Raw genomic sequence first — 456,366 nt, 5'->3', positions numbered from 1 at the left:
GCGCTGCCGTCGCCCCACGGGTCGTTCAGCGCGCCCTTGAGCTCGAAACGGTCCTGGTGCAGCTGCAGCGACACGCCGCGCTCGCCGGCGGCCGGGTCGCCGGGTTCGCCCGGGTTGCCGTAGTTGTCGCGGAAGCGCGAGATCGACACGCCGACGAAGCCCCAGTCGCCGGCCAGCGAGCTGCCGATCGAGCCGACCTTGGACTTCACGAACGAGTTGAGCTGCGGGCCCTGCGGCGTGTCGTAGTCCTTCAGGTTGCGATACACGCCATCGGCGTGGATCGACAGGCCGCTGCCGTTGCCGGCATCGACGCGGAACATGTCGGTGTTGCCGCTCTTGTCGCCGCCTTCCCAGCGCGCTTCGGCACGGCCGTGCACGCCGTCGACCGGGGTCTCGGCGATGCGCCCGTCGACCACGTTGACCACGCCGCCGATGGCGCCGGAGCCGTACAGCAGCGTCGACGGGCCCTTCAGCACTTCGATCTGGTCGGCCAGGAACGGCTCCACCGCCGGCGAATGGTCCTGGCTGACCGTGGACACGTCCTGCGAGGACAGGCCGTCGTTGAGCACCGCCACGCGCGGGCCGTCGAGGCCGCGGATGATCGGCCGGCCCACGCCGGGGCCGAAGTTGGAGCTCTGCACGCCCGGCAGGCTGGCCACGGTCTCGCCGATGCTGGCGCCGCGGTTTTCGTCCAGGCGCTCGCCGGCCAGCACGTCCACCGGCTGGCTCAGCGCGCCGGCCGCATCGCGCAGCGGGCTGGCGGTGACGACCACCTGGTCCATGTCCTTCACGTGCCGGTCGTGCGTGTGGCCCGCGCCGTGGCGACTGTCGCTGGCCGGCGGCGTGGCGTCGGCCGCGGCGGTCGCCGTGGTGGGGTCGGCGGCCAGGGCCAGTGACGGGCTCAACAGGCCAAGCAGGGCCAGGGACAGGGCGGAACGGCGGAGCAGGGCGGGACGGTGAGAGGGCATGGGCATTCCATCAGGAGGGACAGTCGGGGCGACGTGCGCGCTGCCGACACCGCACAGCGGCGGTGGACGGTCGGGGAAGGGGCACGGGACGCGCTGGTCGCCGGCGGCCGAATGTTATATTATTCCGTAACACTTTCAACCCGTGCCGCTCGTCATGTCCTCACCGTTCGATCTGCGCGCCACGCTCGACCGCCTCGGCGCCACCGGTTCGCTGCTGTGCGCGGTGCATTGCGCGGTGCTGCCGCTGGCGCTGGCGGTGCTGCCGTCGCTGGGTCTGGCGATGTGGCTGGGCGAGGGCGTGGAGCGCAGCCTGGTGCTGTTCGTGACCTGCCTGGGGCTGTTCAGTCTGGTGCTCGGTTATCGCCGGCACCGCGCCTGGCAGGCGCTGGGCCTGCTGGTGCTCGGCCTGCTGGCGCTGTGGGCCGGCCTGCTGGTGCCGGCGCTGCACCACGCGGTGGCGCCGCACGCGGCGATCATGACCTTCGGCGGCACCCTGGTCGGCCTTGCCCACCTGCTCAATCTGCGCCTCAATCACGGGCACATCCACGACGCAAGCTGCGCCCACTGAGCGCACGTGGTAGGCTTGCCGCCCTTGCGCGAGGGCGCCGACCGCGTTGGCCTCGCCAAACCCCGTGCGTCGCGCGGGGGTTTTCGCACATACATTCAGGAGTCGATGAGCATGGGTAAGGGTGACCGCAAGACCGCCAAGGGCAAGCGCTACAACGCCAGCTACGGCAATGCGCGCTCGCACAGCGTGAGCAAGGTGGCCGTGGGCGCTGGTGCGCCGGTCGCGAAGAAGTCGGTGGTCAAGGCGCCGGCGGCCAAGAAGGCCGTGGCCAAGAAGACGGTCGCCAAGGCCGGCTGAGCCAGCCACCGGTTGCGACGAAGAACGCGGCGCTTGCGCCGCGTTTTTTTATGTCTGTTTTTTGCTGCCCGGCCGCCGCCAGGCAGCGGCCTTGCGGCGAAAGCGGGAGTGGCGGCGCGCTTGCCGATCGCGCCAGCGCCGGGGACGCGCCGGCAATCAGTGCGGGCGTGGCGCGGTCGGGCCGTCGTCGCGGTCGTCGTGGTCGCTGCCGGCCAGGTCGGCCACCAGCGAGGTCGGCGCTTCCTCTTCGGCGGGCGGCGCCGACGCCGGTGGCGGTGCCACCAGCAACAGCTCGGCCAGGCCGCGATAGATCGGCGTGCGGCACACCAGCGCCGAGGCGCCGCGGGCGATCAGCACCGTGGCCAGGATCGGCAGCAGCATGTCGCTGCTGTCGGTGAGTTCCAGCGAGATCACCGCCGAGGTCAGTGGCGCCTGGGTCACCCCGGTGAGATAGGCGCACATGCCCAGCAGCACGAAGATGCGCGGGTCCACGCCCGGCATCAGCACGGCCAGGTTGTGGCCGAGTCCGGCGCCGACCGCCAGGGCCGGCGAGAACAGGCCGCCGGGGATGCCGGCGACGTAGGACACCAGGTTCGCCAGTAGCTTCATCAGCCCGAACTCGTGGCCGACGCTGGCGTGCCCCTGCACCAGGCTGCGCGCCTGCTCGTAGCCGGTGCCGAACGCGCCGGCGCCGAAGATCAGGCCCAGCAGGACCAGCGCCAGGCCGCACAGTGCGGCCAGCAGCACCGGCTGCCGCCGGCGCAGGTCGCCCAGCCAGCGCGGCTGGCCGGCGGCGCTGGCCAGCACCATGCGCGAGAAGGCGCCGCCGAGCAGGCCGGCGACCACGCCGCACAGCAGGATCGCCAGCCACGCCTTGCCCAGCGGCAAGCCGGCGGTGGCGACCCGGCCGAAGTAGGTGTAGTCGCCGAGCAGGCCCAGCGAGATCACGCCGCCGACGATCACCGCGGTCAGCAGGGTGCCGGAGAAGTGGTGCTCGAAGCGCCCGCTCAGTTCCTCGATGGCGAACACCACGCCGGCCAGTGGCGTATTGAACGCGGCAGCGATGCCGGCGGCGCCGCCGGCCAGCAGGAAATGGCTGGCCTGGCGTGCGTCGCGGAAGCCGAACCAGCGCCCGAACACATACATCAGGCTGGCGCCGACGTGCACGGTCGGGCCCTCGCGGCCGATCGAGGCGCCACCGAACAAGGCCATGGTGGTCAGCATCAGCTTGCCGGCGGACACGCGCAGCGACAGGTTGGACTGGCGGAAGCCGTCGTCGGTGCGGTCCAGCGCGGCGATCACCTGCGGAATGCCGCTGCCGCGGGTGGGGCGCAGCGCGCCGTTGGTCAGCCAGGCGAGCAGGGCGAACACGCTCGGGGTCAGCAGCAGCGCCCACCACGGCGAATGCGCGGTGATGCGCTGGAACACGTGGAAGGCGGCGTCGCTGGCCTTGGCGAAGACGATGGATACCAGTGCCACCGCCACCGCGCCGCCCCACAGCACGGCGCGCTGCTTCCAGCTCTCCTGCGAGATCAGTTGGCGCAGGCGCGGTGGTTGCGCGGAGTCGGGCGAGTGCATGCGGCCATTGTCGCACGCGTTGCCCCGGGCGGGCGTCGGCGCGCCGACGCCGTTGCCCTGGCGCTTAGGGCGTGTCACCCATTCCCGAGTATGCCGCGCGCCTGCCATGCCCAACCCGAAGGGCCGCGATTGTGCCCGCCTGTGGCCGCGTCATCGCTCGGGCGTGGACGGACGTCCACTTCCTCGCTCCTCCTTGCCACAGGCACGCGCAACCGCGGCGCGGCATGCTCGGGGATTGGTGACCCGCCCTAGCGCAGCGCCGGCAGCAGGGCCTGCGGATCGCCGTCGTTGGGCGCGGCGGGGATGCCGAGCAGGCGGGTCAGCAAGGGGTAGACGTCGACGTTGTCGATCGGCGGCAGGGTGACGCCGCGGCGGAACGCCGGACCGCGGGCGACGAAGACCGCGCGCATCGACGGCAGCGCCGGATCGTAGCCGTGCGAACCGCGCAGGCTGCGCGGCTTCTCGGCGATGCGTGCACGCGGCAGCGCATCCCAGCCCTCGTGCATCTGGCACACGATCGGCGGGATGCGCGGGTTGCTGCCGTAATGCCAGCGCGCCGGCAGTTCGCCCTTGCGCCAGCAGTCGTACTGCGGGTGCGCGCCGAGCAGCCGCGCCTCGGTCGCGGCCTCCTGGCCCGGGCGCGGGGCGATGCCCACCGACTGCCCGTAGCTGATCACCGTGGCCTGTTGCGGCGACACCATCTCTTCCACCGCCAGCACCTGCTTGGGTGGCACCGCGGCCATGCCGTGGTCGGAGACCAGTACCAGGTTGATGTGGTCCAGTTCGCCACGCTGCGCCAGGCCGTCGAGCAGACGCCCGATCGCGGCATCGATGCTGGCGATGGCCTGCGCGTATTCCCGGGACTCCGGGCCGTGGTCGTGGCCGGCTTCGTCCACCTGTTCGAAGTACAGCGTCAGCAACTGCGGCCGCGGCGCGCTGGCATCGTCCAGCCAGCCCAGTACCTGATCGACCCGCGCGTTCGGCGGCATGTCCGCGTCGAAGGTCTGGCGGCGGCTGGGGCGCACGCCCTGGATGGCCGCCTCGCTGCCCGGCCAGGCCCAGGTCGCCGCGTGCAGGCCGGCCTTCTCGACGCCGACCCAGATCGGCTCGCCCCCCCACCAGCGGCCATCGCCGACCGCGGCGCGATCGCTGATCTGGAACGTGCCCAGCACCGGGTCCTGCATGCTGTTGTGGACGATGCCGTGATGGTCCGGACGCAGGCCGGTGGCGATGGTGTAGTGGTTGGGGAAGGTCAGCGACGGATACGAGGGCGTCATCCACTGCGCGCGCACGCCGTCGTGGACCAGGCGGCTCAGGTTCGGGGTGATGCCGCGATCGAGCATGTCCGCGCGCAGGCCGTCGATCGAGATCAACAGCACCGGCGTGGGCAGCGCCGCCGGCGCGGCGGCGCTGGCCGCGGCGGTCGCGTGCGGGGACGTGGAGGGGGCGGAGGCGCAGGCACCGAGCAGCAGGGTGGCGCAGGCGAGCGTGGAGCGCAGGACGGAGGACATCATCGCCGCATCATAAAGCGCGCACGGTGACGTGGCGAAGACAGCGCCGCCGCGCGCCCAGCGGCTGACGGATGCGGCAAGGCCGCGGCGTTGGCGGCAGGTCCACCGCGTGCCGCGGCGCTCAGCCGAACAGCGAGGCCGTGGTGCCGGCGGCCGCGCCGCCGCCGCCGCGCCGCTCCAGCGCCAGCAGCGCGGCCTTGGTCGGCAGGCCGCCGCCGAAGCCGGTCAGCGCGCCGTTGGCGCCGATCACCCGATGGCAGGGCAGCACGATCGGCAGCGGGTTGCGGCCGTTGGCGGCACCGACCGCGCGCACCGCACGCGGCTGGCCGAGGTGCTGCGCCAACTGCGCGTAGCTCCAGGTCGCGCCGAACGGGATTTCGGCCAGCGCCAGCCACACTCGCCGCTGGAACTCGGTGCCGTGCGGGGCCAGCGGCAGGTCGAAGTGGTCGCGCTCGCCGGCGAAGTAGGCCAGCAACTGCTCGCGCGCGGGGCGTACCGGGGCCGGATCGTGGATCCAGTCGGCGCGCCCGCGGGCGTCGTAGCGGTTCTCCGGGAACAGGATATGGCGCACGCCATCGGCGCCGACGGCGACGGTCAGCTCGCCGATCGGGGTGGCGAAGCGGTCGTAGGACAGCGGGGACGTGGTCATGCGCGGGTCTCCTCGGGAGGATCGTTGGCCAGGTGCCACAGGTGCAGCACCGCGTAGGCGCGCCAGGGCCGCCAGGCCTGCGCGCACGCCTCGGTGGCGCGTTCGCTCAGGCGCGCGCCGCCTGCGCCGAGCATGCGTTGCAGCACCAGGTCGCCGGCCGGGAAGGCGTCGGGCTGGCCGAGCGCGCGCAGGGCGATGTACTGCGCGGTCCAGGCGCCGATGCCGGGCAAGGTGATGGCGTGGGCGACGAAGTCGTCCAGGCGCTGGCCGGCGCGGAAGGACAGGCGGCCGTCCAGCACCGCCTGCGCCAGCGCACGGATCGTCGCCGCCCGCGAGCGTGGCAGGCCGATCGCTTCCAGCGGCGCATCGCGCAAGGCCTGCGGGGTCGGGAAGGCGCGATCCAGCCCCGGTGGCTGGCCGGGCCGCGCGGCGCCATGGCGATCGACCAAACGTGCGGCCAGGGTTGCGGCGCCGGCCACGCTGACCTGCTGGCCGAGCACCGCGCGCACCGCCACTTCGAAGCCGTCCCAGCCGCCCGGCACGCGCAGCCCGGGGCGCCGGGCGATGGCCCGCGCCAGCAGCGGATCCTCGCCGAGCGTGGCGTGCACCGCGCGCAGGTCGGCATCCAGATCGAACACGCGGCGCACCCGGCGCACGATGTCGGGAATGGCGCGCGGATCGGCCGCGGCGATGTGCAGGCGCAGTTCGTGGCGCTGCGGATCGGCTTCGACACGGATGCGGGTGGAGGCTTCGCAGGGACCGAGCACGCGTTCGTAGCTGGTCTCGCCGATGCGCTCGATCCCAGGGATCGCGCGTTTGCGCAGGAACGCCAGCATCGCCGGGAAGTCCAGCGGCGGCCGATAGCCCAGGCGCAGCACCAGGTCGCCGCCGGGGCTCTCGGCGCGCTGCTTGCGGATCGCCGACGGCGGCATGCCGCAGCCGTCGAGGAAGGCGGCATTGAAGCGGCGCAGGCTGTTGAAGCCGGCCGCCAGCGCCACCTGGGTGATCGGCAGCGCGGTCTCGGTCAGCAGTTGCTTGGCCAGCAACAGGCGCCGGGTGGCGTGCACCGCCGCCGGGGTGGCGCCGAGCTGGGCGACGAACAGACGCTGCAGCTGGCGCGCGCTGATCCCCAGTTCGGCGGCCAGCGCGGCGACGCTGGCGTCCTGCAGGGCGCCTTCGGCGATCAGCGCCAGCGCACGCCGCACGACCTCTTCGCCCAGGTGCTGCTGCGCCTCCGGCGACAGTTCGGGGCGGCAGCGCAGGCACGGCCGGTAGCCGGCCGCAGCAGCCGCAGCCGCGCTCGGGTAGTAGCGCACGTTGCTGCGCTTGGGCGGTGGCGCCGGGCACACCGGCCGGCAGTAGATGCCGGTGCTGCGCACGGCGGTGAAGAACACGCCGTCGAAGCGCGCATCGCGCGACTGGCGGGCGCGGTCGTAGAGGGCGTGGTCGGTGGCGGCGAGGGTGGGCATGGCGCCAGTCTAGTCGGCCCCGGCGCGGCGCACTGGCCGTTTTCGGACAGCAATGCCGCCGCGTGCGCATGGCCGCGGCGCCCGCGGTTTAGGCGCAGTTGGGGAGGCTCCGCGCTGCCGCACTAGACTAGGTCCACGGGCGCCTGGCGCCTGGCTTTTTCGTGTTCGCCCTGGATCCCTGCTTGGCCGCTCCGTTCAGACTCTGCTGGTTGTCGCTGTGTTGCCTGGGCCTGTTGGCCTGCGGGCAGCAGCCGGCGTCCGCGCCGCGGACCGTCGCCGACAGCCCCTCCGCCGACGGCGAGCACATGGTCTCGATCGGCGCACCGCCGGCACCGCCACCGCACGCGGCCGTCCCCAAAAAACGCGATCCGCAAGCCTGGGACGAGGCGACCCTGGAGAACGGCGAGGCGTTCATCAGCTGCGATACCGACTATGCCGCCGAGGCCGGCGACGGCCAGCTGCTGGCCGGGCTGGACCGGCCCGCGGTGGAAGCGGCGCTGGCGCCGTGCCGCGAGCGCGGACTGATGCGGGTGCGCTATGTCGGCAAGATCAACGCCGGCTTTGCCGAGATGGTGCGACGCCTGGCCGAGGTGGCCAAACAGACCGGCATCGGCAAGCGCGTGCTCGACCTCGATTCCAGCGGTGGCCAGGTCGAGGCGGCGATTCGCGCCGGCGATGCGATCGGCGAGTCCGGCTGGACCGTGTGGGTGCGCGAGGGCTCGGTCTGCCACAGCGCCTGCGTGTTCGTGCTGGCCGCCGGCGACAACCGGCTGATCTCCGGCAAGGTCGGCATCCACCGGATGATGCGGATCAGTTCCACCGCGACCTCGCGCGCCGAGCTCAATCGCGAACTGCAGGAGGTCTACGGCAACGTCAAGGACTACCTGGAGCGCAACGGCGTGGCGGTGGCGGTGGCGGATCTGATGATGACCGTGCCCAACCGCAGCCTGCGCCTGCTCAGCAACGACGAACTCAAGCAGTACGGGCTCGATGGCACCAACGCGGTGCAGGACGATCTGGAGCGGATCAAGCAATTGCGCAAGTGCGGCGACGATTTCGTGCGGCGCAAGGATGCGTTCCTGGTCGCCTTCGACCAGGAGTGCAAGACCAGGAAGGACGTGGATCTGGAGAGCCTGACCGCCTGCGGCCAGGCGCTGAAGCAGCGCTTCGGGTTCCCGGACCAGGCCTGCCCGATGGAAAGCCCGCTGTCGGAGATCGACGTGGCGACCCTGCCGCTGGCCTCGCCAGGGGCCTGAACGGCGGCTGCGGCGCGTCCCGCGCGTTCACGTGGCACGCATCGATGCGGGACTAGCGTCGCCGCATCACCACCCCGGAGCGCGCGCATGGCCGCCGGAACCCGCTTGATGCTGCGGCTGTATCTGCCCCCGGCGTTGCTGGCGCTGGGGGGCTTCGTGATCGCCGAAGTGCTGCTGCACCTCGCCAACGGCCTGCACGCACCCTGGCTGGCGCGGACCGGCTCGCTGCTGAGCCTGTTCGGCCTGCTCGCGGCCACCGCCTGGGCGCTGTGGGCCAGCTGGCGCGCCTGGCACCGCCAGCGCTACGCCGCCCCGACCGCGGCTGCGGCAGTAGTGAGCGAGACTGCGGTCATGGCGGGCGAAGAGACGCCGTAGGCCGCTGCGCTGGTCCGCACAGGCCGCGTAGACTGCGGCCCTTGCCACCGCCGCTGCCGAGCGATGTCCTTGTCCATCTCCGTCCCGTTCCGCCTCACGCTCGTCCTGCTGGCGCTCGCCGCTGGCGTCGCCTCCGCGCAGACCGCGCCGCCGGCATCGTCCGCGCCCGCGCCGACGACTGCTCCGCCAGCGGCACCCGCTGCACCTGCTGCCGCTCCCGCGGCGGCGCCAAAACCGGCGCCGCGCCATGCCGGCCCCGCCGCGCCCGCGCCCGGACCGCTGGCCAAGCAGGATGCGCAGATGGCCCAGGCCGGGTTGCGCGCCGCGCAGTTGGTCGACGCCGGGCGCACTGGCGAACTGTGGGACGGCGCCTCGGCGGTGGCGAAGAAGGCGGTGACGCGTGCCGTGTTCGTGCGCGAGATCGACGCCGCGCGTGCACGGCTGGGCGCGCTGCTCGGCCGCGGCGTGGCCAGCGTGGCGCGGGTCCAGTACGCCGCCGGCTCGCAGGTGCCGCCGGGCACCTACGTCAACATCAGCTTCCCCAGCCGCTTCGCCAACGCGCCGCAGCCGGTGCGCGAGCTGGTGTCCTTGCGGCTGGACGAGGACAAGACCTGGCGCCTGGTCGGTTATCACGTCGCCATGCCCGATTGAGCGGCATGCTGCGCGCCGTCTTCCCTTTCCCGACGAGGCTCCGATGCCCACCGAAATCCGCATGCTGGCCTGGGCGATCCTGCTCGGGATCGCGCAATTGCTGCTCGCGTCCGCCTTCGTCACCGCGCAGCGCGGCTTGAAGTGGAACGCCGGCGCACGCGATGCGCCGCAGCCGCCGCCGGCCGGCGTGGCCGGGCGCCTGGATCGCGCCCTGCGAAACTTCCTGGAGACCTTCCCGTTCTTCGCCGCCGCGGCGGTGGCGGTGGCGGCACTGGGCAAGGGCGATGCGCACACCGCGTTGTCGGCACAGATCTATGTGTGGGCGCGGGTGGCCTACGTGCCGCTGTACGCGGCCGGCGTGCCGTACGTGCGCAGCCTGGTGTGGGTGGTGTCGCTGTGGGCGATCCTGCAGCTGGTGTGGGCCTTGCTCTGAACCTCGCAGGCTGCGACCGATCGCCGCAGCGCTGATCCAGATCAAGGACGCGGCGCGTGGCGGTCGTATCCTGGCGGTGTCCGATCACGGAGTTGCCGCATGCAAGTGGATATCGCCATCGTCGGGGCCGGTCCTGCCGGCCTGTGCTTCGCCCGCTCGCTGGCCGGCAGCGGCCTGTCGTTGGCGCTGATCGAGCCGCAGCCGCGCGCGGCGCTGGCCGAGGCCGCCTTCGACGGCCGCGAGATCGCCTTGACCCATGCCTCGCGGGCGCTGTTGGAGCAGTTGGACCTGTGGGCACGGATCGACCCGCAGGCGATCGCGCCGCTGCGCGATGCGCGGGTGATGAACGGCTCCTCGCCGTTCGCGCTGACCTTCGCGGCGGGCGAGGGCAGCCGTGGCGACCTGGGCTGGCTGGTGCCCAATCACCTGATCCGCCGCGCCGCGTTCGCCGCGGTGCAGGACCAGCCCGGCCTGACGTGGCTCGACGGGGTCTCGGTGCAGGCGCTGCGCCGCGACGCGCGCCAGGCGCAGCTGCAGCTTTCCGACGGGCGCAGCGTGGCTGCGCGGCTGGTGGTGGCGGCCGACAGCCGTTTTTCCAGCACCCGGCGCATGAGCGGCATTGGCGCGCAGCTGCGCGATTTCGGCCGCACCATGCTGGTATGCCGGATGCGCCATGCGCGTCCGCACCATCAGACCGCCTGGGAGTGGTTCGGCTACGGCCGCACCATGGCGTTGCTGCCGCTGCACGGCAACGTCGCCTCGGCGGTGCTGACCCTGCCGCCGGAGCGCGCGCAGGCGCTGCTGCAGATGGACGAGGCGGCGTTGGGGGCGGAGATCAGCGCCTGCTTCGAGCACCGCCTGGGCGCGATGACCCCGCTGGTGCGACCGCAGGCCTATCCGCTGGTGGCGGTGTATGCGCAGCGCTTCGTCGCCGAGCGCTATGCCTTGATCGGCGATGCCGCGGTGGGCATGCATCCGGTGACCGCGCACGGCTTCAACTTCGGCCTGCAGAGCCAGGCGCGGCTGGCCCGCGCGCTGCACGAGGCGGTGGCGCGCGGTGGCGACATCGCCGCGCCCGCGTTGCTGGCCGGCTACCAGCGCGGGCACCGCCTGGCCACGCGCCCGCTGTACGAGGCGACCAATGCGATCGCCGCGCTGTACACCGACGACCGCCTGCCGGCGCGCGCCCTGCGCAGTGCCGCGTTGCGCGTGGCCGACCGGGTCGCGCCGTTCAAGCGCGCGATCGCCGCGCACCTGACCCAGCGCGTGGCGGCGATGGCGCGCTGAGTTCAGGCCGCGGCGAGCGGAGCGACGCGTCGGCGCATGCGCTGTGGTGCTTGTCGCGCGGGCTGAGCCTGTCGTGCGCTTCCTCGCAGGAGCGGCTTCAGCCGCGACCACGCTTTACCAGGAACGCCCGGTCGCGGCTGAAGCCGCTCCTGCGAGGGGTGGAGGCATGCCTCCTGGGTCCGGCAACCTCAGGAGGGTGAACGCGGTTGCGCCGCACCGGCGACAAGCGAGGCGAGGGCGGTTTGCAGGTCGCCGGAGCGCTGGGCCGCTTCGATCGGGGCGATGGCCCAGGCGCAGCCGGCGTGACGCAGGTGCTGGCGCCAGTCGCCGGGCCAGGCCTCCAGTTCGTCCAGCGCCAGGTGGATGGAGCCGCCGCGCTCGCCATGCCCGCCGCAGATGGATTGGCCCAGGCAGAACGGACGCGCCGCGTCCGGATCGAGCTGCACGATGTACACGTCGTGCCGCGGATGTGCCGCGGACGGCGCGATGTTGCGGGCGCCGAGCTCGATCAGCATCGTCCGGCGCCCCGCGTCGCCCGGCAGCGTCGGCCAGCAAGTGGCAGGCCGCGCGCGCCGATGCCGGTCATGCCTTGCCGAGCACCTGCACCTGCACGTCGCCCAACTGCACCACCTGGCCCGCGCGCACCTTGCAGGCCTTGCGCAGCTCGACCTCGCCGTCCACGCGCACCTGGCCTTCGCTGATCACGGCCTTGGCCGCGCCGCCGCTGTCGCACAGGCCGGTCAGTTTCAACAGGTGCTTGAGTTCCACGTAGTCGCTTTCTAGCTGGAGATCGATGGTCTGCATTGGGGAGCTGCTCGGAAATCGGCGCCCATTGTCGGTCATTCGCGGCAAAACGCCCACCATGTCGATCGTCTGCGCTGACCGGCCGCAGCATTTGGCCGCTGTGTCGGCGCGCCTGTTGCCGGCGCAACGGCCGCGGCCGGCAGTGCGCAGCGGGTCACGCCTGAACGGTGCCGTTCACCTGATTTCGACATGCGGCCCGGCAGAGCGCACAATAGGGGCTTCTTTGCGCCTGCCGGTTCTCTGCGGCGCCCCCGGAGTCTCCCATGTCCCAAGATACCCCCGCGCCGCTGCTGTTCGCAGATCTCGGCCTCTCCCCTGCTGTGATGAAGGCGGTCGCCGACGTCGGCTACGAGTCGCCGTCGCCGATCCAGGCCGCCACCATTCCGGCGCTGCTGACCGGCCGCGATCTGCTCGGCCAGGCGCAGACCGGCACCGGCAAGACCGCCGCATTCGCGCTGCCGATCCTGTCGCGGCTGGATTTCGCCCAGCGCAAGCCGCAGGCGCTGGTGCTGGCGCCGACCCGCGAACTGGCGATCCAGGTGGCCGAAGCGTTCCACCGCTACGCCGCGGCGATCCCCGGCTTCCAGGTGCTGCCGGTGTACGGCGGCCAGCCCTATGTGCAGCAGCTGTCGGCGCTCAAGCGCGGCGTGCACGTGGTGGTGGGCACCCCAGGACGGGTCATCGACCATCTCGATCGCGGCACCCTGGACCTGTCCGAGCTGAAGACGCTGGTGCTGGACGAAGCGGACGAAATGCTGCGCATGGGGTTCATCGACGACGTCGAGGCGGTGCTGAAGAAGCTGCCGGACTCGCGCCAGGTGGCGCTGTTCTCGGCAACCATGCCGCCGGCGATCAAGCGCATCGCGCAGACCTATCTGAACGACCCGGCCGAGGTGATCATCGCCTCCAAGACCACCACCTCGGCCAACATCCGCCAGCGCTACTGGGCGGTGAGCGGACTGCACAAGCTCGACGCGCTGACCCGGATCCTGGAGGTCGAGCCGTTCGATGCGATGATCATCTTCGCCCGCACCAAGGCCGGCACCGACGAGCTGGCGCAGAAGCTGCAGGCGCGCGGCCTGGCCGCGGCGGCGATCAACGGCGACATCCAGCAGGCGCAGCGCGAGCGGGTGATCCAGCAGCTCAAGGACGGCAAGCTCGACATCCTCGTCGCCACCGACGTGGCCGCGCGCGGCCTGGACGTGGAGCGGATCAGCCACGTGCTGAACTACGACATCCCCTACGACACCGAAAGCTACGTGCACCGCATCGGCCGCACCGGCCGGGCCGGGCGCAGCGGCGAGGCGATCCTGTTCGTCAGCCCGCGCGAGCGCGGCATGCTGCGCGCGATCGAGCGCGCCACCCGCCAGCCGATCGAGGAAATGCAGCTGCCCAGCGTGGACGCGGTCAACGACCAGCGCGTGAGCCGCTTCATGGAGAAGATCAGCGAGACCATCGCCGCCGGCGGCATCGACATGTACCGCGACCTGCTGCAGAAGTTCGAGGCCGAGAAGAACGTGCCGATGGTGGAAGTGGCCGCGGCGCTGGCGCGCCTGCTGCAGGGCGAGACGCCGTTGCTGCTGGCCCCGGACCGCCCGCGCCCGCCGCAGGGCGACCGCTTCGAACGCCGCGAGCGGCCCGAGCGCGGCGAGCGCCCGGAGCGCGCCCGCTTCGAGCCGAAGTTCGAGCGCGAGCCGCGCGCACCGCGCCGCGACGACGGCGAGCGCGCCGCCCGTCCGGCCCCGGCCGCGCGCGGCGAGGACTTCGACTACCAGCGCGACGTCGGCAGCTTCGAGGCCCCGCGCCGCGACAAGGCGCCGAAAGCGCCGCGCGGCGCCCCGGAAGTGGGCATGGAGACCTACCGGATCGAGGTCGGCCACCAGCATGGGGTCAAGCCAGCGAACATCGTCGGCGCGATCGCCAACGAAGCCGGGCTGGAGAGCAAGTACATCGGCCGCATCGACATCCACGACGACCACTCGATCCTGGACCTGCCGGCGGACATGCCGCGCGAGCTGCTGACGCATCTGAAGAAGGTCTGGGTCTCCGGCCAGCAACTGCAGATGCGCAAGCTCGACGACGACGCCCCCGGCGGCGCCCCGTTCAAGCCGAAGTTCGCGCGCACCGGCAAGCCCGGCGGCAAGCCCAACGCCGCCGGCCCACGCCCGGCCGGCCGCTTCGCCGCCGACCGCCCGCCGCGCAAGGGGCCGCCGAAGCGCTGAAAGGCCGGGATTCGGGAGTCGGGATTGGGGATTCGTTGTCGCGTTCCCTGATCCCGATGTCTCCGTGCCGTCGGGCAGGTCGCTTCCATGCGGTGACTCGGGCATGCGAGCCGCTGCCCGGTCGACGTCCGCCTGCTGCCTGCCGCTGTTCATTGCCTGACTACTCTTATCGTCGCCGTACGCGATCACGTGCTTTGACGAATCCCCAACCCCCAATCCCCACTCCCCGCCCCATGTCCGTCCGCCTCAACAAGCACATCGCCGAGACCGGTTTTTGCTCGCGCCGCGAGGCCGATCGGCTGATCGCCGCGCGCCGCGTCACCGTCAACGGCCTGCCGGGCGGGGTCGGTTCGGTGGTGGGCGAGGGCGACGAGGTCAAGGTCGATGGGCAGCCGCTGCGCGCGCGCGCCAAGGCCAGGAGCGGGCGCCGCCACGTCTACATCGCGCTGAACAAGCCGGTCGGAGTGACCTGTACCACCGAGAGCGCGGTCAAGGGCAACATCGTCGACTTCGTCGGCCACGAGCAGCGCATCTTCCCGATCGGGCGCCTGGACAAGGAGTCCGAGGGGCTGATCCTGATGACCAGCAACGGCGACATCGTCAACGAGATCCTGCGCGCGGAGAACCGCCACCAGAAGGAGTACCTGGTGGCGGTGAACAAGCCGGTCACCGACGAGTTCCTGCGCGGCATGGCGCGCGGCGTGCGCGTGCACGACCAGATGACCCTGCCGTGCCGCACCGCGCGCATCGCCAAGTTCGGCTTCCGCATCGTGCTGGAGCAAGGGCTCAACCGGCAGATCCGGTTGATGGCGGCGGCGTTCGACTACCGTGTCACCCAGTTGCGCCGCGTGCGCATCGACAACATCAAGCTCGGCGCTCTGAAGCCGGGCCAGTGGCGCAATCTTACCGAGCAGGAACTGCACGGCCTGCTGCCGCAGCGCCAGGAGTGGTAACCGCGTCTCAGTGTCCGCGGCCGGCCGCCGCCGCGCCGGCCAGGGCTGGCGTCCGCCACGGATTTGGCCATACTGCGCAACGCGAACCAACGCCGCCGCTGGGTACCCCGTGATCAAGCCCCGCAAGCCCGACAACGAAGCCGCACGCCTGCAGGCGCTGCATGCGCTGCAGATCCTCGATACCGAACCGGAAGCGTCCTACGACGATCTGGTCGACATCGCCGCCAAGCTGTGCGGCACGCCCTCGGCGCTGATCTCGCTGGTGGACGACGAGCGGCAATGGCTGAAGGCGCAGCGCAACGTCTGCCTGTTGAGCAATGCGCGCGACGAGTCGTTCTGCGGGCACACCATCCTGACCCCGGAGCAGGTCATGATGGTCGCCGACGCCACCGCCGATGCGCGCTTCCAGAACAATCCCCTGGTCACCGAGGGTGGGGTGCGGTTCTACGCCGGCGCACCGCTGCTGACCCGCGACGGCCTGCCGGTCGGCACCGTGTGCGTGCTCGACAATGAGCCGCGCACCCTCCAGCCCGAACAGCTGGCGGCGCTGCAGGCGTTGTCGCGGCAGGTGATGCAACTGATCGAGCTGCGCCGCGCCACCCATGCGCTGGCGCTGCAACTGCGCGAACGCGCCTGGTACGAGCAGCAGTTGCTGCAGTACCAGCATTCGCTGGAATCGCTCAACGCCGAACTACTGGAGCAGGCGCGCACCGATCCGCTGACCGGCCTGCTCAACCGCCGCGCCTTCGCCACCGCGCTGATGATCCATGCCGAGGCGGCGCAACTGGGCACCGCGCCGCTCAGCGTGGCGATCCTGGACCTGGATTACTTCAAGAGCGTCAACGACCTGCACGGCCACGACAAGGGCGACGAGGTGCTGCTGGCGCTGGCCGACATGCTGCGTGCGCGCATCCCGCCGGACAGCGTGGTGGCGCGCTACGGCGGCGGCGAGTTCGCGTTGTTGCTGCCCGGTCTGGACCCGGCACAGGCGATGCGCACCTGCGAGCGCCTGCGCCAGGACACCAGTCTGCTGCAATTGGGCATACCGCTGACCGCCAGCATCGGCGTGGCCACGCTGCAGGGCCACGAGACTGCCGAAGACCTGCTCAAGCGCGCCGACCACGGCCTGTTCCAGGCCAAGCGTGCCGGCCGCGATTGCGTGTCGCTGGCGGCGTAGGCACGCCACCTCGCGAACTCGGATGACGCAAGGCGCCTTCGCGCCGTACCCTCACCCCAACCCCTCTCCCGGCGGGAGAGGGCTATTTCCGGAGCATGCGGCGCCCTTCGCGTTGGGCCTGCGGCCATGCCGCACATGCACAGAAACGGGCCAATCCCGAATCCCCAATCCCCAATCCCGGAGTGAGCGCCGCCGGGCTCACTCCACCACGTGCTTCGCCTCGCAGGTCGCCAGCAGTTCCGGGTGCTGCACCGCGCGCGTGCGGGTCAGCAGCGGATGCAGGAACACCGCGCCCAGGATCACCGCCACGCCGAGATAGAACAGCCCGGTGAGCTGGCGTTGCTCGTCCAGCAGCACGATCGCGAATACGATCGCGTAGACCGGTTCCAGGTTGGTGACCAGTTGCACCGCATAGGCGCTGAGCCGGCGCAGCGCGACCAGGGCCAGGGCGAACGGCAGCAGCGTGCACAGCAGCGCCAGCGCCAGCAGCAGCGCGGTGTCGTGCAGGCTGGGCAGCACCAGCAACGGTCCGCTCAGGGCCGGCAGCACGAACGGCAGCAACGGCGCCAGTGCGGTCAGGGTCAGGGTGCCGGCGCCCAGTTCCAGTGCGGTCACGGTCAGCGGATCGGCATGGTCGACCAGGCGCTTGTTGAGCGAGCCGAAGGCCGCCACCAGCAGCGCCGACACCGCCCCGACCGCGACGCCGGCGCGCATCCCGTGCGGCACCCCGCCGACCACCAGGGCCACGCCCGGCAGCACCGCCAGGCCGAAGGCCAGTTCGCTGGGGCGGAATGGCCGCTTGGCCACCCACGGTTCGATCACCGCGGTGAACACCGGCGCCAGCGCGATGCAGGTCGCCGCGACCGAGGCGTTGGCCAGCTTGATCGCGCCATAGAAGGTCAGCCAGTGCAGGCCGACCAGGGCGCCGACGATGGCATAGCCCAGCGCCAGTTTCGGCGTCAGCGCCGCCAGTCCGCGCCATACCCGCGGCAGCAGCGCCAGCGCGGCCACCACCATCAGCATCCGCCACCACACCAGCGGCAGCGCGGGCAGGGTGATCAGCTTGCCGAGAATCGCGGTGATCCCCCACAGCAGGACGCAGAAATGGATTTGCAGCTGGGCTTTGGTGGTGGGGTGCATCGGCATCGGCGTATTGTCGCGCAAAGCGCGGCGCGACGGTCGCCCATGGGCACGCGCGGGTCAGGCGTCCGCTGCGGGCGGCGGCGCGGTCCGCGCCATCCTGCGCGCATAGGCGGCGGTGAGTGGCGGCACCAGCAGCGCCGTCACCACCACCGACGTCGCCACCAATGCGGTCGCGGCCGGCGCGGTGGCGCGGAACTGCGGCGCCACCGCCGCCACCAGCGCCGGCGTGGCGACCGCCGCGCCGGCGGTGCTGGACGCGGCGAGGCCGGCGCTGCCGTTGCCGCCGGCCAGCCAGCGATCGGCCAGCAGCAGCGGGATCCCGGTCGCCACGATCACCAGCAGGCCGAGCGCGACCCCTGCCAGGCCGGCGTGCGCGACCAGGCGCAGGTCCAGGGTGTTGCCCAGGGCGAAGGCGAAGAACGGGATCAGCGCCGGCACCGCCCGCGCGAACAGGGCACGCAGCGCCGGATCCAGATTGCCGAGCGCAAAACCGGCCAGCAGCGGCAGCACCGCGCCCAGCAGCAGGCGCGGCTCGAAGCTGGCGACGCCGGCGGTGCCGAGGATCAGCATGGTCATCAGCGGCCCGGATTCCAGCGACATCAGCGCCATCGCGCCGGCCTCGCCGCGGCGGCCGTACTGCTGCATCAGCGCGGCGAACAGGCCGGCATTGGTCATGTCCATCGCCGCGACCAGCGCCAGCACCGACATGCCGCTCCACATGCCGGCGACGATGCCGCCCGGCGGCAGCAGGCGCGCGGCGATCACCGCGGTGATCCACGCCACCGCGAGCTTGGTCAGCACCAGCACGCCGGAGGCACGCAGCACGCGGCCGCCACTGCGCAGCCGGATCGAGGCGCCCAGGCAGAAGCACCACACCGCCAGGATGGGCACCAGCCCGCCGATCAGGCCCTGGGTGAACGAGCCGAACCAGGCGCCAGCCTGCGGCCACACGGTGTGGCAGAGGGCGCCGAGCAACAGCGGCGCCAGCATCATGCCGCCGGGAAGACGTTCGAGCGTGCGCTTGATCCGCATCGATGGACTCCGCGTGTGTAGGCGCGGCCCGCGGCCGCGGCCCGGCGACGGCGCCGGACGGGCGGTGTTGTACCGCAGCGCGGCGACCGCCAGGTGTCGACGGGCGCGCGCAGTCCGGGCCCGGTTCAGGCGTCTTGCGACCGTCGCGTCGCCGGTCGCGCTTGCGCTGTGCCGCACGTCGTCTGCGTGCGGCCGAATGCGTCACGCCTTGGCGGCGGACCCCAAAATCTTCAGCAATGCGATCGCCGCGGCGGGATTGCGTTCCTTGGCGGCGCTGATGAAGTAGACGAAGACCTCGCGCGGCGTGGTCTTGGCCACCGTCGCATCGGCATGCGGCAGCGCCTGCGGATCCTCGCCGCGGCGCCAGGCCTGCGCGTGCGCGGCCCAGGCCTGCAGTTCCTTGGGCGGGTAGCCATGGGCGAGGTCGGCGCGACTGCGCATCAGCCGCGCATAGACGAAGTCGGTGCTCAGGTCGGCGAAGGAGGGGAATTCGGGCGAATCGGTGAACACCGTGGCCACGCCGTGCCGGCGGGTCAGTTGCAGCAGTTCCGGGCCGACGCAGGCCGGATCGCGCACTTCCAGCACGTGGCGCAGCCGGTGTCCGCCGGCCTTGCGCGGCAGCAGGTCCAGGAATGCGGCCAGGTCGTCCAGGTCCAGGCGATGGCCGTGCTCGAACTGCCACAGCAGCGGGCCGAGGCGGTCGCCGAGGCTGGCGATGCCGCCGACGAAGTCCTCGATCTGCGTGCCGGCACCGGCCAGCCGCCGCAGCGTGGTGATGCGCTTGGGCGCCTTGGCCGAGAACAGGAAGCCCGGCGGCGTCTCGTCGCGCCAGCGCGCATAGGTCTCCGGCTTCTGCGCGCCATAGTAGGTGCCGTTGATCTCGATGCTGGTGACGTGGCGACTGGCGTATTCCAGCTCGCGGCGCTGCACCAGGCCCTGCGGATAGAACATGCCGCCGCGCCACGGCGCATAGGTCCAGCCGCCGATGCCGACGCGGATGCCGTCCGGCGCGGCCGGGGCGGAGTCGAAGAGGTCGTTCATGCGGGCGTGTCCGGCTGCAGGCGGGCGGCGATTGTGCCGCAGCGCGGCGTTGCGGGGTGTCGTCGCGGAAGCAGGGGCTGGATGTGTCGTGGCGGTGGCGGCCACGGCCTGTGTGAGGGTTCTGGCGTGCGCGAGGGCGTGTGGGGTGCCGGCGTGCGCCTGCGCGGCAAAAGCGGGACGCGGTTGTGGCGTCGCGCTGCCTGGCTTTTCAACGTGGGCCGTCAGCGCAGGCACCGGTCGGGGCGGCACGCGCACTCGGCACTCGCCGCCCCTGTGGGCCTGCCGCAAGTGCCTGACAGGCTCTACACTCGGCCGGGACGCGTGCGGCTGCGCGCGGCCTTGGTTTCCCTTCTTCAGGAGCGACGCAGTTGAAGAGCATCTCGATGGGCTGCGGCCTGTTGCTGGCGATGAGCGCCACCGTGCAGGCGCAGGCGCCTGTTCCCGCCGCGGCTCCCGCACCGGCCCCGGCCGCCTTGCCGCCGGGGCTGCAGGACCTGGATGCGCAGGTGGAGCGCGTGCGCAAGCAGTTCGACGTGCCGGGCATCGCCATCGCCATCGTCAAGGACGGGAAGGTGGTGCTGGAGCGCGGCTACGGCGTGCGCGAACTCGGCAAGCCGGAACCGGTGGACGCGCAGACCCTGTTCGCCATCGCCTCCAATACCAAGGCCTTCACCTCCGCGGCGCTGTCGATCCTGGCAGACGAAGGCAAGCTCAAGCTCGAGGACCGGGTGGTGGACCACCTGCCGTGGTTCCAGATGTCCGATGCCTACGTCACCCGCGAGATGCGCGTGCGCGACCTGCTCAGCCACCGCAGCGGCCTGAGCCTGGGGGCGGGCGACCTGCTGTTCTGGCCGGCCACCAGCTACAGCAACGAAGAGGTGGTGCGGCGCCTGGCGCACGTGCCGCTGAAGGGCGGCTTCCGCGACCGCTACGCGTACGACAACATCCTGTACGCGGTGGCGCAGAAGCTGATCGAGCAGGTCTCCGGGCAGAGCTACGCCGACTTCGTACGCCAGCGCATCTTCGTGCCGGTGGGCATGACCGGCGCGCGCATCAACAGCGACCACCTCCAGCCGGGCGATGCAGCCGCGGTCGGCCATGCCAAGTTCGATTTCCGCGAGCTGCGCACGGTGGCGCCGCTGACCTGGTCCAACAATTCCGGCGCCGGCGGCATCTACGCCAACGTGCACGACATGGCCAAGTGGATGCAGGTGCAGCTCGACGGCGGCCGCCTGCCGGCGGCCGATGGCCAGGCGCGGCAGTTGTTCAGTGCGCAGCGCCAGCAGGAGATGTGGCAGATGATCACGCCGATCGCGATCTCCGAGCCGAGCGTGCCGGAACTGCTGCCGGCCAAGCCGAACTTCGCCGGCTACGGCGAGGGCTGGAGCCTGAGCGACTACCGTGGCGCCAAGCTGGTCTGGCACACCGGCGGCTGGCCGGGCATGGTCTCGCGGCTGACCCTGGTGCCCGAGCGCAAGCTGGGCGTGATCGTGCTGACCAACCAGGAGGTCGGCGCCGCCTTCAACGCGATCACCCTGCGGGTGCTGGACGCCTACCTGGGCGCGCCGGCGACCGACTGGACCGCCGCCTACGCCAAGGCCGTGGCCAAGGCCGACGCCAACGCCGACGAGGACTGGGCCAAGCACGTCGCGGCCCGCGACGCCAAGTCCACCCCGTCGCTGCCGCTGTCCGGCTACGCCGGCACCTACCGCGACCCGTGGTACGGCGACGTGGTGCTGCGCCAGCAGGGCAAGCGCCTGGAGCTGCAGTTCAGCAAGACCGCGCAACTGGTCGGCACCCTGGAGCACTGGCAGCACGACACCTTCATCGTGCGCTGGCGCGACCGCTCGCTCAACGCCGATGCCTTCATCAACTTCGCGCTCACGCCCGACGGCAAGGTACGCGAGGCACGCATGCAGGCGATCTCGCCGCTGACCGATTTCAGCTTCGATTTCCAGGATCTGGTGCTGACGCCGGAGTGAAGGCAGGGATTGGGGAGTAGGGATTCGGGATTCGTAGGAGCGGCTTCAGCCGCGACTGGGCTTTGCCGGCAAAGCCCGGTCGCGGCTGAAGCCGCTCCTACAACAGAAAGCGATAGGCGCCAAGCGGGCGGGAGGCCGCTCTTGCGAATCCCCAATCCCCAATCCCCAATCTCGGCTTCACCTCGAATCCCCAATCCCCAATCCCCAATCCCCAATCCCAGCGTCACGGCCCGTGACGCCGAATACGCTACCCTGACGCCCCTTTTCAGGCGTGACGTGGCGATGTTCCGCTGGTTCGAGTCCCTGATCGAGGTCTTTCCGAAGATCGAGACGCAGATGCCGCCCCGTGGGGTGGTGCGCTTCTATCTGCACTATCTGCGCCCGCTGTGGCCGTTGCTGCTGGCCACGCTGCTGGCCGGTCTCGCGCTGGCGCTGGTGGAAGTGGCGATGTTCGACTTCCTCGGCCGCATCGTCGACATGGTCGCCGAGCAGCCGGGGCCGGACTTCTTCCAGCGCCACGCGGGCGAACTGCTGTGGATGGCCGTCATCGTGCTGGTGGCGCGGCCGCTGTTCGTGGCCCTGCACAACCTGCTGGTGAACCAGGCCATCGTGCCCGGCCTGAGCAACCGCGCGCGCTGGCTGATGCACAACTACGTGGTGCGGCAGAGCCTGGGCTTCTTCCAGAACGACTTCGCCGGGCGCATCGCCAACCGGGTGATGCAGACCGGCACCTCGCTGCGCGAGTCGGCGGTGCAGATGGTCGATGCGCTCTGGTACATCGTGGTCTATACCGGCAGCGCGCTGTACCTGTTCGCGCAGGCCGATCCCTGGCTGATGGCGCCGCTGCTGGTGTGGGTGCTGGCCTACGTGGCGCTGATGGTCTACTTCGTGCCGCGGATGAAGCAGCGCGCCTGGATCGCCTCGGACGCGCGCTCCAAGGCGATGGGCCGCATCGTCGACGGCTACACCAACATCGCCACGCTCAAGCTGTTCTCGCATGCCGGGCGCGAGCAGGCCTACGTGCGCGAGGCGATCGACGAGCTGGCGGTCAAGCACCGTGGGCAGACCCGCATGACCACGGCGATGGACAGCGCCATCGCCATCGTCAACGGCTTCCTGATCGCGGTGACCTGCGGGCTGGCGCTGTGGCTGTGGAGCCGTGGCCAGATCAGCGTCGGCGCGATCACCCTGGCCACCGGCCTGGTGATCCGCATCCACAACATGTCCGGCTGGATCATGTGGACCGTCAACGGCATCTTCGAGGACATCGGCGCGGTGCAGGACGGCATGGAGACCATCGCGCAGCCGGCGCAGGTGCAGGACCGCGCCGACGCGGTGCCGCTGCGCGTGGAGCGCGGCGAGGTGCGTTTCGAGCACATCCACTTCCACTACGGCAAGCGCGGCGGGGTCATCGCCGGGCTCGACCTGCAGGTGCGCGCGGGCGAGAAGATCGGCCTGGTCGGGCCGTCCGGCGCCGGCAAGTCGACCCTGGTCAACGTGCTGCTGCGGCTGTACGACCTGGAGCAGGGACGCATCCTGATCGACGGGCAGGACATCGCCGGTGTCACCCAGGAGAGCCTGCGCCAGCAGATCGGCCTGGTCACCCAGGACACCTCGCTGCTGCATCGTTCGATTCGCGACAACCTGCTGTACGGCCGCCCCGATGCCAGCGAGGCGCAGCTGCGCGCCGCGGTGGCCAAGGCGCGCGCCGACGAGTTCATCGAACAGTTGCAGGACGGCGAGGGGCTGCGCGGCTACGACGCGCAGGTCGGCGAGCGCGGGGTCAAGCTGTCCGGCGGCCAGCGCCAACGCATCGCGATCGCCCGCGTGCTGCTCAAGGACGCGCCGATCCTGATCCTGGACGAGGCCACCTCCGCCCTGGATTCGGAAGTGGAAGCGGCGATCCAGGACAGCCTGGACGAACTGATGGCGGGCAAGACGGTGATCGCCATCGCCCACCGACTCTCGACCATCGCGCGGATGGACCGGCTGGTGGTGATGGACCGCGGCGCCATCGTCGAGACCGGCAGCCATGCCGAGCTGGTCGCCCGCGGCGGCCTGTACGCGCGGCTGTGGGCGCGCCAGACCGGCGGCTTCGTCGCGGCGGACTAGGTTTGCACAACCAGGGCGTCGCGCGGTTCGCTGCCTGGCCGGCGGTCGGTCGGCGCTCGGGCGGGTCGCCGCAAGCGCGGCGCGGGTTTCGGCGCCGGTGGCCCGGCAATGCGACAATGCCGGGCTTACCCAGATTCGCCAGACCATGTCCCGATTGCAGTTCCAGCTCCACACCACCGACGGTGCCGCCCGCCGCGGCCGCCTGACCTTCCCGCGCGGAACGGTGGAGACGCCCGCGTTCATGCCGGTGGGCACCTACGGCTCGGTCAAGGGCGTGCTGCCCGAGCAGATCAAGGCGCTGGGCGCGCAGATCATCCTCGGCAACACCTTCCACCTGTACCTGCGCCCGGGCCTGGACGTGATCGGCGATCACGGCGGCCTGCACGGCTTCGCCCGCTGGGACGGGCCGATCCTGACCGATTCCGGCGGCTTCCAGGTGTTCTCGCTGGCGCACCGGCGCAAGATCAGCGAGCAGGGCGTGACCTTCGCCTCGCCCACCGACGGCGCCAAGGTGTTCCTGGGCCCGGAGGAGAGCATGAAGATCCAGCGGGTGCTCGATTCGGACATCGTGATGATCTTCGACGAGTGCACCCCGTACCCGGCCACCGAGGACGTGGCGCGGCGCTCGATGGAACTGAGCCTGCGCTGGGCGCGGCGCTCGCGCGACGCGCACGATGCGCTGGGCAACGACGCGGCGCTGTTCGGCATCGTCCAGGGCGGGGTGCATGCGGACCTGCGCAGCCGGTCGATCGACGGCCTGCAGGCGATCGGCTTCGACGGCTACGCGATCGGCGGCCTGGCGGTGGGCGAGCCGGAGCACGAGCGCAACGCCATGCTCGAGCACCTGCATCCGCGCCTGCCGGCCGACCGCCCGCGCTACCTGATGGGCGTGGGCCGGCCGGAGGACCTGGTCGAGGGCGTGGCCCGCGGCGTGGACATGTTCGACTGCGTGATGCCGACCCGCAACGCGCGCAACGGCCACTATTTCACCTCGTTCGGCACGGTGCGCATCCGCAACGCCAAGTACGAGCGCGACCTGGACCCGATCGAGCCGGGCTGTGGCTGCCATGCCTGCAGCAGCGGCTACACCCGCGCCTACCTGCGCCACCTGGACCGCTGCAACGAGATGCTGGCGCCGATGCTGGGCACCCTGCACAACCTCTGGTACTACCAGAAGCTGATGGCCGACATGCGCGCGGCGATCGCCGCGGGAACCTTTGCCCAGTTCCGGCGGTCCTTCTATGCGGCGCGCGGGGTCGAGGCCACGCCGCTCCCCTCGGAGCGGGATTGACCCCATCTCCCTCCGGGAGGGGTTGGGGGTGAGGGGCCGGGCGCAGCCGCGTGTCATGTCGACCGCACAAGGCTCCACCCATCCCTGATCCGCCGCCACGCGGCACTTCCCCCAAGAAGGGGGCCGTGGGGTCCCGAAGCAGGAAGGGAAGGGCGCCGCGGCCGTTCCGGGGGTTGGGGGAAGATCGTGGCATAATCGGCGGCTGCTTGCCGCCTCAAGGCAAACCAGCGGTCCGTGCCCCCAGGGCGGCGGGCTGCCCAAACCATAGGACACACCCGATGAATCCGCTCGATTTCCTGATTCCCGTCGCCCAGGCGCAGACCGCCGGCGGCACCGCGCCGGCCGGTGGCGGCCTGCAGATGTTCCTGCTGCCCATCATCCTGATCGCGGTGATGTATTTCGTGATGATCCGGCCGCAGATGAAGCGCCAGAAGGAACACAAGTCGATGCTGGACAAGCTCGGCCGCGGCGACGAAGTCATCACCTCCGGCGGCGTGGCCGGCGTGGTCACCGACATCGGCGACAACTTCGTCACCATCGAAGTGGCCGACAACGTGCGCATCCGCGTGCAGAAGGGCGCCATCGGCAACGTCCTGCCGAAGGGCACGCTGAAGTCCGCCTGATCCATTTCTCCTACTGCTAGGCGCGACGCCGGCGTGGCGTCGTGCGGGGTCCCGCAATGCTCGAGTTTCCGCGCTGGAAGTATGTCCTCATCCTGATCGTGCTGGCGTTGAGCGCGTTGTACGCGCTGCCCAACGTGTACCAGAAGGATCCGTCGGTCCAGATCACCGCCAGCCGCGGCGGCAAGATCGACGACGCCCTGCGCGAGCGGGTCCTCGCCGACCTGAAGACGGCCGGGATCACCCCGAAGCGGGTGGACAAGGAAGGCGACAGCCTGATGGTGCGCCTGCCGAACCTGCAGGCGCAGACCCGCGCCAACGACGTGCTGCGCCAGCAGGTCGGCGAGAACTACACGGTGGCGCTGAACCTGGCCTCGACCGTGCCGGACTGGCTGTCGCGGCTGGGCGGCAAGCCGATGGTGCTGGGTCTTGACCTGGTCGGCGGCGTGCACTTCGCCCTGCAGGTGGACCAGAAGGCGGCGCTGGAAAAGCGCCTGGACGCCTTCGCCGAGGACATCCGCACCACCCTGCGCGACAACCGCCTGGCCTACCGCTCGGTCGAGCGCCGTCCGGACAACAGCATCCAGGTCAGCCTGGGCGAGGGCGTGGACGCCAGCGCCGCGCGCGCGGCCATCGCCAAGGCGCAGCCGACCCTCAGCTATGCCGTGTCCGGGCAGACCATCGCCGTGACCGTGCCCGAGGCCGAACTGAAGCAGATCGCCGCCGGCGCCATCGAGCAGAACCTGACCACCCTGCGCAACCGCGTCAACCAGCTGGGCGTGGCCGAGCCGATCATCCAGCGCCAGGGTGACGACCGCATCGTGGTCGAGCTGCCGGGCGTGCAGGACACCGCCGAGGCCAAGCGCATGATCGGCGCCACCGCCACGCTGGAGTTCCGCGGCGTGGTCGACGGCAATGCCGAGGACGCGGTGCGCAGCGGCAACATCCCGCCCGACGCCAAGGTCTACCGCCTGCGCGACAGCGGCGCCCCGGTGCTACTGAGCAAGCGCGTGCTGGTGTCCGGCGACCAGATGGTCAATGCCACCGTCAGCACCGACCAGAACGGCATGCCGGCCGTGGCGGTGACGCTCAACAACGCCGCCGGCCAGCGCATGTTCGACTACACCAGCGCCAATACCGGCAAGCTGATGTCGGTGGTCTACATCGAGCGCATCCCCACCGTGACCATGGTCGACGGCAAGGAAGTGCGCAGCGTGCGGGTCAACGAAGAGGCGCTGGCGCCGACCCGCATCGCCGGCGTGTTCGGCAAGAACTTCCAGACCACCGGCCTGGAGAAGACCGAGGCCGAGAACCTGGCCAAGCTGCTGCGTGCCGGTTCGCTGGCCGCGCCGATGGACTTCGTCGAGGAATACGTGATCGGCCCGAGCCTGGGCGCGGAGAACGTGGAGCGCGGCATCACCGCGGTGGTCTACGCGTTCCTGTTCACCCTGGTGTTCTTCAGCGTGTACTACCGCATGTTCGGCCTGATCACCTCGGTCGCGCTGCTGATGAACCTGCTGATCGTGGTCTCGGTGATGTCGCTGTTCGGCGCCACCATGACCTTGCCCGGCTTCGCCGGCCTGGCGCTGTCGGTGGGCCTGTCGGTGGACGCCAACGTGCTGATCAACGAGCGTATCCGCGAAGAATTGCGCCTGGGCGTGCCGCCCAAGTCGGCGATCGCCGCAGGCTACGAGAAGGCCGGCGGCACCATCCTCGACGCCAACCTGACCGGCATCATCGTCGGCGTGGCGCTGTACGCGTTCGGTACCGGTCCGCTGAAGGGCTTCGCGCTGACCATGATCATCGGCATCCTCGCCTCGATGTTCACCGCGATCACCGTGTCGCGCGCGCTGGCGGTGCTGATCTACGGCCGTCGCAAGAAGCTCAAGTCCGTGGCGATCTGAGCCGCGCACGCCATCTTCCGCACGACCCCGCGCCGGCAGGCGCGGGCTCCAAAAAAACGCAGAGCGGTCTCCAATGAAAATCTTCCCGCTTCACCTGATCCCCAACGACACCAAGATCGACTTCATGCGCTGGCGGCACCCGACCCTGGTGCTGATGCTGGTGCTGGCGCTGGCCTCGTTCGCGGTGATCTTCGCCAAGGGCTTCAACTACGCGCTGGAGTTCACCGGCGGCGCGCTGGTGCAGACCAGCTTCCAGAAGCCGGTCGACGTGGACCAGGTACGCGAGCAGCTGGCCAAGGCCGGCTTCGACAACGCGCAGGTGCAGAACGTCGGCAGCGGCAACGAGGTGGTGATCCGCCTGCAGCCGCAGGGCGAGCACAACAACGAGGACATCACCAAGAACCTCGCCGAGCAGGTGCGCAAGGCGGTGAGCACGCCGCAGAACCCGGCCACGGTCAAGCCGGGCGAGTTCGTCGGCCCGCAGGTCGGCAAGGACCTGGCCTTGAACGGCGTCTACGCCACGGTGTTCATGCTGGTCGGCTTCCTGATCTACATCGGCTTCCGCTTCGAGTGGAAGTTCGCGGTGGTGGCCAGCCTGACCGCGCTGTTCGACCTGCTGGTGACGGTAGCCTACGTGTCGGTCACCGGCCGCGAGTTCGACCTCACCGTGCTGGCCGGTCTGCTGTCGGTGATGGGCTTTGCGATCAACGACATCATCGTGGTGTTCGATCGCGTGCGCGAGAACTTCCGCAGCCTGCGCGTTGAGCCGATCGAGGTGCTGAACCGGTCGATCAACCAGACCCTGTCGCGTACGGTGATCACCGCGGTGATGTTCTTCCTGTCGGCGCTGGCGCTGTACCTGTACGGCGGCGAGTCGATGGAAGGCCTGGCGCTGACCCACATGATCGGCGCGGTGGTGGTGGTGGTGTCCTCGGTGATCGTGGCGGTGCCGCTGCTGTCGATCGGGCCGTTCCAGGTCACCAAGCAGGATCTGCTGCCGAAGTCGAAGGATGTGGAGGCGCTGGCGCGTCGGCCCTGATTGGGCCGGGATTGGATTCGGGAGTGGGGATTCGTAGAAGCGTGAATTTCCTGGCCCTGAAACTTCCTCCAGCGAACAAGAAAAGCCGCGCGGATGCGCGGCTTTTCTTTGTGCGGCTGTCAGCGCTATGGTTGGGGCAGGGTGACTTCCGCTTTGTCGTAGGAGCGGCTTCAGCCGCGATGCCTTACCGGTAACGCGTCGCGGCTGAAGCCGCTCCTACAGCTTTGCGGCCACGCCGGGCGGGTGCCATGCCGTCCTGTGCCGCGAGACGGGCCGTCGATGACGGCCCGTCCCTGCGTGTCGCGCAGCGCGTCCGCTCTAGGCCACGTTGGCAGTGGCGCGGGCGACCAGATGCGCCACCACCGGGTAGGGCTCGCTGCGCACCTGGAACTGGCCGACGATTTCCACCAGGTCGCCGGCCTGCTGTTCCATCGCGCGTGCCGCGGCGGTGGCTTCCTCGACTAGGGCGGCGTTCTGCTGGGTGGTCTCGTCCATCTGGGTGACGGTGTGGTTGACCTGCTCGATGCCGGCGGACTGCTCCTGCGAGGCGGCGGCGATCTCACCCATGATGTCGGTGACGCGCTGCACCGAGGCCACGATGTCCTGCATCGTCGTGCCGGCCTGGGCGACCAGCGCCGAGCCCGCGCTCACCCGCTCGACCGAGTCGTCGATCAGCGTCTTGATTTCCTTGGCCGCGCTGGCCGAGCGCTGGGCGAGGGTGCGCACTTCGCTGGCGACCACGGCGAAACCGCGGCCCTGTTCGCCGGCGCGCGCGGCTTCGACGGCGGCGTTCAGCGCCAGAATGTTGGTCTGGAACGCGATGCCGTCGATGACGCCGATGATGTCGGCGATCTTCTTGGAGGCCGCCTCGATGCCGTCCATGGTGGTGACCACCTGGCCGACCACCGTGCCGCCCTGCGAGGCCACCGAGGCGGCGCCGGCGGCGAGCTGGTTGGCCTGGCGCGCATGCTCGGCGTTCTGTTTCACCGTGGCGGTCAGTTCCTCCATCGACGCGGCGGTTTCCTCCAGGCTGGCGGCCTGCTGCTCGGTGCGGCGCGACAGGTCGTCGTTGCCGCTGGCGATCTCGCTGGCAGCGGTGTCGATGCTGGCCGCGGCCTGCTGGATGCGGCCGACCATGTCGGTGAGCTGCGCGACGGTGGCGTTGGCGTCGTCACGCATCCGCGCGAACACGCCGTGGAAATCGCCCTGCATGGTCTGGGTCAGGTCGCCGGCGGCGATCGCGCGCAACAGCTGCGACAGCGCCGCCAGGTTGGTCTCGGTGCCGGTCATCATGGTGTTGAGGTTGTCGACCATGCCGCGGAAGGCGTGGCGGAAGCGCTGCGCCTCGCCGCGGCGGGAGAAGTCGCCCTGCGCGGCGGCGCGCACCAGCAGGTCGATCTCGTGGTTGATCGCGCCGAGGTTGTGCTTCACCTTGGCCATGGTCTCGGTCAGGATCGCCATCTCGCCGGGGAACTGTTCCAGGTCGCGGCTGAGGTCGCCTTCGGCGTACTCGCCCATCAGCGCGATCACCCGCTGGTTGACCGCGATATGGCTGTGTACCAGCGCGTTGGTGTCGCGCACCATGCGTCCGTAGTCGCCCGGGAAACGCGCCTCGTCCATGCGGAAGCTGATCTGGCCGGCGGCATGCTGCCGGGCCATCTCGGTCTGCGCCCGGATCACCGTGCGCAGTTCCTCCTGCATCTGCCGCATGTCGTTGAGCAGCGACGGCGCCTGCGTGCGCACCCGCACCTCTTGCGACAGGTCACCACTGGCGATGCGGCGCACCACGTCGGCCGCGTAGGCCGGCTCGCCGCCGAGCTGGCGCATCAGGCTGTTGCGCACCAGCAGGCCGAGCAGCATCGCGGCGACGATGCCGATCAGCATGCCGCCCATGCTGGTCCATTCGCCGGACCGCGCGCGCGCCTCGCTCTCGGCCTTGCGCACCTGCAGCAGCGCGCGTTCGGCGTCCTCGTACTGGCCGATCGTGGCGCGCATCCCGTCCATCTGCTGCTTGCCGACGGTCCGGAACGCGTCCAACTGGGCGTCGTCGCTGTCGGCGGGGGTGTTGCGCATGTGCTCCACGGCCTTGCGCTTGGTCGCCATAAACTGTGTGTAGTCCTGCATCAGGGTCTGCAGGCGCGCCTGCTGCGCCGCGTTGTCCGCGGTCAGCTGCTTGGACTCCTGCCACTGTGCGCTGAACTCGCGTTCGCCGAGTTCCAGTGGCGCAAGATAGGACGGATCGCGGGTCAGGGCGAAGCCGCGCGCGCCGCTCTCGATGTTGAGCAGGCTCACCAGCATGCGGTCGCCGAGGGTGATGACCTTGTAGGTGTGCGCGTCCAGCGCCGCGGCACTGGTGAACTTGCGGAAGCCGATCAGGCTGGTGATGCCGACCAGCAATAACATGGCGATCACGCCGCAGAAGCCGATTGCCAGGCGTTTGGTGACGGTGAGATGATGGAAGGACACGCGAGATCTCCGAAAGATGCGAGAGCGGGCGCCACCGGCTCCATCGCCGCAGGGACGGCAACGCAGCGCGGATCAGCAGGGGAGGGTCGGGCAAGGGCCCGCATCGGTATCGGCCGCGTTCCCTGGATCTTTAGGGCTGTGTTCGCCGGTCGCATCGGGCGCATCGCACAGGCCATGGCACCTGCACGCAGCGCCGCGTGTCGCCGTTTTCTACGCAAGCGCCGATCAAGCAAGAGTGAAGCGCGCAGCGCGCATGGCGTGAGCGCGACGTGAGTGGGCGCGCGGCCGTTTGTCGCGTCGTGCAGGCCCCGCGGAGGTGACGCGCAGCCTTTTTTCGTGGTGTTGTCAGCCGTGTGGTGCCGCGGCCGCCCGAAGGGGCGGCTGCGCGCAGCGCGCATCGTGGCGCCACGCAGCCGTGGACATCTGCAGTTGCGCCGCCGATGCGGCTGCGTATCATTTGCGGCGAACGCGAAACAACGGGTGCGCGCGATGGCGACCGGACTGTGGGATATCCAGGAGCGTTTCACTGGCGAGCGCCTGCTGCGGTGCGCTGCCGACCTTGCGGTGGAACTGACGCCGGTCGACATGTCCGCGCGTGTGCTGCGCACGCCGTGGCTTTCCGGGCGCTTGCTGATGCACGAGGTGCAGCCCGGGCTGATCGTCACCGCCAGCGACGTCCTCCATCTCGAAGGAGGCGCAGCGCAGCTGCACGCCGGGCCCGCGTTGAGCTGCAGCATCCTGCTCGCGGGCGAGCCCGAGCAGATGCGGATCGACCAGCATGCCGCGGTCGCGAAGTGCCTGGAGCGGCCGGTGCTGATCGGCCATGCCGGGCAGGTGCATGTCGAACGGCCGGAGGTCGTTCGCGCGCATCGCAGCTGCGATGCCGGCTTCATGCTCAAGCCGGCGTTCTTCGAACGCTTCGGTGCGCAGTTGGCCGAGGACAATCTGGCCGCGCTGTGCGCGTTCGCCGACACCGACTACCGCACCACGACGCTGGCGCGTTCGCCGCGGCTGCTCGACATCGCCCGGCAGATCCTCGAGTGTCCGTACGACGGTTCGTTGGGCCGCCTGTTCCTCGAAAGCAGCGCGCTTGCCCTGGTGGCGGAGGTGGCGGCGCTGCTGACGCAGGAGCACCACCAGGTTCCGCGCATCGGCAAGCGCCGCTACGAACAGGCCATGCTGGCCCGCGCCATTCTCGACGCACGCATCGCCGCGCCGCCGTCGACGCTGGCGCTGGCCCGGCTGGTCGGCGTGAACGTGACCACGCTGCAGATCAACTTCAAGTACGTGCATGGCACCACCGTCTTCGGTTACGTGCGCGAGCAACGCCTGCTGATGGCGCGCTCCCTGCTGCAGCAAGGCGACATGGCGGCGGCCGAGATCGGTCGCCGTGTCGGCTTTTCCAATCCGGCGGCCTTCGCCACCGCCTACAAGCGCCGGTTCGGGCATCCGCCGATGGCGGCAAGACGGCGTCCGCCCGCGCCGCAGTGAGCGCACGGCGCAAAAATTGCGTCGCGCGAAAGCAGGATTGCGCCGCGCGAAAGCGCGTGCTGCCACCTCGGCGCTAGGCTAGCGGGAGTCGCCAGCGTCCCTTGTCGCGAGCCAGTCCACCGTCCCGATGAGGTCCTCCATGCTGCTCGCTGCACGCGCGCGACGTCCCCTGTCGTGCCTCCCCGCATTTCGCCCGGTACCGCTCGCCTGCGCGGTCGCCGCCGGCCTGGCCTGCTGTGGCGCTGCCGCGCAGTCGGCCGACCGGGGCGAGACGACCACGCTGACGCGCATCGTGGTGACGGCCGAGAAGCAGGCGCGCGCGCAGCACGACACCGCCACCAGTGCCGATGTGCTGAGCGAGCAGGAACTGCGTCGGCGCGGCTTCTTCAGCAGCCGCGACGTGTTCGGCGCGGCGGCCAACGTCGTGTATCTGGGCCAGGACAACGCCGCGCCGGCCATCCGCGGGATCGACGGCTCCGGCGCGGCGGTCGGCGTCGACGCCTACTTTGCTGGCTCGCGTCCACGCCTGGGTATCACCCTGGACGGGCGGCCGCTGAGCTTCAACGAGATCGTGTTCGGCAGCAGCGGTCTGTGGGACGTGGAGCAGACCGAACTGCTGCGCGGTCCGCAGAGCCTGCTGCAGGGACGCAATGCCATCGCCGGTACGCTGGCGATCAAGACCCACGATCCGGTCTTCGTGCCGGAGGGCGCAGTGCTGTTCTCCGCCGGCAATCTGGCGCATTACCAGGGCGCGCTGTATTTCAATACACCGCTGCTGGCCGACGAACTGGCCTTGCGCGTCGCGGCCGACGTGCAGCATCACGACAGCGCTCTGGCCTACAGCGGCTACCCGAGGGTCAGCCGCCCGGGGCGCTTCGAGACGCGCGACGTCCGCGCCAAGCTGCTGTACACGCCCAAGGCGCTTCCCGGCGTGCGCCAGTTGCTCACCCTGCAACATACCGACGCGATTGCGCCGCAATCGGAGACCACCAGTTTTCCCTACACTTCCCGCATCGCCAGCACGCCACAGATGCCGGTGTTCCGGACCCGCGCCAACGCCTTGCTGTCCGACACGCTGTGGCCGCTCGGCGAACGGCTCGCGTTCCACAGCCTGTTCACCGCAACCGACCTGCATGTCGATCGCGAGGCGATGCCGCGCTTGGGAATCGCCGATCTGCACGCCAACCAGTACACCCTGGAACCGAACTTGGTGCTGGCGCGCGGCGATTCGGTCTTCAGTGGGCTGGTCGGGCTGTATCTGTTCCGCGCGCGACAGGACGAGCGCATCGACTACCCGTTCGACGAGCGTTTCCACGACCGCGTGGATACCGCAGCGGTCTATGCGCAAGCGACGCTGGCGCTGAGCGAGCGCCTGGAGGTGACGGTAGGCGCGCGTTATGAGCGCGAACGCCACCGCCGCGATGGCGGCGATGCCGCGCGCTACATCGCCCTGGATTTCGACGAGACCTGGCGCACCTTCCTGCCCAAGCTCGACCTGGCCTGGCACCCGAGTGCGGCGTGGACCGTGGGCCTGCTCGCCCAGCGCGGCTACAACGCCGGCGGTGGCGGGGTGACCCTCGGCTACCCGCAGGCGACGATCTATCGCTACGCCCCGGAATATGTGCGCGACTACGAACTGTATGTGCGCGGCGAGCTGGCCGAGGGCAGGCTGCAAGTGAACGGCAATCTGTTCCACGGCGACTACCGCGGGCTGCAACTGCCATTCCTGACCAGCACCGAGCCTTATTACCAGTTCGTGATCCGCAATGCGCGACGTGCCCACAACGCCGGCGCCGAGGTGGGGCTGCGCTGGCTGGCCACGTCGCGCTTCGACCTGCATGCCAACCTCGGCCTGCTGCGCACGCGCATTACCGACGATGCCGGCTGGGGCACCCGGGGCAACGCCTTCGCCAATGCGCCGAGGGTCACCGGCGGCATCGGCGCCAGTTGGCGCGGCGCGTCCGGCCTGGATCTGAGTCTCGACCTTCGGCACAGCGGTGCGTATTACTCCGACGTGCAGAACACGCCGCTGGCGCGGATCGGTCCGTATTGGCTGGGGCGAGCCAGCGGTGGTTACCACCTGGGCAACGTCTACCTGTTCGCCGGCGTCAACAATCTGTTCGATCATCGCGATCCGCTGATGATCTATGTGTATGCCAAGGCCGGCGCGTACTCGGCCTACAACACCGGCACGATGCCGGAGCCACGCACCTGGTATGCCGGTCTGCGCGTGGATTTCCGCTGATGCGCCGCCGTCGCGTGGGCGCTCCTGACGCCGTCGGCGCCTCGCGCTGGCTTCGGCTGAACCTGTGGCTGCACCGCTGGTGCGGCCTGGTGGCGACGCTGCCGTTCCTGATCCTGTGCCTGAGCGGCACGGTGTTGATCTTCCATGACGAGATCGATGCGGCGCTGGGCACGGTGCCGGAGGCGCATGGCGCCGATCGCGCGCCGCGGTTACCGTTGGCACGCTCGGTCGACAGCGTGCTGGCGGCGTTCCCCGGCGAGCGCGTGCTCAGCATCGGCCTCGATCCGCAGGCGCATCCGGGGGTGGCGCTGCTGGTGACCGCGCCGGCGGACGAACGCGGTTTCGACCATTACCGGATGCGCTACACACGGCTGGCCGATGCACGGCCGGTGACCGACGCGGCGACGCGACAGACCGGGACCTTGACCGGCTTCCTGCTGGAGCTGCATGCGCATTGGTTCCTCGGGCTGCCCGGCGAACTGCTCGGCGCGCTGATCGCCTTGCTGGTGCTGATCGCGTTGCTGTCGGGCGTGGTGGTGTACTGGCCGCACGTGAAGAAGGTGGCGTTCGGGCGGCTGCGGCGCGGGCGTGGGCCGCGGTTGCGGCAACTGGATCTGCACAACACGCTCGGCGTGGTGGTGATGGGCTGGGCGCTGACGGTCGGCCTGAGCGGTTTCCTGCTGGGCTTCGGCACGCTGGCGCAGAGTGTGTGGCAGCGCACCGAGCTGGTCGCGCTGCAGCGCCGCCATGCCGGCCCGGCGGTCGACCGGCTGCGGCCGCCGGTCGATGTGGACCGTGCGCAGGCCGCGGCGCTGGCGGCGATGCCGCGCGGCTGGCATGCGATCTCGATCGTCTTCCCGCAGACGGATTTTTCCACCGACCGTCACTACACGGTGTTGGTCGCAGGGCAGGGGCTGGATCAGCGGCTGTTCCGGGTGGTGCTGGTGGACGCGGCCAGCGGCCAGGTGCCGGCGGTGGTGGAACTGCCGGGCTATCTGAAGGCGATCGCGCTGGCGCAGCCGCTGCATTTCGGCGACTACGGCGGCCTGCCGCTGAAGCTGCTGTGGACGCTGTGCGCCTGGCTGACCCTGTTCGTCACCGCCAACGGCGCCTGGCTGTGGTGGGACCGCCGGCGCCGGCATCGGCGTGCGCCGGCGACGCCGGCGGGCACCGGATCGCTGCGAGCGGCGGGCGTGCGGGCAGGCCGGCCATGACCGGTCTGCGCGCGCTGTGCCTGCTGGTGGTGCTGGCGCTGGCGGCGGTCGGCGGCATCGTCGGCATGTTGCTGGCCGAAGGGGCGCTGGACCGGCTGTGCTTTGCGCTGGCGGCTTCGCCGCTGCTGGTCGGCGCCGGATGCTGGTGGTGGCTGCGCCGGTCCGGCGCGGCAGCGAAAAGGGCGCAGTCGTGAGCGCGGCAGCCGGCGAGCGCGATTGGGTGGCGTGGGCGGGCTGGGCCGGCGTACTCGGCGCCCTGGCCTGGATCGCGGGCGATGTGCTGGTCGTCGGCCAGGTCGCGGCGCGGGCGCAGTTCCCGTTGCTGTTCCAGCACTACGCCACGCAGATCGATGCGGAGATGGCCGAGCGCCTGGTCGGTGTGCCGCGCTGGCGGCTGCTCGCCGGTGCGCTGTTGCCGGTGTTCGCGCTGCCCTTGTACCTGGCCGGCAACTGGCATCTGTGGCGTGGGCTGCGCCCGGCCGGGCGCCGCTGGGCGTTGCCGGCGGCGGTGCTGCTGTTGCTCGGCTATGCCTGGTCGCCGCTGGCGCATGCGGCGTTCTACTTCGTCGGCGCGGTGTACCAGACGCTGCTGCTGACCGATGCGGCGGCACACCCGCCGTTGCTGGCGCTGGCCGGCCAATTCCGTCAGGCATTGCTCATCGTCTATGTGCCGTCGGTGGCCTGCACGGCGCTGGGCTTGCTGGCGTTCGCACTGGCCGTGGCCAGCGGCCGCAGCGCCTATCCGCGCTGGTTCGCGCTGAGCGGCAATCCCGTGGTGCTGGGCCTGCTGGTCATCGGCGGGCCGCAGTTGCTGCAAGGGCCCGTCGCCGACGCGCTGAGCGGCGCCGGCTTCAATACGCTGCAGTTGCTGCTGTATCTGCAGTCGGTCTATCTGTTGCGCCGGCAGTAGGGGAGATGCCGAGCCGGCGGGCCGAACGCACCGGCTTGGCGCGCCGCTGGCAGTGGCTAGGGCCGCCGTGCGGCCCCGCGCTCAGAACTTCGCGTCGAACTCCCCGGCGTAGCCGGTGTTGGCGATCAGCTTCTGCAGCGCATCGCCGACCTTGAGGTTGCCGGCGACCACCTGGAACTGCGGCGGGCCGCGGTCGTCGATGCGGCCCAGGGTGCCGCCCTTGAAGTCGGTGACGCGGCCGCCGGCCTCGCGCACCAGCAGCACGCCGGCGGCGATGTCCCAGGCCTTCACCCCGGCTTCGAAGTAGGCGTCGCTGCGACCGCAGGCGACGTAGGCCAGGTCCAGCGCCGCCGAGCCGGTGCGGCGGATGTCCTCGGCCTGCACCAGCAGCGCGTCCACGCACTTCAGCTGCGGGCTGGCGCGCTTGCGCTCGCGCGGGGCGAAACCGGTGTGGACCATGGCGCCGTTGAGTTCCTTGCGCTCGCTGACGCGGATGCGGCGATCGTTGAGCACGGCGCCGTTGCCGCGGCTGGCGGTGAACAGTTCGTTGCGCAGCGGATCGAAGATCACCGCGTCGACCGGCTCGCCGTTCTCGACCAGGGCGATCGACACGCAGTAGTGCGGGAAGCCGCGCAGGTAGTTGCTGGTGCCGTCGAGCGGATCGATCACCCACATGTAGCGGCCACCGCCCTGCACGCCGCTTTCCTCGCCCATCACGCCGTAATCGGGATAGGCGCGGCGCAGCTCCTTGACGATCACCTTCTCGGCATCGGCATCGACTTCGCTGGCGTAGTCCATGCGGTCCTTCTGCACCACGTTCAGCGCTTCCAGGCGGTTGATGTGGCGCAACAGGACGTTGCCGGCGAGGCGGGCGGCCTTGACCATGACGGTGACGGCGGGTTTTTGCATGGCAAGCGCTCCCGAAAAGGCGGAGGTGGGTCTGGAGGAGGAAAAGAGCAGTCCGGCGCCAAGGCCGGCCGCGCAGTTTACCATCTACACCCCCGTTCGCTTCGTCTGCCGTGCCGCCATGACCGATTCCCTGCGTATCCGCTTCGTCCTGGTCGGGACCCAGCATCCCGGCAACATCGGTGCGGCGGCGCGCGCGATGAAGACCATGGGCCTGTCGCGGCTGGTGCTGGTGGCGCCGGAGTGCGAACTGGACACCGAGGCCTACCGGCGTTCTGCCGGGGCCGAGGACCTGCTGCGGCAGGCGCCGGTGCTGCCGGCGCTGGCCGACGCGGTGGCCGATTGCCGGCTGGTGCTGGGCTGCACCGCGCGCAGCCGCCGCGTGTCGCTGGAGGAATTACTGCCGGCCGATGCCGCGCAGCGGCTGAGCGCGGTCAGCGCCGAGCCGGCGGAAGTGGCGCTGGTGTTCGGACGCGAGCGCACCGGCCTGACCAACGAGGAACTGCAGCTGTGCCACGCGGCCGTGCACATTCCCTCCGATCCGGCATTCAGCTCGCTCAATCTGGCGGCGGCGGTGCAGGTGCTGGCCTACGAACTGCGCCTGGCGCAACTGCGCGGCGCCGCCCCGGCGCCGGCGCCGGCCCCGGGCTTCCGTGAGGCGCCGGCCAGCCATGCGCAGGTGGAAGGGCTGTTCGGGCAGTTGGCCGAGACCCTGGACGACATCGACTTCCACAAGGGGCGCGCCCCGGACTCGGCGATGCGCAAACTGCGCCGGCTGTTCCTGCGCACCGAGCTGACCGAGCAGGAAGTGCGCCTGCTGCGCGGCGTGCTGTCCGATGCGCAGCGCATGGCGCGGCTCGCCGGACAGTCCGGACACTGAGGCCGGGCAGGGCGCGACGGCGCCCATCGCGGCGCGTTCGCCTGGGTCTGCCGCACGCGCGGCAGGCGCCATTCTGTGACGCTGTCACCGGCATGCGCTTTCGGCTAGGCTTTGCAAGGTCTACTTGGGGATCGTGGTTTGTCCAGTTCGCGTTGGCGGGTGGTCGTGGTGTGGCTGGCGCTGGCGATCTGCTGGCCCGCGTCCGTGCACGCGCGGCCCTCGGTCCTGGTGCTGGGGCGCATCAGCGACAACCCCAAGGCCCATTACGAGCAACTCAAGCCGCTGCTGGACTACGTGGTGCCGCGCATGCGCGAGGTCGGCATCACCTCCGGGCAGATCCTGATGGCCCGCGACAGCCAGCAGATGAGCAGCTACCTGCGCCGTGGCCGCATCGACTGGGTCACCGAGACCGCCGCCACGGCGATGGCGCTGGAGCAGCGCGGCGGCGCCAAGCCGCTGCTGCTGACCGAGCGCAACGGCGTACGCCAGTACCACACCGTGTTCTTCGTGCGCCGCGACGGGCCCGTGCATGACCTGGCGGACCTGAAGGGACGCACGCTGGCCCTGCAGAGCGCGCTGTCCACCAGCGCCTATATGGTGCCGATGATGACCCTGTTCGAGCACGGCCTGCACCCGGAGATCCTGCTCTCGACCAAGGACCAGCCCTCGGCGGAGACGGTCGGCTACGTGTTCGCGCGCTCGGAACTCAACATCGCCGCCTTCGTGCACAAGCACCTGGTGGATGCCGGGGCGTTCAGCAATCTCGACTGGGACGACGACCGCCGCATTCCGCCGGCGTTCCGTCGCGACTTCCGGGTGATCTACCGCAGCGAGCCGTATCCGCGTGCGATCGAAATGGTCCGCAGCGACCTGCCGACCGAGGTGGAGGCGCGCCTGCGCGAGGTCCTGCTGCACGCCGCCGACGACCCGCAGGGACGCGCCGCGCTGCGCCAGTTCTTCGGGACCTCCGGTTTCTACCCGATCGATCCGGCGTCGCAGAAACGCCTGGACACGCTGCGTGCCGGTGTGGCGCGGGTGAGGCTGGAAGTGGAATGAAGACGATGCGTTTCGGGTTGCAGGCCAGGTTCCTGCTGGCCATGGGCGTGGCTGCGCTGCTGGTGATGGCGATCCTGGCCCTGCTGCTGGAGCGCCAGGCGGCGATGCAGCACGAGGTGCGCACGCTCAGCGGCAATGCCATCCACGACCTGTTCGACAGCAGCATGCGCACCCGCGGCGAGTCGCTGGCGCGGCAACTGTCGGACTCGCTGGCCAACCCGGTGTACTACTCCGACCTGGACGCGATCGGCACCCAGGTGCGCGGCGCGCTCGGTTACGTCGCGGTGGCCTATGTGCTGGTCTACGACGCCGACGGGCGGCTGATCCACGACGGCAGCGAGGACCTGCTCGGCTACGGCCAGCGCATGCGCGGGCCGATGGCCGACGCCGCGATCCGCGCCAAGGGCCTGCTGGCGCAGGAGTCGCCGGAGTTCCTCGACGTGTCGATGCCGATCATGATCGGCGACCAGCGCGTGGGCGGGGTGCGGGTGGGCATGTCCTGGGCGCGGGCGCAGGAGTACGAGCGCAAGGCCGGGCAGAACCTGGACCAGCGCCTGGGCGCGCTGGGCAAGCGCCACCTCGGCTGGCTGCTGCTGTTGCTGGCCGCCCTGGGCCTGACCGCGGCGATGGTGACGGTGTACGTGCAGCGCACGCTGGTGGCGCCGTTGCGCTGGATGGCGGCGGCGGCGCGCCAGATCGAGGCCGGCAACTACGCGGTGGAGCGCCGCGACAGCGGCCGCCACGACGAGGTCAGCGAATTGCTGCGCGCGTTCGGGCGCATGAGCGAGGCGATCGCCCGGCACGACCGCGACGTACGGCACATGGCCTATACCGATGCGTTGACCGGGCTGACCAACCGGCTCGCGTTCCGCGAGGCGCTGGACCACCGCATGCTGTCGGCGCGCGCCTCGCAACGCCGGCTGGCGCTGCTGTTCGCCGACATCGACGATTTCAAGCGGATCAACGACACCCTGGGCCACGAGGCCGGCGACGAAGCGCTGCTGCAGTTCGCGCGGCGCATCCAGCTGGCGGTGGAGCAACTGGGCGGCGACGACGCGCTGCTGGCGCGCTTCGGCGGCGACGAGTTCGTGATCCTGGTGGAGGATGCGCAGGCGGCCAAGGTCGCCACCGCGCTGGCGCAGCGGCTGGTGCAGGAACTGCGCGAACCGCTGCGGATCCAGGGTCGCGAGGTGTTCATGGGCACCTCGATCGGCATCACCGTCTACCCGGGCGATGCCGAGGACGCCTCGGCGCTGCTGAAGAACGGCGACATCGCCATGTACCAGGCCAAGCTGGCCGGCAAGAACTGCCACCGTTTCTACAGCCGCGCGATGGACTATGCGGTGGAGCGGCGCGTGCACATGGAGCACGAACTGCGCGGCGCTTGGGAACGCGACGAACTCAAGCTGGTCTACCAGCCGATCTTCCGCACCCAGGACCGGCGCATGGTCGGCGTGGAGGTGCTGCTGCGCTGGCAGCATCCGGCGATGGGCACGATCTCGCCGACGGTGTTCATCGACGTGGCCGAGCAGAGCGGGCTGATCGAAACCATCGGTCCCAAGGTGCTGCGCGCGGCCTGCAGCGAGGCCACCCAGTGGCGGCGTACCGACGGCAGCCGCGACCTGTTCGTCTCGGTCAACGTCTCGCCGCGGCAGTTGCGCAGCGGCGACCTGCCCGAACTGGTGGCCGACTGCCTGCGCGACTCCGGCTTGCCCGCGGCGCAGTTGCACCTGGAGCTGACCGAGACCGCGGTGATCGGCGACGAGCTGCAGGCGGCGAGCATGCTGGCGCGGCTGCACCGCACCGGGGTCAAGGTCTGGCTGGACGACTTCGGCACCGGCTTCTCCGGCCTGAGCCACCTGCGCCAGGTCCCGGTGGACGGGGTCAAGATCGACAAGAGCTTCGTCGCCGACCTGCAGCGCGATCCGGACGACCTGGCGCTGACCACCGCGATCATCGCCATGGCGCATTCGCTGGACATCACCGTGGTCGCCGAGGGCATCGAGCAGGAGGCGCAGTTCGAGCTGTTGCGCGAGCGCGGCTGCGAATTGGGGCAGGGCTTCTGGCTCAGCCGCCCGCTCAGCGCGGAGGAATTCCGCCAGTTGCTGGCCAGCGAGGACGCGCCGCCGGCCGATGCCTGAGTGCTGCCGCGGCACCGCGGCCTGCGGCCGCCGCGCGCGCGGCAACCGTCGTCACGCGGGTCAGGGCAGCAGCGGGCGCTTGCCGGTGTCGCCGGCGATCTCGCGTACCAGCTTCGGCACCAGGTAGCCGGACAGGCGCGCGGCCAGCGCCTGGTGCAGCGCCAGTGCGGTGGCGTCGTCCACTTCGAAATGGGCCACGCCCTGCACCCGGTCCAGCTGGTGCAGGTAGTAGGGCAGCGCGCCGGCGGCGAAGCTGCGCTCGCTCAGCGCGGCCAGTGCCTCCACGCTGTCGTTGACCCCGCGCAGCAGCACCGCCTGGTTGAGCAGCTGCGCGCCGGCCTCGCGCAGGCGCGCCAGCGCGGCATCGACGCCGGCATCGAATTCGTTGGCGTGGTTGGCGTGGATCACGAACGCCAGCGGCCACGGCAGCGCACGCAGCCAGGCCAGCAGCGGCGCGTCGACGCGTTCGGGCAGCACCACCGGCAGGCGGCTGTGGATGCGCAGGCGCTTGAGCTGCGGCAGCGTCGCCAGCGCCTCGGTCAGTTCGGCCAGTTTCGGCGTGGCCAGCGACAGCGGATCGCCGCCGGACAGGATCACTTCCTCGATGCTGGGATCGGCGGCGATCGCCGCCACCGCCGTGCGCCAGCCGTCGCGCGCAGCGGTCTCGTCGGCATACGGGAAATGCCGGCGGAAGCAGTAGCGGCAGTGCACCGCGCAGCTGCCGGTGGCCACCAGCAGGGCGCGGCCGCGGTACTTGTGGATCACCCCGTCGGCTTTCTTGGCCGCCGTGTCGCCGACCGCATCCAGCGAGAAGCCGGCGACCCGGCGCTGCTCGTCGTCGATCGGCAGGACCTGGCGCAGCAGGGGATCGTGCGGATCGCCCGGGCGCATGCGCGCGACGAAGCTGCGCGGCACGCGCAGCGCGAACTGTGTCGCAGCCTGTTCGGAGACGCCCAGCGCCTGCGGATCCAGGTCCAGCAGGGCCAGCAGCTCGCGCGGATCGCGCACGGCGTCGCGCCAGGCCTGCTGCCAGCGCGGCGGCGCGGCGGTGGGCAGGGGCGGGGACGGCTGCATCGGGCGGGGGGCTGCGGTTATCATAGGCGGTCATCACACGAGCGCCCGCCGTTGCGGCGGAGCTTCCATTCTATCCGGCCGGCCGCCGAACGCGGCGGGTTTGCCTTACCCGAGGAGTTTCAGATGGCCAGCTACGGCATGAACGACGTCAAGAACGGGATGAAGATCCTGGTCAACAGCGAGCCTGCGATCATCACCGATACCGAATACGTCAAGCCCGGCAAGGGCCAGGCGTTCACCCGCGTCAAGTACCGTTTCATCAAGTCCGGGCGCGTGGTCGAAATGACCATGAAGGCGACCGACAGCGTGGAAGCGGCCGACGTGGTCGACACCGACATGCAGTACCTGTACAGCGACGGCGAGTACTGGCACTTCATGCAGCAGGAAACCTTCGAGCAGGTGCAGGCCGACAAGGCCGGCGTCGGCGACGCCGCCAAGTGGATCAAGGGCGAGGAAGATTGCGTGGTCACGCTGTGGAACGGCACGCCGATCCAGGTCACCCCGCCGAACTTCGTCGAACTGAAGATCGTCGAGACCGACCCGGGCGTGCGCGGCGATACCTCCGGTGGCGGCGGCAAGCCGGCGACCCTGGAGACCGGCGCGGTGGTGCGCGTGCCGCTGTTCGTCGGCCAGGAGGAAGTGATCCGCGTCGATACGCGTTCGGGCGAATACGTCTCGCGCGTCAAGTAAGGCGACGTGCCCGCGGCCGCCGCCGGCCGCGGGCATGCGCACGCGCTGGCGTGCGGCGGCGAGGCAGCGCCATGCGCCGGAGCGCCGCGCGGCGGTGAAGAACCACCTCGCTCCCAAGGAACCCCCGTGACCCCCAGCCACGCCGACAGCGCCGACAGCAAGTACCCGCACGATCGGGTCGTGTTCTTCAGCGATGCGGTCTTCGCCATCGCCATCACCTTGCTGGCGGTGGAAATCAAGGTGCCGGGACACGCCGAGGTCGAGGCCGCCGGCGGCATCCTCTCCGCCCTGCACCGGATGCTGCCGCTGTTCATCGGCTTCGCGGTCAGCTTCCTGGTCACCGCGCTGTTCTGGAAGTCGCACCTGCAGCTGTGCCGCCACATCCGCCAGTTCGACGACCGGCTGATCTGGCTCAACGTGCTGCAGCTGCTGCTGATCGGCCTGCTGCCGTTCTCCACCGCGCTGTATTCGGACTATTTCGGCAGCCACGAGGCCTTCTCGGTGTACTGCGCGCATCTGGCCGCGATCGGCCTGGCCGGGTACTGGCTGCATGCCTATGCGGTGCGCAAGGAGGGCCTGGCGCAGCGGCTGGGGCCGCTGCAGGCGCAGGCGATGAAGCTGCGCGCGGCGGTGTCGCCGGTGGTGTTCGCGTTGTGCATCCCCGTGGGCATGGTCGCGCCCTGGCTGGGCCGCGTCGGCTTCCTGGCGATCTTCCTGCTGCAGTGGGGGGCGATGCGCGTGTACCAGCGGCGCATCCGCCAGGCCCAGGCGGCACCGGCACCGTGATCCTTCCTTTTCCAGAGTCCCTGCGATGACCTCCATTCCCGAATCCTGCGACCTGCTGATCGAAGCCGGCTACGTGGTCCCGATCGAACCGCATGCGGTGGTGCTCGAAGACCACGCGGTGGCGGTGCGCGGCAGCGAGATCGTGGCGGTGCTGCCGACGGCCGAGGCGCGCGCGCGCTTCGCCGCTGCACGCACCGTCTCGCGCCCGGACGCGGCGCTGCTGCCGGGCCTGGTCAACGCGCACACGCACAACCCGATGACCCTGCTGCGCGGCATCGCCGACGACCTGCCGCTGATGGTGTGGCTGCAGCAGCACATCTGGCCGGTGGAGACCGCGGTGATCGGCCCGGAGTTCGTCGCCGACGGCACCGCCTTGGCCATCGCCGAGATGCTGCGCGGCGGCACCACCTGCGCCAACGAGAACTACTTCTTCGCCGACGTGCAGGCCGCGGTGTACAAGCAGCACGGCTTTCGCGCGCGGGTCGGCACGGTGATCATCGATTTCCCGACCGCCTGGGCCAAGACCTCCGACGAATACTTCGCCCGCGCCTGCGAGGTGCACGACCAGTGGCGCGACGATCCGCTGGTCGGCATCGCCTTCGCCCCGCATGCGCCGTACACGGTCAACGATGCCAACTTCGAGCGGGTACGGATGCTGTCCGACCAGCTCGAGGTGCCGGTGCACCTGCACACCCACGAGACCGCGCAGGAAATCGCCGACTCGCTCAAGCAGTACGGGCAACGCCCGCTGGCGCGGCTGGACCGGCTGGGCCTGGTCAACGACCGCCTGATCGCGGTGCACATGACCCAGCTCACCGATGCGGAGATCCACCTGTGCGCCGAGCGCGGGGTCAGCGTGGTGCATTGCCCCGAATCCAACCTCAAGCTCGCCTCCGGGTTCTGCCCGGCCTGCGCACTGCAGCGTGCGGGCGTGAACCTGGCGATCGGCACCGACGGCTGCGCCAGCAACAACGATCTGGACATGTTCAGCGAGAACCGCACCGCGGCGATCCTGGCCAAGGCCGTGGCCAACGACGCCACCGCGCTGGACGCGGCCAGCACGCTGCGCGCGGCCACCCTGGGCGGCGCGCGCGCGCTGGGCTTCGGCGAGACGATCGGCTCGATCGAGCCGGGCAAGCAGGCCGACCTGATCTGCGTGGACCTGTCGGCGCTGGAGACCCAGCCGCTGCACAACGTGCTGTCGCAGCTGGTGTACGCCACCGGCCGGCAGCAGGTCAGCGACGTGTGGATCGCCGGCCAGCCCAAGCTGAGCCAGCGCGTGCTGGTGGACATGGACGTCGACGCGCTGGTCGCCAATGCCCGGCAGTGGCGCGAACGTATCCGCAGCGTCCACGCCTGATCCCCTATGTTCGCCGTGCCGCGCCGCGAGCGCGGCCCCAACGAGAGTCCGCCATGACCGCTTCCGCCGCCAACGCCTCCGCCAATTTCGATCAGGCCGAACTGGACAAGTTCGGCGCCCTGGCCACCCGCTGGTGGGATGCCGACGGCCCGCAGAAGCCGCTGCACGCGCTCAACCCGGTGCGCCTGCGCTACGTCGCCGAGCGCCTGCCGCTGCGCGGTGCGACGGTGCTGGACGTGGGCTGCGGCGGCGGCCTGCTCAGCGAGGCGCTGGCCAAGGAGGGCGCGCAGGTCACCGCCATCGACCTGTCGCCGGAACTGATCAAGGTCGCGCGCCTGCACCAGTTCGAATCCGGGGTCGAGGTGGATTACCGCGTGCAGTCGGTGGAGGACCTGGCGGCGGCGCAGCCGGCCAGCTTCGATGCGATCACCTGCATGGAGATGCTCGAGCACGTGCCCGATCCGGCGGCGATCGTGCGCGCTTGCGCGACCCTGCTCAAGCCGGGCGGACAGCTGTTCCTGTCCACCCTCAACCGCACCCCGGCCGCGTTCGCCCTGGCCATCGTCGGTGCCGAGTACGTGGCGCGGCTGTTGCCCACCGGCACCCACCGCTACCAGGATTTCATCAAGCCGGCGGAACTGGCCGCCTGGTTGCGCCAGGCCGAGCTGCAGCTGCGCGACGTCAGCGGCCTGGCCTACGAGCCGTGGCGCAACCGCGCACGGCTGTCCTCGCGGACCGAGGTCAATTACCTGGCATGTGCGGGGAAGCCGTGATTCGGGAGTCGGGATTCGGGATGGGCAACGCCGGCTCCGTGCGCGCGTGACGTCCACGGCGGGCGATACCCGGGCGCGCTACCCGCGGGTGGTGCTGTTTGATCTGGATGGCACGCTGCTGGACAGTGCGCCGGATCTGCTGGCCGCGGCCAATGCGGTGCTGGCCGAGCATGGCCGCTCTGCGCTCGACCTGGCGCAGTTGCGGCCGGTGGTGTCCAAGGGCTCGCGGGCTATGCTCGGGGTCGCGTTTCCGGACCTGTCAGCGGCCGAGCGCGATGCGCTGATTCCGGCGTTCCTGCGCCACTACGAGGCGCTGATCGGGCGCCATTCGCAGCCGTTCGACGGCATCGCCGAGCTGCTGCAGCGGCTGGAGGCTGCGGGCAGCGTATGGGGCATCGTCACCAACAAGCCCGAAGCACTGGCACGGTTGATCCTGCCGCAGCTGCAGTGGGAGCAGCGCTGCGCGGTGCTGATCGGCGGCGACACGCTGCCCGAGCGCAAGCCGCATCCGTTGCCGCTGCAGGTCGCGGCGCAGCGCCTGGGCGTGGCGCCGCATGAGGTGGTCTACGTCGGCGACGACGAACGCGACATCCTTGCCGCGCGCGCCGCCGGCATGGCCTCGGTCGCGGTGCTGTGGGGCTACCGGCTGGACGAGGACGACCCGCTGGCCTGGCGCGCCGATGCGATGGTCGCCGCGCCGGCCGAGTTGTACGACGCTGCGGCCTGGCCGGTGAGCGCAGCCGCTCCCTGAGGCCGGGCGCTGTCGCCGCGTTGGCGACGCCGCCGCGTTGATGTCGCGATCGCTGTGTCGCCGCATGCACGCCGCCACCGCTCGGCATCCACCGGCCACGCACGTAAACTGCGCGTTCCGCGCGACAACGCGCTCACTTTCCCGTTGCGCGACGCTGTCGTTGCGCGCGCCCGACTCCGGATTCACCGATCGCATGAGCAGTTCGTCCGCCCTGGATGCCTTCCTCGACAAATGGCGCCGCCGCTGGCCGGAATGGGCCGTGGCCGAGGCCTTCGTGCCGGCGCCGCAGCGCGCCCGCACCGTGGCATGGTTCGCCCTGCTGCAGGAATTCGACGACATCCTCAACATCGCCGGCGATCCGCTGCCGGCCGACGCCAAGCTGGCCTGGTGGGGCGAGGAACTGCGCAGCTGGGCCGGGCAGCGTTCGCGGCATCCGCTGGGCCGGGTGCTGGAACCGGTCGCTGCGCCGTGGACACAACTGGCCGAGGCCTTGCCGAGCCTGCCGGAGTCGCGCGCGGCCGCGGCCGACACGGCGCATGCGCTGGAGCGGCTGGAGCCGTTCGCGCGGGCGGTGGCTGCGGTCGAGCGGGCGCTGTTCGAGGCCCCGGCCGAGGGCGTCGCGGTGCCGGTCGCGCTGCAGGTGCTGGCGCAGCGTCTGGCCGAGGGCGGCGCCGCCACTGCGCCGCTGGCGCTGCGCGGCGGCGATGAAGCGCAGCAGCGCCAGCGCTGGGCGCAGGCGTTGCTGCAGCAGTGGCCGCGCCGCGTGCGCGGGCCGCGCCCGCGACGCATCCTGTCGGCGCTGGCGCGTGCGCGCACCGCGCAGCAGGCGGCCACCGCGCCCAAGCCAGCGGGACAGATGGCGACGCTGTGGCGCGCCTGGTGGGCCGGGCTGGGCTGAGGCCGCCAACCCGCGCCGCTCCCTTGCCTCAGGGCGCGCTGCCGGCGCCGCTGTTGGCGTACTCGTAGAAGCGATTGGCCGAGGTGCTGCAGTTGCTGCTGCAGTACGGCCGGCCGATGGTCGAGGCGTTCCACGGCGCGTTCTTGCGGATGTGGCCGCCCAGCGCCGACTCGCGGATCACCACCTTGCCGTTGGGCGAGGTGCCGTCGACGTAGTTGGACAGGCTGCCCACGCTCTCGTCCCAGGCCCGCCCCAGCCACACCGTGCCGCTGCCTGGGGTGCCGACCGCATCGAAGCTGCTGCCGACGGCGAGGAAGCCGTAGCTGCTGCCCGGCCGGGTGCTGGGTGCGAAGATCACGCCGCCATCGTTGGCGCCACGGCGCGCGGCGGTGTAGCGGATGGTGCTGCCGGCGAACACCGCCACGCCCGAGCCGAAGATGAAGTCGGTATCGCCCTCGATGGTGCCGCCCTTGAAATAGGCGCGGATCACCGTGTTGGCGCTGCCGGCGCTGACCAGCAGGGTGTCCTGGTTGCCGGTCAGCACCACGTTCTCAATCACCGCCTTGTCGCCGCGCAACGCCAGCGCCACCGCCGACTGGTTGCTGCCGCTGTAGGTGCCTTCGACGTAGCTGTTGACGATCGCCAGGTTGCGCGCCTGGAACTGCGCGGCGCGTACGGTGACGGTGCCGCTGTCGGAGGTGCCGACGGTGCTGCTGGCGGCGTTGCTGGCGCAGGGGTGGGTGGCGCTGCCGATGGGCTTGGGCGTGGGGTTGGCGTTGCCGAAGCGGATCGTGGTGCTGGCCGGGCTGCCGCCGAGGCCGAACAGGGTGAGCGGCGGCGCCGCGGCGGGGACGCAGACCACTTCGGTGTAGGTGCCCGGCGCCACGCTGATGTAGCGGCGCATGCTGCCGCCGGCGGCGACTGCGGCGTCCACCGCGGCCTGCACGGTGCGGTAGCGGGTGCTGCCGTCGGCTGCCACCGCGTAGTCGGCCTGCAGCAGCGCGACCCCGGCGCTCGGATCCCAGTTGTCGGTGACCAGCGCGCCGATCGGGCCGGCCTGGGCCAGGTGGCGGGCGACGGTCTGGTTGGCCGCCTCGCTGCTGGTCAGTTGCGGGCGCGACGCGGTCCCGGTCAGCGCCGGGGCATCGGTGACGACCCCCGCCGCCAGGGCGAGGGTGGAGGAAAGCAGCAACCAGCGCGATACGGTCATGGAACGCCTCCGCTCAAGGATAAGGGCCCGCGGCGGCGCTCGGAATGATACCGGTGTCATCCGGTCGCGTGAGTCGGCGTCGTCAGCGGACCGGCGATGGTAGGGGCCTTTGCCTATCGCGTCCGGCCGATGCCGCAGCCAGCGACCGGTTATGCCGTCTCCATCACGTTCGCCGATGCGCGATGGCGCCGATCGCCAGGAGAGCGGGCGTTGAACGCGCCTTCGGGCTGCATCGATCGCCGGCCCCTCGCGGCACTGCGGCATGGATCTGCGCGTGCAGGCCGGTGTGGCGGCTCGTGTGATGGGGATGTGAATTGGATACGAACGTGGTCGCGGCTTGCGCTACGCTCGACGCCCATCCCACTTGGAACCCGTCGATTGAAGCGCCTGTGCCGTTGGTGCTGCCTGTTGCTGTGCCTGGGGATGGTCGGGTCGGCGCTGGGGCAGGAAGTGTTGCTGCAACGGCTGGCCGCCGACCCGCCGGCGCAGGAGGTGGTGGCGGGGCGCCACGATGCCGCGTTTGCCGATGCCGGCCATGGCGCGACCCTGTACGAGCGCAGCAAGCAGCCCACTTGGTGGCGCATCCGCGCCGACCGCGCGATCGGCAGCGAAGGCCAACCGCAACTGGTGCTGCAGTCGCCGTACCTGACCCGGGTCGAGGCCTGGGTGCCGGGACGCGCCGCGCCGATCCGGCGCGCGATCTACGGTGCCGACGCCGACCTGCGCTACTCCACCCGCGCCCTGGTGATCGACTTGCCGCAGGGGCTGCCGCGCGGCGCCTCGATCTGGCTGCGGGTGCATGCGCCGGCGGCGATGCCGATGCCGGTGGGCATCGTGCCGCTGGCGCAGGTGCAGCGCGAGGACCTGCACTACGTCGGCTGGCGCGCCTTCATCCTCGGCTCGACCGCGGTGCTGGCGATCCTGGCGATCGCGTTGTGGGCGCGCCTGCGCGAGTCGATCTACGGCTACTTCACCGCCAACGTGATGTGCGTGCTGCTGTACCTGCTCGGCCTGGGCGGCGAGGCGCGCGCGGTGCCCGGCCTGGCCAGTGTGTTCGCGTTCTCGCCGACGCCGATGCGCATCGTCGCCGCGCTCGGCGGCTTCTTCATCATCACCTTCCAGCGCCGGCAGCTGGAGATGCAGCGGCAACTGCCGCGGCTGGACCGGGTGCTGCGGCTGTGCGCGCTGTACCTGCTGGTCATCGCCATCGCCTGCCTGCTGTCGGACGCGGCAGTGCTGAGCCTGCTCGGCAACCTCGGGCTGATCGTCGGTGCAGCGCTGCTGCTGCCGTGTTGCCTGCTGCTGGCCTTGCGCGGGCAGCGCTACGCCTGGCCGCTGCTGGCCTCGTGGACCCCGCTGTGGATGCTGTGCGTGCTGCGCTGCCTGGAGCTGACCGGCTGGCTGCGCCTGGATCTGGCCGCGCCGGTGCTGGCGCACGGCATCAGCCTGGCCCTGGCGATCTCCTGCCTGCTGGTGACCTTCGGCCTGGCCGAGCAGATCCTGGAGCTGCGCCGCGACCGCGACCGTGCCAGCCGCATGGCGACGGTGGACGAGCTCACCGGCATCCTTACCCGTGCCGCCCTGCAGCAGCGCCTGGCCGACGCGCTGCAGGAGGCCGCGCGCAGCGAGCGGCCGTTGGCGCTGGCCTACATCGACATCGACCATTTCAAGCGCATCAACGACATCCATGGCCACGCCAGCGGCGATGCCTGCCTGCGCTGGGTCGCCGCCTGCGCGCGGGCGCGCCTGCGCAGCACCGACACGCTCGGCCGCCAGGGCGGCGACGAAATGCTGCTGCTGATGCCCGGCGCCACCCTGGAGGCCGCGCGCCGCGTGGCCGAGGACATCCGCCAGCACGTGGCCGCGCAGCCGTTGCCGCGCGAAGGCCAGGCGCTGTCATGCACGCTGAGCGTCGGCGTGGCGCAATGGCAGCGCGGCGAGAGCGTCGCGACGCTGTTGCAGCGGGCCGATGCCGCGCTGTACGCCAGCAAGGCCGCCGGCCGCAACCGCGTTAGCGTGTCCACCCCCCACCGCGCCACCCACCAGGAGCCTCAGCCATGACTGCACAGCCCGCTTTGCCCGCGTTCGCTCCCGATCAGTTGCAGGTCGGCGACATCCTGCTGCAACTGGGCTGCGGCCCGGTGTCCGAACTGATCGCCTGGTGCGGCGACAGCATCTACAGCCATGCCGCCATCGTCGCCGATCAGGGCGACCTGATCGAGGCGGCGGCCAGCGGCGTGCGCCGCTATCCGCTGTCGCAGCGGCTGACCGACACCACCGATTACCTGATCATCGATGCCTACCGGCCGCTCAGCTATGCCGGCGTGGCGCTGGACGACGCCGATCGCGCCAGCGTGCTGGCCAAGGCGCAGTCGCTGCTGGGCGTGCCGTACCCGCTGGACAGCCTGGCCACGCTCGGCCTGCTGGTCGCCATTCGCGGCAAATGGCCGCAGCATTGGCTGGCGCGGATCGTGGTGCGCGAGGCGCTGGATTACCTGGTGCGCGACAACCCGTCGCACATGGTGTGCAGCGAGGTGGTGTACCGCGTGCTGGCCGAATGCGACGTGACGCCGCCGGGCCGACTGGCGCCGCAGATCGTGCTGAGCGGGCCGACCCACATGCCGTTCCCGCAGCTGGACTGGAAGGCGCTGTGGGAAGAAGTGTGGCAGCTGCTGCATCCGCATCGGCAGCAGGCCCTGGCCGACGTGGCGCAGCGCCTGGCAGCGGTGGAGGGCGCCCCGGCCAGCCTGGCCGCCTCGGCGCTGACCACGGTCGCCGACGACGAACTGCTCAGCCGCGCCAACGCGGTCCGTGCCGGGCTGGGTCTGCCGCCGCTGCCGCCGGTCACCAATCAGGTGGACGACAACGGCACGCTGCTGCAAGAAGCCGGCGAAGAGGCACCGGGAACGCCCTTGCCGCATCCCAATCCCAAGCTGGTGATGCCGCTGGACCTGGCCAACAGCCCGTCGCACGTGGTGCTGGGGCGGCTGCTGGAGGTGGTCACGGCTGCGTAGCGGAAAGGCTGCGCGCCAGCGCATTGCATGAGGCTGCGCCCGTCCCCTCATCCGCCCGTTCGGGGCACCTTCCCCTACAAAGGGGCCATGGTCCGAACGGCAGAAAGATGGTCGTGGTCCCGACGGGAGAAGGAACGGCAGCAAGTCCCTCTCCCTCCGGGACAGGGGGTGGGGTGAGGGTACGGCTTCGCGCCAAACCGCCCGTGCCGCGCGCCGCCATTCGAGCAAGCGCCGGCGCGCCTAGCCTCCGCCGCTTGCGTTCCTGCACCGAGATCCGACGTCCCAGCCGCTGCACGACGTGGATGCCGCGCAGCGTTGCGATGTCGAAGCGACTTCAGGACATCTGTAGGAGCGGCTTCCGCCGCGACAGGCGTTACCGGGAATGCCCGTCGCGGCTGAAGCCGCTCCTACGAAATGCATGCGCTGCTGTACGCCATTTCATCTGATGAACGCGCCGCCGCGCGACAGTGCACCTGGCGCACCAGCGCTCTATTGCTGCTTCGTCCGCTCCAGCACCAGCAATGGATCGATGCGCACGTCGAACCGCGCCAGGCGAATGTGTCGGTGACGCGGATGAGGAACGCGCCGCCGCGCGCCACGCACCTGATCCACCAGCGCTTGACTACTGCTTCGTCCGCTCCAGCACCAGCATTGGATCGATGCGCACGTCGAACCGCGCCAGGCAAATGTGTCGGTGACCCGGATGAGGAACGCGCCGCCGCGCGCCGCGCACCTGACCCACCAGCGCTTGACTACTGCTTCGTCCGCTCCAGCACCAGCAATGGGTCGATGCGCACGTCGAACCGCGCCAGGCGAATGTGTCGGTGACCCGGATGAGGAACGCGCCGCCGCGCGCCACGCACCTGACCACCAGCGCTTGACTACTGCTTCGTCCGCTCCAGCACCAGCAATGGGTCGATGCGCACGTCGAACCAGTTCATCCCCCAATGCAGATGCGGCCCGGTCGCACGCCCGGTGGCGCCGACTGCGCCGATGACCTGGCCCTGGGCGATGCGGTCGCCGACCTTCACGTCGATCCGCGACAGATGCAGGAAGTTGGAGCTGACGCCGTAGCCGTGATCCAGCAGCACGGTGCCGCCGGTCAGGTACAGGTCCGGGGCGGCGAAGGTGACGATGCCGGCGGCCGGGGCCTTGACCGGGGTGCCGGTGGGCACGGCGATGTCCATGCCGGAATGGCCGGCGCCGGGCTGGCCGTTGTAGACCCGGGCGTTGCCGAAGCGGCCACTGATGCGGCCCTGCACCGGCCAGATGAAGGGCGCGGCGAAATCGGTGCGCGGGTCGTCGCGGTCGCGCGCGGCGGTGACCTGGGCCTGTTCGCGCTTGATCCGCTCGGCGATCGCCGGCGGCGGGTTGACCGTCTTCGGCGGCACCCCGTTGACCTGTTCCAGCGGCCAGTCGCGCGGCGTCACCGCGATCTCGATGGTTTCGCTGCCGCCGTCCGGGCGCTGCACGGCGATGCGCAGCGGGCCGCGCTCGTCGCGGCCGATGCCGAACACCACGCTGCCGTAGTCGCTGACCCGCAGGGTGCGGCCGGCGTACTGCACGCGGCTGCCCGGCGCCACCTTGCCGATCACCAGCGCGCCCTGCGAGGCGCTGTGCGGGAACACGCTGCGCGCCTCGGCCACGGCCGCGGCCGGCGTCTGCGCGTGCAGTACCGGGGCGACCGGTGCGGTCAGCAGCACCAGCGCCAGTGCGGCGCCGGACACCAGGGCGCCGCGCATCAGCGGTCGAACGCCAGGCGCTGCCCGTTGGGGCTGCCGACCAGGCGGGTCCCGTCCCAGGCCAGCACGCCGTTGACCCAGGTCGCGGCGATCTTCGAGCGGAAGCTGCGGCCCTCGAACGGCGACCAGCCGCACTTGGACAGCACGTCCTCGCGGCGCACGGTGAAGGTGGTGTCGTCGATCAGCACCAGGTCGGCGTGGTAGCCCTCGCGCAGGAAGCCGCGCTCGTGCACGTCGAACAGCAGCGCCGGCGCGTGCGCGAACTTGTGCACCACCTGGGCCACGCTGAGCCGGCTCTCGTGGACCAGTTCCAGCGCCGCGACCAGGGCGTACTGCACCAGCGGCAGGCCGGACGGCGCCTGCGCATACGGCTTGCTCTTCTCTTCCCAGGTGTGCGGCGCGTGGTCGGTGGCGAGCACGTCGATCACGTCCTCGGCGATCGCGCGGATCAGCGCCTCGCGGTCGCTGGCGTCCTTGATCGCCGGGTTGCACTTGATCAGGTTGCCCAGGGTGGCGTAGTCGGCGCGGTCGAAGCGCAGGAAGTGGATGCAGGTCTCGGCGGTGATGCGCTTGCCCTGGATCGGGCCGGGCGTGAACAGCGCCAGCTCGTCGGCGGTGGAGATGTGCAGCACGTGCAGGCGGGTGCCGTGCTTCTTCGCCAGCGACACCGCCAGCTGCGAGGACTTCAGGCAGGCCTCGCGCGAGCGGATGTCCGGGTGCATGTCCGGGGTCAGCGCATCGCCGTACTTTTCCTTGAACGCGGCCAGGGTCGCGTCGATGGTCGGGGTGTCTTCGCAGTGGGTGATGATCGGCGTCGGCGCGTCGCGGAAGATCGCGTCCAGGGTCTGCGGGTTGTCGACCAGCATGTTGCCGGTGGAGGCGCCCATGAACACCTTGATGCCGGGCGCGGTCTTCGGGTCCAGGGTCTGGATCGCGGCCAGGTTGTCGTTGCTGGCGCCCAGGTAGAAGCCGTAGTTGCCCCAGGCGCGGCCGCGCGCGGCGTCGTACTTGGCCTGCAGCGCGGCGGCGTCGAGCGTCGGCGGGTTGGTGTTGGGCATGTCCATGAAGCTGGTCAGGCCGCCGGCCACCGCCGCCGCCGATTCGGTGGCGATGTCGCCCTTGTGGGTCAGGCCGGGTTCGCGGAAGTGCACCTGGTCGTCGATCATGCCGGGCAGCAGCCAGCGCCCGGCGGCGTCGACCACGGTCTCGCCGTCGCGCGCGGCCAGCTGCGGGGCGATCGCGGCGATGCGGCCGTCGGCGATGCGCAGGTCGCCCTGGGTTTCGCGGCCTTCGTTGACCAGGCGCGCGTTGACGATCAATGTGGAAGCGGACATCAGTGTTTTCCTTGGCAGCGGCAGGGTGGCGGCGCCGTGGGATCGGGCACCGGGTCGAACCCGCCAGGATGGAAGGGGTGGCAGCGGCCGACGCGGCGGGCGGCCATCCAGCCGCCGCGCACTGCGCCGAAACGGGCGATGGCGGTCACCGCGTAGGCCGAGCAACTGGGCACGAAACGGCAGCGCGGCCCCAGCAGCGGGCTGATGAAGCGCTGGTACAGGCGCAGCAAGGCGATGAGAGCGCGGGCGATCACACCGCCATGATATGCCACTGTGCTCGACTAGGCGGGTCGCTCGGCGTATACGCCGCGTTATTGCCGCGGGGGGTAGGGTAGGCTATAAAGGCCCGCTTTCCCGGGCCCCGGGAAGACCAAGGAAGAGCGTTCGTGGCTGCTAAAAAACCTGCAAAGAAGGCCGTCCAGGCCGCCAAGAAGCCCGCCAAGCCCGTCGCCAAGAAAGCGCCGGTGTCCGCCGCCAGCAAACCGCTGAAGAAAGCCGTGCCCGCGAAGCCGGCGGCCAAGTCCGCGCCGGCCAAATCGGCCAGCAAGGCCGTGGCCAAGAAGCCGGCGGCCAAGCCGGTCGCGGCTGCACCGGCCAAGTCCGCTCCCGCCAAGAAAGCCCCGGCCAAGAAGGCGCCCGCCAAGTCGGTCGCGCCCGCCAAGGCCGCGGCCAAGCCTTCCCCCGCCGCCAAGCCGGCAGCGAAGACGCCGGCGGCTAAGCCCGTGGCCAAGGCCGCGGCCGCTCCCGCCAAATCCAAACCGGCCACCGCCCCCGTCGCACCCGCGGTGACCACCTCCGTACCGAAGTCGGCGCCCAAGCCGGCTGCGGCCAAGCCTGTCCCGGTCAAGCCCGCCGCGCCTGCCGCAGCACCGGCCCCCAAGCCCGTTGCCGCCAAGTCCGCCGCGCCGTCGACCCCGCCACAAAAGAATCCCGTGTCCGTTTCGAAATCCTCCGCGAAGACCCCCACCAAGTCCGAATCCACCCCGAAGGCGCCGATCGCCAAGCCCACCGGCAAGGTCGCCGTGGCCGTGACCGCCAAGTCCAACACCCCGGCCAAGCCGGCCAAGTACAAGGTGGTCGAGTACAAGACCGACGAGGCCACCGGCCGCCCGATCCTGCCCAAGGGCTACAAGCCGGCGGCGGACGAGGAGTACATGAGCCCGCTGCAGCAGGAGTACTTCCGCCAGCGCCTGCTCACCTGGCGCGCCGACCTGGTCGAGGAATCCAAGCAGACCATCGAGAACCTGCGCGACGAAGTCCGCGACATCGGCGACGAGGCCGAGCGCGCCACCCGCGAGACCGAGAACTCGCTGGAACTGCGGACCCGCGACCGCTACCGCAAGCTGATCGGCAAGATCGACAGCACGCTCAAGCGCCTGGACGCCGGCGACTACGGCTACTGCGTGGACACCGGCGAAGAGATCGGCCTGGAGCGCCTGGAAGCGCGCCTGACCGCCGAGCGCACCATCGACGCGCAGGAGCGTTGGGAGCACCTGCAGAAGCAGCAGGGCGACTGAGCGATCTTCGCCTTCAGTGTGTCAAGGCAAGGCCCCGCTCGCGCGGGGCTTTGCGTTTTGGTCACCTCATCGCCGGTCCAGGCAGTTCGCCTGTCGGCTATGGCCGCATGCCGCATGCCGCGGAGGCGATGCCTCCGCAAACCGGACCCGCAGCATAGACATGATGCTCGGCCGTGGGCCGATCCTGTGCTACGAGCCACCTGCCGCTGCGTGAATGCCGCGTCGCGTGGTGGCTACATCGCGGCGTGAGCGACGGCGCCCTTTAGCGCACGTGGTTAACCAACCCGCTTTGCGCGTCCTTGCTGATCTGCAAGCCGGGGAGGGCAAAACTGTCCAGGTCCTGCTTGGTGGCTGCGAGGTCCAGCCCGATGATCGCCGACGTCTCCGGATCGACCTCCAGGCCCAGCGGCATCGCGGCGAACTGCACATAGTCGCGGCTGGCGTTCCATTGCGGCTGCCCGCCGATGGCCTGCAATACCCGGTCGATGTGCGTGCCGGCCGGCTGGCCGAGCAGATCGAACGGTAACGGGGCGTCTGGACTGGCGGAGGCGATCAGGTTGGTGACCCGGTCGTTGCGCAAGCGCACCGCCAACTGGCTGTAGCGGAGAGCGGTCGCCGGCTGCGGTTGCTGCGCCAGTTGCGCGTTGAACCCGCGCGGGTACAGATACACCACACTGAGCGTGTCCGGATGTGTCGCATCGCTGCGGGTGATGTCCGGCTGCCCCAGTGCGGCCAGCACCTGTTGTTTGCGCATGCCGAGCGCGACTGGTCCGAGACGCCCGCACGGCGGGGGCAGGGTGGCGGCGCTGCTGGTGTCTGCAAGGGCCTGATGCAGCGCATGCGTGCAGGCCGCCGCATCGCTGCCGGCGGCACGGGCCTGCGGGAAGGTCATGCCGAGCACGAGCAGGCCGAACAGCGAAAGAAATCGGGGTGCCATGAGACATCTCCATTGACGAGTCGTGCGTGGCGAGGCCGGGAAACCCCGGCCTCGCCACAGGGTGAATTAATTGCCGTGCCAGCCTTCGCGGTGCCCGTAGGCGGTGATGCACGGCGGGGCGTACCCCGTAGCGCACGATCTGCCACCGCGTCATGCACCTGCCGCATAAGCGCCAGGCGGCGATTACATCCGCTGCGTTCCTGCTGTCCCCCTCGCTGGCTCGCTGGAGCACGCCAATGTCAGTTCCAGGCGGCGGATCGTCCAATGCGACGGTGTGTCGATCGTCCCGATCGCATGGACGTAATAAGCGGGGCAGTCCGCATCTTCCTCCGGGTTGTTCTTGATGTCGCAGTTACCTTCGATCAGGAAGGTCTTGTTGCCGTCGGTGCCGGTGCGGGCGAATTTCAATGCCGGGCAGCTTTCGAATAGCCTGGAAAGGGCGACGTCGTTCTTCAGTACAAACGCGATCGCTTGCTCTCCATCTGTGTGGGAAGAGGCTTGCTTCGCCTGCAACGATCCTGGCACGGCAATGGCGAATGCCAAGGTCATGCCTATGCGCGGTAGCCCGACGATGTTCATGTGCAAAGCTCCAATAGGCGGTTGTCTGCCGGGTTGGTGGCGCCGGCGCGGGGGAGAGGGCTTGCAGCCACGCCACAATGTGCGGGGGGTGATACGTAGGACGACGCACGTCCGTGACTGGGTCGAGAGTGGAGTTGCCGATCGGGCTTTTGCAGGCATGCCTGGCTTGTGCGTCCATCGTCCATCGCTCGTCATGGAAAAGCGAATGTGCCATACGGCGGAATCCATGCATTTTTATGTGTGAGTCGCGGGTTCGGCGCATGCGTTTCGAAGATCAAGGTGAAACTTAATCTTGATGGATGGTTTCCGTAGCTTCTTTCGTTTCCCTTTCCGGGTTTGTTGAAGCGCTATCCTGTCTACAGGCGCGCTCTGGTAGTGGTGCCAAGCAATAGCGAATTCACATGGAATTCTGCTGATCATTGTTCTAGATGCGATGTCTGCGATGGCTTTCGACTGCTTTAAATGCGCCTGTCATGGCGATGTCGCATCATGTTGCGTGGGATATCGCCATATCGATTCTGAAAATCCATGTCATTGCGTGAAAATTGTTTCAATCATGTGTCCGGCGCTACATCGATAGCGGAGCGTCGCGTTTGAACCGCAATGCTGATCTGGCCGAGTCATCCGTGCCCACGCGCCGCTGTCGTTGGCGGTTGCCGATCCTGATCGCCTTGTTATTGCTCGCGGCCATTGCGCTGGGACCACGGGTCAGCGTGGCCCTGCCGCAGGTGGCGGCGCCGGCGGTGCCGCAGGATCCGCTGGCGCTGCAGGCGTGGATCGACGCGCGCGAGCGCGCCACGCCGGGGTTGCGCCCCGATAACCAGGCGCGGATCGTCTGGGCCGATCCGGCGCATCCGGGGCGACGCGCGTGTGCGATGGTCTATCTGCACGGCTTTACCGCCAGCCAGGGCGAGGGCGCGCCCACGCACGTGCGGCTGGCGCGCAGCTTCGGCTGCAATCTGTATCTGCCGCGCCTGCCCGGGCACGGGCTGGTTGCGGCCGACGCGCTGCGCGGCGTCGATGCCGGGCGCCTGCTCGCCGGTGCGGCCGAGGCGCTGGCGGTGGCGCGGGTGCTCGGCGATCGGGTGGTGGTGATCGGCAATTCGATGGGGGGCGCGCTGGCGGTGCAGGCGGTGGCGGCGAATCCGCGCCAGGTGCAGGCGCTGGTGCTGTGGTCGCCGCTGGTGCGCGAGTACGGCGATCAGCTGCAGCCGATGCTGTGGCCGTGGGGCGCGCAGGTGCTGGCGTGGACGCACAACGGCGGAGACCCGATCCTGCGCTATCCGGTCGACAGCGCCTATTGGGCCGACGCCACGCATCTGGACGGCTATCGCGCGCTGGCGGCGCTGACCCGTGGCGGCATGCAGCCGTCCACCTATACGCGTATCCATGTGCCGGTGTTCCTGGGCTACTACTATCGCGACCCGCAGCACCAGGACCGCACGGTGTCGGTGGCGGCGCTGCAGGCGATGTTCAAGCAGCTGGGCACGCCGCCGGCCTTGCGCCAGGCGGTGGATTTCCCGGGTGCCGACAATCACGTGCTGGCCTCGCCGATCCGTTCGCGGGCGGTGCCGGCGGTGTTTGCCGCCACCTGCCGGTTCCTGGCGGGGCAGGGCGGCCTGGTGCAGCCGGCCGGCGTGCCGGATTGTGCGCATGCCTGGGCCGACGACGAGGCACAGGCGCGCGCGGTGGCGGCCGCGGGCTGAGCGTGGTCGTTGTGGCGAATCGAGGAAGCAGCGCTGTGCGGATCATGCATCGGCGCCAGGGCGCGTGATCCATCAGGGGTCGAGTTGTTTCGCGCCCGAGAGGCCGACGACGCGCACGCACGCCGTCAGCCAGGCCTACTGCAGATCGCGCAGATCCAGATTGCGCAGCTTGGGCGCTTTCCAACTGGTAACGCCGACCACGCCTAGCGTCACGCAGCCGCCGAGCACCACCGCCGGTACCAGGCCGATCAGTCGCGCCATCACGCCGTCGTAGAACGCGCCCAGTTCGTTCGACGAGCCGATGAAGATGCCGTTGATCGAGGACACGCGGCCGCGCATCGCGTCCGGCGTGGCCAGTTGCAGGATGGTCTGGCGCACGATCACCGAGACGCCGTCGCACATGCCGTAGGCGAGCAGGATCGCCGCCGACAGCCAGAAGTGCCGAGACAGTCCGAAGGCGATGGTGCACAGGCCGAAGCAGGCCACCGCCAGCAGCAGCACGCGTCCGGCGTTGCGCTGCAACGGGTGCCGGGCTAGCCACACACCGACCAGGATCGAACCCAGTGCCGGCGCGCCACGCAGGATGCCCAGGCCTTCCGGACCGTAGTGCAGGATGTCGTGGATGAAGGCCGGCAGCATCGACACCGCGCCGCCCAGCAGCACCGAGAACATGTCCAGGGCCATCGCGCCGAGCATGATCTGGTTGGAGAACACGAATTGCGCACCTTCGGCGATGCTGCGGAAGATCGGCGCGCGCGGGCCTTCGTGGACCGGCTCGACAACGCGCAGCAGCCACAGCGCCAGCAGCGCCGCGGACGAGGCGCCGATGGCGGTGCCGTAGGCCAGGCTCTTGCCGCCCCAGCCGACCAGCAGCCCGCCCAGCGCCGGGCCGATCACCATGCCGGCCTGGAACGCGACGCTGCCGACGCTGGCGCCGCGCGCAAAGGCTTCGCGGGGCAGGACGCGGGCGAACAGCGCGTTGTACACCGGCGACAGGAACGCGCGTGCGGCGCCGGTCAGCGCGATCGCCGCATAGATCGGCCACACGCCGTGCGCGGACAGCCAGCCGCGGCTGACCGCCAGCAGCACCGCGGCGGTGGCGATGAGGCCGACGCTGGCGAGCATGCCCAGGTAGCGCCGCGGCAGGTGGTCGACCAGGTAGCCGGCGAACGGGGCGATGCAGAAGAACGGCAGGATCTCGGCCAGCCCGATCAGGCCCAGCGAGAACGGATCGCGGGTGATTTCGTAGATGTGCCAGCCGACCGTGACCGCGACGATCTGGTAGGACAGCATCGCCAGGATGCGGTAGGCCAGCACCAGGGCGAAGCCGGGGTGCGCCAGCAGCGTGCGCAAGGTCTGCGGTGGGGTGGGCAGCGGCGCGCTCATGCCTGCTGGGCGCGCGCAGTGTCCTGGATGAAGGCCAGCAGCGCGGCCAGGCCGTTGCTGCGGGTCGGCGACAGGTGCTTGCCCAGGCCGATGGCGGCGACGAAGTCCGGCGCGGTGGCGAGGATGTCCGCGGCGCTGCGCCCGGAATAGACGCGCAGCGCCAGGTAGATCAACCCGGAGACGATCGCCGAGTCGCTGATCGCATGGAACACCAGGCGCTCGGCATTGCCCTCCGGCACGATCCACACCATCGACTGGCAGCCGTGCAGGCGATGCTCCTCGGTCTTCCAGTGCTCGGGAAAGGCGGGCAGCTTTCGGCCCAGGTCGATCAGGTACTGGTAGCGCTCGGACCAGTCGCCGAAGAAGCCGAATTCCTCGGCGATGGCGGCCTGGGCGTCGGCGGGCGTGGGTTCGAGCGGAAAGTCGGTGTCGGTCATCAGCAATCCAAGATCAAGCGATGTAAAGCCCCTCTCCCCCGGGAGAGGGGTTGGGGTGAGGGTTCGGGCGGAGCGTCACGAACTGTCCATGCGAGTCGCTTCGCGCCGTACCCTCATCCGGCGCCCGTACCCTCATCCGCCCCTTCGGGGCACCTTCTCCCGAGGGGAGAAGGGAACAGCCTCGCTTCTTCTGACTGCGCGTGTGGTGTTCACCCGCGCTTCCAGCGTACGCCTTGCGGCGTGTCCTCCAAGACAATGCCGGCCTCGGCCAGTTCCTGGCGGATGGCGTCGGCGCGGGCGAAGTCGCGGGCCTTCTTGGCGTCGCTGCGGGCGTCGATCAGCGCCTGGATGTGGGCGTCGTCGTCGCTGCCGGCGCCCTGGAACCAGACCTGCGGATCCTGCTGCAACAGGCCGAGGGCCAGGCCGGCGCCGAGCAGGTGGCTCTTGGCCTGGCGCAGCGCGTCGGCACGTTGCGCGGCATCGGCAGGGTCGGGGCCGCCGGCCGGTGCCAGCTCGCGCAGCGCCTGTCGTGCCTGTGTCGCCAGGCTCGACAGCACCGACAGCGCCAGCGGCGTATTGAGGTCGTCGTCCAGCGCTTCTTCGATCTCCGCCGGAATGACCGGCGCGGCGTCGATGCCCTGCAGGTCGCGCAGCGTTCCGTACAGGCCGTCGAGCCGGGCGACCTGGGCCTGGATCAGGGCGTCGGACCAGTCCAGCGGTTGCCGGTAGTGCGCGCTGAGCAGCGCGCAGCGCAGGGCCTCCGGCCGATGCCGCTCGATCAGGTCGTGCACGGTCTCGATGTTGCCCAGCGACTTGCTCATCTTGGCGCCGCTGAAGGTCAGCATGCCGTTGTGCAGCCAGACGCGGGCGAAGGGGGCGCCGCCGTGGGCGCATTCGCTCTGCGCGATCTCGTTCTCGTGGTGCGGGAACTGCAGGTCGACGCCGCCGGCGTGGATGTCGATGGTCTCGCCCAGGTGCGCGGCGGCCATCGCCGAGCACTCGATGTGCCAGCCGGGGCGGCCGCGGCCCCACGGCGAATCCCAGCCGGGGAGATCGTCGCTGGAGGGCTTCCACAACACGAAGTCGCCCGGGTCGCGCTTGTACGGGGCCACCTCGACGCGGGCGCCGGCCAGCATCTCCTCCGGGTCGCGCCGCGACAGCTTGCCGTAGTCGGCGAAGCTGGCCACCGCGAACAGCACGTGGCCCTCGGCGGCGTAGGCGTGGCCGCTGGCGATCAGCCGCTCGATCATCGCCACGATGTGCGGGATGTGCGCGGTGGCCGCCGGCTCGATGTCCGGCGGGGTCACGCCCAGCGCGGCCATGTCCTGGCGGTAGATGGCGGCGAAGCGGTCGGTGATGGCCGAGATCGGCACGCCCTGCGCCTGCGCGGCGGCGTTGATCTTGTCGTCCACGTCGGTGATGTTGCGGGCGTAGCGCAGCTTGCCGTAGCGGCGCCGCAGCAGCGCCGCCAGCACGTCGAACACCACTGGGCCGCGGGCGTTGCCGATGTGCGCGTAGTTGTAGACGGTGGGGCCGCAGACGTAGAGCGTCGGGCCGGCCACCGGATCGAGCGGTTCGAAGGCGTCGACCCGGCGGGTCAGGTTGTTGTGCAGGCGCAGGCTCATCGGCATCGGCGGTGGGGAAACCGCCCGATTCTACCGGCAGCCGCCCCAGGACGGGCCATCCATCCCCGAGCGCGCCGCGCCGCCGTTGCGCGTGCCTGTCGGCGAGAACGCGCGAGGAGGAGGCCGTGTCTTCATGCCGGAGCGACGCCGCCGCCACGGGCGCCTCACTCATGTCCGTCGGGTGGGCTGGCACGCAGGCCGCACGGTTTGACCGACGGCCGGTCGGGCGCTGCGCCACGCCAGGGCCGTGCGCCTGGCGGATCCGACGCGGGTGCCCGGGATGCGGGACGCGTTCTGGCCAGGTGGACGCGGTTGTCGGCTCGCGTTCAGCCCGACGCAAGGCGGCATGCCTACACTCACTGGTCTGCCCTTGCGAAGCCTGCTGCCGATGCGTCCGAACCTGTTGTTGCCGCTGGTCGGCATCCTTGCCTGCGCCGCCGCGCCGGCCTGGGCGCAGGACTCCGAGGCGCGCAACCGGGTGGTGGTGATCGAGAACGTCAAGCTGGATTACGCCCAGGTGCTGAACGTGGAGCCGGTCTACCAGACCCTGCGCGCCACCCGGACCGAGCAGCAATGCGATCCGGCCCCCGCGCCGGCCCCGGCGGCCCCGGCGCCCAAACCGGCCGAGGACGACAGCCGCTTCAACCGGCTGATGGATTCGGTGAAGGACATCTTCAGCCGCCGCCACGAGGAGCCGGCCCCGGCGGCCACGCCGACCACGGCGCCGGCGGGCGGACGCAATTGCCGGATGGTCGAGGTCGGCCGCGAGTTCCGCCGGCCCATCGCCTACGACGTGGACTATGTCTACAAGGGCACCAAGTACCGCTCGCGGCTGCCGGAAGATCCGGGCAACCGGCTGCGCATCCGCGTCTCGGTGGCGCCGTACGTGCCCGATGCGGTGGTGGTGCCGCCACGCTGAGCGCCGCGTGCGCTTGCGCCTGTGGCGTGCGCGTGCGAGGATGCGCGCCGATGAAAGCGAACCTGCCCCAGCACGATCTCAGCGCCGCACGCATGGCCTCGGGCATGACGTCGCGCGCGCGTCGACCGGAATCCCACATTCTCGCTGGGTAACCGGAGCGTCGTGCCGTTCGTTCTGAAAACCCAGCCCGAGGCTGGGTTTTTTCGTTTTCATCGCCCGGAAAAGTTTCACCCGTAAAGAACCAGGCTGTAGAACCTCCCGCGCGTCCCGCGTCCCCACCGCTGCAAAGGATCGATCGATGTCTCTGAAGCACTTCTTGAACACCCAGGACTGGAGCCGCGCCGAGCTCGACGCGCTGCTGACCCAGGCGGCGCTGTTCAAGCGCAACCGCCTCGGCAGCGAGCTGAAGGGCAAGTCGATCGCGCTGGTGTTCTTCAACCCGTCCATGCGCACCCGCACCAGCTTCGAGCTGGGCGCGTTCCAGTTGGGCGGCCACGCGGTGGTGCTGCAGCCGGGCAAGGACGCGTGGCCGATCGAGTTCGACCTGGGCACGGTGATGGACGGCGACACCGAAGAGCACATCGCCGAAGTGGCGAGGGTGCTGGGCCGCTACGTCGACCTGATCGGCGTGCGCGCGTTCCCGAAGTTCGTCGACTGGGCCAAGGACCGCGAGGACCTGGTGCTGAAGAGCTTCGCCAAGTACTCGCCGGTGCCGGTGATCAACATGGAGACCATCACCCACCCGTGCCAGGAGCTGGCGCACGCGCTGGCGCTGCAGGAGCACTTCGGCACCCGCGACCTGCGCGGCAAGAAGTACGTGCTGACCTGGACCTACCATCCCAAGCCGCTGAATACCGCGGTGGCCAATTCTGCACTGACCATCGCCACCCGCCTGGGGATGGACGTGACCCTGCTGTGCCCGACCCCGGACTACGTGCTCGACGAGCGCTACATGGGCTGGGCCGCGCAGAACGTGGAAGAGAGCGGCGGCTCGCTGACCGTCAGCCACGATATCGATAGCGCCTACGCCGGCGCCGACGTGGTCTACGCCAAGAGCTGGGGCGCGCTGCCGTTCTTCGGCAACTGGGGCCCGGAGAAGCCGATCCGCGACCAGTACCAGCACTTCATCGTCGACGAACGCAAGATGGCGCTGACCAACAACGGCGTGTTCTCGCACTGCCTGCCGCTGCGCCGCAACGTCAAGGCCACCGACGCGGTGATGGACTCGCCCAACTGCATCGCCATCGACGAGGCCGAGAACCGCCTGCATGTGCAGAAGGCGATCATGGCGGCGCTGGCAGGCCAGGGCCGCCGGGATTCGTGATTCGGGATTGGGGATTCGCCACAGCGGCTTCCCTGTCCGTTCCTACTTAGTCAACCGCAGAGAGACTCCCCCATGTCGCAGCAAACCGCTTCCACCAATCCCGAATCCCCAATCCCGAATCCCGGCACCAAGGACATCGTCCTCGCCTTTTCCGGCGGCCTCGACACCAGCTTCTGCATTCCCTACCTGCAGGCCAAGGGCTATGCCGTGCACACGGTGTTCGCCGATACCGGCGGCGTGGATGCCGAGGAGCGCGACTTCATCGAGAAGCGCGCGGCGGAACTGGGCGCGGCCAGCCACGTCACCGTGGATGGCGGCCCGGCGATCTGGGCCGGCTTCGTCAAGCCGTTCGTGTGGGCCGGCGAGGGCTACCAGGGCCAGTACCCGCTGCTGGTGTCCGACCGCTACCTGATCGTCGATGCCGCGCTCAAGCGCGCCGAGGAACTGGGCACCAAGACCATCGCCCACGGCTGCACCGGCATGGGCAACGACCAGGTGCGCTTCGACCTGGCGGTCAAGGCGCTGGGCGATTACGAGATCGTCGCGCCGATCCGCGAGATCCAGAAGGAACACACCCAGACCCGCGCCTACGAGCAGAAGTATCTGGAAGAGCGCGGCTTCGGCGTGCGCGCCAAGCAGCAGGCCTACACCATCAACGAGAACCTGCTCGGCCTGACCATGTCCGGCGGCGAGATCGACCGCTGGGAAGCGCCGGGCGAGGGCGCCCGCGGCTGGTGCGCGCCGCGCAGCGCGTGGCCGACCGAGCCGCTGACGGTGAAGCTGAAGTTCGTGCAGGGCGAGGCGGTCGAGCTCGACGGCAAGGCGCTGCCGGGCGAACAGATCCTGGCCAAGCTCAACAAGCTGTTCGCGCCGTACGGCGTGGGCCGCGGCGTGTACACCGGCGACACCGTGATCGGCCTGAAGGGCCGCATCGTGTTCGAAGCGCCGGGCCTGGTGGCGCTGCTGGCCGCGCACCGCGCGCTGGAGGACGCGGTGCTGACCAAGCAGCAGAACCGTTTCAAGCCGGACGTGGCGCGCAAGTGGGTGGAACTGGTCTACGAAGGCTTCTACCACGATCCGCTGAAGACCGACCTGGAAGCCTTCCTGAAGTCGTCGCAGGCGATGGTCAACGGCGAAGTGACGCTGGAGACCCGCGGCGGCCGCGTCGACGCGGTGGCGGTGAAGTCGCCGCACCTGCTCAACGCCAAGGGCGCGACCTACGCGCAGTCGGCGGACTGGGGCGTGGCCGAGGCCGAGGGCTTCATCAAGCTGTTCGGGATGAGCTCGACGCTGTACGCGCAAGTGAATCGCTGACGCTCTGAAAAAGCCCCTCTCCCTCCGGGAGAGGGGTTGGGGGCGCCGCAGGAAGCCTTCGGAACCGACATGACGAACGCGTCGCCACGCGCCAGCCATGGGGAACTGCTGCAGCATTTGCTCCCATCGTTCGCCATCCGGGCGCGTGGCGACGCGGTCGGCCTGGGTGCTTCTCGAAGTTTCGCGAGGCGCCCCTCATCCGCCCCTTCGGGGCACCTTCTCCCGGTGGGAGAAGGGGGCCACTGCGATGGAACCCATGCACGCACTGCGCATCAGCACCGACAAGCAGGAACTGGATCTGCCGTTGATCCATCGCTTTCTCAGCGAGCAGGCCTATTGGTGCCTGGGCATCCCGCTGGACACGGTGCAGCGGGCGATCGCCGGGTCCCTGTGCTTCGGCGGCTATCTCGATGGCGTGGGGCAGGTGGCGTTCGCCCGGGCGATCACCGACGGCGCGACGTTCGGCTATCTCGCCGACGTGTTCGTGCTCGACGCCTACCGCGGCCGCGGCTACGGCAAGCAGTTGGTGGCGGCGGTGATGGCCCACCCGCAGCTGCAAGGCCTGCGCCGCTTCATGCTGGCCACCTCCGATGCGCATGCGCTGTATGCCCAGCACGGCTTCGCCGCGCCGGCACGCCCGCAGTCGCTGATGGAAATTGCTTATCCCGACCTCTACCGCACCAGCACCACGGCGGCCTGACCCACATGACCGATCTGCTTACCTCCACGCTCGATCACCTGCAGGCGCTGGTGTCCTTCGACACCCGCAATCCGCCGCGGGCGATCGGGACCGATGGCATCTTCGACTACATCCGCGCGCAACTGCCCGGCTTCACCGTGGAGGTGATCGACCACGGCGCCGGTGCGGTCAGCCTGTATGCGGTGCGCGGCACGCCGAAGTACCTGTTCAACGTGCACCTGGACACGGTGCCGGATTCGCCGCATTGGAGCGCCGATCCGCACAGCATGCGGCGCCTGGACGATCGCGTGGTCGGTCTGGGCGTGTGCGACATCAAGGGCGCGGCGGCGGCGCTGCTGGCCGCGGCCAATGCCGGCGACGGCGATGCCGCGTTCCTGTTTTCCAGCGACGAGGAAGCCAACGACCCGCGCTGCATCGCCGCGTTCCTGGCCCGCGGTATCGCCTACGAGGCGGTGCTGGTGGCCGAGCCGACCATGAGCGAGGCGGTGCTGGCGCACCGCGGCATAAGTTCGGTGCTGATGCGCTTCGCCGGCCGTGCCGGGCATGCCTCCGGCAAGCAGGACGCCGCGGCCAGTGCGCTGCACCAGGCGATGCGCTGGGGCGGCCGTGCGCTGGACCACGTGGAGTCGCTGGCGCATGCGCGCTTCGGCGGGTTGACCGGGCTGCGCTTCAACATCGGCCGGGTCGAGGGCGGGATCAAGGCCAACATGATCGCGCCGGCGGCGGAGCTGCGCTTCGGCTTCCGGCCGCTGCCATCGATGGACGTGGACGCGCTGCTGGCGACCTTCGCCGGCTTCGCCGAGCCGGCCGCGGCGCACTTCGAGGAGACCTTCCGCGGGCCGAGCCTGCCGTCCGGCGACGTCGCGCGCGCCGAGGACAAGCGCCTGGCCGCGCGCGATGTCGCCGATGCGCTGGAACTGCCGATCGGCAACGCGGTGGACTTCTGGACCGAAGCCTCGCTGTTCTCCGCCGGCGGCTACACCGCGCTGGTCTACGGCCCGGGCGACATCGCCCAGGCGCACACCGCCGATGAGTTCGTGACGCTGGAGCAACTGCAGCGCTACGCCGTCTCGGTGCACCGCATCATCAACGGCGCGCGCTGAGCCGCGCGCCTTCCCACGTCGCCCGGACCGGTCCCGCGATCGCGTCCACCCTGGATTCCTTCGGACACCGCCCCACGCCATGCACGCCAACCGCCAAACCCGCCAGACCATCGTGCGCCTGCTCTCGAGCATGGCCAGCGCGAAGGAGATCAGCCAGTACCTCAAGCGCTTCTCGCAACTGGACGCCAAGCGCTTCGCCGTGGTCAAGGTCGGCGGGGCGGTGCTGCGCGACGACCTGGAAGCGCTGACCTCCTCGCTGTCGTTCCTGCAGGAAGTGGGCCTGACCCCGATCGTGTTGCACGGTGCCGGCCCGCAACTGGATGCGGAGCTGTCCGCCGCCGGCATCGAGAAGCAGACCGTCAACGGCCTGCGGGTGACCTCGCCGGAAGCGCTGGCGATCGTGCGCCGGGTGTTCCAGGCCTCCAACCTCAAGCTGGTCGAGGCGCTGCAGCAGAACGGCGCGCGCGCCACCTCGATCACCGGTGGGGTGTTCGAGGCGCAGTACCTGGACCGCGACACCTACGGGCTGGTCGGCGAGGTCACCGCGGTGAACCTGGCGCCGATCGAGGCCAGCCTGCAGGCCGGCTCGATCCCGGTGATCACCAGCCTGGGCGAGACCCCCAGCGGGCAGATCCTCAACATCAATGCCGATTTCGCCGCCAACGAACTGGTGCAGGAACTGCAGCCGTACAAGATCATCTTCCTCACCGGCACCGGTGGCCTGCTCGACGAGCGCGGCACGGTGATCGATTCGATCAACCTGTCCACCGAGTACGACCACCTGATCGCGCAGCCGTGGATCCATGGCGGCATGAAGGTGAAGATCGAGCAGATCAAGGATCTGCTGGACCGGCTGCCGCTGGAGTCGTCGGTGTCGATTACGCGCCCGGCCGACCTGGCCAAGGAACTGTTCACTCACAAGGGTTCGGGCACCCTGGTGCGGCGCGGCGAGAAGGTGCTGCGCGCCACGGCGTGGAGCGAGCTGGACCTGCCGCGGCTGAAGACCCTGATCGAATCCAGTTTCGGCCGCACCCTGGTGCCGGACTACTTCGACACCACCAAGCTGCTGCGCGCCTACGTCAGCGAGAACTACCGCACCGCAGTGATCCTGACCGACGAGGGTGGCTACACCTACCTGGACAAGTTCGCCGTGCTCGACGACGCGCAGGGCGAGGGCCTGGGGCGGGCGGTGTGGAACGTGATGCGCGAGGAGACGCCGCAGCTGTTCTGGCGCTCGCGCCACAACAACCAGGTCAACATCTTTTACTACGCCGAATCCGACGGCTGCTTCAAGCAGGAGAAGTGGAAGGTGTTCTGGTACGGCCTGGAGACCTTCGAGCAGATCCAGCACTGCGTGGCGCATTGCGCCACGCGCACGCCGACCCTGCAGGGTTGAGCGACCCTTTCGCCTAGGACCGACCCCATGTCCAGTATCGATCCCGTGCTTCCCGACGCCTGGCGCCAGGTGCCGACGCTGCGCGGCCGCCATGTCAGCCTGGAGCCGCTGCAGGCGGCGCACGCCGAGGGCCTGCGCAACGCCGTGCGCGGCAGCGGCCTGGAGGCGCTGTGGTACACCAACGTGCCGGCGCCGGAGCGGGTGGACGCCTATGTCGCCGCCGCGCTGGAGGTGCAGGCGCTGGGCCGGGTGCTGCCGTTCGTGGTGCGCGATGCGCAGGGCGAGATCGTCGGCAGCACGCGCTTCTACGGCCTGGATCCGCAGGTGCCGACGCTGTCGATCGGCTATACCTGGTATGCGCCGCGGGTGCAGCGCAGCGGCCTGAACACCGAGGCCAAGCTGCTGCTGCTCGGGCATGCCTTCGATACGCTCGGCTGCCTCAGCGTGGTGTTCGAGACCAGTTGGTTCAATCACGCCTCGCGCACCGCGATCGCGCGGCTGGGGGCCAAGCAGGACGGCGTGCTGCGCAACCACAAGCGCCACGCCGACGGCACCCCGCGCGACACCGTCATCTTCTCCATCATCGATACGGAATGGGCCGGGGTGAAACGCCACCTGCAGTTCCGCCTGGATTCGCACGCATGAACACTCCCATTCATTCCATCGGCATCGTCGGCGCCCGCGGCCACACCGGCGCCGAACTGATCCGCCTGATCGCCGCGCATCCGCAGTTGCGCCTGGCGTTCCTGTCCTCGCGCGAACTGGACGGGCAGCGCGTCGATGCGCACCACGACGCCTACCAGGGCGAGTTGCGCTACGAGAACCTCGATCCCGAGGCGGTGGCGGCCAAGCGCGCCGACGTGGTGGTGCTGGCGCTGCCCAACGGCAAGGCCGCGCCCTACGTGGCGGCGCTGGACGCCGCGGTCGCCGCCGGTGCGGCCGATCCGATCGTGGTCGACCTGTCCGCCGACTACCGCTTCGACCCTGCCTGGTACTACGGCCTGCCGGAACTGACCCGCGCGCGCTATGCCGGGCAGCGCCGCATCAGCAATCCTGGCTGCTACGCGACCGCAATGCAGCTGGCGATCGCGCCGCTGCGCGAGCAGCTGGCCGGCCCGCCGCAGTGCTTCGGCGTGTCCGGCTATTCCGGCGCCGGCACCACGCCGTCGGACAAGAACAACCCGGCGCTGCTGCACGACAACCTGATGCCGTACGCGTTGACAGATCACATGCACGAGCGCGAGGTGTCCGCGCAACTCGGCGTGCCGGTGGAATTCATGCCGCATGTGGCGCCGCATTTCCGCGGCATCACCATGACCGTGAACCTGTGGCTGCAGCAGCCGCTGAAGCGGGAGGCGGTGCAGCAGCTGTATCGCGCCCGCTATGCGGATGAGCCGCTGATCGAGGTAGTCGACGAGGCGCCGTGGGTCAGCCGCATCGCCGGCCGCCACGGCGTTCAGCTCGGCGGCTTCACCCTGGCCCCGGGCAACAAACGCCTGGTGCTGGTGGCGACGCTGGACAACCTGCTCAAGGGCGCGGCGACGCAGGCGATGCAGAACCTCAACCTGGCGCTGAGCGTGGACGAACTGACGTCGATTCCCGTGTGAATTCATCGGGACCCGGGACCTGGGGCCCGCGACCCGAAGAAGCAAGAGCCAATGCTTTTGCTCTTCCGGGTCCCGGGTCCCGAGTCCCGGGTCCCACAAAAAAGGACTCCTAATGACTAATCTGCTCTGGCAAAAACCCGGCGTCGCCGTCGACACGCAGATCCAGGCGTTCCTGGCCGGCGACGACGTGCTCCTGGACCGCGAGTTCTTCCTGCACGACATCGCCGCCAGCGGCGCGCACGCCGAGGGCCTGCAGCGCATCGGCATCCTGTCCGCCGACGAACTGGCCGGGCTGCAGCGCGAGCTGGCGGTGCTGGCCGAGGATTTCCGCAGCGGCGCGTTCGTGCTGGATGCGCGCTTCGAGGACGGCCACTCGGCGATCGAGGCGCGGCTGACCGAGCGCCTGGGCGATGCCGGGCGCAAGATCCACACTGGACGCAGCCGCAACGACCAGATCCTGGTCGCGACCCGGCTGTGGTTGAAGGACAGGCTGGCGCGGCTGGCGCAACTGAGCGCGGAGATCGCCAAGGTGGCGCTGGACCGTGCGCAGGCCGAGCGCGATCTGCCGGTGCCCGGCTACACCCACATCCAGCGCGCCGTGGTGTCCTCGGCCGGCATGTGGTGGGCCGGCTGGGCCGAGGCCTTCATCGACGATGCCGTGCGCGCACGCGACACCCTGCGCCTGGTCGACTGCAATCCGCTGGGCACCGCCGCCGGCTACGGCGTCAACCTGCCGCTGGACCGCGCCCACACCACCGCCGCGCTGGGCTTCGCGCGCCTGCAGGTCAGCCCGATCTACGCGCAACTGTCGCGCGGCAAGTTCGAGATGGCCGCGCTGGAAGCGCTGGGCAGCGCCACCCTGGACCTGCGCCGCCTGGCCTGGGACCTGTCGCTGTTCACCAGCGGCGAGTTCGGCTTCGTCGCGCTGCCGGCGCAGTACACCACCGGCAGCTCGATCATGCCCAACAAGCGCAACCCCGACGTGATCGAGCTGATGCGCGCCACCCACGCCAGCGTGGCTGCCGCGCGCACCGAGATCGAGCAGTTGCTGTCGCTGCCGTCGGGCTATCACCGCGACCTGCAGAGCAGCAAGGGCGCGATCTTCCACGGCTTTGGCCGCGGCCTGGCCGCGCTGGAACTGTTGCCGGCGCTGCTGGCCAACCTGGAGTGGCGCGAGGACAAGCTGCGCGAGGCGATCGATTCGGGCATGTACGCCACCGACGTGGCGGTGGAAGCCGCGGTGGCCGGCGTGCCGTTCCGCGAGGCCTACCAGGCCGCCGCCGCGGCCGCCGACAGCGCGGGGCAGGGGCGTACGCCGGAAGGCAGCCTGGCCGCGCGGGTCTCGCCAGGGGCGGCGGCGGATCTGCGCCTGGACGCGCTGCAGGCGCGTTGGCAGGCGCTGGGCGGCTGATCCTTGGGAGAGGCTTCGGTCCCGCGCCTTGATCCTGTGGGAGGGCTTCAGCCCCGACGCCCCAGCGCTAACGCGTCGGGGCTGAAGCCCCTCTCACAGACAGGATTCGCTGTGACGCCGAACATTCAAACCGATTGCAGAAGGAAGACCGTACGATGAAGTACTACCTGGTCCTGGCGATGCGCAACCCCAACTTCGACGAGAGCGTGGTCGCCCCGCACCTGGCCTTCCTCGACGACCTGCGCGCACGCGGCCTGCTGGCGCTGACCGGCGGCTTCAGCGACCGCAGCGGCGGCGCCTACCTGCTGCAAGGCGTGGATGACCTGGCGCAGGCGCAGGCGATCGTCGCCGCCGATCCGCTGGCGATCCAGGGCTGCTCCGACCTCACCGTGCACGAATGGAACACGCGCTGATCCCATGACCTCGCAGACCCCATCGTCCTTCGTCGAGCAAGCGCTGCCGCCGTGGCGGCGCGCGGTGCTCAAGGTCGGCAGCAGCCTGCTGGCCGCCGACGGCGGCGGGCTCACGCCACGCTTCGCGCTGGGCCTGGCGCAGTTCGTCTCGGCCAACCTGGCGGCCGGGCGCGAACTGGTGATCGTGTCCTCCGGCGCGGTCGCCGCCGGGCGCGCCATCGTGCCCAAGGCCGCCGAGGCCGGCGCGGCACTGGCCGCGCGGCAGGCGCTGGCCGCGCTCGGCCAGGCGCAGCTGATCGCGCTGTGGCAGCGCTTCTTCGAGCGGCCGGTGGCGCAGGTGCTGCTGACCCACGACGACCTGCGCAACCGCCGCCGCTACCTCAACGCGCGCGCCACCCTGGGCGAACTGTTGCGGCTGGGCGCGCTGCCGGTGGTCAACGAGAACGACACCGTCTCGGTGGACGAACTCAAGCTCGGCGACAACGACAACCTGGCCGCGATCGTCGCCGCCCTGGTCGATGCCGATGCGCTGTTCATCGCCACCGATATCGACGGCCTGTACACCGCCGACCCGCGCCGTGACCCGCAGGCGCAGCCGCTGCACGAGGTGCAGGAACTGAGCGCGGCGGTGCTGGCGATGGCCGGCGGCAGCGGCAGCGGCAGCGGCGTGGGCACCGGCGGCATGCGCACCAAGCTGGAGGCCGCGGCCAAGGCCGGCGCCGCCGGCATCGAGACCTATCTGTTCAACGGCCGCAGCGCCGAGGTGGTGCGTGGCCTGGCCCAGGACCGCCTGCGTGGCACCCGCATCCATGCCGCGCGAACCCGTATCGCCGCGCGCAAGTACTGGCTGCGCCATGTGCCGGTCGAGCCCGGCGCGATCCTGGTCGATGCCGGCGCTGCGACCGCGCTGCTCGACAAGGGCGCCTCGCTGCTGCCGGGCGGCGTCGCCGGCGCCGTGGGCGAGTTCCGCCGCGGCGACATGGTCGAGGTGCGGCTGCGCGACGCCGCCGGCGAGCGCTGCTTGGCGCGCGGGGTCAGCCAGTACGCGGCGGTGGACATCCGCCGCATCGCCGGCCGCCACTCGCGCGACATCGAGGCGATCCTGGGCTACAACTACGGCGAGAACGTGATTCATCGGGACGATCTGGTGGTGCTGGAGAAGCCGGGACCCGGGGCCCGGAACCCGGGGCCCGGAACGACGACCTAGCGGCGGGGTGTTGCCGTCGCGCTGGCCGTGCTTTTGCGATGTGTTGGCTTGGCGGCACTCGGCAGCCGCCCAGCCTTGCGGGTCCCGGGTCCCGGGTCCCGCCCCCAAAACCACCAACTACTTTGGAACTTCTCCCAATGACCTCCATCCGCACCCAGGCCCTGCACTGCCGCGATGCCGCGCAAGCGCTGGCGCAGTTGCCGTCGTCGGCCAAACAGGAACTCCTGGAGGCGATGGCGGCGGCGCTAGAGGCGGATGCGGAGGCCATCCTCGCCGCCAATGCGCGCGATCTGGCCGCGGCGCGGGCCAAGGACGTCGGCAATGCGATGCTCGATCGGCTGGCGCTGGACCGCAAGCGCCTGGACGGCATCGCCGCGGCGCTGCGCGAGGTGGCGGGTCTGCCCGACCCGGTGGGACAGGTCACCCGTGACGACGTGCGCCCCAACGGCATCCGCGTGCAGAAGATCCGCGTGCCGCTGGGCGTGGTGGCGATGATCTACGAGGCGCGCCCCAACGTTACCGCCGACGCCGCGGCGCTGTGCATCAAGGCCGGCAACGGGGTGATCCTGCGTGGCGGTTCCGAAGCGATCCACTCCAACACCGCCATCGCCGCGGCGTTGCGCCGGGCGCTGCGCGAGGCCGGCATCGGCGAGGCCGCGCTGACCCTGGTGGAGGATCTGCGCCGCGAGACCATGCTGGAGCTGCTGCAGCTCCACGACATCGTCGACCTGGCGATCCCGCGCGGCGGCGAGGGCCTGATCCGCTTCGTCGCCGAACATGCACGGGTGCCGGTGATCAAGCACTACAAGGGCGTGTGCCATCTGTTCGTCGATGCCTCGGCGGATCTGGACCTGGCGGTGAAGCTGCTCCTCGACGGCAAGACCACGCGGCCGGCCGCCTGCAATTCCCTGGAGACGCTGCTGGTGCACGCCGACGTGGCCGCGCGCTTCCTGCCGCTGGCGGCGCAGGCGCTGCGCGAGCGCGGCGTCGCCCTGCGCGGCGATGCCGCCACCCGCGCCCTGCTGCCGGAGATCGCCCCCGCCAGCGACGACGACTACGCCGCCGAATACCTGGACCTGATCCTGGCGATCGCGGTGGTGCCGGACCTGGACGCGGCGATCGCGCATATCCGCCGCTACGGCTCGGACCATACCGAGGTGATCGCGACCGGCGATCCCGCCAACGCCGAGGCCTTCGTGCAGGCGCTGCGCGCGGCGGTGGTGATGGTCAACGCTTCCTCGCGCTTCTCCGACGGCGGCGAACTCGGCCTGGGCGCGGAGATCGGCATCTCCACCACGCGCCTGCACGCCTACGGCCCGATGGGCCTGGAAGCGCTGACCGTGGAGCGCTTCGTGGTGCGCGGCGAAGGGCAGGTCCGGCACTGACATGGCGTGTGGTCACGCGGCGAACAGCCACGTGGCCAGCGTCCTGTTCGTGGCGGCGATGGGGCCGGGCGTCGGTCTGGGCTGAGCGACCTGGACTCAAGCGCAGCGCCCCTGCATGGCGCGGTGGCGCCCAGGCGCGACCGAGGACCCAGCCTTTGTCACTTGCCGAGCGAGGCGCCGTCGCCTAGCGTCGCCGGTTCGCCTCCTTTCGGGATCCAACGCCCATGCGCCGCCTCGCTCCCTGCCTGCTCGCCGCTGCCGTCGCCTTCGCCACTGCCGGCACCGCGTTCGCCCAGACCGCGCCGATGACCCCGGACATCACCGGCAAGCCGTTCGTCGCGCCGACCGCGGCCAACGACTACATCAAGCGCGAGGTGATGATCCCGATGCGCGACGGGGTCAAGCTGCACACGGTGATCGTGCTGCCCAAGGGCGCGCACGGCGCGCCGATCCTGCTGACGCGCACGCCCTACGACGCCAGCGGCCGCGCCAGCCGGCTGGCCTCGCCGCACATGCGCGATCTGCTGCCGCAGGGCGACGAGGTGTTCGTCGATGGCGGCTATATCCGCGTGTTCCAGGACATCCGCGGCAAGTACGGTTCCGAGGGCGACTACGTGGTGACCCGGCCCCTGCGCGGGCCGCTCAATCCGACCAAGGTCGACCACGCCACCGATGCCTGGGACACCATCGACTGGCTGGTCAAGCACGTGCCCGAATCCAACGGCAAGGTCGGCATGATCGGCTCGTCCTACGAGGGCTTCACCGTGGTGATGGCGCTGGCCGATCCGCATCCGGCGCTGAAGGTGGCCGCGCCGGAAAGCCCGATGATCGATGGCTGGATGGGCGACGACTGGCTCAACTACGGCGCCTTCCGCCAGGTCAACCTGGATTACTTCACCGGGCAGACGACCCGGCGCGGCAAGGGCGAGGGCATCCCGCGCCAGGGCTACGACGACTACAGCAACTTCCTGCGCGCCGGCTCGGCCGGCGACTACGCCAAGGCCGCCGGGCTGGAGCAGTTGCCGTGGTGGCGAAAACTCACCGAGCACCCGGCCTACGATGCGTTCTGGCAGGAGCAGGCGCTGGACAGGGTGATGGCGCGTACCCCGCTGAAGGTGCCGACGATGTGGTTGCAGGGGCTGTGGGACCAGGAAGACATGTGGGGCGCGATCCACAGCTACGAGGCGATGGAGCCGCGCGACACCGGCAACGACAAGAACTACCTGGTGATGGGGCCGTGGCGGCATAGCCAGGTCAACTACGAGGGCGCCTCGCTGGGCGCGCTGCAGTTCGACGGCGACACCGCGCTGCAGTTCCGTCGCGACGTGCTCAAGCCGTTCTTCGACCAGTACCTGGTCGATGGTGCGCCCAAGGCCGACACGCCGCCGGTGCTGATCTACGACACCGGTGCCAACCACTGGGACCGCCTGCAGCGCTGGCCGCTGAGTTGCGCGCAGGGCTGCCCGGCGCAGAGCAAGCCGCTGTACCTGCAGGCTGGCGGCCGCGTCTCGTTCGAGGCGCCCAAGGCCGGGCAGGGCGAGTACACCGAGTACGTGTCCGACCCGGCCAAGCCGGTGCCGTTCGTGCCGCGCCCGGTGGTGTTCGGCGACCGCGACATGTGGACCACCTGGCTGGTGCACGACCAGCGCTTCGTCGACGGCCGCCCGGACGTGCTGACCTTCGTCAGCGAGCCGCTGCAGGCGCCGCTGCGCATCGCCGGCGCGCCGGAAGTGCACCTGCAGGCGTCCACCAGCGGCAGCGACAGCGACTGGGTGGTGAAGCTGATCGACGTCTACCCGGACCAGATGGCCTCCGAGCCGAAGCTGGGCGGCTACGAGCTGCCGGTGTCGCTGGCGATCTTCCGCGGCCGCTACCGCGAGAGCTTCGAGCATCCGGCGCCGCTGACCCCGAACCAGCCGCTGGCCTACCGCTTCGGCCTGCCCACCGCCAACCACACCTTCGAGCGCGGCCACCGGATCATGGTGCAGGTGCAGTCCACGCTGTTCCCGCTGTACGACCGCAACCCGCAGACCTACGTGCCGAACATCTACTTCGCCAAGCCGGGCGATTACCAGAAGGCGACGCAGCGGATCTGGCACACGCCGCAGCAGGCGAGCTACATCGCATTGCCGGTGGACTGAACGCGCAGCGGTTGCCGCCTGCGCCGTCGCGGCCAGGCATGTCGATGGCCAGCCGGGCGGCGCCCGCCAGCGTCGCCGCCTGGCCCGGGGCGCGATGCATGCGTCACTAGGGTGCGGACGCGTGTCCTCGCAGCATGCGCGCGCGCCCGGCGCGCATGGCCGTGGCCGAGATGGCGGGCGATCGTCGGGATGGCAGCGAAGCGCGTGTTCAGGGTGTCGACGATGGCCGGCCCCGCGAACTGCAGGAGTTCGCTGCCGGGCGCGAACAGGCGATGCACCCCTTCGCACTGCTTTCGCGTCCATCCGCAGCGATCGGTCCGCTGGCGCCGGCGAGGAGCGTCTGCACGACGCGGGCGTGCTGGTCATTGTCGGTCGGACTGGGAGAGAGCCGAGATCATGATGCGGCTGCTCGGCGCGAGCGCGTCGAGTGCGATCGTCTCCATGGGATCAAAGACGGTGCTGCTGAAGAGCCACAACAGGTTCTCCGCCACCAGCCCGGTCGCCTTCGCCAGCGACGAAGGGATCATGCCGACGATGGAAGCTAAGTGCATGGATGTCACTGCCATGCTGTCGCCCGGCGCGACCTCATCGCATGTCTGGTCATCTGTTCGACAAGGGGCGATGGGTCATCGCCGGCATCACCGATCTCGCCGAGCGCCAAGGCATCAACAAGGGAGGTCGCTACGCGCTACGCAACCCGAGTTGCCCGTTGCCGTGTCGATGCTGGTCGCGCAGTCTTGCCGCGGGATACGAACGTGGCAGCAGACATTGTCTGCAAAAAAAGCGCTAAAAACCGGCTGCTTCCGCACGACTGCGCCATGCCTTCCACGCTGCGCGTCCTGCCATGCGCTGGCGTACAGATCCAGCCTGGTCGTCGCTTGACCACGCCATCGCGCGCGATCACTCCATGGTGCGCAGCTGCGCTCCAGCGTGTGCCCACGGTGCGCGTGTATGCATGGTTTGCGTACGCACAGGTACGGCTTCGACATGTTTGCAATCGCTTGCAGAGCGCACCGGCGCGCGTCGTCATTGTCGTCCACGCCGCGCACTGCCGCGCGGTCTTGCGCAAACACGCCTTAAATTAGGTAGATGACATGGTGAAAAAACCGTCATCTTTTGTTGGTGCTCAACACATTTTCAGAAACGGTGAGTGACGCTTTATTGCCATCGCGTGGCGTCGTTGGCAAAGATCGCCGCGTGCAGACGGAGGTGCATTGCATACGACGTCGGCGCTGTTGCCGGCATCCATATTTGCGTGATCGCTTCAGTAGTGAAAGGCGGGCCGGCACCATTGGCGGTTCCGTCGGGGCGGCCGGGGGGAGCTAGGCGCACTGCGTCTGCACGCGTGTTTGCTGCACCGCTTTCGAACTGTGAGCGACTCAAGGAAGGAGGGTCCGTGATGTCTATCGATACCGCCGGTGTGTCCCGTTCGCCGTGCCTCGCGTTCCGCTGCCGCCGCCCGCCCGATCGGGCATCCCCACGCTGTCGACGCTAGGCGCGTTCTGCCCGTAGACGTGCCGCGGTAGCGCGTTTGTCGCCTTCCGCGTCGCTTGATCGTCAATCCCAATGCTTGTCGTGGACCAATCGGGCCGCGCAGGTGAGGTCTTGCCTGCGCAGCGGCCGGCACGGCGTGCTGTCGCGCCGACCGCCCAACACCTTTGGCTTGCGCTCGCACGCTGCCGTCCCATTTCGCGATAGGAGTGTTCGCCATGAGTATCCAGGTCAAGGTTGTCCCGCACGGTGCCGACATCGCCCGCGCCCACGCCGTCCCGCTGCCGGCCGACGGCGTGGTGCGACTGACCCAGGCCAGCCAGGTGGTACTGGATGTGTCGCCCGACCGGGTCGCCGCCTACAGCCGCGAAGGCGACGATCTGCTGGTGCGGATGAAGAACGGCGAGACGGTCCGCATCGTTCACTTCTTCGACCCTGCGTCCGAGCCGAGCGCGTTGTTCCTGACGCAGGAGCAGGATCTGCTGGCGGTGCAGTTCGCCGGCGGCGAAGGGGCCGTGTTGCTGGCCAGCTATGCGCCGGTGGGCGGCGATGCCGGGTTCGAATCCTTGACCGCGGCCGGCGTGGCCGGCGCGGGCGGCGCGGCCGGTGGGCTGGCTGCGCCCTGGCTGATGGCGGGCGGCGTCGCACTCGGCGCGGGCGCGCTGGCCAGCATGGGCAGCGAGGACGATCGCAACGAGATCGTGCAGCCACAGCCCCAGCCGCAACCGCAGCCGTCGGCACCAGCCGTGGCGACCAATCTGCAGATCTCCCCGGACGGCACCCAGATCAGCGGCAACGCGCCTCCCGGCCATTCGGTCGGCGTCGATGCCGATGGCGACGGACAGGTGGACACGGTGGTCGTGGTCGGCACCGACGGCAGCTTCACCGTGACGCTGCCGGCGCCGGTGGTCGGTGGCCAGATGGTGGCCGTGGTGGTCACCAGCCCGGATGGGGCCTCCAGCCCGCCGGCGATGGTGCAGGCACCGGACGTCACCCCGCCTGCTGCGGCCGCCAACCTGCAGGTCGCGGCGGATGGCAGCAGCCTCATCGGTACCGCGGAGGCGGGTGCGACGGTGGGTGTGGACACCAATGGCGATGGCGTGCCGGACGTGACCGCCGTGGTCGGCAGCGACGGCAGCTTCAGCGTGCCGTTGCAGCCACCGCTGACCAACGGCGAGACCGTGACCGTGGTGGTGACCGATACGGCCGGCAACACCGGCCCCGGCGCCAGCGTCAATGCGCCCGACACTACGCCGCCGGCGGCGGCGGGAAATCTGCAGGTCTCGGCCGATGGCGGCACCTTGACCGGCACCGCCGAGGCGGGCGCGACGGTGGGCGTCGATGCGAACGGCGACGGCGTTCCCGACTTTACCGTCGTGGTGGGCGGCGACGGCAGCTTCAGCCTGCCGTTGCAGCCGCCACTGACCGACGGCCAGACGCTGACCGTGGTGGTGACTGATCCGGCCGGCAACAACAGCCCCCCGACCAGCGTGCAGGCGCCGGATCTGCTGGCGGCACCGATCATCCAGGCGACCAACGGCAGCGTGATCGCCGGCACCTCCGAAGCGGGCGCCACCATCACGCTGAGCGACGGCAATGGCGCGCCGATCGGCCAGGCCGTCGTCGATGCCGCCGGCAACTGGAGCTTCACCCCGGCCACGCCGCTGCCGGACGGCACGGTGATCACCGCCGTCGCCAGCAATGCCGCGGGCACGGTCAGTCCGCCGGCGACCACCACCGTGGATGCGGTGGCGCCGGCGGCGCCGGTGCTGCAACCGAGCAACGGCAGCGTCGTCGCCGGGAGCGCCGAGGCCGGCGCGACGGTCACCGTCACCGACGCCAACGGCGCGTTGATCGGCCAGGCGACCGCCGATGCCTCCGGCACCTGGAGCCTGACCCCGGCCACGCCGTTGCCCGACGGCACCGTGTTGAGCGCCATCGCCACCGACGCGGCCCGCAATGCCAGCGCGCCGGCGACGACCACAGTGGACGCCGTGGCGCCGGCGACGCCGGTGCTGCAGCCGAGCAACGGCAGTGCGATCGTCGGCACCGCCGAAGCCGGGGCGACGGTCACCGTCACCGATGGCAACGGCACGCTGATCGGCCAGGTCACCGCCGATGCGTCCGGCAACTGGAGCATCACACCCGGCACGGCGCTGCCCGACGGCACGGTGGTCAACGCCGTGGCCAGCGACGCGGCCGGCAACGCCAGCGCGCCGGCCACGCTGACCGTCGATGCCGTGGCGCCGGCGGCGCCGGTGCTGCAGCCGAGCAACGGTACCGCGATCGTCGGGTCAGCCGAAGCCGGTGCGACGGTCACCGTCACCGATGGCAACGGCACGCTGATCGGCCAGACCACGGCCGATGCGTCCGGCAACTGGAGCGTGACCCCCGGAGCCCCGCTGCCCGATGGCACGGTGATCAACGCCGTGGCCACCGATGCGACCGGCAACGTCAGCGCGCCGGGTACGACCACCGTGGATACGACGGCACCATCGGCGCCGATCCTGCAGCCGAGCAACGGCCTGACGATCGTCGGGTCGGCCGAAGCCGGCGCGACGGTCACCGTGACCGACGGCAACGGCACGCTGATCGGCCAGGCCACGGCCGATGCCTCCGGCAACTGGAGCATCACCCCGGGGGCGGCATTGCCCGACGGCACCGTGCTGAGCGCCATCGCCACCGACGCGGCCGGCAACGCCAGCGCGCCGGCGACGACCACGGTGGATGCCGTGGCGCCGGCCGCCCCGGTGCTGCAGCCGAGCAACGGCAGTGCGATCGTCGGCACCGCTGAAGCCGGGGCGACGGTCACCGTCACCGATGGCAACGGCACGCTGATCGGCCAGACCACCGCCGATGCGTCCGGCAACTGGAGCGTGACCCCGGGAGCCCCGCTGCCCGACGGCACAGTGGTCAACGCCGTGGTCACCGACGCGGCGGGCAACGCCAGCGCGCCGGCCACGCTGACCGTCGATGCCGTGGCGCCGGCCGCCCCGGTGCTGCAGCCGAGCAACGGTACCGCGATCGTCGGCACCGCCGAAGCCGGGGCGACGGTCACCGTCACCGATGGCAACGGCACGCTGATCGGCCAGACCACGGCCGATGCGTCCGGCAACTGGAGCGTGACCCCGGGAGCCCCGCTGCCGGATGGCACGGTGATCAATGCCGTGGCCACCGACGCGACCGGCAACGTCAGTGCGCCGGCCACCACCACCGTGGATGCGACGGCACCGCCAGCGCCGATCCTGCAGCCGAGCAACGGCCTGACGATCGTCGGGTCGGCCGAAGCCGGGGCGACGGTCACCGTGACCGACGGCAACGGCACGCTGATCGGCCAGGCCACGGCCGATGCGTCCGGTAACTGGAGCATTACGCCGGGGGCGCCGCTGCCCGACGGCACCGTGCTGACTGCCATCGCCACCGACGCGGCCGGCAATGCCAGCGCGCCGGCGACAGCGACCATCGACGCGCTGGCGCCGTCGGCGCCGGTGTTGCAGCCGAGCAATGGCAGCGCGATCGTCGGTACGGCGGAGGCCGGTGCGACCATCACCGTGACCGATGGCAACGGCACGCTGATCGGCCAGGCCACCGCCGATGCGTCCGGTAACTGGAGCGTCACGCCGGGGGCGACGTTGCCCGACGGCACCGTGGTGACGGCCGTCGCCACCGATGCCGCTGGCAACGCCAGTGCGCCGGCGACACTGATCGTCGATGCCGTAGCCCCGGCCGCCCCGATCCTGCAGGTCAGCAATGGCCTGGCGATCGTCGGCACCGCCGAAGCCGGCGCGACGGTCACCGTGACCGACGGCAACGGCACGCTGATCGGGCAGGCCACCGCCGATGCCTCCGGCAACTGGAGCGTTACCCCGGGGGCGGCGTTGCCCGACGGCACCGTGGTGACGGCCATCGCCACCGATGCGGCCGGCAATGCCAGTGCACCGGCAACGTTGATCGTGGATGCGCTGGCGCCGGCGGCGCCGATCCTGCAGGCGAGCAATGGCATCGCCATCGTCGGCACCGCGGAAGCGGGTGCGACGGTCACCGTCACCGACGGCAACGGCACGCTGATCGGCCAAGTCACCGCCGATGCGGCCGGCAACTGGAGCGTGACGCCGGGCGTCGCGTTGCCCAACGGCACCGTGGTGACCGCCATCGCCACCGATGCGGCCGGCAATGTCAGTGCGCCGGCGACGTTGATCGTGGATGCGCTGGCGCCGGCGGCGCCGATCCTGCAGGCGAGCAATGGCCTGGCCATCGTCGGCAGCGCGGAAGCGGGTGCGACGATCACCGTCACCGACGGCAACGGCACGCTGATCGGGCAGGCCACCGCCGATGCCTCCGGCAACTGGAGCGTGACCCCGGGGGCCGCCTTGCCCGACGGCACCGTGATCAGCGCCATCGCCACCGACGCGGCCGGCAATGCCAGCCCGCCGGCGACGCTGACCATCGATGCCGTGGCCCCGGCCGCCCCGATCCTGCAGGTCAGCAATGGCCTGGCGATCGTCGGCACCGCCGAAGCCGGCGCGACGATCACCGTGACCGACGGCAACGGCACGCTGATCGGCCAGGCCACGGCCGACGCGTCCGGCAACTGGAGTGTGACGCCGGGCGCGGCGTTGCCGAACGGCACCGTGGTGACCGTCATCGCCACCGATGCGGCCGGCAACGCCAGTGCACCGGCAACGTTGACCGTGGATGCGCTGGCGCCGGCGGCGCCGATCCTGCAGGCGAGCAATGGCGTCGCCATCGTCGGCAGCGCGGAAGCGGGGGCGACGATCACCGTCACCGATGGCAACGGCACGCTCATCGGCCAGGTCACCGCCGACGCGTCCGGCAATTGGAGCGTGACGCCGGGCACCGCATTGCCGAACGGCACGGTGGTGACCGCCATCGCCACCGATGTCGCGGGCAACGCCAGTGCGCCGGCGACGTTGATCGTGGATGCAGTGGCGCCGGCCGCCCCGATCCTGCAGGCGAGCAATGGCGTGGCCATCGTCGGCAGCGCCGAAGCCGGTGCCACCATTACCGTCACCGACGGCAACGGTACGCTGGTCGGTCAGGCCACGGCCGACGCGTCCGGCAACTGGAGTGTGACGCCGGGGGCTGCATTGCCGAACGGCACGGTGATCAGCGCCATCGCCACCGACGCGGCCGGCAATGCCAGCCCGCCGGCGACGCTGACCATCGATGCGCTGGCGCCAGCGGCGCCGGTGGTGTCGATCAGCCTGGATGGCAGCCTGCTCAGCGGCACCGCCGAGGCCAATGCGCAACTGCGCGTGGTGGTGAACGGCGATACCGCCAATCCGCTGCTGATCCAGGTGGATGGCAACGGCAGCTTCAGCCTGCCGCTGTCGCCGCCGCTGGTGATCGGTCAGGCGCTGTCGGTGGTGGCGGTGGACGCCGCCGGCAACGTCAGCGCGCCGGCGCTGCTCACTGCGCCGGACCTGTCGCCGCCACTGCTCAGCGTTGCGGAGGCGGGCGATACCTGGATCAACGCTGCGGAGATCGTCAACGGCATCCAGGTGGCGGTGCAGCTGCGGCCGAACATGCTGGTCGGGCAGGTGGTCACCGTGCACTTTGCCGGTCAGAACGGCTACGAGGTCGACGTCAGCCACACCCTGACCAGCGCCGACCTGAGCGCCGGCAACGTGCTGGTATCGGTGCTGCCGCCGAGCGGCGGCGCGGCATTGCCGCAAGGGGCGGCGACGGTCACGGTCGACATCAACGGCGGCCCGCTGTCGTCCTCGGTCGGCTTCACCATCGACACGGTCGCGCCGGCGACGCCGGTGCTGTCGCTGGTCGGCAGTCTGCTGACGATTTCCGGCGAGCCGGGCCTGGCGCTGACGGTCAACGTCAACGTCGGCGGCGTGCAGGCCACCGCCACGCTCGCCGCCGACAACAGCGGCCTGGCCTCGCTGGACCTGCTGACCGGCCTGGACATCGACCTGAGCTGGGCGCAGCTGTTGAACGCGCAGGTCTCGGTGGTCGGTGCCGACCCGGCCGGCAATCCCAGCCCGGTCGTCTCGCTGGGCGTGGGCACCAACATCGCGCAGCCGCTGACGCTCGGCGACTTCGGCGTGAACTTCGCGCTGCTGCCGGCGACGTTCGGCTTCAGCGGGCAGGCCGAGCCGAACGCGAGCCTGGCGATCCGGGTCATCACGCCCACGCTCAATGTCGAACTCACGCCGATCCAGGCCGATGCCAGCGGCGACTTCGCCCTGAACCTGCTCAGCTCCAGCGTGCTGAACCAACTCGGGCTCACCGCCTCGGGCCTGCTCAACCTGGGAACCCAGGTGTCGTTCGAAGTGGTGGGCACCGATACGCAGGGCAACGACAGCGCCCGCTACGGCATCACCCTGGCCAACAACGGCGCCAGCCTGGGCATCGGCACGATCAGCGTGAATGGCACCGGCGGCATCGACATCCTGTCCGGTGCCGACGGCAGCAGCGAACGCATCCTCGCCGGCGACGGCAGCGACCTGATCTTCAACGTCGGCAGCGGCGACCAGGTGTTGGCCGGCAACGGCGACGACACCATCCAGATCACCGGCAACACCTTCGTCAGCATCGACGGTGGCGCCGGCTTCGACACGCTGCTGTTCGCCAACGGCATCGATCTGGACTACAACGCCGCGGGCATCGGCACCCTGAGCAACATCGAGCGCGTGGACCTGGGCAAGGGCGATTCCGGCAGCACGCTGACCTTGACCGCGTCGGAAGTGCTGGCGATCACCGACAGCAACGACACCCTGCAGATCACCGGCGACGGGGCGGATGTGCTCAACGTGATCGGCGCGGTGGACAGCGGTACCACCCAGGCGATCGACGGCATCACCTATCACGTCTACAGCTTCGGCACCGCGACCTTGCTGGTGGAGGACAACACGCTCGCGGTGGTGACGGCCTGATGGCGAGGAAGGGGGATGGGGACCGGCGCACGCGCCGGTCCGGCCCGGCGCTTGCCGTCGGGCTGTGGTTGGCGCTGCCGGCGTGCGCCTGCGCGATGTCGCTGACGCAGGCCGTGCAGCGCGGATTGGCGATCGAGCCGCAGTTGCGCGCGGCGATGGCGGACGCGGCGCGCGCCGCCACCGACGTGCGCATCGCCCGCAGCGGCTACTACCCGGCGTTGTCGGTCGCCGCCGGGCCCAAGGCGCTGGACCCGGGCGAGATGGTCTACGACGTCAATCTCTCGCAGATGCTGTACGACTGGGGGCGCGTGTCGAGCCGGGTGGCGAATGCACGCGCGCAGCAGCGCGGGCAGGACGCGGCGGTGGAGGTGGCCGCCGACGACGCCGCGCTGCAGATCGTGGAGGTGTATCTGGACGTGTTGGCGGCGCAGCAGCGGCTGCAGGCGGTGCAAGCGCATCTGCAACGCCTGCAGGTGATCGCCGACCTCAGCGAGGCGCGCAGCGGCGGCTATGCCGATCGCAGCGAACTGGAGCGGACGCGGCTGGAACTGGCCCGCGGCCAGGACCAGTTGGCGACCGAGCAGGGCGCGCTGCAGGAGTTGCGCAACCAGTTCCTGCTGCTGGTCGGGGCCGAGGCCGAAGATCTGGTCGAACCGGAGACGCTGGAATTGCCACAATTGGCGCCGCCGTTGCTGGCGCAGGCGGTGGACGCCTCGCCGCTGCTGCGCAAGGCCGGCGAACAGGTACGCGCGGCCGAGGCCGAAGTACGCGAAGCGCGCGCGGCGATGAAGCCGCAACTCAATCTGGAGGCCGCCGCGCTGCGTCGCGACGTCGGCGGCCGCCTGCAGAACGATTCGACCATTTCGCTGCGGCTGAGCATGGACGTGTTCCAGGGCATGTCCACGTTCCTGCGCCCGCAGGCCGCGCGCCAGCGCCTGGAAGCGGCGCAGTGGAACCTGGAGGCGATGCGCCGCGAGGTGCGGCGCACCGTACAGACCCTCGCCGACAGCGGCGAGGCCTTGCGCGGGCGCGAGCAGGCGCTGCTGCGGCAGGCGCAGCAGGCGGTGGAAGTGGCCGAGTTGTACCGCGAGCAGTTGAGCGTGGGCCGGCGCGAGGTGATCGAGCTGCTGAACGTGCAGCGCGAACGCCTGGAAGCCGAGCGGCAATTGATCAGCCTGCGGATCGAACGCAAGCGCCTGCGCTACCGCGCGGCGGCACAGATCGGCGCATTGCACGCGCTGTTCCAGGAGACGACGCATGCAGGGTGAAGGGGGGGTCGAAGCATCCGTGGCGACGCCGCGGGCCGGCGCCGCGGACGGACTGCGCGAAGGCCTGCTGCTGTTGTGCCAGCGCCTGGGGCGGCCGTTGAGCGATGCCGAACTGGTGGACGGCATCGCCCTGGTGCAGGGACGCCTGCCGCTGCACCTGGTGCCGCGCGCGCTGCGCCGTGCCGAGCTCACGGCCGAGGTGCTGGCGTATCCGCTGGACGGCATGGACCGCTACCTGCTGCCGGCGCTGCTGCTGTTGCACGATGGGCGCACGGTGCTGCTGGAGGCGGTCGAGGCGGGACAGGCACGGCTGCTGCTGCCGCATGCCGGCGGTGGCGAGCAGGCGGTGCCGGTGGCGGAACTGGAGGCGCTGTACAGCGGGTCGGCGGTCTTCGCCAAACCGCGCTTCCGCGACGACGGGCGCATCGGCGGGTACGCCGGCAGCGCGTCGGAGCATTGGTTCTACGGGCCGCTGAAGAAGCTGTGGCGCTCCTATGCGGAAGTGGCGCTGGCGGCGATGGTCGCCAACCTGCTGGCCATCGCCACCGCGCTGTTCGCCATGCAGGTCTACGACCGCGTGGTGCCCAACGCGGCCTTCGACACGCTGTGGATCCTGGCCAGCGGCGTGGTCCTGGCGATCGTGATGGAAGGCGTGCTGCGCACCCTGCGCGGGCAGTTGCTGGCGGTGCTGGGCAAGCGCCTGGACCTGCAATTGTCCACGCTGCTGTTCTCGCGCGTGCTGGCCATGCGCATGGCCGCCAAGCCGGCGTCGATGGGCGCGTTCAGCACCCAGGTGCGCGAGTTCGAATCGGTGCGCGAGTTCTTCACCAGTTCCAGCGCGGCGCTGATCAGCGACCTGCCGTTCGTGGCGATCTTCCTGGGGATCATCGCCCTGATCGGCGGCCACGTGGTCTGGGTGCCGCTGGTCGCCTGCGTGCTGATGGTGTTGCCTGGGCTGCTGGCGCAGCGCCTGCTGGGCGAACTGTCGCGGCAGAACCTGCGCGAGGGGGCGATGAAGAACGGCCTGCTGCTGGAGGCGTTCGAGCATCTGGAGTCGATCAAGGCCGCACGCGGCGAAGGCCGCTGCCAGGGACTGTGGGAAGCGCTGACCGCGCAGCTGTCCGCCTCGGCGATGCGGACGTACGCGCTGACTACCGCGCTCAGCTATGCCGCATCGGTGGTGCAGCAACTGGCCTACGTCGGGGTGGTGGTGTTCGGCGTCTACCGCATCCAGCAGGGCGAGATGAGCGTGGGTGCGCTGGTGGCCTGTTCGCTGCTGGCCTCGCGCGCCATCGCGCCGCTGGGGCAGGCCGCGGCGGTGCTGGGGCGCTGGCAGCACACCCGCGTGGCCATGGAGGGGCTGGACCAGTTGCTGGGGGCCGAACAGGAGCGGCCGCCGGGCAAGCGCTTCGTGCACAAGCTGCGCGTGCGCGGCGACTACCGCCTGGAGGCGGTGAGCCTGCGCTACGGCGAGCAGCCGCCGGTGCTGGACGTGCAGGCGCTGCGCATCGGCGCCGGCGAGCGCGTGGCGCTGCTGGGCGGCAACGGCGCCGGCAAGTCCACGCTGCTGCGGGTGCTGGCCGGCCTGCTGGATCCGCACGCGGGGCGGCTGTTGCTGGACGACGTGGCGATCGCGCAGATCGACCCGGCCGACCGCATGCGCAACATCGGCTACCTGCCGCAGGACGTGGCGCTGTTCCATGGCAGCCTGCGCGACAACCTCAACCTGCACGGCGCCGCGCTCGGCGACGAGGAACTGTATGCGGCGCTGGACGGGGTCGGGTTGGGCACGTTCGTGCGCGCGCATCCGTTCGGGCTGGACCTGCCGATCCAGGGCAATGCCAGCCTGTCCGGCGGACAGCGGCAGGCGCTGGGACTGGCGCGGCTGTTGCTGCAGGACCCCAGCGTGGTGCTGCTCGACGAGCCCACCGCGGCCTTCGATCAGCACAGCGAACACGTGTTCATCGCCTACCTGCAGCGCTGGCTGGGCACGCGCACGCTGATCGTCAGCACGCACAAGCGCAGCATGCTGGAACTGGCGCAACGCGCCGTGGTGCTGCGGCAGGGGCGGGTGGTGGTGGACGGGCCGGTGGAGCAGGTGCTGCAGGGCAACCGGGTGCAGGTGCCGGCGACGGCATTGGCGGGCAGCCATGGCTGAGCGCGCGGCGGTGGCGGTGCGGCGGCGGCTGGGCGACCCGCTGCTGGCATCCACGCATCCCTGGTACCGGCCGCTGCTGTGGACGGTGCTGGCGACGGTGGCGCTGTTCCTGGGCTGGGCGGCCTGGGCCGAGCTGGACGAAGTCACCCGCGGCGACGGCCGGGTGGTGCCGTACAGCCGCATCCAGAAGATCCAGAGCCTGGAGGGCGGCATCCTCGATCGGTTGCTGGTGCAGGAGGGCGAACTGGTCAAGCCGGGGCAGCCGCTGGTGCGGCTGGAGCGCACCCACTTCCTGACCAACTACCAGGAATCGGTCAACCAGGCGCAGGTGCTGCATGCGGCGATCGCGCGGCTGGAGGCGGAAGTGCTGGGCAAGACCAGCATCGCCTTCCCGGCGCAGATCGCCGGCGAGAGCGCCCTGCTGCGGTCCGAGCGCGACCTGTTCGAGTCGCGGCGCAGCAAGCTGGCCGAAGGCACCCAGGCGATCCAGCACCAGATCGCCCTGGCCCAGGACCAGTTGAACATCGTGCGCCCGCTGGTGGCCAAGGGGGCGGTCAGCCAGGTCGAGGCGCTCAAGCTCAGCCAGGACATCGCCACCCTGCGCGGGCGTCTCGGCGAGCTGCGCAACAGCTATTTCCAGGAGGCCTACACCGAGTTGGCCAAGCGCAAGGCCGATCTCAGCGCGCTGGAGCCGATCGTGCAACAGCGCCACGACCAGCTGCGCCGCACCGAGATCCTGTCGCCGGTGCGCGGACGGGTGAACACGGTGCTGATCAATACCCGCGGCGGGGTGATCCCGCCGGGCGAGCCGATCATGGAGATCATCCCGGTGGAGGAGCGGTTGCTGGTGGAGGCGCGGATCAAGCCGCGCGACGTGGCGTTCCTGGTGCCGGGCATGCAGGCCCGGGTCAAGATCACCGCCTACGACTACACCATCTACGGCGAGTTGAACGGCACCGTCGAGCAGATCAGCGCCGACACCATCGAGGAGCAGACCGCGCACGGCAAGGAGTCGTTCTACCAGGTGCTGATCCGCACCGACGGCAGCCAGTTGCGTCGCGACGGCGACACGCTGCCGATCATTCCCGGCATGGTCGCCGAGGTCGATATCCTCACCGGCAAGCGCAGCGTGCTGAACTACCTGCTGCGGCCGTTGTTGAAGGCGCGGTTGCGCTGAGGAGCAACCGCAGTCCGCACCGCTCAGCTGCGCGATTCGACCAGCGAGAGGGTGCAGGTTTCGCCTGGAGCGGATTGCCAATACTCGAAGCGCGAGAGCTTCTTGCCCGAGGTCTGCGCGGCAAGCAGGCTCGCATAGGCGGCCTTGCCGAACTCGTCGCCGATGTTGAAGTAGACGATGTCGAACTTGCAGGTGGTGGAGAGCGCATCCTTGACGCTGAAGTAGGCAGTCGTGCCGCCCTGTACGCCCTGTACGCCGAGGCGGTCCACCAGCTTGTCGGTTTCGGTTACCGCGGCTGCGGGTGCGCAGTAGAGCGCGATCAGTGAGAGGCAGAGCGTCGCTTGCAGTTTCATGGTGTCGTGTCCGTTTGTCTGAGTCGTGAGCGTCGAAACGGACATGCCCGCCGCCTCGCTTCCGGCGCGTGGCGTCGCCGAAGACGCAGGGCGTGATGAATGCGCCGGTTCCCCCGTCGCCATTGTGGCGAGACGCCAGGCTCCGGCGTCAAGGCCCGGCTGCCGCGAGAGGATCGGGGCAGGCGGGCGCGGACGGCCGGTTGCCGCGATGCGCGGCCAGTGCCGGATTGCGGGCACAAAAAAACCCGGAAAACGGTGGTTTTCCAGGCTTCTTGTGACCTTGAAACTGGTCGGGGAGACAGGATTCGAACCTGCGACCTCTACGTCCCGAACGTAGCGCTCTACCAGACTGAGCTACACCCCGAAGGAGCCGCACATGATACGGAGGTCTTCCGCATTCGGCAAGCGCCTTTGCAAAAAAATTTCAGTCCGTCGCGCCGGTGGTGTCGGCGGCGGCATCCGCCGCGTTGCGCTCGCGCGCCTCGAACCACATGCCGTTGAGGATGGCGGCGGTGGAGGCCAGGCCGACACCGAGAATCCAGGCGAAGTACCACATGATCGTTTCTCCTTGCGGGTGCGTCAGTACGCGTTGGGGTTGTCGTCCAGGGAGGCGGCGGTGACCTTGCCCTTCAGCACGCGGTACACCCAGGTGGTGTAGCCGAGGATGATCGGCAGGAACACCACGGTGGCCAGCAGCATGATCCACAGGGTCAGGTGGCTGCTGGAGGCGTCCCACACGGTCAGGCTGGAGCCCGGCTGGCTGGAGGAGGGCAACAGGAACGGGAAGATCGCAAAGCCCACGGTGAGGATGATGCCGGCGATGGCCGCGCCGGAGGCGATGAACGCCAGGCCGCCGCGACGCTTGCGCAGCAGCACCGCGCTGAGCAACAGGCCGAGCAGGCCCGCGGCCGGGGCCAGCGCGGTCAGCGGCATGCTCTGGTAGTTGTGCATCCAGCCGCCGACCTCGCCGAGCACGGCGGTCTTCAGCAGCGGGTTGGTGGCGCCGTCGGTGACCACCTGCGAGGTGACCGCGTAGCCGGGCAGGCCGGTGGCCACCCACACCCCGGCGCCGGCGAACAGCGCGCAGGCCGCCAGGGCGGCGACGCTGCCGTAGCGCGCCGCGCGCTCGGCCACCGGACCGTCGGTCTTCAGCACCAGCATCGCCGCGCCGTGCGCCACCAGCATGCTCACGCTGAGCAGGCCGGCGAGCAGGGCGAACGGCATGAGCAGGCCGAAGAAGCTGCCGGTGTAGAACACCCGCAGGGTGTCGTCGAAGTGGAACGGCACGCCCAACAGCACGTTGCCCACCGCCACGCCCATGATCAGCGCCGGGATGAAGCCGCCGAGGAACAGCGCCCAGTCCCAGCCGTTGCGCCAGCGCTGGCCGGGCAGCTTGCCGCGGAATTTGAACCCGACCGGCCGCAGGATCAGCGCGAACAGGATCACGAACATCGCCAGGTAGAAGCCGGAGAAGCTGACCGCGTACAGCGGCGGCCAGGCGGCGAAGATCGCGCCGCCGCCGAGCACCAGCCAGACCTGGTTGCCCTCCCAGACCGGGCCGATGGTGTTCACCACCAGCCGGCGTTCGGCGTCGGTCTTGGCCACGAACGGCAGCAGCGCGCCGACGCCCAGGTCGAATCCGTCCATCACCGCGAAGCCGATCAGCAGGATGCCCAGCAGCAGCCACCAGATCACGCGCAGCGTGGTGTAGTCCAATGCAATGAAGTCCATGGTGTGTCTCCTGCCGGTGTCAGAGGTGGCCGGCGGCCGCAGGTGCGGCGATCGGGGGAACGGGGCGCGGGGCGGGTTGCAGCAGGGCGGGCAGCGCGTCCGGCCCCTTGCGGATCGCCTTGAGCATCAGCTTGATCTCGATGATCAGCAGCGTGGTGTAGATCGCAACGAAGCCGGCGAGGGTGATCAGGATGTCGTGCAGGGCCAGGCCGGAGGCGGCATAGAAGGTCGGCAGCACGCCTTCCACCGCCCACGGCTGGCGGCCGTACTCGGCCACGAACCAGCCGCACTCGATCGCGATCCACGGCGCCGGCAGGGTCCACAGCGCCAGCTTCAGGAACCAGCGCTTGTCCTCGAAATTGTGCTTGCACGAGAACCACAGCGCGGCGGCGAAGAAGGCGATCAGGTAGAAGCCCAGGCCGGCCATCACCCGGAACGTCCAGAACAGCGGCAGCACGCGCGGCACCGTGTCCAGCGCGGCCTTGGCGATCTCCTCCGGGGTGGCGTTGAGGATGTCCTCGCGGTAGCGCTTGAGCAGCAGGCCGTGCCCCAGGTCCTGCCAGTGGCGATCGAACACCGCCCGCGCCTCGGCATCGTTGCGGTTGGCCTTGAGCCGCTGCAGCGCGCCGTAGGCGATCTGCCCGCCGCGCACGCGGTGCTCGGCGCGCTTGACCAGCTCCAGGATGCCCGGCACCGGCGTGTTCAACGAGCGCGTGGCGATCAGGCCCATCAGGTACGGCACCTTGATTGCGTAGTCGTTCTTGCCGGTGGCCTGGTTGGGGATGCCGAAGGCGGTGAAGTCGGCCGGCGCCTGCTCGGTTTCCCACATCGCTTCGATCGCGGCCAGCTTCATCTTCTGGTGTTCGTTGGCGGCGTAGCCGCTCTCATCGCCCAGCACCACCACCGACAGCGAGGACGCCATGCCGAACGCGGCGGCCACCGCGAACGAGCGCCGGGCGATGTCGCGGTGCTTGCCGCGCAGCAGGTACAGCGCGCTGATCGACATCACGAACACCGCGCCGGTCACGTAGCCGGCGCTGACCGTGTGCACGAACTTGGCCTGCGCCACCGGGTTGAACACCACCGCCATGAAGTCGACCACTTCCATGCGCATGGTGTCCGGGTTGAACACCGCGCCGGTCGGGTTCTGCATCCAGCCGTTGGCGATCAGGATCCACACCGCCGACAGGTTGGTGCCCAGCGCCATCAGCCAGGTCACCATCAGGTGCTTGACCGGCGTGAGCTTGCTCCAGCCGAAGAAGAACAGGCCGATGAAGGTCGCCTCCAGGAAGAACGCCATCAGCCCTTCGATCGCCAGCGGCGCCCCGAAGATGTCGCCGACGTAGTGGCTGTAGTAGGACCAGTTCATGCCGAACTGGAACTCCATCACGATGCCGGTGGCCACGCCCATCGCGAAGTTGATGCCGAACAGCACGCCCCAGAACAGGGTCATGCGCCGCCACACGTCCTTGCGGGTCATGACGTACACGCTCTCCATGATCGCGATCATGAAGGACAAGCCCAGGGTGAGCGGGACGAACAGGAAGTGGTACATGGCGGTCATGGCGAACTGCAGCCGCGACAGCTCTACGACAGTGGTGTCGATCATGGCTGTGCTACCTCGTGGAAAATGTGCATCTGGGTGGCCGAGTGGCGGGAGATTGGAGGCGATCTTCCGCCGCCCCGGCGCGTTCGACCTTGATTCAGATCAATGTGCGCCATGGGGGCGCCCGGCATCGTGGCGGCCACGGCGGTTCCAGCCCGGAACCGCCTTCCCCGCTAAACTGGCGGCTTCGTTCGCCGCGCCGAGCCCGTTTTGACCGATTTCGCCGAGCCGTCCGCCGCACTGCCCGCCGACGCGCCGCAACAGCGGCAGCAGCGCATGCGTTGGCTGGATGCCCTGGCCGCGGCGGCGCGTGGCTGCCAGCGCCTGGCCGCGGCGGCCATCAGCGTGTCTGGCGCGCTGCTGATCGTGCAGTCCGGCGCCATCGCCTGGCTGGTGCAGGCGCTGCTGGTCGAGCGCCGCGACCTGGCGCAGGCACTGCCGGCCTTCGGCCTGCTGGCGCTGATGTTGGTGCTGCGCGCCGGGCTTGGCGCCGCCGCGCAGCGCGCCGCCGGCGATGTCGCCGATGCGGCCAAACTCGAGCTGCGTCGCCGCGTGTACCGGCAGCTGCTGCAGCGCGGGCCGCTGTGGCTGCGCGGACAGCGCAACGGCGAACTGGGCGAACTGCTGCTGGCGCATGGCGATGCGCTGGACGGCTACTACGCCGGCTACCGGCCTGCGCGCTGGGAAGTGAGCGTGGTGCCGCTGCTGATCGTGCTGGCGGTGGCGTGGAGCGACTGGGTGGTGGGCCTGATCCTGCTGTTCACCGCGCCACTGGTGCCGATCTTCATGATGCTGGTGGGGTGGGGGGCCGAGGCCGCCGGCCGCCGCCAACTGCGCGAACTGGCGCGGATGGGCGGGCACTTCGCCGACCGGCTCAAGGGCCTGGGCCTGCTGCGCCTGTATGGGCGCGGCGACGACGAATTGCGCGGGATCGCGGAGGCCGCCGAGGGCGTGCGCGAGCGCACCCTGAAAGTGCTGCGCATCGCGTTTCTGTCCTCCACCGTCCTGGAGTTCTTCGCCTCGGTCAGCGTGGCGATCGTCGCGCTCTACCTGGGCCTGAGCTACCTCGGCATGATCGCCCTGCACGCTAGCGTGCCGACCCTGGGCACCGGCGTGTTCTGCCTGCTGCTGGCACCGGAGTTCTATGCGCCGCTGCGGCGCCTGGCCGCGCATTACCACGACCGCGCCAATGCGCTGGCGGCGGCGGCGGAGGTGGAGCGTCTGCTGGAGGGGCTGCCGCCGGCCACGGATGCGCAGGCAGCGCGCACTGAGGGTGCAGCAGTGCCGAACGACGCCGCTACCGCTGCCGCTGTCGATGCCGCACCCGTCGCCGCACCGGCCACAAGCGCATCGCGTGCCGCACCGCTTGTGCAGGCGCGCGCGCTGCGCCTGCGGCCAGTGGGCGCGCGTTGCGATGCGCTGCAGGGCCTGGATTTCGACCTGGATGTCGGCCAGCGCCTGGCCCTGGTCGGCCCCAGCGGCAGCGGCAAGAGCACGCTGCTGGAAGCGCTGGCCGGGTGGCTGCCGCCGCGCGCGGGCACCTTGCAGATGCGCGCGGGACTGCGCATCGGCTACGCGGGGCAGCGCCCGTATCTGTTCCACGGCAGCATTGCCGACAATCTGCGCCTGGCCGATCCACAGGCCAGCGAAGCGCAGCTGCATGCCGCCGCCGAAGCGGCGCAGGTCCTGCGCTTCGCCGCGCGCCTGCCGCAGGGGCTGGACACGCCGATCGGCGAGCGCGGCTTCGCCCTGTCCGGCGGCGAGGCACGGCGCATCGGCCTGGCGCGGTTGCTGCTGCGCGATCCCGAACTGCTGTTGCTGGACGAGCCGACCGCGTTCCTGGATGCGGACACCGAAGCGGAACTGCTGCGCACGCTGGCGGCCTTCGCCCGCGGTCGCAGCGTGATCGTCGCCACCCACAGCGAGGCGGCGATGCGCTGGGCCGACACCGTGCTGCGGCTGCCGGCCCGCGACGCGTCCGCCGCGGCGCAGGGGGCGCGGCCATGAGCCGCACCAAGCGCGACACCCTGCGCGGCGTGTTCGGCCGCCATCTCGGCCGGCTGCTGCTGACCGCGCTGCTGGTGCTGTGCACGATGCTGGCCGGGGTCGGGTTGCTCGGCCTGTCCGGCGGCTTCCTCACCGCCGCGGCGCTGGCCGGTGCGGTCGGCATGGGCAGCGGCTTCAATTTCTTTTCGCCATCGGCCGGCATCCGCGCACTGACCTTCGCCCGCATCGCCTCGCGCTACGGCGAAAAGTTGGTCGGGCACGATGCCACCTTGCGCATCGCCCGCGACCTGCGCGTGTGGTTCTTCCGTCGCGCGCTGCCGCTGGCACCGGCACGGCTCGGCGCCAGCCGCACCGGCGAACTGCTGGCACGGCTGATGTCGGACATCGGCGAGGTCGACGGCCTGGTGGTGCGCGCGCTGGCGCCGCTGGCGGCACTGCTCGGCGTCGGCGCGATCGGCATCGCCGCGGCGGCGGCGATCCACTGGCCGGCGGCGCTGGTGCTGACCGCGCTGGCGTTGGCGATCGGACTCGGCGTGCCCTGGGTGGTGGCGCGTGGCGGCGAGGCCCGCGAACGCGCACGCGCGCAGCAGCGCGAAGCCTTGCGCACGCTGGCCTACGAAGGCCTGGAGGGCGCCGCCGACCTGGCCGCGCTCGAAGCGCAGGCCGCCTGGATCGCGCGCGTGGACGCCAGCGCGCAGGCGCTGCGCGCCGAGGACCGGCGCCAGCGGCAACGGCTGATCGGCGGCAACGCCTTGCACGCGCTGTGCGCCGCGGCGGGCCTGCTGGCGATGCTGTGGATGGCGCTGGGGGCGGCGCGTGCCGAGGCGATCGGCGCCGAACAGGCCGCCGGCCTGGTGTTCCTGACCGTGGCCCTGCTCGAGGTCTGGGCCGGCGCCGGGCTGGCCTGGCAGGCGTTGCAGTCCGGCCGGGTCGCCGTGCGACGCCTGCAGGCGATCGCCGGGCAGGCACAGCCGGTGGTCGACCCGGCGCAGCCACAGGCGCTGCCGGCCAGTGGCGAGGTGCAGTTCGACGACGTGGCGTTCGCCTGGCCGGGCGAGACCCGGCGCGTGCTCGACGGTGTGACACTACGCATCGCGCCGGGCGAGCGCATCGCCATCTCCGGCGACAGCGGCAGCGGCAAGACCACCCTGTCGGCGTTGCTGCTGCGCTTGTGGGATCCGCAACAGGGCAGCGTCCGCTATGCCGGCGTCGACCTGCGCGAGGTCGCGGAGGCGCAGTGGCATCGCCGCATCGCCTGGCTGCCGCAGGGCGCGCCGGTGTTCGCCGGCAGCGTGCGCGACAACCTGCGCCTGGGCGATCCAGATGCCGACGATGCGCGTCTGCAGCGGGTGCTGGCCGACGTGCGCCTGGACGCCTGGCTGCACGAAGTCGGTGGCCTCGACGCCTGGCTCGGCGAAAACGGCGCCACCATGTCCGCCGGCCAGGCCCGGCGCCTGGCCCTGGCCCGTGCACTGCTGCGCGAAGCACCGCTGCTGGTGCTGGACGAACCCACCGAAGGCCTGGACGTGGACACGGCGCAGGCGCTGCTGCGCGACCTGGCGCAGGCGCTGGGCCAGCGCAGCCTGCTGCTGATCAGCCACGACGTGCTGCCCGAGGGCGTGGTGCATGTGCGCTATCGCTTGCAGGAGGGCCGGCTCGTGCGCAACACCGAGGCGTCAAGCGCCGACATCGTGTGAGAAACGCGCGACCTGACTGGCGAAGCACGGCGTACGTCTTCCACGAACGGCGATAACGTCCAAGCACGCACGTTGCAGAACGATGATGACCAAGGCGAGATTCTCTGATGGTATACAACGCACCGTCAGTGTCAGCCACTGAGACGCAGCCGCTCTAGAATTTCGCGACGGTCGGTGATGCGGAACGAACACCACGACGCGGTTGTCAGTTTCTTTCCGGGCCACCGGGTGACAGGGGGTTGCCCATCAGAGAAAAGGAGTTTCACTTATGTCTGGAACAATGTTCGCAAACAAACCTTTGTCCGCGCTGCATCGCCTTGGTGTGTTGGCAGGGCTGGCGTTTAGTGGTGTACTGCATGCACAGGCGCCAACAAACGACCCACTTTCGGCGCAGCAATGGAATCTTTCCGCGATTCGCGCACCGCAAGCCTGGGCACTTGCGCCAACGTCAGGTGAAAAGGTGCGGGTGGCCATCATCGATTCGGGATACTCAGGCCATCCAGATATAAATTGGGCGAAAGACGGTGGTGATAGGCCCCTGTATCGTGATACCTATTATGCTGGGGGCGGGGTGCAGTCGGTGGGTGTATTCCCTCATGGAACGCATGTGGCGGGCATCATAGCTGCCAAGACGGGCAATGGAGCCGGAATTGCCGGCATATGCCCTCAGTGCGAGATTCTCTCGATAAAGGTGTCCTCGCCTGCCAGCGATCAGGATATTGCAATCGCTATTGGGCTTGCCGTTCAAGAAGGAGCCAACGTCATCAATATGAGTATGGCGGAGGCTGGAAAGAAGTGCAGCGCCAATCCACGCACGCAGAAGGCGATCGCGGCCGCGCTGTTTGCCGGTGTCCCGTTCGTGACCTCCGCCGGGAATCACAATGGTTCCGGAATCAAGTACGAAAATGGTGCTCCTGATAAAAAATCGGACGTGGCGGATGTTAGTCCCGCCTCCTGTCCGGAGGTGATCTCGGTCGGCGCGACAGATCAGATGAACCTTGAGACAGCGTACAGCAACGACGGGCCGACATTGACGCTCATGGCGCCCGGCGGCGGGGTCACGCCGGAAGAGGGTGTTTATGGAGCGGTAATCGAGGGGTGTTCCGGAGCAACTAACGAAAAGACTGGTGGCGCAGGTGTTACGACGCTCGGGGTCTTATCTGCGTGGGTTCACCACAACGACGACTGGTCGAGTTGCTATCGCTATCTCTCCGGTACTTCGATGTCGGCGCCGCATGTGGCTGGTGTGGTCGGTTTGATGCTATCGGTGAATCCAGCATTGACCCCTTCTCAAGTAAGGAGCGTTTTGCAAGGTACCGCTACGCCGATGGCCTGCACGAATAATGCCTGCGGTGCCGGTCTGCTGAATGCGGAGGCTGCAGTCAATGCGGCCCGTGCGTTGTCAGGAGGCGCGACCGCTGCCGGCGCCTGTCGATACAACTTTGGCTATAGGTTCCTTGTGGATAGCCCGTGCACGTTCGACACCATGGCCGAGGCGCCTGGTGGTGGCGAAACGGTGACTGCCTACGGTCATGTGTGGAGGTTCGACACACAGGGAAGACTGCTCGGAAAGCCCTCCTTGCTGAGTAGTTCATCCATCTATGCTGGCGGCAATGGGCCCTGTTCGCCACAGTTCATTTCGTCCGCGGAAGTGTGCACTTTTGAAACCCGCACTGAAGTGAACTACCCAGGGGTGGGTTATCTGGAATCCATCACCGCCTATGGTCGCTACTGGAACTTCGACGCCAACGGGCAGCCGTTTGGGCCGCAGGGCGCATCCCTGAATTCCGTGGCGCGCTACGCCGCCGCCGACGGACCGTGTTATCAGAAAAATCCCTGCTTGTTCGACGCGCGCTCGTTGGTCGTGTTCCCGGAATGGGGCGGTCTGGTCGAGTCGGTCAACGCGTACGGGCAGTATTGGATGTGGGACGCGAACGGCAATCTGCTTGGGTCAGGCTCGTTGCAGAGTGTTCCGCGCTATCAGCAGATCTGCAACTACGGTCCGGCGGGAATGCCGTGCAAGTTCGATACACGCGAGTTGAAGAACAATCGGCATGAAGTGATCACCGCTTATGGCCGCTATTTCGAGTTCAATGGCGAGACGCTGATTCAGAACACGGCGCTGGCGGACATGGCGCGGTTCAACTGATTCGTCGTAGCCGGCGTTCTACTGCAACGATTGGCAGGAGTACGGCAAAAGATCTGCCGTGCTCCTGCTCTTTGGCCGGTGGCGTCCGTCTGTCACCGGCATTCGGTGGTCCCGGTGTACCACCTTGGCAACGTCTACGTGCGAGCAATTTGCCGGGGTGGGGATGTGTTTCGGAAGGACCTAATTCACCGAATCGGATGCGTGCGGGGTAGGCTCACCTCGACCGAGCGGATGTTGTCGCTAGGCACCACTTACAGCGCGTCCAGAAACGCCCGCACCGCCGGCCCGAACCGCGCGAAATCGACCAGGAAGGCATCGTGGCCCTGCGGCGAGTCCAGCCCCAGGAACTGCGCCTGTGCGCCGCCGGCGCGCAGGCCGTCGGCGATCTGTTGCTGCTGCTGCACCGGGAACAGGATGTCGGTGTTGGCGCCGATCGCCAGGGCACGTTCGATGCGGATCGTGGCGATGCCGGCGAGCACGTCGCCGCCGGCAGGCTCGGCCAGGTCGAACCAGTCCATCGAGCGGCTCAGGTACAGATAGCAGTTCGGGTCGAAGCGGCGCACGAAGCGCCGGGCGTGGCCTTCCAGGTAGCTCTCGACCTGGAACTCCAGGCCGAACGGATCGTCGTCGGTCTGGTCCGAATCTAGCCGCACGCGGCCGAAGCGGCCGTCCCATTCCAGCGCCGAGCGATAGGTGATCACGCCGAGCTTGCGTGCCATGCGCATGCCGGACTCGGGATAGGTGGCTTCGTCGTAGTCGCCGCCGTTCCAGTTCGGATCCAGCCGGATCGCCTCGCGCTGCAGCGAGCGGATCGCGATCGAGAACGGCAGCGCCTGCGCGCTGCCGGAAATGTTGATGTGGCTGCGCGCCAGGCCGGGATGCCGGTGCAGCAGCGCCAGGGCGGTCATGCCGCCCATCGAGTTGCCGATCACGCAGGCCAACTGCGCGATGCCCAGCGCGTGCACCACCTGCGCGGCGGCATCGGCGCCGTCCTCGATCGACAGCTCCGGGAAGCGCAGGCGATACGGCTGGCCATCGTCCGGGTGCGGCGAGGCGGGACCGGTCGAGCCCTTGCAACTGCCCAGCGAGTTCACGCAGATCACGAACCAGCGCTGCGTGTCGATCGGCTTGCCCGGGCCGAGCATGCCTTCCCACCAGCCGGGCGTGGGATCGTCGGCATTCGCGGCGGCATGTGCATCGGGCGAGAGTCCGGTGACGATCAGGATCGCGTTGTCGCGTGCGGCCGACAGCGTGCCCCAGGTCTCGTAGGCGACCCGTGCGCCGTGCAACTGGCCGCCACGCTTCATCGGGAACGGCGAGGGCAGGGCGAGGAAGCGGCTGCCGGGCGGGATGAATTCGGTCATGCGCCGATTCTAGCTGCGCCATCGCGCATCCGGCGTATGCGTGGTGCGAGATGGCGCGTGTCGGGCAGCAATGGCGTCCGTTAGTGACGCAGGGACGAATCTACTGCCCGTCTGGTCATTCGCTTCCGCAGCGATCCAGTCCGACACGCTGTTGCCGCGTAGGAGCGGCTTCAGCCGCGACAGGCCTCCTGGTAAAGCGCGTCGCGGCTGAAACCGCTCCTACACCGACGTTTCGCATCCTTGCTGGCGTCTTGCCTAGTTGCGACCGGGCGTTCCCGATCAGGCACGGTCGCTCCTGCACGAATGCGTTCGCTATGGCGTGCCGATCACCAACTCCACCGGCCCAGTCGCCGGCAGGCTCACCGTCACCGGTGCCGACTCCAAATCGCCCTCCTGGCGCATCGCATTGCCGCTGGTCGACAGTCGGGCGACCACCTGCACCTGCTGCAGTTGCGAGAGTTTCTGCGTGGGCATCGGGCTGTCTGCATCGCTCAGCGTCACCCGCAACGGCAGGGCCTGCAGCGGATGCTTCTGCACCGCCACCGGCATCGGTGGGCCGCCCGGGACGCGCGCGATCACGAACACGCTGGCGTCGCCGCGCAGGCGCACACGAGCAGCGAACGTCGGATCCAGCGACACCGCCACGGTCAGGCCGGTGCTCACCGGCGCCTTTGCCGCCTGCGCCGTGGTGGCCGCCGCAGCGGGCAAGGCGGGCAGGCCAGCCGCCAGACGGGCGGCGTCGATCTGCGGCCGCAGCGCCGCGGCGGTGGCCGCGTCCACGCGCGGCAACAGGGCTTCCCAGGTGGCGGCCGCGGCGGCGTCCTGGCCGCGTTGGCGCTGGGCGATGCCCAGGAACCAGGCGCCGCGTTCGCTGCCTGGCGCCAGTTGCAGGGCATGCTGCAGCCAGGCCAGCGCCTGCTCGTCGAATTGCCGTTGCGGGTTGGCCAACGCACGCGCCTCGGCGGCTTCGATCAGCAGCGGCGCCTGCTCCGGCGCCAGGCGCACCGCACGCGCGAACGCGGCCGCGGCCTCGGCGTTGTGCCCTAGCGACAACTGGCTGCGGCCGAGCAAGGCCCAGCCGTCTGCGCGATTCGGATCCTTGGCCAGCGCTGCCTGCAGTTGCTTGACCCCGTCCTCCAGCGTGCGTGGCGCCTCGCGGTTCTGCGCCTGCAGGGCACGCGGGGTGCCGACCAGGGCGTACAGCGCCGCCGTGGCCACGCCCAGCGCCAGCACCGCGACTGCCAGCAACGCGCCGTTGCGGCCACGGCCGCGCAGCGGCCACAACACCACCGCGAACACCAGCGCCGCCAGCGCCACCGCCGCGGCCGACATGCCCCAACTCAGCATCGCCTCACCATTCTTCTTCGTCCTGCAGCGGCAGCGCGGTGGCCGCCGGTGCGCGCCGCCGCACCATCCGGATCAGCAGCACGGCGCCGCCGGCCAGCAGCAGCAAGGGGCCGAACCACAGCAGCCAGGTCCGTGCTTCCAGTTGCGGCCGGTACAGCACGAACTCGCCGTAACGATCGACCAGGAACTGCTTGATCTGCGCATCCGACTTGCCTTGGTGCATGAGGTCCAGCACTTCGCGGCGCAGGTCCATGGCGATCTGCGCGTGCGAGTCGGCCAGCGACTGGTTCTGGCATTGCACGCAACGCAATTCCACAGTCAGCGCATGGAAGCGCGCTTCCTCGGCGGTGGAGCGGTAGGCCAGCGGCGTCGGATCGGACACCGGCTCGGCGCCGGCCAGCGTGGACCACGCCAGCAGCGCCAGCAGGCCCAGCCGCAGCGCGCGCCGGCCGCGGCTCATGGCGTGGCCTTGCCCTGCGCCCGCGTCGGCGGGGCGTCGCGCTCGGCTTGCTGCAAGGCCGGCAGCAGGTCGTCGCGGATGATCTGGTCGGTCAGCGGGCCGGCATGCTTCCAGCGCACCACGCCGCGCGCATCGACCAGGAAGGTCTCCGGCGCCGCGGCCACGCCCCAGTCGATCGCGGTGCGCCCCTCGGGATCGAACAGCACCGCCAGGAACGGATTGCCGAGTTGTTCCAGCCAGCGCAGCGCGTCCTCGCGGTTGTCCTTCCAGTCGTAGCCGATCACCCGCACGCGCTTGCTCAGCGCGAAGCGGGTCAGCACCGGGTGTTCCTCGCGGCAGGCCGGGCACCAGCTGCCCCACACGTTGAGCACGTACGGCGCACCCAGCAACTCGCTGCTGCGCACGCGGATCGAGGCGTCGTGCAGCAGCGGCAGTTCGAACGCCGGTGCCGGCTTGCCGATCAGCGCCGACGGCAGCGCGTCGCGGTCGGCACTGCCGGAGCGCTGCACCGCATACACCATCAACGCCAGCAGGCCGAGGAAGAACAGGGCGCCCAGCAGGATGGCGGGCAGCGGCAGGCGACGTGGAGCGGGAGCGGACATCAGGGGGTCTCCGGAGAACGACGGAAGCGCCGGTCGGCGGCGGTGACGAAACCGCCCAGCGCCATCAGCGCCGCGCCAAGCCAGATCCAGCGCACGAAAGGTTTGACGTGCACGCGCATCGCCCAGGCATTGCCGCCCAGCGGCTCGCCGAGGGCGACGTAGACGTCACCGAACAGGCCGGGGTGGATGCCGGCCTCGGTCATGTTCTGGCCGCCGCTGGCGTACAGGCGCTTTTCCGGGTGCAGCAGCGCCAGCGGGCGATCGTCGCGCAGCACCTGCACGTGTGCGCGTTCGGCCACGTAGTTGGGGCCCTTGCGCTGGTCCAGGCCCTGCAGCTCGAAACGGTAGCGGCCCAGGTCCAGGTGCTGCCCGGGCGCCAGCGCCACCTCGCGCTGCTGCTCCAGCGCCTCGACCAGCAGCGCGCCGGCCAGGAACACCGCGATGCCGGTGTGGGCCAGGGTCATGCCCAGCATTTCGGCGGTGAAGCGGCTGCCCTTGAGCTGGCGCCGGCTCCACACGAAACGCGCGGTGCCCAGCAGCACCCAGGTGGCGGCGGCGACGCCGGCGGCGGTCTTCCACGCGCCCTGCGGTGCCAGGAAGAAACCGATCGCGCCGGCCATCAGGGCCAAGCCGGCCCAGGGCGCCAGCAGGGCCAGCGGCCGCGATGCCTGTTCGCGCTGCCAGCGGGTCAGCGGCCCGAACGGCAACAGCGCGACCAGCGGCGCCATCAGCACGATGAACAAGGTGCCGAAATAGGGCGGCCCCACCGACAGCTTGCCCAGGTCCAGCGCATCGGCCAGCAGCGGATACAGCGTGCCCAGCAGCACCATGGCGCAGGCGCAGGTCAGCAGCAGGTTGTTGGCCAGCAGCAGGGTCTCGCGGGAGGCCGGGGCGAAGCGCTGCCGCGCCTCGTCGGCCGCAGCCGCCACGCGGCCGCCGCGCAGCGCGTACAGCAGCAGTGCGCCGCCGCACAGCAGGCTCAGGAACACCAGGATGAACAGGCCGCGGGCAGGATCGGCGGCGAAGGAGTGCACGCTGGTCAGCACGCCCGAGCGGACCAGGAAGGTGCCCAGCAGCGACAGCGAGAACGTGGCGATCGCCAGCAGCAGGGTCCAGGCGCCGAAGCTGCCGCGCTTCTCGGTGACCGCCTGCGAATGCAGCAGCGCCGCACCGGCCAGCCACGGCATGAAGCTGGCGTTCTCCACCGGATCCCAGAACCACCAGCCGCCCCAGCCCAGTTCGTAGTACGCCCACCAGCTGCCGAGGGCGATGCCGATGGTCAGAAAGCCCCAGGCCACGTTGGTCCATGGCCGCGTCCAGCGCAGCCAGCGCGCGTCCACCTGGCCGTCCAGCAACGCCGCCACCGCGAACGCGAACGGCACCGCGAAGCCGACGTAGCCGGCGTACAGCAGCGGCGGATGGATCACCAGGCCGGGATCCTGCAGCAGCGGATTGAGATCGCGCCCTTCCAGCGGCGCCGGCAGCAGCCGCGCGAACGGGTTGGAAGTGAACAGCAGGAACGCCAGGAAACCCGCGCTGACCAGCGCCAGGGTGCCGATCACCCGCGCCACCACCGGGGCCGGCAGGCGCCGCGAGTACAGCGCCACCGCGCCGGTCCACAGCGCCAGGATCAACGTCCACAGTAGCAGCGAGCCCTCGTGCGCGCCCCATACCGCGGAGTAGCGGTACACCAGCGGCAGCAAGGAGTTGGAGTTCTCGGCCACGTAGGCCACCGAGAAATCCTGGGTCACGAAGGCATGGGTGAGGGTCGCGAAGGCGCCGGCGACCAGCGCCAGTTGCGCGAACGCCGCCGGCCGCGCCACGCCCATCCAGCGTGCATCGCCGCGCTGCGCACCGGCCAGCGGCAGCGCCGCCTGCAGCGTCGCGGTGAGCAGCGCCAGGATGAGCAGGAGTTGGCCGAGCTCAGGAAGCATGGTGTGGCCGGGACCCGGCACCCGGGGCCCGGGGCCCGGAAGAGCGCAGATGCGAGGTCTGTAGGTTAAGCGCGGAGCGGAGCGGTCTCCGGACAAGGCAGAAAGGAACGATGCCAGTTCCGATGCATGGATGCGCCGACAAATTGCAGACGCCGTGCAATCGCTTTCCCGGGTCCCGGGTCCCGGGTCCCGGGTCCAGATGCGATCGCATCACTGCATGCCCCCCACCCGATGCTTCCCGTGCGCTTCCCCCATCTTGTCCGCCAGTTCCTTCGGCATGTAGGTCTCGTCGTGCTTGGCCAACACGTCCTCGGCGACAAACACGCCGTCGTGCATGCTGCCGGTGGCCACCACCGCCTGGCCCTCGCGGAACAGGTCGGGCAGGATGCGGTCGTAGCGCACGGTCAGTTGCGCGTCGCCGTCGGTGACGCGGAAGTGCGACTGCAGCGACCCGGGGGCGCGCTGGAAGGAACCTTTCTCGACCATGCCGCCGAGGCGGAAACGCGCGTGCGCGCCGGTCTTGCCGGACAGCACCTCGGCCGGGGTATACAGGTAGGCGGTATTGCGCTGCAGCGCCATCGCCACCAGCGTGGTGGTGAGGCCTGCGGCCAGCACCAGCAGCATCAGCCACAGCAGGCGGCGCTTGCGCTGCGGGTTCATCGGCTCAGCTCCAGCGGCGGCGCCGGTTCGGCCTTGGCCTGGCGCTTGCGTTGCGCGCGCAGCCGCGCCGCCCGCAGCGCATTGCGCACCTGCAGCCGCGCCAGCACGAAATCGGCCAGCAGCACCCCGGCGAACACCGCATAGGCCCCGACCACATACGGCAGGTAGTTCATCCGCGCGCCTCCGCCAGCTGCGTCACCCAGTCCTTGCCGGCCTCGCGGCGCAGGTTGTCGGCGCGCGCGCGCGCCAGCAGCGAGCCGGCGAACCAGAACTTGGTCGCGGCCACCATCAGCCACAGCGGCGGCAGCATGCTCGGGTCCATGCTGGACTGGCCGAACAGGCGGATGGTCTGGCCCTGGTGCAGCGAGTTCCACCACACCACCGAATAGCGGATCACCGGCAGCAGCACCACGCCGACGATGGCCAGCAACCCGGCCGCGCGCGCCGCGGTACGCCGGTCCTCGATGGCCAGGTACAGGCCCATCACGCCGATGTACAGGAACAGCAGGATCAGTTCGGTGGTCAGGCGCGGGTCCCAGTCCCACCAGGCGCCCCACATCGGCTTGCCCCAGATGCTGCCGGTCAGCAGGGTGATGAGGGTGAAGGCGGCGCCGATCGGCGCGCAGGCCATTGCCAGGATCTCGCACAGCTTGATCCGCCAGACCTGGGCGATGGCCGCATACACGGCCATCAGGCCGAACACGAACAGGCTCATCCAGGCGCTGGGCACGTGGATGTAGATGATGCGGAAGGCGTCGCTCTGCAGGCGGTCGGCCGGCACCACGAACAGCGCCTGCCAGATGCCCACGCCGGCCAGCAGCAGCGCCGCCAGGTAGCACCACGGGGTCCAGCGCGCCGCGAAGCGATCGAAGGTCGGCGGCGAACCGAGTTGGTGGAACCAGCGGACGAGAGAGGCCATGCGGACGATTCTAGCTGGCGAGAGGCGGGCTTCGATGCGACAACGACGGAACGGCGATGGAGTACTGTGCTTGCAGGGTGCGACGGGAGCCGCTGCGCCAACGGCTCAGCTCAGCGAGATGCGGATCGCCGCGGCCGCCGCCAGCGGTGCCAGCACCAGGCCCGCCACCAAACCCGCGGCCAGCAACAGCAGGCCGCCGGCCGGGTCCAGGCCCTGCGCCGCCGCCGCCACGCTGCCGGCGCCGAACACCAGCACTGGCACGTACAGCGGCAAGGCCAGCAGCGCGACCAGGATGCCGGCGCGCTTCATGCCCACCGTCAGCGCCGCGACCACCGCACCGAGCAGGCTCAGCAGCGGGGTCCCCAGCGCCAACGATGCCAGCAGCACCGGCATGCGGTCATGCGGCAGGTGCAGCAATTCGCCGAGCAGCGGCGCGGCCACGATCAGCGGCAAGGCGGTGGTGGCCCAGTGCAGCAGCACCCGCACCAGCACCAGCCAGGCCAGCGGCACCGGCGCCAGCAGCCACTGCTCCAGCGAGCCGTCCTCGGCATCGCTGCGGAACAGGCTGTCCAGCGCCAGCAGGCCGGCCAGCAGTACCGCCAGCCACAGCGCGGCACCGGCCACCTCGCCGAGCAGGCGCGGCTGGTTGCCCAGCGCCAGCGCGAACAGGGCCACGATCAGCAGGGCGAACAGCGCCGGCTGCAACGCGTCGCCGCGGCGCCGCCACAGCAGCCGCAGGTCGCGCACCAGCAGCGCACGGGTGGCCTGCCAGAGGGAAGGAACCGGCGTGGCCAGGCTCATGCGGCGACTCCGCTCAAGGTCAGCATGCGGGTGCGCACCGGCGGCGCGGCATAGGCGCCATGGGTGGTGACCAGGGCCGCGCCGCCGCTGCGCAGGTGCGCGGCGATCATGCGGTTGACCAGGGTGATACCGTCCAGGTCGAGGTTGGCGTAGGGCTCGTCGAGCAGCCACAGCGGCGCCGGCGACAGCCACATCCGCGCCAGCGCCAGGCGCTTCTTCTGCCCGGCCGACAACTGCCGCACCAGGGTGTCCTCGTAGCCGGCCAGGCCGACGATGGCCAGCGCGCTGCCGGGCATCTGCTTGGCCCGGCGCCCCTGCAGGCCGCACAGGTAGTGCAGGTTCTCCAGGGTGCTCAGGTCGGCCTTCAGCGCGCCCAGGTGGCCCAGGTAGGCCATGAAGCGGGCGCGGTCGCCGCGCCGCACCGGATGGCCGTCGATCTCGATGCGCCCGGCCTCGGCGCGCAGCAGGCCGACCAGCACCCGCAGCAGGGTGGTCTTGCCAGCGCCGTTGTCGCCCTGTACCAGCAACGCCTCGCCGGCATCCAGGTGGAAATCCAGCGGACCGAACACCGCCGCGTCGTCGCGGGCGAACGTGAGCCCGTGCGCGGCCAGCAGCGGCGGCGGGGTGTACAGCGGATCGGTCATCGGCGAAGGCCGCGGCGGATGGCGCGGCGGCGGGCGGCAAGGGAAGGCGCGCATTGTATCGGCATGCGGGCGTCCGGCGGATGCCGGCGGCGGCCACACGCGGCGATGCGCGTGCGCTGTTGCAGGCGAGCGGCGGGGCATGGCGCATCGCCGGCAAGCGGCTTTGCGTACACTCGGCGTTTTCCCGCTGCCCGCAGATCCCCCGCATGCATCCGCAGACCAAGCTGCCCAAGGTGGGCACCACCATCTTCACCGTGATGTCGCAACTGGCCGCCGAGCATGGCGCGGTCAACCTGGGCCAGGGTTTTCCCGACTTCCCGGTGCCGCCGCGGCTGATCGAGGCGCTGGACCAGGCCATGCGCGACGGCCACAACCAGTACCCGCCGATGACCGGCGTGCCGGCGCTGCGCCAGGCGATCGCCGAGAAGGCGCTGCGCTGCTACGGCGCCCAGGTCGATGCGGACACCGAGGTCACCGTCACCAGCGGCGCCACCGAGGCGCTATTCAACGCCATCCACGCCGTGGTGCGCCCGGGCGAGGAAGTGATCGTGCTGGATCCGGCCTACGACAGCTACGAGCCGGCGATCGACCTGGCCGGCGCGCGTGCGGTGCACGTGCCGCTGGACCCGCACAGCTTCGCCGTGGACTGGGAGCGAGTGCGCGCGGCGATCACCCCGCGCACCCGCTTGCTGATGCTCAACAGCCCGCACAACCCGTCCGGGGCGATGTTCGGCGCCGACGACCTGCAGGCGGTGACCGAGCTGCTGCGCGGCAGTGACATCTTCCTGGTCTCCGACGAGGTCTACGAGCACATCGTGTTCGACGGCCGCCGCCACGAGTCGGTGCTGCGCTGGCCGGAACTGCGCGCGCGCGCCTTCGTCGTCTCCAGCTTCGGCAAGACCTATCACTGCACCGGCTGGAAGATCGGCTACGCGATCGCCCCGCCGGCACTCAGCGCCGAGTTCCGCAAGGTCCACCAGTACAACACCTTCGCCAGCTTCGGCCCGGCCCAGCACGCCTTCGCCGCGATGATCCGCGAGCAGCCCGAGCACGACGAGCAGCTCGGCGCGTTCTACCAGGCCAAGCGCGACCGCTTCCGCGAACAGTTGCTGGGCACCCGGCTGAAGCCGCTGCCGGTGCCGGGTGGCTATTTCCAGCTGGTGGACTATTCGGCGGTCAGCGACCTGCCCGACACCGAGTTCGTGAAGTGGCTGACCATCGAAAAGGGCGTGGCGGCGATCCCGCTGTCGCCGTTCTACCAGGAGCCGCCGCAAGGGCAGCGCCTGGCGCGGCTGTGCTTCGCCAAGAACGAGGCGACGCTGGATGCGGCGATCGAGCGCTTGCGCGCGCTGTAGCGCGCGTAAGCGCCGGGATTGGGGATTCGGGAATGGGGAATCGTAGAAGCGGGTTCCTGGTATGGGGTGGGGCATGTCGATCGCTGGCATCTATTTCGGGGTCACGTTCGGGCTGGGCGCGGTCTGTGCGGTGGTCGACGGGGCACTGTTCTGCGGGCATGTGCTGACCGGGTTGGCCGATCGCGGTCAGCGTGTCGGGATGGATGTCGGGGTGGTGCCGTTCCGGCGCCAGGCCTATGTGGATCGCTACCTTGCGCTGCTGACGCCGCAGGAGCGGGGCACGCTGGCCAACCGACTGGTGCGCCACCTGCCATGGGTAACGCCTACACTGGGCCTGCTGTGCCTGGTCGGCACGATCTGCATCGGAGTACGTTGGGGATGACACAGGTAGCACAGGATCTGAGGATCTCGCTGGTCCAGGGCGATACCCGCTGGCACGATCCGGCCGGCAACCGCGCGCATTACGCCGAACTGCTGGCGCCGCTGGCCGGCGTCACCGACTTGGTGATCCTGCCGGAGACCTTCACCAGCGGCTTCTCCAACGACGCGCTGGCGCAGGCCGAGGACATGGACGGGCCGACCGTGGCCTGGATCCGCGAGCAGGCGGCGCGGCTGGGCTCGGCGGTGACCGGCAGCGTGCAGTTGCGCGTGCCCGGCGCCGATGGCGAGGCCAAGGTGTTCAACCGCCTGCTGTGGGCCACGCCCGACGGCACGTTGCAGCATTACGACAAGCGTCATCTGTTTCGCTACGGCAACGAACACCTGCGTTACGCCGCCGGGCGCGAACGCCTGTGCGTGGAATGGAAGGGCTGGCGGATCAATCCGCAGGTCTGCTACGACCTGCGCTTCCCAGTGTTCTGCCGCAACCGCTACGACGTGGAGCGCCCGGGCCAGCTGGATTTCGACCTGCAGCTGTTCGTCGCCAACTGGCCGTCGGCGCGCGCCTATGCCTGGCGCACGCTGTTGCGCGCGCGCGCGATCGAGAACCTGTGCTTCGTGGCCGCGGTCAACCGCGTCGGCGTGGACGGCAACGAGCTGCACTATGCCGGCGACAGCGCGGTGATCGATTTCCTCGGGCAACCGCAACTGGAGATCCGCGAGCGCGAGCAGGTGGCCACCACCACCATCTCCGCCGCCGCGCTGGCCGCGCACCGCGCGCGTTTCCCGGCCATGCTCGATGCCGACGCTTTCAGCCTGGACGATTAGCCTGCGGCTCCAGTGACGCCGGAGAGCTCACCTTTGCTATCCCTGAAGGCCCTCGTTGTAGGAGCGGCTTCAGCCGCGACGGGCTCTCCCTGCAACGCCTGTCGCGGCTGATTTCGAAAACGCGGCAATAGCCCGGCCCGCACCATGCTGCGGCAAGTTTGGCCGGTTCACTGCGGGAGGGACTTCAGTCCCGACGCATTGCGCCATCGGAAAGCACGCCGCTTCGCGTGTCGCGGCTGCATGACGGTTGACCCAACAAAACAACGAGGCAACCCGGCCGAGGCGCAGAAAACGCGTTTTTGGAGATGCTTGGCGTCGGGGTCGCGTCCTGCATGTACTCCGGCCGGGCCGGAACCGGTCCTGCCTGCCGCGAGTGGAAATGCCTGCTGAACGCATGCGCCGCGCCCCGGCAACCTTGTCGCGGCCGCGACAATCCCATTGCTACGCTCGCGCTTGGTCCACTCACCGGAATGCCCACATGATCAAGTCGCTTTCCCTGCTCGCATTGCTGGGCGCGGCCGCCCTGGCGCCGCAGGCCCAGGCCGCCGGCAACATCGATTGCAAGCTGTCCTTCAACCTGTCGGGCTGGTCGGTGTTCTACAAGACCGCCAAGGGCACCGGCACCATCACCTGCAACGACGGCGCGGTGATTCCGGTCAAGATCAGCAGCAAGGGCGGTGGCCTGACCGTCGGCAAGTCGAAGATCGTCGGCGGCCGCGGCACCTTCAGCGGCGCCTACAGCCTCAACGATCTGTTCGGCACCTATGCCGCCGCCGAAGCCCATGCCGGCGTGGTGAAGTCCAGCACCGCGCAGGTCGTCACCAAGGGTGACATCTCGCTGGCCCTGGCCGGCACCGGCGAAGGCGTCGATCTGGGCGTCAACGTCGGCAACTTCGTGATCGAGCGCCGCAAGTAAGGCGCCGCGCGCTGGCTGCAATCGTGTCGCAGCCAGGCGGACACAAAGACAACTGATCGAATCCAGGCGCAGTGCGCCTGGATTCTTTTTTGCGTCAAGGGTTTTTTGTGGTTGCCAACCGCAAGCCGACCACGTGTCTGGCGTGCAATGCGACCCGGCGACGCGCCCCCGCACGAGGACGCGCGTCGCGCTTACGGCGCGCTTACTGCTGCGCGAACACCCAGGCCAGCTGGCCGCGCACCGGCTCCGGGGTGGCCAGCGCCTGGCGGTACAGGGTGCGCGCCGTCCAGCAGGCATCCTCGTCGCTGGCCTTGGTGATCTGCGGCAACACCCGCATCAGACGTTGCTGCTGATCGGCAGGCAGCGATTTGACCAGGGTGCTCATCGCCGCCTGGATCTGCGCCGGCGCCACCGTCTGCGGCGGGGTCTTGTTCAACTCCGCGTCGGTGGCCTTCAGGGAGGCATCGAACCAGCGGTCGATCTGCGCCTGCGGCAGCTTTTCCAGCCCCGACAGCATCGCCGCGCTCAGCGCCTGCGCATCGTTGGGATTGCCGCCGCGGGCCAGCACCGCGCACTGCGGCACATCGACCTTTTCGCTCACCTGGGACAGGATCTCCAGGCGCTGTTCCAGCGTGGCGTGATCCAGCCGCGCGATGCCGTTCTGCGCCAGCTGGAAGCCGGCCTGCTGCGCCTGCGGACCGCTCTGCTTGAGCAGCGCCACATAGCGCGGATCGCTGGCCAGCTTGCGCAACATGCGATCGAACGGCGCGTGCAGCGGCGAATCCTTGGGGTAGGGGTTCTGCGCCGCGGCGATCTCTTCCTGGGCCTTCTGCTGCGCCTTCTGGCAGGCGCCGAGGCTCAGCACGCCGGCGATCAGCAGCGGCAGGGCGATCTTCATCTTCCGTGTCATCGGGATTCCTGGTCGGTGAGGGGCGGCCACCCGCGGCGGCCGCCAGATGCGCCAGGATATCGGCTTCGTTCGCGCAGGGCGAACGGCGCAATGGTCGGGCGCCCTGGTATCGCCACACGGATGTCATGCAATGGCGGGGATGCCATCGGGGCCGCTTCGGCTGCAGCCGTCACGGCCCTCACCATTGAATGCCGCCTTTCCCGGCGCCTATCATCCGATCCTGCCTCTGCACGCGAGATCGTCCGCATGAACCCCGGAATGCTGGTTGGCTTTGTCGCGCTTGGGGTCAGCGCTTCGTCCCCGGCCGCGCCGCCGCAGGCGGGCATCACGGACGCGGTCATCCAGCATCTGGACCTGACCTCGTTCCCCAATTCGGTCGGCCCGCGCCGCCTGCCGGGGAAGACGACGTTCGCGGACTATGGTTTCGTGGATGTCACGAAAACCGCCGATGGTGCGCGTCTGCTCCAGACTGACAAGGGCTGGATGATGCGCTTCGAGGTGCTGTCGGCCGACGCCACGTCCGTGCGCTTGTGCTTCCATGACACGGGATTGGCCAGGCCCGGCGAGACACGCGCCCCCAGCTACAACGCGACCTCGGCGTTGCTGGTCTCGAAATCTTCCCATGGCAACTGGACCGCCAGGCAGGTCTCCGCGGGGTTTGCGGACTGCAAGAACGATCCTGTCGATGCGTGAGCGAGCAGGCGGCCGCGATGCGGACCGTCTCGCGTCCATGGCGCGGACGCCGCCGTCCAGCGGCGCGCTCCATTCCGGCTAGCGGTAGCGCCCACGAAAAAGGGCGTCGCTTGCGCAGACGCCCTTGTCGGGAGCGGGCTGGCCGACGCAGGCTGCGTCGGCGCCGTCACTCAGCCGCCGCGGTTGCCGCCACGGTTGCCGCCGCCACCAGGACGGCCGCCGCCGCCCGGACGCCCACCGGCCGGGCGGTTGCCGCCGCCGGGGCGCCCGCCCGGACCCGGGCCGCGCTTCTGGCCGCCGGCCGGGCGCGCGGCGCGCGGCGCGGCGCCGTAGGGGTTGAAGCCGGGGGTGGCGTGATCGGACGGGAAGCTCGGCGCGTTACCCGGATGCCCGTAGGGATGCGCCTTGCGCTGCTGGCCCTGGCCGCGACCCTGGCCGCCAGCGCCCGCACCGGCGCCGGCCGGACGCGGTTTGGCATTGGCATAAGGACGCCCCTGGCCCTGACCCTGGCCGCCGCGGCCGCCGGGACCAGCGTTGCGGTGGCCGGTCGGACCGGTGCTGACGCCGTCCGGCACGTACCAGGTGCGGAACGCCGCCGGGTTGCCGTCCGGCAGCGGCTTGGGGCCCTTCGGCGTGCGCTGCTTGAACGGCTTCTGCGATTGCTTGGCGGCCATTTCGCCGCTGACGGTCAGGCCGCCGTGCGGCTTCTTGCCGCCGCGGCCGCGGCCGCGGTCCTCGCGGAAGGTGTCGAAGCGGCGCAGCTCGCGGCCTTCGTCGGCGGTGTTGTGGCCGTTGACGTAGGCGTTGCCGCCGCGGCCGACCTGCACGGTGGCCTTGGCGGCCTTGCGCTGGCCGATCACCGGCTGCAGGGTCAGCGCCGACGGGGTGCCTTCCTCCAGCTTCAGTTCGGCGCGCAGCGCCTCGACCTTGTCCTGCGCCAGCTCCATCGAGTGCCCGCGCAGCAGTTCGCGCGGCAGCGCGATCTTGCCGTAGCGGGTGCGCTTGAGCCGGCTGACCTGGCAGCCCTGCGATTCCCACAGGCGCCGCACTTCGCGGTTGCGGCCTTCCTTGACCACCACCCGGAACCAGTCGTGCGAGTCGGTGCCGCCGATGCGTTCGATCTCGTCGAACTTGGCGCCGCCGTCCTCCAGCAGTACGCCGCGCGAGAGACGCTCGATCATGCTGTCGGGCACGGTCTCTTCGCCTTCCGGGGCGCGCACGCGCACCACGTACTCGCGCTCGATCTCGTAGGAGGGGTGCATCATCGCGTTGGCCAGCTCGCCGTCGGTGGTGAGCAGCAGCAGGCCGGTGGTGTTGATGTCCAGGCGGCCGATCGCGATCCAGCGCGCGCCCTTCAGCGCCGGCAGCGCCTCGAAGATGGTCGGGCGGCCTTCGGGATCTTCGCGCGTGGTCACTTCGCCTTCGGGCTTGTTGTAGATCAGCACGCGCGAGGGCTCGGTCAGCGCGCTGGCGACGAAGCTGCGGCCGTCCAGCTCGATCTTGTCGCCGCTGCGGATCGACATGCCGGTCTGCGCGACCTCGCCATTGACCTTGACCAGGCCGTCGACGATGCGCTGTTCCAGCGCCCGGCGCGACCCCAGCCCGGCCTGGGCCAGGACCTTGTGCAGGCGTTCTTCCAGTTTCGGCTGCTCGGCGGCAGCGGCGTCGCGCTTGAGCGAGAGCTTGTTCAACGACAGCTTGCGGGAGGTGTCACTCATTTACTTGGCTCCGGCCGGCGCGTTGCGCGTCGGCCTGTGGTTCGGAATCGGCATCGTCAACAGCCACGGTCGTCGTCGCGACGGCGTTGTCTTCGGCTTCGTTCGCATCCGCCGCGCGCTCTCCCGGCGCGGCTTCGGGTTCGCCCGTCGGGGCGGTCGTGGAATCCGTGGCCGTCGGCGCGTCGGCGTCGTCGGTCGCGGGGGTGTGCGGTACTGCGGTGTCGCTGGTGTCGGTGTCCGTGGCGTCTGCGGTCATGGCCGCGTCTGCCTGCGCCGTCGCGGCAGGCGCGGCGGATTCGTTGGCGGCCGCGGCCTGCGCCGTGGTGTCGCCCTGGTCGGCGTCCTCGCCCGGCGCGGCGCCGGCCTGGGCCATGTCGCCGACCGGCAGCGCGTCGCGGTCCAGCGGCAGCTGCGGTTCCAGCTCGCCGATGTCCTTGAGTTCGGACAGCGGCGGCAGTTCGTCCAGGCGCTTGAGCCCGAAATAGTCCAGGAAGGTCTTGGTGGTGCCGAACAGCGCCGGCTTGCCCGGCACGTCGCGGTGCCCGACCACGCGGATCCACTCGCGCTCTTCCAGCGCCTGGATGATGTTGCTGCTGACCGCCACGCCGCGCACCTGCTCGATCTCGCCGCGGGTGATCGGCTGCCGGTAGGCGATCAGCGCCAGGGTCTCCAGCGTGGCGCGGGTGTAGCGGGTCTTGCGCTCGGTCCACAGCCGCGCCACCCAGGCGTGCACGTCGCTGCGCACCTGGTAGCGGAACCCGGAGGCCACTTCGACCAGCTCCACGCCGCGGCCCTCGCAGGCCTCGCGCAGCAGTTCCAGCGCGCGCTCGATGCTGCCCGGCGGCGCGGGCTCCTCCTCCGGGAACAGGCCGTGCAACTGCGCCAGCGGCAACGGCTGGTTGGCGGCGAGCAGGGCGGCCTCGACGATGCGGTTGATCAGCGCTTGATCCATGCGGGGGCGGGTTCTCGGGGACTCAGGTGGTGGCGTCGGCGGCGTCGCTGTCGTCGAACTCGCTGTTGAACTGCAGCGGCGCGTTGGTGTTGCCCAGCGCCAGCGACTTGACGTAGATCGGTGGCATCGGCGGCCGCTCGGTGGCCTCGGCGGGGACGTGCGCCAGCGGCTCCTGGACGATGTCCAGCAACTGCTCCTTGGCCAGTTCCAGCAGCGCAAGGAAGGTGACCAGCACGCCGAGCTTGCCTTCCTCGGCACTGAACAGCGATTCGAAACGGTGGAACTTGCCGTCGTCCAGACGGCCCAGCACGTCGCCCATGCGCTGGCGCACGCTCAGCGCCTCGCGCTTGATCGCATGGCCGCTGAACAGTTCGGCGCGCTTGAGCACGTCGTACAGCGCCAGCAGCATTTCCTTCAGCTCCACCGGCGGCGGCAGCTTGACTGCGGCGCGGTCCGGCACGTGGGCGTGCGCCGGGGTGGTGTCGCGGTCCTGCCGCGGCAGCGCGTCGATGTCCTCGGCCGCCTGCTTGAAGCGTTCGTACTCCTGCAAGCGGCGGACCAGTTCGGCGCGCGGGTCCACTTCCTCGCCGTCTTCGGCCGGCGGCCGCGGCAGCAGCATCCGCGACTTGATCTCGGCCAGGATCGCGGCCATCACCAGGTACTCGGCCGCCAGTTCGAAGCGCAGCTCCTGCATCACGTTGATGTAGTCCACGTATTGCCGGGTGATCTCGGCGACGGGGATGTCCAGGATGTCCAGGTTCTGCCGGCGGATCAGGTACAGCAGCAGGTCCAGCGGGCCTTCGAACGCGTCCAGGATCACTTCCAGCGCGTCCGGCGGGATGTACAGATCCTGCGGGATCTGCAGCACCGGCTGCCCATGCACGACCGCCAGCGGCATTTCCTGCTGCTGTGGCGGGCTCGTCTGGGTTGGCGGGTTCGCGTCGAGCGCGAGTTCGGAGGTCATCGGTTGGACATCGGTGTTGCGGTAGCGAAGGGCCGGGCAGGCGCGACCCGGCGCGGCTCCTTGCCGGCAGTGCTGCGGTTCAATGGCACGTCGTCCCCGCAACGCGCTCGGTACTTCAACAAGACACACGACGCACGCCACGCGTGTCGTGGCGGCGGGAACTGCAGAGGAGGACGTCTGCGCGGGCGGTGTCAGGCAGCGAATCGGTCGTCGGAAGGGGCTTGGGGTCGCCGATCACCGACGGGCCGCTGCATCCGGCCGCGTGCAATGGAACCAAGGGTAATGCGCCGGCGGGGTCGGTGTCCAGCGCCGCCGCACCGGGGCAGGTCCTACAATGGCGCGTCTCTGACGATGGAACGAGGGCGGATACGCGATGTGGTACGTGATCGAGGGGTATGACGTGGCCGATGCGCTGCCGCGGCGGGCGGTGGCGCGACCGGCGCATCTGCAGCGGCTGACCCAGCTGCAGGAGGCCGGACGGCTGCTGCTGGCCGGGCCGTGCCCGGCGATCGACGCCGAGGATCCGGGCCCGGCCGGCTTCAGCGGCAGCCTGGTGGTGGCCGCGTTCGACTCGCTGGCCGAGGCGCGGGTCTGGGCCGAGGCCGATCCGTACGTCGAGGCCGGGGTCTACGCGCGGGTCGAGGTGCGGCCGTTCCGCAAGGTGCTGCCATGAGCCAGGTCGGCGCCGAGCGGGTGGCGCGGATCCGTGCTGCGCTGGAGGCGGCGTTCGCGCCGCAGGCGCTGGAGGTGGAGGACGACAGCCATCGCCATGCCGGCCATGTCGGCGCGCGCGATGGCCGTGGACATTTCAATGTAAGGGTCGTCAGTGCGGCCTTCGCCGGGATGGCGCCGTTGGCCCGGCACCGCGCGGTCTACGCGGCGCTGGGCGAGATGATGCAGACCGACATCCATGCGCTGTCGATCCGCGCCGAGGTGCCGGGCGCCGCCCGCTGACGCGCTGCGGCGAAGGGGTGCCGCAGGTCCAAAGCAGGTCCAAACAGGAGTGTGGATCCCGCGGAAAAGCGGAATCTGTACCTGGATTATGTTGCATTGCGGCACGATTTCGACTGGTGTCGCATTATTCAAGTAACTGAAAAATAAGAGTTTTATTGGAAAAATAACAAAGGGCTTCTGCCTCGCGCTGAAAACGATTACAGTCCGCGCCAGTTTCTCAAGGTCTCTGCCGCGGAGGGCGGCACGATGGCGAAGAGCGCGGTCACCATCAAAGACGTTGCACGCGAGGCCCGGGTTTCCGTGGCCACCGTGTCGCGTGCGCTCAACGGCCACGAGAACGTGGCCGCGCCAGTCCGGACCCTGGTCCTGGAAGTGGCCGAGCGCCTGCGCTACAGCCCGCACGCGGCGGCGCGCAGCCTCAGCAGCCGCCGCACCCAGACCCTGGGGGTGGTGCTGCCCGACCTGTACGGCGAGTTCTTTTCCGAATTGATCCGCGGCATCGACGGCGCCGCCCGCGCGCGCCGCCAGCACCTGCTGGTGTCCAGCTACCACGGCGACCCGGAAGAGCAGGGACGGGCGCTGCGCGCGATGCGCGGTCGCGTCGACGGTCTGCTGGTGCTGTCGCCGTATGCCGAGCGCCCGGGCTTCCTCACCGACAACCTGCCGCAGGCGCTGCCGACGGTGCTGATCAACACCCACCTGCCGGGCACCGAGTACCCGGTACTGAGCATCGACGACCATGCCGGTGCGGTGGCGATGACCGAGCACCTGCTGGCGATGGGGCATCGCCGCATCGCCTTCATCGGTGGCCCGGAACTGAACTTCGACGCGCGCGAACGCCTGCGCGGCTTCCGCGACACCATCGCGCGTCATCCCGGGCAGGCGCACGGCCAGGAGTTCCCGGGCGACTTCGACGAAGCCTCGGGCTATCGCGCGGGGCAGGCGATGCTGCAGGCGGTCACGCTGCCCGATGCGGTGTTCGCCGCCAACGACATGACCGCGCTCGGCTGCCTCTACGCCTTCACCCAGAACGGCGTGCGCGTGCCCAACGACATCGCGTTGGCCGGCTTCGACGATATTCCGCTGGCGCGTTTCGTTCACCCGTCTCTCACCACCATGCGCGTCAGCATCGCCGGGCTTGGTGAGCAGGCGATGCATCGCCTACTGCAACTGATCGATCGTCCCGACGCGGACGATGGACGGCGACAGACCCTGGTTCCTACGTTGGTCGTGCGCGATTCCAGCACGGCCCGTTCCTGATGCGACGCGGTGTTTCGCGCCGCATCGCTTGTTCAACTTCGTTTGATCGAAGCACCACGCACCACCCATAACGAGCTTCACGTCTTCCTGGAGGGAAAACCCCACATGCAACACACCCCGCACTCCGCCCGGCCCACGCGCAAGCTGTTGAGCTGCGCCCTCGCCAGTTGCCTGCTGCTGGGCGCCGCGCCGGCATTCGCGCAAAGCACCGGCGCCACCATTCGTGGCCAGGTCAAGGTCGATTCGGCGCCGGCCGCGTCCGCGCAGGTCACCGCCACCAACCTCGCCACCGGTCTGAGCCGCAGCGTGCAGACCAGCAACGGCACTTACTCGGTCGGCGGCCTGCCGCCGGGTTCCTACCGCATCGACGTCACCGCCGACGGCAAGACCACCTCGCAGAACGTCACCGTGCAGGTCGGCCAGACCGCCACCCTGGACCTGGGCGTGGGCGGCGAAGCGGCCACTGCCAACGGGCAGGGCGCGACCACGCTCGACGCGGTGCAGGTGCAGGCGCCGCCGGTGCTGGTGGAAACCCGCACCTCGGAGAACGCCACCTACATCTCCAACGTACAGATCGAGAAGCTGCCGCAGGCCACGCGCAACTTCCTCGAACTGGCCGACAGCGTGCCGAGCGTGCAGTTCCAGCGCGACGCCAAGGGCAACACCACGGTGCGCTCCGGCGCGACCTCGGCCAACGGCACCAACGTCTACATCGACGGCATCAGCCAGAAGAACTACGTGCTGACCGGCGGCGTCAGCGGCCAGGATTCCAGCCGCGGCAATCCGTTCCCGCAATCGGCGATCGGCGAGTACAAGGTCATCACCTCCAACTACAAGGCCGAGTTCGACCAGGTCAGCAGTGCGGCGATCGTGGCCTCGACCAAGTCCGGCACCAACGATTTCCACGGCAGCTTCTTCTGGGATACGACCAACGACGACTGGCGCGCCGAAAGCCCGCTGGAGCGCAAGGCCGGCCAGCGCGACGACTTCTCCGAGACCCAGTACGGCGCCACCTTCAGCGGCCCGATCCTCAAGGACCGCGCGCACTTCTTCGTGGCCTATGAGGCCAAGGAATACACCACGCCCAATACGGTGATCCCCGGCGGCATCTACGCCGACCGCGTCGACCAGTTGCCGGCGCAGCTGCAGCCGCTGGTCGCCACCTACAGCACGCCGTTCAAGGAAGACCTGTATTTCGGCAAGATCGACTGGACCCTGGGCGACAACAACCTGTTCGAGCTGACCGGCAAGTACCGCAAGGAAGACGAGCTGTCGGACATCGGCGAAACCACCACCTACCAGCACGGCAGCACCAACGGGCAGAAGGAAAAGCGCGCCAACCTGCGCTGGCAGTACAGCGGCGAGACCTTCCTCAACGACCTGAACCTGAGCTACGAGAGCGCGTTCTGGACCCAGACCCCGCTCACCGACGGCAGCGGCTACGTGCTGTCCTACGTGCCGCAGGCCGGCAACGAGACCACCATCCTCAGCGCCGGCGCCGGCAGCAGCTTCCAGAACAAGGGCCAGAAGGGCTGGACCCTGCAGGACGACCTGACCCTCAACAGCCTCGACTGGCACGGCAGCCACACCATCAAGATGGGTCTGAAGTACAAGGACATCCAGCTCGATTCGACCCAGATCAATCCGGCCAATCCGCAGTACTACTACAACATCCTCAGCGATGTCGGCACGCCGTACCGGGTGCGCTTCGGCGACACCGGCGACGGCGGTTCGGTGCAGTCGCAGAACAAGCAGTACGGCATCTACCTGCAGGACGACTGGGAGGTCAACGAGCACCTGACCCTGAACCTGGGCGTGCGCTACGACTACGAGAAGACCCCGTCGTTCCTGGACTTCGTCACCCCCGCCGACGTCGCCAGCGCGCTGCTGAACTGGCGCAACCTGGACAACGCCAACTACGACATCGCCAACTACATCAGCACCGGCAACAACCGCAAGGCGTTCAAGGATGCCTGGCAGCCGCGCCTGGGCTTCTCCTACGACCTGTTCGGCGACCAGGCGCACGTGATCTACGGCGGTGCCGGCCGTGCCTACGACCGCAACCTGTTCGACTACCTGGCGCTGGAGCAGCTGAACAACAACTTCCGCTCCTACAGCTACTACTTCAACAGCGCCAACACGCCGTGCCTCGGCCAGCCGTGCGTGGAATGGGATCCGAGCTATGCGACCCAGGCCGGCCTGAACGGGCTGGCCGCCTCCACCACCGCCGGCACCGGCGGTGGCCGCGAGGTGTACCTGATCGACAACAACATCAAGGTGCCGTACTCCGACCAGTTCAGCCTGGGCATGCGCAACATGGTGCATTTCTGGGGCAACGACTGGTACACGGACGTGACCCTGAGCCGCATCGTCAGCGAGGACGGCTTCGTGTTCCTGCGCGGCAACCGTCGTGCCGACGGCTCGTTCTTCCTGCCCGGCACCACCTCTGGCGTGCCCACCGACTCGCCCAATGGCTACAGCGCGATCGTGCTCGGCACCAACGGCCTGAAGACGCGCAACAACCAGTTGGCGCTGAAGCTGGACAAGCCCTACGACAAGGAGTCCGGCTGGGGCCTGACCGTGGCCTATACCTTCTCCGATGCCAAGGAGAACCGTCAGTACGGCGAGCACTACGCGCTGGACCAGCCGTCGATGGCCGGCTACGGCTGGCGTGAGGCCGGCGGCATCCCGAAGAACCGCCTGGTGGTCACCGGCATCTACGACCTGCCGTACGACATCACCCTGTCGGCCAAGCTGTCGCTGGCCAGCCAGACCCCGCGCTACGGCACCAACTGCCTGGCGGGCAACGACCAGTGCTATATCATCCAGTACAAGCCGGATGCGACGCTGGGCTACAAGGAATTCAGCCTGGCGGCGAACAAGGAATGGGATACCGGCTCGGGCATCAAGTTCAACGTCCGCGCCGATGTCATCAACCTGTTCAACTGGACCAACTACGCGGACTACAGCACCGATACCGGCACCTATGCCGACCTGAACACGGCGTTCGGCACGCCGAACGGCGTGCTCGCCTCGCCGATGCGGACGTTCAAGCTGTCGTTTGGCTTGAACTGGTAAGCAAGGTCGCCGCGGCTCCCTCGCACGGGGGCCGCGGCGATGCGGAAGTGGGGTATTTTTTGCGTGCGTGTAAACGATTTCACGGGGGGCACGATGAAGAAGCAGCGCAGTTTCATCAGGTTTTCGTTGATGCTGATGGCAGCAGGGGTGCTGCTGACGGCCTGCAAGAAGACCGAGGAGCCGAAGGCGGTGGAGAAGAAGCCGGTCAAGGTCATCCTGGTCGAGGCCGAACTGCCGCCGAAACTGCTGAAGCCGGAGCTGCCGCCCCTGTTCGAGGACATCGAACGCCGCACTTTCCAGTTCTTCTGGGACACCACCAACGAGCAGAACGGCATGGCGGTGGACCGCTATCCGTCGCGGCCGTTCGCGTCGATCGCGTCGGTCGGCTTCGCGCTCACCGTCTATCCCATCGGCTACGAGAACGGCTGGATCAGCCGTGAGCAGGCCGTGCAACGCACCCTGACCACGCTGCGCTTCCTGCGCGACGTGCCGGTCGGCCCGCAGCGCACCGGGCGCGCCGGCTACAAGGGCTTCTACTACCACTTCCTGGACATGCAAAAAGGGCTGCGCTACGACCAGTGGGTGGAACTGTCGAGCGTGGACACCGCGCTGCTGATGATGGGCGTGCTGTTCGCCCAGTCCTACTACGAAGGCGACACGGCCGACGAGAAGGAGATCCGCCAGATCGCCGACACGCTGTACCGGCGCGTGGACTGGCCGTGGATGCAGCAGCGCAAGCCGCTGATCTCGATGGGCTGGTATCCCGAGCGCGGCTTCATCCAGCACGACTGGATGGGCTACAACGAAGGCATGATGGTGTACCTGCTGGCGCTGGGCTCGCCGACCCATCCGGTGGAACCGGACGCGTGGCAGGAGTGGACCCGCACCTACAACAAGGACTGGGGCGTGTACTACGGCCAGGAATACCTGGCGTTCGGCCCGCTGTTCGCGCACCAGTACAACCACGTCTGGATCGATTTCCGCGACATCCAGGACCAGTACATGCGCGAGCATGGCATCGACTATTTCCTCAACAGCCGCCGCGCCACCCTGGCGCAGCGCGAGTACGCCATCGACAACCCGATGAAGTGGAAGGAGTACGGCGAGAATGTGTGGGGCCTGACCGCCAGCGACGGTCCGCAGAACACCACCCAGGAGTACCGCGGCGAGCAGCGCCAGTTCTTCCACTACCGCACCCGCGGCGCCGGCCTGTTCGAGGCGTTCGACGACGGCACCATCGCGCCGACCGCGGCGGTGTCCTCGATCGTGTTCGCACCTGAGGTGGTGATTCCGGCGACCCAGGAAATGCACAAGCGCTTCGGCGACTTCCTGTATTCGAGCTACGGCTTCCTGGATTCGTTCAATCCCAGCTTCAACTACGATATCCCGCTCAAGACCGGCCGCATGATCCCCAACCGCGGCTGGGTGGCCAGCGACTACATCGGCATCGACCAGGGCGCGATCGTCACCATGATCGCCAATTACCGCAATGAGTTCGTCTGGAACGTGATGAAGAAGAACAAGTACATCCGCACCGGCCTGGAGCGCGCCGGCTTCACCGGCGGCTGGCTGACCCCGGAGGGCGAGGCCCAGCCGCTGCCCAAGAAGGACGAGCAGGCGGCCAATGCGCGTGCGCTGGGCATCGCCGAGTCGCGCGCCGCCGCCGCCGAGGCGCAGTCCACCCCTCCACAGCGCCAGCCGCAGCAACCGGAATGAGCACAGTACGCATGATCGGTCGTTGGGTTTCGCTGGGTTTGGTGGTGTTGGCGGTGTGCGGCTGCGCACGCGCGCCGCAGGGCGAGGTGGTGCGGTTCTGGGCGATGGGCCGCGAGGCCGAGGTGGTGGCCGAGCTGATTCCGGAGTTCGAGAAGGAAAATCCCGGCATTCACGTGGACATCCAGAACATCCCCTGGACTGCCGCGCACGAGAAGCTGCTGACCGCGTTCGCGGCCGATGGCCTGCCGGACGTGTGTCAGTTGGGCAACACCTGGATTCCGGAATTCGCCGAGCTGGGCACGCTGCAGCCACTGCAGCCCTACGTCGACCGCTCCAAGGTGGTCGACCCGAAGGACTACTTCCCCGGCATCTGGGACACCAGCGTCATCGACGGCCAGCTCTACGGCATCCCCTGGTACGTGGACACGCGCCTGCTGTTCTACCGCAAGGACATGCTGCGCGACGCCGGGGTGACCAAGCTGCCGCAGACCTGGGCCGAGTGGGAGCAGGCGATGGCGGCGGTGAAGAAGCACGTGGGCCCGAAGCGCTACGCGATCCTGATGCCGCTCAACGAGTTCGAGCAGCAGCTGTCGCTGGGCCTGCAACTGCCCGATCCGCTGCTGCGCGACCACAACAACTACGGCAACTTCGAAAGCCCCGGCTTCCGCAAGGCGCTGGCGTTCTACGCCAACATGTTCGACCAGGGCTGGGCGCCGAAGATGTCGGAGACGCAGATCTCCAACGTCTGGGACGAGTTCTTCAACGGCTTCTACGCCTTCTACATCTCCGGCCCGTGGAATATCCGCGAGTTCCGCAAGGTGCAGCCGCCGGCGTTGAAGGACCAGTGGGGCACCATGCCGCTGCCCGGTCCGGACGGCCCCGGCGCCGGCATCGCCGGCGGCACCAGCCTGGTGATCTTCCGCAAGTCCGAGCACAAGGACGCGGCCTGGAAGCTGATCGAGTTCCTGTCGCGGCCGCAGATCCAGGCGCGCTTCCACGCGCTGATCGGCGACATGCCGCCGCGGCGCAGCACCTGGGCGTATCCGTCGCTGGCCGACGATCCGCTGGCGCATGCGTTCCGCGATCAGCTGGAGCGGGTCAAGCCGGCACCGAAGGTGTTGGAGTGGGAGCGCATCGTGCAGGAGATGCGGCTGGCCACCGAGCGGGTGGTGCGCGGCGGTGAGCCGCAGGAGAAGGCAATGCGGGAACTGGACAAGCGGGTCGACGAGATCCTGGAGAAACGCCGCTGGATCCATCAGCAGCACCGCGAGGCCACGGCGGCGCCGGCCGCGGGAGCCACGCCATGAAGCGCGGTTCCCTGATCGGCTGGCTGTTCGCCGGCCCGGCGCTGATCGTGATCGGCGTGTTCTTCGGCCTGCCGGTGCTGTCGGCGCTGGCGCTGAGCGTCACCGACTTCGACCTGTATGCGCTGGCCGACCGCCACAACCTGCGCTTCGTCGGCTTCGGCAACTACATCGAGTTGCTGCAGACGCCGATGTTCTGGAAGTCGCTGTGGAACACCACGTATTTCGTGATCGTCGGCGTGCCGCTGTCCATCGGCGCCTCGCTGGGCGCGGCGCTGCTGCTGAACGCACCGGTGGCCCGCTTCAAGGCGCTGTTCCGCACCGCGCTGTTCGCGCCGGTGGTGACCACGCTGGTGGCGGTGGCGGTGATCTGGCGCTACCTGTTCCATACCAGCTACGGCCTGGTCAACTACGGCCTGGCGCACCTGGGCATCGGCCCGATCGACTGGCTCGGCGACCCGCACTGGGCGATGCCGACCATCATGCTGTTCGCCGTGTGGAAGAACTTCGGCTACAACATGGTGATCTTCCTTGCCGGCCTGCAGGCCATCCCGCAGGACCTGTACGAGGCCGCGCGCATCGACGGCGCCTCCAAGTGGCGGCAGTTCCTGCACATCACCCTGCCGATGCTGGGGCCGGTGCTGCTGGTGGTCGGGGTGATTACCGTGTCCGGCTACTTCCAGCTGTTCGCCGAACCCTACGTGATGACCCGTGGCGACCCCCTGCAGAGCACGGTGAGCGTGCTGTATTACATGTTCGAGGAAGGCTTCAAGTGGTGGAACCTCGGCCGCGCCTCGGCGGTGGCGTTCCTGCTGTTCCTGATCATCCTGGGAGTGACGACGGTGATGCTGCGCTTCGGCCGCAAGAGGGACCTGGTATGAGCCGGGAGATCGGCGCCTCGCGCTGGAACACGCTGCTGGTCAACGGCGGGCTGCTGCTGCTCGCCGTGATCAGCCTGGCGCCGCTGTTGTGGATGGTGTCGGTGTCGTTCATGCCGGCCGGGCAGGCCAGTCGCTTCCCGCCGCCGATGCTGCCCACCGGCGCCACCCTGGCCAACTACGGCGAGCTGTTCTCGCGCACCGGCATGGCGCGCAATTTCGCCAACAGCCTGCTGGTGTCGTGCGCGATCACCTTCGGCTCGCTGCTGATCAACACCATGGCCGGCTATGCCTTCGCCAAGCTGCGCTTCGTCGGCAAGGAGCGGATCTTCCAGATCCTGCTGGCGGCGCTGGTGATCCCGGCGCAGGTGGCGATGCTGCCGCTGTTCCTGCTGATGAAGCAGCTGCACCTGGTCAACAGCTTCGGCGGGGTGGTCGTGCCAGCGCTGGCGACGGTGTTCGGCATCTTCCTGGTGCGTCAGTACGCGCGTTCGATCCCGGACGAGCTGCTGGAGGCCGCCCGCATCGACGGCGCCGGCGAGCTGCGGATCTTCTTCCAGATCGTGCTGCCAATGCTCAAGCCGGTGCTGGTGACGCTGACCATCTTCACCTTCATGGCGGCGTGGAACGACTTCATGTGGCCGCTGATCGTGCTGACCGACCAGGAGCACTACACCCTGCCGGTGGCGCTGGCGGCGCTGTCGCGCGAGCACATCATGGACGTGGAGATGATGATGGCCGGCGCGGTGGTCACGGTGATCCCGGTGCTGGCCCTGTTCCTGGCCCTGCAGCGCTACTACATCCAGGGCCTGCTGCTCGGCAGCGTGAAGGGGTGAGGGAACGCGCTTGCGAGCCACTGGCTCGCGCGTTGCCGAACGCCCGGCCACGGATGGCCGGGCCGGGTCGTCCGGAGCCGATCAGTTGCGCCAGGGATGGCATGGGAAAGAGGCGAGTGCGGCGACGCGCTTGCGAGCCACTGGCTCGCGCGTTCCCGAACGCGCGGCCATGCATGGCCGGGCCGGACGTTCTGGCGTGGGACTGTCACGCCATGGACGGCAGCATGGATGCGTATCATCGGGCGCCGTAAGCCCAAACCACGCCGCGCGCGGTCTTGGGCGCGCGCCTGTCGCAGCGGCGTCAGCCGCGACAGCAGGACCGGATACTCCATCGGGGCCGATGCCCCTCCGACAGAAGCAGACACGACGACAGCAACGGGGAAGGCGATGAGGGACGGGATGGCGATGACGTGCGCACGTGCGATGCTGGCGATGCTGGGACTGGCGGCCGCCCATGCCGTCGCCGCGCCGCCGACCTCCACGGTGGCGCTGGACAGCTTCAACGATCTGGACAAATGGCAGATCGTCGTCTCCAACCAAGTCACCGCCTCGACCCGGCTGGTGCAGGCGCCCAGCGGCGGCCGCGCCAAGGCGCTGTGCCTGGACTACGACTTCAACGGCGTCTCCGGCTATGCCGGGATCCGCCGCAACGTGCCGATCGACTATCCGGACAACTACGAGTTCGCGTTCCAGCTGCGCGGCGATTCGCCGAGCAACGACCTGCAGTTCAAGCTGGTCGACGCCAGCGGCGACAACGTGTGGTGGGTCAACCGGCCGCGCTACGCGTTCCCCACGCAGTGGAGCACGGTCACCTTCAAGAAGCGGCAGATCGACAAGGCCTGGGGGCCGAGCCCGGAGAAGGAGCTGACCCGCAGCGCGCAGATCGAGTTCACCATCTACAACCAGGTCGGCGGCGCCGGCACGGTGTGCTTCGACCAACTGACCCTGACCCCGTTGCCGCCGCAGGACACCTCGCCGCTGACGGTCAAGGTCAGCGCCGATACCGCGCCGGCGCTGCAGCAGCGCATCGCCGACGGCAAGCCGGACACGGTCTGGTACAGCGGCAACGCCAAGACCCAGACGATCATGCTGGACCTGGGCAAGGTGCGCGAGTTCGGCGGCGCCAAGGTGCAGTGGGCGCCGGGCGTGTACGCCTCGCGTTATACCGTGCAGGGCTCGGCCGACGGGCGCAGCTGGCGCGAACTGCGCGCGGTGACCGCCGGCAACGGCGGCACCGACTGGCTGGCGCTGCCGGACACCGAGGCGCGCTACGTGCGCTTCGACCTGCAGGATGGCCCCAGCTTCCGCTACGGCATCGCCGACATCGCACTGCAGCCGCTGGCCTTCGCCGCGACCCAGAACGACTTCATCAAGTCGGTGGCGGCGCAGTCCGCCCGCGGCTGGTTCCCGCGCGGCTTCAGCGGCGAGCAACCGTACTGGACCATCATCGGCCTGGATGGCGGCCGCGAACAGGGCCTGGTCGGCGAGGATGGCGCGATCGAGGTGGGCAAGGGCGGCTTCAGCATCGAACCGTTCCTGCTGCTGGACGGCAAGCGCCTGAGCTGGGCCGACGTCAAGGCCGCGCAGAGCCTGCAGGACGACTACCTGCCGATTCCCAGCGTGGACTGGACCCACGACAACGCCGCGCTGCGCGTCACCGCCTTCGTGCAGGGCGAGCCGGAGCAGGCGCAACTGGTGGCGCGCTACCGGCTCAGCAACCCGAGCAAACAGCCGCACGACTACACCCTGGCGCTGGCGGTGCGTCCGTTCCAGGTCAATCCACCCAGCCAGTTCCTCAACACGGTCGGCGGGGTCAGCCCGATCCGCTCGCTCGCCTTCGCCGGCACGCAGGTGCAGGTCAACGGCCAGCCGCGCGTGTTCGCCGTGCAGAAGCCCGATGCCGCCTACGCCAGCGCGTTCGACGCCGGCATGGACATCGAACGGCTCGGCGCCGATGCCGGCGGCCTGCCGCAGCAGGCGCAGGATCCGGACGGGCTGGCGTCCGGCGCCTTGCTGTACCGCGGACGCCTGGCCCCGGGCGAGGTGCGCGAGGTGGCGCTGGTGATCCCGCAGACCGGCAACGCCGCGCTGCCGGCTGGCTTCGATGCTGCACGCGCGCAGCAGCAGGTCGCCGCGCAGTGGCACGAGAAGCTGGACCGCGTGCAGTTGCATGTGCCGGCGCAGGGCAAGGCGGTCGCCGATACGCTGCGCACCGCGCTGGCGCACATGTTGATCTCCCGCATCGGGCCGCGCCTGCAGCCGGGCACGCGCTCGTACTCGCGCAGCTGGATCCGCGACGGCGCGATGATCTCCGAAGGCCTGCTGCGGCTGGGCCGCGCCGACGTGGTCCGCGAGTACGTGGCGTGGTACGCGCCGTACCAGTTCGCCAACGGCATGGTGCCGTGCTGCGTGGACGATCGCGGCAGCGACCCGGTGCCGGAAAACGACAGCCACGGCGAGCTGATCTACAGCGTCGCCGACTACTACCGCTACACCGGCGACCGCGCCTTCCTCGAGCAGATGTGGCCGCACGTGCTCGGCGCCTACGACTACATGGAGCAGTTGCGGCTGAGCGAGCGCACCGACGAGAACCGCGCGCGCAATGCGGCTTTCTACGGGATGATGCCGGTGTCGATCAGCCACGAGGGCTACTCGGCCAAGCCGATGCACTCGTACTGGGACAACTTCTGGGCGCTGCGCGGCTACAAGGACGCGGTGAGCATCGCCGCCGAGCTGGGCCGCATCGACGACGCCGCGCGTTTCGCCGCCTCGCGCGACCAGTTCCGCCAGGACCTGTACGCCTCGCTGGACGCGGCCACCCAGCAGCACCACATCAACTTCCTGCCGGGTTCGGCGGAGCTGGGCGACTTCGATCCGACCTCGACCACCATCGCGCTGGCGCCTGGCGGCGAGCAGGGCCGGCTGCCGCAGGCGCTGCTCGACAACACCTTCGAGCGCTACTGGAGCGAATTCGTCGGCCGCCGCGACGGCACCCGCGAGTGGAAGGACTACACCCCCTACGAGTGGCGCAACGTGTCCGCGTTCGTGCGCCTGGGCTGGCGCGAGCGCGCCTGGGAGGCGACCGCGTTCTTCTTCAAGGACCGCGCGCCGCAGCCCTGGAACCAGTGGGCCGAGGTGGTCTCGCGCACGCCGCGCAAGCCGTTCTTCCTGGGCGACCTGCCGCATGCCTGGGTCGCCTCGGACTTCGTGCGCTCGGTGCTGGACATGTTCGCCTACGCCCGCGACGTCGACGACAGCCTGGTGCTGGCCGCCGGCATCCCGGCCGACTGGTTCGACGGCAAGGGCGTGGCGATCGAACAGTTGCGCACCCCGCAGGGTCCGCTGAGCTACCAGCTGCGGCGGCAGAAGAACCGGCTGCTGCTGAACATCCCCGACGGCCTGCGCATGCCCAGCGGCGGCCTGGTGCTGCCGTGGCCGTACCCGGGCCAACCGGGCCGCACGCTGGTCAACGGCGAAGCGGTGCAGTGGGAACACGGCGAACTGCGCATCCATGCGTTGCCGGCGGATGTGCAGATTGAGGTGCGGTGAGGCCGGGATTGGGGATTGGGGATTCGGGATTGGGGATTCGTAACAGCTAAAAGCAAAAAAAGCGCCGGCATGCCGGCGCTTTTTTTTCAGGGTGCTGGGTGGAGTTGCTTTTACGAATCACCAATCCCGAATGCCCAATCCCGGCGGCCGCGGCCGCGGCCGCCGCAGCGCTACCGCGCCGCCGCCGCGATCGCGGCCGCCTTCGCCGAGCTCTCCCGCACCTTGTCCCAGGCGCCGTCGGCCAGCCAGTCCTTGGGCACCATCCACGAGCCGCCGATGCAGACCACGTTGGGCTGCGCCAGGTACTCGGCGGCGGTGCTTTCGCCGATGCCGCCGGTGGGGCACAGCTTGAGCTCGGCCAGGGGGCCGGCCAGGCCCTTGAGCATCGCCAGGCCGCCGACGGCGGAGGCGGGGAACAGCTTGCACACGCGGAAACCGCGCTCCATCAGCGCCAGCAGCTCGCTCGGGGTGGCCGCGCCCGGCACCACCGGCAGCGGCGCCTGCGCCAGTGCGTCGGCCAGGGTCGGGGTGGTGCCGGGGGTGACGATGAAGTCGGCGCCGGCGTCGATCGACTGCTGCAGCTGGGTGGCGTTGAGCACGGTGCCGGCGCCGATCACGATGTCCGGCAGTTCGCGCTTGAGCATCGCCAGCGCCTCCATCGCCACCGGCGTGCGCAGGGTCAGTTCGATCGCCGGCAGCCCGCCTTCGAGCAGCGCGGCCGAGACGCGGCGCGCCTCCTCCAGGGTGTGGACGGTGACGACGGGCAGGATGCCGGCCGCGCGCAGCAGCTGCTCGGCCTTGGTCTGGTGTTCGGCGATGGTCATGACGGTCTCGGTTGCGAGGGGGAGGCCCCGGCCGCGACCGGCCAGGGCAGGGTGGGGCAGGCGGCGCGACTCAGGCGTCCTTGGATTCGTGCGGCGCGGCGGCGGCCTCGGCATCGCGGCCCAGGTCGTACTCGGCGTCGTAGTTCCACAGGTCGCCGTCGGCGGCCGGCGGGCCGCAGGAGATCGACAGCGCGCCCTGGTCGGCCGGGCCGACCATGCGGCGGTTGAGCCCGAACAGGTTGCGGCCCAGGTCGTGTGCGGCCGGCGCGGTGTTCGGCGCCAGCGGCCGCGCCGCCCACTCGGCGGCGTCCACCAGCACTTCCAGGGTGCCGGCCTCGCCGTCCAGGCGCACGATGTCGCCCTCGCGCACGCGGGCGATGGGGCCGCCGCGCGCCGCTTCCGGGGTCACGTGGATGGCCGCGGGGAACTTGCCGGACGCGCCGGACAGGCGTCCGTCGGTGACCAGCGCCACGCGCCGGCCTTGGTTCTGCAGCAGGCCCAGCAACGGCGCCAGCGAATGCAGTTCCGGCATGCCGTTGGCCTGCGGGCCCTGGTAGCGCAGCACCACCACGAAGTCGTGCGGCAGTGCGCCGGCGGCGTGCAGCTTGTTCAGCGCCTGCGGCGCGTCGATGACCACGGCCGGGGCTTCGATGGTGCGGAACTGCGGCTTCACCGCCGACAGCTTGATCAGCGAGCGGCCCAGGTTGCCGCGCAGCAGGCGCAGACCACCCTGTGCCTCGAACGGGTTGGACGCCGGGCGCACCACCGCTTCGTCGGCGCTCTTGGCCGGGCTCGGCACGTAGGCCAGCTTGCCGTCCTGCAGGCACGGCTCGTCGCCGTAGGCGCGCATGCCGCCGGGCACGATGGTGGCCAGGTCGTCGTGCATCAGCCCGGCGTCCATCAGCTCGCGGAACACGAAGCCGATGCCGCCGGCGGCGGCGAAGTGGTTCACGTCGGCCTCGCCGTTCGGATACACCCGCGCCAGCAGCGGCACCAGCTGCGACAGCGCGTCCAGGTCGTCCCAGGTCAGCACGATGCCAGCCGCGCGCGCCACCGCCAGCCAGTGGATGGTGTGGTTGGTGGAGCCGCCGGTGGCCATCAGCGCGACCACCGCGTTGACGATGGCGCGCTCGTCGATCAACCGGCCCAGCGGGCGGAAGTCGTTGCCCAGCGCGGTGATGCGCAGCGCGCGCTCGGTCGCCTGCTGGGTCAGCGCCTCGCGTAGCGGGGTGCCGGGGTTGACGAAGGAGGCGCCGGGCAACTGCACGCCCATCGCTTCCAGCAGCACTTGGTTGGAATTGGCGGTGCCGTAGAAGGTGCAGGTACCGGGAGCGTGGTAGGACGCCGATTCGGCGGCCAGCAGTTCCTCGCGGCTGGCCTGGCCGGCGGCGTAGCGCTCGCGCACCTCGGCCTTCTGCTTGTTGGGGATGCCCGGGGTCATCGGCCCGGCCGGCACGAACACCGCCGGCAGGTGGCCGAAGGCCAGCGCACCGATCAGCAGGCCGGGCACGATCTTGTCGCACACGCCCAGGTACAGGCTGGTGTCGAACATGTCGTGGCTGAGGCCGATCGCGGTGGCCTGGGCGATCACGTCGCGCGAGAACAGCGACAGCTCCATGCCGGGACGGCCCTGGGTCACGCCGTCGCACATCGCCGGCACGCCGCCGGCCACCTGCGCGGTGGCGCCGAGCGCGCGCGCGGTGCTGCGGATGATTTCAGGGTAGTGCTCGAACGGCTGGTGTGCCGAGAGCATGTCGTTGTAGGCGGTGATGATGCCCAGGTTGGGGGTGATCCCGCCTTCCAGCCGGCTCTTGTCGGTGGGGCCGCAGGCGGCGAAGCCGTGGGCGAGGTTGCCGCAGCTCAGGCGGCTGCGGAACGGACCGTCGCGCAGCGCGGCGTCGATGCCGGCCAGGTAGGCGCGCCGCGACGGCGCACTGCGCTGGCGGATGCGTTCGGTGATCGCGTGGAGGGTCGGATGCAGGCTCATTGGCGGAAGTGGCTATGAAGGGTGGGGGCGGGACCCGTGGCTCGGGACCGGGGACCCGGGAAAGGCAAAGGCGGCGGTGCGGCTGTTACGGGTCCCGGCCTCACTCGCACCAATGCACGCGCAAGCGCGCACCCGGCGTATCGAAGGCGACGCGGATCGGATACTCGTGCGGATCGGTGCCGGCCAGCGCACGCTCCAGCACCTCCAGCTTCTGCGTGCCGCGCAACAGCAGCATGCGCTGGCCGATCGGCGCCAGGCCGGCCGGGGTCAGGGTGATGCGCAACGGCCAGGTGTTGGCGCCGGGGCAGCCGGTGGCGTCGAGCGCGGCGTAGGGCAGGGGATTGGCCAGGGCCTTGTTCAGGTCGGTGGCGCCGGGGAACAGCGAGGCGGTGTGGCCGTCGCCGCCCATGCCCAGCACCGCCATGCACGCGGCCGGGGCGTGCCGCGCATGCAGGTTGGCGGCGTGCACGCAGTCCTGCAGCGGCTTGCCGACCCGCACCAGCGGCTCGAAGCGCGCCTCCTCGGCGCGGTCCAGCAGGCTGTGCCGGATCAGGTAGGCGTTGCTGTCGCTGTCCTGCGGCGACAGCCAGCGCTCGTCGACCAGCCCGACTTCCAGCTTGGACCAGTCCAGCGGCAGCTCGGCCAGCGCCTGGTACACCGGCGCCGGGGTGGTGCCGCCGGACAGCAGCAGGCGCGCGCCGCCGCGGCGCTGGATCTCCTCGCGCAGCGCGGTGCCGATCTCGGCCGCTGCCGCGTCGATCCATTCATCCGGATCGTCGTAGCGGATCAGCGTGATGCGGTCGGACAGCGTGGGGCTCATGCAATGGCTCCTGGGGATTGCCGCGCGGCGTCCACCGCGTAGGCGGCGGCGCCGAGCAGGCCGGGACGGGGGTGGATCACCGCCAGCGACGGCACCCGCGCCATGATCGACGAAAACCGGCCCTTGTGCTCGAAACGCTGGCGGAACCCGGAATGCTGGATCGCGTCGAGCATCTTCGGCACCAGCCCGCCGGTCAGGAACACGCCGTCCCAGGCGCCCTGCATCAGCACCAGGTCGCCGGCGATGGCACCGAACACGGCGCAGAACACGTCCACCGTGCGCATCGCCCGGTAATCGCCCTGCGCGGCGCGCGCGGTGATGTCTTCCGGCTGCAGCGGGCCCGGATCGTCGCCGGCGATCTCGCTGAGCGCGCGGTGGATATTGACCAGGCCCGGGCCGCAGATCAGGCGCTCGTTGGAGACGCGGCCGAACTGCTGCGACAGCAATTCCAGGATGCGGATCTCCTCCGGCGTGCCCGGCGGGAAGCTGACGTGGCCGCCCTCGGTCTCCAGCGGAAAGCAGCGCCCGCCGCGCATCAGCAGGCCGCCCACGCCCAGGCCGGTGCCGGGGCCGATCACGCCGTAGTTGCGCGGCACTTCGACCGGCGCCGGCGTCCAGCTGGCGCCGCCGACCTGGACCACGTCCTGCGGCCGCAGCAGGCTGATCGCCATCGCCTGCGCGGCGAAGTCGTTGATCAGGTGCAGTTCGTCGAAGCCGAGCATGGCGCGGGTGCGTGCCCGCGAGATCACCCACGGATGGTTGGTGATGCGCGCCTCGTCGCCGTCGACGCGGCCGGCGACCGCGAAGGTGCCGCTGCGCGCGTCCACTCCGGTCTGTTCCAGGTAGTGCCGAGCGGCGTCGCCCAGCGACGGGAACTCCACCACCGAGTAGGTCTGGGTGCTGTCGTCGAGCAGCGGCACCGAGGCGTCGAGATCGGCGAGGGCGAAACGGGCATTGGTGCCGCCGATGTCGGCCACCAGCACCGGGCGCTGCGGCGCGCTCACGAAGCGACCCGCGGCGCGGCGCCGGACTGGTCGCAGGACACGTAGGCCTGCGCTTCCTCCGGCCCCCAGCTACCGGCCGGGTAGGGCAGCAGCGGCAGTTGCGCCTGCGCCCAGGCGGCGCTGACGCTGTCGATCCAGGCCCAGGCGGCGCGCACCTCGTCGTCGCGCACGAACAGCGCGTGGTTGCCGTTGAGCGCGTCGAGCATCAGCCGCTCGTAGGCGATGCGCCGGTGCAGGCCGGTGGGCACCGACAGTTCCAGTTCCAGCGGCTGCAGTTCCAGCGCGCCCCATTCCGGGCCGGCCAGGCTGCTCATCAGCCCCAGTTCGATGTTCTCCTGCGGCTGCAGCTGGAAGGTCAGCCGGTTCGGCGCCACCTGCTGCGCGGCCGGGCGCTCGAACAGCCAGTGGGTGACCGGCTTGAGCGTGACCACCACGCGGGTGGAGCGCTCGGCCAGGCGCTTGCCGGTGCACAGCCGGAACGGCACCCCGGCCCAGCGCCAGTTGTCGATGTAGGCGGTGACCGCGGCGAAGGTTTCCACGTCGCTGCCTTCCGGCGGCTGGTAGGCCTGCGCCGGCTGGCCGTTGATGGTGCCGGCGGTGTAGCGCCCGCGCACGCTGTCGCGGGCGGCATGCTCCGCGCTCAGTGGCCGCAGCGCGCGCAGCACCTTGACCTTCTCGTCGCGGATGCGGTCGGCTTCCAGCGACGCCGGCGGCTCCATCGCCACCAGGCACAGCAGCTGCAGGATATGGCTCTGCACCATGTCGCGCAGCGCGCCGGAACGCGCGTAGTAGGCATCGCGGCCGTCCACGCCTTCGCTCTCGGCGACCAGGATGTCCACCGACTCGATGTAGTTGCGGTTCCACACCGCCTCCAGCAACGTGTTGCCGAAGCGCAGCGCGATCAGGTTCTGCACCGCGGCCTTGCCCAGGTAGTGGTCCAGGCGGAACACGCGGTCCTCGTCGATCAGCGCGCCGATCGCCTGCACGATCTCGCGGGCGCTGTCCGAATCGTGGCCGATCGGCTTCTCCAGCATCAGCCGGTGCGGCGCGGCCAGCGCCCCGCCCAGGGCCAGGCCCTGGCAGGTGCTGATGTACAGCCCCGGCGGGATCGCCAGGTAGCTCACGCAGCGGCGCGCGGTCAGGTCGCGCACCGCGGCGGCCACCGATTCGGCGTCGCGCAGGTCCACCGAGCGGTAGTCGATGCGCGCCAGCAGCGCCTGCACGATCGATTCGCCGATCTGCGGCATCGCCGCCTGCAGGCGCGGCTTGAGGAGTTCGTGGAACTTGGCGGTATCGTGCGGCGACAGCGCCAGCGCGCGGATGCGGAAGTCTTCCGGCAGGAAGCCGTCGTCGAGCATGCGCAGCAGCGAGGGGAACAGGTAGCGCTGGGCCAGATCGCCGGTGGCGCCGAACAACAGGAAGGTATCGTGCATCGACCGGGTTTCGGTTTCGGGTGACATGGTGTCGATCACCTGGGGGCTAGAAGTGACGTGGCGTGGGGAAGCGAACGGCGGGAACGGCCTGTATCCGGCCGGTTCGGGCGAAGGCGTGACGCGGGACGGCCGCCAGGCGGGGACGCACGATCCAGGAGATGAATACGACTGCCAGACCTCTGAGCATACCTCTCCAATGCCTCATGCTGCAGGCCGGATAACGACGGCGCGCCGGATCGGCGGCTGGCGGCGGATCGCATTGCGTGCCCTCCCAGGCTCGATGTTGCCCCGTGAAAACGGTTACATGGCAGAATACCGCATCGCGATCCATTGTTGCCTGCGCGCTGGCACGATGCGACCCGCATTCGTATGCACTGCCTTCGGGAGGGACCGGCGGCAGCCCGTTCCTCACTGCCGGAAACCGGATACATGGCGAAAGTACAACTGGACAACATCCGCAAGGTCTACGACAACGGCCAGGTCGCCGTGCACGGGGCCAGCTTCGAAGTGGCCGACGGCGAACTGATGGTGCTGGTCGGGCCTTCGGGCTGCGGCAAGTCCACGCTGCTGCGGATGATCGCCGGCCTGGAGGAGATCAGCGGCGGCGAGCTGCGCATCGGCGAGCGCGTGGTCAACGAGGTGGCGCCGAAGGACCGCGACATCGCCATGGTGTTCCAGAGCTATGCGCTGTACCCGCACATGACCGTGGCCGAGAACCTGGCGTTCGGACTCAAGCTGCGCGGCGAGAGCAAGGAGGTCATCCGCCAGCGCGTGGCCGCCGCCGCCGATACCCTGGGCCTGACCCCGATGCTGGACAAGCTGCCGCGCGCGATGTCCGGCGGCCAGCGCCAGCGCGTGGCGCTGGGCCGCGCGCTGGTGCGCGAGCCGGCGGTGTTCCTGCTCGACGAGCCGCTGTCCAACCTGGACGCCAAGCTGCGCCATTCGGTGCGCACCGAGATCGCGCAGCTGCACCGCAAGCTCGGCACCACCATGATCTACGTCACCCACGACCAGGTCGAGGCGATGACCCTGGGTCAGCGCATCGTCGTGCTCAAGGACGGGGTGATCCAGCAGATCGACACGCCGATGGCGCTGTACGACCGCCCGGCGAACTTGTTCGTGGCCGGCTTCCTCGGCAGCCCGGCGATGAACGTGCTGCGCGGGCGGCTGGTCGACGAGGGCGGCCTGCAGTTGCACTTGCAGGACGGCGGCCGGGTGCCGCTGCCGGGCGCGCAGCTGGCGCCGCAGTGGCTGGGCCGCGAACTGGCGGTCGGCGTGCGGCCGGAACACCTGCAGCCCAGCGATGACGCGCAGGGTGGCTTCGAGGCCACCATCGAGGTGATCGAGCCGGTCGGCAACGAAATCTTCGTCAATCTCAGCCACGGCGCGCAGCCGCTGGTGATGCGGGTGGCGCCCCGCGCGCTGCCGGGCCTGGGCGAGCGCCTGCGGGTGGCGGTGCGCGGCGACGCGCTGCACTTCTTCGATGCCGAGAGTGGGGTGCGCCTGGAGGCGCGGGATCCGGGATTGGGGATTGGGGATTCGCAACAGCCGTAAGCAAAAGCTGGCGTTACGGCGCGCGCTCAGCGCGCCAGGCCGTCGATCAGGGGCTGCCAACGTGCGGGGTGGCCGTCGACGTCCAGCCCCGTCGGTGGCGTCTCGTCCAGCGGCAGCACCGCCAGTGCCAGGGTGCCGGCGACGCTGACCACGCTGCCGAACGGCTGGCCGTCGCGCAGCACCGCCGTGTCGATCGCGACCGCGGCCTCTGCTTCCAGCAACTGCACGGCGCGCTTGGCCTTGCCCAGGAAGTGGGTGCGGGCGACGATTTCCTGGCCCGGGTAGCAGCCCTTCTTGACGCTGAAGGCATGCAGCCGGTCCAGGCCCAGTTGCTGCGGCGTCCACTGTTCGCGCTGGCTCGGCGCCAGCCGCACCAGGCCCAGGCGCAGATCGGCCGCGCGCCAGGCTTCCACCACTGCCGGGTCGGCGGCCGGCATATCCGACGCCGGCGCCGGCACCAAGTGCAGCGTACGCGGCAGGCCGTCGCCGCCCATGTCCAGTTCGATCACGCCGGCCTCATCGCGCGCCGACGTCGCGCCCCGGGCCTGCTCCGGTAGGCTCAGGCGACCCAAAGCTAACAGCGTGTCCTCGACGGTGATGCGCAGCTTGCGCCGGAACACGAAGCGGCCCAGTGCCGCCGCCAGGTCCTCGGCGCCGCCGTCGGGCAGCAGCATCAGCAAGGCGTCGTCGGCCTGGCGCAGCAGCGCGAATACCGCGATCACCCGGCCCTTGGCGGTGAGCCAGGCGTTCCACTGCCACTGGCCCGCGGCCAGCGCCTGCACGTCGTTGGCGAACTGCGCATGGGCGAAGGCCACTGCATCCGGACCGCGCAAGGCGACGTATTGCAGGTGTGGCAAGGCGGAAAAACCGCCGGAATCGAGATTCAGGTTGTCAGGCACGAGAGGGGAGGACTAAAATTGACGAGTTGTGAGACCCGCATGATAGGCCAACCAACCCCCACACCCGAGTCCGATCCCGAAACGCAGCGGCCCGCCGAGGAGACCCCTCCGCAGACCGAGCCTGCGCCGCGGGAGATCGGCGGGCGCGGCGGCCTCGAGCCGACGCGCTACGGCGACTGGGAGAAAAACGGACGCTGCATCGATTTTTGAGCAGCTTTGAGCCAACGCGGCCTTAAGCACGCCGCCCAGCCGAGACAACGAGCCCAGCGAATGGCTACGCGCGAACGTCCTCTTTCCCCGCATCTGCAGGTCTATCGCTGGCAGATCCAGATGGTGACCTCGATCCTGAATCGAGCCACCGGCATCGTGCTGTCGATCGGTGCCCTGATCATCGCCGCCGGCCTGTTGGCCCTGATGCTCGGCCCCGCCTCCTGGAATCTCTTCCGCGACATCGCCGGCGCCTGGTATGGCCAGGTGTTCCTGTTCGGCTGGACCTGGTGCTTCGCCTTCCATCTGTTCGGCGGCCTGCGCCACATCCTGCAGGATTTCGGCCAGGGCTACGCCGTCCGCGCCTTCGTCACCATCGGCTGGCTGTCGGTCGTGCTCAGCTTCGTGCTGACCGCCGCCGTGTGGGCCTACGTGCTGCTGGGAGCCACCGCATGAGCCGCTATCGCACTCCGTTGAAGAACGTCCGCGGCCTGGGCGCGGCCAAGACCGGCACCGAGCATTTCGTGGTGCAGCGCCTGACCGCCACCGCGCTGGTGCCGCTGTCGATCTGGTTCCTGATCTTCGTGCTGAGCCTGCTCGGCTCGGACTATGTCGCCGCCACCGAGGCCGTGGCCAAGCCGTGGAACGCGATCCTGCTGGTCGGCTTCCTGATCGCCGCGTTCTGGCATGCCCAGCTCGGCATGCAGGTGGTGCTGGAAGACTACGTGCACACCTCGCTGCTGGCCCTGGCCGCGCAGACCATCGTGCGCTTCGTCGCCGTGCTCGGCGCCATCGTCAGCATCTTCGCCGTGGCGCGCATCGCGCTGGGCATCGCCTGATCCATCGGCGCCCCCTCTAGGAACCACATTTCGATGTCCGCTTACAAGATCACCGAACACAAGTACGACATGGTCGTGGTCGGCGCCGGCGGCGCCGGCCTGCGCGCGACCTTCGGCCTGGCCCAGAAGGGCCTGCAGACGGTCTGCCTGACCAAGGTCTTCCCGACCCGTTCGCACACCGTGGCCGCGCAGGGCGGCATCTCCGCCGCGCTCGGCAACATGGGCGAGGACGACTGGCGCTACCACTTCTACGACACCATCAAGGGGTCGGACTGGCTGGGCGACCAGGACGCCATCGAGTACATGTGCCGCGAGGCGATCCCGGCGATCATCGAACTGGAGCACTACGGCGTGCCGTTCAGCCGCACCGAGGACGGCAAGATCTACCAGCGTCCGTTCGGCGGCATGACCACCAAGTACGGCGAAGGCCCGTCGGCGCAGCGCACCTGCGCCGCCGCCGACCGCACCGGCCACGCCATGCTGCACACGCTGTACCAGCAGTCGCTGGCGCACAACGCGCGCTTCATGATCGAGTACTTCGCGCTCGACCTGATCTTCGACGAGGAAGGCGCCTGCCGCGGCGTGCTCGCCCTGGACATGGCCGAAGGCTCGCTGCACCTGTTCCGCGCCCACGGCGTGGTGCTGGCCACCGGCGGCTACGGCCGCGCCTACTTCAGCGCCACCTCGGCGCACACCTGCACCGGCGACGGCGGCGGCCTGGTGATGCGTGCCGGCCTGCCGATGCAGGACATGGAGTTCGTGCAGTTCCACCCGACCGGCATCTACGGCGCCGGCTGCCTGATCACCGAAGGCGTGCGCGGCGAAGGCGGCATCCTGCGCAACAGCAGCGGCGAGCGCTTCATGGAGCGCTACGCCCCGCACTACAAGGATCTGGCCTCGCGCGACGTGGTGTCGCGTTCGATGACCATCGAGATCCGCGAAGGCCGCGGCGTCGGCGAGCACAAGGACCACATCCTGCTCGACCTGACCCATCTCGGCCCGGGCGTGATCGACGACAAGCTGCCCGGCATCGCCGAGAGCGCGCGCATCTTCGCCGGCGTCGACGTGCACAAGCAGCCGATCCCGGTGATCCCGACCGTGCACTACAACATGGGCGGCATCCCGACCAACTACCACGGCGAAGTGGTGCGCAAGGACGGCGACAACCCCGATGCGGTGGTGCCGGGCCTGTACGCCATCGGCGAGGCCGCCTGCGTGTCGGTGCACGGCGCCAACCGCCTGGGCTCCAACTCGCTGCTCGACCTGGTGGTGTTCGGCCGTGCGGTGGCCAACCGCTGCGCCGAGACGATCAAGACCGGCGCGCCGCACAAGGGCCTGCCGGGCGACGCCTGCGACAAGGCGCTGGGCCTGCTGGACAAGCTGCGCAACGCCAACGGCAGCACCCCGACCTCGGTGATCCGCGACAAGATGCAGCGCACCATGCAGTCCGACGCGGCGGTGTTCCGCACCAGCAAGACGCTGAAGGAAGGCGTGGACAAGATGGCCGACATCTTCGCCAGCTTCGAGGACGTCAAGGTCTCCGACCGCTCGCTGGTGTGGAATTCCGACCTGATCGAGACCTACGAGCTGAACAACCTGCTGCTCAACGCAGTGGCGACGATCAACTCGGCCGAACAGCGCAAGGAAAGCCGCGGCGCGCACGCCCACGAGGATTTCCCCGACCGCGACGACGTCAACTGGCAGAAGCACACGCTGGTCACCGTCGACGACAAGGGCCAGTGCAGCTTCGACTACCGCCCGGTGCACATGTACACGCTCAGCAAGGACGTGGACGTGGTTCCGCCGAAGCCGCGCGTTTACTGACCAAAGCCGGGATTGGGGATTGGTGATTCGGGATTCGAAACACGTCGCTTCCTGCTCTCAACGCCTCCCCACTCCCTAATCCCCATTCCCGGATTTTAAAGCCATGGCAGAGTTCACCCTCCCCAAGAATTCCAAGATCGGCAAGGGCAAGCACTTTCCCGCCAAGGGCGCGAAGAATGTGCGGACCTTCAAGGTCTACCGGTGGAATCCGGACGACGACAGCAACCCGCGGACCGACACCTACGAGGTGGATCTGGACGCGTGCGGCCCGATGGTGTTGGACGCGCTGATCAAGATCAAGAACGAGATCGACCCGACCCTGACCTTCCGCCGCTCGTGCCGCGAGGGCATCTGCGGGTCGTGCGCGATGAACATCGACGGCACCAACACGCTGGCCTGCACGAAGGCGATCGCCGACTGCGGCAAGAAGGAAGTGCCCATCTACCCGCTGCCGCACATGAGCGTGGTCAAGGATCTGGTGCCGGACCTGACCCATTTCTACGCGCAGTACGCCTCGATCAAGCCGTGGATCCGTACCCAGACCCCGCCGCCGCCGGATCGCGAGCGGCTGCAGTCGCCGGAAGACCGCAAGAAGCTCGACGGCCTGTACGAGTGCATCCTGTGCGCATGCTGCTCGACCAGCTGCCCGAGCTACTGGTGGAACGGCGAGCGTTACCTGGGTCCGGCGATCCTGCTGCAGGCCTACAGGTGGATCATCGACTCGCGCGACGAGGACACCGGTGCGCGCCTGGACGATCTGGAAGATCCGTTCAAGCTGTACCGCTGCCACACCATCATGAACTGCGCGCGGACCTGCCCGAAGGGGCTGAACCCGGCGCTGGCCATCGCCGAGATCAAGAAGCTGATGATGGCGCGCCGCGCCTGATCGCAGCGGCGCACGTTCCAAGCGGCGGGCCTGCCCGCCGACCGCGCGGCACCGGCTTTCGGGTTCGGTGCCGCGTTCGTTTTCGGCGGCTGCCGTGCGGCGCCGCCCCCAGGCAAGGGCGCATGCGATGGACGAGACCACCGAACTGAAGAAGCTGCGCTGGCGCTGCCGGCGCGGCATGCGCGAACTGGACCAGCTGTTCGGCCGCTACCTGGACCGGCGCTGGGCGCAGGCTTCCGAAGACGAGCGCGGGGTTTTCCTATACCTGCTCGATTGCGAGGACGATAAGTTGTGGCGCTGGTTCATGGGCTACGAGGCCTGTCCCGATGCACGCGCCGCCGATCTCATCGCTTCCATCCGCGCCATGCCGGCTTGACTGGCGCCCCTCGCGCTGGCTGCTGGCCGCGCTGACCCTGCTTGGCGCGCTGGCGCCGCTGTCGCTGTTCGGTTCCGACCTGCCGCCACACCTGGCCTGGCCGGCCGCCGCGCTGGCGCTGCTGTACGCGGCGTGGCTGCTGCGCCGCGAGGCCGGGCGGGCGCCGCGCACGTTGGTGCTTCCTGCCGGCGCCGGTGCGCCCAGCGTCGACGGCGCGGCGGTGAACGACCTGCAGGTTGCCTGGCGCGGGCCGCTGGCGTTCGTGCGCTGGCGCGATGCGCAGGGGCGCACCCAGCGCCTGGCGTGGTGGCCGGACACGCTGCCACCGGCGGCACGACGTGAACTGCGTCTGGCCGCTTCGGCCCATGCCGCTTCGTCTGCGCCGCCGCAAATGGCACCATAGCGCTCCCTGGATGGTGGCTGCGCATGTTCAAACCCTTACCCGTGGCCATCGGCCTGCGCTATCTGCGCGCCAAGCGCCGCAATAATTTCATCTCCTTCATCTCCATGGCCTCGATCCTCGGCATCGCCCTGGGCGTGACCGTGCTGATCACCACCCTGGCGGTGATGAGCGGCTTCCAGAAGGAGATCCGCGACCGCCTGCTGCAGATGGCGGCGCACGCCACGGTCAGCGCGCAGGGCGCGCCGATGGAGGACTGGCAGCACGCGGTGGACGTGGCCATGCGCGACAAGCGCGTCGCCGGCGCCGCGCCCTACGTCGAGGAAGAGGCGCTGCTGACCGGCCAGCGCAACCAGCCGGCGATCGTCCGCGGCATCCTGCCCAAGGAAGAGGCCAAGGTCTCGGTGCTGGCGCAGAAGATGAAGCAGGGCTCGGTCGACAGCCTGACCCCGGGTTCGTACAACATCCTGCTCGGCCAGGAACTGGCGCTGTGGCTGGGCGTGGGCGTCGGCGACAAGGTCGTGGTGATGCTCGGCGAGCCGCAGGCCAGCCCGATGGGCATGGTGCCGCGCTACAAGCGCTTCACCGTCAGCGGCATCTTCGAGGCCGGCTACAACGAGATCGACCGTGGCCTGGCGGTGACCAGCATGCCGGACCTGCAGCGGGTGCTGCGCATGGGCGACGGCGTCACCGGCGTGCGCCTGAAGCTGTACGACATGGACCAGGCCTGGAACGTGGCGCGCGACCTGGCGCTGAACCTGCACGGCCCGTACATGGTCAGCGACTGGACCCGCGAGAACGCCAACCTGTACCAGTCGCTGAAGATGGAAAAGACGGTGATGGGCATCCTGCTGTCGCTGATCATCGCGATGGGCGCGTTCAACCTGGTGTCCTCGCAGGTGATGCTGGTGACCGACAAGCAGGCCGACATCGCCATCCTGCGCACGCTGGGGCTGAGCCCGGGCGGGGTGATGCAGGTGTTCATGGTGCAGGGCACGCTGATCGGCGTGATCGGCACCGTCGCCGGCGTGATCGGCGGCATCGTGCTGACGCTCAACCTGGAGCGGATCCTGGCCGGCATCGAGGCCGTGTTCAACATCAAGCTGCTGCCCGAGGACGTCTACTACATCACCGGCCTGCCCACCGACATGCAGCCGCACGACGTCATGGTGATCACCATCGTGGCGCTGCTGATGAGCTTCCTGGCCACGCTGTACCCGGCCTGGCGCGCGGCGCGCACGCAGCCGGCGGAGGCGCTGCGCTATGAATGAGGACCGGGAATCGGGAATGGGGAATCGGGAGTCGGGAATGCAGAAGCCACAAGCGGACGCGGCGATCCGCGCCGAAGGCCTGGCCAAGACCTACGCCGAAGGCAAGATGCGCACGCCGGTGTTCGACGGGCTCGAGCTGAGCGTGGCCGCCGGCGAGACCGTGGCCATCGTCGGCGCGTCCGGTGCCGGCAAGAGCACCTTGCTGCACCTGCTCGGCGGCCTCGACGTGCCGACCTCCGGCGAGGTCTACGTGGCGGGGCAGCGCATGTCGGCGCTGACCGACGCGGCGCGCGGACAGTTGCGCAACCGCTCGCTGGGCTTCGTCTACCAGTTCCATCACCTGCTGCCCGAGTTCACCGCGCTGGAGAACGTGATGATGCCGGTGCTGCTGGGCGGCGCGGCGATGCCCGATGCCGACGCGCGCGCACGCGCGCTGCTGGAATCGGTGGGCCTGGGCCATCGCCTGGAGCACAAGCCGGGCGAACTGTCCGGCGGCGAGCGCCAGCGTGCCGCGGTGGCGCGTGCCCTGGTCAATCGCCCCGCCTGCGTGCTCGGCGACGAGCCGACCGGCAACCTCGACGACAAGACCGCGGCCAACGTGTTCGCGCTGATGCTCGAACTCAACCGCGCGCAGGGCACCAGCCTGGTCCTGGTCACCCACGACCGCAGCCTGGCGCGCAAGCTGGACCGCGTGCTGGAACTGCACCAGGGCAAGCTGCGCGAACTGGCGCCTGCGGACGTTTGAGCGAGCGCGGTGGCGGCCGCATGTGCCGCCGCCTTGCAGGTTGTCGGGCAGGTTCGCGGCCTGAGGTCGCGAGCCGCTGAAGCCTGTTGCATGCGGGGCCGGGCATGACAGCCTGGCTTGCTGTACGGCGCCCTCGGTCACGACAAGAGCGGTGTCCTGCGACCCGACGCGGTGCGCGTCGGGGCTGAAGTCCCTGCCACAGTGCACATCGCTGCTTCGCCGCGCGGTGGAGCGACGCCAGGCGCGACGAACGAGGCAGCGAGCCGCAGTGGCTTCACTGCATCTGCCGACGCCGAAGAGCCTCGGACAGGCGGAAGCACTTCGGTCGCAAGCGCCCCGTAGGAGCGGCTTCAGCCGCGACGAGCCAAGTCGGAGAACGCGACGCTTCAGTGCGCGATCCGCAACCACCTTTCCCTGTCGCGAACCTGGCCGTCGCGGTACGTTTCTGGGCGTGACTCCGAGGCACATCTAATCGCTTTCTTTCGCCCTAGGTAGCGAGACACACCATTGCCTCATAGGAGCGGCTGCGGTCGCGACGGTGCGTCATCGGTAGAGCCTGTCGCGGCTGAAGCCGCTCCTACACGTGCATCCCACGTAGGAGCGGCTTCAGCCGCGACGAACGGAGTCGGCACGTCGCCGGCCCTCGTTGCTGTCGGCACCGAAACCCTCGCACAGCAGCCCTGCAAACACGTCGCCGCAGCAATGCCGCGGATGTCCCTGCAGCCGCGGCCGTCCTGCAGCGCATCGCATGCGCCGTAGGGCGGCAACCCTTCGGATCGCCGCGTTCCCGCTGCCGAGGCGACTCCTCAGCAAGCCGCGCGGCTCAGGGGATCACCCGCTGCGCGCGCAGCCGCGTGAACAGTTCCAGGAACGAGGCGCGGCTGTCGTAGTAGCCGAGGAAGCCCAGGTCGCGGCTCTTGGTCATGTCGTTGACGCATTCGATCTCGCGGCCGAGGTCGGCATCGGTGTGCCACCATGACGCGAGCTGGTTCACGTCCGCCTGTACCAGCCCATGGCGCTCGGCGATCTCGCGCCACAGGGCCGGCGCGGTGTCCTGCAGACGCGCTTGCAGCGGCATCGGCGCCTCCGGATAGGGCGCCGGCGGCAGGCCGAAGAACGCGGCGATCTCGCCCCACATCCAGCGCCAGCGGAACACGTCGCCGTTGACCGTGTTGAAGGCCTGGTTGCGCGCGGCCGGATTGGTCGCGGCCCAGGCCAACTGGCGGCCGAGCAGGCCGGCGTCGGTGAGGTCGGTGAGGCTGTCCCACTGCGCACGCGAGCCGGGGAACACGAACGGCTGCCCGGTGTGCTTGCACAGCGTCGCATACACCGCCAGGGTCACGCCCATGTTCATCGCGTTGCTGCCGTTGGCCTGGCCGATCATGGTGTGCGAGCGATGCACGCTCCAGCCGAAGCCGTGGCGCGCGGCGGCGTCGAACAGCAGGTCTTCCAGCGTGTAGTAGAAATTCTCGCCCGGTTGCCGCGGCTCGCTCTCGCGGAACGGCGTCTCCGCCTTGCCGCTGCCGTAGTGCTCGAACGAGCCGAGGTAATGCTTGGTGCCGGTGACCAGCGCCATGTGCTGCAGCGCTGCACCGTCCAGGCCTTCGCACAGATGCCGCAGCATCGCGCCGTTGGCGGCGACGTTTTCTTTCTCGGTGTCGCGTCGGGTCCAGGTGCAGAAGAACACGTGGGTGATCGGCAGCCCACGCAGTGCGGCCACGGTGGCCTCGCGGTCGAGCAGATCGGCCGCTACCGGGATCACGCCTTCCTGCGGCACCGGGCGGCGTGCCAGCCCGTAGACCGTCCAGCCGTCGGCGACCAGCACGTTGGCGAGGTTGTAGCCGGAGATGCCGGTGACTCCGACGATCAGTGCGATGCCCTTGCGCATGCGCGCGCTCCTTACGACGTTGGGCACCGCACCATAGGCGCCCGCCGATGAAGCTGCGGCGAACTTCGCCGGGACTGTGACGCGGCGCGCGCCCGGGCCTTAGGCAAATTCTGACGCAGTCGCCCGGCGTAGACCGATGGCCCGCGTCGAGCCGCGATGCGACGCTGGTATGGCGAACGCGATGGCAGTGCGATGCGTATGTCGGCGCGGACGTGTGTTGCTGTTGCAATCCGCCGATGCCAAGGAGGGCAAGTAGATGCACCGATCTGCAGAGGCCGTGCCGCGCCGAGACGCCGGTCACGTTGACAATGGCGCTGGCACCTCGGGCTGGCCGGCCTTGGCGCCGTTGGGTGCTGCGGTCGCCGCCAGCCTCGCCGCCGGCGTGCTGGCCGCGCTGTGGCTGCCGCGCCTGCCGCCCTGGCCGCTGGCCCTGGCGATCCTGCTCGCCGGCGCGGTGCTGTACGTGGCAGCACCGCGCTGGCGCTGGCTGGGGGCGTTCGCGATCGGCGCCGGCTGGCTGGCGCTGGTCGCCGGCATGGTGCTGGCGCGGCAGTTGCCGGCCGACTGGGAAAAGCGCGTGGTCACCGTCCGTGGCCAGGTGGTGGAACTGCCGCAGGCGGAGACCCGGCGCACCCGCTTCCTGTTCCGCGTGGATGCCGATGCGGCGCAGCCGGCGCCGTTGCGCGGGCGTTTGCTGCAACTGGCGTGGTACGACGACTTCGGTACGCATCAGGCCGGACCGCGCAGCGCCCTGCGCGCCGGCGCGCGCTGGCAGCTGCAGGTGCGCCTGCGCGCGCCGCGCGGCTTGAGCAATCCCGGCGGCTTCGACGCCGAAGCCTATGCGCTGGCGCAGCGGATCAGCGCCAGCGGCTACGTGGTGGCGCCGCATGCGGCAGCGCCACTGGCGCCGGGGCAGGGCATCGACGCCTGGCGTGCGGACATGTCTGCGCGCATCGCCGCGGCCGTGCCGCAGGCCTCGGCGCGCTTCGTGCAGGCACTGGCGCTGGGCGATACGCGGCGACTGGACGATCGCGACTGGCGCATCCTGCGTGCCGCCGGCCTGACCCATCTCATCGCCATCTCGGGCTTCCACGTCGGGCTGGTGGCCGGCGCCTTCGCCTTGCTCGGCGGCGGCCTGTGGCGGCTGTGGCCGCAACTGGGCCGCCATTGGCCGCGCCGCCAGGCCGCGGCCGCGCTGGCGCTGCTCGGTGCCGGCGGCTACACCCTGGTGTCGGGCATGGCCCTGCCGACCGTGCGCACCGCCCTGATGATCGCGGTGGTGGTCGCGGCGCGGCTGTGGCGGCGGCCGGTGCGGGTGGTCGACGCACTGGCGCTGGCGGCGATCGCCATGCTGCTCTGCGACCCGCTGGCGGTGCTCTCGGCCGGCTTCTGGCTGAGCTTCCTCGGTGTCGCCTGGCTGGCCTGGTGCATGCCCGAGGCCGGTCGCGGCTGGCGCGAGACGCTGCGCAGCTTCCTGACCGCGCAGGGCGTGGCCACGGTCGGCCTGCTGCCGGTGAGCACGATGCTGTTCGGGCAGGCGTCGCTGGTCGGGCCGCTGGCCAATCTGCTGGCGATCCCGTGGTGGAGCCTGGTGGTGGTGCCGCTGGCCCTGCTCGGCACCGCGCTGGAGGCACTGCATGCCGGCGCGGGCATCTGGCTGTGGCGGCTGGCCGCCGCCTGTTTCGACCTGACCTGGCCGTGGTTCGTCGCCCTGGGCGAAAGCCGCTTCGCGTTGCACTGGCTGCCGGAGGCGCGCGGCTGGGCGCTGCCGCTGGCCCTGCTGGGCGCGTTCTGGCTGCTGCTGCCGCGCGCCGTGCCGGGCAAGCCGCTGGCGGCGCTGTTGTGGCTGCCGTTGCTGTGGCCGCCGCTGGAGCGGCCGCGACAGGGCGAGGTCGATCTGGTGATGTTCGACGTGGGGCAGGGGCTGTCCTTGCTGGTGCGCACCGCGCATCACCAGGTGCTGTACGACACTGGGCCGGCGGTCGAGGACGGCTACGACGCCGGCGAGCGCGTGGTGGTGCCGGCGCTGCACGCGCTCGGCGTGGCGCGGCTGAATCGCGCGGTGATCAGTCATGGCGACAACGACCACGCCGGCGGCCTGGTCGCGGTGCGCGCGGCGTTGCCGATCGGCCTGGTCCAGGCACCGGCCGGCGCGCCGTTGCCGGTGGACCGGGCCTGCGTGGCCGGCGAGGCCTGGGAGTGGGATGGGGTGCGTTTCCGGTTCCTGCATCCGACGCCGCACTTTCCCTATCTGCGCAACGAGTCCAGTTGCGTCCTGCGCGTGGAGACCGCGCAGGGTGCGCTGTTGCTGGCCGGCGACATCGGCGACGTGGTCGAGCGCAAGCTGCTGCGCGAGGCGCCGCAGGCGCTGCGCGCCGACGTGGTGGTGGCGCCGCATCATGGCAGCGCGCATTCCTCGCAGCCGGCCTTCGTCGCCGCCACCGGCGCACGGCTGGTGCTGGTCTCGGCGGCCTACGGCAATCGCTTCGGCCATCCGCATCCGGGCGTGGTGGCGCGGTGGCAGGCGGCCGGGGCCGAGGTCGTCGGTACCCCGCAGGGCGGGGCGCTGCGCGTGTGGCTGGGGCGCGCCGGCCTGCAACTGCGCGAGCGACGGCCCTGGCGGGCGCGGCTGTGGGATGCGGCGGAGCGGGCGCGGGCGGCTGCTATCCTATCGGCCGGTGAACGAACGGCCGAGCGTGCCGGAGGATTGCGACGTGTGGGAACTGGTCAAGGCCGGTGGCTGGCCGATGGTGCCGTTGCTGCTGTTGGGCGTGGTCGCGCTGGCGATCGTCCTGGAGCGGTTCTGGAGCCTGCGCCGTAGCGAGGTCTTGCCGCCGGGACTGGGTCAGGAAGTACGCAACTGGGCCACGCGCGGCAAGCTCGATCCCACCCACATCGAATCGCTGCGGCGCAATTCGCCGCTGGGCGCGCTGCTCGCCGCCGGCCTGGACGTGCGCAACCGCCCGCGCGAGATCGTGCGCGAGCGCATCGAGGACACCGGCCGGCACGTCGTGCATCGCATGGAGCGTTACCTGAATGCGTTGGGCACGATCGCCTCGGCCGGGCCGCTGCTGGGCCTGCTCGGCACCGTGGTCGGCATGATCCAGATGTTCCTCGGCATCCTCGACCATGGCCTGGGCGACGTGAACCAGCTCGCCGGCGGCATCGGCAAGGCGCTGGTGTGCACCGCCACCGGCATGATCATCGCGGTGCCGGCGCTGATCTTCCATCGCCATTTCAAGGGCCGCATCGCCGGCTACGTGATCGAGATGGAGCAGGAAGCCACCGCACTGACCGACGCGCTGGACGGCCACGGCCGTGCCGCGGCGCCGGCCGCGCCGGCGCGTGGCGCCGCGCCGAACGCCGCGGCGGCCAAGGGCTGAGCCGGTGCGGATCCGCGACGACCGTGGCCAGGACGAGCCGCATATCGACCTGGTGCCCTTGATCGACGTCATCCTGGTGCTGATCATCTTCTTCGTCGTGACTACCACCTTCGATGCCCGTTCCACGCTGCAACTGCAGCTGCCCAATGCCAGCGACCGCAACGCGCCGCCGCCGGCGCGTGCGCTGAGCGTGCTGATCAACGCCGACGGGCATTACTTCATCAACGACCAGGAAGTGCTGCGCACCGACGTGGAGTCGGTCAAGCGCAGCATCGCCCAAGTCGCCGGCGACGACCGCGAGCAGTCGGTACTGCTGCGCGCCGACGCGCGCACGCCGTACCAGGCGGTGGTCACCGCCCAGGACGCGCTGGGCCAGCTCGGGTTCCGCCGCATCGCCATCGCCACTGCTCCCGAAGTCAACAGGGACGGAAGCTCCAAGTGAATGTACCTACCGACGTGCCCGTCCAGGATTCCCCCTGGCGGACCTATCGCCGCCTGTTGTCCTATGCCGGCGGCTACCGCGGACTGCTGCTGATCGCCGCGGTCGGCGCGCTGCTGGAGGCGCTGGCCGGCTCCGGCTTCCTGGCGCTGATGAAGCCCATCACCGACGAGACCTTCATCGCGCGCAATCGCGAGGTGGCGATGTGGCTGCCGTTGCAGATCGTCGGTCTGTTCGTGCTGCGCGGCATCGCCGGCTACGTCACCGACATGTCGATGGGGCGCGCGGCGCGGAGCATCTCCCGCGATTTCCGGGTCAACGTGCTGGACAAGTACCTGCGCCTGCCGGGCAGCCGCTTCGACGCCGAGCCGGTGGCCTCGATGCTGGTGCGGCTGGGCTCGGACAGCGAGCAGGTGGCGCAGGCCGCGGTCGACGCGATGAAGGTGATGGTGCAGCAGACCCTGCAGATCGTCGGCGCGCTGGCGGTGATGCTGTGGTACAGCTGGACCGTGACCGTCACCATCCTGCTGGTGGCGCCGCCGCTGTCCTGGGTGATGGACCGCGTGGCCAAGCGCTACCGCCGGGTCAGCCACCGCATCCAGGAGAGCAACGCCGAACTGATGCAGGCCGCCGAGCAGGCGCTGTCCGGCAACCAGGAGGTCAAGGTCTACGGCGCGCGCGCCAGCGAGATGGAGCGCTACCAGCACCTGGCCGACACCAACCTGCATCTGGCAATGAAGGTCGAATCTACCCGCGGCATCTCCTCGGCCGCGGTGCAGTTGCTGGGCGCGATCGGCCTGGCCGCGCTGCTGCTGATCGCCGGCCACGAGGCGCTGGCCGGGCGCCTGACCGCCGGCGAGTTCGTCTCGCTGATGACCGCGATGATGGCGATCATCCCGGCGCTGAAGAACCTCACTAACGTGCAGAACATGCTGCAGCGGGGCGTCGCCTCGGCGCAGCGGCTGTTCGTGGTGCTGGACGCGCCCGAGGAACAGGACAGCGGCAGCCGCCGCATCGAGCGCGCGCAGGGGCGGATCGAGTTCCGCGAGGTCACCGCCGCCTATCCGGGGCAGGCGCGGCCGGCGCTGGCCGAGGTCAGTTTCGTCGCCGAGCCCGGCACCGTCACCGCCATCGTCGGCCGCTCCGGCAGCGGCAAGTCCAGCCTGGTCAAGCTGATCCCGCGTTTCTACGATCCGCAATCCGGGCAGATCCTGCTCGATGGCCATCCGCTGCAGGAGTACCGGCTGGAGGATCTGCGCCGGCAGATCGCCCTGGTCGGCCAGCAGGTGATGCTGTTCGACGGCAGCATCGCCGAGAACGTCGCCTATGGCGAGATGCGCGAGGCAGGACCGGCGCAACTGCAGCAGGCGATCGCCGACGCCAACGCGATGGAGTTCGTCGAGCACCTGCCCGAGGGCGTGCAGGCGCAGGTCGGGGCCAAGGGCGGGCGCCTGTCCGGCGGCCAGCGCCAGCGCCTGGCGATCGCACGCGCGATGCTCAAGGACGCGCCGATCCTGATCCTCGACGAGGCCACCGCCGCGTTGGACAACGAATCCGAACGGCTGGTGCAGGACGCCTTGCACCGGTTGATGCCCGATCGCACCACACTGGTCATCGCCCACCGTTTGTCGACCATCGAACACGCCGACCAGGTGCTGGTGATGGACCATGGCCGCATCGTCGAGCGCGGCACCCACCACGAACTGCTGGCGCTGGGCGGAGTGTATGCGCACCTGCACAGCATGCAGTTCCGCGAAAGGCAGTTCGGATGAGCGAGCGCGGGCCACACACCCCCGCCTACTGGTACGGCACGGGCGCGCCGCCGCTGCACGCGCGCGTGCTGACCCCGCTGTACGCAGCGGCGATCGCGCTGCGCCGTGCGCTGTACCGGCGCGGCTGGCGCAAGCGCCACAGCATCGCCGCGCCGGTGGTGGTGGTGGGCAACCTCACCGCGGGCGGCACCGGCAAGACGCCGCTGACCATCGCCCTGGTGCAGCGCCTGCGCGACGCCGGCTGGAGCCCGGGCGTGGCCAGCCGCGGCTACGGCCGCAGCCAGCCGCAGGAACCGCGCTGGATCGAGCCGGGCACGTCGGCCGAGCAGGGCGGCGACGAGCCGGTGCTGATCGCGCGCAAGACCGGCGTGCCAGTGCGGGTGGACCGTGACCGCGTGGCCGCGGCGCGCGCGCTGCTGCAGGCCGGCTGCGACATCGTGGTCTGCGACGATGGCCTGCAGCACTACCGTCTGCAGCGCGACATCGAGATCGAGGTGGTGGACGGCCAGCGCCGCTACGGCAACGGCCGCCTGCTGCCGGCCGGGCCGCTGCGCGAGCCGGTGGCGCGCGGCAACGAATGCGATTTCCGGGTCATCAACCTGGGCCAGGCCAGCGACAGCGGCGCGCTCGACGCCGGCTTCGGCGAATGGGCGATGCGCCTGCGCATCGACAGCGCGCAGCCGTTGCGCGGCGGCCGTGCGCGGCCGCTGCGCAGCTTCGCCGGCCAGCGCGTGCATGCCGTCGCCGGCATCGCCCACCCGCAGCGCTTCTTCGACATGCTGCGCGCGCAGGGCATCGGCGTGGTCCCGCACGCCTTTCCCGACCACCACCAGTACCGCGCCGCGGACCTGGCCTTCGGCAGCGAGTTGCCGGTGCTGATGACCGAGAAGGACGCGGTCAAATGCGCCGCCTTCGTCAACGATTGGTGCTTCAGCGTGCCGCTGGTCGCCGAACTGCCGGCGGCGTTCTGGATCGGCCTGCTGGACCGGCTGGACAAGCTGCGCGGCCGCGCGGGCGAGTCCGCCGACTAGCGGCGCCGCGCATCGGCTGTTTCCGCCGCCATCGCGCCGGATCCAGCGTCTGCCGTAGGAGCGGCTTCAGCCGCGATGGGGCGTTACCGGTAAGGCCCGTCGCGGCTGAAGCCGCTCCTACGAGACACTCTCCGCCGTGATGAGCGGCGTCCTCGCGGCACGCAGCGGCGCGCGGCGCGCGACCTGTCGCGCCGTGCCGACGGCGCGTTCCGGTGTCCGCGCGTACCGCGCTTCCGCCAGCGGCCGTCGCACGTTTCGCAATTACCCGCGACGGCACCACGCGTCGCGGCAGGGGCCCGACGCGACGCGTTCCGCCAGCGGCCTGCGCTAGAACCGGTAGGTCAGCGACAGCGCGGTGTTGCGCGGGGCGCCGTAGTAGCCCTGCGCCCAGTACAGGCTGTTGATGTACTTGCGGTCGGTGACGTTGTAGACGTTGAGCGTGGCGCTGAACTGCGGGGTGAAGTCGTAGTGTGCCATCAGCCCGAGCAGCGCGTAGCTGTCCTGTCGGGTGAAAATTTCATTGCCGCTGGTGTCCACGGCCTGCTGGTCGCGGGAGATGTCGCTTTGCCAGGTCAGCGTCGCGCCCAGCTTCAGCGCTTCCCACTGCGGCACGGTATAGGTGCTGGCGAGCTTGAAGGTGCGGCGCGGCACGTAGGTGCGCACATTGTTGCCGGCGTCGTCCTTGAGGCTCAGCTGGGTGTAGCCGGCATTGAGTTGCCAGTGTTCGCCGAGCCGGCCGGCGATGTCGAACTCGTAGCCGGTGGAGGTGGCGTCCACCGGCTTGTAGGTCTGCAGCGTGCCGACGTAGGCATCGGCTTCGGCGGTGTTGTCCTGCTTGGCGCGGAAAATGGCGAACGAGGCATTGACCCGCTGCTGCAGCCACTGGCCCTTGATGCCGAGTTCGGCGTTGCTGCCGGTGATCGGGTCCAACACCCGCAGGTTGCGGTCCAGTTCGGTCTGCGGATTGAAGATCTCCGCGTAGCTGGCGTACAGCGCGTAGTTCGGATCGAAGGTGTACACCGCGCCGACGAACGGGGTGGTCTTGCTGGCGTCGTAGACGTGCTGCACGCCGTAGTTCTGGCCGCTGCTCGCGATCCGGGTGTGGTTGACGCCGGTGATCAGCTTCAGCGCATCGCTCAGGTTCCAGCGCGCAGTGGCGTAGGCGCTGCGGCGGATCATGTCGAACGCGGCGCCGGTCGGCGCGGTGGTGAACGCCGGCAGGGCGATGTCGCCGCTCCAGTTCTCCAGGCTGGGCAGGGCGAACCAGGCGCTGGTGTCGCTGGAATCGGGGTAGGTGGAGACCTGCGAGACGTCGATGCCGGCCCACTTCACCCCGGCCACCAGTTCGTGCTCGCGTCCGCCCAGCACGAACGGGCCAGTGGCGTAGAGGTCGGCGTACTTCTGGGTTTCGTGGCTGACGTAGCGCGAAGGATAGGAGTACAGCCCCAGCCCGGTGGCGCGCTCGGGCGTGCCGTAGGCGTAGAACAGGTTGCCGTCCGACTCCAGCTTGCGGTAGTTCAGCGCGGCCTTGAGCTGCCAGCCGCCACCCAGCGCCTGCTGCAGTTCCACGAATGCGCGCTTGTCGGTGCTGTTCCAGTACGACCAATCGGCCGAGGTGCTGGTCGAGCGTGCATAGTGGGTGGCGCTGCCGTCGCTGTAGTACAGGGGCAGGGCGCCCCACATGCCGCCGTGGGGTTCGTTCTTCTGGTAGCTGGCGCCCACGCTGAGCAGGGTGCTGTCGCTCAGGTCGGCCTCGACGATGCCGTAGACGCTGCGCTTCTTCAGCGAGTAGCGGTCCAGGTAGCTGTCGCCGTCCTGGCCGGCGGCAACGATGCGCCCGCGCACGCTGCCGCTGTGGTTGAGCTTGCCCGACAGGTCCGCGTCCACCCGCCGCATGTCCCAACTGCCGGCGGTGACGCCGACGCTTCCCTGCAGGTCCTGGGTCGGGCGCTTGCGCACGAAGTTGATCGTCGCCGACGGGTTGCCGGTCGAGGACAGCAGGCCGTTGGCGCCGCGCAGCACCTCCACGCGCTCGTACATCGCCGTGTCCAGGTCGCCCTCGGCGCCGCCGTTGGTGAACGGCAGGCCCAGTCCGTCGACCTGGAAATTGATGATGTCGAAGCCGCGCGCGGTGTAGTAGGTGCGGTCGGTCTCGATCTTCTCCACGTTGACGCCAGTGGCCAGGGCCAGTACCGCGTTGGCGTTGTCCAGGCCGAAATCGTCCATCTGCTCGCGGCTGATCGTGCTCACTGACTGCGGCGTCTGCAGGGGACTCAATACCAGGCCGGTGCCGGTGGCGCTGGATGGCGGGGTATAGCCGTCCTTGCGCTGCGCGACCACATCCAGTTTCTCCAACTCGGTGGGTTGCCGGTCGCCGGTCGCCAGGGCGTCGGCCGCGCCAATGCTGGCCTCGGCGGCGCTGGCCGCGGCTGGCAGAAGCAGTGCGGCGATGGCCAGGCACAGTGCGCGGCGCGTGATGGCGGAAGGGAGCTGCGCAGCGGATCGGAAGGAGGGGGCAGGGAGGTTCATCGGTGGGGTCTATAGAATGGGCGGGAGGCAACGCCGTCGCGCCAGAGGCTGTCGCAGCGGCACATGTGCCGGGGCAGTTCGGTCGTCAAATGGCGAATGCGAACTATTCTCAATAATTGACGGAGAAAGATCAATTCATGGCCGGATTCGCCCCGCTCCCGCACCTGCCTGCCGCCGCCATCGACGTTGCCTCCGCCGGCGCGGTGGCGGCATGAGCGCCGCCGTCCCGTCCTTCGTCGTCGCCATTCCGGCCCGCTATGCCGCGTCGCGGCTGCCGGGCAAGCCCTTGCGTGCGCTCGGCGGCGAGCCGCTGATCCGCCACGTGGCCCGGCGTGCGCTCGCCGCCGGCGCTTCACAGGTGTGGGTGGCCGCCGACGATGCGCGCATCGCCGCCGCGGTGGCCGACCTGGACGGCGTGCATGTGGCCACGACTTCCAGCGACCACGCCTCCGGCACCGACCGCCTGGCCGAATGCGCCGACATCGCCGGCTGGGACGACGCGACCCTGGTGGTCAACCTGCAGGGCGACGAGCCGTTCGCGCCGGTCGCCGGTATCGTGGCGGTGGCCCGGACCCTGGCCGACAGTGGCGCCGAGATGGCGACCCTGGGCACGCCGGTGGACGCGGCCGAGCATCTGTTCGATCCCAACGTGGTGAAGCTGGTGCGCAGCGCCGCTGGCGATGCGCTGTACTTCAGCCGCGCGCCGATCCCCTGGCACCGCGACGCCTTCGCCGCGTCGCAGGCGCAGCTGCCGCTGCCCGGCCCGTGGCTGCGGCATATCGGCATCTATGCCTATCGCGCCGGCTTCCTGCGCCGGTTTGCGGCGATGCCGCCGGGGCAGTTGGAGCGGATCGAGTCGCTGGAACAGTTGCGGGTGCTGGAAGCCGGCTTCCGTATCGCGGTGGCGCTGTCGCCGGCGCCGTTCCCGCCGGGCGTGGACACGCCCGAGGACCTGGCGCGCGCCGAGGCCTATCTGCAGGGCGGCCAGGCATGAAGCTGCTGCTGGTGTGCCTGGGCAACATCTGCCGTTCGCCGATGGCCGAGGGCGCGCTGCGCCACCACCTGCAGCGCTCGCCGCTGGCCGGGCTGGTCCAGGTCGACTCGGCGGGCACCGGCGACTGGCACCGCGGCGAGCCGCCGGACCGGCGCGCGGTGGCCTGCGCGGCCGCGCACGACGTGGACATCGCCGGCCTGCGCGCGCGGCAACTGCGCGACCGCGACTTTGCCGAATTCGACTGGCTGCTGTGCGCCGATGCGGCCAACCTGCGCGACGTGCTGCAGCGCGCACCGGCGTCGGCGCGCGAGCGCGTGGCGCTGTGGCTGCCCTGGGCCGGCGTGCAAGGCCGGAGCGAGATCCCGGATCCGTACACCGGCGGCAGCGCGCAGTTCGAGCAGGTCTGGCAACTGGTAGACGAAGCAGCCGCCGGCAGCGTGGCACGACTGTCCGTCGACCTCGGCTCCGGCATAATCGGCCGATGAATTCCATCGCCGCCCTGGAACTTCCCGCGTCCGGCGCCTGGCTCAACGCCGAGCCGATCCGCCTGCGCGATCTGCAGGGCAGGGCGCTGGTGCTGGCCTTCGTCAATGCCGCCTCGGTGTGGTGCGCGCAGCGCCTGGCCGAACTCGGCCAGTGGCAGGCGCGCAATCCCGGACGGCTGCAGGTGATCGTGGTGCAGGTGCCGCGCTTCGACAGCGAGCGCGAGCCGCAGCGCGCGCTGAAGCTGCTGCGCAGCCAGGGCGTGTCCGCGCCGATCCTGCTCGATGCCGATTGGGCCGCCTGGCAGCGCTTCGGCATCCAGGCCTGGCCGACCCTGGTGCTGATCGACGCCGGCGGTGTCGAGCGCGAGCGCCTGGTCGGCATCGGCGGCGCCGAACTGGACAAGGCGCTGCACGCGCTGTGCGCCGGGCAGCCGTTGCCGCTGGACGAGGACCTGCGCGACGCCCGCGAGACCCACCCGGAGCCGCGCCTGCCGCTGCGCTTCCCGACCGGCCTGGCGCTGGCCGAGGACCGCCTGTACATCGCCGACAGCGGCCACCACCGCATCCTCGAATGCAGCACCAGCGGCCGCGTGCTGCGCCAGTTCGGCATCGGCACCGCCGACTTCATCGACGGCGCGATCGGCGAGGCGGCGTTCCACCGCCCGCGCGGGCTGGCCCTGGAGCGCGGCGTGCTGTACGTGGCCGACACCGGCAACCATGCGCTGCGCCGAATCAACCTGCTCACTGGCCAGGTCGACACCCTGTGCGGCAACGGCCGCGCCGGCGAGCCGGTGGAAGGACCGGTGGAACAACCGCTGCTGGCGCCGTTGAACCACCCGCAGGACGTGGTGATCGCCGACAACCAGGTGCACCTGGCGATGGCCGGCGACAACCGCATCTGGAGCTACGACCTGGGCAGCCGCAGCCTGCGCTGGCGGGCCGGCGCAGGCGCGCTGGAGTTGCGCGACGGCAGCGGCCACCTGGCCGCGTTCGCGCAGCCGTGCAGCCTGGCCGCGGTGCAGCAGGTGCTGTACGTGTGCGATGCGCTGGGCTCGGCGGTGCGCTCGATGCAGTTGCGCGGCGACCTGGTGCAGACCCTGCTCGGCGGCCAGGGGCCGTGGGATTTCGGCGACGAGGACGGGCCGCGCAGCCGCGCCCGCCTGCAGTTCCCGCAGGCGATCGCGCTGAGCCCGGACGCGCCGCTGCTGTGGATCGCCGACAGCGGCAACGGCAGCCTGCGCAGCCTGCGCCTGGGCGGCGGCGAACTGTCCACCGCGGCCTTGCCGCGGCGCCTGCACGGCCCGGGTGGGCTGGCGGTGGGCGCCGGCACGGTGTGGATCGCCGAGACCGACGCGCATGCGGTGTTGCGCTACGACATCGCCAGCGGCGAACTGCGCGACGTCGCGATCGGCGAATGAGTACTCCTGCAGCGCCACCGTTCGACGGCAAGGCCTTTGCCGCCAATCTCAGTACCGCGCCCGGCGTCTACCGCATGTACGCCGCGGACGACACCTTGCTCTACGTCGGCAAGGCCGGCGCGCTGCGCAAGCGCGTCTCCAGCTACTTCAGCGGTTCGCCGAAGAACGCGCGGACCATGGCCATGCTGGCGCAGGTGGCGCGCATGGACGTCACCGTCACCCGCAGCGAGGGCGAGGCGCTGCTGCTGGAAAACCAGCTGATCAAGTCGCTGTCGCCGCGCTACAACGTGTCGTTGCGCGACGACAAGAGCTATCCGTACGTGCTGCTGACCCGCGAGGAATGGCCGCGGATCACCCTGCATCGCGGCCCGCGTGCGGTGCCCGGGCGCTACTTCGGCCCGTATCCCGGCGTCACCGCGGTGCGCGAGACGCTGAACCTGATGCACAAGCTGTTCAAGCTGCGCAGCTGCGAGGACAGCGTGTTCCGCAACCGTTCGCGGCCGTGCCTGCAGTACCAGATCGGCCGCTGCAGCGCGCCGTGCGTGGCGCTGGTGGCGGCCGACGAGTACGCCGAGGCGGTGCGCCGCTCCACGCTGTTCCTGGAAGGGCGCAGCGACCAGCTCGGCGAGGAACTGGTGCAGGCCATGCAGGCCGCCAGCGAACGCCTGGAGTTCGAGCGCGCCGCGCGCCTGCGCGACCTGCTCGGCTCGCTGCGCAGCATGCAGAGCCGGCAATACGTGGACGGCCGCGCCGCCGACCTGGACGTACTGGCCTGCGCCACCCAGGGCGCCAATGCCTGCGTGCTGCTGCTGGCGTTCCGCGACGGCCGCAACCTCGGTACCCGCGCGTTCTTCCCGAAGACCAACGGCGAGGACAGCGCCGCCGAAGTGCTGGGCGCGTTCGTGTCGCAGTACTACGTCGAGCACGCACCGCCGCGCGAGGTGCTGCTGGATCGCGAGATTCCCGATGCCGAGCTGATCGAGGCGGCGCTGAGTTCGGCCGCCGAGCGCAAGGTGCAGTTGAAGTGGAACGTGCGCGGCGAGCGCGCCGGCTACCTGGAGCTGGCCAGCCGCAACGCCCAGGCCACCCTGGTCACCGAACTGACCAGCCGCAACGCCCAGCATGCGCGCAGCGAGGCGCTGCGCGAGATGCTCGGCCTGGCCGAGCCGGTCAAGCGGGTGGAATGCTTCGACATCAGCCACACCATGGGCGAGGCCACGGTGGCCTCGTGCGTGGTGTTCGACGCCAGCGGCCCGGTGCGCAGCCAGTACCGGCGCTACAACATCAGCGGCATCGAACCGGGCGACGATTACGCGGCGATGCGCCAGGCGATCGAGCGCCGCTTCCGTCGCGCCGCCGAAGGCGAGGGCAAGGGCGACGTGGTGCTGCCGGACGTGCTGCTGATCGACGGTGGCGCCGGCCAGTTGGCGCAGGCCACGGGTGCGCTCGCCGACCTGGGCGTGGACGGGGTGCTGCTGATCGGCGTGGCCAAGGGCGCCGAGCGCCGCGCCGGCCACGAGACCCTGGTGATGCCGGACGGGCGCGAACTGCGGCCGGGCGCGGCGTCGCCGGCGCTGCAGTTCATCCAGCAGGTGCGCGACGAGGCGCACCGCTTCGCCATCACCGGCCACCGCGGGCGCCGCCAGAAGGCGCGCATGACCAGCAAGCTGGAGGACATCCCCGGCATCGGCCCGCGGCGCCGCGCCAGCCTGCTCAAGCATTTCGGCGGACTGGCCGGGCTCAAGGCCGCCGGCGAGGCCGAGATCGCGCGGGTGGAAGGGATCAATGACGCACTGGCCGCACGAATCTACGCTAACCTGCACGGGCTGCCGGTACCCGATCCGGCAGGCGAGTAGAGCAGCGCAATGAAGTTGACCATCCCCACCTGGCTCACGCTGCTGCGGATCGTGATGATCCCCGTGCTGGTCCTGGTGTTCTATCTGCCGTACACCTGGACCAACTTCGCCTCGGCGGCGATCTTCGGCCTGGCCGCGTTCACCGACTGGCTGGACGGTTGGGTGGCGCGGCGCTACCACCAGTACTCCGCATTCGGCGCGTTCCTGGATCCGGTGGCCGACAAGCTGATGGTGGCGGTGGCGCTGTTCCTGATCGTGCAGGGCCATCCGACGCCGTGGATGGCGTTCTGGGCGGCGGTGATCGTCGGCCGCGAGATCGCCGTGTCGGCGCTGCGCGAATGGATGGCCGAGATCGGCCAGCGCGCCAAGGTGCGGGTGGCGATGATCGGCAAGATCAAGACCACCGCGCAGATGGTGGCGCTGCTGTGCCTGCTGTATTCGGTGATGCCCGACGGCTCGCCGCCGGAGAGCGTGTGGATGGGCCTGTTCATCTTCCACGTGGGCGACTGGACCCTGGCGATCGCGGCGATCCTGACGCTGTGGTCGGGCATCCAGTATCTGCATGCGGCCTGGCCGAGCCTGCGCGACGACGAGCGCGCGGCGATGGCGGAAAAGAACGCGAAAAAAATCGAAGGCAATGGTTGACAGCCTGCGTGGTCCCGGTAGAATTCGCGGCCTCAAGCGGGAATAGCTCAGTTGGTAGAGCGCAACCTTGCCAAGGTTGAGGTCGCGAGTTCGAGTCTCGTTTCCCGCTCCAGAGTCTCGGTGCTGCCGTTACGGCAGGGCCGATCAAAGCAAGAGGCGCAAGCCTCTTTTTTTGTGCCCGGCGTTCGGGCGTCGCGACGCCGAGGCCTGCGATCCGCGCACGCGATCGCATTCCCGACGATGACCGATGACCGATGGCGTGCCGCGCGACGCTCGTGCACCCAACGGCGCATGGCGCAGCGTGCGCTGACGCGTCGGCGATGCGGCGCGACGTCGGCGCCGACGGTCGCGCCGTTGGCTCGCATGTTTGCGCGTTGTCTGGCGCGGCGTCGCGGCATTGGCAAATTTTTCCTCGGTCGCTGCAACGCGGCGTCGTCGTTTCACGGGCCGCTGACAGCGGCGTGCACGCCCTCCACACGAGTGCAGCCAAGGTGCGTGCGCCGCGGCAGACACGATTCGCGCCCAAACCCTGACAGGACGCCGCATCGGCATGCGCGCTGCCCGTACCGCGCGCACTTGGCACGCCATTTGCGCTGACCTCTCCCACGCCAGGCGATGACGCCCGGCCTCTGCGAGGAGTCGATGATGGATGGCGCAATTGCTTCCCCTACCACCCAAGCGCCACCGCGCGCGCTGGTCGCCGGCGGCGCCGGCTTCGTCGGTGCGCATCTGTGCGAGCGCCTGCTCGAGGACGGCTACGACGTCACCGTGCTGGACAACCTGTTGACCGGCTCGCTGGACAATCTCGCGCACCTGCTGGGACAGCCGCGCTTCCGTTTCGTGGCCCACGACGTGGTGCAGCCGTACCAGGCCAAGGTCGACTGGGTGTTCAACCTGGCCTGCTGCGCTTCGCCGGTGCATTACCAGGCGCGTCCGCTGCATACCTTGCAGACCTGCCTGGAAGGCGCGATCAACCTGTTGGAGGTGGCGCGCAGCAACGGCGCGACCATCTTCCAGGCCTCCACCAGCGAGGTCTACGGCGAGCCGGAGGTGCATCCGCAACGCGAGGACTATCGCGGTGCGGTCAGCCCGATCGGGCCGCGCGCCTGTTACGACGAGGGCAAGCGCTGCGCCGAAGCGGCGTTCTTCGATTACCACCGGCTCTACGCCACCGACATCAAGGTCGGCCGGATCTTCAATACCTACGGCCCGCGCATGCGCAACGACGACGGACGCGTGGTCTCCAACCTGATCGTGCAGGCGCTGCGCGAGCAGCCGCTGACCCTGTACGGCGACGGCAGCCAGACCCGTTCGTTCTGCTACGTCTCCGATCTGGTCGAGGGCATCGTGCAACTGATGCGCGGCCCGCGTGGCTTCACCGGCCCGGTCAACCTCGGCAATCCGCACGAGATCACCGTGGCCGAGCTGGCGCAGCGGATCCTGGCGCTGACCGGCTCGTCCTCGCGCATCGTGCGCCGGCCGATGCCCAAGGACGACCCGACCCGGCGCTGCCCGGACATCGGCCTGGCGCGGCGCGAACTCGGCTGGGAGCCACGGGTGGCGCTGGACGACGGCCTGCGCCGCACCATCGCCTGGTTCCAGGCGCATCTGCACGACATCCCGGAACTGGAGGTGCAACGTGACTGTGCATGAACTCAGGGGCGGCACGGGCCGTCCGCACGCCGGCAAGCGCGTGCTGATCACCGGCGGCGCCGGCTTCGTCGGCTCGCACCTGGCCGACGAGTTGCTGGCGCAGGGCTACCGGGTGCGGGTGCTCGACAACCTGTGCGCGCAGGTGCACGGCGCCAATGCCACGCGGCCCGATTATCTGTCCGCGCAGGTGGAACTGATCGTCGGCGACGTCTGCGATCCGGCGACGGTGCGCGATGCGCTGCAGGACGTGGACGGCGTGTTCCATCTCGCCGCCGCGGTCGGCGTGGGCCAGAGCATGTACCAGATCGCCCACTACACCCACACCAACAACCTCGGCACCGCGGTGCTGCTGGAAGCCTTGGTGGAGCGGCCGGTGCAGCGGCTGGTGGTGGCGTCGAGCATGAGCGTCTACGGCGAAGGCGCCTACGTCGATGCCGACGGCACACGCGTGCCGGTGCGCGAACGGCCGCTGGCGCAGCTGCGCCGTGCGCAGTGGGAGCCGAGCGTGGACGGGCGCCCGCTGCAGCCGGTGCCGACCGACGAGGGCAAGCCGGCGGAACCCTCGTCGGTGTACGCGCTGTCCAAGCTGGACCAAGAGCGCCTGTGCCTGATCGTCGGCCAGGCCTATGCGATCCCGACCACCGCGTTGCGCTTCTTCAACATCTACGGCACGCGCCAGGCGCTGTCCAATCCCTACACCGGGGTGCTGGCGATCTTCGCGGCGCGGCTGCTCAACCGCAAACCGCCGGTGATCTTCGAGGACGGCGCGCAACGCCGCGATTTCGTGCATGTCAGCGACGTCGCCCGTGCCTGCCGCCTGGCCTACGAAAGCGACTCCGCCGCGGGCCTGGCGTTGAACATCGGCAGCGGCCAGGCGATCAGCATCAACGAGGTGGCGCAGCGCATCGCCGCGGCCATGGGCATCGACGACCTGCCGCCGCAGGTGTCCGGCAACTACCGGGTGGGCGACATCCGGCACTGCTTCGCCGACATCTCCCTGGCCCGCGAACGCATCGGCTATACGCCGCAGGTGGAGTTGCAGCAGGGGCTGGGCGAGCTGGTGACGTGGCTGCGCGAGCAGACCGCCGCCGATGGCATCGAAGCGGCCAATGCCGAGCTGGCACGGCGGGGGTTGCAGGGATGAGCGCGCAGGCACGCGAACGGCTGGCCGAGATCGGCCTGATCGAATGGTTGCGGATCGGCGACGAGGACGCCGTGCATGCGCTGTTGCGCGACATGCGCGAGCTCGGCGTGCGCCGGCTGCGCACCCAGTTTTCCTGGGCCGACTGGCACACCGCCGAGGGCGAGCGCTGGTATGCCTGGCTGATGCCGCTGCTCAGCGCGCACTGCGAGGTGCTGCCGTGCTTCTGCTACACCCCGCCATCGCTGGGGCTGGAGCCGCGCACCGCGTCGCCGCCGCGCGACAGCAAGGCCTTCGCCGATTTCATCGACCAGGTGGTGGGGCGCTTCGGCGACGGCTTCGAGTGGATCGAGCTGTGGAACGAGCCGAACAACCTCAACGACTGGGACTGGCACCTGGACCACGACTGGCAGCGCTTCGCCGAGATGATTGGCCAGGCCGCGCACTGGGCGCACCGGTTGGGCAAGAAGACCCTGCTGGGCGGCATGTGCCCGACCGATCCCAACTGGCTGGCGCTGATGGCGCGGCGCGGTGCGCTGGCGCATATCGATGCGGTCGGCGTGCATGGGTTCCCCGGCACCTGGGATTTCCGTCGCCGGCCCTGGGCGGACGTCCTCGGCGAGGTGCGCGCGGTGCTCGCCGCGCACGGGTTGCAGCCGCAGGTCTGGCTCAGCGAGACCGGTTACTCGACCTGGCGCCACGACGAGATCGAGCAGGTGCGGCAGTTGCGCGAGACGCTGGATGCGCCGGTGGAGCGGCTGTACTGGTACGCCGCGCGCGACCTGCACGGCAGCATCAGCCACCAGGACGGTTTCCACGAGGACGAGCGCCACTATCACTTCGGCCTGCGCGACGAGCGCGGCCGCGCCAAGCTGCTGTACCGGCTGTGGGCCGAGCAGGGCTACGACGGTATCGAGGCATTGGCGTCGCTGCACCACGAGCACGGCGCCAACCTGTCGCGCGCGCCGCGCCCGGAGGTCGCTGCGGAGCCGCTCGCCGCGTCACCCAGCGCAGCTGGCCGCGCGCCGGTGCGTGCGCTGTCACGTCCGCGCGACGATGCAGTGCTGATCACCGGTGGCGCCGGTTTCATCGGCACCAACCTGGCCGCGCGCCTGCTCGACAGCGGGCGCCGGGTCATCGTCTACGACAACCTGTCGCGGCCCGGCGTGGAGCACAACCTGCAATGGCTGCGTCGCCACTATCCCGCCGAACGCCTGCACGTGGAGGTGGGCGACGTGCGCGACCGGCACCTGCTCGGCGATGCGGTGGCGCAGGCGGCGCAGGTGTTCCACCTGGCCGCGCAGGTGGCGGTGACCTCCAGCCTGGAGGATCCGTCGCACGACTTCGAGGTCAACCTGCGCGGCACCTTCAACGTGCTCGATGCGATCCGCTGCGCGCGGCGGCCGCCGCCGCTGCTGTTCACTTCCACCAACAAGGTGTATGGCGCGCTCGACGACGTGCCGCTGGAAGCCGACGCGCAGCGCTACCAGCCCAGCGATCCGCTGCTGCGCGCGCGCGGCATCGACGAGCGCCGCGCGCTGGATTTCCACAGCCCCTACGGCTGCTCCAAGGGCGGTGCCGACCAGTATGTGCTGGATTATGCGCGCAGCTTCGGCCTGCAGGCGGTGGTGCTGCGGATGAGCTGCATCTATGGCCCGCACCAGTGCGGCAACGAGGACCAGGGCTGGGTCGCGCACTTCCTGATCCGCGCGTTGCAGCAGCAGCCGATCACCGTGTACGGCGATGGCCGCCAGGTCCGCGACCTGCTGTTCGTCGACGACCTGGTGGAGGCGTTCCTGCAGTGCCAGGCGCAGATGCCGCGGCTGTCCGGGCGGGCGTTCAACATGGGCGGCGGGCCGGCCAATGCCGCCAGCCTGCGCGAGGTGCTGCGGCGGATCGAGGTCCTGGTCGGCCATCGCCTGGAACTGGCGCATGCCGCGCCGCGGGTCGGCGACCAGCGCTACTACGTCTCCGACACCCGCGCCTTCGCCGCGGCCACCGGCTGGTCGCCTCGCGTCGGCGCCGATGCCGGCATCACGCGGCTGCACCGCTGGCTGCACACGCAGGCCGAGCGCGCCGCACCTGTTTCCCCACCGCAACGGAGGATCCACGCCGCATGAACAGCATGCATGCCGCCGTCTTCGAAGGCCCGGGCCGCATCGTCGCCCAGCGCCAGCCACGCCCCGAACCCGCGCCGCAGCAGGTGCGGGTGCGCCTGCATGGCTGCGGCGTGTGTGCGTCCAATCTGCCGGTATGGGCCGGCCGGCCATGGTTCGCCTATCCGTTCGAACCCGGTGCGCCGGGCCACGAAGGCTGGGGCGAGGTCGACGCGGTCGGCGCCGACGTCCGCGACTGGGCGCCGGGCGACCGCGTCGTGCTGCTGTCCGGCCGCGCCTATGCCGAGTACGACCTGGCCGAACCCGACGCGCTGGTGCGCTTGCCGCCGTCGCTGTCCGGCCGCGATCTGCCCGGCGAGCCGCTGGCCTGCGCGATGAACATCCTGCGCCGCAGCGACATCCAGCCGGGCCATACCGTCGCGGTGGTCGGCGTCGGCTTCATCGGCGCGCTGCTGATCCAGTTGGCCACCGGGCTCGGCGCGCAGGTGATCGCGCTGTCGCGGCGCGAGTACGCGCTGCAGATCGCGCGCCAGTGCGGCGCCAGCGCCACGCTCGCCACCGAGGATCGGTACGCGGCGATCGGCGCGGTGCACGAACTCACCGGCGGCAGCGGCTGCCTGCGGGTGATCGAGGCCGCCGGCGAGCAGGTCACCCTCGACATCGCCAGTGCGCTGTGCGGTGAAGGCGGGCGCCTGGTCATCGCCGGCTACCACCAGGATGGCCCGCGCCAGGTCGATATGCAGCAGTGGAACTGGCGCGGCCTGGACGTGGTCAACGCGCACGAGCGCGATCCGCGGGTGGCGCGACGTGGCCTGCAGGAGGCGGTGGACGCGGTCGCCGACGGGCGCCTGGATCCGTTTCCGCTGTTGACCCACCGCTATCCGCTGGATCGGCTGCCGCAGGCGTTCGCGGACATGGAGGCGCGCCCCGAGGGCTTCCTCAAAGGCGTGGTGCTGGCATGAACGCGTGGGCGCAACCGCGTTGGCGTGCGCCGCGGCTGGGATTCCTCGGCGTCGGCTGGATCGGCCGTGCGCGCATGCGCGCCCTGGCCGACAGCGGACTGGGCCAGGTGGTGGCGATCGCCGATGCCAGCGCGACGGCGCTGCTCGACGCACGCCAGGACGCACCGGCCGCCGACCTGCTGCCCGACCTGGAGGCGCTGCTGGCGCGCGAGGACCTGGACGGCGTGGTCATCGCCACGCCCAGTGGCGCGCACGCCGCGCAGGCCGCCGCGGCCCTGCAGCGCGGCCTGGCGGTGTTCTGCCAGAAGCCGCTGACCCGCACCGCCGCCGAAGCCGAGCAGGTGCTGGCGCTGGCGCAACGCCACGACCGCCTGCTCGCGGTGGATTTCAGCTACCGCTTCGCCAAGGGCATGGGGGCGCTGCGCGAGCAGATCGCGCAGGGCGCACTGGGCGAGGTGTTCGCGATCGACCTGCTGTTCCACAACGCCTACGGCCCGGACAAGGACTGGTTCTACGACATCGCCCGTTCCGGCGGCGGTTGCGTGATGGACCTGGGCATCCATCTGCTGGATCTGGCGATGTGGCTGACCGGCAGCGGCGGCCATCACGAGTTGCAGGCGGCGCTGTACGCGCAAGGCCGGCAACTGACCCGCCCGGTGCAGCAGGTGGAGGACTACGCCAGCGCGCAGTGGCGCATGGACAACGGCGCCAGCGTGCGCATGGCCTGCTCCTGGCGCCTGCCGGCCGGCTGCGATGCGGTGATCCAGGCGCATGTGTACGGCACCGGTGGCGGCGCGGCGCTGCGCAATGTCGACGGCTCGTTCTTCGACTTCACCGTGGACCGCTTCGACGGCACCCGCTGCGAGCGCCTGGCCTCGCCACCGGACGCGTGGGGCGGCCGCGCCTTGCTGGACTGGGCCGAGCGCCTGGGCGCCGACCCCGGCTTCGACCCGGCGGCGCTGCACCTGCTCGAGGTCGCTCGCACCGTGGATGCGCTCTATGGACGCTGAGCGCCCGCTGCGGATCCTGATGACCGCCGACACCGTCGGCGGCGTGTGGCAGTACGCGCTGAGCCTGTGCCGCGTGCTGACCGCGCAGGGCGACCGCGTGGAACTGGCGACGATGGGCGCGAGCCCGACGCCGGCGCAGTGGCGCGAGGCCGCGGCGATCCAGGGGCTGCGCCTGCATGCCAGCGGCTACCGGCTGCTGTGGATGGACGATCCCTGGGCCGATGTGTCCTCGGCCGGGCGCTGGCTGCAGGCGCTGGCGGCGCAGGTGCGCCCGGATGTGGTGCATCTGAACGACTATGCGCACGGCGCCCTGGCGTGGCCTGCGCCGGTGCTGATGACCGCGCATTCCTGCGTCGGCTCCTGGTGGCAGGCGGTGCGCGGCGAGGCGCTGCCGCCCGAGTGGGATCACTACCGCGCCACGGTCGCCGCGGGTCTGGCGGCGGCCGATCACGTGGTCGCGCCGACCCAGGCGATGCTGGCGGCATTGCGCGCGCAGTATCCGCTGGACGTGCCGTGCAGCGTGATCGCCAATGGCGCCGCGCCGCTGTCGCGGCCGGTGCCGGCCAGCGCCAAGCGGCCCCTGGTGCTGGCGGCAGGGCGGCTGTGGGACGAGGCGAAGAATCTGCGCACGCTGGCCGCGGTGGCGCCGCAGCTGCCCTGGGCGCTGCGCATCGCCGGGCAAGCGGCGCATCCGGACGGCGGCACCGCGGCGATCGCGCCGGCGTTGCTGCTGGGCCAGCTGCCGCCGTCGCGTCTGCGCCGCTGGATGGCCCGCGCCAGCGTGTATGCGCTGCCGGCGCGCTACGAGCCGTTCGGGCTGTCGGCGCTGGAAGCGGCGCAGGCCGGCTGCGCCCTGGTGCTGGGCGACATTCCCAGCCTGCGCGAGGTCTGGGGCGATGCGGCGCTGTACGTCGCGCCGGACGACGCACGGGCGCTGACGACGCAGTTGCAGCGCCTGATCGGCGATCCGCTGCTGCGGCAGCGCATGGCCCGGCGCGCGGTTGCGCAGGCGCGGCGCTACACCGCCACCGCCATGGCCGCGGCCTATCGCCAGCGTTATCGGGCGCTGATCGCGCATCGCGGCACGCCCCGCGCGGCCGGACGCGCCGGCCCGCCGGTCCCCATGCTTTCCTCGATCGGAGTCGGTGCATGAAATTCGTGCTGTTCTATCACTCGCTGGTGTCGGACTGGAACCACGGCAACGCGCATTTCCTGCGTGGCATCGTCGCCGAACTGCAGGCGCGCGGGCATGCGCTGGCGGTGTACGAGCCGCACGACAGCTGGAGCCGTGCGCAACTGCAGGCGGAGGAGGGCGAGGCGCCGTTGCAGGCGTTCGCGGACGCCTTTCCGCACCTGCGCAGCACGCGCTACGACCTGGCCACGCTGGATCTGGCGCAGGTGCTGGACGGCGCCGACGTGGTGCTGGTGCACGAATGGAACGCGCCCGCGCTGATCGCGCGGATCGGCCGCGAGGCGCCTGCCGGGTGCCGCGTGCTGTTCCACGACACCCACCACCGTTCGGTCAGCGCCCCCGACGAGATGGCGCGGTTCGATCTGTCCGACTACGACGGTGTGCTCGCCTTCGGCGAAGCGGTGCGCCAGCAGTATCTGCGCCATGGCTGGAGCCGGCGCGTGTGGACCTGGCACGAGGCGGCGGATCTGCGCGTGTTCCAGCCGCAGCTCGGGCAGGCGCAGCAGGGCGACCTGCTATGGATCGGCAACTGGGGCGACGACGAGCGCGCGCAGGAACTGGACGCGTTCCTGATCCAGCCGGTACGGCGGCTGCGCCTGCGCGCCCGCATCCACGGCGTGCGCTATCCGCCGCAGGCCTTGCAGGCGCTGGCCGAGGCCGGCATCGACTATGCCGGCTGGCTGCCCAACCATCGCGCGCCGCAGGCGTTCGCGCATTTCCGGGTCACCGTGCACGTGCCGCGGCGGCCGTATGTGCGCGCGCTGCCCGGCATCCCCACGATCCGCGTGTTCGAGGCGCTGGCCTGTGGCATCCCGCTGGTGTGTGCGCCGTGGGACGACGTCGAGCAGTTGTTTACGCCCGGGCGCGATTACCTGGTGGCGCGCGACGGCGTGCAGATGCAGCGCCACCTGCACGACGTGCTGCACGACGCCGAACTGGCCGCGGCGCTGCGCATGCATGGCCTGCATACCATCCGCACCCGCCACAGCTGCGCGCACCGCGTCGACGAACTGCTGGCGGTGCTCGCCGAACTCGACGCGCCCAGCCCGCGCGCCACGCTTCCCGACGAACGGAGCCTCCGTCATGCCTAGTCCGTTGCACATCGCCTTCTTCGGTTCCAGCCTGGTGTCCTCGTACTGGAACGGCGCCGCCACCTACTACCGCGGCCTGCTGCACGCGCTGGCGCAGCGTGGCCACCGCATCCACTTCTTCGAACCCGATGCGTTCGGGCGCCAGCAGCACCGCGACATCGACGATCCGGACTGGGCCCAGGTCACCGTCTATCCCGGGGCGGCCGAAGCCGACGCGGCGCGCGCACTGGAGCAGGCACGCGGCGCCGACGTGGTGGTCAAGGCCAGCGGCGTCGGCGTGTTCGATGCATTCCTGGAGCGCGAGGTGTTGGGACTGCGCTCCTCGCGCACCCAGGTGCTGTTCTGGGACGTGGACGCACCGGCCACGCTGGAGCGCGTGCAGGCCGATGCCGAGGATCCGTTCCGCGCGCAGATCCCGCGCTACGACCTGGTGCTGACCTACGGCGGCGGGCCGCGCGTGGTGGCGGCGTATCGTGCATTGGGCGCAGCCGAGTGCGTGCCGATCTACAACGCGCTGGATCCGCTGAGCCACCACCCGGCGCCGGCGCAGGCGGGGTTCGCCGCCGATCTGGGCTTTCTCGGCAATCGGCTGCCGGACCGCGAGGCGCGGGTGCGGCAGTTCTTCCTCGAGCCGGCGCGGCGCCTGCCGCAGGCGCGCTTCCTGCTCGGCGGTAGCGGCTGGGACGATACGCTGCCGGACAACGTGCGCACGCTCGGCCACGTGTCCACGCGCGACCACAATGCCTTCAACTGCAGCGTGCGGATGGTGCTCAACGTCAACCGCGACAGCATGGCGCGCTTCGGCTGGTCGCCGCCGACCCGGGTGTTCGAGGCGGCCGGCGCCGGCGCCTGCCTGATCGTCGATGCCTGGGAAGGCATCGAGGCGTTCCTCGAACCGCAGCGCGAGGTGCTGGTCGCGCACGACAGCGAGCAGGTGGCGGATTATCTGCAGCGTATCGATGCCGCACAGGCGCAGGCGATCGGCGCGCGGGCGCGGCAGCGCCTGCTGCGCGATCACACCTACACGCACCGCGCGCGCGAGGTGGAAGCCCTGCTGGATGCGCGCCAGCGGGAGGCGGCGTGATGGCCGCGCGCGATATCGTCATCCTCGGCCTGAGCCTGCGCTCGTCGTGGGGCAACGGCCACGCCACCACCTACCGCGGACTGATCGCCGCGCTGCAGGCGCGTGGCGACCGCGTGGTGTTCCTGGAGCGCGACGTGCCGTGGTACGCCGAGCACCAGGATCCGCCGGCGCAGTTGCCGTGCGCGCCGGTGCTGTATGCCAGCCTCGAGGAACTGCAGGATCGGCACGCCGCGGCGATCGCCGCGGCGGATTTGGTGATCGTGGGCTCCTACGTGCCCGACGGCATCGCGGTGGGCGCGTGGGTACAGCAGACCGCGCGCGGCGTGGTCGGCTTCTACGACATCGACACGCCGGTGACCCTGGCGGCGCTGCAACGCGGCGACTGCGCCTACCTGTCGCCGGCGCTGATTCTGCACTACGACCTGTATCTGTCCTTCACCGGCGGCCCGACCCTGCAACGGTTGGAACGCGTCTACGGCGCGCCGCGTGCCGTGCCGCTGTACTGCGCGTTCGACCCGGAGCAATACCGACCGCAGCCGCAGGCGCACCGCTACGACCTGGGCTACATGGGCACCTACAGCGACGACCGACAGCCGCCGCTGGAGCGGCTGTTGCTGCAGCCGGCGATGGCTTGGCCGCAGGGCCGTTTCGTGGTCGCCGGCCCCCTGTATCCGCCGCATCTGGTCTGGCCGGACAACGTGCAACGCTGCGAGCACCTGCCGCCGGCGCAGCACGGCGCCTTCTACAACCAACAGCGCTTCACCCTCAATCTGACCCGCGCCGACATGGTGCTGGCGGGCTGGTCGCCGAGCGTGCGCCTGTTCGAAGCGGCGGCTTGCGCCACCCCGATCATTTCCGATGCATGGGACGGGCTGGAGACGCTGTTCGCGCCCGGCAAGGACATCCTGATCGCGCGGCGCACGTCCGAGGTGCTGGGCTGGATCCGCGACCTGCCCGAGGCGCAGCGCCTGGCGATCGGCGAGGCAGGGCGCCGCCGCGTGCTCGCCGAACACACCGCCGCGCATCGCGCGCAGACCCTGCACGATGCCCTCGACCGCGTCGCCGACGCGGCCACCACGTCCACCCCCGCCAGGAGCGCTCCCCATGCCCTCGCATGACGCCAAGACCACCACCGATCACGACGAAATCCGCCGCTGGGCCGAGGCCCGCGGCGGCCGCCCAGCCAGCGTGCGCGGCACCGAAGCCGATGAGGACGCCGGCGTGCTGCGCATCCTGTTCCGCGACGATGCGGCGCTGGAGGAGATCAGCTGGGACGACTTCTTCGACAAGTTCGAAGAAGAGGAACTGGCCTTCCTGTACCAGGAGAAGACCAGCGATGGCAGCCAGAGCCGCTTCTTCAAGTTGGTCAACCGCTGAAGCGCGGGACGCCACGTTTCCCGGGAGGGTTTGTCCATGCACTCCGCCGTTCCGTCCGCCGATCCCGCCGACCCGATCCAGGCGCTGGGGCCGTGGTTCCACAACCTGCACCTGCCAGATGGACGCCAGACCTTGCCGGCGCATCCGTACGGCGACTTCCCGGCCTGCAAGTGGCGGCAGATGGCCGCACATATCCCGGCCGATCTGCAGGGCTGGCGGGTGCTGGACATCGGCTGCAACGCCGGCTTCTACAGCTTCGAGCTAGCTAGACGCGGCGCCGAGGTGGTGGCGATCGACATGAATCCGCACTACCTGCGGCAGGCGCGTTGGGCGGCGCAACAGTTCGGTCTGGAGCGGCGCGTGCGGTTCCGGCAGATGCAGCTGTACGATCTGGCGCGCGAAGCCGAGCAGTACGACCTGGTGTGGCTGATGGGTGTGCTGTACCACCTGCGGCATCCGCTGTTGGCGCTGGACATCGTGCGGCGCCTGTGTCGCCGCGCCCTGGTGCTGCAGACCATGACCATGCCGGGCGAGGCGGTGTATCCGGCACCGCGCGACATCGGCTTGCTCGATCGCGGCCTCATGTGCGAACCGGGCTGGCCGAAGATGGCCTTCATCGAGCACCGCCTGGCGGACGACCCGACCAACTGGTGGGCACCGAACCACGCCGGCGTGGAGGCCATGCTGCGCAGTGCCGGATTTGCGGTGGACGCGCGCATCGCCGAGGAAACCTACCTGTGCAGGCCGCAATCGCGGCCGCCGGGGCAGGTGGCGCCGATCGAGGACGAGTTGCGCGCGGCCTGCGGTCTTCCGTAGTGCCTGCCGGGTTGACGTCGGGCAGCGTGCTGTAGGGGCGGCTTCAGCCGCGAGGCGCCAGCGTTCTGGATGCGGCCGCCGTGCCGCGATGCGCCGGCGATTCAGCGGAAATCGCGATCGCTGCGCGACATCAGGTTGTAGATCGTGCGCACGCTGATGCCCAGGCTGCGCGCGGCCGCGGACTTGTCGCCGCCGTTGACGTGCAGGGTGCGCGCCAACATCTCCTGCTCGATCTGCTTCAGCGGCGTGCCCACGCGGAAGGTGACCTCGTCGCCCGTCGTTGCGTACTGGCCATGCGTCTCGCGCGCCGGCGACGCCGCCTCGCCCTGCAGCAGGGGTTCGACCGTCACCGCATCGCCATCGGCACGGTAGTAGCTGCGTGCCACCGCACTGGACAGTTCGCGCACATTGCCCGGCCAACGATGCTGGGCCAGCACCGTGCGCGAGAAGGCGTCGAACTGCTTGCGCGTGCCGTAACGCCGGTTGAGCGTGTCGAGCAACGCATCGGCGATCAGGTGCACGTCGTCGCCGCGCTCGCGCAGCGGCGGCAGTTCGATGACGTAGTGCGACAGCCGGTAGTACAGGTCGCGGCGCAGGGTGCTGGCGCTGCCGAGCAGGTCGCGGTGGGTGGCGGCGACGATGCGCACGTCCAGCTTGACCTCCGCATCGCTGCCGACCCGGGTGATCGCACCGGTTTCCAGACAGCGCAGCAGGTACACCTGCAGTTCCGGCGCCATCTCGCCGATCTCGTCCAGGAACAGGGTGCCGCCCTGCGCCTGTTCGAAATAGCCGGCATGGCGCTGGTTGGCGCCGGTGAAGCTGCCGCGCTCGTGACCGAACAGCTGGCTGGCGAGCAGTTCCGGCGGAATCGCGCCGCAATTCACCGCCACCAGGCGCCCGCTGCGGCCGCTGGCATCGTGGATCGCCTTGGCCAGCAGTTCCTTGCCGGTGCCGGTTTCGCCGGCAATCAACACCGAGATGTCCAGCGGTGCGACGCGGGCGATGTCGGACTGCACGCGAGCGATCGCCGCGCACTCGCCGACCAGGCCGAAGCGGGCCTTGCCGCGCCGTGGTGGCAGCCGGTGCAGGACCTGCTCAAGTTCGGCATCGATCTGCGGCCACGGCAGGGAGGCCTGCAGCAATTCGACGCTGTCGCCGGCCAAGCCGCGCCACTTCGGCATCTGCGCCTCGGTGGCCAGCAGCACGATGCGCGCATCGGCGCGGCCGGCCATGCTGTTGATCAGCTCCATTGCCGCCACGCGCTCGGCATCGCCATCGAGCAGCAGCAGATCGATGCGTTGTTGTTGCAACCAATGCCGGGCGTGTGCGATCGAGGGCAGTCGGGTCAACGCCAGGCCGCGGCGCAGGGAGAAGGTGGACACGTGGTCCGACAACGCGGTATTGCCTTCCACGATCGCCAGCAGGGGTTTTGTCATGCGGATTGCACTCTGCGGATCAGGTCATTCCATCGTCCTCCGCGTGTGTGAGCGCAAGGCGAAAACAGGCTAAGACGTGTCCTCATCATGCTGAAGCAGATCCGGGGTGCTTCAGCAATGTCGTCGAGCGCCGCGGCATCCCGCGCGCATGCGCGTGCAATGTGTGCGGCATGCCGCGTTTGACTCGCGTTCTTTGGCACATTGCACCGCGCCGGTGCGGTGCAGGTGGCACTCAGTGCGGGCGCTCGTGCGGTAGCGGGCCGCGCAACAGCGTAGCGACGGAGACGAAGCGTTGCGCCGGCACGTGCTGCAGGCGCCGCAGGGCCTCGGCGCCGTCGAGGTACAGCCACTCGATCACGTCGTCGGCACCGATCAACAATGGCACTTCGTTCGGCAGTTCCGGCGTCGCGGGCACCTCGGTGAGCAGCGAAAAGCACGACAGATGGAAGCCGTCCCGGGTCTGCATGCTGCTGCGCAGGCCGGCCGCGAACAGGGCACCGGACGTGTCGCAGATCCATGCGCCATGCGCGGCGTCGCCTGCGACACTGAAGCCGGCGATCGGCACCAGGCAGCGCTGTGTTTCCCAGACCGCGGCCTGCGCGGCGGGCCAAGTGCGGTCGCGCCGTTCGCTGGTGATCAATGGCCCGTCCGGCGCATCGCGGCGGCCGAACAGCGCCCGCTCGTTGCGCACTTCGCCGCCCCACAGCACCAGGATCTGCGCCTGCTGGCCTGCCGTGATCTCGCTGGTGCGTCCGGCGGTGACCGGATCTTGCAGCGGCCAGGCGGGCAGGCGGTGTTGCAGAAAGCTGAGGATCATCGGCGCGGCGTCGAAAGCGGATGCCTTTGGAACGCAGAATGCGTGCCAGCATCTTCTTCTTCCCCCGGGTGCGCTGTGGTGCACCGGCGCGGCATGACAGGCGCAGCGCGCCGGCGCAAGTTTTTCAGTCGCGCAGCTTTTGCGTGCCTACAGCAACAGCGTGACCAGCAGACAGCCGCTGGCGGCGAAGGTCACCACCACCGTGATCCAGCCGAGCGCGTTGGTGATGCGGCTGTTGACGCGGCCGCGCATCAGCGTGCGGTCGTTGCTCATCAGCATCATCAACAACAGCAACGGCGGCACCGACATGCCCTGCACGATGCCCGACAGCACCAGCGCCTTCATTGGATTGACGCCAAGGAAATTCAGCCCCACGGCAATGGCCGTGACCAGCGCGATGGTGGCGTAGAACAGCTTGGCCTCGCGCGGCCGCGCGTGCAGGCTGCCCTCGCGGCCGATGCCCTGCACTAGGTCGTAGGCGGCGCCCGTGGTCATCACCGGCACCGCCAGGAAGCCCACCCCGACCACGCCCAGCGCGAACAGCCACTTGGCGGCGGGGCCTGCCAGCGGTTCCAACGCGGCGGCCGCCTGCGCCGCCGTCGCGATCTCGGTCTGGCCGGAGCGGTGCAGGGTGGCGGCGGTGGAGAGGATGATGAAGTAGAGGATGATGTTGGAGAACAGCATGCCGACCATGACGTCGCGGCGGGTATGGCGCAGTTCGCTGCGGCTGGCGCCTTGGCGTGCGGCAAGGCTGCGGTGGCCCTTGGCGATCTGCTCTTCCACCTCCTGATTGGACTGCCAGGTGAAGATATAGGCCGACAACGAGGTGCCGATGCAGGCGACGATCATCGACAGGTACTCGCGGCTGAACTCGGCATGCGGCACGAAGGTGCCGCGCAGCACCTGGCGCAGGTCGGGTCGGGCCATCAGGGCGGCGGCGACGTAGGCGAACAGCGCCAGCGCCAGCCAGCGGAAGATCCGTTTCAGCAGGCGGTAGGAGCCGAAGACTTGGAGGGCGAAGATCGTCACCGCTGCAATCACCACGATCGCCGGCACCGGCAGCGGGATCAGCAGGTTCAGCGCCGCGCCGATGCCGCCGAGATTGGCGGCCGCCTCGATCACATTGCCGACGAAGGCGCCGGCCACCGCCGGGTACAGCACCCAGCGCGGGTAGCGGTCGCGGATGATCGCGAACAGGCCCTTGCCGGACACGCGCCCGAGCTTGGCCGACAGATACACCACCAGGTACATCATCGGCAGCAGCACCGGCGCGATCCACAGGAACGCGAAGCCATAGCGCGCGCCGGCGCTGGCGTAGGTGCCGATGGCGGAGGGATCGTCGTCGGCCGCGCCGGTGACCACGCCGGACCCGAGCAGACGGAACAGATTGCGCCGCGGTGCAGGCGCGGATTCGGCAGGCGCAGCGGGTGGCGTCATCGCGATCGGCAGCTCGGGTGATGCCGCGACGCTACGTAGGCCGACCTAAATGCCGCGTGGGCGTTGCTGCGCACGCGAAGTGAAAGCATGCGGCATCGCGCCGCGATCATGGAGCCAGCGCGTTCGGCGCCGGCAGCACGGTGCATCATGCAAAAGGGCCGCAACAAGCGGCCCAACGCGTTGAAACAAGATGGAGGCCTGGGTCGGAATTGAACCGGCGTACGCGGATTTGCAGTCCGCTGCATAACCACTCTGCCACCAGGCCGGTGGACTGACGTCTTGCCGCAACGCCGGTGGCGTCCGACAAAAACAAAGCCCCGCTGCCGGGGCCCTTGCGGCGGGAACTGGACGATGCCTTGCGGCTCTCGTCCAACGCATTGATTCAAAAGATGTTTTTGAATCAGCCCGGCGCACAACGGACTGCATTGTGTACCAAGCTCCCCGGCTTGGCAACCCTGCGCTGCGCGTGCGCAGGGGGACTGAGACCGCGCCGAGGACACCACCACATGCGCATGGCGTCGCCACCCGACTGGAATGCCGACCACAGCGCCATGCCGGCGGCGGTAGACAAGCGCTACGAGGCGCGTCGCCGCGCACGATCGGTGTGCTGCCGCGCTCTAGCATGGCGCCACACCCAAACGAGACATCGCCATGAACCGATGGACACGCTGGAGCGGGGCCGCACTGTGCCTGGCCGCGAGCGCCACCGCCGCCGCGCAGACCTGCGCGCTGCAGACGCAGACCGTGAACCTGCCGCTGGCCTCCAAGGCCACGCCGACGTTCGCTTACCAGGTGCGGGTGCAACTCGGCAGCGATGCCGATGGCCGCAGCAGCGGCAGCCAGGTGCTGGAGGTGGATACCGGCTCCACCGGCGTGGTGGTGCCGTTGAGCGACGCGCTGCGCAGCGCCTGGGACGCCTCCAAGACGCCTGGCTACATCTTCTATTCGAGCGACAGCAAGTATCACCCCGGCAAGTACGTGGACGTCCCGATGCAACTCGGCGTTTCCGCCGACGGCAAGACCGCCGCCGCGCGCGTGGACCGCATCACCGTGCTCGCCGCGCAGTGCACCTGCGATGTCGCCAGCGTGGCCCAGCGACCCAAGCCGCTGGCGCAGGTGCCGGCCACCTGCGCCGGCTATGACGGCAGCCCCGCGCTGAGCAGCAGCACCCAGGTGCTGCGCAACTGCAGCACCATCTCCCCGCACTTCGGCATGATGGGCGTGGGCTACGACCGCGGCGTGGATGCCGTGCGCAATCCGTTTCTCAATCTGGTGCAGATGCGTGCGCAGCGCATGAGCCCCGGTTACATCGTCAGCGCCAAGGGCATCACCCTGGGCGTCAGCAAGCAGGCGCTGAGCGGTTTCGCTCTGGTGCCGCTGCAGCGCGGCACGGCCACCGCCACCGCACCGGGCGACTGGCAGGCGCCCACCGCCTGCGCCAGCTTCCCCGGTAGCGGCAGTGACTACCGCGTCTGCGGCAAGCTGCTGCCCGACACCGGCGTGTCCTACATGATGCTCAACCCGGTGGTACCGCCCGCCACGCCCAGCAGCCTGCAACAGACCGTGGAGATCGCCGGCCACCCCACGCGGGTGGTGCCGGACGCCACCCAACTGCGGCTCGACGTCGTCGACGCCAAGGGGCAGCCGGTGTTCGGCTACGGCTTCGCGGTCGGCGACGGCAAGGCGGCGACGCCGGACAGCGTGCAGTGGCGCGGACCGCTGAAGACGCCGCCGGCGCACATCAACAGCGGGCGCCACCTACTCGCCGCCGGCGACTACGCCTACGACGCTGCCTGTGGGCATGCCGGCTTCAAGGCAACCAAAGCGGGTGAGTGAGCGTCCCCCGCCGCATCTCGTCGAGATGCAGCCTGCGCATCGCCTTGCTGAGGGCGCGGGCGCGATAGGCACGTGTCGCCATCGCACCCGCACCCTCACCAGCGATATGTGGCCGTCGCCGTCACCCGACGCTGCTCACCGTAATAACAGTTGTCGTAGGCGTCGCAGTTGCTGAGGTAGGTCTTGTCGGCAAGATTGCGCACATTCACGGCCAGACTCCAGCGGTCGCGGTCGTAGCCGAGCAGCGCGTCGAACAGGGTGAATGCCGGTACCTCGGCGCGGGCGGCATCCAGGTCGCCGCGGTTGGCGCCGGTGTAGCGGGCGCCCAGGCCGAGCCGGATGCCGTTGTCGAAGCGGTAGTCGCCCCACAGTGCGGCGGCGTGGCGCGAGACCGCCGACAGTGGCTTGCCCAGTTCGCGCGGGTTGCTGCTGGCGGTGATTTCCACCGTCGGCGTGTAGCTGTAGGAGCCGATCAACTGCAACCGCGGCAGCGGTTGCAGCGTCGCCTCCAGTTCCAGGCCGCGCACCAGTGTCTCGCCGGTCTGGCGTGGGAGGAAATCCGGGTCGTAGGTCAGGTAGTTGCGCCGGCGCAGGTCGAACACGGCGGCGCTGTAGGTCTGCGTGCCGCCATCGGGCTGGAAACGCAGGCCGGCTTCGTACTGGCGCCCGCTTTCCGGGCGGAACGCGCGGCCGCTCAGCGGGTCGCGCGTGGCGGTCGGCACGAAGGACTCGCTGTAGCTCAGGTACGGCGCCCAGCCGTTCGTGCCCACGTAGGTCAGGCCGGCGCGCTTGCTGGCCTTGCGTTCGACGATGTCGCTGCGGCTGCCGTCCAGGCGGCTGTCCAGCGTGCTGTCGGCCCGGTCGTAGCGGGCGCCGATGGTGAGCAGCCAGCGCTCGCGCCAGCGCACCTGGTCCTGCACGTACAGGCCGGTCTGGCTCACCGTGGCGATGCCGTCGTACCAGGGGGCGGGCAGTTGCACCGGATCGCCGTAGACCGGATGGCGGATGTCCAGCGGCGTGGTGGTGCCGCCGCTGTGGCTGACCTGGTCGATGCGCGTGCGTTGATAGTCCAGGCCGAACAGCAGCGTGTGCTGCACGGCGCCGGCGTGCAGGCGCAGCTCGAGCTGGTTGTCCAGGTTCAGCGCGTGCACCGTTTCCTTGCTGTCCGAGGCGGTGCGGCGCAGCCGGGCGAAGTTGGCCGGGTCCAGCGGATCGGCGGGGTCGTCGATGACGAAGCCGCGTCCCTGCACGCTGCGGTAGTCCACCTTCAGGCGTCCGTAGCGCGCGTTCTGGCGCAGGCGCAGCACCTCGTTGATGCGGTGTTCGAACAGCGTGGCGAACATCGCCGTGTCCAGGTCGAAACGGTTGTAGGCCGGGTCGCTTTCGAACAGGCGGCTGGGCAGATAGGTGCCGATCGCCGTCGGCACCAGCGATCCCACCGCCGGCTGCATGCGCAGGTAGACGCCGGCGCGGGTGCGGCCGAGTTGCGAGAGCAGGGTGAGGCGGGTGGCCTCGCTTGGGGCCCAGGTCAGCGCCGGGGCCAGGAAGCGGCGGTCGTCGCGCATGCCGCCGGCCGGCAGCTCGGCCTCGCGCGCCAAGGCGGTGAGGCGGTACAGGACGGTGCCGTCCTCGCTCAGCGGCCCGGACAGGTCGCCCGCAAGTTGCCGGCGCCGATGATCGCCGAGCTGCACTTGCAGTTCGTGCAGCGGCTCGGCGGTGGGGCGCTTGCTGACCGCGTTGACCAGCCCGCCCGGGCCACTCTGCCCGTACAGCACCGAGGCCGGGCCGCGCAGCACCTCGATGCGTTCGGCGCCGTAGCGCTCGATCGGCCAGATGCCCCAGTTGCCGTTATTGCGCAGCGGCATGCCGTCCAGGTAGAAGCCGGGCGCATAGGCGTCGAAGCCGCGCAGCGAGATCCAGTCGTAGCGCGAGTCGGTGCCGTAGCGGGTGGGGATCACTCCGGGCGTGTAGCTCAGCGCGTCCTTGAGCGTCTGCGCGCCCTGGGCCTGCATGCGCGCATCGTCGATCACCGACAGCGACTGCGGCGTTTCCAGCAGGCTGGTGTCGGTCTTGGTGGCGGCGCTGCTGCGCTTGCCGGGATCGCTGCGCTCGCTGACCCGCATCGCGGGCAGGGTGGTGGCGTCGGTTTGCGCGCCGGCAGCGGGTGAGCCGGCGGTGGCGAGGACGGCGATGGCGGCGGCCAGCGGTGCGACGCGGCGGGTGCGGCGTTCGCACGCCGGGCGGTAGGACGTGGGCGACATCAGGCGACTCCTTCGGTTCGAAGCCTGCGCGCGACCAACGAGGCGCACAGGCGGAGGGAAGGGCTGCCTGGGCGCGGGCCTGGGTGGCGAGGGGATGGGGGTTGTCCGCCGCCACTGCGGCGGCGGACCGGTGCGCATGCAAGGCGTTGCGCGAGGGAGCGGTTACCAGCGGATGCCTTCGAACGGGTTCCAGCTGGTGCTGCCCTTCACCTTGTCCAGATAGTAGGCGTAGTTGGCGGTCATGCCGACCAGGATCGAATAGGCGATGCCGAAGGCCCGGCTGGCCGCGTCCGGAAGGAAGGTCAACGCGATCCCGCAGCACAGCGAGATGGCGAGCAGCATCAGCGCCTTGCGCCACAGCCCGATGACGAACAGGTAGATGAAGCCGAAGAAGAAGGCGAACCAGTTCATGTTGAGGCGCAGCTTCTCCTTGAACGGTAGCGCTTTCATCGCGTCCTTGAAGCGCGCCGACTTGGGCTCGCCGTAGGTGTCGTAGAAGTGGAAGCGGAACTGCCATTTGGGGCTGTACTGGCTGTAATCGTGGGTGGTGCTGTGCATCGTGGTTCTCTTCTGCAGGTGGATGGGGCGGGGGATGGGTGATCGCGCGCTAGTGCGCGCCAGGGCGCCGACCGTGTGCGGCGGTGCCGCGTTGACCTTTGCCGGCGGCGCGGGCACCGTAGGCGCGTTCCGGCAAGGCGGCCTGCGGTGTTTGCGAGGGACGCCCCCGGGAGTGGAAGGCCAGGACGCGGTGTTGGCCGGTCTCGATGCGGCAGTCGACAAGGAGCACGCGATGGGGTTGCAGGAAATGTCCGCCACGGCGCGCCGCGCGCTGCCGCTGCTCATCGCCACCCTGTTCGCGGCGCCTGCCGCGGCCAGGGACACGCTGCATTGCCCCGCGCGCCTGCGCGTCGCCGATGCGCCGTTGCAGAGCCCGGACCTGCCGGCGGGGGCGCGCGTCGATCTCGCCGCCGCGCTGCCGCTGCGGCTGTTCTCCAGCGGCGTCTATTCCGGGCCGCCGCGCGAGATGGCCGCGCTGGTGCCGAGCAACGAGGACACCCGCCGACCCGGCGATGCGGGCGTGTCGATCTGGCGCTTCGATGTGCCCGATCCGCACGGCCTCTATCTGGTGTGCGGATACGGGCCGGACGGCCGGGTGCAGGTCTCCCGGCGTGTCGGCGATGTCGTGCGCTGCGAGGCGACGCCGGTGCGCCCGAGCAGCGCCGATGCGACCGCCGGCATCCTGTTCGTGTGCGAGTGAGGCCGCGCGATGGCACGCCCGCGCAAGGCCGTGGCGATCGCCGCGCAGGTGCTGTCCTGGAGCGTCTACGTGCTGGGCATGTTGCTGCTGTACGCCGTTTCCGGCAGCCCCTACGCATGGGTGGACGGCAGCGATCCGTCGCTGTCCTCGGCCGGTTTCCAGGACAGCGGCAATGGGCGCCTGGTCGGCCTGTGCGTGCTGGTCGCGCTGGTGCTGCTGCAGGGCGTGCACGCGTTGCTCAGCCGTCGCCGTTGGGTGCGTGGGTGCTGCCTGGGCGCGATGGCGTTGGTCTGCCTGGCCTGGTCTTGCTGGAACTGAGCGCAGTCTCCACCCCGCGTGCGCACACGATGCACGCAGGCACACGCGCACCGCGCGGCGCATGCCGCGGGCGGTGACGTCCTTGTCGCGCGTGGTGCGGTGCTGCATCGGGAGAACGGTCGTCCAGGACGGCGGAGCGGGCGGTGCCGCGTATCCGACGCGATTCCAGCCCGAAAGAGGAAAGTCCTGTTGAAGAGACGAGCGAGCGGCGGCGATCCCTACCTTGGGGATTGGGGAGTCGGGATTGGGGATTGGTCAGGGCGGCGCAGCGCGCCTGACGGTTTCGCGGTTGATGCAGGCGAGGGCGGTCACGTGCCGGACCGCGTCCGGCCCCGCGCCGTGGATCAGTCCTGCGGTGGCGACGCTGTGGCGGTGCGCGCCTTGCGTCGCATACGCCGGCGCAGCAGCCAGCCCGCCGCGGTCAGCAGCGCCAGCCCGGTCGCGCCCAGGGCGAGTCGGTGCGCGTGCACGAACTGGCGCAAGGCCTGGCCGCGATCGCTCCACAGGCGCCGCCGCGCGCCGTCGAAATCCGGTGTCTCGCAGGCGCCCACGCCGAACACATAGGCCTTGCCGGGCACCGGATTGAGTGCGCCGTGCGCGACGTAGCGCTGATAGGAACGGCGTGCCTGTGCCGGGTCGAGGGTGATCAGCCAGTCGGTGGCCTGGCACAGCACCGCGGCGTAGGCCTGGCTGCGTGCCGGCAGGTCGTCGGCAGCGCGATCGGCCAGGGCGGCGGCGATCCAGCGGTAGTGGTAACGGCGGTAGGGTTGCGCGGCGCTGGCGTCCCAGCGCTGCGCTTCGGCGGCGGCGACCAGGCCGCCGGGGCGCAACCGCGCGTGCGGTGTGGTGTCGGCATAGTTGCCGGCATAGACCCGGTTGTCCGGCCCCAGCTCGTAGCCCAGCAATTCCATGCCGTGGCGGCGTGCGATCAGCGCGGCCTGGTAGTGGCCCTCGGCGCGGCCGATACCGGTCCAGGCCGAGGCCGCCTGCCGCCGCGCATCGCGATAGCGGCGTGCCGCCTCGCGCAACTCGGGCTGGGCGAAATAGGCCAGCGCGTCGTCGTAACGGCCAGCGCGCATCAGCCGGCGCGCCAGCAGTTCGCGCAGTTTCAGCGGCGGCGTCCGTTCCCAGTCATTCGTCGTCGCGTCCGCGGCGGCCGGCGGTGCGGCGGGGACGTGGCGATCCACGTAGTCCTGCAGTTCCTGCACGGTGAGCACGCGCTCGGCGACCGCGGCGGCGTCTTCCCAGTAGAGGTCGCCGCTGCGGTACAGCTGCGCGAACGCCTCCACGTAGCTGCCGCGTTGCAATGCCAGGATCGCCGCTTCGCCGTCGATGCGGCACTGCGGTTTGACGGTCTCGTTGCTCCAGCCGGCGGCACGGCGCGTGCCCCAGTCCTCGTTCGGCGGGAAGCGCCGCGATGCTTGCGCGTAGGCCTGTGCCGCGCGCGCGGCGTCGCCGTCGCGCAGCGCCATCTTGGCGCGCAGCCACCACGCCAGGCCACTGTCGCCGGCATGCGCGAGCAGGCGCGCGGTGCCGGGATAATCGCCCTGGCGGTAGGCCAGTGCCGCCAGCCGGTCGGCGTCTTCCACCGGATCGCGTTGCACGTCCTGCAGCAGGCGCAGGAAGCGTGCCGAGGACAGCGCGCTGCCGGTCTCGGGATCGAAGGCGGTGGTGTCGCTGAGCAGCTTGGCGATCAGCAGCCGGCGCACCGCCTGCTGTCGCAGCAGCGGTGCCAGTGCCGCATCGCTGCGGCGGGCGAGATCGGCGGCCACCTGCTGCAGCGAGCTCATGCCGGTGGCCGAGCCCTGCGCGGCCTGCACTGCATACAGGCCGATCGCGCCGTTCCAGTCGCCGGCGGCCAGCAGCAGGCGCGCCTCCTCGCCGAGGCTGGCGATGCCCAGCTCCAGCGGATCGTCGAACCCGGCCAGGCGCAACGTCCGAGTCTGCTGGAAGGCCTGCTGCGCCTGCTGTCGGTCCGCCTGCCGCTGCGCGGCGGCATCGCCAGGCAGCGCGCGCTCGGCGGCCAGCGCCAGGCTGCGCCCCAGCGAGTAGGCGGCCCAGGTGCTGCGCGCGCGGCGCTGCGCTTCGGGCAGCGCCAGCACCTGGCGGAAGTAGTCTGCCGCCGAGGGATACTGGCCCTGCGCGAATGCCACCGCGCCGGCGGTGTACAGGCGCAGTTCCGGCGGCAGGTCGGCACCTTCGCGCTCCACTCGCCGCGCATCGTCCAGCGCGCGGAGTTGTTCGATCCGGGCGAACTGCGCAGCGCTCAGTTGCGTGCGTTCGACGTCGCTGCGCTGCTGCGGGAATTGCGCGCCGGCGTCCCAGTAGCGCGGCAAGGTCGCTGCGCTGGCGCGTCCGAGGCCGTCGATCGGCGCACCCAGGCGCTGCACCTCGCGGGCGAAGCTGCCCTCCGGCAACTGCGCCAGGGCGCCGGCGCGGTCGTCGAGCAGGCGGTACGGGAAATCCGGGCCGCAGGCGCGGGCGCCGCCCAGCGGCAGCAGGGATAGCGTCAGCGCGGCGGCGAGCGCGGCCGCGGGTCGGGAATCACGGCAGGACATCGATGGCACCTGGGTGCAGGGTGCGGCAGCGGACCCAGCCGAGCGCACGGCGTTCTCCGGCGGCCAGGGGCGGGGAAGCGGTGGTGCGATCGAAGCGCGGCGCCTGCAGCGGCAGTTGCAGGCGGTAATCGCCGAGCGCGTCGCCGGCCTCGCAGGCGCTGCCGTGCAGGACGACGCGCTGCGGCGGCGCGGCCGCGGTGTTGCCATGGTTGGTCAAGGTCAGATCGTAGACCGGGCCGGTGCCGCTGGCCTGCACCTGCACCGCCGCTTGCAAGGGGCGCCCGTGCACCACGGCCTGCAGCGTCGCCAGCGGCCAGGCGCGGCGGTCGCCCAGCAGCGGCAGGCGGAACCAGACCAGCCCGGCCAGGTGCGGCGGACGGCGGTCGCGCAGCGCAGCGACGAACGCGGCGAGCTGCTGCGGCGACACCCGCAGTTCGTGGCGTGTGCCGCGTGCCGCCAGCGGCGCTTCACTCTCGACCAGCGGGGCAACGTCGGCATCGGCGCTGTCGACCAGCGCCACGCCGTAGGCCGGCAGGGCCAGCCAGAATGGCGTGGCGCTGCGCTGGGCGTAGCGGTCGGCCCAGCGCCGCGCCTGCACCGGATCGAACAGGCCGGTGGCGGGCGCATTGACCGCATGCACCTGCAGCACCGAGCTGTCAACCGTGCGCAGCAGCGGCGTCAGCGCCGGGCTCTCCAGCCAGGCGGGCAGGGCGGTGATGCTCAGCGTCAGCTCGGCCGGCAACGCGCCGCGCAGTTGCCGCAGCAGTGCCGCATAGGCGGGCAGGCGTGCGGTGGCGCAATCGTGGTCGATCTCCACCCCGCGCAGCGCCACGCCGGCGGTGCGCCAGCGGCGCACCACCTGCAGTATCTCGGTGTCTATGCGCGTCGCGTCCAGTGCCGGCAACTGCCCGTCCAGCCGCACCACGGCGATCACCGGGCGGCCATCGGCGGCGAGCTGCCGCAGATCCACCGCGGCGCGGCCCCAGCCGGCGCGCGGATGCGCCTGCAACGCCAGCACGCGCAGCGCCGCGAAGTCCGCGCGGGTCTGGGCCAGCGCCATCGCATGCGCGCCGCTCCATTGCCGTTGCCAGACGTAGACCTGTTGTTCCAGTGGCGCCGGTGCCGATGCCGCGCAGCCGCCAAGCAGCAGACTCAGCCCGAGGAGCGCGCGGCGCAGCGACACGACGGCCGGGTCAGGCCACGCACGGCCGCACGCGGCCGCGGTGCGGCAACGGCACCGTCGGGCAGGCAATGTGCGCAGCGCGGCTCATGCGCTGGCCATCATGAGAACAGCCCGAACAGGCGCTTCTTCGGCTTGGCCGCCAGTTGCCGGGCCAGCTCGTAGCTCTCGCGCACGTCCGCACGCTCGTGCAATGCCAGCGAGCGCTCGAAGGCGGCGAGCGATGCGGGGTAGGCGCCGAGGTTCATGTGGCAATTGGCCTCCATCATGTACAGCTGCGCCGCCGAGCCGGGGTCCGCCTGCAACATCGCGTCGTCGAACAGGGCGCGTGCCGCGTCGCAGGCCGGCAATGCGCTGCGGTAGTCCTTGAGCACGTAATGGCAGTTGGCCTGGTAATAGTGCGTGTAGAAGTCGTCCGTGCCGTCGCGCTGCACGGCGAGGAAGTCCTGCAGCGCGGCCTTGGCGTCCGGCAGATAGTACAGCAGCAGGTAGCCGCGCCCGTGCCGCGCGCGCTTGAGCGCCTGCGCGTCCTGCTGCTGTGCGGCCTGGGCGATCAGCGTGGTGTAGGCGTCGACCGCGGCCGGATATTCGCGCGCCTCGCCGAGCGCGCTGGCGTGCATGAACAGCGTGTCCAGGTCGTGCGGATTCGCCTCCGCCGCCGCCCGCGACAGGGCGGTGTCGACCTGCTGCGGCTGCAACCGGCCCAGCGCCCGCGCCGCGGTGAGCCGGTGGTGCGCCTGCACCAGCGCGTACATCCGCAGCAGTTCCGGATCGGCCTGGGCATCGTCGGGCAGCGCCTCGAACGCTTCCTGCGCCGCCTCGGCGATCTCCAGCACGTCGGCATGGCGGCCGACGCGGTTGAGATGGCTGCAGGCCGCCTGCGCGCAATCCAGGAACAGCGGCGTGTCCAGGTCGTAGTCCATCATCAGGGTCAGCGCCAGGTCCGCCGCCTCGGCGCGCATGCCCTGATGACGATAGGCCTCGCGCAGGTTCTGGTATAGGAACTGGAACTGGCTGTGGCGCAGGCCCTCCTCGAAGATGGCCCGCGCCTGCGCGTACAGGCCGCGGTCCATGTACAGGATGCCGAGGTTGTTGCAGCACATCGCGAAGGTGTGGGTGTCGGTGTTGCAGGTGGCCGCGTCGCCCAGTTCCAGGCCTTGCCGGAACAGCGTGGTGCAGTGCTCGTAGAGCGCGAACTGCACGGCGTCGACGTAGCCGGCGTCGGCCGGATCCAGCCCCGCGCGCTTCCATTTGCCGATGGACACACCGGCACCGTAGTAGTGGCAGGCGTTGCCGTCGCGGAAGTCCAGTTGCAGCAGTTGCGGCGACTGCCCGGCCGGCAGCGATTCCATCTCGAACAGGCGGACCTGCAGGTCCACCTGCGGTTGCAGCGCCTGCGCATTGCGGTAGGCGCCGATCGCGGCGGCGTGTTCGTCCAGCCAGTAGTGCGCGCTGCCGAGCAACCGGTGCGCCTCGGCCTTGTCCGGGGCCAGGCCGATCGCGCGCCCGGCCCAGTCGGCGACAGTGCGCAGCGCCTGCTCGCGGTTGCTGTTGAAGTGCGCGCTGCGGTCCAGGTAGATCAGGCACTTCACCCACCACGGCCCGGCGTCGCCCGGCGCGGCCTGGATCCGCGCGTCGCAGCGCTGCATCAGCAGCGCGAGGTCGGCCTCCTGCAGATGATCGAGCGCGCTCGTGCCGGACCACAGCGTGTACAGGCCGGCGAAGTCGTCCTGGTGAAGGGCGGCCATGCCGCGTTGGATCAGGGTCTGCATGCAGCGGGTGCTCCGGAACAGGGCGGTGCGGGAACCGGCACCAGCGCGCGGCAGCGTCTCCCGCGGGGGACGTTGCGGTAGATAGACGAGCCAGTGGCGGCTTTCCCTACCGTGCTCGGAGCCGATCGGGCGCGAGACGGACTGCGCGTACCGTACCTGGGCGACACGCCCTAGGGCGCCGCCGCCCCGAAGCGTCGGTTGTACTGCATGAACAGCTGGCGGCCGACGGTATCGAACCAGGACAGGTCGTAGAACGGGTACACGACGGCGCTGCGGTCGCGCGGCGGCATCGCGTCGAACAGATTGGTGGCGCCCAGGGACAGCGTGCTGCGCGCATCCAGCTGGCATTCCACGCTGGCATTGACGCGGTAGCTGGCGCCGATCCATGCCGGCAGCCCGCTGCTCGGGTCGTAGGTGCCGGTGGAGGAGGCCCAGCTGGGCAGGCGCCCCAGCCGCTGCGCATGCAGGGTCGCCGACCAGGCCTGGCGCGACCAGGTCAGGCTGGCGCTGGCCTTGGTGCGCGGCATGTCGACCCGGCTGTTCACCGCGAATGCGTCCTGCATCGGTTCGCCGGCGTAGAGTTGGGTGCGGTATTCGCGGACCCAGGTGTAGGCGAGCGATGCGTCGAACGTGCCGAAGCGGGTTTCGCGTTGCCCATGCAGCAGCACATCGACGCCGCTGGTGGTGGTGCGGGCCAGATTCATCGGACCCAAGGCCACGGCGTAGAGCCGTCCGTCTGCGGTGCGGACGACCCGCGAGACGCTCTGCTGGCAGGCGGGCGAGGCGAGCGGGCGGCGGCCGAGGCGGCAGTCGGCTTCGTCGCGCAGTGCGCGGTCGGCGGACAGATCCTCGACCTGGTCGCGCAGGTCGATGGCGAAGTAGTCCACGCTCAGGTCCAGCCCCTGCAGCGGCGACCAGACCAGTCCGGCGGTCCAGGCGCGGCTGGTTTCCGGTTTCAGCTCCAGATTGCCGGCGCGCCGGCGCAGCAGCGGCTCGTTGTCGAAGCGGCAATCGGCTGCGGCCACAGCGGCATCTTCGCGGGCGCAACGGACGTAGTCGGTGCCCTGGCTTTCGTCGATGCCCTCGCCGGCGTACAGGTAGTGCAGGTCGGGTGCGCGGAACCCCAGGCCCTGCGAGGCGCGCAGCAGCAGGCGGTCGCTGGGCCGCCACTCCACGCCGGTGCTCCAGGTGAAGCGGCCGATCTGCCGGCCGGCATAGGCGTAGCGGTCGTAGCGCACCGCGCTGTCCACGGTCAGCGGCTCCAGCAGCGGCAGGCGCAGTTCCGCGGCCAGCGCCCAGCGCCGGCGTTGGCCGGCGCCGTCGGCATCGCGCCAGCTGTAGTAGTAGGACCGGGTCGCCAGCGGATCGGGGTGCAGGGCGTAGGCCTGCTCGCCGACTTCGGCGGTGAGCGCGAGGCCGGCATCGCCGCCGCGCAGGCCGAACAGCGCAGGCTGGCGCAGCGTCAGCGTGGCCGCATCGACCCGCGTTTGCGGGCGGTAGGTGGTGCGCGCGGCGATCGCGGCGTACTCGGCGGGCGTCAGGGCGGTGTACAGCCGCGCCGGATCGGCGTCGAAGCTCGGATAGCCCGAGCGCGGGTCCACGCCGACCTGCTCGCCGAGGAACCAGGCATTGGCGCGCGCGGCGACGATCTGCGGCCAGGTGGTGCGCAGGCGCGCCTGGGCGTGGCTCAGCACCGCCTCGTACGACCAACCGCCGGTGCCGAGCTCGCCCTCGACGCCGGTGGCCACGCTGAGGCGCTGCTGCCGGTTGTGGACCATGCCGACCGCCAGGCCGCCCATTTCCTCCGGCGCGAACTGCCGGTACCAGTACTCCAGCTGCGCGGTATGCCGATTGTAGAAATAGCCTTCCTCGTTGCCGTCCGGGCGCATGTAGGCCCAGGTCTGGACGCCGCGCATCAGGGCGATGTCCTGCAGGCCCACCTGCACGTCGGCGAACCACTCGGCACGCGTGCCCAGCGTGCGGTGCAGCGTGGCATAGGCATCGAGGCTGCGCCGACGGTGCAGCACGGTGCCGTAGGCGATGGCGTGCGAACTGCCGCAGTAATAGCCGGGCAGGCCGCCGGCACCGGCGCCGTCGCGCGCGCTGTAGCCGGTGTCGTGCCCGTTGAGCGACGCCAGCCCTGCGCAGGCCGCGGCGCCCGGGTCGAGGTAGCGGTCGTCGGCATCGGTGCGCAGGAACGCACGCCGCGGCGCGGCCGCGCGCGCGGTGGGGGCGTCGCTGCTGGAATCCTGGCGGTCGCGTTGGTAGGCCCACAGCGGCTGCTGCAGATTCGCCTCGATGCTGACCAGGCCGGACAGCGCCTGGCCGGTAAAACCGTGCGTGAGGCTGGCCTGCAGCGTGCGCGCATCGCCGCGGCTGCTCTGGCCGACGCGCGCGTCCAGCGTGGTGCCGTCGGCGTCGCGCCTGAGCAGGATGTTGATCACCCCGGCGATCGCGTCGGAGCCGTAGATCGCCGAGGCGCTGCCGCTCAGCACCTCGATGCGCTCGACCATGGCCAGCGGCATGCTGGCCACGTCGACGAAGTTGCTGCGGCCGTTGAACGGCAGCGGGAAGTCGGCCACGCGGCGGCCGTTGATCAGCACCAGGGTATGGTTCGGCCCCAGTCCGCGCAGGCTCACCTGTTCGGCACCGGGCGTGTAGTCGGCGCCGCTGGCCGATTGCTGGCTCTGGGTCTCGCCGCCGTTCTGGGTCAGCGCGCGCAGCACGTCCGGCAGGCGGCGGAAGCCATTGGCGCGGATCTGCTCGGCGTCGATCACCGTCACCGGCGCCGGCCCTTCCAGTTGTGCGCGCGGGATCCGCGAGCCGGTGACGTGCAGGGTGGCCAGTTGCGCCGGCGCCGCAGCGACGGGCGGCGTCTTCGCGGGCGCCGCTGCAACCGCCGGGGCGACGACCGCGGCCTGGCGTCGCAGCACGATGTCGCTGCCCTCGCGCTGCGCCTGCAGGCCGGTGCCCTGCAGCAGTGCGTCCAGCGCCCGCAGCGGATCGGCGATGTCGTGCACGCCGGGGGTGGACAGGTCGCGGACCAGATCGGGCCGATACAGCAGTTGCAGCCCCGCCTGCCGCGCCAGTGTGTTCAGCGCCGGTGCCAATGGCCCGGCCGGGATGTCGAAGCCGCCCGGCTGCGCGATCGCCGAGGCGGCGGCCGTGGCGAGCAGCACGCCCCACGTCCGTCTCCGCTGGATCGACCGCTGCGACATATGCATCTCCTGGTGGCGCGACGGAACGGGGAGGGCGCGCGCTGCGGCACGGCGCGGCCGCGACGGCTAACGCCTGTGCAGGATCACCGCTTCCGCATGCGATTCCATGCGCACCGGATACTCGCGTTCCAGCAGTCGCGCGAAGCCCTCCAGATCGTTCCAGCGGATGCTGCCGCTGATCCGCAGCGCCTGCAGCGCCGGATCGGCCAGCACCAGCGGCCGCCGGTTGAAGCGGTTGATCTCGGCCACCGCCTGCGGCAGCGTCACGTCGTCGAAACTCAGGTAGCCCTGGCGCCAGTCCAGTTGCCGCTCCGCCTCGGCGATGCTGGCACGATGAACGCGTGCGCCCTGCGCGCCGACCGTGGCGATGCTGCCGGCCGGCAGCAGCACGGCCCGGGTGCGGTCGGGGGCGCCGGGATCCTCCATGCGCACCAAGCCCTCCGTCACCACCACGCGCAGCGCGTCGCGATCCTGGCGCACGTCGAAGCGGGTGCCGACCGCGACCACGCGGCGTGTGCCGCTCTGCACCACGAACGGCCGCGCCGGATCCTTGCGCACCGCGAAGAACGCCTCGCCTCGCTGCAACACCACCCGGCGCGCCTGCGGCCCGATGCTGGCCTCGAGCAGGCTGTCGCTGCTCAGCGTCGCCTGCGAGCCATCGGCGAGGGCGACGGTGCGCAGTTCGCCGATCTCGGTGCGGTAGGCCTGGGCCGTCGGTGCCGCGGGCGCCAGCCCCAGGTACAGGCCGGCGGCAACGGCAACGCTGGCCGCGGTGCCGAGCGCGGCCAGCAGCCAGCCACGGCGGCGGGGCACGGCGCGCCGGTGCGTGCGGGCCGAGCGCGCGACGGTCGGCACCTGCAGCGGCGGCGGGATCGACGGCCCCGGCGTCACCGCCAGACCGGTGCTCAAGCCGCGCGGCGCCGGTTGCCCGGCGGGAATGCCGGCGCCCAGCGCGCGCAGGCGCGCAGCTTCGTTCCAGGCCACGTCCAGGCGCAGGAACGCCACCCGGTGCGCGGTGGACGCCTCCAGCCATGCATCGAGCTCGGCCTGATCCGCCTCGCTCCAGTTGCCGCTCTCGCGCCGCGTCAGCCACTGCGCGGCCAGCGCTTCAATCGCCCAGCTTTCCATCTTGCGGTTCCTGCACCACCACGGGCATCGGCGCGGCGGTCACCACCGCGCCATGGAAATGATCGGCGAGCAGGCGCACGCCCTTGGCCATGTGTTTTTCGACGGTCTTCTCGCTGATCCCCAGGCGCACCGCCACCTCCTTCTGCGAAAGTTCCTCCACCCGGCGCAGCCAGAGCACCTCGCGGCAGCGGTCCGGCAGCCGGTCCAGCGCGTGGGCCAGCCGCGCCAGCACCTGGCGGCCGCCGAGCCAGCGTTCCGGCGAGCGTTCTTCTATCAAGACGTTCAAGTCGTCCGGATTCCCCACCGCCTCGATGGAGACGATGCGGCTGCGCCGCACCCGGTCGGCCATCAGGTTGCGCGCGGTGGCGAACAGGAAGGCCTGCGGCGTGTCCGGCAAGGCGCGCCGCGCCGCTTCGTAGACCCGGGTGTAGACCTCCTGGCGCAGATCGTGGATTTCCTGCGGATGCGGCCAGCACCGCATCAGGTAGGCGACCAGCGCCGACTCGTGAATGAGGATGTGCTGGGCGAACCAGCGGTCCAGTTCATTGCGCATCGCGTCGTTCCCTGCAGGCGCGCCGCGCACGGCCGGCGCGGCGCAGGCGAGGGGGCCGGCGCGTCGCTGCACGAGGCGGCGTCGGTAATGCCAGGCAACCGCCGCAGCGGCAAAGCAGGGTGCGTCCTGTCACGCGCTTCTCCTTGAGCCGCTGCCATGGGGGAAGCGGCGGTCTGCTTCGTCTATTCCAGCACGGGCCGAGGCGATCGGCCCGCTCATCCCTCTAGTTTCCCACCAAGGACCCGGCCAATGCACCTGCTGTCCCGTTTGCGTCACCACACTTTCGCCCTTCTGCTGTGCGCCCTGCCGCTCGCCGGCGCCACGGTTGCCGCGCATGCGGAGCCGGCGCGGCCGGAGGTGGCCAAGCAGGTCAAGGCCTACGCCTCGGCCGATGGCGTCAAGGTGTCCACGCTGCGCTACGGGCCGCGCGAGCGCCAGCAGGCGTTGATCCAGGTCATCGATGCGGACAGCGCCATCGATGGCAAGATCCTGCTCGCCAGCACCCGCGCCACCGACAAGGACACCCGCTATACCGTGCAACTGGACGGGCGCCCCTACGTGCTGCTGATCGTCAGCGACGCTGCCGGCGAACTGTACCTGCCGGGTACGCCGAAGCCGTCATGGGTGCGCTACGACGCGGACCTGTCGGCGCAGAGCAACCCGGAGCACTACCTGACCGATTACCAGGAGCAGGGGCGCTGATGCGCGGCGCCGGCGCGGTGCTCCGACGCCTGTCGCGGTCTCTCGGCGACGCCGGCGAACGCCACTTTGCGATGATGCCGGCCTCGCCATACGATCCTGATGTCATGACGCCATCGCAGCCGGTTGTGCGTTTCGCAAGCATGTGCGGTGCGGCTGTGGTTGCCGCGCTCAGCCTGTGCGCTGTCGCGCAGGCCGCGCCGCCGGCGGAGACCGTGACGCGCTGCGGCTGGTTCGACAATCCCTCGCCAGGCAACGCCACGCTCGTGGACAGGGACGGCGAATGGACGGTCGGCCAGCAGGGCGGACATCAGGCCGACGGCACGTGGCCGACGTTTCCCCACGCGCGCTGGGTGGCGACTGGGACCGGCAGTGCCGGCTATGGCTGCGCCTGTCTGAAGGTGCGCATACGTGACGACGCCCCGGAGGTGACCACGATCGTGTCCGCCACAGTGCAGCCCTTGACGACCTGCCGGCAAGACAAGGCGTTGCGGGGCAAGGAGCCGGAGAATCCGCTGAAGTGAGGGTTCGCTCCGCGGCGGATTGGCGGAGCGGCGCTGATCCGGGCAGCGCTGCTGCCGAATCCGCGGATCGCGGAAACGAAAAAAGGAGCCGAAGCTCCTTTTTTCAGTGGCTCACTCGCATCGCAGGAGGCAAGTGACGCAATTTGGAGCGGGAAACGAGACTCGAACTCGCGACCTCAACCTTGGCAAGGTTGCGCTCTACCAACTGAGCTATTCCCGCTTGGGAGCCGCGCATTCTACACGCCTGCCGGGGGCTGCGCTAGCCCTTCGTTGCAAAAAAATGTCCGTTGCTGGCCCAGGCGGGCGGCAGGCGGTTCCGCCGCGCCCAAGGAGTCGCCACCGTCGCCGCGGCCCGGCTCACGCCGCCAGCCACCACCACGCCAGCAACGCCACCAGCAAGGTCGCGGTACCGCCCAGCAAGCGCGGCCGCCGCCACCAGCGCCGCGGCTGGCGGTCGATGGCATTGGCGCCGGCCCGGCGCAGCAGGCCGCGGGCGAACCCGTGGCGATCCATGCTGCGGTCGCAGGCGTCGACGCAGGCGCCGCATGCGGTGCAGGCATAGTGCGCGCCGTTGCGCGGATCGATGCCGGCCGGGCAGGCCTGCACGCAGGCGTCGCAGGCCACGCAGTCGCCGAGTTGCTCGGCGCTGAACTTGGGCAGGGTGCCGGCATACGCGGCCAGCGCCTCGCCGCGGCTGCCGCCCTGGCCGGCGAGCTGGGCGATGCTGGCGCGCAAGGCGTAGTCGCGGGCGGTGACCGGGTCGAGCAGGCGCCGCCCGCGCTGGGCGATGCTGCCGTGGCCGCCGTCGCGGACGCCACGCGGTTCGCCGCGCATCGCGTCGTAGCCGATCAGTGGCGTGTCGCGGTCGCACAGCAGCGGTTGCAGGCGCGCGTACGGGCACAGGTAGCGGCAGGCCTGGCTGCGCAGGAAGCCGGCATTGCCCCAGGTGGCCAGCGCGTAGAACAGCACCCAGAACGTCTCCCAGCCGCTCCAGGCGAACGGATGCAGGCGCGCGACCAGGTCGGCGATCGGCACGAAGTAGCCGACGAAGCTGACCCCGGTCCACAGCGCCACGGTTGCCCACACCAAGTGCCGCGCCGCGGGCGGCCAGTCGGCGAAGCGGCGTTCGATCCAGGCGAAGGCATGGCTCCACACCGTCTGCGGACAGGCGAAGCCGCACCACAGGCGCCCGGCCAGTGTGGTGAACACCGCCAGGGCCGCGGCGGCGACGCCCAGGGCCAGCAGCAGCCAGCCGACGTCGTGCGGCCACAGGGTCCAGCCGAACAGGTCGAAGCGCCGTGCCGGCAGATCCAGCAGCAGCGCCTGGCGGCCCTGCCAGCGCAGCCATGGCAGCAGGTAGAACCCGGCGAACAGCAGCCACAGCGCACCGCGGCGCAGCTGCGTGTAGCGATGCGGCGGCGCCGGACAGGCCGCGTGGGCGGGCGGGGTGACCAGGCGCAATGGAATGGGGCGGGGCATGCGCAGCCCGCTCAGGACAGCGGCGCGGCGTCGTCGCCGTGCGGCGCCGGACGCAACAGGAAGCCGGTCAGCAGGCTTGAGGCCAGCGTCGCCAGCCAGAACATGAAGAACCCCACCGTATAGCCCAGTTCGCGGCTCAGCTGGCGGCCGGGGAAGGTGATGTCGCGCAGCGCCAGCGGATCGACCAGGGCGAAGAACAACACGCTCATGGCCCCGGCGACCAGGAAGCTCGGCCACAGGATCACCCCCCAGCCGCTGCACCAGCGGGCGCGGCGTGCCGGGATCGAGCGGGTCGAGCAGCGGATCGTCGGGAGAAGCCATGACGGTGGATTCCATCGCGAAAGGAGGGTGCGGCATGCGCCAAGGCAGCGGCGCCACACGTCGCCGCGCCTGCCAGCCGCCTGGCCGCCGATCCCCCGTCGACACCGGCGTCGGCGCATGCCGCAGCTGCAGACTAGGCAGCGAAGGCCGGCCCGACATTGATCCTGATCAAGGCCGTCGCAGTGGCGGCGTGGAGACTGGTGGGCGTCGAGCGACGCGGAGCCAGCATGCAGGACGAGATCGTGGGGATGCCCTTGCCTGGGCCGGAGCTGTGCAGCGAGGCCGAGGTGCGGGCCCTGGTCGAGGCGTTCTACCGCCGCGTCCGCGCCGACGCCGATCTGTCGACGGTGTTCGCCGCGCACATCGAGGACTGGGACGCGCACGAGCAGCAGTTGTGCGATTTCTGGTCGGCGATGCTGCGCGGAACCCGCCGCTTCCACGGTGCGCCGATGCCCCGGCATATGGCCATGCGCGAACTCAGCGCCCTGCTGTTCCAGCGCTGGCTGGGCCTGTTCCGCGCCACCACCGCCGAGCTGACCAACCAGCCGATGCGCCTGCTGGCCGACGATATCGCCCAGCGCATCGCCGAGACCTTCTGGCGCCGCCACCAGATGAGCTGGCGTCCGTTCGAGCCGGTGTCGCCGCTGCCGGCCGCGTGCGCGGATTGATCCAGGTCAAGGCGGCCGCGCCGGGCGTCGCGCATGCTGGATCCATGGACATCCTTACCGCGCCCGATCCCTCCGCCGCCTGGACCTTCGACGCCGACCTGCTGCGCCGCTACGACCGTCCCGGCCCGCGCTACACCTCGTACCCGACCGCGCCGCATTTCCAGACCGGCTTCGGCCCGGCGCAGTTGTTCGCCGCGGTCCAGGCCAGCGATCCGCGGCGGCCGCTGTCGCTGTACGTGCACGTGCCGTTCTGCCGCAGTCCCTGCTTCTACTGCGGCTGCCACCGGGTGATCACCCGCGACCCGGAGCGCGGCCGCGCCTACGTGCAGCGGCTGCTGCGCGAGGCGGCGATGATGGCGGCCTGTTTCGAGGGCGAGCGCGAGGTGGTGCAACTGCACCTGGGCGGCGGCACCCCCAACTTCCTCGCCCCAGCGTTGCTCGGCGAGCTGGTGCAGGGCCTGCGCGGCCTGTTCCGCTTCAGCCAGGCGCCGGACCGCGAGATGTCCATCGAACTGGACCCGCGCACGGTGACGCCGCAGGACATCGCCGCGCTGGCCGAACTGGGCTTCAACCGCGCCAGCCTCGGCATCCAGGATTTCGACCCGCTGGTGCAGCAGGCGATCAACCGCCGCCAGGGCGTGCACGAGACCCTGGACATCCTGCGTGCCTGCCGCGTGCACGGCATGCGCTCGGTCAACGTCGACCTGATCTACGGCCTGCCGCGGCAGACCCTGGCCGGGTTCGAGCAAACCCTGGACACGGTGATCGCCGCGCGCCCGGACCGCCTGGCGGTCTACGGCTACGCGCACATGCCGCAGCTGTTCAAGGCGCAGCGGCGCATCGCCGACGCCGACCTGCCGGACGCCGAACAGAAGCTGGCATTGCTCGGCCTGGGAGTGCGCAGGCTGTCGGCGGCCGGTTACCAGTACATCGGCATGGACCACTTCGCGCTGCCGCAGGAAGACCTGGCGCGCGCACAGCGGCAAGGCAGCCTGCACCGCAACTTCATGGGCTACACCACCCACGCCGACACCGACCTGCTGGGCCTGGGCGTCAGCGCGATCAGCCGCATCGGCGCCAGCTACAGCCAGAACCAGCGCGAGCTGCCGGCCTGGGAAGCGGCGGTGGACGCCGGCGACAGCCCGGTGCTGCGCGGCCTGCAGCTCAGCGCCGACGACGCCCTGCGCGCCGAGCTGATCCAGCAGCTGATGTGCCAGGGGCGGGTGGACGTGGCGGCACTGGCGCAGCGCCACGGCATCGACTTCGCCAGTTATTTCCGCGAGGAACTGCGCGCGCTGGCGCCGCTCTGCGCGGATGGCCTGGCCGACGACCGCGACGGCGTGGTTCAGGCCACCGCCCGCGGCCGCCCGCTGCTGCGCCTGATCGCCATGTGCTTCGACCGCTACCTGCGCCAGCCGGACCAGCCGGCACGCTATTCGCGCGCGATCTGAACGCGCCGCGCGTTTCGCTTGCCGTTGGCAACCCCGGTGCCGCCGTGGCGGCGGTGCCGGGGGCTTTTCGGGGGTGGTGTTCGGGCGTGCTGATGCCAGCGTGCGTGTGCCGAGTCGGAGCACGAGGTGGCTCGACGTCGGTTTGCGGTTCACAAGCGCCGCGCGATCAGGCACGCTACGCGCCACCAGGCCCGGATGGCGAAACTGGTAGACGCATCGGACTTAAAATCCGCCGGGGGCGACCCCATGCCGGTTCGATTCCGGCTCCGGGCACCATCGGTGCGTAAGAGTCTCAGCATTCAGGCGGCTCCGACCGACTTCGCCGCTGTGCAGTTTTTGTGCAGTCGACGACTAAATCAGTAGCGCTTCGGTGAGGTGCTGTGGTGTCAACTGGCACGAGCTTGCCGGGCGACGTCATCGGCACAGTGACCGAATCGTGTATGACGCCGCTACGGCCGGCACCTGCTCATCCCGCAGTGCTCGCGCATCTTCGGCCGCTACAACAGCCAGGTTAGTTACGGGCAGAGCCGCCTGCAGGTGGTCTGGCATCGGATCATCCTGCCCGACACGTCCTCGCTCACGCTCGACAATCTCGTGGGCACCGATCCGGCCGGCTATGCAGGCGTGGAGGATGGTGTGGACCGGCATTGGGGCCGCCTGATGGCCGGCGCACGGCGCTCACTACGCTGCTCGGCGTTGGTGCCGAACTGGCCGCGCCGGAGAACCGCCAGGACGGCAATCGCATCGTCATCGCCGGCTGGGACGGGCTGCAGGACAGCGTCAACCAGGTGGGGCAGGAACTGACCCGCCGGAACCTCAACGTGCAATCCACCTTGACGGCCCGGCCAGGGCTGCCGGTGCGCATCATCGTCAACCGGGACCTGGTGCTGCCACCATACCAGCCGATCTTCTTCACCAATGGCAAACCACAGGGAGCATCGCAATGACCCAGGGCAACGACAGCATTCAGGCCAACGACAGCGGGAAGATCGAAGGGCGCGGTAGTGGCAGCACTGCCGCGCGTGCCCCACAGAACCCCCGCAAGCTGCGGTTGGGCCCGCTGCCCAGGACCGACAGCACCAAGATCACCTTCGCGTGTCCAGCCAGCCTCAAGGCCGATCTCGACCGCTATGCCGCGCTGCATGGGCAGACCTACGGGGAGGAGGTCGATGCGGCAGCGCTGATCCCGTACATGCTGGAAGCGTTCATGGCCGGGGATCGGGGGTTTCGGAAGAAGCTGTAAGCCTGTCGCGAGGGAGCCGCCCGTGATGAGCGGCTTTCTCGTCTCAAGCTCTGCGCAGGAGGCTGTAAAGCAGAGGGATCAATCCGCCGTGATTGTCATCCGAGCCCCCGGGCGAACCCAGAGTAGTGGGATGTTCTTAACACTTTGCGGCGGAAATATCGCTAGAGTCGGCGCCGCTCGCTGGCTGCCCACGCGCCGCCCGCGATCGCCGTCGGAAGAATGCCGCGAGGCGCATTCGACCGCCCGAGGGGCGAATGGGAAGCGACAGGAAGGTCGAATTGCATGGATGGGGACACTCTCTACTCTGACGTATCGCCTGTGGGCGATCGGATCGACGAGCGGGCAGCCCACAGGCGCGGCTTGAGCGCGCTAGCTTTTTACCTAGCACGCTACACGGCTGGGAAAGCGGCGGCAATGCGGGCTTCAGCGCGACCAGTTGCCGCTGCAACAATCCGCCCAGTATCACATAGCGTGGAGCAAGCGCAGCGCTTATCAGTGAAAGCAGAACTTGAAAGCCGCATGCCTCTGGCCGCCTGAAGATTTCGCCAAGGCAGTTTTCTCAGTCAACTTGAAGGGCTGCGGTTTCATCCAAGCCTTTTCGGGTCTATCGCAATTGATTTACTTTCAGGGGTCAAAGATGTCAAGGATTACGACGTTCTTTCTTTGTAGTGCGATTGTCTTTCTCGGCACACTTCTTGGTTTCGATGCCAAGGCGCAGGATAAGCCGTGGACGTATTGGTATAAGGGCAATTGGGGGTACCAGTCTTTGAAAGAGGCAGAAAATGCCATGCACTCGGACGGGTCAGATCCAAAATTCCAATACATGCAGTATCGGAATTCATACGCCGATCCCGATGGCTTGCTTATCATGAATTACTCGGCTCCGGACAGATCGGCAACTGTTGGGCCCGTTCTCTATTCCCACGGCTTAGGCACGGATGATAAACCTTGCGGATCTGACTGGTGTTCCGATGAAGATACCATCGTCAAATTCTTGAAGAAGGAATTAACAGCGCAGGACAACGACGACTGTACAACCGGCTCATTTAGTTTAACAGGAAGCTACACCGAACCTTTTGAAGACATGGTACCCGGCCCAGCGCCTCGCACAGAGGGATTTTTTTCCTTTTCGAAGGACAGAGCGCTTCTGTACACGAGAAAATGCAAGAGTGGAATGATTCTGAATTCAAGCGTTGCGCTTTTCAAATAACAGGATTTCCACTGTGAATCGGGCTACGAAGTGGGAACATACGACAAACCCGATGCTATCGCGCGCTGGTCAAAAAAACTTTATTGCCAGCCAAAGAATGACGACAGATGGGCAGTCATTGCCGCTCACCTGATGCAGGTATCGTCCTGTGCTGCCAATGCCAATCCATGCTATCCATCGACCGGCGACAAAGCCCGGTTCGAGTCCGATTTCACGTTTGCCGGAAGGAGTTTTACGCGCTCATACCATTCGCTGAGGCAGTTGTCAGCGCCAAATATGGCGCGTGGCTGGTCCCATACCTTCCAAGAGTCGATTAGCACGAGCGGCAGCGATAAGGTCCGCTATGTCAATGAGAAAGGATATATCGAACTGTATTCTTTCCAGTCATCCTCTAGCGCAACCGCTGCGGGTGCCATCAGTGGTCGCGTGATTCAGAGAGATCCAAATAATTCAAGCGCTGGATGGAAGGTTTTCGATGAGTACGGCGATGTCCATGAGTTCGACTACCGTGGACGACTTGTCGCTATAAAAAGTGGGTCCGATAGGCGTGGCAGCGTCCGTCTCACTTATGATGGAACCACCACAAAACTGCTTTCAGTTGCAGACAATGCGGGGCGAGAGCTTCTTTTTGATTACTCCGCCGAATTGCTTTCGCACATCTATCTTCCTGACGGAAACTCCGTTGATTATACATACGCCAACGGCGACCTGACCAGCGCAACTGTTGCCGGAGCCAGCAGGAACTACTCATATCAGGAGGATTCTCTGCTTGTTGGCATCAAGGATGAAGCGGGTGTGGATTACGCAAAATTTTCCTATGACAACCGCGGCAGAGTAGCATCCAGCGCATTGTTCAGTGGGCAAGGAGCCGAAGTCGAAGTTACTTCAGTGAAGTATATCGATGACAACAACATCGAGGTCTCGGTCGACGGGAAAGGTACCCAGAAGTATGTGATCGATCCGGGGCTCAGCCGCCGCATCACTTCGATCGAGGATTCGCGTGGGACTTTGAAGCGAAGTTACGACACCCGTGACAGTCTGAATTTATCAATCGATCGCGATGGCAATCAGACCGAGTATTACTACAGCAACGGACTTTTGACGGACTCCAAGGAATACATTGGCGACCAGACGTCCGGCAAGAGGCGCGATCTAAGTATCTTCAGAGATGAAGTTGGTCGAAGGATTGGAGGGCAGGTTTCTCTCCTGGACGGAGGGAAGTACCGGACCAGCCTAATGTACAGGCGCACTTACGATGCTTCCGGGAAGCTGTTGGCGGAATGCCGTCTGGATGCATCGCTCTCTACGGCGAGCGGCTACAACTGTGGAAGCCAAGCTATCCCCCCCAGTGGCGTACGTCAGGTTCGTTATGAGCGATGCTCGCAAGCGAACTCTGAGTCTGGCCAATGCCCCTTTGTGGGAGCACTTCTTTCCATCCAGAATAATAAGGATTCCCAGCAGGTAGTTACACACTTTGACTACTACAGCGCTAACGCGAGTGGATGCGATATTTCGCCGGCGCAGTGCCGCTACCGCAAGGGCGATTTGTGGAAAGCGACCAATGCCCTAGGCCAGGTGACCGAATACTTGGCCTACGATGGCGCCGGGCGCTTGCAGTCCTTCAAGGACGGGAACGGGGTGGTCACTGACTACACCTATCACCCACGCGGCTGGCTGATCGCCATCAAGGAGCGTGGGGCCGACGACAGCAGCGAGAGCGACGATCGCATCACCACGATCGATTACTGGCCGACCGGGCTGGTCAAGCAGGTAACGCAGCCCGATGGCGCGTTCACCCGCTTCACCTACGACGCCGCACACCGGTTGACCGACATTGCCGACAACGCCGGCAACACCATCCACTACACCTTGGACAATGCCGGTAATCGTTCCAAGGAGGACACCAAGGACGCATCGGGTACTCTCAAGCGCACGCTCTCCCGGGTGTACAACCAGGTTGGCCAACTGGCGACGCAAGCCACTGCGCAGGGCGACCCGACCGACTTCGGCTACGACCCCAACGGCAACACCAAGACCGTCACCGACGCGCTTGGTCATGTCACCCAGAACGACTACGACCCGCTCAACCGCCTGGCGCGTACGCTGCAGGACGTAGGCGGCATCGCCGCCGAGACGAAGTTCGGCTACGACGCCCTGGACAACCTGACCAAGGTGACCGATCCCAAAGGCCTGGACACCACATACGTCTACAACGGCCTGGGCGACCTGACCAATCTCACCAGCCCGGACACCGGCAGCACGACCTATACCTACGACAGCGCCGGCAACCGCGCCACCCAGACCGATGCGCGCAACATCAAGACCAGCTACGGCTACGACGCGCTGAACCGGCTGACTCAGGTCACCTATCCGACCACCAGCCTCAACGTCGGCTACACCTACGACGTCAGCCAAAGCACCTGCGCCAGCGGCGAGACCTATGGCGTCGGCCGCCTGACCCGGATGCAGGATGGCAGCGGCAGCACCGACTACTGCTACGACCGCTTCGGCGATCTGGTGCGCAAGGTGCAGACCATCAACGGCAAGGTGTTCGTGGTCCGCTACGCCTACACCAAAGCCGGGCAACTGAGCCGCCTGACCTACCCGGATGGGGCGGTGGTGGACTACGTGCGCAACGCCCAGGGCCAGACCACCGAGGTCGGGGTGACTGCAGCCGGCGGCTCGCGCCAGATACTGCTTAAGCAAGCTACCTATTATCCGTTTGGCCCGGTAGCCGGCTGGACCTATGGCAACGGCCGCCCGATGCAACGGGTGTTGGATCAGGACTACCGTCCGCTGACGGTCAACGACACGCGCAGCGACGGGCTAGCGGTGGGCTTTGCCTTCGATCCGGTCGGCAACCTCAGCGCGCTGACCGCGCCGGGCAACACCGCGCCGGTCATCAAACTGGACTACAACCCGCTGGGCCGGCTGACCGCGTTCAAGGATGGTCCGACCGACACGGTGATCGACGGCTATACCTACGACGCCACTGGCAACCGCCTCAGCGCCAAAGTCAACACCACCACACAGACCTACAGCTATCCGAGCACTAGCCACCGCTTGAGCAGCGTCGGCAGCACCGCTCGCAGCTATGACGCGGCTGGCAACACCGTGGCGATCGGCGGAACCGCAAGGCAGTACAGCTATGACGATACGGGCCGAATGAACCAGGTTAAGCGCTCCGGCACCGTGGCGATGTCATACAGCTACAACGGGCGTGGGGAGCAAGTCAGACGGTTTACAAAAACCAGCACCTACACCCTTTACGACGAGAGCGGGCATTGGTTGGGCGATTACGACAACAACGGTGCGGTCGTGCAGCAGGCGATCTGGCTGGACGACCTGCCGGTCGGCGTGCTGGCGAAGACCAACCTGCGCTACGTGCAGCCGGACCACCTGGGTACCCCGCGCGCGGTGATCGACCCGGTCCGCGACGTGGCGATTTGGCGCTGGGACCTGAAGGGCGAAGTCTTTGGTACCACCGCGCCGGACCAGGACCCGGACAAGGACGGCACCTCCTTCGTATTCAACCTTCGCTTTCCAGGCCAGCGCTACGACGCCGCGAGCGGACTCAACCAGAATTACTACCGCGACTATGAACCAGGGACGGGGCGCTACGCACAAAGCGATCCCGTGGGCATTCCTGCGAGTATTTCCACGTTCTCTTATGTGGATTCAAACCCTGTTGGTGCATCCGATATTTTTGGGTTGCAGGCATCTAGAGCGATCGGTTTCAGATACGTCCCCCCGGTGTACGCAGGTGACCGAGACAGAGAGCTGGAATTCAACGAGCCAAAGGTTGAGCTTCCCTCTCCGCTTGAGGTGATGATGCCCGCGATCAATCAGTTGACCATCATCCCTGCAATGATGCCCTATGCCATAAAGATGGTCCAAGCATGCGCAGAACAAGGCGATGAAAGTGATTGCGACACGCAATGGCAAAATGCTTACAGGAGATGCCGCGACCTCATCTATGAACAAATGCTGCAGCGGGCCGGCAGGAAGAAGAAGCGGAGTGTCACCGGCGTTACCGGTGGGTATACTGATCTGTACCGCTGCGCAGCAGGACTAGTGAGCGAGCGTTGTGGTGGAAATTCTGTGGACTATGGGAGATGAGAGTGGATATACCTAAGGGATTGAGGGAAATCAGAAGATATGTGGAGAAGCGCGATTATCAAATCGCACTCGACATGTGCGACGATATCCTTTCGTCGGATCCATTGAATGATGAGGCTTTGCGTGAAAAATCATCTGCTCTTGTAGGACTAGGAGATTTGAAAAAGGCGACACAAATTTTGTCAGATTTGTCTGACAGAACAAACGAGCCGGCAGATTACTTTGACTTGGCGGGCGTGCACCTTAGGTCATCAAATTATCTTGGGGCAATTAGTGCCTTGAATGCCCTCATGGAAGTTAGTGAGCGAGAAGAGTACGATTATTATGTGAGCTCTGCATTGTTCTTGAGGGCTTTTGCATTGATTGAGGCTGGTGACATAGATCGCGCTCGAAGCGATATAGCTCGACTTCCTGATGATATGAAGTTTTGGGTGCCAGGACGGGGTTTGGTAGACGTAGAAGGCCTGAGGTCTAGGTCTGATAAAAGACCAGGCTTTAAGCCGTCATGAGGAGCTTGAGCGGGGCCTGAACTTCAGGCCCCGGGTAATCGCCAAAACGTCTGCGGGTGTAGACGTTTACGCGAGTTCAGCTCTTGATGGTAGAACCCATCGAACATTACTTTTTCTTCTCGTACCATGGCGCTTTCAAGGGCGGATCATGAATCTCAGCACCCGAATGCTTTTGTGCGTCGCCATTCTTGGGCGCGGCCGTTTTCCATGCCATGGCCGCAGAAGCCGCGCCGCCAGACGCGCATGTCATCAAGGGCCTGGGTGAGCGTCTCCCGGCCGGCGCCAAGAACGTCAGCCTCTCGCCCAAATTCAAGGTCTACACCTTCGAGCAGCAGGGCGTGAAGTACGTGTAGATCAATTCTTTGCAGGACGAAGTGCTGACCGTCCTGGTCGTAACGCCCGGCGCGCAGCAACAGTTGCCCATCGGGTCGGCTGCCGGAACAGCCGTGGTGTTCGTGGATCCCGCCAAGCAGCCCTGACGCCTTCACCTTCCACTGGACCCGCCTGACGCCGTGCCCGCCAATCACGGCGTCGCGCCCGGGGCTTGGAGTTGTCAACCGTCGTCCGCTCCGGACCACGTACCTTGAGTCTGCCTGAAATGCAGGCGAAAGCTCCCCTGATGGGGACAAAGACGAGTCATGGAGATGAAGAAGATGAGCGTGCTGGCCAGTATCGCGCTGGCCGGCGTTCTGCTGGCTGTTGCCCACGTGGCGCAGGCCTGCTGCCCGGATGGTGGACACGGAGCGCCTGCAGCGGCGGCAGGCCTGGGCGAGGCGCTGCCGAAGGCCAGGAACCTGGCGCTGGATCCGGCCTGGCGCATCTATGAGTTCCAGCGCGATGGCGTAACGTACCTGCAGATCAACGATGTGGCGGGCACGGTGCGCGCCGCCGTGGGCAGGGTCAACGACACGCTGTGGGTACTGCCGATGGGGGCGGATGTGGCGCGCGTGACCTTGCCGGCGAAGGGGGCCAGCACCACGGGCGCGGTGGTGTACCAGACCTCTGGCTTCGTCGTGCGCGTGGTGCCCGGCAGCGGTGGCAGCGCCTGGCAGATCAGCGCCGCAGATTGATTCCTTCGCCCACTGATTCGGAGACCAGAAAGCTCAGGCTGTAGGCATGGCGGCGCCGGCAGGTGCCGCCATGCACTTTGAGCCGCGCAGCCAGTTCCCAATCTGCCTCTCGCGCCACCGGGCGCTGGCGATCGAGCGGTGACGCGTCAGCGACCACGCAGACCGCGATTCCCTGCCGGCTGCCCGCATGCCACACCCTGGCCTTTCACCCGATTCACTCGTTGTATCAGTGCCGATCTCCTTCAACCATGTGCGACGCGGCGGATAATCGACCGAACCCTCTGATAGCTTGCGCTGCGCCGTGATGGCGACGGTGCCGGCCATTCTGCCCGAGCAACTGCAACTGGCCTGTCGAGATGACATTCGCGATGTCGACTCGGACGTGCTCGGCCGACTGCATTTTCGCGTCTTTGCAGTGCTCATGTTGCCCGCCTTTGCATGCGTCGCTGCGATGGGAGGTTCATGACACGCTCCAGGACAGGGGTTGTAGCAGGCCCATAGCGGGCAGCGCCCAGGGACTGACCGAAGCACTTCAAGTGCAGGGCGTATCAATGTCCCGTCACCTCCACGTTGGACGACCGAGGACCGGAAGGAAATCCCCGCGCGCCAGCCGACCAGGCCAGTAGCCAGCCGACACAAAGCAACGCCAGGACCGCCCAGGGGAGGGAAGCGACGCCCTGGGTATCCAGAAGAACGCCACCCAACAGCCCGCCGCCGGCGATCGCGCCGTTCCAGGCCACCACGTTCATCGACAGGGCGACATCGGCGCCATCGCCCGCGGTATCGGCCAGGGCCGTCTGCAGCAACGTGGCCGCCCCACCGAACGTCAGCCCCCAAACGGCCACGCCCGCGTAGACGACCAGGGGCGACGCCATCCACAGGCCGAGCGCCAGCGCGGTCAGGGCGAATGCTGCAAGGCTGATCAGGACGCCCGCGCGCAGGCGGCGATCGACCCAGCGACCGGCGATCCAGATGCTCACCAGCGCAGCGAGCCCGAACAGCAGCAGGACCCTGTCCACCTTGGCGGCCAAGCCTGCGGGCGCCACGAACGGTGCCACGTAGGTATAGAGGATGTTGTGGGCCAGCATCCATGCGATCACCACGCCCAGCACCGGGCGTACGCCGGGCGTGGTGAAGACGCGGCGCAGCGGCATCGGTTCGCGGCCCGACTGGCCAGGATAGTCGGGCACCTTCACCTGCACCCAGACGATCAGCGCCAGCGTCAGCAGCGACATGATGCCGAATGCCGTGCGCCAACCGGCGAGGGCCCCGAGCCAGGTGCCCAGCGGCACCCCCAGCGAGAGCGCGATGGGTGTTCCCACCATGGCGAGGGCCATGGCGCGCCCTTGCTGGTGCGGCTGGACCATCCTGCGCGCGTAGCCCGCCAGCAGGCTCCAGGCCAATCCTGCCGCCGTGCCGGCGAAGAAGCGCGCCGCCAACGTCAACCAGTAATCGGAAGACAGCGCGGTGATGGAGTTGAAGGCCAGGAACCCCACGATGGTCAGCAACAGCACGTTGCGCCGCCGCCAGCCGCGGGTGGCGATGGTCAGGGGGATGGCGGCCAGCAGCGATCCCAGGGCATAGGCGGTGACCATCTGCCCCGCGAGCGATGGGGACACGCCCAACTCTTCACCGATCTGCGGCAACAGGCCCGCGGGCAGGGTCTCGGTCACGATGCAGATGAAGCCGGTCATGGCCAGGGCCAGCAGCGCTGCGATCGGCAGTCGTCCGGCATCGGCGGGGCGTGCCGCCCCCTTGCGTGGCGGCAAGATAATTTCAGTCATCGCATCACTTCCCTGGGAGGTTGGGGGAGAAGGGACAGGCGGCCGGTCGACCCAGCGCCGCGTGAGGTGGTTTAGTTACATATCGATCGGTATAAATGTAGCGATGCGCTGCGCCGCTCGTCAACGACTTTTATATCGACTAGTATTTATCTCGTCCCCAGAGGAGTTCACCATGGCGCAAATGGGCCGCCCCCGCAGCTTCGACCGTGACGAGGCCATCCGTCAGGCCATGCACATCTTCTGGGAGCATGGCTACGAATCCACCTCGCTGGCCCAGCTCAAGGCCGGCATGGGTGGCGGCATCACGGCCCCCAGCTTCTATGCGGCGTTCGGCTCCAAGGAGGCGCTGTTCAAGGAGGTCGTGGCGCACTACCTGGCCACGCACGGGCGCGTGGAGGAAAGCTTGTGGGATCCGAGCGTTCCGGCACGCCAGGCCATCGAACTGACCTTGCGCCGCTCGGCCAAGATGCAAAGCGAACGCGGCCACCCCAGGGGCTGCCTGATGGTGTTGTCGGCTGCCGTCTGTTCGCCCGAGCATGCCCACGTGCAAGAAATGCTGGCCAAGGCGCGCGCTCGCACGCGCGAGGGCATCGCCGCATGCGTCGCGCGCGCGGTGGAGTCGGGCGAGTTGCCGGCCGGTACCGACGTGCGCGCGCTGGCGATGGTGTTCGGGAGCTTTCTGGTCGGCTTGTCCACCCTGGCCCGGGATGGCCTGACGTCGGCCGCCCTGGACAGCGCGGTGACCGAGGTCATGCAGGTCTGGGACGCGGCCGCTCAGCGCGCCCAGCGTTCCTGACGATGGCGCATCACGTCTGCGCGTGATCCGCTCCCGCGCGAGCAGGGGCGAATCGGGACTTCGGAAAAGTCCACACCCGCTCACGGTCTGCGCGCAAAATCGTGCGCTCTGGCTGGGTCCGTCGCGAAGGGTTGCGGTGGGCTTTGCCTCCGACCCGGTCGGCGACCTGGGCGCGCCGACCGCACCGGGCAATCTCGCCCTGTGGTCGAACTGGACGACGACCCGCTGGGCCGGGTGACCGCATTCAACGAGGGCCCGACCGATCCGGTGACTCCAGGACAACAAACGTTGAGGCGTGCACTTGCCGCGTTCTACTTGCTGCTGGCTTCTGCTGTGACGATGCCTGGTCAGGACGAGGTTCTGGAGTTCCACGTCTGGAACTCCAGCCTCCGAGCCCTGCGAGGGCGTCAACCGGCAAGCGCAGCGACGAAGCCGCGATAGGAGTGCAGGGGACGCCCAAGCAGTTCGACCAGCCGCTCGCGGTCGCCCGCGTCGGGCAGCATGCCATCGCTGACGTAGCGCTCGGCCATGACCCGCATTTCGTAGGCCATCCACGTCGGCATGAAACTGGCCATGTTCGCTTCGAAGCCGCTCGGATCATCGCCGCCATAGGCGATCGGGCGGCCGAGCGCTTCGCTCCAGATGGCAGCCGCGTCCGCGCCGGTCAGGGTGTCGGGGCCGACGATGTTGATCGTCTCGATCGGGAGCTTGCCGGGCGCCTGATCACGGCGAATCAGCTCGATCGCGGCGACTTCGGCGATGTCGCGAGCGTCGACCATGGCCACGCCCTTGGAGCCGATGGGCATGGGGTAGACGTTGTAGTTCTTCACGACGTCTTTGATCATGACCTCGTTGTCGATGAAGTAGGTCGGCCGCAGGATCGTGGCACTGAAGTCCAGCGCTTCCAGCATCCGTTCGGCGCCGTACTTCACCGCAAAGTGCGGCACGTTCACCGCGCGGTCGGCATCGAACACCGACAGATAGACGACCCGGTCGACGCCCATCTCTCGCGCAACGTTGAGGGTGATGATCGCTTGGGTGAACTCATCGCCGGTCACCGCGTTCAGGAGGAAGAGCGTCTTGACCCCGGAGAACGCGTGGCGCAGGGAGTCGATGTCCAGCAGATCGCCTTTGACCACGTCGACATCGGTGCCGAATGCGGCTTTGGAAGGGTCGCGGCTCAGAACGCGGACGCTTGTGCCACGCTGGGAGAGGTGTGCGACGACGTGGCGGCCGACGCGGCCAGTTGCGCCAGTGACGAGGATGGTCATAGCGAGTACTCCTTGATGGGTGGGTTGGTGGGTGCGAATGAACTGTAGGTCGTTTCATTTGCGAATCACAGGCGGAAAAAAATAGACTGCTCGTCTCATATCTGGGACGAATATGGATCTCGACGCCCTCCAGGATTTCCAGCTCGTGGCGACTCACGGCGGCTTTGGCAAAGCCAGCCGCGCCAGCGGCCGCTCGAAGGCCACCCTCTCGCGACGGCTCGCCGACTTCGAAAATGCCCTGGGGGTTCGCCTCCTTGAACGAGGGGGCCGAAGCCTGGTACTCACGGAGACCGGAACGCTGTTGCTGTCCCAGACCGTTGGCCCGATGCGTGAGATCGTCGAGGCGGTCATGACGGCGCGGGAAGGCTTGACCGGGCCGCGTGGACGTCTTCGCGTCGCCGCACCGCAGCTGTTCTCGCAGGTCGCGCTCGGTCGGCTGGCTGCGCGGTTCAGGGCCCTACATCCGGACGTTCAGATCGAGGTCGTTGCGGAAGACCGGTTGGCCGATCTGGTCGAGGAGCATTTAGACGTCGCCATCCGTGTCAATCCAAGAGAGGAAGGGGGCCTGGTCGGCAGGTGCTTCGCCAAAGACAGGCTGATCCTCGCAGCGGCCCCGTCGCTACGGATTCCTGCAGCGCAGTCTGGCGGGCCCGCTCCTGTTCCTGCGGTCGTCATGCGGACCCATCGCGAAGGAGACGTCTGGTCCGTACGAGAGGGGGAGGTCGCTTATGAGCCGCAGCCAGTGCTCACGCTGTCTTCGCTGCTGTCGATCCGCGATGCCGTCGTAGCGGGTGCGGGGGCCGCCCTGCTGCCGCAGTCGATCATCGGAACCCAGTTGGACACTGGGGAGCTCGTGTCCTGGGGCGTCGCCGGCAAGGACACCCAGCTCTGGGTGATGCATACGTCGCGTCGCCTGCAAAGCCCGAAGGTCAAGGCGTTTGTGGAGTTCATGGTGGAGCAGTACCCGACCGGATGGTTTGTCGTGTAACGACACGCCTGCCTGGATCCGCTCACGATCCAGCGCGTTTCGACCGTCGAACACGCAGCGTCATTCGCCCGGCAACAGGTGGCCACATGCGTTGGCTGGCTCCAGGACGGTGACTGGCTCACCTTCGCCGACGCGCTCTCTGCATCTTGCAAGCGCACACGCCCTTCCGCTCGGCCGGCGAGGTCTCTGTGCTGGGCATCCCGGATTAAAGCGTAGGGGGGGGGGGCTGTCCCGCCGGCCTACCACGCCCAATGTGAACGCTCCGCTTTCTTTCGCCTCGCCGAAAGGAGTGCGAAAGACAGCGTGCCTAGGCTCTGCCCCCATCAGCCGGAGAGCCACCTTGCGCGCCCAATGGAACATCCTTTGCGATTTTGACGGTACCGTATCCCTGCAGGACGTGACCGACAGCCTGCTCGAGCACCTCGGGCGCCCCGGTTGGCAGGCGCTGGAGGACGACTGGGTCGCCGGTCGGATCGGCGCCCGCGAGTGCATGAGCAAGCAGGTCGCGCTGCTCGACGGCGACGTCGATGCGCTGCACCGGGTGCTGGATGCGGTGCGGATCGACCCGGCCTTCGTGCGCTTCGTCGCGCAGGCCGAGCGCCTGGGCATCCCGCTGAGCATCGTCAGCGACGGCCTGGACTACGGTATCGCCCGGATCCTGGCCCGCCACGGCCTGCACCATCTGCCGATCATCGCCAACCGCCTGCTGCGCACCGACGCCGGCGAATGGCGCATGGCCTCGCCGCATGCGCGGCCGGACTGCCCCAGCGGCACCTGCAAGTGCGCGGTCATGGCGCAACAGCCCCCCGAGCGCGCCACCTTGCTGATCGGCGACGGCCGCTCCGATTTCTGCCTGGCCGGCAAGGCCGACCTGGTGTTCGCCAAGGACGGTCTGCTGCGCCATTGCCGCGCCAACGGGATCGCCCACTGCGCGATCACCGGTTTCGACGACGCCATCGCCCTGCTGCCCGACCTGGCCGTGCCGGCCACGGCCGCCGTGTCCTTCCCGCTTCCCGTCACCCAACGAGCCTGATCCCGATGAACCGGAATGTTTCGCTTTCCTCGCTCGCACCGCTGCATGGCGATGCCGCGCCCGATCCGGAGGCGCTGCTGCGCACCGGTGCCGACCACCAGCGCGCGCTCAGCGATGCGCAGATGCTGGCCGACGAATCCCAGTACTGCTCCTACGGCGACACCGTGCACTACAGCGAGCCGCCGCGCATCTTCGGCCGTTGTGACGGCAGCTACCTGTACGACACCGAAGAAGTGCCGTACCTGGACCTGCAGATGTGGTACTCGGCGGTCAACTTCGGCTACGCCAATCCGCGCCTGAACCAGGCGCTGACCCGCCAGATCGAGACCCTGCCGCAGGTCGCCAGCCAGTACCTGCACCCGACCAAGATCGAGCTGGCCAAGACCATCGCGGTCGACGCCGAGCGCAAGTGGGGCCGCAAGGGCCGCGTGCACTTCAACGTCGGCGGCGCGCAGTCGGTGGAAGACTCGCTGAAGCTGGTGCGCAACGCCAGCGCCGGCAAGAGCCTGGTGTTCGCCTTCGAGGGCGGCTACCACGGCCGGACCCTCGGTGCCTCGGCGATCACCTCGTCGTACCGCTACCGCCGCCGCTTCGGCCATTTCGACCGCGCCCAGTTCATCGAATTCCCGTATCACTTCCGCGGCCCCAAGGGCATGTCCAAGGAAGAGTACGGCGAGCAGTGCGTGGCCAAGTTCGAGCGCCTGTTCGAGACCGAGTACAACGGCGTGTGGGATCCCAAGGCCGGGCAGTGCGAGTACGCGGCGTTCTACGTCGAGCCGATCCAGGGCACCGGCGGCTACGTGATCCCGCCGCCGAACTTCTTCACCGGCCTGAAGCGGGTGCTGGACAAGTACGGCATCCTGCTGGTGGTCGACGAAATCCAGATGGGCTTCTTCCGCACCGGCAAGCTGTGGGCGATCGAGCATTTCGGCGTGACCCCGGATGTGCTGGTGTTCGGCAAGGCGCTGACCAACGGCCTCAATCCGCTGGCCGGCATCTGGGCGCGCGAGGAGCTGATCAACCCGACCGTGTTCCCGCCGGGTTCGACCCACTCCACCTTCGCCTCCAACCCGCTGGGCACCGCGGTCGGCCTGGAGACCATGCGCATGCTGGCCGAGACCGACTACGAGTCCATGGTCATGGCCAAGGGCGCGCACTTCCTGGACGGCCTGCGCGACCTGCAGAAGCGTCACCCGGAAATCGGCGACGTCGACGGCCTGGGCCTGGCCCTGCGTGCGGAAATCTGCCAGGCGGACGGCTTCACGCCGAACCGCAAGCTGCTCGACACCATGGTCGACATGGGCCTGGAAGGCGAGCTGCGCCACAACGGCAAGCGCATCGGCCTGATCCTGGACGTGGGCGGCTACTACAAGAACGTGATCACGCTGGCGCCGTCGCTGCACATCAGCCACGAAGAGATCGACCTGGGCCTGTCCTTGCTGGACCAGTTGCTGACCCGCGCCAAGCAAGTCGCATGAGCCGGGCGGGAGACGACGCGCGCGGTTCGCGTTGCCTCCCGCCGTTCGCCGCGGCGGCGGGCGCTTCAGCCCGCCGCGCGCAGCGCGATCACCGCATTGAGTCCGCCGAAGGCGAAGGAATTGCTCAGCACCGCCTGCACGTGGCGGGCGCGCGCCTGGTTGGGCACGTAGTCCAGATCGCATTGCGGATCGGCATCGAGGAAGTTGGCCGTGGGCGGGACCTCCTGCTCGCGCAGCGCGCCGAGCGCCGCCACCAGTTCCAGCGCGCCGGCCGCGCCGAGCGCGTGGCCGTGCACCGCCTTGGTCGAACTCACCGCCAGCGTCTCGGCATGCGCGCCGAATACCTGGCGCAGCGCCTGCGTCTCGCAGCGGTCGTTGGCCTGCGTGCCGGTGCCATGGGCATTGATGTAGTCGATCTGTTCCGGCGCCAGGCCGGCATCCTGCAGCGCCAGCCGCATCGCCGTGGCGGCGCCGTCGACGCTGGGCGCGACGATGTCGCCGGCATCGGAGCTCATGCCGAATCCCGCCAGTTCCGCCAGCGGCCGCGCGCCGCGGGCCGCGGCGTGTTCGGCGCTTTCCAGCACGAACATCCCGGCGCCTTCACCCAGCACCAGGCCGCTGCGCTGCGCGCAGAACGGCCGGCAGGTGTCGTCGCTGACCACGCGCATCGCTTCCCAGGCGCGGATCAGCGGCAGGCTCAGGCAGGCTTCGCTGCCGCCGGCGATGGCCACGTCGGCCAGGCCATGGCGAATCATCAGCACGGCCTGGGCGAACGCGTGGTTGGCCGAGGCGCAGGCGCTGGACACGGCGAAGGCCGGGCCGCGCAGGCCGAAGGCGATGCTGATCTGGCTGGCCGGGGCGTTGGCCATGCTGCGCACGATGGTCAGCGGATGCAGGCGTTCGGCCTGGTCGCGGTACAGCCGGCGCGATTGCTCGTCGCGGCTGAGTTCGGCGCCGACGCCGGTACCGACCACCACCGCGCAGCGCGCGCCGAGCGCGGCATCGTCGCGCGGCAGGCCGGCCTGGATGATCGCTTCCTGGGCGGCGACCAACGCCATCTGGGTCATGCGATCGAGCTGGCCGGGGGCGATGCCGCCGGTCTGCGTGGCGTCGGGCGCGAACCCGGGCAGGGTCGCGGCCAGGCGCATCTTCAGGGTGCTGAGCGGATCGGGCGAGGGCAGGGCGGCGATGCCGCTGCGGCCCTCGCGCATCGCGCTCCACAGCGCCGCGGCGCCGAGGCCGAGCGCGCTGACCGCGCCCATGCCGGTGATGACGACGCGCCGCGCGTGCGGAGAGGCGCCCATGGCGCGTCAGTGCGCCGGTTGCGCCGCGCTGGCCGCCTTGGCCGCCAGCGCGTCCTCGACCGCCTGCACCAGCTTGCCGAGCGAACCGTCGTCCAGGTTCGGGTCGCGCTGCGGGAAGGTGATGTCGAAGTGTTCCTCGATGTCGAACAGGATTTCGATGGCCTCGAGCGAATCCACGCCCAGGTCCTGCAGCTTGGCATCGGGGGTCAGGCGCGCCGGGTCGATCTCGCCATGCTTGGCGACGATGCTGTGGATTTGCGACTCGATGGACGGGGTCATGGCAGTGCTCCGCGAAATGAAGGGCCACCGTGCGGCGCCCGCCGCCGGTGGATCGCACGCTGCGGCCTGGGCCGCAGCATCCATTCTCCACGCTAGACGATCAATCTTGCAGATGCCTTTCGTCAACCAACTCGAGCCGCAGGCCTTGCAGCGGCAGTTCCTGCAGCACCCGCCGGCCGGTTTCCTGATCCAGCCCCTGGAGCACGGGGTGCCGGCCTTCGAGGCCGATTTCGACCTGCTCACCACCGCCGAACCGGCGCTGCGCGCGAAGGTGGCGCGGCTGCCGCTGCAGCGGCTGTGGCAGCGCCTGCTGCGGCCGCGCACCAGCTTCGTCGGCAGCACCGTGAGCGAATATGCGTGGCTGCCGCGCGCGGCCGACCCGGCGCAGTTGCCGCGGCAATGGCGCGCGCAACTGGGGCGGCAACGCGCGCTGCTGATCGTCAAGGACGTGGCGCAGCATTCGCCGCTGCTCGACGCCGCCGACAACGCCTGGGCGCAGGCCTTCCTGGATGCCTGCGAGCGCAGCGGCTACGTGCTGCTGCGCGGGCAGGCGCTGGCCTGGGTGCCGATCGACTTCGCTTCCACCGACGAGTATTTGGCGCGGCTCTCGCGCGGGCGTCGGCGCAACATCCGCCGCAAGCTGCGCTCGCGCGCCGACCTGGACATCGAGGTGCTGCCGACCGGCCCGGCCTTCGCCGACCCGGCGCTGCGCGCGCACTGCTATGCGCTGTACCAGGAGGTGTATGCGCAGAGCGAGATCCATTTCGACCTGCTCACCCAGCCGTTCTTCGACGCGCTGCTGACCGACGCCGAGTCCGGCGGGCAGGTGTTCGTGTACCGGCACCAGGGCCGCATCATCGGCTGGAACCTGTGCTACGTGCACCAGGGCCGGCTGCTGGACAAGTACATCGGCCTGCACTATCCGGATGCGCGCGAGCACAACCTGTACGCGCTGAGCTGGATCGAGAACCTCGACTATGCCTGCCGCCACGGCCTGACGGCCTATGTCGCCGGCTGGACGGACCCGGAAGTGAAGGCCCAGCTCGGCGCCAGCTTCACCTACACCTGGCATGCGGTGTACCTGCGCAATCCGCTGCTGCGCGCGCTGCTGCGGCGGTTGCGGCCGCTGTTCGAATCCGACGACGTCGGGCCGGCGGCCGATGCCGCCGAGGAGGACTGAGATGCGCACTCCGGTCCTGCTCGATCTCGATGATTCGCTGGGCGCGGTGCCCGCTGCCGTGCGCCTGCCGCTGCGCGATTGGTGCGACGGCCTGCGCTTCGCCTGCTCGATGGCGCGGCTGCGCCGCTTCGGCGCGGCGTTGGAGCAGGCGCTGCCGGCGCAATACGGCACCGTGCTGCTGGGCAGCGGCGATTTCCATCACCTGAGCCTGCCGCTGATCGTGCGCCTGGCGCAGCGCGCGCAGGCGCCGTTGCGCGTGGTGGTGTTCGACAACCATCCGGACAACATGCGCTTCCCGTTCGGGGTGCACTGCGGCTCGTGGGTGCGGCGCATCGCCGCGCTGCCGCAGGTGGCGCAGGTCGAGGTGGCCGGCATCACTTCCGGCGACGTCGGCCCTGGCCATGCCTGGGAGAACCATCTGCTGCCGCTTTACCGCGGCAAGCTGCGTTACTGGTGCAGCGGCGTGGACGTGGGCTGGGCGCGACGGCTGGGCCTGGGCCAGGCGGTGCGCGGCTTCGCCAGCGTGAGCGAACTGAGCGACGCCTTCGTCGAACACCTGCGGCGCACGCCGATGCCGACCTATCTGTCGCTGGACAAGGACGTGCTGGATCCGCAGGACGTGCGCACCAACTGGGACCAGGGCCAGCTGCGCGTGCCGCAGTTGCTGCAGGCGATCGACGCGTTGCGCGGCCAGGTGTGCGGCAGCGACATCACCGGCGAAGTCTCGCTGGCCCATTACCCGCAATGGTGGAAGCGCAAGCTGGCGGCGCTGGACGCGCAGCCCGAGCCGTCGCCGGCGGATCTGTCGGCGTGGCAGGCGCAGCAGCACGCGTTGAATCTGCGGTTGCTGGCGGCGTTGGACGCGGCCAGCGTCGGCTAGCGCGGCCTTGTCGGTGCGTAGGAGCGGCTTCAGCCGCGAGAGACGTTACCGGTAATGCCCTCGCGGCTGAAGCCGCTCCTACAGGATGCTTCCCGTCGTCGCGAGCGGCGCATTGTCATCGCGACGCTGGCGAAGCCGCCCGTCGCTCGATCAAGCGCTCGGCGCAGCGGCATGCACCAGATCGACATCCAGCGGCGCCGGTCCGACCGTGCCGGCGCAGGCCGCCTGCAGCGTGGCCACGATGGTCTCGAAGCGCGCCTCGTCCAGCCAGGGGCTGTTGCTGATGCTCAGGCAGCGTGCGGCGAAGTCGCGGGCGTTGGGCATCGGCGTGCGCTCGACGATGCCGTCCAGGTAATCGTAGTCGGGCAGGGCATGCACGAACGGCACCGCCACGCCGAGCCCGCGCGGCCATAGCGCGGCCAGCACCGATTCGCGCGCGGCCGCATCGGGCAGCAGCACCATCAGGATCGGCCAGCTGCCCTGGGCGCCGGGGGTATCGGCGATCACGGTCAGGCCGGGAATGCCGGCCAGGCGTGCGCTGCGGCGCCGACCCTGCTCGCGGATCTGCGCCAGGAACGCCGGCCAGCGCGCGCTGGCGCGCACGCCGACGCCTTCGCGCCAGGCGCCGACGGCATGCTGGGCGATGGCCGTCCCGAAGCGGTCGCCGGCCGCGCCCACGCGGTCGCCGCGACGCAGTGCGCGGCGTACCGGTGCGCCGTACGCCCAGCGCAGCGGCTGCGGCCGGTACAGCGCGGCGTAGCCGAGCAGTTCCAGGCTGCGGCGCAGTTCCCAGCGCCAGTCGCGCTGGCCCAGGCGTGCGGCGGTGTCGGCGAGGCTGCGCTGCAGCGGCGCATGCCGCGACATCAGTAGCCCGCCTTCGTAGAGGGTCAGGCCCTTGCCGGCGGCCAGGCTGCAGAAGCCGATGTCGCCGCCCAGTCCGGCCGGGCGGCCGTCGGGGTGCACGCCGCCCAGCGCCTGCGCCGCGTCCTCGATCAGCAACGCGCCGCAGCCTTCGGCGGCGCGGCGCAGCGGCGCCAGGTCGGTCAGGCGCCCGCCGAGGTGGGTGGCGATGATCGCCAGGGTGTCGCTGCCGCAGCGTTGTGCCAACTGCGTCGGGTCCAGTTCCAGCGAGCCGGGCAGCAGATCGCACAGCACCAGCTGCAGGCCGCAGTGCGCCACCGCCAGCGCCACCAGCGGGCAGGTGTAGGCCGACACCAGCACCTGTCGGCGCCGGCTGGCCGCGGTCAGGGTGCGCAGCGCCACGATCAGCGCGGCGGTGCCGGAGCAGGTCAGCAGCGCCTGCGGCAGGCCGAGCGCAGTGGCCAGCCGCGTGCGCGGGCGGCCTGGCCACAGGTCGCGCCACTGCAGCGGCAGGCCCGCGGTCGGCGGCACCTCAATGCGCATCGGCGGGATCCGCGCGTTCGCCGATCGCCAGGCAGACGATGCCGGCGACGATCAGCGCCGCGCCCAGCGCCTGCAACAGGCCGATGTGTTCGTTGAACCACCAGGCCGACAGCAGCATCACGCTGACCACCTCCAGGTGCGAGGCGGCGAAGGCCGGGCCGATCGGTGCGTGCTCGAGCAGCTTCATCCAGGTGAAGAACGCACCGACGTAGCCCAGCAGTGCGGCGTACAGCCACGGGCTGCCGAGCAGGCGCAGCACCCAGGCCAGTTCGGCCTGCGGCGGAAACGCGTGGGTGCCGGCCAGCTTGAAGCCGATCTGGGCCAGGGTGTCGAAGCTCAGCAGCAGGGCGAAGCCCACCGCGTAGCGATGCAGCGGCGGCCGGCTCATGAGCCCAGCCCCACCACGGCCACGCCGGCGCTGACCAGGCAGATGCCGGCCACCTGCATGCGTCCTAGGCGTTCGCCGAACAGCCAGCGCCCGGCCAGCATGATCGCCACGATGTTGATCGAGCCCAGCAGCACGCCGCGGCCCAACGGCACCAGCGACAGGAACGCGGTCCAGGCGAGGAATTCGAACACGTAGCAGGCCACGCCGAACCACAGCTGCGGCTGCCGCGCCATGTGCTGCCAGCGCGCCATGCCGGTGCCCTGCGGGTGGCTGGCGACGTACTTGAAGGCCAACTGGCCGGCGGTGTCGAGCGCCACCGTCGCCAGCCAGATCGCCACCACCGAGCCGGTCATCGCCATCAGGCGGCGGCCTGCTGCGGGGCGGTGAGCGCCGCGAAGAACTGCGCCAGGCGCGCGCCGAGCACGCGCCGTTCGCGGTCCAGGGTGATCATGTGGTAGCTGTCGTGCAGCAGCAGCAGTTCGGTCGGCCCGGAGACGTTGGCGATCACCAGCCGCGCGTTGCGCAGGTCGGCGATGTCGTCCTCGGCCGCGTGCGCGACCAGGCACGGCGCGACCACCTTGGGCAGGTTGCGGCGCACGTCGCGCGAGAGCAGGTACATCTCGGCCAGGGCGTGCCAGGGGTTGCCGGGCAGGCCGGCGGCGCTGCTGTCGCCGCCGAGCATGGCGCTGCTGACCTGGGCGCGGATGCGCTCGTCGCGCAGGCCGTACGGCGGCTCTTCCAGGAACATGCGGCGCTTGCCGATGCCCAGGCGCTTGAACCACGGCAGCAGGAACGCCAGGCGCGCGCGCTTGGGGATGTTCCAGCCGTCGTAGCGGAAGGTGGCGCCGAGCACGCCGACGCCGTCCACCCACTGCGGCCGCTCCTGGGCCAGGCGCAACGCAAGCAGCGCGCCCATCGACAGCCCGGCCACGAACAGCCGGTCGACCTGCGGGCGCATCCGCGCGGCGGCGGCCTCGACGCTGGCGTACCAGTCGCGCCAACTGGTGGCCAGCAGGTCGTCCTCGTCGCCGCAGTGGCCGGCCAGCTGCACACCATGGACGCTGAAGCCTTCGCGGTTCAGGCTCTTGCCGAGCAGGCGCATCTCGCTGGGCGTGCCGGTCAGGCCGTGGATCAGCAGCACGCCGTTGCGGCCGCCTTCGAAGTGGAACTCGGCAGATTCGATCATTGGAATGGGCGCGGCTGCGCAGTCTCGGCAATCCGTGCAGGGTGGCCGCTGCGCGTTTCAGCAGCCTTTCGCCGCCGCCGCGGCGAAGGGGTCAGTGCTTGGCCGCGGCCGGATTGCGGAAGCGTACCAGCACGCGCTGGCCAATGCGCAGGGTCGAGGGCTGGGTGAAGGCCAGGACGCAGGCCACGCTGCGGTCGTTGCCGGCGGGCGTGGCGTCGTCGTGCAGTTGGGTGGGGCCGTAGGCCGGCGCCAGCCAGCGCACCACCGCCTGGCCGAGCACGGTCTGGCGGCCGTCGTCGCTGATGACCTCGGCGGCCATGCCCGGAGTGACGCTGCCGGCATAGCTTTCGTTCAATTCGGCGCGGACCAGGCGCGGGGCGTCCGGCAGCAGGGTCAGCAGCGGCGCGTTGGCCTCGCTGCGTGCGCCGACCGCGGCCGACAGCTGCAGCACGCGCCCGGCCACCGGCGCCTGCAGCCGGTACTGCGCGCGCTGCAGCTCGGCCGCGCGCACCTGTGCGTCGGCCAGGGCCGCATCGCTGCGTGCGGTGTCCAGCGCGTCGACCAGGCTCTGCACTGCGTCGCTGGCGTCGTCGGCGCTCTGGCCGTCGCTGGCGCCCAGGCGCGCGGCTTCGGCCAGCCGCCGCTGCTTCTGCTGGGCGCTTTGCAGGCGCTGCTGCAGTTGTTTCAGGTGGGTGGCCGCGGCCTGGGCGCGGGTGCGGGCGATGTCCAGGTCGACCGCGGCGGCGCGGTCGTCGCCGGCGACCAGCAAGGCGCCTTTCTGCACCGCGTCGCCCTCGTGCACCGGCACCTCGCGCAGGGTCGCGGCGACCGGCAGGCCGAGCTTGAGCACGCCGCCCTCCACGTCGATGCGGCCGCGCGCCACTGCCAGGTAGGCGGCGGGGGCGGCGGCCGGCGCCGGGGCCGGCGTGCGGTCCGATGGCGCGCATGCGGCCAGCAGCAGGCTCAGCAGGGGCGCGGCGGCGAACGCTTTCATGGTGCGGGATTCCGTGAGGGCAGGGGCGAGGGCGGCGCGTTCACGCGGCGGTCGTCGAGGATGCGGCCGTCCTCCATCGACAGCACGCGGTCGGCGTGGCGGATCAGGCGCGGGTCGTGGCTCACGCACAGCACCATGGTGTTGTGGCGGCGCGCGATGCGGTGCAGCAGGTCGATCACGATCTGGCCGTTGCCGGCATCCAGCGCGCTGGTCGGTTCGTCGGCGAACAGCAGCGCCGGGTGCTTGGCCAGCGCGCGGGCGATCGCCACGCGCTGCTTCTCGCCGCCGGACAGCTCGGCCGGGCGCAGGTGCTGGCGGTGGGCGATGCCGACCTCGGCCAGCGCCTCTTCGGCGCGGCTGCGCACCTCGGCGGGGGCAAGGCCCATGTACTGCAGCGGCAGCCGCACCTGGTCCAGCGCGCACAGCGCCGGGAACAGGTTGAAGCCCTGGAAGATGAAGCCGGTATGGCGCAGGCGGAACTGCTCCAGCGCGCTGGCGCCGAGCGTGCCCAGCGCCTCGCCCAGCGCCAGCACCTGGCCGGCGTCGGCGCGCTGCAGGCCGCTGAGGATCGACAGCAGGGTGCTCTTGCCGCAGCCGGACGGGCCGGAGATCAGGGTCAGTTCGCCCGGCCACACCTGCAGTTCCACGTCGCGCAGCACCGGCGTGCGCAGGCTGCCGGAGACGAAGCTCTTGCACAGGCCGCTGCCGCTGAGCGTGGCGGCGGCCGGCTGCAGCGCGGCGGGGGCGACGATGCGGCTCATCGCAGCAGCAACGCCGGATCGGCGCGGCGCAGCCCGCGCAGCGCGGCCAGGGCCGAGACCACGGTCAGCAGCATCACCGCGCACACGCACAGGCCCCAGCCGCTGGCATTGAACGCCACCGGCACGTCGTGCGCGCGGGCCAGCGCGACCAGTGCCGCGCCCAGCGCGCTGGCACCGATCAGGCCCAGCGCCCCGACCCAGGCCGCCTGTTCCAGCACCACCCAGCGCAGGTTGCGCATGCTCACGCCCAGCGCGTTGAGCGTGGCGTACTCGCGCGCGGCGCCGAGCACCGTGCCGAGCAGGGTCTGGCTGGTGATGGCCACGCCGACCAGCAGCACGATGCCGCCGAGGAACAGCACGCCCGAGCCGGCGCCGGTGTCGAACATCCAGAACAGGATGCTGCGCCGGGCGAAATCGTCGGCGCTCCAGGCTTCCACGCGTGGCCGCGTGATTGCGCCGTCGATCGCCTGCGCCACCGCCTGCGGGTCGGAGCCGGGGCGCAGCCTGGCCACCATGTAGGTCGGCCAGTCCGGATGCGCGGTGTCGCTGTTGAGCGCGCGCGCGGTGTCCAGCGAGGCCAGTACGTTGACGCCGCCCAGCGCGCGCAGGCCGCGGCCGACCCCGATCACCCGCACGCGGTGGCCGTTGATGCGCGCGCTGCTGCCGACGCCGACGCCGAGCTTGTCCAGTTCCGCGCGGTCCACCACCACGGTGTCCGGTTCGCGCAGCGCCGCGCGCAGGGCGGGGCTGAGCAGGCGCGAGAACATCAGCCCGCCGTCGCGGGTGTCGATGCCGGAGATGTAGACCGATACCGCGCCGGTGTCGCCGGGGCCGCGCCAGTCGCCGTCGAACCAGATGAACGGCTCGATCTGCCCCACCCGCGGGTCGAGGTACAGCGGCGCGGCCGCGTCCGGATCGATGGCGCGGCCCTGGTCCACGCTCTGCGTGCCGGGATAGCCCAGCCACAGGTCGGCGTCGGAGCCGGAGACATAGACGCTGGCGCTGCCGAAGATGCCTAGCACCAGCGCGGTCTGCAGCAGCAGCAACAGGCTGGCGAAGCCCACCGACACCACCACCGGCAGGAAGCGGCGCCACTCGTAGCGCAGGGTCTGGCGGGCCAGCGCGACCATCAGGGCTGCGCGCCTTTGCGGTCGCCGCCGTGACCGGCGCCGGGGATCGGCGCGGTGGCGCTGCCCAGCGCGGTGTGCAGGGCGACGTAGGCCAGGTCGCGCTGGCGCTGCGCTTCCAGCAGTTCCAGCGCCGCCTGGTCGCGCGCGGCCTGCTGCGTGGCCACGTCCAGATCGCTGCCCAGGCCCAGCCGCCGGCGCTGTTGCGCCGCCTCGGCGACCTGCTGCTGCGCCTGCAGCACCTGCTGCTGGGTTTCGGTGTTGCGCCGCTGTTGCTCCAGCGTGGTCAGCGCAGTCTCGACTTCGTTGACCGCGTCCAGCACGGTCTGCCGGTAGGCCAGGGTGGCCGCTTCCAGCAGGTCGCCGCGCGCCTTGGCCCTGGCCTGGCGGATGCCCCAGTCGAACAGCGGGATGTCGATCACCGGTCCGAACGAGGCGATGCCATGGGTGGCGGTGCGGCGGTGGCTCAGCAGGCTGGTCGACCAGCGGATCGCGCCGCCCAGGCCGATGCTGCCGTAGCGGTCGGCGCGGGCGATGCCCAGCGCGCCGGCGGCGCTGATCACCTCGGCCTCGTGCGCGGCGATGTCCGGGCGTCGCCGCAGCAGGTCGGCCGGCACGCTGTCGACCGCTGCGATCTGCAGTTGTCCCGGCGCGGTGGTGGCCGCGGCCGTGCTCCATGCCGGGTCGGGCGTGTCGCGGCCCAGCAGCACTGCCAGGCGTCGCGCCGCCGCGGCGGCGGCATCGCGCGGTTCGTTCACCGCGCTCTGCGCCTGCAGCGCCGCGGCCTGCGCCTGCGCGGCAGTGGCCGGCGCGGCCAGATGCAGGTCGACCAGGGTCTGCTGCAGGTCGGCCTGGCGCTGGCGTGCGCTGGCGATGTCCTGCAGCAGGCGTTCGGCCTGCTGCGCGTGGCGCAAGTCGATCCAGTTGTGCGCCACGTCGGAGATCGTCGCCGCGCGCACCTGCGCCAAATTGGCCTGTGCGCTCTGCAGGTCGCCGCGGGCCACGCGGTTGGTGGCTTCGCCGCGGCCGAACAGCGGCAGCTCCCACTCCGAATCCACACCCACGACCAGGAACGAGGCGCTGGCGTCCGGGTCGATCGGGTCCTCGGTGCGCGCGCGCAGCTGCGGCCGCAGGGTGGCGTCGGCGACCGCGTCCAGCCGCCGCGCCGCGCGCAGCCGTGCCAGCGCCTGGCCGACCTCGAGATCGTCCCGCAGCGCCTGCGCGACCAGCGCGTCGAGCTGCTGATCGTGGAAATCCTGCCACCAGGCGCTGCCCGGCGGGCGCGGCGCGGCCGCCTGCGGCGTTGCGCTGCTCCACTGTGCGGGCAGCGACGGCTGGCGCAGGTCGGGGATGGGCTGGCTGGCGCAGCCCGTCAGCGCGAGCGCGGCGGCCAGCCCCAGCACGTTGGCCGGGCGAAAGCGGATCCGGTTCATGCCTGCGGCTCCGCGTCGGCCGGCAGGTCCAGCTCCGCACGCAAGCCACCCAGCGCCGAGCGCCGGTAGCGCAGCGTGCCGTGGTGGCGGGCGGCGATGTTGGCGACGATCGCCAGGCCCAGGCCGGTGCCGCCTTCGGGCGCGTCCGGGGCACGGAAGAAGCGCTCGCCCAGGCGCGGCAGCAGGGCCTCGTCGATGCCGCTGCCGGCGTCGTCCACCGCCAGGCGCACGGACTGCGGCTCGCGCCGCAGGCTGACCGTGACCACGCGCCCGGCGGCATGGCGGAAGGCGTTGTCCAGCAGGTTGTCGAGCAGTTCGCGCAGCGCATAGGCATCGGCGGCCACCCAGGCGGGCGTGTCGTCGTCGCCGCCGTCGTAGCCCAGGTCCACCCCGGCGTGCAGCGCGTCGGGGATGCGCTCGGCCAGGGCCTGCGGCAGCCATTGCGCCAGGTCCAGCGGCAGCAGTGGGCGGATGCTCTCGCGCGGTGCCTGGGTGCGGGTCAGCGCCAGCAACTGGGTGGAGGTGCGGGTGGCGCGGTCGGTCAGCTGGCGGATGTGTTGCAGCGCCTGTGCGCTGTCTCCCGGGCGCTGGCTGGCCTGGGCGCGCTGCACGTGCATGCTCAGCCCGGCCAGCGGCGTGCGCAGTTGGTGTGCGGCGTCGGCGAGGAAGCGTTCCTGTAGCGCCATCATGTGCTTGAGGCGGCCGAGCAGGCCGTCGATGGCCTGGGTCAGCGGCAGGATCTCCACCGGGATGTCCGGCCCGGACACCGGGCTGAGGTCGCGCTGGCTGTCGTCGAGCCGGCGCACCGCCGGCTCCAGCATGCGCAGGCCGACCCGCACGCCGTGCCAGACCAGCACCAGCAGGGAACAGGTGAGCAGCAGTTCGGTCGGCAGCATCAGCACCAGGATCTCGCGGGCGCGGCGATGGCGGTCGTCCAGGGTCTCGGCCACCGACACGGTGAGCCAGTCGCCCGGCTCCAGCGCCGAGGGCAGCAACAGGCTGGCCACGCGCACCGGCACGCCGTTGTCCATGCGGTCGTCGTACAGCATCACCCGGCCGACCTCGGCCGGATCCGGGTGCATCGGAATCGGCTGGGTGCTGCCGCTGATCACCCCGTGGCGGCGGCTGTCCAGCTTGAAGAACACCCGGCCATCGCTGCTGTACTCCAGCAGTTGCCGCGCCTGCAGGGTCAGCGGCATGCGCTCGCCGGGGTCGTTGACCGCGTTGGCCAGGCCCTGGGTGTCCTCCTTCAGGTCCATGTCGTGGACGTGATTGGTGTACTTGAGCATCAGCAGGTAGAACAGCGCCGACACCACCAGCATCAGCAGCACGGTCGGAATCAGCAGGAACGCCAGCAGTCGCTGGCGCAGGCTGGGATGGCGGTAGGCCGGCGCGTGCGCGGCGGTGGTCGCGCTCACTGCGGGATCTGTGCGTGGTCGGCGGCCGGTGAGGCGGCGCGCGACTCCTCCAGCAGGTAGCCCAGGCCGCGGATGGTGCGGATGCCGACGCCGGCGCCATGCAGCTTGCGCCGCAGGCGGTGCATGGAGATGTCCAGGCCGTTGTCGGTGATTTCGTGTTGCCAGTCGCACAGCGCCTCGGTCAGCTGGCTGCGGCTGACCACGCGCCCGCTGCGCAGCAACAGGGTCTCCAGCAGCGCGAACTCGCGTGCGGTCAGGTCCAGCGGCTGGTCCTGCAGCCACACCCGGCGCCCGGCCAGGTTGATGCGCAGTTGCCCCAGCACCAGTTCCGGCACCCCGCCGCTGCTGCTGCGGCGCAGGAGCGCGCGGGTGCGGGCGAGGAACTCGGACAGTTCGAAGGGCTTGATCAGGTAGTCGTCGGCGCCCTGGTCGAGCGCGCGGATACGGTCTTCCACCGCGTCGCGCGCGGTCACCACCAGCACCGGGATCTCGTCGCGGCGGGCGCGCAGGCGCTGCAGTACCTGCAGCCCGTCGCGGCGTGGCAGGCCCAGGTCCAGGACCAGCAGCTGATAGCTTTCGCTACCGAGCGCGCGTTCGGCGGCGGCACCGTCGCTGACATGGTCCACCACGTGCCCGCACTCGGCGAGCGAGTCGCGCAATGCAACGGCAATGGACGTATCGTCTTCGGCAACCAGGATGCGCATGACGCGAATGCTTGCAACGGGGATGTGGGAAAACCGTCGTAATCGGCGGCCGCGAAGTCAGTACGTTCACATACGTCGATGTAACTTCGATGGAGACTGCATCCAGATTCTGCGATGCGGTGATGACGATTGTCATCCATGACATCGTTCGCGCGCTCCCGGTCGTGACCCTGCAGGGTAGGAAAAATCCTATAGCCGGCCACGGCATCCGCCGATCCTCACGCCCCCGGGGCGGCGGCATCATGCATGTGTCGGCAACGTCACCGCTCCCGCGCCAGGGAGGCGGCTCGCACGGAATCGAACGGATCTCGATTCGCCGGCCACGTTTCGCTCCCGCAGACGCCGAAGGATCGGCGCAGCGCCACTGCGATCGGAATCAGAGGGAAGAAAACGCACGAGGCCCCGGCATGCCGGGGCCTCGTGCGTTCAACGTGCCGCTATCGGGCCGGAATCATGTCGGCATCATGCGCTAGCAGGGTCGAGCTGCTCCGGTGCCGTCCCGCCGCACCGCCCACCACGTCTACACGCAACCCCTCAGGCCGCAATCCCCCGCCTTTGCGAATCCCCAATCCCGAATCCCAAATCCCGGCCTCTCAGAGCGCCCAGTCCAGCCGCAACCCGGCCACCAGGGCATTGGGCAGGTCGCGGGTGCGCGCCGGCTCGTTGAACTGGTCCGGGTGCACGATGTAGTGCAGGTTCGGGGCGATGCGCAGCTGCGGGGTCACCTGGATGCCGTAGCTCAGCTCCATCATGGTCTGGGAGCGGTGCGGGGTGCCGCTGCCGCCGGCCGCCGCGCGCGCCAGGCGCAGGTCTTCCAGGGCGTCGTCGCTGTAGTGCTGCTGGGTGACTACGAAGGCGATGTTGTCCTGCGGGCGGCTGGCGAAGGTGCCGCGCTGGACCAGGCCCAGTTCCAGGAAGTGGTCTTCGATCAACTGCCCGGAGGTGCCCTTGAGCGCCGAGCCGAACAGCACCAGGCCACGGTTGCTGTCCGGGTCGGGGCGGGTGACCTGCTGCTCGAAGCGCACGAACGCGCCGGAGCGGCCGTTGCGATTGGCGTAGTCCAGCCCGCTCAGCCGCGCCGGGTTGCCGTTGCGGTCGTTGAGCGGATCGCGGTAATCGGAGTTGTCCTGCCAGCCGCCCATCTCGTACATCGCCGGCAGGCGCGCGCCGCTGGCCTGGGTGGTGTAGCCGATCGCGTAGGGCACGATCACCCCGGTGCGGTCGTTGGTGCTCCAGTTCAGGCCGTGCTGGCCGCGTTCGGCCTGGATCGGGTTGACCTCGTAGGCGCCGACGTGGACGTAGACGTTCGGGGTCACCCAGGCCTTGGCGTGCGCGGCCCAGCTCGACACCGGCCAGTAGGTGAAGTTGCTGGTGCGGAACACGAAGGTCGGGTTGCCGCAGGCCGAGTTGCCCTGGAAGTAGTTGCACAGGTCCGAGCCCAGGAAGTGGATGTTGGCCACGCTGCGGCCGGCCTCCAGTTCCAGGCGGTCGTTGAACAGCTTCTGGTCGATGGTGAAATTGGCCAGGCGGGTGCCCTGGCCACCGTAGATTTCCTGCACCGAGGTGCTGTTGCCGATGTTGCCGTTGGCCAGGTTGGTACCGTGGCGGTTGATGCCGTAGACCTTCAGCGTCGCGCCGTTCCAGCCCATCAGCCGTTGCAGGTCCACGTCGGTGCCGAACATCAGCTGGCCGGCGTAGGCGCTGCCCTGGTGCTTGCCGCCATCCAGCGAGACCGCGCCTTCGCCGGTGTAGGCGAGCTTGGGCGTGAACGCATCGCTGGCGTCCTGGGCATGGGCCAGCGGCGCGGCGAGGGCCAGCGCCAGGGTGGCCACGGGCAGGTGCGAGACGAGGGAACGGGACATGGCGGAACTCCTCAGCAGGAAAAGGCCGGCGCGCCGCCAGCGGCGACGGGGGGAGGGGCATCGCATGGCGACGCGCCGGCACATGGACGGGATCAGGCGACGACCGGCTTCTTCAGCACCCGCAGCGCCACCGCGGTGACCACGGTGCCGGCGAGCAGCGCCACCAGGTACATTCCCAGGTGGCTGACCGCATTGGGGATCGGCAGCACGAACACGCCGCCGTGCGGCACCTTCAGTTCGGCGCCGGCGGCCATCGAGATCGCGCCGGCCAGCGCCGAGCCGAGCATCAGCGCGGGGATGGTGCGCAGCGGGTCGCGCGCGGCGTACGGGATGGCGCCTTCGGTGACGAAGGCCAGGCCGAGCACGCCGGTGGCGGCGCTGCTGCCGCGCTCCTCCTGGGTGAAGCGGCTGCGGAACACCCAGGTGGCCAGGGCGATGCCCAGCGGCGGGGTCATGCCGGCGACCATCGCCGCGGCCATCGGCGTGTACACCTGGCTGGCGATCAGGCCGGTGGAGAAGGCGTAGGCGGCCTTGTTGACCGGCCCGCCCATGTCGAAGGCCATCATCGCCCCCAGCAGCAGGCCTAGCAGCACCGCGCTGCTGCCCTGCATGCCGCGCAACCACTCGGTGAGCCAGGCCAGCAGTTCGGCCACCGGCTGGCCGACCACGTAGAGCATGGCCAGGCCGACCAGCAAGGTGCCCAGCACCGGCAGGATCAGCACCGGCTTCAGGCCCTCCAGGGTGCGCGGCAGCTTGATCGCGCGGTTCAGCGCGGCCACGCCGTAGCCGGCGATGAAGCCGGCCAGGATGCCGCCGATGAAGCCGGCGCCGAGGTTGGCCGCGACCATGCCGCCGATCATGCCCGGGGCGATGCCGGGGCGGTCGGCAATGGAGTAGGCGATGTAGCCGGCCAGGGCGGGCACCATCAGGGTGAAGCCGGCCTTGGCGCCGATCTGGAACAGCGACCAGGCCAGGGTGCCCTTGTGCGCGTCGTCGAAGGCGTAGATGCCGCCGAGCGCAAACGCCAGCGCGATCAGCAGGCCGCCGGCGGTGACGAAGGGCAGCATGAACGACACGCCGGTCATCAGGTGCTTGTACGGGCCGGCGGAGCGGCCGCCCTGCGCCTTGGTCGGCGCACTGGCGCCGTTGCCGGCGGCGTGCACGCTGGCCTCGGCCAGGGCCTTGCGGATCAGCGCCGGGCCGTCGTTGATCGCCGGCTTGGTGCCGCTCTTGAACAGGCGCTTGCCGCCGAAGCGGCCCAGGTCGACCTCGCGGTCGGCGGCGATCAGCACCAGGTCGGCGGCGGCGATCTCCTCGGCGCTGAGCGCGTCCTGCGCGCCCACCGAGCCCTGGGTCTCCACCCGGATCTGGTGGCCCAGCAGCTTGGCCGCCTGCTGCAGGCCCTCGGCGGCCATGAAGGTGTGGGCGATGCCGGTGGGGCAGGAGGTGATGGCGACGATGCGCTTGCCGGCGCCCTCGGCGCTGCCGGCAGCGGCAACGGCGGCCGTGGTCGCCGCGGCGCCCACCAGCAGCGGCGCCAGCACCGCGTCGGCATCGGCCAGCACCGCGTCCAGGCTGCTGCGCTGCACGCGGCGGCCGGCGAAGCGGGCAGCATCGGCATCATCGCCGTCGCCGACCAGCAGCAGCGGCGCGGCGGCGGATGCCGCGGCCAGGTCCAGCGGCGCGATCACGCCCTGCGGCGTGCGCACCTCGGCCTGCAGCACCGCGCCCCGCGCCGTGGCGGCATGGCGCAGCGCCTCGGCGGCGAGGACGGCTTCGGTACTGCGATCGCCGGCGGCGATCACCACGAGGATCGGATTCATGCGGGCTCCCGATGAGCGCAAGAGGACGCGGCGCACAGCAGCGACGCGGCGGTAGTCATGCCAGGGTCTCCAGGCGGACCGCGGCGGCCAGCGCCGGCAGGCGCTCGCGCGGCAGGCGGCGGGCGACGCCGCTGCCCAGCGTGGCCACGGCGAAGGCGGTGGCCTGGCGCGCGCAGGTCGCCAGGTCGGCGTCGGCGCGCAAGGCCGCGACCAGGCCGGCGACCATCGCATCGCCGGCGCCGACGCTGCTGCCGCCAGTCAGTTGCGGCGGCTGCGCCAGCAGCGCCTGCTCGCCGCGCACGAACAGCGCACCGTCGGTACCCAGCGACACGGCGACCAGGCCGATGCCGCGCGCCAGCAACGCGCGCGCGGCGCCGAGCAGCTCGGCGGTGGCGGTCAGCGGCGTACCGGCCCATTCCTCCAGTTCGTGGCGGTTGGGCTTGATCGCGAACGGCAGTTGCGCGCGCGGCGCGTCCAGTGCGGCGTGCAGCGGCGCACCGCTGGTGTCCAGCAGCACCCGCGCGCCCGCGGCGGCGGCCTGCGCCTGCAGTTGCCGCCAGGTGTCCTCGGCCAGGCCGGCGGGCAGGCTGCCGCTGAGCACCACCGGCAGGCCGGGGCGCAGCAGTTCGGCCAGGCGCGCGCCGATGGTGTCGAGTTGCGCCTGGTCCAGGGCCAGGCCGGGCAGGTTGATGTCGGTGGTGGCGCCGCTGTCGGCGGCCACCAGCTTGAGGTTGCTGCGGGTGTCGCCGGGCACCCGCAGGCAGCGGTCGTCGATGCCGCGCTCGGCGAACAGGGTTTCGAACACCGGCGCATTGCCGGCGCCGAGCACGCCGAGCGCTGCGCAGCGCAGGCCGGCATCGGCCAGGCAGGCGGCGACGTTGATGCCCTTGCCGCCGGCGATGGCGTGGGCGCTGCGTGCGCGGTGCACCTGGCCCGGTTGCAGCCGATCGATCGCCACGGTCAGGTCGATTGCCGGATTCAGGGTGACGGTGACGGCATCGACGCTCATGCGCCGGCTCCGCCGTCGAGCGCCCGCACCTCGGCCGCGCTTTCGCAGTCCAGCGCGCGCTGCGCCAGCGCCTGCAGCGCGTCCAGGCGGCTGCCGCGCAGGCGCGCCTTCACCGCGGGGATGTCGTTGGGCGTCATCGACAGTTCGTGCACGCCCAGCCCGGCCAGCAGCGCCGCGCCGAATGCATCGCCGGCCAGGCCGCCGCACACGCCGACCCAGCGGCCGTGGCGCGCCGCGCCCTCGACGGTGGTGCGGATCAGGCGCAGCACCGCCGGGTGCAGGCTGTCGGCCTCGGCGGCCAGGTCCGGGTTCTGGCGGTCGATGGCCAGGGTGTACTGGGTCAGGTCGTTGGTGCCGATCGAGAAGAAGTCCGCGTGCTTGGCCAACGCATCGGCCTGGATCGCCGCCGCCGGCACTTCGATCATGATGCCCAGCGGCACCTCCGGTGCCTGCAGCTCCGCGCGCAGGCGCTCGCATTCGGCGCGCAGCGTCAGCAGTTCCGCGGCCGAGGTGATCATCGGGAACATGATCGCCAGGCGCGCGCCGTCCTTGGCCGCGCGGTACAGCGCGCGCAGCTGCGGTTGCAGCAGGTCGGCGCGGCGCAGCAGCAGGCGCGCGCCGCGCACGCCCAGGAACGGGTTGTCCTCGCGCGGCAGGTTCAGGTGCGCGACCTGCTTGTCGCCGCCGATGTCCAGCGCGCGCACGATCAGCGCGCGGCCGTCCAGCGCCTGCGCCATCGCGGTGTAGGTGGCGTATTGCTCGTCCTCGCTGGGGGTGCTGCCGCGCTCCAGGAACAGGAATTCGGTGCGCATCAGGCCCACGCTCTCGGCGCCCTGCGCCAGTGCGGCGGCGACCTGCTCGGGTAGGTTGACGTTGGCGCCGATCTCCAGGCGATGGCCGTCCTCGGTCTGCGCCGGCTGGTTGCGCTGCTCGGCCTCGCGCGCACGCAGCTGCTGCTGTTCGTCGATGTAGGCGCGGGCCGAGGCCAGGTCGGCTTCCGATGGCGCCAGGTACAGGCGGCCGCTGCTGCCGTCGACGATGACGGTGGCGCCATTCTCCAGGTCCAGCAGGTCGGCGCCGCCGGCGACCAGCGCCGGCAGCCCGAGGGTGCGCGAGAGGATCGCGGTGTGCGAGGTCGGGCCGCCCACGGCGGTGGCCAGGCCGAGCACGCGACCGGTGTCGAGGTTGGCGGTATCCGACGGCGACAGGTCGTGGGCGAGCAGGATGCACGGCGCGGCCGGCAGCTGCTCCAGGCTGCCGCCGGCCAGGCTCGGATCCAGTTGCGCCAGCACCCGGCGGCCGACGTCGCGCAGGTCGCTGGCGCGCCCGGCCAGCACCGCGTTGCCCAGTGCCGAGAGCTTGTTGGCCAGGCGCTCCACCGACTGCTGCCAGGACCAGGCGACGCCGTGGCCCTCGACCATCAGCTGGCAGGCCAGGGTGATCAGGTCGGTGTCGTTGAGCAGTTCGGCCTGGGCGCGGAAGATCGCCGCATCGCCGGCGCCGAGCCGGCGCCGGGTGTCCTCCTCGATGGCCTGCAACTGCGCGCGGGTGCGCTGCAGGGCGTCGTGCAGCAGGGCGCCGCCGTCGCTCAGCGGCACCGGCGTGTCCGCCACCGCGACGTCGTGGCCGGCCAGCTTGTGCACCACGCCGATCGCCAGGCCGGGGCTGGCGCCGATGCCGACGATGGCCGGCTGCGCCTGCGGCGGGGTCCAGCCGGCGACCGGCGCGGCGCGGCGCTGCGCCGCCGCCTCGGCGTCGGCCTGTTCCTGGGCGGTCAGGCCGTCGATCACGCTGCGCAGCCGCGCCAGCGCCGCCGCGGCGTCCTGGCCTTCTGCGGAAATGGTCACCGTGTCGCCGGCATGCAGGCCCAGCTGCAGCAGCGACACCAGGTTCTTGGCGTCGCCGACCTGATCGCCGGCGCGCACCTGGATGCGGGCGGCGAACCCGCGCGCGGTTTCCACCCAGCGCGTGGCCGGACGCGCGTGCAGGCCGGTGGGGTAGCGCACGGTCCAGTCGAAGCGTTCGGCCAGGTCGCTGGCCGGGGCGGCGGGCGCGGTGGGGGCCGCGTCCTCGCTCAGCGCGGCGACGATCGCCTGCGGATCGTCGCTGGCGAACAGCGCCTCCAGCCGCGGCGGGTCCTGGATCAACCGGGTCAGCCGCCGCAGCAGGGCGATATGGGTGTCGGACTGGGCGGCGATGGCGACCACCAGGCGCGTGGTCTGGCCCGGGTTCCACTCCACGCCGTCGCGGAGCTGCAGCACCGCGATGCCGTCGCGGCGCACCAAGTGGCGGTCTTCGCCGGTGCAGTGCGGGATCGCCACGCCATGGCCCAGGAAGGTGTTGGCCAGCGCTTCGCGGCGCAGCATGCTGGCCTCGTAGGCCGGCGGCACGCAGCCGGCGGCGACCAGCAACTGCGCCGCCTGGGCGATCGCGTCGGCCTTGTCGCGGGCCTGGACATCGATCCGGACCAGATCGCTGGAAACCAGGGGGGAGGAGGGCGTCTGGGACACGCGGGTTCCTTGAGGGTGGGCGGCGAGTGGGCGCAGTGTGGGAACGTTCCCAGTCAATCGTCAATGTGCAGTGCACAAATCCTTCGGAAAAGCCCGGTGCTACTATCTCCTCACGCTAGGCGACAGGGAGTGGAAATGAAAATGATGCGGGAACGTTGCCAGTGAGCGTCAGCATCCATGACGTGGCCCGGGTCGCCGGTGTCTCGACCTCGACGGTGTCGCGCGCGCTGGGCCACGGCCCGGTCAGCGAAGAGGTACGGGCACGGGTGGAAGCGGCGGTGCGCGAGACCGGCTACCGCCCCAACCTGATGGCGCGGCGGCTACGCTCGCAGCGTTCCGGGGTAGTGGGCCTGATCGTCGCCGACATCCGCAATCCGTTCTTCACCGCGGCCATCCGCGCGGTCGAGGACGTGGCCTACCGCGCCGGCATGCGTGTGATCCTGTGCAACACCGACGAGGATCCGCAGCGCGAGGCGCTGTATCTGCAACTGATGCAGGAAGAGCGGGTCAGCGGTCTGATCTTCGCCCCCACCCGCACCACCCAGGGCCAACTGGGCAAATTGACGTTCGATCATCCGGTGGTGCTGCTGGACCGCGCCGGCAAGGGCGGCACCCACGACAGCGTGGTGCTCGACAACGCGGCGGCGATGGCCGCGTTGGTCGACCATCTGGTCGGCCGTGGCGTGCGTCGCATCGGCGGCCTGTTCGGCAAGACCAGCAGCACCGCTGCCGAGCGCCGCGACGGCTATCTGGAGGCGATGCGCGGGCATGGCCTGGCCCCGGACTACCGCGAGGTGGCACCGAGCGCGGAGGCGGCGATCGCCGAAGTCCAGGCCTGGCTGACGCAGACGCCGCGGCCGGATGCGCTGGTGGCCAGCAACAGCCTGTTGTTGATGGGCGCGATGAAGGCCGCGCGCGGCGCCGGCCTGCGCATTCCGCAGGACCTGGCCCTGGCCGGTTTCGATAACGAAAGCTGGACCGATCTGGTCGAACCCGGCATCACCGTGATCGAACAGCCGGTGGAAGAGATGGGCCGCACCGCCATGTCGTTGCTGCTGGAGCGGATGAACGCGCCGACGCAGCCGACCCGCAAGGTGGTGCTCAGCGGCCGCTGCATCGTGCGCGGCTCGAGCCTGCGCTGACGCCGCACGTCTGGTCGGTAGGGTAGCGGGAGGTTGCCGCTGCGGGGACGAGGGTCTGCCGCAGCGGGAGTGGCTTGCTTCTTATTAGTTACTCGCTGCCGTCCGGGCGCGGATAGTCGTGTTCCGGATCGGCGTGGTCGCGTTTGGGGTCGCTATCGGGTTGATCGCGATCGGTCCATTGCGCGTCGTCGTTGTGGATCTTGTCGGGCGTCTGGCTGCGTTGCTGCGGATCGTGGGCGTTGTCGCGGTTGGCGGGCGGGGACATGGTGGACCTCGTGGATCAGGCGGGGGTGTGCGCCGGATCGGGGCTGCGGTCGCGCTGCTCGGATCCGTCGAGGCGTGCCCAGCAGGCGACGACCAGGGTTTCGGCATCGCTCCAGGCGATGCGCGGCCAGGGGTGCTCGGCGTCGTAGCGCTGACGCAGGCGCTGCAAGCGCACGTCGTTGGATTCGCGTGGCAACTGCAGGAACACGTCGCAGGCCATCTTGATCAGACGCGCATGCTCGCTGAACGATTGCGACCCCAGTTTGCCCGCCGCGTGCAGCGCTTTCCAATGCGCCAATTCGGCTTCGACATCCACGAGCAGGCTCGGAGCGTGACTCACGCGAGTTCTCCTTGAGTAAGAGGGAAGAGAGAGGCGGATGGTGCCCCCCTGGCAGCAACCGCTCCATCACCCTAGGCCCTGATGCGTAAAGGCCAGGTGGTGCTGGCGTGGTGTGCGTGACAAAAGTCGCACGTGTCAGGCGGCAAAGCGTGATGTGGCGCGCCGACTTTCACGTACGGCGTTGTGAAGGCGGGCACCAGCGCGTGTGAAGAGGCACCGCGCGCGGCGCGTCGGGCATGTCGCAGATCGGCTTGGTCAGTGCCGGTGGCGCGGCTTACCATGGGCGAGGTCCGCACGTGCGGACATCCCCATCCACCACCATGCGCCGACGGCCGCCGCTGCCGGTGCCCGCGAAGGACTGGCATGCCCGTTGCCCCCGTGTTCGATTCCGCGCCGCCGCGCATCGCCGTGATCGGCCTCGGCTACGTCGGCCTGCCGCTGGCGGTGGCCTTCGGTGCCCGCCACGACACGCTCGGCTACGACATCGATGCGCAGCGCGTGGCGCAATTGCGCGCGGGGCACGACCAGACCCTGGAACTGGAGGCCGAGGAATTGCGCGCCGGCGTGCACCTGCGCTACAGCAACGACGCGGCGGAACTGCGCGACCGCAACGTGTATATCGTCACCGTACCGACCCCGATCGATGCGCAGGAACAGCCCGACCTGCAGCCGCTGCGCCAGGCCAGCGAACTGCTGGCCGGCGTGCTCAAGCGCGGCGACCTGGTGATCTACGAGTCCACCGTCTATCCGGGCACCACCGAAGAGGTGTGCGTGCCGTTGCTGGAGCAGGGCTCGGGATTGCGCTGCGACATCGACTTCCATTGCGGCTACAGCCCGGAGCGGGTCAACCCCGGCGACCGCCGGCGGCGCCTGGCCGACATCCGCAAGATCACCTCCGGGTCGAACCCGGCCGCCGCCGAGGCGGTGGACGCCCTGTATGCCGGCATCATCGCCGCCGGCACCTGGCGCGCGCCGTCGATCCGCGTGGCCGAGGCGGCCAAGGTGGTGGAGAACATCCAGCGCGACGTCAACATCGCCCTGGTCAACGAACTGGCGCTGATCTTCGACCGGCTCGGCATCGACACCCAGGACGTGCTGGACGCGGCCGGCACCAAGTGGAACTTCCTGCCGTTCCGGCCGGGCCTGGTCGGCGGCCACTGCATCGGCGTGGATCCTTACTATCTGCTGCACAAGTCCGAGAGCGTCGGCTACCACCCGGACCTGATCCACACCGCGCGCCAGGTCAACAACCGGGTCGGTGCGCATGTCGCCGCGCGGGTGCAGGCGCTGCTGGCCGGCAAGGGCGTGGCGATGGCCGATGCGTCGGTGCTGGTGCTCGGCGTCACCTTCAAGGAGAACTGCCCGGACCTGCGCAACAGCCGCGCGCTGGAACTGGTGCAGGCGCTGGCCGCGGCCGGCGCCCGCGTCGACGCCTGCGATCCCTGGGCCGATCCGCAGGCGGCGCAGGCGCACGGCGTCGCCCTGTTGCCCGACCCGGTGCCCGGCCGCTACGACGCGGTGGTGCTGGCGGTGGCGCACGCGGCCTACCGCGACCTGGATGCCGCCCAGATCCGGGCGCTCGGCAAACCCGACCTGGTGGTCTACGACGTCAAGTCGGTGTGGCCGCGCGCGGCGGTGGACGACCGCCTCTAGCATGCCGCCGAGCGCCGTCCGCGCTCCCGCGCCGCCGGCGCAACGCGGGTGGCGGCACCGGCAAGCTGTACCCGGGCGGAGCGGACCGCGCCGCCACCGCCGCGCCCGACCCGCGACACCCTCTACACTCGCCGGCTTCCGACTCCTGCGAGGAACGCGATGCACCGTTACCTAGCCTATATCGCCAGTTGCCTGCTGCTGGCGCTGTCCATCGCCCTGTGCGCGATCTGGCCGCTGTGGGGCTGGGGCGTGGCCGCCTTCGCCGTGCTGGCGGTGCTGGGCACCGTGGACCTGCTGCAGACCCGCAGCACCCTGCGCCGCAACTATCCGATCCTGGCGCATTTCCGCTACGGCCTGGAATCGGTCGGCCCGGAGATGCGCCAGTACTTCCTGCAGAGCGACATCGAGGAGGCGCCGTTCTCGCGACAGCAGCGCGCCCTGGTCTACCAGCGCGCCAAGAACGTGATGGACGTGGTGCCGTTCGGTACCCAGCGCAGCACCTATGCGCCGGACTACGAATGGATCAACCACTCGCTGGCCACCAGCGAGATCGCCGACCACGACTTCCGCATCACCATCGGCGCGGACTGCGCGCAGCCGTACGCGGCCAGCGTGTTCAACATCTCGGCGATGAGCTTCGGCGCGCTGTCGGCCAACGCCATCCGCGCGCTCAACGCCGGCGCGCGCCAGGGCGGCTTCTATCACGACACCGGCGAGGGCTCGATCTCGCCCTACCACCGCGAATGCGGCGGCGACCTGGTGTGGGAGATCGGTTCGGGCTACTTCGGCTGCCGCGACGAGGACGGGCGCTTCGACCCGCAGCGCTTCGTCGCCAATGCGACGCTGGAGCAGGTCAAGATGATCGAGATCAAGCTCTCGCAGGGCGCAAAGCCGGGCCACGGCGGGGTGCTGCCGGCGGCCAAGGTCAGCGCGGAGATCGCCGCCACCCGCGGCGTCGCCATGGGCCGCGACTGCGTGTCGCCGTCGCGGCATTCGGCGTTCTCCACGCCGCTGGAACTGCTGCAGTTCGTGGCCCGGCTGCGCGAGCTGTCCGGCGGCAAGCCCACTGGCTTCAAGCTGGCGATCGGCCACCCCTGGGAGTGGTTCGCCATCGCCAAGGCGATGCAGGAAAGCGGCCTGTACCCGGATTTCATCGTCGTCGACGGCGCCGAGGGCGGCACCGGCGCGGCGCCGGCGGAATTCATCGACCACGTCGGCGTGCCGATGCACGAGGCCCTGCTGCTGGTGCACAACACCCTGGTCGGGCTGGACATCCGCGAGCGGATCAAGCTCGGCGCCGCCGGCAAGATCACCAGCGCCTTCGACATCGCGCGCACCCTGGCGCTGGGCGCGGACTGGTGCAATGCCGGGCGCGGCTTCATGTTCGCGCTGGGCTGCATCCAGTCGCTGAGCTGCCACAGCGACCGCTGCCCGACCGGCATCGCCACCCAGGACCGACGCCGCTGGCAACACCTGGATCCTACCGACAAGGCCACCCGGGTCGCGCATTACCACGCCAACACGCTCAAGGCGCTGCGCGAACTGCTCAGCGCCGCCGGGCTGGCGCATCCCTCGCAACTGGGGCCGGAGCACATCCTGCGCCGCATCTCGCAGGTGGAGATCCGCTCGCTGGCCTCGCTGTACCGCTACCTGGAGCCGGGCGAACTGCTGCGCACGGTGCCCGACCATGCGGTCTTCCACGACTACTGGGGCGACGCGCGCAGCGATTCGTTCCAGCCGCCGGAGCGGATCCGGCGCCTGCGCGACAGCAAATCGGAATGAGCGGCGCGGCGCTGCCGACGCGGTTGCGGCCGGGTCTGTCCGAGGACATCCCCACGCTCTGGGCGTTGCGCACCCGCTGTGTCCGCGAGGTCTGCAGCAGCCATTATCCGCCGGAGGTGATCGCGCGCTGGTCGGCGGCGCCGGCGCCGGCCTCGTACTGCGCGCTGGTCGCCGAGGGCGGCGCGATCGTCGCCGAGGACGCCGACGGTCGCGTGCTCGGGTTCGGCGTCGTCGACCTGGCCGGTGCCGAGATCGACGGCCTGTTCGTCGACCCGACGCTGCGCGGCAGCGGCCTCGGCCGGCGCCTGCTGCAGGCGCTGGAGCAGCGCCTGGCCGCCTGCCCGCGCATCCAGGTGGCGGCGGCGCTCAATGCGGTGGCGTTCTACCGTGCGCAGGGCTACGCGGTGGTGCGCGAGGGCGGCTATCCGCACCCGAGCGGCATCGTCCTCGCTTGCGTGTTCATGGAGAAGACCGCCGCGACCGGGTGATCGATGCCGTCGGTGCGGCGTCGGGCTGGCAGGCGCGGTACGCCCTACGGTTCGCCGCCGGCAGCCATGGCGGCGTCGCAGCCGGCCGTAGCGTGCTTTTTGCACTGCAGCATTTCGCGGCGTGCTCGCCATCATCACCGCCGCCCGCTATCGTGCCGCTACCTCCTCAGCGTGCAGCGCATGAATCCACCCTCGGTCCCCGACGTCGCTTCCGTGCCGCTGCCCGCCGACGAAGCGGGCCGCCTGCGCGCGCTGGCCGAACTGGGCATGCTCGACACCGCGCAGGAACCGGCCTTCGACGACCTGATCTGGCTGACCAGCCAGCTGTGCGAGGTGCCGATCGCGCTGATCTCGCTGATCGACGAACGCCGGCAATGGCTCAAGGCCAGTTGCGGCCTGCCCAGCGGCACCACCGGCTATCCACGCGAGATCGCGTTCTGCACCTATGCCTTGCTGTCGCCGCAGTTGCTGGAGGTGCCGGACACCACGCTGGACCCGCGCTTCGCCCGCAACCCGTTGGTGTGCGGTGCGCCGCACCTGCGCTTCTACGCCGGCATGCCATTGGTCGGCGACCAGGGCCACAGCTACGGCACCCTGTGCGTGATCGACACCCGTCCGCGGCAGCTGGACGCGCGCCAGCGCGAGGGCCTGCGGCGGCTGGCCAGGCAGGTCACCGCGCAACTGGAAGCGCGCCGCGACGCGCGCATCGCCCACGACCAGGCCAAGACCCTGGGCCTGCTGTTGGAAACCATGCCCGACGGCGTCGTGTCGTGTCTGGCCGACGGCACCCTGGGCGAGTTCAACCAGGTGGCACGGCAGTGGCATGGCGCCGATCCGCGCGCCTTGCCGCCCGAGCAGTGGCCGCAGTACTTCGACCTGTTCGACGCCAGCGGCAAACGCCTGCTGACCAGCGAGGAGGTGCCGCTGGTCCGTGCTTGGCGCGGCGAGTCGGTGCGCGATGCGGAGATCATGATCGCCGCCAAGGGGCAAGCGCCGCGCAGCGTCCTGTGCAATGCGGAACGGCTGGAAGGCGGCGATGGGCGCAGCCTGGGCGCGGTCTGCGTGATGCGCGACGTCAGCGTCGAACGTGCGGCGTCGCACGCGGCGCTGCTGGCCGGGCAGCGCTTCTCCGGCGCGTTCTCGGTGGCCGCGCACGGCATGGCACTGGTGTCGCTGGAAGGGCGTTGGCTGGACGTCAACGACGCCTTGTGCGCGATGCTCGGCTACAGCCGCGCGGAACTGCTGGAACTGCGCTTCCAGGATCTGACCCATCCCGAGGACCTCGCCGAAGACATGGAACAGGTGGCCGCGTTGATCGACGGCCACCGCAGCGACTACCACAGCGAAAAGCGCTATCACCACCGCGACGGCCATACCGTGCGTGCGCGCCTGGCGGTGTCGCTGGTGCGCGACGAACAGCAGCGTCCGCTGCACTTCGTCACCCACATCCAGGACATCACCGAGCAGCACCTGGCCGAGCACCGCCTGCGCGACAGCGAGGCGCAACTGCGCACCATCGCCGACAACGCGCCGGCGCTGATCGCCTACCTCGACCACGACCTGCGCTACCAGTTCGTCAACCGGCCGTATGCGGCGTGGTTCGGGCTGGCGCCGGAGCGCATCATCGGCCGCCGCCTGCACGAGGTGCTGGATCCACAGCAGCAGGCCTTGCTGCAAACGCATCTGCCGGCAGCGCTGCAGGGCGTCCCGGCGCAGTTCGACGCCGAACTGTGCGATGCCACCGACGCCCTGCGGATCATGCACTTCAGCCTGATCCCGGATGTGGCGTTGGCACCGCAGCGGGTCGGCCTGCACCTGATGATCAGCGACATCACCGGGCAGACCCGGCTGGCGCGGTTGCTGGAAGAGCGTGCGCTGCGCGACGAGCTGACCGGGCTGCCGAACCGGATGGCCTGGAACCAGACGCTGCGGCGGCGCATGAACGAGCGCCGCAGCCAGGGCCAGGTAGCGGTGATGTTCCTGGATCTGAACGACTTCAAGAGCGTCAACGACCGCTTCGGCCATCACGTCGGCGATGCGCTGCTGGTGCACTTCGCGCGGCTGCTGCAGCGCTGCCTGCGCGGACAGGACAGCATCGCGCGGCTGGGCGGCGACGAGTTCGTGGTCCTGCTGGAAGGGCTGGCCGACGCCCGGCACGAAGTGCTGGCCGCCGCCGCGCGGATCATGGAGGCGTGTGCGGAAGGCTGCGTGGTCAGCGGCCGGCATCTGCCGCTGCAACCGAGCATCGGCATCGCCGTGCAGACGGGACCGGGCTTCGACCCGGTGCTGCTCACCCAGCGCGCCGACGAGGCCATGTACGTGGCCAAGCGCGACCCGCAGGCGCGGGTGCAGATCGCGGTGCTTTGAGCACCCGCGCCGCGGCGCAGCGGCGGTCAGTGCGCAGCTTGGCGCTGCAGCCAGGCCACCGCGCCGCGCCCGGCGCGCACGCCGCTGGCGAAGCACGCCGTGAGCAGGTAGCCGCCGGTCGGCGCTTCCCAGTCGAGCATTTCGCCGGCGCAGAAGGTGCCCGGCAGCGCCCGCAGCATCAGTTGCGCATCCAGTGCCTCCAGGCGCACGCCGCCGGCGCTGCTGATCGCCTCGGCCAGCGGGCGCGGGCGCTGCAGGGTCAGCGGCAGGCGCTTGAGCGTGGCCGCGGCCAGCGCCGGATCCTGGCCGGCCTGCTTGCCGAGGATCTCGAACAGCAGCGCCGCCTTGACCCCGTCGATGCCGGCCTGGCGGCGCAGGTGCTCGCCGAAGCTGCGGCCGCCGCGCGGCTTGCCCAGCTCGGCCTGCAGCCGCGGCAGGTCGCGGCCGGGTACCAGGTCCAGCCACAGCGTGGCCGGGCCGTGCGCGGCGATGGCCTCGCGCAGGTCCGCGGCCAGCGCATAGATCAGGCTGCCTTCGATGCCGTGCTCGCCGACCACGCATTCGCCCTGCAGCGACTGCGCCTGGCCCTGCGCATCGTGCCAGTGTGCGACCACCGGCTTCAGCGGCGCGCCGGCATGGCGTTCGCGGAAATGCGCGCTCCAGTCCACGTCGAAGCCGCAGTTGGCCGGCTGCAGCGGCGCCACCTCCACGCCGCGCGCGCGCAGGGTGTCCTGCCAGGCGCCGTCGGAGCCGAGCTGCGGCCAACTGCCGCCGCCCAGCGCGAGCACGCAGGCATCGGCCTGCACCCGCTGCTCGCCGTCGGCGCCGGCAAAGCGCAGTGCGCCGTCCGCGTCCCAACCCAGCCAGCGCTGCTGCACGTGGAAGCGCACGCCGGCGTCCTTCAACCGCCGCACCCAGCCGCGCAGCAGCGGCGCCGCCTTGCGGTCCAGCGGGAACACCCGTCCGGAGCTGCCGACGTAGGTCTCCACGCCCTGCGCCCGCGCCCAGGCGCGCAGCGCATCGGCATCGAAATCGGCCAGCCAGTCGCCGACCGCCGTGGCGCGCTCGCGATAGCGCGCGACGAAACGGGCGAATGGATCGGAGTGGGTCAGGTTGAGGCCGCCCTTGCCGGCGATCAGGAACTTGCGTCCGACCGAACCCTTGGCCTCGTAGACATCGACCTCGGCGCCGGCGGCGCGCGCGGTCTCGGCGGCGATCAGCCCGGCCGGGCCGCCGCCGACGATGGCGAGTCGGCCGCGCACCGGCGCGGCGTGTTTGGCAGCGGACATATGCGGGCGCGGCTCAACGCGGCTGGACATCGAGCAGTTCGACCTCGAACACCAGCGAGGCGCCCGGCGGGATCACCCCGCCGGCGCCGCTGGCGCCGTAGCCGTAATCCGACGGCAGCATCAGCAGGCGCTTGCCGCCTACGCGCATGCCGGCCACGCCGTCGTCCCAGCCGCGGATCACCTGGCCGGCACCGAGCACGAAGCTGAAGGGCTGGCCGTGGTCGGCGGAGGCATCGAATTTCTCGCCGCGCTTGTCCTTGGCATGCTCGTCGTACAGCCAACCGGTGTAGTGCACGGTGACGCGGCTGCCGGGCCGGGCCTCGGCGCCATCGCCGACGCGCTCGTCGGTGGCCTGGAATGCGGCGATGCTGCCGCCGGGCGGCGGACCCGGCGGCGTGCAGCCGCTCAGCAGCCACGCCGGCAACGACAGGCTCAACAGCAGCAGGATTCGGCGCATGCGGGACGTCCACGGCGGGCAGGGCGTGCAAGGGTAGCGCATCGCCGCAGCGGCTATCATCGGCGCATGGCCAAACTGCTGCTCAATCTGCGTCACGTGCCCGACGACGAACGCGCCGAGGTCTGCGCGCTGCTCGACGCCGCCGGCATCGGCTACTACGAAACCCGCGCCGGCACCTTCGGCATCTCCGCCGGCGGGATCTGGCTGCGCGAGGACGCCGAGCAGGCGCGGGCCAAGGCGCTGCTGGCCGAGTACCAGGCCGAACGCGGCCAACGCGCCCGTGCCGAGCGCGCCGCGGCGCTGCGCGACGGCAGCGCCGAGACCTTCGCCAGCCTGCTGCGGCAGCGCCCGCTGTTCGTGCTGGCGACCTTGCTGGGCATGCTGCTGGTGGCCTCGCTGGTGTTGCTGCCGTTCCTGCTGCTGCGCGGCTAGCGGCGGCGCTGGCGCTGCGGGCCCCAGCCTTGGCGCGCGTCGCCGGTGCGTGGGCAGCAGCGTGTCCTGCAGCGGTCGCGCGCCGCAGGCTCTAAAATGCGCCGATGATCGCCAATACCGCCGCCTACCACTTCGTCGCCATCGCCGACCCCGACGCGCTCGCCGCGCAGCTGCACGCCTGGGCGCAGGACGGCGATCTGCGCGGCACGATCCTGGTGGCGGGCGAGGGCATCAACCTGTTCCTGGCCGGCGCGCCGGCGGCGATCGACGGCTTCTACGCGCAGTTGCGCAGCGATCCGCGCTTCGCCGATCTGCGCATCAAGACCAGCGCCAGCGCACAGCAGCCGTTCGCGCGGCTGAAGGTCAAGGTCAAGCCGGAGATCATCAGCTTCCGCCGCGACGCCGCCTCGCCGCTGGAGGCGGCGCGCGCGCCGGCGGTGGCGCCGGCCACGCTGCAGCGCTGGCTGCGCCAGGGCCACGACGACGCCGGCCGGCGCGTGGTGTTGCTGGACACGCGCAATGCGCAGGAAGTCGTCCATGGCACCTTCGCCGGCGCGCTGACCCTGCCGATCGTCAAGTTCACCGACCTGCCGGAGGCGCTGGCCCCGCATCGCGCGGCGCTGGCCGACGCCACCGTGGTCAGCTTCTGCACAGGCGGCATCCGCTGCGAAAAGGCCGCGCTGTGGATGCGCGCCGATGGCATGGACAACGTGCTGCAACTGGACGGCGGCATCCTCGGCTACTTCGAGGAGGTGGGCGGCGACGGCTACGAGGGCTGCTGCTTCGTCTTCGACGAACGCGTGGCGCTGGATCCGCAGTTGCGGCCGCTGGTGGGCGGCTGATCGCCGCGGGATTGGGGAGTCGGGATTGGAGATTGGCAAAGGCGGGTTGCTGCCAGCTATGCACGTGGCCCGTCAGGTGAGGCAACACCCGCTTTAACGAATCCCCAATCCCGACTCCCCAATCCCCACGCCGTCAGGCGTACTGCATCTTGCGCATCATCCCGCCATCGACCACGAAGTCCTGGCCGGTGATGAAGCCGGCCTGTGCCGACAGCAGATAGACCGCCAATGCGCCGATGTCCGGCGGCGTGCCGACCCGCCCGGCGGGGTGCTGCGCATGGTCCTGCCGCGACAGTTTGGGAGCGCGTCGCGCGTTCGGCATGCGCCAGGCATCGGTGGCGATCCAGCCGGGGCTGATGCAATTGACCCGCACCGCCGGGCCGGCGCTGATCGCCAGCGCGTGGGTGAAGGCCACCAGCCCGCCCTTGGACGCGGCATAGGCCTCGGTCTCCGGTTCGGACTGTTGCGCGCGGGTGGAGGCGATGTTGACGATGGCGCCACCGTCGCGGCTGTCGCGCAGCGCCGGCAGGGCGTGCTTGCTGCACAGGAATGCGCCGCCCAGGCTTGCCCCGAGCCGTCGGTTCCATTCGCGCAGCGACAGCCGCTCCAGCGGTCCGGTATGCGGATCGGCGATGCCGGCGTTGTTGACCAGGCCGTCGATGTGGCCGAAGCGGGCCAAGGCGTTATCGACGAAGCGGCGCACGCTGGCCTCGGCGGCCACGTCGACGCGGCGGAACAGCAGGCGCTCGCCGGCGTCCAGTTCGGCCACGCAGGCACGCCCGGCATCGGCGTCGAGATCGCAGAACGCGACCCGGCCGCCCGCGCCCAGCACCGCCTGCACCACACCGCGGCCGATGCCTTGCGCGCCGCCGGTGACCAGCACCACACGGTCGCGCAAGGGCAGGGCGGGAACGGGGGCGGGCGGCGGAATCAGCGACATGGAGGTGACCAGGCGAGGGCGGGTTCGCAAGCGTAGCCGGCGTGCCGTGCAACCCGCGTGGTAGCGCGGCGGCCCAGGCAGTCAAAGCCCCTCTCCCCTCGGGAGAGTGGCTGGGGTGAGGGAACGGAGCGCGCAGCGTCTGCAGGGATCTGGTTGCGCGAAGCTTCGGCCGCACCCTCATCCGCCCTTCGGGGCACCTTCTCTTGGTGGGAGAAGGGAGAGGCCAAAGCCCCTCTCCCCCCGGGAGAGGGGTGAGGGTACGGCAGCCAGCCAAGCGTCCCGCCCACATCCACCCACTACACCCAGCGCAAATCAGCGTTCCGGCCGCAGCCACTGCAATCGGCGACCGGTGCCCCCAATTCGATCGCATCGCCTGCAGGAACCCGCCTCACATGATGCCGATCTCCATCCTCGACCTCGCCCCGGTCTGCGAAGGCAGCGACGCCGCCGGCGCCTTCGCCAACATGCTGGACCTAGCCCAGCACGCCGAACGCTGGGGCTACCACCGCTACTGGCTGGCCGAGCACCACAACATGCCCGGCATCGCCAGCGCCGCCACCGCGGTGCTGATCGGGCATGTGGCCGGCGGCACCAAGCGTATCCGCGTCGGTGCCGGCGGCATCATGCTGCCCAACCATGCGCCGCTGCAGGTGGCCGAACAGTTCGGCACCCTGGCCTCGCTGTATCCCGGACGCATCGACCTGGGCCTGGGCCGCGCGCCCGGGACCGACCAGGCCACCGCGCGCGCCTTGCGTCGTTATTTCGACAGCGCCGACCAGTTTCCGCACGACGTGGCCGAACTGCTGCGCTACTTCGAGCCGGCGGTGGACGGGCAACTGGTACGCGCCGTGCCGGGTGCGGGCATCGAGGTGCCGGTGTGGCTGCTCGGCTCGAGCCTGTTCAGTGCGCGCCTGGCCGCGGCGATGGGGCTGCCGTTCGCCTTCGCCTCGCATTTCGCGCCGGATGCGATGGACGAGGCGCTGGCGGTGTATCGCCGCGAATTCCGCGCGTCGGCGCGGCTGCAGGCGCCGTATGCGGTGCTGGCCCTGAACGTGGTGGTCGCCGCATCCACGGCCGAGGCGCGGCGCCTGTTCACCACCCAGCAGCAGAGCTTCGTCAACCTGCGCCGCGGCCGCCCCGGGCTGATTCCGCCGCCGATCGACGACATCGAGGCGTTCTGGGCGCCGCACGAGAAGCTGGGGGTGGAGCGGGCGCTGGCCTGTACGGTGCTCGGCGATCCCGGCACGGTCGCGCAGGGCCTGGCCGACTTCGTCGCGCGGCACCGGCCGGACGAGTTGCTGCTGACCGCGAACATCCACGATCACGCCGCGCGCTTGCGCTCGTTCCAACTGGCGGCAGAAGCGTGGACGCAGGTGGCTGCGGCGGCCTGATGCACAGCTCTGCGCGCGTGTCTACGAGCGCAGACGCACTCGAGCGAGTAACGCCGCATCTGCGTTGATGCGTATCACAGCATGTGCTGCTTTCACGACGCCTTGATTTTCCCCGGTATGTGATCGTGTCGCGCCGCGCATCAGCGTGGCGTTCGGCCCCAGGAGATGGCCGTACAACGACGCAAACAGGGGATCGGCAATGAACGCACAACATCCGATGGCGCCGGCGCACGAATGTGGACTGGAAGCGGCCTTGCAACAGATGAGCAAGTATTTCGAGCGCGCGCGCAGCCAGGCGAGCGAACGCGCCGCGCAGAGCGCAACGCCGCGCCCGTCGTACAGGCGCAACGTCTTCGCCGGCGATGTGGAACTGTCTCTGGTGAAGTGAGCCAGGCCAGCGGCGCAGCGCCGCTGCGGCCTTGGGATCAACGCAGCTTCTGCATCCATTCCCGGCCCAGGTCGACCACCTGGTCCGAGGCCAATCCCAGGCTCAGCGCCACGGCGATGCTGCCCAGCCACGACAGCAGCATCAGCCCGCCGTCGCGCTCCAGCAGCGCCAGCGCGAACAGCAGCAGCATCGCGCCGAAGGCGTAGTTGGTGAACGGGATCGGCAGCGACAGCAGGATCCCCAGCACGATCAGCAACAGGCCGCTGAAGGCGCGCGCCGGCAGCGTGTCCACCAGCGCCGGCAGGCGCGGCTTGAGCAGCCGGTCCAGGCGCCGTAGCCACGGCGCGATACGGCCGACGAAGCGCTGCATGGTGCGGCGGCGCGGCCCGCGCTCGCCGATGAAGCGCGGCAGCCATGGCTTGCGCAGGCCGATCAGCATCTGCACGCCGATCAGCGTCACCAGCGGCCCGCTGATGCCGCCGGCCAGGCCCGGCACCGGCAGGAACGCCGGCAGGATCGCCACGAACAGGAACACGCCGAACGCGCTCTGCTGCAGGTCGGCGAGGATCAGCCGCAGCCGCAGGTGTTCGTCCGGATCGCCGAGGACGAAGGTGTCGAGCAGGGTGCGGATGCCCTCGGCGCTGTAGCCGTGGTCGCGGGGCTCGCCGCCGGGTGCGTCACCCGGTGATGTCATCGCTGTTCTCGTCCTGCAGCTTGCGCAGCAGCAGCTTGTCCACGCGCGCGCCGTCCAGGTCGACGATCTCGATGCGCCAGCCGGCCCAGTCGAAGAACTCTCCCGCATGCGGGATGCGCCCGAAGTAGTAGATGCACAGCCCGGCCAGGGTGTTGTAGTCGCCTTCCTCGGCGCTGGGCAGTTCGGCGCCGCCGAGCAGCTCGCGCAGGTCCTCGATCGCCAGCGAGCCGTCGATCAGCAGCGAGCCGTCGGCGCGGGTCACCACCAGCGCGTCCTCGTCGGCGTTGTCGGCCGACTGCAGGCGCCCGACCACCGCGCCCATCAGGTCGCTGATCGTCACCAGGCCCTGGATCTCGCCGTACTCGTCCACCACCAGCGCCATCGACTGCTGCTCCTCGCGGAAGATCTCCAGCAGCTTCATCGCGTGGGTGGATTCGGACACGAACAGGGTGTCGCGCAGGCTCTGGAACAGTTGGGTGGCGTCGCCGTCCATGCGCGTGACCAGCGATTTCACCTCCAGCACGCCGGCGATGTCCTGGTCGCTGCCGCGATACACCGGGTAGCGCGAGAACTCGTGCTCGCGCATCACCTGCAGGTTGCGCTGCGGCTCGGCGTTGGCGTCGAGCCAGGCGATGCGATTGCGCGGGGTCATCAGGCTGTCGGCGGTGCGGTCGCCCAGGCGCATGACCCGGTTCATCATGTCGCGCTCGTGCGCGTCGATCACGCCGGCCTCGTGGCTCTCGGCCACCAGCATGCGGATCTCCTCTTCGGACACCGAGGCCGACTCCTCCTTGCCCAGGCCGAGCAGGCGCAGCACCAGCCGGGTCGAGCGCGACAGCACCCACACGAACGGCGCGGCGATCCAGGCCAGCCAGCCCATCGGCATCGCGACAAAGCCGGCGATGGCCTCCGAGCGGGTCAGCGCCAGGCGCTTGGGCACCAGTTCGCCGAAGATCAGCGTCAGGAAGGTGATCAGCACGATCGCCAGGGTCTTGCCGATCAGCGCCGACCACGGCTGCGGATCGCCGAACAGGGTGAAGTTGGCGGACAGCGCCGGGAACAGCGCCTGCAGCTTGGCCGCGATCGCCACGCCGATGGCCTCGCCGCCGAACACGCCGGTCAGGATGCCGATCGCGGTGATGCCGATCTGCACGGTGGACAGGAAGTGCTCGGGGTTCTCGGCCAGCGCCAGCGCCTTGGCCGCGCGCGTGCTGGTCTGCGCCATCTGCTTCAGGCGGCTCTTGCGCGAGGTCATCAGCGACATCTCGGACATCGCGAAGAAACCGTTCAGCAGCACCAGGGCTGCCACGATCAACAGTTCAAGCATGCGCGCGCTCCTTGGCGCCAAGGAAAGCGGGGACATGGGCGCCGTTGCGGCGCGGGGGAGGGGGGCTGGGGTGATCGTCCATAGGGTGCGCCCGCGAAGGGCGCGGCTGCGATGGTAGCAAACCCGGGTGGGGGCCGCGTCCACGCCGCCGCGACGCCGTCAGGGGCATGCCTGGCCGCCGCGACTACCCGCAGGTGTCAGCAAACAGTCATAATTCCGCCCCAGTGCCGTCCTTCCCGCGACGGCGGGAAGCGCGTTGCATGTTTTCGTTGCAGACCATCTTCGGTTCCGGCAAGCAGTTCTACACCCTGCTCGACGAGGCGGCGCAGGCCGCCTACGACAGCACCAAGGCCCTGCACGCGATGATGCGCGAGTCCGACCGGCAGCCGGCGCTGGACGGCTTCAAGCTGGCGCGCCTGCGCGAGCGCGCCGCGTCCGACAAGATCGGCCAGGCGCTGGTGGACAGCTTCATGACCCCGATCGAGCGCGAGGACATCGAGGCGCTGGGCTCGGCGCTGTACAAGATCCCCAAGCAGGTGGAGAAGTTCGCCGACCGCTACTCGCTGGCGATCCAGCATCTGGAGCACATCGACTTCGCCCCGCGCGCGGCGATGCTCGAGCAGGCCGCGTCGGTGGTGGTGGAGATGGTCCATGATCTGCGCAACATGAACCTGGACCGGATGAGTGCGCTCAACGACAAGCTGCGTTCGCTGGAGAACGAGGCCGACCGGCTGATGCTGGAGCTGTACCGCGACATCTACTCCGGGCGCCTGGACAACCTGCAGATGTTCCTGCTCAAGGAGTTCTTCGAAATCCTGGAGAAGGCCATCGACCGCTGCCGCGAGGCCGGCGTGGTGGTTTACCAGATCGTGCTGAAGAACTCCTGATGGACGCGCTGCGGAGTTGCTGCCTGCGCGGCTGCGGCGCCCTGTGCGCGCTGGCCGCCGCCGTCCCGTGCGCGGAGGCGCGCCGATGCTGACCCTGGTCCTGATCGTGATCCTGGCGGCGCTGGTGTTCGAGTTCATCAACGGCTTCCACGACACCGCCAACTCGATCGCCACCGTGGTCGCCACCAAGGTGCTCAGTCCCGGCTGGGCGGTGATGCTGGCGGCGGCGATGAACCTGGTCGGCGCGCTGACCGGCACCGCCGTGGCGATGACCATCGCCTCGGGCCTGCTCAACACCGACGTGGTCGCGGTGACCCCGCAGGTGGTGCTGTGCGCGCTGCTCGGCGGCATCGTGTGGAACCTGATCACCTGGTGGAAGGGCCTGCCGTCCTCGTCCTCGCATGCGCTGATCGGCGGCCTGTGCGGCGCCGGCCTGGCCGCCGCGCACAACAACTGGGGCGCGCTGATCTGGTCGCAGAACGTCGGCGACTGGGCCAAGAACAAGGGCCTGCTGTGGAAGGTGTTCGTGCCGATGGTCACCTCGCCGATCGCCGGTTTCCTGCTCGGCATCGCGGTGATGCTGCTGCTGTGGGCGGCGATCGCCGGCCTGGCCAAGCTGGGCGGTCCGCTCGGGCGGCTGGCGCGGCCGCGCTGGGTCAACGCCTTCTTCGGCAAGGCGCAGATCGCCTCGGCCGCGTACATGGGTTACGCGCACGGCCACAACGATGCGCAGAAGACCATGGGCATCATCGCCATGACCCTGATCGGCGCACAGAGCACCGGCGCCCTGGACGAGCTGCCGTCGTGGCTGGCGTTCCTGCACCCCGACGCCCATCAGGGGCAGGGCATCGCCACCTGGATCGTGCTGACCTGCGCGGTGGTGATGGCCGCCGGCACCGCCTCCGGCGGCTGGAAGATCATCAAGACCCTGGGCCACAAGATGGTCAAGCTGCATCCGATCCATGGCTTCGCCGCGGAGACCAGCTCGGCCACGATCCTGACCCTGGCCGCGCACTTCGGCATGCCGGTGTCCACCACCCACAGCATCTCCACCGCGATCATGGGCGTGGGCTTTGCCAAGAACCCGCGCTCGCTGCGCTTCGGCGTCATCGAACGCATCGTCTGGGCCTGGATCCTGACCATCCCCGCCGCCGCCGGCGTGGCGTATCTGATTTTCCGCGGATTCGCGCTGGCTGGGTGGGTGTGAGTGGGGCGGGGATTGGGGAGTTGGGATTGGGGATTCGCTAAGGCGGATTCCCGGCTAGCCTGATATCCGCTCGCCGCTCGCCGCTCTGCAGCGAGCTCTGCCCGAATCATGCGGACTGGCTCACGCCGCCGAAATGCGGCTTTTCCGAATCCCCAATCCCAACTCCCCAATCTCCGCTGTCGGCGCCGGGAACCCGCCTTAGCGAATCCCCAATCCCGAATGCCCAATCCCCGCTAGTTCGCCCGATACATCGCCAAAACGTCCTGGCGCAGCGCGCGCTGGCTGTCGGCGCGGTTGTAGAACATGTGGCCGCCGGGGTAGTTCTTGACCTGCACGCGGGTCGGGTCGTTGCCCATCACCGGCATCTGGTCCACGGTCAGCACCGAGCCCATGAACGGGCACGACAGGTCGTTCCAGCCGTGCACGATCAGCACGCGCAGCTTCGGGTCGATCGCCACCGACTGGCGCAGTTGCGTCACCGAGCCCTTGCGCAGCTCGTCGTCCCAGTCCCACAGCCGGTTCACGTCGTAGTTCAGCGCCTCGTAGCGGGCGTCGATCTTCCAGCCGACCACGCGGGTCACGAAATCGACCATCGCGGTGGTGGTGGGGGCGATGATGCTGTCCAGCAGCGGGTCGTTGGCGCGCTGCTCGGGGGCGTTGGGGAACGGGTCGAAGGCGGTGACGTTGGAGTCGTAGCGGCTGCCCAGTTCGCCCTTGTCGCGGAACACCTCGCGCAGATAGGCCTGGGTCTCCAGGCGACCGCCGGCGCGGCGCACGAAGGCCGGGTCCAGGCCGGTCATCGCGGTCACCTGCTGGATCATGCGGGTGGTGCCGGCCGGGTCGGAACGCCCGCGCAGCAGCGCCGTGACGTAATCGCCGCGGGTGTAGTCGATCACTTGGCGCATCGCCTCCGGGGTCAGCTTGCCCTCGCGCTCCAGGTGCGCGGCGGCGATCGACGGCAGGGTCAGCATCCACGGCAGCGGCGAGACGTCGCCGTTGTCGTCCAGCGTCGGGTTCAGATACGGTGAGACCAGGACCACGCCGTTCATCGCCACGCCGAGCTTGGTCTGCAGGTAGTGGGTGATGCGCGGGCCGCGGAAGCCGCCGTAGCTTTCGCCGACCAAGTACTTGCGCGATTGCAGGCGCTGGTTCTTCAGCAGCCAGTCGTAGATGGTGCGCGAGAGGTACTCGACGTCGGCCTGCGGGTTGTAGAACTGCTTCTTGGCCTGCTCGTCGGGCACCCGCGAGCGGCTGAAGCCGGTACCGACCGGGTCGATGAACACCAGGTCGGTGAAGTCCAGCCAGGTGCCGGGGTTGTCGCGCAGGTGCGCCGGCGCCGAGGCGCTGTCGCCCTCGCTGCCGAACGCCACCACCTTCGGCCCGATCGCGCCCAGGTTGAGATACACCGAGGCCGCGCCGGGGCCGCCGTTGAGCGCGAAGGTCACCGGGCGGTCCTTGCCGTCCATGGTGTAGGCGGTATAGACCACGTCGGCGACGACCTTGCCCTGCTTGTCCTTCACCGGCAGCGTGCCGACCTTGACCGTGTAGCGCAGCGTGCGACCGTCGAGCTGGATGGACTGGCTGGTCTGCGCATCGGCCGGCAGCGGCGCCGGTTCGGCGGCGGCCTTGTCGGGCTTGTCGGCATTCGCCGCATCGGCATCGGCGGCCAGCGCCGCGGTCATCGGCGTCGCGGCCAGCAGCACGGCCAGCAGGACGGAGGGGAGGGTCGGCACGGGCAGTCGCTCGCAGGGAGGGAGCCGGCATGCTAGGCCGCGGCGTCGGCGTGGCGGATGTGCACAAAGCCATGGTCGCTGGCGGCGCCACCGCGGCATGCCGGTTCATCGGCGCTGGCTACAATCGCCGGTTCGTCCCGTGTCCGGTCCGCTGCGCATGCCCGTCTTTCGTTTCCGCCTGCCGCTGTGCCTGTTGCTGGCGACGCAGCTGGCCGGCTGCATCGGCGCGCCGCGGCCCGTGGCCGACTCGCCGGCCGCACACGATCCGCATGCCCACGATCGGCAGCGCCTGTGGCGGCTGCTGAGCACCCGCTGCCTGCCGCAGGCACGGGCCGGCGCCGATCCTGCGCCGTGCAGCGAAGTCCATGCCGAGCCCGGCCAGCGCTACGCGTTGATGAAGGACCTGCGCGGCGCCTATCAGTACCTGCTGATCCCGACGGTGCCGGTCAGCGGCATCGAGGATCCGCGCGCGCGTGCCGCCGGTGCGCCGAACTGGCTGGGCCTGGCCTGGCAGGCGCGCAGCCGGGTCGCGACTGCACTGGGCAGGCCGCTGCCGCGCGACCTGGCCAGCCTGACGATCAACCCGCCCTCGGCGCGCTCGCAGGACCAGTTGCACATCCACATCGATTGCCTGGCGCCGCAGGTGCGCGATCAGCTGCAGGCGATGCAGGCGTCGATCGGACCGGCCTGGGCGCCGTTGCCGCAACCGCTGCGCGGCCACGCCTATCGGGCCATGCGCATGGAGGGCGAGGCGCTTGATGCGAATCCGTTGACGTTGCTGGCGCGCGCGTTGCCGCCGCAGCAGGGCATGGCGCAACAGACCCTGGCGGTGGTCGGCGCGGATGTCGATGGCCGTCCTGGCTTCGTGCTGCTGGCGGCCACGGCACGTCCCGGCGATGGCGTCGGTGCGGAGGAGCTACAGGATCACGACTGCACCGGCGTGGTCCCGGCGGCGCCTGCACACGGTTGATTGCCCGGCTGGCAATCCATCGCCGGATAGCCGGCGTGACGAACGAGCAAGTCGGTGCGTAAGCACGCCATGTCGTCGTCTTCCATCGTAGGAGCGGCTTCAGCCGCGACCCGGCTTGCTCGGGAAAGCCCTGTCGCGGCTGAAGCCGCTCCTACGACGGCAGCAAGCAATCGAGCTGCGGCCGCCTCAGACCTCCAGCGAGGCCAGGTCGCCCTTGGTCTCCAGCCACTGCTTGCGGTCGCCGGCGCGCTTCTTGGCCAGCAGCATGTCCATCAGCGAGCGGGTCTGGTCGCCGTCGTCCACGGTGAGTTGCACCAGGCGCCGGGTGTCCGGGTGGATGGTGGATTCGCGCAACTGCTGCGGATTCATCTCGCCCAGGCCCTTGAAGCGGGTCACGCTGACCTGGCCCTTGATCTTCTCGCGCTGGATCTTGTCCAGCAGCGAGCGCTTCTCTTCCTCGTCCAGCGCGTAGAACACCTGCTTGCCCACGTCCACGCGGAACAGCGGCGGCATCGCCACGAACACGTGGCCGGCGCGCACCAGGGCAGGGAAGTGGCGCAGGAACAGCGCGGTCAGCAGGGTGGCGATGTGCAGGCCGTCGGAGTCGGCGTCGGCCAGGATCACCACCTTGCCGTAGCGCAGGCCGTCGATCTCTTCCTTGCCCGGGTCGCAGCCGATCGCGATCGCCAGGTTGTGCACTTCCTCGGAGGCCAGCACGCTGCCGGAGGCCACTTCCCAGGTGTTGAGGATCTTGCCGCGCAGCGGCAGGATCGCCTGGAAATCCTTGTCTCGGGCCTGCTTGGCGCTGCCGCCGGCCGAGTCGCCCTCGACCAGGAACAGTTCAGTGCGCGACAGGTCCTGGCTGATGCAGTCGGCCAGCTTGCCCGGCAGCGCCGGACCCTGGGTGACCTTCTTGCGCACGATCTGCTTCTCGGTCTTCAGCCGCGCGCTGGCGCGGTCGATGGCGATCTGCGCGATGCGCGTGCCGGTCTCCACGTTCTGGTTCAGCCACAGGCTGAAGGCATCGTGCGCGGCGCCCTCGATGAAGCCGGCGGCCTGACGCGAGGACAGGCGTTCCTTGGTCTGGCCGCTGAACTGCGGGTCGGTCATCTTCAGCGACAGCACGAACGCCACGCGGTCCCACACGTCTTCCGGCGCCAGCTTCACGCCGCGCGGCAGCAGGTTGCGGAAATCGCAGAACTCGCGCAGCGCGTCGGTGAGGCCGCTGCGCAGGCCGTTGACGTGGGTGCCGTGCTGCGCGGTCGGAATCAGGTTGACGTAGCTCTCCTGCACCAGCTCGCCTTCCACCACCCAGGCTACCGCCCAGTCTACGATCTCGCGGTCCTTCTTCAGGCTGCCGACGAACAGCTCGGCCGGCAGCAGCTCGCGCTCGGCCAGTTCGCCGCGCAGGTAGTCGCGCAGGCCGTCCTCGAAGTACCAGGTGTCCTGTTCGCCGGTGGCCTCGTCGTGCAGCTTGACGGTCAGCCCGGGGCACAGCACGGCCTTGGCGCGCAGCAGGTGGCGCAGCGCGCGCACCGCGAACTTCGGCGTGTCGAAATACTTCGGATCCGGCCAGAAGCGCAGGCGCGTGCCGGTGTTCTTCTTGCCGACGCTGCCGACGATCTCCAGCTTGGAGGCGGCGTGGCCATCGGCGAAGGCCATGCGGTATTCGTTGCCTTCGCGCTTGATGAACAGTTCCACGTGCTTGGACAGCGCATTGACCACGCTGACGCCGACGCCGTGCAGGCCGCCGCTGAAGGTGTAGTTGCGGTCGCTGAACTTGCCGCCGGCGTGCAGCCGGGTCAGGATCAGTTCGACGCCGGAGATCTTCTCTTCCGGGTGGATGTCCACCGGCATGCCGCGGCCATCGTCGGACACCTCGCAACTGCCGTCCTTGTACAGCGTCACCTCGATGTGCCGGGCGTGGCCGGCCAGTGCCTCGTCCACGGCGTTGTCGATGACTTCCTGCGCCAGGTGGTTGGGGCGTGCGGTGTCGGTGTACATGCCGGGCCGGCGCTTGACCGGGTCCAGGCCAGAGAGAACTTCGATGTCGGCGGCGTTGTAGCGGGTATTCATGCGTCTCAGCAGGTGGCGCGAAGCAGATCCGGAAGTGTGCGGTCTGCGGCGGTTTTTTGCACGTCGCCGGTGTTCAGGGCGGGTGCGGGGGCTCTGCGCTACGCTGGCCCTGGAAAAACCGCGACGTCGCCCACATCTTCGTCGCACGTCCCAAAGGAGTCCGCCATGAACGTTCGCAAGCTGTTGACCCTGGCCGCCCTGGTCGCCGCCGCGGTGGCCGTGCCGGTCGCGATGGCCCAGGCGCAGAGCGCCGATCCGGCCGCCTCCGGTGCCGCCGCCTACGAGGCGCAGGTCGCCAAGGAAAAGGCCGAGGCCGACGCCAAGGCCAAGCGCCGCGCCGCCGCCGCCGCCGAGCACAAGGCCGGCAAGGATGCGGCCGCGCCGAAGAATGAAGAGGAAGAGGAAGCGCGCAAGCCCTGAGCCTGCGCACGGTTTCCTGCATACGACGCCCCGGTCGCCCGGGGCGTCGCTTTTTTGTGGGGCGGCTGTTCGCGAAAGCGCTTGGGCAAATCCGCTTCACCCGTTAAACTATGGCTTTCCGGGAGGCCTTTGAGCCATGACCCCCCTGATCTTCGTTACCGGCGGCGTAGTGTCCTCGCTTGGCAAGGGCATCGCGGCCGCTTCGCTTGCGTCCATTCTCGAAGCACGTGGCCTGTCGGTCACGATGATGAAGCTGGACCCCTACATCAACGTCGACCCGGGCACGATGAGCCCGTTCCAGCATGGCGAGGTGTACGTCACCGACGACGGCGCCGAGACCGACCTGGACCTGGGCCACTACGAGCGCTTCGTGCGCACGCGGCTGTCGCGCAAGAATTCGGTCACCACCGGGCGCATCTACGAGAACGTGATCCGCAAGGAGCGCCGCGGCGACTACCTCGGCGCCACCGTGCAGGTGATTCCGCACATCACCGACGAGATCCGCCGCTGCGTGGATGAAGCCACCGCCGGCTACGACGTGGCGCTGGTCGAGATCGGCGGCACCGTCGGCGACATCGAGTCGCTGCCGTTCCTGGAGGCGATCCGCCAGGTGCGCACCGAACGCGGCGCCGAGAAGGCCATGTTCATGCACCTGACCCTGGTGCCGTACATCGCCGCCGCCGGCGAACTGAAGACCAAGCCGACCCAGCATTCGGTCAAGGAACTGCGCTCGATCGGCATCCAGCCGGATGTGCTGCTGTGCCGCTCGGAACAGGCGATCCCGGATTCGGAGCGGCGCAAGATCGCGCTGTTCACCAACGTCTCCGAGCGCGCGGTGATCAGCGCCGCCGACATCGACGTGCTCTACGGCATGCCGCTGGAGCTGCACCGGCAGGGCCTGGACGAGATCGTCATCGAGCAGTTCAAGCTGCGCGACAAGGTCGGCGCGGCCAACCTGTCGGAATGGGAGGCGGTGGTCGACGCGATCAAGCACCCGCTCGACGAGGTCACCATCGCCGTGGTCGGCAAGTACGTGGACCATCAGGACGCCTACAAGTCGGTCGGCGAGGCGCTCAAGCACGGCGGCCTGCGCCAGCGCACCAAGGTCAACCTGAAGTGGCTGGAAGCGCAGGACCTGGAAGGCAGCGACATGGCGGCGCTGGCCGACGTGGACGGCATCCTGGTGCCTGGCGGCTTCGGCGACCGCGGCTTCGAAGGCAAGGTGCTGACTTCGCGCTATGCGCGCCAGCACGGCGTGCCGTACTTCGGCATCTGCTACGGCATGCAGGCCGCGGTGGTCGATTATGCGCGGCATGTCGCCGGCCTGGATGCGGCCAACAGCACCGAGAACGACCGGCAGTCGCCGTATCCGGTGATCGGCCTGATCACCGAGTGGCGCACCGCCAGCGGCGATGTCGAGAAGCGTGACGAGAAGTCCGATCTCGGCGGCACCATGCGCCTGGGCCTGCAGGAGCAGCGGCTCAAGCCGGGCACGCTGGCGCGCGAGCTGTACGGCAAGGACGTGGTGGCCGAGCGCCATCGCCACCGCTACGAGTTCAACAATCGCTACCGCACCCAGTTGGAGGACGCCGGCCTGGTGATTTCCGCCAAGTCGATGGACGACACGCTGGTGGAGATGGTGGAACTGCCGCGCGAGACGCACCCGTGGTTCCTGGCTTGCCAGGCGCACCCGGAATTCCTGTCCACGCCGCGCGACGGCCACCCGCTGTTCATCGGCTTCGTCCGCGCTGCGCGCGAGAAGAAGGCCGGCGGCAAGCTGCTGAAGGAAGCGCGGGCGTAATGCCCGCGCCGACAACGTGGCTCAGCGCTGGCTGCGAGCGCTTGCTCGTGCTAGGGCTGTTGCTGGTGGCGCTGGCCGCGGCGGCGTTCTGGCTCGCAGTGCTGGTGCGGTATGTGCCGTTGGGCGGTGTGTTGGCGCGGCCCCGACTCGGCGACGGCTATTACATCGTCGTGACCGTGGTCGCCGCCCGTCGCGCCGCGTCCGTACTTTTTCTCACTGGCACGCCGCTTCTGCTGCTTGGCGGCATGGTGCATTTGCTCAAACATAGGAATTGAAGACATGAAGCTCTGTGGATTCGAGGTCGGCCTGGACCAGCCGCTGTTCCTCATCGCCGGCCCGTGCGTGATCGAGTCGATGCAGCTGCAGCTCGACGTCGCCGGCAGGCTCAAGGAGATCACCGGTCGGCTGGGCATCAACTTCATCTTCAAGTCCAGCTTCGACAAGGCCAACCGCACTTCCGGCACCAGCTTCCGCGGCCCCGGCCTGGAAGAAGGCTTGAAGGTGCTGGAGGCGGTGAAGACGCAGATCGGCGTGCCGGTGCTGACCGACGTGCACGAGTACACGCCCATGCACGAAGTGGCGGCGGTGGTGGACGTGCTGCAGACCCCGGCGTTCCTGGTGCGGCAGACCGATTTCATCAAGAACGTGTGCGCCGCCGGCAAGCCGGTCAACATCAAGAAGGGCCAGTTCCTGTCGCCGTGGGACATGAAGCCGGTGGTGGACAAGGCCAAGTCCACCGGCAACGAGCAGATCATGGTCTGCGAGCGCGGCGCCAGCTTCGGCTACAACAACCTGGTCAGCGACATGCGCTCGCTGAGCGTGATGCGCGAGACGGGCTGCCCGGTGGTGTTCGACGCCACCCATTCGGTGCAGTTGCCGGGCGGGCAGGGCGGCAGTTCCGGTGGCCAGCGCGAGTTCGTGCCGGTGCTGGCGCGCGCGGCGGTCGCCGTGGGCGTGGCCGGCGTGTTCGCCGAAACCCACCCGGATCCGTCCAAGGCGCTGTCCGACGGCCCCAACGCCTGGCCCCTGGACCAGATGGAAGCGTTGCTGGAAACGCTGATGGAACTGGATGCGGTCACCAAGAAGCACGGGTTCTCGCGCTTCGCGTGAGGCTCTGGCTGCCGCCGCGGCGTCCGTCCCACGCTGGCGGGACGCGTCCTGCCGGGTCCGTGCCTGGGGCTGTGGGACGCGGGCGATGAGCGCACGCACCCGGGTCCGTTTCTCGTGGGGCCTGTGCGCGCTGCTGCTGTCGCTGCTGGCCTGGGCGGCGTTGGGCGTGGTGCTGTTCGCCTTTATCCGGGCGATGGGTCCGCCCGGCGACGGCGACCACGGCATCCTGGCCATGCAGGCCTGGATCGTGGGCGGCCTGCTGGTGCTGGCGGTCGCCGCGCTGGGCACGCTGATCGCCGCCGCGCTGGGCTGGGTCCTGCGGCGTGGCCGCGTCCTGGCCGGCGTCGGCGCCGGCCTGCTGCTGGCGATGCTGGTCCTGATCCTGCTGTTCCTCGGCGGGATCCCACTGGGCGCGGTGCGCCTCGGCTGAGGCGGCATTTGGCAAGGAACGGGCAGCCGGGGATAATCAGCCGGCATTCGTTTCCGCCCCCTCTTCCTACAGGTAACCGGCCCGCCCATGAGTACGATCCGCAGCATCCACGCCCGTGAAATCCTCGACAGCCGCGGCAATCCCACGCTGGAAGCCGATGTCATCCTGGAGGACGGTTCGTTCGGTCGTGCCGCGGTGCCCTCGGGCGCGTCCACCGGCACCAAGGAAGCGGTCGAGCTGCGCGACGGCGACAAGACCCGCTACCTGGGCAAGGGCGTGCGCAAGGCGGTGGAGAACGTCAACACCACCATCGCAAGCGCGCTGAAGGGCTTCGACGCCGCCGACCAGCAGGGCCTGGATCGCCGCCTGATCGACCTGGACGGCACCGAGAACAAGGGCCGCCTCGGCGCCAATGCGCTGCTCGGCGTCTCGCTGGCCAACGCGCATGCCATTGCCGCCTCGCGCAAGCAGCCGCTGTGGCAGTCGCTGTCCGGTGGCAACACCGCCAACCTGGCGCTGCCGGTGCCGATGATGAACATCATCAACGGCGGCGCGCATGCCGACAACAACGTCGATTTCCAGGAATTCATGGTGCTGCGGGTCGGCGCCGCCTCGTTCTCCGAGGCGCTGCGCGCCGGCACCGAGATCTTCCACGCGCTGAAGTCGGTGCTGAAGGGCCACGGCCTGTCCACCGCGGTCGGCGACGAAGGCGGCTTCGCGCCGGATTTCCGCAGCAACGTGGAAGCGCTGGACACGATCCTGGAAGCGATCGGCAAGGCCGGCTACACCGCCGGCGAAGACGTGCTGCTGGGTCTGGACGTGGCCTCCAGCGAGTTCTACGACAACGGCAAGTACCACCTGGTGGGCGAGGGCAAGCGCCTGACCAGCGAGCAGTTCGTCGACTTCCTCGCCGACTGGGCCGCGCAGTACCCGATCGTCAGCATCGAGGACGGCCTGGCCGAGGACGACTGGGCCGGCTGGAAGCTGCTCACCGACCGCATCGGCAGCAAGGTGCAACTGGTCGGCGACGACCTGTTCGTGACCAACCCGAAGATCTTCAAGCAGGGCATCGAGTCCGGCACCGCCAACGCGATCCTGATCAAGGTCAACCAGATCGGCACCCTGACCGAGACCCTGGAAGCCATCGCCATGGCCGACAAGGCCGGCTACGCGGCCATCGTCTCGCACCGTTCCGGCGAGACCGAGGACACCACCATCGCCGACATCGCCGTGGCCACCACCGCCACCCAGATCAAGACCGGCTCGCTGTGCCGCAGCGATCGCGTGGCCAAGTACAACCAACTGCTGCGCATCGAAGAAGCGCTGGGCAGCGCCGCGCGCTATGCCGGGCGCGGCGCCTTCGTCTCGCTCAAGCGATAAGCCGTGCGCAACTGGCGCTGGCTGCTGCTGGTGCTGGCGGGATTGCTGGCGTGGCTGCAGTACCGCTTCTGGCTCGGTCCGGGGAATTCCGGCGAAGTGCTGGTGCTCGAAAGTCAGGTCGAGCACCAGAAGCGCGACAACGAAGGACTGCAGCAACGCAACGCCGCGCTCGCCGCCGAGGTCAAGGATCTCAAGGACGGCGAGGCGGCGATCGAGGAGCGCGCGCGGAGCGAACTGGGCATGATCAAGCCGGGCGAAAAGTTCTACCGCGTGGTCGAGAATGCGCCGGTGTCGACGCCGGCCGGCACGGCCGCGGCTGCGCAGCCTGCGCCTGTCACGCCAGCGCCGGGCGAGCAACCCTGATGGCCACGGTCTGGGCCGTGGTCCCGGCGGCCGGCCGCGGCACCCGTTTCGGCGGCGCCACCCCCAAGCAGTATCTGCAGGCGGGCGGGCGCCCGTTGCTGGCGCATGCGCTGGAAGCGCTGCTGGCGCATCCGGCGGTGGCCGGGGCGATGGTCGCGCTGGGCGTGGACGATGCGCAGTGGCCGGGCTGGACCGAACTGGCCGGCAAGCCGGTGCTGACCTGCCTGGGCGCCGGCAGCCGCGCCGGCTCGGTGCTGGCCGCGCTGCACGCCTTGCCCGAGTCGGTGAAGGCGGACGATTTCGTGCTGGTGCACGATGCGGCGCGGCCGAACCTGGCGCTGGCCGATCTGGACCGGCTGCTGGAAGCGGGGCGCGGCGATCCGGTCGGCGCGATCCTGGCGGCGCCGGTGCGCGACACACTCAAGCGCGCCGGCGACGACGGCGGCATCGACGGCACCGAGCCGCGCGAGCGCCTGTGGCGCGCGCTGACCCCACAGTTGTTCCGGCGCATGCAGCTCAGCCGCGCGCTGGAGCAGGCCGCCGCGGCCGGCGTGGAGGTCACCGACGACGCCATGGCGATGGAGTTGCTGGGGCTGCGGCCGCTGCTGGTGGAAGGTGCCGAAGACAATTTCAAGGTCACCACGCCGGCCGACCTGGCGCGCTTCGAGTTCGAACTGTTCCAGCGGCAGAGCGGCTGATGCGGTTCGAGGACTCGGTGGCGCACGCCTGGCTGCAGCAGGCCGCGGCCGCTGCGATCGTGGTCGATGGCGACGCCATCCAGCACGAGGCCCAGGCCAACCTGTGGGCGTTCTCGCCGCGCGAGGATCAGGCCGCGGGCGTCGACGTCGCGAGCGTGGTGCGGTGTGTGGAGGCGGTCGCCGACGATCGGCAGGCCACGCTGCGCGCCCAGGGTGCGCCTTCGATGATCTTCTATTGCTGGCACGACGGGCAGGCGCGGCAGTTGCGCTTCAGCCTGGTGTCGGCGGCGCACGGCCGCCTGCCGTTTGGCGTGCCGATCCAGCAGACGTCGTTGCCGGCGCTCATTGCGCGCATCGTCCAGACCGACTGGTTCAATCCGCAATGGGGGGCAGCGGACGTGGACGACGACGCGATGCCGGCGTCCGCAGCCCTGCCGGTCTACATGCGCACGTTGCACCCCGGCGTCTGACCGCCAGGTGGCGTCGACGCTTCTCACGAACAGGATTCCCATGTCACACGGTACCTCTGCTCCTCTTTCTTTCCGCATCGGCCAGGGCTATGACGTCCACGCCTTCGGCGAGGGCGACCACATCATGCTCGGCGGCGTGCGCGTGGCGCACGAGCGCGGCGTGCTTGCCCACAGCGATGGCGACGTGGTGATCCACGCGCTGTGCGACGCCTTGCTCGGCGCGTTGGCGCTGGGCGACATCGGCCAGCATTTCCCGCCATCGGATCCGCGCTGGAAGGGCGCCGACAGCGCGCAGTTCCTCGATCACTGCGTGGGCCTGCTGCATGCGCGCGGCTGGCGCCTGGGCAATGCCGATGTCACCGTGATCTGCGAACGGCCCAAGGTCGGCCCGCACGCGCAGGCGATGCGCGAACGCCTGGCGGCGCTGCTGCAGGTCGAACTGGACTGCATCAGCGTCAAGGCCACCACCAGCGAAAAGCTGGGCTTCACCGGCCGCGGCGAAGGCATTTCGGCGCAGGCGGTGGCCTTGCTGGTGGCACTGTGAGCGAGCTGCCGCGCGCGTTCGGTGCCGCGCCGCTGCAGGCGCGCATGCGCAGCAGCGCCGAGGATTTCCAGGTCGACGAGCTGCCCGCGTTCGCGCCCAGCGGCGAGGGCGAGCATCTGTTGCTGACGGTGCGCAAGCGCGGCATGAACACCGCCTTCGCCGCGCGCCGCCTGGCGCAGTGGGCTGGCGTGGCGGAGCTGGCGATCGGCTATGCCGGCATGAAGGACCGCCATGCGGTGACCACCCAACGCTTTTCGGTGCATCTGCCCAAGCGCGTGGCGCCGCCCCTGGACAGCCTGCAGGACGCGGACCTGCAGGTGCTGGAGTCGCACTGGCACAACCGCAAGCTGCCGCGCGGCGCGCTGGCCGGCAACGGCTTCGTGCTGGTGCTGCGCGAGGTGCGCGGTGAGCGCACGGCGATCGAGGCGCGGCTGGCGCAGATCGCCGCGCGCGGGATTCCCAACTGGTTCGGTGAGCAGCGCTTCGGCCGCGACGGCGGCAACGTCGGTGCCGCGCTGGCGATGTTCGGCGGCCGCCGGGTGCGCCGCGAGCAGCGCTCGCTGCTGCTGTCGGCCGCCCGTTCGGAGCTGTTCAACCGGGTGCTGGCCGCACGCGTGGCCGCCGGCAACTGGGACAGTGCGCTGGACGGCGAAGTCTGGATGCTCGACGGCAGCCGCAGCGTATTCGGTCCGGAGCCGTGGTCGGAGGCGCTGGCCGAGCGCCTGCAGCGGTTCGACATCCATCCATCCGCGCCGCTGTGGGGTGCCGGCGAGCTGCGCAGCGCCGAGACGGCGCGTGCGCTGGAGCTGGCGGCGCTGGACGAGGCGGTGGCGCTGCGCCTGCGCGCAGGCCTGGAGCGCGAGGGACTGAAGCAGGAGCGGCGGGCGACCCGCCTGCGCGTGGCCGATCTGCAGTGGCGCTGGCTGGACGGGCAGGGCGAGGCCTTGGAGCTGCGCTTCGCACTGCCGCCGGGCAGCTACGCCACCGCGCTGCTGCACGAACTCGGCGACGTCGCCGATGCCGATCGGGAATCCGACGCCACGCCTGTTGCGTCGTCGTAACGGCGGCCTCGCTCAGCGGCGCGCCAGCAGCACCAGCATCGCGCCGGTGCCGCCCTGCGCGGTCGGCGCCGAATGGAAGGCCAGCACGTCGTTGCGCTGGCGCAGCAGGCGGTCCACCAGGTTCTTCAGCAGGGGCACGCCGCCGGATTGCAGGCCCTTGCCGTGCACGATCCGCACGCAGCCGAACTCGTGCGCGTGCGCTTCGGCCAGGAACTGCCGCAGCAGCGCCTCGGCCTGCGCGGCGGTGGCGCCGTGCAGGTCCAGTTCGTCCTGGGCCGAGAACTGGCCCTTGCGCAGGCGCTGGAACACCCGTGCCGGCAGATGCTCGCGGCGGTAGCTCGCCACGTCGCCGGCTTCCAGCGGCGCGCTCTGCCGCAGCAATTGCTGGAACTCGCCCTGCGCCTCGGCCTCGTCGCGTTCGGCCATGCGTGCGCGCGGCTTGGGGCGTGGCTTGGCATTGGCCGGCGGCGTCGCATTGAGCGGGGCCACCTTGCCGATGGCCGCGCGGAACAGCGCGGCGGGGTCTTCGTCGTCGGAATGCGCCATGCGCACAGCTTAGAGCGTGCTGCGCGGTTTGAGGTGAGTGCGGTAGCGCCGGCAGTGCCTTCGCCGCGGGGCGCGGCGTTTTCGGTGCCCAGCGTAGAAGCAGTGCCGTGTTGCCTGTGCAGCGTCCCGCGCAAAGGCCGCCATCGCGATCGTCGGCGCGCTGTCAGCGACCTGGCCGGACGCATCCGGTATCATGCACCGGTTTTCGAGGAGCACCATGCGCGTATTAGTGAGCAACGACGACGGCGTCGACGCCCCCGGCATTCGCATGCTGGCCGAGCAGTTGCGCGGCGCCGGCCACGAAGTGACGGTGGTCGCACCCGACCGCGACCGGTCCGGCGCCAGCAATTCGCTGACCCTGGATCTGCCGATCCGGCTCAAGCGCATCGACCATTACACCTGCAGCGTCGCCGGCACGCCGACCGACTGCGTGCATCTGGCGCTCACCGGCATGCTGGAGTTCGACCCGGACATCGTGGTCTCCGGCATCAACAATTCCGCCAACCTCGGCGATGACGTGATCTATTCCGGCACCGTCTCGGCGGCGATGGAAGGCCGCTTCCTCGGCCTGCCTGCAGTAGCGGTGTCGCTGGTCACCCACAACCACGAACCCAAGCATTTCCAGACCGCCGCGCGCGCGGCGGTGGAGATCGTGGCGCGGCTCAAGGCCGATCCGCTGCCGGCCGACACCATCCTCAACGTCAACGTGCCCGACCTGCCGTGGCAGGAGATCAAGGGCTTCGAGGTCACCCGGCTCGGCAACCGCCACCGCTCCGAACCCTGCCTGCCGCAGACCGACCCGCGCGGCGGCACCGTGTACTGGATCGGCCCGGCCGGGCGCGAACAGGACGCCGGCCCCGGCACCGACTTCCACGCGGTGCGCACCGGCTTCATCTCGATCACCCCGATCCAGGTCGACCTGACCCGCTACCAGGCGCTGGAAAAGGTCGCCAGCTGGGTCGGCGGCCTGACCGCCGCGCTGGACCGCCCGGCATGACCCCGCGGTTGCGCCTGCAGCCGGAAGCGATCGGCATCGGCATGACCTCGCAGCGCGTGCGCGACCGCCTGGTCGAGCGCCTGCGCGAAGCCGGCATCCGCGACGAGAGCGTGCTCAACGCGGTACGCACCGTGCCGCGGCACCTGTTCATCGACGAGGCACTGGCCTCGCGCGCCTACGAGGACACCGCGCTGCCGATCGGCCACGGCCAGACCATCTCGCAACCGTGGGTGGTGGCGCGCATGACCGAGACGGTGCTGGAAGCGGCGCCGAAGAAGGTGCTGGAAGTCGGCACCGGCTCCGGCTACCAGGCGGCGATCCTGGCCGCACTGGGCCTGGAGGTGCACACTGTCGAGCGCATCGGCGACCTGCTGCGGCAGGCGCGCAAGCGCTTCCGCCAGCTCGGCATGAACGTGCGCAGCAAGCACGACGACGGCCGCATCGGCTGGCCCGAGCACGGTCCCTTCGATGCGATCGTGGTCACCGCCGCGGCGCCGGCGCTGGTCGATGCCCTGATCGAGCAACTGGCGCCGGGCGGATGCCTGGTGGCGCCGGTCGGCGGCCCGTCCGCGCAATCGCTGATCCGCCTGCGCCGCGCTGCCGACGGCCAGATCGAACAAGACGTCCTGGCGCCGGTGACCTTCGTCCCGTTGCTGTCGGGCATGCTGGATTGACCTCCCGGAGCCGCACTGGATGAAGATTTTTGGGCCGTTGTACGAACGCGCCATCAGTTGGTCGCGGCACCGCCGCGCGCCGGCGCTGCTGACCGGGCTCAGTTTTGCCGAGGCCATCGTGTTCCCGGTGCCGCCGGAGGTGATGCTGGCGCCGATGTCACTGGCGCAGCCGCGGCGCGCGCTGTGGTTCGCCACGCTGAGCCTGCTCGGCTCGCTGGCCGGCGCGATGATCGGCTACCTGCTCGGGCATTTCGCCTTCGCCGCGGTGCAGCCGCTGATCGAATGGCTGGGCTGGACGCAGAAGATCGACGCGCAGGTCAGCCACCTGCGCGAGGTCATAGCCGAGTCGCCGTGGCGCGCGTTCTGGCTGTTGGTGCTGGCCGGGTTCACGCCGATCCCGCTGAAGATATTCACCTGGGCCTCAGGCATCGTCGGGGTGCCGCTGCTACCGTTCCTGGCGAGCATGCTGGTCGGGCGCGGCAAGCGCGTGTACCTGGTGGCCGGAGCGATTCGCCTCGGCGGGCCGCGCGCGGAAGCCGCGTTGCGCCGCTGGATCGAGCCGCTCGGCTGGGTCGCCTCGGCGATCCTGGCGCTGCTGGTGGTGTGGGTCATATGGAGAGCCAAGTTCGGATGAGCGTCGATCGGGTGGTGCGGAACGGCCTGCGTTGCGGCCTGGGTGTGCTGGTGGCGGTGGCGCTCGGCGCCTGCAGCAGCGCCACGGTGGTCCGCACCCCCGGCGGTGCGCCCGTACGCGGCAGCGCCGCCTCGGCGCCGCGGGTGTCCGTGCCCAAGCCCGGGGTCAGCGCCACCGTGCGCCGCGGCGACACGCTGTATGCGATCGCCCGTGCCAACAACATCACCCCGCAGGACCTGGCGGGCTGGAACGGCCTGCAGCCGCCGTACACGATCTACCCGGGGCAATCGCTGCGGCTGTATCCGCCCGGCGGCGCGGGTGCCGCGCGGCCCGGCAGCGGCACCGCGGTAGTACCGCCGGCTGCCGGCACGGCAGCGGCGGCGCGGCCGCCGGTCGCCGCGGCGCCGACACCGGTCAGTAGCGGGTTCTCCTGGCGCTGGCCGGCCGATGGCGTGGTGGTCAGCCGCTTCGTCAGCGGCGAAACCACTAAGCAGGGCGTGGACATCGCCGGCAGCAACGGCGAAGCGGTGCGGGCCGCCGCCGATGGCGTGGTGGTGTATTCCGGCGCCGGCCTGGTGGGCTATGGCGAACTGATCATCGTCAAGCACAACGAACAGTGGCTGTCGGCCTACGGCCACAACCGCAAGCGCCTGGTCAACGAAGGCCAGAACGTCAAGGCCGGCCAGCAGATCGCCGAGATGGGCCACAGCGGCGCGGCGCGCGACATGCTGCACTTCGAGATCCGCTACAACGGCAAGCCGGTCGACCCGCTGCTATATCTTCCGCCGAAGTAACCGGTCGCATCCTCAAGCGGACGGATCCCCGGCCCGGCGCAGCGCGCCGGGCGTTCGCCAACGGCGCGGCCCAGTGGGCCGCAAGCGCCGCCGGCTCAGCCGCTACAACGGCAAGCCGGTCGACCCGCTGCTGTACCTTCCGCCGAAGTAACGCCGGCGCGACCAATGGGCTGCCGCCCTGGCGCAGCGTGTAGCCGGTCCTCATCTCCGGCTTTCGTAGGAGCGGCTTCAGCCGCGACCGGGGGTCTAGCGAATGTCACAGGTCGCGGCTGAAGCCGCTCCCACGGGAGTGAATGTCTGTGGAGGGCGTGGGACGGGTTCGCAGAGACGCCTGGCTCAGCCTTCGAGCAGGAACCCCACCGCCACGCGCCGGCCTTCGGCGGCCAGCACGTTGTAGGTGCGCGCCGCGGCCGCGTTGCTCATCACTTCGATGCCGATGCCGCGGGTCAGGAACAGCGCCATCACCGCCGCAGCGGGAAACACCTGGCGTTCGCCGGTGCCGAGGATCACCAGGGCGGGGTTGAGCGCGAGCAGCGGCTGCAGATGCTGCGGCTGCAGGTCGCCGGCCAGCGGCGCCTGCCAGTCCTCGACCAGGGTGTCCGGGGCGAGGATGAAGCTGCGGGTCAGCAGCCGGTCGTTCACCTTGGCCTGGCGGCCGTCGGCCATGCGCAGGGCGTAGGCGTAGTCGGGCAGGTCCTGGGTCAGTTGCATGGGGTCACCGAAGGCGCGCTCAGGCGCGCGGCAGCACGATCTGCCGGTCTTCCTTGGCCGGGCGATACAGGATCGCGGTATGGCCGATCCGCTGCACCAGCACGCTGTGCGACTGTTCCACCAGGCTGCCGATGGCGGCGTCGCGGGCCTCGCGGTCGTCGCCGCCGACCTTCACCTTGACCAGTTCGTGGCGCTCCAGCACCTCGTCCAGTTCGGCCAGGAAGGCCGGGGTGACGCCCTTGCTGCCGATCTGCAGCAGGGGTTTGAGGTCGTGGGCCAGGCCGCGCAGGAAGCGGTTCTGGGCCGAGGTCAGGCTGATCGACATGCAGGTGGGAGCAGGGTTGGCAAGGGCGATCAGGGTATCATGGCCGCCCCTCCCGACCGTGCGTCCATGGCCACCCGCAGCAAAAGCAGCCAACGCTGGCTCCGCGAACATTTCGCCGATCCCTTCGTGAAGAAGGCCCAGGCCGAAGGCATGCGCTCGCGCGCGGCCTACAAGCTGGAGGAGTTGCTGCAGCGCGACAGGCTGCTGAAGCCGGACATGGTGGTGGTCGATCTCGGCGCTGCCCCCGGCGGCTGGTCGCAGCAGGTGCGCAAGTCGATGGGCGACCGCGGCCGGGTCCTGGCCCTGGACATCCTGGAGATGCCGCCGCTGGCCGGCGTGGAGTTCCTTCACGGTGACTTCAGGGAGGAGGCGGTGCTATCGCAATTCGAGGCCATGCTGGGCGACACCCCGGTGGACCTTGTGCTGTCGGATATGGCCCCCAATAAGAGCGGAATGGATGCGGTCGACCAGCCGCGGATGATGCATCTGGCGGAATTGGCGATGGCATTCGCCGACAGCCACCTGAAGCCGAATGGCGCGTTCCTGATCAAGCTGTTCCAGGGCGTGGGGTTCGACGACTACATTCGCGACATGCGCCGCCGCTATGAAAAGGTGACCATCCGCAAGCCGGCCGCGTCGCGCAAGCGCTCGCCGGAGGTCTACGCCCTCGGACAGGGCAAGCGCGCCCAGATCAAGTAAGCTGAACGCAAGGCTGAACCCGCAATGCCACGCATCGAGACAGAGTTGAAGGGACACCGGAGCCAATGAGGATGAACGACTTGACCAAGAATCTGCTGTTGTGGGTAGTCGTCGCCGTCGTGCTGATGGTGGTGTTCAATAGCTTCTCGCCGCGTCTCGCCGGCGGCGCGGGCGTCGACAACGTGACCTACTCCCAGTTCCTGAAGGACGTGGATGCCGGGCGGGTGAAGTCGGTCGATTTCACCGACGCCACCAACCTTTCGGTCAACGCGATCCGCTTCAAGCGCGCCGACAACAGCGAGGGCATGGTCTATGGCCCGAGCGACGACAAGCTGATCGACGTGCTGTACAGCAAGAACGTGGACATCACCCGGCAGAAGCCGGACAACGGCCCGAGCTTCTGGTCGCTGGTGCTGAACTTCCTGCCGGTCATCCTGATCATCGGCTTCTGGCTGTTCATCATGCGCCAGATGCAGGGCGGTGGCGGCGGCGCCAAGGGCGCGATGTCCTTCGGCAAGTCGCGGGCCAAGCTGCAGGGCGAGGACCAGATCAAGATCACCTTCGCCGATGTCGCCGGCTGCGACGAGGCCAAGGAAGAGGTCGGCGAACTGGTCGACTTCCTGCGCGACCCGACCAAGTTCACCAAGCTCGGCGGCAAGATTCCGCGCGGCGTGCTGATGGTCGGCCCGCCGGGTACCGGCAAGACCCTGCTGGCCAAGGCCATCGCCGGCGAGGCCAAGGTGCCGTTCTTCAGCATCTCCGGTTCGGACTTCGTGGAAATGTTCGTGGGCGTCGGTGCCAGCCGCGTGCGCGACATGTTCGAGCAGGCCAAGAAGCACGCGCCGTGCATCATCTTCATCGACGAAATCGATGCGGTGGGTCGTCACCGCGGCGCCGGCCTGGGCGGCGGTCACGACGAGCGCGAGCAGACCCTCAACCAGTTGCTGGTGGAGATGGACGGCTTCGAGGGCGGCGAGGGCGTGATCGTGATCGCCGCGACCAACCGTCCGGACGTGCTGGATCCGGCGCTGCTGCGCCCGGGCCGTTTCGACCGCCAGGTCGTGGTCGGCCTGCCGGACGTGCGCGGCCGCGAGCAGATCCTCAAGGTGCACATGCGCAAGCTGCCGCTGGCCGACGACATCGAGCCGATGGTGATCGCCCGCGGTACCCCGGGTTTCTCCGGCGCCGACCTGGCCAACCTGTGCAACGAGGCGGCCCTGTTCGCCGCGCGCGAGTCGGTCAAGGAAGTGCGCATGGATCACTTCGATCGCGCCCGCGACAAGATCCTGATGGGCGCCGAGCGCCGCTCGATGGCGATGAGCGAGGACGAGAAGACGCTGACCGCCTATCACGAGGCCGGCCACGCCATCGTCGGCCGCCTGGTGCCCGAGCACGACCCGGTCTACAAGGTCACGATCATCCCGCGCGGCCGCGCGCTGGGCGTGACCATGTACCTGCCCGAGGGCGACAAGTATTCGATGAACCGCGTGGCGATCGAATCGCAACTGTGCTCGCTGTATGGCGGCCGCGTCGCCGAAGAACTGATCTTCGGCACCGACAAGGTCACCACCGGTGCGTCCAACGACATCGAGCGAGCGACCAAAATGGCGCGCAACATGGTCACCAAGTGGGGCCTGTCCGATGAGCTCGGCCCGATCGCCTACGGCGAGGAGGACGACGAGGTGTTCCTGGGCCGTTCGGTGACCCAGCACAAGAGCGTCTCCGACGACACCGCGCGGCGCATCGACGAAGTGGTGCGGTCGATCCTCGACAAGGCGTATGCCAAGACCACCCAGATCCTCACCGAGAATCTGGACAAGCTGCACACCATGTCGCAGTTGCTGCTGCAGTACGAAACCATCGACGCGCCGCAGATCGACGCGATCATGGAAGGCCGCGACCCGCCGCCGCCGATGGGCTGGAACAGGTCCGGCAAGGACGGCGGCAACGACAAGGGCAATTCGCGGCCACTGCCGCCGATCGCCGGGCCCGCCGAACAGGTCTAAGTGCGGCGAACCTGCAAGTACCGAAAAGCCAGGGAGCGATCCCTGGCTTTTTTGTCGCTGGCCGCTGCCGATGCCGCCGGCTCGTCGTCTGCTTGAGGGTGCGCGACAATGGCGGCTTGATTCACGACCCGCTGCCATGCGCGGCGCGCGCCGCATCCGCGAACCCACGTTGCGGCCATCGCCGGCGCCGTGCTCGCCGCAGGCGGCGGCCATCCTCCAGGAGATCTGCCGATGTTCGACACCTCGCCCAGCCTGCAGTGCGGCGCCCACCGGCTGCTGCTCGATCGCCCGCGGGTGATGGGCATCGTCAACGTCACCCCGGACTCGTTTTCCGACGGCGGCGCGCACGCCAGCGTGGACGCGGCGCTGGCGCATGGCCTGCGCCTGGCCGCGGAGGGCGCCGACCTGCTGGACATCGGCGGCGAGTCGACCCGCCCAGGCGCGACCCCGGTGCCGGTGGAAGAGGAACTGCGGCGGGTGATCCCGGTGATCGAGCGGCTGGCCGCGCAGACCGCGCTGCCGCTGAGCGTGGACACCTTCAAGCCGGAGGTGATGCGCGCCGCGGTCGCCGCCGGCGCCGGCATGATCAACGACGTGCAGGCCCTGCGCCAGCCCGGCGCGCTGGATGCCGCCGCGGAACTGGGGGTGCCGGTGGTGCTGATGCACATGCCCGCCGATGCCTACGCCGCCGGCAGCGCGCCCGGCTACGACGACGTGGTCGGCGAGGTGCACCGGTTCCTGGCCGAGCGCATCTTCGCCGCGGAGATGGCCGGGATCGACAAGCGGCGCATCCTGGTCGATCCGGGCTTCGGCTTCGGCAAGAGCACCGCCGACAACCTGCAGTTGCTGGCGCAGTTGGCGCGGCTGGTCGAGTTGGGCGTGCCGGTGCTGGCCGGGCTGTCGCGCAAGCGCAGCATCGGCGAGCTGACCGGGCGCGAGGCGCCGGAGCAGCGGGTGGCCGGCTCGGTCGCCGCGCACCTGCTGGCCGCGCAACGCGGTGCCACGCTGCTGCGTGTGCACGACGTCGCCGCCACCGTCGACGCGCTGAAGGTCTGGCAGGCGCTGCAGGCGCTGCCGTTGCCGCGCGCCACCGGCTCGTCCGCCGCAGCGGCGATCTGCTGGCCGGACGAGGACTGATGGCGGCCGACCGGCGCCCGCGCGCGATCGCGCTGATGGGCCCGACCGCCTCGGGCAAGACCGCCGCGGCGATCGCCCTGGCCGAACGCTACGGCGGTGAGATCGTCAGCGTCGACTCGGCGCTGGTCTACCGCGGCCTGGACATCGGCGCGGCCAAACCCGATGCGGCCGAGCGCGCGCGGGTGCCGCACCATCTGCTGGACCTGCGCGATCCCTGGCAGCCCTATTCGGCGGCCGAGTTTGCCGCCGACGCGCGCGCCGCGCTGGAGGCGGTCGTCGCCCGCGGCCGCCTGCCGATCCTGGCCGGCGGCACCGGCCTGTACTTCCAGGCGCTGCTGGAGGGGCTGGCGCCGATGCCGGCGGCCGACCCGCAGCTGCGTGCGGCGCTGGCCGCGCGTGCGCAGGCCGAAGGCTGGGCGGCGCTGCACGCGGATCTGCAGCGGGTCGATCCGCTGGCCGCGCAGCGCATCCGCCCCGGCGACGCCCAGCGCATCCAGCGTGCGCTGGAGGTGTACCGGCTCAGCGGCCGGCCGATCAGCGCATGGCAGGCGGATCCGGGGCCGCCGCGGTTGCCGCTGCGGGTGCTGAAGCTGGTGCTGGCGCCGGCCGAGCGCGCGGTGCTGCACGGGCGCATCGAAGCCCGCTTCGACGCGATGCTGGAGCAGGGCTTCCTGGAGGAAGTGCGCGCCCTGCGCGCGCTCCCTGGGATGCAGGCGGTCGCGCAGCCGCTGGCGCTGCCGGCGGTGCGCGCGGTCGGCTACCGCCAGGCCTGGGAGTACCTGGACGGCATCGGCAATGCGGCGGATTTTCGCGCCCGCGGCATCGCCGCCACCCGGCAACTGGCCAAGCGCCAGTTCACCTGGCTGCGCGGCGAGCAGGACGCCCGCTGGTTCGACCCGGCGTGTGACGCCGGGCGCCTGCGGGCGGCCGTGGACGCCTTCCTCGGCTGATCCGGCGGCCGGTCGCGCTGTGCTGGCGCCCGCGGTTGTGTAACATCGACGTTCCGGACCACGGCAGGGGAGCTGCAGTGCCGTCCCGGATAATAAAAACAATAATTTGGGAGTGAAGCATGTCCAAGGGGCAATCCTTGCAGGATCCTTTCCTCAACGCGTTGCGTCGCGAACGGGTGCCTGTCTCGGTGTATCTGGTCAACGGCATCAAGCTGCAGGGCACGATCGAGTCGTTCGATCAGTTCGTGGTCCTGCTGCGCAATACCGTCAGCCAGATGGTCTACAAACACGCCATTTCCACCGTGGTGCCGGCGCGCAACGTGCGCGTGGGACCGGGCGGCGGTTATGTGCAGCAGAACGAAGGTGGCAGTGCGGGTGATGACGAAGTCGAGTAGTTCGGTGGTAAAGAGCGGAGCCGCGGGTGTTTGATCGGTCCCGCCGCGGCGAACACGCACTGCTGATCCAGCCCTACGCGGGCGGTCCGTTGGAAGACGATGTGCTGGAAGAGTTCGCCGACCTGGCGCGCTCGGCCGGCGCCAGCATCGCCGCCACCGTGACCGCGCGTATCGACAAGCCGAGTCCGGCGACGCTGATCGGCAGCGGCAAGCTGGAGGAGGTCAAGGCCGCCGCCGACGCCAGCGGCGCCGACCTAGTCCTGGTCAACCACGCGCTCAGTCCCGGCCAGGAGCGCAACCTGGAGAAGATCCTGGAGCGGCGGGTGATCGACCGCACCGGGCTGATCCTGGACATCTTCGCCCAGCGCGCGCGCAGCCACGAAGGCAAGCTGCAGGTCGAGCTGGCCCAGTTGCGGCACATGGCCACGCGGCTGGTGCGCGGCTGGACCCACCTGGAGCGCCAGCGCGGCGGTTCGATCGGCCTGCGCGGGCCCGGCGAAACCCAGCTGGAGACCGACCGCCGCCTGCTGCAGAAGCGGGTGGAGCAGTTGCAGAAGCGGCTGGAGAAGGTCGAGGTGCAGCACACCCAGATGCGCCGTGCGCGGGTGCGCAGCGAACTGCCGCGGATCGCGGTGGTGGGCTATACCAACGCCGGCAAGTCCACGCTGTTCAACGCCCTGACCGGCGCCGAGGCCTACGCTGCCGACCAGTTGTTCGCGACCCTGGACCCGACCGTGCGGCGCATCGCATTGCCTGGCGGCAACGCGATGCTGGCCGACACCGTCGGCTTCGTGCGCAACCTGCCGCACGAACTGGTCGCGGCGTTCCGCTCGACATTGTCCGAGGCCCGCGAAGCCGATCTGCTGCTGCACGTGGTCGATGCCGCCGACCCGTTGCGCGAGGAGCGCATCGCCCAGGTCGACGAGGTGCTGCACGCGGTCGGCGCCGGCGAACTGCCGCAGTTGCTGGTATTCAACAAGATCGACCGTATCGACGGCGCCGAGGTGCGCCACGATGCGCAGGACGGCGTGCCGGACACGGCGCGGCGCGAGCGGGTGTGGATCTCCGCACGCGACGGCCGCGGCCTGGACCTGCTGCAGCACGTGCTCGGCCAGCGCCTGGGCCTGCGCCACGTGCAGGGCAGCCTGCGCCTGCCGCCCAGCGCCGGACGCCTGCGCTCGCAACTGCATCAGTTGCAGGTGATCCGCAGCGAGCAGGCCGACGAGGACGGTTGGCTGCTGCAGGTGGACATCCCGATCACCGAGGCCGAGCGCCTGGCCGCCGCGGCCGACGGCGCGCCGATCCGGGCGCTGCTGCCGCCGCGCGAGCAGGAGGAGTGGCAGCAGCGCTAGCGGTGCGCGGTGCGTCGGGCCGCCAAGGTCGAGCGAGTGACGGCCGGCGTGGCAGCTACACCTGCGCCGCGTCGGCTGACGCCCAGCCGTCCGCCGGCGCGCGCAGGCGCGACAGCCACGGCGAATTGGGCTACAAAGCGCACTGGTTTCCCGAGCTGTGCCATGACGCTTCCCACCGATTCGGAGTTGTTGCAACAGGCCACCGCGCTCAGCGACCGCTTGCGCACCGCGCGCGAGCGCCTGGTCACCGCCGAAAGCTGCAGCGGCGGCTGGATCGCCAAGGTGATGACCGACGTCGCCGGGTCCTCGGCCTGGTTCGACTGCGGCATCGTCGCCTACAGCTACGAGGCCAAGCAGGCGCTGCTGGGCGTGCGCCCGCAGACGCTGGAGCATCACGGCGCGGTCAGCCGCGAGACGGTGATCGAGATGGTGTCCGGGGCGCTGGTCAATTCCGGCGCCAGCGTCGCGGTGGCGGTCACCGGCATCGCCGGCCCCGGTGGCGGTTCGGCCGACAAGCCGGTCGGCAGCGTGTGGCTGGGCTGGAAGCGCCGCGGCGGCTACGCCAGCGCGCAGTTGTTCCATTTTCCGGGCGACCGCGATGCGGTGCGCCGGCAGACCGTGGCCGCGGCCCTGCACGGCCTGGACGCGTTGCTGTGATCATGGCCGCGCGCCTTCCCCGAGGATGAGCGCGATGTGGGAGGCGTTGAGCACCGTCCGCGACCTGGGGCGTCTGCAGGAAATCGCCTCGGTGCTGATCCGCTACGGGTTCGGCGACGTGGTGCGGCGCATCGGCATGGCCGACGTGCTGGAACGCGCCGGGCGCCTGCTGCACTGGCACAACGCCGAGGAGATGCTGCGCATGTCGGCGCCGCAGCGGGTGCGGCGCGCCCTGCAGGATCTCGGCCCGACCTTCGTCAAGCTGGGCCAGGTGCTGGCCACGCGCGTGGACCTGCTGCCGCCGGAGTGGATCGACGAACTCGGCGAACTGCAGAACGCGGCGCCGGCGCTGGATTATCCGCAGATCCTGCCGCAACTGATCGAGGCGCTCGGCGAGGCGCCGACGGCGATCTTCGCCGAGGTCGAGGAAGCCCCGCTGGCCGCCGCCTCGCTGGCGCAGACCCATCGCGCCTGGCTGCACGACGGCACCGCGGTGGTGATCAAGGTGCGTCGCCCCGGCATCCGCGAGGTGATCGAGGCCGACCTGCGACTGCTGGCGCGGCTGGCCGAGATCGTCGAGGCGCGCGCGCCGGACCTGAAACGCTACCGCCCGGCCGCGGTGGTGCACCAGTTCACCCTGTCGCTGCGCCGCGAGCTGGATTTCGCCGGCGAATGCCGCAACGCCGAGCGCATCGCCGCCAACTTCCAGGGACACGACGAGATCGTGATCCCGCGGGTGCATTGGCAGTGGACCTGCGAGACGCTGAACGTGCAGGACTTCGTCGCCGGCATCGGCGGTCGCGACCTGGCCGGGGTCGAAGCCGCCGGCCTGGACCGGCGCCCGCTGGCGCGCACCGGTGCCGACATCGTGCTGAAGATGGTGCTGGAGGACGGCTGTTTCCACGCCGATCCGCATCCGGGCAACATCTTCTACCTGCCCGGCGAGCGCATCGCGGTGATCGACTTCGGCATGGTCGGGCGCATTTCCGAGCAGCGCCGCTACCAGGTGGTGCAACTGCTGCACGGGCTGGTCACCCAGGACGCCGAAGCGGTGGCCGACATCCTGCTGGAGTGGACCGACGGCGAGGTCGAGGTCGACGAGGCGCGCCTGCAGTTGGAGATCGCCGCGTTCGTCGACCAGTACCGCGGCGTGCCGCTGAAGGACCTGCGGGTGGGCGCCATGCTCGGCGACGTCACCGCGTTGCTGCGCCAGCACGCGCTGGCGCTGCCGGCCGACCTGGCACTGATGATCAAGACCTTCCTGACCCTGGAAGGGGTGGGGCGCCAGCTCGATCCGGACTTCGACATGGCCGGCGCCGCCGCCCCGTACCTGGAGCGGGTGATGCTGCAGCGGTTCGCGCCGCGGGCGATGGCCCGGCGCGGCCGGCGCACCGTACTGGGCGCGCTGGAGCTGCTCGGCGACCTGCCGCGCGACACGCGCCGGCTGCTGCAGGCGGCGCGCCGCGGGCGCCTGCAGTTGAACGTGGAGACCGGTTCGCTGAAAGGCTTCGGCGACCAGGTCAACCGCGCCGCCAACCGCCTGACCATGGGCATCGTCACCGCCGCGCTGATCATCGGCTCGTCGATCGTGATGAACAGCGTCGGCGGCATTTCCAGCCGCTGGCTGCTGGCGATCGGCGTCTGCGGCTTCATCGGCGCGGCGCTGTCGGGCGTGTGGATCCTGTTCTCGATCTGGCGCAGCGGGCGCTGAGCGCGGCACACACCGTCGAGCACGCTCCGCCGCATGGCGTCGAGGCTGGTGGGTCGGGCACCGCGCCGCGTCTACGAGCCAGCGCACACGTACTCCCACTGTGGGAGGGGCTTCAGCTCCGACGCGATGTGGCCAAGTCGCTCTGCCCACAGCGCTACGACGAGATGCAGAGCTGCCTACAAGGACGCGCGAAGCAGAGGCCGAGAGGCCCTGCCAGCGACGGCAGGCTGCCGTGCGGACCTGCCCAAGCCGCCGGCAACGCTGCGCACCGGCACTCCGGTTCCACACGCCAGTTGCTCGCCAGTCGATTTAGTAGTATTACTACTAACCATGGACCTGACCGAAACCCAGCAGGCGATCCTCGACCTGATCGCCGAGCGCATCGAACACGATGGCGTGCCGCCGTCGCAGACCGAGATCGCCCGTGCCTTCGGCTTCAAAGGCGTGCGCGCGGCCCAATACCACCTGGAAGCGCTGGAACAGGCCGGCGCGATCCGCCGCGTGCCCGGGCAGGCGCGCGGCATCCGCCTGCTCGGCGGGGCGGCGACCCCGCCGCCGGCGGCACAGGTGGACAGCGCCGACGTGCTGCGCCTGCCGGTGCTCGGGCGCGTCGCCGCCGGCCTGCCGATCGGCGCGGACATCGGCTCGGACGACTTCGTGGTGCTGGACCGGGTGTTCTTCTCGCCGGCGCCGGACTATCTGCTGAAGGTGCAGGGCGACTCCATGCGCGACGAAGGCATCTTCGACGGCGACCTGATCGGCGTGCACCGCACCCGCGATGCCCGCTCCGGGCAGATCGTGGTGGCACGCATCGATGAGGAGATCACGGTCAAGCTGCTGAAGATCGGCAAGGACCGCATCCGCCTGTTGCCGCGCAACCCGGACTACGCGCCGATCGAGGTGTTGCCGGATCAGGAGTTCGCCATCGAAGGCCTGTACTGCGGCCTGCTGCGCCCCAATCGCTGATGCCGCGCGTGGAACAGGGCATGCACTACAGCGCCGGCCGGACTTTTCCGACCCCAGATATCGCCATTCGCCGCTGCCGCAGCCCGGTGCGGACGAATTATTTTCATCTCGCCACGCACTGTCTCAGTCCGTGCGATACCAGGCCCTTACATTGACCTCACTCCGCAAATCCTCCTCACCTTCCAAGGACACCACAATGGACGAGAACAAGAAGCGCGCGCTCGCTGCCGCCCTGAGCCAGATCGAGAAGCAGTTCGGCAAGGGCTCGGTGATGCGGATGGGCGATCGCGTCATCGAAGCGGTGGAAGTGATCCCGACCGGCTCGCTGATGCTGGACATCGCGCTGGGCATCGGCGGCCTGCCGAAGGGCCGCGTGGTCGAGATCTACGGTCCGGAATCCTCGGGCAAGACCACCCTGACCCTGCAGGCCATCGCCCAGTGCCAGAAGAACGGCGGCACCGCCGCGTTCATCGACGCCGAGCACGCGCTGGACCCGATCTACGCCGCCAAGCTGGGCGTCAACGTCGACGAGCTGCTGCTGTCGCAGCCGGACACCGGCGAGCAGGCGCTGGAAATCGCCGACATGCTGGTGCGCTCGGGCTCGGTGGACATCGTGGTGGTCGACTCGGTCGCCGCGCTGACCCCGAAGGCCGAAATCGAAGGCGAGATGGGCGACCAGTTGCCGGGTCTGCAGGCGCGCCTGATGAGCCAGGCGCTGCGCAAGCTCACCGGCAACATCAAGCGCTCCAACACCCTGGTGATCTTCATCAACCAGTTGCGCATGAAGATCGGCGTGATGATGCCGGGCCAGAGCCCGGAAACCACCACCGGCGGCAACGCGCTGAAGTTCTATGCCTCGGTGCGCCTGGACATCCGCCGCATCGGTGCGATCAAGAAGGGCGACGAGATCATCGGTAACCAGACCAAGATCAAGGTCGTCAAGAACAAGCTGGCGCCTCCGTTCAAGCAGGTCATCACCGAAATCCTCTACGGCGAAGGCATCAGCCGCGAGGGCGAGCTGATCGACATGGGCGTGGAAGCCAAGCTGGTCGAGAAGGCCGGTGCCTGGTACAGCTACGGCAGCGAGCGCATCGGCCAGGGCAAGGACAACGCCCGTGGTTACCTGCGCGACAACCCGCAGGTCGCGGCCAAGCTGGAAAGCGAGCTGCGCGAGAAGTTCCAGCCCACGGAGATCGCCCCGAGCGAGGCCGAGGCGGAAGACGACGACGCGTAACGGTTTTCTGCCGGGGGAGCGGTGGAGTCAGTGCCGCTCGTCTCCCTCGGCAGTCTTGAGCAAGCCAGGAGGGCGCGCGCCAGGGACGGCGCATTTTTCAGAGTAGGGTGGCTGGCGCATGAGCGACGAGCACGCGCAGGAACCACGCCGGCGTCGCCGGCAAGCGGAGCAGACGCCGCTGCAGAAAGCGCTGGGCCTGCTGGTACGGCGCGAGCATTCGCGCAAGGAACTGACCCGCAAGCTGCGCGCGCGCGGCGTGGAGGCCGAGGCCGCCGCCGAGGCGGTGGAGCGCCTGAGCGGCGAGGGCTGGCAGGACGATGGCCGCTTCGCCGAACTGCTGGTGCGCAGTCGCGCCGGGTCCGGCTACGGCCCTCTGCATATCCGTGCCGAGCTCGGTACCCACGGCCTGGACAGCGAGGCCATCGCCACCGCGATGGGCGCTTTCGAAGGCGACTGGACCGAAAACGCCCGCGATCTGGTGCGGCGCCGCTTCGGCGCTGCCGGGGCGATGGACTTGCCGCAGCGGCGCAAGGCCGCCGATCTGCTGGCACGGCGTGGCTTCGATGGCGACAGCATCCGCGCCGCGGTCCGCGACGCTACGGAGGACTGAGCGGGCCGGGCCTGCTACCCTTGGCGAGTTGTCTTGTCCGGTTTCCGTGGCGCCCTCATCTAGGAGGGAGTTGCCGGAAGCCCGTCCGCTCGTCTATAGCCAGCCCATGAACGCACCCGCCAAATTCTCCACCTCCCAGATCCGCAGCGACTTCCTCGACTTCTTCAAGGGGAAGGGCCATACCATCGTGCCGTCCGCGCCGCTGGTGCCCGGCAACGACCCGACGCTGCTGTTCACCAATTCCGGCATGGTGCAGTTCAAGGACGTGTTCCTGGGCGCCGAGAAGCGCAGCTACGTGCGCGCGGCGGACGTGCAGCGCTGCCTGCGCGCCGGTGGCAAGCACAACGACCTGGATTCGGTCGGCTACACCGCGCGCCACCACACCTTCTTCGAAATGCTCGGCAACTGGTCGTTCGGCGACTACTTCAAGAAGGACGCCATCGCCTGGGCCTGGGAACTGCTGACCCAGGTCTGGAAGCTGCCGGCCGAGCGGCTGCTGGTCACCGTCTATCACACCGACGACGAGGCCTATGCCTTGTGGCGCGACATGATCGGCGTACCCGCCGAGCGCATCGTGCGCATCGGCGACAACAAGGGCGCGCCGTACGCCTCGGACAACTTCTGGCAGATGGCCGACACCGGTCCCTGCGGCCCGTGCACCGAGATCTTCTACGACCACGGCGCGCACATCGCCGGCGGTCCTCCGGGCTCGCCGGACGAAGACGGCGATCGCTTCATCGAGATCTGGAACCTGGTGTTCATGCAGTTCGACCGCCAGCCCGACGGCACCCTGGTGCCGCTGCCGGCGCCCTGCGTCGATACCGGCATGGGCCTGGAGCGCCTGGCGGCGATCCTGCAGCACGTGCACACCAACTACGAGATCGACCTGTTCCAGACGCTGATCCGCAAGGCCTCCGAGCTGACCGGCACCGCCGACCTGGAGAACAAGTCGCTGCGTGTGATCGCCGACCATATCCGTGCCTGCGCGTTCCTGATCGTCGACGGCGTGTTGCCGTCCAACGAAGGCCGCGGCTACGTGCTGCGCCGGATCATCCGCCGCGCCCTGCGCCATGGCTGGATGCTCGGCGTGCGCCAGCCGTTCTTCAGCAAGCTGGTGCCGACACTGGTGGAACTGATGGGCGAGGCCTATCCGGAGCTGACTGCGGCCCAGGACACCGTGCTGCGCGCCCTGCAGGCCGAGGAGGAGCGCTTCGCCGAAACCCTCGATGCCGGCATGAAGATCTTCGAGGACGTCGCCGCCAAGGCGCAGGGCGGGGTGATCGCCGGCGAAGATGCCTTCCGCCTTTACGACACCTACGGCTTCCCGCTGGACCTGACCCAGGACATCGCCCGCGAGCGCGACCTGCGCGTGGACGAGCAGGGCTTCGAGACGGCAATGGACGAGCAGCGCCGGCGGGCGCGCGAAGCCGGCAAGTTCGGCGGTGGCGTGCAGCTGCCGGCGGACCTGGTGGCGACCCTGGCCCCGACCGTGTTCCTGGGTTACGACAGCCTGCAGGCCGACGGCCTGCGCGTGGTCGCCCTGCTCAAGGACGGTCGCCCGGTACAGTCGGTCCATGCCGGCGACGCAGTCATCGTGCTGACCGACAAAACGCCTTTCTATGCCGAATCCGGCGGCCAGGTCGGCGATCTCGGCACACTGACCGCCGCCGGCACCCGCCTGACGGTCACCGACACGCAGAAATTCGCCGGCCAGTTCCATGGCCATGTCGGCACGCTGGAAGAAGGCAGCCTGAAGATCGGCGACGTGCTGGCCGGCCAGGTCGATGCCGAGCGCCGCGGCGCCACCATCCTCAACCACTCCGCGACGCACCTGCTGCATGCCGCACTGCGCGAAGTGCTGGGCACCCATGTCCAGCAGAAGGGGTCGCTGGTGGCGCCGGATCGCCTGCGTTTCGACTTCTCGCATTTCCAGCCGATCGGGGCCGAGGAACTGGCGCTGATCGAGCGCAAGGTCAATCAGCAGGTCCGGGCCAACAACGCCGCCGAAGTGCATCAGATGGGCATGCAGGAGGCGCTGGATTTCGGCGCCATGGCGCTGTTCGGCGAGAAGTACGGCGAGCGCGTGCGTGTGCTCAAGATGGGCGACTACTCCACCGAACTGTGCGGCGGTACGCATGTCGGGCGCACCGGCGACATCGGCCTGTTCAAGATCACCAGCGAAGGCGGCGTCTCCGCTGGCGTGCGCCGCATCGAGGCGGTGACCGGGCAGGGCGCGCTGGACTACGTGGCGGCCGAGGAGGCCCGGCTGCGCGAGGCGGCCGACCTGGTCGGCGGCAACAGCCACGACGTGGTCGACAAGATCCGCCAGCTCGGCGACCGCTACAAGCGCATGGAGCGCGAACTGGAGGCGCTGAAGGCCAAGCTGGCGTCCGGTGCCACCGCCGACCTGGCCGGTTCGGCGGTCGACGTCGCCGGCGTGAAGGTGCTGGCGGTGCGGCTGGAAGGCTTCGACGCCAAGGCCCTGCGCGAGGCCATGGATCGCCTGAAGCAGCAGTTGGGCGACAGCGTGATCGTGTTGGCCGGCGCCAACGAGGGCAAGGTTGCCCTGGTGGCAGGCGTGAACGGCAGCCCAATGGGGCGGGTCAAGGCCGGGGAACTGTTGAGCCACATCGCCGGTCAGATCTCGGGCAAGGGCGGCGGCCGCCCGGACCTCGCCCAGGGTGGTGGCGAGGACGGGCCCGCCCTTGCCCCTGCGCTCGCCGGCGTCCCGGCCTGGGTCAAGCAACATCTCCCCTGAACACCCGAGCCGCGTGCCTTGCTGGCAAGGCGCGGCTTCCCGTAACATCACCCCTCTTTTCCCTTTCATTATGGGGCGTGCCGCAGCGCGGGCGCCGTGCCGGTGAGACCCACCGGTTCCCTGGAGAATTCAAACAATGTTGATCCTGACTCGCCGGGTAGGCGAAACCTTGATGATCGGCGATTCGGTCACCGTGACGGTGCTTGGGGTCAAGGGCAATCAAGTGCGCATCGGCATCACCGCGCCGAAGGACGTGGCGGTGCATCGCGAAGAGATCTACCAGCGCATCCAGCGCGGCGACGAGCCGAACTCGCACGGCGGCGGTCACGGCGATCAATCTGCCGATTGATGCGTCAAAAGGGTTTACCTGAGCCCCCACAACCCGGTATTCTTCGCGCCCGGTCGCGGAATATCCGCAGCGCATAAATCCGGAGTGATGCCCGAGTGGCTGAAGGGGCTCCCCTGCTAAGGGAGTATAGGGTCAAAAGCTCTATCGAGGGTTCGAATCCCTCTCACTCCGCCAGTGTCAAAGAAACGCCCGCAAATCAACGATTTGCGGGCGTTTTTCTTTTCGGCCATCTTGGACACTCGCTTGGAACTTCCATGCGAGTCGCGCACTCCTGACGTGCGGCGAGACCGTCGCTACTGCGCTTGTTTGCGCGTTCCTGCTGAGCTGCAGGCGCGCTTTGAACGCGAGAGCGGCAGCGCAGTCAGTACCGTGCGACCTGCGATCGTGCTGCACTCGACGATGCGGTGCCGCTTGTCGTCTGCTGTGCCCACGCTCAAGCCGTTACGGCGCATCCGTAACGGGACAAGCCGCATGGGGCGGCGCTAAGGAATCGTTGCGGCGGCGGAAGGACGTGTCATCGCGCGCGGACCTCAAGTGCGTGCAGCCACCAGCAGAGCCTGTGCGGGCCGGTGGAGAGAAGAGACCAAGGCTCGGTCGCTGCTTCGGCAACTGGCGACGCGGCAATCGTGCCGCTTCCCGTGCCTTCGTCTAGCGTTCGCCTCGCTTCCCTCGTGCAAGGTCATCGTGTCCATCGGCGAGGGCCCTCTGGTCGGCGTGACCTCCGCCATCGCGATAGATGACGGTCAACATCCGAGACAGGTGCCCGCCATGACAATCGTCCGTAAGACTCGCGGGCTCAGGGCTGTCCAGCGCTGTACGTCGTCAACTGGCATGAGGGCAAGCAGATCGTGTTGCCGAACGAGCTTGCATGGAAAGACTTCTCGCATTGGTTCTTGCGCCAGACGGCGCGGAGGCATGTTCCTGCCTGTATCGGTGCCGGGCTCTCGCGTGCACGAAGCGCATTGAGGCATGCAAAGCGCACCACTACCTGCGAGGCGGCTTCTCTGCACGCGTCCTGGGCTGGCAGCGCAAAAGCAGTGGGTAAGGAGCCCCTGCAGCATGTGCTCAGCTGTGGTCCGATCTAGCGCATCTTCGGCCCGGATATCTCGCGCAGTTGAAGAACGGCGCGACGCGGTGGATCGCGCTCCATCACACGCATGTCTGCTCTATGCGTGGCGCACAAGCGCTCGACTTTTTCTGCAGATGTTCCAGCGACAGCAGTTCAGTGCCATCGATACCTGGACATGCTGCAAGACTTGGCCAGAACAGGGCGCGTTCGACCGCAAGCGCGTGGTGGCCTATCACTGCGCGCGGCAATCCTCATGGGCATTCTCGTGATTGACTAGGTGAGTAACGACGAACGCTCATCTCGGGTCAGCAAGAGCATGCGTGGACTCACCGTTGTGGCCCATGGCCATCTCCTCGCGAAAAGAGAGCGCGTGCTGCACTGAGTTTCCATGGTGCTGCTTGCATGAAGTTCGTTCGGTCGCTCCAGCTAGGCCTGATGACAGCGCACCTTTGGCAGGCACGCGATGAAGACGGCCGTGTGCGATCGAGCAGGCAACTTCGCATTGACCAATGCGGCCGCTCTCCTAAAAATGTGCACACCGCAGAACTGCGGCGTTTCGTTCCTACTATGGTATCCGGATGCAATCACACAAGATTCGTTTCATCATCATCGCGGTGCTCTGCTTTGGCATGACAGTTGCCAGCGTGGTCACCTTCTTGAGTCGACCATCGGCTGTGCCGGACAGGCTGCTCGAGTCGAGTGGGACGGTGGGCTCGGTGCACGCATCGCATAGCAAGTCAAGGTTGCAAAGCGTCAACTTTACCGTGGCACCCGCGGGTGACGAATTCAAGTATTCCAGCATCCTTCCAGGTATCGATCCGCTGTGGAATGAGATCAGGGCAGGAGCACCGGTGCGCGTCACCTTTTCCGAAGAAGACGGCGAGCGCGAAGTGTGGGGATTGCGGCTGGGCGATCGCGTGTTTGTGACGCCGGACCAAGCGCTGCAAGCGCGGCGCGAAAACGGCAAAAACGGGATCATCTTCGGGCTGCTCGCATTGGTGGGGGCGGGGTACTTCCTGCATCTCGCTCGCAAGGCATAACCAACGCCAAGGGCGGTTGGAGAATGGCAGTATCGGGGCTTCTCTTCTCTTGGGAAGACGCCTCATGGCGCAGCGGTGCGTTCTCGAGTCGAGGCGCTTGTAGCCAGGCCGAAGCCGGATGGCGCTCGCGGCAAGCGAGCGCCTTCTGCACGGGTTCCTTTTGGTCGCCCGAAAGCTCACCTGGACCTTTCATTGGTGTAGCGCATTCCCTCAAAACGTGGCGAGGGTGGCGTCTGCTCCACTCGTTGCGCGTTCCTGTCGAGCGGCGAGTGCATTGCGGCTGCAAGGCCATAACGCGCAGCACCGGCGTGACATGCGACCGCGCCCGCCTGGCGGGTTAAGCCTCAACATCCCTGTTGCGCCGCCGGCCGCGCATTGCGTACTTCAGCGGGCTTGCCGTGATCGTGCGCAGTGGAGTCGCATCAAGGTTGGGTCGCTCACGTCACCTTCGACGGATGGACGGCAGTGACGCATCTGGGTGGCTTCGCTTGGGCGGCGGATGGTCGCTACGTCTGGGCAGGTGCTGCAGGCATGGCGAAAACGGCCAGTTCGGTGGCATCGGCAGCGGCGATGATTTGATCCTGCCTGCCGCGCCACACGGGCTTGCTTTCAGTTGCCCGGGTCGAGGGTCATCATGATGTGGCTGATGTTTCCATGTTCAAGCTGAAAAGAGATTCGCTTATTGCCGGCTTCATAATACCGCCAGTGCTGATCGTCTCTGTCATCTGCCGTGCCTGGGCCATACTTTCCGATCAGCACATTCTGCGTATCGCCTACCGTGACGCCCCCGGCTGTTTTGATCGCGGGTGCGGTGATGGTGATCTGCGCAATCATGTAGCTGTCAATGTCGCGCTGCGCTGTTTGCCAGAATAAGTTGGCAGTGTGGATTTCGAAGCCGGCATACCGGTGCTGGTAGTACCTGTAGCTGGTGTCCCCAGCAGGCACATCTCCCACGAAGCTTTCGCTGATCTGAGCGCCTGCCTGCTTCCTGATCTGGTCGGTCCAGCTTTCACCGAGGGCGAAAGCATGGCTGTTGATTTCCACGGTGAAATCATTGGTCGTTATTTCGGCGGGTGCTGCGCCCGTTGCTGCCGCCGCAGTCATGCCGGCCTGGGTGGCAGCAAGTAGAAAAAAGAGCAAACGTGTTGCGCCTCTGGGTGAGGCGGTAATGGCGATCGATGGTTTAATTGAGGCGAGGAGCATCATCGGTAGATTTGTGTTCGGAAAAGCTGCCGAACATTATCGGGTTGCTGGCTCAGGCCAGGCAACGCGCGGCGGATGACATGGTGTCGTTATCGTGGAGGCGATCGCGAGCACTGCCACGTCTCGCAGTCGCTTCCACGTCAGCAGCGACTCCTGGGCGATGTCATGAGGCGCCACTGCGTGTGGCACTGCGGCGTACGTCTGCACCTGGAGTGACGCCACTGCGCGTGGACGGGCGTGCAGCATGCAGTTCCGGCGCGAACTGCCGCCGTGACGATCTTCGTGCGAATGCGATTAGTGGTGCAGTTGGGCTGCTTACGGACCTAGTCGAGCGCGCAGTGCACCAGATCGTTGTGGACGCGGTCCACCAGCTTGGAGGTGAGCGTGCTGGTGTTTGCTCGCCATGCGCGTCGCCGACCGACTGGTGTGACGGCATAGCTGATTGCATGGCGGCAATGTTCGATACGTCGGTCGATTCGCAATTGCCCTAGAGGCCTGAGCAAATCCAGAGAGTCCAATGCGCAGAGCAAATCGGCAAACCAGAGAGTCGGCAAGCTGACGCCGCTAGCAGAAGCTCCCCAGCCACGCACGGCAGGGGAGCACCAAGGCCTGGAACTCAGCCACGCGCGTGGTCGCGCGCCTTGCCGACTTCGCTCTGTACCTTGCCGGCGTTCTTCTGCATCTTGCCTTCGACTTCCTTCATCTTGTTGCCGGTCACCTTGCCGGCGACTTCCTTGACGGTGCCCTTGATCTGGTTCTTGGCGCCTTCGGTACGATTCTTGTCCATCGTTGACTCCGCAGTAGGGATGCCCTCAAGTGGGCATCGCCAAACTGAGCGCCGGCCGGTAGCGCCCGAGTGAAAATCGAGCCGATGCGCACGCGCCATTTAGGCGGCGGACGGGTTGCGCGCTGACGCCTGCGCTATTCATCAAACGCGTCATGGCGCATTCCTCGTGCGGGAGTGCTTAGGGTCTTGCGCCGGACGGCACAGGGATAGCGGCGCGATCTTCCGTCCTCCAGCTACGAGCGGAGCCGTTCGTCAGCATCGGCAGGCCGATCGGCGGCCTGCGTCTGCGCCTGCGCTGCGTCAGTACCAGCCGAGATACAGGGTGGTCACGCCCCAGGTGTCGATCAGGCCGTGCGCGAGGATCATCGCCCACAGGTTGCGCCGGGAACGCAGATAGGCATACCCGAACATCATGCCGACCACGCCTGTCAGCAGGATGCCGGAGGCGCCTTGCGCGGCGTGCATCAGGCCGAACACCACGCCGCCGGCCAGTGCGGCGATCCAGCGGCCGCCGCGCAGCCGCCCGAACAGGGCATCGAGCTGGTGCATGAGGAAGGCGCGGAACACCAGTTCTTCGCCGAGTGCCGCGCTCAGCCATGCCGCGCCGATCAAGTGGGTCGTGGCCTGGACGTTGCCTTTGAGCGCGCCGTAGGCGCTGTAGTCGGTCTTGTGTCCGGTGATGGCATCGATCAGCGGTTGCAGCACCGGCGTGACGAAGCCGACGGTCAGCAGCACCAGCAGGGCCGTCCAGCCGATCACGGACAGCAGGCGAGGGCGCGCGACACCGCAGGCCGCGGGCGAGCGCGTCTCGAGCCACACCAGGGCGAGACCGAGCAGGCCGACCACCGGCATCCGCCAGGGAAACGGCAGCCATGGGTAGAACGCCAGCGCGAGAATTGCGGCGCTCAGCGCGATGCGCAGCAACGGGTGGCGCATGACGGCGATGCCGTGAGCTGGCGGGAAGGTGCTGTGTTGAGTCGAGTCGCGCATGCCGGATGGGGAAGCGGGTGGGCGCTCAGCGTAACGAGCTTGCGCCCTCCAACACTGTGCCAAAGGCCATGCAGGCCAATTGCACCTGCACTGCGGCGGCGCTGTGGTAGCGCGACGCGATGTCGTGTCACTGGCGCAGCGGCGTGGCAGCGCCGGCATCCGTGCCGTGCAGAGATAAGCTGAAAACCGAGCGCGCTCTTTCAGCAGTTCTTCGCTGTCAGCAGCGGGTGCTGCATCGTGGTTTCGGTGCGAGGCGTCTTTGGAGTCAGACGCGGCTGGCGCTTGCCGGATGTGGCGGGTTCTGCACGCAAGTGACCGGGTTCGACCGCGGCGCTACCACGCACCGCCGCAATTCTCGCGAGGCGGGATGACTGCATTGCGCTCCGCGAGACGAGTCGTGGGCACGACCAGGCAACGATTCACATTGGCAGTCGCGCGCACGCATGGAGCGGACCTGCGCATGCAGTCCATGCTGCGTCCGTCGAAGCGCAGCTGACGCTGAGGTCTACGCGGCGAGGCGTCAGCCGTGCTGCCGTGCTGTCGGTCATGTGCACAGACACGACTTCGCCGCCAGCATCGCATGCTGGCGGCGAAGGGCAAAAAGCTGTCAATGCGCGACGCGGCGTGGGATCACGCCGACGCAGGCGCCTGACACTCGAACACGCTGACGCTGCGCGGCGGAGCCAGGAACTCGCTGGCACCGGCCGGCATGCTGTCGACCTGCAGCGCGTCGTCGGTGGACAGCACCAGCTTCCAATGCGTTTCCTCTTCCGAGGAGGGCAGCACGAAGCTCACTCCCTCGTGGTAGGCATTGATGACGATCAGCAAGGTGTGGTCGTTGGCCAGCTCCTTGACGCCGGAGGTCTGCGCCTTGCCTTCCAGCAGCAGGCCAACCGAACGCGCGCCGGCGTCGGTCCAGTGCGCCTCGTCCATCTCGGTGCCGCCGGGATTGAGCCAGGTGAGATCGCGCACGCCGGCTTCCTCGTTGTACTGGCCGTTGAGGAAGCGCCCGCGGGTGAGGATCGGGTAGCGCCGGCGCAGCGCGGTCAGCGCTTTCACGAACGCGGTCAGGCGACCCTCGCTCGGGTCGCGTTCCCAGTCGATCCAGGTGATCTCGTTGTCCTGGCAATAGGTGTTGTTGTTGCCGCCCTGGGTCTGCGCGCGTTCGTCGCCGGCCAGCAGCATCGGCGTGCCTTGCGACAGCAGCAGCGTCGCCAGCAGGTTCTTCATCTGCCGCTCGCGCAGTTGCAGGATGCCGGTGTCGTCGGTCTCGCCCTCTACGCCGTAATTGCAGGAGCTGTCGTGATCGGAGCCGTCGCGATTGTCCTCGCCGTTGGCGTCGTTGTGCTTGCCGTTGTAGCTGACCAGGTCGTGCAGGGTGAACCCGTCGTGCGCGGTGATGAAGTTCACCGAGGCCCACGGGCGCCGCCCGCGCCGGTCGAACAGGTCGGCCGAGCCGGTGAAGCGGGTGGCGAATTCGGCGAGCTTGCCGTCGTCGCCCTTCCAGAACGCGCGGGCGTTGTCGCGGAACTTGTCGTTCCACTCCGACCAGCCCGGCGGGAAGTGGCCGACCTGGTAGCCGCCGGGGCCGCAGTCCCAGGGTTCGGCGATCAGCTTGACCTGCGACAGCAGCGGATCCTGGTTGCAGGCGTCGAGGAAGCCGCCGCGCTGGTCGAAGCCGGTGGGCTCACGGCCGAGGATGGTGGCCAGGTCGAAGCGGAAGCCGTCCACGTGCATTTCGCCGGCCCAGTAGCGCAGCGAATCGTTGACGAACTGGATCACCCGCGAGTTGCTCAGGTTGAGCGTGTTGCCGGTGCCGGTGTCGTTGATGTAGTAGCGCTTGTCCTCGGCCAGGCGGTAGTAGCTGGCGTTGTCGATGCCACGGAAGGACAGGGTGGGACCCAGTTCGCTGCCCTCGGCGGTGTGGTTGTAGACCACGTCCAGGATCACCTCCAGGCCCTGGCGGTGCATGGCCTTGACCATGTCGCGGAACTCGTCGCGGTGGCCGCTGGCGAGGTAGCGCGACTTGATCGCGAAGAAGCCGAGGGTGTTGTAGCCCCAGTAGTTGCGCAGGTCCTTGTCGAGCAGGTGCTGGTCGTCGAGGTAGGCGTGGACCGGCAGCAGCTCCACGGCGCTGACGCCCAGTTCCTTGATGTAGCGCAGCACCGGTTCCTGCGCCAGCCCGGCGCAGGTGCCGCGCAGCTCGTCCGGCACCTGCGGATGGCGCATGGTGTAGCCGCGCACATGGGTTTCGTAGACCAGGGTCTGGTTCCACGGCGTCAGCAGGCGCTGGTCGTCTTCCCAATCGTAGGTGTCCTCGACCACCACGCACTTGGGCATGAACGGGGCGCTGTCGCGCTCGTCGAAGCTCAGGTCGCCGTCCGGGTGGCCGACGGTGTAGCCGTACAGCTCGTCGGCCCAGATCAGGTCGCCCTCGAGTTCGCGGGCATAGGGATCGAGCAGCAGCTTGTTGGGATTGAAGCGGTGGCCTTCGCTGGGGGCGTAGGGGCCATGCACGCGATAGCCGTAGCGCTGACCGGGCTTCACGTCGGGCAGGTAGCCATGCCAGATTTCGTTGGTGTATTCGGGCAGGTCCAGGCGCGTCTCGGTGCCGGCCTCGTCGAACAGGCACAGCTCCACGCGGGTGGCGTGCGCCGAGAACAGGGCGAAGTTGGTGCCCTGTCCGTCGAACACGGCGCCGCGCGGAAAGGGACGCCCTTCGCGGATACGCGAGGGGGTGGCATAGGCGGCGCTGGTGGGGTGGCGCATCGGCAGGCTCTCGGCCGGCATACCGGCAATAGGGGAGGGAGAGCGGAAGCATTGCCGCGGAGGCCGTGCAGGACGCGTTACGGGGTGCCGAGGGTGGCGTGAGCACACCGGGAGTGCGGGGCGCAGCGACGCCGTGGCGCCGCCGCGCGGTCCGATCGCGCGCGGTCGCGGTCGTGGCCCGGTCCATGGCCCCGGCCACGACCTGGGCTGCAGCGTTCAGCGCGGCAGGTCGAACAGCAGGAACTCGCTGTCCTGGGCGTCGGCGAACTGCAGGCTGGCCTCGTCGACCGCCTGGAGGGCGTCGCCGGCCTGCAGGGTCTGGCCATTGACGGTCAGGGTGCCGCGCACCACCTGCACATAGGCGCCGCGCCCGGCCGCCAGCGGATAGTCCAGGTGCGCGTCGCCGTCGAGGATCGAGGCGTAGATGCGCGCGTCCTGATGGATGCGCACCGCACCGTCCTCGCCCTGCGGGGCCGCGATCAGCCGCAACTGGCCGCGCTTGCTGTCCGGCGCGAAGTGCTTCTCCTCGTAGCCCGGCTCGATTCCGGCGCGCTCGGGCATCACCCAGATCTGCAGGAAGTGCACCGGCTCACTGGCCGAATGGTTGAACTCGCTGTGGGTGACCCCGGAGCCGGCGCTCATGCGCTGCACGTCGCCATAGCGCAGCACCGAGCCGTTGCCCATGCTGTCCTTGTGCTCCAGCGCGCCGTCGACCACGTAGGACAGGATCTCCATGTCGCGATGGGCGTGGGTGCCGAAGCCCTCGCCGGGCTGCACGCGGTCTTCGTTGATCACCCGCAGCGGCCCGAAGCCCATGTGGCGCGGGTCGTGGTAGTGACCGAAGGAGAAGGTGTGGCGCGAGGACAGCCAGCCGTGTTCGGCGCGGCCACGGGTGTTGGCGGGGCGGATCTGCAGCATGGGAGGCTCCTTGGTGACATTGATGTGCAAGTGGATCGAAAGCGCCGTTTGCATTGATTTCGCGTGCGCTCCGGCTTGGAAACAAGTATCCGCGCTGTCGCCGGGTTTGAAAAACGGATAGATTCGGCATCCATCATCGAAAAATTCGAATGCTCAAGCTCAGCCTCGATGCCCTGCAGATCCTCGACGCCATCGACCGTCGCGGCTCGTTCTCGGCCGCCGGCAAGGCCTTGCACAAGGTGCCGTCGACCATCTCCTACACGGTCGCCAAGCTGGAGGAGGACCTGGGCGTGCAACTGTTCGAGCGCCTGGGGCCGAAGGCGGTGCCGACTGCCGCAGGCGCCGAACTGCTGCGCGAAGGCCGCCATCTGCTGCGCGCGGCCGGCGACCTGGAGCTGCGCGTGCGCCGCGTCGCCTCAGGCTGGGAGACCGAGTTCGCGCTGGGCCTGGATGCGGTGTTCGCGCCGGAGTGCCTGGCGCAGGACATGGCGGCGTTCTACGCGGTTGCCGACCGCACCCGCTTGCGGGTGGTGCAGGAATCGTTGTCCGGCACCTGGGAGGCGCTGCTGGACCGGCGGGTGGATCTGCTGGTCGGGGCGGCCGGCGAAGGCCCCAGCGGCGGCGGCTACGTGGCCGAGCCGCTCGGCACGCTGCCGTTCGTGTTCGCGGTCGCGCCCGGCCACCCGCTGGCGCAGGCGCCGGAACCGCTCAGCCGCAGCCAGTTGAGTGCGCATCGCGCGATCGCGGTGGCGGATTCGGCGCGGCGGCTGCTGCCGCGCACGGTCGGGCTGCTGTTCGGCCAGGACGCGCTGACCGTGCCTGACATGCGCAGCAAGTACCGGTTGCAGCTGGCCGGGCTCGGCTTCGGCTTCCTGCCCGAGCCCTATGCGCGCGCGGCGCTGGCGCGGGGCGCGCTGGTGCGCAAGGCCGTGGAGGAGCCGAAGCCGGACGAGGTGTTCCAGTTGGCCTGGCGCAGCGGCGAGGAGGGCGCGGCGCTGGCCTGGTGGCGTGCGCGCATGCGCCAGCCGGGCGTATTCGCGGCATGGTTGGCGCAGATGGCGGCGCGGCTGGACGAGGGCGGGTGATGCACGTCGGGCACCGGCAACGCTGCAGGGTGGCGATGGATGGGTCTGTTCCGCCGGTGATGCCGTCGCGCCCATGCGCGCCGCGGATGCCGGGAGGATAATGCGCGGCATCCTCTTCTCTCCGCCCGCCATGCCATGCAGGACCTGATCGCGCGCTACGGACTCGGGCTGGTCTTCGTCAACGTCCTGGCCTTGTCGCTGGGCCTGCCGGTGCCGGCGCTGCCCACGCTGATCCTGGTCGGCGCGACCTATGCGCTGCTCGATGGGGCGGCGATGTGGAGCGCATTGCTGGGCGCCTTGTCGGTGTCGATCGTGGCCAGCCTGCTCGGCGACCTGCTGTGGTTCGGCGCCGGCCGTCGCTACGGCAACCGCACGCTGCAGTCGTTGTGCCGGCTGTCGCTGTCGCGCGACACCTGCATGAAGCGCACCGAGCGCTTCTACTCGCGCTGGGGCGTGCGCGTGCTGGCGGTGGCCAAGTTCGTGCCCGGCCTGTCGATGGTGTCGGTGCCGATGGCCGGCGCCATGCGCGTGCGTCCTGCAGCCTTCCTGCGCTACGACGCGCTGGGCGCGGCGCTGTGGGCCGGTGGCGGCTTGTTGCTGGGTCTGTGCTTCGCCGACCAGGTGCAGGACTTGCTGGACTGGCTGAGCCTGCTCGGCAGGCGCGCGGCGCTGCTGCTGGTCGGCCTGTTGGCGCTGTACATCGGTTACCGCGCCTGGCGCCGGCATACGCTGCGCAAAGCGATGGAGACCCTGCGCATCGACGTCGACGCGCTGCATGCGCTGCTGCAGAGCGAGACGCCGCCGCTGCTGCTGGACATTCGCGCCCCGGGCTACCGCACGCTGGAGCCGTACGCCATCCCCGGCGCACTGGAAGTGGACGAGCGTCAGGTCGAGGCACTGGTCGCGCGCTTGCCGCGCGATCGCACGATCGTCATCTACTGCGCCTGCCCGAACGAGGTCTCGGCCGCGGTACTGGCCAAGCGCCTGCGCCAGCACGACTTCGAGGATGTGCTGCCGCTGCGCGGTGGCCTGGAGGCGTGGCGTGCGGCGGGTCATCCGCTGGTTGCGCTGGGCCCCGCTGCTGCAGTGGCGCCACCGCCGAAAGGCAACACGATCGCGGCGTGAGTCGCCGCAGCGCGAGCGTCATGCGTTCCAGTGACATCACGAGGCGCAGGCGCATGCGTGCCCGTCGATGCCGGCGCGTGGCTCGTCTGCAGGCGTAGGCGAGGTGGGCAGGGGCGCCCGTCATGCCCTGATACGCTCGATCCTTCCGCCTGCGTCGCCCGCATCCTGCTGGCATGGCCGAGCAGGCGTGGCGACCAGGGTGCGTTCACTTGCTCGCCCACGGATGCGTCCATGATCCGGCGACGGCAACACCGGCGCGGCAAGCCCGTGTCGGGTGGCGATCCCGCAAGGGCGTCGCAGCGGATCCTCACCCTCACCCTCATGCATGGAGACAGCCATGAAGATCGATCTATCCGGGAAAACCGCCCTCGTCACCGGTTCCACCGCCGGCATCGGCTTCGGGATCGCCAAGGGGCTGGCCGCGGCGGGCGCCGAAGTGGCGCTGAACGGCCGCGACGAGGCCCGCACCCAGGCGGCGGTTGCCGCACTCAAGCGCGATGTCCCCGCTGCCAGCGTGCGCGCCGTGGCGGGCGACGTGGCGACCTCAGCCGGCTGCGATGCGATCGTCGCGGCGCTTCCTGCGGTCGATATCCTGGTCAACAACGCAGGCATCTTCGGGATGCAGGATTTCTTCGACACGCCCGACGCGGAGTGGGAGCGCTTCCTGGCGGTGAACGTGATGTCCGGCGTGCGCCTGTCGCGCGCGTACCTGCCGCGGATGGCGGACAAGGGCTGGGGACGCGTGCTGTTCGTCTCCTCGGAGTCCGGACTCAATATCCCGGTCGAAATGATCCACTACGGGGTCACCAAGACGGCCGATCTCGCCCTGGCGCGCGGATTGGCCAAGCGCATGGCCGGTACCGGCGTCACCGTGAATGCCATCCTGCCGGGGCCGACGCTGACCGAGGGCGTCGCGGCCATGCTGGCCGAGCAGGTGGAGCAGTCCGGCAAGCCGCTGGAAGAGGTCGCCGCCGATTTCGTGAAGGCGCATCGTGCCAGCTCGATCATCCGCCGCGCCGCCACCGTGGAGGAGGTCGCCAATCTCTGCGTCTACGTCGCCTCGCCGCAGGCATCTGCCACCACCGGTGCGGCGCTGCGCGTCGACGGTGGCGTGGTGGACACCATCGCCTGAGTCGGTTGGCGGCCTCGGCGTTCGCGCAGGCGAGGGCGAGGCGGTGTGCAAGCTGCGTCGCGTTCTGGAGTGCGCGTCGGTGGTGCGGACGCCCGTGTGCGAGACGGGCGCCGTGATCGGCGCAACGCCACGGTGCGGATGCGTCACCGGTCCCTGCGCGCGGCGTGCAAATCGCCAAAGCGCAGGCAAAAAAAACGACAAGCGCTGGCTTGTCGTTTTTGATCTGACTGGTGCGCCCGGAGAGATTCGAACTCCCGACCGCCTGGTTCGTAGCCAGGTACTCTATCCAACTGAGCTACGGGCGCGTTGTCAGGCGCGGGATTATTCACGAGTTGCGGCGATTCGTCTACACCTGCGTGTCGTCGGCATGACCAATCGCGAGCGAATGCGCTGCCGCAGCCTGTCCTGATGCGATCGCGGTGCCGCGACAGAGCAAAAAAAAACGACAAGCGGTGGCTTGTCGTTTTTCATCTGACTGGTGCGCCCGGAGAGATTCGAACTCCCGACCGCCTGGTTCGTAGCCAGGTACTCTATCCAACTGAGCTACGGGCGCGTCGTCAGGAGCGGAATTATGCGGGAGCCGATCTGGCCCGTCAATGCTCTTTGCGAAAAATTTCACGGGCCCTCGGCCAGCAGCGCCACGGCCACCGCCGCGGGGCGCTTCATCCAGGCGAAATGGTCGGCGGCCGTGCCCAGCTGCGCGGCGTCCAGGCAGCGGATCTGCGCTGTCGGCGTGGCCAGCTTGTCCAGCAGGCCGCGCAGCGAGGATTCCGGCGCCAGCCAGTCGTCCTGCAGCACCACGCCGCGCAGCGGCAGCGTCAGGTGCGCCAGGCGTGCGTCCAGATCGGTCGCCAGGCCGGCCGCGGCGTAGCGGCCGCTTCGGCCCACGCGCGCCCAGTCGGCGATCAGGCCGCGCGCTTCGGTGCCGCCGAAGCCGAGACGGCGGCCGTGCAGCACGCCTTGCCGCTGCGCCAGCCACGGCAGCAGGCGGTATGCCAGCGGCAGCAGATAGCCGCGCGGCGCGGGGAAACGGCGCCAGTACGGGGTGCCGCTGGCCACCAGCCACAACGCGGCGAAGGCCTGCGGCTGCAGGCCGGCATAGCAACAGGCGAGCTGTCCGCCCAGGCTGTGGCCGCCGACGAGCAGCGGCGCCGCGATCCCATGCCCGGCGATCGCCGCCTGGCTGGCGGGCAGGTCCAGTTGCAGCAACGCGCGATACCCCCAGTCGCATTGCCGCGACGGCCGCAGTGTGCTGCTGCCGTTGCCGCGCCATTCGTGCAGGAACACGGCGACACCGTGCGCGGCCAACACGTCGGCAAACGGCAGGTAGTGACGCGCGGCCACGCCCAGCGCCGGCAGCCACAGCAGCGCCTGCCGCGGCGCGTCGGGCACGCGCGCCAGCAAGGTCCAGCGATGGCCGTCGGCCGCGGCGACGGGCAGGGCGTGTTCGGCGATTGGCGAGCCGATGGGTACGGCGCTCATGGGCCGCGCGCCGCGCCGAAGTGATCCAGCACCGCGACGTCGCCGCGGCCGGGGCGGTAGCTGCCGTGCAGCGCACGCGCCACGTAGTCGATCGCCGCTTCGCAGGCGGCCGGCAGGGCCAGGCCCTGGCACAGTTGTGCGGCGATCGCCGCGGCCAGGGTGCAGCCGGTGCCGTGTGCCTCCAGCGCCAGCCGTGCATGGCTGAACTCGCTGCGGCTGACGCCGTCGTCGTAGCGGTCGATCACCCGCTGGCCTTCCTGCAGGTGGCCGCCCTTCAACAACACCGCCTGCGCGCCGGCCTCGAGCAGCGCGGCGGTGGCGTGCTCGGCGTCGTCGGCGTTGTCGATCGGGCGGCCGAGCAGCAACTGCGCTTCCGGCACGTTCGGCGTCACCAGCGTGGCCAGCGGCAACAGACGGCTGCGCAGCGCGTCCAAGGCGTCGTCCTGCAACAGCTTGGCGCCGCTGGTGGCCACCATCACCGGGTCCAGCACCACCCACGGCGGGCGGTACTCCTCCAGTGCATCGGCGACCAGGTGGATCACCTCGGCGTTGGCGAGCATGCCGAGCTTGACCGCGGCAATGTCGAAGTCGGCGAAGCAGGCGTCGATCTGCGCGCGCAGGAACGGCAGCGGCGGCACGTGCACCGCGGTGACGCCGCGGGTGTGCTGCGCGGTCAGCGCGGCGGCCGCCGCCAGCCCGTGCACGCGGTGCGCGGCGAAGGTCTTGAGATCGGCCTGGATGCCGGCGCCGCCGCCGGAATCGGTGCCGGCGATGCTCAGCGCGGAGACGACGGTGGGTTCGCTCATGCGCCGATTGTGCAGGGCTGGAGCGGGTTATGCACTCGGCCGCGCCATCAGCGCTCGCGGCTGCGGTAGTGCGCCTGCAGCGCGTACAGGATGCCGACCGTGCCGGTCAGCAGGGCGGGGCCGAGCAGTGCGTCGAAGCCGACCTGTCGGTAGGCCCAGGCGCCGAGCACGCCACCGCACAGGAAGCCGCCGATGATTAGCAGGCTCAGGCGGATGCGCCGGCGCGGCAGCGGCAGGCCGCGCAGCGCCTGGCCGATGCCGATGCCCAGGTCGGTGAACATGCCGGTCAGGTGGGTGGTGCGCACCACCGCGCCGCTGTAGATGGTGGTGGTGGCGTTCTGCAGGCCGCAGGCGATCGCGGCGAGCACGGCGCCGGCGAGTTGCTGCTGCTTGAACGCCTGCATCGCCGCCAGCAGCAACAGCGCTTCCAGCGCCAGCGCCACGCCGTAGCGGCGGCCCAGGCGCAGCCGGCTGTCCTGCACGATGAAGCCGCCCAGCATCGAGCCGCCGAGGAAGGCCAGGACCACGCCGACCAGCTGTGCGATCGCGCGCGCGTCGCCGTCGGCCAGCGCCGCGCCGAGCAGGGTGGTGGTGCCGGTGAGGTGGGTGACCGCCTGGTGCTCGAAGCCAAGATAGCCGACCACGTTGACCATGCCGGCGACGGCGGCGAGTGCGCCGGCGAACGCCCAGGCCCAGCGCGGCAGTTCCAGGTTCATGCCGCGCGCCGTGCAGCCGCGGCGCGGCGGCCGCGGTGTGCGGCGGCGCCGGTGCGCCGCCACTGGCGCCTGCCCGCGGCCATCTCAGCGTGCGCCGTTGACCGCGATCTCGGAGAAGCCGGCGCTGGCCGGATCGTAGACCGCGCCCCAGAAGCGGCCGCCGCCGCCGCAGGCGCGAACCGCATCGACCGTGGGATCGCGCTCGCTGGTGTCGTCCGGCGCGAAGGCATTGATGTAGATCGCTTGCTTGCCGCGGTACAGGATGCCGACGTACTGGCGATCCGACGCGGTGGGGTCGGCGATCTGCGGCTGCAGTTGCGCCAGGTGCGCCTCCATCTGCGCGATCTGTTCCGGGGTCGGGATCCAGTAGCCGGTGACTGCGCCATCCTGGCGCGCCGGGCTGTCGCGCGAGCAGGTGTCCAGCACCTGCGCGGCGGTGCTGTTGCGGGTGACGATCCACGACTGCCCGGCCTTGACCGCGGTCGGCACCGTGGCCGGCCCGCGCGCGGTGGCGCAGGCGCCGAGCAGGGCCATGGCCAGCGCCGCGCCGGCCAGGCGCATGCCGGCGGCCGCGTTCACAGGACCTCCGAGGCGTAGTCGGCCAGGCGCGAACGCTCGCCGCGACGCAGGGTGATGTGCGCGCTGTGCGGCCAGGCCTTGAAGCGGTCCACGGCGTAGGTCAGGCCGGAGGTGGTCTCGGTCAGGTACGGGGTGTCGATCTGCTCGACGTTGCCCAGGCACACGATCTTGGTGCCGGGGCCGGCACGGGTGATCAGCGTCTTCATCTGCTTCGGGGTCAGGTTCTGCGCTTCGTCCAGGATCAGGTAGCGCGACAGGAAGGTGCGCCCGCGCATGAAGTTCATCGAGCGGATCTTGATGCGGCTGGCGAGCAGGTCGTTGGTGGCCTGGCGGCCCCAGGTGCCGCCTTCCTGGGTGTGGGTGAGCACTTCCAGGTTGTCGGTGAGCGCGCCCATCCACGGCGTCATCTTCTCTTCCTCGGTGCCGGGCAGGAAGCCGATGTCCTCGCCGACGCTGACCGTGGCGCGGGTCATGATGATCTCGCGGTAGCGCTGCTGGTCCATGGTCTGCGCCAGGCCCGCGGCCAGCGCCAGCAGGGTCTTGCCGGTGCCGGCGGTGCCGAGCAGGGTGACGAAGTCGATTTCCGGATCCATCAGCGCGTTGAGCGCGAAGTTCTGCTCGCGGTTGCGCGCGGCGATGCCCCACACCGCGTGCTGGCCGCTGCGGAAGTCGTCGACCAGCGCCAGCGTCGCCTTGCGCTCGGCATTGACCTTGACCACGCGCAGTTCCACTTCGTCCTCGCCGGGCAGGTACAGGTACTGGTTCGGGTGCCAGTCCTCGTCGGCGGCCAGGGCGATCTCGTAGCAGGTGCGGCCCTTGTCGCTCCAGCTGCGCAGGTCCTGGTTGTGCTTCTGCCAGAAATCCTCGGGCAGTTCGATCGCGCCGGTGTAGAGCAGGCTGAAATCGTCGAGCGCGCGGTCGTTCTCGTAGTCCTCGGCGACCAGGCCGCTGATCGCGGCCTTGATCCGCAGGTTGATGTCCTTGGAGACCAGGATCACCGGGATGTCCGGGTGCTCCTCGCGCAGCGCCAGCACCGCGGCCAGGATCTTGTTGTCCGGCGCCACGGTGCCGAAACTGCGCCCCGGCTCGACCGGGCGCACCTGGAAGTACAGCCGGCCGATGCTGCCGGTGCTCTTGAGCTGGATGCCCTGCGGGTGGCTGAGCGGAATGCCGGATTCGATCTGCTCGGCGCCGGCGCCCTCGATCAGCTCGTTGAGAAAACGGCTGACCTGGCGCGCGTTGCGGCTGACTTCGGACATGCCCTTCTTGGCATTGTCCAGTTCCTCGATCACCTGCATCGGCAGGAACACGTCGTGTTCCTCGAACTTGAACAGCGCGGTCGGATCGTGCATCAGCACGTTGGTATCCAGCACGTAGATGCGCTTGCCTCGGGTCATCATGGATTCCTGAAAGAGGAGCAGGGACGAGCCATCGCTGCCTGCGGGGCAGGGCGATGCGGGGTGCGGGAAACGGCAGTGGTCACTGCTTGGCGGCGGCCTGCAGCGCGTCGAGCACGGCCTGGGCGTGGCCGGGAACCTTGACCTTGCGCCAGCTGCGCAGCAGTTGGCCGGTCGGCGAGATCAGGAAGGTACTGCGCTCGATGCCCAGCACCTGGCGGCCGTACATGTTCTTTTCCTTGATCACGTCGAAGGCGCGGCACAGCGCTTCGTCGGCGTCGCTGATCAGCGGGAAGCGGAAGCCCTGCTTGGCGCAGAAGTTGTCGTGCGACTTCACCGAATCGCGCGACACGCCGAGCACGGTGGCGCCGGCCTGTTCGAACTGCGGCAGCAGCGCGTTGAACTCGATGCCCTCGGTGGTGCAGCCGGGCGTGCTGTCCTTCGGGTAGAAATACAGCACCAGCCAGCGGCCGGCGTAGTCGCCGAGCGTGGCGCTGGCGCCGCCGGACAGCGCCAGCGGCAAGGCCAGCGTGCTGCGGTCCAGGGTGTCGCCGTCCTTCATGGGGTCTCCTCCGCGTGCATCGCCATCATCTGCGTTCGATTGCGTCGGTGTCCAGCGCGGTGCACTCAGAACTTCATCGGGTCCATGATCGCGTCCAGGTTGAGGTGGTCGCAGAACTCGAGGAAGTCGTCGCGCAGGGCGGCGATGTGCATGTTCGCGGGCACCCCGATCGTCACCTGCGCCGAGAACATCTCCGCGCCGGTCTGCATGGCGCGGTAGCGCGTGCTCTGCAGGTTCTCGATGGTGATGCCCTGGCGGTCGAAGAAGTCGGCCAACTGGAACAGGATGCCCGGTTTGTCGGCGGCGATGACTTCGACGATGTACGGCAGCAGGTTCGACTGCGCTTGCTTGGCGCCGGTGCGGTACCACACCAGCTTCATGCCTTCCTCGCGGTCGAGGCGGGTGAGCATGGCTTCGAGCTTGGCCACCGAATCCCACGAGCCGGTCGCCAGCGCGGTCACCGACACGTCGCGGCCGACCGTGGCCAGGCGTGCATCGACGAGATTGCAGCCGCTGTCGGCGATGCGACGCGTCACCGGCAACAAGGGCGACTCCGGATGCGTCGTGTAGGCGTTGATCAGGAGGTGGTTTTCGGTCGGCGCGGGCCGGGGCGTGGTGTCGGTCAAAGGGGCTTCCGGCATTGCGTAAGGCTGAACGGCATCCGGGCGGTCGCCCGGCATGGTGTGCAGCATACTTGCCCGCGCTTTCGGGCCGCAAGTAACATGCGGGGCGACCCTGCCACGCGTGCGGGGCCGATCCGTCCGCGCAACCTGCGCGGCCCTCATCTCCCAGCGAGCACCCGGCATCTTGTCCCTCTCCGGCATCATCACCGCCCTGGCCACGCCCTTTCAGGGCAATGGCGACCTCGACCTCGACGCCTGGCAGCGGCTGCTCAAACGCCAGCTCGACGGCGGCGTGCAGGGGCTGGTGGTGGCGGGATCGACCGGCGAGGCGGCCACGCTGCTGGACGAGGAATACGACCGCATCCTGCGCGAAGCGGTGCAGGCCATCGGCGGGCGCGTGCCGGTGCTGGCCGGCACCGGCCTGTCCGGTACCGCCAAGACCGTGGCGCTGACCCAGCGCGCCGCCGCCGGCGGCGCGCAGTACGCCTTGGTGGTGACGCCGCCGTACGTGCGCCCGACCCAGGCCGGCTTGATCGCGCATTACACCCAGGTGGCCGAGCAGGGCGGCCTGCCGGTGGTCCTGTACAACGTGCCCGGCCGCACCGGCTGCGACCTGCTGCCGGAGACCGTGGCGCAACTGGCGCAGCACCCGAACATCGTCGGCATCAAGGAGGCCGTGAGCGATCCGCAGCGCGTCGCCGCGCTGGCGGCCCTGCGCAGCGACCGCTTCGCCGTGCTCAGCGGCGACGACGGCAGCGCCGCGCAGGCGATGCTGGCCGGCTTCGACGGGCTGATCTCGGTCGCCTCCAATGCCTTGCCGCGCGCCTACCGGCGCCTGTGCGACCTGGCGCGCGCACGCCAGGCCGAGCCGGCGCAGGCCTGGGACGCGCGGCTGCAGCCGTTCCATGCGTTCTGCGGCATCGAATCCAACCCGATCCCGGTCAAGGCGCTGCTGCAGCGTGCCGGGATCGGCCAGGGGCTGCGGCTGCCGCTGCTGCCGCTGTCCGCGGCGCACCACGCCACGGCCGACCGACTTGCCGCCGACGCTGCCGCGTTGGAAGACCTATCCAGCCGCGAAACGCTCGCGGCCTGACCCCAGGAGATTGATTGATGCGTGCTTCCGTTCCCTACGTCCGCGTGCTGTCGGCCGCCGTGCTGGCGACCACCATGGTCGCGGCCACCAGCGGTTGCAGCTGGTTCCACAAGGGCAAGCCGCGCGGCGACTACGCGCTGGCGCCCGAGATGCGCCCGCTGGAAGTGCCGCCGGATCTGACCACGCCCGATACCTCGGCGGCGATGAAGGTGCCGGCGCTGGCCTCGGCGCAGCGTCCTGCGGCGCCGGCCGGGCAGGCGCCGGCGGCATCGAACAGCGGCTTCGTGGTGCCGGGCGCGCGCGACCAGGTGTTCGGCCAGGTCGGCGACGCGCTGGGTGCCATTCCCGGCGTGACCATCGCCAGCCGCGCCCAGTTGCTCGGCTCCTACGACGTGGCCTACGAAGGCAGCAACTTCCTGATCCGCGTGGTGGCGGTGGATGCCGGCGTCTACGTCTCGGCGGTGGACCCGCGCGGCCTGCCGGCCACCGGCGAAGCGCCGGTCAAGCTGATCGCGGCGCTGAAGGCCAAGCTGGGCCATTGATCCGGTACGGGTCCGGCGCATGCGCCGGGCTGCCATGCGGTTCGCATGCGAAACGGGCGCCTTGGGCGCCCGTTTTGTTTTCCGTAGGAGCCAACGGCCAAGCAACCGAGACACGCGGCGCCCGCTAGATCTCCAACCTCAATGCGTCGGGACTGAAGTCCCTCCCACAGTGCACCCAGTCAGCGTATCGCAAGTCCCTGTAACTGCCGTTCGCCGCGCGAACGGCGCGTGCCGCTGCTACGGAAGTTAGCGTTGCGTGTCCTCGATGATCGATAGGCGACGTAGCCCGCCGACGCGCAGCGTATTCGCTGGAGGACATTGTATGAGGCGGGGGTGTGCTGCAGTCGTAATTGTTCGGCCTTTGCTACTGATGTTGCTTCGGCTTTTGACTTGCCGAGTCCCCTTCCGCAGCGGCGGCCATCGCGGGGAAACACCCGAAGGGCGGCGCACATGGATGTGCGCCGTCCGCGGCAGGGGCAGGATGCCCCTTCCGCGGATCCCCGGGATGGACGCGGACCCGGAGCGCGCAGCGCGGAGGGCGCGTAGGCAGGGTGTGCTTTCTTTTGGTTACTTTTCTTTGCACAAGCAAAGAAAAGTAACTCGCCGCAAGGCGAAAGCCTTTGCTGTTGCTTGAGATTTACGAGACGAACGAGAAGAACCCTAGGAGTCAACCATCATGCAGCCGCGAACGCAGGATTCGCGTACCACGATGTGAGTAGGTTACTTCTGCAGCAGCGGCAGCTTGTTCGGCTTGCCGTCCCACTCGGCGGCGTCGGGCAGCGGTTCCTGGCGCGTGGTCAGCACCGGCCAGGCCTTGGCCAGTTCCGCGTTGAGCGCGACGAAGCTTTCCTGGCCGGCCGGCACGTCGTCTTCGGGATAGATGGCGTTGGCCGGGCACTCCGGCTCGCACAGGGTGCAGTCGATGCATTCGTCCGGATCGATCACCAGGAAGTTCGGCCCGGCGTGGAAACAATCCACGGGGCACACTTCCACGCAGTCGGTGTATTTGCACTTGATGCAGTTTTCGGTGACGACGAAGGGCATGGCGGGATCCGGCGATTAACCCGGTAATTCTAATGCAAAGCGGCGCGCGCCGCCGTGTGTGCGGGGCAGCCGGGCAGGAGCCGGGCGACGCGCGCGCCTCAGCCGGTCAGGCCGCCGTGCTGCTGCGCCAGCCGATACAGGCCGCGCGCGGCCAGATCCTCCGGGTGGGTGCGCACGCGGCTGCCGAGCGCGGCCAGCGCATGCGCATAGCGCGCCAGCAGGCCGCTGCCGCCGACCAGGTGCACCACCGGCGGCAAGGCGCGCGCGCGCAACTCGTGGCCGATCAGCAGGCCGGACAGATAGGACGGTGCCGCGGCACCGCTCAGGCGCTCGAACAGGCCCAGGCTGCGCACGCCGAACAGATGGTGCAGCAAGCCGCCGGGGTCGCCGCTGCGCTGCACGCCCGCATCGAACGCGGCTGCGTCGAAAGCGCCGTCGTCGGCATCCATCAGCCGCGCCAGCAGGCTGTGCGTGCGCAGCAGTGCGTACAGTTCGCCGGTCATCATCGTCGCCACCGAGGCGATGCGCCCATCCTGCAGGGTCACCCACTTGCTGTGGGTGCCGGGCAGGCAGACGTGGTGGACCTCGGTCGTTGGCGGTTCCTGCGCGAGCAACGCGAGCAGGCCGATCAACTGGGTCTCCTCGCCGCGCATCACGTCCGGCACGGCGTCGGTGTCGCTGGCCACGCCGGGCACGAACCACAGCGTGCGGCCGGGCAGGGCCGGATCCTGCAGCGGCTGCATCGCCGCGGCCAGCGCAGCAGCGTCGGCCGGGCAGGGCGCGTACGGCAGTTCAATCCAGCCGTTGCGGCTGCCGATCATCCCGCACAGGACAACGTCGCCGTCCCAGCCGTCGATCAAGGCGGCCAGGGTCGCGGCGAAGCGGCCCTGGCAGGCGGCGATGCCCTGGTCGCTGCGGCGCTGGTCGCGGATGCCGCCGTCGGCGTCGAGCCGATAGCCGCGCAGGCTGCTGGTGCCCCAATCGACGACGATCATGCGCTGGCGATGCGTCCTTCGGGCAGGCCGGCGATGCCGACCGCGGCCACGAACACGCCGCCGGCCTGCGGCGTGCGCGCCAGTTCGTCCTCGCTGTGGTCCTGCCGCGAGGTGCTCAAATACAGGGTGCCGCCGTCGGCGCCGCCGAGGGTGGGGCAGGTGGGATGCTTGACCGGCAGGGCGACGCTGCGCTCGACGCTGCCGTCGGGGCGATAGCGCACCACGCGCCAGGCGCGCCACTGCGCATTCCACAGGTGGCCTTCGGCGTCGACGATGGCGCCGTCCGGCTCGGCACCGGGGTGATCCAGTTCGGCGAACACACGGCTGTTGGCGGTGTGCGCGCTGTCCGGGTCGTAGTCGCAGCACAGGATGCGCGGCTGCACCGAATCGCAGTAGTACAGGGTGCGGCCGTCGGCGCTGAAGCAGATCGCGTTGGGAATGGCCACGCCCGGCAACGGCAGGCGGCGCAGGCCGTGGCGCGCCGACCATTGGTAGAAGCTGCCGACCGGCGCCTGGTCCGCGCGCTCGCTCATGGTGCCGAACACGAAGTTGCCGTGGCGGTCGGCGCGGCCGTCGTTGCTGCGGGTGTCGTCGCGCTCCGGTTCCACGTCCGCCAGGTGCTGCAGCGGCAGTGCGCTGTCGGTCTCGGCGGCGGCATCCGGATCGGCCGCGTACACGCCCTTGGCCAGGGCCAGCAGCAGGCGGCCGTCGTCGAACAGGCCCAGGCAGCCGGGACGGTCGGGCAGGTCCCAATGACGGCTGACGTTGCTGGCGAGATCGTGGCGCCACAGGCGGCGGCCGCTGATGTCGACCCAGAACAGCACGCCGCGGCGCTCGCACCACAGCATGCCTTCGCCATGCTCGCAGCGGCTGTCCACCGCCAGGGTGGCGGTGTGGCCGGGTGTGGCGGAAACGTTCATCGGCTCACCACTCGGCGATGCTGCCGTCGGCGTGTCGCCAGATGGGGTTGTGCCAGTCGGGTGGGTTGGCGTTGGCATGGCGCAGGCGCTCCTCGTCGATTTCCACGCCCAGGCCCGGTTTGGGAAGGGCGGCGATGCTGCCGCCATTGTCGCAGGCGAAGTCGTCCTTGTTGAGCACGTAGTCGAGCAGGTCGGCGCCTTCGTTGTAGTGGATGCCGATGCTCTGTTCCTGCAGCACCGCGTTGTGCGAGACGAAGTCCACCTGCAGGCAGGCGGCCAGCGCCACCGGGCCGAGCGGGCAATGCGGCGCCAGGCCGACCTCGTAAGCCTCGGCCATGCTGGCGATCTTCAGGCATTCGGTGATGCCGCCGGCGTGCGAGAGGTCCGGCTGCAGCAGCGACAGGCCGCCGGCCTGCAGCACCGGCTTGAAATCGAAGCGCGAGAACATGCGCTCGCCGGCGGCCAGCGGGATCGGCGTGGACGCGGCCAGCCGCGGGTAGTACTCGGCCTGCTCGGGCAGCACCGGCTCCTCGACGAACAGGGGCTTGAACGGCTCCAGCTCGCGCAGCAGCACGCGCGCCATCGGCGCGGCGACGCGGCCGTGGAAGTCGATGCCGAAGTCGATGGCGGTGCCGAACGCCTCGCGGATCTGCGCGACCTTGGCCACCGCCGCATCCACCGCGCGCGGGCCGTCGATCAGCTTCATTTCCTCGGTGCCGTTGAACTTGAAGGTGTCGAAGCCGAGGTCGCGGTAGCCCTGGATCTGCGCGATGGTCGCCGCGGGGCGGTCGCCGCCGACCCAGCGGTAGGTCTTCATGCGATCGCGCACGCGCCCGCCGAGCAGTTCGTACACCGGCACGCCCAGCGCCTTGCCCTTGATGTCCCACAGCGCCTGGTCGATGCCGGCGATGGCGCTCATCAGGATCGGGCCGCCGCGGTAGAAGCCGCCGCGGTAGAGCATCTGCCAGATGTCGTTGATCCGCGCCGGATCCTTGCCGATCAGGCTCTCGCCGAGTTCGCGCACCGCGGCCTCGACGCTGCGCGCGCGGCCTTCGATGACCGGCTCGCCCCAGCCGGTGATGCCCTCGTCGGTCTCGACCTTCAGGAACAGCCAGCGCGGCGCGGCGTGGTAGGTGGTGAGGCGGACGATCTTCATGCGCGGTCCAGATAGGCGAGGCGGAAGGCGGCGGCATGCGCCTGGGTCTGTGTCAGCGGCTGGCCGGGGCGGTACAGCTCGCCGCCGATGCCGGCGCCGACCGCGCCGGCGCCCAGGTAGTCGTGCAGGGTCTCGGTGTTGATGCCGCCGACCACGAACAGCGGTACCTGCGCCGGCAGCACTGCGCGCAGGGCGCGCACGTGGCCGGGGCCGTAGGTGGCGGCGGGGAAAAGCTTGAGCATCTGCGCGCCGGCATCCAGCGCGTCGAACGCCTCGGTGGCGGTGGCGAAGCCGGCCACCACCTGCAGGCCGCGCGCCACCGCATGGCGGATCACCGGCGGGCGCGTGTTGGGGGTGACGATGAAGCGCGCGCCGAGATCGGCCAGGGCGTCGACGTCGCCGATCTGCAGCACGGTGCCGCCGCCGATCCAGCAGCGCTGCCCGAATGCCTGTGCGGCCGGACCGATGCTGTCGGCCCAGCGCGGCGAATTGAGCGGGATTTCGATCGCGTCGTAGCCGGCATCGGCCAGCGCCCCGACGTGCGCCAGCGCGTCCTCCGGGGTGAGGCCGCGCAGGATCGCGATCAGCGGGAGTCGGAACGGGGAGGCGGCGGACATCGGGGTACCTGACGGAAGCGGCGGTGAAGAAGGCGCGCGGTCAGCGCGGTGCCGCGGTGGGGCCGGGCGGCAAGGCCGCGGTCCGCGCCCGCTGCATCGGCGCTGGCGCGGACCCGGCTGAATCGGCCTGCCTGCGCGAGCAGGGGCGGCGGCGGCGACGCCAGCAGGGGGCGCGATGGGCAGTAGCCTGCGCGCGTGAGCTATGCTCTGCAAATGAAATTTTAGGCATATTCTATTCCGCTGCCGAATACGCGGCGCCGCCCTCAGGATGCCTGCCCACGATGAATGCCTCCGCCAATCCCTGGTTCAACGCCGCGCGCCTGAAGACCCGGCACCTGTTGCTGCTGCTGCAGTTGCACGAGCACCGCTCGGTGTTGCGCGCGGCCGAGGCGGCCAGCATGACCCAGCCGGCGGCGTCCAAGCTGCTGGCGGAAATGGAGGACCTGCTGGGGGTGAAGCTGTTCGAGCGCCACGCGCGCGGTGTCGAGCCGACCTGGTACGGGCAGGTGCTGATCCGCCGCGCGCGCGCGGCGATGTCGGAGATCGGCCGCGCCCAGGAAGAGATCGCGGCGCTATGCGAAGGGCGCATGGGCCAGGTCTCGATCGGGACCGTGGTCAATCCGGGCACCAACCTGGTGCCGCAGGCGATCGCCGAGGTCAAGCGCGAGTTCCCCGGCATCCTGGTGCGGGTGGAGATGGACTACAGCCGGCCGCTGGTGGCCAAACTGCTCGACGGCCAACTCGACATCGTGATCGGCCGCATCCTCGGCCCCTACGGCGCCGAGGCGCTGGAGTTCGAGCCGCTGGCCGACGAGCCGCATTCGGTGATCGCCCGCGCCGGGCACCCGCTGTCCACTCGCGCCGACCTGCGCCATGCCGACCTGGCGCGCTACGGCTGGGTGCTGCCGCCGGCAGACAGCGTGCTGCGCGCGCGATTGGACGCGATGTTCCTGGAGCATGCGGTGCCGGCGCCGCAGAACGTCATCGAGACCTCGTCGCTGCCGGTGATGACCAGCCTGCTGCGCGGCAGCGACCTGCTGGCCGCGCTGCCGGCCGAGGCGGTGGCGCCGTATGTGCAGGCGAAGCTGCTGACGGTGTTGCCGATTGCGCTGGGCGTGCGCATGGAATCGTTCGGCATCGTGCGCCGTCGCGACTATCTGTTGCCGCCCGGTGCCGAACGGGTGTTGCTGGCATTGCGCAACGCCGCCAAGCGGCTGTATCCGGAGCGGGCGGCAGGCATCTGAATGCCGCCGCCGCAGGCGCTTTCGGGACACAGTCGGACGATTTCGTAGACATGCCGTGGTGCGCATCCCGCTAGTCGGGAATCGCATAGCTGGGCGTGAAATCTTCATTTGCTTCACGCGATTGTCATTCCCTAGTCTCGGCCGATCGCGATAGCGAGCGACCTGCCGATCCGTGCAGCGGCGCCATCCGATACGGCAGCGGCCGAGACCGACGCCGTCACAACTCGCAGGACGGCGCCCCTTGGTGACCGTCGCCCGTGTCTGTGTGCATGTCTCCTGGGAGGGAAACAGCATGGCCTCGCAGCATCCCCGTGGTCCGGCTCTGCCGACCGCAGCGTCACGCCGTACCCGCGTTTTGCCGCGTTCCGTCATGGCGCTCAGCATCGGCCTGCTGCTCAGCGCGCAGGCGCTGGCGCAGGACACGGAGCGCGCCGCCAAGGCGCAGACGCCTGGCTCGGTGACCCAGCTCGACGCGGTCGAGGTCAAGGGCGTGCGCGGCAGCCTGATCAAGTCGCAGTCGATCAAGCACGATGCCGAGCAGATCGTCGATTCGGTCAGCGCCGAGGACATCGGCGCGTTGCCGGACCGCAGCGTCACCGAGACCCTGCAGCGGGTCAGCGGCGTGACCATCGATCACTTCATGGCGCGCAACGATCCGGACCACTTCTCGGCCGAAGGCAGCGGGGTGATGATCCGCGGCATGACCCAGGTGCGCGGCGAACTCAACGGCCGCGACAGCTTCAGCGCCGCCAGCGGACGCGGCCTCAGTTTCGAGGACGTGCCGGCCGAACTGATGGCCGGCGTGGACGTGTACAAGAACCCGTCGGCCGAGATCATCGAAGGCGGCCTTGGCGGCACGGTCAACCTGCGCACGCGCATGCCGTTCGACCAGCCGGGGCGGGTGGTCGGCGCCACCGCGGACGTCAACTACGGCGACATGAGCAAGACCTACAAGCCGTCCGGCTCGTTCCTGTTCAGCGATCGCTGGAACACCGGCGTCGGCGAGATGGGCCTCATGCTCGACGTGGCGCACTCGGAACTGGCCACGCGCAGCGACGGCATCCAGGTCGAGCCGTTCGTGCGCCGCACCGATCCGGCGCTGCTGGCCGGCACCACCTTCGACAAGGTCTACGTGCCGGGCGGGGTGAACTGGCGGCAGATGGATTTCGAGCGCAAGCGCAAGGGCGTGGCGGCGGCATTCCAGTGGCGCCCCAGCGACGCCACCGACGTGTACGTGCAATACCTGCGCTCGTCCTACGACATGAACTGGCGCGACCGCGCCGCGTTCTTCAACGACGACACCAATGCCATCGTGCCGGCACCCGGCACCACCTTCACCTACGACAGCGAAGGCCGCTTCGTCAGCGGCTCGCCGGTGTCCACCTCCTGGCGCGGCAACGTCACCGGCAACGATGGCGTGCGCTTCTACACCGACAACCGCTACGCCCAGCAGAGCGCCACCACGTCCGACCTGTCCGGTGGCTTCAGCCATCGCCTGACCGACCGGCTGACCGTGCGCGGCGACATGCAACTGGTGCGCTCGCAGAGCGACGTGCTGGATTTCACCTTGTTCAGTTCGATCTACCTGCCGGGCCTGAACGTGGACCTGGGCGGCCGCTACCCGGCGGTGACCCTGGCCGACCCCGGCTACACCGCCAACCCCTCCAGTTACTTCTGGAGCGCGGCGATGGACCACCTGGCGAAGAACCGCGGCCGCGAACTGGCCACGCGCTTCGACCTGGAATACAGCTACGACGACAACCCGTGGCTGCGTACCTTCCGCGCCGGCATCCGCGCCACCGACCGCACCCAGACCAACAAGAATTCCGGCTACAACTGGGGCGTGATCAGCGACAACTGGGCCACCGTCCCCGGGACCAGCACCGGCCTGGCCGACCTGGCCAGTTTCATGACCGCCTCGTCGTCGCTATACACCTACTCGAACCTGTTCCGCGGCAAGGTGAACGTGCCGACCCAACTGGTCTTTCCGCGCAACAGCGCGGTCAAGGACTACGCCGGCACGTCGGCGCTGATCGAGCAGATCGTGGCGCTGCGCGGCTCCGGCTGGGCGCCGGACCAATACCAGTTGCAGGACACCAACCGCCAGTTCGAGCGGACCCAGGCCGCGTACATGGTGATGTACTTCGGCAACGACGAGGCGCTGGGCGTGCCGGTGGACGGCAACATCGGCGTGCGCGTGGTGCAGACCAAGACCGAGGCGGCCGGCTACGGCCAGTATCCGGACCTCTCCGCCACCGCGGCCTCGGAGGCGCTGAAGGCGCAGTACGACGGTCAGTACTTCCCCAACAACGCGCGCGGCCGCTACACCGACGTGCTGCCAAGCCTGAACCTGCGTTTCAAGTTCTCCGATGCGCTGCAGTTGCGCCTGGCCGCCTCCAAGGCGATGGCGCGACCGGACTACACCCAGTTGCAGCCCTACCTGCTGCTGACCGCGACCTTCAACGACGACGGAACCCCGAAGGAATGGACCGGCACCGCCGGCAATCCCAATCTCAAGCCGATGAAGGCCGACCAGTACGACGCGGCGCTGGAGTGGTACTTCGACAGCAGCGACATGATGTACCTGACGCTGTTCTACAAGAGCGTCAAGGACTACTTCTCCAACCAGACCGTCACCGAGAACTACGGCGGCCAGGACTTCCTGGTGACGCGCCCGTACAACATGGACAAGGGCCGCATCCGCGGCTTCGAGTACGGCTACACCCAGTTCTTCGATTCGCTGCCGGGCTGGATGAGCGGCTTCGGCGTCAATGCCAACTTCACCTTCGTCGACAGCAGCGGCGGCGTGAACACCGCCACCGATCCGTACACCAAGACCACCGTGACCGGCGTGGCGCTGCCGCTGGAAGGCCTGTCGCGGCGCAGCTACAACCTGGCCGGCATCTACGAGAAGGGGCCGTTGTCGGTGCGCCTGGCCTACAACTGGCGCTCGCGCTACCTTCTCACCGCCAGCGACGTGGCGACCAAGCTGCCGACCTGGTCGGACGACTATGGCCAGCTCGACGGCTCGGTGTTCTACCGCTTCACCCCGCACCTGCAGTTGGGCATCCAGGCCAACAACCTCACCAATTCGGTGACCAAGGTGCTGATGGGGCCGACCTCGTACAGCGACGGCGAGGTCGACAGCCGCCTGTACACGCGCAGTTGGTTCGTCAACGATCGCCGTTACTCGCTGGTGCTGCGCGCCAACTGGTAGGCGCCGCGCCGTATCCGGCACGCGGTCCGCCTGCGGTGAGGCGGGGGGCCGCGGCCGGGCTTTCCCCCGATGCAGGATCCGCTCATGGCCGTCCCATTGTTTTCCACCGTCCGCCGCCTGGCCCTGCTGGCCCTGGCGACCGCGTCATGGCCGGCCGCGGCCGCGCTGCAACTGCCGTTGCTGTTCGACGACGGCGCGGTGCTGCAGCGCGATGCGCCGATCCCGGTGTGGGGCTGGGCCACGCCCGGCGCGCGCATCCAGGCGCGCCTGGATGGCGCCAGCGCCAGTGCGGTCGCGGGCGCCGATGGCCGCTGGCAGTTGCAGTTGCCGGCGCATGCGGCCGGCGGTCCGTATGTGCTGGAAGTGCAGGGCGACGGCGGCCAGCGCCGCATCGGCGACGTGCTGATCGGCGACGTGTGGCTGGCCAGTGGCCAGTCCAACATGGAATGGCCGCTGGCGCAGGCGCGCGACGGCGCGCGCGAGGTGGCGGCGGCGACCGATCCGCAACTGCGCAACTTCAAGGTGCCCAAGGCCTGGGCGGCGCAACCGCAGCCGCGCCTGCCCGGCGGTAGCTGGGTCGCGGCAACGCCGAGCACCGCGGGTGCGTTCTCGGCGGTGGCGTACTTCTTCGCGCGCGACCTGCGCCAGCGCACCGGAGTGCCGATCGGCATCATCGACAGCACCTGGGGCGGCAGCGCGATCGAGGCGTGGATGGACGCGGCCTCGCCCGGCGTGGACGCGGCGCAGGTACGTACGCGCATCGCGCAGATGCAGGTCAAGGACGCAAAAGACTTAGGCGAGACCAGGCGGCGCCTGGCGCGCTGGCCGCAGCCGGCCACCGCGGATGCGGATACAGGCTGGGCGGCTGCCGATCTGGACGACCGCGACTGGGACCGCCAGCCGCTGCCGGGGCTGTGGGAGCAGCACGGCTATGTCGGCATGGACGGTGTCGCCTGGTACCGCACCCGCTTCACCCTGAGCGCGGCCGAAGCCAAGGCCGGCGCGGTCGTGGGCATCGGGCCGGCCGACGATGCCGACACCACCTACGTCAACGGCGTCGAGGTCGGCCACACCGAAGGGCGCTACACCGAGCCGCGCCGTTATCGCGTACCACCGGCGGCATTGCGCGCCGGGGTCAACCACATCGCGATCCGGATCCTGGATACCGGCGGCTTCGGCGGCATTCCCGGCGACGCGGCGGCGTTCTTCGTGCAGCCCGACGGCGGCCGGCCACACTCGCTCGCCGGCGACTGGCAGTTCCGTCCGGGAAAGGTCACGTTGGCTGCCAACGACGACAAGAATCAGATCCCGACGCTGCTGTACAACGCGATGATCCATCCCTTGCAGCCGTTCCCGGTCAAGGGTGTGATCTGGTACCAGGGCGAGAGCAACGCCTACCCGTACGGTGCGCTGCGCTACCGTGAGCAGTTCGCGTCGCTGATCGGCCGCTGGCGGCAGGAGCGTAGACAGCCGCAACTGCCGTTCCTGTGGGTGCAGCTGGCCAACTGGAAGGCCGGCAACGACCAGGGCGACCTGAGCCCGTGGGCGCAGCTGCGCGAATCGCAGACCAGGACGCTGGCGCTGCCGGCGACCGGGCAGGCGGTGACCATCGACATCGGCATGCCGGACAACATCCATCCCACCAACAAGCAGGACGTGGGGCATCGCCTGGCGCTGGTCGCGCGGCACGTGGCCTACGGCGAAACCCTGGTCTACAGCGCGCCGGTGTTCGCCCGCGCCACATTCGCCGCTGGCCAGGCGCGGGTGATGTTCGACATGATGGGCAGCGCGCTGGCGGTGCGCGGCGGCGGCAACGCGGTGCGCGGTTTCGCCCTGGCCGGTGCCGATCGTCGTTTCCATCCGGCGCAGGCGCGCATCGAGGGCGACCAGGTGGTGGTCCGCAGCGCCGCGGTGCCGCAGCCGCAGGCGCTGCGCTACGCCTGGAGCGAGAACCCCGAGGACGCCAACCTGGTCAACCGCGAGCAGTTGCCGGTGGGCCCGTTCCGCACCGACAGCTGGTGAGGCAGGGCACGCGCCGCATGGGAGACACCGGGCCGCAGCCGCGCGCCGCCCGCCGTCGATGCTTGCTGCCGGTGCTGCTGTCGCTGCTGTTGGCCGCTTGCCAGGCCGCGCCGGATGCGCCGCCGGCCCATGCACGCGCTGCTGCCGCCAACGCCGCGCCATCGGCGTCGGCGTCCGCGCAGGTACCGATCCCGCGCCTGGTCAGTAGCGACGGCCGCCACGCGCTGCTGGTCGACGGCGCGCCGTTCCTGATCCTGGGCGCGCAGGTCAACAACTCCAGCAATTATCCGGCGGCGCTGGCACAGGTGTGGCCGGCAATCCGCGCGCTGGGCCCGAACACCGTGCAGGTGCCGATCGCCTGGGAGCAGGTGGAGCCGGAAGAAGGCCGTTTCGATTTCTCCTTCGTCGACACGCTGCTGGCGCAGGCGCGCACGCAGCGGGTGCGGCTGGTGCTGCTGTGGTTCGGCACCTGGAAGAACAACGGGCCCAACTACGCACCGCACTGGGTCAAGACCGACGATGCGCGCTTCCCGCGGGTGGTCACCCGCGACGGACGGCGCCTGGGCTCGCTGTCGCCGCTGGCGCCGGCCACGCTGGAGGCCGACCGCACTGCCTTCGTTGCCTTCATGCGGCATCTGCGCCAGGCCGATCCGCAGCGCACCGTGATCATGGTGCAGGCCGAGAACGAGCCGGGCACCTACGGCAGCGTGCGCGACTTCTCGCCGATGGCGCAGCGCGAGTTCGATGGCCCGGTACCGCAGGCGCTGCTGCAGCGGCTCGGCAAGTCGCCGGGCAGTTGGGCGCAGGTGTTCGGCGCCGATGCCGACGAGATCTTCCATGCCTGGCACATCGCGCGCTTCATCGACCGCATCGCCGAGGCCGGCAAGGCCACCTATCCCTTGCCGATCTACGTCAACGCGGCCTTGCGCGGTCCGTTCAATCCCGGCCAGCCCGGGCAGTACGCCAGCGGCGGCCCCACCGACAACGTGCTGGACGTGTGGAAGGCGGCGGCGCCGCACATCGACCTGCTGGCACCGGACATCTACATGCCCGAGTACCCGCTGTACACCACGGTGCTGCAGCGCTACGCGCGGACGGACAACGCGTTGTTCGTGGCCGAGACCGGCAACCGGCCCGAATACGCGCGCTACCTGTATCCGGCGCTGGGCCATGACGGCATCGGCTGGTCGACCTTCGGCATCGACTACAGCGGCTACTCCAACTATCCGCTCGGTGCCAAGCGCCTGGACGCGCAGGCGCTGGCGCCGTTCGCGCTGGGCTACCGTGCGGTGGGCATGGGCATGCGCGTGTTCGCCAAGGCTGCCGCCGCGGGAAAATTGCACGGCACCGCCGAGGCGCCGGGCCAGGCGGTGCAGGAGCTGCCGCTCAACGCGCGCTGGAGTGCCACCATCACCTATGGCGTGCCTCAGTTCTGGTTCCAGGGTGAAGCGCCCGGCAATCCCACGCCGATCGGCGCGGCGCTGATCGCCGAACTCGGTCCGGACACCTTCCTGATCACTGCCCAGCACGCGCGGGTGACCCTGCACCCGGCCAGCGCAGCGACCGCCAACATGCTCTACGACCGGGTCGAGGAGGGCGTCTACGACGGCGAGCACTGGCAGTTCCGGCGCAACTGGAACGGCGATCAGACCGATTACGGGCTGAATTTCTCCGACGTGCCGCAGTTGCTGCGCGTCACCCTGGCGACCTACTGACGACGCGGCGGCGCCTGTGGTGCCGCGCTGCGTGACGATCCAATGGAGTGAACATGCACAACGCGAACCGTCCCCTGCCGCCCTCGTTGCGAGGCCTGTTGCTGCTGTCGCTGTCGCTTGCCGGCACCTCCGCCGCCGCGCAGCAGGTGACCCGCGAGGCCGATGGCGTCACCGTGCATCCCAGCGCCAAGGGCGCGGCGCCGGTGCGCCTGCAGGTCATCGACCGCGGCATCGTCCGCGTCAGTGCCGATCCGACCGGTACGTTCCAGCGCACGCCCAGCCTGATGCGGGTGCCGGTGCAGGGCGACACCGGCTTCGTGCTCGAGCAACACGGTGAGAAGGTCCAGCTCAAGACCGCCAGGCTGACCGCGCAGGTGTCCACCGTCGACGGCCACGTCGGCTTCGCCGATGCGCACGGCACGCCGTTGCTGGCGGAAGTGGCGGGCGGGCGCAGCTTCGCGCCGCTGCAGGTCGAAGGGCGCCACTACCTGAGCGTGCGCCAGCGTTTCGTCTCGCCGCCCGACGAGGCCTTCTACGGGTTCGGCCAGCACCAGCAGGGCTGGATGAACCAGAAGGGCCACGACATCGAGCTGCTGCAGAGCAATCTCGACATGGCGGTGCCGTACCTGGTGTCCAGCCGCAACTACGGCATCCTCTGGGACAACAACGCGATCACCCGCTTCGGCGATCCGCGCGGGCTGCAGCCGCTGCCGGCGTCGCTGCGCCTGTACGACGCGCACGGCAAGCCGGGTGCGCTCACTGCGCACTACGCGATCGACGGCAAGCCGGTGCTGGAGCGCCGCGAGCCCGACATCGACTATCAGTACATCAAGGACCTGGCGAGGTTTCCCGCCGCCGCCAAGCCCGGCGACAAGCGCCGCATCCAGGTGCGCTGGGAAGGCCAGATCGAGGCCGAGCGCGGCGGGACGCATACCTTCTCGCTGTATGCCAGCGAATACGCCAGGCTGTGGGTCGACGGCAAGCTGCTCGTCGACCGCTGGCGACAGAACTGGAACCCCTGGCACCACGAGTTCGCGCTGCAACTGCAGCCTGGCCAGCGGCATACCCTGAAGGTCGAGTGGGACCTGATCGATCCCAGCTACATCGCGCTGCTGCATCGCGATCCGCTGCCGGCGGCCGAGGCCGGCAACCTGTCGCTGTGGTCCGAAGCGGGGCAGATGATCGACTACTACGTCGTCGCCGGCGACAACGCCGACCAGGTCATCGCCGGCTACCGGCAACTGACCGGCAAGGCGGTGTTGCTGCCGAAGTGGGCCTATGGGTTCTGGCAGAGCCGCGAGCGCTACAAGACCCAGGATGAACTGCTCGGCGCGCTGGCCGAATACCGCCGGCGCCAGTTGCCGATCGACAACATCGTGCTCGACTGGTCGTACTGGCCGGAGAACGCCTGGGGTTCGCACGACTTCGACCGCAGCCGCTTCCCCGATCCGGACGGCATGGTCAAGGCGGTGCACGCCAGCCACGCGCAGCTGATGATCTCGGTCTGGCCGAAGTTCTATCCGAGCACCGCCCACTACAAGGAACTGGACGCGGCCGGACACATCTACCGGCGCAACGTCGAGGTGGGCGAGCTGGACTGGATCGGCAAGGGCTACACCAACGCGTTCTACGATCCGTACGCGGCCGACGCGCAGGCGATCTATTGGCGGCAGATCGACGAAAAACTCAACCGCAAGGGCATCGATGCCTGGTGGCTGGATGCCGACGAGCCCGACGTGCATTCCAACCTGGACATCGCCGAGCGCAAGGCGCGCACCACGCCGACCGCGCTGGGGCCGTCCACCGAGTTCTTCAACGCCTATCCGTTGCCGCATACCCACGGCGTCTATGCGGGCGATCGTGCCGCCGATGGCAAGCGCGTGTTCATCCTCTCGCGCAAGGGCTACGCCGGCATCCAGCGCAACGCAGTGGCGGTGTGGAGCGGCGACATCGCCTCGCGCTGGGAGGACATGCGCGAGCAGATCTCCGCCGGCGTCAACCTGTCGATGTCGGGCCTGCCGAACTGGACCTTCGACATCGGCGGCTTCGCCGTGGAGAAGCGCTACGAAACCCAGGACCCGGCGCATCTGCCCGAGTGGCGCGAACTCAACACGCGCTGGTTCCAGTTCGGCGCGTTCGTGCCGCTGTTCCGCTCGCACGGCCAGTTCCCGTACCGCGAGATCTGGAACATCGCGCCGGAAGGCACGCCGTATTACGCCAGCATGGCCTACTACAGCCGCCTGCGCTACGCGCTGTTGCCCTACATCTACACGCTCGCCGGCGACACCTATCACCGCGACGGGGTGATGATGCGCGGCCTGCCGATGGACTTCCCGCACGACCCCAAGGTCGCCGACATCGACGACGAGTATCTGTTCGGGCCGGCGTTCCTGGTCGCACCGGTGACCCGCTTCGGCGCGACCTCGCGCAAGGTGTACCTGCCGGCGGGTACCGACTGGATCGACTTCAACAGCGGCGCGCTCCACGCCGGCGGCCAGACCATCGACGCTGCCGCGCCGCTGCAACGCATGCCGCTGTTCGTGCGCGCCGGCGCCATCGTGCCGATGACCCGCGTGCAGCAGTATGTCGACCAGATCCCGGATGCGCCGCTGACCGTGGTGGTCTACACCGGCGCCGACGGCCGCTTCTCGCTGTACGAGGACGACGGCACCGGCTACGGCTACGAGAAGGGCGAGTTCAGCCGTATCCCGCTGCAGTGGGACCAGGCACGGGGCGTGTTGCGCATCGGTGCGCGCGAAGGCCGCTGGCCCGGCATGCAGGACCGGCGCAGCATCCACGTGCGCTTCGTCGACGGCTCGCGCGCGGATGCCGGCGCGCTGGAACCGGCGGCGGACGCCAGCGTGGAGTACCACGGCCAGCCCCTGGAGGTGCCACGCAAGGGCAGCGGCCATGCCGCCGCGGCGCAGGGCGGATGAGCCTGGGATGGCGCGCGAGATGGCGCGATGCAGCGAAATATGCGTGCTACGCCCGTACCCTCATCCGCCCCGTTGGGACAGCCTCCCCCGAAAAAGCGGCCATGGTCCTGGTGGGAGAAGGGATGAAGCGAATGCGGTCCGGCGCAACCGCGCACGGCTTGCGCGTGTGCTTGATGCGGTGCATCAAAACGGGGCATGTGGATGCGCATCGACACAACTGCTGCAACCTCCACAACCTGTGCGTGCATGGCGGACAGCCCCATCTGAAGTCCGTATTGCGACTGCAACGCGTGCGGGATGACCTATGACGCACCGCGCGCACTTCACGCATGCGGCGCGCGATGGCACGGCCTGGCCTGGCGCGACGCACGGCGTCATCATGCGCCGCTACGTGATGCATGCGGTGCGCACTACACTCGGCGTCACGGCGGGTGGTCCCCGCACGCCGGCCTTTCTCCTGGAGCGACGATGGAACTGGGTGTGTGCACGATGTGGCGGGTAGGGCAATGAGTCTGTACATCGGTCTGGACGTGGGCACGCAGAGCGTCAAGCTGCTCGCCTACGATGCCGACACTCGGCAGGTGGTGGCCACCCACGGCCATGCGCTGGAACTGATCAGCCGCGACGACGGCACCCGCGAGCAGCAGGCGCAGTGGTGGATCGACGGCATCGTCGCCTGCTTCGCCGCACTGAGCGCCGCGCAGCGGGCGCAGGTGCGGGCGATCGCGGTGTCCGGGCAGCAGCACGGCTTCGTGCCGCTGGACGCGCAGGGCCAGGTCGCCGCGCCGGTGAAGCTGTGGTGCGACACCAGCACGCAGCGCGAGTGCGAGGAGATCATGGACGCGGTCGGCGGCGCGCGGCGCTGCGTGGAACTGGCCGGCAACCCGATCCTGGCCGGCTACACCGCCTCCAAGCTGCCGTGGACGCGCAAGCATCGCCCCGATGCCTATGCCGCGATGACCTCGGTGCTGCTGCCGCACGACTACGTCAATTTCTGGCTCACCGGCGAGCGCTACGCCGAGGTCGGCGATGCCTCCGGTAGCGGTTGGCTGGACGTGCGCACACGGCAGTGGTCGGCGCCGCTGCTGCAGGCGATCGATCCGCAGCGCGACCTGGCCGCGGCGCTGCCGCCGCTGGTGCCGACCGAGACCAGCTTCGCCCTGTCCGCCGCCGCGGCGCAGACGCTGGGCCTGCCGCGCGAGGTGCGCGTGGCCACCGGCGGCGGCGACAACATGATGGCGGCGATCGGCACCGGCAACGTGGTGCCGGGGCGCCTGAGCATGAGCCTGGGCACCTCCGGCACGCTGTTCGCCTACGCCGATCGCCCGGTGGTGGACCCCGACGCGCGCTGGGCCGCGTTCTGTTCCTCCAGCGGCGGCTGGTTGCCGCTGATCTGCACGATGAACTGCACGGTGGCCACCGAGACCATCGCGCGTCTGTTCGGCATCAAGACCGGGCAGGGCGAGGCATTGCTCGCCGCCACCGAGCCCGGTGCGGACGGACTGGTGCTGCTGCCGTTCTTCAACGGCGAACGCACCCCGAACCTGCCGGCCGCGCGAGGTTGCCTGACCGGCATGGACCTGCACAACAGCACGCCGGCGCATTTCTATCGCGCGGCGATGGAGGGCGCCAGCTACAGCCTGCGCAACGGCTTCGATGCCTTCGTCGACGCCGGCCTGCGCTTCGATGCCATATCCCTCACCGGCGGCGGCAGCAACAGCGCCGGCTGGCGCCAGCTCATCGCCGACCTGTTCGGGTTGCCGGTGCAGGTGCCGGCACAGGCCGAAGGTGCGGCGTTCGGCGCCGCGCTGCAGGCGCTGTGGGCCGACGGCTGGGCGCAGGGCGAGCGCGCCAGCCTGGCCGAGGTGGTGCTGCGGCACCAGCAGGACGACGCGTCGCGCTCCGCGCAGCCGGATGCGCAGCGCGGCGCGCAGTACCAGGCGCACTACCAGGCCTTCCAGCGGCATCTGCAGGCCATCGGCCCGCTGTACGCCGCGTGATTTCCTTTCCCCCGCAACGCACCAGGACTTCGTGATGAGCACTTCCGTCTACACCGGCGCCAAGGCGTACTTCCCGGGCATCGGCCGCATTCCGTTCGAGGGCAAGGCCTCGGACAACCCGCTGGCGTTCAAGGTCTACGACGCCGGCAAGCGCATCGGCGACAAGACCATGGCCGAGCACCTGCGCTTCGCCGTGGCCTACTGGCACAGCTTCTGCGGCGACGGCGCCGATCCGTTCGGCCCGGGCACCCGCGCCTATCCCTGGGACGCCGGCAGCGATGCGCTGGGCCGCGCCGAGGCCAAGGCCGATGCGGCGTTCGAGTTCTTCACCAAGCTCGGCGTGCCGTACTACTGTTTCCACGACGTGGACCTGGCGCCGGACGCAGAGGACATCGGCCAGTACGAAAAGAACCTCAAGCACATGGTCGGCATCGCCAGGCAGCGCCAGGCCGACACCGGGGTCAAGCTGCTGTGGGGCACCGCGAACCTGTTCTCGCACCCGCGCTACATGAACGGCGCGGCGACCAACCCGGACTTCGACGTGGTCGCGCGTGCGGCGGTGCAGGTTAAGGCCGCGCTGGAGGCGACCGTCGAACTGGGCGGCGAGAACTACGTGTTCTGGGGCGGCCGCGAAGGCTACGCCTGCCTGCACAACACGCAGATGCGGCGCGAACAGGAGCACCTGGCGCGGTTCCTGACCCTGGCCCGCGACTACGGGCGCAGCATCGGCTTCAAGGGCAACTTCCTGATCGAGCCCAAGCCGATGGAGCCGATGAAGCACCAGTACGACTTCGACAGCGCCACCGTGGTCGGCTTCCTGCGCCAGTACGGCCTGGACCAGGACTTCAAGCTCAACATCGAGGCCAACCACGCCACGCTGTCCGGGCACAGCTTCGAGCACGACCTGCAGGTGGCCAGCGACGCCGGCCTGCTCGGCAGCATCGACGCCAACCGCGGCAATCCGCAGAACGGTTGGGACACCGATCAGTTCCCGGTCGACCTGTACGACACGGTGGGCGCGATGCTGGTGGTGCTGCGGCAGGGCGGGCTGGCCCCGGGCGGGCTCAACTTCGACGCCAAGGTGCGCCGCGAGTCGTCCGATCCGCAGGACCTGTTCATCGCCCACATCGGCGGCATGGACGCGTTCGCGCGCGGCCTGGAAGTCGCCCATGCGCTGCTCACCGCCTCGCCGCTGGAGCAGTGGCGCCGCGAGCGCTACGCCAGCTTCGACGGCGGCGCCGGTGCGGCCTTCGCCGCCGGCAAGAGCACGCTGGCCGACCTGGTGGCGCACGCCGCGCAGGCCGGCGTGCCGACCCAGCGCAGCGGCCGCCAGGAAGCCTACGAGAACCTGATCAACCAGTACCTGCTGCGCTGAACCGGGTGCGCGGCGGCGGCCCGGTGCCGTCGCTGCGCACGCCGCTCCGCGCGCCGGCCGTCTCCCTCTTGCACGCCACCAGGTGAATCCATGTCCAGTGTTCCGATCGATCGCCACGCCGACGCCGGCGAGAACACCCGCCTCATCATCCTGATCAGCTGCGTCGCCACCATCGGCGGCTTCCTGTTCGGCTTCGACAGCGGCGTCATCAACGGCACCGTCGATGGCCTCAAGGAGGCCTTCCAGTCCAGTTCCGCCGGCACCGGCTTCGAGGTCGCGTCGATGCTGCTGGGCTGTGCGGTCGGCGCGTTCCTGGCCGGCTCGCTGGCCGACCGCTGGGGCCGGCGCACGGTGCTGATCGTGTCGGCGGCGCTGTTCCTGCTGTCGGCGCTGGGCGCCGGCGCGGCGCACAACTCGGCGGTGTTCGTGCTGGCGCGGATGATGGGCGGCTTCGCGGTGGGCGCGGCCAGCGTGATGTCGCCGGCCTACATCGCCGAGGTCGCCTCGGCGCGCTACCGCGGGCGCCTGGCCACGGTGCAGCAGATCGCCATCATCGGCGGCCTGTTCTGCGCCTTCCTCAGCAACTACCTGCTGGCCAAGGCCGCCGGCGCGTCCACCGAGGCGCTGTGGCTGGGCCAGCCGGCCTGGCGCTGGATGTTCTGGATGCAGGCGCTGCCGTCCACGGCGTTCCTGCTGCTGTTGCTGGCGATCCCGGAAAGCCCGCGCTTTCTGGTGGTGAAGGGCCGTCGCGAGCAGGCGCTGGCGGTGCTGACCCGGCTGTACGGTGCCGGCGCCGCGCAGACCAAGCTGACCGAGATCTCCGGGTCGCTGTCGGCCGACCAGCACAAGCCGCGCCTGTCCGACCTGGTCAGCAAGGTCACCGGCAAGGTCCGCCCGATTGTGTGGATCGGCATCGGCCTGGCCACCTTCCAGCAACTGGTCGGCATCAACGTGGTGTTCTACTACGGCGCGGTGCTGTGGCAGGCGGTGGGCTTCTCCGAGAGCGATGCGCTGTTGATCAACGTGCTGTCCGGCGCGCTGAGCATCGGCGCCTGCCTGGTCACCGTGGTGCTGATCGACCGGATCGGGCGCAAGCCGCTGCTGTGGATCGGCTCGGCCGGCATGGCGGTGTCGCTGGCGCTGGTCACCATCGCCTTCGCCAGCGCCTCGCTGGATGCGGCGGGCAAGCTGGCGCTGTCGCCGGGCATGGGCCGGCTGGCGCTGATCGCCGCCAACGTCTACGTGGTCTTCTTCAACATGTCCTGGGGCCCGGTGATGTGGGTGATGCTGGGCGAGATGTTCCCCAACCAGATCCGCGGTTCCGGCCTGGCCGTGGCCGGTGCGGCGCAGTGGATGTCCAACTTCGCCATCACCGTGACCTTCCCGGTCCTGCTCGGCAGCATCGGCCTGGCCGGCGCCTACGGCATCTACACCGTGGCCGCGTTCCTGTCGGTGTTCTTCGTGCTGCGCTACGTGTACGAGACCAAGGGCAAGGAACTGGAACAGATGCAGGGCTGAGGCCGAGACGCACGCGCACGCGGCGTGCGTGCCGTGTCCGGATCGAGGTGTCTGCAGCGAGCGGCTGAAGGCAGTGCCATCGGCGAGGGCGCTGCGCTCGCCGTACCCTCACCCCAACCCCTCTCCCGATGGGAGAGGGGCTTCGACGTTTCCCTTCTCCCGCCAAGACCATGGCCTCCTTTTCGGGGGAGGTGCTCCGCAGGGGCGGATGAGCGTCCGGGCGACTGCTTGCGAACAGGTTCGCGCAGCCCAGCCCTACACAGGGCCGGCGCGATGACCGTCGCGGGACAGGCTGTTGTTGCCGAGCGCCACCTCGTACCTGCGGCCCGGGCTCCAGGCGCACGAGGGCCCGACCGAACGAGCTCCACCCGTTAACGTTGGCCTGCAGCGCCGCACGAGCAGGCCAGCGAAGGTCGGCGCGCCGCGCGCAGCCGTGGACCTTCATTGATGTCGCTCCCGACGATGGTGCCGGGTACCACCAACGGCTGAGGTATGCGTTGGATGGTCCCGTCGGTGCGCGCCAGGTGTGTTACTTTATAACAATTGTGACGATGGTTTCTTTGTCGTCCCTCGCTCCCTTGCCGCTCCAGTCGATCCGATGAACCTGCAGATCCCCTCGCCATTGCCCGATGTCGCTGCCGACGAACCTTCGCAGATCGCCGCTCCCCTGAACTGGGTCGGCATGGACGGCATTGCGCTGCCGCTGTGCCTGGAGGCGGGCGAGGGCGCGACCCCGGCGCCGGTGCCGGCGCAGGCCGCGCTCGCCGTCGACCTGCCGTCGGCCCAGGTCAAGGGCATTCATATGTCGCGGCTGTATCGCCTCCTCGACGACTGCGCGCAGCAGCCGCTGTCGCCGTCGCGGCTGTCGCAGTTGCTGCGGGCGATGGTGCACAGCCATGCCGACTGCGCCTCGACCGCGGCACGGGTGTCGCTGCGCCTGGAGCTGCTGCGTCGCAGTCCGGCGCTGCGCAGCCCGGGGCTGGCCGGATGGCGGGCATATCCGCTGCGGATCGACGCCGAACTGCGTGGCGGCGTGGTCCGTCTGGGGTTGGGCGTGGAGTTGTTGTATTCCTCGACCTGCCCATGCTCGGCGGCGCTGGCGCGGCAACTGCTCAGCGAGGCCTTCGTGCAGCAGCACCGGGACCAGGCCTCGGTGCCGCGCGAGGCGGTCGCGGACTGGCTGCTCCGGCACGGCAGCCATGCCACCCCGCATAGCCAGCGCAGCGTGGCCTCGGTCCGGGTCGGCCTGTCGGCGCGCGCGGTGCGTTTCGATGCCGAGGGCGTGATCGCGCTCGCCGAGCAGGCCCTGGCCACGCCGGTGCAGGCGGCGGTGCGCCGCGCCGACGAACAGGCGTTCGCGCGCCGCAACGGCGAGAACCTGATGTACGTGGAGGACGCCGCGCGGCGCCTGCAGGCGCTGGGCGCGCACTACGCCGAGGTGCAGGTGCAGGTGCGGCATCTGGAGAGCCTGCATGCGCACGATGCGGTGGCGGAGACCGCATCGGCGGCGGGTGCGTTGGCCGAGGCCGTTCGCTGAGATCCGGCGCCAGGCGTCTGCTTGCCGTCCACCGGGCCGCGCGGCCCGTGGCGACGGCCTGGCTGGCCGCGATCATCTGGGCGGCGTGGCGACCGCGGCCGTTTGCCGGGGATGGGCCAAGCCGCGATGCGCCGGGTCCAGGATGGCCGGCGCCTGCGCCCCGTCCTGCCATGCTGCGGTTCCCCGAAACGCAAAAAACCCCGCCAAGGCGGGGTTTTTGCTGTGTCGCGCTGCAGGCGAGGCGAGGATGGCGCTCCCTAGGGGACTCGAACCCCTGTTTTAGCCTTGAGAGGGCCACGTCCTAACCACTAGACGAAGGGAGCGTTGGTCGCGTCGATTGCAGCGCGCTAGTATATGGGTCTCGCCGCCCTTCGGCAATCCCGCAACCCGATACGGAAGCGCCATCATCAATCCGCCAGTTCCATCGCCATTCACCCTGCGCGCGATCCCGCGCGATCAGCACCCCATCTCGCGCAAGGACATCAGCCCCAACGCCCTGCGCGTGCTGTACCGGCTGCGCGAGGCCGGCTTCGGCGCGTACCTGGTCGGCGGCGCGGTCCGCGACCTGCTGGTCCAGGTCCAGCCCAAGGACTTCGACGTCGCCACCGACGCCACCCCCGAGCAGGTCAAGCAGCTGTTCCGCAACTGCCGCCTGATCGGCCGCCGCTTTCGCCTGGCGCACGTGGTCTACGGCCGCGAGATCATCGAGGTCGCCACCTTCCGCGCCAACGTCGACGACGGCAGCGGCGACCGCGAGGTGGACAACGGCCGCCTGGTCCGCGACAACGTCTACGGCAGCATCGAGGACGATGCGGTGCGCCGCGACTTCACCTGCAACGCCTTGTATTACGCCATCGAGGACTTCTCGGTGCGCGACTACGTCGGCGGCTTCGAGGACGTGCAGGCGCGGCTGATGAAGCTGATCGGCGACCCCGAGCAGCGCTACCGCGAGGACCCGGTGCGCATGCTGCGCGCGGTGCGCCTGGCGGCCAAGCTCGATTTCGAGATCGAGGCCGGCACCGCCGAGCCGATCCCGCGCCTGGCCGGGCTGCTGGCGGAGGCCGCGCCGGCGCGGCTGTTTGAGGAAGTGCTCAAGCTGTTCCTGTCCGGCCACGGCGTGGCCAGCTTCGAGGGCCTGGAGCGGCACGGCCTGCTCGCCGCGCTGTTCCCCGAGAGCGCGGCGGCGCTGCGCTCCAACCGCAGCGGCGCGCTGCGGCGGATGCTGATCGAGGGCCTGCGCAACACCGACAACCGCGTCGCCAACGACGAGCCGGTGTCGCCGGCGTTCCTGTTCGCGCTGCTGCTGTGGCCGGCCTACTGCCGCGCGCTGATGACCCTGCAGAAGCAGGGCATGCAGATGGAAGAGGCGCAACGCCGCGCCGCCGACCGGGTGACCCTGCACCAGCTGAGCACCGTGGCGCTGCCGCGGCGCTTCTCGCTGCCGATGCAGGAGATCTGGCTGCTGCAGTCGCGCTTCACCTCGCGCCAGAAGAAGCGGGTGGTGCGCACCTTGTCGCATCCGCGCTTCCGCGCTGCGTTCGACTTCCTGATCGTGCGCCAGTCGGCCTCCGACGAGCATGCGGCCGACATCGCCTACTGGCGCGAGCTGCAGCAGCAGCCCGGCTACGCGCCGCCGCCGCGCGGTTTCGACCCGGAAGTGGATTACGCCGGCGACGAACTGGCGTTCGCGCCGCCGGCCGACAGCGAAGAGACTCCCAAGCGTCGCCGGCGCCGTCGCCGGCGCCCGGACACCACCGCGCCCGTCGAGTGAGCGCCGTGGTGGAGACGCCGGTCCAGGCCTGCATCGGCCTGGGCGGCAACCTTGGCGACGCCGCGGCGACCCTGCGCGCGGCTCTGGTCGCGCTCGACACCTTGCCGCAGACCCGCCTGCTGCGCGCCTCGCAGCTGTACCGCAGCCCGGCCTGGGGCCGCGAGGACCAGCCGGACTTCATCAACGCCGCGGCGCTGGTGGCCACCACGCTGCCGGCGCCGGAGCTGCTGCAGGCACTGCTAGACCTGGAAAACCGCCACGGCCGCCAGCGTCTGCCGGGCGAACGCTGGGGTCCGCGCACCCTGGATCTGGACCTGCTGCTGTACGCCGAGGCGGTGATCGATCTGCCCGGGCTGCAGGTGCCGCATCCGTTCCTGCACCAGCGTGCCTTCGTGCTGCTGCCGCTGGCCGAGATCGCCGCCGAAGCAGTCGTTCCGGGGCATGGAACGGTGCGTGACGCACGCGACCGCATCGAAACCGGCGGGATCGTGCCAATCGGTAGATAATGCTCGGCTCATTACCGCAGCACATGAGCTTATGAGCAGCCACGCCGACAGCAAGCCCTGGACCGTTCCCGCCCTGGCCGAGGCCAAGCGCCGCCAGCAGAAGCTGGTGATGCTGACCGCCTACGACGCCGGCTTCGCGCGGACCTTCGACGCCAACGGCGTGGACCTGATCCTGATCGGCGACTCGCTGGGCATGGTGGTGCAGGGCCACGACTCGACCCTGCCGGTGACCGTGGACGACATCGTCTACCACACCGCCTCGGTGGCACGGGTGCTGCAGCGCGCGCTGCTGGTCGCCGACCTGCCGTTCCAGTCCGATGCCACGCCCGAGCGCGCGCTGGACGCGTCGACCCGGCTGCTGCAGGCCGGCGCGGAGATGGTCAAGCTGGAGGGCGCCGGGCACAAGCTGGAGGTGATCCGCTTCCTCAGCGAACGCGACATCCCGGTGTGCTCGCACCTGGGCCTGACCCCGCAGTCGGTGCTGACCTTCGGCGGCTACAAGATCCAGGGCCGCGAAGAGGCCGCTGCGGCCAGGTTGCTCGCCGACGCCAAGGCGGTCGCCGCGGCCGGCGCCGCGCTGCTGGTGCTGGAATGCGTGCCGTCGCCGCTGGCCGCGCTGATCACCGCCGAGATCGACATCCCCACCATCGGCATCGGCGCCGGCCCCGAGTGCGACGGCCAGGTGCTGGTGATGCACGATTTCCTCGGCCTGGACAGCGGCCACCGCCGCCCGCGCTTCGTCAAGGATTTCCTGGCCGAGGGCGGTTCCATCGCCGGCGCCGCGCGCGCCTACGCCGACGCAGTACGCGCCGGCACCTTCCCCGACGCCGAACACGCCTACGCCAAATGATCGAGACCATCACCGACCTGGCGCGACTGCGCGCCGTCGTCACCGGCTGGAAGCGGCAGGGCCTGCGCGTGGCCTTCGTGCCGACCATGGGCAACCTGCATGCCGGGCATTTCTCGCTGGTGATGCTGGCGCGGCAATACGCCGACCGTGTGGTCTCCAGCGTGTTCGTCAACCCGACCCAGTTCGGCCCGAACGAGGATTTCACCCGCTACCCGCGCACCCCGGAAGCCGACACCAGCGGCCTGGAAGGCGCCGGCTGCGACGTGCTGTGGCTGCCGACGGTGGAGAGCATGTACCCGCTGGGCGTGGAACTGGCGCTGCGCATGCACACGCCCGGCGTCAGCGAAGTGCTGGAGGGCGCCTGCCGGCCCGGCCATTTCGATGGCGTCTGTACCGTGGTCGCACGCCTGTTCAACCAGGTGCAGCCGGACCTGGCTGCGTTCGGCAAGAAGGACTACCAGCAGCTGGCGGTGATCCGGCAGATGGTCGCCGACCTGGCGTTCCCGATCGAGATCCTGGGTGGCAGCATCGTGCGCGAGGCCGACGGCCTGGCGATGAGCTCGCGCAACCAGTACCTGTCGGCCGAGGAGCGGCCGCGCGCGGCGCAGATCCACCGCACCCTGCGGGCGATGCGCGACGGTCACCTGGCCGGGCGCCCGCGCGCGCAGGTGGAGGCGGACGCGACCGCGCAGTTGCAGGCGGCCGGCTTCGAGGTCGACTACAGCGTGCTGCGTGCGCCCGACCTGAGCGAGCCGCAGGACGACGGTACCGGCCCGCGCGTGGCGCTGATCGCCGCGCGCCTGGGCCGCACCCGGCTGATCGACAACCTGGAATTCTGAGCGGGCAGGCCCTGGGCCGGTGTCGTAGGAGCGGCTTCAGCCGCGACCGGGCTTCCCGTGAACGCCTGTCGCGGCTGAAGCCGCTCCTGCGGTGCTGGATGCGAGGCGGCCCGGTCACCACCGCCACCTAACCCTCGGCTGCTAAACTGCGCGCCTTTCCTCACCGCAGTCCCGCCCCATGCAACTGAGCCTGTTGAAGACCAAGATCCACCGCGCCACCGTCACCCATTCCGAGTTGAACTACGAAGGCTCGATCGCCATCGACGGGCTGCTGCTGGACGCGACCGGCATCCGCGAGTTCGAGCAGGTGCACATCTGGGACGTGACCAACGGCGCGCGGTTCAGCACCTATGCGATCCGCGCCGACGAGGGTAGCGGCATCATCTCGCTCAACGGCGGCGCCGCGCGCCACGTGCAGGTCGGCGACCTGATCATCATCGCCGCCTTTGCCGGCATGAGCGAAGAGGAAGCCGCGCGCTTCCAGCCGACCCTGGTCTACGTGGACGGCAACAACAAGATCACCCACACCAACCACAGCATCCCAAAGCAGGCCGCATGACACAGTCCACCGGTTTCGACGCACTGCATTCCCACGCCCAGCGCTTGCGCGGGGCGCGCCTTCCCGACCTGCTGGCGGCCGAACCCGGCCGTGCCGAGACGTTGGCGCTGCAGGTCGGACCGCTGTACTTCAATTTCGCGCGGCAGAAGTACGACCGCGCCGCGCTCGACGCGCTGCTGGCGCTGGCCGCCGAGCACGACCTGGCCGGCGCCTTCCAGCGCCTGTTCCGCGGCGAAACGGTCAACGTCACCGAAGGCCGCGCCGCGCTGCATACCGCGCTGCGCGGTGACCTCACCGGCGCGCCGGTGGCCAGCCAGGCCCACGCCAGCGCCCGCGAGGTGCAGCAGCGCATGCGCGCGCTGATCGACGCCCTGGCGCAGACCGAGGTCACCGACATCGTCAGCGTCGGCATCGGCGGCTCCGATCTCGGCCCGCGCCTGGTCGCCGACGCGCTGCGTCCGGTCGCCGGCGCGCGTTTCCGCGTGCATTTCGTCTCCAACGTGGACGGCGCGGCGATGCAGCGCACCCTGGCCACGCTGGATCCGGCGCGCACCGCTGGCGTGCTGATCTCCAAGACCTTCGGCACCCAGGAAACCCTGCTCAACGGCCAGATCCTGCGCGACTGGCTGGGCGGCAGCGAGCGCCTGTACGCGGTCAGCGCCAACCCCGAGCGCGCCGCCAAGGCCTTCGACATCGCCGCCGGCCGCGTGCTGCCGATGTGGGACTGGGTCGGCGGCCGCTACTCGCTGTGGTCGGCGGTGGGCTTCCCGATCGCGCTGGCGATCGGCGCCGACGCCTTCGAACAGTTGCTTGAAGGCGCCGCGCAGTTCGACGAACACGCCCTGACCGCGCCGCTGGAGCGCAATGTGGCCGTGCTGCACGGCCTGACCACGCTGTGGAACCGCAACCTGCTTGGCTACGCGACGCAGGCGGTGATGACCTACGACCAGCGCCTGGCGCTGCTGCCGGCCTACCTGCAGCAACTGGTGATGGAAAGCCTGGGCAAGCGCGTGCGCCTGGACGGCAGCCCGGTCGAGGCCGACACCGTGCCGGTGTGGTGGGGCGGCGCCGGCACCGACGTGCAGCACAGCTTCTTTCAGGCGCTGCACCAGGGCACCAGCATCGTGCCGGCCGATTTCATCGGCTGCATCCGCAACGACGATCCGTACACCGTCAACCACCAGGCGCTGCTGGCCAATCTGTTGGCGCAGACCGAGGCGCTGGCGAACGGGCAGGGCAGCGACGATCCGGCCCGCGACTATCCGGGCGGCCGCCCCAGCACCCTGATCCTGCTCGACGCGCTGACCCCGCAGGCGCTGGGCGCGCTGATCGCGATGTACGAGCACAGCGTGTACGTGCAGTCGGTGGTCTGGGGCATCAACGCCTTCGACCAGTTCGGCGTCGAACTGGGCAAGCAACTGGCCAGCCAGTTGCTGCCGGCGCTGCAGGGCGAGTCCACCGAGGTCGCCGACCCGGTCACGCGCGCGGTGTTGGCGCGGTTGCAGGGCTGAGCCTTCGCGCGTTGCGCACCACCGCGAGGCGGCGGCCGACGCCGCCCCGCGGCGCGACCGTCTCGGTCGTGGCCCCCTGCCTGCGGGCGCCGCCGGCCGTCCCTTTGTCTCCCCAGCGTCTGCAAGGCTGACACAGTCTCGGCACATGCGCATCGCGATGCATGCCGTAGCTGCAGCAGCGCGCCGCGCGCGGTCTGTCGCGCCAATGTCGACGGCGCGTGAATGTTTGCGCGCACAGTGCAGACAGTGCCGATACGCGGCCTGGCGCTAAGATGAACGCCGCTTCAATCCCTTCAGCTATCGGAACGATGATGCAAGACGACGCGGGAACAGCCGAGCAGACGGTCCAGACCAGCACGCTCGAGTTCCCGGTGGTCGGCATCGGCGCGTCCGCGGGCGGGCTGGCGGCGGTATCGGCGCTGCTGTCGAACCTGCCGGCCGACAACGGCATGGCCTTCGTCATCGTCCTGCACCTGTCGCCCAAGCACGAGAGCAATGCCGACCAGTTGCTGCAGCGCTGCACGCGCATGCCGGTGGTGCAGGTCGCCGAGCCGCACAAGATCCAGCCCAATCACGTGTACGTGATCTCGCCGTCGCTGGACCTGCTGATGAACGACGGCACCCTGGTCGTGCAAACGGCGCAGCGTCCGCGCGGTCGGCACACGGTGATCGACACCTTCTTCCGCACGCTGGCGCTGGCGCATCGCGACCGCGCCATCGGCATCGTGCTGTCGGGCACCGGTGCCGACGGTTCGCTGGGCGTGGCCGCGCTCAAGGAGCACGGCGGCGTGACCATGGCGCAGTTGCCGGAAGACTGCGAGTACGACGCCATGCCGCGCAACGCGATCGGCAGCGGCTTCGTCGATTTCGTGTTGCCGGCGGCGGAGATGCCGCAGACCTTGCTGCAGTTGTGGCAGAACGCCCGGCAGATCGTGCTGCCGGCGCGCGGCGACATCGACGAGCCGACCCTGGCGAACAAGGTGCAGGCCAGCCGCAGCGACGAGGAGGCGCTGCGCGAGATCCTCGCGATTCTCGCCACGCGCACCGGCCACGATTTCCACCACTACAAGCGCGCCACGGTCCTGCGCCGCATCGAGCGGCGCCTGCAGGTGAACCTGTTGAAAGACATCGGCAGCTATCGCGACTTCCTGGTCGCCAATCCGGCCGAGACCGCCGCGCTGCTGGCCGACATGCTGATCAGCGTGACCAATTTCTTCCGCGATCGCGAGGCCTTCGAGGCGCTGGAGCGGGACATCCTGCCGGCGCTGATGGAGCGCGGCCGCGACAGCGGCGGGGTGCGGGTGTGGACGCCCGGCTGCGCCACCGGCGAAGAGCCGTACTCGCTGGCGATGTTGCTGTGCGACGAGGCCGCGCGGATGGAAGCGCCGCCGCCGATCCAGGTGTTCGCCACCGACATCGACGAACGCGCGCTGGCGCGGGCGCGGGCCGGGCTGTATCCGGATTCGATCGTCACCGACGTGCCGCCGGCGCGACTGCGCGAGTATTTCAACCGCGAGCAGCACCAGTACCGGGTCCGCAAGCATGTGCGTGACCGCGTGCTGTTCGCCCTGCACAACATGCTGCGCGACCCGCCGTTCTCGCGGGTCGACCTGATCAGTTGCCGCAACCTGCTGATCTACCTGGACCGCGACATCCAGGCACGGCTGCTGCAGATGTTCCATTTCGCGCTGGTACCGGGCGGTTATCTGTTCCTGGGCAGTTCCGAGTCGGCCGACGCGGCCCCGGCGCTGTTCGAGCCGGTGGACAAAAAGAACCGGATCTTCCGCGCTCGCACGCAATCGCGCAGCACGCTGACGCCGACCCTGCCGCTGCGCGTCGGCCATACCGCCAGCCAGTTGCCGACTACCGCGGCGCGCACGCGCGGCTTTTCCTTCGCCGAAGTGCATCAGCGCGTGCTCGAACACTACGCCCCGCCAAGCGTAGTCATCGACCAGGACTACACCATCGTGCACATGTCCAGCGAGGTCGGCCGCTTCATGAAGTTCGCCGGTGGCGAGCCCAGCTACAACCTGCTGACGGTGGTCGACCCGGCATTGCGGCTGGAACTGCGCAGTGCGTTGTTCCAGGCGATGCACAGCAAGCGCAGCGTCGAGGCGCGGCAGGTACGGCTGGAGCGCGATGGCGTGCACAGCTACCTCAACATGGTGGTGCGGCCGTTCCGCGATCCCGATGCCGACGCCAACTTCATGCTGGTGTTCTTCGACGAGGTCGACGACACGCTCAGCCCCAAGCAGCTCGACAGTCCCGGACTGCCGGCCAAGGACGCGGTGCTGCTGCGCCTGGAGGAGGAGCTGCAGGCCACCCGCGATCGGCTGCAGACCACCATCGAACAGTCCGAGACCTCGACCGAGGAACTGAAGGCCTCCAACGAGGAACTGCAGGCGATCAACGAGGAGTTGCGCTCGGCCACCGAGGAACTGGAGACCAGTAAGGAAGAGCTGCAGTCGCTCAACGAGGAGTTGACCACGGTCAACTACGAGCTGAAGAGCAAGGTCGAGGAGTCGGCGGAGATCAACGACGACCTGCGCAACTTCATCGCCTCCACCGAGATCGCCACGATCTTCGTCGACGCCGAACTGCGGATCAAACGCTATACCCCGCACGCCGAGGCGATTTTCAGCATCATTCCCGCCGACATCGGCCGGCGCCTGCTGGACATCACCCACCGCCTGGACTACCCGCAACTGGCCGATGACGTGCGCGCCGCGTTCGCGTCGCTGCAGGTGCGCGAGCGCGAGGTGCACGCCGTCGACGGGCGCTGCTATATCGCCCGGGTGTTGCCGTACCGCACGCAGGAGAACCGCATCGACGGCGCGGTGTTGACCTTCGTCGACCTGACCCGCTTGCGCCTGGCCGAACGGCAGGCGCGCGCGCCGGCGCTGCATCGCGGCGGCGAGCCGGCGGTGGTGACGCTGGATGCCGAGGGCGTGATCCAGCGTTGGAGCGCGGTCGCCAGCCGCCTGCTCGGCCACCGCGCCGACGAGGTGCTGGGCACGCCGTTCGCACGCCTGCATGCCGCTGCGCCGCAATCGTCCGACGACGCGCAGGCCGCTCAGGACGGCGGCGACGCGCGCAGCGAGCGCCTGCGCCTGCACTGCCGCGACGGCAGGACCTGCGATCTGATCGCCACCAGCGTGGCGCTCGATGGCATGACCCTGAAGCTGCTGTGGCCGGCGCCCTCGGACGCGGCGGTATCCGGTGCTTACGCCAGTGCGCCGGCGCCGAGCGCGGACCCAGGCGAGCAGGATCTGAAGGGCGATTTCCTGGCGGTGATGTCGCACGAACTGAAGCATCCGTTGAACCTGATCAGCGTCAACATCGAGCTGCTGTCGCGCATGCCCGAGGTGCGCGCCTCGGCCAAGGGCGCCGGTACCGCCGAGGTGATCAAGCGTGCAGTGCAGGGCCAGGCCAAGATCATCGACGACCTGCTGGACCTGTCGCGGATCCGCACCGGCAAGCTGCATCTGCACATCGCCGACCTGCCGTTGCTGCCGCTGATCCGCAACATCGTGGAGGTGGCCGCCGCCGATGCCGCCGCCGCCGCGCTGCAGCTGCGGCTGCTCAGCGACGACGAAGAGGTGCTGGTCCGCGGCGATCCGCAACGGGTGGAGCAGATCGTCTGGAACCTGGTGTCGAACGCCATCAAGTTCACCCCTGCCGGCGGGCTGGTCACCGTGCGCGTGTCCACCGCCGGCGGCTACGGCCGGCTGGCGGTGGAAGACACCGGGCAGGGCATCAGCCCGGATTTCCTGCCGCGGGTATTCGACATGTTCGGCCAGGCCGCGGCACGCGCGGCCAGCAAGCAGACCGGCATGGGCATCGGCCTGGCGCTGGTGCGGCAACTCGTGGACCAGCAGGGCGGGCGCGTGGAAGCCCTCTCGCCCGGCATCGGCAAGGGCAGCACCTTCGTGGTGTGGCTGCCGCTGGCCAGGCCCAGTGCGCCGCCGCTCGACGCGGAAGATGAGGTGGGTGGGCCCGCGTGCGCCGGCCTGCACGTGCTCGTGGTGGACGACAGCCGCGACACCGTGGAGTCGCTGGCGGCGTTGCTGGAGCTGGAAGGCGCGCAGGTCTACGTCGCCACCACCGGCGCGGCCGCGCTGGAACTGGCGGCGGCCTCGCAGTTCGACATCGTGTTGTCGGATATCGGCATGCCCGACATGAACGGGCTGACGTTGATCACCCGGTTGCGGCAGTTGCCGCACTACGCGGACGTGCCGGCGCTGGCGCTGTCCGGGTTCGGCACGCAGGCCGACGTGGCGCGCGCGCTCGCCGCGGGCTTCACCTCGCACATCAGCAAGCCGGTGGCGATCGATGCCTTGTTCGCCGAGATCCGCCGGTACACCAGCACGCGCCGGCGCCAGCGTCGGTAGCGCCGCCCCCAGGCGCGGGGCGGCGATGCGGTGCGTGTGCATGCCGAGCGCGACGCCGGCCGTACCGAAGTGAAGACGCGCTGCGCGCATTTTGCGCATGGCGTTCACGACGCCTGCCTAAGCTGCAAAAAGGGGGGATGGATGTGAGGGACGACGATGAGCGAACAAGAACGGATGCATGACCTGCGCAACCAGGTCAATGCCATTTGCATGGCCGGACGCTTGGCCAAGCGTGCGGCGGAACGGGGAGAGGACGCGCTGGTGCGCGATTGCCTGGAGAAGATCGACGTGGCGTGCGAGAAGTGCGTGCAGCTGTTGCGGCCGCAAGCCACGGCGCCGGAGTGAGCGGCACGTTGGTCGCGCTGCGCGCGCGCGCGTCTGCGCCATCGACCGGATGCCGTTGCCGTGTCGCGCGCGCCTTCCGCAAGGTGTGCGACGCGGCCGCGATGACGTGGCATGGCCACGCCCTGCATCCATGGCACCGCGTGGTGCCGTCCGCCCGCGTCGCCCGCGTTGCCCGTTGCGCAGTTGCTGGAACGCGCGATGCTGTGGTGCAGCAAATCGTCGGCGGTGAAGCCGACGCGTGGCGCCGGGCGACGACGCGGACGCAGCCCGCCACAAGCCAAGCCGGTATTCCATCGCTATAGCGTCAACCGATATCCCGCTGGCATTGGGGCATACCTCGCATCGCGGTTGACAGGCTTGGGGCGATTCGGGAAGCGTAGGCGCCGGCCGCACTTCGGCGTGGGCGGTCCGGCCGCGACATGGCATGCGTTCGCCGTTCCTCGGAGGGAGTCTCTTGCATACACAGCCTTCTGGCGCGACCGCGCCGCTTCGCACTGCGCTGGCCGCGGCCGCTGCGCTGGGCCTGCTGGCCCTGGTCGCGGCGGTCCCGGGCCGTTCGGTCCCCGCCGTGGCGGCCGCTGCGCCGCCGCCGATCCACCCGGATCGTTGGCCGTCGCCGGCCTGGCCGCTGAAGGAGGATCCGGCGCTGGAGGCGCGCATCACCAAGCTGATGGCGCAGATGTCGGTGGAGCAGAAGGTCGGGCAGACCGTGCAGGGCGACATCGGCAGCATGACCCCGGAGGACGTGCGCAAATACCACATCGGCTCGGTGCTGGCCGGCGGCAATTCCGATCCCGGCGGCAAGTACGACGCCAGCCCGGCGCAGTGGCTGGCGCTGGCCGATGCCTACTACGCGGCGTCGATGCAGACCGACGGCGCCGGCCCGGCGATCCCGATCATCTTCGGCATCGACGCGGTGCACGGGCAGAGCAACATCGTCGGCGCTACGCTATTCCCGCACAACATCGGCCTGGGCGCGACCCGCGACCCGGAACTGATGCGCAAGATCGGCGAGATCACCGCCGCCGAGACCCGCACCACCGGCATGGAGTGGACCTTCGCGCCGACCGTGGCGGTGCCGCAGGACGACCGCTGGGGCCGCACCTACGAAGGCTATTCCGAGTCGCCCGAGGTGGTGGCCAGCTTCGCCGGCCAGATGGTCGAGGGCCTGCAGGGCGTGCCCGGCACGCCCGGCTTCCTCGACGGCACGCACGTGATCTCCTCGGTCAAGCACTTCCTCGGCGACGGCGGCACCACCGACGGCAAGGACCAGGGCGATACCCGGATCAGCGAGCAGCAGCTGCGCGACATCCACGGCGCCGGCTATCCGCCGGCCATCGCCGCCGGCGCGCAAACGGTGATGGCCTCGTTCAACAGCTTCAACGGGGTCAAGATGCACGGCAACACGGTCATGCTGACCGACGTGCTGAAAGGGCAGATGCATTTCGGCGGCTTCGTGGTCGGCGATTGGAACGGCCATGCCCAGGTGCCCGGCTGCCGCAAGGACGACTGCCCGGCCGCGTTCAACGCCGGTGTCGACATGCTGATGGCGCCGGACAGCTGGAAGGGCGTGTACGAGAACGCGCTGAAGGCGGTGAAGTCGGGCCAGATCCCGATGGCGCGGCTGGACGATGCGGTGCGGCGCATCCTGCGGGTGAAGCTGCGCCTGGGCCTGTTCGAGGCCGGCAAGCCGTCGCAGCGCCGGCTGGGCGGCAAGTTCGAGCTGCTCGGCGCGCCCGAGCACCGCGCGGTGGCGCGGCAGGCGGTGCGCGAGTCGCTGGTGCTGCTGAAGAACCAGCAGCAGGTGTTGCCGCTGAAGCCACAACTCAAGCTGCTGGTGGCCGGCGACGGCGCCAACGACATGGGCAAGCAGGCCGGCGGCTGGACCCTCAACTGGCAGGGCACCGGCACCAAGCGCGCCGACTACCCCAACGGCACCACCATCTGGGAGGGCCTGCAGCAGCAGGTCAGCGCCGCCGGCGGCAGCGCCGAACTGGCGGTGGACGGCAAGTTCGCGACCAAGCCGGACGTGGCGGTGGTGGTGTTCGGCGAACATCCGTACGCCGAATTCCAGGGCGACGTCGCCACGCTGCTGTACAAGCCCGGCGACGACAGCGATCTGGACCTGATCAAGTCGCTCAAGGCGCAAGGCATCCCGGTGGTGGCGGTGTTCCTGAGCGGGCGGCCGCTGTGGGTGAACCGCGAGATCAATGCCGCCGACGCCTTCGTCGCGGCCTGGTTGCCCGGCTCGGAAGGCGGCGGCATCGCCGACGTGCTGCTGCGCAAGCCCGACGGCAGCGTGCAGTACGACTTCCACGGCAAGCTGAGCTTCTCCTGGCCGCGCACCGCGGTGCAGTTCGCCAACAACGTCGGGCAGAAGAACTACAACCCGCAGTTCGCCTTCGGCTATGGCCTCACCTATGAAGACAAGGGCGATCTGAGCCGCCTGTCCGAGGCGTCGGGCGTGTCCGGCGCGCAGGCGGTGGGCGGGGTGTACCTGGACCGCGGCAAGCCGGCGACCGGCATCAACCTGATCCTGTTCGGCGGCGCCCAGACCAACCTGCCGGCGGCGACCTTCCCGGCGGCACTGGCCGATGGATCGCTGAAGGTCACCGCGATCGACTATAAGGCGCAGGAGGATGCGCGCCGCTTCGTCTGGTCCGGCAGCGGCAAGTCCGGGTTGGCGCTGGTGTTGCCCAAGCCGCTGGACGTCTCGCGCGAGAGCAATGGCGACGTGCAACTGATCCTGACGTTGAAGGTGGACGCGGCGCCCAGCGCAGCCGCGCGCATCGGCGTGGCCTGCGGCCACGACTGCGGCGCGCGCGTGGACCTGGGCAAGGCCTTGGCCGCGCTGCCCAAGGGCGAGTGGCGCACGCTGGGCGTGCCGTTGAAGTGCTTCGCGGCGGGCGGCGCTGACCTGACCCGGCTGGAGCGTCTGCCGGAGATCGAGAGCGACGGCGCGCTGGACCTGGCGCTGTCGCGGATCGCGCTGGGCAGCAGCAACGAGGCGCAGAGCGTGGTCGACTGCCCGCTGCACTGAGCGGCGGCGCAGGCGGCGAACGGGTTTATCGAACGAGCGGCGCCGCCCATGCGGGCGGCGTCATGGACAACGGTGCGACAGGGCTGCGGCCCGTAGGAGAAGGCAGTGGGGTTGGCGACGTTGGATGTGGCGATCGTGGTGGTCTACCTGGCGGGCATCTTCCTGCTCGCGCAATGGGTGTCGCGGGAGAAGGCGGGGCACCGCAAGAGCGCGGAGGATTACTTCCTGGCCAGCAAGACCCTGCCGTGGTGGGCGATCGGCGCGTCGCTGATCGCGGCGAACATCTCCGCCGAGCAGATCATCGGCATGGCCGGCTCCGGCTATGCGATCGGCCTGGCGATCGCCTCCTACGAGTGGATGGCGGCGCTGACCCTGCTGATCGTCGGCAAGTTCTTCCTGCCGATCTTCCTGCGCAACGGCATCTACACCATGCCGCAGTTCCTGGAACAGCGCTACGGCAAGTGGATCCGCACGCTGATGGCGGTGTTCTGGCTGCTGCTGTACGTGTTCGTCAACCTGACCTCGATCCTGTGGCTGGGCTCGATCGCGGTGAGCCAGGTCACCGGCATGGACCAGACCCTGGCGCTGGCGCTGATCGGCGTGTTCGCGCTGGTTTACCAGCTGTACGGCGGGCTGAAGGCGGTGGCGCTGACCGACATCGTCCAGGTCACCCTGCTGGTGCTGGGCGGCCTGCTGGTCGCCGGGCTGACCCTGTCGCGGATCGGCGACGGCGCCGGCGTGCTCGCCGGCTTCCGCCACCTGTGGAACGCGCACCCCGAGCACTTCCACATGATCCTGTCCAGGGACAACCCGTTCTACAAGGATCTGCCGGGCCTGAGCGTGCTGCTCGGCGGCCTGTGGGTGATGAACATCAGCTACTGGGGCTTCAACCAGTACATCATCCAGCGCGCGCTGGCGGCCAAGAACATCGGCGAGGCGCAGAAGGGCATGGTGTTCGCTGCCTTCCTGAAGCTGCTGATGCCGGTGGTGGTGGTGGTGCCGGGCATCGCCGCGGTGGTGCTGGCGCCGGACCTGGCCAAACCCGACCAGGCCTATCCGACCATGATGCAGCTGCTGCCCAGCGGCATCCTCGGCCTGGTGTTCGCCGCGCTGGTGGCGGCGATCGTGGCCTCGCTGGCGTCCAAGATCAATTCGGTGGCGACCATCTTCACCCTGGACTTCTACGCCAAGTTCCGTCCGCAGGCCGACCAGCCGCAGTTGGTGCGGGTCGGGCGGGTGGCCGCGGTGACGTCGGTGCTGATCGGCATCCTCACCGCGCGGCCGCTGCTGGGCAATTTCGACCAGGGCTTCCAGTTCATCCAGGAATTCACCGGCTTCTTCACCCCGGGCGTGGTGGTGATCTTCATGCTCGGCCTGTTCTGGAAGCGCGCCAACGAGGCCGGCGCGCTGACCGCGGCGATCGGCTCGGTGCTGCTGTCGTTCGCGCTGAAGAAGCTGTGGCCGGAACTGCCGTTCATGGACCGCATCGGCCTGGTGTTCGTGCTGTCGCTCGTTGCGGCGGTGGTGGTGTCGCTGCTGACCCCGCAGGCGCCGGCGCGCGACCTGATCCGCACCGACGACGTGCGCTACGGCACCACGCTCGGTTTCAAGCTCGGCGCCGCCGCGGTGATCGCGATCCTGGTGGCGCTGTACGCGGTGTTCTGGTGAGCCACGGGCGGGCCGTGGCGCGGTGCGCTCAGGCGTCGTAGCCCTGCCACGGCTCGGCCAGCCAGGCGTCCAGCGCCTCGGCCGTCATCGGCCGCGCGATCCAGTAGCCCTGGCCTTCGTCGCAGCCCCAGTCGCGCAGCATCCGGTACACGGTTTCGCTCTCGATGCCCTCGGCCACCACCTGCTGGCCGAAATCGTGGCCGAGATGGATCATCGACGGCACCAGCATGCCGTCGCTGCGGCTGTCGGGTAGGGCACGGATGAACGACTGGTCGATCTTCAGCGCGCTGGCCGGGATGTTCTTCAGATAGCCGAGATTGCTGTAGCCGGTGCCGAAGTCGTCGATGGCGATCTTCACCCCGAGCGCGCTGATCTGCTGCAGCTGTTCGGCCACCCGCTGCGGATCGCGGATCATCGCGCTCTCGGTGAATTCGATCTCCAGCGCCCCCGGGGCCAGCGCATGCTGTTGCAGCAGCGCCTGTAGCCGGAGGATGAAATCGACCTGCTCCAGGTCCACCGCCGACACGTTCAGCGAGACGCTGAAGCGATAGCCGCGCTGTTGCCACTGCGCCGCCTGGGCGATGCCGGTGCGCAGCACCCAGGCGGTGATCCGGCTCATCAGCGCGGTCTTTTCCGCCAGCGGGATGAAGTCGTTCGGCGCCACCGCGCCCAGCAACGGATGCTGCCAGCGCAGCAGCGCCTCCACGCCCACGCATTCGCCGCTGCGCAGGCTCACCCGCGGCTGGTAGTGCAGGCTCAGCTGGCCCTGCGCTTCCAACGCCTCGGGCAAGGCGGCCAGGATGCGGAAGGCATTGCGCTGGTTGGCGTCGTGATTGCGCTCGTACAGGCTCCAGCGCTGCCCGCGCTGGCGCGCCATGTCTACCGCGGTGGTCAGCGAGCGCACCGTATGGTTGGCGCTGAGCGCCCCGTCCAGGCGCACCGCGCCCAGCGAGGGGCTGGCCGCATGCGGGATGCCCTGGTGGTCGATGGCCGCGGCGAAGGCGTCGCAGACGTGCTCGCACCAGTACTCCAGATGCGCTGTGTCGCTGCCTTCCATGATGAACACGAAGGTGGTGGTGTCGATGCGGTACAGCGGCAGGCCGTTCAGCGCCTGGCGCAGGCGATCGCGCGCGGCCAGCAGATAGCCCTCGGCGTACTCCCAGCCCAGCGCCTTGACCATGTCGCGGAAGTACTCGATGCCGCACACGTCGATCGCCACCGCGGTGTCGTGCTGGTCCGCGCTCTGCAGCGACAGCCACATGGTCAGGTCGTCGTTGAAGCGGCTGCGGTTGGGCAGCCCGGTCAGGGCGTCGACGAAGCCGCTGTTGCGCAACGTGTCGATGCGCACCATCAACAGGTCGCGCAGGTCCTGCAGGGTGCGGCGCGCGACCTCGTCGAACTCGTGGCGCGGCTCGCTGTCGATCACGCACAGCGTGCCGAGGCTGGCACCGTCGGCCATCAGCAACGGTGCGCCGGCGTAGAAACGGATGAACGGCGGGCCGGTGACCAGCGGGTTGTCGCGAAAGCGCGGATCCTGGCGCGCATCGGGCACCACCATCAGCTCCGGGCTGTGGATCGCGTAGGCGCAGAACGCCTGGCTGCGCGGTGTCTGTGCCGCCTCCAGGCCGACCCGGGACTTGAACCACTGGCGCTTTTCGTCGATCAGCGAGACCAGCGCGATCGGCACCCGCAGGTAGCGGGATGCCAGCTGCGTGACCAGGTCGAAGACCTGGTCGGCCGGGGTATCCAGCAGGCAGAGCTGGTGCAGGGCGCTGAGCCGTTGCGGCTCGTCCAGCAAGGCGGGCGGAGATTTCAACATGCCGAGTTAGCGGCCCGGCGCCGGGGGACTTGAGCGCCAGGCCCGGGCGCGGTTCAGGCCGCGCCGCGCGGCTCAGCGCGGCGGGTCGCGCTGCGGGCTGGGGCGCTTGGCCAGCTTGCGTTGCAGCGACCGGCGGTGCATGCCGAGCAGGCGCGCGGCCGCGGAGACGTTGCCGCCGGTCTCGTGCATGGCCTGCTGGATGTGTTCCCACTGCAGGCGGCTGAGCGGAGTCATCGCGTCCGGCACGTCGCTGCCGTCCTCGTCCTCGTCCTCCTCGGCCTCCAGGCCGATCGCGCGCAGGATCATCGGCACGGTGGCCGGCTTGGGCAGGTAGTCGTCGGCACCGAGCTTGATCGCCTCCACCGCGGTGGCGATGCTGGCGTAGCCGGTCACCAGCAGGATGCGCATGTCGGCGCGGATCGCGCGCAGCGGCTGGATCAGCGCCAGGCCGGATTCGTCGCCGAGCTTGAGGTCGATCAGCGCATAGTCCGGCGGCGTTTCGGCGGCCAGCGCCAGCGCGGCGGCGGCGCTGTCGGCGGTACGCGTGTCCAGGCCGCGGCGGGCGAGGGTGCGCTGCAGGGTGCGCAGGTACAGCGGATCGTCGTCGACCAGCAGGCCCAGCGGGGTGTCGGTGTTCATGCGGAGGTCTCCAGGGCGAGCAGCGGCAGGCGGAAGCCGACCCGGGCGCCGTGGTCCGGCGCCGGCTCGGTCCACAGCTCGCCGCCCAGGCGTTCGATGGTCGCATGCGACAGCGCCAGGCCCACGCCCATGCTCTCGGGCTTGCCGCTGCGGAACAGGGTGGCCGGCAGGCCGACCTGGTTGGCGTCGAAGCCGCCGCCGTAGTCGCGCACTTCGCCGACCAGTTCGCTGCCGGTGACGCGCACGTTCAGGTCCACCTGCGGGTGGCCGGCGCGTTCGCCGGCGTCGGCGGCGTTGTTCAGCAGCACCTGCAGCAGGTGGCCGATGGCGCTTTCCATGCGCAGCTGCAGCGGCGCGTCGTCGTTGCGGCGCAGGCGCACGGTGGGCCGCACCAACTGCCACTGGTGCAGCACCTGCGCCAGCGACACGGTCTGCCCGCCGGCGCGCTGCGCCGGCGCGGCCAGCGCCAGCACCCGCTCGCGGCACTGCACCAGCAGTTCGCGCAGGGTGTCCAGGTCCTCGCGCAGTTCCGGCTGGTCGCTCTGTTCGGCGATGTCGTCGGTGAGCAGGGTCATCGTCGCCAGCGGCGTGTTCAGTTCGTGCGCCACCGACGCGGCATGGGTGGCCAGGGCGACGATGCCCTCGTTGCGGGTGAAGCGCTCGCGCAGCAGCGCCAGCTCGCGCTCGCGTTCGCGCATGGCGATCGCCAGGCGGGTGGAGAACACCAGCACCACCACCGTGGACAGCAGGAAATTGGCCGCCATGCCCCAGCGCTGCAGGTCCAGCGCCTGGTAGGGGCCGTGCGGCAGCGGCAGGCCGAACAGCGCGCTGACCGCGTAGCCGGCCACGCAGGCCAGCGCGACCGCCAGCGCCCAGCGCAGCGGCAGGGCCAGCACCGCCAGCGCGATCAGCACCAGGAACAGCGAGCCGAAGGCGTTGCCGATGCCGCCGCTCCAGCCGACCATCCAGGTCAGCACGGTCACGTCGACCAGGATATGGCCGAAGGCGGTGGCCGGCGCGGCCGAGTCGGCATGGCGCAGGCGCAGTTGCGCGTACAGGTTGAACAGCGCCAGCACCGCCACGCCGGCCCACAGCGGCGCCTGCGGCAGCGGCAACTGCAGCGGCCAGGTCGCCACCAGGATCGTCGCGGCCTGGCCGGCGGTGGCCAGCCAGCGCAGGCTGCACAGGGTGCGCAGGAAGGAGGCGTCGGTGGAGTCCATGCTGCGCATCGTATGCGCTGGGCCCGGGGCCTGCCTGCGACAAACCGTCGCAGCGGCGCCGCCTCGCTGAATCGCCGGTGCCGGCGCATGCGGCAGGATGCGCCGCGCAGGCTAAAATGGGCGCATGTACGACGCCGTCAGCCGCCCCACGCCTCCCGCCGACGCCGCGCCCTGGGCGCGCCGTCTCACCCAGCCGGTCCGCATCGGCGGCGTCACCATGGGCGGCGGCAAGCCGGTGGTGGTGCAGTCGATGACCAATACCGACACCGCCGACGTCGCCTCCTCGGTCAAGCAGGTGGCCGAACTGTGGCGCGCCGGCTCGGAACTGGTGCGCCTGACGGTCAACAATCCCGAGTCGGCCGCGGCGATCCCGCGCATCGTCGACAAGCTGCGGATGATGGGCATCGAGGTGCCGCTGATCGGCGACTTCCACTACAACGGCCACCAGCTGCTGGCCGCCGAGCCCGCTTGCGCCGAGGCGCTGGCCAAGTACCGGATCAATCCCGGCAACGTCGGCTTCGGCAAGAAGAAGGACACCCAGTTCGCGCAGCTGATCGAATTCGCGCTCAAGTACGACAAGCCGGTGCGCATCGGCGCCAACTGGGGCTCGCTGGATCAGGCGCTGGCCGCGCAGCTGATGGACGAGAACTCGCGGCGCGAGGTGCCGTGGGATGCCGGCCGGGTGCTGCGCGAGGCGCTGATCCGCTCGGCGCTGGATTCGGCCGAGCGTGCGGTGGAACTGGGCCTGGGCCGCGACCGCATCGTGCTCAGCTGCAAGGTCAGCGGCGTGCAGGAGCTGATCGCGGTGTACCGCGACCTGGCGCAGCGCTCGGACTTCGCCCTGCACCTGGGCCTGACCGAGGCCGGCATCGGCAGCAAGGGCATCGTCGCCTCCAGCGCGGCGCTGGCGGTGCTGCTGCAGGAAGGCATCGGCGACACCATCCGCATCTCGCTGACCCCGGAGCCGGGGCAGTCGCGTACGCAGGAAGTGATCGTCGCCCAGGAGCTGCTGCAGACCACCGGCCAGCGCGCCTTCACCCCGCTGGTCACCGCCTGCCCGGGCTGCGGCCGCACCACCTCCGAGTTCTTCCAGGAACTGGCCAAGGTGGTGCAGAACCACGTCCGCGCGAAGATGCCGGAGTGGAAGGTGACCCATCCCGGCGCCGAGAGCATGACCCTGGCGGTGATGGGCTGCGTGGTCAACGGGCCGGGCGAGTCGCGCCACGCCAACATCGGCATCTCGCTGCCCGGCACCGGCGAGGCGCCGGCCGCGCCGGTGTTCATCGACGGCGAGAAGAAGGTGACCCTGCGCGGCGAGAACATCGCCCACGAGTTCGTCGCGCTGATCGACGACTACGTCGAACGCACCTATGTCCGCCGCACCGGGTGAGTCCGCCGCCGAGGCGGCCGGACTGCGCCGCTGGCTGCGGCGCAATGTCTGGCGCGTGATCCTGCTGTTCGCCGGGGTGCTGCTGCCGCTGGGCGTGTTCGTGGCCCTGGCCGACGAAGTGCATGCGCTGGAAGACCTCTACTTCGACGAGCCGCTGTTGTGGAGCATGCGCGGCCTGACCAGCCCCGGCTGGGACCGGTTCTTCACCGTGGTCACCGAGGCCGGCTACCAGTACGGCGTGATTCCGCTGGACACGCTGATCGTGCTGGTGCTGCTGGGCCTGCGCCGCTGGCGCGAGGCGCTGTTCGCGGCGCTGTCCTTCATCGGTTCGGCGCTGCTGAACATGGGCGCCAAGCAGTTCTTCCAGCGCGACCGGCCCAGCCTGTGGGAGTCGATCGCGCCCGAGCACCACACCTTCAGTTTCCCCAGCGGCCACGCGATGGGCTCGATGACCCTGGCGGCGGTGCTGATCGCGCTGAGCTGGCGCACCCGCTGGCGCTGGCCGGTGCTGTGGCTGGCCGGCAGCTTCACCCTGCTGGTCGGCGTGTCGCGGGTGTACCTGGGCGTGCATTACCCCTCGGACATCCTGGGCGGCTGGAGCGCGGCGCTGGTGTGGGTGGTGGGGCTGTACCTGCTGCTGTTCCGCGGCGAGCGCCGGCCGCGCTGGCGCGCACGGCGGCTGGCGAGCTGACGCGCGGCAGCGCGATCGCGGCGCTGTGACCCATGGCGTCGCAAGGCCGGACACCGCGGGCTGCGCGTCGCTTGGCGCGCGCGCCGCGGCGCCGCAAGACGTGGCACTCACGCGCCCGGGGGCGCTGCGTCGGGGAACATCTCGGCAAACCCGTCGCGGCACAGCGAGGCGAACCCGGCGGCACGGTCGAGCATCGCCACTTCCCAGCGTCGCATCGCGTCGCGCCAGTCCGCGGCGCCGACCAGGGCTTCGGCGAGTTCGGCGGCGTCGAGCATGGCCAGGTTGACGCCGACGCCCAGCGGCGGCATGACGTGCGCCGCATCGCCGACCAGCGCCAACCCGCTGCGGTGCGGCCAGCGCAGTCCCGGCGGCAAGGCCACGATCGGGCGTATGGCGGCGATGCGGTCCGCATCGGCGATCAGGCGCCGCAAGGTCGCCGACCAGCCATCGAAGCGCGCCAGCAGGGCGGGCTTGTCGATGTCCTGCAAGGCGGTGTCCGGCCAATCGCCGTGTTCGGGGCCGGTGCGGAAGGCGGCATAGACGCGAATCGTCCCGCCGCCGTTGCGTTGCGCGATGATCCCGGTGGGGCCGTGCAGCGCGAACATCGTGCCGTGCCCGACCAGCGCGGCGCTTTGCGGATGCCGGGTATCCACCTCGGACAGCCACAGTTCGACGAAGGTCACGCCGGTGTACGCCGGGACCACCGGGGTCACTGCGCTGCGCACGCGCGACCAGGCGCCGTCTGCGCCGATCACGATGTCGAAGGCGGGCGTGAGGCCGTCTTGCAACTGCAAGCGGTAGCCCCCGGTGCGGTTGCCGATCACGCCGGTCACCTTGCTGTCCCAGCGGATGGCGGTGCCATCGGTCGCTTCCAGCAGGAGTCGGCGCAACACGAGGCGGTCGATCTCCGGGCGATCGCCGGTTCCCGGAAGCGGCACTTCCTCGCGCAGGACGGCACCGGTGGCGTGGTCCAACGATCGCTGTTCCTGGTCCTCGTAGCGCGCAATCGCCTTGAACCGCTCCAGCAGCCCGGCCTTGTGCAGGGCCAACTGGCCATCTTCCGGGTGCAAGTCGAGCGTGCCGCCTTGGTCGCGCGCCTCCAGCGAGGCGTCGCCTTCGAACACCGAGACCGCCCAGCGATGGCGGTTTAAGATGGCCGCGGCCGTGAGTCCGGCGGGGCCGCCACCGACGATCGCGACGCTGGGATGGGTTGAGCGGGTTGGAGTGGGGCTGCGCATGGACGCCACCTTATAGATACATAGGATCCTATGCAATGCCTGACGCGCCTGCCGAGTGGACGCCGCATGCCATGCCGACGTTGGTGGTCGGTCGCCTGGCGCGCCTGCTGCTCAAGCTGAGCGACGAGCGGCTGCGCCTGGCCGGCATCACTGCGGCGCAGCTCCCGGTGCTGGTGGCGTTGAAGCACGGCGAGCAGCGCACGCAGGGCGAACTGGCCCGAATGGCCGGCGTCGAACAGCCGAGCATGGCGCAGTTGCTCGCGCGCATGGAGCGCGACGGACTGATCAAGCGCGAACGCGCGGCCGCGGACAAGCGCAGCGCGGCGATCTCCCTGACCGACCAGGCACTCGCGCTGCTGGAACCTGGCCGCGAGGCCTTGCGCGGCGTCGACCAGCAGGTCTGCGCCGGCCTGCAGCCGGAGGAGCAGCAACTGCTGCTCGGCTTGCTCGAGCGCATGATCGCCAACGCCGGATCCGCCGAGTCATCCGCCGAGTGACCCGCGGCGCTGGCCGCAGTGCCGGTCGCTGGACGATCGACTAGCGCCGGGCTCCGTGCGCGCCGCCTACCAGCTGGAACTCGCGCCGCCGCCACCGGAGCTGCCGCCGCCGGAGGACGAGCTACTGCTGGAGGACGAGGACGAGGACGATCCTGCGGACTCGGCCGCGGCGCGTTCCCTGGCGGCCTGATCGGCGTAGTAGCTGGCGGTGTAGGCGAACACCCCGGGCGCGGTCTCGGCGATATGCCCTTTGCGGATCAGCGCATTGCGCCGCCGCGTGAGCGCCTGCAGGAAGCGACTGTAGCGCTGCGGCGAGCGGTAGCGCTGCGCAGCGATGGCCAGGGTCAGTACCAGGATCAGCAGTTCCAGCGCCAGGAAGATCACCGTCATCGTCATCGACCTGGCCGACAGCAGTATCACGAAGATGCCGGGGTTGGCGCTGAGGAACAGGCGAATGAACCACGCCCAGAAACCCCCAGGTGCGGTGTCCTGGACCAGTTCCTCGGGCTGGGCCGACAGGCGCGGGTGCCGTCGCAGCAGGCGCCTGCGCAGGACGCCGGTCCAGGCACTGCGCAGCGGCAGCAGCAGCCACACCAGCACCAGCAGGCCCGCCCAGGCGATGGCGCCGCGCCGCCAGTGCATGCCGTCGTCGGCCGGTTGCGCCAGTTCGGCGACGGCTGCGGGATCCTGCGCGGCGGCGCGGCCCATGAAGTCGAACGCGGCGACGATCGCGTCGGCGGTGTCGCCCTGGCGCAGGCGCGGCGCCAGGTAGTCGTCCAGCGCGTGCCGGGCGACCACGTCGGGCAGCACGCCTTCCAGCCCGTAGCCCACTTCGAAGCGCGAACGCCGGTCCTGCATCGCCAGCACCAGCAACAGGCCGTTGTCCGTCCCTTTTTGGCCAAGCTGCCAGGTGCGGAAGGCGCGTTCGGCCAGGCGTTCGATCGGCTCGTCCTGTAGCGACGGCACGATGTAGACCGCGGCCCAGATGTGCTGGCGCTCGCGCAGGCGCTGCAGCGCCGCGTTGATCCGCTGGGTGTCGTCCGCGCTGAGCGTGGCGGCGGGATCGACCACGTTCGGCGTGTACGGCGGAATGGCGACGGCGCAGCGGCCGAGCGCCGGCCACAGCAGCAGGGCCAGGACCAGCAGGGCGCCGCGCCGGAACGGCGCCCACGCGCGCGCAGCGTCGACATCGCGGTGCGGGACAAGGGCAGGGGGCTGATTGCGCATCGCTAGGCCAGGCTGTGCAGCGCGGCGGCGCGCGCATGCAGTGCGGTCGTGTCGAACAGCGGCATCGCCGCGTCGGTGGGGCCGATCAGCAGGGAAATCTCGGTACAGCCCAGGATCACCGCCTCCGCGCCCTGCGCCTGCAGCGCCGCGATCACCTCCTGGTAGCGCAGCCGCGACGGCGCAAGCACCAGGCCCTGGCACAGCTCTTCGTAGATGATGCGGTGCACGTCCTCGCGCGCCGGCGCGTCCGGGATCAGCACCTCGAAGCCGCGCCGCTGCAGCCGTTCGCGGTAGAACGCCTGTTCCATGGTGAAGCGGGTGCCGAGCAGGCCGACGCGGACGATGCCGGCGGCCTGCAGCGCATCGGCGGTGGCGTCGGCGATATGCAGCAGCGGCAGCGGGACCGCGGCGGCGATCGCGTCGGCGACGCAGTGCATGGTGTTGGTGCACAGCACCAGGAAATCGGCGCCGCCGGCCTGCAGCGCGCGCGCCGACGCCGCCAGGGCGGCGCCGGCCGCATCCCAGTCGCCGTCGCGCTGGTACTGCGCGATCTCGTGGAAGTCCACGCTGTGCAGCAGGATCCTGGCCGAGTGCAGCCCGCCCAGGTGTGCGCGGACCGTCTCGTTGATGTGCCGGTAGTAGGGCAGGGTGGATTCCCAGCTCATGCCGCCGATCATGCCGATGGTCTTCATCGTGCGTCGCCTGCCGTGGTTGCGCGTGCGCGAGGATGGTAGCGGCATCGGCCGCGTGCAGCGACCGCGCGCGGCGGCCGTGCCGGCGACTGCCACGACGCCGGAGCGCGACGCGGCGTCATGCGCGGCGCTCAGGCGTCCAGCGTCGGCGGGGTGCCGGCGCCGGCGCGCGCTGCACGCCGTGCCAGCACGGCCTCGCGGTGGGCGATATAGGCGTTGGCGCTCAGGATCACCAGCGCGCCCAGCACGGTGCCGCCGTCCGGGGCCTCGTCGAACAGCCACCAGCCGAACAGCGCCACCAGCGGCAGTTGGGTGAAGCTGATCGGGGTCAGCGCGGAGACCTCGCCGAGGCGCAGCGCATGCGTCCACAGCAACTGCCCGAGTGTGCCGAACAGGCCGGTGGCCAGCAGCCACAGCCAGTCGATGCCCTGCGGCCAGCGCCACACGAACAGCGCCGGCAGCAGCGACATCGGGACCCAGAACGCGTAGGTGTAGAACACCACCGTGTTGGCGTCGTCCACCCGCGCCAGTTGCTTGATCTGGATCGCGACCAGCGCGCTCATCACCGCCGCCAGCACCGCCACCAGGGTGCCGGGACTGAACGCGGCGGCGCCGGGGCGCACGATCAGCAGCACCCCGGCGAAGCCGCACAGCACCGCCAGCCAGCGCCGCAGGCGCACCGTCTCGCCCAGCCACAGGGCCGCGGCCAGGGTCGCGAACAGCGGGGTGGAGTAGGACAGGGCGATCGCCTGCGACAGCGGCAGGTGGCCGATCGCCCAGAACCCGGCCAGCATCGACACCAGGCCGATCGCGGTGCGCAGCAGGTAGCGCGGCAGTTGCGCGGTGCGCGGCAGCGGCCGGCCCGGCCGCAGCAGCATCGGCAGCAGGAACAGCAGGCCGAACAGGTTGCGGAAGAACGCGATCTGCAGCGTGGACAGGTGTGCCGAGGCCAGCCGGATCGCCACCACCATCAGCCCGAAGGCCATCGTACTGGCCAGCATCAGCAGCGCCGCGCGCAGCGGCGTGGGTGCGGCTACCACTGCGCGCCGACGATGCGCGGTTCCGGTTCCAGCACCACGCCGAAGCGCTCGCGCACCGAGGCGGTGATGCGCCGCGCCAGGTCCAGCAGCTCGGCGCCGCTAGCCTGGCCATGGTTGACCAGCACCAGCGCATGCGCGGCGGACACGCCGGCGTCGCCGTCGCGGTAGCCCTTCCAGCCGCAGGCCTCGATCAGCCAGGCTGCCGACAGCTTGCGCTGACTGTCGTCCTCGCCCGGGAATACCGGCAATGCCGGGAACTCGTGCTGCAACGCCAGTGCCTGTTCCAGCGGCAGCAACGGGTTCTTGAAGAAGCTGCCAGCGTTGCCGAGCACGTCCGGGTCGGGCAGCTTGCGCCGGCGGATGTTGATCACCGCCTGGGCCACGTCGGGCGCGCCGGGCGTGGCGATGCCCATCGCCTGCAGTTCCTCGCCGATGCCGGCGTAGTCCAGGCGCAGCGCGTGCAGCCGCGGCAGGTTGAACTCCACCGCGGCGATCAGGTAGCGGTCGGGCTGGCGCTTGAACAGGCTGTCGCGGTAGCCGAACTCGCAGGCGGCCGTGTCCAGCCGCACGAAGCGCGCATCGGCGCGGTCGTAGGCTTCGACCACATGCACGAACTCGCCCATCTGCGCGCCGTAGGCGCCGATGTTCTGGATCGGCGCGGCGCCGACCGTGCCCGGGATCAGCGCCAGGTTCTCCAGGCCGGACAGGCCCTGCGCCAGCGACCACATCACCAGTTCGTGCCAGCCCACGCCGGCGCCGGCACGGACGATGGCGTAGTCGGCGCGGTGCTCTAGGGTGTCGATGCTGCGGTTGGCGAAGCACAACACCACCCCGGGCGCATCGCCGGCGAACAGTATGTTGCTGCCGCTGCCCAGCGGCAGCAGCGCAGCGCCGGCCAGTTCCGGCGCCAGCAGCGCCTCGGGCAGCGCCTCGGGCGCGAAGATCTGCAGCAGCCACGGCGCCTGCGCGGCGACGTGGAAGGTGTTGAGCGCCTGCAGCGGCGCCTGCGCGGTGAGCGACCAGGCCGTCGTGCTCATGGGACGACCACGTCCCCGCGGCTGGGCGCTTCGCGGCGCCGGCGCATCGCCTCCACGCACTCGCCGATCAGTTCCGGCCCGCGGAACACCAGCCCGCTGTAGCACTGCACCAGCGCCGCGCCGGCGGCCATCTTCGCCACCGCGTCGGCCCCGGACAGGATGCCGCCGACGCCGATCAGCGGGATGTGTTCGGGCAGGCGCGCGCGCAGCCGGCGCAGCACCAGGGTGGACTGGCCCAGCAGCGGTGCGCCGGACAGGCCGCCGCTTTCCGCGCCCAATGGCTCGTGCTCCAGGCCGGGGCGGGCAACCGTGGTATTGGTGGCGATCACGCCGTCCACCTGCAAATCCGACAGCACCCGCGCCGCCGCGTCGATGTCGCTGTCGCTCAGATCCGGCGCCACCTTGACCAGCATCGGCACGCGCTTGCCGTGGCGCGCGGCCAGCGCTTCCTGCGCCTCGCGCAGGCGCGCGATCAGCTGCCGCAGCGCCTGTTCTTCCTGCAGTTCGCGCAGGCCGGCGGTGTTGGGCGAGGAGATGTTGACGGTGATGTAGTCGGCCAGCGCGTAGACCTTCTCCAGGCAGTGCAGGTAATCGGACGCGGCGTCTTCGTTCGGCGTGTCCTTGTTCTTGCCGATGTTGATGCCGAGCAGGCCGCGCCGGCGCCGCGCGCGCTCGACGTTGCGCACCAGCGCGTCCACGCCCAGGTTGTTGAAGCCCATGCGGTTGATCACCGCCTGCTGCCGCGGCAGGCGGAACATGCGTGGCAGCGGATTGCCGGCCTGCGCGCGCGGGGTGACCGTGCCGATCTCGACGAAACCGAAGCCCAGCGCCAGCAGCGCATCGATGTGTTCGCCGTTCTTGTCCAGGCCCGCGGCCAGTCCGACCGGATTGGGGAAGTCCAGGCCGAAGGCACGCGTGGGCATCGGCGCGATCGTGCGCGCCAGCAGCGGGTTGGTGCCGGTGCGGTAGGCCAACTCGATCGCGCGCAGGCCCAGGGCGTGGGCGCGCTCGGCATCGAAGGCGAACAGGAACGGTCGGGCGAGGGAATACATGGCGTGTGGCTCAGTTCAGCGTCCCGGCGAAGGCGCGGGTGCGGTAATGGAACGCGACGACGCCGTCGCGCTGGTGCCGGTCGAACAGCGTGCGCAGCGCCTCCAGCATCGGCGCGTGGCGCGGGTGGCCGGGCAGCGGCGCGTAGGAGGACGACAGCAGGCGTCCGCGCAGCGCCTCGAAGTCCATGCGCTGTTCGTTGGGAAACTGCGCGGTGCCGCGCAGGCCGGTGCCGAACCAGCGCTGCATGGTGGCATCGTCGTGGTAGCGCTCGGCCACCGCGCTGTAGTCGGTGCCGTACTCCAGCAGCAGTTGCTCGTAGCCTTCCAGGAACGCGGTGGCGTCGAGCAGGCGCGAGTTCCAGTAGACCAGCGCCAGGCCGCCGGGGCGCAACACCCGCGCCCATTCGCGGCGCACCGCCTCCAGGTCGAACCAGTGGAAGGCCTGCGCGGCGCTGATCAGGTCGACACTGGCGTCGGCCAGGGTGGTGGCTTCGGCGCTGCCATCGATGGCGCGGAAGCCCGGCTGGTCCTGCAGCAATTGCTCGGCGGCCGCGCGCATCGCCGCATTCGGCTCCACCGCCAGGGTCGGGTGCCCGGCCTGCAGGAACAGGCGGGTGGAGATCCCGGTGCCGGCACCGATGTCGGCGACCAGCGCGTCGCCGGCCACGCCAAGCTCGCCGTGCACCCAGTCGAGCAGGGCCGGCGGATAGCTGGGGCGATAGCGCACGTAATCGGCGACGCGGTCGCTGAAGCGCTCGCGCGGCGCGGCGGTGTCCCGGCTCACGACTGGGTGCTGGCGAACCACGCCAGCCCGCCAAAGAACAGCACGAAGGCCAGTACCGCCAGCACGGCCAGCACCACCGCGGCCCAACCCAGGATCAGCCCGCCCACCGCCAGGCCGTCGCCCTGGAAGCGCTGCGGCTGGCGGCGGATCTCCGCGCGCGCCAGATGCCCGGTGACGATCGCGCCGAGGCTGCCCAGCACCGGCATCAGGGTCCAGCCGAGGATGCCGGCGACCAGGCTGACCACGGCGAGGGAATTGGTTTCGCGCACCTGACTCATCGCTGTCGCTCCTTGCAAGAAGGAAGGGATCTGCGGCCGCAGCGCGCGGCCGCCGGACTTACCGCATCACAGATCGAACTTGATGCCCTGCGCCAGCGGCAGCGAATCGGAGTAGTTGATGGTGTTGGTCTGCCGGCGCATGTACACCTTCCACGCGTCCGAGCCGGATTCGCGGCCGCCGCCGGTGTCCTTCTCGCCGCCGAAGGCGCCGCCGATCTCGGCGCCGGAGGTGCCGATATTGACGTTGGCGATGCCGCAGTCGCTGCCGGCCGCGGACAGGAACTTCTCCGCCGCCTTCAGGTTCTGGGTGAAGATCGACGAGGACAGGCCCTGCGGCACGCCGTTCTGCATGTCGATGGCCTCGTCCAGGGTGCTGTACTTCATCACGTACAGGATCGGCGCGAAGGTCTCGTGCTGCACCACCTCATCGCTGTTCTTCAGGCCGGTGACGATGGCCGGCAACACGAAGTTGCCCGGACGGTCCAGCGCGGTGCCGCCGGTCTCGACGGTGCCGCCGGCGGCCTTGGCCTTGGCGATGGAATCCAGGAACTGCTCGACCGCACCGCGGCTGTTCAGCGGGCCCATCAGGTTGGCCGGGTCGGTCGGGTCGCCGATCTTGCCTTCGACCTGCTTGTAGGCCTTGACCAGGGTCGCCAGCACGGTGTCGTAGATCGATTCGTGCACGATCAGCCGGCGCGTGGTGGTGCAGCGCTGGCCGGCGGTGCCGACCGCGCCGAACACGATGCCGGGCACGGCCAGCTTCAGGTCGGCGCTCTCGTCGAGGATGATGGCGTTGTTGCCGCCCAGCTCCAGCAGGCAGCGGCCCAGGCGGCGCGCGCACTTCTCGGCGACGACCCGGCCGACCTGGGTGGAGCCGGTGAAGCTGATCAGCGGGATGCGGGTGTCCTCGACCAGGCGCTCGGACAGGGCCACGCCGGCATCGTTGATCAGGAAGAAGATGTCCGGGAAGCCGGCGTCGCGCAGCGCCTCGTTGCAGATCTTCATCGACGCGATCGCGGTCAGCGGGGTCTTGTTGGACGGCTTCCAGATGCAGATGTCGCCGCAGATCGCCGCCAGGAACGCGTTCCAGCTCCACACCGCGACCGGGAAGTTGAACGCGCTGATGATGCCGACCAAGCCCAGTGGCTGGTACTGCTCGTACATGCGGTGGCCCGGACGCTCCGAGTGCAGGGTGTAGCCGTACAGCATGCGGCTCTGGCCGACCGCGAAATCGGCGATGTCTATCATCTCCTGCACTTCGCCGTCGCCTTCCGGCTTGCTCTTGCCCATTTCCAGCGCGACCAGCGAGCCCAGCGCGTCCTTGTGCTTGCGCAGCGCCTCGCCGCACAGCCGCACCGCCTCGCCGCGGCGCGGTGCCGGGGTGGTGCGCCAGACCTTGAACGCGGCCTGGGCGCGGGCGATCACCGTCTCATAGTCCTGCTCGGTGGTGGCCTGGACCTCGGCGATGATGGCGTTGCTCGACGGGTTGAGCGGCTGCAGCACGCCGGCGCCGCTGGCGCTGGACCACTCGCCGTTGCCGAGGTAGGTGCCGGAGTTGGTGGCGGCGAGGCCGAGCGCCTTGAGCAGGTCAGCGGACATGGAATCTCCTGGGTTCGTTGCGACAGGGAAGGCGACCGCAGGCGGGGGACGCGGGACGCGCAGCCGGCAATTTTAGCAGACCGCACGCGCCCGGCCGCCGCCGCCGGCCTGGGCGCCTGGCGAGCGCAAAAACGCGCAGGCATGCCGCCGCGCGGGGCTGCACGGCGTGCATAGGCGAGTAAGGGGGCTGAGGGCACGACGTCGCGGCCGCCGGCATAAACGGAATGGTGACCCCGGCGCGATTCGAACGCACGACCTGTCCCTTAGGAGGGGACCGCTCTATCCAGCTGAGCTACGGGGCCATTGGCCTGCCGGAGATTCTACGACGCTGAATCGCGCGTTGTCGCGCCGGTCTGCAATAACGCCCTCTACACCTTGCGCCGACGCGGCCTGAGCATGGTCCTGCGTAGGCTGCGTACGTCCGCCACTGCGGCGTCCCGACGGCTCGCCTTGCGATCCCGGGTTGTCGCAGCGGCGGCGACGATGACGGAGTCCCATCCGCCGCGTCCGCTACAAGCGTCCCGTCCGCACCGAGTGCGGCGGGGCGATCGCCGCCGCGCATCGGCGGTCCTGGTCGTCTTGGCGCCATTGCCGGTTTGCCGGCATGCACGCGGCGATTTCCACCCCTATGCGAAGCAGGAGTCACAGATGAAAACAGCGATGAAGATGGTCCTGGTTGGTTCGATGCTGGCCGCGCTGGCCGCGTGCAAGCGCGATGGCGATCACCCGGCCAACGACCCGAATGCGGCCAACCCGCCGGCCGCGGCCGACGGCAGCCCGGCAGGCGGCAGCACCGCCCCGGCAGGCGGCACGGCCCCGGCGGGCAGCACAAGCGGCGACGCCAGCGGCACCGCGACCGGCACCACCGGCACCACCGGCACCGATGCCGGCCAAGGCACGATGCAGGGGCAGGACGGCACGTCGCCCACCACGCCGCAGGACCCGGCCAACCCGGATCCGCAGCAGCCGACGCAGACGCCGCCGGCGGATCAGAAGCAGCAGTAAGAAAATGCGCAAGCGCGCGGCGCCACGGGCGCCGCGCGCTTGTGTGCGGCGTGCTCCGACATGGGCCGTGCCTGGTGTGTCCCCGGTGCGGAGGAAGCAGCCCGATCCGGTGCAACGCCGGGGTTTGCGGCTTTTCGCGATAGTCACTTTTGCAACCGTCTTGCTCGGTCGACCGGCCGATGCTGCGCTTGCACACGCGGTGCTTGACAGCGCCCCGGCGCATGATGTCCTCTTGCGTCCATGCCTCTGGTCCTCGCCCTCATCGCCATCTCGCTTCCGCGCTCGCTCCGGCACGCGGCCGCGGTCGCTGCGGGCATTACCACCGGTATTACCACCCTCACCATTCGCCCGGTGCGGCCCGTCGTCTTCGCCTGATCGTCGAACACCACGGCCCCGCACCCGGATCAGGATGCGGGGGAATCCCTCGGCCTGATGCGAGCGGGGCCTCCACTCCGAGGTCTCCCATGTCGTCCCCCGCCGCCGCTCCCGCTGTCGCCGCTCCGCCTGATTCCGCCGTCGATCCCGCGCTCGCCGCCGCCACCGTCGTGCACAAGTTCGGCGGCACCTCGGTGGCCGATGCCGAACGCTATCGCCATGTCGCGCAGCTGTTGTTGGCGCGCCCGGAGCGTCTCCAGGTCACCGTCGTCTCGGCGATGAAGGGCGTCACCGACGCCTTGATCGGCCTGGCCGAACTGGCCGCGCGCGGCCATGGGGACTGGCGCGAACGCTGGCACGAGACCCGCGCGCGCCATCGCGCCGCCGCGGTCGCGTTGCTGGGCGAGCACGCCGGCGCCACGGTGGAATGGCTGGACGCGCGCTTCGAGCACCTGGCCGAGATCCTCGCTGCGCTGGCGGTGATCGGCGAGTTGCCGCGGGAAGTGCTGGACCGCGTGCAGGGCCTGGGCGAGGTGTACTCGGCGCAGCTGCTGGGTGACCACCTGCGGGCGCTGGGCGAGGACTGCGCGGTGCTGGACGCGCGCGAGGTGCTGGTGGTCGATCGCGGCGAGCTGGGCGTGGACGTGGACTGGGAGGTCAGCGCGCAGCGCCTGGCGCAGTGGCGCGCGCAGCATCCGCAGCGGCGCATCGTGGTCACCGGCTTCGTCGCCCGCGACCGCGCCGGCCGCATCACCACGCTCGGCCGCAACGGCAGCGACTACTCCGGCGCGATCTTCGCCGCGCTGTTCGACGCCGCCGAGTTGCACATCTGGACCGATGTCGACGGTGTGCTGTCGGCCGATCCGCGGGTGGTGCCCGAAGCGGTGCAACTGGAGACGCTCAGCTACGACGAAGCGTGCGAACTGGCGTATTTCGGCGCCAAGGTGGTGCACCCGCAGACCATGTCGCCGGCGATCGAGCGCGGCCTGCCGATCATCATCCGCAACACCTTCCAGCCCGAGCATCCGGGCACCCGCATCACCGCCAGCAGCGCCACCAGTGGCCCGATCAAGGGGCTGACCCTGAGCCCGGACCTGGCTGTGCTCAACCTCGAAGGCACCGGTCTGATCGGCGTGCCCGGTACCGCAGAGCGGGTGTTCGCCGCATTGCGCAACGCGCGGGTGTCGGTGGTGATGATCTCGCAGGGCTCGTCCGAACATTCCATCTGCTGCGTGGTGCGGCAGAACGAGGCCGAGCGCGCGCGTGACGCGGTGCTTTCCGCGTTCGCGCACGAATTGGTCGTCGGTCAGGTGCAGCGCGTGCAACTGACCACCGGCATCAGCGTGCTGGCCGCGGTCGGCGATGGCATGACCGGGCAGCCTGGCGTGGCCGCGCGCCTGTTCGAGTCGCTGGGCCGCGCCCAGGTCAACATCCTGGCGATCGCGCAGGGCTCGTCCGAGCGCAACATCTCCGTGGCCATCGACAGCGCCCATGCGACCAAGGCGCTGCGCGCCGCGCATGCCGGCTTCTGGCTGTCGCCGCAGACCTTCTCGGTCGGCGTGATCGGCCCAGGCAACGTCGGTGCCGCGCTGCTGGACCAGTTGCGCGCAGCGCAGCCGCACCTGCTGGCCAAGGCCAACCTCGACCTGCGCCTGCGCGCGGTCGCCTCGCGCAGCACGATGCGGCTGGAGCCGCGCGCCTTCGCCGGCGACTGGCGGCAGGCGCTGGCCGCCGGCCCGCAGCCGACCGATCTGGACGCGTTCACCGCGCACCTGCTGTCGGCACATCTGCCGCATGCGGTGATCATCGACTGCAGCGGCAGCGCCGACGTCGCCGACCGCTATGCCGGCTGGCTGGCCGCCGGCATCCACGTGGTGACCCCGAACAAACAGGCCGGCGCCGGGCCGCTGCCGCGCTTCCACGCCATCCGCGCCGCGGCCGCCGCCAGCGGCGCGCGTTTCCGCTACGAGGCCACGGTCGGCGCCGGCCTGCCGGTGATCACCACCTTGCGCGACCTGGTCGATACCGGTGACGCTGTCACCGCGATCGAAGGCATCTTCTCCGGCACCCTGGCCTGGCTGTTCAACAAGTACGACGGCAGCGTGCCGTTCTCGCACCTGGTGGCCGAGGCGCGCGGCATGGGCTACACCGAACCGGACCCGCGCGACGACCTGTCCGGCACCGACGTGGCGCGCAAGCTGGTGATCCTGGCGCGCGAGGCCGGGCACGAGCTGAGCCTGGAAGACGTGGCGGTGGAGAGTCTGGTGCCGGAAGCCCTGCGCCAGGCCAGCGTGGACGATTTCATGGCGCGCCTGCACGAAGTCGATGCCGCGTTCGCGCAGCGCCTGCAGGCGGCCAAGGGGCGCGGCTGCGTGCTGCGCTACGTGGCGCGGCTGGCGCCGGGCCATGCGCCCAGCGTCGGCCTGGTGGAACTGCCGGCCGACCATGCCTTCGCCAACCTGCGCCTGACCGACAACGTGGTGCAGTTCACCACCCGCCGCTACTGCAACAATCCGCTGGTGGTGCAGGGGCCGGGCGCCGGCCCGGAAGTGACCGCCGCCGGCGTGTTCGCGGACCTGCTGCGGGTGGCGGCGGGCGAGGGCGCGCGCCTGTGAGCCGGATGCAGACGCTGGCGCCCGGTGCCGTCGGCACCACTGCGCTGCCGACGCAGGCCCGCGCGTTCGCGCCGGCCTCGGTGGCCAACGTGGCGGTGGGCTTCGACCTGCTGGGCTATGCGGTGGAAGGCGTGGGCGACACGGTGACGGTGCGCCGCATCGACGCCCCCGAGGTGCGCATCGCCGCGATCCGCGGCACCACCGTGGCCTTGCCGGTGGAGGCGGCGCGCAACACCGCCGGCGCCGCCCTGATGTCGCTGCGCGAGGCCTTGGCGCTGCCGTTCGGCTTCGAACTGGAGATCGACAAGGGCATCCCGCTCAGCTCCGGCATGGGCGGCTCGGCCGCCTCGTGCGTGGCCGCGCTGGTGGCGGCCAACGCCTTGCTCGCCGCGCCGCTGTCGCGCGATCAGCTATATCGCTATGCGCTGGATGGCGAGGCAGTGGCCAGTGGCAGCCGCCATGGCGACAACCTCGGCCCGATGCTGCTGGGCGGGCTGGTGCTGTCGACGCTGGAGCGGCTGGTGCCGGTGCCGGTGCCGAGCGGCTGGCACAGCCTGTTGGTGCACCCGGACGCGACGCTGGAGACGCGCCACGCGCGCGCAGCGCTGGCCGGGGATTACCGGCTCGGCGAGTTCGTGGCGCAGAGCGCGAATCTGGCGTTGGTGCTGGCGGGTTGCCATGCCGGCGACGAGGCGCTGGTGCGCGCCGGCTTGCACGACGTGTTGATCGAGCCGCGCCGCGCGCCGCTGATCGTCGGTTTCGACGCGGCCAAGGCGGCGGCGCTGGCGGCGGGGGCGATGGGCGCGGGCATTTCCGGCGCCGGCCCGAGCGTCTTCGCCTGGTTCGCCACCCGCGCCGAGGCCGAGGCCGCGGCGCCCGCTGTGCAGGCGGCCTTTGCCGATGCCGGCTTCGGCAGCCAGCACTGGGTCTCGCCGTTGCAGTGTCCGGGTGCGACGTTGCTGTAGCGGCGTGTTGGCGCGGCGCGTCGACGCCTTTGTTGCTGCCGCTAATGCCGCAACTGCCGCTAATGCCACTGCCGCTTTTGTTGCTGTTGCTGTTGCCGATTTCGAATTTGCTTTTTCTTTTGCTGTCGCAGTAGCTGTTGTCGTTGTTGTTGCTCTGGTTGTTGCTCTGGTTGTTGCTCTTGTTGTTGCTCTTGTTGTTGCTGTTGCCGTACCGGGTTCCCTTCCGAAGCGGCGGCCAGTGCGGGGAAACACCCGAAGGGCGGCGCACAGGAATGTACGCCGTCCGCGGCAGGGGCAGGATGCCCCTTCCGCGGATCCCCGTGCTGGACGCGGACCCGGAGCGCGCAGCGCGGAGGGCGCGAGGCAGGGCGCGCTTGACCAGCCTTCGGCTGTGGTAAAGCGTTTCTTTTGGTTACTTTTCTTTGCGCGAGCAAAGAAAAGTAACTCGCCGCAAGGCGAAAGCTGTTGCTGTTGCTTGATTTTTGCGTGTCGGACGAGCGGAACTTGTAGGAGCGGCTTCAGCCGCGACAGATGCTCCGCCTGTCGGTCTATGTCGCGCCTGAAGCCGCTGTTACGCAGAGCATCAAAGCAACAGCTTCCGCTAACGCGGGTCACTTTTCTTTGCTTGTGCAAAGAAAAGTAACCAAAAGAAGCGCTTTACCACAGCCGAAGGCTGGTCAAGCACACCCCGCAGCGCGCCCTCCGCGCTGCGCGCTCCGGGTCCGCAGCCACGACGGGCATTTTTCGACGGCACATCCATGTGCCGGCGAAAAACGACGCGCATCCTGCGCGTCGCCCTTCGGGTATTCGCCCGCCGTGGCTGCCGCGCCGAGGGGCCCCCGGGTGAAGCAGAAGCGCAACAGCCAAAGCGACAGCAACAGCTAGAGCAACAGCAACAGCAACAGCAACAGCTAGAGCCAAATCCAAGAATGCCAGTGCGACCGAATTTCCCTGCCACCGGAACCCCCATGAACTTCATTTCCACCCGTCACGCCGCACCCCCCGTCTCGCTCAGCCAGGCCATCGCCGCCGGCCTCGCGCCCGATGGCGGCCTGTACGTGCCCGAGCGCATGCCCGCCGCGCGCGACCTGCGCGCCGGTGCCAGCCTCGCCGAGACCGCCGCGGAGCTGCTGGCGCCGTTCTTCGAAGGCGACGCCCTGGCCCCGGAACTGCCGGCCATCTGCGCCGAGGCCTTCGATTTCGCCGCGCCGCTGCAGCCGCTGGCCACCCCCGGCGACCATGCGCTTGAGCTGTTCCATGGGCCGACCGCCGCGTTCAAGGACTTCGGCGCGCGCTTCCTGGCCGCCTGCCTGACCCGGCTGCGGCGTGGCGCGGCGACGCCGCTGACCATCCTCGTCGCCACCTCCGGCGACACCGGCGCCGCGGTCGCGGCCGCGTTCCATCGCCAGCCCGGGCTGCGCGTGGTGGTGCTGTATCCGGACGGGCGCGTGTCGCCGCGGCAGGCGCACCAACTCGGCTGCTTCGGCGACAACATCCACGCCTTGCGCGTGGCCGGCTCCTTCGACGATTGCCAGGCGCTGGTCAAGCAGGCGCTGAACGATGCCGATCTGCAGGCGCAGGCGCCGTTGAGTTCGGCCAACAGCATCAGCCTGGGGCGCTTGCTGCCGCAGATGAGCTACTACGCGCACGCAGCGCTGCAGCACCATGCCGCGCATGCGCAGCCGCTGAACCTGGTGGTGCCCACCGGCAATCTGGGCAATGCGCTGGCCGCGATCCTGGCGCGCGCCTTGGGCGTGCCGCTGGGCCGGATCGTGCTGGCGACCAATGCCAACCGCGTGCTGCCCGACTTCTTCGCCGGCGCCGACTATGCGCCGCAGCCCAGCGTGGCGACCCTGGCCAATGCGATGGACGTCGGCGCGCCGAGCAACGTCGAGCGGCTGCGCTGGCTGTACCAGGGCGACGACGCCACGCTGCGCACCCAGTTCCAGGCCTACTCGGTGGACGATGCGCAGATCCGCCAGACCATTGGCGAACGCTTCCGCCGCTACGGCGAGGTGCATTGCCCGCATACCGCCACCGCGCTGCACGTGCTGCAGCAACTGCGCGCCGAGGGCGCCGAGGCCGACGCCGGCGATTGGGCGGTGGCGGCCACCGCGCATCCGGCCAAGTTCGAAGGGGTGGTGGAGCCGCTGATCGGGCAGCCGGTGCCGGTGCCGCCGGCCTTGGCGGCGTTGCTGCAGCGGCCGGCACAGGCCGAGCCGATCGCGCCGGACGACGCGGCCTTGCGCGCGCGGCTGCTCGCCGGCTGAGCGGTGCGCAGGCGGCCGCGCCTGCGCACGGGGTGGCTCAGTCGGACGGCTGCAGCCGCTGCCAGGCGGCCAGGACGATGCCGCGCACCTGCAGCCAGTCCAGGCGCGAGCGCGGGTGGTCGCGCAGGAACACGTCGCGCAGCTGCGCGACCACGTCCTCCACGCGCTGGCCGTGGTACTTGAGGTAGGCGTCGTAGGCCAGTTTCAGCGCCGGCTCGTAGTCGTGGAAGACGTACCCGGGCTGATGGAAGCTGCTGTGCGCGAACTGCGCCTTCCAGAACTCCAGTTCGCGTTCGCGGTCCAGCATCACGCAGGCGCGCGAGGCGTGTTGCATCTCGATGGCGACGGCCATGTTGGCCCTCCGAGTAGTCCCCCCACCGGCACCGCGGCGGCGCCGCAGGTGTGTTGCGCACGCAGTCTATGCCGGCTGGGCGTCGCCGCCGCGATGACTGGCTGAAGCGTTCAGAGCTGGCAAGGCGGTTGCCGCGCTGGCACTTGGTGTCCGCGGCCTCGGCCGGCGCGGCGAGGTTGTCCACATCCGGTGTGGAGCGTTGTTCTGGAATCCTGTGGATAAGTGGCTGGACGCCGCGCGGCGTCGGCGCGTGCGGCAGCATGGCGAAAAAATCGCCGCCGCGACCCGCTCAGTCTTCGTCCGACGCCAGCCGGTGCAGCGCGGCAAAGTCGCGGATCTCGACCACGTGCAGTTGCGGCAGCGCGATCAGGCCCTGCTGGCGCAGCTTGGTGAAGGTGCGGCTGACCGTCTCCATGGTCAGGCCGAGATGGTCGGCGATGTCGCCGCGGCCCATCGGCAGCACCACCTTGTTGCCGGCATCGCCCTGGCGCGCCGCACGGGCGGCCAGCTTGAGCAGGAAGTCGGCCAGCTTCTCGGCCGGTTGCAGCCGCGCCAGCGCCAGCGCCGCGTCCTGGGCCGCGTCCAGTTCCAGGCAGGCGCGCTGCAGCAGCTTGCGCTCCAACTGCGGGAACTGGGCGCGCAACTGCTGCATCTGTGCCACCGACACCCGGCACACCCGGCTGTCGGCGATGGCTTCGATGTCGTGGCGATGCCTGGCCGATTCGCTCAGGCCGACGTAGTCGCCGGGCAGGACGAAACCGGCCACCTGGCGGCGCCCGTCGGCGAGGGTACGGACCAGGCGCAGCGCGCCGGCGGTGACGGTATAGACCGCCTGCCGCGCCTCGCCGGTGCGCGCCAGGGTGGCGCCGGCGGGATAGGTCAGCGAGGTGGTGACCCGTTCCAGCGCCTGCACCTCGTCGCAGGCCAGCGCCGAGCAGATCGCCAGGTGGCGGACCGCGCAGTGCAGGCATTCGTTGCCGCGCGGCGCGCGCGGGGCGGCCGGTTCGGCGTAGGGCAGGGCGAATCCGGAAGGAGGCCTGTTCATGGGCATGGCAGCGGCTTCGGCACCCGCGAATGATACGCCGATGCGGCCGGGCGTGGCCGGTGCGGCTAGAATTGGCGTCCCGCTCGCCCCCGAATCGCAGGAGTTCCGCACGTGATCAAGCCCCGTACGCCGCCCGGCATCATGGAATTGCTGCCGCGCGAGCAGATCGCGTTCCAGCGCATGCTGGACGTCATCCGCCGCAATTACGAGCGGTTCGGGTTCCTGCCGGTGGAGACGCCGGTGTTCGAGTTGTCCGACGTGCTGTTGACCAAGTCCGGCGGCGAGACCGAGCGCCAGGTGTATTTCGTGCAGTCCACCGGCGCGCTGGCCAATGCCGCGGCCGAGGGCGGCGAGGGCGGGCTGCCGGAACTGGCCCTCCGGTTCGATCTGACCGTGCCGCTGGCCCGCTACGTGGCCGAGCACGAGCACGAGTTGAGCTTCCCGTTCCGCCGCTACCAGATGCAGCGGGTGTACCGCGGCGAGCGTGCCCAGCGCGGCCGCTTCCGCGAGTTCTACCAGTGCGACATCGACGTGATCGGCAAGGACGCGCTGAGCATCCGCTACGACGCCGAGGTGCTGGCGGTGATCCACGCGGTGTTCGCCGAGCTGGGCATCGGCGATTTCGCCGTGCAGTTGAACAACCGCAAGCTGATGCGCGGCTTCTTCGAGAGCCTGGGCGTGGCCGAAGGCGAGCGCCAGCTCGCGGTGCTGCGCGAGGTCGACAAGCTGGACAAGCGCGGCGCCGACTACGTGCGCGAGACGCTGGCCGGCGAGGGCTTCGGCATTCCCGCCGAGCAGGTGCAGCGCATCCTCGACTTCGTCGCGGTGCGCTCCAGCGGCCATGCCGATGCGCTGGCGCGGCTGCAGGCGCTGGAGGCCGATGCCGCGTCCAGCGCGATCTTGCGCGAGGGCGTGGCCGAACTGCGCGAGGTGCTGGCCCTGGTCAAGGCGCTGGGCGTGCCGGAGAGCGCGTACTGCCTGAATTTCTCCATCGCCCGCGGCCTGGACTACTACACCGGCACCGTCTACGAGACCCTGCTGACCGACTACCCGCAGATCGGTTCGATCTGCTCGGGCGGCCGCTACGAGGATCTGGCCAGCCACTACAGCAAGTCCAAACTGCCCGGCGTGGGCATCTCCATCGGCCTGACCCGGCTGTTCTGGCAGCTGCGTGAGGCCGGGCTGATCGACGGCATCGCCGCCAGCAGCGTGCAGGCGATGGTGGCGCTGATGGACGAGGCCAAGCTCGACGACGCGCTGGACATCGCGCGGCGGCTGCGCGCCGGCGGGATCAACACCGAAGTGCAGATGGAGCCGAAGAAGATCGGCAAGCAGTTCCAGTACGCGGCCCGCGCCGGCATCCGCTTCGTGGTGCTGGCCGGCGACGACGAACTGGCGCGCGGTGTGGTCGCGGTCAAGGACCTGCTGCGCGAGCAGCAGTTCGAGGTCGCCCGCGACGAACTGGCCAGCACGCTGCAGGTGGAACTGGAGCAGGCCAAGGTGATGGCCTGAGTCTGGTGGCGACGGCCGGCGATGGCCGCCGCGCTCTGCAAGATTCTCGTAGGAGCGGCTTCAGCCGCGACCAGCATGGCCGGTAAACCCGGCCGTGGCTGATCCCCCAGCCGGGCTACAGCAGGCCCGCACCCTGCAGCATCGCCTTCAGTGCACGCCGCTGCGCGGCAGCGTCCGCCGGCCAGCCCTGCAACTGCGCGACGACCTTGCCGTCGCGCACCAGGAAGAACGTCGGCATGCGCCATTCGCGTGGCAGCAGCGGCCATTCCGCCACGTCGTAGAGCGGGTGCAGCGGTGTCTGCGGTTGCGCGCGGTTCCAGGCGCGCAGCGCATCCATGTCCTCGCTGCCGGGCGGCAGCGCCAGCCACCGCGCATGGCGGCGGAATACCGGCCCCAGTTCGGGATCGGCGGCGATGGCGCGTGCGGCGTCGGCCGCGAAATGGCAGCCGGCGGTGACCAGGATCTGGGTTGGCCGCAGATCGATCCGCTGCCGGTGCAGGGTGCGGCCGTCGGCGTCCAGCGACCACAGCGTTGGTCCGTGCGTGCCGGAGCCCAGGCGGTCGTCGAAGCGCAGCCAGTGTGGCCACTCGGCGCTGCCGCCATCGGCCAGCACGCGCCGTGCGTCCTCCACACGATGCGCCAGCAGCAGCGCATGACCGGCGGCATCCACCTGCGCCGCACTGGCCTGGCCGCGGCGCCGCAACTGCGCCAGCACCTGCAGCTGGGCGTCGAGTCCCGCGGGGTTGGGGCGCAGCGCGTAGGTGGCGACCAGCGCCCGGTACAGCAGTTCCAGTGCGGCATCGTCCAACGGCGCGGTGGCGCTGCGGTCGAAGGTTTCGGGCAGCGCGCTGCGCAATGCGGGCCATGGATCGCGCCCAGTGCGGCCCAGGCCGTGCAGCGCCCGGTTGTAGCGGTTGTAGCGGCGCTCCAGGTCGCCGATCCGGGCGGCAGCAGCGCTGGCGCGCGGCTGCGTCGCCCAGCGCGGCAAGGTCTCGGCGTAGCGCTCCACTCCGAACAGGGCCAGCAGAGCGCGGCCTTGGGCGCGGGTGAGTTGCGGCAGGTCCTGTGTGTCGAATCCACCCAGGCCGTTGCGCCCGAAGACCAAGCCGTCGAGGAAGCGTTCGCGGGCGCCGGGGGTGAGTGCGTCCAGCGGCGTGCGCTGGCCGGCGTGCGCGCGCAGGTAGGCCTCGAGCTGGGCGCTGGAGCGGATCGGCAGCCCTTGCGCGGCGACCTCGGTATCGCTGGCACTCACGTGGGCGGGTGCTGTCGGAGCCGGCGGCTGCGCCAGTGCATGCGTCGCCAGGCATAGGGCAAGACCGGCAAGCCAGGTGTGGCGCATGCGGTGCTCCAGCGGGGGGGGCGTGCCGATCCTAATGGTCGCCGCGCCGGCCTTCCACAGACCGAAGGCGCCATCTTCCGCAGCGCGTGCGAGAGAGGGGCGCCTGGGGCAGGGCGGCAGGCTGCAGCGCCGAACGGCTGAACCGCGCCAGCCGCGCAAACTTGACCTTGTAATAGCATGCTATTACATTAGCGCAATGAAACAACGCCCCGCCCCTGCAGAAGACCGTGCCAGCGACGCCTCGTTCAAGGCGTTGGCGCGCACCCTGGCCCAGCTCGGCAAGCCGCAGGAAGTGGCGGCGTTCCTGCAGGACCTGTGCACGCCGGCCGAGCTGGAGGCGATGGCGGACCGCTGGCGGGTGGTGCCGCTGCTGCTCAAGGGCGTGCCGTATCGCGAGATCCACGACCTGACCCAGGTCAGCGTCACCACCATCGGCCGTGTCGCACGGACGCTGGAATACGGCGCCGGCGGCTATGCCGCGGCGCTGCGCCGGCAGGCGGCGCGCCCCTCCGATTCCCACTGAGATGTCCTGATGAGTGCTTCCCTGGCAGCACCGGCCCGCGACCGGCTGCGTATCGCGATCCAGAAGAGTGGCCGCCTGGCCGAGCCGGCCCGTGCGGTGCTGGCCGCCTGCGGGCTGAGCTGGCGCGAGAGCCGTGACAAGCTGTTCTGCTACGGCGAATCGTTGCCGGTGGACCTGCTGCTGGTGCGCGACGACGATATCCCCGGCCTGATCGCCGATGGCGTGTGCGACTTCGGCATCGTCGGCCGCAACGAACTCGACGAGCAGGCCGGCGAGCGCCGCCGCAATGGCCTGCCGGAGGCGTATCGCGCCCTGCGCGGGCTGAACTTCGGGCAATGCCGGCTGATGCTGGCGGTGCCGGAGAGCTGGGAGTGGAGTGGCCCGCAACAAGTGCAGGGGCTGCGGATCGCCACCAGCTACCCGGCGGTGCTGGCCGACTGGCTGGACGCGCGCGGCATCGCCGCGCAGGTGGTGGAGCTGTCCGGTTCGGTGGAGATCGCGCCGCGCCTGGGCACCGCCGACCTGATCTGCGATCTGGTGTCCAGCGGCGCCACCCTGGCCGCCAACCAGCTCAAGCCGGTGGAGACGCTGCTGGAGAGCGAGGCGGTGCTGGCCGGTCCGGTGCGCGAACCGGCCGACGCCCGCGCGGGCCTGGCGGCGATGCTGCTGCGCCGGCTCGACGGCGTGCTCAAGCTGCGCGACAGCAAGCTGCTGATGTTCCGCGCCGCGCGCGAGCGGGTCGCCGACCTGGCGCGGCTGCTGCCCGATGCCGAACCGCTGGTGCAACTGCCCGGCGACGCCGACGGCCCGCTGCAATTGCAGACCATGTGCCATGGGGCCATCACCTGGCAGCGCATGGAGGAACTGGAGCGCGCAGGCGCGCAGGGGTTGATGGTCTTGACGGTGGAGCGGTCGCTGGCATGAATCGATTGGAGTGGAGCGCGCTCGACGCGCAGGAGCGCACCCAGGCGCTGACCCGGCCGGTGCAGCGCGTCGCCGACCAGACCCGCAGCGCCGTGGCGCAGGTGCTGGATGCGGTGCGCAGCCGCGGCGACAGCGCGCTGCGCGAACTCACCGCGCGCTTCGACGGCGTGGTGCTGGACACCTTCGAAGTGAGCGCCGAGGAGTTCGCCGCCGCCGAGGCCGCGGTGCCGGCGCCGCTGCGCGCGGCGATGGCCGAGGCGGCGGCGCGGATCGACACGTTCCACCGCGCCGGCATGGCGCAGCCGTACGCGGTCGAGACCGCGCCGGGCGTGGTCTGCGAGCGCGTGGTGCGGCCAATCGGGCGGGTCGGCCTGTACGTGCCGGCCGGCAGCGCACCGCTGCCGTCGACCGCGCTGATGCTGTGCGTGCCGGCGGCACTGGCCGGCTGCCGCGAGGTGGTGCTGTGCACGCCGCCGCGCGCCGACGGCTCGGCCGACCCGGCGGTGCTGGTCGCGGCGACGCTGTGCGGGGTCGACCGGGTGTTCAAGCTCGGCGGCGCCCAGGCCATCGCGGCGATGGGCTTCGGCACCGAGACCGTGCCGTCCTGCGACAAGCTGTTCGGCCCCGGCAACAGCTACGTCACCGAGGCCAAGCAGCAGGTGGCGCAGGCCGGCGCGGCGGCGATCGACATGCCGGCCGGTCCGTCCGAGGTGCTGGTGATCGCCGACGCCGGCGCCGATGCCGCCTTCGTCGCCGCCGACCTGCTGTCGCAGGCCGAGCACGGTCCCGATTCGCAGGTGCTGCTGCTGTCCGACAGCGCCGCGTTGATCGAGGCGGTGGAGAACGAGCTGGAGCGGCAGCTGGCGACGCTGCCGCGCGCGGCGATCGCCCGGCAGGCGCTGGCCGCGTCGCGGCTGATCCGCGTTGATACGCTGGAGGACGCCTTCGCCATCAGCAACCGCTACGCCCCGGAACACCTGATCCTGGCGCTGCGCGCGCCGCGCGACTGGCTGGACCGCGTCGAGGCCGCCGGCTCGGTGTTCCTCGGCGACTACACCCCCGAGGCGCTGGGCGATTACTGCAGCGGTACCAACCACGTGCTGCCGACCAGCGGCGCGGCGCGCGCCTACAGCGGCGTGAGCGTGGCCAGCTTCCAGAATTTCGTCAGCGTGCAGAGCGCCAGCGCTGCCGGCATCGCCACCATCGGCGGCTGCGCGGTGCTGATGGCGCGTGCCGAGGGCCTGGACGCGCACGCCAATGCGGTGGCGCTGCGCATGGAGAAGGCGGCATGAGCGCGGCCTCCGATGCGCGCGCCGTGCTGGCGCTGGTCCGCCCGGACCTGCGCGACTTCGCCGGCTACTCGTCCGCACGCAGCAGCGCGCTGCAGGGCGACATCTGGCTCAATGCCAACGAGTCGGCCTGGGCCAACGCCGCCGATGGCGAAGCCGCCAATCGCCGCTATCCCGACCCGCAGCCGCCGGCGCTGCGCGCCGCACTGGCGCAGTTGTACGCCTGCGCCCCGGAACAGGTGCTGCTCGGCCGCGGCAGCGACGAGGCGATCGATCTGCTGCTGCGTGCCCTGTGCGAGCCGGGCCGCGACGCCATCGTCATCACCCCGCCGGTGTTCGGCATGTACGCGGTGTGCGCGCGGCTGCAAAATGCGCGCGTGGTCGAGGTGCCGCTGCGCGATACGACCGACGGCCTGCTCACCGACGTGGACGCGGTGGTGGACGCCGCGCTGAGCCAGATGGCCAAGCTGGTGTTCCTGTGTTCGCCGGGCAACCCCGGCGGCGCGGCGATCGCGCTGGCCGACATCGAGCGCGCCGCCGAGCGCCTGCAGGGCCGTGCGGTGCTGGTGGTCGACGAAGCCTATGGCGAGTTTTCCGACGAAGCCTCGGCCACGACCTTGCTGGCGCGGCACGCCAATCTGGCGGTGCTGCGCACGCTGTCCAAGGCACATGCGCTGGCGGCGGCGCGGATCGGTTGCGTGATCGCCGATCCGGCGCTGATCGCGGTGCTGCGGCGCTGCCAGGCGCCGTATCCGATCCCGGCGCCGTGCACGCAACTGGCGCTGGCCGCGCTGCAGCCCGAACCGCTGCGGCAGACCGCGGCGCGGGTGCAGGAAGTGCGCGCCGAGCGCACGCGCATGCAGGCGGCGCTGGCCGCGCTGCCGGGCGTGCGCCAGGTGTATCCGTCGCAGGGCAATTTCCTGCTGCTGCGCTTCGACGACGCCGAGGGCGCGTTCCAGGCGCTGTTGGCTGCCGGGGTGGTGGTGCGCGACCAGCGCGCCGCGCCTGGCCTGGGCGATGCGCTGCGCATCACCTTGGGGACGCCGGCGCAGAACCAGCGCGTGCTCGGCGCGCTGCAGGCGTGGAGAGCGGCGGCATGACCCCGATCCTGTTCGTGGACCGCGACGGCACCCTGATCGAGGAGCCGGCCGATTTCCAGATCGACGCCTACGAGAAGCTGCGCTTCGTGCAGGGCGTGATCCCGGCCATGCTCAAGCTGCGCGACGCCGGCTACCAGTTCGTCATCGTCACCAATCAGGACGGCCTCGGCAGCGAGGCCTATCCGCAGGCCGCCTTCGACGGCCCCAACGACCTGATGCTGCAGATCTTCGCCAGCCAGGGCATCGTGTTCCGCGAGGTGCTGGTCGACCGCAGCTGGCCGGCCGACAATGCGCCCACGCGCAAGCCCGGCATCGGCCTGATGCTGCCGTACCTGCAGGACCGCAGCATCGACTGGGCGCGCTCGGCGATGGTCGGCGACCGTGTCACCGACATCCAGTTCGCCGAGAACCTGCGCATCCGCGGCTTCCAGTTGCGCACCGCGCAATTCGGCGGCGAATGGGACTGGGCCGGCATCGCTCACGAGCTGGCCGATGCACCGCGGCGTGCGCGGGTGCAGCGCGACACCAAGGAAACCCGCATCGCGGTGGAACTCGACCTGGACCTGGCGCGCGACCCGCACTGCGCCACCGGCCTGCCGTTCTTCGACCACATGCTCGAGCAGATCGGCAAGCACGGTGGTTTCGCGCTGGACGTGCGTGCCGAGGGCGACCTGCACATCGACGAACACCACACCATCGAGGACACCGGCCTGGCGCTGGGCCAGGCGCTGCGGCAGGCGCTGGGCGACAAGCGCGGCATCGGCCGCTACGGCTTCACCCTGCCGATGGACGAGACCCTGGCCAGCGCCGCGCTGGATTTCAGCGGGCGCCCGTACTTCGTGTTCGAAGGCGAGTTCAAGCGCGAGCGGGTCGGCGACATGCCCACCGAGCTGGTGCCGCACTTCTTCCGCTCGCTGTGCGACGCCGCCGGGCTGAACCTGCACTTGAGCGTGCGCGGCGACAACGACCACCACAAGGTCGAAGCCTGCTTCAAGGCGCTGGCGCGCGCCCTGCGCCAGGCGCTGCGCCGCGAGGGCGCGGCGCTGCCCTCGACCAAGGGGATGCTGTGATGCGCGCGGGTTTCGCAGGGAGCATGCGATGAGCGATGTCGCCCTGATCGATGCCGGCGGCGCCAACCTCGGTTCGGTGCGCTACGCGCTCGAACGCCTCGGCGTGGAAGCCCGGCTGGTGCGCGACGCCGCCGGGCTGCAAGGCGCGGACCGGGTGATCTTGCCGGGTGTCGGCGCCGCGCCGCACGCGATGGCGCGGCTACGCGAGCAAGGTCTGATCGAGCCATTGCGCGCGCTACAGGTGCCGCTGATCGGCATCTGCCTGGGCATGCAGTTGCTGTTCGAGCACTCGGAAGAAGGCGATGTCGACTGCCTGGGCCTGCTGACCGGCGTGGTCCGGCGCATGCCGCCGGCGCTGGGCATCCGCGTGCCGCACATGGGCTGGAACCGGCTGCTGCCGTTGCGGCCGTCGTCGCTGCTGGCAGGCGTCCCCGACGGCGCCAGCGCCTACTTCGTGCATGGTTATGCCGCGCCGGTCACCGCCGACACCGTCGCCGCCTGCGACCATGGCGGCCTGTTCACCGCGGTGGTGCAGCACGGCCGCCGCTGCGGCGCGCAATTCCATCCCGAGCGCTCGGCCGACACCGGCGCGCGCATCCTGCGCAACTTCCTCGAGACCGATTTCCCATGAGCTTCGTCGTCTATCCCGCGCTGGACATCCGCGACGGCCGCGTGGTGCGGCTGGCGCAGGGCGACTACGCCCGCGAGACCCACTACGGCGACGATCCGCTGCGCCGCGCCCAGGCCTTCGCCGAGGCCGGCGCGCAGTGGATGCACCTGGTCGACCTGGATGCGGCCCGCGCCGGCGGCTACACCCTGGCGCCGCTGCTGCAGCGGATCCGCAGCGAGACCGCGCTGCAGGTGCAGACCGGCGGCGGCGTGCGCTCGCGCGCGGACGTGCAGCGCCTGCTCGATGCCGGCGCCAGCCGCGTGGTGATCGGCTCGCTGGCGGTGCGCGACCGCGAGTCGGTCCTGGAGTGGCTGCGCGAGTTCGGCCCCGAGCGCATCACCGTGGCGCTGGACAGCCGCCAGGATACGCACGGCGTCTGGCGTCTGCCGGTGCACGGCTGGACCGAGACCTCGTCGCTGAGCCTGGATGCACTGGCCAGCGAATACGCCGCGGCCGGGCTGGTCCATCTGCTGTGCACCGACATCGCCCGCGACGGCATGCTGTCCGGGCCGAACCTGGCGCTGTATGCGCACCTGCGCCAGCTCGCGCCGACGCTGGCGGTGCAGGCCTCCGGCGGCATCCGCGACGCCGCCGACGTGCGCGGTGCGCGCGAGGCCGGCTGTGCCGGCGCGGTGCTCGGCAAGGCGCTGCTGGAAGGGCGGCTGCGCCTGGACGAGGCACTGGCATGCTGAGCCGGCGCATCATCCCGTGCCTGGACGTGCGCGAGGGGCGCGTGGTCAAGGGCGTCAAGTTCCGCGACCACGTGGACATGGGCGACATCGCCGAGCTGGCGCTGCGCTACCGCGACCAAGGCGCCGACGAACTGGTGTTCTACGACATCGGCGCCAGCCCGGAAGGGCGCTCGGTGGACTACGCCTGGGTCGAAAAGGTGGCGCGGCTGCTGGACATCCCGTTCTGCGTGGCCGGCGGCATCCGCGACGTCGCCACCGCGCGTGCGGTGTTGCACGCCGGCGCCGACAAGATCTCGATCAACTCGCCGGCGCTGGAGCGGCCGGCGCTGATCGCCGAGCTGGCCGAGGCCTTCGGCGTGCAGTGCGTGGTGGTCGGCATCGATTCGATCCGCGAGGACGACGGCCAGTGGCGCGTGCGCCGCTTCACCGGCGATCCCAGCAAGACCCAGGCGCTGCGCGTGCGCACCCTGGACTGGGTGGTGGAGGCGCAGCGCCTGGGCGCCGGCGAGATCGTGCTCAACTGCATGGACAGCGACGGCGTGCGCCGCGGCTACGACATCGCCCAACTGCACGCCGTGCGCGCCCTGTGCAAGGTGCCGCTGGTGGCCTCCGGCGGCGCCGGCGAGATGCAGCACTTCGCCGATGTGTTCGAGCGTGCCGACGTGGACGGCGCGCTGGCCGCCAGCGTCTTCCACAGCGGCGCCATTCCCATTCCCGAACTCAAGCGCTTCCTGCGCCAACGACAGATCGAGGTGCGCGATGGCGCGTGAACACTCCCACGATGCGGACGTCGCCGACGCGGCGCTGGACTGGGGCAAGGGCGACGGCCTGTTGCCGGTGGTGGTACAGGACGCCGCCACGCTGCGCGTGCTGATGCTGGGCTACATGAACCAGGAGGCGCTGGCGGCCACGCGCCGCAGCGGCCAGGTCACCTTCTACAGCCGCAGCAAGCAGCGGCTGTGGACCAAGGGCGAGAGTTCCGGCCATGTCCTGGACGTGGTCGCGATCGACACCGATTGCGATCGCGACACCTTGCTGGTGCTGGCGCATCCGCGCGGGCCGACCTGTCACCTCGGCCGCGACAGCTGCTTCCCGCAGGCGCCGGGCCAGTTCCTGGGCGCGCTGGACCGCCTGGTCGCGCAGCGCGAACGCGAGCGGCCGGCGGGCAGCTACACCACGCAGCTGTTCGAGAAAGGCACGCGGCGCATCGCGCAGAAGGTGGGCGAGGAGGGCGTGGAGACCGCGCTGGCCGGCGTCGCCCAGGGCGACGACGAACTGCTCGGCGAATCCGCCGATCTGCTCTATCACCTGACCGTGCTGCTGCGCGCGCGCGGCCTGGGCCTGGCCGACGCGGTGGCGGTGCTGGAAGCGCGGCACCGCTGAGCCGGTCCGGCGCGGTCATCGCCGCGTCGGCCTAGCTGGCTACAATCGGGGGCCCTCGGCTTCTCCGGATGTTCCGCATGCTGCGCACCGTCGTCCTCGCCTGCCTGTTGGCTGCCGCCGCCCCCGCCGTGGCGCAGACCGCCACGATCAGCGGCAGCGTCTACCAGGAACGCGACAACGCCCCGGGCCGCGGCCCGGGCGATACCGGCATCGCCGGCGTGCAGGTGTCCGACGGGGTGCACATCGTCCGCACCGACGCGCAGGGCCGCTACCGCTTGGAAGTGGAGCCCGGCCGCACCGTGTTCGTGATCAAGCCGGACGGTTACAGCTTCGTCAGTGCCGGCAACGGCCTGCCTGACTACTGGCGGCACTACGCGCCCGCCGGCTCGCCCACGCTCAAGTACCCGGGCATTGCCCCGACCAGCGGCGCCACCGATCACTGGGATTTCGCGTTGCGCGCGCAGCCCAAGGCCGACAGCACCGAGGTGCTGGTGTTCGCCGATACCCAGACTGCGTCGATGACCGACGTCGGCTACTACGCCCGCGACATCGTCGCACCCTTGCGCGGCAAGACCCATGCGCGCATCGGCACCACCCTGGGCGACGTGGTCAGCGACGACCTGTCGCTGTATCCGGCGCTGAATGCGGAAACCGCCAAGCTCGGGGTGCCGTGGTTCCACGTGCCCGGCAACCACGACCTCAACTTCGACGCGAGCGACGATGTCGATTCGCTGTCGAGCTGGCGCGCGGTCTACGGCCCCGACACCTACGCGGTGGAAGAGGGTGGTGCCAGCTTCGTGTTCCTGGACGATGTGGTCTACCAGCCGACGCAACAGCCCAAGTACATCGGTGGCCTGCGCGCGGACCAGTTCGCGTTCCTGCAGGCCTACCTGGCCAGCGTGCCCAAGGACCGTTTGGTGGTGCTGGGCATGCACATCCCGCTGTTCGACGCGGCGCCCGGCAAGGAGACCTTCCGGCATGCCGATCGGGCGCGGCTGTTCGCGCTGCTGAAGGACTTCCCGCACGTGCTGGTGCTCAGCGGCCACAGCCACACCCAACGTCACTACGATCATGGCGCCGACGAGGGCTGGCACGGCGCGCAGCCGCTGCACGAATTCAACGTCGGCGCGGCCTGCGGCGCGTTCTGGTCCGGGGTCAAGGATGCCGATGGCATCCCCGCCGCGACCATGGCCGACGGCACCCCGAACGGCTATGCGCTGCTGACCGTGCGCCGCGATGGCGGCTATGCGTTGGCCTACCACGCCGCGCGTGCCGCCGACGATACCCAGATCGGCCTGCATGCGCCGAAGGTGTTGCGCCGCGGTGCCTATCCGGCCTGGGGCGTGTACGCGAACGTGTACATGGGCGAGAACGACAGCCGTGTCGAGTATCGCGTGGACGACGGCGCCTGGAAGCCGATGCAGCGCGTCGAACAGCCCGATCCGGCGCTGCTCGCCGAGAATGTGCGCGACGATGCCGCCGATGCGCTGCGCGGCTACGACCGCTCGCCCGAAGCGATTCCTTCGCAACACCTGTGGCGCGGCGCCTTGCCGACCGACCTGAGCGTGGGTGCGCACCGCATCGAGGTCCGCGCGTTCGACCGCTGGCGCGGCGAGCAGCGCGCCAGCGGCAGCTACCGCTTGCAGGACGCCAGCCCGTGATGGGATGGCGGCTGTAGGCCGTGATCGGCAGACAAGCGCGCAGCGATGCTGCGTGCTCGATCATCGTGACTGCCGCGACAGGATTTAGGCGGCCATGTGTTCCAGGGGTCGGGACTGAAGTCCCTCCCACAGTGCGCCGATCAACATTTCGGAAGCTTTGCCTGCTGTAGGAGCGGCTTCAGCCGCGACGAGCGAAGCGACGATGCCAGCCGGTGTCGCCCGCGTTGGGCACAACGGAAATCTCTCGCCGGCGGTGCGTTCTGGGGGTGTCGCAGCCCACCTGCCGCCATCGCGACGCCCCTGTAGGAGCGGCTTCAGCCGCGACGAGCGTGATGTGGGGCGCGCACGGCCAAGCCACGGCCAGCGCGCTCGTGCCACGGCCAACCCCAGAAACAAAAAAACCTCCACGAAGGAGGCCGACGAAGCGAAGCGATCCTGGCTGGCGAGCGGAGGCTGGCGGGCGGTTGGATCGGGGCGCAGCTGGCTGGCGAACACGGGCTGGCTTGCTGCGGGAGGGATTCTAGCGATCCCGTGCGCGTCGCGATCGAACGCGAATCACTCTCATCTTTTCGGCGCGCTGGACCAGTGAGGGCTGGCGCGCCGAGACACGCACCGGCCGGCAAACGCGAGGTATCCGCACGGACCGTCGCCTGCAGGCGCCCCCGCGTCCCGCGCGGTGGCGTCAGCGTGCGGGCGTGGTCGCCGCGGGCGGTGCCGAGGCGTGCGCTGGCGTCGGCGCGGCGGGGGCGGCTGTTGCACCGTGTTCGTCGGTCTGCTCGCCATCGGCCGCGTCCGTCGCGTCGTCCGCATCGGGTTCGGGATACGGATAGGGCGGCGCGACGGCATTCGGCAACTGCGCGCGCCAGTGCTGCAGCCATGTGCCGATGCGTGCACCGACGTACAGTTGCGGATACGACGGCGCTTCGCCCTCGGCCTTTTCGCGTGCGCTGATCTCGGCGCTGGCCAGGCGATAGCTTTCGACCATGTCGGTGGTGCGCGCCAGTGCGTCGATCAGCCAGGCGCGGCCGAAATAGGTGGCGCTGGCGGTGTTGCCGCAGCCGAACGAAGGGCGATCGCGGCGCGCGGCGGTGATGACCAGCGTGTCGGCGGTCTTCAGCGCCGGCACGAAGCCACCGGAGTAGCAGGCCGAGATCACGATGATGCGGTTGCGGATGCCGGCGTCGTCGAGCAGGCGGCGCAGCTCCTGCGGGGTGATGGTGTCGTACTCGGCATCCTCGCCGGGGCCGAACTGCAGATACAGCTCGTGCTGCTCGGTGCCGTGGCTGGTCAGGAACAGCAGCAGCGCGTCCTCGCGCTTGTCCATCCGTTTGCCGATGCGGTCCAGGGTATCGGCCAGGTTGTCGTAGGAGGCCTGTGGCGCGTAGGCGTGCGTGCCGAGATTGTCGCCGTGGTTGATCAGGGTGGCGATACGCCCGGCGGCGCCGAAGCGCTGCGCGAACAACTGCCGCAGGTACAGCACTTCGTTGCGGAACACGTCCTCGCTGGCGTCGCCGGCGAAGCCGACCACGTACAGGTCGGCGACGCCCGGACGCTGCGGCCGCAGCGCGCCCAGTGCCTGGCGCAGTTGCGCCTGGTCGACCGGATCCTGCGCCGCCTCGTCCTGCGCGGTGTCGGCCGCGCCGGCCGGCATCGCGCCGGCATCGGAATGGCAGGCCGGCAGCGCCAGCGCCAGCAGCGCGGCCGGCAGCAGCCGGCCGCGCAACACGGCGAGCGGGCACCGCAACGCCGCCAGCGCGGCGATCGAGGCAGCGACGGGCCTGCGCATGCGGGCTCAGAAGCCCAGGTCGGCGAAGCTCTCCGCGCGGCGGTGGCCGTTGCAGGCCTCGCCCTGGCGCGGTTGCGGGTAATCCTCGCGGCGGTCGATCAGCGCCGTGTCCAGGCCGGCGGCGCGCGCCGCATCCAGTTCGGCGACCACGTCGGACAGGAACACGACCTGCGCCGGCGCCACCCCGATCGCCTCGGCGATGCGTGCGTAGCTGGGCTGCTCGCGCTTGCCGCCGATCTCGGTATCGAACCAGCCGGAGAACAGCCCGCGCAGGTCGCCGGCGTCGCTGTGGCCGAAGAACAGCTTCTGCGCCGGCACCGAGCCGGACGAGTACACGTACAGCGCACGGCCGTCGGCGTGCCAGCGGCGCAGCGCCGGCGCGGCATCGGGATAGATGTGCGCGGTGAAGTCGGCATCGCGGTAGCCGGCTTCCCAGATCATGCCCTGCAGCGCCTTCAGCGCAGTGTGCTTGCGATCCTGGTCGATCCAGCCCTGCAGGGTCTCCACGATCACCGCATCGGTGCAGATGCCGCCGCACTCGCTGGCGACCGCGTCCAGCCACTGCCGTACCTGCGGCTGCTGGCCGTGCTCGCGCACGAAGCCGGGCAGGGCGCGGCGCGCGTAGGGGAACAGCACGTCCTTGACGAAGGAGATGCTGCTGGTGGTGCCTTCGATGTCGGTGAGCACGACGCGCGGATCGGCCATCGCTCAGTGCGCCTCGCCGCGCAGCTTCGCTTCGTAGCGCGGGAAGCGCTGGGCGATGTCGGTGCCGGTGAAGTGGCCGACCCAGCCATCCGGCTCGGTGAAGAAGCGGATCGCCACGAAGCGCGGCTCCGGGCCCATGTCGAACCAGTGGTGGGTGCCGTCGGGCACGGCGATCAGGTCGTTCTGCACGCACTCGATCTCGTAGACCTTGCCGTCCACGTGCAGGGTGAACAGGCCGGAGCCGGCGACGAAGAAGCGCACCTCGTCTTCCTTGTGGAAGTGCTCGTCGAGGAACTTCTTGCGCATTTCCTCGCGCTGCGGGTTGTCCGGTGCGATGCTGACCACGTCCACGGTCTTGAAGCCGTTGGCGGCGACCAGGCGGTCGATGTCGGTCTTGTAGGCGGCCATGACCGCCTCCGGCGACGCGCCGGCCTCGATCGGCTGGTTGGCCTGCCAGCGCTCGAAGGTGACGCCGATCTTGCGCAGTTCGGCGGCGATCGCGTCGCCATCGCGGCTGTCGAACAGCGGCGCGTCGGGAGTGGTGTCGGCGAAGATGCGGAGTCGGCTCATGGCGGTGGGCGAAAGCGGCAGGGGGACGAAAAGGGTAGCAGGTGCGTGGCCGGCGGCCGTTGCGGCGCTGGAACGCTGTCGCGCCGCGGCGGATCAGCCGGCGGCGCGCAGCTTGCGCAGCTCCAGCTCGCAGTGCAGCAGGAACTCGAAGGCCTCCAGATGGCGGCGCGCCTCGGCCATGTCGCGGCCCCAGGCGTACAGGCCGTGGCCGTCGATCAGGTAGCCCCACAGCGGCGTGCGGTCGAGCAGGGCGTCGACCTGCGCCGCCAGCACGGTCATGTCCTGGGTGTTGGCGAACACCGGCAGGTCCACCGCGGTCTCGTGGGTCTGGTTGCCGTGCAGCGCCTTCAGCAGTTCGTAACCTTCCAGGCGGATATGCCCCTGCGGCGCGTACAGCCGCGAGGCGATGGTCTGCACCGGGGAATGCGTGTGCAGAATGCAGCCGACCTCGGGGAAGCGCCGGTACAGCTGGGTGTGCAGCAGGGTCTCGGCGGAGGGGCGCAGCGGTCGGCCGACGGCCTGGCCGTCGAAGTCCACCACCATGATGTCGTCTTCGACCAGCCGGCCCTTGTCGCGACCGGAGACGGTGATCGCGGCATGCCGATCGTCCAAGCGGTGCGAGAAGTTGCTGCTGGTGGCGGGCGTCCAGCCGGCCTGCGAGAGTTCGCGGATGTTGTCGATCAGCAGGTGCGCCAGCGTGCGCAGGCGCTCGGAATCGTAGGGCAGTGCGTTCATGCGCGTAGTGTAGGGCTTGCCGGCTGGATTGGGATGACAGCACGCACCCGCATCTCCTCGCGCCGTACCCTCACCCCAACCCCTCTCCCGGGGGGAGAGGGGCTGCAGCCGTTCCTTCTCCCGTCGGGAGAAGGTGCCCCGCAGGGGCGGATGAGGGTCCGGGCGAAGCCTCGTGCAGCCAAAACACCGCGTGCGCTTCGCGTCCCGACCCTCACCCCAACCCCTCTCCCGGGGGAGAGGGGCTTACAGCTCAGCCCTGGCTGCCGCGCAGGCGGCTGTGGCGGTAGCCGTAGCCGAAGTAGATCGCCAGGCCGATCGCCGTCCAGCCGGCCATCAGCATCCAGTTGTGCGCGGTCATCGCCGACAGCAGCGCCAGGCAGCTGAGCACGCCGGCGATGCAGATCGGCCAGGCGAACGGGATGCGGAACGGGCGCGGCAGGTCCGGCTGGGTGCGGCGCAGGATCAGCACGCCGGCGCAGACCGCGGCGAAGGCGATCAGGGTGCCCATCGAGGTCAGCTCGCCGAGCACGTCCAGCGGGAACAGCGCCGCCAGCAGGGCGATGCCGATGCCGGTGATCACGGTGTTGACGTGCGGGGTGCGGTAGGTCGGGTGGATCTTGGTGAACACCGGCGGCAGCAGGCCGTCGCGGGCGATGATCATGAAGATGCGCGGCTGGCCGATGATCATCACCAGCACCACCGAGGACAGGCCGATCAGCGCGCCGATCTCCACCACCACGCGCAGCCAGGCCAGTTGCGGATGCGCCGCGACCGCGGTCACCACCGGCTCGTCCGTGCCCAGCTGCGTGTACGGCAGCAGCCCGGTCATCACCGCGGCCATGGCGATGTACAGCACGGTGCAGATCACCAGCGACAGGATCATGCCGATCGGCAGGTCGCGCTGCGGCCGGTGCGATTCCTGCGCCGCCACCGACACCGCCTCGAAGCCGATGTAGGCGAAGAACACCATCGCCGCGCCGCGCAGCACGCCGTCCAGGCCGTACTTGCCCGGGCCTTCGTTGGCGGGAATGAACGGATGCCAGTTGGCCGGGTCGACGTACTTCCAGCCGGCGGCGATGACCAGCACGATCAGGCCGCTCTTCAGCACCACCATCGCCATGTTCATCGCCGAGGACTTGCGGATGCCGACGTAGCACAGCCAGGTCAGCAGCAGCACGATGCCGGCCGCGGGCAGGTTGGCGATCGCGCCGGTGGGCTGCAGCTTGCCGTCCAGCGGCGCGTTGACCAGGGCCGCGGGCAGGTGGATGTCGAAGTGGTCGAGCAGGCTGAGGAAATAGCCGGTCCAGCTGACCGCCACTGCCGAGGCCGACACGCCGTACTCGAGCACCAGCATCCAGCCGATGAACCAGGCCGCCAGCTCGCCGAAGGTGGCGTAGGTGTAGGTGTAGGCGCTGCCGGAGACCGGCACCATCGCCGCGAACTCGGCGTAGGCCAACGCGCAGAACGCGCAGCACACCGCGGCCAGCACGAACGAGAGCATGATCGCCGGCCCTGCGTGGTTGGCCGCGGCCTGGCCGGTGATGACGAAGATGCCGCCGCCGATCACCGCGCCGATGCCCAGCGCGGTCAGGCCCCAGGGGCCGAGCGCGCGTTGCAGGCCCAGCCCGCCGGCGTCCTCGTGGCTGGCGTGGGGGTGTTTGGTGGCCAAGAGTTGTTTGAGCATGGAGCGGTTCCAGCCGGGCGCGGCGCGCGAGGAAGAGGGGATGAACGCGAAGACCGGCGCGGGCGCCGGTCTTCGGGGGAGCGGATCAGGCCTTGGCGGCCAGGCGGCTGTTGCGGATGCCGTAGAAGAAGTAGATGCACAGGCCGATCAGGGTCCAGCCGACGAACACCTTCCAATGCTCCTGGAACGCCTGGAAGAACAGGCCCACGCAGAACAGCGCGCCCAGCGGGCACACCGCCCAGAACAGCGGCACCCGGAACGGACGCGGCAGATCGGGACGGGTGAAGCGCAGCACCATCACGCCGACGCAGACCGTGGCGAAGGCGAGCAGGGTGCCCATCGACACCAGTTCGCCGAGCACGTCCAGCGGGATCAGCCCGGCCAGCAGCGCCGCCAGCACGCCGACCACCACGGTGCCGACGTAGGGGGTGTGGAAGCGGCGGTGCACCTTGCCGAACAGCTTCGGCAGCAGGCCGTCGCGCGACATGGTGTAGAAGATGCGCGGCTGCGCCATCAGCATCACCAGCACCACCGAGGACAGGCCGGCGATGGCGCCGATCTCGACGAAGGTCTTCAGCCAGGCCAGGTGCGGGTAGTGCTCCAGCGCGGTGGCCACCGGCTTGGCGGTACCGAGTTGTGTGTAGGGCAGCAGGCCGGTCAGCACCGCGCAGACGATGATGTAGATGATGGTGCAGATGGCGAGCGACACCAGGATGCCGATCGGCATGTTCTTCTGCGGATCCTTGGTCTCGCCGGCCGAGGTGGAGACCGCATCGAAGCCGATGTAGGAGAAGAACACGATGGAGGCGGCGCGGAAGATGCCGCTCCAGCCGAACTCGCCCGGGCCGGTGTTTTCCGGGATGAACGGATGCCAGTTGTCCGGGTTGATGTAGAAGATGCCGACGCCGACGAACAGGCAGATCACCAGCACCTTGATCGCCACCACGATGGCGTTGACGAAGGCCGACTGGGTGACGCCGATGTAGCACAGCGTGCTGACCGCGGCCACGATCAGCACCGCCGGCAGGTTGACGATGTTGCCCGAGGCCACGAACGCGTGACCGGTCCAGGTCAGCGGCGCGCTGGCCAGTTCCGCGGGGAAAGGCAGGCCGAGGGTGCCGGTGACGAAGCTGATCAGGTAGGCCGACCAGCCGACCGCGACGCTGGAGCCGGCGAACAGGTACTCCAGCACCAGGCACCAGCCGATGAACCAGGCCACGCCTTCGCCGAGCGTGGCGTAGGAATACGAGTAGGCGCTGCCGGAGACCGGCAGCATCGCCGCGAACTCGGCGTAGCACAGCCCGGCGAAGGCGCAGGCCAGGCCGGCGAACACGAACGACAGCATCACCGCGGGGCCGGCATGATTGGCCGCGGCCTGGCCGGTGAGCACGAAGATGCCGGCGCCGATCACCGCGCCGATGCCGAGCAGGATCAGGTGTCTGGCGGTGAGGGTGCGTTTGAGGGTGGCTTCGCCCTCCAGACTGCCTTCGAACGGTTCGCCGGCGTCGACGTGACCGGCGGGTTCGATCGGCTTGACCCTCAGCAGAGACTTGAGCATTCGGTGCATCCCCAGGTGGCGGTACGGGGCAAGCGGCCCCGGCAATGGCGAAGCGCCGGGCCCACAGCGGGCGACGCAAGCGTCGTACCATGCCAAAGCCGGCCGGCCGCCACAAGCCGCGCCGCACCGTGGACGGCGATAATGGCCGCCCCCGAACGCGAGAACGCCGATGCCGGAGCCGTCCCTACGCCAGCAGTTGCAGGCCCATGCCCGGCACTGCCCGGATCAGGCCGAGGTCGCCGCGCAGTTCCTGGCCTTGCTGGACGATGCCGCCGATCCGTTCGTGCGCGCACGCCTGGAGGGCCATTTCACCGGCTCGGCCTGGCTGGTCAGCGCCGACGGTATGCGCACCTTGCTGACCCATCACCGCAAGCTGCAGCGCTGGCTGCAACTGGGCGGGCACGCCGACGGCGACCGCGATCTGGCGCGGGTGGCGCTGAAAGAGGCCGAGGAGGAGTCGGGCCTGCCTGGCCTGGTGCTGGAGGATGGCGCGCTCTTCGACCTGGACCGGCACTGGATTCCGGAGCGGGGCGACGTGCCTGGGCACTGGCATTACGACGCACGCTACGTGGTCCGTGCCGGCGCCGACGAGGCCTTCGCGGTCAGCGCCGAGTCGCTGGCGTTGGCCTGGCGCCCGATCGCCGAACTGCTGGACGAAGCAGACCTGGATCCGTCGCTACAGCGCATGGCGCGCAAGTGGCTGCAACGACAAGCACCTCTCCCCCCGGGAGAGGGGTGAGGGTGGGGCGCGCAGCGCGGGCGGTGTTTTGGCTGCACGAGGCTGAGCCCGTACCCTCATCCGCCCCTTCGGGGCACCTTCTCCCGGAGGGAGAAGGGAAAAACCGGCTCCGGTTGGATGGCTGAGCCCCTCTCCCCTCGGGAGAGGGGTTGGGGTGAGGGTACGGGTGCGCAGCGCACCCACGAATCCCCAATCCCCAATCCCCAATCCCCGCTAGTAAAGAATGCGCGTCCGCAACGTCCCCGCCACCTGCGCCAGTTCGTCCTTCAGCACCGCCGCCAGTTCCTCGCTGGCGTCGACGTCGATCACCACGTAGCCGACCTTGGGGTCGGTGCGCAGGAACTGGCCGTCGATGTTGACGTTGTGGCGCGAGAACAGTTCGTTGATCTGCGACAGCACGCCCGGCACGTTGCGGTGGATGTGCAGCAGGCGCAGGCTCTCGGCGTGCTCGGGCAGGGTCACCTCGGGGAAGTTCACCGCCGACAGGGTGCTGCCGTTGTCGCTGTAGCGCACCAGCTTGGCCGCCACTTCCACGCCGATGTTGTCCTGCGCCTCCAGCGTGCTGCCGCCGACGTGCGGGGTCAGGATCACGTTGTCGTGCGCGGCCAGCGGCGATTCGAACAGGTCGCCGTTGCCCTTGGGCTCGATCGGGAACACGTCCACCGCGGCGCCGCCGATGTGGCCGCTGCGCAGCGCCGCGTCCAGCGCGTCGATGTCGATCACAGTGCCGCGCGAGGCGTTGATCAGGTGCGCGCCCGGCTTCATCTGCGCCAGTTGCGCCGCGCCGATCATGTCGCGGGTCGCCGCGGTCTCCGGCACATGCAGGGTGACCACATCCGAGCGCGCCAGCAGGTCGTCCAGGTCGGTGGCGGTGCGGGCGTTGCCCAGCGACAGCTTGGTCTCGATGTCGTGGAAGATCACCTGCATGCCCAGCGCCTCGGCCAGCACGCCGACCTGGGTGCCGATGTGGCCGTAGCCGACGATACCCAGCACCTTGCCGCGAGTCTCGTGGCTGCCGGCGGCCGACTTGGACCAGCCGCCGCGGTGGCACTCGGCGTTCTTCTGCGGAATGCCGCGCAACAGCAGGATGGCCTCGGCGATCACCAGCTCGGCGACGCTGCGGGTATTGGAGTAGGGCGCGTTGAACACCGGGATACCGGCCAGTTCGGCCGCGTCCAGGTCGACCTGATTGGTGCCGATGCAGAAGCAGCCGACCGCGATCAGGCGCTTGGCGTGGGCCAGCACCTCGGCGCTGAGTTGGGTGCGCGAGCGGATGCCGACGATGTGCGCCTCGGCGATGCGCTGCTTGAGCTCGTCTTCCGGCAACGACTTGGCGTGCAGCTCGATCTGCGAGTAGCCGGCCGCGCGGAACACGTCGACGGCGGTCTGGCTGATGCCTTCGAGCAGCAGCACGCGGATATCCTGCTTCGGAAACGAGGTCTTCTTGGGCGACATTGCGGCGAGGGAGCGATGGCCAACGGGCCGGTCACTATGCCAGATGGCTCCGCGCTTTGGTGCGCCGCAATAGGATGCCGGGAGACCGTGGATGCAACGCCGGTGGACGGTTTCAGGTGCATCGATTGAGGGCGGCCGGCGTGGGATTCGGGAGTGAGGATTGGGGATTCGCAAGAACGGCGGCGTCCACGCCGCAACTGGACGTTGTTGCGTAACGCTGGCACGCTTGAACGATTGTCTACGCCTCGACCTCTCCGCCCATGACCGATCCGCGCCTGGATGCCCTGGCCCTCGCCGTTCCCGGCCTGCGCCTGAAGACCGATCCTGCCGACTTGGAGCACTACGGCCGCGACTGGACCCGGCGCTGGACCCCGGCGCCGCTGGCGATCGCGCTGCCGGCGACGGTGGAGGAGGTGCAGGCGGTGCTGCGCTGGGCCAACGCCCACGCGGTGGCGGTGGTGCCCTCCGGCGGTCGCACCGGCCTGTCCGGCGGCGCCGTGGCCGCGCACGGCGAGCTGGTGCTGAGCCTGGAGCGGATGAACAAGGCGCTGGCGTTCGACCCGGTCGACCGCACCCTCACCGTGCAGGCCGGCATGCCGCTGGAAGCGGTGCACAACGCCGCGCGCGAGCACGGCCTGCTGTACCCGGTGGACTTCGCCGCGCGTGGGTCGTGCTCGATCGGCGGCAACATCGCCACCAACGCCGGTGGCATCCGCGTGATCCGCTACGGCAACACCCGCGAGTGGATCGCCGGGCTGAAGGTGGTCACCGGCAGCGGCGAGCTGCTCGAGCTCAACCGAGGCTTGATCAAGAATTCAAGCGGCTACGACTTCCGCCAGTTGCTGATCGGCTCCGAAGGCACCCTGGGCATCGTGGTCGAGGCCACCCTGCGGCTCACCGACCCGCCGCCACCGAGCAACGTGATGCTGCTGGCGCTGCCCTCGTTCGAGGTGCTGATGCAGGTGTTCGCCGCGTTCCGCAGCCGCCTGCAGCTGGAGGCGTTCGAGTTCTTCACCGACCGCGCTCTGCAGCACGTGCTCGCGCATGGTGCGCAGGCGCCGTTCGATACCGTCTATCCGTACTACGTGGTCACCGAATACGCCAGCGGCAACGAGGTGCAGGAGGCGGCGGCGCTGGCCGCGTTCGAGGCCTGCATGGAGCAGGGCTGGGTGCTGGACGGCGTGATCAGCCAGAGCGAGGCGCAGGCCGCGCAGTTGTGGCGCCTGCGCGAAGGCATCACCGAGGCGGTGGCGCGCTACACGCCGTACAAGAACGACGTGTCGGTGCGGATCTCGGCGATGCCGGCGTTCCTGGCGCGCACCCAGGCGCTGCTCGGCGAGGCCTATCCGCAGTTCGAGGTGGTGTGGTTCGGCCATATCGGCGACGGCAACCTGCACATCAACGTGCTCAAGCCCGACGCCACCGCGCCGGCCGAGTTCATCGCCGCCTGCGAGCAGGTCACCAAGCTGCTGGCGCAGGTGCTGGCCGAGCACGGCGGCAGCATCTCCGCCGAGCACGGCATCGGCCTGGTCAAGAAGCCGTACCTGGAGAGCACCCGCAGCGCCGAGGAGATCGCGCTGATGCGCGCGGTCAAGCGTGTGTTCGATCCGGCCGGGCTGCTCAATCCGGGCAAGCTGTTCGATCCCTGAGCCCAGCCGCGCCGCTGCCGCGCGACCCGTTCAGGCGCTGCGCGCGGCGGACCGCTAGGCTATGCGGCGCGGCGCCGGCCGTCCCCCTTTTCATGAGCCTGTCTGGAACGATTGCGATGACCCGAGTGACTGCGCGCTGCGCCCTGCTGTTCGCCCTGATCCTGCCCGCGTTTGCGCAGGCGTCCAGCTTCGCCGGCACCTCCGCCGGTTCGGCCTCGGCCGGTTCGGCCGGCAGCTCGGCGTCCTCGGACAGCAGTTCCAACAACGACAAGGTGGTGCTGCAGGCGCGCGACGACGCGGCCGGCTTCGTCGCCAGCGCCGGGCGCATCCGCGGCGCGCAACTGGAAGCGGCGCTGCGCGTGCTGCGCGAGCGCAACCCGCAGGCGCAGCAGGCCAGCGACCTGGAACTGGCGCAGGCGATCCTGGCGCTGTGAGCGCGCGCCGGCCACGGCGCCTCTGCGCGCGGTGGCTGGCGGTGCTGGTGCTGGTGCTGGCCGGTGCGGTGCACGCCGCGGCCGCGCCGCTGGTCGTCGACGAGCGCGGGCTGAGCCCAGCCGAACGCACCGCCAGCCAGGCCGTGCTGGCCGCGGCCCAGGCGCGGCTGCCGCCGGCCTGGGCCGCGGCGCTGCCGGCAGGGCTGCCGCTGCAATGGAGCGACGATCTCCCCGCACAGGTGCACGGGCGCGCGCAGGCGCGGCGCCTGCTGTTGAACAAGCGCCTGCTGCGCGACTGGATGGCGGCGGCGGGCGACACCGATCCGGCCGCCGATCCGGCGCGACGGCCGGCGCTGGCGGCGGTGCTGCACGAACTGGCGCATTTCTACGACCGCGCCGCGGCGGGGCGGTTGTCGTCCGATCCGCGCCTGCTGGATCTGGCCGGCTGGCAGGTCAGTCCGATGCGCCTGGGCCTGCGCCGCGGCCAGAACCGCTTCACCGAGCGCAGCCCGGACCGCTACGAATTGCAGTCGCCGGCCGAGTTCGTGGCGGTGAATCTCGAGCACTTCCTGCTCGACCCGGACTACGCCTGCCGGCGGCCGGCGCTGGCCCGCTACTTCGCCGCACGCCTGGCGTGGACGCCCCCGGCGCCTGCGTGCGCACCGGGCCAGGTCTTCGTGCAGGATCCGCTGGCCGACGCGGCCGCGTTGTTGCAGGTGGACCCGGCACGGGTCTACGCGGTGGACTACCTGCTGGCCGAAGGCAACGCGCAGCCGATGAGCCACTGGGGCCACAGCATGCTGCGCCTGGTGATCTGTGCGCCAGGCCATCCGCTGGGGCCGCAGTGCCGGCTGGACCTGGCCGAGCACCGGGTGCTGTCGTTCCGCGCCTTCGTCGACGACGTGCAGATCTCCAGCCTGCGTGGGCTTACCGGCTCCTACCCGTCGCGGCTGTTCGTGCTGCCGCTGCGCCAGGTGGTGGACGACTACACCCAGGTGCAACTGCGCGGCCTGCAGTCGCTGCCGCTGCGGCTCTCGCGCGAGGAGATCGCCGCGCTGCTCGAGCGTGCCGCGCAACTGCACTGGAGCTACGACGGCCGCTACTACTTCCTCAGCAACAACTGCGCGGTGGAGACCTACGCCTTGCTGCACGACGGCGTGCCGCGGCTGGCGGCCGCTCGCCTGTCCGGGATCAGCCCGACCGGGCTGCGTCGGCGCCTGCTGCGGGCCGGCATCGCCGATGCCTCGGTGTTCGAGGATGCCGATGCGGCGGTGCGCAATGGCTACTTCTTCCCGGCGGCGAGCGCGCATTTTGCAGAGATGTTCGCGGTGGCGCGCGGTTCCTTGGCGCTGCCGGCCCGCAATGCCGACGCATGGCTGGACCTGCCCGCCGCGCAACGCGCGCCGTGGCTGCAGCGTGGCGACCTGCGCGCCAGTGCCGCCCTGCTTGTGTTGGAAAATGCCGCCCGCCGCCGTGCCGAACAGCGCGGTCGCGATGCGCTGAAGCGGCGTTATCTGGGTAAACCGCTGCCGTCCGCGGCGGCCGCTGCGGGTGGGGGCGATACGGGCGCCGACACCCGCGACGCGGCCAGCGCCGTGCGCGCCGTCCTGGCCGAGCAAGGGCTGCTGAGCCAGCCGGCGAGCCTGCTGCAGGGGCAGCCGGGGTACGGCCTGCCGCAGGCGCAGGAGCGCGCTTGGCTGCAGGTCCAGGGACAGGCGCGGATCGCGGCGCTGCATGACGACGGTGCCGCGCTGCAGACGCGCCTGCGCGGGTTGCTGCCGGCGCCGCTGCAGGCGGACCTGGTGCAGATCGATGCCAACCTGGCGACGTTGGGCGAACGCCTGCGCACGCTCAATCGCGAGGGGGGCGGGCTGCAGTTGCGGTCACCCTCGGTGTTGCAGGAGGGTGGCGGGCAGCCGTAGTGCGGCATGCGGGCTTGGTACGTAAGACTGTAAGGCAGAGGGTATCGCGCGTGCGGTTGACGGCGTCGCGGTCGCGGCTGAAGCCGCTCCTACGACGTCGCCGGCGTTGCCTCCACTGCATCGGCTGGTTGCAGGCGCAGCCTTTTCGTCATGAAAGGAGGCCGATAGTTCCAGTCGTCGGGACTGAAGTCCCTCCCACAAAAAAGCGGCGTCCCCTCCGCTCGGCTTTGTAGGAGCGGCTTCAGCCGCGACGAGCGAAGCGGGGGAGCCGGCCGATGGCGACCACCTTCAGGCTGACGTCAATGCCAGCAAGGGCGCCACCTTGCCTGTCCGCAAGCCACCATCACGGCAGTTCGAGACCGGCATCCTCGCCGTAGTGGCGCAGCCAGGCATCGCGTGCTGGATCCTGACGGTACTGCGCGCGCAGCTTCGCCCAGGTCTGCTCATTGCCGTCGCAGTACGTGGCCATCGCCTTTTCCAGTTCGCGACCCCGCGCCGCGTCGTACGGTTCTTCGCCGGCGAAATGGTTGCAGGTATCCTGGCGCGCGACGAAGGCACGGATCGGCGCGGGCATCGCGCAGAAGCCGGCGTGGTGCTCGGGATCGACCGCGTCCGGAATGGTGCAGGCGGGCTTGGCCGCGCTCGTCGCGGCCGGCGTCACCGGTGCGGCGAGCGCCAGCGCCGGTACCGCCAGCAGCAGGGCGAGACAGGTGCGCCGTGGCGCGTGCCCGGCGCGGGAGGCGTGATCGGCACGGCGCCCGCGCATAGGTTCAGTCGGCGCGGCCGGCGAATTCGCCGGTGGTGGTGTTGACCAGCACGCGCTCGCCATTGCCGATGTACTCCGGCACCATGATCTCGATGCCGGTGTTGAGCTTGGCCGGTTTGGGCCGCTTGGTGGCGGTGCCGCCCTTGAGCTCGGGCGGGGTCTCGATCACTTCCAGGGTCACGCTCTGCGGCAACTGGATCGCCACCGGCTGGTCGTCGATGACCTGCACGTAGATGCCGCTGAGGCCGTCGGTGATGTAGCCGGCGTCGGTGCCGATCGCGTCGGCGTCCAGGGTGTAGGGGGTGTAGTCCTCGTCGTCGAGGAACACGAAGGCCTCGCCGTCCTTGTAGGAGAAGGTGGCCTGGCGGCGCATCAGCTCGACCTCGCGCAGGTCGTCGTCGCCGTCGAAGCTGGCATCGAGCTTGTTGCCGCCCGGCACGCTGTACATCACGAAGCGGAAACGCACATTGCCGCCGCGGCCCTGCGGCGAACTGCGCTCGATGTCGCGGATCTGGTACACGCCGTTGTTGTACTCGACGACGTTGCCTTTCTTGATTTCGTTGGCTTTCATGAGTGCTGGGGATCGGGAATGGGGAATAGGGAATCGGAACAGCGTCAAGCGGCCGGAAAGGATCAGCGGGAGGGAGGCGCTTTTGCGATTCCCCATTCCCGATTCTCCATTCCCGGCTACTTCGGCGCCAACCGCACCGCGCCGTCCAGGCGAATGGTCTCGCCGTTGAGGTAGCGGTTGCGCAGCAGGAACATCACCGTGTCGGCGAATTCGTCCGGACGGCCGAGACGCGAAGGATACGGGATCGCCGCGGCCAGCGACTGCTGCACGGCCTCGGGCATGCCGTCGACCATCGGGGTCCAGAAGATCCCCGGGGCGATGGTGTTGACGCGGATGCCGAAGCGCGCCAGTTCGCGCGCCATCGGCAGGGTCATCGCCACCACGCCGCCCTTGGACGCGGCGTAGGCGGCCTGGCCGATCTGGCCTTCGTAGGCGGCGACGCTGGCGGTGTTGACGATGGCGCCGCACTCGCCGTCCTCGCCCGGGGCGTTGTGCTGCATCAGGTCGGCGGCGGCCTTGGCGACGTTGAAGCTGCCGACCAGGTTGACCAGTACCGTGCCCTGGAAGGTGGCCAGCGGCATCGGCGCCTCCTTGCCGAGCACGCGGCCGGCGCCGAGGATGCCGGCGCAGTTGACCGCGGCGTTGAGCCCGCCGAGGAAGTCGCGTGCCGCGCCGAGTTGCGCGGCCACCTGGGCCTCGTCGCTGACGTCGGTACGCAGGTAGCAGGCCCGCTCCGCGCCCAGCGCGGCGACCGCGGCCGCACCCTTGTCGTCGTTCAGATCGAACAGCGCCACCTTGCCGCCTTCGGCGACGATGCGTTGCGCCACCGCCAGGCCGAGGCCGGACACGCCGCCGGTGACCACCGCTTTCAGATCGGCAAGCTGCATGGATGTTCCCTCCCAGGAAAACGCTCAGTTTAGTGGGTGCCGCCCCGTCGCGGCGAGACGCGCCCACCGGCCGCGGTGCCACAGGCCTGTCGTCGGGGACGCCCTGCCGAGGCTCAGCCCTCGGCGGCCAGCGCCTGGCCGACCTTGCTGCCGGTCGCGCGGCCGAGTTTCTGCGCCAGCCAGCGGCCGGTCGCGGCCAGCGCCGGCAGGTCGATGCCGGTCTCCACGCCATTGCCGTGCAGCAGGTACACCACGTCCTCGCTGGCCACGTTGCCGCTGGCGCCCTTGGCATACGGGCAGCCGCCGGCGCCGGACACCGCGGCATCGACCACGCGCACGCCTTCTTCCAGGCAGGCGGCGATGTTGGCCAGGGCCTGGCCGTAGGTATCGTGGAAATGCACCGCCAGCGCCGCCATCGGCACCGCCGTGGCGACCGCGCGCAGCATCGCCCGCGCCTTGCCGGGCGTGCCCACACCGATGGTGTCGCCCAGCGAGATCTCGTAGCAGCCCATCGCGTGCAGCCGCTGCGCCACCCGCACCACGTCGGCCAGGGGAACCTCGCCTTGGTAGGGGCAGCCGAGCACGGTGGAGACGTAGCCGCGCACCTTGACCCCGTCCGCGGCCGCGCGCTCCAGCACCGGTGCGAAGCGCGTCAGCGATTCGTCGATGCCGGCATTGGTATTGGTGCGGTTGAAGGCCTCCGATGCGGCGGTGAACACCGCTACCTCGCGTACGCCGACCGCGGCGGCGCGTTCGTAGCCCTGCAGGTTCGGCACCAGCACCGGGTAGTCCACGCCCGGCACCTGCGCGATGCCGGCGTAGACCTCGGCCGCATCGGCCAGCTGCGGCACCCATTTCGGGCTGACGAAGCTGGTCGCCTCGATGCTGCGCAGGCCGGTGCGCCCCAGCCGCGCGATCAGCTCGATCTTGTCGGCGGTGGCGACCCAGGCCTTCTCGTTCTGGAGGCCGTCGCGCGGGCCGACCTCGACGATGCGCACGCGGTCGCTCATCGCCGAGATTCCTGTGCCGTTGGCCGGGCACTGCACATGAAACGGGAAGCGACGAAGGTCATGGGAATTCCTGATAGGAAGAGATCGCGAAGCAGCGGCACGCACGGCCGTCGTCATCTACACCGGCGCGACATGGCCGCGCGGATCAGGCCGTCGCGGGGTGGTGACAGACCGCTTCGATGTTGTGGCCGTCCGGATCCAGCAGGAACGCGCCGTAGTAGTCGGGGTGGTAGTGCGGGCGCAGGCCCGGTGCGCCGTGGTCGCGGCCGCCGGCGGCCAGGCCGGCCTGATGGAAGGCGTCCACCTGCGCGCGGCTGGCGGCGACGAAGGCCACGTGCACGCCGTGGTCGCCAGCGTCGCGGCCGCCGTCGGCGATCCAGAAGCTGGGCTTGCCGTCGCGGCCGAAGCCGACGTGGCGCTGGCCGCCGCTCTCTTCGGCGCTCACCTGCATCACCACGTCCAGGTCCAGCGCGGCCAGGGCGGCGCGGTAGAAGGCCAGGCTGCGGTCGAGGTCGCTGCAGCGCAGGCCGAGATGATCGATCGGGTTCATGGGCTGGCCCTCCAGGCCGGTTCGCGTTTTTCCAGGAACGCATTCAGTCCTTCCTGGCCCTCGGCCGAGACCCGCAGCTGCGCGATCAGCGCGGCGTTGGCCTGGTCCAGCACATCGCGCTCGCCGCCGGCGGCAACCCGCCGCACCAGCGCCTTGGCGCCGGCAGCGGCCAGCGGCCCGGCCTGGCCGAGCAGGGCGACCTGGCGCTGCACCGCCGCGTCCAGCGCCTCCGGCGCCACCGCCTGGTGGACCAGGCCGATCTGCGCCGCGGTGGCGGCGTCGAAGGTTTCCGCGCTGGCGAACCAGCGCCGCGCCTGGCGCGCGCCGATCGCCGCGATCATGTACGGCGAGATCACCGCCGGCAGCAGGCCCAGCCGGCTTTCGCTGAGCGCGAAGCGCGCATCGGTGGCAGCCACGGCGATGTCGCAGCAGGCGACCAGGCCGACCGCGCCGCCGAACGCGGCGCCCTGCACCCGTGCCACGGTGGGCTTGGGCAGTTCGTCGAGCAGGCGCATCAGCCGCGCCAGGGCCAGCGCGTCGTCCAGGTTTTCCTGCTCGCTGGCGCCGGCCATCGAGCGCATCCACTGCAGGTCCGCCCCGGCCGAGAACGCCGCGCCGGCGCCGGCCAGGACCAGCACCTGCACCTGCGGATCGGTGCCGATCTGCAGCAGGGCGTCGCTGAGCTGGGCGATCAGCGCGGCGTCGAAGGCGTTGCGGACCTCGGGTCGGTTCAACTGCAGCGTCAGGACCTTGCCGGATCGTTGCAACAACAGGACATCGCTCATCGAACACGCTCGTACGCAGGGAAAACGGCAGCCATACGGAATGATAGCCGGCCGTGCCCGCGCCGCCATGACGCGCCGCGGCGATGCTACAATTGATAACCATTCTTATCGACGGAACGTGCTGTGACGTTGTCCGATATGCCGTTGCGCAGCAGCGCCCTGGTGGAATCCGTGCACGACCGCCAGCCCAACGACGCCATCGCGCGGCGTCTGCGCGAGCTGGGCTTCGTCGCCGGCGAGCAGGTGCAGATGCTGGCCAGCGGGCCGATCGGCGGCGAACCGCTGCTGGTGCAGGTGGGCTATACGCGCTTCGCGCTGCGCCGCAGCGAGGCGGCGCGGGTGCAGGTCAGTACGCTGGACGAGGTGCGCCCGTGAGCGCGGTCGCCGTGCCGCTGCGGCTGGCCCTGGTCGGCAACCCGAACTGCGGCAAGACCGCGCTGTTCAACCAGTTGACCGGCAGCAAGCAGAAGGTCGCCAACTACGCCGGCGTCACCGTGGAGCGCAAGGAGGGCCGCTTCCGCGCGCCGTCCGGGCGCGAGTTCGCGGTGCTGGATCTGCCGGGCGCCTACAGCTTGCAGCCGGCCAGCCTGGACGAGGCGATCACCCGCGACCTGTGCCGCGGCTTCTACCCGGGCGAACCGGCGCCGGACGTGCTGGTGTGCGTGGTCGACGCCACCAACCTGCGCCTGCACCTGCGCTTTGCGCTGGAGCTGCGCGAGCTGGGCAAGCCGATGCTGGTGGCCCTGAACATGGTGGATGCGGCGCAGCGCCGCGGCATCCAGATCGACCGCCAGGCGCTGGAGCAGGCGCTGGGCGTGCCGGTGATCGAGACCGTGGCGGTGCGCCGCAACGGCGCGCGCGCCCTGGTCGAGCGGCTGGACACGCTGGCGCCGGCACTGCCGCCGGCGGTGGCGCCGGCCGAGGGGCAGGGCGACTACCACCAGCAGGTGCGCGCGATTCTCGCCGCGGCGGTGTCGATGCCGACCCGTACCTCGCGCATCGACGACGCGCTGGACCGCTGGTTGCTGCACCCGGTGGCCGGCCTGCTGACCCTGGCCGTGGTGATGTTCCTGATCTTCCAGGCGGTCTACGCCTGGGCCGCGCCGCTGATGGACCTGATCGATGGCGGCACCAAGGCGCTCGGTGCCTGGGTTGGCGGAACGCTGCCGGAGGGGCCGCTGAACAGCCTGCTGGTGGACGGCATCATCGCCGGCCTCGGCGGGGTAGTGGTGTTCCTGCCGCAGATCCTGATCCTGTTCGCCTTCATCCTGGCGCTGGAGGAATCCGGCTACCTGCCGCGCGCGGCGTTCCTGCTCGACCGCATGATGGCCGCGGCCGGCCTGTCCGGGCGCTCGTTCATCCCGCTGTTGTCCAGCTTTGCGTGCGCCGTGCCCGGGATCATGTCCACCCGCAGCATCCAGGACCCGCGCGACCGCCTGGCGACCATCCTGGTGGCGCCGCTGATGACCTGTTCGGCGCGGCTGCCGGTGTACGCGCTGCTGATCGGCGCGTTCATCCCGCAGCGGCAGGTGTGGGGCGTGTTCAACCAGCAGGGACTGGTGCTGTTCGGCCTGTACTTCGCCGCCATCGCCAGTGCGCTGCTGGTGTCGTGGACGATGAAGAAATGGCGCCGCGACAAGGGCGAGCATCCGCTGCTGCTGGAGCTGCCGTCCTACCGCGTGCCGCACCTGCGCGATCTGGCGCTGGGCCTGTGGGAGCGCGCGGCGATCTTCCTCAAGCGCGTCGGCGGCATCATCCTGGCGTTGACCATCCTGCTGTGGTTCCTGCTGTCGTTCCCGGCGCCGCCGGCCGACGCCACCCTGCCGGCCATCGACTACAGCTTCGCCGGTCGCATCGGCCACGCCATGACCACGGTGTTCTCGCCGCTGGGCTTCAACTGGCAGATCTGCATCGCGCTGATCCCCGGCCTGGCCGCGCGCGAGGTGGCGGTGTCGTCGCTGGCGACGGTGTACGCGCTGTCGGCGGCCGACGACGATGCCGCCGCGCAGGCGTTGTCGCCGCTGATCCACGATGGCTGGTCGCTGGCCACCGCGCTGTCGCTGCTGGTCTGGTACATCTACGCGCCGATGTGCATTTCCACCCTGGCCACGATCAAGCGCGAGACCAATTCGTGGAAGCAGATGAGCTTCGCCGCGTTCTACCTGTTCGCGCTGGCGTATCTGGCCTCGCTGGTCACCTACCAGGTCGCGGTGGCGCTGGGAGCCGGCTGAGATGAGCGCCTCGCTGCTGCTGCAGTACCTGGTGATCGCGCTGGCGGTACTGGTCAGCGCCTGGGTGGTACTGAAGAAGCAATTCCCGGGCACCGCGCGCAAGCTGCGCGGCGCACTCGCGCTGCGCCTGCTCAAGCCGGGCCGGGCGGCCTGGCTGCAGGCGCTGGGGCGGCGCATCGCACCGCCGGCCAGCGCCGGCGCTGGCGCCTGCGGCGGCTGCGACAGCTGCGGGCCGACGCCGCCGCGGCGGCACTGAGCCGCGCCACGCGTTGCCGGCCCGCGCCTGCTTGTGCGCCGCACATGCGCGCGGCGAGGGCGGCGTCTATCCTATGCCGATGACCAATCCATTCCCGTTCTCCCGCCGTGCGCAGGCGCTGACCAGTTCGGCGATCCGCGAAATCCTCAAGGTCACCGAACGCCCGGAAGTGATTTCCTTCGCCGGCGGTCTGCCGTCGCCGGACACCTTCCCGGTCGCGCGCATGCGCGAGGCCTGCGACAAGGTGCTGCGCGATGCGCCGCAGGCCGCGCTGCAGTACGGCCCGACCGAGGGCTATCTGTTGCTGCGCGAATGGGTGGCGGCGCGGCTGAGCCGCGACGGCGCCAGCATCCGGCCCAGCCAGGTGCTGATCACCACCGGATCGCAGCAGGGCCTGGACCTGCTCGGCAAGGTGTTCATCGACGAAGGCAGCAAGGTGCTGGTGGAAACGCCCAGCTATCTCGGCGCGCTGCAGGCGTTCTCGCTGTTCCAGCCGGCGTTCGCGGCAATGCAGTCGGACGACGACGGCGTGGTGGTGGATGCGCTGGACGATGCGCAACTGGCCGGCGCGCGCTTCATGTACGTGCTGCCGAACTTCCAGAACCCGACCGGGCGGCGCCTGCCGCTGCACCGGCGCCAGGCGCTGGTGGCGCGTGCGGCCGAGGCCGGCGTGCCGATCGTCGAGGACGATCCCTACGGCGAGCTGTGCTACAGCGGCGACACGCTGCCGAGCCTGCTGTCGATGAACCCGGACGGCGCCATCTACATGGGCTCGTTCTCCAAGGTGTTCGCCCCGGGCCTGCGCCTGGGCTACCTGGTCGCGCCGGAAGCGGTGCACGCCAAGCTGGTGCAGGCCAAGCAGGCCGCCGACCTGCACACGCCGTCGTTCAGCCAGCGCATCGTCTACGAGGCGGTGCAGGACGGCTTCCTGGATGCGCACATCCCCGGCATCCGTGCGCTGTACGCCAGCCGCTGCGAGCAGATGCTCGCCGCCCTCGCCAAGTATTTCCCCGCGCAGGTGCGCTGGAACCGCCCGGCCGGCGGCATGTTCATCTGGGTCGAACTGCCGGCGCGGATGGACGGCGGCGCGCTGCTGAGCAAGGCGATCGAGCGCAACGTGGCGTTCGTGCCGGGCGCGCCGTTCTTCGCGGTCGCGCCGCAGCGCAATACGCTGCGGCTGTCGTTCGTGACGGTGCCGGCCGAGCGTATCGAAGTGGGTGTGCGGATCCTCGGCGCGCTGTTGCAGGACGAGGTCGCCGCGCACCTGCGCGCGACGGCCTGAGTTCGGTGTCGTGCCGTCCATGACACCCTCCGGTTCCGCCGTGGCAGCGTGGACCATCGATGCGGTCCTGGTCGGCCGCGCCCAGGCGTTCACCCGCCCGGGCAGCCGCAGCGCGATCGACAAGCGACCGCAGGCCGGGCGCCTGCGCATCGGGCTGGAGGGGCTGGAACTGGACGAGCAGGGCGACCGCCGCGTGCATGGCGGCCCCGACAAGGCCTTGCACCATTATCCGCGCGACCATTACCCGGCCTGGCGCGAGGAACTGGGCGCGCATGCCTTGCTGGACGCGCCGGGCGCGTTCGGCGAAAACCTCAGCAGTTGCGGCGTGACCGAAGCCGACCTGTGCCTGGGCGACCGGCTGCGCCTGGGCACGGCCGTGGTCGAGGTGTCGCAGTCGCGGCAGCCGTGCTGGAAGCTGTCCGACCGCTTCGGCGTGGCCGCGCTGGCGCGGCGCGTGCAGGACAGCGGCCGCACCGGCTGGTATTACCGCGTGCTGCAGCCCGGCGAAGTCGCCGCCGGCGACAGGCTGGCGCTGCTGGAGCGGCCGCATCCGCAGTGGTCGCTGGCACGCCTGGTCGGGCTGCTGTACCGCCGCGAGATCGACCCGGCGCAACTGCAGGACGTGCTGGCGCTGCCGCTGGTGCCGAACTGGCGCACCTTGTTCGAGCGGCGCCTGGCGCAGCGCGCGGTGGAGGATTGGGACAAGCGCTTGCTGGGGTAGGCGCCGGAGTAGGGCAGCAAGGCGCCACCGTTCCTGTGTCTGTCGTCGTGTGGCGTGATTGGGTGGCACCGCGTCGGGGCTGAAGCCCCTCCCACACACTTCCCGGCAAGCGACGCCGTTGATGGTCTGTAGGAGCGGCTTCAGCCGCGACGAATGCGGCCGCGTTGTATCCGAAGCAGGGGTCGTTCGTACCGAGCATGCTCCGAGCAAGGCGATGCAGATGTAGCGTCGGTCGCGTAATGGCAGCTGGCACCGCGCGAGATCGGGCGGTCCAGCGTCGGGGCTGAAGCCCCTCCCACAGGGTGTCCAATCGGCTGCGATGTCTCTCGGCAGGTGCCAGGGGCCAGGTGCAAAGTGCCTCGCCTGGCGGCTTTTTCGTCGCTTCCAGTGCCGCCACGCCCTTGTGGGAGGGGCTTCAGCCCCGACGAGTGAAGCATCGCCACGTCCGAGGCGGCGCGTCGGGTGCTTGCGTCTCTGGTGCACTTGCCCTCTGTCGCGCCCGCGCGCAAACCGCTAGCCTTGTGCCGATGACGACTTCTCCGTTGCGTGTGTTGATCCATGGTGCGTCCGGCCGGATGGGCCAGGCGTTGTTGCGGCTGGCCGCGCAGGACCCGGCACTGCAGGTGGTGGCCGCGGTGGTCCGTCGCGCGCCGGCGCAGCGGGTGATCGACGGCGTGCCGTACTTCGCCGCGGCCGAGTTGGGCGGGGTGCCGGCCTTCGACGTGGCGATCGATTTCAGCCTGCCGCAGGGCTTCGATCCGGCGCTGGCGTTGTGCACGGCGCGCGGTGCGGCGCTGGTGTCCGGCACCACCGGGCTGGAAGACGCGCAGCGGCAGGCGCTGGCTGCCGCGGCCGAGCGCATTCCGTTGATCTGGGCATCGAACTTCAGCCTGGGCGTGGCGGTGCTGCACGACCTGGTCGAGCGCGCCGCCGCGGCGCTGCCGGGCTGGGACTGCGACATCGTCGAATCCCACCACGTGCACAAGCAGGACGCACCCTCCGGCACCGCGCTGACGCTTGGCGACGCGGCTGCCCAGGGCGGCGCCACCCCGCGCTACGCCAGCCTGCGCGCCGGCGACATCGTCGGCGAGCATCTGGTGCAGTTCGCCGGACTCGGCGAGCGGGTCGAGCTGGTGCACCGCGCCAGCAACCGCGACATCTTCGCCCGCGGCGCGCTGCATGCCGCCGCGCGCCTGCCGGGGCGTGCGCCCGGGGCCTACCGGCTGCGCGACCTGCTCGGCTGAACAGGCACTTCACCCAAACGGCTGGCGCGGACCGCCCCGCGCCGGTACAATTCTCGCTCGCCTGTTACCCATCGCCACGGACCCGGAGAAGCGCCGAGTTCGCGGTTTCTTGCAGCCTGCAAGTTGGTGGGGCAGGGTTCCTCTCTCCCCAAGGCGAACCCCGTGACTCAACCCGCAATCCTTGTCCTTGAAGACGGCACCGTGTTCGAGGGCGAATCCGTAGGCGCTGCCGGCCTGTCCGTCGGCGAAGTGGTGTTCAACACCGCCATGACCGGCTACCAGGAGATCCTCACCGATCCCTCCTACGCCCGCCAACTGGTCACGCTGACCTACCCGCATATCGGCAACACCGGCTGCACCGACCAGGACGACGAGGCCGCCCAGGTCTGGTCGGCCGGCCTGATCGTGCGCGACGTGCCGCGCCGCCCCAGCAACTGGCGCAACCAGGTGGCGCTGCCGGACTGGCTGATCCAGCGCGGCGTTGTCGCCATCGCCGGCATCGACACCCGCAAGCTGACCCGCATCCTGCGCGAGAAGGGCTCGCAGAACGGCGCGCTGATGGCCGGCGAGGTCAACGTGGACACCGCGCTGGAAGCGGCGCGCACGTTCCCGGGGCTGAAGGGCATGGACCTGGCCAAGGTGGTGTCCACCGACAAGGCCTATCCCTGGCGCGATGGCCAGCTCGACCTGGACAGCAACGCGTTCGTGCAGGCCGAACCCAGGTTCAAGGTCGTCGCCTACGACTACGGGGTCAAGCTCAACATCCTGCGCATGCTCGCCGAGCGCGGCTGCGAGGTGACCGTGGTGCCGGCGCAGACGCCGGTCGCCGAAGTGCTGGCGATGAACCCGCACGGGGTGTTCCTGTCCAACGGTCCCGGCGACCCGGCGCCCTGCGACTACGCGATCGCCGCGATCAAGGAACTGCTGGCGCGCAAGGTCCCGACCTTCGGCATCTGCCTGGGCCACCAGTTGCTGGCGCTGGCCGCCGGCGCGCAGACCCTGAAGATGGGCCACGGCCACCACGGCGCCAACCACCCGGTGCAGGACCTGGACAGCGGCCGGGTGATGATCACCTCGCAAAACCACGGCTTCGCGGTGGACGAGGCGACCTTGCCCGCCAACGTGCGCGTCACCCATCGCTCGCTGTTCGACGGCAGCAACCAGGGCATCGCGCTCACCGACGCGCCGGCCTTCAGCTTCCAGGGCCATCCTGAAGCCTCGCCGGGTCCGCGCGACGTGGCGCCGCTGTTCGATCGCTTCACCGCGCTGATGGCGGCGGCTGGCGCATGAACCTTCGCCAGCTGACGTTGGCGATTCTTCTCGCGTGCAGTGGAGCTGCAACGGCCTCCGACGTATCGGAGGCGCAAGCGTCGCAACTTTTCCAGATCCTCGGATTGAAAGAGGCGGTGTCCATCTACGCCAAAGACTCGGTGGCATCAGCGCCGTTGTTCCAAAAACTCGGTTCAGATCAAAAAGGCTGCATTGCTGGACTCGTGGGAGAGACGATCGCGCGGAATACCGTGGCGCAGTTGAAGACCCTCTTCCAGGATGACGACAAGGCAGAGCGCTGGATCCAGTTTTCCAAGACAGCTGCTGGTCAGCGCTACATGCAGTATGTGGCCGCGGCTGCAAAGGCCGTTTTTCTGAGCCGACCCGTGCCTGATCGCGCCGAATTGCTGCTTGGAATGAGCCCTGCTCAAGCGATGCAGACGCAGGAGTTCATCGCTTCGCCGGCAGGCATGGTGTTCCGCGCGGCACCGCCGCTGACTCCCCCTGCCATGACGGAAGAGCAGCAGGCAGCGCTCGGGGATGAGCTGGTCAATCGTTGTCGATTGTCCGAATCCGATTTTTCCTGAACGACTCTAAACGTTAGACGCTCAGCCTCACACACGTCGAAAGTCCAGACTTCGAGAAAGAAATGCCCAAGCGCACCGACCTCCAAACCATCCTCATCATCGGCGCCGGCCCGATCGTCATCGGCCAGGCCTGCGAGTTCGACTACTCCGGCGCGCAGGCGTGCAAGGCGCTGCGCGACGAGGGCTACCGCGTGGTGCTGGTCAACAGCAACCCGGCCACGATCATGACCGACCCGAACATGGCCGACGCCGTGTACATCGAGCCGATCAACTGGCAGACGGTCGAGAAGATCATCGCCAAGGAAAAGCCCGACGCGCTGCTGCCGACCATGGGCGGGCAGACCGCGCTGAACTGCGCGCTGGACCTGGCCGACCACGGCGTGCTGGAGAAGTACGGCGTCGAGCTGATCGGCGCCAAGCGCGAGGCCATCCGCATGGCCGAGGACCGCGAGCTGTTCCGCGTGGCGATGGGCGAGATCGGCCTGGAGTGCCCCAAGGCGGCGGTGGCGCACACGCTGGAGGAGGCGCTGGAGATCCAGGCCACGGTCGGTTATCCGACCATCATCCGCCCCAGCTTCACCCTCGGCGGCAGCGGCGGCGGCATCGCCTACAACCGCGAAGAGCTGATCGAGATCGTCGGCCGCGGCCTGGAACTGTCGCCGACCAGCGAAGTGCTGGTCGAGGAGTCGGTGCTGGGCTGGAAGGAGTTCGAGATGGAAGTGGTCCGCGACACCGCGGACAACTGCATCATCGTCTGCTCGATCGAGAACCTGGACCCGATGGGCGTGCACACCGGCGACTCGATCACCGTGGCCCCGGCGCAGACCCTCACCGACAAGGAGTACCAGCGCCTGCGCGATGCCTCGATCGCGGTGCTGCGCAAGATCGGCGTGGACACCGGCGGCTCCAACGTGCAGTTCGGCATCAATGCGCAGACCGGCCGCGTGGTGGTGATCGAGATGAACCCGCGCGTGTCGCGCTCCTCGGCGCTGGCCTCCAAGGCCACCGGCTTCCCGATCGCCAAGGTCGCGGCCAAGCTGGCGGTCGGCTACACCCTGGACGAGCTGAAGAACGAGATCACCGGCGGGCTGACCCCGGCCTCGTTCGAGCCGTCGATCGACTATGTGGTCACCAAGATCCCGCGCTTCGCCTTCGAGAAGTTCCCGCAGGCCGACGCGCGCCTGACCACGCAGATGAAGTCGGTGGGCGAGGTGATGGCGATGGGCCGTACCTTCTCCGAATCGCTGCAGAAGGCGCTGCGCGGCCTGGAGACCGGCAAGATCGGCCTGGACCCGACCGGCCTGGACCTGAGCAGCGAAGACGACCTGGCCACGCTCAAGCGCGAGCTGAAGGCGCCCGGTCCGGAGCGGCTGTTCTATGTCGCCGATGCGTTCCGCGCCGGCATGAGCGTGGAGCAGGTCCACGCGCTGTCGTTCATCGATCCCTGGTTCCTCGACCAGATGGAAGACCTGATCGCGCAGGAAGCGCAGGTGGCCGCCGACGGCCTCGGCGCGCTCGACGCCAAGCGCCTGCGCACGCTCAAGCGTGCCGGGTTCTCCGATGCGCGCCTGGCCGAGCTGTGCGGCACCAACGAAGCGGCGGTGCGCGCGCTGCGCCGCGCGCACAAGGTGCGCCCGGTGTACAAGCGGGTGGACTCGTGCGCGGCCGAATTCGCCACCAGCACCGCCTACCTGTACTCGACCTACGAGGACGAGTGCGAGGCCGCGCCGAGTGACCGCGACAAGATCATGATCCTCGGCGGCGGTCCCAACCGCATCGGCCAGGGCATCGAGTTCGACTACTGCTGCGTGCACGCGGCGCTGGCGCTGCGCGAGGACGGCTACGAGACCATCATGGTCAATTGCAATCCGGAGACCGTGTCCACCGACTACGACACCTCCGATCGCCTGTACTTCGAACCGCTGACCCTGGAAGACGTGCTGGAGATCGTCGAGCTCGAGCAGCCCAAGGGCGTGATCGTGCAGTACGGCGGGCAGACCCCGCTGAAGCTGGCGCGCGCGCTGGAAGCCAACGGCGTGCCGGTGATCGGCACCTCGCCGGACTCGATCGACCTGGCCGAGGACCGCGAGCGCTTCCAGCAGCTGGTCGACACGCTGGGCCTGAAGCAGCCGCCGAACCGCATCGCCCGCAACGCCGATGAGGCGTTGGTGCTGGCGCGCGAGATCGGCTATCCGCTGGTGGTGCGTCCGAGCTACGTGCTTGGCGGCCGCGCCATGGAGATCGTCTACGGCGAATCCGACCTGGCGCGCTACGTGCGCGACGCGGTCAAGGTCTCCAACGATTCGCCGGTGCTGCTGGACCGCTTCCTCGACAACGCGGTGGAAGTGGACGTGGACATCATCGCCGACCACAGCGGCCAGGTGCTGATCGGCGGCGTCATGGAGCACATCGAGGAAGCCGGCGTGCACTCGGGCGATTCGTCCTGCTCGCTGCCGCCGTACTCGCTGTCGCCGGCCACCCAGACCGAGCTGCGCCGCCAGGTGGTCGAACTGGCCAAGGCGCTGAACGTGGTCGGGCTGATGAACACCCAGTTCGCGGTGCAGGTCAACGATGCCGGCGACGACATCGTCTACCTGCTGGAAGTGAACCCGCGCGCCTCGCGCACCGTGCCGTTCGTGTCCAAGGCGATCGGCGTGCCGCTGGCCAAGATCGCTGCGCGCTGCATGGCCGGCAAGACCCTGGCCGAGCAGGGCGCGCTGAAGGAAATCGTGCCCGACTACTACTCGGTGAAGGAGGCGATCTTCCCGTTCGCCAAGTTCCAGGGCGTCGATCCGATCCTCGGCCCGGAGATGCGTTCCACCGGTGAGGTGATGGGCGTGGGCCGCAGCTTCGGCGCGGCGTTCGCGCGTGCGCAGGAAGCCGGCGGCATCAAGGCGCCGCCGCTGGGCAAGGCCTTCGTGTCGGTGCGCGATCCGGACAAGCAGCGCGTGCTGCCGGTGGCGCAGGCGCTGGTCGAGCGCGGCTACACCCTGGTCGCCACCCGCGGCACCTGCGCCTGGCTGCAGCAGCACGGCCTGCAGTGCGAGCAGGTCAACAAGGTCGCCGAGGGCCGCCCGCACATCGTCGATCTGATCAAGAACGGCGAAATCGTGTATATCGTCAACACCACCGAGGGCCGGGCGGCGATCTCCGACTCGTTCTCGATCCGTCGCGAAGCCCTGCAGCATCGCGTCACCTATTCGACCACGGTCGCCGGCGCGCGTGCGCTGGTGCATTCACTGGAATTCCGCGGCACCGGTCCGGTCTGGGCGCTGCAGGAACTGCACAAGGAGCTGGAAGCGTGAGAGCCCCGATCACCATGCAAGGCGCGCAGCGGCTGCGCGAGGAACTGGATCACCTGAAGTCGGTCAAGCGTCCCGAGGTCATCACCGCGATCGCCGAGGCGCGTGCGCACGGCGATCTCAAGGAAAACGCCGAGTACCACGCCGCGCGCGAGCAGCAGGGCTTCATCGAAGGCCGCATCAAGCAGCTGGAGAGCGAGCTGTCGCACGCCGAGGTCATCGACGTCAGCAAGCTGGCGGTCGGCAGCAAGGTGGTGTTCGGCGCCACCGTGACCCTGGCCGACGTGGAGACCGACGAGGAGAAGCGTTACCAGTTGGTCGGCGACCTGGAGGCGGACATCAAGCAGGGCCTGATCGCGATTTCCTCGCCGTTGGCGCGTGCACTGATCGGCAAGATGGAAGGCGACAGCGTCAGCATCGACGCCCCGGCCGGACGCCGCGAGTACGAGATCGTCAGCGTCGCCTACGTCGGCTGATCCGATGGCGGTCGCCACCTTGCTGTTGCCGGAGCGGGTCCGCCTGGCCGGCGCCGTGCTGGCCGGCGAGGTGGCGCGCGCGTTCGGCCGCGCCGATCGCACGCAGGCTGCGCCGGGTGGCGAGGCGCAGTTGCGCCGCCATTTCGCGCTGGCGGAGCAACCGCTGGCGGCCGCGGCGCTGACCCGGCAACTGGACGCAGGCGATGCCGGCGACGGTCTGTGGCTGCGCGCCGATCCGGCCTACGTGGTGCCGGACATGCAGGGCGCGCGGCTGATGGCGCATGGCGACATGCTGCCGCTCGACGCGGTGGACCTGGACGCGCTGCTGCCGGCGGTGCAGGCCTTGTTCGCCGAGAGCGGGCTGACCCTGGATGCGCCCGATCCGACCCGTTGGTACCTGCGCCTGCCGGCCGACAGCGTGCTGCCGGTGTTCACGGCGCCGGCGCAGGTGCTCGGTGCGGACCTGTTCGATCACCTGCCGCAGGGGGAGGACGCGCGCCGCTGGCGTGCGTTGCTGACCGAGGCGCAGATCGTGCTGCACCAGCATCCGTGGAACCGCGAGCGCGTCGCCCGCGGCCAGCCGGCGATCAATTCGCTGTGGTTCTGGGGCGGTGGCCGGCTGCCGGCGTCGGTCGCCACCGCGCATGCGCAGGTGCGCAGCCGCGATCCGCTGTTGCGTGCGCTGGCCCAGGCCGCCGGTGTCGCCGACGCGCAGGCGCCGCGGGTCGATGCGCTGGTCGATCTGCGCCAGCTGCGCGCGCCCGAGCAGTTCGTCGGCGAGGTGGTACAGCCGCTGCTGCAGGCGCTGCGCGATGGCGAACTGCAGCAACTGCAGCTGGATTTCGAGGACGGCGCCTGTTTCCGCATCGCCCCGTCGCAACGCTGGCGCCTGTGGCGGCGGCCGCTGTCGCGCCTGGACGCATGAGTGCCAGCGCGCGCATCGTGCGGCGGCCCGCGGCGGCCGCGGCCGGCCCGTGGCACGAGGCCACCTTGCCGCTGTTGCGGCGCATCTATGCCGCGCGCGGCGCCCACGACAGCGGCCTGGCGCAACCCAAGCTGGCGCAACTGCTGCCGCCCGATGCGCTGAGCGGCATCGACGCCGCGGTGGTGCTGCTGGCCGAGGCGATCGCGGCGCGCAAGCGCATCCTGGTGGTCGGCGATTTCGATTGCGACGGCGCCACGGCCTGCGCGGTGGCGGTGCGCGGGCTGCGCCTGCTCGGCGCTGCGCAGGTGCTGCACGCGGTGCCCAACCGCATGGTCCACGGCTACGGCCTGTCGCCGGCGCTGGTGGCGGAACTGGCGCCGTTGCAGCCGGACCTGCTGGTCACGGTGGACCACGGCATCGCCTGCCATGCCGGTGTCGCCGCGGCCAAGGCGCTGGGCTGGCAGGTACTGGTCACCGACCACCACCTGCCGGGTCCGGCCTTGCCGCCGGCCGATGCCATCGTCGATCCGAACCTGGCCGGCGACGCGTTCCCGAGCAAGATGCTGGCCGGCGTCGGCGTGATCTTCTACGTGCTGCTGGCGTTGCGCCGGCACCTGCGCGCGCACGGTGCGTTCGCGGCGGCGCCGCCGGACCTGGGCGTGTTGCTGGACCTGGTCGCGGTCGGCACCGTCGCCGACCTGGTGCCGCTGGATCCGAACAACCGGGCGCTGGTGTCGGCCGGCCTGCGCCGGCTACAGCGTGGCGAGGGCTGCGTTGGCCTGCGCGCCTTGATCGAAGCCAGCGGTCGCGATCCGGCACGGCTCAGCGCCAGCGACATCGGCTTCGCGCTGGCGCCGCGGCTCAACGCCGCCGGCCGCCTCGAGGACATGGCCCTGGGCATCGAGTTGTTGCTGTGCGAAGACCCGCAGCAGGCGCGTGCGATCGCCGCGACGCTGGAAGAGATCAACGCCGAGCGCCGCGCCGTGCAGCAGCAGATGACCGACGAGGCCGAAGCGGTGGTGGCGCAGGCGCTGCTGGCCGCGCCCGAGCAGCCGCCGGTGGCGGTGTGCCTGTTCGATGCGCAATGGCATCCCGGCGTGATCGGCCTGGTCGCCTCGAAGATGAAGGATCGCCTGCACCGGCCGGTGATCGCCTTCGCCCCGGCCGAGCCGGGCAGCACCCAGTTGCGCGGCTCGGCGCGTTCGATTCCCGGGTTCCACATCCGCGATGCGATGGCGGCGGTGGAGGCGCAGCGGCCGGGGCTGATGGAGAAGTTCGGCGGCCATGCCATGGCCGCGGGCCTGAGCCTGCCCCAGGACGCACTGGCCGAGTTCGAACAGGTGTTCCGCGCGCACGCGCTGGCCAGCCTGGACGCGGAACTGCTGCAGGCCGAGTTGCTCAGCGACGGTGCGCTGGATCCGCACGAACTCGACCATCGCCATGCCGAGGCGTTGCGCCAGGGCGGGCCGTGGGGGCAGGGCTTTCCGGAGCCGCTGTTCGACGGCGAATTCGAGGTAGTGCAGTGGCGCGTGCTGAAGGAACGCCACCTCAAGCTGAGCCTGCGCTGCCCCGGCCGCGCCGAGCCCTTGAACGCGATCCACTTCAACGGCTGGCACGGCCGCGAACCCGGTCGTCGCGTGCATATCGCTTATCGCCTTGTTGCGGATGACTACCGCGGGGGCAGTGCGGTGCAGTTGGTGGTGGAGCACTGCCAGTCGCTGGGTGGCTGACGGTCGAGAGCTGTGCGCTGTTCTTTCTCCCGCCGGGAGAAGGTGGCCCGCAGGGCCGGATGAGGGTACGGGCGCAGCCTCGCATAGCCAATCCACGAGCGCTTCGCGCCGTAGCCTCACCCCAACCCCTCTCCCGATGAGAGAGGGGCTGCTGGGCGGCGAGTTCGAGGTCCGTGGTCGCCCATGCCGCGCCGGCGACGAATGGCGGCGCGCTACACTGCCGCGATGTCCGATCCGTCCGGCGCCAGCGCCTATTCCCGCTTCCAGCCCTGGCGCCGCAGCTTCGAGATCGGCTTCTGGGTCGCGCTCACCCTGATCAACGCCATCGCCAACAGCGTCACGGTGCTGATCGACATCCGCAACACCGGGCTGCACTTCGCCGCGTGGGAGCCGGTGGTCTGGGAATGGTCCAGCCAACTGATGTTCCTGCTGATCGTGCCGCTGGTGGTGGTGCTGACCCGGCGCTATCCGCTGCACTGGGAGACCTGGCGGCGCCGGCTGCCGGGCTACCTGCTGGGCAGCGTGGCGCTGTCGGTGCTGCACGTGGTGGGAATGGTCGTCCTGCGCAGCCTGGTCTACCGCCTGCAGGGCCAGCACTACGACTTCGGCCCGTGGCCGCAGGGGCTGGCCTACGAATACCTCAAGGACGTGCGCAGCCTGGCCTCGATCGCGCTGTGCGTGGAGATGTACCGGTTCCTGCTGCGGCGCTGGCAAGGCGAGGCGGCACTGCTGGGCGCGCCCGACGCCGGCCCGCCGGTGGGCTCGCTGGAGCGGCCGGAGCGCTTCCTGGTGCGCAAGCTGGGCCGCGACTTCCTGGTCGCCGCCGCCGACATCGAATGGCTTCAGGCGGCCGGCAACTACGTCAACCTGCGCGTGCGCGGCCACGACTACCCGCTGCGCAGCACCATGGCCGCGATCGAGGCGCGGCTGGACCCGGCGCGGTTCGTGCGCATCCACCGCAGCTACATCGTCAACCTGGCCAGCGTGGTCTCGATCGAGCCGCTGGAGGCGGGCGAGGCGCGCGTGCACCTGCGCGACGGCAGCCAGGTGCCGTGCAGCCGCCGCTATCGCGCCGCGCTGCGGGTGGCGGCCGGGGAGGGCGAGGTCGCCCCGGTCGAGTAGCGCTGTGGCGCAGCGGCCGGAATTGCTAGAATCGCGCTCTTGTCTGCCGGAAAAAGCCGCAATGATCGAACTCAATCCGATTCGCCACCGCATCGCCGATTTGTCCGATCGGGTGCTGTCGCTACGGGGGTTTCTTTGACTACGACGCCAAGAAAGAGCGTCTAGAGGAAGTCACCCGGGAGCTGGAAAGCCCCGACGTCTGGAACGACCCCGAGCGCGCCCAGGGCCTGGGCCGCGAACGCGCCAGCCTGGAGAAGACCGTCGGCGGCATCGCCAGCGTGCTCGATGGCCTGAACGAATCGCTGGAATTCCTGGAACTGGCCGAGAGCGAGAACGACGAGGCCACCGCGCAGGCGGTGCTGGCCGACGTCGACCGCTTCCAGGCGCAGGTGGAGAAGCTGGAATTCCAGCGCATGTTCTCCGGGCAGATGGACGCCAGCAACGCCTTCGTCGACATCCAGGCCGGCGCCGGCGGCACCGAGGCCCAGGACTGGGCCGAGATCCTGCTGCGCATGTACCTGCGCTGGTGCGAGTCGCGCGGCTGGAAGACCGAGCTGATGGAAGTCTCCGGCGGCGAAGTAGCCGGGATCAAGTCCGCCACGCTGCGCGTGGAAGGCGATTTCGCCTATGGCTGGCTGAAGACCGAGACCGGCGTGCACCGGCTGGTGCGCAAGTCGCCGTTCGACTCGGACAACCGCCGCCATACCAGCTTCACCTCGGTGTTCGTGTCGCCGGAAGTGGACGACAACATCGACATCGACATCAACCCGGCCGACCTGAAGACCGACGTGTACCGCTCCTCCGGTGCGGGCGGCCAGCACGTCAACAAGACCGAGTCGGCGGTGCGCATCACCCACGTGCCCACCGGCATCGTGGTGGCCTGCCAGACCGGGCGCAGCCAGCACCAGAACCGCGACAACGCGATGAAGATGCTGGCCGCCAAGCTCTATGAGCTGGAGATCCAGAAGCGCAATGCCGAGCGCGACGCGGTCGAGGCGACCAAGTCCGACATCGGCTGGGGCAGCCAGATCCGCAACTACGTGCTCGACCAGAGCCGGATCAAGGACCTGCGCACCGGCGTGGAGCGCTCGGACACCCAGAAGGTGCTCGACGGCGACCTGGACGAGTTCGTCGAGGCCAGCCTCAAGTCCGGCCTGGAAGCCGGCGCGAAACGCAGCGACGCCTGAACCGGCGGCCTCCGTCCTGGCGACGGAGGCCGTGCGACGGCACACGGCCCCGGCGGCTGGTGCATTCTTTCCCTTCCTCACGCATCCCCCATCCCATGACCGAGCAGACCCCCGCGCCGTCCCTTCCCGTCGACGAGAACAGCCTCATCGCCGAACGGCGCGCCAAACTCGCCGCGCTGCGCGCGCAGGGCGTGGCCTATCCAAACGATTTCCGCCGCAGCGACTTCGCCGGCGATCTGCAGGCCGAGTTCTCCGACACCGAGCGCTGGACCGCCGAGGCGCTGGAGGCGCAGGGCCGCAGCCTGCGCCTGGCTGGGCGCCTGCTGGCCAAGCGGGTGATGGGCAAGGCCAGCTTCGTGCAGCTGCAGGACGAGTCCGGGCGCATCCAGCTGTTCCTGCAGGCCAACGCGCTGGGCGAGGCCTACGACGCCTTCAAGGGCTGGGACATCGGCGACATCATCGGCGTGGAGGGCGGGCTGACCCGCACCAAGACCGGCGAGCTGTCGGTCAAGGCCACCGGCCTGCGGCTGCTGACCAAGGCGCTGCGGCCGCTGCCGGACAAGTGGCACGGCCTGTCGGACGTGGAGCAGCGCTACCGCCAGCGCTACGTGGACCTGATCGTGTCGCCGGAGGCGCGCGAGGTGTTCGTCAAGCGCTCCAAGATCATCCGCGCCATGCGCGCCTGGCTGGACGCGCGCCGCTTCCTGGAAGTGGAGACGCCGATGATGCACTACATCCCCGGCGGCGCCACGGCCAAGCCGTTCACCACCCACCACAACGCCCTGGACCTGGACCTGTACCTGCGGGTGGCCCCGGAGCTGTACCTGAAGCGCCTGGTGGTCGGCGGCCTGGAACGGGTCTACGAAATCAACCGCAATTTCCGCAACGAAGGCGTCAGCACCCGGCACAATCCGGAATTCACCATGATGGAGCTGTACGAGGCGTATGCCACGTACCACGAGGTGATGGACCTGACCGAAAACATCATCCGCGATGTCGCCCGCGAGGTGCTGGGCACCACACAGGTGCACTGGGACGGCGCCGACATCGACCTGGCGCCGGCGTTCCGCCGCTGGCGCATGGACGAGGCGGTGCGCCACCACAACCCGGAGATCAGCGCTGCCGACTGCACCGACCGCGAGGCGCTGCTGCGCCACTGCGAGCGGCTGAAGATCCGCACCAAGCCGTCCTACGGCTGGGGCAAGCTGCTGCTGGAGATCTTCGAGGCCACGGTCGAGCACACCCTGATCCAGCCCACCTTCATCACCGACCACCCGGTCGAGGTATCGCCGCTGGCCCGCTCCAGCGACACCGAGCCGGGCTACACCGACCGCTTCGAACTGTTCATCAACGGCAAGGAAATCGCCAACGGCTTCTCCGAGCTCAACGACCCGGAAGACCAGGCGGCGCGGTTCCAGGCCCAGGTGGCGGCCAAGGACGGGGGCGACGACGAGGCCATGCACTTCGACGCCGACTACATCCGGGCGCTGGAGGTGGGGCTGCCGCCGACCGGCGGCCTGGGCATCGGCATCGACCGGCTGGTAATGTTGCTTACCGGCAGCAGTTCGATCCGTGACGTGCTGCTGTTTCCGTACATGCGTCCGGAGGCTTAACCTAGCCCCGGACCAGGTGGCGCGGTTCTTGCAGCAGGCGTTGCACGCAAAAGGAAGTGAGGTGGACGGGTCGGCGTGAATGGGCGCCGGCGCGTTCCCGTTGTCGTCTCAGCAGCCCGCGCAGATGCGACGGGCGGAGGATTGCAGATGCATGATGCCAGCATGAGCCTCTCCGGCGCGTCCTCGAACGGGGACCGTCTCCAATGGGCGGACGGAAACGACAATCGTTTGAACATCGTCATCGTCGACGATCAGACCTCCGCGCGCACGATGCTGCGGCATGTCATCGAGGACATCGCCCCGGAACTGACCGTGCGCGATTTTGGCGATTCGCAGGCCGCGCTGGCCTGGTGCGAAGCCGGCAAGGTCGATCTGCTGCTGCTCGACTACCGCATGCCGGGCATGGACGGGCTGGAGTTCGCGCGGCGCCTGCGCCGGCTGCCCAAGCACCGCGACATCCCGATCATCCTGATCACCGTGGTCGGCGACGAGCCGATCCGCCAGGCCGCCCTGGAGGCGGGGGTGATCGACTTCCTGGTCAAGCCGATCCGCCCGCGCGAACTGCGGGCGCGCTGCCACAACCTGCTGCAGCTGCGGCTGCAGAGCGAGAACATCAAGCAGCGCGCGATGTCGCTGGAGCAGCGCCTGCTGGCCAGCATGCGCGAGGTCGAGGAACGCGAGCGCGAGACCCTGTCGCGGCTGGCGCGGGCCATCGAGTACCGCGACGTCGGCACCAGCGCCTACCTGGAACGGATGGCGCACGTGGCCGGCCTGATCGCCGAGCAGCTGGGCCTGTCCGAGGACGAGGTGCGGGTCATCGAGATGGCCGCGAGCCTGCACGACATGGGCAAGATCGCCATCCCCGACGCGGTGCTGCTCAAGCCGGGCAAGCTCAACGAGGACGAGATGGCGGTGATGCGCATGCACCCGCGCATCGGCTACGAACTGCTCAGCGGCAGCCAGAACCGGTTCATCCAGGTCGGTGCGCTGATCGCCCTGCGCCACCATGAGCGCTACGACGGCAGCGGCTACCCGGACGGCCTGATCGGCGAGGCGATTCCGCTGGAGGCGCGCATCGTGGCGGTCGCCGACGTGTTCGACGCGCTGATCTCGCCGCGTCCCTACAAGGAGGCCTGGACCATGGATGCGACGCTGGCCTACCTGTACGCCCAGCGCGGCCGCCTGTTCGACCCGCGCTGCGTGGACGCGCTGTTCCGCGGCCGCGAGCAACTTCAGGTGATCTGCGAGAAATTCTCCACCGCCTCGGCGCGACCAGGAGTCTGACATGATCTCGGCGATCAGCTGGGTGCGGCAACGGTTCGCGGAGCGCAAGGATACCGAGCACGGCCAGGCGTTCGTCCGCATCTGCATGGTCGCGCTGATCCTGGCGTACGAACTGTCGTTCTCGCACACCTGGGACATCGCCCCGCGGCAGCGCGCCTACGTCATCGGCCTGACCCTGATCTCGCAGGCGGTGGCCCTGGCCCTGATGACCTGGATCGTGGCCAGGCCGCAGCGCTCGGACATGCGCCGGATCATCGGCATGGTCGCCGACTACGGGCTCATGTCGATGGCGATGAGCGCGATCGGCGAACCGATGGCCTGCATCTACGTCGTCATCATGTGGGTCACCATCGGCAACGGCCTGCGCTACGGCAACCGCTACCTGTACCTGGCCGTGGCCATGGCGGTGGCCAGTTTCAGCATCACGCTGATGACCAGCGACTACTGGATCGCCAATCGTGGGCTGGGCATCGGCCTGCTGGTCGGCCTGGCCGCCATCCCGCTGTATCTGTCCGGGCTGCTGCGGCAATTGACCTCGACGACCGCCGAGGCGCGCCGCGCCAGCGAGGCCAAGAGCCGCTTCCTGGCCAACATGAGCCATGAGTTCCGTACCCCGTTGAACGGCCTGTCGGGCATGACCGAGGTGCTGGCGACGACGCGGCTGGACGCCGAGCAGCGCGAGTGCGTCAACACCATCCAGGCCTCCGCGCGCAGCCTGCTGTCGCTGGTGGAGGAAGTGCTGGACATTTCCGCGATCGAGGCCGGCAAGCTGCGGCTCGACAAGCGCGATTTCTCGCTGCGCGAAACCCTGGAAGGAATCAGCCTGATCCTGCAGCCGCAGGCGCGGGCCAAGCGCCTGGCCTACCAGGTGGATGTCGCTCCCGACGTGCCGGACTATCTGTCCGGCGATCCGGGTCATCTGCGCCAGGTGCTGCTGAACCTGGCCGGTAACGCCATCAAGTTCACCGAGACCGGCCGGGTCGATATCCGGGTGCGCCTGCACAAGAACGAGCAGGGGCAACCGAAGCGCCTGAGTTTCGACATCGTCGATACCGGGATCGGGGTGACGCCGGACATGCGGCCGCGCCTGTTCGAGGCGTTCGAACAGGCCGACGTCGGCCTGTCGCGCCGCTACGAAGGCAGCGGCCTGGGCACCACGATCGCCAAGGGCCTGGTCGAGGCAATGGGGGGCAGCATCGGTTATCAGGAGAATGCCCCGCGCGGTAGCCACTTCTGGTTCGAACTGCCATTCGTCGCAGCGGCGGTACCGGCATCGGCGGAGATCGGCGCGCCGGCGGCGAGCGTGCCGACGGCGGCCGAGGAGTTCGACACCAACGGCAACGTCATCGCGTTCTCTGACCCCTTCCTGCGCCACCGTGCGCGGGTGCGTGGCATGCGTATCCTGGTCGCCGACGACCACGCCGCCAACCGCATGGTGCTGCAGCGTATGCTGCAGAAGGCCGGCCATCGCGCCATCTGCGTCGACGGCGCGGAGGCGGTGCTGGATGCGCTGGCCGAGAGCGAGTTCGATGCGGTGATCGTCGACCTGCACATGCCCGGCATGAGCGGCCTGGACATGCTGCGGCAGTTGCGGGTGATGCAGGCCGGCGGGCCACGCACGCCCGTCGTGGTGCTCAGCGCCGACGTGACCCCCGAGTCGATCCAGCGCTGCGAACAGGCCGGCGCCCGTACCTTCCTGGCCAAGCCGGTGGTGGCCAACCGGTTGCTGGACACGCTTTCCGATATCGCCATGGAGGGGCGCCTGCGTGCGGGCAGCGAGACCGGCGTGCGGCAGATTGCGGTGTCGAGCGAAGGGGTGCTGGATGCGTCGGTCCTGGACGAACTCGCCGGGCTCGGCATGGGCGACGGGTTCGAACGCGAATTCATCTCGCAGTGCCTCAACGATGCCGAAGGCTGCCTCGGTGGCATGCAGATCGCCGGTGAAGCCGAGCACTGGGAACGCCTGCGCGAACACGCGCATGCGATCAAGGGCGTCGCCAGCAATCTCGGCCTGGTACGGCTCGCCAGCCTTGGCGGCGAATTGATGCAGATGCCGGAATGGCAGGTGCGCAGCGAGTGGCGGGCACGGCTGATGGCGCTCAACGCCAGCCTGACCGAAGGCCGCGAGGCCCTGGATCTGCGTGCACGGCAGAGCGCCGTGCAGGACGGCGAACTGCGCTGAGGATGCCCGGCGCTGAGCCGGGTCATCCCCCATTGCCGAGAGCAACGCCAGGGCTCAGGCGGCAACGACGCCCGCCTGGGCGCGCCGGAGCTGTGCACGCACCAGCCGATCCATCGTCCGCAGCGACTTTTCGCCCAGGGCCAGCGCGGCGTCCACCCAGATTTCCGTCACCGCGAGCAATTCTTCGCGGCGCACAGGCTGCACCACCTTGCGCATCGCATTCATCGCCAGATGCGCCAGCGGCGCGCGCCGCTGCTGCTGGATCAGGTCGCGCACCGCGTCCTTGCCCTGGCCCTTGGGCACCAGCACGTCGACGATGCCCATGGCATGCATCTCCTGGCTGCTGAAAACGTGACCTCCCAGGATGAGCTTTTCCGCGGCATGCGGTGCGATGCGGCGGCTGAGGAACGAATACGCGCCCATGCCGGGGAACAGGCCGAACATGATTTCCGGCAGGCCCATGCCGACATCCTCTTCGGCCACGATCAGGTGGCACGACAGCGCCATTTCCAGACCGCCGCCGAGCGCATCGCCTTGCAGCAGGGCGATGGTGCGGAAACTGCCGCCAAGTCCCTCGTGGAAACGGTGTACGCCATCGATGCAGCTTGTCGCGTAGGCCATCAGCCCGGCGCGATCGCGGCGGCGGATGTAGTGGCCGAACAGTTCCAGATCGCCGCCGAGGTTGAACGCACTGCCATCGGACGCCAGCACCAGGCTGCCCAGCCGCGCCGACGCCAGGGTGCGGGGCTGGCTGAGGGACGCGAGATAGCTGTGCATCTCGCGCATCAACGTGGGATGGAAGCAGGGCCGTTGTGTCGCGGCGTTGCCTGCATGCATGTACAACCAGTGGCTATCGTCGTCGTCGTCCGCATCGATACGGATGCTGGAATAGGCGCGGGTACAGGGCAGCGTGTCGGTCATGCTCATGGCGGGCTCTCGGAAAGACGCCCGCGGAGATGGCGTGGCGCAGCGGGCGAATGCGTTTCCACCCGGCGGATGCTACACCCGGGTGCCGCGGCCGGAATTCGGCCCGCCAGCGCTTGCGCGGGCGCCGCGTGGGCGCCCGTCGGACCTGCTTATTGCGGCGGCGGCGCGTCGCGCAGCTCGCGCCGCAGGATCTTGCCGACGTTGGTCTTGGGCAGCTCCTTGCGGAACTCGACGATGCGCGGATGCTTGTAGCCGGTGAGGTTGGCGCGGGCGTGGGCCTTGACGTCCTCGGCGGTGAGGTTGGGGTCCTTCTTGACGATGACCACCTTGACCACTTCGCCGGATTTCTCGTCGGGCACGCCGACCGCGGCCACTTCGAGTACGCCCGGCATCATCGCGATGACGTCCTCGACTTCGTTCGGATACACGTTGAAGCCGGACACCAGGATCATGTCCTTCTTGCGGTCGACGATATAGAAGAAGCCCTGCGGATCCATCCGCGCCATGTCGCCGGTGTGCAGCCAGCCGTCGGCATCGATGGCGCTGGCGGTTTCTTCCGGCCGGCGCCAGTAGCCCTTCATCACCTGCGGCCCGCGGATGCACAGCTCGCCGACCTCGCCATGCGCCAGGATCTGCCCCTGGTCGTCCTTCACGCAGGCGTCGGTGGAGGGGATCGGCAGGCCGATCGCGCCGTTGTATTCGGTCAGGGTCAGCGGGTTGATGCAGGCCGCCGGCGAGGTTTCGGTGAGGCCGTAGGCCTCGACCAGGGTGACGCCGGTGACCTGCTTCCAGCGCTCGGCCACCGCGCGTTGCACCGCCATGCCGCCGCCGAGGGTGAACTTCAGCGAGGAGAAGTCCACCTTGTCGAAGCCCGGCGTGTTGAGCAGGCCGTTGAACAAGGTATTGACGCCGGTGAAGGCGGTGAAGCGGGTCTTCTGCAGTTCCTTGACGAAGCCCGGCATGTCGCGCGGATTGCTGATCAGGTGGTTGAGTCCGCCGAGCTTCATGAAGACCAGCCCGTTCGCGGTCAGTGCGAAGATGTGGTACAGCGGCAGCGCGGTGATGATGACTTCCTTGCCTTCCTCCAGCTTGCCGGTTGCCGCGATCCAGGCGCCGGCCTGCAGCATGTTGGCGACCAGGTTGCGGTGGGTCAGCATGGCGCCCTTGGCCACGCCGGTGGTGCCGCCGGTGTATTGCAGGAAGGCGATGTCGTCCGGTGCGATGTCGATCGGCGGCAGCGTGTGCAGGCGGCCGAGGGTCAGCGCGTCACGGAAGCGGATCGCATTGGGGATGTCGTAGTCCGGTACCAGCTTCTTGACGTATTTCAGGACGAAGTTGACCAGCGGGCCCTTGGGGAAACCGAGCATGTCGCCCAGGCCGGTGGTGATGACCTGCTTGACGGGCGTGTCGGCCAGCACTTCCTGCACGGTGGTGCCGAAGTTGTCGATCACCACCAGCGCGCTGGCGCCGGAGTCGATCAGCTGGTGGCGCAGTTCGCGCGGGGTGTAGAGCGGATTGACGTTGACCACGGTCATGCCGGCCAGCAGCACGCCGAAGGTGGCGATGGGGTATTGCAGGCAGTTGGGCATCATCAGGGCGACGCGGTCGCCCTTCTTGAGTTGCAGTTCGCCCAGCAGGTAGCCGGCGAATTGCCGGGCCAGTTCGCCGGCCTCGCGGTAGGTCAGGGTCTTGCCGAAGTTGCAGTAGGCGGGGCGGTCTCCGAACTTGGCCACGGAGCTTTCGAAGACCGCGGCGACGGAGCGGTACTCGTCGACGTTGATGTCGGCGCCAACGCCGGCCGGATAACTCTGCAACCACGGACGATCCAGACTCATATTCCCCCTCCAGGAAACGTATTGATTGGCTCACGACGGACAGTATCCGTCAGAACCGGCAACGGCAGCATACCGTTCCGTAGGGAAAAGGCGAACAGGGGCGGGGTGGTGGTGGCGGGGAGTCGTTGATTTTCTTGGTGTTGTGCGCTGCACGCTGAGCGCTTGAAATGCGGCGGCGAGTGCTGGCGCCTTGGTGCGCTTGCCGGGCAATGCCAAGCAGAGGCTTTCGCCCTTTCGGGCGAGTTACTTTTCTTTGCTTGTGCAAAGAAAAGTAACCAAAAGAAGCGCTTTACCACAGCCGAAGGCTGGTCAAGCACACCCTGCCTACGCGCCCTCCGCGCTGCGCGCTCCGGGTCCGCGTCCATCCCGGGGATCCGCGGAAGGGGCATCCTGCCCCTGCCGCGGACGGCGCACGTCCATGTGCGCCGCTCCTTCGGGGTTTTTCCCCGGGCTGGCCGCCGCTTCGGAAGGGAACCCGGAAGAGCAGGAGCAAACGCAACAGCAGCAACAGCAACAGCAACAGCAACCGGGGTCGTGGCTGCGGATGAGTAACTGGACATGGCCATTTCGCTGCCCGCTGTGCTGCGCAGTGCAATAGCCGCCACTTGGGTCGCGCTTTCGCCGCCGGAAACCGACAAGCGAGCTGGGCCGTGCTGCCAAACGTCCGGAGCACTTACCGCAGCAGGCTGCCGTGGTGGGCGAGCCGGCGCGCTTGCAAACCATGGGTTCGCGCGCCGGCGCAGCGCCCCCGCGCTGGCGCGGGGGCCGGGCTTCCGCTGCCGGAAACCGCGGGGTCGGTCAGCGCGCAGCCAACTGCCGCAGCACGTACTGCAGCAGGCCGCCGTGGCGGAAGTACTCCACTTCCTTCGGCGTCAGCAGCATCACCGCCACCTCGAAGGACTGCGTACCGCCGTCGGCCTTGGTCGCGACGACCTTGGCGCGCTTGCTGGCGCCGTCCTGCAGGCCGGTGATCTCGAACACCTCCGAGCCGTCCAGGCCCAGGCTCTGCGCGTTCTGGCCGTCGAGGAACTGCAGCGGCAGCACGCCCATGCCGACCAGGTTGGAGCGGTGGATGCGCTCGAAGCTCTCGGCGATTACCGCCTTGACCCCGAGCAGGTTGGTGCCCTTGGCCGCCCAGTCGCGCGAGGAGCCGGTGCCGTATTCCTTGCCGCCGATCACCACCAGCGGCACGCCGTCGGCCTTGTACTTCATCGCCGCGTCGTAGATCGCCAGCTTTTCCGGCTGGCCGCCGCCGGGCGGGTAGTACAGGGTGTTGCCGCCTTCCTCGCCGCCGAACATCAGGTTCTTGATGCGGATATTGGCGAAGGTGCCGCGGACCATGACGTCGTCGTTGCCGCGGCGGCTGCCGTAGCTGTTGAAGTCGGCCGGCTGCACGCCGCGTTCCTGCAGGAAGCGGCCCGCCGGCGAGTCCTTCTTGATGTTGCCGGCAGGGGAGATGTGGTCGGTGGTGATCGAATCGCCGAACAGGCCCAGCACGCGCGCGCCATGCACGTCCTCGATGCGGCCGACCTGCATGGTCATGCCCTCGAAGTAGGGCGGGTTCTTGATGTAGGTGGAGGCGCCGTCCCAGGCGTACAGCTCGCCATCGGGCGAGGCGATGGTGTTCCAGCGGCTGTCGCCCTTGAACACGTCGGCGTAGTTCTGCTTGAACATTTCCGGGCCGACGGTGGCGGCGATGGTGTCGCCGATCTCCTTGTTGCTCGGCCAGATGTCGCGCAGGTATACCGGCTGGCCGTCGCTGCCGGTGCCCAGCGGGTCGCGGGTCAGGTCGATGTCGGTGGTGCCGGCGATGGCGTAGGCGACCACCAGCGGCGGCGACGCCAGGTAGTTCATCTTCACTTCCGGATGCACGCGGCCTTCGAAGTTGCGGTTGCCCGACAGCACCGAGGCCACCACCAGGTCGTCCTGCGCGATCGCCGCGGACACGTCCTCCGGCAGCGGGCCGGAGTTGCCGATGCAGGTGGTGCATCCGTAGCCGACCACGTAGAAACCGAGTTGTTCCAGGTCGCCCATCACCCCGGCCTTCTTCAGGTAGTCGGTGACCACCAGCGAGCCCGGCCCGAGCGAGGTCTTGACCCAGGGCTGCGCCTTCAGGCCCTTGGCCACGGCGTTGCGCGCGAGCAGGCCGGCGCCGAGCATGACCGCCGGGTTGGAGGTGTTGGTGCAGGAGGTGATCGCCGCGATCACCACCGCGCCGTCGCGCAGGCGCCAGCCGGCGCCGCTGGCCTCGGCGTCCTGCGCGTGCGCCGCCTGGGCGCCGACCGCGGTGCCGCCGCCGCCTTCGTTCTTGAGCCGGTCTTCCTGCGTGGCGTCGCTGCGGCGCTTGGCGCGCGCGTCGGCGAACGGCACCAGGCTGTCGCGGAAGTTGCGCTGCATGTCTTCCAGCAGCACCCGGTCCTGCGGGCGCTTGGGGCCGGCCAGCGACGGCTTGACGTCGCCCATGTCCAGCTCCAGCGTCGCGCTGTAGCTGGCATGCGCGCTGTCGGCGTCGTGCCACAGGCCCTGCGCCTTGGCGTAGGCCTCGACCAGCGCGATCTGCTCTTCGCTGCGGCCGGACAGGCGCAGGTAGGTCAGCGATTCGGCGTCGATCGGGAAGATGCCGCAGGTGGCGCCGTACTCCGGCGCCATGTTGCCGATGGTGGCGCGGTCGGCCAGCGGCAGGTGCTGCAGGCCGTCGCCGAAGAACTCGACGAACTTGCCGACCACCCCGTGCTTGCGCAGCATCTGCGTCACCGTCAGCACCAGGTCGGTGGCGGTGGCCCCTTCGGGCAGCTTGCCGGTGAGCTTGAAGCCCACCACCTGCGGGATCAGCATCGACGAGGGCTGGCCGAGCATCGCCGCTTCGGCCTCGATGCCGCCCACGCCCCAGCCGAGCACGCCGATGCCGTTGATCATGGTGGTGTGGCTGTCGGTGCCGAACACGGTGTCGGGGTAGGCCAGCGCCTCGCCGTCGCGTTCGCCGGTCATCACCACCCGCGCCAGGTGCTCCAGGTTGACCTGGTGCACGATGCCGGTGTTCGGCGGCACCACCTTGAAGTTGTCGAAGGCCTTCTGGCCCCAGCGCAGGAAACCGTAGCGTTCCTTGTTGCGCTGGAATTCGATCTTGCCGTTGAGATCCAGCGCGTCGGGCTTGCCGAACACGTCCACCTGCACCGAATGGTCGATCACCAGTTCCGAGGGGATCAGCGGATTGATCTGCTCCGGGCGTCCGCCGAGCTTGACCACGGCGTCGCGCATCGCCGCCAGGTCGACCACGCACGGAACGCCGGTGAAGTCCTGCAGCACCACCCGCGCCGGCATGAACGCGATCTCGGTGTCCGGCTCGGCGGTCGGCTGCCATTGCGCCACCGCTTCGATGTGCTCCTTGCCGACGGTCGCGCCGCCGTCCTCGTGGCGCAGCAGATTCTCCAGCAGGATCTTCAGCGAGTAGGGCAGGCGCGAGATGTCGAAGCGCTCGCCGAGCTTGGGCAGGCTGAAGTAACCGTAGGTCTTGCCGCCGACGTGCAGCTGGCTGCGGGTGGAGAACGAGTCGTTCATGCGGGGAACTCCTGATTGCGGATGGCTTGCATTGGCGCGCTTTCGCGAGCCTGCTTGCGAGTGCCGGGACGTTGCGTTGCCGGCGTTGCGCCGCGTTGCGGCGCGGCCGGAAGGCGCGGCGGCCCAAGGCGTCGGGCGGAAGCTTACACGTTCAGATGTAGCGCTCGTGTCACGGCTTGCCGCGCCAGCGGCTCATCAGCATCTGCAGGAAACGTTCGGCGCTGGGCGAGAGCAGCGCGCTGCGCCGGCGCACGATGCCGATGGTGCGCGAGACCACCGGGTTGCCGATCGGCCGGGTCACCAGGATCGGATGCTCGCCGTCGGGCGTGGCCATTTTCGGCAGCACCGACACGCCGATACCGGCCTCGACCATGCCCAGCGAGGTGGACAGGTGGGTCACTTCGTAGTGCCAGCTCAGCTTCAGGTTCTCGCGCGCCAGCGCCCCGTCGAGCAGGGTCCGGTTGCCGCTGGTGCGGTGCACGGTGATCAACTGGTGCTGGGCGAGGTCGGCCCATTCGATCCGGCGTTTCTTCGCCAATGGATGGTCGCGGCGGCAGGCCAGCACGAAGGGATCTTCGGCGAGCACGTCGAAATCCAGGTTGGGATCGTTGGCGCCCATGAAGTTGATGCCGAACTCGACCTCGCCGCGTTCCACCGCCTGCAGGCCCTCGGTGGCGGGAATGTCGAGGATGCGGAAGCGCACGTGCGGATGCGCCTCGCGGAAGCGCGCCATCACGCTGGGCAGGAAGTAGAACGCGGCAGTCGGCAGGCAGGCGATGGTGACGGTGGCGCCGCGCGCATCGTCGTGGCCGCGCACCGAGAACAGCGAGCCGTCGAACTCCTCGATCATGCGCCGCACCAGCGGCAGTAGGTTCTCGCCGATGGCGGTGGTGGCCACGCTGCGGGTGGTGCGTTCCAGCAGCGGCGACCCGACCGCCTGTTCCAGCTTCTGGATGCGCCGGCTCAGCGCCGGCTGCGACATGTGCAGCGCCTCGGCGGCGCGATGGAAGCTGCGCGTCTCGGCCACGAGCAGGAACGCGCGCAGGTCGAGGATTTCGCAATTGATGCTCATAGGTAATCAATCATCCAAAAATTAGCAATTCACAGATCAATTGGGTCATGCCAGTATCGAATCAGACGAAGACATTCATCTTCATGGCGCATCAATCTACACCATGTCCAACGATCTGCTCGGCATTCCCTGCGTGCTCATGCGCGGCGGCACCTCCAAGGGGCCGTTCTTCTTCGCGCCGGACCTGCCGGCCGATCCCGCCCGCCGCGACCGCCTGTTGCTGGAGGTGATGGGCGCCGGTCATCCGCTGCAGATCGACGGCATCGGCGGCGGCAACGCGCTGACCAGCAAGGTCGCCATCGTCGACCGTTCCAGCCGCGCCGACGCCGACGTGGACTATCTGTTCGCGCAGGTGCGGGTCGACCAGCAGGTGGTGGACACCTCGCCCAACTGCGGCAACATGCTGGCGGCGGTGGCGCCGTACGCGATCGAGCGCGGCCTGGTGCAGGCACAGCATCCGCGCACCCAGGTGCGCATCCACAACGTCAATACCGGCAAGCTGATCGTGGCCACGGTGGAAACCCCGCACGGCCGGGTGGTGTACCGCGGCGAGACGCGCATCGCCGGGGCGCCCGGCGCGGCGGCGCCGATCTGGCTGTCGTTCCTGGACGCGGCCGGCGCACGCACCGGCAAGCTGTTGCCGAGTGGGCAGGCGCAGGACACCATCGACGGTGTCATGACGAGTCTGGTGGATTGCGCCATGCCGATGATGTTGCTGCGCGCGGCCGATCTCGGCGTGCGCGGCGATGCCTCGCCTGCCGAGCTGAACGCCGATGCCGCGCTGCTGGCGCGGCTGGAGGCGCTGCGGGTCCAGGCCGGCGCACGCATGGGCATCGCCGATCCCGGCAGCAAGGTGATTCCCAAGCCGGTGCTGCTGTCGGCACCGCAGCATGGCGGGGACCTGCAGGTGCGCTATTTCATGCCGCAGCAGTGCCACACCGCGCTGGCCATCACCGGCGCGGTCGGCATCGCCACCGCGGCGGCCACGCCGGGCACCCTGGCCAACGTCTTCGTCGGCGATGCGGCGCTGCCGCGCCACGTCGTCCTTGAACATCCAAGCGGCGCCCTGGAGGTGGGATTGAGCCGCACCGCGGCCGATGCGCCGATCGTCGCCAGCGTGGTGCGCACCGCCCGCCGGCTGTTCGAAGGGCGGGTCTTCGCGACCTCGCCCATGTCCACCGAGGCCCGCCAATGGATCTCCGCGGCATGACATGACCTGAACCGGCCCGGCGCCTGCATGCACGCACGGCGTCTCGACCGACAACGCACACGCTTCAATCCTGGGAGGGATCGATGTTGTCCAGAACGTTCTTCACCGCGGCGCTCGCCGCGGCCGGCCTGCTGCTCCTCACCGCCTGCGGCAAGGGCGGCGGGGATGCGGCGAGCGCCGACGCCACGCCCGTGCGCATCAGCGTCGGGTCCTACAATCTCAACAACCTGCCGTTCTTCATCGCCGACGCCAATGGCTATTTCGACCAGGTCGGGGTCAAGGTCAAGACCGAGAACTTCGCCCAGGGCGGCTCCAAGGTGCTGCAGGCCTTGGTGGCCAACTCCACCGACGTGGCGGTGGGTTTCTACGACCACACCATCCAGATGCAGTCCAAGCGCAAGGACGTGGTCGCCTTCGTGCTGCTCTCGCGCAATTCCGGGCTGGTGCTGGCCGGGCGCAACGACACCGCCTTCGATCCGGCCAGGCCGCAGACCATCAAGGGACTGAAGGTCGGCATCACCGCGCCGGGCTCATCGTCCGATTTCTTCGTGCGCCATTACCTCTCGCGCAACGGCATCGCCGAGCGTGCGGTGTCGTTGATCGGCGTCGGCTCCGGCGCGGCCGCGGTGGCGGCGCTGGAGCAGGGCAAGATCGACCTGCTGGTCAACTACGATCCGGCGGCGACCCTGATCAGCGAGCGCAAGATCGGCAGGATCCTGATCGATGCGCGCAGCGATGCCGGTGCGCGCCAGGTCTACGGCGGGCTGTACCCGACCTCGGTGATGTACGCCAACCGCAGCTTCCTGCAGCAGCGGCCGCAGGATGCGGAGAAGATCGTGCGTGCCGAGCAGATGGCGCTGCGCTTCATCGCCGACCACTCCGCCGAGGAGATCGTCGCGGCCTTGCCCGATGCCTACGTCTCCGGCGACCGCGCTACCTATGCGCGGGCGGTGGAGAACGCCCGCGCCATCTTCACCCGCGACGGGCGCTTCGTCGCCGCCGACCTGGAAACGCCGTTGACCGTGCTGCGCGAGTTCAACAAGGACGTGGCGCGCGCGGACATCGATCTGTCCAAGACCTACACCAACGCCTTCGTCGACCGCGCCAGCGGTGCGGGCAAGGCGGCCCAACCGTGAGCGGAGGAACCATGGCACGCAACGCTACCGTGCAGCGCCTCAACGGCGCGCCGCACCTCGATCCGGCGCAGACGATGGTCGCGATCAACAACGTCACCATGTCCTTCGGCGATTTCACCGCCGTGCGCGACGTGGACATCCAGGTCGCCGATGGCGAGTTCCTGGCCATCGTCGGTCCCACCGGTTGCGGCAAGAGCACCATCCTCAACTCGGTGGCGGGGCTGCTGTCGCCGTCCGCCGGCCAGGTCGTCATCGATGGCCGCCCGGTCGCCGGCGTACAGGAAGCGGTGGGCTACCTGTTCCAGCAGGATGCGCTGCTGCCGTGGAAGACCGCCTTCCAGAACGTGGAGCTGGGCCTGCGCTTCCGCGGCGTGGCCGAGGCCGAGCGCAAGCAGCGCGCCAATGCCTGGCTGGCCAAGGTCGGCCTGGCCGGGTTCGAACACCGCTACCCGCACCAGCTCTCCGGCGGCCAGCGCAAGCGCGTGCAGATGGCGCAGGCGCTGATCGTCGAGCCGAAGGTGATCCTGATGGACGAGCCGTTCTCGGCGCTGGACATCCACACCCGCCACCTCATGCAGAACGAACTGCTGCGGCTGTGGCAGGAGCAGCGCCGCTCGGTGATCCTGATCACCCACGACCTGGAGGAGGCGATCGCGCTGGGCGACCGCGTGGTGGTGCTGTCCTCCGGCCCCGCCAGCCGCGTGGTGCGCAGTTTCGACGTGGACCTGCCGCGTCCGCGCAACGTCGCCGAGATCAAGCTCGACGCGCGTTTCACCGACCTGTACCGCGACATCTGGGCCTGCCTGCGCGGCGAAGTGGAGAAGAGCTATGCACGCCAAGACTGACAAACTCATCCAGCTCGCGCTGGTCGTGGCCGTGTTCGGCGGCTGGGAGGGCGGCATCGCCCTCGGCCTGATCGACCCGTTCTTCTTCCCGGCGCCGACCGCGATCGTGCAGCAGGCCTGGACCTGGCTGTCCGATACCGGCTTCTACCAGCACGTCTACATCACCCTGACCGAAACCGCGCTCGGCTACGTCATCGGCACCGCGCTGGGCGTGGCCGGCGGCGTGTGGCTGGGCCTGAGCCGGCGCTCGGCGCGGATCCTGGACCCCTTCATCAAGGGCTTCAACGCAATCCCGCGCGTGGTGCTGGCGCCGATCTTCGTGCTGTGGCTGGGTCTGGGCCTGTGGTCGAAGGTGGCGCTGGCGGTGACCCTGGTGTTCTTCACCACGTTCTTCAACGCCATGCAGGGCGTGCGCGAGGTCAATCCGGTGGTGCTGGCCAATGCGCGCATCCTCGGCGCCAACCGCCGCGACCTGCTGCGCCACGTGTACTTCCCGGCGGCGGCGAGCTGGATCCTGTCGTCGTTGCGCACCTCGGTGGGCTTTGCCGTGGTCGGCGCGATCATCGGCGAATACCTCGGCGCCTCCGCCGGCCTGGGCTACCTGATCGCGCAGGCCGAGGGCAACTTCAATGCCGTGGGCGTGTTCGCCGGCATCATCATCCTGGCCGCCTTCGTGCTCCTCATCGATGCGCTGCTGGACGTGATCGAGAACCGCCTGATCACCTGGCGTCCCAACGCGCAGAACCAGGCCACCAGCTGACCGCGGCCGCGCGCCGCCGGCCAGGCCGGTGGCGCGCCTGTCGCGCGCATCGCATCCCCCCGCACCATCGCAACGGGCCAGCGCCAGGCCAGGCGCCCGGCTGGCCGGAGAGACCCATCCATGCATCCCCATCCCGTGCTGCCCCGCGCAGCGCTGACGCTCGCGCTCGGCCTGCTGCTCGGCGGCGCCAATGAGGCCGCTGCGCAAACCGTGCCGGCCGCGCCGGCCACATTGAGCCAGGTCGAACTGACCGCGCTGGTGCGGCAGCAGGCGCTGCAGATCCAGCAACTGCAGGCGCGGCTCGACGCGCTGCAGGCCCCCGCCGCGCCGAGTCCGGCGCCCGCCACCACGGCGTCCGTCACCACCGCGCCGGCGCTGGAAGTCCGCGTCGCCGCGCTCGAATCGGCCCAGGCCAAGGCGCCGAAGGTGTCTTGGTCGAAGGGCGCCCCGGAGTTCGCCAGCGCCGACGGCAACGTGGTGTTCCGTCCGCGCGGCCGCCTGTTCGTCGATGCCTCCAGCACCGACGGTTCCGCTGCCAGCCAGCGCAACCTGTCCGGCACCGAGATCCGCTCGGTGCGACTCGGCGCCGAAGGCCGCTACGGCCAGCTCGGCTGGGTGGTGGAGGGCGACTTTGCCGACAACGCGGTGGCCTGGAAATCGGTGTACGCCAGCGTCGACCATCGCCTATTCGGCCTGCCGGCGGAGTTGAGCGTGGGCAATCGCCTGAACGATCGCGGCATCGATGGCGCCAGCAGCACGTCCAACACCCCGTTCCAGGACCGCAACGTGGTCGGCACGCTGATCCTGCCGCAGCGCGGCCTGTTCGGCGTCGGCCTGACCGAGCGCGTCTACGGGCGCGGCTGGCACGCCAGCCTGTCGGTGGCGGGCAACGACCTCAACAACGCCGGCGACGACAACGACAGCCTGACCTGGGCGGCGCGCGCGCACTGGAATCCGCTGGCCGGCAAGGCCGCGACCGTGCACTTGGGCGCCTGGGCCTTCCACGAGGAGATCGCCGCCGGCGTCAGCGGTGTGCTGCGCAGTTCGGCGATCGCCGGGCATTTCAACGACCAGGTCCGGATCGCGCCGGGAACACTGCTGGGTGCGCAGCGCAGCGACGGCTACGGCGCGGAACTGGCCGGCGTCTTCGGCCCGGCCTGGGCCAGCGGCGAGTGGGGCACGCGCAATCTGCGCGGGCGCGACGCGGCCGGCGGCTACGATCTGGATCACCAGGCCTGGGCGGTGTCGGCCGGCTGGTTCCTGTCCGGCGCGCTGCCCGCGTATGCCGGCAAGACCGGCACCTGGGGCCGGGTCAAGGTCGCCGCCCCGGCCACCGCCGGCGGCGCCGGCGCCTGGGAACTGAAGCTGCGCTACGAGGACGTGGACTACGCCGAGCTGCCGAGCGGCGGCCGTGGCCAGGCCTGGACGCTCGGGACCAATTGGTACCTCAACGACGTCAGCCGGCTGATGCTCGACGTGATCCGCTGGCAGACCGACAACCGCAGCGGCACCGTGCAGGGCAAGGACCAGGGCACGACCTTCAACACCCGGCTGCAGGTGGCGTTCTGAGCCGCTGAAAGAGGGCGGGGCGGCCCTGCGTTCGCGGCGGTCACCGGCATGGCGTTCACGCGCGGGCGTGCGGCGGCTGCCGGGGATGCCGCGAGGTCGTTGCCTGTGGCGGCATAGCGCCCCGCTACCTGACCGGGCGCTGTGCCGCGGTGTGTCCGTCGCTGGCGGTATGACGGCCGAAGTATGTATAATCCGTGCATACCGAACCGGGCCTACACCGATGGAAGCCACTGTCGCCGAACGCGGTCAGATCACTCTTCCCAAGGCCGTCCGCGATGCGCTGGGCCTGAGCAAGGGCACCATCCTGAAAGTGGAACTGGACGGCGGCCGGATCATCCTGCGCAAGAGCGTGGACGATGCCATCTCGCGCGCCCGCGGCCGCTTCAAGCTCGACGGCTTCGCCAGCACCGACGAAGCGATGCGTGCGATCCGCGGCCGCGCCCCGGGCGATCCGTTCGAACCCGAACCCGACGCCGGCGCATGATCGCCATCGACTCGTCCGTGCTGGTGGATCTGCTGGCCGACGGCCCGCAGGCCGATGCCGCCGAAGCCTGCCTGCGCCAGTGCCTGAGCACCGGCCCGGTGGTGGTCTGCGACATCGTCCTGGCCGAAGTGTGCAGCGCGCTGCGCGACGGCGCCGAGGCGTTGTCGGTGCTGGAGGACATGAGCATCCGCTTCAGCGCGCTGGAGGCCAAGTCGGCCTTGCGCGCCGGCGAGATGCAGCGCCGCTTCCGCGCCCGCGGCGGCAAGCGCGAGCGGGTGGTGGCCGATTTCCTGATCGGTGCGCATGCGCTGCTGCAATGCGATGGCCTGATCACCCGCGACGACCGTTTTTTCCGCGATTACTTCAAGGGCTTGAAGATCATCGTCCCCAAGCCTGCCGGCTGACGCCGCGCAACCGCTACCGCTCATTCCCACCGTTTTTTCCCGGAGAACCCGCATGTTGGAAGCCTACCGCCACCACGTTGCAGAGCGCGCCGCGCTCGGAATCCCGCCGCTGCCGCTGAGCGCGCAGCAGACCGCGCAGGTCATCGAACTGCTGAAGAATCCGCCGGCCGGCGAAGAGCAGTTCCTGGTCGAACTGCTGAGCCACCGCGTGCCGGCCGGCGTCGACGACGCCGCCAAGGTCAAGGCGTCGTACCTGGCCGCGGTCGCCTTCGGCAGCGAGAAGACCCCGCTGATCTCGCCCACCCGCGCCACCGAACTGCTGGGCACCATGCTCGGCGGCTACAACATCCATCCGCTGGTCGAACTGCTGGACAACCCGGAGCTGGGCGCGGTCGCCGCCGAAGGCCTCAAGCACACGCTGCTGATCTTCGACGCCTTCCACGACGTGCAGGAAAAGGCCGAAGCCGGCAACGCGCACGCCAAGGCGGTGCTGCAGAGCTGGGCCGAGGCCGAGTGGTTCACCAGCAAGCCGGAAGTGCCGCAGAGCCTGACCATCACCGTGTTCAAGGTGCCGGGCGAGACCAACACCGACGACCTGTCGCCGGCCCCGGATGCCACCACCCGCCCGGACATCCCGCTGCACGCGCTGGCGATGCTCAAGAACAAGCGCGACGGCGCGCCGTTCGAACCGGAAGAGGACGGCAAGCGCGGCCCGATCCAGGCCATCGCCGACCTCAAGGCCAAGGGCCACCTGGTCGCCTACGTCGGCGACGTGGTCGGCACCGGTTCCTCGCGCAAGTCGGCGACCAACTCGGTGCTGTGGTGGACCGGCGAGGACATCCCCTACATCCCCAACAAGCGCTTCGGCGGCGTGTGCCTGGGGTCGAAGATCGCGCCGATCTTCTACAACACCATGGAAGACGCCGGCGCGCTGCCGATCGAGCTGGACGTGTCGCAGATGGAGCACGGCGACGTGGTCGAGCTGCGTCCGTACGAGGGCAAGGCGCTGAAGAACGGGCAGGTGATCGCCGAGTTCGCGATGAAGTCCGACGTGCTGTTCGACGAAGTGCGCGCCGGCGGCCGCATCCCGCTGATCGTCGGCCGCGGCCTCACCGCCAAGGCGCGCGAGTTCCTGGGCCTGCCGGCCTCGGACCTGTTCCGCCTGCCGATGAACCCGCCGGACACCGGCAAGGGCTTCTCGCTGGCGCAGAAGATGGTCGGCCGCGCCTGCGGGCTGCCGGAAGGCCAGGGCATGCGCCCGGGCACCTACTGCGAACCGAAGATGACCTCGGTCGGCTCGCAGGACACCACCGGCCCGATGACCCGCGACGAGCTGAAGGACCTGGCCTGCCTGGGCTTCTCCGCCGACCTGGTGATGCAGTCGTTCTGCCACACCGCGGCGTATCCCAAGCCGGTCGACGTCAAGACCCACCACACCCTGCCGGAGTTCATCTCCACCCGCGGCGGCGTGTCGCTGCGTCCGGGCGACGGCGTGATCCACAGCTGGCTCAACCGCATGCTGCTGCCCGACACCGTCGGCACCGGCGGCGACTCGCACACCCGCTTCCCGATCGGCATCTCGTTCCCGGCCGGCTCCGGCCTGGTGGCCTTCGCCGCCGCCACCGGCGTCATGCCGCTGGACATGCCCGAGAGCGTGCTGGTGCGCTTCAAGGGCCAGATGCAGCCGGGCGTGACCCTGCGCGATCTGGTCAACGCGATCCCGCTTTACGCGATCAAGCAGGGCCTGTTGACCGTGGCCAAGCAGGGCAAGAAGAACATCTTCTCCGGCCGCATCCTGGAAATCGAAGGCCTGCCGGAGCTGAAGGTGGAGCAGGCGTTCGAACTGTCCGACGCCTCCGCCGAGCGGTCGGCCGCCGGTTGCACGGTGCGCCTGAACAAGGAGCCGATCGTCGAGTACCTGACCAGCAACATCACCCTGCTGAAGTGGATGATCGCCGAAGGCTATGCCGACGCGCGTTCGCTGGCGCGGCGGATCAAGAAGATGGAGGAGTGGCTGGCCGACCCGCAGCTGCTCGAGCCCGATGCCGATGCCGAATACGCGGCGGTGATCGAGATCGACCTGGCCGACATCCACGAGCCGATCGTGGCCTGCCCGAACGACCCGGACGACGTGAAGACCCTGTCCGACGTGGCCGGCGCGGCGATCGACGAGGTGTTCATCGGCTCGTGCATGACCAACATCGGCCACTTCCGTGCCGCGGCCAAGCTGCTGGAAGGCAAGCGCGACATCCCGACCCGCCTGTGGGTCGCGCCGCCGACCAAGATGGACGCCTCGGAGCTGACCAAGGAAGGCCACTACGGCACCTTCGGCGCCGCCGGTGCGCGCATGGAAATGCCGGGCTGCTCGCTGTGCATGGGCAACCAGGCGCAGGCGCGCGAGGGCGCCACGGTGTTCTCGACCTCCACCCGCAACTTCCCCAACCGCCTGGGCCGCAACACCAACGTGTACCTGGGCTCGGCGGAACTGGCGGCGATCTGCTCGCGCCTGGGCCGGATCCCGACCAAGGACGAGTACATGGCCGACGTGGGCGTGATCAAGACCAGCGGCGAGCAGATCTATCGCTACATGAACTTCGATCAGATCCAGGACTACCAGGACGTGGCCGCCACGGTCGCCGCCTGATCGCCCCGGCGATGTGCTGACGCGACGTGCCGCCTGTGCGGCACAGTCGCAACGAAAAGCCCGGCATCGCCGGGCTTTTTTGTGGATGTGGCTGGCGTTTCGCGGCGCGGCGGACGTGCCGCGTTCGCGTGCGCTTACGTCTGCGCTGACGTTGGCTGTGCGGACGCACGCCCCTGCAGCCAGTGCTCCAGCGCCGCTGGTGTGAGCGCCGGCGCGAACAGGAAGCCCTGCAGCACGCGGCAGCCCAGCCGTGCCAGGAACGCGCATTGCGCTTCGGTCTCCACGCCCTCGGCCACGGTGTGCAGGCCCAGGGTTTCGCCGATGCGCAGCACCGAGGTGGTCAGGGCGCGCGAGGTCTGGCAGTGCTCCAGGTCGCTGACGAAGCTCATGTCCAGCTTCAGTTCGTTGACCGGCAACTGGTGCAGATGGCTAAGGCTGGAATAGCCGGTGCCGAAATCGTCCAGCGACAGCAGCACGCCGCCGGCCTGCAGCTGGCGCAGGTTGGCCAGCACCGCGCTGGTGTTGGAGAGCATGACGCTCTCGGTCATCTCCAGGGCCAGGTCGGCCGGCTGCAGGCCGGCGGCGGCGAGCAGGCCTTCGACCCGCGCCGGCAGCTGCGGATCGGCGAAATTGTTGGCCGACAGGTTCACCGCCACGCGCGGCACCGGGATGCCGCGCAGGCGCCAGTCGGCCATCTGCCGGCAGGCCTCGCGCAGGACCCAATGTCCGAGCTCGTCGATCAGGCCGCATTCCTCGGCCATCGGCACGAACCGCGCCGGCGAGATCGCGCCGAGGTTGGGATGCTCCCAGCGCAGCAGCGCTTCCACGCCGTACAGCGCATGCGGCGCCTGGCTGTCCAGTTGCGGCTGGTAGTGCAGTTGCAGCTTGTCGCGATGCAGGGCGTCGCGCAGCGCGGTCTCCATCGCCACGCGTTCCTGCGCCATGCGGTTCATGTCGGAACTGAAGTAGCGCACGCTGTCGCCGCCCTCGCGCTTGGCCCGGAACATGGCCAGGTCGGCATGGCGCAGCAGGGTCTCGATGTCGCGGCCGTCGTCGGGGAACATCGCCACGCCGATGCTGGCGCTGGGGTGCAGGGTCACCTGGCCGACCACCAGCGGCTCGGCCAGCGCCAGCATCAGGCGCTCGGCGACGCCGGCGGCCTGCGCGACGCTGCAGTTCGGCAGCATCAGCACGAATTCGTCGCCGGCCTGGCGGCCGACCAGGTCGGTCATGCCCAGCGTGTCGCCGATGCGCCGGGCGATGTCGCGCAGCAGGCCGTCGCCGGCGGCATGGCCCTGGGTTTCGTTGACACGCTTGAAGCGATCGATGTCCACGAACAGGATCGCCACCGGCGCACCCTGGTGCTCGGCCGCGGCCAGGGCCTGCTCGGCGCGGGCGCTGAACATCACCCGGTTGGGCAAACCGGTGAGCGAATCGTAGAAGGCGAGTTGGTGGACGCGTGCCCTGGTCTGCTCGCGTTCCAGCGCCAGCGCGCACAGATGCACGCAGAGTTCGATCAGGCCCAGGTGCCAGGGCAGCGGCTCGCGCACCTGCCGGTAGCACAGCGCGAAGCTGCCGAGGACGCGGCCGCTGCTGGACTTGATCGGGGTGGCCACGCAGGTGCCCAACTGCACATGCTGCACCAGCCCCAAGTAGTCGGCGAACAGCGGGTCGGTGCGCGGGTCGAGCACCAGCACCTGCTTGCTGCGCCAGATCGAGGTGGCGAGGGCGCCGGAGCGCGGTCCCGCGCGCATGCTGGTCATGGTCTCGCCGAACCGCGCCGGCATGCTCGGTGCCGCCAGGGGCTGCAGGCAGCCGCTGCCGTCGACGCTGACGATCGCGGCCATCAGTTCCGGCGCGATGCGCTCGACCTCCTTGCAGATCAGCGTGGCGACCTCGACCAGCGGCTGTTCGCGGACCAGCGCATCCAGCACGTTCTTGTGCAGCACCTCGTGCATCTTGCTCTGGGTGATGTCGGTGAACGAGAGGATGTAGTGCTGTTGGCTGCCGTCCTCGCCGGCGATGGGGGTGGCCACCAGGGTGGCCCACAGCGGGGTGCCGTCCTTGCGGTACGCCAGGATGTCGGTCTGGTGGCCGAAGCCGGCGCGCACACGTTCGCGGGTGTACTGCACCGTCTGCAGGTCGGTGCCGGGGCCGGTCAGCACGTTGCTGGGCAGGTGTCCCAGCACGTCGCGCTCGGCGTAGCCGAACACCTGGCTGAAGCCGGCGTTGACGTAGAGAATGTTCAATTCCGGATCGCAGACGACGATCGCGTTGTCGCTGGAGTCCAGCGCCAGCGACAGCAGCCGCATCCGGGCATCGCGGGCGCGCTCGGCGCTGACGTCGCGCACGAACAGCACCTGCAGCTGGCTGGTGTTCTGCGGTACCCGGGCCGCGCTCACCGCCAGCCAGCGCGCGGCGCCGTCGACGTCGCGCAACAGCAGTTCGTAGCTGCCGCTGCCGTCCTCGTGCAGGCAACTGGCGAGGAAGTCGTCGCGCACCTCGGCATCGACCAGCTCGCCGAGCGGATATCCCAGCACTTGCGCGCGCGGGCGGTTCCACAACGCTTCGGCGGTGTGGTTGAAGGCGACCACGCGCGCCTTCGCATCGATCACCAGCACCCCTTGTGGGGCGTAGTGCAGGCAGTGCAGCAGATCGAGTTCGGAACAGGCCGCGGCCGCCCGTGCCGTCTCCACGCTGGGATCGCTGGGCACGCTCGACGTGGTGACGCGGCGGCCCGGCATGCGTCAGCGGGCCTGCGCGGACAGCGCGATCAGGCGCTCGGCGATCTTGTCCAGCGGCAGCACTTCCTGCGCCGCGCCCAGGCGGAAGGCGGTGCCGGGCATGCCCCAGACCACGCTGGTGGCCTCGTCCTGGACCAGGGTGCTGGCGCCGGCCTGCAGCATTTCCAGCAGGCCGCGTGCGCCGTCGTCGCCCATGCCGGTGAGGATCGCGCCGATGGCGTTGGCACCGGCGTTGCGCGCCACCGACTGGAACAGCACGTCGACTGCCGGCTTGTGCCGGTTGACCGGCGGGCCGTCGTCGATCTTGCAGCGCCAGCGGGCGCCGTCGCGGATCACCTGCAGGTGCTTGCCGCCGGGCGGCAGGTAGGCATGGCCGGGCAGGATCGCTTCGCCTTCGGTGGCCTCGCGCACGGCCATCGCCGAGTGCCGGTTGAGGCGCTCGGCGAAGGCGGTGCTGAAGCCGGCCGGCAGGTGCTGGGTCATCACCACCGCCGGGGCGTCGGCCGGCATGCCTTCCAGGACCACGCGCAGCGCCTCGGTGCCGCCGGCGGAGGCGCCGATCGCGATCAGCCGGTCGGTGGTGCGGAACTTCAGCGACGACACCGCGGCGGGCGTGGCGGTGGCGCCGGCCGGCTTCGGCGTGGCCGGCCGGTCCAGGGCGCGGACCTTGGCCTTGGCCGCGTTCTTGACCTTGGCGATGATCTCTTCGGCGTATTCCTCCAGCCCGCGGGCCACGTCGAGCTTGGGCTTGGAGACGAAGTCGACCGCGCCCAGCGACAGCGCCTGCAGGGTGGTGTCGGCGCCGCGCTCGGTGAGCGAGGAGATCATCACCACCGGCGTGGGCCGCAGTCGCATCAGGTTTTCCAGGAACGCCAGGCCGTCCATGCGCGGCATTTCCACGTCCAGGGTGATGACGTCCGGATTCAGGCGCTTGATCTTCTCGCGCGCCAGCAGCGGGTCGGCGGCCGAGCCGACCACCTCCACGCCGGGCGCGCCGGACAGGATCTCGGTGAGGATCTGCCGCACGACCGCGGAGTCGTCGACGATCAGGACACGGCAAGGGGCTTCCAGGCTCATTCGAACAACTCCACGGCGCCGGTGACAGGGGCTTTGGCCAGACGGGCGCGCACCGCCGACTCGGCCGCGGCGATCTCGGCCTCCTCGTGCGCGTGCGGCAGGCGCTGCACGACCACGCGGCCGGTGCCGGGGAAGAACCAGATCTTGCGCGGATGGATGCCGCGCAGATCCTCGGCCACCACCGGGATCTGCTCGGCCTTGAGATAGTTCAGGACGAAGTCGGCGTTGCGCGTGCCCACCGGGTTGTTGGTGAAGCCCTTGAGCACATTGCCGCCGCCGAACACCTTGGCTTCCAGGCGGTTGCGGGCGGCGCCGCGCTTGAGCAGGTCGTTGATCAGCACTTCCATCGCATAGCTGCCGTAGCGCGCCGGCGCGCCGTCGCCGCTCTGGCCATCTGGCAGCATGAAGTGGTTCATGCCGCCGATCTTCAGCAGCGGGTCGCGGATGCAGGCGGCCACGCACGAACCCAGGATGGTGGTCAGCGCGGTGTCGTCGTCCACCACCAGGTATTGGGTGGGCAGCAGCTTGGCGGCCGTCGTCTGGAAGCGCGTATCGTGATAGCGCATCACCTGGTCTACAGCCATGGCGGCGGGGCTCATGCGCGATCCTTTTGCGCCCGGCGGTACAGCGTGCGGCCGCAGGGCTGGATCAGGTCGGCGGCATGCAGATAGTTTTCCGAATGGCCGGTGTAGAGCATGCCGTCGTCGTCCAGGTGCGGGATCAGCCGCGACAGGATGCCGCGCTGGGTGGGCTTGTCGAAATAGATCATCACGTTGCGGCAGAACAGCGCCAGGTAGGGCCCGGCGACGTCGTAGCGCGGTTCCAGCAGGTTGAGCTGGCGGAACTCGAGCAGGTCGCGCAGTGCCGGCAGCACCCGGCACTGGCCCTCGTTGGCGCCGCTGCCGCGCTGGAAGTACTTGCGCTTCAGCGCCGGGTCCAGGCTGGCGACGCGCTCCAGCGCGTACACGCCGCGCGAGGCGGTGGCCAGCACCTGGGTGTCGACGTCGGTGGCCAGGATCCGCACCGGCGGGGTCAGCGTGCCGAACGCCTCGCAGGCGGTGATCGCCAGCGAGTAGGGTTCCTCGCCGGTGGACGAGGCGCAGGACCAGATCTTCAGCGGCGCCGCGCCGGAATGCTTCTGCAGTTCCTCGCGCAGCCGCTCGAAATGGTGCGGTTCGCGGAAGAACGAGGTCAGGTTGGTGGTCAGCGCGTTGGTGAACGCCTCCCATTCGTCGCCGCCGTCGCGCTCCAGCCAGTCCAGGTAGTCGCGGAACGAGCGCAGCCCGAGCACGCGCAGGCGCCGCGACAGGCGGCCATAGACCATGTCGCGCTTGGCCGGGGCCAGGGCGATGCCGGCCTTCTGGTAGATGAGGTCGCAGACCCGCTTGAAATCGCGGTCGCTGAAGTCGAAGTCGCGATTGTCGGAACCGGAGGAGGGCGAAGCGGGAGTCTGGATGGCCATGGTGCGCAGCGATGGTCGGTCAACCGAGTTATCGGCCGGGAGTGGACGAAATTGACAGCCGGCGGTCAGGAACGGCCGCCGGCGGTGGCGTCGCTGCTCAGAACTCCTGCCACTGCGTCTCGCTGGCGCTGGCGGCGACCGCGGCGACGGGGCGCGGGCGTGGCGCCGGCCGGGTCCTGGCCCGGGCCGGGGCAGGGCCCGCGTGCGCGAGCGGCGCGTTGGCGGCTGCGCCCTGGTAGGTGTCCAGCTTGAACGCGGCGATGGCCGCGCCGAGCTGCCCGGCCTGGTCCTCCATCGAGCGCGCCGCGGCGGTGGCTTCCTCGACCAGCGCGGCGTTCTGCTGGGTGCTCTCGTCCATCTGCACCACGGTCTGGTTGACCTGTTCGATGCCGGCGGACTGCTCCTGCGAGGCCGCGGCGATCTCGCCCATGATGTCGGTGACGCGGCGCACCGAGGTCACGATCTCGCTCATGGTGCGGCCGGCCTGGTCCACCAGCGCCGAGCCTTCGGCGACGCGGCCGACCGACTCGTCGATCAGCGTCTTGATCTCCTTGGCGGCACTGGCCGAGCGCTGGGCGAGGGTGCGCACTTCGCTGGCGACCACGGCGAAGCCGCGGCCCTGGTCGCCGGCGCGCGCGGCTTCCACCGCCGCGTTCAGCGCCAGGATGTTGGTCTGGAAGGCAATGCCGTCGATCACGCCGATGATGTCGGCGATCTTCTTCGACGAGGCCTCGATGCCGTTCATGGTGGTCACCACCTGGCCGACCACCTCGCCGCCCTGCGAGGCGACCGCGGCCGCGCCGGCGGCGAGCTGGTTGGCCTGGCGCGCATGCTCGGCGTTCTGCTTCACGGTGGAGGTCAGTTCCTCCATCGACGCGGCGGTGCGCTCCAGGCTGGCCGCCTGCTGCTCGGTGCGGCGCGACAGGTCGTGGTTGCCGGCGGCGATCTCGGTCGAGGCGACATTGATGTTGGCGGCGGCAGCCTGGATGCGGCCGACGATGGCCGCCAGTTGCGCGGCGGTGGCATTGGCGTCGTCGCGCATGCGCCCGAACACGCCGTGGTACTCGCCGTGCATGCGCGCGGTGAGGTCGCCGGCGGCGATGGACTGCAGCAGCGTCGACAGCTCGCCCAGGTTGCGGTCGCTGACCGCCATCATCGCGTTGAGGTCCTGCACCATCGCACGGAAGCCGAACTGGAAGCGGTCCGGATCGCCGCGCGTGCCGAACGCGCCGGCCGCGGCCGCCTCCGCCAGCTGCTTGATCTGGTCGCTCATCGCGGTCAGGTTCTGCTTGGCCATGTCCATGGTTTCGGTGAGCACGGCCTTTTCGCCGGGCAGCCGGTCCATGTCCTCGGACAGGTCGCCGATGGCATAGCGGTGGATGATCTGCAGCAGGCGCATCTTCACCGCGATGTGCGAGGCGACCAGCTCGTTGGTGCCCTTGACCATCTGCCCGTACTCGCCGGGGAAGGCGGTCTCGTCCATGCGATAGCTGATGGTGCCGCGCGCGTGCTGCTGCGCCATCTCGTCCTGCGCGCGGATCACCGCATGGATGCGCGAGCGCATGACCAGCATGTCGTCCATCAGTTCGCCGATTTCGTCCTTGCCGTGCGGATAGGTGGCGCCCTCCAGTTCGCCGCGGGCCACCGCCTGCGACAGGCGCTTGGCCGCGTGCAGCTGGCGGGCCATGCCGCGCGCGATCAGCCAGGCGGTGACGCCGGCGAACAGCACGGCCAGCGCGAGCAGTGCCAGGATCAGCGTCTTGGTATTGGCCATCTGGCGATGGGCGAGCTCCATCTCCCGGTTCAGTTCGGCGACGTTGTACTCGGTCAACGCCACGATGCGCTCGAACAAGGTGCGGCGCAGCGCCCGCGAGCGGTTATCGGAGATGCTCTGCGCCGCCGCCACGTCGCCGGCGCGCAAGGCGGCGCCCATCTCGGTATTGGCCTGCAGATAGGCCGTCAGCGTTTCCTGGACACCGGCGTACATCTGCACCTGCTTGGGGTCGCGCATCATCGCCGCGATGACCTGCTGGTGCTTGGCCACCTCGTTGCGCACCTTCTGCATGCGCTTGAAATAGTCGGCCTGTGCTTGCGGATCGTTGGCGCGCGCCAGTTGCGCCAGTTCGTAGGTGCGGAACTCGCCCAGTTGCGCGCGCACCTCGGACAGGGCCTGGGTCGCCGGCACCCAGTCCCGCTCGATGTGCTGGAGTTCGGAGATCGACAGGTTGGTGCGGGAATAGGTGAACGCGCCCAGCACCAGCGTCAGCAGGGTGGTCAGGGCGAAGGCGCAGATCAGCTTGTCGCGGATTTTCAGGTGCGGAAGCACGTTCATGGGCATTCCATGTGCGGTAACGGGGTGGAAAGCGGGGGAGAGGGCGGCCGCGGCGTCAGCTGGCGGAGGTGGGGCGAGGCGAGGGCGGCGCGCAGGCGCGGCGCCGGTCGAGGCCGTCGCGTGCCATGCGCGCGCGGATCCAGTGCCTGGATGGCTGGCGCCAAACCATGGACAGGACCTGCGTGCACGCGTCGACGCGGCGCGGCGGCAGGAGACTGGACGATGGTGGATGTGGACGGCAAGGCATCACGTGCTCCCTGAACGGTCGCGTCGTGACCCGGCGGTGTCATGCGCGGATCACGAAGCGTGATCCTGATATCGACTCGCGCGGCGATTGCTTGAACCGTGACGTGGCGCAAGTTGCGGCGCGATGCCTGATTGTTCCTATCGCACCGGTACGGCCGCTCAATCGGTCTCGATGGCGGGGGCCGGCGCGCGTACCAGCCGCAGCGGCGCCGGCCGCGCCGCGCTCCGCGCCGCTGCGGCAGGCGTGCGCGCCGCAGCGCTGTCCGCTTGGGCCGACACCGCGTCCAGCCGGAACACCGCCGCGGCCTCGCCGAGCCGGCGGCCCTGGTCTTCCAGTGCCCGCGCCGAGGCGCTGGCCTCCTCGACCACGGCGACGTTCTGCTGGATCGCCTGGTCCATCTGCGCCACGGTGCGGCTGACCTGCTCGATGCCCATCGACTGCTCCTGCGAGGCCGCGGCGATCTCGCCGATGATGCCGGTCACCCGCTGCACCGAGGCCACGATCTCCTGCATGGTGCGGCCGGCCTGGTCGACCAGGACCGAGCCTTCGCTGACGCGGCCGACCGAGTCGTCGATCAGCGTCTTGATCTCCTTGGCGGCGTTGGCCGAACGCTGCGCCAGCGTGCGCACTTCGCTGGCGACCACCGCGAAGCCACGGCCCTGTTCGCCGGCGCGGGCGGCTTCCACCGCCGCGTTCAAGGCCAGGATGTTGGTCTGGAAGGCGATGCCGTCGATCACCGAGATGATGTCGGCGATCTTCTTCGAGGAGGCCTCGATGCCGCTCATGGTCTCGACCACCCGGCCGACCACGTCGCCGCCCTGCGAGGCCACCGAGGCGGCGCCGGCGGCCAACTGGTTGGCCTGGCGCGCGTGCTCGGCGTTCTGCTTCACGGTGGAGGTCAGTTCCTCCATCGAGGCGGCGGTCTCTTCCAGGTTGGCCGCCTGCTGTTCGGTGCGGCGCGACAGGTCCTCGTTGCCGGCGGCCAGTTCGGTGGTGGCACCGTGGATGCTGCGTGCCGCGGTCTGGATGCGGCCGACGATGTCGGCGAGCTGGTCGGCGGTGGTATTGGCGTCCTCGCGCATCCGCGCGAACACGCCGTGGAAGTCGCCGTGCATGCGCGCGCTCAGGTCGCCGGCGGCGATGGCCTGCAGCAGCGTCGACAGCTTGCCCAGGTTGCGGTCGCTGACCTCCATCATCGCATTGAGGTCCTGCACCATCAGCCGGAAGTCGTGCTGGAAGCGCTCGGCGTCGCCGCGCACGCTGAAGTCGCCGGCGGCGGCGGCGGCGGCCAGGCGCTTGATCTCGGTATTGATCGCCAGCAGGCTGGCCTTGGCCGCGTCCATCGATTCGTGCAGCACCGCGCGGCTGCCGGGCAGGCGGCGCGCGTCGCGATGCAGGTCGCCGTTGGCGTATTCGTTGAGCACGGCGATGGCATCGACGATGGCATCCAGGTGCTCGAACATCATGCGGTTGATGCTGGTGGCCAGTTCGCCGTACACGCCGGGGAAATCCTCCGGCATGCGGTGGGACATGTCCTTGTCGGCGTGCAGCACCGCCATCTGCGCGGTCTCGCTGGAGAAGCGCTCCAGCATCCGGATCATCTCGCCGGTGGCGCGCAGCATCTCGCCGGCCTCGTCGCGGCCGGGGTTGTCGATGCGCACGTTGAGATCCCCGCGCGACACGGCGCGGATCGCGTCCAGGCTGCGCGACACCGGACGCAGCACGGAACTGCCGATCAGCCAGTTGATACCGAAGGTGAGCAGCACCAGGATGCCGCCGGCCAGGGTCATGACCCCGGTGAAGATCAGCGCCTGCGCCTGCACATCGTCCATGTAGACGCCGGTGCCGATGACCCAATGCCAGGGCGCGAACGGAGCGTTGTAGGAGACCTTCTCCACCGGCGTGGTGTTGCCGGGCTTGGGCCACAGGTAGTCGACATAGCCGCCGCCGGCCTCGGCCGCCTTCACGAAATCGCGGAAGATCGGCTTGCCGTCGGCACTGAGCACCTGGCCGATGTCCTTGCCGATCAGGTCCTTGCGGGTGGGGTGCATCAGCATGGTCGGATGCATGTCGTGCACGTAGAAGTAATCCACGCCGTCGCGGGCGCGCATCGACTCCAGGGTGCGCAGGGCGGTGCGCTGCGCCTCGTCCAGCGGCATGCTGCCCTTGTCCACTTCCGCCGCATAGGCACGGACCACGCCCAGCGCCAGCTCGATCTGGCTCTTCAGCGCCTGCTCGCGCGTGTTGCGGATGTCCAGGTACTGCATCCGCGCGGCGATCACCGCCAGCAGGACGATACCGGCGCCCAGCAAGACGGTCTGCCACAGGAACTTGCGGCGCAGCGGCAGATCCGAAAGGCGGGTGAGCAACGAGCGAGACGACATCGACCAGTTCCTTGGAAGGTTCCCAGGGATTTAACGGCCCCGGCAACGATGAAATTGAGCGCGCGGCGCGACCGATTCGTAGACAATCCGCGCGCCGGCGTCGCCATCAAAAAAATCCCCGGCGCGAAGGCCGGGGAGGGGGTGTAGCGACAGGCCGGGCCGGGCTCAGAACTCCTGCCAGTCGGAATCGGCCAGCGCGGGTTCGACCTTGCGGGCGCGCACCGCCGCCGGCTTGGCGGAGGCGACGGCCGTCGGCTTCTTCGCCACCAGTGCCGGCTTCGGCGCGGCCACGGCCTGCGGTGCATGCACCACCGCGGACTGGGCCGACTGCTCGACGCGGAAGATCGACACGGACTCGATCAGCTGGCCGGCCTGCTCTTCCATCGAGCGGGCGGCCGCGGTGGCTTCTTCCACCAGTGCGGCGTTCTGCTGGGTGGTCTCGTCCATCTGGGTGACGGTCTGGTTGACCTGCTCGATGCCGGCCGACTGCTCCTGCGAGGCGGCGGCGATCTCGCCCATGATGTCGGTGACGCGCTGCACCGAGGCCACGATCTCGGTCATGGTCTGGCCGGCCTGGCGGACCAGGGTCGAGCCGTTGGCCACCTGGCCCACCGAGGCGTCGATCAGGCCCTTGATCTCCTTGGCGGCGTTGGCCGAGCGCTGCGCCAGCGTGCGCACTTCGCTGGCCACAACCGCGAAGCCGCGGCCCTGTTCGCCGGCGCGCGCCGCTTCGACGGCGGCATTGAGCGCCAGGATGTTGGTCTGGAAGGCGATGCCGTCGATGACGCTGATGATGTCGCCGATCTTCTTCGAGGAGGCCTCGATGCCGGTCATGGTCTCGACCACGCGGCCGACCACATCGCCGCCCTGCGAGGCGACCGAAGCGGCGCCGGCGGCGAGCTGGTTGGCCTGGCGCGCATGTTCGGCGTTCTGCTTCACGGTGGAGGTCAGTTCCTCCATCGAGGCGGCGGTTTCTTCCAGGTTGGCGGCCTGCTGTTCGGTGCGGCGCGACAGGTCGTCGTTGCCGGCGGCGATCTCGCCGGCCGCGGCGTTGATCGCGTTTGCCGCCTGCTGGATACGGCCGACGATGGCCGCCAGTTGCTCGGCGGTGGCGTTGGCGTCGTCGCGCATGGTCGCGAACACGCCCTGGAACTCGCCGTGCATGCGCGCGGTGAGGTCGCCCTGCGACAGCGCGGTCAGCAACTTGGACACTTCGCCGATGCTGTCGCCGTTGGCCTGCAGCAGGCCGTTGAGCTGCTGTGCCAACTGCAGGAAGAAGCCGTGCTTGCCGTCGAGGCCGACGCGCCCGCTGAGGTCGCCGGCGGCGGCCGCGCGCACGATCTTGGCCACTTCCTGCTCGACCTGGGCTTCCAGGGTGCGGTCGCGCGATTCGCACACGAAGCCGATATGGGCGCCGTGCTGGTCGCGGATGGCGGTGATGGTCTGGGCGATGCGCGCGTCGGCATAGGCCATCTCGCGGTCCATCACGCCCTTCTTCTCCAGCTCCGCCAGGGTCTTGGGATCGTGCTGGTTGCCGTACTCCAGCACCGTCACCGGCGAGCCGACCAGCGGCAGGCTGGAATCGAACGCCGGCGCGACCGAGTGGATCTGCTCGGCGTACTTGTCGGTGAGGCCCTGCATCGAGGGGTTGGCGTAGACGATGTTGTAGTCCAGGTCGACGATGAACATGCCGATCGAGGAGTTGTCCAGCGCGGTACGGATGCGCAGGTTCTCGGACGCGACCGCGGCGTCGCGCTCGATGCGCCCGCGCAGGTCCTGCTGCATGCGCTTGAGCGCCTGCATCAGCTCGCCGAATTCGTCCTTGCCGTTGGAGTCGATATGCCCGTCGAGCTTGCCGCCGGCGACGTCGCTGGCCACCTTGACCGCGTCGCGCACGCTGTTGGCCAGCATCCGCCCGAACAGGAAGGCCATGCCGATCGCCGCGCCCAGGCCGATCAACAGGCAGACCAGCAGGGTCGCCGAGGCCTTGCCGTAGGTGCCGCTGGCGGCGTCGGCCGCGACCTTGGCCTGGCGGTCGTTCTCGGCGATCAGCGCGACGACGTCGTCCACCACCTTGTTGTGCAGGGTGCGGGTCTCGCCGGTGAAGGTGTCGATGGCATCGTCGTGCAGGTCCAGCTGCAGCATTTCGTTGACGGACTGATAGGAGGCGCTGGCCTTCTTCCAGTCGGCGACCAGTCGCTGGTAGATCGTCTTTTCCTGCGCGCTGCCGATCTTGGGCGGATAGTCGGCCAGGATCTTGTCCATCTGCTTCTTCAGCGCGATCGCGCGCGCCGCCGATTCCTTCTTCAGCGCATCGCTGCTGCGGATCAGGCTCTGGTAGGCCGCGTTGCGGTACTCGCCCAGGATGCCGCGCATCTCGCCGCCGGTGCGCACACTCGGCACCACCTGCGACGACACATTACTGGTCACGCCATTGAGCGAGTTCAGACCGCGATAGGCGGCCACGCCCTGGATGAGCATCAACGCCAGCACGACGCCGAACGCCAGCATCAGTTTGGGCATCACCTTGAGATCTTTTATCCACTGCATGAGCGCGTTTCCCGTAATTCGGAGGGGGCGACAAGGGGCAAGAACGGCAAACGCCGCCACACCGGACCGTGGGTGCACGGGTCCAGCGCGGCGGCGCGGAGGCTTACTTGATGGTGGCCAGCTTCAGGCTGGACGGCGCGCTGACCTGGATCTCGGCGCGCGAGCTGTCGCGCTCGATCTTGCCGATCACGCACACGTCCTTGCCTTCCAGGGTCTCCGGCGCGAAGCCGAACTTGCTGCGGTCGGCGCCGGCGATGCGGGCGGAGAAGGTGTGGCGCGGGAACATGCCGCCCATGTACAGGAAGGTCGGCTCGCCTTCGGAATTCTGCGCGTACTTGGCTTTCTCGACCTTGCCGCAGACCATGCCGTCCTTGCCGACGAAACGGGTGGCCATCTCCGGCGGGATCATCTGCTGGGACTGGGCGAAGGTGCTGGGGCTGGCGGCGAGCAACAGGACCAACAGCATGGGAAAGCTCGGTTTCATGACAAGACTCCTTGAGGACGGGGGATGAAGTGAGGGCTGTGTGATGGCCAGCCACCCTTCAGCTATCGGCATGAAAACGGTTAACTTGATTCTCACAACTGATAAACAGTTCGCATTTCAAATAAAAAACCCGCCGTGAGGCGGGTTTCGTCTACAGCCGGGCGAGCCGTCGTCCGTCAGGCGGCTTCGTCGACGTGGGCGTGCTGCTGGCCGAACTCGGCGCTGTCCAGCAGGGTCTCGATGTCCAGCAGAATCAACATCTTGTCGTCCTGGGTGCCGATCCCGGAGATGAAGCGGGTGTCGACCGCGGCGCCGAACTCGGGGGTCGGGCGGATCTGCTCTTCGTTAAGCGGGATCACGTCGGAGACGCTGTCCACGACGATGCCGACCACGCGGTTCTCGACGTTGAGCACGATCATCACGGTGAAGGCGTCGTAGCGCGCCTCCTTCAGGCGCAGCTTCAGGCGCAGGTCGATGACCGGCACGATGGTGCCGCGCAGGTTGATCACGCCCTTGATGTACTCGGGGGCGTCCGGGACCCGGGTGACCGAGTCGTAGCCGCGGATTTCCTGCACCTTGAGGATATCCACGCCGTAGTGTTCTTCGCCGAGGGTGAAGCTGAGGAATTCGCCGCCGGTGGCGCCGGAGGTGGAGGTGGTCTTGTCGTTCATCGTGTGCTCCTGGTGCGCACGGGATTGCGGATGATGGCGTGGGTGGGGAAGCGCGACTCTGATGCTAGATCGGCGCGGCGCCGCCGAACTTTAGACCCCGGGCGGCCGACGGTTGCCGGCGTTCAGGAAAGCACGCCGCTCTTGCGGGCGCTGCGCTGGCGCTCGATGCGGAACACGTAGCGCTGGATCGCCGCGTCGGCGCCGCGCGGCAGGTCCAGGAAGCGCATGCCTACCCGCAGGGTGTCCTGGCCGTTGGCGAGCTTGGAGACATACATGTTGCAGACCTGTAGGGTCAGCCGGATGGCATCGGCATCGGGCAGCTGCAGGATGCAGTTCGGGCAGCTCTGCTGCAGCTGCGGCATGGGTTGGCCCTGCACCAGCGCCACCGCCAGGCCGCCGCCGCTGATGTCCACCACGCGCAGCTTCAGTTCGACCTGGCCGGCGTCGTCCTCGAAACGCAGCACGCACAGCGGCGATTCGGTGACCGGGGTCTCCAGGCGGAAATGCTCGCGCCGCTGCAGGTAGTACAGCGATTCCGGCAACGCGGCGAGGAAGCCGGACTGGCCGTTGCGATCGGTGCGCTCGGGGCGCTCGATGCGGAAACGCACCCGCACCTTGTCCAGTTGCGCGAAGCACAGCAAGTACTCGGCCTGCTCCGCAGCGCGATTGGAGGCTTCGTTGACGCTCAGGTCCAGCAGCACGCTGTCCTCGTCCAGCTCCAGCAGCGCGGTGGAGAAGGCCTGATCGCGGCCGCCCACGTGCGCACTGACCTGCGAGCGCTGCTGGATCAGCGACTGCAGCAACTGGCGGATCTGTCGCGGCTTGGTCAGCAGGAAGCGGTCGTCCTCCACCTCTTCTTGCGGCGAAGACGGGACGGGAGAGTCGCTGGGAGTGCCTTCGGCCATGGTGGACAGTGGGTACGGGAGGTGGGTGGGGCGGCACCGCGTCGGATCGCCCCACGCATGCTATCGGCTGAGCGCCGCGTTTTTGTAGTCCGGCTGCGCGTTGCCGCCAGTGGCGACGGCGCTCAGCCGCGGACGCTGCTCCAGGGTGAAGGATGCCACGGCGCGTGCCAGTGCGCCTGCCTCCTGTTCCATCGAGCGGGCACTGGCGCTGGCTTCCTCGACCAGGGCGGCATTCTGCTGGGTGGCCTCGTCCATCTGCGCGATGGTCTGGTTGACCTGCTCGATGCCGGCCGATTGCTCCTGCGAGGCGGCGGCGATGTCGCGCATGATGTCGGTGACGCGCTGCACCGAGGCCACGATCTCGCGCATGGTGCCGCCGGCCTGATCGACCAGGGCCGAGCCTTGGGCGACGCGGCCGACCGAATCGTCGATCAGGGTCTTGATCTCCTTGGCCGCGTTCGACGAACGCTGGGCGAGGGTGCGTACCTCGCTGGCGACCACGGCGAAACCGCGGCCCTGTTCGCCGGCACGTGCGGCTTCCACTGCGGCATTGAGCGCCAGGATGTTGGTCTGGAAGGCGATGCCGTCGATCACCGAGATGATGTCGGCGATCTTATTCGAGGAGGCCTCGATGCCGCTCATGGTGGTGACCACCTGGCCGACCACGCTTCCGCCCTGCGAGGCGACCGCCGCGGCGCCGACCGCCAACTGGTTGGCCTGGTGCGCATGCTCGGCATTCTGCTTGACCGTGGAGGTCAGCTCTTCCATCGAAGCGGCGGTTTCCTCCAGGCTGGCGGCCTGCTGCTCGGTGCGCCGCGACAGGTCGTCGTTGCCGGCGGCGATCTCGCCGGCCGCGGTGTTGATCGCGTCGGAGGCGCCCTGGATCTGCCGCACGATCGCCGACAACTGCTCGGCGGTGGCGTTGGCGTCGTCCTTCATGTTGGCGTACACGCCCTGCAGGTCGGCATCGATGCGCCGCGACAGGTCGCCCTCGGCGAGCGCGCGCAGCATCTGCTGGATGTGGCCCAGGCCGGAGGCGCTGGCGGCGAGCATGGCGTTGATCTGTTCGCCCAGTTGCAGCAGGAAGCCGTGCTTGCCGTCCAGGCGGATACGCCCGCCGAGGTCGCCGGCCACCGCGCCGCGCACGATGCCGGCGATCTCTTCTTCCACCGCCACTTCGTCGGTCCGGTCGGCCCACTCCACCACGAAGCCCAGGCGGTGGCCAGCGGCGTCGGTGACCGGATTGACGATCAGGCGCATGGTATGGCCGCCGACGCGGATCTGCGCGCGGTGGGTGCCCTTCAACTCGGCGAGCATGCGCGCCTGGTGTTCGGGATGGCGATGGAACACGTCGATGGTCTTGCCCAGCAGCGCGCTGGCGTCGAACTGCGGCAGGTCGCGGCGCAGGTCGTCCTGCACGTCGCTGAGCATCTGCAGCAGCGGCCGGTTGACGTAGACGATGCGGCGCTCGGCGTCGGCGATCATCACGTTGGTGGTGACGTCGTCCAGCGCGCTGCGGATGCGCTGGTTTTCGCGCTGGGCCTCGCTGTCCTGCTCGCGGCCGTGCAGCAGTTGCGCATTGGCCGCAACCAGGGTGTGGGCGATGGAGCCTTCCGGCAGGGTCAGCGCACGGATCGCCTCCGGCAGCGGTTGCTGCTGGGCGATGGCGCGTGCGGCCTGCGCCAGGTCGTGCGGATCGTGGCCCACGTCCAGCAGTTGTCGGCGCATCTGCACCGCCATCGGCACCAGGATCGCCGCTTCCACCGCCACGTACAGCGCGTGGATCGCCAGGATGCCGAGCCCGGCATCGGCGGTGAACACGCGCACCGGCAGGCCGCGATGCTGCAGCCAGAAGAACAGCACGTGGTGCACGGCGATCGCCGCGGCGGCGACCACGATCGGACGCCAGTCGCGGTAGTACAGCAGCAGGGCGATCAGCAGGATGACCCCGAAGTGCACCTCGATCATGCCGCCGGCCTGCTGGATCAGCGCGGCCGCCAGCACCATCAGGCCCAGTGCCACGGTGCAGCGGCTCAGCAGGCTGCCCGGGTACAGTTTCACCTGCAGGGCGATGACCGCCAGCGTCGGCAGGCTGACCGTCAACCACAACGTCCACGCGCCCTGATGCCAGGCGGCGGCGAGGCTGGCCAGGGTGGCCAGGACCGCGACCGCCACGAACAACCGGTCGGCCTGTGCCGCCAGCCTCTGCAGATAGACATAGCGCTCGTGGCCGATGAGAAGACTGCCTGGGTGAGGCGACGCGCTCATGCGAGAGATTCCTTGGAGTCTGTGGGGCATCCGCACGTGGCGGGTGAGATCAGCGGCGATGCACCGCCGGTGGCGAGCAAGCGTGGAATCAGTGCAGCCGCGGCGATGGACGTGCCGCATCCGGCCAGTTGTGCCGGGCCGGCATAGACCAGGCGGGCCTGCGCATCGAAGACGATGAGCGCATAGGGCAGGGTCGGCGGTGCCACGCGGTCGCGCAGGTCGACGCTGCGAATGCCTGGCAGGGACGCCGTTGCCGGTGCGGCGCACGCGCAACCGGCCACGCGCAGGCGGAACGCGACGGGCTGGCCGGCGCTGGCGGCGGCCGGCGCGAAGGCCAGCAGGCGCGCCCGGATGCCCTCGGCACTGGCGGCCGGTGGCGGGGTGGCGGATGCGACCAGGTGCACGACGGCCCAGACGCTCCACATCGCCAGCAGCACCAGGCCCAGCGGCAATCGCAGGAAACGCCGCGGTCGGTCGGCATCGAGGGTGCGCATCTGCATGGAGGGACCGGCCAGGACGGCGCCGGCACTTACCGGCTGTTCACGTTATCGACAGCGCCTATGGTTCCTTAAGGTGGTGTTCATCACATTTCACACTGTGGTAACGATGTCACTTCCCGATTTGCGGGCAAACGCTGTCCCGCCGGCCCGGAAACGCCAACGGCCGCGGAGGGCGCCGCGGTCGATCGGTCTTCCGGGTTGCCGTCGCACGAGGCGTGGCGCCGTCGAGCCGGTTGGATGGCTGGCAGGACGGCGCCCGCGCGACTGCGCGTGCCGGCTCAGGCGAACGCGTGCGCCGACCTGTGCGCGGACAGCACCGCCGGCGCGCGCGTCGATGCCGCGGCCTCCACCCTGAACACCGCCACGGCCTGGCGCAACTGTCCGGCCTGTTCCTCCATCGTGCGTGCGGCGGCGGTGGCTTCCTCCACCAGCGCGGCGTTCTGCTGGGTGCTCTCGTCCATCTGGGTGACGGTGCGGTTGACCTGCTCGATGCCGGACGATTGTTCCTGCGAGGCGACGGCGATTTCGCCCATGATGTCGGTGACGTGCTGCACCGAGGTCACGATCTCTCGCATGGTGCTGCCAGCCTGTTCGACTAGGGCCGCGCCCTCGGCGACCTGCTCGACCGAATCGTCGATCAGGGTCTTGATCTCCTTGGCCGCGTTGGCCGAGCGCTGCGCCAGCGTCCGCACTTCGGTGGCGACCACGGCGAAGCCGCGGCCCTGTTCGCCGGCGCGCGCGGCTTCCACCGCGGCGTTCAAGGCCAGGATATTGGTCTGGAAGGCGATGCCGTCGATCACCGAGATGATGTCGGCGATCTTGCGTGACGCGGCCTCGATGCCGCTCATCTTGTCCGAGACCTGGCTGGCCAGCACGCCGCCCTGCGCAGCCACCGACGCCGCGCCCGCGGCCAACTGGTTGGCCTGGCGCGCGCGTTCGGCGTTCTGTTTCACGGTGGAGGTCAGTTCCTCCATCGAGGCCGCCGTCTCTTCCAGGCTGGCCGCCTGTTGCTCGGTGCGCCGCGACAGGTCGTCGTTGCCGGTGGCGATCTCGGCCGCGGCACCATTGATGCTGCCGGCGGCGGTCTGGATCCGCGACACGATGGCAGCCAGCTGCCCGGTGGTGGCGTTGGCGTCGTCGCGCATGGTCGCGAACACGCCCTGGAAGTCGCCATGCATGCGCGCGGTCAGATCGCCGGCGGCGATGGCGCGCAACAACGACGACAGCGCCTGCAGATTGTCGTCGGACGTGGCCATCAGCTGGTTGAGACTGTCGACCATCAGGCGGAAATCGTACTGGAAGCCTTCGGCATCGCCGCGCACGCTGAAGTCGCCGGCCGCGGCGGCCCCGGCCAGGTGCTTGATCTCGGTGTTCATCGCGGTCAGGTTGTGCTTGACCGTGTCCATCGTCTCGGTGAGGCGCGCTTTTTCGCCGGGCAGGCGGTCCATGTCCTCGGACAAGTCACCGATGGCGTAGCGGCCCATGATCTGCGCCAGACGCTCGGTCACCGCGATGTGCGCGGCGGCCAGCGTGTTGCTGTCGCGGACCATGCGCCCGAAGTCGCCGGGGAAGGCGCTTTCGTCCATGCGGTAGCTGGTCTGGCCGGCATCGTGGTGCTTGGCCATCTCGGTTTGCGCGGCCAGGACCTCGCGCAGCTGTTGCTGCATGCGTTGCATGTCGGCGAGCAGGCGCCCGCTTTCGTCGCGGCTGGGCACCACGATGCGGGCGTCCAGACGGCCCTCGGCAATGTCGGCGGCCACGCCGGCGGCCCGGCGCACGTTGCGGGTCAGGGTGATCAGCGTATGCACGCACACCGCGGCGATCAGCAGCGTCAGCAAGCCGAGGCCGGCAACGGCGGTCCACATCGCCTGCAGCGAGGCGTCCAGGTGCCGTTGCGACTGGCGTTGCAGCGCCTGCAACCCGGTGGCGCTGAGGCTGTGCAAGGCGTCGTCCCAGCCATGCAGGGCCGTGTCCCAATGTCGATCGGCATCGGCGCTGCCGCCGTCCAGGGCCTGCGCCAGCTGCGGCAGGGCGCGATCGGCGACTGCCGCCTCGGCGGCGACGGCACGCGACAGGGCCGGATCCGGTTGCTCGAGCAGGCCCAGCGCCTTCTTCAGTTCCTGCCGCAGGCGCGCGTGATCGCGGGCCAGTTCGGCGAGTTGCGCGTGCAGCATCGGCGTCTCGGCGCCGGCCTGGGAGGGGACGTGCATCGCATCCAGCCGGGTCAGGGTTTCGCTGGTGACCGGGGCATAGATCAGGCTGCTGACCACCAGGTGATAGCTTTCCACGTACGGCGTATAGACCAGTTGGCTGTCGTCGCGCAGGGCGTCCAGCGCGTC

383 protein-coding genes, 10 tRNA genes and 2 pseudogenes (2 of these 395 running past the window's edge) are annotated in these 456,366 nt (G+C 69.6%); 234 read left to right on the top strand and 161 right to left on the bottom strand.

From position 1 onward, the window contains the following. Positions 1–968: the 5' portion of a TonB-dependent receptor gene (locus NUG21_RS12800; RefSeq protein WP_263391057.1), read on the bottom strand. Its footprint begins 1,105 nt before the window's first position; 968 of the gene's 2,073 nt are visible here — the first part of the coding sequence; it begins with the start codon at positions 966–968; the stop codon falls past the left edge of the window. Positions 969–1,122: 154 nt separating this feature from the next. Here NUG21_RS12800 and NUG21_RS12795 point away from each other — a divergent pair, with 154 nt between their 5' ends. Both NUG21_RS12795 and NUG21_RS12790 read left to right on the top strand, forming a co-directional pair. Next, positions 1,123–1,536, top strand: a complete 414-nt coding sequence (locus NUG21_RS12795) for a MerC domain-containing protein (protein WP_263391056.1) — start codon at positions 1,123–1,125, stop codon at positions 1,534–1,536. 111 nt (positions 1,537–1,647) lie between these two features. Beyond that, entirely contained in the window at positions 1,648–1,833 is a 186-nt protein-coding gene (locus NUG21_RS12790) for a 30S ribosomal protein THX (protein WP_160948184.1), read from the top strand. A 156-nt stretch (positions 1,834–1,989) separates the two neighbouring features. Here the strand turns inward: NUG21_RS12790 and NUG21_RS12785 are convergent, their stop codons facing one another. From NUG21_RS12785 to NUG21_RS12770, 4 genes are all read right to left on the bottom strand, one after another. After that, positions 1,990–3,411 carry a chloride channel protein gene (locus NUG21_RS12785; protein WP_263391055.1) on the bottom strand — a complete coding sequence of 474 codons (1,422 nt, stop codon included), beginning with the start codon at positions 3,409–3,411 and terminating at the stop codon, positions 1,990–1,992. Between the two features lie 248 nt (positions 3,412–3,659). Next, positions 3,660–4,925, bottom strand: a complete 1,266-nt coding sequence (locus NUG21_RS12780; RefSeq protein ID WP_263391054.1) for an alkaline phosphatase family protein — start codon at positions 4,923–4,925, stop codon at positions 3,660–3,662. Positions 4,926–5,043: 118 nt separating this feature from the next. Beyond that, positions 5,044–5,571, bottom strand: a complete 528-nt coding sequence (locus NUG21_RS12775) for a methylated-DNA--[protein]-cysteine S-methyltransferase (RefSeq protein WP_160948182.1) — start codon at positions 5,569–5,571, stop codon at positions 5,044–5,046. Further along, positions 5,568–7,040 carry a DNA-3-methyladenine glycosylase 2 family protein gene (locus NUG21_RS12770; RefSeq protein ID WP_263391053.1) on the bottom strand — a complete coding sequence of 491 codons (1,473 nt, stop codon included), beginning with the start codon at positions 7,038–7,040 and terminating at the stop codon, positions 5,568–5,570. Before NUG21_RS12770 ends, NUG21_RS12775 begins: the two co-directional genes overlap by 4 nt. A 224-nt stretch (positions 7,041–7,264) precedes the next feature. Here NUG21_RS12770 and NUG21_RS12765 point away from each other — a divergent pair, with 224 nt between their 5' ends. From NUG21_RS12765 to ubiM, 5 genes are all read left to right on the top strand, one after another. Beyond that, positions 7,265–8,296 carry a COG3904 family protein gene (locus NUG21_RS12765; protein WP_263393078.1) on the top strand — a complete coding sequence of 344 codons (1,032 nt, stop codon included), beginning with the start codon at positions 7,265–7,267 and terminating at the stop codon, positions 8,294–8,296. 87 nt (positions 8,297–8,383) lie between these two features. Continuing rightward, entirely contained in the window at positions 8,384–8,671 is a 288-nt protein-coding gene (locus tag NUG21_RS12760) for a hypothetical protein (protein ID WP_263391052.1), read from the top strand. Positions 8,672–8,734: 63 nt separating this feature from the next. Further along, the gene (locus NUG21_RS12755; RefSeq protein WP_263391051.1) at positions 8,735–9,322 is read left to right on the top strand and encodes a DUF4019 domain-containing protein; all 588 of its coding nucleotides are present in this window, start codon (positions 8,735–8,737) and stop codon (positions 9,320–9,322) included. 43 nt (positions 9,323–9,365) lie between these two features. Next, positions 9,366–9,755 carry an MAPEG family protein gene (locus tag NUG21_RS12750; RefSeq protein WP_242081181.1) on the top strand — a complete coding sequence of 130 codons (390 nt, stop codon included), beginning with the start codon at positions 9,366–9,368 and terminating at the stop codon, positions 9,753–9,755. Positions 9,756–9,854: 99 nt separating this feature from the next. Beyond that, positions 9,855–11,042: a 5-demethoxyubiquinol-8 5-hydroxylase UbiM gene (gene ubiM / locus NUG21_RS12745; protein WP_263391050.1), complete on the top strand. Its 1,188-nt coding sequence runs from the start codon at positions 9,855–9,857 to the stop codon at positions 11,040–11,042. Positions 11,043–11,230: 188 nt separating this feature from the next. Here the strand turns inward: ubiM and NUG21_RS12740 are convergent, their stop codons facing one another. Both NUG21_RS12740 and NUG21_RS12735 read right to left on the bottom strand, forming a co-directional pair. After that, positions 11,231–11,557, bottom strand: coding sequence for a hypothetical protein (locus NUG21_RS12740; protein WP_263391049.1), 327 nt, complete (start codon positions 11,555–11,557; stop codon positions 11,231–11,233). 67 nt (positions 11,558–11,624) lie between these two features. Continuing rightward, positions 11,625–11,846, bottom strand: a complete 222-nt coding sequence (locus NUG21_RS12735; protein WP_017909138.1) for an RNA-binding S4 domain-containing protein — start codon at positions 11,844–11,846, stop codon at positions 11,625–11,627. A 263-nt stretch (positions 11,847–12,109) separates the two neighbouring features. Here NUG21_RS12735 and NUG21_RS12730 point away from each other — a divergent pair, with 263 nt between their 5' ends. The 3 genes from NUG21_RS12730 to NUG21_RS12720 all read left to right on the top strand — a co-directional run bounded on the left by NUG21_RS12730 (position 12,110) and on the right by NUG21_RS12720 (position 16,198). Beyond that, on the top strand, positions 12,110–14,068 hold the full coding sequence (locus NUG21_RS12730; protein WP_263391048.1) for a DEAD/DEAH box helicase: 1,959 nt from the start codon (positions 12,110–12,112) through the stop codon (positions 14,066–14,068). 233 nt (positions 14,069–14,301) lie between these two features. Further along, positions 14,302–15,021, top strand: coding sequence for a pseudouridine synthase (locus tag NUG21_RS12725; protein ID WP_160948463.1), 720 nt, complete (start codon positions 14,302–14,304; stop codon positions 15,019–15,021). A gap of 109 nt (positions 15,022–15,130) precedes the next feature. Next, complete coding sequence (locus NUG21_RS12720) at positions 15,131–16,198, top strand: sensor domain-containing diguanylate cyclase (protein ID WP_263391047.1); 1,068 nt, start codon at positions 15,131–15,133, stop codon at positions 16,196–16,198. A 198-nt stretch (positions 16,199–16,396) separates the two neighbouring features. Here NUG21_RS12720 and NUG21_RS12715 read toward each other — a convergent pair whose 3' ends face one another. The 3 genes from NUG21_RS12715 to NUG21_RS12705 all read right to left on the bottom strand — a co-directional run bounded on the left by NUG21_RS12715 (position 16,397) and on the right by NUG21_RS12705 (position 19,414). Beyond that, entirely contained in the window at positions 16,397–17,344 is a 948-nt protein-coding gene (locus NUG21_RS12715) for a DMT family transporter (RefSeq protein ID WP_263391046.1), read from the bottom strand. 54 nt (positions 17,345–17,398) lie between these two features. Next, positions 17,399–18,373, bottom strand: a complete 975-nt coding sequence (locus NUG21_RS12710) for a 2-keto-3-deoxygluconate permease (RefSeq protein WP_184502460.1) — start codon at positions 18,371–18,373, stop codon at positions 17,399–17,401. Positions 18,374–18,574: 201 nt separating this feature from the next. Further along, positions 18,575–19,414: a DUF72 domain-containing protein gene (locus NUG21_RS12705; RefSeq protein WP_263391045.1), complete on the bottom strand. Its 840-nt coding sequence runs from the start codon at positions 19,412–19,414 to the stop codon at positions 18,575–18,577. Positions 19,415–19,782: 368 nt separating this feature from the next. On the opposite strand from NUG21_RS12705, the gene NUG21_RS12700 reads away from it, so the two are divergent. The 6 genes from NUG21_RS12700 to secF all read left to right on the top strand — a co-directional run bounded on the left by NUG21_RS12700 (position 19,783) and on the right by secF (position 28,362). Beyond that, on the top strand, positions 19,783–21,396 hold the full coding sequence (locus NUG21_RS12700) for a serine hydrolase (RefSeq protein WP_263391044.1): 1,614 nt from the start codon (positions 19,783–19,785) through the stop codon (positions 21,394–21,396). Positions 21,397–21,678: 282 nt separating this feature from the next. Next, positions 21,679–23,508, top strand: a complete 1,830-nt coding sequence (locus tag NUG21_RS12695) for an ABC transporter ATP-binding protein (RefSeq protein ID WP_263391043.1) — start codon at positions 21,679–21,681, stop codon at positions 23,506–23,508. Between the two features lie 145 nt (positions 23,509–23,653). Continuing rightward, positions 23,654–24,799 (top strand): tRNA guanosine(34) transglycosylase Tgt, encoded by a 1,146-nt coding sequence (gene tgt / locus NUG21_RS12690; RefSeq protein ID WP_263391042.1) that lies wholly within the window; start codon positions 23,654–23,656, stop codon positions 24,797–24,799. 278 nt (positions 24,800–25,077) lie between these two features. After that, positions 25,078–25,422, top strand: a complete 345-nt coding sequence (gene yajC / locus NUG21_RS12685) for a preprotein translocase subunit YajC (protein WP_019798110.1) — start codon at positions 25,078–25,080, stop codon at positions 25,420–25,422. Positions 25,423–25,478: 56 nt separating this feature from the next. Further along, entirely contained in the window at positions 25,479–27,323 is a 1,845-nt protein-coding gene (secD, locus tag NUG21_RS12680) for a protein translocase subunit SecD (RefSeq protein ID WP_160948470.1), read from the top strand. Between the two features lie 73 nt (positions 27,324–27,396). Beyond that, a complete protein-coding gene (gene secF, locus NUG21_RS12675) occupies positions 27,397–28,362 on the top strand; it encodes a protein translocase subunit SecF (RefSeq protein ID WP_019798136.1) in 966 nt (321 codons plus the stop codon). Between the two features lie 318 nt (positions 28,363–28,680). Here the strand turns inward: secF and NUG21_RS12670 are convergent, their stop codons facing one another. Continuing rightward, a complete protein-coding gene (locus tag NUG21_RS12670) occupies positions 28,681–30,828 on the bottom strand; it encodes a methyl-accepting chemotaxis protein (protein ID WP_317852466.1) in 2,148 nt (715 codons plus the stop codon). Positions 30,829–31,227: 399 nt separating this feature from the next. Between NUG21_RS12670 and NUG21_RS12660 the strand changes: the two genes are divergently transcribed. The 5 genes from NUG21_RS12660 to NUG21_RS12640 all read left to right on the top strand — a co-directional run bounded on the left by NUG21_RS12660 (position 31,228) and on the right by NUG21_RS12640 (position 36,688). Continuing rightward, positions 31,228–32,319: a helix-turn-helix transcriptional regulator gene (locus NUG21_RS12660; protein WP_263391041.1), complete on the top strand. Its 1,092-nt coding sequence runs from the start codon at positions 31,228–31,230 to the stop codon at positions 32,317–32,319. A gap of 139 nt (positions 32,320–32,458) precedes the next feature. Continuing rightward, positions 32,459–34,564, top strand: a complete 2,106-nt coding sequence (locus NUG21_RS12655) for a TonB-dependent receptor (protein ID WP_263391040.1) — start codon at positions 32,459–32,461, stop codon at positions 34,562–34,564. Beyond that, positions 34,564–35,778: a PepSY-associated TM helix domain-containing protein gene (locus NUG21_RS12650; RefSeq protein ID WP_263391039.1), complete on the top strand. Its 1,215-nt coding sequence runs from the start codon at positions 34,564–34,566 to the stop codon at positions 35,776–35,778. Before NUG21_RS12655 ends, NUG21_RS12650 begins: the two co-directional genes overlap by 1 nt. After that, entirely contained in the window at positions 35,775–35,972 is a 198-nt protein-coding gene (locus NUG21_RS12645) for a hypothetical protein (protein WP_263391038.1), read from the top strand. The genes NUG21_RS12650 and NUG21_RS12645 overlap by 4 nt, the downstream gene beginning before the upstream one ends. Next, positions 35,969–36,688: a DUF6796 family protein gene (locus NUG21_RS12640; RefSeq protein WP_263391037.1), complete on the top strand. Its 720-nt coding sequence runs from the start codon at positions 35,969–35,971 to the stop codon at positions 36,686–36,688. Before NUG21_RS12645 ends, NUG21_RS12640 begins: the two co-directional genes overlap by 4 nt. 81 nt (positions 36,689–36,769) lie before the next feature. Here NUG21_RS12640 and NUG21_RS12635 read toward each other — a convergent pair whose 3' ends face one another. Then, positions 36,770–37,597, bottom strand: a complete 828-nt coding sequence (locus NUG21_RS12635; protein WP_242081165.1) for an inositol monophosphatase family protein — start codon at positions 37,595–37,597, stop codon at positions 36,770–36,772. Positions 37,598–37,715: 118 nt separating this feature from the next. Here NUG21_RS12635 and NUG21_RS12630 point away from each other — a divergent pair, with 118 nt between their 5' ends. From NUG21_RS12630 to NUG21_RS12620, 3 genes are all read left to right on the top strand, one after another. Then, entirely contained in the window at positions 37,716–38,474 is a 759-nt protein-coding gene (locus tag NUG21_RS12630; RefSeq protein WP_263391036.1) for an RNA methyltransferase, read from the top strand. Between the two features lie 165 nt (positions 38,475–38,639). Further along, positions 38,640–39,530: a phosphate/phosphite/phosphonate ABC transporter substrate-binding protein gene (locus NUG21_RS12625; RefSeq protein WP_263393076.1), complete on the top strand. Its 891-nt coding sequence runs from the start codon at positions 38,640–38,642 to the stop codon at positions 39,528–39,530. Then, entirely contained in the window at positions 39,527–41,671 is a 2,145-nt protein-coding gene (locus tag NUG21_RS12620; protein WP_263391035.1) for a putative bifunctional diguanylate cyclase/phosphodiesterase, read from the top strand. Before NUG21_RS12625 ends, NUG21_RS12620 begins: the two co-directional genes overlap by 4 nt. 60 nt (positions 41,672–41,731) lie before the next feature. On the opposite strand, the gene epmB is transcribed toward NUG21_RS12620, so the two are convergent. Continuing rightward, positions 41,732–42,769: an EF-P beta-lysylation protein EpmB gene (epmB, locus tag NUG21_RS12615; protein ID WP_263391034.1), complete on the bottom strand. Its 1,038-nt coding sequence runs from the start codon at positions 42,767–42,769 to the stop codon at positions 41,732–41,734. Between the two features lie 99 nt (positions 42,770–42,868). Here epmB and efp point away from each other — a divergent pair, with 99 nt between their 5' ends. The 6 genes from efp to NUG21_RS12585 all read left to right on the top strand — a co-directional run bounded on the left by efp (position 42,869) and on the right by NUG21_RS12585 (position 48,003). Beyond that, positions 42,869–43,435 (top strand): elongation factor P, encoded by a 567-nt coding sequence (gene efp, locus NUG21_RS12610; protein ID WP_010343528.1) that lies wholly within the window; start codon positions 42,869–42,871, stop codon positions 43,433–43,435. 126 nt (positions 43,436–43,561) lie between these two features. Further along, positions 43,562–44,221: a TMEM175 family protein gene (locus NUG21_RS12605; protein ID WP_263391033.1), complete on the top strand. Its 660-nt coding sequence runs from the start codon at positions 43,562–43,564 to the stop codon at positions 44,219–44,221. 25 nt (positions 44,222–44,246) lie between these two features. Further along, the gene (locus tag NUG21_RS12600; protein WP_160947307.1) at positions 44,247–45,581 is read left to right on the top strand and encodes a TRZ/ATZ family hydrolase; all 1,335 of its coding nucleotides are present in this window, start codon (positions 44,247–44,249) and stop codon (positions 45,579–45,581) included. A gap of 53 nt (positions 45,582–45,634) precedes the next feature. After that, positions 45,635–46,354, top strand: coding sequence for a bifunctional 2-polyprenyl-6-hydroxyphenol methylase/3-demethylubiquinol 3-O-methyltransferase UbiG (ubiG, locus tag NUG21_RS12595; protein WP_160947308.1), 720 nt, complete (start codon positions 45,635–45,637; stop codon positions 46,352–46,354). A gap of 46 nt (positions 46,355–46,400) precedes the next feature. Continuing rightward, positions 46,401–47,105 (top strand): phosphoglycolate phosphatase, encoded by a 705-nt coding sequence (locus tag NUG21_RS12590; protein WP_263391032.1) that lies wholly within the window; start codon positions 46,401–46,403, stop codon positions 47,103–47,105. A 193-nt stretch (positions 47,106–47,298) separates the two neighbouring features. Further along, entirely contained in the window at positions 47,299–48,003 is a 705-nt protein-coding gene (locus NUG21_RS12585) for a squalene/phytoene synthase family protein (protein WP_160947310.1), read from the top strand. A 28-nt stretch (positions 48,004–48,031) separates the two neighbouring features. On the opposite strand, the gene NUG21_RS12580 is transcribed toward NUG21_RS12585, so the two are convergent. After that, positions 48,032–49,213 (bottom strand): putative acyl-CoA thioester hydrolase, encoded by a 1,182-nt coding sequence (locus tag NUG21_RS12580; RefSeq protein WP_263391031.1) that lies wholly within the window; start codon positions 49,211–49,213, stop codon positions 48,032–48,034. Positions 49,214–49,591: 378 nt separating this feature from the next. On the opposite strand from NUG21_RS12580, the gene NUG21_RS12575 reads away from it, so the two are divergent. Then, positions 49,592–51,274, top strand: a complete 1,683-nt coding sequence (locus NUG21_RS12575) for a sensor domain-containing diguanylate cyclase (protein ID WP_263391030.1) — start codon at positions 49,592–49,594, stop codon at positions 51,272–51,274. Next, positions 51,271–52,227 (top strand): C40 family peptidase, encoded by a 957-nt coding sequence (locus tag NUG21_RS12570; protein WP_263391029.1) that lies wholly within the window; start codon positions 51,271–51,273, stop codon positions 52,225–52,227. Before NUG21_RS12575 ends, NUG21_RS12570 begins: the two co-directional genes overlap by 4 nt. 881 nt (positions 52,228–53,108) lie before the next feature. Here NUG21_RS12570 and NUG21_RS12565 read toward each other — a convergent pair. The 3 genes from NUG21_RS12565 to yidD are packed head-to-tail and all read right to left on the bottom strand — an operon-like array spanning position 53,109 to position 55,575. After that, positions 53,109–53,969 (bottom strand): M23 family metallopeptidase, encoded by an 861-nt coding sequence (locus NUG21_RS12565; RefSeq protein WP_263391028.1) that lies wholly within the window; start codon positions 53,967–53,969, stop codon positions 53,109–53,111. Continuing rightward, the gene (locus NUG21_RS12560; RefSeq protein ID WP_263391027.1) at positions 53,969–55,303 is read right to left on the bottom strand and encodes a dihydroorotase; all 1,335 of its coding nucleotides are present in this window, start codon (positions 55,301–55,303) and stop codon (positions 53,969–53,971) included. Before NUG21_RS12560 ends, NUG21_RS12565 begins: the two co-directional genes overlap by 1 nt. Beyond that, entirely contained in the window at positions 55,303–55,575 is a 273-nt protein-coding gene (yidD, locus tag NUG21_RS12555) for a membrane protein insertion efficiency factor YidD (protein WP_010343540.1), read from the bottom strand. Before yidD ends, NUG21_RS12560 begins: the two co-directional genes overlap by 1 nt. Positions 55,576–55,689: 114 nt before the next feature. Here yidD and dksA point away from each other — a divergent pair, with 114 nt between their 5' ends. Beyond that, positions 55,690–56,820, top strand: coding sequence for an RNA polymerase-binding protein DksA (gene dksA / locus NUG21_RS12550; RefSeq protein WP_263391026.1), 1,131 nt, complete (start codon positions 55,690–55,692; stop codon positions 56,818–56,820). A gap of 262 nt (positions 56,821–57,082) precedes the next feature. Here dksA and NUG21_RS12545 read toward each other — a convergent pair whose 3' ends face one another. Continuing rightward, positions 57,083–57,757 carry a secreted signal peptide protein gene (locus tag NUG21_RS12545; RefSeq protein ID WP_263391025.1) on the bottom strand — a complete coding sequence of 225 codons (675 nt, stop codon included), beginning with the start codon at positions 57,755–57,757 and terminating at the stop codon, positions 57,083–57,085. A gap of 183 nt (positions 57,758–57,940) precedes the next feature. Next, positions 57,941–58,336 carry a hypothetical protein gene (locus NUG21_RS12540; RefSeq protein WP_263391024.1) on the bottom strand — a complete coding sequence of 132 codons (396 nt, stop codon included), beginning with the start codon at positions 58,334–58,336 and terminating at the stop codon, positions 57,941–57,943. Between the two features lie 626 nt (positions 58,337–58,962). Here NUG21_RS12540 and NUG21_RS12535 point away from each other — a divergent pair. After that, positions 58,963–60,042, top strand: a complete 1,080-nt coding sequence (locus tag NUG21_RS12535) for an alpha/beta hydrolase (protein ID WP_263391023.1) — start codon at positions 58,963–58,965, stop codon at positions 60,040–60,042. A gap of 135 nt (positions 60,043–60,177) precedes the next feature. Here NUG21_RS12535 and NUG21_RS12530 read toward each other — a convergent pair whose 3' ends face one another. From NUG21_RS12530 to cysS, 3 genes are all read right to left on the bottom strand, one after another. Further along, complete coding sequence (locus tag NUG21_RS12530; RefSeq protein WP_263391022.1) at positions 60,178–61,428, bottom strand: MFS transporter; 1,251 nt, start codon at positions 61,426–61,428, stop codon at positions 60,178–60,180. Beyond that, positions 61,425–61,865 carry a SufE family protein gene (locus tag NUG21_RS12525; protein ID WP_017912501.1) on the bottom strand — a complete coding sequence of 147 codons (441 nt, stop codon included), beginning with the start codon at positions 61,863–61,865 and terminating at the stop codon, positions 61,425–61,427. The genes NUG21_RS12530 and NUG21_RS12525 overlap by 4 nt, the downstream gene beginning before the upstream one ends. Before the next feature lie 209 nt (positions 61,866–62,074). Further along, on the bottom strand, positions 62,075–63,490 hold the full coding sequence (gene cysS, locus NUG21_RS12520; protein WP_263391021.1) for a cysteine--tRNA ligase: 1,416 nt from the start codon (positions 63,488–63,490) through the stop codon (positions 62,075–62,077). 388 nt (positions 63,491–63,878) lie between these two features. Between cysS and NUG21_RS12515 the strand changes: the two genes are divergently transcribed. From NUG21_RS12515 to NUG21_RS12455, 13 genes are all read left to right on the top strand, one after another. Beyond that, a complete protein-coding gene (locus NUG21_RS12515; protein ID WP_263393075.1) occupies positions 63,879–64,409 on the top strand; it encodes a hypothetical protein in 531 nt (176 codons plus the stop codon). A 298-nt stretch (positions 64,410–64,707) separates the two neighbouring features. After that, positions 64,708–65,733, top strand: coding sequence for an N-acetylornithine carbamoyltransferase (locus NUG21_RS12510; protein WP_019798153.1), 1,026 nt, complete (start codon positions 64,708–64,710; stop codon positions 65,731–65,733). A 72-nt stretch (positions 65,734–65,805) separates the two neighbouring features. Further along, the gene (locus tag NUG21_RS12505) at positions 65,806–67,047 is read left to right on the top strand and encodes an argininosuccinate synthase (RefSeq protein WP_242081149.1); all 1,242 of its coding nucleotides are present in this window, start codon (positions 65,806–65,808) and stop codon (positions 67,045–67,047) included. Between the two features lie 247 nt (positions 67,048–67,294). Beyond that, positions 67,295–67,747: a GNAT family N-acetyltransferase gene (locus NUG21_RS12500; protein ID WP_263391020.1), complete on the top strand. Its 453-nt coding sequence runs from the start codon at positions 67,295–67,297 to the stop codon at positions 67,745–67,747. A gap of 5 nt (positions 67,748–67,752) precedes the next feature. Next, positions 67,753–68,850 (top strand): acetylornithine deacetylase, encoded by a 1,098-nt coding sequence (locus tag NUG21_RS12495; RefSeq protein ID WP_263391019.1) that lies wholly within the window; start codon positions 67,753–67,755, stop codon positions 68,848–68,850. A 79-nt stretch (positions 68,851–68,929) separates the two neighbouring features. Then, complete coding sequence (locus NUG21_RS12490) at positions 68,930–70,246, top strand: acetylglutamate kinase (protein ID WP_263391018.1); 1,317 nt, start codon at positions 68,930–68,932, stop codon at positions 70,244–70,246. A 27-nt stretch (positions 70,247–70,273) separates the two neighbouring features. Next, a complete protein-coding gene (locus NUG21_RS12485) occupies positions 70,274–70,891 on the top strand; it encodes a GNAT family N-acetyltransferase (protein WP_263391017.1) in 618 nt (205 codons plus the stop codon). Further along, a complete protein-coding gene (argC, locus tag NUG21_RS12480) occupies positions 70,888–71,853 on the top strand; it encodes an N-acetyl-gamma-glutamyl-phosphate reductase (RefSeq protein ID WP_263391016.1) in 966 nt (321 codons plus the stop codon). The genes NUG21_RS12485 and argC overlap by 4 nt, the downstream gene beginning before the upstream one ends. A 112-nt stretch (positions 71,854–71,965) precedes the next feature. Continuing rightward, a complete protein-coding gene (argH, locus tag NUG21_RS12475) occupies positions 71,966–73,264 on the top strand; it encodes an argininosuccinate lyase (protein WP_263391015.1) in 1,299 nt (432 codons plus the stop codon). Positions 73,265–73,419: 155 nt separating this feature from the next. Beyond that, on the top strand, positions 73,420–73,677 hold the full coding sequence (locus NUG21_RS12470) for a YciI family protein (protein ID WP_160947330.1): 258 nt from the start codon (positions 73,420–73,422) through the stop codon (positions 73,675–73,677). Between the two features lie 4 nt (positions 73,678–73,681). Further along, positions 73,682–74,884: a glutamate 5-kinase gene (proB, locus tag NUG21_RS12465; RefSeq protein ID WP_263391014.1), complete on the top strand. Its 1,203-nt coding sequence runs from the start codon at positions 73,682–73,684 to the stop codon at positions 74,882–74,884. A 137-nt stretch (positions 74,885–75,021) separates the two neighbouring features. Beyond that, complete coding sequence (locus tag NUG21_RS12460; protein WP_263391013.1) at positions 75,022–76,269, top strand: glutamate-5-semialdehyde dehydrogenase; 1,248 nt, start codon at positions 75,022–75,024, stop codon at positions 76,267–76,269. 224 nt (positions 76,270–76,493) lie between these two features. Beyond that, a complete protein-coding gene (locus tag NUG21_RS12455) occupies positions 76,494–78,410 on the top strand; it encodes a CocE/NonD family hydrolase (RefSeq protein ID WP_263391012.1) in 1,917 nt (638 codons plus the stop codon). 362 nt (positions 78,411–78,772) lie between these two features. Here the strand turns inward: NUG21_RS12455 and NUG21_RS12450 are convergent, their stop codons facing one another. Then, a complete protein-coding gene (locus tag NUG21_RS12450; RefSeq protein WP_263391011.1) occupies positions 78,773–78,976 on the bottom strand; it encodes a hypothetical protein in 204 nt (67 codons plus the stop codon). Between the two features lie 1,143 nt (positions 78,977–80,119). On the opposite strand from NUG21_RS12450, the gene NUG21_RS12445 reads away from it, so the two are divergent. The 4 genes from NUG21_RS12445 to NUG21_RS12430 all read left to right on the top strand — a co-directional run bounded on the left by NUG21_RS12445 (position 80,120) and on the right by NUG21_RS12430 (position 91,412). Next, complete coding sequence (locus NUG21_RS12445) at positions 80,120–86,809, top strand: Ig-like domain-containing protein (protein WP_263391010.1); 6,690 nt, start codon at positions 80,120–80,122, stop codon at positions 86,807–86,809. Positions 86,810–86,904: 95 nt separating this feature from the next. Then, positions 86,905–88,077, top strand: a complete 1,173-nt coding sequence (locus tag NUG21_RS12440) for a TolC family protein (RefSeq protein ID WP_263391009.1) — start codon at positions 86,905–86,907, stop codon at positions 88,075–88,077. After that, on the top strand, positions 88,067–90,235 hold the full coding sequence (locus NUG21_RS12435) for a type I secretion system permease/ATPase (RefSeq protein ID WP_263391008.1): 2,169 nt from the start codon (positions 88,067–88,069) through the stop codon (positions 90,233–90,235). The genes NUG21_RS12440 and NUG21_RS12435 overlap by 11 nt, the downstream gene beginning before the upstream one ends. Further along, positions 90,228–91,412 (top strand): beta-barrel domain-containing protein, encoded by a 1,185-nt coding sequence (locus NUG21_RS12430; RefSeq protein ID WP_160947337.1) that lies wholly within the window; start codon positions 90,228–90,230, stop codon positions 91,410–91,412. Before NUG21_RS12435 ends, NUG21_RS12430 begins: the two co-directional genes overlap by 8 nt. Before the next feature lie 23 nt (positions 91,413–91,435). Here the strand turns inward: NUG21_RS12430 and NUG21_RS12425 are convergent, their stop codons facing one another. From NUG21_RS12425 to NUG21_RS12405, 5 genes are all read right to left on the bottom strand, one after another. Continuing rightward, on the bottom strand, positions 91,436–91,765 hold the full coding sequence (locus NUG21_RS12425; RefSeq protein WP_019796408.1) for a hypothetical protein: 330 nt from the start codon (positions 91,763–91,765) through the stop codon (positions 91,436–91,438). Between the two features lie 287 nt (positions 91,766–92,052). Further along, positions 92,053–92,129 (bottom strand) — tRNA-Pro (locus NUG21_RS12420). A 60-nt stretch (positions 92,130–92,189) separates the two neighbouring features. After that, entirely contained in the window at positions 92,190–92,321 is a 132-nt protein-coding gene (cydX, locus tag NUG21_RS12415) for a cytochrome bd-I oxidase subunit CydX (protein ID WP_019796409.1), read from the bottom strand. Between the two features lie 23 nt (positions 92,322–92,344). Then, entirely contained in the window at positions 92,345–93,496 is a 1,152-nt protein-coding gene (gene cydB, locus NUG21_RS12410) for a cytochrome d ubiquinol oxidase subunit II (protein WP_160947338.1), read from the bottom strand. 19 nt (positions 93,497–93,515) lie between these two features. Continuing rightward, positions 93,516–95,105 (bottom strand): cytochrome ubiquinol oxidase subunit I, encoded by a 1,590-nt coding sequence (locus NUG21_RS12405; protein ID WP_160947339.1) that lies wholly within the window; start codon positions 95,103–95,105, stop codon positions 93,516–93,518. A gap of 273 nt (positions 95,106–95,378) precedes the next feature. On the opposite strand from NUG21_RS12405, the gene cydD reads away from it, so the two are divergent. The 3 genes from cydD (at position 95,379) to NUG21_RS12390 (ending at position 100,955) form a co-directional block, all read left to right on the top strand. Further along, positions 95,379–97,109, top strand: coding sequence for a thiol reductant ABC exporter subunit CydD (gene cydD, locus NUG21_RS12400; RefSeq protein ID WP_263393074.1), 1,731 nt, complete (start codon positions 95,379–95,381; stop codon positions 97,107–97,109). Continuing rightward, positions 97,106–98,806: a thiol reductant ABC exporter subunit CydC gene (gene cydC, locus NUG21_RS12395; RefSeq protein WP_263391007.1), complete on the top strand. Its 1,701-nt coding sequence runs from the start codon at positions 97,106–97,108 to the stop codon at positions 98,804–98,806. Before cydD ends, cydC begins: the two co-directional genes overlap by 4 nt. A 268-nt stretch (positions 98,807–99,074) precedes the next feature. Continuing rightward, positions 99,075–100,955 carry a S8 family peptidase gene (locus NUG21_RS12390; protein WP_263391006.1) on the top strand — a complete coding sequence of 627 codons (1,881 nt, stop codon included), beginning with the start codon at positions 99,075–99,077 and terminating at the stop codon, positions 100,953–100,955. 251 nt (positions 100,956–101,206) lie between these two features. Here NUG21_RS12390 and NUG21_RS12385 read toward each other — a convergent pair whose 3' ends face one another. The 10 genes from NUG21_RS12385 to ccmA form a co-directional block, all read right to left on the bottom strand. Then, complete coding sequence (locus NUG21_RS12385; RefSeq protein ID WP_160947342.1) at positions 101,207–102,319, bottom strand: homoserine O-acetyltransferase MetX; 1,113 nt, start codon at positions 102,317–102,319, stop codon at positions 101,207–101,209. Positions 102,320–102,631: 312 nt separating this feature from the next. Then, positions 102,632–103,666: a tetratricopeptide repeat protein gene (locus NUG21_RS12380; RefSeq protein ID WP_263391005.1), complete on the bottom strand. Its 1,035-nt coding sequence runs from the start codon at positions 103,664–103,666 to the stop codon at positions 102,632–102,634. A 4-nt stretch (positions 103,667–103,670) separates the two neighbouring features. Further along, positions 103,671–104,126 (bottom strand): cytochrome c-type biogenesis protein, encoded by a 456-nt coding sequence (locus NUG21_RS12375; RefSeq protein ID WP_263391004.1) that lies wholly within the window; start codon positions 104,124–104,126, stop codon positions 103,671–103,673. Then, the gene (locus tag NUG21_RS12370) at positions 104,123–104,731 is read right to left on the bottom strand and encodes a DsbE family thiol:disulfide interchange protein (RefSeq protein WP_184502603.1); all 609 of its coding nucleotides are present in this window, start codon (positions 104,729–104,731) and stop codon (positions 104,123–104,125) included. Before NUG21_RS12370 ends, NUG21_RS12375 begins: the two co-directional genes overlap by 4 nt. Continuing rightward, positions 104,728–106,662: a heme lyase CcmF/NrfE family subunit gene (locus tag NUG21_RS12365; RefSeq protein WP_263391003.1), complete on the bottom strand. Its 1,935-nt coding sequence runs from the start codon at positions 106,660–106,662 to the stop codon at positions 104,728–104,730. Before NUG21_RS12365 ends, NUG21_RS12370 begins: the two co-directional genes overlap by 4 nt. A gap of 210 nt (positions 106,663–106,872) precedes the next feature. After that, entirely contained in the window at positions 106,873–107,322 is a 450-nt protein-coding gene (gene ccmE, locus NUG21_RS12360; RefSeq protein ID WP_242081132.1) for a cytochrome c maturation protein CcmE, read from the bottom strand. After that, positions 107,319–107,495 (bottom strand): heme exporter protein CcmD, encoded by a 177-nt coding sequence (locus NUG21_RS12355; protein ID WP_010343776.1) that lies wholly within the window; start codon positions 107,493–107,495, stop codon positions 107,319–107,321. The genes ccmE and NUG21_RS12355 overlap by 4 nt, the downstream gene beginning before the upstream one ends. After that, positions 107,492–108,241, bottom strand: a complete 750-nt coding sequence (gene ccmC / locus NUG21_RS12350; protein ID WP_263391002.1) for a heme ABC transporter permease CcmC — start codon at positions 108,239–108,241, stop codon at positions 107,492–107,494. Before ccmC ends, NUG21_RS12355 begins: the two co-directional genes overlap by 4 nt. 105 nt (positions 108,242–108,346) lie before the next feature. After that, positions 108,347–109,042 carry a heme exporter protein CcmB gene (gene ccmB, locus NUG21_RS12345; RefSeq protein WP_263391001.1) on the bottom strand — a complete coding sequence of 232 codons (696 nt, stop codon included), beginning with the start codon at positions 109,040–109,042 and terminating at the stop codon, positions 108,347–108,349. Beyond that, positions 109,039–109,686 carry a heme ABC exporter ATP-binding protein CcmA gene (gene ccmA / locus NUG21_RS12340; protein WP_010343781.1) on the bottom strand — a complete coding sequence of 216 codons (648 nt, stop codon included), beginning with the start codon at positions 109,684–109,686 and terminating at the stop codon, positions 109,039–109,041. Before ccmA ends, ccmB begins: the two co-directional genes overlap by 4 nt. A gap of 206 nt (positions 109,687–109,892) precedes the next feature. Between ccmA and NUG21_RS12335 the strand changes: the two genes are divergently transcribed. The 4 genes from NUG21_RS12335 (at position 109,893) to NUG21_RS12320 (ending at position 113,163) form a co-directional block, all read left to right on the top strand. Next, positions 109,893–111,041 carry a pyridoxal phosphate-dependent aminotransferase gene (locus NUG21_RS12335; RefSeq protein WP_263391000.1) on the top strand — a complete coding sequence of 383 codons (1,149 nt, stop codon included), beginning with the start codon at positions 109,893–109,895 and terminating at the stop codon, positions 111,039–111,041. Between the two features lie 73 nt (positions 111,042–111,114). Then, entirely contained in the window at positions 111,115–111,423 is a 309-nt protein-coding gene (locus tag NUG21_RS12330; protein ID WP_019797614.1) for a hypothetical protein, read from the top strand. Continuing rightward, on the top strand, positions 111,420–112,247 hold the full coding sequence (locus tag NUG21_RS12325; RefSeq protein ID WP_019797615.1) for an amidohydrolase: 828 nt from the start codon (positions 111,420–111,422) through the stop codon (positions 112,245–112,247). Before NUG21_RS12330 ends, NUG21_RS12325 begins: the two co-directional genes overlap by 4 nt. Before the next feature lie 478 nt (positions 112,248–112,725). Further along, the gene (locus tag NUG21_RS12320; RefSeq protein WP_019796370.1) at positions 112,726–113,163 is read left to right on the top strand and encodes a hypothetical protein; all 438 of its coding nucleotides are present in this window, start codon (positions 112,726–112,728) and stop codon (positions 113,161–113,163) included. A 202-nt stretch (positions 113,164–113,365) separates the two neighbouring features. On the opposite strand, the gene NUG21_RS12315 is transcribed toward NUG21_RS12320, so the two are convergent. Further along, entirely contained in the window at positions 113,366–114,073 is a 708-nt protein-coding gene (locus NUG21_RS12315; RefSeq protein ID WP_237473245.1) for a hypothetical protein, read from the bottom strand. Positions 114,074–114,319: 246 nt separating this feature from the next. On the opposite strand from NUG21_RS12315, the gene NUG21_RS12310 reads away from it, so the two are divergent. After that, positions 114,320–114,766, top strand: coding sequence for a hypothetical protein (locus NUG21_RS12310; RefSeq protein WP_019796372.1), 447 nt, complete (start codon positions 114,320–114,322; stop codon positions 114,764–114,766). Between the two features lie 170 nt (positions 114,767–114,936). Here NUG21_RS12310 and NUG21_RS12305 read toward each other — a convergent pair whose 3' ends face one another. From NUG21_RS12305 to NUG21_RS12295, 3 genes are read right to left on the bottom strand one after another with little or no spacing between them, the layout of a single operon-like run. After that, positions 114,937–116,484, bottom strand: coding sequence for a pseudouridine synthase (locus tag NUG21_RS12305; protein ID WP_263390999.1), 1,548 nt, complete (start codon positions 116,482–116,484; stop codon positions 114,937–114,939). Then, positions 116,477–117,436, bottom strand: coding sequence for an SMC-Scp complex subunit ScpB (scpB, locus tag NUG21_RS12300; protein ID WP_263390998.1), 960 nt, complete (start codon positions 117,434–117,436; stop codon positions 116,477–116,479). Before scpB ends, NUG21_RS12305 begins: the two co-directional genes overlap by 8 nt. Before the next feature lie 22 nt (positions 117,437–117,458). Next, complete coding sequence (locus NUG21_RS12295) at positions 117,459–118,400, bottom strand: segregation and condensation protein A (protein ID WP_160947356.1); 942 nt, start codon at positions 118,398–118,400, stop codon at positions 117,459–117,461. A 373-nt stretch (positions 118,401–118,773) separates the two neighbouring features. Between NUG21_RS12295 and NUG21_RS12290 the strand changes: the two genes are divergently transcribed. The 9 genes from NUG21_RS12290 to NUG21_RS12250 all read left to right on the top strand — a co-directional run bounded on the left by NUG21_RS12290 (position 118,774) and on the right by NUG21_RS12250 (position 131,975). Beyond that, a complete protein-coding gene (locus NUG21_RS12290; RefSeq protein WP_263390997.1) occupies positions 118,774–119,073 on the top strand; it encodes a YciI family protein in 300 nt (99 codons plus the stop codon). Beyond that, positions 119,070–119,354 (top strand): BolA family protein, encoded by a 285-nt coding sequence (locus tag NUG21_RS12285; RefSeq protein WP_263390996.1) that lies wholly within the window; start codon positions 119,070–119,072, stop codon positions 119,352–119,354. The genes NUG21_RS12290 and NUG21_RS12285 overlap by 4 nt, the downstream gene beginning before the upstream one ends. A 246-nt stretch (positions 119,355–119,600) precedes the next feature. Next, positions 119,601–120,614 (top strand): LacI family DNA-binding transcriptional regulator, encoded by a 1,014-nt coding sequence (locus NUG21_RS12280; RefSeq protein WP_263390995.1) that lies wholly within the window; start codon positions 119,601–119,603, stop codon positions 120,612–120,614. 105 nt (positions 120,615–120,719) lie between these two features. Continuing rightward, positions 120,720–123,692 (top strand): TonB-dependent receptor, encoded by a 2,973-nt coding sequence (locus NUG21_RS12275; RefSeq protein WP_263390994.1) that lies wholly within the window; start codon positions 120,720–120,722, stop codon positions 123,690–123,692. 93 nt (positions 123,693–123,785) lie between these two features. Next, a complete protein-coding gene (locus NUG21_RS12270) occupies positions 123,786–125,408 on the top strand; it encodes a glucoamylase family protein (RefSeq protein WP_160947361.1) in 1,623 nt (540 codons plus the stop codon). 11 nt (positions 125,409–125,419) lie between these two features. Then, positions 125,420–126,715: a sugar ABC transporter substrate-binding protein gene (locus NUG21_RS12265; protein WP_160947362.1), complete on the top strand. Its 1,296-nt coding sequence runs from the start codon at positions 125,420–125,422 to the stop codon at positions 126,713–126,715. Continuing rightward, the gene (locus NUG21_RS12260) at positions 126,712–127,593 is read left to right on the top strand and encodes a carbohydrate ABC transporter permease (protein WP_160947363.1); all 882 of its coding nucleotides are present in this window, start codon (positions 126,712–126,714) and stop codon (positions 127,591–127,593) included. Before NUG21_RS12265 ends, NUG21_RS12260 begins: the two co-directional genes overlap by 4 nt. Beyond that, positions 127,590–128,426, top strand: a complete 837-nt coding sequence (locus tag NUG21_RS12255; protein ID WP_019796990.1) for a carbohydrate ABC transporter permease — start codon at positions 127,590–127,592, stop codon at positions 128,424–128,426. Before NUG21_RS12260 ends, NUG21_RS12255 begins: the two co-directional genes overlap by 4 nt. A 432-nt stretch (positions 128,427–128,858) precedes the next feature. Continuing rightward, the gene (locus tag NUG21_RS12250) at positions 128,859–131,975 is read left to right on the top strand and encodes a discoidin domain-containing protein (RefSeq protein ID WP_263393073.1); all 3,117 of its coding nucleotides are present in this window, start codon (positions 128,859–128,861) and stop codon (positions 131,973–131,975) included. Positions 131,976–132,145: 170 nt separating this feature from the next. On the opposite strand, the gene NUG21_RS12245 is transcribed toward NUG21_RS12250, so the two are convergent. The 5 genes from NUG21_RS12245 to zwf form a co-directional block, all read right to left on the bottom strand. Next, positions 132,146–132,799, bottom strand: a complete 654-nt coding sequence (locus NUG21_RS12245; RefSeq protein ID WP_263390993.1) for a bifunctional 4-hydroxy-2-oxoglutarate aldolase/2-dehydro-3-deoxy-phosphogluconate aldolase — start codon at positions 132,797–132,799, stop codon at positions 132,146–132,148. A 70-nt stretch (positions 132,800–132,869) separates the two neighbouring features. Beyond that, entirely contained in the window at positions 132,870–134,786 is a 1,917-nt protein-coding gene (gene edd / locus NUG21_RS12240) for a phosphogluconate dehydratase (protein WP_263390992.1), read from the bottom strand. Positions 134,787–134,886: 100 nt separating this feature from the next. Then, positions 134,887–135,606, bottom strand: coding sequence for a 6-phosphogluconolactonase (pgl, locus tag NUG21_RS12235; RefSeq protein ID WP_160947366.1), 720 nt, complete (start codon positions 135,604–135,606; stop codon positions 134,887–134,889). Next, complete coding sequence (gene glk / locus NUG21_RS12230; protein WP_242081120.1) at positions 135,603–136,610, bottom strand: glucokinase; 1,008 nt, start codon at positions 136,608–136,610, stop codon at positions 135,603–135,605. The genes pgl and glk overlap by 4 nt, the downstream gene beginning before the upstream one ends. Further along, positions 136,607–138,043, bottom strand: coding sequence for a glucose-6-phosphate dehydrogenase (gene zwf / locus NUG21_RS12225; RefSeq protein ID WP_160947368.1), 1,437 nt, complete (start codon positions 138,041–138,043; stop codon positions 136,607–136,609). The genes glk and zwf overlap by 4 nt, the downstream gene beginning before the upstream one ends. A gap of 429 nt (positions 138,044–138,472) precedes the next feature. On the opposite strand from zwf, the gene ugpC reads away from it, so the two are divergent. Beyond that, positions 138,473–139,597 carry an ABC transporter ATP-binding protein gene (gene ugpC / locus NUG21_RS12220; protein ID WP_263390991.1) on the top strand — a complete coding sequence of 375 codons (1,125 nt, stop codon included), beginning with the start codon at positions 138,473–138,475 and terminating at the stop codon, positions 139,595–139,597. A 26-nt stretch (positions 139,598–139,623) separates the two neighbouring features. On the opposite strand, the gene NUG21_RS12215 is transcribed toward ugpC, so the two are convergent. Beyond that, positions 139,624–140,496: a CAF17-like 4Fe-4S cluster assembly/insertion protein YgfZ gene (locus NUG21_RS12215; protein ID WP_263390990.1), complete on the bottom strand. Its 873-nt coding sequence runs from the start codon at positions 140,494–140,496 to the stop codon at positions 139,624–139,626. Between NUG21_RS12215 and NUG21_RS20975 the strand changes: the two genes are divergently transcribed. From NUG21_RS20975 to lolD, 9 genes are all read left to right on the top strand, one after another. Continuing rightward, positions 140,398–140,706, top strand: coding sequence for a DUF1674 domain-containing protein (locus NUG21_RS20975; RefSeq protein WP_311195444.1), 309 nt, complete (start codon positions 140,398–140,400; stop codon positions 140,704–140,706). The genes NUG21_RS12215 and NUG21_RS20975 overlap by 99 nt on opposite strands. A gap of 60 nt (positions 140,707–140,766) precedes the next feature. Continuing rightward, on the top strand, positions 140,767–141,159 hold the full coding sequence (sdhC, locus tag NUG21_RS12205; protein WP_010342656.1) for a succinate dehydrogenase, cytochrome b556 subunit: 393 nt from the start codon (positions 140,767–140,769) through the stop codon (positions 141,157–141,159). Then, positions 141,156–141,542 (top strand): succinate dehydrogenase, hydrophobic membrane anchor protein, encoded by a 387-nt coding sequence (gene sdhD, locus NUG21_RS12200; RefSeq protein ID WP_048488910.1) that lies wholly within the window; start codon positions 141,156–141,158, stop codon positions 141,540–141,542. Before sdhC ends, sdhD begins: the two co-directional genes overlap by 4 nt. Positions 141,543–141,575: 33 nt before the next feature. Further along, positions 141,576–143,366, top strand: coding sequence for a succinate dehydrogenase flavoprotein subunit (sdhA, locus tag NUG21_RS12195; protein WP_010342654.1), 1,791 nt, complete (start codon positions 141,576–141,578; stop codon positions 143,364–143,366). A gap of 103 nt (positions 143,367–143,469) precedes the next feature. Further along, positions 143,470–144,252 carry a succinate dehydrogenase iron-sulfur subunit gene (locus tag NUG21_RS12190; protein WP_010342653.1) on the top strand — a complete coding sequence of 261 codons (783 nt, stop codon included), beginning with the start codon at positions 143,470–143,472 and terminating at the stop codon, positions 144,250–144,252. Positions 144,253–144,379: 127 nt separating this feature from the next. Further along, on the top strand, positions 144,380–144,628 hold the full coding sequence (locus tag NUG21_RS12185; protein WP_160947372.1) for an FAD assembly factor SdhE: 249 nt from the start codon (positions 144,380–144,382) through the stop codon (positions 144,626–144,628). After that, positions 144,579–145,031, top strand: a complete 453-nt coding sequence (locus tag NUG21_RS12180; protein WP_263390989.1) for a hypothetical protein — start codon at positions 144,579–144,581, stop codon at positions 145,029–145,031. Before NUG21_RS12185 ends, NUG21_RS12180 begins: the two co-directional genes overlap by 50 nt. Positions 145,032–145,054: 23 nt before the next feature. Further along, positions 145,055–146,299 carry a lipoprotein-releasing ABC transporter permease subunit gene (locus tag NUG21_RS12175; RefSeq protein WP_010342649.1) on the top strand — a complete coding sequence of 415 codons (1,245 nt, stop codon included), beginning with the start codon at positions 145,055–145,057 and terminating at the stop codon, positions 146,297–146,299. Between the two features lie 16 nt (positions 146,300–146,315). After that, positions 146,316–147,044 carry a lipoprotein-releasing ABC transporter ATP-binding protein LolD gene (gene lolD / locus NUG21_RS12170; protein ID WP_184502452.1) on the top strand — a complete coding sequence of 243 codons (729 nt, stop codon included), beginning with the start codon at positions 146,316–146,318 and terminating at the stop codon, positions 147,042–147,044. Positions 147,045–147,867: 823 nt separating this feature from the next. Here lolD and NUG21_RS12165 read toward each other — a convergent pair. Further along, complete coding sequence (locus tag NUG21_RS12165; protein WP_263390988.1) at positions 147,868–148,932, bottom strand: SDR family oxidoreductase; 1,065 nt, start codon at positions 148,930–148,932, stop codon at positions 147,868–147,870. A 256-nt stretch (positions 148,933–149,188) separates the two neighbouring features. On the opposite strand from NUG21_RS12165, the gene NUG21_RS12160 reads away from it, so the two are divergent. The 5 genes from NUG21_RS12160 to lpxK are packed head-to-tail and all read left to right on the top strand — an operon-like array spanning position 149,189 to position 155,557. Next, a complete protein-coding gene (locus NUG21_RS12160; protein WP_263390987.1) occupies positions 149,189–151,753 on the top strand; it encodes a DNA internalization-related competence protein ComEC/Rec2 in 2,565 nt (854 codons plus the stop codon). Then, entirely contained in the window at positions 151,647–152,315 is a 669-nt protein-coding gene (locus NUG21_RS12155) for a MotA/TolQ/ExbB proton channel family protein (RefSeq protein ID WP_242081114.1), read from the top strand. The genes NUG21_RS12160 and NUG21_RS12155 overlap by 107 nt, the downstream gene beginning before the upstream one ends. Positions 152,316–152,319: 4 nt before the next feature. Next, positions 152,320–152,757, top strand: a complete 438-nt coding sequence (locus tag NUG21_RS12150) for an ExbD/TolR family protein (protein ID WP_263390986.1) — start codon at positions 152,320–152,322, stop codon at positions 152,755–152,757. Then, positions 152,754–154,526 carry a lipid A export permease/ATP-binding protein MsbA gene (gene msbA / locus NUG21_RS12145; protein ID WP_263390985.1) on the top strand — a complete coding sequence of 591 codons (1,773 nt, stop codon included), beginning with the start codon at positions 152,754–152,756 and terminating at the stop codon, positions 154,524–154,526. The genes NUG21_RS12150 and msbA overlap by 4 nt, the downstream gene beginning before the upstream one ends. Continuing rightward, complete coding sequence (gene lpxK, locus NUG21_RS12140) at positions 154,523–155,557, top strand: tetraacyldisaccharide 4'-kinase (protein ID WP_263390984.1); 1,035 nt, start codon at positions 154,523–154,525, stop codon at positions 155,555–155,557. Before msbA ends, lpxK begins: the two co-directional genes overlap by 4 nt. Positions 155,558–155,884: 327 nt before the next feature. Here the strand turns inward: lpxK and NUG21_RS12135 are convergent, their stop codons facing one another. Continuing rightward, positions 155,885–158,086: a TonB-dependent siderophore receptor gene (locus tag NUG21_RS12135; protein WP_263390983.1), complete on the bottom strand. Its 2,202-nt coding sequence runs from the start codon at positions 158,084–158,086 to the stop codon at positions 155,885–155,887. A gap of 211 nt (positions 158,087–158,297) precedes the next feature. Here NUG21_RS12135 and kdsB point away from each other — a divergent pair, with 211 nt between their 5' ends. From kdsB to NUG21_RS12050, 17 genes are all read left to right on the top strand, one after another. Further along, the gene (gene kdsB / locus NUG21_RS12130) at positions 158,298–159,080 is read left to right on the top strand and encodes a 3-deoxy-manno-octulosonate cytidylyltransferase (RefSeq protein WP_263390982.1); all 783 of its coding nucleotides are present in this window, start codon (positions 158,298–158,300) and stop codon (positions 159,078–159,080) included. Continuing rightward, a complete protein-coding gene (locus NUG21_RS12125) occupies positions 159,077–159,565 on the top strand; it encodes a low molecular weight protein-tyrosine-phosphatase (RefSeq protein WP_160947381.1) in 489 nt (162 codons plus the stop codon). The genes kdsB and NUG21_RS12125 overlap by 4 nt, the downstream gene beginning before the upstream one ends. Next, a complete protein-coding gene (locus NUG21_RS12120) occupies positions 159,562–160,983 on the top strand; it encodes a hypothetical protein (RefSeq protein ID WP_263390981.1) in 1,422 nt (473 codons plus the stop codon). The genes NUG21_RS12125 and NUG21_RS12120 overlap by 4 nt, the downstream gene beginning before the upstream one ends. After that, entirely contained in the window at positions 160,980–162,839 is a 1,860-nt protein-coding gene (gene uvrC / locus NUG21_RS12115; RefSeq protein ID WP_160947383.1) for an excinuclease ABC subunit UvrC, read from the top strand. The genes NUG21_RS12120 and uvrC overlap by 4 nt, the downstream gene beginning before the upstream one ends. Positions 162,840–162,848: 9 nt before the next feature. Further along, on the top strand, positions 162,849–163,484 hold the full coding sequence (pgsA, locus tag NUG21_RS12110; protein ID WP_160947384.1) for a CDP-diacylglycerol--glycerol-3-phosphate 3-phosphatidyltransferase: 636 nt from the start codon (positions 162,849–162,851) through the stop codon (positions 163,482–163,484). A 36-nt stretch (positions 163,485–163,520) separates the two neighbouring features. Beyond that, positions 163,521–163,596: transfer RNA gene (locus NUG21_RS12105), tRNA-Gly, on the top strand. 533 nt (positions 163,597–164,129) lie between these two features. Beyond that, on the top strand, positions 164,130–165,137 hold the full coding sequence (locus NUG21_RS12100) for a UDP-glucuronic acid decarboxylase family protein (protein ID WP_184502450.1): 1,008 nt from the start codon (positions 164,130–164,132) through the stop codon (positions 165,135–165,137). Next, complete coding sequence (locus NUG21_RS12095) at positions 165,124–166,281, top strand: NAD-dependent epimerase/dehydratase family protein (protein ID WP_263390980.1); 1,158 nt, start codon at positions 165,124–165,126, stop codon at positions 166,279–166,281. The genes NUG21_RS12100 and NUG21_RS12095 overlap by 14 nt, the downstream gene beginning before the upstream one ends. Further along, positions 166,278–168,398 (top strand): NAD-dependent epimerase/dehydratase family protein, encoded by a 2,121-nt coding sequence (locus NUG21_RS12090; RefSeq protein WP_263390979.1) that lies wholly within the window; start codon positions 166,278–166,280, stop codon positions 168,396–168,398. Before NUG21_RS12095 ends, NUG21_RS12090 begins: the two co-directional genes overlap by 4 nt. Next, entirely contained in the window at positions 168,395–169,357 is a 963-nt protein-coding gene (locus tag NUG21_RS12085; RefSeq protein WP_263390978.1) for an MDR/zinc-dependent alcohol dehydrogenase-like family protein, read from the top strand. Before NUG21_RS12090 ends, NUG21_RS12085 begins: the two co-directional genes overlap by 4 nt. Beyond that, entirely contained in the window at positions 169,354–170,367 is a 1,014-nt protein-coding gene (locus NUG21_RS12080) for a Gfo/Idh/MocA family protein (RefSeq protein WP_263390977.1), read from the top strand. Before NUG21_RS12085 ends, NUG21_RS12080 begins: the two co-directional genes overlap by 4 nt. Next, entirely contained in the window at positions 170,357–171,520 is a 1,164-nt protein-coding gene (locus NUG21_RS12075; RefSeq protein ID WP_263390976.1) for a glycosyltransferase family 4 protein, read from the top strand. Before NUG21_RS12080 ends, NUG21_RS12075 begins: the two co-directional genes overlap by 11 nt. Next, the gene (locus NUG21_RS12070; RefSeq protein WP_263390975.1) at positions 171,517–172,650 is read left to right on the top strand and encodes a CgeB family protein; all 1,134 of its coding nucleotides are present in this window, start codon (positions 171,517–171,519) and stop codon (positions 172,648–172,650) included. Before NUG21_RS12075 ends, NUG21_RS12070 begins: the two co-directional genes overlap by 4 nt. After that, positions 172,643–173,734 carry a CgeB family protein gene (locus tag NUG21_RS12065; protein ID WP_263390974.1) on the top strand — a complete coding sequence of 364 codons (1,092 nt, stop codon included), beginning with the start codon at positions 172,643–172,645 and terminating at the stop codon, positions 173,732–173,734. The genes NUG21_RS12070 and NUG21_RS12065 overlap by 8 nt, the downstream gene beginning before the upstream one ends. Beyond that, positions 173,734–174,852 (top strand): CgeB family protein, encoded by a 1,119-nt coding sequence (locus tag NUG21_RS12060; protein ID WP_263390973.1) that lies wholly within the window; start codon positions 173,734–173,736, stop codon positions 174,850–174,852. Before NUG21_RS12065 ends, NUG21_RS12060 begins: the two co-directional genes overlap by 1 nt. Continuing rightward, on the top strand, positions 174,839–175,111 hold the full coding sequence (locus tag NUG21_RS12055) for a hypothetical protein (protein WP_019797294.1): 273 nt from the start codon (positions 174,839–174,841) through the stop codon (positions 175,109–175,111). Before NUG21_RS12060 ends, NUG21_RS12055 begins: the two co-directional genes overlap by 14 nt. 36 nt (positions 175,112–175,147) lie before the next feature. Further along, a complete protein-coding gene (locus NUG21_RS12050) occupies positions 175,148–175,927 on the top strand; it encodes a TIGR04290 family methyltransferase (protein WP_019797293.1) in 780 nt (259 codons plus the stop codon). A gap of 101 nt (positions 175,928–176,028) precedes the next feature. Here NUG21_RS12050 and NUG21_RS12045 read toward each other — a convergent pair whose 3' ends face one another. The 4 genes from NUG21_RS12045 to NUG21_RS12030 form a co-directional block, all read right to left on the bottom strand. Then, entirely contained in the window at positions 176,029–177,363 is a 1,335-nt protein-coding gene (locus NUG21_RS12045) for a sigma 54-interacting transcriptional regulator (RefSeq protein WP_263390972.1), read from the bottom strand. Positions 177,364–177,595: 232 nt separating this feature from the next. Next, a complete protein-coding gene (locus tag NUG21_RS12040; RefSeq protein ID WP_263390971.1) occupies positions 177,596–178,264 on the bottom strand; it encodes an SOS response-associated peptidase family protein in 669 nt (222 codons plus the stop codon). Positions 178,265–178,327: 63 nt separating this feature from the next. Continuing rightward, positions 178,328–179,617 carry an Nramp family divalent metal transporter gene (locus NUG21_RS12035; protein ID WP_263390970.1) on the bottom strand — a complete coding sequence of 430 codons (1,290 nt, stop codon included), beginning with the start codon at positions 179,615–179,617 and terminating at the stop codon, positions 178,328–178,330. Between the two features lie 191 nt (positions 179,618–179,808). Beyond that, a tRNA-Cys gene (locus tag NUG21_RS12030) sits at positions 179,809–179,882 on the bottom strand. A 386-nt stretch (positions 179,883–180,268) separates the two neighbouring features. Between NUG21_RS12030 and NUG21_RS12025 the strand changes: the two genes are divergently transcribed. Then, on the top strand, positions 180,269–181,453 hold the full coding sequence (locus NUG21_RS12025) for a hypothetical protein (RefSeq protein ID WP_263390969.1): 1,185 nt from the start codon (positions 180,269–180,271) through the stop codon (positions 181,451–181,453). A gap of 95 nt (positions 181,454–181,548) precedes the next feature. Here the strand turns inward: NUG21_RS12025 and NUG21_RS12020 are convergent, their stop codons facing one another. Next, positions 181,549–183,714 carry a TonB-dependent siderophore receptor gene (locus NUG21_RS12020; RefSeq protein ID WP_263390968.1) on the bottom strand — a complete coding sequence of 722 codons (2,166 nt, stop codon included), beginning with the start codon at positions 183,712–183,714 and terminating at the stop codon, positions 181,549–181,551. A gap of 162 nt (positions 183,715–183,876) precedes the next feature. Continuing rightward, the gene (locus NUG21_RS12015) at positions 183,877–184,272 is read right to left on the bottom strand and encodes a DUF2628 domain-containing protein (RefSeq protein WP_160947399.1); all 396 of its coding nucleotides are present in this window, start codon (positions 184,270–184,272) and stop codon (positions 183,877–183,879) included. Between the two features lie 91 nt (positions 184,273–184,363). Between NUG21_RS12015 and NUG21_RS12010 the strand changes: the two genes are divergently transcribed. Next, positions 184,364–184,972 (top strand): STY0301 family protein, encoded by a 609-nt coding sequence (locus NUG21_RS12010; protein WP_263390967.1) that lies wholly within the window; start codon positions 184,364–184,366, stop codon positions 184,970–184,972. A gap of 9 nt (positions 184,973–184,981) precedes the next feature. Continuing rightward, entirely contained in the window at positions 184,982–185,290 is a 309-nt protein-coding gene (locus NUG21_RS12005) for a hypothetical protein (protein WP_160947400.1), read from the top strand. A gap of 344 nt (positions 185,291–185,634) precedes the next feature. On the opposite strand, the gene NUG21_RS12000 is transcribed toward NUG21_RS12005, so the two are convergent. The 6 genes from NUG21_RS12000 to NUG21_RS11975 form a co-directional block, all read right to left on the bottom strand. Next, positions 185,635–187,848, bottom strand: a complete 2,214-nt coding sequence (locus tag NUG21_RS12000; protein WP_263390966.1) for a hypothetical protein — start codon at positions 187,846–187,848, stop codon at positions 185,635–185,637. Next, on the bottom strand, positions 187,835–189,031 hold the full coding sequence (locus NUG21_RS11995; RefSeq protein ID WP_263390965.1) for a DUF3142 domain-containing protein: 1,197 nt from the start codon (positions 189,029–189,031) through the stop codon (positions 187,835–187,837). The genes NUG21_RS12000 and NUG21_RS11995 overlap by 14 nt, the downstream gene beginning before the upstream one ends. A gap of 98 nt (positions 189,032–189,129) precedes the next feature. Next, entirely contained in the window at positions 189,130–190,800 is a 1,671-nt protein-coding gene (locus tag NUG21_RS11990; RefSeq protein ID WP_263390964.1) for a tetratricopeptide repeat protein, read from the bottom strand. 170 nt (positions 190,801–190,970) lie between these two features. After that, positions 190,971–194,018, bottom strand: a complete 3,048-nt coding sequence (locus NUG21_RS11985) for a TonB-dependent receptor (RefSeq protein WP_263390963.1) — start codon at positions 194,016–194,018, stop codon at positions 190,971–190,973. A 66-nt stretch (positions 194,019–194,084) separates the two neighbouring features. Continuing rightward, positions 194,085–195,146, bottom strand: a complete 1,062-nt coding sequence (locus NUG21_RS11980; RefSeq protein WP_263390962.1) for a FecR family protein — start codon at positions 195,144–195,146, stop codon at positions 194,085–194,087. Continuing rightward, positions 195,127–195,699: an RNA polymerase sigma factor gene (locus NUG21_RS11975; RefSeq protein ID WP_160947406.1), complete on the bottom strand. Its 573-nt coding sequence runs from the start codon at positions 195,697–195,699 to the stop codon at positions 195,127–195,129. The genes NUG21_RS11980 and NUG21_RS11975 overlap by 20 nt, the downstream gene beginning before the upstream one ends. 249 nt (positions 195,700–195,948) lie before the next feature. Here NUG21_RS11975 and NUG21_RS11970 point away from each other — a divergent pair, with 249 nt between their 5' ends. Beyond that, a complete protein-coding gene (locus tag NUG21_RS11970; RefSeq protein WP_242081007.1) occupies positions 195,949–196,401 on the top strand; it encodes a hypothetical protein in 453 nt (150 codons plus the stop codon). Next, the gene (locus tag NUG21_RS11965; protein WP_019798072.1) at positions 196,401–196,922 is read left to right on the top strand and encodes a DUF4087 domain-containing protein; all 522 of its coding nucleotides are present in this window, start codon (positions 196,401–196,403) and stop codon (positions 196,920–196,922) included. The genes NUG21_RS11970 and NUG21_RS11965 overlap by 1 nt, the downstream gene beginning before the upstream one ends. A gap of 144 nt (positions 196,923–197,066) precedes the next feature. Here NUG21_RS11965 and NUG21_RS11960 read toward each other — a convergent pair. From NUG21_RS11960 to NUG21_RS20970, 3 genes and pseudogenes are all read right to left on the bottom strand, one after another. Continuing rightward, positions 197,067–197,142, bottom strand: a tRNA-Gly gene (locus NUG21_RS11960). Between the two features lie 137 nt (positions 197,143–197,279). Continuing rightward, positions 197,280–198,401, bottom strand: a complete 1,122-nt coding sequence (locus tag NUG21_RS11955) for a 4Fe-4S dicluster domain-containing protein (protein ID WP_263390961.1) — start codon at positions 198,399–198,401, stop codon at positions 197,280–197,282. Between the two features lie 11 nt (positions 198,402–198,412). Further along, positions 198,413–198,722, bottom strand: a pseudogene (locus NUG21_RS20970) (hypothetical protein). Positions 198,723–198,949: 227 nt separating this feature from the next. Here NUG21_RS20970 and NUG21_RS11945 point away from each other — a divergent pair. The 10 genes and pseudogenes from NUG21_RS11945 to NUG21_RS11900 all read left to right on the top strand — a co-directional run bounded on the left by NUG21_RS11945 (position 198,950) and on the right by NUG21_RS11900 (position 208,992). Next, positions 198,950–199,390 (top strand): group III truncated hemoglobin, encoded by a 441-nt coding sequence (locus tag NUG21_RS11945; RefSeq protein WP_184502447.1) that lies wholly within the window; start codon positions 198,950–198,952, stop codon positions 199,388–199,390. A gap of 44 nt (positions 199,391–199,434) precedes the next feature. Beyond that, the gene (gene hemN / locus NUG21_RS11940; protein ID WP_263390959.1) at positions 199,435–200,841 is read left to right on the top strand and encodes an oxygen-independent coproporphyrinogen III oxidase; all 1,407 of its coding nucleotides are present in this window, start codon (positions 199,435–199,437) and stop codon (positions 200,839–200,841) included. Positions 200,842–201,030: 189 nt separating this feature from the next. Then, positions 201,031–201,117: transfer RNA gene (locus NUG21_RS11935), tRNA-Leu, on the top strand. Positions 201,118–201,236: 119 nt separating this feature from the next. Continuing rightward, positions 201,237–201,788: pseudogene (locus NUG21_RS11930) on the top strand (TrbI/VirB10 family protein); the annotation flags it as partial. Between the two features lie 41 nt (positions 201,789–201,829). Then, complete coding sequence (locus NUG21_RS11925) at positions 201,830–202,084, top strand: DUF2274 domain-containing protein (protein WP_263393072.1); 255 nt, start codon at positions 201,830–201,832, stop codon at positions 202,082–202,084. Between the two features lie 508 nt (positions 202,085–202,592). Then, positions 202,593–203,294, top strand: coding sequence for a hypothetical protein (locus tag NUG21_RS11920; protein ID WP_263390958.1), 702 nt, complete (start codon positions 202,593–202,595; stop codon positions 203,292–203,294). Positions 203,295–203,324: 30 nt separating this feature from the next. Further along, positions 203,325–207,413 carry an RHS repeat-associated core domain-containing protein gene (locus NUG21_RS11915; RefSeq protein WP_263390957.1) on the top strand — a complete coding sequence of 1,363 codons (4,089 nt, stop codon included), beginning with the start codon at positions 203,325–203,327 and terminating at the stop codon, positions 207,411–207,413. Positions 207,414–207,454: 41 nt separating this feature from the next. Beyond that, positions 207,455–207,922 carry a tetratricopeptide repeat protein gene (locus NUG21_RS11910; protein ID WP_263390956.1) on the top strand — a complete coding sequence of 156 codons (468 nt, stop codon included), beginning with the start codon at positions 207,455–207,457 and terminating at the stop codon, positions 207,920–207,922. Positions 207,923–208,134: 212 nt separating this feature from the next. Then, the gene (locus NUG21_RS11905) at positions 208,135–208,275 is read left to right on the top strand and encodes a hypothetical protein (protein ID WP_019797609.1); all 141 of its coding nucleotides are present in this window, start codon (positions 208,135–208,137) and stop codon (positions 208,273–208,275) included. A 300-nt stretch (positions 208,276–208,575) separates the two neighbouring features. Beyond that, on the top strand, positions 208,576–208,992 hold the full coding sequence (locus tag NUG21_RS11900; RefSeq protein WP_317852465.1) for a hypothetical protein: 417 nt from the start codon (positions 208,576–208,578) through the stop codon (positions 208,990–208,992). 548 nt (positions 208,993–209,540) lie between these two features. Here NUG21_RS11900 and NUG21_RS11895 read toward each other — a convergent pair. Then, positions 209,541–210,776 (bottom strand): MFS transporter, encoded by a 1,236-nt coding sequence (locus tag NUG21_RS11895; RefSeq protein WP_019796522.1) that lies wholly within the window; start codon positions 210,774–210,776, stop codon positions 209,541–209,543. A gap of 172 nt (positions 210,777–210,948) precedes the next feature. Between NUG21_RS11895 and NUG21_RS11890 the strand changes: the two genes are divergently transcribed. After that, positions 210,949–211,572, top strand: coding sequence for a TetR/AcrR family transcriptional regulator (locus NUG21_RS11890; protein ID WP_263390954.1), 624 nt, complete (start codon positions 210,949–210,951; stop codon positions 211,570–211,572). 407 nt (positions 211,573–211,979) lie between these two features. Here the strand turns inward: NUG21_RS11890 and NUG21_RS11885 are convergent, their stop codons facing one another. After that, positions 211,980–212,843, bottom strand: a complete 864-nt coding sequence (locus NUG21_RS11885; RefSeq protein WP_263390953.1) for an SDR family oxidoreductase — start codon at positions 212,841–212,843, stop codon at positions 211,980–211,982. A gap of 112 nt (positions 212,844–212,955) precedes the next feature. Here NUG21_RS11885 and NUG21_RS11880 point away from each other — a divergent pair, with 112 nt between their 5' ends. The 3 genes from NUG21_RS11880 (at position 212,956) to NUG21_RS11870 (ending at position 216,342) form a co-directional block, all read left to right on the top strand. Continuing rightward, complete coding sequence (locus NUG21_RS11880) at positions 212,956–213,831, top strand: LysR family transcriptional regulator (RefSeq protein ID WP_263390952.1); 876 nt, start codon at positions 212,956–212,958, stop codon at positions 213,829–213,831. 340 nt (positions 213,832–214,171) lie between these two features. Next, the gene (locus tag NUG21_RS11875; RefSeq protein WP_160947410.1) at positions 214,172–214,864 is read left to right on the top strand and encodes an MtnX-like HAD-IB family phosphatase; all 693 of its coding nucleotides are present in this window, start codon (positions 214,172–214,174) and stop codon (positions 214,862–214,864) included. A gap of 5 nt (positions 214,865–214,869) precedes the next feature. Next, a complete protein-coding gene (locus tag NUG21_RS11870) occupies positions 214,870–216,342 on the top strand; it encodes an aspartate aminotransferase family protein (protein ID WP_160947411.1) in 1,473 nt (490 codons plus the stop codon). A 65-nt stretch (positions 216,343–216,407) separates the two neighbouring features. Here NUG21_RS11870 and NUG21_RS11865 read toward each other — a convergent pair whose 3' ends face one another. Then, positions 216,408–217,646 (bottom strand): beta-ketoacyl-[acyl-carrier-protein] synthase family protein, encoded by a 1,239-nt coding sequence (locus NUG21_RS11865; RefSeq protein ID WP_263390951.1) that lies wholly within the window; start codon positions 217,644–217,646, stop codon positions 216,408–216,410. A gap of 6 nt (positions 217,647–217,652) precedes the next feature. Further along, positions 217,653–217,925, bottom strand: coding sequence for an acyl carrier protein (locus NUG21_RS11860; protein WP_160947413.1), 273 nt, complete (start codon positions 217,923–217,925; stop codon positions 217,653–217,655). Between the two features lie 112 nt (positions 217,926–218,037). Here NUG21_RS11860 and NUG21_RS11855 point away from each other — a divergent pair, with 112 nt between their 5' ends. Both NUG21_RS11855 and NUG21_RS11850 read left to right on the top strand, forming a co-directional pair. Beyond that, complete coding sequence (locus NUG21_RS11855) at positions 218,038–219,105, top strand: GNAT family N-acetyltransferase (RefSeq protein WP_263390950.1); 1,068 nt, start codon at positions 218,038–218,040, stop codon at positions 219,103–219,105. 1 nt (position 219,106) lies between these two features. Beyond that, positions 219,107–219,985 carry an arginase family protein gene (locus tag NUG21_RS11850; RefSeq protein WP_263390949.1) on the top strand — a complete coding sequence of 293 codons (879 nt, stop codon included), beginning with the start codon at positions 219,107–219,109 and terminating at the stop codon, positions 219,983–219,985. A 150-nt stretch (positions 219,986–220,135) separates the two neighbouring features. Here NUG21_RS11850 and NUG21_RS11845 read toward each other — a convergent pair whose 3' ends face one another. The 14 genes from NUG21_RS11845 to ptsP all read right to left on the bottom strand — a co-directional run bounded on the left by NUG21_RS11845 (position 220,136) and on the right by ptsP (position 236,604). Continuing rightward, positions 220,136–221,389, bottom strand: coding sequence for a DegT/DnrJ/EryC1/StrS family aminotransferase (locus NUG21_RS11845; protein WP_263390948.1), 1,254 nt, complete (start codon positions 221,387–221,389; stop codon positions 220,136–220,138). Continuing rightward, a complete protein-coding gene (locus tag NUG21_RS11840; RefSeq protein WP_160947417.1) occupies positions 221,379–221,777 on the bottom strand; it encodes a DMT family transporter in 399 nt (132 codons plus the stop codon). Before NUG21_RS11840 ends, NUG21_RS11845 begins: the two co-directional genes overlap by 11 nt. Beyond that, positions 221,774–222,136 (bottom strand): EamA family transporter, encoded by a 363-nt coding sequence (locus tag NUG21_RS11835; protein ID WP_010342593.1) that lies wholly within the window; start codon positions 222,134–222,136, stop codon positions 221,774–221,776. Before NUG21_RS11835 ends, NUG21_RS11840 begins: the two co-directional genes overlap by 4 nt. Next, the gene (locus NUG21_RS11830; RefSeq protein ID WP_160947418.1) at positions 222,136–222,963 is read right to left on the bottom strand and encodes an alpha/beta hydrolase; all 828 of its coding nucleotides are present in this window, start codon (positions 222,961–222,963) and stop codon (positions 222,136–222,138) included. The genes NUG21_RS11835 and NUG21_RS11830 overlap by 1 nt, the downstream gene beginning before the upstream one ends. Positions 222,964–223,054: 91 nt before the next feature. Then, entirely contained in the window at positions 223,055–223,957 is a 903-nt protein-coding gene (locus NUG21_RS11825; protein ID WP_160947419.1) for an HlyD family secretion protein, read from the bottom strand. Beyond that, complete coding sequence (locus tag NUG21_RS11820) at positions 223,954–224,718, bottom strand: ABC transporter ATP-binding protein (RefSeq protein WP_263390947.1); 765 nt, start codon at positions 224,716–224,718, stop codon at positions 223,954–223,956. Before NUG21_RS11820 ends, NUG21_RS11825 begins: the two co-directional genes overlap by 4 nt. Beyond that, positions 224,715–225,848 carry an ABC transporter permease gene (locus tag NUG21_RS11815; protein WP_263390946.1) on the bottom strand — a complete coding sequence of 378 codons (1,134 nt, stop codon included), beginning with the start codon at positions 225,846–225,848 and terminating at the stop codon, positions 224,715–224,717. Before NUG21_RS11815 ends, NUG21_RS11820 begins: the two co-directional genes overlap by 4 nt. Then, positions 225,848–227,278: an efflux transporter outer membrane subunit gene (locus NUG21_RS11810; protein ID WP_263390945.1), complete on the bottom strand. Its 1,431-nt coding sequence runs from the start codon at positions 227,276–227,278 to the stop codon at positions 225,848–225,850. The genes NUG21_RS11815 and NUG21_RS11810 overlap by 1 nt, the downstream gene beginning before the upstream one ends. Further along, a complete protein-coding gene (locus NUG21_RS11805; protein WP_263390944.1) occupies positions 227,275–228,696 on the bottom strand; it encodes a sensor histidine kinase in 1,422 nt (473 codons plus the stop codon). The genes NUG21_RS11810 and NUG21_RS11805 overlap by 4 nt, the downstream gene beginning before the upstream one ends. Beyond that, positions 228,693–229,400, bottom strand: a complete 708-nt coding sequence (locus NUG21_RS11800; RefSeq protein WP_160947424.1) for a response regulator — start codon at positions 229,398–229,400, stop codon at positions 228,693–228,695. The genes NUG21_RS11805 and NUG21_RS11800 overlap by 4 nt, the downstream gene beginning before the upstream one ends. A gap of 593 nt (positions 229,401–229,993) precedes the next feature. Beyond that, positions 229,994–231,262: a carbohydrate porin gene (locus tag NUG21_RS11795; RefSeq protein ID WP_263390943.1), complete on the bottom strand. Its 1,269-nt coding sequence runs from the start codon at positions 231,260–231,262 to the stop codon at positions 229,994–229,996. Between the two features lie 92 nt (positions 231,263–231,354). Next, positions 231,355–233,085 (bottom strand): PTS fructose transporter subunit IIC, encoded by a 1,731-nt coding sequence (locus NUG21_RS11790; RefSeq protein ID WP_263390942.1) that lies wholly within the window; start codon positions 233,083–233,085, stop codon positions 231,355–231,357. 55 nt (positions 233,086–233,140) lie between these two features. After that, entirely contained in the window at positions 233,141–234,094 is a 954-nt protein-coding gene (gene pfkB, locus NUG21_RS11785) for a 1-phosphofructokinase (RefSeq protein WP_263390941.1), read from the bottom strand. Beyond that, positions 234,091–236,604, bottom strand: coding sequence for a phosphoenolpyruvate--protein phosphotransferase (ptsP, locus tag NUG21_RS11780; protein WP_263390940.1), 2,514 nt, complete (start codon positions 236,602–236,604; stop codon positions 234,091–234,093). Before ptsP ends, pfkB begins: the two co-directional genes overlap by 4 nt. A 161-nt stretch (positions 236,605–236,765) precedes the next feature. Between ptsP and NUG21_RS11775 the strand changes: the two genes are divergently transcribed. Beyond that, entirely contained in the window at positions 236,766–237,746 is a 981-nt protein-coding gene (locus tag NUG21_RS11775; RefSeq protein ID WP_019797533.1) for a LacI family DNA-binding transcriptional regulator, read from the top strand. An 88-nt stretch (positions 237,747–237,834) separates the two neighbouring features. Here NUG21_RS11775 and NUG21_RS11770 read toward each other — a convergent pair whose 3' ends face one another. Both NUG21_RS11770 and NUG21_RS11765 read right to left on the bottom strand, forming a co-directional pair. Then, a complete protein-coding gene (locus tag NUG21_RS11770; RefSeq protein WP_019797532.1) occupies positions 237,835–238,011 on the bottom strand; it encodes a hypothetical protein in 177 nt (58 codons plus the stop codon). Positions 238,012–238,026: 15 nt separating this feature from the next. Next, positions 238,027–238,350, bottom strand: a complete 324-nt coding sequence (locus NUG21_RS11765) for a hypothetical protein (RefSeq protein WP_048488963.1) — start codon at positions 238,348–238,350, stop codon at positions 238,027–238,029. Positions 238,351–238,713: 363 nt separating this feature from the next. Here NUG21_RS11765 and NUG21_RS11760 point away from each other — a divergent pair, with 363 nt between their 5' ends. The 4 genes from NUG21_RS11760 (at position 238,714) to NUG21_RS11745 (ending at position 244,640) form a co-directional block, all read left to right on the top strand. Further along, the gene (locus NUG21_RS11760; protein WP_263390939.1) at positions 238,714–240,003 is read left to right on the top strand and encodes a nucleotide sugar dehydrogenase; all 1,290 of its coding nucleotides are present in this window, start codon (positions 238,714–238,716) and stop codon (positions 240,001–240,003) included. 159 nt (positions 240,004–240,162) lie between these two features. Beyond that, positions 240,163–241,785 carry an FMN-binding glutamate synthase family protein gene (locus tag NUG21_RS11755; protein WP_160947430.1) on the top strand — a complete coding sequence of 541 codons (1,623 nt, stop codon included), beginning with the start codon at positions 240,163–240,165 and terminating at the stop codon, positions 241,783–241,785. Beyond that, positions 241,782–242,273: a GNAT family N-acetyltransferase gene (locus NUG21_RS11750; protein ID WP_263390938.1), complete on the top strand. Its 492-nt coding sequence runs from the start codon at positions 241,782–241,784 to the stop codon at positions 242,271–242,273. The genes NUG21_RS11755 and NUG21_RS11750 overlap by 4 nt, the downstream gene beginning before the upstream one ends. Before the next feature lie 180 nt (positions 242,274–242,453). After that, the gene (locus NUG21_RS11745) at positions 242,454–244,640 is read left to right on the top strand and encodes a diguanylate cyclase domain-containing protein (protein ID WP_263390937.1); all 2,187 of its coding nucleotides are present in this window, start codon (positions 242,454–242,456) and stop codon (positions 244,638–244,640) included. A gap of 26 nt (positions 244,641–244,666) precedes the next feature. On the opposite strand, the gene NUG21_RS11740 is transcribed toward NUG21_RS11745, so the two are convergent. Both NUG21_RS11740 and NUG21_RS11735 read right to left on the bottom strand, forming a co-directional pair. Continuing rightward, positions 244,667–245,929, bottom strand: coding sequence for a TIGR03862 family flavoprotein (locus NUG21_RS11740; RefSeq protein ID WP_263390936.1), 1,263 nt, complete (start codon positions 245,927–245,929; stop codon positions 244,667–244,669). A gap of 13 nt (positions 245,930–245,942) precedes the next feature. Further along, positions 245,943–246,386 (bottom strand): FKBP-type peptidyl-prolyl cis-trans isomerase, encoded by a 444-nt coding sequence (locus NUG21_RS11735; RefSeq protein WP_184502444.1) that lies wholly within the window; start codon positions 246,384–246,386, stop codon positions 245,943–245,945. 66 nt (positions 246,387–246,452) lie between these two features. Between NUG21_RS11735 and NUG21_RS11730 the strand changes: the two genes are divergently transcribed. Further along, positions 246,453–246,818: a DUF6164 family protein gene (locus tag NUG21_RS11730; protein ID WP_242080978.1), complete on the top strand. Its 366-nt coding sequence runs from the start codon at positions 246,453–246,455 to the stop codon at positions 246,816–246,818. Between the two features lie 104 nt (positions 246,819–246,922). Continuing rightward, the gene (locus NUG21_RS11725; RefSeq protein ID WP_242080977.1) at positions 246,923–247,660 is read left to right on the top strand and encodes a sulfurtransferase; all 738 of its coding nucleotides are present in this window, start codon (positions 246,923–246,925) and stop codon (positions 247,658–247,660) included. A gap of 133 nt (positions 247,661–247,793) precedes the next feature. Here NUG21_RS11725 and NUG21_RS11720 read toward each other — a convergent pair whose 3' ends face one another. Beyond that, complete coding sequence (locus tag NUG21_RS11720) at positions 247,794–248,600, bottom strand: SDR family oxidoreductase (protein ID WP_263390935.1); 807 nt, start codon at positions 248,598–248,600, stop codon at positions 247,794–247,796. Positions 248,601–248,992: 392 nt separating this feature from the next. Between NUG21_RS11720 and NUG21_RS11715 the strand changes: the two genes are divergently transcribed. Then, on the top strand, positions 248,993–249,991 hold the full coding sequence (locus NUG21_RS11715; protein ID WP_263390934.1) for an LLM class flavin-dependent oxidoreductase: 999 nt from the start codon (positions 248,993–248,995) through the stop codon (positions 249,989–249,991). Positions 249,992–250,190: 199 nt separating this feature from the next. Next, positions 250,191–250,379: a hypothetical protein gene (locus NUG21_RS11710; RefSeq protein ID WP_019798559.1), complete on the top strand. Its 189-nt coding sequence runs from the start codon at positions 250,191–250,193 to the stop codon at positions 250,377–250,379. A gap of 37 nt (positions 250,380–250,416) precedes the next feature. Here NUG21_RS11710 and NUG21_RS11705 read toward each other — a convergent pair whose 3' ends face one another. Beyond that, complete coding sequence (locus tag NUG21_RS11705; RefSeq protein ID WP_160948501.1) at positions 250,417–251,073, bottom strand: exopolysaccharide biosynthesis protein; 657 nt, start codon at positions 251,071–251,073, stop codon at positions 250,417–250,419. Beyond that, positions 251,057–252,400 carry a hemolysin family protein gene (locus NUG21_RS11700; RefSeq protein WP_019797718.1) on the bottom strand — a complete coding sequence of 448 codons (1,344 nt, stop codon included), beginning with the start codon at positions 252,398–252,400 and terminating at the stop codon, positions 251,057–251,059. The genes NUG21_RS11705 and NUG21_RS11700 overlap by 17 nt, the downstream gene beginning before the upstream one ends. Positions 252,401–252,660: 260 nt before the next feature. Here NUG21_RS11700 and NUG21_RS11695 point away from each other — a divergent pair, with 260 nt between their 5' ends. Both NUG21_RS11695 and NUG21_RS11690 read left to right on the top strand, forming a co-directional pair. After that, the gene (locus NUG21_RS11695; protein ID WP_263390933.1) at positions 252,661–253,287 is read left to right on the top strand and encodes a DUF47 domain-containing protein; all 627 of its coding nucleotides are present in this window, start codon (positions 252,661–252,663) and stop codon (positions 253,285–253,287) included. Between the two features lie 85 nt (positions 253,288–253,372). Then, entirely contained in the window at positions 253,373–254,494 is a 1,122-nt protein-coding gene (locus NUG21_RS11690; protein WP_160948507.1) for an inorganic phosphate transporter, read from the top strand. Positions 254,495–254,727: 233 nt separating this feature from the next. Here the strand turns inward: NUG21_RS11690 and NUG21_RS11685 are convergent, their stop codons facing one another. Then, entirely contained in the window at positions 254,728–256,176 is a 1,449-nt protein-coding gene (locus tag NUG21_RS11685) for a S10 family peptidase (RefSeq protein ID WP_202406926.1), read from the bottom strand. A gap of 208 nt (positions 256,177–256,384) precedes the next feature. Between NUG21_RS11685 and NUG21_RS11680 the strand changes: the two genes are divergently transcribed. Beyond that, the gene (locus NUG21_RS11680; protein ID WP_263390932.1) at positions 256,385–257,197 is read left to right on the top strand and encodes a CDP-diacylglycerol diphosphatase; all 813 of its coding nucleotides are present in this window, start codon (positions 256,385–256,387) and stop codon (positions 257,195–257,197) included. A gap of 186 nt (positions 257,198–257,383) precedes the next feature. Here NUG21_RS11680 and parE read toward each other — a convergent pair whose 3' ends face one another. Further along, positions 257,384–259,273: a DNA topoisomerase IV subunit B gene (gene parE, locus NUG21_RS11675; protein WP_242080972.1), complete on the bottom strand. Its 1,890-nt coding sequence runs from the start codon at positions 259,271–259,273 to the stop codon at positions 257,384–257,386. A 165-nt stretch (positions 259,274–259,438) separates the two neighbouring features. Between parE and NUG21_RS11670 the strand changes: the two genes are divergently transcribed. The 11 genes from NUG21_RS11670 (at position 259,439) to truD (ending at position 267,550) form a co-directional block, all read left to right on the top strand. After that, positions 259,439–259,693, top strand: coding sequence for a hypothetical protein (locus NUG21_RS11670; protein ID WP_263390931.1), 255 nt, complete (start codon positions 259,439–259,441; stop codon positions 259,691–259,693). Between the two features lie 136 nt (positions 259,694–259,829). Next, positions 259,830–261,494 carry a CTP synthase gene (locus NUG21_RS11665; RefSeq protein ID WP_160946548.1) on the top strand — a complete coding sequence of 555 codons (1,665 nt, stop codon included), beginning with the start codon at positions 259,830–259,832 and terminating at the stop codon, positions 261,492–261,494. Beyond that, complete coding sequence (locus tag NUG21_RS11660) at positions 261,494–261,769, top strand: hypothetical protein (protein WP_160946549.1); 276 nt, start codon at positions 261,494–261,496, stop codon at positions 261,767–261,769. Before NUG21_RS11665 ends, NUG21_RS11660 begins: the two co-directional genes overlap by 1 nt. A 4-nt stretch (positions 261,770–261,773) precedes the next feature. Next, on the top strand, positions 261,774–262,604 hold the full coding sequence (kdsA, locus tag NUG21_RS11655) for a 3-deoxy-8-phosphooctulonate synthase (protein ID WP_160946550.1): 831 nt from the start codon (positions 261,774–261,776) through the stop codon (positions 262,602–262,604). An 85-nt stretch (positions 262,605–262,689) separates the two neighbouring features. Then, positions 262,690–263,034 carry a hypothetical protein gene (locus tag NUG21_RS11650; protein ID WP_263390930.1) on the top strand — a complete coding sequence of 115 codons (345 nt, stop codon included), beginning with the start codon at positions 262,690–262,692 and terminating at the stop codon, positions 263,032–263,034. An 87-nt stretch (positions 263,035–263,121) separates the two neighbouring features. Next, positions 263,122–264,414: a phosphopyruvate hydratase gene (gene eno, locus NUG21_RS11645; protein ID WP_263390929.1), complete on the top strand. Its 1,293-nt coding sequence runs from the start codon at positions 263,122–263,124 to the stop codon at positions 264,412–264,414. 3 nt (positions 264,415–264,417) lie between these two features. Next, complete coding sequence (gene ftsB, locus NUG21_RS11640) at positions 264,418–264,777, top strand: cell division protein FtsB (RefSeq protein WP_160946552.1); 360 nt, start codon at positions 264,418–264,420, stop codon at positions 264,775–264,777. Further along, entirely contained in the window at positions 264,774–265,475 is a 702-nt protein-coding gene (ispD, locus tag NUG21_RS11635; RefSeq protein WP_242081325.1) for a 2-C-methyl-D-erythritol 4-phosphate cytidylyltransferase, read from the top strand. Before ftsB ends, ispD begins: the two co-directional genes overlap by 4 nt. Then, complete coding sequence (locus NUG21_RS11630) at positions 265,475–265,945, top strand: hypothetical protein (protein WP_263390928.1); 471 nt, start codon at positions 265,475–265,477, stop codon at positions 265,943–265,945. The genes ispD and NUG21_RS11630 overlap by 1 nt, the downstream gene beginning before the upstream one ends. Positions 265,946–265,985: 40 nt before the next feature. Beyond that, a complete protein-coding gene (gene ispF / locus NUG21_RS11625; RefSeq protein ID WP_263390927.1) occupies positions 265,986–266,489 on the top strand; it encodes a 2-C-methyl-D-erythritol 2,4-cyclodiphosphate synthase in 504 nt (167 codons plus the stop codon). Positions 266,490–266,533: 44 nt separating this feature from the next. After that, positions 266,534–267,550, top strand: coding sequence for a tRNA pseudouridine(13) synthase TruD (gene truD, locus NUG21_RS11620; protein ID WP_263393071.1), 1,017 nt, complete (start codon positions 266,534–266,536; stop codon positions 267,548–267,550). Positions 267,551–267,562: 12 nt separating this feature from the next. On the opposite strand, the gene NUG21_RS11615 is transcribed toward truD, so the two are convergent. Continuing rightward, entirely contained in the window at positions 267,563–268,096 is a 534-nt protein-coding gene (locus NUG21_RS11615; protein ID WP_242159936.1) for a Smr/MutS family protein, read from the bottom strand. A 217-nt stretch (positions 268,097–268,313) separates the two neighbouring features. Between NUG21_RS11615 and surE the strand changes: the two genes are divergently transcribed. The 4 genes from surE to NUG21_RS11595 are packed head-to-tail and all read left to right on the top strand — an operon-like array spanning position 268,314 to position 271,195. Beyond that, positions 268,314–269,093, top strand: a complete 780-nt coding sequence (gene surE, locus NUG21_RS11610; protein WP_160946557.1) for a 5'/3'-nucleotidase SurE — start codon at positions 268,314–268,316, stop codon at positions 269,091–269,093. After that, positions 269,090–269,767, top strand: coding sequence for a protein-L-isoaspartate(D-aspartate) O-methyltransferase (locus NUG21_RS11605; protein WP_026143980.1), 678 nt, complete (start codon positions 269,090–269,092; stop codon positions 269,765–269,767). The genes surE and NUG21_RS11605 overlap by 4 nt, the downstream gene beginning before the upstream one ends. Positions 269,768–269,786: 19 nt before the next feature. Beyond that, positions 269,787–270,401 carry a YqaA family protein gene (locus NUG21_RS11600; protein WP_242080964.1) on the top strand — a complete coding sequence of 205 codons (615 nt, stop codon included), beginning with the start codon at positions 269,787–269,789 and terminating at the stop codon, positions 270,399–270,401. Then, a complete protein-coding gene (locus NUG21_RS11595) occupies positions 270,398–271,195 on the top strand; it encodes a peptidoglycan DD-metalloendopeptidase family protein (RefSeq protein ID WP_160946559.1) in 798 nt (265 codons plus the stop codon). Before NUG21_RS11600 ends, NUG21_RS11595 begins: the two co-directional genes overlap by 4 nt. A 336-nt stretch (positions 271,196–271,531) precedes the next feature. Here the strand turns inward: NUG21_RS11595 and NUG21_RS11590 are convergent, their stop codons facing one another. Both NUG21_RS11590 and yhbY read right to left on the bottom strand, forming a co-directional pair. Beyond that, positions 271,532–271,906 carry an Mth938-like domain-containing protein gene (locus NUG21_RS11590; RefSeq protein WP_019796326.1) on the bottom strand — a complete coding sequence of 125 codons (375 nt, stop codon included), beginning with the start codon at positions 271,904–271,906 and terminating at the stop codon, positions 271,532–271,534. 19 nt (positions 271,907–271,925) lie between these two features. Continuing rightward, positions 271,926–272,231, bottom strand: a complete 306-nt coding sequence (gene yhbY, locus NUG21_RS11585; RefSeq protein ID WP_010341321.1) for a ribosome assembly RNA-binding protein YhbY — start codon at positions 272,229–272,231, stop codon at positions 271,926–271,928. Positions 272,232–272,297: 66 nt separating this feature from the next. On the opposite strand from yhbY, the gene rlmE reads away from it, so the two are divergent. The 15 genes from rlmE to NUG21_RS11510 all read left to right on the top strand — a co-directional run bounded on the left by rlmE (position 272,298) and on the right by NUG21_RS11510 (position 289,164). Then, the gene (rlmE, locus tag NUG21_RS11580; RefSeq protein WP_019796327.1) at positions 272,298–272,930 is read left to right on the top strand and encodes a 23S rRNA (uridine(2552)-2'-O)-methyltransferase RlmE; all 633 of its coding nucleotides are present in this window, start codon (positions 272,298–272,300) and stop codon (positions 272,928–272,930) included. Positions 272,931–273,001: 71 nt separating this feature from the next. Beyond that, positions 273,002–274,936 carry an ATP-dependent zinc metalloprotease FtsH gene (gene ftsH, locus NUG21_RS11575; protein ID WP_160946561.1) on the top strand — a complete coding sequence of 645 codons (1,935 nt, stop codon included), beginning with the start codon at positions 273,002–273,004 and terminating at the stop codon, positions 274,934–274,936. A gap of 231 nt (positions 274,937–275,167) precedes the next feature. Continuing rightward, entirely contained in the window at positions 275,168–276,073 is a 906-nt protein-coding gene (gene folP / locus NUG21_RS11570) for a dihydropteroate synthase (protein ID WP_263390926.1), read from the top strand. Then, positions 276,073–277,023, top strand: coding sequence for a tRNA (adenosine(37)-N6)-dimethylallyltransferase MiaA (gene miaA / locus NUG21_RS11565; RefSeq protein ID WP_263390925.1), 951 nt, complete (start codon positions 276,073–276,075; stop codon positions 277,021–277,023). Before folP ends, miaA begins: the two co-directional genes overlap by 1 nt. A 119-nt stretch (positions 277,024–277,142) precedes the next feature. Continuing rightward, positions 277,143–277,418 (top strand): RNA chaperone Hfq, encoded by a 276-nt coding sequence (hfq, locus tag NUG21_RS11560; protein WP_010341316.1) that lies wholly within the window; start codon positions 277,143–277,145, stop codon positions 277,416–277,418. A 26-nt stretch (positions 277,419–277,444) separates the two neighbouring features. Next, positions 277,445–278,770, top strand: a complete 1,326-nt coding sequence (gene hflX, locus NUG21_RS11555) for a ribosome rescue GTPase HflX (protein WP_242161316.1) — start codon at positions 277,445–277,447, stop codon at positions 278,768–278,770. A 162-nt stretch (positions 278,771–278,932) separates the two neighbouring features. Beyond that, positions 278,933–279,427 (top strand): CinA family protein, encoded by a 495-nt coding sequence (locus NUG21_RS11550; protein ID WP_160946565.1) that lies wholly within the window; start codon positions 278,933–278,935, stop codon positions 279,425–279,427. Positions 279,428–279,461: 34 nt separating this feature from the next. Beyond that, positions 279,462–281,138: an ABC1 kinase family protein gene (locus NUG21_RS11545; protein WP_263390924.1), complete on the top strand. Its 1,677-nt coding sequence runs from the start codon at positions 279,462–279,464 to the stop codon at positions 281,136–281,138. Between the two features lie 330 nt (positions 281,139–281,468). After that, positions 281,469–282,104 carry a transcriptional repressor LexA gene (gene lexA / locus NUG21_RS11540; RefSeq protein ID WP_160946566.1) on the top strand — a complete coding sequence of 212 codons (636 nt, stop codon included), beginning with the start codon at positions 281,469–281,471 and terminating at the stop codon, positions 282,102–282,104. Between the two features lie 196 nt (positions 282,105–282,300). Continuing rightward, a complete protein-coding gene (gene recA / locus NUG21_RS11535; RefSeq protein ID WP_160946567.1) occupies positions 282,301–283,338 on the top strand; it encodes a recombinase RecA in 1,038 nt (345 codons plus the stop codon). A 118-nt stretch (positions 283,339–283,456) separates the two neighbouring features. Further along, positions 283,457–283,948 (top strand): recombination regulator RecX, encoded by a 492-nt coding sequence (recX, locus tag NUG21_RS11530; protein ID WP_019797330.1) that lies wholly within the window; start codon positions 283,457–283,459, stop codon positions 283,946–283,948. Between the two features lie 106 nt (positions 283,949–284,054). Beyond that, positions 284,055–286,706 carry an alanine--tRNA ligase gene (gene alaS, locus NUG21_RS11525; RefSeq protein ID WP_263390923.1) on the top strand — a complete coding sequence of 884 codons (2,652 nt, stop codon included), beginning with the start codon at positions 284,055–284,057 and terminating at the stop codon, positions 286,704–286,706. A 136-nt stretch (positions 286,707–286,842) separates the two neighbouring features. After that, positions 286,843–287,055, top strand: coding sequence for a carbon storage regulator CsrA (gene csrA / locus NUG21_RS11520; protein ID WP_010341308.1), 213 nt, complete (start codon positions 286,843–286,845; stop codon positions 287,053–287,055). Between the two features lie 81 nt (positions 287,056–287,136). Continuing rightward, a tRNA-Ser gene (locus NUG21_RS11515) sits at positions 287,137–287,229 on the top strand. Positions 287,230–288,702: 1,473 nt separating this feature from the next. Next, complete coding sequence (locus tag NUG21_RS11510) at positions 288,703–289,164, top strand: hypothetical protein (protein ID WP_263390922.1); 462 nt, start codon at positions 288,703–288,705, stop codon at positions 289,162–289,164. A 609-nt stretch (positions 289,165–289,773) separates the two neighbouring features. Here the strand turns inward: NUG21_RS11510 and NUG21_RS11505 are convergent. The 5 genes from NUG21_RS11505 to NUG21_RS11485 all read right to left on the bottom strand — a co-directional run bounded on the left by NUG21_RS11505 (position 289,774) and on the right by NUG21_RS11485 (position 295,831). Then, on the bottom strand, positions 289,774–290,370 hold the full coding sequence (locus NUG21_RS11505) for a hypothetical protein (RefSeq protein ID WP_263390921.1): 597 nt from the start codon (positions 290,368–290,370) through the stop codon (positions 289,774–289,776). A gap of 613 nt (positions 290,371–290,983) precedes the next feature. Continuing rightward, on the bottom strand, positions 290,984–291,154 hold the full coding sequence (locus tag NUG21_RS11500; protein ID WP_019797255.1) for a CsbD family protein: 171 nt from the start codon (positions 291,152–291,154) through the stop codon (positions 290,984–290,986). Between the two features lie 300 nt (positions 291,155–291,454). Then, positions 291,455–292,006 (bottom strand): CPBP family intramembrane glutamic endopeptidase, encoded by a 552-nt coding sequence (locus tag NUG21_RS11495; RefSeq protein WP_263393070.1) that lies wholly within the window; start codon positions 292,004–292,006, stop codon positions 291,455–291,457. Between the two features lie 768 nt (positions 292,007–292,774). Continuing rightward, complete coding sequence (gene glgX, locus NUG21_RS11490) at positions 292,775–294,913, bottom strand: glycogen debranching protein GlgX (protein ID WP_263390920.1); 2,139 nt, start codon at positions 294,911–294,913, stop codon at positions 292,775–292,777. 216 nt (positions 294,914–295,129) lie between these two features. Further along, positions 295,130–295,831: a pirin family protein gene (locus NUG21_RS11485; RefSeq protein ID WP_263390919.1), complete on the bottom strand. Its 702-nt coding sequence runs from the start codon at positions 295,829–295,831 to the stop codon at positions 295,130–295,132. A gap of 149 nt (positions 295,832–295,980) precedes the next feature. Here NUG21_RS11485 and NUG21_RS11480 point away from each other — a divergent pair, with 149 nt between their 5' ends. From NUG21_RS11480 to NUG21_RS11470, 3 genes are all read left to right on the top strand, one after another. Then, positions 295,981–296,916, top strand: coding sequence for a LysR substrate-binding domain-containing protein (locus NUG21_RS11480; protein WP_263390918.1), 936 nt, complete (start codon positions 295,981–295,983; stop codon positions 296,914–296,916). 135 nt (positions 296,917–297,051) lie between these two features. Continuing rightward, positions 297,052–298,041: a DedA family protein/thiosulfate sulfurtransferase GlpE gene (locus tag NUG21_RS11475; protein WP_263390917.1), complete on the top strand. Its 990-nt coding sequence runs from the start codon at positions 297,052–297,054 to the stop codon at positions 298,039–298,041. 337 nt (positions 298,042–298,378) lie between these two features. Further along, the gene (locus NUG21_RS11470) at positions 298,379–299,173 is read left to right on the top strand and encodes an SDR family NAD(P)-dependent oxidoreductase (protein ID WP_263393069.1); all 795 of its coding nucleotides are present in this window, start codon (positions 298,379–298,381) and stop codon (positions 299,171–299,173) included. Positions 299,174–299,401: 228 nt separating this feature from the next. Here the strand turns inward: NUG21_RS11470 and NUG21_RS11465 are convergent. From NUG21_RS11465 to NUG21_RS11425, 9 genes are all read right to left on the bottom strand, one after another. After that, a tRNA-Arg gene (locus NUG21_RS11465) sits at positions 299,402–299,478 on the bottom strand. A gap of 171 nt (positions 299,479–299,649) precedes the next feature. Further along, positions 299,650–299,726 (bottom strand) — tRNA-Arg (locus NUG21_RS11460). Positions 299,727–299,788: 62 nt separating this feature from the next. Beyond that, positions 299,789–300,655: an alpha/beta hydrolase family protein gene (locus tag NUG21_RS11455; protein ID WP_242080954.1), complete on the bottom strand. Its 867-nt coding sequence runs from the start codon at positions 300,653–300,655 to the stop codon at positions 299,789–299,791. Then, positions 300,652–301,461, bottom strand: a complete 810-nt coding sequence (gene thiD, locus NUG21_RS11450) for a bifunctional hydroxymethylpyrimidine kinase/phosphomethylpyrimidine kinase (RefSeq protein WP_242080953.1) — start codon at positions 301,459–301,461, stop codon at positions 300,652–300,654. The genes NUG21_RS11455 and thiD overlap by 4 nt, the downstream gene beginning before the upstream one ends. A 47-nt stretch (positions 301,462–301,508) precedes the next feature. After that, positions 301,509–302,177 (bottom strand): YoaK family protein, encoded by a 669-nt coding sequence (locus NUG21_RS11445; RefSeq protein ID WP_160946578.1) that lies wholly within the window; start codon positions 302,175–302,177, stop codon positions 301,509–301,511. A gap of 84 nt (positions 302,178–302,261) precedes the next feature. Beyond that, complete coding sequence (locus tag NUG21_RS11440) at positions 302,262–302,756, bottom strand: hypothetical protein (RefSeq protein ID WP_242080952.1); 495 nt, start codon at positions 302,754–302,756, stop codon at positions 302,262–302,264. Continuing rightward, the gene (locus NUG21_RS11435) at positions 302,753–304,153 is read right to left on the bottom strand and encodes a PhoH family protein (RefSeq protein WP_160946580.1); all 1,401 of its coding nucleotides are present in this window, start codon (positions 304,151–304,153) and stop codon (positions 302,753–302,755) included. Before NUG21_RS11435 ends, NUG21_RS11440 begins: the two co-directional genes overlap by 4 nt. Before the next feature lie 82 nt (positions 304,154–304,235). Further along, positions 304,236–304,715, bottom strand: coding sequence for a peroxiredoxin (locus NUG21_RS11430; protein ID WP_019797692.1), 480 nt, complete (start codon positions 304,713–304,715; stop codon positions 304,236–304,238). Between the two features lie 65 nt (positions 304,716–304,780). Continuing rightward, entirely contained in the window at positions 304,781–305,356 is a 576-nt protein-coding gene (locus NUG21_RS11425) for a glycine cleavage system transcriptional repressor (protein ID WP_087943489.1), read from the bottom strand. Positions 305,357–305,522: 166 nt separating this feature from the next. Between NUG21_RS11425 and dapA the strand changes: the two genes are divergently transcribed. Both dapA and NUG21_RS11415 read left to right on the top strand, forming a co-directional pair. Next, positions 305,523–306,431 carry a 4-hydroxy-tetrahydrodipicolinate synthase gene (gene dapA, locus NUG21_RS11420; protein WP_263390916.1) on the top strand — a complete coding sequence of 303 codons (909 nt, stop codon included), beginning with the start codon at positions 305,523–305,525 and terminating at the stop codon, positions 306,429–306,431. 17 nt (positions 306,432–306,448) lie between these two features. Continuing rightward, positions 306,449–306,973: a hypothetical protein gene (locus tag NUG21_RS11415; RefSeq protein WP_160946583.1), complete on the top strand. Its 525-nt coding sequence runs from the start codon at positions 306,449–306,451 to the stop codon at positions 306,971–306,973. A 720-nt stretch (positions 306,974–307,693) separates the two neighbouring features. Here NUG21_RS11415 and fdxA read toward each other — a convergent pair. The 5 genes from fdxA to NUG21_RS11390 all read right to left on the bottom strand — a co-directional run bounded on the left by fdxA (position 307,694) and on the right by NUG21_RS11390 (position 311,705). Next, positions 307,694–308,017, bottom strand: coding sequence for a ferredoxin FdxA (fdxA, locus tag NUG21_RS11410; protein WP_017913166.1), 324 nt, complete (start codon positions 308,015–308,017; stop codon positions 307,694–307,696). A 98-nt stretch (positions 308,018–308,115) separates the two neighbouring features. Beyond that, on the bottom strand, positions 308,116–309,012 hold the full coding sequence (locus tag NUG21_RS11405; protein WP_263390915.1) for a 2-dehydro-3-deoxygalactonokinase: 897 nt from the start codon (positions 309,010–309,012) through the stop codon (positions 308,116–308,118). Further along, on the bottom strand, positions 309,009–309,932 hold the full coding sequence (locus NUG21_RS11400; RefSeq protein ID WP_263390914.1) for an SMP-30/gluconolactonase/LRE family protein: 924 nt from the start codon (positions 309,930–309,932) through the stop codon (positions 309,009–309,011). The genes NUG21_RS11405 and NUG21_RS11400 overlap by 4 nt, the downstream gene beginning before the upstream one ends. A gap of 4 nt (positions 309,933–309,936) precedes the next feature. Continuing rightward, a complete protein-coding gene (dgoD, locus tag NUG21_RS11395; RefSeq protein WP_160946586.1) occupies positions 309,937–311,088 on the bottom strand; it encodes a galactonate dehydratase in 1,152 nt (383 codons plus the stop codon). Further along, positions 311,085–311,705 carry a 2-dehydro-3-deoxy-6-phosphogalactonate aldolase gene (locus NUG21_RS11390; RefSeq protein ID WP_263390913.1) on the bottom strand — a complete coding sequence of 207 codons (621 nt, stop codon included), beginning with the start codon at positions 311,703–311,705 and terminating at the stop codon, positions 311,085–311,087. The genes dgoD and NUG21_RS11390 overlap by 4 nt, the downstream gene beginning before the upstream one ends. Positions 311,706–311,986: 281 nt before the next feature. On the opposite strand from NUG21_RS11390, the gene NUG21_RS11385 reads away from it, so the two are divergent. The 9 genes from NUG21_RS11385 (at position 311,987) to folE2 (ending at position 329,269) form a co-directional block, all read left to right on the top strand. Then, on the top strand, positions 311,987–312,949 hold the full coding sequence (locus NUG21_RS11385) for a LysR substrate-binding domain-containing protein (protein WP_242080946.1): 963 nt from the start codon (positions 311,987–311,989) through the stop codon (positions 312,947–312,949). Positions 312,950–313,319: 370 nt separating this feature from the next. Further along, positions 313,320–316,166, top strand: coding sequence for a TonB-dependent receptor (locus NUG21_RS11380; protein WP_263390912.1), 2,847 nt, complete (start codon positions 313,320–313,322; stop codon positions 316,164–316,166). 84 nt (positions 316,167–316,250) lie between these two features. Beyond that, entirely contained in the window at positions 316,251–318,188 is a 1,938-nt protein-coding gene (locus NUG21_RS11375) for a sialate O-acetylesterase (protein WP_263390911.1), read from the top strand. A 17-nt stretch (positions 318,189–318,205) separates the two neighbouring features. Next, complete coding sequence (locus NUG21_RS11370) at positions 318,206–319,903, top strand: DUF5597 domain-containing protein (protein ID WP_263390910.1); 1,698 nt, start codon at positions 318,206–318,208, stop codon at positions 319,901–319,903. A gap of 53 nt (positions 319,904–319,956) precedes the next feature. Then, positions 319,957–322,839 (top strand): TIM-barrel domain-containing protein, encoded by a 2,883-nt coding sequence (locus tag NUG21_RS11365; RefSeq protein WP_263390909.1) that lies wholly within the window; start codon positions 319,957–319,959, stop codon positions 322,837–322,839. Positions 322,840–323,345: 506 nt separating this feature from the next. Next, positions 323,346–324,839, top strand: a complete 1,494-nt coding sequence (gene xylB / locus NUG21_RS11360; protein ID WP_263390908.1) for a xylulokinase — start codon at positions 323,346–323,348, stop codon at positions 324,837–324,839. A 34-nt stretch (positions 324,840–324,873) separates the two neighbouring features. After that, entirely contained in the window at positions 324,874–326,214 is a 1,341-nt protein-coding gene (gene xylA / locus NUG21_RS11355; RefSeq protein WP_263390907.1) for a xylose isomerase, read from the top strand. Between the two features lie 90 nt (positions 326,215–326,304). Further along, positions 326,305–327,732: a sugar porter family MFS transporter gene (locus tag NUG21_RS11350; RefSeq protein WP_160946595.1), complete on the top strand. Its 1,428-nt coding sequence runs from the start codon at positions 326,305–326,307 to the stop codon at positions 327,730–327,732. Between the two features lie 610 nt (positions 327,733–328,342). Next, positions 328,343–329,269 carry a GTP cyclohydrolase FolE2 gene (gene folE2, locus NUG21_RS11345; protein ID WP_263393068.1) on the top strand — a complete coding sequence of 309 codons (927 nt, stop codon included), beginning with the start codon at positions 328,343–328,345 and terminating at the stop codon, positions 329,267–329,269. A 248-nt stretch (positions 329,270–329,517) separates the two neighbouring features. On the opposite strand, the gene NUG21_RS11340 is transcribed toward folE2, so the two are convergent. Beyond that, positions 329,518–329,592 (bottom strand) — tRNA-Glu (locus NUG21_RS11340). Between the two features lie 29 nt (positions 329,593–329,621). On the opposite strand from NUG21_RS11340, the gene pcnB reads away from it, so the two are divergent. The 10 genes from pcnB (at position 329,622) to NUG21_RS11290 (ending at position 344,749) form a co-directional block, all read left to right on the top strand. Beyond that, positions 329,622–331,040 carry a polynucleotide adenylyltransferase PcnB gene (gene pcnB, locus NUG21_RS11335; RefSeq protein WP_263393067.1) on the top strand — a complete coding sequence of 473 codons (1,419 nt, stop codon included), beginning with the start codon at positions 329,622–329,624 and terminating at the stop codon, positions 331,038–331,040. Further along, the gene (folK, locus tag NUG21_RS11330) at positions 331,037–331,546 is read left to right on the top strand and encodes a 2-amino-4-hydroxy-6-hydroxymethyldihydropteridine diphosphokinase (RefSeq protein ID WP_263390906.1); all 510 of its coding nucleotides are present in this window, start codon (positions 331,037–331,039) and stop codon (positions 331,544–331,546) included. Before pcnB ends, folK begins: the two co-directional genes overlap by 4 nt. A 31-nt stretch (positions 331,547–331,577) precedes the next feature. Further along, positions 331,578–332,396: a 3-methyl-2-oxobutanoate hydroxymethyltransferase gene (gene panB, locus NUG21_RS11325; protein WP_263390905.1), complete on the top strand. Its 819-nt coding sequence runs from the start codon at positions 331,578–331,580 to the stop codon at positions 332,394–332,396. Beyond that, positions 332,393–333,235: a pantoate--beta-alanine ligase gene (gene panC / locus NUG21_RS11320; RefSeq protein WP_263390904.1), complete on the top strand. Its 843-nt coding sequence runs from the start codon at positions 332,393–332,395 to the stop codon at positions 333,233–333,235. The genes panB and panC overlap by 4 nt, the downstream gene beginning before the upstream one ends. Before the next feature lie 178 nt (positions 333,236–333,413). Beyond that, complete coding sequence (panD, locus tag NUG21_RS11315) at positions 333,414–333,794, top strand: aspartate 1-decarboxylase (protein WP_019798646.1); 381 nt, start codon at positions 333,414–333,416, stop codon at positions 333,792–333,794. Further along, on the top strand, positions 333,791–335,305 hold the full coding sequence (pgi, locus tag NUG21_RS11310; protein WP_263390903.1) for a glucose-6-phosphate isomerase: 1,515 nt from the start codon (positions 333,791–333,793) through the stop codon (positions 335,303–335,305). The genes panD and pgi overlap by 4 nt, the downstream gene beginning before the upstream one ends. Before the next feature lie 311 nt (positions 335,306–335,616). Continuing rightward, positions 335,617–339,696, top strand: a complete 4,080-nt coding sequence (locus NUG21_RS11305) for a CheR family methyltransferase (RefSeq protein ID WP_263390902.1) — start codon at positions 335,617–335,619, stop codon at positions 339,694–339,696. Positions 339,697–339,852: 156 nt separating this feature from the next. After that, positions 339,853–340,041 carry a hypothetical protein gene (locus NUG21_RS11300; RefSeq protein WP_263390901.1) on the top strand — a complete coding sequence of 63 codons (189 nt, stop codon included), beginning with the start codon at positions 339,853–339,855 and terminating at the stop codon, positions 340,039–340,041. A 499-nt stretch (positions 340,042–340,540) separates the two neighbouring features. Further along, positions 340,541–343,081, top strand: a complete 2,541-nt coding sequence (locus tag NUG21_RS11295) for a glycoside hydrolase family 3 protein (protein WP_317852490.1) — start codon at positions 340,541–340,543, stop codon at positions 343,079–343,081. Between the two features lie 105 nt (positions 343,082–343,186). After that, positions 343,187–344,749 carry a sodium/sugar symporter gene (locus NUG21_RS11290; protein ID WP_160946604.1) on the top strand — a complete coding sequence of 521 codons (1,563 nt, stop codon included), beginning with the start codon at positions 343,187–343,189 and terminating at the stop codon, positions 344,747–344,749. Positions 344,750–344,777: 28 nt separating this feature from the next. Here the strand turns inward: NUG21_RS11290 and NUG21_RS11285 are convergent, their stop codons facing one another. The 3 genes from NUG21_RS11285 to NUG21_RS11275 form a co-directional block, all read right to left on the bottom strand. Beyond that, complete coding sequence (locus NUG21_RS11285; RefSeq protein ID WP_263390899.1) at positions 344,778–346,568, bottom strand: sensor domain-containing phosphodiesterase; 1,791 nt, start codon at positions 346,566–346,568, stop codon at positions 344,778–344,780. A gap of 72 nt (positions 346,569–346,640) precedes the next feature. Further along, the gene (locus NUG21_RS11280; RefSeq protein WP_242161349.1) at positions 346,641–347,207 is read right to left on the bottom strand and encodes a response regulator transcription factor; all 567 of its coding nucleotides are present in this window, start codon (positions 347,205–347,207) and stop codon (positions 346,641–346,643) included. Continuing rightward, positions 347,204–348,427, bottom strand: a complete 1,224-nt coding sequence (locus tag NUG21_RS11275; RefSeq protein WP_242080933.1) for an ATP-binding protein — start codon at positions 348,425–348,427, stop codon at positions 347,204–347,206. Before NUG21_RS11275 ends, NUG21_RS11280 begins: the two co-directional genes overlap by 4 nt. A gap of 124 nt (positions 348,428–348,551) precedes the next feature. Between NUG21_RS11275 and ispG the strand changes: the two genes are divergently transcribed. Further along, positions 348,552–349,817: a flavodoxin-dependent (E)-4-hydroxy-3-methylbut-2-enyl-diphosphate synthase gene (gene ispG, locus NUG21_RS11270; RefSeq protein ID WP_017913396.1), complete on the top strand. Its 1,266-nt coding sequence runs from the start codon at positions 348,552–348,554 to the stop codon at positions 349,815–349,817. Continuing rightward, positions 349,798–350,508, top strand: coding sequence for a phosphatase PAP2 family protein (locus NUG21_RS11265; RefSeq protein ID WP_263390898.1), 711 nt, complete (start codon positions 349,798–349,800; stop codon positions 350,506–350,508). Before ispG ends, NUG21_RS11265 begins: the two co-directional genes overlap by 20 nt. Positions 350,509–350,615: 107 nt before the next feature. Here the strand turns inward: NUG21_RS11265 and NUG21_RS11260 are convergent, their stop codons facing one another. Further along, positions 350,616–351,746 carry an FAD-dependent oxidoreductase gene (locus NUG21_RS11260; RefSeq protein ID WP_263390897.1) on the bottom strand — a complete coding sequence of 377 codons (1,131 nt, stop codon included), beginning with the start codon at positions 351,744–351,746 and terminating at the stop codon, positions 350,616–350,618. Positions 351,747–351,781: 35 nt separating this feature from the next. Here NUG21_RS11260 and NUG21_RS11255 point away from each other — a divergent pair, with 35 nt between their 5' ends. Then, positions 351,782–352,243, top strand: coding sequence for a MarR family winged helix-turn-helix transcriptional regulator (locus NUG21_RS11255; protein WP_263390896.1), 462 nt, complete (start codon positions 351,782–351,784; stop codon positions 352,241–352,243). A gap of 66 nt (positions 352,244–352,309) precedes the next feature. Here the strand turns inward: NUG21_RS11255 and NUG21_RS11250 are convergent, their stop codons facing one another. The 9 genes from NUG21_RS11250 to NUG21_RS11210 all read right to left on the bottom strand — a co-directional run bounded on the left by NUG21_RS11250 (position 352,310) and on the right by NUG21_RS11210 (position 360,254). Continuing rightward, the gene (locus NUG21_RS11250) at positions 352,310–353,470 is read right to left on the bottom strand and encodes a TPM domain-containing protein (protein WP_263390895.1); all 1,161 of its coding nucleotides are present in this window, start codon (positions 353,468–353,470) and stop codon (positions 352,310–352,312) included. A gap of 2 nt (positions 353,471–353,472) precedes the next feature. Next, positions 353,473–354,162 carry an aspartate/glutamate racemase family protein gene (locus tag NUG21_RS11245; RefSeq protein ID WP_263390894.1) on the bottom strand — a complete coding sequence of 230 codons (690 nt, stop codon included), beginning with the start codon at positions 354,160–354,162 and terminating at the stop codon, positions 353,473–353,475. Positions 354,163–354,293: 131 nt separating this feature from the next. Further along, positions 354,294–355,202 carry a DMT family transporter gene (locus NUG21_RS11240; RefSeq protein WP_263390893.1) on the bottom strand — a complete coding sequence of 303 codons (909 nt, stop codon included), beginning with the start codon at positions 355,200–355,202 and terminating at the stop codon, positions 354,294–354,296. Continuing rightward, positions 355,196–356,239 carry a UDP-N-acetylmuramate dehydrogenase gene (gene murB / locus NUG21_RS11235; RefSeq protein ID WP_263390892.1) on the bottom strand — a complete coding sequence of 348 codons (1,044 nt, stop codon included), beginning with the start codon at positions 356,237–356,239 and terminating at the stop codon, positions 355,196–355,198. Before murB ends, NUG21_RS11240 begins: the two co-directional genes overlap by 7 nt. After that, positions 356,236–357,291 carry a quinone-dependent dihydroorotate dehydrogenase gene (locus NUG21_RS11230; RefSeq protein ID WP_263390891.1) on the bottom strand — a complete coding sequence of 352 codons (1,056 nt, stop codon included), beginning with the start codon at positions 357,289–357,291 and terminating at the stop codon, positions 356,236–356,238. The genes murB and NUG21_RS11230 overlap by 4 nt, the downstream gene beginning before the upstream one ends. Before the next feature lie 10 nt (positions 357,292–357,301). Next, positions 357,302–358,075 carry a class I SAM-dependent methyltransferase gene (locus NUG21_RS11225; RefSeq protein ID WP_263390890.1) on the bottom strand — a complete coding sequence of 258 codons (774 nt, stop codon included), beginning with the start codon at positions 358,073–358,075 and terminating at the stop codon, positions 357,302–357,304. After that, on the bottom strand, positions 358,072–358,353 hold the full coding sequence (locus NUG21_RS11220; RefSeq protein WP_160946615.1) for a DUF4190 domain-containing protein: 282 nt from the start codon (positions 358,351–358,353) through the stop codon (positions 358,072–358,074). The genes NUG21_RS11225 and NUG21_RS11220 overlap by 4 nt, the downstream gene beginning before the upstream one ends. Before the next feature lie 66 nt (positions 358,354–358,419). Continuing rightward, positions 358,420–359,952: an L-piperidine-6-carboxylate dehydrogenase gene (locus NUG21_RS11215; protein WP_263390889.1), complete on the bottom strand. Its 1,533-nt coding sequence runs from the start codon at positions 359,950–359,952 to the stop codon at positions 358,420–358,422. Between the two features lie 225 nt (positions 359,953–360,177). After that, a tRNA-Arg gene (locus tag NUG21_RS11210) sits at positions 360,178–360,254 on the bottom strand. A gap of 346 nt (positions 360,255–360,600) precedes the next feature. Here NUG21_RS11210 and NUG21_RS11205 point away from each other — a divergent pair. From NUG21_RS11205 to thrC, 4 genes are all read left to right on the top strand, one after another. Then, positions 360,601–360,957, top strand: coding sequence for a hypothetical protein (locus NUG21_RS11205; protein WP_237473118.1), 357 nt, complete (start codon positions 360,601–360,603; stop codon positions 360,955–360,957). Positions 360,958–361,421: 464 nt separating this feature from the next. Beyond that, the gene (gene thrA / locus NUG21_RS11200; protein ID WP_160946617.1) at positions 361,422–363,947 is read left to right on the top strand and encodes a bifunctional aspartate kinase/homoserine dehydrogenase I; all 2,526 of its coding nucleotides are present in this window, start codon (positions 361,422–361,424) and stop codon (positions 363,945–363,947) included. Positions 363,948–363,952: 5 nt separating this feature from the next. After that, positions 363,953–364,912 carry a homoserine kinase gene (locus tag NUG21_RS11195; protein ID WP_263393066.1) on the top strand — a complete coding sequence of 320 codons (960 nt, stop codon included), beginning with the start codon at positions 363,953–363,955 and terminating at the stop codon, positions 364,910–364,912. Between the two features lie 968 nt (positions 364,913–365,880). Continuing rightward, on the top strand, positions 365,881–367,182 hold the full coding sequence (gene thrC / locus NUG21_RS11190) for a threonine synthase (RefSeq protein WP_263390888.1): 1,302 nt from the start codon (positions 365,881–365,883) through the stop codon (positions 367,180–367,182). A gap of 37 nt (positions 367,183–367,219) precedes the next feature. On the opposite strand, the gene NUG21_RS11185 is transcribed toward thrC, so the two are convergent. Together NUG21_RS11185 and NUG21_RS11180 are read right to left on the bottom strand one after the other, a co-directional pair. Further along, entirely contained in the window at positions 367,220–367,534 is a 315-nt protein-coding gene (locus NUG21_RS11185) for a hypothetical protein (RefSeq protein ID WP_160946619.1), read from the bottom strand. Positions 367,535–367,823: 289 nt separating this feature from the next. Continuing rightward, complete coding sequence (locus NUG21_RS11180) at positions 367,824–368,579, bottom strand: Crp/Fnr family transcriptional regulator (RefSeq protein WP_160946620.1); 756 nt, start codon at positions 368,577–368,579, stop codon at positions 367,824–367,826. 111 nt (positions 368,580–368,690) lie between these two features. Between NUG21_RS11180 and hisS the strand changes: the two genes are divergently transcribed. After that, positions 368,691–370,091, top strand: a complete 1,401-nt coding sequence (gene hisS, locus NUG21_RS11175; protein WP_263390887.1) for a histidine--tRNA ligase — start codon at positions 368,691–368,693, stop codon at positions 370,089–370,091. A 115-nt stretch (positions 370,092–370,206) separates the two neighbouring features. Here hisS and NUG21_RS11170 read toward each other — a convergent pair whose 3' ends face one another. Then, positions 370,207–371,343 carry a hypothetical protein gene (locus tag NUG21_RS11170; RefSeq protein WP_263390886.1) on the bottom strand — a complete coding sequence of 379 codons (1,137 nt, stop codon included), beginning with the start codon at positions 371,341–371,343 and terminating at the stop codon, positions 370,207–370,209. A 283-nt stretch (positions 371,344–371,626) separates the two neighbouring features. On the opposite strand from NUG21_RS11170, the gene NUG21_RS11165 reads away from it, so the two are divergent. The 10 genes from NUG21_RS11165 to NUG21_RS11120 all read left to right on the top strand — a co-directional run bounded on the left by NUG21_RS11165 (position 371,627) and on the right by NUG21_RS11120 (position 380,742). Continuing rightward, positions 371,627–371,953 (top strand): YerC/YecD family TrpR-related protein, encoded by a 327-nt coding sequence (locus tag NUG21_RS11165; protein ID WP_263390885.1) that lies wholly within the window; start codon positions 371,627–371,629, stop codon positions 371,951–371,953. 9 nt (positions 371,954–371,962) lie between these two features. Further along, positions 371,963–372,877, top strand: coding sequence for an ATP phosphoribosyltransferase (gene hisG, locus NUG21_RS11160; RefSeq protein WP_010340765.1), 915 nt, complete (start codon positions 371,963–371,965; stop codon positions 372,875–372,877). Further along, positions 372,874–374,169 carry a histidinol dehydrogenase gene (hisD, locus tag NUG21_RS11155; protein ID WP_263390884.1) on the top strand — a complete coding sequence of 432 codons (1,296 nt, stop codon included), beginning with the start codon at positions 372,874–372,876 and terminating at the stop codon, positions 374,167–374,169. The genes hisG and hisD overlap by 4 nt, the downstream gene beginning before the upstream one ends. Further along, positions 374,166–375,266, top strand: coding sequence for a histidinol-phosphate transaminase (gene hisC, locus NUG21_RS11150; protein ID WP_263390883.1), 1,101 nt, complete (start codon positions 374,166–374,168; stop codon positions 375,264–375,266). Before hisD ends, hisC begins: the two co-directional genes overlap by 4 nt. After that, positions 375,263–376,336: a bifunctional histidinol-phosphatase/imidazoleglycerol-phosphate dehydratase HisB gene (gene hisB, locus NUG21_RS11145; protein ID WP_263390882.1), complete on the top strand. Its 1,074-nt coding sequence runs from the start codon at positions 375,263–375,265 to the stop codon at positions 376,334–376,336. Before hisC ends, hisB begins: the two co-directional genes overlap by 4 nt. Before the next feature lie 28 nt (positions 376,337–376,364). Then, entirely contained in the window at positions 376,365–376,967 is a 603-nt protein-coding gene (gene hisH, locus NUG21_RS11140; protein WP_263390881.1) for an imidazole glycerol phosphate synthase subunit HisH, read from the top strand. Further along, positions 376,964–377,698: a 1-(5-phosphoribosyl)-5-[(5-phosphoribosylamino)methylideneamino]imidazole-4-carboxamide isomerase gene (hisA, locus tag NUG21_RS11135; RefSeq protein ID WP_263390880.1), complete on the top strand. Its 735-nt coding sequence runs from the start codon at positions 376,964–376,966 to the stop codon at positions 377,696–377,698. Before hisH ends, hisA begins: the two co-directional genes overlap by 4 nt. Beyond that, entirely contained in the window at positions 377,692–378,468 is a 777-nt protein-coding gene (gene hisF, locus NUG21_RS11130) for an imidazole glycerol phosphate synthase subunit HisF (RefSeq protein WP_160946627.1), read from the top strand. The genes hisA and hisF overlap by 7 nt, the downstream gene beginning before the upstream one ends. Then, positions 378,458–379,081: a bifunctional phosphoribosyl-AMP cyclohydrolase/phosphoribosyl-ATP diphosphatase HisIE gene (gene hisIE, locus NUG21_RS11125; protein ID WP_263390879.1), complete on the top strand. Its 624-nt coding sequence runs from the start codon at positions 378,458–378,460 to the stop codon at positions 379,079–379,081. Before hisF ends, hisIE begins: the two co-directional genes overlap by 11 nt. A gap of 68 nt (positions 379,082–379,149) precedes the next feature. Further along, on the top strand, positions 379,150–380,742 hold the full coding sequence (locus tag NUG21_RS11120; protein WP_263390878.1) for a calcineurin-like phosphoesterase C-terminal domain-containing protein: 1,593 nt from the start codon (positions 379,150–379,152) through the stop codon (positions 380,740–380,742). Between the two features lie 682 nt (positions 380,743–381,424). Here NUG21_RS11120 and NUG21_RS11115 read toward each other — a convergent pair. The 6 genes from NUG21_RS11115 to NUG21_RS11090 all read right to left on the bottom strand — a co-directional run bounded on the left by NUG21_RS11115 (position 381,425) and on the right by NUG21_RS11090 (position 387,780). Then, positions 381,425–382,528 carry a C13 family peptidase gene (locus NUG21_RS11115; protein WP_263390877.1) on the bottom strand — a complete coding sequence of 368 codons (1,104 nt, stop codon included), beginning with the start codon at positions 382,526–382,528 and terminating at the stop codon, positions 381,425–381,427. A 6-nt stretch (positions 382,529–382,534) separates the two neighbouring features. Continuing rightward, a complete protein-coding gene (mtnC, locus tag NUG21_RS11110; RefSeq protein WP_263390876.1) occupies positions 382,535–383,233 on the bottom strand; it encodes an acireductone synthase in 699 nt (232 codons plus the stop codon). 3 nt (positions 383,234–383,236) lie between these two features. Further along, positions 383,237–383,803 carry a 1,2-dihydroxy-3-keto-5-methylthiopentene dioxygenase gene (locus tag NUG21_RS11105; RefSeq protein WP_160946631.1) on the bottom strand — a complete coding sequence of 189 codons (567 nt, stop codon included), beginning with the start codon at positions 383,801–383,803 and terminating at the stop codon, positions 383,237–383,239. Between the two features lie 93 nt (positions 383,804–383,896). Beyond that, entirely contained in the window at positions 383,897–384,538 is a 642-nt protein-coding gene (locus NUG21_RS11100) for a methylthioribulose 1-phosphate dehydratase (protein ID WP_017912143.1), read from the bottom strand. Positions 384,539–384,788: 250 nt separating this feature from the next. Beyond that, the gene (locus NUG21_RS11095; RefSeq protein WP_242083660.1) at positions 384,789–386,222 is read right to left on the bottom strand and encodes an amino acid permease; all 1,434 of its coding nucleotides are present in this window, start codon (positions 386,220–386,222) and stop codon (positions 384,789–384,791) included. An 85-nt stretch (positions 386,223–386,307) separates the two neighbouring features. After that, on the bottom strand, positions 386,308–387,780 hold the full coding sequence (locus tag NUG21_RS11090; protein ID WP_160946634.1) for an amino acid permease: 1,473 nt from the start codon (positions 387,778–387,780) through the stop codon (positions 386,308–386,310). 169 nt (positions 387,781–387,949) lie between these two features. On the opposite strand from NUG21_RS11090, the gene NUG21_RS11085 reads away from it, so the two are divergent. Further along, positions 387,950–388,519 (top strand): NUDIX hydrolase, encoded by a 570-nt coding sequence (locus NUG21_RS11085; RefSeq protein ID WP_263390875.1) that lies wholly within the window; start codon positions 387,950–387,952, stop codon positions 388,517–388,519. 213 nt (positions 388,520–388,732) lie between these two features. On the opposite strand, the gene serA is transcribed toward NUG21_RS11085, so the two are convergent. After that, complete coding sequence (gene serA / locus NUG21_RS11080; protein ID WP_263390874.1) at positions 388,733–389,974, bottom strand: phosphoglycerate dehydrogenase; 1,242 nt, start codon at positions 389,972–389,974, stop codon at positions 388,733–388,735. Positions 389,975–390,234: 260 nt separating this feature from the next. Between serA and NUG21_RS11075 the strand changes: the two genes are divergently transcribed. From NUG21_RS11075 to NUG21_RS11065, 3 genes are all read left to right on the top strand, one after another. Further along, entirely contained in the window at positions 390,235–391,623 is a 1,389-nt protein-coding gene (locus tag NUG21_RS11075; protein ID WP_263390873.1) for a D-2-hydroxyglutarate dehydrogenase, read from the top strand. A gap of 116 nt (positions 391,624–391,739) precedes the next feature. Continuing rightward, a complete protein-coding gene (locus NUG21_RS11070; protein WP_160946638.1) occupies positions 391,740–392,057 on the top strand; it encodes a DUF2388 domain-containing protein in 318 nt (105 codons plus the stop codon). Next, positions 392,054–393,979, top strand: a complete 1,926-nt coding sequence (locus tag NUG21_RS11065; RefSeq protein ID WP_263390872.1) for an Lnb N-terminal periplasmic domain-containing protein — start codon at positions 392,054–392,056, stop codon at positions 393,977–393,979. Before NUG21_RS11070 ends, NUG21_RS11065 begins: the two co-directional genes overlap by 4 nt. Positions 393,980–394,322: 343 nt before the next feature. On the opposite strand, the gene NUG21_RS11060 is transcribed toward NUG21_RS11065, so the two are convergent. From NUG21_RS11060 to NUG21_RS11035, 6 genes are all read right to left on the bottom strand, one after another. Beyond that, positions 394,323–394,745, bottom strand: a complete 423-nt coding sequence (locus tag NUG21_RS11060) for a hypothetical protein (protein WP_242083645.1) — start codon at positions 394,743–394,745, stop codon at positions 394,323–394,325. 4 nt (positions 394,746–394,749) lie between these two features. Continuing rightward, positions 394,750–395,316 carry an elongation factor P-like protein YeiP gene (yeiP, locus tag NUG21_RS11055; protein WP_010343353.1) on the bottom strand — a complete coding sequence of 189 codons (567 nt, stop codon included), beginning with the start codon at positions 395,314–395,316 and terminating at the stop codon, positions 394,750–394,752. A 116-nt stretch (positions 395,317–395,432) separates the two neighbouring features. Further along, the gene (locus NUG21_RS11050; RefSeq protein WP_263390871.1) at positions 395,433–396,203 is read right to left on the bottom strand and encodes an SDR family oxidoreductase; all 771 of its coding nucleotides are present in this window, start codon (positions 396,201–396,203) and stop codon (positions 395,433–395,435) included. A gap of 113 nt (positions 396,204–396,316) precedes the next feature. Further along, entirely contained in the window at positions 396,317–397,213 is an 897-nt protein-coding gene (locus NUG21_RS11045) for a hydroxymethylglutaryl-CoA lyase (protein WP_263390870.1), read from the bottom strand. Positions 397,214–397,358: 145 nt separating this feature from the next. Continuing rightward, a complete protein-coding gene (locus NUG21_RS11040) occupies positions 397,359–397,763 on the bottom strand; it encodes a VOC family protein (protein ID WP_242083639.1) in 405 nt (134 codons plus the stop codon). Further along, positions 397,760–398,548 (bottom strand): enoyl-CoA hydratase-related protein, encoded by a 789-nt coding sequence (locus NUG21_RS11035; protein WP_263390869.1) that lies wholly within the window; start codon positions 398,546–398,548, stop codon positions 397,760–397,762. Before NUG21_RS11035 ends, NUG21_RS11040 begins: the two co-directional genes overlap by 4 nt. Positions 398,549–398,671: 123 nt before the next feature. Between NUG21_RS11035 and NUG21_RS11030 the strand changes: the two genes are divergently transcribed. The 17 genes from NUG21_RS11030 (at position 398,672) to NUG21_RS10950 (ending at position 419,959) form a co-directional block, all read left to right on the top strand. Then, positions 398,672–398,923 carry a FeoA family protein gene (locus tag NUG21_RS11030; RefSeq protein WP_263390868.1) on the top strand — a complete coding sequence of 84 codons (252 nt, stop codon included), beginning with the start codon at positions 398,672–398,674 and terminating at the stop codon, positions 398,921–398,923. Further along, entirely contained in the window at positions 398,920–400,779 is a 1,860-nt protein-coding gene (locus NUG21_RS11025; RefSeq protein WP_160946645.1) for a ferrous iron transporter B, read from the top strand. The genes NUG21_RS11030 and NUG21_RS11025 overlap by 4 nt, the downstream gene beginning before the upstream one ends. A 1-nt stretch (position 400,780) precedes the next feature. Further along, a complete protein-coding gene (locus NUG21_RS11020) occupies positions 400,781–401,035 on the top strand; it encodes a DUF6587 family protein (protein WP_148828380.1) in 255 nt (84 codons plus the stop codon). A 73-nt stretch (positions 401,036–401,108) separates the two neighbouring features. Continuing rightward, positions 401,109–402,317 carry an aminotransferase-like domain-containing protein gene (locus NUG21_RS11015; protein ID WP_263390867.1) on the top strand — a complete coding sequence of 403 codons (1,209 nt, stop codon included), beginning with the start codon at positions 401,109–401,111 and terminating at the stop codon, positions 402,315–402,317. A gap of 19 nt (positions 402,318–402,336) precedes the next feature. Further along, positions 402,337–403,038, top strand: a complete 702-nt coding sequence (locus NUG21_RS11010) for an MOSC domain-containing protein (RefSeq protein WP_160946647.1) — start codon at positions 402,337–402,339, stop codon at positions 403,036–403,038. Between the two features lie 527 nt (positions 403,039–403,565). Further along, positions 403,566–404,282, top strand: coding sequence for a 4-hydroxy-tetrahydrodipicolinate reductase (dapB, locus tag NUG21_RS11005; protein ID WP_263390866.1), 717 nt, complete (start codon positions 403,566–403,568; stop codon positions 404,280–404,282). Between the two features lie 162 nt (positions 404,283–404,444). After that, entirely contained in the window at positions 404,445–405,572 is a 1,128-nt protein-coding gene (carA, locus tag NUG21_RS11000) for a glutamine-hydrolyzing carbamoyl-phosphate synthase small subunit (protein ID WP_263390865.1), read from the top strand. After that, positions 405,569–406,138 (top strand): hypothetical protein, encoded by a 570-nt coding sequence (locus NUG21_RS10995; RefSeq protein WP_019797049.1) that lies wholly within the window; start codon positions 405,569–405,571, stop codon positions 406,136–406,138. The genes carA and NUG21_RS10995 overlap by 4 nt, the downstream gene beginning before the upstream one ends. 62 nt (positions 406,139–406,200) lie before the next feature. Then, positions 406,201–409,443, top strand: coding sequence for a carbamoyl-phosphate synthase large subunit (gene carB, locus NUG21_RS10990; RefSeq protein WP_263390864.1), 3,243 nt, complete (start codon positions 406,201–406,203; stop codon positions 409,441–409,443). A gap of 8 nt (positions 409,444–409,451) precedes the next feature. Then, positions 409,452–409,916, top strand: coding sequence for a transcription elongation factor GreA (greA, locus tag NUG21_RS10985; RefSeq protein WP_184502593.1), 465 nt, complete (start codon positions 409,452–409,454; stop codon positions 409,914–409,916). 4 nt (positions 409,917–409,920) lie between these two features. After that, complete coding sequence (locus NUG21_RS10980; RefSeq protein ID WP_263390863.1) at positions 409,921–410,841, top strand: phosphoglycerate mutase; 921 nt, start codon at positions 409,921–409,923, stop codon at positions 410,839–410,841. Then, positions 410,838–412,571, top strand: coding sequence for a single-stranded-DNA-specific exonuclease RecJ (gene recJ / locus NUG21_RS10975; protein ID WP_263390862.1), 1,734 nt, complete (start codon positions 410,838–410,840; stop codon positions 412,569–412,571). Before NUG21_RS10980 ends, recJ begins: the two co-directional genes overlap by 4 nt. 225 nt (positions 412,572–412,796) lie before the next feature. Then, positions 412,797–413,693 (top strand): LytTR family DNA-binding domain-containing protein, encoded by an 897-nt coding sequence (locus NUG21_RS10970; protein ID WP_263390861.1) that lies wholly within the window; start codon positions 412,797–412,799, stop codon positions 413,691–413,693. A gap of 61 nt (positions 413,694–413,754) precedes the next feature. Beyond that, positions 413,755–414,880, top strand: a protein-coding gene (gene prfB, locus NUG21_RS10965; RefSeq protein WP_100224025.1) for a peptide chain release factor 2 whose coding sequence is annotated in 2 segments (ribosomal slippage) — positions 413,755–413,829 and positions 413,831–414,880 — 1,125 coding nt in all. Because the reading frame shifts where the segments join, the coding sequence is not laid out codon by codon here. A gap of 95 nt (positions 414,881–414,975) precedes the next feature. After that, positions 414,976–416,493, top strand: a complete 1,518-nt coding sequence (gene lysS, locus NUG21_RS10960) for a lysine--tRNA ligase (RefSeq protein WP_019796732.1) — start codon at positions 414,976–414,978, stop codon at positions 416,491–416,493. A gap of 147 nt (positions 416,494–416,640) precedes the next feature. After that, positions 416,641–417,777 (top strand): cyclic di-GMP phosphodiesterase response regulator RpfG, encoded by a 1,137-nt coding sequence (locus tag NUG21_RS10955; protein ID WP_160946657.1) that lies wholly within the window; start codon positions 416,641–416,643, stop codon positions 417,775–417,777. Between the two features lies 1 nt (position 417,778). Next, positions 417,779–419,959 carry an ATP-binding protein gene (locus tag NUG21_RS10950; RefSeq protein WP_263390860.1) on the top strand — a complete coding sequence of 727 codons (2,181 nt, stop codon included), beginning with the start codon at positions 417,779–417,781 and terminating at the stop codon, positions 419,957–419,959. 54 nt (positions 419,960–420,013) lie between these two features. Here NUG21_RS10950 and NUG21_RS10945 read toward each other — a convergent pair whose 3' ends face one another. The 4 genes from NUG21_RS10945 to NUG21_RS10930 all read right to left on the bottom strand — a co-directional run bounded on the left by NUG21_RS10945 (position 420,014) and on the right by NUG21_RS10930 (position 427,351). Continuing rightward, the gene (locus NUG21_RS10945; RefSeq protein ID WP_019797315.1) at positions 420,014–420,886 is read right to left on the bottom strand and encodes a crotonase/enoyl-CoA hydratase family protein; all 873 of its coding nucleotides are present in this window, start codon (positions 420,884–420,886) and stop codon (positions 420,014–420,016) included. 149 nt (positions 420,887–421,035) lie between these two features. After that, positions 421,036–422,721: a fatty acyl-CoA ligase RpfB gene (locus tag NUG21_RS10940; RefSeq protein WP_160946660.1), complete on the bottom strand. Its 1,686-nt coding sequence runs from the start codon at positions 422,719–422,721 to the stop codon at positions 421,036–421,038. A 798-nt stretch (positions 422,722–423,519) separates the two neighbouring features. Beyond that, the gene (gene acnA / locus NUG21_RS10935) at positions 423,520–426,279 is read right to left on the bottom strand and encodes an aconitate hydratase AcnA (protein ID WP_160946661.1); all 2,760 of its coding nucleotides are present in this window, start codon (positions 426,277–426,279) and stop codon (positions 423,520–423,522) included. 169 nt (positions 426,280–426,448) lie between these two features. After that, positions 426,449–427,351, bottom strand: a complete 903-nt coding sequence (locus tag NUG21_RS10930) for a LysR family transcriptional regulator (protein WP_010343328.1) — start codon at positions 427,349–427,351, stop codon at positions 426,449–426,451. Positions 427,352–427,454: 103 nt separating this feature from the next. On the opposite strand from NUG21_RS10930, the gene NUG21_RS10925 reads away from it, so the two are divergent. The 8 genes from NUG21_RS10925 (at position 427,455) to acnB (ending at position 436,403) form a co-directional block, all read left to right on the top strand. Next, positions 427,455–428,561, top strand: a complete 1,107-nt coding sequence (locus NUG21_RS10925) for a 4-oxalomesaconate tautomerase (protein ID WP_263390859.1) — start codon at positions 427,455–427,457, stop codon at positions 428,559–428,561. A gap of 83 nt (positions 428,562–428,644) precedes the next feature. Further along, entirely contained in the window at positions 428,645–429,697 is a 1,053-nt protein-coding gene (locus NUG21_RS10920) for an ABC transporter substrate-binding protein (RefSeq protein ID WP_263390858.1), read from the top strand. An 11-nt stretch (positions 429,698–429,708) separates the two neighbouring features. Next, positions 429,709–430,542, top strand: coding sequence for an ABC transporter ATP-binding protein (locus tag NUG21_RS10915; protein ID WP_242083587.1), 834 nt, complete (start codon positions 429,709–429,711; stop codon positions 430,540–430,542). After that, complete coding sequence (locus NUG21_RS10910; protein ID WP_160946665.1) at positions 430,526–431,302, top strand: ABC transporter permease; 777 nt, start codon at positions 430,526–430,528, stop codon at positions 431,300–431,302. Before NUG21_RS10915 ends, NUG21_RS10910 begins: the two co-directional genes overlap by 17 nt. Before the next feature lie 120 nt (positions 431,303–431,422). Then, positions 431,423–432,871 (top strand): OprO/OprP family phosphate-selective porin, encoded by a 1,449-nt coding sequence (locus tag NUG21_RS10905; RefSeq protein WP_263390857.1) that lies wholly within the window; start codon positions 431,423–431,425, stop codon positions 432,869–432,871. A gap of 220 nt (positions 432,872–433,091) precedes the next feature. Beyond that, entirely contained in the window at positions 433,092–433,355 is a 264-nt protein-coding gene (locus NUG21_RS10900) for an AbrB/MazE/SpoVT family DNA-binding domain-containing protein (protein WP_010343322.1), read from the top strand. Further along, a complete protein-coding gene (locus NUG21_RS10895) occupies positions 433,352–433,759 on the top strand; it encodes a type II toxin-antitoxin system VapC family toxin (protein ID WP_019798091.1) in 408 nt (135 codons plus the stop codon). Before NUG21_RS10900 ends, NUG21_RS10895 begins: the two co-directional genes overlap by 4 nt. A gap of 52 nt (positions 433,760–433,811) precedes the next feature. After that, positions 433,812–436,403, top strand: a complete 2,592-nt coding sequence (gene acnB / locus NUG21_RS10890; protein ID WP_160946667.1) for a bifunctional aconitate hydratase 2/2-methylisocitrate dehydratase — start codon at positions 433,812–433,814, stop codon at positions 436,401–436,403. Between the two features lie 134 nt (positions 436,404–436,537). Here the strand turns inward: acnB and NUG21_RS10885 are convergent, their stop codons facing one another. The 13 genes from NUG21_RS10885 to NUG21_RS10825 all read right to left on the bottom strand — a co-directional run. Then, positions 436,538–439,147 (bottom strand): sensor domain-containing protein, encoded by a 2,610-nt coding sequence (locus NUG21_RS10885; RefSeq protein WP_263390856.1) that lies wholly within the window; start codon positions 439,145–439,147, stop codon positions 436,538–436,540. Between the two features lie 3 nt (positions 439,148–439,150). Beyond that, a complete protein-coding gene (locus tag NUG21_RS10880) occupies positions 439,151–440,224 on the bottom strand; it encodes a protein-glutamate methylesterase/protein-glutamine glutaminase (RefSeq protein ID WP_160946669.1) in 1,074 nt (357 codons plus the stop codon). Continuing rightward, entirely contained in the window at positions 440,221–440,823 is a 603-nt protein-coding gene (gene cheD, locus NUG21_RS10875) for a chemoreceptor glutamine deamidase CheD (protein ID WP_048489105.1), read from the bottom strand. The genes NUG21_RS10880 and cheD overlap by 4 nt, the downstream gene beginning before the upstream one ends. Next, entirely contained in the window at positions 440,820–441,686 is an 867-nt protein-coding gene (locus NUG21_RS10870) for a CheR family methyltransferase (protein ID WP_017917563.1), read from the bottom strand. Before NUG21_RS10870 ends, cheD begins: the two co-directional genes overlap by 4 nt. 97 nt (positions 441,687–441,783) lie before the next feature. Beyond that, complete coding sequence (locus NUG21_RS10865) at positions 441,784–444,018, bottom strand: methyl-accepting chemotaxis protein (protein ID WP_263390855.1); 2,235 nt, start codon at positions 444,016–444,018, stop codon at positions 441,784–441,786. A gap of 405 nt (positions 444,019–444,423) precedes the next feature. After that, complete coding sequence (locus NUG21_RS10860) at positions 444,424–446,649, bottom strand: methyl-accepting chemotaxis protein (protein WP_263390854.1); 2,226 nt, start codon at positions 446,647–446,649, stop codon at positions 444,424–444,426. A gap of 165 nt (positions 446,650–446,814) precedes the next feature. Then, positions 446,815–449,199, bottom strand: a complete 2,385-nt coding sequence (locus NUG21_RS10855) for a methyl-accepting chemotaxis protein (protein WP_263390853.1) — start codon at positions 449,197–449,199, stop codon at positions 446,815–446,817. A gap of 103 nt (positions 449,200–449,302) precedes the next feature. After that, the gene (locus NUG21_RS10850; RefSeq protein ID WP_017910574.1) at positions 449,303–449,665 is read right to left on the bottom strand and encodes a hypothetical protein; all 363 of its coding nucleotides are present in this window, start codon (positions 449,663–449,665) and stop codon (positions 449,303–449,305) included. Between the two features lie 194 nt (positions 449,666–449,859). Continuing rightward, on the bottom strand, positions 449,860–450,354 hold the full coding sequence (locus NUG21_RS10845; protein ID WP_019796102.1) for a chemotaxis protein CheW: 495 nt from the start codon (positions 450,352–450,354) through the stop codon (positions 449,860–449,862). A gap of 122 nt (positions 450,355–450,476) precedes the next feature. Then, a complete protein-coding gene (locus NUG21_RS10840) occupies positions 450,477–451,259 on the bottom strand; it encodes a flagellar brake protein (RefSeq protein ID WP_242083567.1) in 783 nt (260 codons plus the stop codon). 60 nt (positions 451,260–451,319) lie between these two features. Continuing rightward, positions 451,320–453,527, bottom strand: a complete 2,208-nt coding sequence (locus NUG21_RS10835) for a methyl-accepting chemotaxis protein (RefSeq protein ID WP_263390852.1) — start codon at positions 453,525–453,527, stop codon at positions 451,320–451,322. Next, complete coding sequence (locus NUG21_RS10830) at positions 453,524–454,027, bottom strand: hypothetical protein (protein WP_263390851.1); 504 nt, start codon at positions 454,025–454,027, stop codon at positions 453,524–453,526. Before NUG21_RS10830 ends, NUG21_RS10835 begins: the two co-directional genes overlap by 4 nt. Positions 454,028–454,305: 278 nt before the next feature. After that, positions 454,306–456,366, bottom strand: the 3' portion of a protein-coding gene (locus tag NUG21_RS10825; RefSeq protein ID WP_263390850.1) for a methyl-accepting chemotaxis protein. Its footprint extends 435 nt past the window's final position; 2,061 of the gene's 2,496 nt are visible here — the last part of the coding sequence; its start codon lies beyond the right edge, outside the window — the gene reads right to left on this strand; it ends in the stop codon at positions 454,306–454,308.

Origin of the sequence: Xanthomonas sp. CFBP 8445 (genome assembly GCF_025666235.1) — a bacterium.
GTDB classification, from domain to species: Bacteria; Pseudomonadota; Gammaproteobacteria; order Xanthomonadales; family Xanthomonadaceae; genus Xanthomonas_A; species Xanthomonas_A indica.
This window is presented reverse-complemented; position numbering and strand designations above follow the sequence as displayed.

Bases quoted from the DNA above. Each gene is read 5' to 3' on its own strand.
- NUG21_RS12795 (WP_263391056.1), top strand. From the start codon at position 1,123: ATGTCCTCACCGTTCGATCTGCGCGCCACGCTCGACCGCCTCGGCGCC.
- NUG21_RS12790 (WP_160948184.1), top strand. From the start codon at position 1,648: ATGGGTAAGGGTGACCGCAAGACCGCCAAGGGCAAGCGCTACAACGCC.
- NUG21_RS12785 (WP_263391055.1), bottom strand. From the start codon at position 3,411: ATGCACTCGCCCGACTCCGCGCAACCACCGCGCCTGCGCCAACTGATC.
- NUG21_RS12780 (WP_263391054.1), bottom strand. From the start codon at position 4,925: ATGATGTCCTCCGTCCTGCGCTCCACGCTCGCCTGCGCCACCCTGCTG.
- NUG21_RS12775 (WP_160948182.1), bottom strand. From the start codon at position 5,571: ATGACCACGTCCCCGCTGTCCTACGACCGCTTCGCCACCCCGATCGGC.
- NUG21_RS12770 (WP_263391053.1), bottom strand. From the start codon at position 7,040: ATGCCCACCCTCGCCGCCACCGACCACGCCCTCTACGACCGCGCCCGC.
- NUG21_RS12760 (WP_263391052.1), top strand. From the start codon at position 8,384: ATGGCCGCCGGAACCCGCTTGATGCTGCGGCTGTATCTGCCCCCGGCG.
- NUG21_RS12755 (WP_263391051.1), top strand. From the start codon at position 8,735: ATGTCCTTGTCCATCTCCGTCCCGTTCCGCCTCACGCTCGTCCTGCTG.
- NUG21_RS12750 (WP_242081181.1), top strand. From the start codon at position 9,366: ATGCCCACCGAAATCCGCATGCTGGCCTGGGCGATCCTGCTCGGGATC.
- ubiM (WP_263391050.1), top strand. From the start codon at position 9,855: ATGCAAGTGGATATCGCCATCGTCGGGGCCGGTCCTGCCGGCCTGTGC.
- NUG21_RS12740 (WP_263391049.1), bottom strand. From the start codon at position 11,557: ATGCTGATCGAGCTCGGCGCCCGCAACATCGCGCCGTCCGCGGCACAT.
- NUG21_RS12735 (WP_017909138.1), bottom strand. From the start codon at position 11,846: ATGCAGACCATCGATCTCCAGCTAGAAAGCGACTACGTGGAACTCAAG.
- NUG21_RS12730 (WP_263391048.1), top strand. From the start codon at position 12,110: ATGTCCCAAGATACCCCCGCGCCGCTGCTGTTCGCAGATCTCGGCCTC.
- NUG21_RS12725 (WP_160948463.1), top strand. From the start codon at position 14,302: ATGTCCGTCCGCCTCAACAAGCACATCGCCGAGACCGGTTTTTGCTCG.
- NUG21_RS12715 (WP_263391046.1), bottom strand. From the start codon at position 17,344: ATGCCGATGCACCCCACCACCAAAGCCCAGCTGCAAATCCATTTCTGC.
- NUG21_RS12710 (WP_184502460.1), bottom strand. From the start codon at position 18,373: ATGCGGATCAAGCGCACGCTCGAACGTCTTCCCGGCGGCATGATGCTG.
- NUG21_RS12705 (WP_263391045.1), bottom strand. From the start codon at position 19,414: ATGAACGACCTCTTCGACTCCGCCCCGGCCGCGCCGGACGGCATCCGC.
- NUG21_RS12695 (WP_263391043.1), top strand. From the start codon at position 21,679: ATGTTCCGCTGGTTCGAGTCCCTGATCGAGGTCTTTCCGAAGATCGAG.
- tgt (WP_263391042.1), top strand. From the start codon at position 23,654: ATGTCCCGATTGCAGTTCCAGCTCCACACCACCGACGGTGCCGCCCGC.
- yajC (WP_019798110.1), top strand. From the start codon at position 25,078: ATGAATCCGCTCGATTTCCTGATTCCCGTCGCCCAGGCGCAGACCGCC.
- secD (WP_160948470.1), top strand. From the start codon at position 25,479: ATGCTCGAGTTTCCGCGCTGGAAGTATGTCCTCATCCTGATCGTGCTG.
- secF (WP_019798136.1), top strand. From the start codon at position 27,397: ATGAAAATCTTCCCGCTTCACCTGATCCCCAACGACACCAAGATCGAC.
- NUG21_RS12655 (WP_263391040.1), top strand. From the start codon at position 32,459: ATGCTGCTCGCTGCACGCGCGCGACGTCCCCTGTCGTGCCTCCCCGCA.
- NUG21_RS12650 (WP_263391039.1), top strand. From the start codon at position 34,564: ATGCGCCGCCGTCGCGTGGGCGCTCCTGACGCCGTCGGCGCCTCGCGC.
- NUG21_RS12645 (WP_263391038.1), top strand. From the start codon at position 35,775: ATGACCGGTCTGCGCGCGCTGTGCCTGCTGGTGGTGCTGGCGCTGGCG.
- NUG21_RS12635 (WP_242081165.1), bottom strand. From the start codon at position 37,597: ATGCAAAAACCCGCCGTCACCGTCATGGTCAAGGCCGCCCGCCTCGCC.
- NUG21_RS12630 (WP_263391036.1), top strand. From the start codon at position 37,716: ATGACCGATTCCCTGCGTATCCGCTTCGTCCTGGTCGGGACCCAGCAT.
- NUG21_RS12620 (WP_263391035.1), top strand. From the start codon at position 39,527: ATGAAGACGATGCGTTTCGGGTTGCAGGCCAGGTTCCTGCTGGCCATG.
- epmB (WP_263391034.1), bottom strand. From the start codon at position 42,769: ATGATAACCGCAGCCCCCCGCCCGATGCAGCCGTCCCCGCCCCTGCCC.
- efp (WP_010343528.1), top strand. From the start codon at position 42,869: ATGGCCAGCTACGGCATGAACGACGTCAAGAACGGGATGAAGATCCTG.
- NUG21_RS12600 (WP_160947307.1), top strand. From the start codon at position 44,247: ATGACCTCCATTCCCGAATCCTGCGACCTGCTGATCGAAGCCGGCTAC.
- ubiG (WP_160947308.1), top strand. From the start codon at position 45,635: ATGACCGCTTCCGCCGCCAACGCCTCCGCCAATTTCGATCAGGCCGAA.
- NUG21_RS12585 (WP_160947310.1), top strand. From the start codon at position 47,299: ATGAGCAGTTCGTCCGCCCTGGATGCCTTCCTCGACAAATGGCGCCGC.
- NUG21_RS12580 (WP_263391031.1), bottom strand. From the start codon at position 49,213: ATGACCGTATCGCGCTGGTTGCTGCTTTCCTCCACCCTCGCCCTGGCG.
- NUG21_RS12570 (WP_263391029.1), top strand. From the start codon at position 51,271: ATGACTGCACAGCCCGCTTTGCCCGCGTTCGCTCCCGATCAGTTGCAG.
- NUG21_RS12565 (WP_263391028.1), bottom strand. From the start codon at position 53,969: ATGCGCGGCGCCCTGGTGTCCGGCGCCGCACTGGCGCTGGTGCTGCTG.
- NUG21_RS12560 (WP_263391027.1), bottom strand. From the start codon at position 55,303: ATGTCCGCTTCCACATTGATCGTCAACGCGCGCCTGGTCAACGAAGGC.
- NUG21_RS12545 (WP_263391025.1), bottom strand. From the start codon at position 57,757: ATGGCACCCCGATTTCTTTCGCTGTTCGGCCTGCTCGTGCTCGGCATG.
- NUG21_RS12540 (WP_263391024.1), bottom strand. From the start codon at position 58,336: ATGAACATCGTCGGGCTACCGCGCATAGGCATGACCTTGGCATTCGCC.
- NUG21_RS12530 (WP_263391022.1), bottom strand. From the start codon at position 61,428: ATGAGCGCGCCGCTGCCCACCCCACCGCAGACCTTGCGCACGCTGCTG.
- NUG21_RS12525 (WP_017912501.1), bottom strand. From the start codon at position 61,865: ATGACCGACACCGACTTTCCGCTCGAACCCACGCCCGCCGACGCCCAG.
- cysS (WP_263391021.1), bottom strand. From the start codon at position 63,490: ATGAGCCTGCGCCTGCACAACAACCTGACCCGCCGGGTCGACGCCTTC.
- NUG21_RS12515 (WP_263393075.1), top strand. From the start codon at position 63,879: ATGCGTCCGAACCTGTTGTTGCCGCTGGTCGGCATCCTTGCCTGCGCC.
- NUG21_RS12510 (WP_019798153.1), top strand. From the start codon at position 64,708: ATGTCTCTGAAGCACTTCTTGAACACCCAGGACTGGAGCCGCGCCGAG.
- NUG21_RS12505 (WP_242081149.1), top strand. From the start codon at position 65,806: ATGTCGCAGCAAACCGCTTCCACCAATCCCGAATCCCCAATCCCGAAT.
- NUG21_RS12500 (WP_263391020.1), top strand. From the start codon at position 67,295: ATGGAACCCATGCACGCACTGCGCATCAGCACCGACAAGCAGGAACTG.
- NUG21_RS12495 (WP_263391019.1), top strand. From the start codon at position 67,753: ATGACCGATCTGCTTACCTCCACGCTCGATCACCTGCAGGCGCTGGTG.
- NUG21_RS12490 (WP_263391018.1), top strand. From the start codon at position 68,930: ATGCACGCCAACCGCCAAACCCGCCAGACCATCGTGCGCCTGCTCTCG.
- NUG21_RS12485 (WP_263391017.1), top strand. From the start codon at position 70,274: ATGTCCAGTATCGATCCCGTGCTTCCCGACGCCTGGCGCCAGGTGCCG.
- argC (WP_263391016.1), top strand. From the start codon at position 70,888: ATGAACACTCCCATTCATTCCATCGGCATCGTCGGCGCCCGCGGCCAC.
- argH (WP_263391015.1), top strand. From the start codon at position 71,966: ATGACTAATCTGCTCTGGCAAAAACCCGGCGTCGCCGTCGACACGCAG.
- NUG21_RS12470 (WP_160947330.1), top strand. From the start codon at position 73,420: ATGAAGTACTACCTGGTCCTGGCGATGCGCAACCCCAACTTCGACGAG.
- proB (WP_263391014.1), top strand. From the start codon at position 73,682: ATGACCTCGCAGACCCCATCGTCCTTCGTCGAGCAAGCGCTGCCGCCG.
- NUG21_RS12460 (WP_263391013.1), top strand. From the start codon at position 75,022: ATGACCTCCATCCGCACCCAGGCCCTGCACTGCCGCGATGCCGCGCAA.
- NUG21_RS12455 (WP_263391012.1), top strand. From the start codon at position 76,494: ATGCGCCGCCTCGCTCCCTGCCTGCTCGCCGCTGCCGTCGCCTTCGCC.
- NUG21_RS12450 (WP_263391011.1), bottom strand. From the start codon at position 78,976: ATGGCAGTGACATCCATGCACTTAGCTTCCATCGTCGGCATGATCCCT.
- NUG21_RS12445 (WP_263391010.1), top strand. From the start codon at position 80,120: ATGAGTATCCAGGTCAAGGTTGTCCCGCACGGTGCCGACATCGCCCGC.
- NUG21_RS12440 (WP_263391009.1), top strand. From the start codon at position 86,905: ATGTCGCTGACGCAGGCCGTGCAGCGCGGATTGGCGATCGAGCCGCAG.
- NUG21_RS12435 (WP_263391008.1), top strand. From the start codon at position 88,067: ATGCAGGGTGAAGGGGGGGTCGAAGCATCCGTGGCGACGCCGCGGGCC.
- NUG21_RS12430 (WP_160947337.1), top strand. From the start codon at position 90,228: ATGGCTGAGCGCGCGGCGGTGGCGGTGCGGCGGCGGCTGGGCGACCCG.
- NUG21_RS12425 (WP_019796408.1), bottom strand. From the start codon at position 91,765: ATGAAACTGCAAGCGACGCTCTGCCTCTCACTGATCGCGCTCTACTGC.
- cydX (WP_019796409.1), bottom strand. From the start codon at position 92,321: ATGTGGTACTTCGCCTGGATTCTCGGTGTCGGCCTGGCCTCCACCGCC.
- cydB (WP_160947338.1), bottom strand. From the start codon at position 93,496: ATGGACTTCATTGCATTGGACTACACCACGCTGCGCGTGATCTGGTGG.
- NUG21_RS12405 (WP_160947339.1), bottom strand. From the start codon at position 95,105: ATGATCGACACCACTGTCGTAGAGCTGTCGCGGCTGCAGTTCGCCATG.
- cydD (WP_263393074.1), top strand. From the start codon at position 95,379: ATGCGTTGGCTGGATGCCCTGGCCGCGGCGGCGCGTGGCTGCCAGCGC.
- cydC (WP_263391007.1), top strand. From the start codon at position 97,106: ATGAGCCGCACCAAGCGCGACACCCTGCGCGGCGTGTTCGGCCGCCAT.
- NUG21_RS12390 (WP_263391006.1), top strand. From the start codon at position 99,075: ATGTCTGGAACAATGTTCGCAAACAAACCTTTGTCCGCGCTGCATCGC.
- NUG21_RS12385 (WP_160947342.1), bottom strand. From the start codon at position 102,319: ATGACCGAATTCATCCCGCCCGGCAGCCGCTTCCTCGCCCTGCCCTCG.
- NUG21_RS12380 (WP_263391005.1), bottom strand. From the start codon at position 103,666: ATGCTGAGTTGGGGCATGTCGGCCGCGGCGGTGGCGCTGGCGGCGCTG.
- NUG21_RS12375 (WP_263391004.1), bottom strand. From the start codon at position 104,126: ATGAGCCGCGGCCGGCGCGCGCTGCGGCTGGGCCTGCTGGCGCTGCTG.
- NUG21_RS12365 (WP_263391003.1), bottom strand. From the start codon at position 106,662: ATGCTTCCTGAGCTCGGCCAACTCCTGCTCATCCTGGCGCTGCTCACC.
- ccmE (WP_242081132.1), bottom strand. From the start codon at position 107,322: ATGAACCCGCAGCGCAAGCGCCGCCTGCTGTGGCTGATGCTGCTGGTG.
- NUG21_RS12355 (WP_010343776.1), bottom strand. From the start codon at position 107,495: ATGAACTACCTGCCGTATGTGGTCGGGGCCTATGCGGTGTTCGCCGGG.
- ccmC (WP_263391002.1), bottom strand. From the start codon at position 108,241: ATGGCCTCTCTCGTCCGCTGGTTCCACCAACTCGGTTCGCCGCCGACC.
- ccmB (WP_263391001.1), bottom strand. From the start codon at position 109,042: ATGAGCCTGGCCACGCCGGTTCCTTCCCTCTGGCAGGCCACCCGTGCG.
- ccmA (WP_010343781.1), bottom strand. From the start codon at position 109,686: ATGACCGATCCGCTGTACACCCCGCCGCCGCTGCTGGCCGCGCACGGG.
- NUG21_RS12335 (WP_263391000.1), top strand. From the start codon at position 109,893: ATGCATCCGCAGACCAAGCTGCCCAAGGTGGGCACCACCATCTTCACC.
- NUG21_RS12330 (WP_019797614.1), top strand. From the start codon at position 111,115: ATGTCGATCGCTGGCATCTATTTCGGGGTCACGTTCGGGCTGGGCGCG.
- NUG21_RS12325 (WP_019797615.1), top strand. From the start codon at position 111,420: ATGACACAGGTAGCACAGGATCTGAGGATCTCGCTGGTCCAGGGCGAT.
- NUG21_RS12320 (WP_019796370.1), top strand. From the start codon at position 112,726: ATGATCAAGTCGCTTTCCCTGCTCGCATTGCTGGGCGCGGCCGCCCTG.
- NUG21_RS12315 (WP_237473245.1), bottom strand. From the start codon at position 114,073: ATGACACGGAAGATGAAGATCGCCCTGCCGCTGCTGATCGCCGGCGTG.
- NUG21_RS12310 (WP_019796372.1), top strand. From the start codon at position 114,320: ATGAACCCCGGAATGCTGGTTGGCTTTGTCGCGCTTGGGGTCAGCGCT.
- NUG21_RS12305 (WP_263390999.1), bottom strand. From the start codon at position 116,484: ATGAGTGACACCTCCCGCAAGCTGTCGTTGAACAAGCTCTCGCTCAAG.
- scpB (WP_263390998.1), bottom strand. From the start codon at position 117,436: ATGGATCAAGCGCTGATCAACCGCATCGTCGAGGCCGCCCTGCTCGCC.
- NUG21_RS12295 (WP_160947356.1), bottom strand. From the start codon at position 118,400: ATGACCTCCGAACTCGCGCTCGACGCGAACCCGCCAACCCAGACGAGC.
- NUG21_RS12290 (WP_263390997.1), top strand. From the start codon at position 118,774: ATGTGGTACGTGATCGAGGGGTATGACGTGGCCGATGCGCTGCCGCGG.
- NUG21_RS12285 (WP_263390996.1), top strand. From the start codon at position 119,070: ATGAGCCAGGTCGGCGCCGAGCGGGTGGCGCGGATCCGTGCTGCGCTG.
- NUG21_RS12280 (WP_263390995.1), top strand. From the start codon at position 119,601: ATGGCGAAGAGCGCGGTCACCATCAAAGACGTTGCACGCGAGGCCCGG.
- NUG21_RS12275 (WP_263390994.1), top strand. From the start codon at position 120,720: ATGCAACACACCCCGCACTCCGCCCGGCCCACGCGCAAGCTGTTGAGC.
- NUG21_RS12270 (WP_160947361.1), top strand. From the start codon at position 123,786: ATGAAGAAGCAGCGCAGTTTCATCAGGTTTTCGTTGATGCTGATGGCA.
- NUG21_RS12265 (WP_160947362.1), top strand. From the start codon at position 125,420: ATGATCGGTCGTTGGGTTTCGCTGGGTTTGGTGGTGTTGGCGGTGTGC.
- NUG21_RS12260 (WP_160947363.1), top strand. From the start codon at position 126,712: ATGAAGCGCGGTTCCCTGATCGGCTGGCTGTTCGCCGGCCCGGCGCTG.
- NUG21_RS12255 (WP_019796990.1), top strand. From the start codon at position 127,590: ATGAGCCGGGAGATCGGCGCCTCGCGCTGGAACACGCTGCTGGTCAAC.
- NUG21_RS12250 (WP_263393073.1), top strand. From the start codon at position 128,859: ATGCTGGGACTGGCGGCCGCCCATGCCGTCGCCGCGCCGCCGACCTCC.
- NUG21_RS12245 (WP_263390993.1), bottom strand. From the start codon at position 132,799: ATGACCATCGCCGAACACCAGACCAAGGCCGAGCAGCTGCTGCGCGCG.
- edd (WP_263390992.1), bottom strand. From the start codon at position 134,786: ATGAGCCTGCATCCGACCCTCCACGCGATCACCGAACGCATCCGCCAG.
- pgl (WP_160947366.1), bottom strand. From the start codon at position 135,606: ATGAGCCCCACGCTGTCCGACCGCATCACGCTGATCCGCTACGACGAT.
- zwf (WP_160947368.1), bottom strand. From the start codon at position 138,043: ATGCACGATACCTTCCTGTTGTTCGGCGCCACCGGCGATCTGGCCCAG.
- ugpC (WP_263390991.1), top strand. From the start codon at position 138,473: ATGGCGAAAGTACAACTGGACAACATCCGCAAGGTCTACGACAACGGC.
- NUG21_RS20975 (WP_311195444.1), top strand. From the start codon at position 140,398: ATGGGCGAAGGCCACTGCATCCGGACCGCGCAAGGCGACGTATTGCAG.
- sdhC (WP_010342656.1), top strand. From the start codon at position 140,767: ATGGCTACGCGCGAACGTCCTCTTTCCCCGCATCTGCAGGTCTATCGC.
- sdhD (WP_048488910.1), top strand. From the start codon at position 141,156: ATGAGCCGCTATCGCACTCCGTTGAAGAACGTCCGCGGCCTGGGCGCG.
- sdhA (WP_010342654.1), top strand. From the start codon at position 141,576: ATGTCCGCTTACAAGATCACCGAACACAAGTACGACATGGTCGTGGTC.
- NUG21_RS12190 (WP_010342653.1), top strand. From the start codon at position 143,470: ATGGCAGAGTTCACCCTCCCCAAGAATTCCAAGATCGGCAAGGGCAAG.
- NUG21_RS12185 (WP_160947372.1), top strand. From the start codon at position 144,380: ATGGACGAGACCACCGAACTGAAGAAGCTGCGCTGGCGCTGCCGGCGC.
- NUG21_RS12180 (WP_263390989.1), top strand. From the start codon at position 144,579: ATGCACGCGCCGCCGATCTCATCGCTTCCATCCGCGCCATGCCGGCTT.
- NUG21_RS12175 (WP_010342649.1), top strand. From the start codon at position 145,055: ATGTTCAAACCCTTACCCGTGGCCATCGGCCTGCGCTATCTGCGCGCC.
- lolD (WP_184502452.1), top strand. From the start codon at position 146,316: ATGGGGAATCGGGAGTCGGGAATGCAGAAGCCACAAGCGGACGCGGCG.
- NUG21_RS12165 (WP_263390988.1), bottom strand. From the start codon at position 148,932: ATGCGCAAGGGCATCGCACTGATCGTCGGAGTCACCGGCATCTCCGGC.
- NUG21_RS12160 (WP_263390987.1), top strand. From the start codon at position 149,189: ATGCACCGATCTGCAGAGGCCGTGCCGCGCCGAGACGCCGGTCACGTT.
- lpxK (WP_263390984.1), top strand. From the start codon at position 154,523: ATGAGCGAGCGCGGGCCACACACCCCCGCCTACTGGTACGGCACGGGC.
- NUG21_RS12135 (WP_263390983.1), bottom strand. From the start codon at position 158,086: ATGAACCTCCCTGCCCCCTCCTTCCGATCCGCTGCGCAGCTCCCTTCC.
- kdsB (WP_263390982.1), top strand. From the start codon at position 158,298: ATGAGCGCCGCCGTCCCGTCCTTCGTCGTCGCCATTCCGGCCCGCTAT.
- NUG21_RS12125 (WP_160947381.1), top strand. From the start codon at position 159,077: ATGAAGCTGCTGCTGGTGTGCCTGGGCAACATCTGCCGTTCGCCGATG.
- NUG21_RS12120 (WP_263390981.1), top strand. From the start codon at position 159,562: ATGAATTCCATCGCCGCCCTGGAACTTCCCGCGTCCGGCGCCTGGCTC.
- uvrC (WP_160947383.1), top strand. From the start codon at position 160,980: ATGAGTACTCCTGCAGCGCCACCGTTCGACGGCAAGGCCTTTGCCGCC.
- pgsA (WP_160947384.1), top strand. From the start codon at position 162,849: ATGAAGTTGACCATCCCCACCTGGCTCACGCTGCTGCGGATCGTGATG.
- NUG21_RS12100 (WP_184502450.1), top strand. From the start codon at position 164,130: ATGGATGGCGCAATTGCTTCCCCTACCACCCAAGCGCCACCGCGCGCG.
- NUG21_RS12090 (WP_263390979.1), top strand. From the start codon at position 166,278: ATGAGCGCGCAGGCACGCGAACGGCTGGCCGAGATCGGCCTGATCGAA.
- NUG21_RS12085 (WP_263390978.1), top strand. From the start codon at position 168,395: ATGAACAGCATGCATGCCGCCGTCTTCGAAGGCCCGGGCCGCATCGTC.
- NUG21_RS12080 (WP_263390977.1), top strand. From the start codon at position 169,354: ATGAACGCGTGGGCGCAACCGCGTTGGCGTGCGCCGCGGCTGGGATTC.
- NUG21_RS12075 (WP_263390976.1), top strand. From the start codon at position 170,357: ATGGACGCTGAGCGCCCGCTGCGGATCCTGATGACCGCCGACACCGTC.
- NUG21_RS12070 (WP_263390975.1), top strand. From the start codon at position 171,517: ATGAAATTCGTGCTGTTCTATCACTCGCTGGTGTCGGACTGGAACCAC.
- NUG21_RS12065 (WP_263390974.1), top strand. From the start codon at position 172,643: ATGCCTAGTCCGTTGCACATCGCCTTCTTCGGTTCCAGCCTGGTGTCC.
- NUG21_RS12060 (WP_263390973.1), top strand. From the start codon at position 173,734: ATGGCCGCGCGCGATATCGTCATCCTCGGCCTGAGCCTGCGCTCGTCG.
- NUG21_RS12055 (WP_019797294.1), top strand. From the start codon at position 174,839: ATGCCCTCGCATGACGCCAAGACCACCACCGATCACGACGAAATCCGC.
- NUG21_RS12050 (WP_019797293.1), top strand. From the start codon at position 175,148: ATGCACTCCGCCGTTCCGTCCGCCGATCCCGCCGACCCGATCCAGGCG.
- NUG21_RS12045 (WP_263390972.1), bottom strand. From the start codon at position 177,363: ATGACAAAACCCCTGCTGGCGATCGTGGAAGGCAATACCGCGTTGTCG.
- NUG21_RS12035 (WP_263390970.1), bottom strand. From the start codon at position 179,617: ATGACGCCACCCGCTGCGCCTGCCGAATCCGCGCCTGCACCGCGGCGC.
- NUG21_RS12025 (WP_263390969.1), top strand. From the start codon at position 180,269: ATGAACCGATGGACACGCTGGAGCGGGGCCGCACTGTGCCTGGCCGCG.
- NUG21_RS12020 (WP_263390968.1), bottom strand. From the start codon at position 183,714: ATGTCGCCCACGTCCTACCGCCCGGCGTGCGAACGCCGCACCCGCCGC.
- NUG21_RS12015 (WP_160947399.1), bottom strand. From the start codon at position 184,272: ATGCACAGCACCACCCACGATTACAGCCAGTACAGCCCCAAATGGCAG.
- NUG21_RS12005 (WP_160947400.1), top strand. From the start codon at position 184,982: ATGGCACGCCCGCGCAAGGCCGTGGCGATCGCCGCGCAGGTGCTGTCC.
- NUG21_RS12000 (WP_263390966.1), bottom strand. From the start codon at position 187,848: ATGTCCTGCCGTGATTCCCGACCCGCGGCCGCGCTCGCCGCCGCGCTG.
- NUG21_RS11990 (WP_263390964.1), bottom strand. From the start codon at position 190,800: ATGCAGACCCTGATCCAACGCGGCATGGCCGCCCTTCACCAGGACGAC.
- NUG21_RS11985 (WP_263390963.1), bottom strand. From the start codon at position 194,018: ATGTCGCAGCGGTCGATCCAGCGGAGACGGACGTGGGGCGTGCTGCTC.
- NUG21_RS11980 (WP_263390962.1), bottom strand. From the start codon at position 195,146: ATGGAAAGCTGGGCGATTGAAGCGCTGGCCGCGCAGTGGCTGACGCGG.
- NUG21_RS11975 (WP_160947406.1), bottom strand. From the start codon at position 195,699: ATGCGCAATGAACTGGACCGCTGGTTCGCCCAGCACATCCTCATTCAC.
- NUG21_RS11970 (WP_242081007.1), top strand. From the start codon at position 195,949: ATGCACCTGCTGTCCCGTTTGCGTCACCACACTTTCGCCCTTCTGCTG.
- NUG21_RS11965 (WP_019798072.1), top strand. From the start codon at position 196,401: ATGCGCGGCGCCGGCGCGGTGCTCCGACGCCTGTCGCGGTCTCTCGGC.
- NUG21_RS11955 (WP_263390961.1), bottom strand. From the start codon at position 198,401: ATGCCCCGCCCCATTCCATTGCGCCTGGTCACCCCGCCCGCCCACGCG.
- NUG21_RS11945 (WP_184502447.1), top strand. From the start codon at position 198,950: ATGCAGGACGAGATCGTGGGGATGCCCTTGCCTGGGCCGGAGCTGTGC.
- hemN (WP_263390959.1), top strand. From the start codon at position 199,435: ATGGACATCCTTACCGCGCCCGATCCCTCCGCCGCCTGGACCTTCGAC.
- NUG21_RS11905 (WP_019797609.1), top strand. From the start codon at position 208,135: ATGGCCGCAGAAGCCGCGCCGCCAGACGCGCATGTCATCAAGGGCCTG.
- NUG21_RS11900 (WP_317852465.1), top strand. From the start codon at position 208,576: ATGAGCGTGCTGGCCAGTATCGCGCTGGCCGGCGTTCTGCTGGCTGTT.
- NUG21_RS11895 (WP_019796522.1), bottom strand. From the start codon at position 210,776: ATGACTGAAATTATCTTGCCGCCACGCAAGGGGGCGGCACGCCCCGCC.
- NUG21_RS11890 (WP_263390954.1), top strand. From the start codon at position 210,949: ATGGCGCAAATGGGCCGCCCCCGCAGCTTCGACCGTGACGAGGCCATC.
- NUG21_RS11885 (WP_263390953.1), bottom strand. From the start codon at position 212,843: ATGACCATCCTCGTCACTGGCGCAACTGGCCGCGTCGGCCGCCACGTC.
- NUG21_RS11880 (WP_263390952.1), top strand. From the start codon at position 212,956: ATGGATCTCGACGCCCTCCAGGATTTCCAGCTCGTGGCGACTCACGGC.
- NUG21_RS11870 (WP_160947411.1), top strand. From the start codon at position 214,870: ATGAACCGGAATGTTTCGCTTTCCTCGCTCGCACCGCTGCATGGCGAT.
- NUG21_RS11865 (WP_263390951.1), bottom strand. From the start codon at position 217,646: ATGGGCGCCTCTCCGCACGCGCGGCGCGTCGTCATCACCGGCATGGGC.
- NUG21_RS11860 (WP_160947413.1), bottom strand. From the start codon at position 217,925: ATGACCCCGTCCATCGAGTCGCAAATCCACAGCATCGTCGCCAAGCAT.
- NUG21_RS11855 (WP_263390950.1), top strand. From the start codon at position 218,038: ATGCCTTTCGTCAACCAACTCGAGCCGCAGGCCTTGCAGCGGCAGTTC.
- NUG21_RS11850 (WP_263390949.1), top strand. From the start codon at position 219,107: ATGCGCACTCCGGTCCTGCTCGATCTCGATGATTCGCTGGGCGCGGTG.
- NUG21_RS11845 (WP_263390948.1), bottom strand. From the start codon at position 221,389: ATGCGCATTGAGGTGCCGCCGACCGCGGGCCTGCCGCTGCAGTGGCGC.
- NUG21_RS11840 (WP_160947417.1), bottom strand. From the start codon at position 221,777: ATGAGCCGGCCGCCGCTGCATCGCTACGCGGTGGGCTTCGCCCTGCTG.
- NUG21_RS11835 (WP_010342593.1), bottom strand. From the start codon at position 222,136: ATGGCGATGACCGGCTCGGTGGTGGCGATCTGGCTGGCGACGGTGGCG.
- NUG21_RS11830 (WP_160947418.1), bottom strand. From the start codon at position 222,963: ATGATCGAATCTGCCGAGTTCCACTTCGAAGGCGGCCGCAACGGCGTG.
- NUG21_RS11825 (WP_160947419.1), bottom strand. From the start codon at position 223,957: ATGAAAGCGTTCGCCGCCGCGCCCCTGCTGAGCCTGCTGCTGGCCGCA.
- NUG21_RS11820 (WP_263390947.1), bottom strand. From the start codon at position 224,718: ATGAGCCGCATCGTCGCCCCCGCCGCGCTGCAGCCGGCCGCCGCCACG.
- NUG21_RS11815 (WP_263390946.1), bottom strand. From the start codon at position 225,848: ATGGTCGCGCTGGCCCGCCAGACCCTGCGCTACGAGTGGCGCCGCTTC.
- NUG21_RS11810 (WP_263390945.1), bottom strand. From the start codon at position 227,278: ATGAACCGGATCCGCTTTCGCCCGGCCAACGTGCTGGGGCTGGCCGCC.
- NUG21_RS11800 (WP_160947424.1), bottom strand. From the start codon at position 229,400: ATGCGCATCCTGGTTGCCGAAGACGATACGTCCATTGCCGTTGCATTG.
- NUG21_RS11795 (WP_263390943.1), bottom strand. From the start codon at position 231,262: ATGTCCCGTTCCCTCGTCTCGCACCTGCCCGTGGCCACCCTGGCGCTG.
- NUG21_RS11790 (WP_263390942.1), bottom strand. From the start codon at position 233,085: ATGAATCCGATCCTCGTGGTGATCGCCGCCGGCGATCGCAGTACCGAA.
- pfkB (WP_263390941.1), bottom strand. From the start codon at position 234,094: ATGAGCGTCGATGCCGTCACCGTCACCCTGAATCCGGCAATCGACCTG.
- NUG21_RS11770 (WP_019797532.1), bottom strand. From the start codon at position 238,011: ATGTCCCCGCCCGCCAACCGCGACAACGCCCACGATCCGCAGCAACGC.
- NUG21_RS11760 (WP_263390939.1), top strand. From the start codon at position 238,714: ATGCCCGTTGCCCCCGTGTTCGATTCCGCGCCGCCGCGCATCGCCGTG.
- NUG21_RS11755 (WP_160947430.1), top strand. From the start codon at position 240,163: ATGCACCGTTACCTAGCCTATATCGCCAGTTGCCTGCTGCTGGCGCTG.
- NUG21_RS11750 (WP_263390938.1), top strand. From the start codon at position 241,782: ATGAGCGGCGCGGCGCTGCCGACGCGGTTGCGGCCGGGTCTGTCCGAG.
- NUG21_RS11745 (WP_263390937.1), top strand. From the start codon at position 242,454: ATGAATCCACCCTCGGTCCCCGACGTCGCTTCCGTGCCGCTGCCCGCC.
- NUG21_RS11740 (WP_263390936.1), bottom strand. From the start codon at position 245,929: ATGTCCGCTGCCAAACACGCCGCGCCGGTGCGCGGCCGACTCGCCATC.
- NUG21_RS11735 (WP_184502444.1), bottom strand. From the start codon at position 246,386: ATGCGCCGAATCCTGCTGCTGTTGAGCCTGTCGTTGCCGGCGTGGCTG.
- NUG21_RS11730 (WP_242080978.1), top strand. From the start codon at position 246,453: ATGGCCAAACTGCTGCTCAATCTGCGTCACGTGCCCGACGACGAACGC.
- NUG21_RS11725 (WP_242080977.1), top strand. From the start codon at position 246,923: ATGATCGCCAATACCGCCGCCTACCACTTCGTCGCCATCGCCGACCCC.
- NUG21_RS11720 (WP_263390935.1), bottom strand. From the start codon at position 248,600: ATGTCGCTGATTCCGCCGCCCGCCCCCGTTCCCGCCCTGCCCTTGCGC.
- NUG21_RS11715 (WP_263390934.1), top strand. From the start codon at position 248,993: ATGATGCCGATCTCCATCCTCGACCTCGCCCCGGTCTGCGAAGGCAGC.
- NUG21_RS11710 (WP_019798559.1), top strand. From the start codon at position 250,191: ATGAACGCACAACATCCGATGGCGCCGGCGCACGAATGTGGACTGGAA.
- NUG21_RS11705 (WP_160948501.1), bottom strand. From the start codon at position 251,073: ATGACATCACCGGGTGACGCACCCGGCGGCGAGCCCCGCGACCACGGC.
- NUG21_RS11700 (WP_019797718.1), bottom strand. From the start codon at position 252,400: ATGCTTGAACTGTTGATCGTGGCAGCCCTGGTGCTGCTGAACGGTTTC.
- NUG21_RS11695 (WP_263390933.1), top strand. From the start codon at position 252,661: ATGTTTTCGTTGCAGACCATCTTCGGTTCCGGCAAGCAGTTCTACACC.
- NUG21_RS11690 (WP_160948507.1), top strand. From the start codon at position 253,373: ATGCTGACCCTGGTCCTGATCGTGATCCTGGCGGCGCTGGTGTTCGAG.
- NUG21_RS11685 (WP_202406926.1), bottom strand. From the start codon at position 256,176: ATGACCGCGGCGCTGGCCGCCGATGCCGATGCGGCGAATGCCGACAAG.
- NUG21_RS11680 (WP_263390932.1), top strand. From the start codon at position 256,385: ATGCCCGTCTTTCGTTTCCGCCTGCCGCTGTGCCTGTTGCTGGCGACG.
- parE (WP_242080972.1), bottom strand. From the start codon at position 259,273: ATGAATACCCGCTACAACGCCGCCGACATCGAAGTTCTCTCTGGCCTG.
- NUG21_RS11670 (WP_263390931.1), top strand. From the start codon at position 259,439: ATGAACGTTCGCAAGCTGTTGACCCTGGCCGCCCTGGTCGCCGCCGCG.
- NUG21_RS11665 (WP_160946548.1), top strand. From the start codon at position 259,830: ATGACCCCCCTGATCTTCGTTACCGGCGGCGTAGTGTCCTCGCTTGGC.
- NUG21_RS11660 (WP_160946549.1), top strand. From the start codon at position 261,494: ATGCCCGCGCCGACAACGTGGCTCAGCGCTGGCTGCGAGCGCTTGCTC.
- kdsA (WP_160946550.1), top strand. From the start codon at position 261,774: ATGAAGCTCTGTGGATTCGAGGTCGGCCTGGACCAGCCGCTGTTCCTC.
- NUG21_RS11650 (WP_263390930.1), top strand. From the start codon at position 262,690: ATGAGCGCACGCACCCGGGTCCGTTTCTCGTGGGGCCTGTGCGCGCTG.
- eno (WP_263390929.1), top strand. From the start codon at position 263,122: ATGAGTACGATCCGCAGCATCCACGCCCGTGAAATCCTCGACAGCCGC.
- NUG21_RS11630 (WP_263390928.1), top strand. From the start codon at position 265,475: ATGCGGTTCGAGGACTCGGTGGCGCACGCCTGGCTGCAGCAGGCCGCG.
- ispF (WP_263390927.1), top strand. From the start codon at position 265,986: ATGTCACACGGTACCTCTGCTCCTCTTTCTTTCCGCATCGGCCAGGGC.
- truD (WP_263393071.1), top strand. From the start codon at position 266,534: ATGCGCAGCAGCGCCGAGGATTTCCAGGTCGACGAGCTGCCCGCGTTC.
- NUG21_RS11615 (WP_242159936.1), bottom strand. From the start codon at position 268,096: ATGGCGCATTCCGACGACGAAGACCCCGCCGCGCTGTTCCGCGCGGCC.
- surE (WP_160946557.1), top strand. From the start codon at position 268,314: ATGCGCGTATTAGTGAGCAACGACGACGGCGTCGACGCCCCCGGCATT.
- NUG21_RS11605 (WP_026143980.1), top strand. From the start codon at position 269,090: ATGACCCCGCGGTTGCGCCTGCAGCCGGAAGCGATCGGCATCGGCATG.
- NUG21_RS11600 (WP_242080964.1), top strand. From the start codon at position 269,787: ATGAAGATTTTTGGGCCGTTGTACGAACGCGCCATCAGTTGGTCGCGG.
- NUG21_RS11595 (WP_160946559.1), top strand. From the start codon at position 270,398: ATGAGCGTCGATCGGGTGGTGCGGAACGGCCTGCGTTGCGGCCTGGGT.
- NUG21_RS11590 (WP_019796326.1), bottom strand. From the start codon at position 271,906: ATGCAACTGACCCAGGACCTGCCCGACTACGCCTACGCCCTGCGCATG.
- yhbY (WP_010341321.1), bottom strand. From the start codon at position 272,231: ATGTCGATCAGCCTGACCTCGGCCCAGAACCGCTTCCTGCGCGGCCTG.
- rlmE (WP_019796327.1), top strand. From the start codon at position 272,298: ATGGCCACCCGCAGCAAAAGCAGCCAACGCTGGCTCCGCGAACATTTC.
- ftsH (WP_160946561.1), top strand. From the start codon at position 273,002: ATGAACGACTTGACCAAGAATCTGCTGTTGTGGGTAGTCGTCGCCGTC.
- folP (WP_263390926.1), top strand. From the start codon at position 275,168: ATGTTCGACACCTCGCCCAGCCTGCAGTGCGGCGCCCACCGGCTGCTG.
- miaA (WP_263390925.1), top strand. From the start codon at position 276,073: ATGGCGGCCGACCGGCGCCCGCGCGCGATCGCGCTGATGGGCCCGACC.
- hfq (WP_010341316.1), top strand. From the start codon at position 277,143: ATGTCCAAGGGGCAATCCTTGCAGGATCCTTTCCTCAACGCGTTGCGT.
- NUG21_RS11550 (WP_160946565.1), top strand. From the start codon at position 278,933: ATGACGCTTCCCACCGATTCGGAGTTGTTGCAACAGGCCACCGCGCTC.
- NUG21_RS11545 (WP_263390924.1), top strand. From the start codon at position 279,462: ATGTGGGAGGCGTTGAGCACCGTCCGCGACCTGGGGCGTCTGCAGGAA.
- lexA (WP_160946566.1), top strand. From the start codon at position 281,469: ATGGACCTGACCGAAACCCAGCAGGCGATCCTCGACCTGATCGCCGAG.
- recA (WP_160946567.1), top strand. From the start codon at position 282,301: ATGGACGAGAACAAGAAGCGCGCGCTCGCTGCCGCCCTGAGCCAGATC.
- recX (WP_019797330.1), top strand. From the start codon at position 283,457: ATGAGCGACGAGCACGCGCAGGAACCACGCCGGCGTCGCCGGCAAGCG.
- alaS (WP_263390923.1), top strand. From the start codon at position 284,055: ATGAACGCACCCGCCAAATTCTCCACCTCCCAGATCCGCAGCGACTTC.
- csrA (WP_010341308.1), top strand. From the start codon at position 286,843: ATGTTGATCCTGACTCGCCGGGTAGGCGAAACCTTGATGATCGGCGAT.
- NUG21_RS11510 (WP_263390922.1), top strand. From the start codon at position 288,703: ATGCAATCACACAAGATTCGTTTCATCATCATCGCGGTGCTCTGCTTT.
- NUG21_RS11505 (WP_263390921.1), bottom strand. From the start codon at position 290,370: ATGATGCTCCTCGCCTCAATTAAACCATCGATCGCCATTACCGCCTCA.
- NUG21_RS11500 (WP_019797255.1), bottom strand. From the start codon at position 291,154: ATGGACAAGAATCGTACCGAAGGCGCCAAGAACCAGATCAAGGGCACC.
- NUG21_RS11495 (WP_263393070.1), bottom strand. From the start codon at position 292,006: ATGCCGGTGGTCGGCCTGCTCGGTCTCGCCCTGGTGTGGCTCGAGACG.
- glgX (WP_263390920.1), bottom strand. From the start codon at position 294,913: ATGCGCCACCCCACCAGCGCCGCCTATGCCACCCCCTCGCGTATCCGC.
- NUG21_RS11485 (WP_263390919.1), bottom strand. From the start codon at position 295,831: ATGCTGCAGATCCGCCCCGCCAACACCCGTGGCCGCGCCGAACACGGC.
- NUG21_RS11480 (WP_263390918.1), top strand. From the start codon at position 295,981: ATGCTCAAGCTCAGCCTCGATGCCCTGCAGATCCTCGACGCCATCGAC.
- NUG21_RS11475 (WP_263390917.1), top strand. From the start codon at position 297,052: ATGCAGGACCTGATCGCGCGCTACGGACTCGGGCTGGTCTTCGTCAAC.
- NUG21_RS11470 (WP_263393069.1), top strand. From the start codon at position 298,379: ATGAAGATCGATCTATCCGGGAAAACCGCCCTCGTCACCGGTTCCACC.
- NUG21_RS11455 (WP_242080954.1), bottom strand. From the start codon at position 300,655: ATGAGCGCCGTACCCATCGGCTCGCCAATCGCCGAACACGCCCTGCCC.
- thiD (WP_242080953.1), bottom strand. From the start codon at position 301,461: ATGAGCGAACCCACCGTCGTCTCCGCGCTGAGCATCGCCGGCACCGAT.
- NUG21_RS11445 (WP_160946578.1), bottom strand. From the start codon at position 302,177: ATGAACCTGGAACTGCCGCGCTGGGCCTGGGCGTTCGCCGGCGCACTC.
- NUG21_RS11435 (WP_160946580.1), bottom strand. From the start codon at position 304,153: ATGACCCGAGGCAAGCGCATCTACGTGCTGGATACCAACGTGCTGATG.
- NUG21_RS11430 (WP_019797692.1), bottom strand. From the start codon at position 304,715: ATGAAGGACGGCGACACCCTGGACCGCAGCACGCTGGCCTTGCCGCTG.
- NUG21_RS11425 (WP_087943489.1), bottom strand. From the start codon at position 305,356: ATGCCGGAAGCCCCTTTGACCGACACCACGCCCCGGCCCGCGCCGACC.
- NUG21_RS11415 (WP_160946583.1), top strand. From the start codon at position 306,449: ATGCGTGCTTCCGTTCCCTACGTCCGCGTGCTGTCGGCCGCCGTGCTG.
- fdxA (WP_017913166.1), bottom strand. From the start codon at position 308,017: ATGCCCTTCGTCGTCACCGAAAACTGCATCAAGTGCAAATACACCGAC.
- NUG21_RS11405 (WP_263390915.1), bottom strand. From the start codon at position 309,012: ATGATCGTCGTCGATTGGGGCACCAGCAGCCTGCGCGGCTATCGGCTC.
- NUG21_RS11400 (WP_263390914.1), bottom strand. From the start codon at position 309,932: ATGAACGTTTCCGCCACACCCGGCCACACCGCCACCCTGGCGGTGGAC.
- dgoD (WP_160946586.1), bottom strand. From the start codon at position 311,088: ATGAAGATCGTCCGCCTCACCACCTACCACGCCGCGCCGCGCTGGCTG.
- NUG21_RS11390 (WP_263390913.1), bottom strand. From the start codon at position 311,705: ATGTCCGCCGCCTCCCCGTTCCGACTCCCGCTGATCGCGATCCTGCGC.
- NUG21_RS11385 (WP_242080946.1), top strand. From the start codon at position 311,987: ATGAATGCCTCCGCCAATCCCTGGTTCAACGCCGCGCGCCTGAAGACC.
- NUG21_RS11380 (WP_263390912.1), top strand. From the start codon at position 313,320: ATGGCGCTCAGCATCGGCCTGCTGCTCAGCGCGCAGGCGCTGGCGCAG.
- NUG21_RS11375 (WP_263390911.1), top strand. From the start codon at position 316,251: ATGGCCGTCCCATTGTTTTCCACCGTCCGCCGCCTGGCCCTGCTGGCC.
- NUG21_RS11370 (WP_263390910.1), top strand. From the start codon at position 318,206: ATGGGAGACACCGGGCCGCAGCCGCGCGCCGCCCGCCGTCGATGCTTG.
- NUG21_RS11365 (WP_263390909.1), top strand. From the start codon at position 319,957: ATGCACAACGCGAACCGTCCCCTGCCGCCCTCGTTGCGAGGCCTGTTG.
- xylB (WP_263390908.1), top strand. From the start codon at position 323,346: ATGAGTCTGTACATCGGTCTGGACGTGGGCACGCAGAGCGTCAAGCTG.
- xylA (WP_263390907.1), top strand. From the start codon at position 324,874: ATGAGCACTTCCGTCTACACCGGCGCCAAGGCGTACTTCCCGGGCATC.
- NUG21_RS11350 (WP_160946595.1), top strand. From the start codon at position 326,305: ATGTCCAGTGTTCCGATCGATCGCCACGCCGACGCCGGCGAGAACACC.
- panB (WP_263390905.1), top strand. From the start codon at position 331,578: ATGAGCAGCCACGCCGACAGCAAGCCCTGGACCGTTCCCGCCCTGGCC.
- panC (WP_263390904.1), top strand. From the start codon at position 332,393: ATGATCGAGACCATCACCGACCTGGCGCGACTGCGCGCCGTCGTCACC.
- panD (WP_019798646.1), top strand. From the start codon at position 333,414: ATGCAACTGAGCCTGTTGAAGACCAAGATCCACCGCGCCACCGTCACC.
- pgi (WP_263390903.1), top strand. From the start codon at position 333,791: ATGACACAGTCCACCGGTTTCGACGCACTGCATTCCCACGCCCAGCGC.
- NUG21_RS11305 (WP_263390902.1), top strand. From the start codon at position 335,617: ATGCAAGACGACGCGGGAACAGCCGAGCAGACGGTCCAGACCAGCACG.
- NUG21_RS11300 (WP_263390901.1), top strand. From the start codon at position 339,853: ATGAGCGAACAAGAACGGATGCATGACCTGCGCAACCAGGTCAATGCC.
- NUG21_RS11285 (WP_263390899.1), bottom strand. From the start codon at position 346,568: ATGTTGAAATCTCCGCCCGCCTTGCTGGACGAGCCGCAACGGCTCAGC.
- NUG21_RS11280 (WP_242161349.1), bottom strand. From the start codon at position 347,207: ATGAACACCGACACCCCGCTGGGCCTGCTGGTCGACGACGATCCGCTG.
- NUG21_RS11275 (WP_242080933.1), bottom strand. From the start codon at position 348,427: ATGGACTCCACCGACGCCTCCTTCCTGCGCACCCTGTGCAGCCTGCGC.
- ispG (WP_017913396.1), top strand. From the start codon at position 348,552: ATGTACGACGCCGTCAGCCGCCCCACGCCTCCCGCCGACGCCGCGCCC.
- NUG21_RS11265 (WP_263390898.1), top strand. From the start codon at position 349,798: ATGTCCGCCGCACCGGGTGAGTCCGCCGCCGAGGCGGCCGGACTGCGC.
- NUG21_RS11260 (WP_263390897.1), bottom strand. From the start codon at position 351,746: ATGCGCAGCCCCACTCCAACCCGCTCAACCCATCCCAGCGTCGCGATC.
- NUG21_RS11255 (WP_263390896.1), top strand. From the start codon at position 351,782: ATGCCTGACGCGCCTGCCGAGTGGACGCCGCATGCCATGCCGACGTTG.
- NUG21_RS11250 (WP_263390895.1), bottom strand. From the start codon at position 353,470: ATGCGCAATCAGCCCCCTGCCCTTGTCCCGCACCGCGATGTCGACGCT.
- NUG21_RS11245 (WP_263390894.1), bottom strand. From the start codon at position 354,162: ATGAAGACCATCGGCATGATCGGCGGCATGAGCTGGGAATCCACCCTG.
- murB (WP_263390892.1), bottom strand. From the start codon at position 356,239: ATGAGCACGACGGCCTGGTCGCTCACCGCGCAGGCGCCGCTGCAGGCG.
- NUG21_RS11230 (WP_263390891.1), bottom strand. From the start codon at position 357,291: ATGTATTCCCTCGCCCGACCGTTCCTGTTCGCCTTCGATGCCGAGCGC.
- NUG21_RS11220 (WP_160946615.1), bottom strand. From the start codon at position 358,353: ATGAGTCAGGTGCGCGAAACCAATTCCCTCGCCGTGGTCAGCCTGGTC.
- NUG21_RS11215 (WP_263390889.1), bottom strand. From the start codon at position 359,952: ATGTCCGCTGACCTGCTCAAGGCGCTCGGCCTCGCCGCCACCAACTCC.
- NUG21_RS11205 (WP_237473118.1), top strand. From the start codon at position 360,601: ATGAAAACAGCGATGAAGATGGTCCTGGTTGGTTCGATGCTGGCCGCG.
- thrA (WP_160946617.1), top strand. From the start codon at position 361,422: ATGTCGTCCCCCGCCGCCGCTCCCGCTGTCGCCGCTCCGCCTGATTCC.
- NUG21_RS11195 (WP_263393066.1), top strand. From the start codon at position 363,953: ATGCAGACGCTGGCGCCCGGTGCCGTCGGCACCACTGCGCTGCCGACG.
- thrC (WP_263390888.1), top strand. From the start codon at position 365,881: ATGAACTTCATTTCCACCCGTCACGCCGCACCCCCCGTCTCGCTCAGC.
- NUG21_RS11185 (WP_160946619.1), bottom strand. From the start codon at position 367,534: ATGGCCGTCGCCATCGAGATGCAACACGCCTCGCGCGCCTGCGTGATG.
- NUG21_RS11180 (WP_160946620.1), bottom strand. From the start codon at position 368,579: ATGAACAGGCCTCCTTCCGGATTCGCCCTGCCCTACGCCGAACCGGCC.
- NUG21_RS11165 (WP_263390885.1), top strand. From the start codon at position 371,627: ATGAAACAACGCCCCGCCCCTGCAGAAGACCGTGCCAGCGACGCCTCG.
- hisG (WP_010340765.1), top strand. From the start codon at position 371,963: ATGAGTGCTTCCCTGGCAGCACCGGCCCGCGACCGGCTGCGTATCGCG.
- hisD (WP_263390884.1), top strand. From the start codon at position 372,874: ATGAATCGATTGGAGTGGAGCGCGCTCGACGCGCAGGAGCGCACCCAG.
- hisC (WP_263390883.1), top strand. From the start codon at position 374,166: ATGAGCGCGGCCTCCGATGCGCGCGCCGTGCTGGCGCTGGTCCGCCCG.
- hisB (WP_263390882.1), top strand. From the start codon at position 375,263: ATGACCCCGATCCTGTTCGTGGACCGCGACGGCACCCTGATCGAGGAG.
- hisH (WP_263390881.1), top strand. From the start codon at position 376,365: ATGAGCGATGTCGCCCTGATCGATGCCGGCGGCGCCAACCTCGGTTCG.
- hisA (WP_263390880.1), top strand. From the start codon at position 376,964: ATGAGCTTCGTCGTCTATCCCGCGCTGGACATCCGCGACGGCCGCGTG.
- hisF (WP_160946627.1), top strand. From the start codon at position 377,692: ATGCTGAGCCGGCGCATCATCCCGTGCCTGGACGTGCGCGAGGGGCGC.
- hisIE (WP_263390879.1), top strand. From the start codon at position 378,458: ATGGCGCGTGAACACTCCCACGATGCGGACGTCGCCGACGCGGCGCTG.
- NUG21_RS11120 (WP_263390878.1), top strand. From the start codon at position 379,150: ATGTTCCGCATGCTGCGCACCGTCGTCCTCGCCTGCCTGTTGGCTGCC.
- NUG21_RS11115 (WP_263390877.1), bottom strand. From the start codon at position 382,528: ATGCGCAGGCCCGTCGCTGCCTCGATCGCCGCGCTGGCGGCGTTGCGG.
- mtnC (WP_263390876.1), bottom strand. From the start codon at position 383,233: ATGGCCGATCCGCGCGTCGTGCTCACCGACATCGAAGGCACCACCAGC.
- NUG21_RS11105 (WP_160946631.1), bottom strand. From the start codon at position 383,803: ATGAGCCGACTCCGCATCTTCGCCGACACCACTCCCGACGCGCCGCTG.
- NUG21_RS11100 (WP_017912143.1), bottom strand. From the start codon at position 384,538: ATGAACGCACTGCCCTACGATTCCGAGCGCCTGCGCACGCTGGCGCAC.
- NUG21_RS11095 (WP_242083660.1), bottom strand. From the start codon at position 386,222: ATGCTCAAACAACTCTTGGCCACCAAACACCCCCACGCCAGCCACGAG.
- NUG21_RS11090 (WP_160946634.1), bottom strand. From the start codon at position 387,780: ATGCTCAAGTCTCTGCTGAGGGTCAAGCCGATCGAACCCGCCGGTCAC.
- NUG21_RS11085 (WP_263390875.1), top strand. From the start codon at position 387,950: ATGCCGGAGCCGTCCCTACGCCAGCAGTTGCAGGCCCATGCCCGGCAC.
- serA (WP_263390874.1), bottom strand. From the start codon at position 389,974: ATGTCGCCCAAGAAGACCTCGTTTCCGAAGCAGGATATCCGCGTGCTG.
- NUG21_RS11075 (WP_263390873.1), top strand. From the start codon at position 390,235: ATGACCGATCCGCGCCTGGATGCCCTGGCCCTCGCCGTTCCCGGCCTG.
- NUG21_RS11070 (WP_160946638.1), top strand. From the start codon at position 391,740: ATGACCCGAGTGACTGCGCGCTGCGCCCTGCTGTTCGCCCTGATCCTG.
- NUG21_RS11060 (WP_242083645.1), bottom strand. From the start codon at position 394,745: ATGCGCGGGCGCCGTGCCGATCACGCCTCCCGCGCCGGGCACGCGCCA.
- yeiP (WP_010343353.1), bottom strand. From the start codon at position 395,316: ATGAAAGCCAACGAAATCAAGAAAGGCAACGTCGTCGAGTACAACAAC.
- NUG21_RS11050 (WP_263390871.1), bottom strand. From the start codon at position 396,203: ATGCAGCTTGCCGATCTGAAAGCGGTGGTCACCGGCGGCGTGTCCGGC.
- NUG21_RS11045 (WP_263390870.1), bottom strand. From the start codon at position 397,213: ATGAGCGACCGCGTGCGCATCGTCGAGGTCGGCCCGCGCGACGGCCTC.
- NUG21_RS11040 (WP_242083639.1), bottom strand. From the start codon at position 397,763: ATGAACCCGATCGATCATCTCGGCCTGCGCTGCAGCGACCTCGACCGC.
- NUG21_RS11035 (WP_263390869.1), bottom strand. From the start codon at position 398,548: ATGAGCGATGTCCTGTTGTTGCAACGATCCGGCAAGGTCCTGACGCTG.
- NUG21_RS11020 (WP_148828380.1), top strand. From the start codon at position 400,781: ATGAGCGCCTCGCTGCTGCTGCAGTACCTGGTGATCGCGCTGGCGGTA.
- NUG21_RS11015 (WP_263390867.1), top strand. From the start codon at position 401,109: ATGCCGATGACCAATCCATTCCCGTTCTCCCGCCGTGCGCAGGCGCTG.
- NUG21_RS11010 (WP_160946647.1), top strand. From the start codon at position 402,337: ATGACACCCTCCGGTTCCGCCGTGGCAGCGTGGACCATCGATGCGGTC.
- dapB (WP_263390866.1), top strand. From the start codon at position 403,566: ATGACGACTTCTCCGTTGCGTGTGTTGATCCATGGTGCGTCCGGCCGG.
- NUG21_RS10995 (WP_019797049.1), top strand. From the start codon at position 405,569: ATGAACCTTCGCCAGCTGACGTTGGCGATTCTTCTCGCGTGCAGTGGA.
- carB (WP_263390864.1), top strand. From the start codon at position 406,201: ATGCCCAAGCGCACCGACCTCCAAACCATCCTCATCATCGGCGCCGGC.
- NUG21_RS10980 (WP_263390863.1), top strand. From the start codon at position 409,921: ATGGCGGTCGCCACCTTGCTGTTGCCGGAGCGGGTCCGCCTGGCCGGC.
- recJ (WP_263390862.1), top strand. From the start codon at position 410,838: ATGAGTGCCAGCGCGCGCATCGTGCGGCGGCCCGCGGCGGCCGCGGCC.
- NUG21_RS10970 (WP_263390861.1), top strand. From the start codon at position 412,797: ATGTCCGATCCGTCCGGCGCCAGCGCCTATTCCCGCTTCCAGCCCTGG.
- lysS (WP_019796732.1), top strand. From the start codon at position 414,976: ATGACCGAGCAGACCCCCGCGCCGTCCCTTCCCGTCGACGAGAACAGC.
- NUG21_RS10955 (WP_160946657.1), top strand. From the start codon at position 416,641: ATGCATGATGCCAGCATGAGCCTCTCCGGCGCGTCCTCGAACGGGGAC.
- NUG21_RS10950 (WP_263390860.1), top strand. From the start codon at position 417,779: ATGATCTCGGCGATCAGCTGGGTGCGGCAACGGTTCGCGGAGCGCAAG.
- NUG21_RS10945 (WP_019797315.1), bottom strand. From the start codon at position 420,886: ATGAGCATGACCGACACGCTGCCCTGTACCCGCGCCTATTCCAGCATC.
- NUG21_RS10940 (WP_160946660.1), bottom strand. From the start codon at position 422,721: ATGAGTCTGGATCGTCCGTGGTTGCAGAGTTATCCGGCCGGCGTTGGC.
- acnA (WP_160946661.1), bottom strand. From the start codon at position 426,279: ATGAACGACTCGTTCTCCACCCGCAGCCAGCTGCACGTCGGCGGCAAG.
- NUG21_RS10930 (WP_010343328.1), bottom strand. From the start codon at position 427,351: ATGAGCATCAATTGCGAAATCCTCGACCTGCGCGCGTTCCTGCTCGTG.
- NUG21_RS10925 (WP_263390859.1), top strand. From the start codon at position 427,455: ATGTCCAACGATCTGCTCGGCATTCCCTGCGTGCTCATGCGCGGCGGC.
- NUG21_RS10920 (WP_263390858.1), top strand. From the start codon at position 428,645: ATGTTGTCCAGAACGTTCTTCACCGCGGCGCTCGCCGCGGCCGGCCTG.
- NUG21_RS10915 (WP_242083587.1), top strand. From the start codon at position 429,709: ATGGCACGCAACGCTACCGTGCAGCGCCTCAACGGCGCGCCGCACCTC.
- NUG21_RS10910 (WP_160946665.1), top strand. From the start codon at position 430,526: ATGCACGCCAAGACTGACAAACTCATCCAGCTCGCGCTGGTCGTGGCC.
- NUG21_RS10905 (WP_263390857.1), top strand. From the start codon at position 431,423: ATGCATCCCCATCCCGTGCTGCCCCGCGCAGCGCTGACGCTCGCGCTC.
- NUG21_RS10900 (WP_010343322.1), top strand. From the start codon at position 433,092: ATGGAAGCCACTGTCGCCGAACGCGGTCAGATCACTCTTCCCAAGGCC.
- NUG21_RS10895 (WP_019798091.1), top strand. From the start codon at position 433,352: ATGATCGCCATCGACTCGTCCGTGCTGGTGGATCTGCTGGCCGACGGC.
- acnB (WP_160946667.1), top strand. From the start codon at position 433,812: ATGTTGGAAGCCTACCGCCACCACGTTGCAGAGCGCGCCGCGCTCGGA.
- NUG21_RS10885 (WP_263390856.1), bottom strand. From the start codon at position 439,147: ATGCCGGGCCGCCGCGTCACCACGTCGAGCGTGCCCAGCGATCCCAGC.
- NUG21_RS10880 (WP_160946669.1), bottom strand. From the start codon at position 440,224: ATGAGCCTGGAAGCCCCTTGCCGTGTCCTGATCGTCGACGACTCCGCG.
- cheD (WP_048489105.1), bottom strand. From the start codon at position 440,823: ATGAGCCCCGCCGCCATGGCTGTAGACCAGGTGATGCGCTATCACGAT.
- NUG21_RS10870 (WP_017917563.1), bottom strand. From the start codon at position 441,686: ATGGCCATCCAGACTCCCGCTTCGCCCTCCTCCGGTTCCGACAATCGC.
- NUG21_RS10865 (WP_263390855.1), bottom strand. From the start codon at position 444,018: ATGAACGTGCTTCCGCACCTGAAAATCCGCGACAAGCTGATCTGCGCC.
- NUG21_RS10860 (WP_263390854.1), bottom strand. From the start codon at position 446,649: ATGTCGTCTCGCTCGTTGCTCACCCGCCTTTCGGATCTGCCGCTGCGC.
- NUG21_RS10855 (WP_263390853.1), bottom strand. From the start codon at position 449,199: ATGCAGTGGATAAAAGATCTCAAGGTGATGCCCAAACTGATGCTGGCG.
- NUG21_RS10850 (WP_017910574.1), bottom strand. From the start codon at position 449,665: ATGCTGTTGGTCCTGTTGCTCGCCGCCAGCCCCAGCACCTTCGCCCAG.
- NUG21_RS10845 (WP_019796102.1), bottom strand. From the start codon at position 450,354: ATGAACGACAAGACCACCTCCACCTCCGGCGCCACCGGCGGCGAATTC.
- NUG21_RS10840 (WP_242083567.1), bottom strand. From the start codon at position 451,259: ATGGCCGAAGGCACTCCCAGCGACTCTCCCGTCCCGTCTTCGCCGCAA.
- NUG21_RS10835 (WP_263390852.1), bottom strand. From the start codon at position 453,527: ATGAGCGCGTCGCCTCACCCAGGCAGTCTTCTCATCGGCCACGAGCGC.
- NUG21_RS10830 (WP_263390851.1), bottom strand. From the start codon at position 454,027: ATGCAGATGCGCACCCTCGATGCCGACCGACCGCGGCGTTTCCTGCGA.